Source organism: Azospira restricta (genome assembly GCF_016858125.1).
In the GTDB taxonomy this organism is placed as follows: Bacteria; Pseudomonadota; Gammaproteobacteria; order Burkholderiales; family Rhodocyclaceae; genus Proximibacter; species Proximibacter restrictus.
The window spans coordinates 223,865-673,148 of record NZ_CP064781.1; the positions used below are offsets into that span (position 1 = coordinate 223,865).

Consider the following 449,284-nt stretch of genomic DNA (forward strand, 5'->3'; position numbering starts at 1 on the left):
AGGCCCGACCATCTGGTCGGGCCTTCGCAGCAAGCCGCTTGGATTTCGCTATGCCACCCAGCGTCTTGCGTCTTTGAGAAGCAGCAGCAATTGCCGTTCGCGCAGTGGCGAAGCGATGAACCCGAAACGGGTGTAGAAGCTCGACGCTTCCTCGTTGATGGGGTGGGTCAGCATTGCCCGTATGCCGGCCTGCTCAGCGATGAGAAGCGTGCGGCGGATCGCATCCTGAAGCATGCCAAAGCCAACGCCGCGCCCCTGATCAGGAGTGGACACCGCCAGGCGAGCCAGGATGACCACTGGCACCGGGTACTGCCCCATCCCCTTGCTGATGCGCTCAGGAACTTCCAGCATATCGATCTGGCCAACGGTCAGGCTGAAGTAGCCGGCCACGCGATCATCGTCGGCAACTACAAATGTCTTGGCCGAGCCACTGGCTTGGGCTTGGCGGGCATGGCGCAACAACCAGTCGTTCAGGGTAGGCTGGCCGCAGTCGAAGCTTTCTAGTCTGTGCTGAGCCCCCAGGGGCTCCGGCCCGCGCAGGCTCACTTGGCATCCCAGGGTGCTTTGCGGGAGAAAAGATCACGTAAGCCCTCGTTGGTCTGCTCAGGGCGCTCCAGCAACTCCATCAGCGTCTGATATTGGCTGCCGGAAACCATGAACAGACGCTGATCCAGCAAGGTCCGCTCGGCGGCCAGGCAAGCACTGTCCAGGATGAATTCGGTCAGGGATTTGTGCGCTACTTCGGCAGCACGGCGCAGCACGGCTTCCTGTTCGGGTGTGGCGCGTAGCCCCAAACGCGCGGACCGGGCAGCGGGTGAAGACGCAATGGCAGCCATGGCGGCACCTCATTTGTTAGATCAATAGTCGCAATGTTAGTACGAATGACGCACAAAATCCAACTTCCAATTTCAACCACGTTTTGCACGAAACGGAAAATTTTCCTGTTCGCCATGCTGACGATCTGGCGATGGCGGCGCTCTTCGGCGGCTTCTCGCCGCGCTTCTTCGCCGCCGATCCAAGGAGCATTCGACGTGTGCTGGGAATAATAGGGGACGCACCCAATTAGAAGGAACAGCTCCCAGAAAAAAGCGAAGCCCGGCATCCCGGGCTTCGCTGCATTACCGTCCGACGGATCTTATTCCCATCCGACAGACTCTATTGCTTCCTATCGGCGCATCACCAGTTCGGCTCGCGCTCCGGCGTCGCCGTGATCTTGTGGATGCTGAGGTCGGCGCCCTCGTATTCCTCTTCCTGGTCGAGGCGCAGGCCCATCGTCACTTTGAGCATGCCATACACCGCGCCGCCGCCGACCAGCGCGATGCCGATCGCCATCGCCGTCATGATCAGTTGCGGCATGAAGGCGATGCCGCCGAGGCCGCCCAGTGCCTTGCTGCCGAAGATGCCGGCGGCGATGCCGCCCCAGGCGCCGCACAGGCCGTGCAGCGGCCAGACGCCGAGCACGTCGTCGATCTTCCAGCGGTTCTGCGTCAGCGTGAACATGACGACGAACAGCGCGCCGGCGACGCCGCCGACGACCAGCGCGCCCATCGGGTGCATCAGGTCGGAGCCGGCGCAGACGGCGACCAGGCCGGCGAGCGGGCCGTTATGGACGAAGCCGGGGTCGTTCCTGCCGAGCACCAGCGCGACCAGCGTGCCGCCAACCATCGCCATCAGCGAGTTGAGCGCGACCAGGCCGGAGATCTTGTCGAGCGTCTGCGCGCTCATCACGTTGAAGCCGAACCAGCCGACGGTGAGGATCCAGGCGCCGAGCGCGAGGAAGGGGATCGACGACGGCGGGTGCGCCGAGATTTCGCCGCTCTTGCGGTAGCGGCCGTGGCGCGCGCCGAGCAGCAGCACCGCCGGCAGCGCGATCCAGCCGCCCATCGCGTGCACGACGACGGAGCCGGCGAAGTCGTGGAATTCCTCGCCGAAGCTGGCCTTCAGCCAGGCCTGGATGCCGAAGGCCTGGTTCCACGCGATGCCTTCGAAGAAGGGGTAGACGAAGCCGACGATGAGGAAGGTCGCGGCCAGCTGCGGGTTGAATTTCGCGCGCTCGGCGATGCCGCCGGAGATGATCGCCGGGATCGCCGCAGCGAAGGTGAGCAGGAAGAAGAACTTGGTCAGCTCGAAACCGTTCTTCGCGACCAGCGTCTCGGCGCCGGCGAAGAAGTTGACGCCGTAGGCGATGCCGTAGCCGATGAAGAAGTAGGCGATGGTCGAGACGCCGAAGTCGGTGAGGATCTTCACCAGTGCGTTGACCTGGTTCTTCTTGCGCACGGTGCCGACCTCGAGGAAGGCGAAGCCGGCGTGCATGGCCAGCACCATGATGGCGCCGAGCAGGATGAACAGGGTGTCGTTGGCAGTCTTGAGCGCGTCCATGGCTCCTCCGGAAAAAACGGTCGGAGCCTTTTAGCAATAATCCTGCCAAAGACTTGAGCACCAAAAATCAACGGCTTGCGCCCATCATGGGGCGCCGATCGCACCATCGTCGTGCGCATTCGCAGCAAAGAGCACCACTGCGGTGCGCATCGGCACCATGAACGGGCGCCGCGCCTTACTTCGGTGCAGCCCCCGGCGGCAGCAGCACCCACATGCGCCCGCTCTGCTTCATCCTGCCGGCCTGCGCGCCGGCCTCGGCACCGAAGCCCCAGAAGAAGTCGGCGCGGACGACGCCCTTGATCGCGCCGCCGGTGTCCTGCGCCATCACCAGCCGGCGCAGCGGCTCGTCGGAATTCGGCCGCGTCGTCGCCAGGAAAACCGGCGCGCCGAGCGGGATGTGGCGCGGGTCGACGGCGATCGTGCGCTCGGCCACCAGCGGCACGCCGAGCGCGCCGGGCGGGCCGTCGTCGGGGCCGAACTTCGCCGGCAGCTCGCGGAAGAAAACGTAGCTCGGGTTGGTGTTGAGCAGCTCATCGAGCTTCTGCGGGTTGGCGCGCGCCCAGGCCTGGATGCCCTGCATCGACGCCTCGCCCGGCTGCAGGTCGCCGCGCTCGAGCAGCACGCGGCCGATCGACTGGTAGGGATGGCCGTTCTGGTCGGCATAGCCGACGCGGATCATCTCGCCCGACGGCAGGCGCACGCGGCCGGAGCCCTGGATCTGCAGGAAGAAGGCCTCGACCGCGTCCTCGACCCACAGCAGCACCGGCGCCGACTGTTCACGCTCGACGATCTCGGCGCGCGACCAGTACGGCACGACCTTGTTGCCGACCAGGCGGCCGCGCAGGCGCTTGCCCTTCAGTTCGGGCAGCACGTCGGCGAGCTCGATCGTCAGCAGGTCCCTGGGCACCGCGTGCAGCGGGTAGCGGGCGACGTTGCTGCGCTTGCGCGCGCCGGCGAGCAGCGGCTCGTAGTAGCCGGTGACCAGGCCTTCGCTGGTGCCTTCCGGGTTGGTCGCGGCGAACGGCAGGAACTCCTTCTCGAAGAAGCGGCGGACGGCGCCGGCGTCGTTCGCATCGACCGCCCTCGCCGCCTCGCAGGCCGGCTGCCACAGCGGCCACTGCGGCTTGCCGGCGAGCCCGCGGCAGCTCTGCTGGAAGGCCGGCCAGGCGGCGCGCAGGTCGTCCTCCTGCCAGCCGGCGATGTCTTCCCAGCGCGCCGGCTGCAGCGGCTTGGCGGCCGGCGGCGCCGGTTCGGCGCCGGGGCATTTCGGGCAGGGGGCGCAGGCGGGACAGGGCGCCGCCGCCGTCGGGGCAGCCGGTTGCGGCGCGCGCGGCGCGGCGCAGGCGGCCAGCAGGAGCAGCGCGAGCGCCGCCGGTTGGAATTTCTTCATCCGATTCGCTACAGTGCGGGGTTCTTCGAAGCCCGCATTCTACCGCCCCGCCATGACCGATCTCGCCAGATTCCTGCAACGCGCCGAACGACTCCTCGAGCGCATCGACACCGTGCTGCCGGTGCCGCCGGCCGCCCCCGACTGGCGCGCCGCCGTCGCCTGCCGCTGGCGCAAGGGCGCCAACGGCCGCGGCTGGCTGCAGCCGGTGGCGAAGCCGCACCCGATCCGCCTGAAAGACCTGAAGGACATCGACGACCAGAAGGCGCGCGTCGCCGCCAACACGCGCCAGTTCGTCGCCGGCCTGCCGGCCAACAACGTGCTGCTCACCGGCACGCGCGGCTGCGGCAAATCCTCGCTGATCAAGGCGCTGCTGAACGAATACGCGAAGAAGGGGCTGCGCCTGATCGAGGTCGACAAGGCCGACCTGGTCGACCTGCCGGACATCGTCGACCTGGTACAGGACCGCCCCGAGCGCTTCATGATCTTCTGCGACGACCTCTCCTTCGAGGCCGGCGACGCCACCTACAAGGCGCTCAAGGTCGTGCTCGACGGCTCGGTCGCGGCGCCGCCGGACAACGTGCTGATCTACGCCACCTCGAACCGCCGCCACCTGATGCCGGAATACTTCTCGGAGAACCTGGAGACGCACACCGTCGACGACGAGATCCACCCCGGCGAGGCGATCGAGGAGAAGGTCTCGCTGTCCGAGCGCTTCGGCCTGTGGATCTCGTTCTACCCGTTCTCGCAGGACGAGTACCTGGACATCGTCGCGCACTGGCTGCGCCACTTCGGCGTCGCCGATGCGGCGATCGCCGGCGCCGAGCGCGACGCGCTGAACTGGGCGCTGCAGCGCGGTTCGCGCAGCGGCCGCGTCGCCTGGCAGTTCGCCAAGGACTGGGCCGGCATGCAGGCCGCGAAGCCGGCGAAGCGCACGAAGTGAGCAAGGTGACGCTGGTTTCCGCCGCGGTGCTGCTGCGCGCAAGCGACGGCGCGCCGCCCGGCGTGCGCGACGAGTTCCTGCTCGCGCGTCGCCCCGAGGGCAAGGTCTACGCCGGCTGGTGGGAATTCCCCGGCGGCAAGGTCGAGCCGGGCGAGACCTTCCGCGACGCGCTCGTGCGCGAGCTGCACGAGGAGCTCGGGATCGCGATCACGGCGGCGACGCCGTGGCTGACCCGCGAGTTCGTCTACCCGCACGCCACCGTGCGCATCCGCTTCTTCCGCGTCACCGCCTGGGACGGCGAGATCCACCCGCACGAGCACGACGCGGTCGCCTGGCTGCGCGCCGACGCGCCGCCGACGGTCGAGCCGATCCTGCCGGCCAACGGGCCGATCCTGAAGGGGCTGGCGCTGCCGACGCTGTGCGCGCTGACCAACGCCGAGGAGAACGGCGTCGACGCCGAACTGGCGCGGCTGGAAGGCGCGCTCGCCGGCGGCCTGCGCTTCGTGCAGGTGCGCGACAAGACGCTGCCGGCGGCCGAACGCGAGCGGCTGGCGCAGGGCGTCGTCGCGCGCGCGAAGCCGGCCGGCGCGATCGTCGTGGTCAACGACGACGCGGCGCTGGCGCAACGCGTCGGCGCCGACGGCGTGCACCTGTCGGCGGACGCGCTCAACGGCTGCGCGCAGCGCCCGGACTTCGCCTGGGTCGGCGCCTCGTGCCACACGGCGGAGGAGCTGGACAAGGCCGCGGCGCTGGAGCTCGACTACGCGCTGCTCGGCCCGGTGCTGCCGACGCCGACGCATCCGCAGGCGGCCGGCCTCGGCTGGGACGCCTTCGCACAGCTGGTCGAGCGCAGCCCGCTGCCGGTGCTGGCGCTGGGCGGCATGCGGCCGGCGATGATGGACGCGGCCTGGGCGCACGGCGCGCACGGCATCGCGCTGCTGCGCGGCTGGGCGTGAGCCGGCCGGCGCGACGCAAGAAACGGGTGGCGCCGGCGGCCGGCGGCGCCGATGCTGCCGCCGACCACCCCACGCCACGCTCGCGATGACCCACGCCAACCTCTGCCGCCTGCTCGCGCTCGCCGCGATCTGGGGCGCCTCGTTCCTGTTCATGCGCGTCGGCGCGCCGGCGGTCGGGCCGGCGGCGCTGATCTTCCTGCGTGTCGCGCTCGCCGCGCTGTTCCTCGTCGCCGTCGCCGCCGCGCTGACGAAGCCGCTGCAGCTCGCGCGCAACTGGCGGCACTACCTGGTGCTCGGGCTGTTCAACTCGGCGCTGCCCTTCCTGCTCTTCGCGCACGCGGCGCTGACCGTGTCCGCGTCGCTGCTGTCGATCCTCAACGCGACGGCGCCGATCTGGGGCGCGCTGCTCGGCGCCGTCGTCACGCGCACGCGACTGTCGGCGAAGGCGGCGGCCGGGCTGCTGCTCGGCATCGCCGGCGTCGCCGTGCTCGCCGGGGTCGAGGCCGCGGCGCTACCGGCCGGCGGCGGCCGGGCGATCGCGGCGGCGCTCGGCGCCGCGCTGTGCTACGGCATCGCGACCACCTACGCGCGCTCGACGACGGCGGTCGACGCCTTCGCCAACGCGCACGGCAGCATGTGGGCGGCGACCGTCTGGGTGCTGCCGGCGCTGTGGCTGGCGCCGCTGCCGACGGCGCTGCCGGAGGCGCCGGTGGTCGCCGCGATCGTCGCCCTCGGCATCGTCTGCAGCGGCGTCGCCTACCTGCTCTATTTCCGCTTGATCGCCGAGATCGGCGCGATGCCGACGCTGACCGTGACCTTCCTGATCCCGGCCTTCGGCGTGTTGTGGGGACATCTGTTCCTCGGCGAGGCGGTCGGCTGGCACACGCTCGCCGGCGCCGTGCTGGTACTCGCCGGCACCGCGCTCGCCACCGGCTTCTCGCCGCGCGCGGCGTTCGCGGCACGGGCGGCCGGAGCGCGCTGAAGCCCGATCGGCAAGCGCCGGGCGCGGGTCACGGGGCGGCAGAAACGAGCAGGGAGCCGCGCGGAAAGAAGCGGCGACGAACGGCAGGGAAAGCGCGACCGGGCGGGCAGCGGCCGTCGCCTCACTCCTTCGGCGGCGGGCCGTCCTCGGGCAGGCCCTGCTCGTCCTGCACCGGCACGCGGTACGACTCGTCGGCCCAGCAGCCGAGGTCGATCAGCTTGCAGCGCTCGGAGCAGAACGGGCGCCACTTGTTCTCCGGGCTCCACACGGATTCGCCCCCGCACTGCGGGCAGCGCACTTTCGGCGGTGTCGCGGCCATCAGAGGTTGCAGAAGGTCATGTCGAAGGCCACCTCGCGGTCGCAGGGACGCGGCCGCAGGTCGCCGTCGGGCGAGGTGAAGCGGATGTTCAGCGCGTACTTGTTGGCGCTGATTTCGGGGATGCAGGGATCGCCCAGGCGGACCGACACGCGCACCATCTGCGCGGTGCTGCCGCCGAGCATCATCTGGAAGGTGCCGTTCTTCGCCAGCTGGTGTTCCGGGCGGCCGCTCGCGCGCAGCAGGCGGAGCACGATCGCCAGGCCGTCGCGCAGCGGCAGCAGCGGCTTCAGCCAGCCGAGAATCGCGTTGCGCCGGGCGTCGGACGACTGGTGCAGCCAGTAGTGGTAGGACGGCAGGTCGAATTCGCAGACGCCGCCGGGGATCGCGGCGCGGCTCTTGATGCCCATCAGCCAGTCGTTCTCGCGCAGGTACTGGCCCATCTTGCCGGTCATCGCCAACAGCGCGGCGGAGGCCTGCTCGATCTCGTACAGCGCGCCGGACAGGGCTTCCTCGGAAATCTCGGGATTGTTGCGGAAGGCGAGCAGCGTCTGGCGCTGGCGCTCGAGTTCCTGGATCAGGTCCATCTTGAGGTCGGCGCGGCCGGCGACCTCGAGGATTTCGAACAGCGTGACGAGGGCGACGTGGTGTTCCTGCGCACCGTCGTGCTGCAGGAAATGCGAGGTTTTGTCGAACAAATCCTCCAGGCGCAGCAGCGTGCGGATGCGCTCATTGAAGGGATATTCGTAGGTAATCACGCCGCCGGCCGGTCCAGACGCTGGAAAATGCTTGGATTCTGAACCATTTGCAACAAAATCTCAACAGTTTGCCTTAACTTTGGTCAAAGCCGCCCCGAGGTATTGGCGATGCAGGCGCTCGACCTGCGCCGGCAACGCCGAGGGCGGGCCGTCGTTGTCGATCACGTCGTCGGCGGCAGCCAGCCGCGCCGCGCGCGTCGCCTGCGTCGCCATGATCGCGCGCACCTCGGCCGCGGACAGGCCGTTGCGCGCGACGACCCGCGCCAGCTGCGTCGCCTCGGCGCAATCGACGACCAGGATGCGGTCGCAGCGCTCGCCATAGCTGCCGGACTCGACCAGCAGCGGCACCGCCAGGATGACGTAGGGTGCGCTCGCGGCGTGCACCTGGCGGTCGGCCTCGGCGCGGATCAGCGGATGCAGGATGCCTTCGAGGCGCGCCTTCGCCGCCGGCTCGGCGAACGCGCGCGCGCGCATCGCCGCGCGGTCGAGCGCGCCGTCGGCGCGCAGCACCCCATCGCCGAAGGCGGCGGCGATCGCCGGCATCGCCGCGCCGCCGGGGGCGGTCAGCGCGTGCGCGATGGCGTCGGTGTCGACCAGCGCCGCGCCCTGCGCGACGAACAACCCGGCGACGGTGCTCTTGCCGCTGCCGATGCCGCCGGTGAGGCCGACCACGTAGCTCACGTCAGCCCTTGCCGCAGGCGCCGGTCTTCGCCGCCGGCAGCGCCGCGGCGACCGCTTCGCGCGCCGCCTCGACCAGCGCTTCCGGGCCGCTCGCCTCGACCGCCAGCAGCTCGCCGCGTGCACTGCCCCGCGGGCCGGTCTTCGCGCTGCGCACGCCTTTCGCGCGCAGCGCGGCGAGCCGGTCCTCGGCCGCCTGCTCGCTGGAGAAGATGCCGAGCGAGATGGCGAAGCGGTTGGGACCGGCGTCCTGGATCACGAAGTATTCCGGCACGCCGAGCCGCTTCAGCTCGCCGGCCTTCCTGTCGGCCTCGGCCTTGTTCGCCAGCGGCGGGATGAACACCCACCACGAATGGCCATCCGGCACGGCATGGCGGACGCGGCGCAGCGCGGTGAAGCGCTCGCCGGCGAGCGCACCGTCGACGGCGTCGGCATCGGCGGCGCTCAGCGCCGTCCACGCCAGACAGCCCTCCTTGACCGGCTCCGGCGCCGCCGCCGACGCCGGAGCCGGTGCCGGTGCCGGTGCCGGCGGCCTGTCGCGCGAAACGACGCGCAGCCGGTCGGCGGCGAGCTGCTGGCCGAGGCGCACGGCATCCGGGTTGTCGTCGCCGCCGAGGTAGCCCTGGCTCCAGGCGAGGAAGACCAGGTTGGCGAGGACCAGCAGGAAGACGAAGACGCGCATCGCGATCAGCCCACTTTCGGCAGGTGCGCCAGCGACGCGGCGATGGCCTCGGCCGGGTAGGCGTAGTCCTCGAGCTGGCCGGCGAAGTAGCGGTCGTAGGCGGCCATGTCGAAGTGGCCGTGACCGGTCAGGTTGAACAGGATCACCTTCGGCTCGCCGGTGGCCTTGCATTTGAGCGCCTCGTCGATCGCCGCGCGGATCGCGTGGCAGGACTCGGGCGCCGGCACGATGCCCTCGGCGCGCGCGAACTGGACGCCGGCCTCGAAGGTGGCGAGCTGCGGCACGGCGACGGCCTCGATCTGCTTCTCGTGGTAGAGCTGCGAGACCAGCGCCGAATCGCCGTGGTAACGCAGACCGCCGGCGTGGATGCCGGGCGGCATGAAGTCGTGGCCGAGCGTGTACATCTTCATCAGCGGCGTGTAGCCAGAGGCGTCCCCGAAGTCGTAGGCGTAGTGGCCTTTCGTCAGCGTCGGGCACGAGGTCGGCTCGACGGCGACGCAGCGCAGGTGCTGCGCGCGCCGGTCGCCGGCGGCCTTGTCGGCGAGGAAGGGGAAGGCGATGCCGCCGAACGACGAGCCGCCGCCGCAGGGGCCGAGGATCACGTCCGGGTAAAGGCCGATCTTGTCGAACTGCTTCTTCGCTTCCAAGCCGATGATCGTCTGGTGCAGCAGCACGTGGTTCAGCACCGAACCGAGGCCGTAGGTGGTGTCGGCGCGCGACGCGGCCGCTTCGACCGCTTCCGAGATCGCGAGCCCGAGCGAGCCCGGGTTGTCGGGGTCGAGCGCCAGCGCCTTGCGCCCGGCCTCGGTCATGTCGGTCGGGCTGGCGAACACCTCGGCGCCCCAGGTCTGCATCAGCGAGCGGCGGAACGGCTTCTGCTGGTAGCTGACCTTGACCATGTAGATGCGCACGGCGATGCCGAACATCTGCCCGGCGAAGGCGAGCGACGAGCCCCATTGGCCGGCGCCGGTCTCGGTGGTCATGCGGCGGATGCCGGCAGCGTGGTTGTAGTAGGCCTGCGGCACCGCCGAGTTCGGCTTGTGCGAGCCGGCCGGCGAGACGCCCTCGTTCTTGTAGAAAATCTTCGCCGGCGTGCCCAGCATCTTCTCCAGGCGCACGGCGCGGCACAGCGGCGCCGGCCGCCACAGCGCGTAGATCTGGCGCACTTCCTCGGGAATCGCTATCCAGCGCTGGGCCGACATCTCCTGTTCGAGGATGTTGTCGGGGAAGATCTCGGCCAGCTTCGCCGGCGGCACCGGCTGGCCGTCCGGGCCGAGCGGCGGCGCCGGCGGATTCTCCAGGTCGGCGACGACGTTGTACCAATGCGTCGGAATCTCGTTCTGGTCGAGCAGGATGCGCGTGGTTTCCATGGACTCCCCTGTGCTTCGCGGTATTTTTATGAGCGGAAAAGTATATCAGTCCGTCCCGCCGCCCTCGCCCGCCGGCCCGCCGCGCAGCAGCTCGCGACGCACGACGTCCGCCGGCGCGAAGGCGGCGAGCAACCGGTCGAAGGCGGCGCGTGCCGCTAGGCTGTTGTCCTGGCTGAAGTTGCAGACATAGAGGTCGAGCGTCACCGCCGCGAGTTCCGGCCAGGTATGCACGGCGAGGTGCGACTCGGCGAGGATCACCGCGCCGGTGGCGCCGGCCGGCGTGCCGGCGTTCTCGAACTGGTGGAACAGCTCGCCGACCGGGGTCAGCCCCGGCACCGCGCAGACGGCGAGGCACAGTTCGCGCAGCGCCGAAGCGTCGCTGAGCAGGCGCGCGGCGCAGCGGCAATCGTGGGCTTCGGCGATCAGATGCAGTCCCTGCATGCGCCCTCCTCAGGCGAGCGATGTCGAAAAGCGCACGCCGAGCTGCTGCAGCGTGCGTTCGGCGGCGAGCACGCCGCGGTATTGCGCCTCCTCGAACAGCGAGAAGCCGGAAACGTCGGCGTGCGCGAAGCGGATGCGCGGGTGCCCGGCGGCGAAGGCCTCGCGTGCGCCGCCCCAGACGAAGCCGACGGTCGGCCGCGCCATCGCGTGGCCGTAGCGGACGACGTCGAGCCGCGTCGTCAGCTCGTGGATTTCCGGGTGCGGCCGCGCCAGGTCGGACAGCACCGCCGCCGCCCAGGCTTCGCGCGACAGGCCCAACAGCAGCTCGCGGCCGCGCGCCGGCGCATGCTCGCTGAGCGCGCGGTAGTAGGTGAGCACGGTCGGCCCGGGGCGCTGGCGCAGCGTCTGGTGCGTCGACACGACGTAGCCCAGCCCGGGGCTGTCGGCGAGCACATTGTCCCAGGCCAGCGGCGCGCCGGCGTGCGTTTCCGGTTCCGCCGCCAGCGTCAGGTTGGCGACCAGCCACGGCGCATGGCTCCACGCCCGGCTCGCCGCGAGCCACGCCTGCGTCGCCGCGTCGCGGCCGGCGAAGACATGCGGCAGCAGGTGGAGCGGCGCCGCCCAGATCAGCTGCTCGGCGACGACGCGCAGCACGCGTTCCTCGCCGGCCAGCCACAGGTCGACCTCGACCGCGCCGCTGCGCCCTTGGCCGCGCTCGCCACTTTCGGCGACGCGGCAGGCGACGGCGCCGGTCAGCACCGGGCCGCGGACGCCGGCGGCGAGCCCGCGCGCCAGCCAGGCGTTGCCGTCGGGCGCGGTGAGCACGACGTCGTCGGCGACGTCCGTGGCCTGGCCGCTGCGGCAGGCGAAGTAGTGGATGCCGGCCCAGGCCGAGACGGCGTCGCTGCCGGCGCCGTAGTCGTCGCGGCAGGCGTAGTCGACGTACCAGTGCAGCTGCGCTGCGGCGAAGCCCTCGCGGCGCAGCCAGTCGCGCATCGACAACCGGTCGAGCGCGAGCAGCGCCGGATCGCGGCTGGACAAGGCCATCGGCAGCGCGAAGGCGCGCCGGCCGTCGCCGCCGCGCGCGTGGCGATACGCGGCCATGCGTTCGAGGAAGCGCGCGACCTCGGCGCGCTCGCCGGCGCCGACGCCGAGCGTCGGCAGCAGCCCCTCCTGCCACAGTCCGTCGCGCCACAGCCGCTCCTGTGGCGCCGCGCACAGGTAGCGTTCGTCGTACGCGGGCCGCGCCGCGCGCGGGTCGCCCCGGAGCACGCCCAGTTCGGCGAGCAGCTCGCGCGTCGCCGTCGCCTCGCGCGTCGGCAGCGGCAGGTAGTGCGCGCCGAGCGGACAGGGGCCGGCCGGCGTATTGCCGGCGCGCGAGTTGCCGCCGGTCTCGCCCTCCATCTCGGCGAGCAGGTAGTCGTCGACGCCGGCGCGCGACAGCTTCCACGCCGCGGCGAGGCCGCCGACGCCGCCGCCGACGATCAGCACCGGCACGCGGCGCGTCGCCGACGGCGCCGGCAGGCCGCCGTCGCGCAGGCGGTGGCCGAGCGCCGGCGAGGCGCCGAGCAGCTCGCCCGGCGGCAGCGGCGGCGCCTTCGCGCAGCCGGCGAGCGGCGCGACGGAGAGGGCGGCGGCGGCGCCGAGGAAAGCGCGGCGACGCATCAGCGGATCACCCGCCGCCACTCCGCCTCGAAGTAGCGCACCAGCACCTGGTTGTTGAGGCGGTTCACCTCGGCCTCGACGCGCGCCATGTCGGCGGGGAATTCGAACAGGCCCGGCGTCGTCGCCGGCGTCAGGTAGCGGGTCGGCACCGGATAGCTCGCCGGCGGCGCATAGCCGCGGCGGCCGGCGAGCACGAAGCCCCATTCGCCGAACGACGGCACCAGCGCGTGGTACGGCGTCGCCACCAGGCCGGCGCTCTCGATCGTCGTCACCACGCACCAGAACGACTGCCGTGCGTACAGCGGCGAGGTCGACTGCACCACCGCCAGCCCGGTCTCGGCGAGGTGCTTCTCGAGCAGGCGGTAGAAGGCGCTGCTGTAGAGCTTGCCGATCGCGAAGTTGGACGGGTCGGGGAAGTCGACGACGATGAAGTCGAAACGCTCGCCGCTCTCTTCCAGCCACTTCAGCGCGTCGGCGTTGATCGTGCGCACTTTCGGCGAGCGCAGCGCGTCGGCGTTCAGCGCGGTGAGCGCCGGCGCCGTCGAGAACAGCCGCGTCATCGCCGGGTCGAGGTCGACCAGCGTCACCGACTCGACCTGCGGGTACTTCAGGATCTCGCGCACGGCGAGCCCGTCGCCGCCGCCGAGCACCAGCACGCGCTTCGCGCCGGGCAGCGTGGCGAGGCCGGGATGGACCAGCGCCTCGTGGTAGCGGTACTCGTCGCGCGAGCTGAACTGCAGGTTGTTGTTCAGATGCAGGCGCAGGTCGTCCTTCCAGCGCGTGACGACGATGCGCTGGTAGGGCGAGCTCTCGGCGTGCACGATGTCGTCGGCGTAGAGGTGGGCCTCGGCGAAGTCGGTCGCCGCGCCGGCTCCGGCGAAGGCCGCGACGAGCACGGTGACGGCGGCCAGGCATTGGCCGCGCAGCCAGGTGGCGGACGGCAGCTGCGCGCGGAAGAGATGGATCGCCCACAGCGCGACGAGCACGTTCAGCAGCCCGAAGAACAGCCCGCTGCGGATCAGCCCGAGATGCGGCACGAGCAGCACCGGGAAGAGGATCGAGACGGCCAGCGCGCCGAGGTAGTCGAAGGTCAGCACCTGCGAGACGACGTCCTTGAAGGCCAGCTCGCGCTTCAGGATGCGCATGATCAGCGGGATCTCGAGGCCGACCAGGATGCCGATGACCAGCACCAGCGAATAGAGCAGCAGCTGGAACGGCGCCGACAGCCAGACGAAGAGGAAGAAAAGCGCCGCCGCCGAGAAGCCGCCGACGACGCCGACCATGACCTCGATCTGCACGAAGCGGGCGACCAGGTCGCGCACGATGTAGCGCGACAGCCAGGAACCGATGCCCATCGCAAAGAGATAGGAACCGATCACCGTCGAGAACTGCGTCACCGAGTCACCGAGCAGGTAGCTGGCGAGCGCGCCGGCGATCAGCTCGTAGGCGAGGCCGCAGGAGGCGACGACGAAGACCGAGAAGAGCAGGGCCTGGCTCATCGCGCGCTCCGGCGCGCCAGGGTCGGGTACATCGGCAAGGTCTTTCGCTTCCTACTTGTGATAGAGCCGGCTGCCGGAGCCGCGCGGGCCCTGCGCGGCGCTCGCTTCCTTGTCGAACAGGTTCCAGCCGGCGTACTGCGCGTAGCTGAACAGCGCCAGCGCGAGGATGCCGGCGAGCAGGTTGCCCTTGACCATCTAGTCGTCCTCTCCGTCGTCGTCGCCGCCGTCGTCGGCCAGGCTGCTCTCGCTCCAGCGCCGCGTCTCGAAGGCGGCGTTACGCCAGCGTGTGAACAGCGGAAAGGCGACGAGGAAGATCATCAGCAGCACGTAGTTCGACCAGCCCGGCGCGTTGCGCACGACCTCGACGGTATCGACCACCTGCGCGCGCCGGTCGCTGCCGAGCTCGTAGTCGACCGCCAGGTAGTAGGTGCCGGGCGGCACGTCCTTGAACACGATGTCCTCGCCCTTCGTTCCCTCGGACCAGCTCTCGCCGTCGTCGACGCCCTGGTAGTGCGCGATCTCCTGCGCGCCGAGCCAGGTCTTGCCGGTGCTCTTGTCGACCAGCGTCGTCGTCAGCGACAGCCAGTTGTTGTCGATGTCGGTGCTGTGGTCGACGCGCAGCGTGCGCGCCGTGCCCTTCAGCACGAAGTCGGGCGAGCGCAGCGTCACCTCGTCCTGCGTCGGCGAGAAGACGAAGCGGTGCTTGAGCACGCTGTTCGTCGCGCCGACGACGGCGAAGGCGATCTGCAGCACCAGCGCGACCAGCGCGAACTTCCAGAACAGCCGGCAGACGCCGCGGTGGCGTTCGCCGTAGGGGTTCGGCTGGTTGGCATAGACGCCGACCGGCGTCGGCAGCGGCAGCGTCGGCGCGAAGGCCTGGCGCACCGCATCCGCCGCCAGGTACTCGCCCTGCGACCAGCTCGCCTCCTTGTCGCTGACCTCGCGCGACAGCATCCGCGGCGGGCAGATGTAGTCCTCGGCGAGGCAGCGCTCGCCGACCTTGACGCGCCAGTAGAACTCGCCGGCGACGTAGGTCACCTCGGCGTGGCCGGTGTTGAACAGGCGGTATTGCTCGTCCTGGAACTTGAAGTCGAGCTGGCCGCGCGCGGCACGCGGGATCTCGGACAGCGTGCGCACGAAGTTCCAGTGCCCCTGGTCCTCGACCAGCCACGCGAAACCGCCGCTGCCGGCGTCGAACAGCAGGTACTCGGACCAGTCGTAGTCGATGCCCTCGACCGTCGTCCGCCGCTTGAGGAAACCGATGATCTCCCAGTCGACGCCGGCCAGCCGGCCCTTGCTGCCGAGGGGCAGCGCCGGCACCTCGTGCACCGTCTGCGCGGCGCGTGCGAGCAGGCGGATGTTCTCGTTCTCGACGCCGATGATCGAGCCGCAGCTCTCGCAGCCGACGCTCTCGATCGCCGGCGAGTGCAGCGTCAGCGGCGACGCGCAGTGCGGGCAGTTGAACGCGCGCACCTTGAAGTCGGCCGCCCCGCCGACGGCGACGCCGCCGCTCTCGTCGCGCGTCGGGCGCAGGTTGGCAAGCGACAGCTCGGCGAACTTCGCCGGGTAGCCGACGAAGACCAGCGGCGGCGTCTCGCTGTAGTCGAGGGTGACGAAGCGATCCTCGCTGCGCAGGTCGGCGGTGTTCACGTCGTAGCCGGCCTCGACCTTGAACGGCAGTTCGCCGGCGCCGGCGATGCAGCGCGCGGTCTCGAGGTCGGTGACGGTGAAGCTGCGCCCGGCCAGCGTCACCGCCATCTCCGGCTCAAGCGATTCGAACGCCGGGATCGCCTCGGCGACCGGCACCAGCGCGCTGACCACGTATTCGCCGGAGGCTTCCGACAGCCAGCCGCTGCGGCCGTCGTCGAACAGGACGTGCCACTCGTTCCACAGGCCGGCGTCGTGCTTGAGCTGGATGCGCCCGATCACCGCGAAATGCACGCCGCGGTAGCGGCCCTCGCTGCCGAGCTGGATGCGCGACGCGTCCTCGAGCAGGTCGGCCATGCGGCCGATGTTCTCGACGTCGTCGCCATGGCGCAGCAGCGTGCTGCGGCAGAACTCGCAGACGGCGTAGAGCGACGCGGCCGAGCGGAAGCCGACCGGCGCGCCGCAGGAGGGACAGGTGGCGGTTTTCACGCGGAGGTTCGGGAGGACGGGGCGACCCCGCCGTTCAGCTCAGTTTGCCCAGCAGCTCCGCCTTCTTCGCGTCGAATTCGGCCTGCGTCAGGATGCCCTTGCCGACCAGCGCGTGCAGTTTCTCCAGCGTCGCCACCACCTCGTCGGCGCTGACGCCGGCGGCCGCTGCAACCGCGGGGGCCGCCGGCGCAGCGGGCGTTGCCGGCGCTGCCGGCGCGGCGCCGGGCTGCAGAGCCTGCGTCATCGACTGCGCCATCGTCTGCCCGACCGCCAGCCCGGCGCCGACGCCGGCGCCGATGCCGGCCAGCCCGCCCTCGTTCTGCGCCGCCAGCGGGATCGCGTTGGCCGTCTGGTACTGCGTGTAGCGACCCATGTCGCCGATGATGTTCATGCCGATCTTGGTGTCGAGCACCTTCTGCAGCTCCTCCGGCAGCGACACGTTCTGCACCGCGAAGGCATCGAGTTCGAGGCCGTAGCGCTCGAACACCGGCAGCAGCTTCTCCTGCATCGCGCGGCCGAACTCGACCTGGTTCGCCGCCATGTCGATGAAGGGCACGCCGGATTCGCCGAAGAGGTCGCTCATCGTCGCCACGACCAGGTTGCGCAGCTGGCCGTCGAGGTCGTCGACGGGATAGCTGTCGCGGGTGCCGGAGATCTCGCGATAGAACTTGCCGGGGTCGGCGATCTTGTACGAGTAGATGCCGAAGGCGCGCATGCGCACCATGCCGAAATCCTTGTCGCGGATCGTGATCGGGTTCGGCGTGCCCCACTTGCGGTCGAGCTGCAGGCGGGTCGAGAAGAAGTAGACGTCGGACTTGAAGGGCGACTCGAACAGCTTGTCCCAGTTCTGCAGGTTGGTCAGCACCGGCAGCGTCTGCGTCGTCAGCTTGTAGAGGCCGGGGCCGAAGACGTCGGCGACCTTGCCCTCGTTCACGAACACCGCCATCTGCGATTCGCGCACCGTCAGCTGCGCGCCGTACTGGATCTCGAAGTCCTGCATCGGGTAGCGCCAGGCGAGCGTGCCGTCGCCCTCCTCGGTCCAGTGGATGACGTCGATGAACTGTTTCTTGATGAAGTCCATGAGGGCCATGGCGGTCTCCTGAGGTCGGACGTGGAACGACGGAAAGGGAAATCAGTAGCTCATGCAGGCGGCATTGATGATGCCGACGCCGACCGACAGCGCGGCGAGGAAGATCGCCGGCGCCATCTTGCCGTCGTGGATGTCGACGCGCATCGCCGGCAGCCCGAAGCGCACCGCGAGGTAGGCGAGGATCTGCACCACGCCGGCGATCGCGCCCCAGGCGGCGAGGTCGGCGAGCGTGTCGCTGTGCGCGATGGCGTTGGCGATCGGCAGCACGAAGCCGAGCAGCGCGCCGGACAGGCTGATCGCGGCGGCGGCGTTGCCGGCGCGGATCAGCGCGAATTCCTCGTACGGCGTGACGTTCACATAGACCAGCAGGAACAGCGCGATCAGCAGCACAGCGACGCCGAAATAGGCAAAGAAGGAAGGCAAGGCGGTGAGCAGATGATTCAGCACGGAAGACCTCCCCTGTCGTCGGGTGCGAATTAGGTGGCGGCGGCGTAGCGCGCCAGGCCGTCGAGAACCAGATTCTCCGCCACTTCCGCCGGTATGTTCAAGTCATGAATGAGGCGCGGCGCGGCGCCGCCGGTGAGCAGGCAGCGCGCGCCGGGTTCGCCGGCGATCGCCGCGAACATGCGCTCGATCGCGCCGAGCTGTGCAGCCAGGCAGCCGCTGACGATGGCGTCCATGGTGTTGGTCGGCGCCGGCCGGAAATGGCCTTCGGCGAACGGCAACTGCGCGGTGTTGCGGGCGAGCGACGCGCGCATCAGGTCGAAGCCGGGCAGGATCACGCCGCCGCGGAAACGGCCATCGGCGGCGAGCACGTCGATCGTCGTCGCGGTGCCGGCGCAGACGACCAGGCAGGCGTCCGCGCAGCGGCCGCGAGCGCCGAGCAGCGCCGCCCAGCGGTCGGCGCCGAGCTGTTCGGGACGCGCGTAGCCGTTGCTCACGCCGCAGCATTCGGCGCTCGCGACGAACAGGCGGAGGTCGGCGCCGGCAGGCAGCGCGCCGAAGATCGCGTCGCGCGCCGCGTCGCCGGCGACGTTGCAGAGCACGATGCGCGCGCCGCGCGGCCAGCCGGCGGCGACCGCGACGAGCGCCGCCGCGTCGGCGGTCGGCAGCGCGCCGTTGGCGAGCCATTGCCCGCCGTCGCGCACGCCCCACTTGATGCGGGTGTTGCCGGCGTCGATGGCGACGATCGTCATCGTTCAGGCGGCGCGCAGCGAGAGGTCGCCGGACAGGCAGCGCTCGACGCCGCGCGCGGTGTCGACGAGCAGCGCGCCGTCGGCGTCGGCGCCGCGGCAGACGCCTTCGAGTTCGACGCGGCCGTCGCGCAGCACGCGCACCGGCGCGTCCTGCCAGGCGTGCAGCGCCTGCCATTCGTCGCGCAGTGCCGGGAAGCCGTCGGCGGCGAAGCGGTCGAGCGCCGGCGCCAGCGCCAGCAGCAGTTCGGCGAGCAGCGCGTGGCGCTCGGGCAGCGCCGGCAGCGCGTCGGCAAGCGCCGCCGGCGGCGCGTCGAGCGCGGCGTCGGCCGGCGGCGGCAACAGGTTGATGCCGATGCCGATCACCGCGACCATGCCGCGCCGTTCGCTGGACAGCTCGACGAGCACGCCGGCGAGCTTCCTGCCGGCGAGCAGCACGTCGTTCGGCCACTTCAGCGCGGCGCCGCGCACGCCGAGCGCGGCCAGCGCGTTGGCGACGCCGACGCCGACCGCGAGCGAGAGGCCGGCGAGGCGCTCGACGCCGCCATCGAAGCGCCACAAGAGCGAGAAGGTGAGACTCGCGTCGGGCGACGATGCCCACTGCCGGCCGCGCCGGCCGCGGCCGGCGGTCTGCCGGTCGACGACGAGGACGCTGCCGGAGCCGGCACCGCGCGCGGCGCGTTCGAGCAGCAGGTCACTGGAGGAGGTGCCCTCGGCCAGCGCGTCGACGTCGAAGCGGGCGGCGCTGGCGCCGAGCAGCGGTTTCAGGCGGACGGGATCGATCAAGGCGGCAGACATGGTGGCATTATCGCCGAATCGGCGCCGACGGGCGCGGGGCGGCACGCCGCCCCGCACGAACGCTCAGGCTGCGTAGTGCGACGCCTAAACGTCGTAACGCGACGCTTAGGCGTCGTAGCGCGAGGCTTACGCCTCGTCCCCCTTGCCGCGATCGAGGCCGAGTTCCTGAATCTTGCGCGTGATCGTGTTGCGGCCGATGCCGAGCGCCAGCGAGGCCTCGATGCGGCGGCCACCGGTGTGCGCCAGCGCGCGGTTGATCAGGATGCGCTCGAAGGCCTGGCTCAGGCGCTCGTGCACGTCGCCGCTGCCGGCGGCGAGCAGGCGGTCGACTTCCGACGACAGCGCGCTCTCCCAGTCGCCGGCGACGCTCGCCGCCGGCGCCGCCTCGCGCAATTCGGGCGGCAGGTCGGCGATCTCGACGGTCTGCCCCGGCGCCATCACCGTCAGCCAGTGGCAGAGGTTCTCCAGTTGGCGCACGTTGCCGCGGAAGTCGAGCGAAGTGAGGAACTTGAGCGTCGCCTCGGACAGGCGCTTGCTCTCGACGCCGAGCTCCTGCGCGCTCTTGGCGAGGAAGTGCTTGGCCAGCAGCGGGATGTCCTCGCGCCGCTCGCGCAGCGCCGGCAGCCGAATGCGGATGACATTGAGGCGGTGGAACAGATCCTCGCGGAACAGCCCCTCCTTGACCCGCGTCTCCAGGTTCTGGTGCGTCGCGGCGATGACGCGGACGTTGGCCTTGATCGGCGAGTGGCCGCCGACGCGGTAGAAATGGCCGTCGGAGAGCACGCGCAACAGGCGCGTTTGCAGTTCGGCCGGCATGTCGCCGATCTCGTCGAGGAACAGGGTACCGCCCTCGGCCTGCTCGAAGCGGCCGCGCCGCTGCGCCTGCGCGCCGGTGAACGCGCCGCGCTCGTGGCCGAAGAGTTCGGATTCGAGCAGGTCCTTCGGGATCGCGGCGGTGTTGATCGCGACGAAGGGCTTGTCGGCGCGCGGGCTGTGCCGGTGCAGCGCGCGCGCGACCAGCTCCTTGCCGGAGCCGGACTCGCCGGTGATCAGCACGGTCGCGTGCGACTGCGACAGGCGGCCGATGGCGCGGAACACCTCCTGCATCGCCGGCGCCTGGCCGAGGATCTCCGGCATCAGGCCGGCCTCTTCGGGCGCACCTGTTTGGTGCATCGATTGGTCGATCGCGCGCCGGATCAGTTCCAGCGCCTGGTCGACGTCGAAGGGCTTGGGCAGGTATTCGAAGGCGCCGCCCTGGAACGCGGCGACCGCCGATTCGAGGTCGGAATAGGCGGTCATGATGATCACCGGCAGCGCCGGAAAGCGCGCCTTCACCTGCTGCAGCAGCTCCAGCCCGGACTGGCCGGGCATGCGGATGTCGGACAGCAGCACCTGCGGCGCCTCGGCGCCGCGGTCGAGCTGCGCCAGCGCCTCGACCGCCGAGGCGAAGCTCTTGAACGGAATCTGCTCGCGGGCCAGGGTCTTCTCCAGCACCCAGCGGATGGAGCGGTCGTCGTCAACGATCCAGACGGGTTTCATGATTTTTCACGCGGCCTTGGTTGGGGTCATGCCGAAGCAGAGCGAGTTTCGTGCCCGTTCGCCGGGGACTCCAGCGGCAGGCGGATGATGAACTCGGTGCAGCCCGGCCGGCTCTCGCATTCGATCGTGCCGTGATGGTGCAGCACGAAGTTCTGCGCGATCGTCAGGCCGAGCCCGGAACCGCCCTCGCGGCCCGAGACGAGCGGGTAGAACATGCGCTCGCGGATGTCCGGCGGGATGCCCGGACCGTCGTCGATCACGCGCAGCTCGAGCGCCAGCCGGTAGCGCTTCTTGGCCAGCGTCACCTGGCGCACGGCACGCGTGCGGAGCGTGATCGTGCCGCTGCCGCCCATCGCCTGCGCGGCGTTGCGGCCGATGTTGAGGATCGCCTGGATCAGCTGCTCGCGGTCGCCGACCAGGTCGGGCAGACTGGTGTCGTAGTCGCGGCGCACCGCCAGCGTCTGTGGGAATTCGGCGACGAGCAGGCTGCGCACGCGCTCGAGCACCTCGTGGATCGACACCGCCCCCGGATGCATCGGCCGCTGCGGCGTCAACAGGCGCTGCATCAGATCCTGCAGGCGGTCGGCCTCCTTGATGATGACCTGCGTGTATTCGCGCAGCGCCGGCGCGCTGGGCAGCCCGCCCAGCTCGTGCTCGAGCAGCTGCGCGGCGCCGCGGATGCCGCCGAGCGGATTCTTGATCTCGTGCGCGAGATTGCGGATCAGTTCGCGGTTGGCCTGCTGCTGCTCGAGCAGGCGCTCCTCGCGGCTCGCCTTCAGCTGCTGGTCGATCGGCCACATCTCGATCAGCAGGCCGCCGCCGGCGGCCTCGACCGGGGTCACCGTGCAGTTGACCTGCAGCGCCTCGCCGTCGGCGCGCTTCAGCTCGACATTCTGGCCGGTGTAGGCCCAGCGGTTCAGCAGCGCCTCGTCGAGCGCGGTCTGCAGGCCGTGCGAATAGTTGAGCACTTCCTGCAGCGGCTTGCCGGCCAGCGTCTTCAGGCTGGCGGCGACGAGGTTTTCGGCGGCGGGGTTGAGGTAGCGGATGCGGCAGGCGTCGTCGACGAGGACGACCGCGGACGCGAGCAGGTCGAGGCCGCGGAAGGGGTGCAGGGTTCGATCGGACATGCGCTCTGGGTAGCAAGAAGCGCGCCGACGAGCGTCAGCGGAGGTTCTGCAGTTCCTTCTTGATCGCTTCGAGGTTGCGTTCGTGCAGCTGGATCTGGTCGCGCAGCGGCTGCGTGCGCTCCTGCACCTTGCCCTGGTTGATCGCGCCGCCGACGTTGCGGTCCTCGGGACGCGGCTCCTCGGCCTCGGCCAGCCGCTTCTTCGCGTCGTCGAGGTTCTTCTGCTCGGCCGCCAGTTCCTGGTCGAGGATCTTGCGCCGGTCGCTGTCGCGCGCCTTCTGCGCCCCCTCGTCGACGCGCGGGAAGCCGGCCGGCGTCGGCGCCTTCGCCGCCGGCTTGGCGGCCGGGATGGTCGAGATCGGGTCGAGGTTCATCTTCGCGCAGCCCTTGGTCGCCACGTTGGAATACGTGACGTGGCCGCTCGCGTCGGTGCACTTGTAGATCTCCGCGTACGCCGGCAGGGACGCCAGCGCCAGCAGCCCAATCGTCGGGGTCAGTCGCATCGCTCCTCCATCTTCTTCTGGTCGCAGCGAGTTTAACGCATCAAAACGACAGCGGCGTACAGCCCGCGCAAAGAAAAAGGGCGGGGAAAACCCCGCCCTTTCGGTACGCTGCGAACGGCTTAGCAGCTGTAGTACATGTCGAACTCGACCGGGTGGGTCGTCATCCGGACGCGGTTCACTTCGTCCATCTTCAGGGCGATGTAGGCATCGATCCAGTCGTTGGAGAAGACGCCGCCGCGGGTCAGGAAGTCGCGGTCCTTGTCCAGCGCGTCAAGGGCCTCGTCGAGGCTGGCGCAGACGGTCGGGATCAGCTTGTCCTCTTCCGGCGGCAGGTCGTACAGGTTCTTGTCGGCCGGGTCGCCCGGGTGGATCTTGTTCTGGATGCCGTCGAGGCCGGCCATCAGCAGCGCGGCAAAGCACAGGTACGGGTTGGCGATCGGATCCGGGAAGCGGGTCTCGATGCGGCGGGCCTTGTCGGACGCGACGTGCGGGATGCGGATCGAGGCCGAGCGGTTCTTCGCCGAGTAGGCCATCTTGACCGGGGCTTCGTAGTGCGGCACGAGGCGCTTGTACGAGTTGGTGCCCGGGTTGGTGATCGCGTTCAGCGCCTTGGCGTGCTTGATGACGCCGCCGATGTAGAACAGCGCGGTCTCGGACATGCCGGCGTAGCCGTTGCCCGCGAACAGGTTCTTGCCGTCCTTCCAGATCGACTGGTGCACGTGCATGCCCGAGCCGTTGTCGCCGACGATCGGCTTCGGCATGAAGGTGGCGGTCTTGCCGTACTGGTGGGCGACGTTATGCACGACGTACTTCAGGATCTGCGTCCAGTCGGCGCGCTTGACCAGCGTGCTGAACACGGTGCCGATTTCGCACTGGCCGGCGGTGGCCACTTCGTGGTGGTGCACTTCGACCGGCACGCCCAGCGCTTCCAGCGTCAGCACCATCGCCGAGCGGATGTCGTGCAGGCTGTCGACCGGCGGCACCGGGAAGTAGCCGCCCTTGACGGTCGGACGGTGGCCGGAGGCGCCGTTGCCCTCGTTCTTCTCGCCCGAGGCCCAGGCCGCTTCGGCGGAGTGGATCTTCAGCGAGCAGCCGGACATGTCGACGTTCCATTCGACGCCGTCGAAGATGAAGAATTCGGGTTCCGGACCGAAGTAGGCGGTGTCGCCGATGCCCGAGGCCTTCAGGTAGGCTTCGGCGCGCTTGGCGATCGAGCGCGGGTCGCGGTCGTAGCCGCGGCCGTCGGTCGGGTCGACGACGTCGCAGGTCAGGACGACGGTGGTCTCGTCGAAGAACGGGTCGACGTAGGCGGTCGCGGGATCCGGCATCAGCAGCATGTCGGAGGCCTGGATACCCTTCCAGCCGGCGATCGAGGAACCGTCGAAGGCGTGGCCGGACTCGAACTTGTCTTCGTCGAACGCGCTGACCGGCACGGTCACGTGCTGTTCCTTGCCGCGGGTGTCGGTGAAGCGGAAGTCAACGAACTTGGCGTCGCTTTCCTTGACCAGCTTGATGACGTCTTGCGGGGTTGCCATAGTGCAAAGTCTCCTGAACGAATGCCGGCCCGGCCGGCTGGTAACCAAAAATCGTGCGTGACGCTTTGAGCAGAAAGCATGCCACCCGGCCACGGCGGGACTTGGCATTGTGCCACAAGCATCCGGGCCGACCGCAGCAATTTCAGAAGGCACCATTGCGGTGCAAATCGGCGCAACAACGCACCATATAGGTGCATTTGCATCATCACATACACGCGGCACGATTCCGGGGCAGACGCGCCGACGCCCGCCGGCTGCCGTATACTTGCACCCCCTTCCTCTCCACTCTGGTCGATCCATGGGCAGGCTGTCCGAAATTCTGCAACTGGCCCGCGCGCGCGCCGAGGCCCAGCAACTCCCCTACGCCGGCGCGCTGACGCCGCAGGAAGCCCACGAAGTCCTGCAGCTGGCGCCGGGCGCGCGGCTGGTCGATGTGCGCACGCGCGCCGAATGGGTGTGGGTCGGCCGCATCCCGGGCGCAGTCGAGATCGAATGGCAGAACTGGCCGGAGGGCGCGACCAACCCGAACTTCCTCGCGCAGCTGCGGCAGCAGGTCGACCGCGAGGTACCGGCGCTGTTCATGTGCCGCAGCGGCGTGCGTTCGCACAAGGCGGCCGAGCTGGCCGCCGCGAACGGCTGGAGCGAGAGCTACAACATCCTCGAGGGCTTCGAGGGCGACAGGGACGCCGCCGGCCGGCGCGGCAACGTCGGCGGCTGGCGCAAGGCCGGACTGCCGTGGACCAACTGAAACACTGAACGTCACGCCATTCGCAGGATCGGAAACAGCATGCAGACCATCGCCTTCGACAAGTTCAACCTGATGCAGGACAAGGATTGCCAGGAGCGCATCCGCGCCGCGCGCGCGAAGCTCGGCAAGAAAGCGGTGCTGCTCTGCCACCACTACCAGCGCGCCGACGTCTACCAGCACGCCGACCTCACCGGCGACTCGCTGAAGCTGTCGCGGCTCGCGTCGCAGACCGATTCCGAATACATCGTCTTCTGCGGCGTGCATTTCATGGCCGAGGTCGCCGACATCATGTCGGCGCCGACGCAGACGGCGATCCTGCCCGACCTCGCCGCCGGCTGCTCGATGGCGGACATGGCCAACCTGGCCAAGGTCGAGCGCTGCTGGCGCGAGCTCGACGAAGTGCTGGGCAAGGCGGAAGCGCTGGTGACGCCGGTCACCTACATCAACTCGGCGGCCGACCTGAAGGCCTTCTGCGGCGAGCGCGGCGGCATCGTCTGCACCTCGTCGAACGCCGGCAAGATCGCGCAGTGGGCGTTCGCCCAGCGCGAGAAGATCCTCTTCTTCCCGGACCAGCACCTCGGCCGCTGGACCGGCCACAACCTCGGCATCGCGATGGACGAGATGCTGGTCTGGGACCCCGACCTCGAGTTCGGCGGCCTCACCCCGGAGCAGATCAGGAAGGCGAAGATCCTGTTGTGGAAGGGCCACTGCTCGGTGCACCAGATGTTCCAGCTCTCGCACATCAAGCGCTTCCGCGAGCAGCACCCGGACGGCATCGTCATCGCGCATCCGGAATGCAACTTCGACGTCTGCGCCAACTCGGATTACGTCGGCTCGACCGAGCACATCGTGAAGACGATCAAGGAGGCGCCGGCGAACACGCGCTGGCTGGTCGGCACCGAGCTCAACCTGGTCGACCGGCTGGCCAACGAGGTCAAGCCGGAAGGCAAGATCGTCCAGTTCATGGCGCCGACCGTCTGCATGTGCTCGACGATGCAGCGTATCGACCCGCAGCACCTCGCCTGGACGCTGGAGAACCTGGCCGAGGGCAAGGTCGTGAACCCGATCCGCGTGCCCGCGCACGAGGCGGCGCTGGCCAAGCTCGCGCTGGAGCGGATGCTCGCCGTGTCGTGATCCGCCTGGCGCCCGTCGCGACGGGCGCGCGCCGGCGTCGCTAGAAACAGGGACAGACGCTTTCGCTTTAGGTCGGTAGCATATCGCCTGCCCCACCCACTGCCGCCCGAACCGACCGGACCCCTCCGCGTCGGGCCGCTGCCGGAACCCGGGGACATTGCGACTGCCTACAGGGTAACCGACCGACATGACGCCCAGAGCGTGCTGCATTGAACCGAACGGCGAACTGCGCTCGAAGCTGGTGGCGCTACTCCACGATACCGGCTGGGTCGCCGAGACCTTCGACGACCTCCCCACTCCCGACTGTCCGCTCGCCCAGGACGCTCCCGCCTTCGACCTGATCGTCGCCACCGGCAACCCGCAGCAGGGCTCGCTGCTCGACCTCGTCGCGCGCATCCGCTCCCATTCCGCCTCGGAGACGACGCCGATCGTCGTCCTCGGCAACGAGGACGACGCAGTCACTGCCGAGCAGGCGTTCGTCGCCGGCGTCACCGAGGTGTTCTCCTGGCAGCACCTGGCGGACTTCCGGACCTACCTCGGCAGCTTCGCCGACGACGAGAGCGCCGACATCGCCGGCAGGCGCGTGCTGATCCTCGAGGACGACCGGATCCAGGGCTTCCTGCTGCAAAGCATCCTCGCCAAGGAGGGGCTGGCGCCGATGCTGTTCAACTCGGTCGAATCGGCGCTGGCCGGCGCCGACGCAGCCGACTTCGACGTTGTCATCACCGACCTGGTGCTCGGCCTCGGCCAGTCGGGAGTCAGCTTCATCCGTCGCCTGCGCCAGTCGCAGTGCCGCTCGGCGAACGCACCGATCATTGCCGTTTCCGGGTTCGACGACGATGCCCGCCGCCTCGATGCGCTGCGCGCCGGCGCCGAGTCCTTCCTGCCGAAGCCGGTCGCCCCGGCGGAGCTGTTCTTCCATCTGCGCCGACTCGTCGGCCGTCCGCCGAGCCCGGAGCGCACCCCGCCGCCGCATGCAGGGAGCGCGCTGGACATCCAGGCGCTCGGCAAGCTCACCGAGCGCGAGCAGCTGATCTGCGCGCTGGCGGTCGCCGGCCATCGCGACAAGCGGATCGCGCAGGAGCTCGGGATCAGCTACTGGACCGTGCGCACGCACCTCGCTCGGATCTTCCGCAAGTTCCACGTTTCCAACCGCGTCGGGCTGGCGGCGGCCACTCGTGCCGCCAATGCCGACGAAGAAGCCGGCAGCCGCGGCTCCAGCGTCGACGCGCCGGCCGCGCGCGCCGGCTGGCAGACGCTCAGCGACTGCATCATGGAGCGGATTCCGCTGGGTGTCGTCGTCACCGACCACGTGAGCCGCATCGTCCACGTCAACCGGGCCTATTGCGAGATTTCCGGCTACAAGCGGGACGAACTGCTCGGCCGCACGCCGCGGCTGCTGCGCTCCGACCGCCACCCGCCGGAATTCCACCGCAAGCTGCTGACGACGCTGTCGACTGCCGGCCGCTGGAGCGGCAGCGTCTGGAACCGCAGCAAGTCGGGCCGGGATTACCTGGGCAAGCTGGACATCCGGCGACTCCCGGGCGGCCTGCCGCTGGAGGCAGCGTTCGTCGGCGTCATGTGCGACATCACCGAGGAAAACGCCCACGTCGAGCGGGTGCGCGAGCAGTCGCTGCAGGACCCGCTGACCGGCTTGGCCAACCGCATCCTGCTGCGCGACCGTACGCAATACGAGATCGCCCGCGCGCGGCGCACCGGCGGCCACCTGGCGCTGGCCTTCTTCGATCTCGACAACTTCAAGCCGATCAACGACCAGTACGGACACGCCGTCGGCGACGGCGTGCTGCAGGAGGTCGCCGCCCGCCTGGCGGCCCGCCTGCGTGAACACGACACGCTGGCGCGCATCGGCGGCGACGAATTCGTCGCGCTGCTCACCGACATCGAACACAAGGAGGTCGCCCGTTCGTTGTGCCAGCGCCTGGCCGAGGCGTTCGCGATTCCCTTCGGACCGCGCGGCATCTACGGCCGCGTCGGCACGAGCATCGGCATCAGCCTCTATCCCGAGGATGGACGGGAGTTCGAGACGCTGATCATGCGCGCCGACAGCGCGATGTACCGCGCGAAGCAGGCCGGCGGCAACCGCATCGCCTGTTTCGACCCGTCGGCCGGCCATCCGGGCGAGGGCGAGGCAGGCGACCGGGAACGCCTCGACGCCGCCCTCGACAACCACGAGTTCGAACTGTTGTTCCAGCCGCAGCTCGAACTCGCCAGCGGCCGCATCGTGGCAGCGGAAGCCCTGCTGCGCTGGCGGAATCCGCAGTACGGCCTGCTCGCCGCGGCCCATTTCATCCCCATCGCCGAACGCTCGGGAAGCATCGCCAAACTCGGCGGCTGGGCGCTGCGCCAGGCATGCCGCGCGCTCAAGCGGCTGGCGCGCGCCGGGCATCCGCAGCTGCGCCTGTCGGTCAACGTCTCGCCGCAGCAGATCCTGCGCGGCCAGGCCTTCGCCGACGACGCGCTGGCGGCGATCGCGGACCACGACCTCGCGCCCGGCCGACTCGAACTGGAAATATCGGAAAGCGTCTTCCTGCACAACCCGGAGCAGGCGGTGAAGACGCTCGGCACGCTCGCCGAGCGCGGCGTCTCGCTGGCGCTCGACGGCATCGGCAAGGACTACTTCAGCCCGGCCTACCTGCGTCACCTGCCGTTCCGCGCAATCAAGATCGACCGCCAATGCATCGGCGACGCGCTGTCCGACCCCTACTGCGATTCGGTCGCCCGCTCCTCGCTGCTGCTGGCGCAGGGGCTCGGGCTGGAAGCGATCGCCGAGGGCGTGGAAACCGACGCGCAACTCGCCTTCCTGGATCAGGCGGGCTACCGCCACGCGCAGGGCAACCTGCTCGGCAGCCCGATGCCGCTCGCCGACCTGATCCGACGCCTCGACGACCGGCACGGCTAGCCACCCGCCATGCCGCGGGCGGGCGATCCCGGTAGAATGAGGCATGCCCGCTGCCTTGCGCATCACCACCTACAACATCCACAAGGGGTTCTCGCAGTTCAACCGCCGCATGATGGTGCACGAACTGCGGGACCGGCTGCGCCACCTCGATTCGGACATCGTCTTCCTGCAGGAGGTGCAGGGCCTGCACCTCGGCCACGCCGGCCGGCACGAGGACTGGCCGGAAGAGCCGCAGCACGAGTTCCTCGCCGAGGACGTCTGGGCGGCCACCGCCTACGGCAAGAACGTGATCTACGACCACGGCCACCATGGCAACGCGATCCTCTCCCGCTTCCCGATCCTCGACATCCACAACCAGGACGTGACGCACCTGCAGTTCGAGCGGCGCGGCCTGCTGCACTGCCAGATTTCGCTGCCCGACGGCGCCGCCGTCCACTGCGTCTGCGTGCACCTGTCGCTGTTCGGCCGCTCGCGCATCCGCCAGATGGCGGCACTCGCCGACTACCTCGAACGCATTGCGCCGCACGACACGCCGCTGATCATCGCCGGCGACTTCAACGACTGGCGCAACCGCGCCGACAACCTGCTCAGCGATCGCCTGGCGCTGACCGAGGTGTTCTGCGGCGCCTCCGGACGGCCGGCGCGGAGCTTCCCGGCCGGGCTGCCGCTCTTTCGCCTCGACCGCATCTACGTGCGCGGCTTCTCGGTCGAGCGCGCCGAGGTGCATTTCGGCGCCCCGTGGTCGAAGATCTCGGATCACGCCGCGCTGTCGGCGCAGCTGCTGCGCGATGGCGCTTGAGTTCCTGCCCGGCAACCGGCTGACGCTGCTCAACAGCGGCCGCGAGTTCTTCCCGGCGCTGATCGCCGCGATCGACGGTGCGCGCCACGAAATCCATCTGGAAACCTACATCTTCGAGGACGATGCCAGCGGCCGCCCGGTGATCGACGCGCTGAAGCGCGCCGCCGTTCGCGGCGTCCAGGTCCGTGTGCTGGTCGACGGCTTCGGCGCCGCCGGCTTCATCGACCACGGACTCGCCGAGCTCACCGCGGCGGGCATCCACGCGCTGGTCTACCGGCGCGAGATCGCACGCTTCCGGCTGCGCCGGCACCGCCTGCGGCGCCTGCACCGCAAGCTGGCGCTGGTCGATGCGCGCATCGCCTTCGTCGGCGGCATCAACATCATCGACGACCTCAACCAGCCCGGCGCGACGGCGCCACGCTACGACTACGCGGTGCGCGTCGAGGGGCCGCTGGTGGCGCCGATCCGGCGCGTCATGCTGCGCCTGTGGGACATCGTCGCCTGGGCCAGTTTCCGCCGCCGCCTCGCCCCGCACCGCCGGCTGCCGGCGATCGCCGACGCCTGCGGCACGGAGGCCGCGGCGCTGGTGATCCGCGACAACATCCGCCACCGGCGCGCGATCGAGGACGCCTACATCGACGCGATCGAGGCCGCGCAGGACGAGATCCTGATCGCCAACGCCTACTTCCTGCCCGGCTTCCGCTTCCGCCGCGCGCTGCTCGACGCGGTCCGCCGCGGCGTGCGCGTCAGCGTGCTGCTGCAGGGGCGCGTCGAATACCGCCTGCAGCACTATGCGACGCAGGCGCTCTACGGCCACCTGCTCAGCGCCGGCGTGCGCGTCTTCGAATATCGGCCGAGCTTCCTGCACGCCAAGGTGGCGGTGATCGACGGCGAATGGTCGACCGTCGGCTCGTCGAACATCGACCCGTTCAGCCTGCTGCTGGCGAAGGAAGCGAACGTCGTCGTCCGCGACGCCGGCTTCGCGCGCACGCTGACGCGCAGCCTGCAGGAGGCGATCAGCGGCGGCGCCGTCGAACTCCACCCGCGCGAGTGGCAGCGCCTGTCCTGGCCGTCGCGGCTGCTGCGCTGGACCTGCTACCAGCTGGTTCGCCTCGCCATCGGCGTCGCCGGCTACGGCGGCAAGCACTGACCCGGGCCGCGGATGCCGCGCCGGCGCGGCACCGCGGCGATCTCCCAGTGGGCGACCGCCCACGCCCAGAATTCGGCGAGCGGCCAGCGCTCGCCGCCGGCCGGCAGCGGCTGGCCGAGGAAGCGCAGCGCGGCGGCGAGTGCCGGCACGCCGGCGCTCGCCGGCAGCGCCGGCGCCAGCGTCTGCTTGGAGAGCTTCTCGCCGGCGGCATTGGTCGCCACCGGCAGGTGCGCGTAACGCGGCGCGGCGACGCCGAGCCGCTGCTGCAGCCACAGCTGGCGGGGCGTCGAGTCGAGCAGGTCGGCGCCGCGGACGACGTCGGTGATGCCGGCGTCGGCGTCGTCGACGACCACCGCCAACTGGTAGGCGAACTGGCCGTCGGCGCGCAGCAGCACGAAGTCGCCGACCTCGCGCGCAAGGTTGTGCGCGATCTCGCCCTGCACGCGATCCACGCAACCGACCACCGCGTCCGGGACGCGCAGCCGCCACGCGCGCGCCGCGCGGCCCGGCGCCAGGCCGCCGCGGCAGGTGCCGGGATAGACGTGGCCGCCATCGACCGACGGCCCCAGCCGCGAATCGGCGATCTCGCGGCGCGAGCAGGCACACGGGTAGAGGTCGCCCTGGCGGCGCAGCTGGTCGAGCGCTTCGCGATAGCGGGCATGCCGCTGCGACTGGAAGACCGGCACCCCGTCCCATTCGAAGCCGAGCGCCGCCAGCACGCGCAGGATGTCGTCGGCGGCGCCGGCGACGTTGCGCGGCGTGTCGACGTCCTCGATGCGCAGCAGCCATTCGCCGCCCGCCGCGCGCGCATCGAGGTAGCTGCCGACGGCGGCAACCAGCGAGCCGAAGTGCAGCGGACCGCTCGGCGAGGGTGCGAAACGGCCGCGGTAACGACCGCTCACGACGCCCTCCCGCCGGGGTCGGCGTCGCCTCGCCGGATCACGGCAAGCATTTGTCGGGAAAAAGAAAATTGGGCTGGCACGGCGGCGGACAAGGACGCATAATCGGCAGTCTTATATAACACAAACAACATCGGCACCAACGGATGAGACAGCACGCCCACCGAGACAAGGCGCTGGCGAGCGCCGTCGCGCGCACGCGCGAAGACTGCCTGCGGCAGCTCGCCGACCTTGCGCCGAGCGCCGGCCTGTCGACGATCGGCGCGGCGCTGCTGGTCGCGCTGTGGTTGCTCGGACGGACGCCGCACGCGCTGCTCGCGGCATGGCTGGGTACGCTGCTCGCGCTCGGCGGCGGCCGCTTCCTGTTCGCCCTCGCCTTCCGCCATCGCTTCCGCAGCGCCCAGGCGCGCTGCTGGGAGCTCGGCTATGCGCTGCTCGCCGGCCTCACCGGCCTCTGCTGGGGCCTGCTCGCGTGGCTGCCGCAGCCCGGCGCCGACCCCGGCGCAGCATTCGTCGTCGTCCTCGTCCTGTGCAGCGTCCTGCTGGTCGGCAGCACGACGCTGGTGGCAAGCACGCCGGCGCTGGCCGGCTTCTCGGCGGCCCTCGGCCTGCCGTTCCTCGCCCGCGCGCTGACGATGGAAACCCAGCTCGCGCTGTTCTTCGGCGTCGGCCTGCTGATCGCCGCCGGCGTCCTCGCCAGCGCGGTCCGCTCGCACCGGCGGACGCTGCTCGCCGCGATCCTCGGCCGCAACGAGATCGACGCGCTGCTGCAGCAGCAGAAGGTGATCTTCGAATCCGCCGGCGAAGGCATCGTCTTCCTGAAGCCGGCGCCGGACTACGTGGTCAGCTGCAACCGGCGCTTCGCCGAGCTGTTCGGCTATCCGCACGCGGCGATGATCGGCATGGAGCCGTGGCGCTGGCACCCCAACCGCGAACAGTGGAAGGCGCTGGTCAAGGCCTCGGCACCGACGATCACCGCCGGCCGCCCCTACCATCAGGTGCTGCGCCTGCAGCGCGCCGACGGCACGCAGTTCTGGAGCGAGGTCACCGGCATGGCGGTGACCATCGGCGAGCTGCGCAACGGCACCGTCTGGATCGTCTCGGACATCACCGAGCAGCGCGCCGCCGAGGCCGCGCTGCGCGTCAGCGAGGCGCGCTTCCGCGACCTGGTGAAGCTCTCCTCCGACCTCTACTGGGAACAGGATGCGCAGTTCCGCTTCACGCACTTCGACGGCCCGCCGGAACTGCTCGCCCGGCTGCCCCGCACCAGCATCCTCGGCCGCACGCGCTGGGAAGTCGACGACATCAGCGAGGTGCGCGGCGAGGCGTGGCAGGCGCATATCGCGACGCTGCAACGGCACGAGCCGTTCCGCGACTTCTGCTACCGCATCCAGGGCGGCGACGGCGCCCAGGCCTGGCTCAGCGTCAGCGGCAACCCGCGCTTCGACGAGACCGGCAACTTCATCGGCTACCACGGCGTCACCAGCGACATCACGCTACGCGTCGAAGCCGAGGAGCGCTACCGCCACCTCGCCTACCACGACACGCTGACGCGGCTGCCGAACCGGCGATTGCTGACCGACCGCCTCGACCAGGCAATCCGCGTCGCCTCGCGCCGCGGCAGCCGGCTGGCGCTGCTGCTGCTCGACCTCGACGGCTTCAAGCAGATCAACGACCGCCACGGCCATGCCGCCGGCGACCGCGTACTCGAGACGGTGGCGATGCGCCTGCGGGAAACGGTGCGCGACGCCGACACCGTCGCGCGCATGGGCGGCGACGAGTTCGTCGTGCTGCTGCACGAGATCGGCGACATCGACGACGCGGCACGGGTCGCCGAGAAGATCCTCGCCCGCGTCTGCGAGCCGATCGGCGACGGCGAAGTCGCGCACACCGTCGGCAGCAGCATCGGCATCAGCGTCTTCCCGGAGCACGGCGACACGCCCGATGCGCTGCTGCACAGCGCCGACCACGCGATGTACCACGGCAAGAGCCGCGGCGGCCGGACGGCGCGGGTGTTCGCGGGGAACGCGGGGGGATAAGGCGCTAGCCCAGGCGCGACAGCAGGTAGCTGGCGGCGCCGGCGAGCGCACTGCCGACCGCAGCGATCACGTAGTACGGTTCGACCGCGTGATGCACGCGCGAGACCAGTTCGCGCCAGCTGCGTCCGCGGCGGGCCAGCGCACGGCGGCTGAAGCGCTGCGGCCGGTCGCCGAGGAAGCGCGGCACCTCGTCGAAGAAGGTGCGGCATGCGGGCTCATGCTCGAGGAAGAGATGGCTCGCCCCCTCCATCGGCACGAACCTCGCGCCGGCGATCGCCGCCGCCAGCTCGACGCCGAAGCGATAGGGCACGGCCCGATCGTCTCGGCAATGGAGGACCAGCGTCGGCACGTGAAGCTTGGGCAGCAGCGGCCTGACGTCGATATCGGCGATCGCCCGGAAATAGCGCGCCGCCATCCGCGGCGACGCGCTCACCGCCTCCAGGTCGTTCATCCAGGCGATCGCCTCGCGGCTGCCGCTGGCCACGTAACGCGACGAGAACAGCTCCCGGTACGAGGCATCCTCGCTGCCCCAGCCCTTCTCGATCAGCGTGCACATCGCGTCGAGCATGTCCGGACCGAATTGCGGATCGTCGCGATGCAGGCGCCCGCGGGCATAGGCGCCATAGAGCACCAGATGCGAAACGCGTTCGGGATGCCTGGCGCAGTAGCGGATTGCCGTCGCAGCGCCTTGCGAGATTCCGAGCAGGGCGAAGCGCGGCAGCGCCAGGTCGCGGACGACCGCTTCCAGGTCGCGCAGCCAGCCTTCCGGCGAGATGTCCGAGACATCGCGGTCGGACAGTCCAGTACCGCGCGGATCGTAGCGGACCAGCAGGTGCCGCTCCGAGAGCCCCGCCAGCAGGTGATTCCAGACCGGGCTCTTGAGGTCGTATTCGAGGTGCGTCAGCCAGTGGCCGGGACGGACGATCGGCAAGCCCGCGCCGGACGTGGCATAGGCGATGCGCACGCCATCTTCCGTGGTACAGAACCGGATGCACTGCTCCATGGGAAGCCCTCCTGTGTCCGCACCGGACATCGTACGCCGACCGAGGGGCATGCGACAGGCACGAAAAAAGGCCCGCGCCAGGCGCGGGCCGTTCTCGCCTGCGGGGCTAGCGGACGCCTAGACGTTGAACAGGAAGTTCAGGATGTCGCCGTCCTGGACGACGTAGTCCTTGCCTTCGGCGCGCATCTTGCCAGCTTCCTTGGCGCCCTGCTCGCCGCCGTACTTGACAAAGTCGTCGAAGGAAATCGTCTGCGCACGGATGAAGCCGCGCTCGAAGTCGGTATGGATGACGCCGGCGGCCTGCGGCGCGGTGTCGCCCTGGTGGATGGTCCACGCGCGCACTTCCTTGACGCCGGCGGTGAAGTAGGTCTGCAGGCCGAGCAGGTGGTAGCCGGCGTGGATCAGGCGATCCAGCCCCGGCTCCTCGAGCCCGAGGTCGGCGAGGAAGATCTGCTTCTCTTCGTCATCGAGGTCGGCGATCTCGGCCTCGATCGCCGCGCAGACGGCGACCACCTCGGCCTTCTCGGCCTTGGCGCGGGCGCGCACGGCATCCAGATGCGGATTGTTCTCGAAGCCGTTCTCGGCGACGTTGGCCGCGTAGAGCACCGGCTTCGCGGTGATCAGGCAGAAGGTCTTGAGGTTGGCCCACTCCTCCTTGGAGAGGTCGAGCGCGCGCACCGGCTTGCCCTGGTCGAGCTGCGCGTAGCACTTCTCGAGCACGGCGACGAGCAGCTTCGCTTCCTTGTCGCCGGCGTTGGCCGGCTTGCGGTAGCGGTTCAGCGCCTTTTCCACGGTGGCAAGGTCGGCGAGCGCGAGTTCGGTGTCGATGACCTCGATGTCGCGGATCGGATCGACGTTGCCGGAGACGTGGATCACGTTGTCGTTGGCGAAGCAGCGGACGACGTGCACGATCGCGTCGGTCTCGCGGATGTTGGCCAGGAACTGGTTGCCGAGGCCTTCGCCCTTCGACGCGCCGGCGACCAGGCCGGCGATGTCGACGAACTCGGTCACCGCCGGCACGACGCGCTGCGGCTTGACGATCTCGGCGAGCTTGGCGAGCCGCTTGTCCGGCACCTCGACGACGCCGACGCTGGGGTCGATGGTGCAGAACGGATAGTTCTCGGCGGCGACGCCGGCCTTGGTCAGCGCGTTGAAGAGGGTGGACTTGCCGACGTTGGGCAGGCCGACGATGCCGCATTTCATGCTCATGGTTTTTCCCTTATACCGATTTGCCGTGCAGCCGTTGCTGCGCGGCGGTGTAGTCGCCCGCGGCCAGTTGTGGCCAGGCGAGCAGGCAGCGGTCGATGGCTCGGTCGATGGCCTCGCGCTCGTCGGCGCGCGGCCGGTGCAGCACGAAGTCGGCGACGTCCTGCGCCAGGTTCAGGTTGCGCGGGTGGCCGACGCCGAGGCGCAGGCGCCAGAAGTCGGGCGTCGCCAGCTGCGCCTGGATGTCCTTGATGCCGTTGTGGCCGCCGGCACCGCCGCCCTGCTTGACGCGGATGCCGCCGGGCGGCAGGTCGAGCTCGTCATGGACGACCAGCACCTCGGCCGGGGTGATCTTGTAGAAGCGCGCAAGCGCCGCCACCGACTGGCCGGAGCGGTTCATGTAGGTCGTCGGCAACAGCAGCCAGACGTCGCCGGCGCGGCCGGCGAGGCCGAAGAACTTGGCCTGCGGCGCGAGCGAAACCTTCAGCTCGCGCGCCAGGCGCTCGACGAACCAGGCGCCGGCGTTGTGCCGGGTATCCTCGTAGTCGGCGCCCGGGTTGCCGAGGCCGACGATCAGGCGGGGAGCGGTACTCATGGGTGGCTACAAAAACGAAGCCGCCGCGGGCCTCGCGGCCGGACGGCGGCTTGCGTTCCGAGTCGGACGACTCAGGCGGCCGGCGCTTCCGCCGCTTCGTCGCTGCCGCCCTTCTTGGCAACGATCGAAACGACGACCGGGTTGGTGTCCTGGCCGTGGGTGACGACGGACACGCCCTTCGGCAGCGTCAGGTCCTTGACGTGGATCGACTGGCCGACCTTCAGGTCCTTCAGGTCGACTTCGATGAACTCCGGCAGGTTGGCCGGCAGGCAGGTGACGTCGAGTTCGTTGATGGTGTGCGAGACGAGGCCGCCGGAGAGCTTGACGCCCGGGGCGACGTCGGCGTTGACGAAGTGCAGCGGCACCTTCTGGTGCAGCTTCTGGTTCGGGTCGACGCGCTGGAAGTCGACGTGCAGCACGATCGCCTTGTACGGGTGCATCTGGTTGTCGCGCAGCAGGACCGGCTCCTTCTTGCCTTCGATGTCCAGCGTCAGGACGGAGGCGTGGAAGGCTTCCTTGCGCAGGTTCAGCAGGATGGTGTTGTGGTCGAGCTCGATCGCCTGGGCGGCTTCGTTGCCACCGTAGACGACGGCCGGAACGCGGCCAGCGCGACGCAGGCGGCGGCTCGCTCCGGAACCCTGGTCAGTGCGCTTTTTTGCAGTCAGTTCGAATTGCATGGTTGCTCCTTGGTACTGCGTTGAAAACCCCCGTCCCGCGACCAGGCCGGGGGGTGAAAAAACTCATTCGATGAACAGCGAGGACACCGACTCCTCGTTGCTGATGCGGCGGATCGTCTCGGCCAGCAGGTCGGCGACCGTCAGCTGGCGGATGCGCTTGCAGTTCATCGCCTCGTCGGACAGCGGGATGGTGTCGGTGACGACCAGCTCGTCGAGCGCCGAATCGTTCAGGCGCTCGATCGCGGCGCCGGACAGCACCGGGTGCGTGCAGTAGGCGAGCACCTTGCCGGCGCCGTTTTCCTTCAGCGCGGCGGCGGCCTTGCACAGCGTGCCAGCGGTGTCGACGATGTCGTCCATGATCACGCAGGTGCGGCCGTCGACCTCGCCGATGATGTTCATCACTTCCGAGACGTTGGCCTTCGGCCGGCGCTTGTCGATGATCGCCAGGTCGCATTCGAGGCGCTTCGCCAGCGAGCGGGCGCGGACGACGCCGCCGTGGTCCGGCGAGACGACCATCAGGTTCTCGTAGTTCTGCTTCTGGATGTCCTCGAGCAGGATCGGCAGCGCGTAGATGTTGTCGACCGGGATGTCGAAGAAGCCCTGGATCTGTTCGGCGTGCAGGTCCATCGTCAGCACGCGGTCGACGCCCGAGGCCATCAGCATGTTGGCGACCAGCTTGGCGGCGATCGGCACGCGCGACGAGCGCGAGCGGCGGTCCTGGCGGGCGTAGCCGAAGTACGGGATGGCGGCGGTGATGCGGCCGCCGGAGGCGCGCTTCAGCGCGTCGACCATCACCAGCAGCTCCATCAGGTTGTCGTTCGATGGCGCACAGGTCGGCTGCAGCACGAAGATGTCCTTGCCGCGGACGTGCTCGTCGATCTCGACGCTGACCTCGCCGTCCGAGAAGCGGCCGACGTTGGCACGGCCGAGCGAGATGTGCAAGCGTTTAGCGACCTCGGCCGCCAGTTTCGGGTTGGCGTTGCCGGTGAAAATCATCAAGCTGTCGTAGGCCATCTCGTCGCTCCGAGCCGTCGCTCATCCGCCGCAGAAAACAATACGGGCAGGTCTGCAGAACCCGCCCGGATCGATTTGGAATTCAGTGGCTGGGGAAGAAGGATTCGAACCTTCGAATGCCGGAATCAAAATCCGGTGCCTTGACCAACTTGGCGACTCCCCAGCGGTCGCCCAAAAGCGGAGCTTTCGAACGAGGCGCGGATAATACAGCAATTTTCAGGGAGCGCCAAGCCCGGCGAGCGGATGTTCCGGCAGGCCGCGCGCGACCCAGCCGCGCCAGCCCGCCGGCAACGCCGCGAGCACGGCCGCCGCCGCCGCCGGCGTCGCGAACTCGGCGAAGACGCAGGCGCCGGAACCGGTCATCCGCGCTTCGGCAAACGCCGACAGCCAGCCGAGGTACTCGGCGATCGCCGGATACAGTTCGACGGCGATCGGCTGCAGGTCGTTGCCGCCGACGCCCGGCCGCCAGTCGGTGGCGGCGATCGCCGGCGTGTCGCGGCGCAAGGCGGGCGAGCGGAAGATGTCGGCGGTCGGCACCTGCACCGGCGGCTCCAGCACGACGTACCACACCGACGACAGCGCGACCGGCGTGAACGCTTCGCCGACGCCCTCGGCGAAGGCGTTGCGACCATAGACGAAGATCGGCACGTCGGCGCCGAGTGCCAACCCGACCTCCTGCAGCCGCGCGCGCGGCAGGCCGAGCCCCCACAGCCGGTTGAGCGCGAGCAGGACCGTCGCCGCGTCCGAACTGCCGCCGCCGAGGCCGCCGCCCATCGGCAGGCGCTTTTCCAGCGCAATCTCGACGCCGTCGCGGCAGCCGGTCGCGGCCTGCAGCAGGCGCGCGGCGCGCACCGTCAGGTCGGACTCCGGCGGCACGCCCGGCAACGGCGTCGCCAGCACCACCTCGCCGTCGGCACGCGGCGCAAAGCGCAGCAGGTCGCCGTGGTCGACGAAGCGGAAGACGGTCTGCAGCAGGTGATAGCCGTCGGCGCGGCGGCCGACGACGTGCAGGAAGAGGTTGAGCTTGGCCGGCGCCGGCCATGCGCTGTGCCAGTTCCAGTCGCTCATGGCGCCCGCCACTCCTCGATGCGCAGGCGCAGCTCGGGGCCGCCGTCGCGCGTCACGACAAGGCGGGACGGCAGCGCATCCGCCGCCGCGTCGTCGTAGTCGTAATCGATCTGCCAGCCGTCGTCGACGATCCGCCGCGGCCGCCCCTGCGCGTCGGCCTCCAGCTGCGCGCCGGGGCGCGGCCGGGCGAGCACCCAGGCGGCGAGGCTGCCGATCGGCAGCGGGTAGCCGAGCACGTCGTGCAGCAGCTGCTCGGCCCCGGCCGCCTCGCGGACCTGGCCGTCGGCGGCGACCAGGCGCGCCTGTTGCGGATCGACGGAGATTTCGGCGACGGTCTGGCCGAACGGGGAGGAGATGCGCAGCTCGTCGCCGGCGCCGCGATGCACCCAGGCGAGGCGGCCGGCATGGCGCTCCATGGCGTAGGTCAGCGAGAAGCGCGCGTCGAGGCCGAAGTCGCCGACCGCATCGCGCGCCGGCAGGCCGCCGGCGGGCGGCGGCACGGTGGCGCAGGCGGCGACGGCGAGCGCCAGCAGCAACGACAGGAAACGCGGCACGGACGGACTCAGGGCGCGAATTTCTGGCGCACGGCCTTGAGCACGCCGTTGTCGGGATGCAGCTTGCCGGCCTCGGCCCAGATCCGCCGCGCCTCGTCCTGGCGGCCGAGCACCCACAGCACCTCGCCGAGGTGCGCAGCGATCTCGGCGTCGGGCTTGAGCGCGTAGGCCTTCTGCAGCTTGTCGAGCGCACCCTGCAAGTCGCCGCTGCGGAAGAGCACCCAGCCCAGGCTGTCCATGATGAACGGGTCCTCCGGGGCCAGCTCGACCGCCTTGGCGATCAGCTGCCGGGCCTCCTCGAGGCGGATGCCGCGGTCGGCGAAGCTGTAGCCGAGCGCGTTGTAGGCGTGCGCGCTGTCCGGACGCAGTTCGATGACGCGGCGCAGATTGCCCTCCAGCACCTCCATGCGGCCGAGCTTCTCGGCAAGCAGCGCGGCATCGTAGAGGACGTCGGCCTGGTTCGGCTGCTCGGCGATGACGGCATCGAGCAGCGCCAGCGCCTCCTCGTCGCGCCCGGCATCACGCAGCAGGTGCGCCTCGGCGATGACGAACTGCACCTTCGCCTGCGGCTGCCGCTTCGCCGAATCCTGCAGATGGGTGCGCGCCATCGACAGGCCGCCGCCCTCCTTCAGCAGCAGGTTGGCGATGCGCACCTGCGCCGGCACGAACTGCTCGCCGGCGCTGACGCGCTTGTAGAAGGCGATCGCGCCGGCGTGGTCCTTGCGTTCCTCGGCGATCTGGCCGAGGTAGTAGGCTGCCACCGTGCGCTCGGCGGACTCGGCGCCTTCGAGGATGCGCAAGAGCAGCGGCTCGGCGGTCGCCACGTCGTTCTGCTGCAGCGCCAGCACGGCGACCGGGTACATCAGCTCGGGGCTATCCGGATGCTCGGCGAGGAGGCGGTCGAAATGCTTGCGCGCGTCGCCGTAGCGCTTCTCGGCGATCAGGCCGCGGGCCAGGTGCAGGCGGACGTCGCGCGCCTGCGGGTTGGCCTTGACGAAGCGCTCGAGCACCTCGATCGCGGCCGCGGCCGAATCGCGCGCGACGAGCTGCGATTCGAACAGCGCCGGCGCCTCCCACTCCGGGCGCAGCGACGACGCCTTGCGCACCTCGGCCAGCGCCGCCTGCCGCTCGCCGGCGTGATAGGCAGCGGTCGCCAGCGCGTAATGCGCCTCGGCGATGCCGGCGTAGGGCGCCAGCACCTTGTCCAGCATGCGGTAGGCACCGGCCTTGTCCTGCAGACGCGACAGCATGCGGTTCATCCGCAGCAGGTTGTCGATCAGGTTGTCCTTGTCCTTCTCGAGCAGGATCGTCACCTGCGGCCCGAGTTCGTCGGCGCGGTTCTGCATGATCAGCACCGCCGCCAGCGTCTGCCGGGCGTTGATCGACTCCGGCTCGATCTCGACCCAGAGGCGGGCGGCCTCGTAGGCGACGTCGAAGCGGCGGCTGATGCTGGCCACCTCGACCGTCCGTTCGAGCACCTTCGGGTCGCGCGTGCGGTAGGCGAGGTCGCCGTAGGCGCCGACCGCCAGTTCGTGGTTGCCGCGCTGCAGTGCGATCTCGCCGAGCAGCACCTGGTAGACCGCCTGCCCGAGGTGGCTGCGGTAGAGCTCGGCGGAGAGCGGCGCGGGCGCCGGCTTGGCGGCCTCGCGCGGCGCTTTCGGCTTGCCGGCGGCCAGCGTCGGCGCCGAGAAGGCGAGGGCCACTGCTGCGGCCAACGCAGCGCGCTTGATCGATTTCATGGTTTCCCTGCTTGCCCGTGTGGAAGATTGGAGACATTCGGGCAATAATGGTTCGGCATGTTATGGCCTTTTCCCCACGCCCTCAAGTCGCTCCGCTGCCGCCCGAGATCCATCACGCCATGCCCGAACTGCCCGAAGTCGAAGTCAGCCGTCAGGGGCTGCTGCCCTACCTCCCCGGAAAGACCGTGCGCGCGGCGACGGTGCGCACGCCGCGGCTGCGCCACGAAATCCCGCCCGAACTGCCGCGCCTGCTCTCCGGGCGCGCGCTCGCCGGCATCGCCCGGCGCGGCAAGTACCTCGTCTTCGACTTCGGCGGCGGCTGGCTGATCCTGCATCTGGGCATGTCCGGCAGCCTGCGCCTGGTGGCGCCGGAAACGCCGCCGCAGAAGCACGACCACGTCGACCTCGACTTCGGCGACACCGTGCTGCGCCTGCGCGACCCGCGCCGCTTCGGCGTGCTGGCGTGGACCGAAGCCGCGCCGGAAACGCACCCGCTGCTCGCCGTGCTCGGCATCGAGCCGCTGTCGCCGGAATTCGACGGGCGCTGGCTGCATGCGGCGCTGCACCGGCGCTCGGCGCCGGTCAAGCCGGTGCTGATGGACGGCCACCTGCTGGTCGGCGTCGGCAACATCTACGCGTCGGAAAGCCTCTTTCGCGCCGGCATCTCGCCGCTGCGCGCCGCCAACCGGATCGCCGCCGGGCGCTGCGACCGCCTCGCCGAGGCGGTGCGCGAGACGCTCGCCGACTCGATCGCCGCCGGCGGCAGCAGCGTGCGCGACTACGTGCACAGCGACGGCGGCGCCGGCTGCTTCCAGCTCAGCTGCGCCGTCTACGACCGCGACGGCGCGCCCTGCCCGGCCTGCGGCACGCCGGTGCGCTGCACGCGCCAGGCCGGGCGCAGCACCTACTGGTGCCCGCGCTGCCAGCGCTGAACGCCGCGCGGCGCGTGCATCCCCTTGATTTATGCCGTTGATTTGGTGCGGGCGCATGATAAAGTGCGGCCATCTGACCGACCCGGACCGATCATGTCGCTTGCCCAGCAATTCGCCGCCTATGCCGCATGGCGGAGCCAGCTCGGCGAAGGCCTGGAGCGCCTGCGCAACTGGCTCGCCGACAACGAACTGAACGACGCGCAGACCGACCTGCGCCTGACCCAGCTGCTCGAGCGGCTACGCGAGGACCGCCTGCACGTCGCCTTCGTCGCCGAGTTCTCGCGCGGCAAGTCGGAGCTGATCAACGCCATTTTCTTCGCCGACTACGGCAACCGCATGCTGCCCTCGTCGGCCGGGCGGACGACGATGTGCCCGACCGAGCTGATGTACGACCCGGCGAAGCCGCCCTGCGTCGAACTGCTGCCGATCGAGACGCGCGCCAACAGCGCCGGCGTCAGCGAATACAAGAAGTTTCCCGAGGAGTGGCGGCGCGTGCCGCTCGACGTCGCCTCGGCCGAGGCGATGCAGGAAACGCTGCGCCACGTCAGCGAGGTCACCCGCGTCAGCCGCGAGACCGCCGAGCACCTCGGCTTCGACCTCGCCGACGATTCGCTCGCCGCATTCCGGGTCGACGCCGAGGGCATGGTCGAAATCCCGCGCTGGCGGCACGCCGTCATCAATTTCCCGCATCCGCTGCTGAAGCAGGGGCTGGTCATCCTCGACACGCCGGGGCTGAACGCGATCGGCACCGAACCCGAGCTGACGCTGTCGCTGCTGCCGAACGCGCACGCGGTGCTGTTCATCCTCGCCGCCGACACCGGCGTCACGCAGTCCGACCTCGCCATCTGGAAGGAGCACGTCGACGCGCCGGACGGCCGCAAGAAGGGGCGCCTCGTCGTGCTGAACAAGATCGACGGCCAGTGGGACGAGCTGAAGAGCGCGGCCGAGGTCGACTTCGAGATCGCCCGCCAGGTCGGCAGCTGCGCCACCATCCTCAACCTGCCGGCCAACCAGATCTTCCCGGTGTCGGCACAGAAGGGGCTGGTCGCCAAGATCAACGCCGACGACGCGCTGCTCGAGAAGAGCCGCATCCCGGCGCTGGAACGCGCGCTGTCCGAGGAACTGATCCCGGCCAAGCAGGAGATCGTCCGCGACGACACCGAGAACGAGTTCAACGAGCTCGGCCTGCGCGCGCGCGGCCTGCTCGAATCGCGGCTCGCCGGCCTGCGCGAGCAGCTGGCCGAGCTGACCGAGCTGCGCGGCAAGAACCGCGGTGTCGTCGAATACATGATGGGCAAGGTGCGCACCGAGAAGGAGGAGTTCGAATCCGGACTGCAGCGTTACTACGCGGTGCGCAGCATCTTCTCGACGCTGACCAACAAGCTGTTCGCCCACCTCGGCCTGGACACGCTGCGCGCGCTGACGCAGTCGACGCGCGAGTCGATGCTGGAGGCGACCTTCTCCAAGCAGCTCTCCGACGCGATGGCCAACTTCTTCGCGGTCAGCCGCGACGCGCTGGCAAAGTCGAAGGGCGAGGTCGACGAGATCCACAAGATGATGGAGGCGATCTACCGCAAGTTCTCGGTCGAGCACGGCCTCAAGCTGGGCAGCCCGGCGAGCTTCTCGCTGCTGCGCTACGAGAAGGAGCTCGACCGCCTGGAAACCTGGTGCGACACGCACCTGAACACGATGTTCCAGCTGCTGCGCCACGACAAGGCGCACCTCACGCAAAAGTTCTTCGAGGAGGTGGCGATGCAGGTGCGGCGCGCCTTCGAGCACGCCAACCGGCATGCCGAGGGCTGGCTGAAGGCGATCATGGCACCGATGGAGACGCAGGTGCGCGAGCACCAGATCCAGCTGAAGCGGCGCCTGGAAAGCATCAAGCGCATCCATCAGGCGACCGATACGCTGGAGGAGCGGATCGGCGAGCTGACGCACGTCGAGTCGACGCTGGTCGCGCAGATCGCCGCGCTGGCGTCGATCACCGCCGCCGTGCAGGAGGCGCTACGCGCCGAGGTCGACCCGCGCGACCAGATGGTCGTCAATCTCTGACCCGGCCGCAAAGAAAAAAGCGCCGCACCCCCGACCCGGGGCTGCGGCGCTTTTTCTTGTCGTTCCGGCGAGCGGCGGTCAGGCCGGGCGCTTGTTCCCCGTCAGCTGCTCGTACTTGACCCACAGCTGGTCGGCGGTCTCGACCACATCGGGGTTCTTCGGAATGCAGTCCACCGGGCACACCTCCACGCACTGCGGCGTGTCGTAGTGGCCCACGCACTCCGTGCACTTGGCCGGGTCGATCTCATAGATCTCGGCGCCCTGCGAAATCGCCTCGTTCGGGCATTCCGGCTCGCACACGTCGCAGTTGATGCATTCGTCGGTAATCATCAAAGCCATAGCTGCTCTTCCTTCAATTGTTGAAAGTCTCGGAAACCTTTTGCGCCAGCCGCTCATGCACCAGCGGGTGGACGAACTTGCTGACATCGCCGCCGAGCACGGCGATCTCGCGAACCATCGTCGCCGAGATGAACATGTATTGTTCGCCCGGCGTCAGGAATACTGTTTCGACCTCCGGATAGAGGTTGCGGTTCATGCCCGCCATCTGGAACTCGTACTCGAAGTCCGAGACCGCGCGCAGGCCGCGCAGGATGACCTTGGCGCCGCGCTCGTGCAGGAAGTCCATCAGCAGGTTGGAGAAGCCGACGACCTCGACGTTCGGGTACGGCGCCAGCACCTCGCGCGCCAGCTCGACCCGCTCCTCGAGCGAGAAGAACGGCCGCTTCGAGCGGCTCTGCGCGATGCCGACGACGACCTGGTCGAACAGGCTCGACGCGCGACGCACGAGGTCTTCGTGGCCGCGGGTCATCGGGTCAAAGGTGCCCGGGTAGATCGCTACGCGATGATTCAGCATCCTGAGGGCTTTCCCGCCGCATGAGGTGATAAAAAACCTGTCCCGCCTGCCCGCGGCGCACCGTTCGCCAGTCGCCGATGCCGTCCTGCGGGCTTTCGGCTTCGACATAAAGTACCGCGTCGGGGTTCGCCAGGCGCGGCAGCAGCGGGCAGAGCTTCTCGATCCAGCCCTGCCGGTACGGCGGATCGAGGAAGATCACGTCGAAGGCAAGCGGCGTCGAGACCGCGAATTTTAGCGCATCCTGGCAGACTAGCTCCACTTTGCCGCCGGCGCCGAGCAAACGGACGTTTGCGGCGAGCGCCGCAGCCGCCTTCGGCTCGCGCTCGACCAGCACGACGCGGTCGGCGCCGCGCGAGGCCGCTTCCAGCCCGAGCGCGCCGCTGCCGGCAAAGAGATCGAGGCAGGAGAGGCCGGAAAGTTCCTGGCCGAGCCAGTTGAACAGCGTCTCGCGCACCCGGTCCGGCGTCGGCCGCAGGCCTTCGCCGCCGGGGAAGCGCAGCACCCGCCGCCGCCATTCACCGCCGATGATGCGCAGCTGGCCGCCGCCGTCGGCCGCCGCGCGCTTGCCGGGCGGCTTCACTCGCCGGCCACCACCACGGTCACCAGGTGCTCGGGCTTGACGTGGCGGGCGAAGGCCGCGCGCACGTCGGCCGCCGTCACCTTGCCGATGTTCGCCGCGTAGGTGTCGAGGTAGTCGAGCGGCAGCCCGTAGAAGGCGATCGCGGCGACGTTGTCGAGGATCTTGCGGTTCGAGTCGAGGCGCAGCGGGAAGCTGCCGACGATGTTCGCCTTCGCCGCCTTCAGCTCGTCCTCGCTCGGCCCTTCGGCGAGGAAGCGCAGCAGCTCGTCGCGGGCCACCTTGAGCGCGTCCTTGGCTTGCTCGCGCTTGGTCTGCAGGCCGATCTGGAACGGCCCGGCCTCCTTCATCGGCGCGAAGTAGCTGTAGACGCTGTAGGCGAAGCCGCGCTTGTCGCGCACTTCTTTCATCAGCCGGGAGACGAAGCCGCCGCCGCCGAGGCTGTAGTTGCCGACCATCAGCGCGTAGAAGTCGGGGTCGCCGCGCTTCAGCGCCGGCAGGCCGAACTGGATATGCGCCTGCGCCGCCGGGTGCGGCAAGCGCACTTCGCCGGCGGCCGGCAAGGTCACCGCCGGCGTCGGCACCGCAGCCTCGCCGGCCGGCAGCGCCCCGGTCAGCTGCTGCGCCAGCGCCTCGGCCTCGGCGCGGCTCAAGTCGCCGACGATCGAGACCACCGCCGTGCGCGCGGTGTAGCGCGCGGCATGGAAGGCGCACAGGTCGTCGCCGGAGATCCGCCCGAGGCTGTCGACGGTCGGCTGCCGGCCGTAGGGATGGTCGCCGTAGAGCCCGGCCCAGAACGCTCGCGCGGCGATCGTCTCCGGCCGCGTCAGCGCCTCGCGCAACGCGGCGACGGTGCGCGCCCGCTCGCGCTCGAAGACGGCCGCGTCGAAGCGCGGTTCGGCGATCACCGCGCGCATGATGGCGAAGGCGGCGTTGCGCTTGTCCGGCATCGCCAGCGTGCGCAAGCTGACGCTGGCACGGTCGGTGTCGGCGCCGCCGCCCAGCCGCGCCCCGAGGTCGGCGAGTTTGGTCGCCACCTCGTTCTCGTCCATGCCGCCGGCGCCGAGGTCCATCAGGCCGCGCGTCAGCTGCGCCAGCCCGGCCTTGTCGGCCGGGTCCTGCGCGGCGCCGGCGGGGAAGTCGACCTGCACGTCGACGATCGGCAGCGCGCGCGACTCGACGAAATAGACGCGGGCGCCGGACGGCGCCTGCCAGTGCTCGATGCGCACGCCGGCCTCGGCGGCCAGCGTGGCGGCGCAGAGACCGAGCGCGAGAAGAAGCTTCCTGGTCATCGTTTTCATTCCCGAAATCCCCGTCAGTGCCGGATCGGCGCCGCAAAGCGGCGGGGCGTCGCCGACGCCAGCGGCTGCGGATCGAGCACGCCGACCGTCAGGCTGTCGTCGACGAAGTAGCGGCGGGCGACCTCGCGCACCTGCTCGGCGGTCACCGCCTGCAGCTTCTCGATGATCCGCCCGCTCTTGCCGTAGGGCAGACCGACCGCCTCCAGCTGGCCGATCTCCATCGCCTGCGCGAACATCGAGTCGAGCTTGTACACCTCGCTCGCCACCAGCTGCGCTTTGGCGCGCTCGAGTTCCTCGGCGCTGACGCCCTCGTCCTGGATGCGCGCGATCTCGGCGCGCAGGCCGGCCTCCATCTCGGCCACCGTCCTGCCCTGCGACGGCGTGCCGACCAGGTAGAACATGCCCGGGCCGCGCGCCGACGCGTCATAGTCCGCGCTCGCCGAGACGGCGAGGCGCTGCTCGCGCACCAGGTGCTTCGAGAAGCGTGCCGCGCCGTGGCCGGCGAGCACCGACCCGAGCATCTCCAGCGCGTAGGGATCGACGTCCTGGTCGACGTCCTTCAGCACCGGCGCGCGGTAGCCCATGATCAGCACCGGCAGTTCGGCCGGCGCCTTCACCGTCAGCCGGCGGATGCCGGCCTGCGCCGGCTCGTCCTGCGGCTTGCGCGCCGGCAGCGGGCGCGCCTTGAGCCCGCCGTAGAGTTTCTCGGCGGCCTTGAAGACGGCCTGGTGGTCGACGTCGCCGACGATCACGACGTAGGCGTTGTTCGGCACGTACCAGCGCTCGTACCAGTCGCGCGCGTCCTGCACCGTCATGTGCTCGAGGTCGCTCATCCAGCCGATGATCGGCCGGCGGTAGGGATGCGACTGGAAGGCGACCGCATTCATCGCCTCGAACAGCCGCGACTGCGGCTGGTCGTCGGTGCGCAGCCGGCGCTCCTCCATCACCACCTTGATCTCCTGCTCGAATTCGTTCGCCGACAGCGTCAGGTGGCGCATGCGGTCGGCCTCCAGCGCCATCATCTCCTCCAGCTTCTCCTTCGGCACCTGCTGGAAGTAGGCGGTGTAGTCGCGGCTGGTGAAGGCGTTGTCGCGGCCGCCGGCGGCGGCGACGAGGCGATTGAACTCGCCCGGCCCGACCTTCGGCGTGCCCTTGAACATCATGTGCTCGAGCACGTGGGCGACGCCGGTGGTGCCGTTGCTCTCGTCCATCGAGCCGGCGCGGTACCACACCATATGCACCGCAGTCGGCGCGCGGCGGTCTTCCTTGACGATCACGGAGAGGCCGTTGGCCAGCTTGTGCGCGTAGGGATTGGCGAGGAGGGGCGGGGCGGCGAGGGTACAGGCCAGCCCGAACAGTGAAGCGAGGAGCTGTCGTCGCATGGTCATCAGGGGGCTTCTGTTAAAATTTCGTTTTCGGCGAGCGGATCGCCACGCCGGGGCGCCAATCTTAACACCGCCCCGGCACGGCAACGCTCGCGCTCGGCCCTCACACGACCCGGACCCCGCATGTTTGGCTTCCTGAAGAAACCCACCGACAACGGCAGCGCCGCACCGGACGCCGCCGCTGCCCCCTCCTGGCGCGAACGCCTGAAGGCCGGCCTCGCGCGCACGCGCGCGCAGTTCGGCGGCAAGCTGAAATCGATCTTCGCCCGCGGCAAGGTCGACGACGAACTGCTCGAGGAGCTGGAGACGCTGCTGTTGACCAGCGACATCGGCATCGAGGCCACCGAGCACCTGCTGACGGCGCTGAAGGCGCGCGCGAAGAAGGACAAGCTGGAAACGCCGGAGGCGATCCAGCAGGCGCTCGCCGACGCGCTGCTCGAGCTGCTGAAGCCGCTCGAGCAGCCGCTCGACCTCGCCTCGCACCGCCCGTTCATCATCATGATCGCCGGCATCAACGGCGCCGGCAAGACGACCTCGATCGGCAAGCTGGCCAAGTACTTCCAGTCGCAGGGCAAATCGGTGCTGCTCGCCGCCGGCGACACCTTCCGCGCCGCCGCGCGCGAGCAGCTGATGACCTGGGGCGAGCGCAACAACGTCACCGTCGTCGCGCAGGAATCGGGCGACCCGGCGGCGGTCATCTTCGACGCGATCGCGGCCGCCAAGGCGCGCGGCATCGACGTCGTGCTCGCCGACACCGCCGGCCGGCTGCCGACGCAGCTGCACCTGATGGAGGAAATCGCCAAGGTCCGCCGCGTGATCAAGAAGGCCGACCACAGCGGCCCGCACGAGACGCTGCTGGTGCTCGACGCGAACATCGGCCAAAACGCGCTGGCGCAGGTGAAGGCCTTCGACAAGGCGATCCACGTCACCGGCCTGGTCGTCACCAAGCTCGACGGCACCGCCAAGGGCGGCGCGCTGGCGGCGATCGCGCGGCAGTGCCCGAAGCCGGTGCGCTTCATCGGCGTCGGCGAGGGCATCGACGACCTGCGCCCCTTCGTCGCCCGCGACTTCGTGGACGCGATGTTCGAATGATCAGCTGCTCGGGTGTCGGCAAGCGCTATCCGGGCGGCCTCACCGCGCTGGACAACGTCAGCTGCGAGATCGGCGCCGGCGAGATGGTCTTCGTCACCGGCCACTCCGGCGCCGGCAAGTCGACGCTGGTCAAGCTGTTTGCCGCGATCGAGCGCCCGACCTCGGGCAGCATCGTCGTCAACGGCCAGAACCTCGCCGCACTGCGCCCGGGCGCGCTGCCCTACCTGCGGCGCAACTTCGGCCTGGTCTTCCAGGACCAGAAGCTGCTGTTCGACCGCAACGCGCTGGACAACGTGCTGCTGCCGCTGGCCATCGTCGGCACGCCGCGGCACGAGGCGCTGCGCCGCGCGCAGGCGGCGCTCGACAAGGTCGGCCTGCTCGACCGCGCCCGCGCCAACCCGATCGCGCTCTCCGGCGGCGAGCAACAGCGGCTGGCGATCGCCCGCGCCGTGGTCAACCGGCCGGCGGTCCTACTCGCCGACGAACCGACCGCCAACCTCGACGTCGACTCGGCAGCCGGCATCCTCGACATCTTCCGCGCCTTCCACCAGGTCGGCGTGACCGTGATCATCGCCACCCACGACCCGCAGTGGAGCGGATTGCCGGGTGCGCGCGAACTGCGCCTCGCCCGCGGGAGCCTCGCCCAATGAAGGCCTGGCTGACCCAGCACGGCGCCGCGCTGCGCGACGCGCTGCGGCGGCTGGCCGCGGCGGCGCTGAACACCGCGCTGTCGCTGTTCGTGATCGGCATCGCGCTGACGCTGCCGGCGGCCGGCTGGCTGCTGCTCGACAACGCGCAGCAGGCGGCGCGCAACGCCTCGGGCGTGCAGCAGATCAGCGTGTTCATGACGCAGGACGCCGACCGCAAGGCGGTGGCCGAGATCGAGTCGCGGCTGCGGGCGGCAGCGCCCGGGAAATGGCGCTTCGTGCCGCGCGAGGAGGCGCTGCAGCGCCTGCAAGGCAGCGCCGGCATGGCCGAGGTGGTCGCCAGCCTGCCGCGCAACCCGTTGCCCGACGCCTTCGCGATCGAGCCGGCCGACACCGCGCCGGAAGCGATGGCGGCGCTGGCGAAAACCATCGCCGGCTGGCCGAAGGTCGCCCACGTCCAGCTCGACGCCGCCTGGGCCAAGCGCTTCGACGCACTGCTGCGCATCGGCCGGCTGGCCGTCGGTCTGATCGGCGCCGTCTTCGCCGCCGCGCTGGTCGCCGTCACCTTCAACACGATTCGCCTGCAGATTCTCGCGCAGGGCGCGGAAATCGAGGTGGCGCGCCTGATCGGCGCCAGCGACGCCTGGATCCGGCGGCCGTTCAGCTACTTCGGCGCGCTCCAGGGCGGTCTCGGCGGTGCGCTGGCCTGCCTGCTGGTATTCATCGGCAGCGCCCTGCTCGCGCCCGCGATCGGCGAGCTGGCCGAGCTCTACGGCGCGGAATTCGGCCTGCGCGGGCCAACGCCGGGCTTCGCCGTGCTGCTCGTCGCCGGTGGCGCGCTGCTCGGCTGGCTGGGCGCGCAGTGCTCGGTCGCGATCAGCCTGCGCCAGCGCTAAGCCGCTGAGGCCAAGAACTTTTTTCCTCGTTAGCACTCTATGACGGCGAGTGCTAAAATGATCCCGGACCTACCCAAGGAGGACAACGCCCCATGACGAATGCCCTGGCTCTCCCGATGCCCAGCGCAGTCGGCAACCTGGATGCCTACATCCAGGCGGCGAACCGTTTTCCGATGCTGAGCGAAGCGGAGGAGACGTCGCTCGCCCGCCGCTTCCGCGACGAGCAGGATCTCGATGCCGCCCGCCAGCTGGTGCTCTCGCATTTGCGGCTGGTGATCTCGATCGCCCGCGGCTATCTCGGCTACGGCCTGCCGCACGCCGACCTGATCCAGGAAGGCAACATCGGCCTGATGAAGGCGGTCAAGCGCTACGACCCGGACCGCGGCGTACGCCTGGTTTCGTTCGCGATCCACTGGATCAAGGCCGAAATCCACGAATACGTGCTGAAGAACTGGCGGCTGGTCAAGGTCGCGACGACCAAGGCGCAGCGCAAGCTGTTCTTCAACCTGCGCAGCCTGAAGCCGGGCAGCGAGGCGCTGACCCCGGGCCAGACGCTGGAGGTGGCGAAGCAGCTGGGCGTCAAGCCGGAGGAGGTGACCGAGATGGAGACCCGTCTCGGCGGCCACGATCTGGCGCTGGAAGCCAACGACGACGAGGACGAGAAGTTCGCGCCGATCGCCTGGCTGGCCGACAGCAACAGCGAACCGACCCGCGTGCTCGAAGCGCGCGAGTACGACCGGCTGCAAAGCGACGGACTGCAGGCCGCGCTGGCCGGCCTCGACGAGCGCAGCCGCCGAATCGTCGAGGCGCGCTGGCTGGCCGAGGGCGAGGCGGCGACGCTGCACGAGCTGGCCGCCGAGTTCGGCGTCTCGGCCGAGCGCATCCGCCAGATCGAGGCGAAGGCGCTACAGAAGATGAAGGGCCTGCTCAGCGCCTGAGTGATGTGCCCCGCACATCACGAAGAAGTGCCCTTGGGGCGCGCCTGAGCGCTACGCGCCGCGTAGCGCGAAGAAGTACTCTCGGGGTACGTCTGAGCCCCTTCCCGTTCCGAACGCGGCCGGCAGGCCGCGTTTTGTTTTTCCGCGCCGGCAGCCGTTGTTCGCTGCAGCAAAAAACCCCGCCCTGCCCCCACTCCCCCGCCCGGAAACGCGTCCCCACGCGCTGCGAGCATCTTCCGCAGCGCAACATCGGAACAAAACTTGCCGTTTGCAATCAGAGAGTTGCATGCGGCGCGCACTATTGCATCAGTTTGTGTGCTTATTTACACTGACCGCAAATTTGATCTAAATCAAAAAAACCGCTCAGCTTCTCGGAAAGGGGACACCGATGGCCGTGCCTGTCAGGTGGAGGATTGCGGAACGACGACGCGCGGCCGGCTCCGGCCGCGTTTCCACCCGGCACGCTCCCGGTGGCGCAAGTGCCGTTGCCGCCCTCCCCGCCCGGCGCCCCCTGCCGGCCACCGCCGCGCGCTGTCACCATCACGCCAGCACCGCCGGCCGCCCCGCGCACGCGGGCGCATCCGGGCCGGAATCCACCGCCGCACACCGGGGCACACCGGATGCAGCCGATCACCGCAGCAGCACAACCCCAACGGAGGAGGGAACTTGAAGACGACCCCACGCTTCGCCCGTCCGCGGCCGGCGCTCGCCGCCGCGCTCGGCGCCCTGCCCGGCCTGCTCGCCAGCGGCGGCGCGCAGGCCGACTACACCTGGAACTTCCCGCCGCCGGTGACGCCGATCGCGCGCGACACGCTGAAGATCCACAACGAGTTCATGCTGATCATCGGCGCACTGTTCGTCGTCGTCTTCGCGATCATGATCTATTCGATGATCAAGCACCGGAAGAGCGTCGGCCACCAGCCGGTGCGCTTCTCCGGGCCGAACGGCGCGGTGCAGTGGATCTGGGCGCTGATCCCGTTCGCCATCCTGCTGTTCATCGACTTCGTGCTGATGGGCATCCCCGCCTACCACGCGGTGATCGACATGGAGGACACGAAGACCAAGGCGGACATGGTGCTGAAGGTCACCGGCATGCAGTGGAAGTGGCAGTACGAGTATCCCGAGTCGGGCATCAAGTTCGTCAGCACGATGTCGACGCCGCGCGAGCAGGTCGCCAACCGCGAGGCGAAGGGCGAACACTACCTGCTCGAGACTGACCACGAGGTGGTGCTGCCGGTCGGCAAGAAGGTGCGCGTGCTGCTCACCGCCACCGACGTCATCCACACCTGGTGGGTGCCGCAGTTCGGCGTCAAGCGCGACGCGGTGCCCGGCTTCCTGCGCGAGACCTGGGTCAGGATCGACGAACCCGGCGTCTATCGCGGCCAGTGCGCCGAGCTGTGCGGCAAGGACCACGGCTTCATGCCGGTGGTCGTGCGCGCGGTACCGGAACCGGAATACGCCGCCTGGGTCGAGAAGAAGCAGGCGGAGCTGGCGGCGGCGAGCGCCGGCGCCGAGCGCAGCTGGAGCAAGGACGAGCTGTTCGCGCGCGGCAAGGCGGTCTATGAAGCGCAGTGCGCGGCCTGCCACCAGGCGGACGGCAAGGGGCTGCCACCGGCCTTCCCGGCGATCGCCGGCAGCCGCATCGTCGGCGGCCCGCTGCTCGCCGCGGACGGCAAGCTGGTCAGGGACAGCCACCTCGACCGCGTGCTCAACGGCAAGGAGGGCACGGCGATGCAGGCGTTCAGGAACACGCTGTCCGACGTCGACATCGCCGCCGTCGTCACCTACGAGCGCAACGCGTTCGGCAACGACAAGGGCGACCTGATCCAGCCCGCCCAGATCAAGCTCTTGCGAGAGGAGGCCCGCTCATGAGCCACGCCACGACCGCCCCCCACGCCGACACGCACGCGGCGCACCATCCGAGCGGCCTGCTGCGCTGGCTGACGACGACCAACCACAAGGACATCGGCACGCTGTACCTGCTCTTCTCGCTGCTGATGTTCTTCGTCGGCGGCGCGATGATCCTCGCCGTGCGCGTCGAGCTGTTCCAGCCCGGGCTGCAGCTGATGCAGCCGGAGTTCTTCAACCAGCTGATCGGCGTGCATGCGCTGGTGATGATCTTCGCCGCACTGATGCCGGCGGCGACCGGCTTCGCCAACTGGCAGATTCCGCTGATGATCGGCGCCCCGGACATGGCGCTGCCGCGCATCAACAACCTCGGCTTCTGGCTGCTGCCGCCGGCGGCGATGCTGCTGACGCTGCCCTTCGTGCTGGCCATCTTCGGCATCGGCGACGGCGCGGTGGCCACCGGCTGGACGCTCTATGCGCCGCTGTCGGTGCAGGGCGGCCTCGGCGTCGACTTCGCCATCCTCGCACTGCACATCCTCGGCATCAGCTCGATCCTCGGCTCGATCAACGTCATCGTCACCATCTTCAACCTGCGCGCGCCGGGGATGACGATGCTGAAGCTGCCGATCTTCTGCTGGGGCTGGCTGATCACCGCCTTCCTGCTGATCGCGACCATTCCGGTGTTGGCCGGCGCGATCACGATGCTGCTCACCGACCGCCACTTCGGTACGCACTTCTTCAACGCCGCCGGCGGCGGCGACCCGATCCTGTTCCAGCACCTGTTCTGGTTCTTCGGCCACCCCGAGGTGTACATCCTGCTGCTGCCGCTGTGGGGGCTGATGCCGCACGTGCTGGCGACCTTCAGCCGCAAGCCGATCTACGGCTACAAGGCGCAGGTCTATGCCTTCGTCGCCATCGGCGTGCTGTCGGTGATCGTCTGGGCGCACCACTTCTTCACCGCCGGCATGCCGGTGCCGGCGCTGCTCTACTTCATGTACAGCACGATGGCGATCTCGCTGCCGCTCGCGGTGCTTTTCTTCTGCTGGATCGCGACGATGTGGAAGGGGGCGATGAGCTTCGAGACACCGATGCTGTTCGCGCAGGGCTTCATCGTGCTGTTCGGCATCGCCGGCCTGACCGGGCTGGTGCTCGCCGACGTCGCGGCGGACGCGCAGTACCACCACAGCTACTTCGTCGTCGCCCACTTCCACTACGCGCTGTTCGCCGGCGGCATCATGGGCGTGATGACCGGCGTCTACTACTGGCTGCCGAAGTGGACCGGGAACATGATCGACGAGCGGCTGGGCAGGCTGCACTTCTGGCTGACGATCATCTCGTTCAACCTGACCTTCCTGCCGCAGTTCTTCCTCGGGCTGGCCGGCATGCCGCGGCGCATCCCCGACTACGCGCTGCAGTTCACCGAGTTCAACGCGATCTCGACCGTCGGCGCGCTGATCCTCGGCGTCTCGCAGCTGCTCTTCGCATACAACATCTGGAAATGCATCCGCGGCGGCGAACCGGCGGCCGGCCGCGCCTGGGAGGGCGCCGAGGGGCTGGAGTGGGAACTCCCGTCGCCGCCGCCGCACCACAGCTGGGAGACGCCCCCGGCGATCAAGTGAGGAGACGGGGATGAACCCTTCCTGGACCGACAGCGAACTCGCCCGCCGCCGCGCCGCCAGCCGGCGGCTGGCCTGGGCGATCGGCGCCGTCGCGCTGTGCCTCTACGGCGCGGCCTTCTGGTTCCGCTAGGCGGCGATCATGACGACGCCGAACGTCGCGCACGGAAAGCTGGTCGGCAAGCTGCTCGCCGGCGTCGTCGCCGCGTTCGCCTTCGGCTTCGCGCTGGTGCCGCTGTACGACGTGCTGTGCGCGGCCACCGGCTTCAACGGCAAGACCGCCGGCGGCCCCGGCGACAAGGGACTCGGCGGCTTCTCGCTCGGCGGCATCAAGGGTGGCGCGACGGCCGGCGACCCGCCGTCGCGCATCGACCGCAGCCGCACCGTCACCGTCGAGTTCACCGGCACGGTGATGCCCGGCCTGCCGTGGGACATGCGGCCGCTGACCTTCAGCCTGGAGCTGCATCCGGGCGAGATGCAGATGGTCAAGTACCTGGTGCGCAACACCTCGGACAAGCCGATCACCGGCCAGGCGGTGCCGAGCGTGACGCCGGGGCAGGCGGCGCAGCACTTCGACAAGATCGAGTGCTTCTGCTTCGCGCAGCAGACGCTGGCGCCGGGCGAATCGCGCGAGATGCCGCTCACTTTCATCGTCAAGCCGGAGATCGACCCGGACATCCGGCACGTAACCCTTTCCTACGCGTTCTTCACCGCCGTCCAGGACCGGACGGCGCTCAACAGCAGGGAGTGAACATGTCGCAGACCCCCACCGCCGCCCGTGCCGCGCATTACTACGTGCCGCAGCCCTCGCTCTATCCGTTCATCCTCTCCGGCGGGCTGTTCCTGCTCGCCTTCGGCTTCATCCTGCAGATGAACAAGTTCGTTCCCGGGCCGTGGCTGATGCTGGCCGGCGTCGGCGTCATCCTCACCGTGCTCCATCGCTGGTTCGGCAAGGTGATCTACGAGTCGCAGAGCGGCGCCTACCGCGAGTGGGAGGACAAGTCCTTCCGCTACGGGATGATCTGGTTCATCGCCTCCGAGGTGGCCTTCTTCGCCGCCTTCTTCGGCGCGCTGTTCTACGTACGCAACATCTCGGTGCCGGACCTGCTCGGCATGCTGCCGCGGCACGACGTCACGCTCTACCCGGAATACAAGGACCTGCTCTGGCCGACCGCCGGCGGCGGCCCGAAGGCGGCGGCATTCACGCCGATGGGCGCCTGGGGCATCCCGGCGATCAACACCGCGCTGCTGCTCACCTCGGGCGCGACGATCACCTGGGCGCACTGGGCGATGCTGAAGAACAACCGCCGCCAGCTGAACCTCGGCCTCTTCCTGACCATCGCGCTCGGCGTCGTCTTCCTCGGCTTCCAGGCCTGGGAGTACCACCACGCCTACCACGAACTCGGGCTGACCATGGGCGCCGGCGTCTACGGCGCGACCTTCTTCATGCTCACCGGCTTCCACGGCTTCCACGTGACGCTCGGCGCGATCATGCTGATGGTGATCTACGGGCGCTGCCTGAAGGGCCACTTCACGGCCGAGCGCCACTTCGCCTTCGAGGGCGTGGCCTGGTACTGGCACTTCGTCGACGTGGTCTGGCTCGGCCTCTTCGTCTTCGTCTACTGGCTGTAGCCGGGGATCAGGCCGAAGCGATAGGAGACGAGGAGCAGGATGAAGAGCGAGATCGACAGGCCGATGCGCACGGTGAGCGCCCGCACGGCGCGGGTGCCGGTGCCGCGGTCCCGGTAGAGGAACCACAGGCCGGAGAACAGGCTGGCGACGATGGCGAGCAGCGTGAAGACAACCAGCAGCTTGATCATGGGCGAGGTCCGCAAGGAGTCCAGCCAATTGGAACACGTGCCGGTGGGCGAAGTTCCGGCGGCCGGCGCGCGGCCGGCGTCGCGCCGCTTCGTCGTCCTCGGCGGCGGCGCGCTGGTCGCGCTGCTGGTGCCGCTGTTCGTCTCGCTCGGCCAGTGGCAGTGGGACAAGGCGGCGACGAAGGAGGCACGGCAGGCGCTGCTCGACGCGCGCGCCGTCGAGGCGCCGGCGACCCTGCCGGCGACGCCGGTCGACGCCGAGGCGATGCGCTACCGGCGCGTCGTCGTGCGCGGCGTCTACGAGCCGGCGCGGCAGATCCTGATCGACAACCGCGTGCATCGCGAGCAGGCCGGCTACCACGTCGTGACGCCGCTGCGCATCGACGGCGGCGCGGCGGACGGCGCGGGCGGCATGCGCGTGCTGGTCAACCGCGGCTGGGTGCCGGCCGGCCCCGACCGCCGCACGCTGCCGGCGATCGAGACACCGACGGGCACGGTCGCGCTGCAGGCCACCGCGGTCGTCCCCGGCACGCGCTTCTTCACGCTGGCGGCCGAGCCGGCCGTCGGCTGGGAGTCGCCGGCGATGCGCGTCTGGCAGAACCTCGACCTCGCCCGCTACCGGCAGGCGGTGGACTTCCCGCTGCAGCCGGTCGTCCTCGAACTCGCCGCGGACAGCGCGGGCGGCGGCTTCGTCCGCGACTGGCCGCGCCCGGACGAACGGATCGAGCGCCACCTCGGCTACGCCTGGCAGTGGTTCGGCTTCGCCGCAGCGACCGTCGGCATCTGGCTGTTCTTCCTGCTCCGTCCGTGGCTGAGGCAACGATGAAGACGACCGCCGCCCCGCCGCCGGCCGCGCCGCGCCTCACGTCGGGGCAGCGCGCACTGCTGCTGACGCTGGCGATCTTCCTGCTGCCGGTGGCGATCGGCGGCGGCATGTACCTGCTCGGCTGGCGACCGGCGAAGACCAGCAACCACGGCGAACTCGTCCAGCCGCTGCGGCCGCTGCCGCTGGCGGCGCTCGGCGCCGACGCCGCCACCGCCGTCGCCGGCAAGTGGCTGCTGCTGGTCGCCGGCGATGCGCCGTGCGAGGCGGCCTGCGTCGCGCTCGCCGAACAGACGCGCGCGATCCAGGTTTCGCTCAACCGCGACATGGGGCGGCTGCGCCGCATCGTCCTCGTCGACGCGACGACGCCGGCGCTCGTCGCGCTGCAGGCGAAGCAGCCCGACCTGCTGCTCGCCGCGCCGCCGCCCGCGTGGCGCACGGCGCTCGCCGCCGGCGCGCGCCACCGCCTTTTCGTGGTTGACCCGGCCGGCAACCTGATGATGCAATACGCGCCCGAGGCCGAGGCCAAGGGCGTGCGCGCCGACCTCGAGCGGCTCCTGAAATATTCCTGGATTGGGTAGATACCGTCACATGCAAGGCCACAGCCACACCGCCAACCCGACCCTGCCGCAGCGCCTCGCCGCCTTCGCCGAGCTGTGCAAGCCGCGCGTGAACAGCCTGATCGTGTTCACTGCGATGATCGGCATGCTGCTCCCCTCGCGCGAACTGCCGCCGCTCAAGCTGTTCCTCGCCGCCTCGCTCGGCATCGGCCTGGTCGCCTGCGCCGCGGCGGCGATCAACTGCCTGGTCGAGCGCACCATCGACGCGCTGATGGCGCGCACCCGCGCCCGCGCCACCGCGCGCGGCGAGGCCTCGACACGGGCGACGCTGACGCTGGCCTTCCTGCTCGGCGGCGCCGGCCTGTGGCTGCTGCACGCCTTCGTGAACGAACTGACGATGTGGCTGACCTTCGCCACCTTCGTCGGCTACGCGGTGATCTACACCGCGCTGCTGAAGCCAGCGACGCCGATGAACATCGTCATCGGCGGCGCCTCCGGCGCGATGCCGCCGGTGCTCGGCTGGGCGGCGATGACCGGCACCGTGTCGGCCGAGCCGCTGGCGCTGTTCCTGATCATCTTCCTGTGGACGCCGCCGCATTTCTGGTCGCTGGCCTGCTACCGCATCGCCGACTACGAGAAGAGCGGCCTGCCGATGCTGCCGGTGACGCACGGCATCCGCTTCACCTGCCAGCACATCCTGCTGTACACGGTGATGATGACGGCCTCGACGGTGGTGCCGTTCACGCTCGGCATGAGCGGCTGGTTCTACCTCGCCGCGGTGACGCTGCTCAACCTCGGCTTCATCGCCTACGCCGTCGCCCTCTATCGCAACTACAGCGACGCACTGGCGAAGCGCACCTTCCGCTACTCGATCGTCTACCTGACGCTGCTCTTCGCGGCGCTGTTCGCCGACCGGCTGTTCGGCTGAGCACAGCCGGCGACTGCGAAAACAGCCGCCCGAAGGAAGGGATTTCTTCGCGGAGTTTGCGCTCCGCTCAGGCGCACCCCGAGAGTACTTCCTCGCGATGCGCGAAGCGCATCGCTCAGGCGCCCAGCGCCTGCAGCAGCTTCTCGTGGATGCCGCCGAAGCCGCCGTTGCTCATCACCAGCACATGGTCGCCGGGACGCGCCGCGGCGGCGATGCGCGCCACCAGCCGGCCGAGGTCGTCCTCGACGCAGGCCTTCGCCGCCAGCGGCGCCAACGCCGCGGCGGCGTCCCAGCCGAGGTTGGCGCCGTAGCAGAAGACCGCGTCGGCCTCGGCGAGGCTGCCCGGCAACTGTTCCTTCATGACCCCCAGCTTCATCGTGTTCGAGCGCGGCTCGAGCACGGCCAGGATGCGCGCGCTGCCGACCTTCCGGCGCAGGCCGGCAACGGTCGTCGCGATCGCCGTCGGATGGTGCGCAAAGTCGTCGTAGACGGTGACGCCGCCGGCGACGCCGCGCACTTCCATGCGCCGGCGGACGTTGGCGAAGCGCGTCAGCGCGTCCAGCCCCTTCTCCAGCGGCACCCCGACGTGGCGCGCGGCGAGCAGCGCCGCCACCGCATTGGCGCGGTTATGCGCGCCGGTGAGCGCCCACTGCGTTTCGCCGACCAGCGCGCCGCCGTTGAACAGCGCCAGCCGGCCGCCGGCGTCGTCGCCTTCCGCGCGCCAGGCGTCGGCGGCGTTGAAACGCTCGACCGGCGTCCACGCGCCGCGCGCCAGCACGCGCCCGAGGCTCTCTTCGGCGGCGTTGGCGACAATCAGCCCGGAGCGCGGCAGGGTGCGCACCAAATGGTGGAATTGCGTTTCGATCGCCGCCAGATCGGAGAAGATATCTGCGTGATCGAACTCGAGATTGTTCAGTACCGCAGTCCGTGGCCGGTAGTGGACGAATTTCGATCGCTTGTCGCAGAAGGCGGTGTCGTATTCGTCGGCCTCGATCACGAAGAAGGGGGTGTCCCCCAGCCGCGCCGAGACGCCGAAGTTCATCGGCACGCCGCCGATCAGGAAGCCCGGCGCCATGCCGGCATCCTCCAGGATCCACGCCAGCATCGAGCTGGTCGTCGTCTTGCCGTGCGTGCCGGCGACGGCGAGCACCCACTTTCCGCACAGCACGTTATCCGCCAGCCATTGCGGGCCGGACACGTAGGGCAGGCCGCGGTCGAGGATTTCCTCGAGCAGCGGGTTGCCGCGCGAAACGGCGTTGCCGATCACGAAAACATCCGGCGCCAGCGCGACCTGCGCCGGGTCGTAGCCCTCGATCAGCTCGATCCCCGACGCCTCCAGCTGCGTGCTCATCGGCGGGTAGACGCCGGCGTCGCAGCCGGTCACGCGATGCCCGGCCGCCCGCGCGAGCTGGGCGATGCCGCCCATGAAAGTGCCGCAGATGCCGAGGATATGGATGTGCATGCCGAAGGTCCCGCATTGAAATGGCTAAAAGGCAGGCCGCATTGTACACTTCCCGAACACGCCCCACCCTCCCCCCCGGACTCCCCATGCCCCACCGGCTCGACCGCACCCGCGCCAGCATCTGCAGCGCCGCCGCCCGGCTGATCGCCGAGGACGGCATGACCGACTACACGCAAGCCAAGCGCAAGGCGCTGCGCCAGCTGGGCCTGCCCGAGGGAACGCCGCTGCCGACCAACGGCGAGCTCGACGACGCACTGCGCGAATGGCAGGCGGTATTCCAGGACGACGAGCAGCGCGAGCGAATCCGGCATCTTCGGCAAAAAGCGGTCGAACTAATGCAGATCCTGCAGGAATTCCGCCCCTATCTGACCGGCTCGGTGCTCGACGGCACGGCCGGCCGCTTCGCCGAGATCGACCTGCAGCTGTTCGCCGACAGCGCCAAGGAAGTCGAGATCTTCCTGCTCAACCGCGGCATCCCGTACTCGCATGCGACGCCGCGCAACGACCGGGCGGAAGCGGTCCTGGTCGTCGAATCGGACGACGCGGTCGCCAATCTGGTGATCTACCCGACGCTCGACGAGCGCATCGCACCGAAGAGCCGCGACGGCCGGCCGCGCGAACGGGCGCGCCTCGGCGCCGTGCAGAACCTCCTCGCCGCAGGCTCGCCCGACTAGTCCTGCCGCGATCTGCGCGTAACTTGCATCCATTTCGCCGAAACTGGCGGCACAGAAAAGAAACCGCCCTGCCCACGCTGCATTCCGCGGGCCGCACATCCCCACGTCCGGCGACGAACCATCAGACCGTGATGCGCAACTGGACAAGTTGCGTCGATTTGCGGCAAACTTGCCGCCATGAAGAAGCAAAAACCGGCTTCCAATGACGGCGACAAGGCGCGCGCCAAGGCACCGGCAGCCAAGCTGCTGGTGATCCACGGCCCGAACCTGAACCTGCTCGGCACCCGCGAACCGCAGCATTATGGGGCGGCGACGCTGGCCGACATCAACCGCGCGCTGGCTTGCCGTGCCGAAGCCGCAGGCGTCGAACTGGAGACCTTCCAGAGCAACCACGAGGGCGCGCTGATCGAGCGCATCCACGCCGCGCGCGACGAAGGCGTCCGCTACATCGTCATCAACCCGGCGGCGTACACGCACACCAGCGTCGCGCTTCGCGATGCGATCGCCGCCGTTGCCATCCCGTTCGTCGAAGTTCATTTGTCCAACGTCCACGCGCGCGAACCCTTCCGCCAGCACTCCTATTTCTCGGACCTGGCAATCGGCGTCATCTGCGGCCTCGGCAGCGAAGGCTACCTGCTCGCGCTGGAATACCTGCTCAACAAGCTCAACAACGACTGAAGCCCGCCGGGGTCAAAGGGACTCCGGCCGTTTCCGCTGGCCGCCACGCGGCCACCACCGTATTTTCGTAGGGAGAAATTGATGGACCTCAGAAAACTGAAGAAACTGATCGACCTCGTCCAGGAGTCGGGCATCTCCGAGCTGGAAGTCACCGAGGGCGAGGAGAAGGTGCGCATCGCCAAGCACTTCGCGGCGCCCGCCGGCCAGACGACCTACATGATGCCGGCCGCGGCGCCGATGCCGATGGCCGCCCCCGCCGCCGGCACGTCGTCGGTCGACCTCGATGACGAAGAGCCGGAAGGCCATGCCGTCAAGGCGCCGATGGTCGGCACCTTCTACCGCTCGTCCAGCCCCGGCGCCGAGCCCTTCGTCGAAGTCGGCCAGACGGTCAAGGAAGGCGACACGCTGTGCATCATCGAGGCGATGAAGCTCCTCAACGAGATCGAGGCCGACGCCTCCGGCACGATCAAGGCCATCCTGGTCGAGAACGGCCAGCCGGTCGAATTCGGCGAGCCGCTGTTCATCATCGGGTAAGCATCCCATGTTCGAAAAGGTCCTCATCGCCAACCGCGGCGAGATCGCGCTCCGCATCCAGCGCGCCTGCCGCGAGCTGGGCATCAAGACGGTCGTCGTGCACTCGGAAGCCGACCGCGAGGCGAAGTACGTCAAGCTCGCCGACGAATCGGTGTGCATCGGCCCGGCCGCCTCGGCCCAGAGCTATCTCAACGTGCCGGCGATCATCTCGGCGGCCGAGGTCACCGACGCCGAGGCGATCCACCCCGGCTACGGTTTCCTGTCGGAAAACGCCGACTTCGCCGAACGCGTCGAGAAGTCCGGCTTCTCGTTCATCGGCCCGCGCCCGGAGACGATCCGCCTGATGGGCGACAAGGTCTCCGCCAAGGACGCGATGAAGGCCGCCGGCGTGCCCTGCGTTCCCGGCTCGGAGGGTGCGCTGCCCGACGACCCGAAGGAGATCGTGCGCATCGCCAAGAGCATCGGCTACCCGGTGATCATCAAGGCCGCGGGCGGCGGCGGCGGCCGCGGCATGCGCGTCGTGCATACCGAGGCGGCGCTGATCAACGCCGTCAACATGACCCGCACCGAGGCGCAGACGGCCTTCGGCAACCCGATGGTGTACATGGAGAAGTTCCTGGAGAACCCGCGCCACGTGGAAATCCAGGTCCTCGCCGACAGCTTCCGGAACGCGATCTACCTCGGCGAGCGCGACTGCTCGATGCAGCGCCGCCACCAGAAGGTGATCGAGGAGGCCCCGGCGCCGCACATCGCGCCGCGGCACATCGCCCGCATCGGCGAACGCTGCGCCGACGCCTGTCGCCGCATCAACTACCGCGGCGCCGGCACCTTCGAGTTCCTCTACGAGAACGGCGAGTTCTACTTCATCGAGATGAACACCCGCGTCCAGGTCGAGCACCCGGTCACCGAGGCGATCACCGGCGTGGACATCGTGCAGGAGCAGATCCGCATCGCCGCCGGCGAGAAGCTGCGCTTCAAGCAGCGCGACATCACGTTCAAGGGGCACGCGATCGAATGCCGCATCAACGCCGAAGATCCCTTCACGTTCGTTCCTTCTCCCGGCAAGATCTCGTTCTGGCACCCGCCCGGCGGCCCCGGCATCCGCGTCGATTCGCACGTCTATGACGGCTACACCGTGCCGCCGCACTACGATTCGATGATCGGCAAGCTGATCGCCTACGGCGACACGCGCGAGCAGGCGATCCGCCGCATGCGCATCGCCCTGTCCGAGATGAGCGTCGAGGGCATCAAGACCAACGTCGCGCTGCACCAGGAACTGATGATGGACGCCAACTTCGTGCAGGGCGGCACCAGCATCCACTACCTGGAACACAAGCTCGCCGCCAAGGGCGAGGTCAAGAAGTAGGGCGCGCGCGATGGCCTGGCTGTCGGTGACGCTGGAAACGGACTGCGCGCACGCCGAGGCACTGGCCGACGCGCTGATGGAGGGCGGCGCGCTGTCGGCGACGATCGAGGACGCCGCCGCCGGCACCGCGGAGGAAAAGCCGCAGTTCGGCGAGCCCGGCTCGATCACGACGCCGGGCTGGGACCGCTCGCGCATCGCCGCGTTGTTCGATCCGGCGGCCGACATTGCCGCCTGCGTCGCGGCGGCGGCCGACGCGGTCGGCTTGGCTGAACGGCCGTCGTACAGCGTCGAGGAAGTCGCCGAGCAGAACTGGGTGCAGCTGACGCAATCCCAGTTCGAGCCGATCCGCATCTCCGACCGGCTGTGGATCGTGCCGTCCTGGCACGACGCCCCCGACCCGGACGCGGTCAATCTCGTCCTCGATCCCGGCATGGCCTTCGGCACCGGCTCGCATCCGACCACCCGGCTATGCCTGGAGTGGCTGGAACGCAGCGTGCAGCCGGGGCAGTCGCTGCTCGACTACGGCTGCGGCTCCGGCATCCTCGCCATCGCGGCGGCGAAGCTCGGCGCCGTCCCGGTCACCGGCGTCGACATCGACCCGCAGGCGGTCGTCGCCGCCGAGGCCAACGCCGAACGCAATGCAGTGAGCGCCCGCTTTCTCGACTCCGCCGCGCCGCTTGCCGGCCAGTTCGACCTGGTCGTCGCCAACATCCTCGCCAACCCGCTGCGCGCGCTGGCGCCGGCGATCTGCGGCTACGTCCGCGCCGGCGGACACCTGGCGCTGTCCGGCATCCTCGCCGAGCAGGCGGCGGAGCTGATCGACATCTATGCGCCGTGGATTCCGCTCGCCGTCGCCGATACGCGCGAGGGCTGGGTCTGCCTGGCCGGCCGCAAGCCGGGAGGCAGCGCATGCTGACCTGCTGTCCGGCCTGCGGCACGAACTTCCGCGTCACGCCGGAGCAGCTCAAGGCGCGCGCCGGCAAGGTGCGCTGCGGCAAGTGCCAGACAGTGTTCAACGCGCTCGACACGCTGCTCGAGGCGACGCCGCCGGCCACGGAAACGGCCCCGGCAAGCGCGGCGGAGTCGCTCCCGCCGCCCCCGGCTGCGCCGGCAGCGGCCCCCGTCCCGCCGGTCGCCGATTTCGCCCCGGCCGCGATCGCCGAGGCAGACAAAGACGAAGAAACCGAGCACATCTCCGACGTACCCGCCGATATCGCGCAGGCATCTCCCGGGATCGAACCCGAGCCGGCCGCGCGCAAAGCCGAACCTGCGGGCGAGCACGCGATCGAATCCGCCCCCGACGAAGCGGCAGAGGCGCCGCCGCTGTCGCCGGAAGCCGTGCGCGACACCGCACTCGCCGCCGGCCTCGTCGCCGCCCGCGAAACCACCGAACTGCCGGGCTACAACAAGTGGGCCGAAGGCGCCTTCACCGGCACCACCTCGCTCGCCGAGCCGACGGCGCGGCCGCTGTGGCCGTTCGTGCTGGCGGCGCTGCTGTTGCTGGTCGCGCTCGCCGGCCAGGTCGGCCACCACTTCCGCGCCGAGATCGCGGTCGCCAGCCCGGCCCTACGCCCGCTGCTGGAAGCCGGCTGCGCCGCGCTCGGCTGCGACATCCCGCTGCCACGGCACAGCGAGCTGGTCAGCATCGAGTCCTCCGACCTGCAGATCGACCCGGCGCAAGGCGGTGCGCTGGCGCTGTCGGCGACGCTGAAGAACCGCGCCGCCTACGCCCAGGCCTGGCCGCTGCTGGAAGTCACGCTCACCGACGTGCAGGACAACGCGGTGGTGCGCCGCGTGCTGCAGCCGGCCGACTACCTGCCGCCGAAACTCGACCCGACCGTCTTCCCGCCCAACGGCGAAGTCGGCGTCCGCCTCTGGCTGGAGGCGAAGGACGTCGTCGCCGCCGGCTACCGGCTCTACGTCTTCTATCCCTGACCCCCTGCCCGCCCGAAAGCCCGCGCAATGAAAACGCTGATCTGCGGCTCCATCGCCTACGACAACATCATGGTCTTCAACGACCATTTCAAGAACCACATCCTGCCCGATCAGATCCACATCCTGAACGTTGCGTTCCTGGTTCCCGAACTTCGGCGCGAATACGGCGGCTGCGCCGGCAACATCGCCTACAACCTGATGCTGCTCGACGGCGAGCCGTACATCATGGCCACCGTCGGCGACGACGCCGCCCCCTACCTCGAGCGCCTCGACAGGCTCGGCCTGCCGCGCGACCACGTGCGCCACGTTCCCGGCAGCTTCACCGCGCAGGCCTTCATCACCACCGACCTCGGCGACAACCAGATCACCGCCTTCCACCCCGGCGCGATGAGCTTCTCGCACCTGAACAAGGTGCAGCACGCCGTCGGCGCCGCGCTCGGCATCGTCGCCCCGGACGGCCGCGAAGGCATGCTGCAGCACGCGCGCGACTTCGCCGCCGCCGGCGTGCCGTTCATCTTCGATCCGGGCCAGGGCCTGCCGATGTTCTCCGGCGACGACCTCAACGATTTCCTGGAACTCGCCGACTACGCCTGCTTCAACGACTATGAGGCGCAGCTCGCCTGCGAGCGCACCGGCCAGTCGCTGCAGACGCTGGCGACGAAGGTCAAGGCGCTGATCGTCACCCGCGGCGGCGAAGGATCGTGGATCTTCGCCGACGGTCAACGCCACGAGATCCCGTGCGTTAAAGCCGATGCGATCGTCGACCCGACCGGCTGCGGCGACGCCTACCGCGCCGGCCTGCTGTACGGCATCGCGCGCGGCTGGAACTGGCTCGACACCGGCCGCCTCGCGGCGGTGATGGGCGCGATCAAGATCGCCCACCGCGGCGGCCAGAACCACGCGCCGAGCCGCGAGGAGATCGCCCGCCGCTTCGCCGACGCGTTCGGCAGCCGCCCTTGGTAACTCTTTTCCGGAGATGCGCATGAACCGCCAACTCGCCGCCCTCACTCTCGCCCTCGCCGCCACCGTGCTTGGCGGCTGCGCCGCCAGCAAGTCGGGCAGCGCCTACACGCGCGAGCAGACGCGGCAGGAGATGGTCGTGCGCACCGGCGTCGTCGAGAGCGTGCGCGAGGTGCAGATCGAGGGCACCAAGTCCGGCGTCGGCACCGCGGCCGGCGCAGTCGCCGGCGGCGTCGGCGGCAGCCACGTCGGCGGCGGCAAGGGACAGATTGTTGGCGCCGTCGTCGGCGCCGTCGTCGGCGGCATCGCCGGCTCGGCGATCGAGGAGGGGGTCACGCGCAAGACCGGGGTGGAAATCACCGTCCGCCTCGACAACGGCCAGCTGACCGCGATCGTCCAGGAAGGCGACGAGGTCTTCCGCGCCGGCGACCGCGTCCGCCTGCTCTCCGGCGCCGGTGGCACCCGCGTGACGCACTGAGCGATGTGCTGCGCACATCGCGAGGAAGTACTCTTGGGGTGCGCACTGAGCGATACGCACTGCGTATCGCGAGGAAGCACTCCCGGGGTGCGCACTGAGCGAGGTGCAGCGCAGATCGCGAAGACGTATTCCCGGGGGCGCAGGGAGCGATGTGCGCCAGCACATCGCGAAGAAGTCCCCGTGGGGGACGCACAGCCTCTCTCCAAAGGCCCCACCGCTGAAACCCGCCGGTAACCTGCCCGACAAGGGCGCGTAACGCGCGCCGCCTAAAGTCGTTCTCCACAACAACGCGGAGAACGACACATGCACGACACGCCCCCCCAGCTCCAACAGCAGCATGCCCGCCCGGCGCGCCACCAGCTCAGCGTCGGACTCGCCGCCGGGCCGGCGGAAATCGAGGAGGCGAAGCGCCTGCGCTACCGGGTCTTCGCCGGCGAGCTCGGCGCCCGCCTGCCGACGCGCACGCCCGGCGTCGACCACGACCTCTACGATCCCTATTGCGAGCATCTCATCGTCCGCGACGAACGCAGCGCGGAAGTGGTCGGCACCTACCGCATCCTGTCGCCGCAGGCCGCCAAGCGCGTCGGTGGCTACTACGCGGAGAACGAGTTCGACCTGACCCGGCTGCAGCACCTGCGCCCGCGCCTGGTCGAGATCGGCCGCTCGTGCGTGCATCCGGACTACCGCAGCGGCGCGACGATCGCGTTGCTGTGGGCCGGCCTCGCCCGCTACATGGTCGAGGGCGGCCACGACTTCCTGATCGGCTGCGCCAGCGTCAGCATGGCCGACGGCGGGCACGCCGCCGCCACTCTGTATAATCGCCTCGGCGAGCACATGAGCCCGCTCGAATACCGCGTCTTCCCGCGCTGCCCGCTGCCGCTGGCGGCGCTTGACGGCCATCTGCCGGACGCGCAGCAGCCGCCGGTGCCGCCGCTGATCAAGGGCTACCTGCGCGCCGGCGCCTGGATCTGCGGCGCGCCGGCCTGGGATCCGGACTTCAACACCGCCGACCTGCCGGTACTGCTGCCGATGAGCCGGCTCGACGCCCGTTACGCGCGCCACTTCCTGGGGAACCGAGACTGAAGCCGACACCGACGCCGAGAATCGTCCGCGCACTGCGCGCCACCCGCCTCGCGGCGCACCTGCTGCGCGGTTTGGCCACCGTCGCGCTGATCTACCCGCTGGTCGGCGACGCCCGCCGGCTAGCGCTGAAGCAGCGCTGGTCGCGGCGCCTGCTCGACATCCTCGGCATCCGGCTGGATGCGGCGCTCGGCGGCGTCGCGCCGGGCAGCCTGATCGTCGCCAACCACATCTCCTGGGTCGACGTCTTCGTGATCAACGCGGCGCGGCCGGTCGCCTTCGTCGCCAAGGCCGACGTGCGGCAATGGCCGCTGGTCGGCTGGTTGGCGGCGCGCACCGACACGGTGTTCCTGCGCCGCGGCAGCCGCGGCCACGCGAAGATCGTCAACGCCGAGATCGACGCCTTGCTGAACGCGGGCAAGGATGTCGCGATCTTTCCCGAAGGCACGACGACCAACGGCAGCTGCCTGCTCGGCTTCCACGGCGCGCTGTTGCAGCCGGCGGTCGAGACCGGGCGGCCGGTCCAGCCGCTGGCGCTCGCCTACGAGACGCCGGACGGCCGGCGCTCGCTGGCGCCGGCCTACGTCGGCGACACCAGCCTCGGCCAATGCCTTGCGACGATGCTGGGCGAACGAAGCATCGTCGCCCGCCTGCGCCCGACGCCGCCGCTGACTACGCCCGGCCGCGAGCGGCGCGAGCTGGCGCGCGCCGCGCACGACGCGATCGCGCTCAGCCTCGGGCTTCCGCCGGCGAGCAGTCGACCTGAAAGATCCGTCGGTCTTCCAGCCGCACTGCCGTCAGGTGCCGCCCCCACAGGCAGCCCGAGTCCAGCGCCAGCAGATTAGGCTCGACGCGCAGGCCGAGCGCCGACCAGTGGCCGGTGATCAGCACGTGGTCGGCGCTCTTGCGGCCCGGCACCTCGAACCACGGCAGGTAGCCCGGCGGCGCGTCGGCGACCTCGCCCTTGGTGTGGAACTCCATGACGCCAGCCGGCGAGCAGAAGCGCATGCGCGTCATCGCGTTTACGACGACGCGCATGCGCTCCCAGCCGGCGAGGTCGTCGGACCATTGCGCCGGCTCGCTGCCCCACATGTGCGCCAGCGTGTCGCGGTAGCGCTCGCCCTGCAGCAGCGCCTCGACCTCGGCGGCGAGCGCCCGCGCCCGATGCACGTGCCACTGCGGCAGCAGCCCGGCATGCACCAGGCAGAAGCCGCGCTCGACGTGGCACAGCGGCTGCCGGCGCAGCCAGTCGAGCAACTCGTCGCGGTCCGGCGCGGCGAGGATCTCGTCCAGCGTGTCGTCCTTGCCGCGTCGCTTCTCGACGCCCTCGGCGACCATCAAGAGATACAGGTCGTGGTTGCCGAGCACCGTCAGCGCCGCGTCGCCGAGCGCCTTCACGAAGCGCAGCGTAGCCAGCGAATGCGGACCGCGGTTGACCAGGTCGCCGACCAGCCACAGGCGGTCGTGTGCCGGATCGAAGGCGCACGCGTCGAGCAGGCGCAGGAAGGAATCGTGGCAGCCCTGGATGTCGCCGATGGCGTAGGTGCTCATGGCAGTCGCTCCGCGATCAGGCCTGCGGCGCGTACTCGGGGACGAAGCGCTTGAGCTTCGCCTTCACCGCCGCCGGTTCGGCCGGCTGCGTCTCGGCCAGCCAGGCAGCCAGCTCCTGCTGCCAGTCGGCCGCCGGCGCCTCCTCGGCACGTGCCACGCGCAACTTCAGATGCGGCGTCGGCAAGGTCTGCTCGGCGTCGGTGAGCAACTCCTCGTAGAGCTTCTCGCCCGGCCGCAGGCCGGTGTAGACGACCTTGATCTCGTCCTCGGAGAAGCCGGAGAGGCGGATCATGTCGCGTGCAAGATCGGCGATGCGGATCGGCTCGCCCATCTCGAGCACGAAGATCTCCCCGCCCTGCCCCATCAGCCCCGCCTGCAGCACCAGCTGCGCCGCCTCGGGGATGAGCATGAAGTAGCGGATGATGTCCGGGTGCGTCACCGTGACCGGCCCGCCGCGCGCGATCTGCTCGCGGAACTTCGGGATCACCGAGCCGTTGCTACCGAGCACGTTGCCGAAGCGGACAGTGACGAAGCGCGTGCCGCCGTCGCGCTGCAGCCCGCACAGCACGCGTTCGGCGAGGCGCTTGGTCGCGCCCATCACGTTGGTCGGATTGACCGCCTTGTCGGTCGACACCAGCACCATCTTCTCGACGCCGTGCCGCTGCGCCGCCTCGGCGACGCAGCGCGAGCCGACCACGTTGTTCCTTACCGCCTGCCACGCGTTGTCGCCCTCCATCAGCGGTACGTGCTTGTAGGCGGCGGCGTGGAAAACCACCGACGGCCGCTGCGCGGCGAACACCTTATCGAGCAGCGCAGCATCCTTAACGTCGCCGACGACGCAGGCGATCGGCACCGCCGGAAATTTCTCCTGGAACTCCTGCTCGAGCAGGTAGAGCGCGAATTCGGAGAGTTCGAAGAGCACCAGCAGGCGCGGCCGGAACTGCGCGATCTGCCGCGCCAGCTCGGAGCCGATCGAGCCGCCGGCGCCGGTGACCAGCACCACGTGCTCGCCGAGCCAGCCGCGCAGCCCGCCGTCGTCGAGCTGCACCGGCTCGCGGCCGAGCAGGTCCTCGAGCTGGACCTGGCGGACCTGCGAAACGGCGACCTTGCCGGACAGCATGTCTTCGAGACTGGGCACGGTCATCACCGACAGGCCGGCCTGAACTGCCGCCTCCATCGCGAGGCGGCGCTCGTGTGCAGAGGATTCCGGCATGGCGACGATCGCCTTCCTGACCGCCAGCTGTTCGACCAGGCGCGGCAGATCGTCGAGTTCACCGAGGATCTTGACGCCCCGGATTTCGTGCCCCCGCCGCGACGCATCGCCGGCCACCAGGCCGACCACGCTCCAGTCCCGGGAATGCGCGAGCTCGCGCAGCAGCCGGTCGGCGGCATCGCCCGAGCCGATCACCAGCACCGGATCGCCCTCGAACATCATCCGGCCATAGAGCAGCCGGTCGCGCCAGGCGCGGTAGGCAAAGCGGCTGCCGCCCATCGCCAGCACCAGCAGCAGGGGGTGCAGCAGCAGCACCGAGCGCGGCACTTCGGGCAGCGCCAGCATGAACACGGCAGCGGCTACCGTCATCGACGAGAAGGCGACCGCCACGATGATCCGCCGCAAGTCCATCAGGCTCGCGTAGCGCCAGATGCCGCGATAGAGCCCGAGCAGCCAGAACACCGGGGCGTGCACGCCGAGCACAAGCACGAGCGAGCGCAGGGCCGCCGCCAGGTAGCTCTCGGGAAGCTCAAGATTGAAGCGCAGCCAGTAGGCGAGCAGCCAGCACACGACCACCGCGAAGAGGTCATGAACGAGCACCAGCGTCCGTTTTACCACGAGGAGGGGAAGCATCGACTTTAGCGAGCTCCGGAGGAGCCCCGGTTGATCAGCCGACTATTGTACTTTAGTCGGCCGGCATGGCTCAGTGCGAAACGCCGTCGCGCCGCAGCACCTTGATCGCTGTCTGCCAGATGATGCAGAGGTCGAACCAGAAGCCTCGCCGGCGCAAGTATTCGGCATCGAGTGCCACCTTCTCCGGAATCGGGAGTTCATCGCGGCCATTGATCTGCGCCCAGCCGGTGAGTCCCGGCATAATCTCGTGCACGCCGGCCCGTGTGCGTAACTCGATCAGGTCATGCTGATTGAACAAGGCCGGCCGCGGCCCGACGAAGCTCATGTCGCCGGTCAGGATGCACCACAGCTGTGGCAACTCGTCGAGACTGGTCCTGCGCAGGAAGGAGCCGATCGGCGTCAGGTAGGCCCTCGCGTCCGCCAGCAGGTGCGTCGCGACTTCCGGCGTATCGATGCGCATACTGCGGAACTTCGGCATGCGGAAGATGCGGTTGTGCCGTCCGACGCGATCCGACCAGTAGAGTGCCGGACCGGGGGACGAAAGCCGGACCAGCAGCGCAAGGACCGCCATAGGAATAGCCAGCACAAAGGCCAGCATCACGGCAAAAACGAGATCGAAAACCTTCTTCATCGGTTTCAGGACAGGATGCTGCGGACGACGCCAATGATGCGGTCGAGCTGCTGGGGCGTCATGTTCGACCCCGAAGGGAAACAGAGGCCGTTCTCAAAAAGGAGATCCGACACTGATTCGTCACCGGCGGTGAAATAGCGTCGTCCGGCGAAGACCGGTTGCCGGTGCATGGGTTTCCAAACGGGCCGCGCCTCGATGAACTCGCCGGCCAGCCTCCGGATCAGTTCGGTGCTGCCCACGCGCGACGACGTCGCGATGGTGGCAACGGTCAGCCAGCAATTGGAATAGCTCCAGTCCGGCTGCGGCATCCATTCGATCACCGGAAGATCCGACAGCTCGCTGCGATAGGTCTCGAACACCGCACGCCGCGCCCGCACGCGATCGTTCAGCACCATCAGCTGACCGCGGCCGACGCCTGCAAGGATGTTGCTCATCCGGTAGTTGTAGCCGACCTCGCTGTGCTGGTAATGCGGTGCCGGATCGCGCGCCTGGGTGGACAGGAAGCGTGCCCGTTCGATCAGCGCGCCGTCGTTGGACACCAGCATGCCGCCGCCCGACGTGGTGATGATCTTGTTGCCATTGAACGAATAGACGCCCAGCGCGCCGAACGTGCCGCTTTGCCTTCCCTTGTACATCGCGCCGAGCGACTCGGCCGCGTCCTCGAGCATCGGCGTGCCGAAGCGATTGCAGATCTCGAGGATCGGATCCATGTCGGCGCTCTGTCCGTAGAGGTTGACCACGACCACCGCTTTGGGCTTCCAGCCCTCCGAACGCGCCGCCTCGAAGGCGCGTTCCAGGGCGAGGGGCGACATGTTCCAGGTTTTGCGTTCGGAATCGATGAAGACCGGTTCCGCGCCTTGGTACACGATCGGATTTGCGCTGGCGGCGAAAGTCAGCGTGGAGCAGAACACGCGGTCGCCGGGACCGACCCCCAGCAGACGAAGCCCCAGGTGAATCGCGGCCGTGCCCGACGACACAGCGGCCGCGTGCTTGATGCCGACGAGGCTGGCCAGTTCGCGCTCGAACGCATCCACGTTGGGGCCCAGCGGCGCGATCCAGTTCGTCTGGAACGCCTCCTCGACGTACTCGCGCTCGGCGCTCCCCATGTGGGGCGTCGAGAGGAGAATCTGCTGGTCGATGTCCTTGCGGTCGAGCAGGTCGACGACACGTCCGCCGTCGTCCACGACCGGAAGATGGTTGATGAATACGCGGTTCATCAGGTCTAGCGCCTCGCGCCGGGAATGCGCCCGCGTCACCACCGTCGACTGCATCGCCGGCAGCACCGCAAGCGGTGCATCGAGCTGGTGTCCTGCCAGGAGAAGGCGTCGCAGGTCGCCGTCCGTGATGGTTCGCTCGAACACGCCGTCGTCGCGCACCAGCAGCAGGATGCCGATGGCGGTCTTCTCCAGGCAGGCAAGCGCTTCCTTGAGGGTCGCGGATCGTGTGATCAGCAGTTCGTTCGGTAAAATCAAGCCCTGCTCTCCTGTTGAAGAACGCGGCCGGGAACCCCGACCACCGTCGTAAATCCAGCGACATCGGAAACGACGACCGCTCCCGCACCGATGGTCGCACCTTCCCCGATCGACACCCCCGGCAACACGACCGCTCCGGCCCCGATCAAGACCCCCGGGCCAATGCGCACTGCACCACCGAGCGTAGCGTTCGGGGCGATGTGGGAAAAAGCGCCGACTGTGCAGTCGTGGTCGACCACCGCGCCGTGGTTAACGACCACCCCCGCGCCGACCGCTGCACCGGGCCCCAACACGCTGCGCGCGGCCAGAAACGAACCGGACTCGACCCGCGCGAACCTGGACACCACCGCCTCCGGATGCACCACGGTCATCGCCTCGTGCCCCCGCCCCGCCAACTGCTCGTGCACTGAACGCCGCACATCGCAACGGCCGATGGACACGTGAAAATTGCGGGGCGCCAGCGCCAGGCAATTCCCCGGCATGGCCACCACAAACCCGAGGAATTCCGTTCCATGAAGCTCCGGGTTGGCATCGACGACCAGCAAGCCCGAAAGATCGTCCACCGACGTCAGCAACGCATCAAGCACCACCTTTCCGTGGCCGCCCGCACCGTAAAGCAGGATTTCCTTAGTACGCATTTGCTTTCGACAAGACCGACGGGTCGAGCGGCAGGCCGCGCAAATGGCTGACGATCCGCCCGCCGGCATGGCCGTCGCCATAGATATTGCGAATCGCGAAGTGGCCGCATTGCAGTGCACGGCGCACCGCGCCGTCCAGCGCCTCGGCCCGGGCCTCGACGTCGATGACGTTCGCGTTGCGCTCGCGAAGGTTCTGTCGGCTGCCCACGTTGATGACCGGCGTTCCGAACGACGCGGCCTCGATGATGCCTGCACTCGAGTTCCCGACCATCAGGTCAGCCGCGGCCATCCACGACACGAAGGCGTCACGCGGCAAATGGGTCACAACGCGCACGGAAGGATCGTGCCGCCACCGCTCCAGCGCCAGGACCACCTCGGAAGATCCGGCATCCGAATTCGGCCGCAATGCGACAAGCTGCAGGCCATGTCTTGCCAGGCAAGCCAGGATCTCCGACGCATCTGCGCCCGCGCACTCCGCTTCCTGGACGACCGGATGAAACACGAACAGCGCCACAGGACGCAGCGGATCCAGTTTCATGCCGGCGAGCAGGTCGCCCCGCCCGATCGACGCGTCCTCCTCGATCCCGTCGAGGCCGGGCGCTCCGGTCACGTGGATACGTTCAGGACGCTCTCCCATGCGCACCAACCGTGTCCGCGACTCCTCGGTCGCGACGAAGTGGAAATGCGACAACTTGGAGATCGCGTGGCGAACCGACTCGTCGATCGTCCCGGAACGCTCGCCGCCATGGACATGCGCAATCGGAATGTTGAGATGCAACGCGGCAATGGCGCCCGCCAGCATCTCGCCGCGGTCGCCAAGCAACAGCACGATGTCGGGCGCGATCCGCTGGAACGCCTCAACCATGCCGATCGTCATCCGGCCGACGTCGCGCGCCATCGTCGCGCCGTCGGTCACCCGCGCCCCCTCCAGATCGACGCGCGCAGACACCGGAAGCCCGGCGGCCTCGATCTCGCGGATCGTCAGCCCGTACCGTTCATCGAGATGCATGCCCGTCGCAACGATCGACAACCCGAGGTCACCCGAATCGCGGATCGCCTCGAGCGTGCGCCGCATGAGGCCGAAATCGGCCCGCGTGCCGGTGACATAGCAGATTCGGCGCATCAGGCCAGGTCCGTCCACTGGAGCGTCTTGCCGGCCGGCAGATCGCGGCATGCGACGCGACCGACGACTCGCGCCAGGTCGGCGGGGGCGATGCCCGTTCCCGGACGAAGCAACGCGAGATCGGCGGCACCGAGCACCGCGCCCGCCTGGATCGGCCGGGCGGTCGTCACGCTGCGGCGAACCAGCGCGCGAACCGGCAACTCCGACTTGGTCGGGCACTTTTCGTCCGAGCCCAGCGCTTCATCGACGTCGCGAATCTGCCGAACCAGCGCACCAAGCTCGTCGGGTGAAAGCGAGGCCTTGTGGTCTGGCCCCGGCAGGTCGCGATCCAGCGTGAAGTGCTTCTCGATCACCGTCGCGCCCATCGCCACGGCCGCGGTGGATACCGCCAACCCCGCCGTATGATCCGAATATCCGACCGGCAACCCGGTTTCCTGCGCAATCGTCTGCATGGCGCGCAGATTGACGTCCCGGTACGCCGCCGGATAGTTGGACGTGCAGTGCAGGATCGTCAGCACGTCGGCCAGCGAACCTTCCAGACCCGCCCGCTCGCGTGCCGCTCCGACGACCGCAACCGCGCGCCGGATCTCGTCCAGATCCGCCATGCCCGTCGAGAGGATCATCGGAACCCCCTTGGCGGCCAGGAACTCCAGGAAGGGCTCATTGGTGATCTCGCCCGACGGAACCTTGATACGCCGCATCCCCAGCGCGAGCAGGAAATCCGCGGCATCCTCGTCGAACGGCGTCGACATGAACTCGATGCCCAGCACGCTGCAGCGCTCGTAGATCCGACGATGCACCGCCTCGGACAACTCCAGCGCCTTCAGCATCGAATACTGGTCGCCGTCCCCCGTCTCCCGTGCCTGGTACTCCGCCTTCTTCGCACCCGGCGCGACGAGCTTCTCCGCCGAGAACGTCTGGAATTTCACCGCGTCGGCACCGGCACGCGCCGCCGTCTCGACGAGCCGGAGCGCCAGATTTTCGTCGCCGTTGTGATTGACACCGGCCTCGGCGATGACGAAGGTCTTCTTCATTCGACTCACCAGACCGTCCATCCGCCGTCGACCATCAGGTTCTCGCCGGTCACCCAGGCCGAGAGATCGCTCGCGAAAAAGGCGATCGCGCCCTTGAAATCCTCCTCGCTTCCCATCCGGCGCAAAGGCGTCCGCGACACGTAGCGCTCGGCGAACACCGCCGGCTGGCCGCGGGCAATGCCGCCCGGGCTGATGCAATTGACCCGCACGTCAGGTGCCAGCACCGACGACAGCCAGCGCGTCATCTGCACCAGGCCGCCCTTGCTCGCCGCGTACGCCGCCGGGTTGCCCATCGCCGTCCCTTCGTAAAGCCTGAGGTCCGGACCGACGACGCCATAGATCGAACCGACATTGACGATCGATCCCTTGCCTCCCGCCCGGAGCATCGGCGACAGCAACTGGGAAAGATGGAAAGCCGCCGTCAGGTTAACCTCCAGCGCCCGCCGCCAGGTGTCGATCCGCTGCTCCTCGAAGGGCACCACCCAGCCCTTGAGGGTGCTGTCCCCGACGAAGGCCGCGTTGTTGATCAGGATGTCCGCCCGGCCAAGGCGGTCTGCCACCAGGCCGGGCACCGAGGCGCGCGAACTCTCCTGCTCGAGGTCGACCTCGAATCCCGCCACCTCCACCTTCCGCAGCGAGCCCAGTTCGTCGCAGCGATCCTGCAGCGCACTGCCCGGCCGATCGAGCAGGCAGATCGCGCATCCGAGTTCGGCCAGCGCGTCGGCCATTGCCCCGCCCAGATGGCCGGCGCCGCCCGTCACCACGGCGACGCGGCCCTCGAGGTTCATCATTGCATCGAGTGATCTCATGTCCTTCGTTCCCGCGTTCTCAGTCTTTCGCCCGTCCTGCCCTGATCATTGTGATCGCCTGCGCAAGTTCGAAGTCGTAGGGCGTATCGATATCCAATGCACGCTCTGCCGGCACACGGACCGTCCGTACCGCACCCTCGAACAGGCGCCCTGCGCGCTGGACGAATTGCGGCCGTGCCGCGTAGGCCACGGTGGTGATGTCGTAGACCTTCGGGGCATCCTGCCGCCGGCTGATTCCGCCGGCCGGCGGAATCACCAGTCCGGCATAGCCCTGCTGGTCCAGCGACACCATGTTGAAATAAGGGCTGCGCTCGGCCTCGCGCACCGTGATCGCCACGTCGGCCGCCGGATCGGCCGCGAGCGCATCGAGGCAGCCCTCGACATCCTCCAGCGCCCGGAACGGCGAGGTCGGCGGCAAGCTGAGAAACACGTCGAACCTGCCGCGCTCCCGCTCGAACCAGTCGATCGCATGTCGCCAGGCCAGCCACTCGGGCGCCGTGTCGGACGCCAGCTCTGCCGGTCGCATGAACGGCACCTCGGCGCCGGCCTGGCGCGCCGCCTCGGCGATCGCGGGGTCGTCCGTCGAGACGATCACCGTTTCTATCCGCGACGACGAGCGTGCCAAATCGATCGAATGCGCGATCAGCGGCTTCCCGGCCAGGAGCTTGATGTTCTTTCCGGGCAAACCCTTCGATCCGCCTCGGGCAAAGACGAAACACACCGTTCGCAGGCTAGGCGACACCATCGTTCCCGATCTCCACGGTCGAGCGGCGCCGGATCGATTCCTTGGCCGCCTCGACGATACGCAACACGTCGCGCCCTTGGTGCCCGTCGATGAGCGGCGCCTGCCGCTGCTCGACGCACTCCAGGAAATGCGACAGCTCGTCCAGGTACATCGCGTTCCTGTCCGGCACGGCCGGAACCTCGGCGCGGGACCATGCCCCGGAATCCGGGCGATACAACTCCAGAACATCGGTCATGCCGTTCCAGACCAGCGTCCCCTGCGAGCCGATGAACTTGCAGGTCCGCGACACCGAGCGCTGCAGGAAATCGAGATGAATATTGACCAGCCGGCGCGGGCGATCGTACTCGAGGCACAGCGAGGCCATGTCCTCGACCTCGATTCCAAGTTCCCCGTAGCACCCCCCCATCGCCGCAACGCGGGATGGCATGCCGAACATCCAGTACACGTAGTCGATCTCGTGGCTGAGTTCGAGCAGGGCACCGCCGCCGAGGTCGCGCCGGGCTGACACCGAGTCCTGGTAACGGCATCCCGGCCGCCAGTCCGGAAGATATTGCCCCACCTCGGCACGCACGCCCAGCACCTCCCCGATCGCCCCCGATTCAACGATCTGGCGCACCTCCCTGAGCGACGGCAGGAAGCGGAGGTTGTAGGCGGTCATCAGCGGTACACCGCGGCGTATCGCCAGCGCAAGTAGATCATCAAGCCCCGCCAGGTCACCCGCGATCGGCTTCTCGATGAGTACGGGAATGCCCCGGTCGACCAGGGCCGACGCTACGCGAACGTGCGTCGTCGCCGGGCTGCACACGATGGCGGCGGCAGGCGCGAAGGCCAGCGCCTCGTCGATGTCGGTGAATTGCCGGTCGGCCCCCGGCAGAGTTTCGCCCCTCTGCGCCGCGGTCAGGCGCAATACCCCGATCTGCGCCTGCGGACGCAGGCTGCGAAGGTTCTTCAGATGTCGGCGCCCGATGCTGCCGAGACTGACGACCAAGAATCGCTCTGGCATGTCGGACTCGATTCCCCAACCCGGAATCAAACGTCCAGAAAACGCCGGACAAGCGACAGCCCGGTCTCTCCGCTACGCTCGGGATGAAATTGCGTGGCCATCAGGTTGCCTCTCTGGACTGCCGCGCAAATCGCGTGGCCGCCATAGAGGCAATCGGCCAGGCGATCGGTCGGATCCGCCGGATCAGCGGCGAAGGAATGCACGAAGTAGACCGCGGGTCGCTTGCCGTCCAGACCGTCGAGCAGGGTACCGCGCCAATTCCGGCCAGTCGCGGGCCGGACCAGGTGGTTCCAGCCAATGTGCGGCACGCGCTGCGGTTCGCCAGACACGGTTCGATTGGGCACCGCGCGGACGCGCCCCGGCAGGATGCCGAGGCCCTTGTGCTCGCCGAACTCCTCGCTGACGTCGAACAGTATCTGCATCCCGACGCAGATGCCGAAGATCGGTCGCCCCGTCGCCACGAAATCCCGGATCGCGTCGCCGAATCCGCGCGAGTTCACCTCGTCAATGCAGTCCTTGAACGCCCCGACGCCCGGGACGACGAGACGGCCAGCGCTGGCGACCGATTTCGGATCTTCGACGACCCGGACCTCCGCGCCGCAATGCTCGAAGGCCCGCGCGACGTTCAGCAGGTTGGCCATCCCGTAATCGACCAGAGTAATGCGCTTGCTCACCTTATAGCTCTCTCACTGACAGCCCGGCGTTCAGCGCCGCTTCGCGAATCTGCCCGAGCGGAATCCGCTTGTAATGAAGAATGTCCGCCATCGACACGGCGTCGGCGTGTCCCTGCACCGCCACCTGAACGAAATGGTCGACGCTGCCCATGCCGCCGCTCGCGATGATGGGCACGGGAACCGCGTCGCTCACCTGGCGCACGAGGTCGACATCGAAGCCCTTGCGCGTCCCTTCGCGATCAACCGATGTCAGCAGTATCTCTCCTGCGCCAAGTTCGACGCCCTTGATCGCCCATTCAATGACATCGAGACCAGTGCGTTCGCGACCGTTGTCCGTATAGGCCTCCCACTTTCCCGAGGCGATCTGCTTGGCCTCGATGGAAAGCACCATGGCCTGCGATCCGAAGCGGCGCGATACCTCGGTGACCAGAGCCGGCCGCGCCACGGCGGCCGTGTTGATGGCCACCTTGTCGGCACCCGAACGCAGGATGTGGCGCGCGTCGTCGACCGAGCGGATGCCTCCGCCCACCGTGATCGGAATGAACACCCGGTCGGCGGCGTGCCGGATGATGTCCGACAGGTTGTTGCGTCCGTACAGGCTGGCGACGATGTCCATGTAGACCAGTTCGTCCGCACCGGCCTCGTAGTAGCGGACCGCGTACTCCTGCGGATCACCCATGACGCGCAGGCCTTCGAGGTGCACACCCTTGATGAGATTCGGACCCTTGATGTCGAGGCGCGGAATGATTCTCAGGTTGCTCATGCGTTCCCTACGGCTCAGGCAACCCGGTGAGCTTCGTGCCAAACTGCGTGGCGCAACTTCCACTGCCCACCCTCCCATGTCCAGAGGTGTGGACTGCGGAACTGGTCGGCCAGCCTCATGAAATACTCTCGGGTCATGTTCGGCTGCTCGAACATGCGACTGGCTTCGGGAAACTCCGACTCCGGAATGCTCAGGTAGCGAAAGATTTCGTCGGCGAATCGCTCGGGAAACTCGTGGTCGAAACGCTTGACCAGTGCAACGCCCTCTTCGCGCGTAATGTCGCCCGACCGGATTTCCTGGGCCGCGTCGTAGCTGGCCCGGCCGAGGCCGAACTTGACACCGGTCGTATAGTAATGGAAATCGTCGATCCGGTCATCGATGCTGTTGTACTTGCTATAGGTACCCGGCGTGCGTTCCGGAGATGCCTGGAACCCGCCGTGTTCCACGGCGTAGTAATAGCAGCTCTGCGGATGCCACTTCAGGTAGAAGCCGAGGTAATGTACCTCGACCTTTTGTTCTTCGATCTGATTCGGGTCTGCGGGCAGATAGGGGATCAGGTCCTGCTGTTCGACTCCGAAGCGTCTCTTGAGATCGGGAACAGAGACGCCCCCGAGACTCACCTTGGACTGGTCCTGCGCAGTGAAATACGACCAGTCCCGCTTGGCAGACTCGGTGTCGCTGATCGGATTCCCGTACTCCGCTTCGTTTTCTCCGAAAAAGACCAGCGGAATCTTGTGCAGCAAAGCCATCTTGGGCGCGAGCGACTTCTGCCCGAACATGAAGGCCTGGAACGGGTGGAAAAGATTATCCACTGCAAGCCGTGTCAAAAGCCTGTGCACGCGGCCGTTCGGCGTTGTCAGCAGATTATCGTGCCCGGCGTGAATCCAGCCCTGGAAGTTCTTCCATCCCCATTCGGTGTAAATGTGAGGCGCCCAGGTCACCGTCAGCGGATGCATCCCGTACTTGGTGCGCAGGATGTGAGACGCGAAAAAGCTGTCCTTGCCGCCCGATCCCGGGACGATGCAGTCGTACTCGCCGGTCCGGCTACGGTGCTGGTCGCACAGGTCACGCAGGCGCCGTTCCCTTTCGTCCCAGTCAATGGTCGACTTCTTCTTCTCGGCGAAGCGGCACGCATCGCATACCCCCTCGTCATCGAGGTTGATCGTCTTCTTCTTGCTCTCCTTGACGTGGCTGTATTCAACCGCCGAATTCGGCCGCTGATTCGAGATCACGCAACGCACGCAAAAACGTACCTCGGACGGAAGTCCGTACTTGGTTTCCTGCGCGTGCGAATCGCCTTCGAATCGCGAGCGGTCGATCTGTGCCGGGTAGGGAATCTTCTCCATGGATCGCTTCTCTGATGGACAAAACAACTATCAATAAAAACCGTTACTTTAACAGCACGGCACGTCGCACACCTTCCCGCAGCCCCAAGGGAGGCTGCCATCCCAGAGCATCCATGATCTGACGGCAGTCGACCTGCAGCGGATCGAGCAGGCGCTCCGCAGCCCCTCCCCGGCCGACCACCGCCGCTACAACGCGAAGCAAATGCTCCGGAATCCACCAGAGGCGAGCCGGGCGGCCCATCGCATCGGAGATCAGGCGGATCAGGTCGGCTGTGCCGACATCCTCGTCGTCGGCGACGACGAAGGCCCGGTTGGCGGCCGCGGGATGGGTCGCGGCGCAGATCAGCGCCGAGACGAGGTTATCCAGTCCGATGTAGCTCCTCGGTGCCTTGGCCCCGCGAAGGGGCAACGGCACGCCGCGCCGCACGAGGCCGACCAGCCGACGAAAGTTTCCCGGCGCCGCAGGGCCGTAGACCAGCGGCGGCCGGACAACGGTCCAAGTCATACGTTCACCCGCGGCCGCATCGGCGACGGCTCGCTCCGCGTTGGCCTTCGAACGGCCATACGCATCCTCCGCCGCCAGCGGCGTCGCCTCGTCGATTCGACCGCCACCCGGGCGACGGCCATGGACTGAGATCGAACTGAGAAAAACGAAACGTAACACACCTGCGCGCACCGCCGATCGTGCGAGTTGCGCGGTTCCATCGACGTTCACGTCGCGGTACGTCCGGTCTTCGGTCTGCGGCCGGTGAGCGACGCCCGCGAGGTGCAGCACGACGTCCACTCCGCACAGGGCATCGGTCCAGTCGGTCTGTCCGGAAAGAGCGCCGATCGCCACACCCTCGGCAGCCCCTTCCACGCTGTCGCCGGCCCGGCTCGCCGCCCGCACCGTCCAGCCGGCGGCAGCGAAGGCGCGCACACAAGCGCGCCCGATGTAGCCGGTCGCCCCGGTCACCAGTATCCGCACTTTCAGAAAGTCCGGTACTTGCGCCAAGCGTTAACCGCGTAGCGCACGAAATGAAAGGCCGACACCGGCAGCGACAACCGTTCGATCTCGCGATAAGTCCCCCAGACCATTCGTGCGGATCGCCCCTTGTTCCGCGACACCGACAGCCCCATCACCCGGTAGCGCATCAGGTCCTCGTTCAACCCGAGGGCAACGTGCCCACGTTTGAGGATTTCGAGCCACAGAACGAAGTCGTCGTAATATGTTTTGGTCATTTGAAAATCACCGGTCAGCGCGCGGTCGATCAGCACCGTCGAGGTCGCCAGCGCGGTGTTGCCCAGGAGTTGCCGGTAGGTCAAGCGCGCAGGAATCCGGATCCGGTGCCCGGCGCCGCTCCCGTCGGCGCGGATGCGACGGAACGACGTATAGCTGATCGCCGCTTGGTATTGCGACATGAACTCGAGTTGCCGCGCGAGTTTCTCTGGCAACCAGAGATCATCGCTATCGAGAAACGCGACATACCGCCCCCGAGCTTGTTCCAGAGCCGCCTGTCGTGCCATCGCCGGGCCGGCATTGGCCTGCCGGATCAGGCGCACCCGCGGATCCTCCAACGCAAACTGGGCAACGACCCCTGCCGTTCCATCCGGCGACCCGTCGTCGACGACCAGCATCTCCCAATCCGGGTAGGTCTGCGCCTGCACGGAACGTATCGTTTCGGCAATGGTTTTCTCGGCCTTGTAGGCCGGCGTAATGACTGAAACCAAGTGATCGTTCATTTGCATTCCAGGGACAACAAGACAGCGTCACCGACGATTTGCCCTCGGCCGCCGAGTCGGGTGAGCAAATCAGCCCCTCCTAGATTACTGCCGCTGGATACCGGGAAGTACGACGGATCAGCCGGGCGACTGACCCAATCCAGGGTATCTGGGGAAACGACAACGGCAACTCGCTGGACGTATCCTGTGCCGAACGAGGCCCCTGGCTGTCCGGTCACGAATGGCATCACCCCGGGTAACACTGCGCGCGGAACCAAAGCATTATTGTAATTGATTGCTTGAAGCGCATCGAGTCCGGCACCGGACTCGACAAGTCGCCTTGCACGAGCGTAATTGAATTGTCCAGATGCCGACGAATCGATGATCTGCAGCAACTCTCTGCATACGTCATTACCTGATGCCCCGCGGACAGTATCTTCCAATAGAGTGCTCAGCCTAAGGCGACTGTCGTTAACCATCGTGTTCAGGTTCGAGAACGATATGAGCGGCGGATTCCCACTACGCGCCCCGACCAAGGCCATCGTCTTTGGGTCCGAGACGACAACCGCATCTGCAGCGAGTACCGCTGCGATGCGGTCGGCGGTGTCCAGCTCTCGGTGGCCATAGTGACTAAACGCGCCCGAGCCCGCCGGCATTTGTCCGAAGTAGGCGTAGCTCTTGAAATAAGCCCTCGATACGGTGGCCTCGACCATGATCGCTATGACAAGAAGCCCTCCAAGCCGTGCAGTCGGCGCGAACCGGCTGGGCAGAACGGCGAATAAGACGCCGATTCCGACCATTGCAAACAATAATGGGTAGAGTCGCTCTAGGAACGGCCTAGCGCTGTACTCGACGCCTATCATGACGAAGGCCATTAACGCGACGAGGTATGCCACCAGGATCCATGTGACGCTGCGCGAAAACGCTGATGTCAATTCGCTACAGCTACGATACGGAAATACGAACAAGGCGATTACGATTGAAAGCAAGACCACTATCAGAAAAGCACCGCGATGCACGAACGGGAACCCCGTGAGGGTAAAGGCGAGCAAAAGCAGGCTGACAAGCAGTACGGGGATACCCTCCCCTTCATTTTCTGTTGCCGCGGTGCCGGCGCCCCCCCGCTCGGCAAACGCAGCTTTCCAAACGAGGCGCAGCACAAACAGGCCGCAAATCACGATGCCTAGAATCGAGAGCTTACGGCCAACCTCGAACAGCGCGATCCGGCCGCCGGCTCCCTGCGCAAGATCGAAATCGACGACCACGTCGGACATCCGCTTGCCGGTCATCGGATTCAATAGGTAGTCGAATGCGGACCAAAGGCCGAACTCATCTTGCGGCAGATGCCCTCCGAGCAAGAGGATGTGCGCGGTCATTCCTGCGACAAGAAGCACAACACCGAAAGAAAGCCAATAGATCATCGACGCGAGACGCGGTGTTCGTCGAGCTCGCTCAAACACCTCTAGCGCCACGCCAGCAAGTACTGCCATGACGACAAAAAGGGCTGCGGAACGATGGAACGCCAACGCCGAGAACACCGCGAGGGTCAAGAGCGCAATGCGTGCCGCTCCAAACGTCAGCGACGCGAGAACGGACAACCCGACCAGCGCGAACAAGCTCCAGAGAACCGGGGCACGCAAGACGACGATACCGATACCGACAGTTGTCACGGTGACGAGCAGCGTTATGCCAATGGTTCTCCATGATTCGACAGCCCGAACGTTTGCGACCAATAGAGACAGGACCAACAGCGCCGCCATTTCCGCCACATCGCCGTTTGTCGGGTTGGAAAGTCCTAGCAATGCAAGTCCGAGGCCGAGCGCCAAGCCAAGTTGCGAAGGGGTGCGCGTCAGGCGCGCGACGACCGCAAAAACCGCGCCGATCTGAAGCGGAGCCATTGCGGCGGGGGGGACCCATTCGGCACGCAGCGGGTCGACACCCGCTCCACGTGCCATGAGTCCGAGCAGCAACTGTTGAAAGGGTATGTAGGAATCGGCGACAAAGGGATTCAAAACATCGTGCTTCGCAAACGCGAGAGCACCGACGTGAAAGTGGGTGCGCTGAAACAAGTCGAGTACCGGGAAATCGGAATAGATCACAACACTCGCTGCGTATCGAATCAGGACCAGAGGAGTGCCGACGAGCAAGACGACTCTCAACACGCCCCGGTCACCGGCGCCAGGCCAGATCTCTCTGCCCAAGAGAAGAACACCGATCGCGGCCAAAACGCAAATGACGAAGAGGAGAGCGTCGGCACCGCTACCGGTCAGTCCATACCGCTCAAGGACGACATACGCAAAGATGATGAACAGCGCTCCAAGAAGCCAGGCCACCAGCAGCGCCTGAACGCGCCCGACACCATCTGGAATCGAGCGCTGCCAACCGAACGCCAACAACAGGCCTAGTCCGGAGGGGATCAGGAGCGCGTAGGGTGCCGCCAGTGCTGCGGTTGCCAGCGGCGGCAAAACACCCGCCGCGAGAATCAATAAGCCGAACGCGTAGGCTGCCACGCCAGCAATGACCTCTCGAGAAAACGCCATCGCCAATCAGATTCCCGTTGCCAGATCGGCGCAGCGCATCAGCGAAGCCGCAAAAACGGCCACGTTGCCAGGTTCCACGTCGTACAACTCGCCTGGATGACTGCAATCCCAAACATCCTGAAAGAATCGCTCGACGCCTGTGTCGTCAATCTCCCGCCGCGGCGTCGCCAGTAGGGCAGGCAATTCGGCAAGGGACCGAACCCGCGTCACCAACGGGCTGTCCTTGTAGAACGAATCGCCGAGCGCGAACACGCTCTTGCGATAAAGCAATGCTTCGGCGCCCGCCTTCGAATTGATCGTAACCACCGCTTCCGCTGCCGAGAGCACCCAATGGTTGTTGATCGCCGGCGACAACAGGACCAGGTTGTCGTGACGACGAAGCAGTTCCGCAGTCCGAACCGGGTCGATCGCCCCGATCAGCGCCGGGTGCTCCTTGATCGCCACGCGCCAGCCCAGGGGCGCGCAGCGGCAAAGGAAGTCGATCGTCGCGAGCTGATCCAGATACTCCGGGGAACGCACGGTCAGCGCGAAGTCGGCCGGAACGTGGAGCGGGTAGTAGAGCAGCGGCCGGTCGGTCGGCAATTGCCGGTAGTGCCGTGCGAGTTTGCGGGAGTTCAGGAACATGCGGACGTGGCGACCGACGTGCCCGCCAATGTGCTCGAACTCCTCACGCTGACCACGGACATGCTTGGCCACGAGCTTCTCCACCAGCCGGCGGACGTTGCGCGGATCGGCCAGCTTGCGGCCGGCGCTCCGGTAATGCAGGCGGTCCTTGCTCGGAATGACCACCGCCTGCGTGGTGCGGACGCCCGCAATCGAGTTTCGGACGGCCGGCGAGGCCGGCGCACCGCCCGGCACGACGCGCGGCGCGGAGAAGGTGTTGGGGGTGAAGAAGACGCGTCCGCGAAAGAACGACGGTTCGATGAACCAGTTGTCGATGCCGCGACTCCGGGCCGCGTAGAAGGCGGCCAGAACAGAGGTGAAGCCCCCCAGTTCCTGGACCATCACCGGGTTCCTGCACTCACCGCGCCACGCGTCGACGATGCGCCCCATGGCCGCGAGGTGCCCCTTGAACTTGCGCACCAGTGCTGCCGTGTCGCGCAATTCGTATGCGGCTTTCTCGTGGCCGATCAGGAGCGCCGGGAGGTCCACCCCGAAATCGTGGAAATTCACCTCGTCGGGCTGCGCCGGCTGGTAGTCGAATGGATTGAAGACGCGCGCGCCGGAACGTCGCAATTCGTTGGCCGCGCCTTCGTGAAAACAGACATGCGTTACGGCATGGCCGGATGCCTCGAGCTGGCGCCCCAGCGCCAGGAAAAACCGGCTCTGGTTGGCCGCGAGGCTGACGAAAAGCAGATCACGTGTTTCGGTCATTTCTTTCTTACCGCAATGGTCGACAGCGGCGCGCCGGTTAGCGGGTTGCGGACAATGCTTGCAAGCGCCGGGACACCGTCGTCCAAGCGGCAATACTGTTCCAGGAGACCGATGACAAACGGCAACTCGATCCGCTTCTGCCGCCGACTCCTCTGCACCAGCTCAGCAAGTGTGGAAACCGGTTTCGAGCCTGCCAGCGCGCCGAGCGCGCCGCGCAAGACCTGAAGCGCGCTGGCGCGCGACCGGCCACCCCGAACGGCCGCCCCCAGGCTTCGACGCGCCGCCGGCTGCCGGTCGCCGAGCCTCGACATCAGAAAGGTCGCGACCCGGCGCGCCGATAATCCATCGCTCAAGTGATACCATCGCCCGACCTCTCTGGAAATCATGATTTTATCATACCCGGCCACCGCCGCGTCCGGGTCGGCGATCAGAGAAAGAAGCATTTCCGGATCGCCCGCCGGGCAGCTCAATCGCGACGGCAAAGGTGCATGGCGCCGCATCCGTTCCGTGTTGAGGTATTCGAGAGATATTGGCAGCTTGCCCAAGCGTACGGTATCGACCGCGCTCCCGCAGTTGAGGTGAACAACGCAGTCCGCGGCGAAGATCGCGTTGAGGATATCGCCCGCCCCATCCACAATGACATTGGACAGCCCTGCAAACCGGTCACGATAAATTTGTGGATTCTCGAACGGGTGGGGGCGAACCAGCACAGTTTTTGCCGGAAACGTGCGGGCAATCAGTTCGACGGCATCAAGATACCTGGGGAAGACCGCCTTCAGCTCGTCGAACAGCTTCTCGACGTAGTCAGCCTCCCAACCCAGCGACTTGAAGATGCGGCTCTCGTCTTCGGCCGAGCGCGTGAACTGAGGATTGATCGCGGAGAAATTCGTGTTGACGAGCACGAACCCGCGCCTCTCATACTCCAATACTTCGGACCAAGGCGCACAGCACAGGTCGTAGCGCGGGCATCCCGTCACGGCGAGCGCCTCGGCATCCATCCCGCTATGCTCCACGAAGGCATCTCGGACAGCCTCTCCCCAGAAACAGTAGTCATGAACCAGCGCGGCGAGGCCCGACTGGCGAATGCCGCGCGCCCAGTTAGCAGGTGAATCGAGCCCCGACTCGGATAGCACGCCACCTTCGGTATCCAGAACGGCAACCCGATAATGCAGTGCGCGGTAGGTCTCGAGCAGAGACCGGTTGTTCTCCCGCGCATAGTTGACAACCACCAGATCCGGAGCAAGGAGCGGCAAGTCGTATCCCTGCTGGTACATCGGAACCAGATAGGCCAGCGCGCCTAGCTTGGTAAACTCGTGGGCGAGCAGAACCAGGCCGCGCAGGTCTCGCCGGGGGTTGTCCACCACGATGGCGACCCGCGGGGAAGCCTCCACGATTTGATGGTGTCTGGTGTCGTTCATTCGTTCGTCCGGCCCCTGGCCTTGCTCACCTTGCTTCCGATAAACGAGCGCAGGTCGTCCATTGACCCGCGGTCCAGCACCATGGCCGCCGTCGCGATGGTACCCGCCACAACGACGGCCATCTTGGCGATGGCACTAAGCGCGACGCTATCGAATCCGGCTCGTGAGCCGACCCAGAAGGTAAGCAAACCCATCGACCACAAGATCAGGAGCCGCCGGCCATAGAACGGTCGTGGATAGGCACGGTGGGCCACCGCGATCTGCACCAGGGCGCGCACACCTGCTGCAATTGCGATGGCCCAGGCGGCGCCTATCGCTCCATGAGCGGGAACGAAGTAGCTCAACGCCACCAGTGACGCCGCCACCTGGACCGCGGATATCACAGGCCAGAGGGCGTTCTTCTTGGAGAGATCCAGCCCCCGTCCCATTGCCGTAGTAACCGCCTGGAGGTAGACAGTCAGGACGATCCACGGCACGAAAGCGTAGCTTTCTAGGTAGCGTTCGTCGAACACCGCGATGATTTCTCTGGAAAGCAGGGCAACCAGGAGCGCCGGCGGAAGCAGCAAGGCAACGTAGTAGAAAGAAAACAGGCCGACGATGGCTGGCGCGTCCTTGCGGTCGTGCATGACACGATACAGAAACGGAATCCAGGCCGACTTGAGCCCCTGGTTAACGACAACAACCGCCGATCCGAACTGGTTTGCAACGTTGTAGAGACCGATCGTGGCAAGCGGAACATGCTTGTCGAGGAAGTAGCGATCGAACAGGCTGATCGTTCCGTCAAGGATCGTCGCGGGAACCATGGGAAGGCTGTAGGAAAGCAGTTCGCGAAGATTTCTCGCTCGCCAAGCAGCGACGGCGCCGCGCCAGTAGTGCGCCGAGAGACCGACGGCCCAGCACGCGGCTCCGATCAGGCCCCCGAGCAGATAACCCGCCGCGCCCATCGAAAACCCGGCAACCATCATCACGCTCGCCGCAGACTGGGTCAGGAAGACCCCCGCCGTGATATAGGAAAACTGCTTCACCTCGCCCCGGATTCGCAATACCGACAGCGGCAACGCGACCAAGGTCATGAAGAATGCCGTCCAGAGACCCACGAGAAAGAAAGGGACAGAATCGACCTTTTCGAAGACTAGGTTAAACACCCGGTGCGCGATGGTGAGCGACAGACAAACCGCCAGGCTCCAGGCAACGATCCCGAACCAGATCGTTCCCAGGCGCTCCCTCCGCTGCTCCTCGCTCCACTCCGGGTAATAGCGCTGAACGGCGTCGTGCAAACCGAGTCCGAGCACCGGCACAAGAAAACCTTGCGTGAGTATTACGATCCCGATGACGCCAAAGTCCGTTGGGGTCAGAAACTTCCAGTAGACCGGAAGCAGGATGAACCAGCCCAGGCGTGACGCGACTACAACCATTCCGTAAATCGTCGCGCCGCCCGCGAGGTGCTTCAATAGCTGGCCCCTGGAACTATCTGAAAACACGCGACCGCCCCCCCAGGTCCGTATTAATCCGTGGCTTGAGAGATGCGCACATGCAGGCCTGCCTCACGCGTCCTTCCGACGCACCCTGACAAGCCCGTAGACCACTTCGAACAAGGTCGCAAGGACGAACAGAGCGAAATACACGGCCAGATAGACACTTACGGCCCGCAGCAGGACTGCGAGCACCAGAAGAACCGGCATTCCTGAAATCAGACCAAAGTAGAACTTCTTTCCGTAGCGCAGGAAAAGCGGTCTTGCAGCAGTGACCGCTGGCGAGCCTACACCCCCCTGCCCCGCCGATGCCTCACCTTCGCTCCCGACATTCCCCTGCGGTACTTGGGACAAAATGAACGTTAGCCGCACGTAGAAGTAAGCTCTGAACAGGAATCCAAATGCAGTAGCCACCCCAAGAAACAACTCGACCGACGCCCCAAATACTGGATTTCCGTACCGCGCATTACCCAACGCAAGCGCCATGAACAACAGGAAGGTCAGAGAGTCGACCAACCCATCGATCATCTTCCCGAAAAAAGTCGGATGCCCCGCATAACGAGCGATATTGCCATCCATGAAATCAATGAGATACGCAAACAAGTACAGCAATGCTCCAAGCATTAGCTGTCCCGTTGCGAGCATCGCAAATGCGACAAGTAAACAGATTGCGCCGAAACCCGTTACCGCGTTTGCCGATACGCCATGCTTGATGAGAACTGCAGTAGGATAAAAAGAAACCGGTCGATACCAACGAAAGAAGTAATGCTCGGCATCAAAGACATTCTTCCTACTTCCGTAATATCCGCGCTTAATCTCACGAAAAATATCGATCACGGACTTCCCAGACATTTACGGTGCCTCCCGATGGATCCGAGCAATGACTCTGCTCACATGAGGATCCTCATCAAAGTACTTGGCATGCCCCTTACCTTCTACGGCGTAAGCAACCTCGAAACCGTACCTTGCCAGCACGCCAGAAAAATACTCGGTCGTCTGGTAGCGCCGGTAGTGATCCCCGAAGACCTTGCGAGTGTCACGATCATTTTCGTTCCTGAATTCAAAATACGCGGTGACAGAACTGTTAGCGATCGAAGCGAAAATCGAAAACATCAGCTCTTGTTCATCATCGGTAATCGTATGTTGGAAGAAACGGCTGTACAAATAAAACGGCTCGTCTCCTACAAACGATTTGACTGCTTCCGTGTCCAATTTCGTGACATCTGAATTCAAATATTGCAGGCTCTTGCCGTGGTTGTCCCCGGCACGCTCCACGCAATAGCCGATGGCGCTCACAGAAGAATCGACCCCAAGAACGCGGAACCCATGGCTCGCCATCACCCGTGAATCTCGGCCGTTTCCGCACCCAAACTCGACGACTTTTGTACCACGCTTGGCCTCCTGGCAAAACATCGCACAAAACTGACTTGGAATGTCCAAAGCGAAGGTTCCCGAATAGAACTTATTCCAATATTCTGAATTCATATATTTCCCGATAATCACAAAAATCAATGCGGATTCAAACGCCGAGTAACCTGGCGCACTCAAACACTCACCACGTACTCCTTCCCCCATCCATCACCACGTTCTGCCCGGTCATGTAGCTCGACGCATCCGAGCACAGGAACTGGACCGCGGCCCGATACTCGTCGGCACGCGCCATGCGTCCGAGGGGAATCAGTTGCGACAGGCGGGCGACGAACTCGTCGTTCTGGCCGTTGTAGACGCCTCCCGGCGACAGCGCGTTGACGCGGATGCCGACCTCGTTCCAGTAGGTGGCGAGGTAGCGCGTCAGGCCGAGCAGCGCGGTCTTGATGACCGGGTAGGTGACCGGTTTGACCGGCTGGCTGTCGTCCGGCAGGCCGGGCTTTCTGTAGAGCCGCTGGTCGGGCGCGAATACCGCGAGGTCGGAGGCGATGTTGAGGATCGCGCCCCCCCCGTGGCCGGCCATCCAGCCGCCGAAGGCTTGGCTGCAGAGGAAGGCGCCGGTCAGGCCGACGTCGATCTGGTAGTGCCATTGCTCGAGCGGGAAGTGTTCGAGCCGCGAGGTTTCGACGATGCTTTCCTTGGTCACTTTCGGGTCGACCGCGGCATTGTTCACGAGCACATGGACGCCGCCGAGGCGTTCGATGACGGTGTCGAGCCCCTCGCGGACTGAGTCCTGGCGGGTGACGTCGAGCTTCAGAGCCATTGCCGCGTCATCGCCGAAATCGGACCGAATCCTGCCGGCCTCCGCCTCGGCGCGGGCGAGATCGATGTCGGCGATGACGACGCGGGCGCCGATCTCGGCGAGAGCGCGTGCGTGCTGGACTCCCAGCAGACCGGAGCCGCCGGTGACGACCGCGACGCGACCGGTCAGGTCGAAAGGCTTGGGCAATTGCAGGGCACGCGGGTTCATGATCGGGTCTGTCCTCCATCGACGACGTAGGTGGCGCCGGTGACGAAGGCGGCCACGGGGGATGCGAGATAGGCGACGAGCCGGCCGACGTCCTCGGGCCGGCCGAGGCAGCTCAGGGCCACGTCGCGTTCCAGCATCGATTCGACGGCCGGGCGGTCCTCGCCGAGCTTTCTTTCCCAGACCGAGCCGGGAAAGAGGATGTTGCCGGGCGCGACGCTGTTGATGCGCACGCCCCGCTTGCCGAGGGGGCGTGCGGCATTGCGCACGAAGCTCTCGAGCGCGGCCTTGGCAGCGGCGTAGGCGACCGGACAGCCCAGCGCCTCGATGCCGCAGATCGACGAAATGCAGACGATGCTGCCGCGCGCGGACGCGAGAGCATCCGTGGCAGCCCACACCATTTGCGTGGTCGCGTGCAGGTTGAGGTCGAGAACGCGCCGCCATTCGTCGGGCGTCTCGCGGCCCGGCGGCACGGAAGCGCCGCTGCCAACGTTGCAGACTAGGATGTCGATCCGGCCGTGCCGCTCGAGCACGTCGCGGACGAGCGCCTGGCACGCCTCGGGCGCCCTCACGTCGGCGGCGAACGCCGACGCGCCGGGCACCGTGGCCGCGGCACCGGCGAGCCGCTCTGCGCCGCGGCCGTTGAGCGCCGCCGTGGCGCCCTCGGCGGCGAGCGTTTGCGCGATCGCCAGCCCGATCCCCGAGGACGACCCGGTGACGAGGGCGACCTTGCCGGAAAGTTCAAGATCCACTGGCGTTCCACCAAGCAAGGGTCATGTCGCGGTAACGGGCGATGGCGCCGGCATGGTCACCGTCGTCCGCGCGCGCAGTTTGCAGGATGAAGTTGCCGGCGTAACCCGCCTTGCGCAGTGCCGAGAACACGGTCGGGAAGTCGGCATTGCCGGTGCCCAGCGGCACGGTCGTCCCGCGCAGCACGCGGTCCTTGACGTGGACGTTGTCGATGCGCCGGCCGTAGCTGCCGATCTCCTCGGCCGCCGCGTAGCCGAGCGCGGCGCTGTTGCCGATGTCGTAGTTGATGCCGAAGGCGTCGGCCGGAAAACGGTCGATGAAGCTCGCCAGGCGCGCTGCAGGAAAGTCGGATTCGAAGACGATCTTCATCCGCTGTCGGACGAGGCGTTCGCGCAGCGGCAGCAGGCCGTCGATCAGCGACGCTTCGTGTTCCGGAGCCGTGAGCGAGCCGTTGTCCACCAGGGGAATCAGGACGTACCTGATCCCCACGTCGGCCGACGCATCGAGGATGGCCTGCAGGTCGGCCAGCAGGGTTTCGCGCGCGCCCCCTTCCGCCTTGAAGAAGGGGGCCTGCATGAAGCAGTCGCCGGTGAGCGACTGGACGCGTACGCCGTGTTGCGCGGAGAGCTGCCTGATCCGCTGGCGGCCGGCATCGGTCATCAGCGGGTTTTCGTACAACCTGTCATGGTCGAGCGTCCACTCCATCAGTCCGATGCCCAGGCGCTCGGCCGCCGGAAACTCGATTTCCCAATCACGCCAGGGGAAGGCCTGGATCTTCCCGTCCACCCGATCGCACAACCGGCCCTGCATGAATCCGATGTCCATCAAAGTCCTTTCGCGGCCCATCCGCCGTCGACGTAGAGATCGGTGCCCGTCACGTAGCTGCTGGCCGGCGAGGCCAGGAAGATCGCGGCGCCGGCGAGTTCGTCCGCCTCGCCCCAGCGGCCGAGCATGGTGCGCGCGGCCCGCGCCTGCCGGCGCTCGGGGTCGGCGTAGCTGCCTTCGGTCATCGCGGTACGGACGTAGCCTGGAACGAGATTGTTGACCCGGACGCCCTGCGCGCTGTGGTCGAGCGCGAGCGCGCGCGTCAGCGCGGCGAGGCCGCCCTTCGAGGCGACGTAGCCGGGGTTTCCCGGGAACCCCAGCGCCGCGCCGATGCTGGTGACGTTGATGATCGAACCGTAGCCGCCGCGCAGCATGCAGGGCACGACCACACGACAGCATTCGAAGACGGCCGTGAGGTTGCATTCGATCGTCTGGCGGAAGGCGGCGGACGGATCGCCAGCCGCCTGCGCTGGAAGCGTGATGCCCGCAGCATTGACCAATACGTCGATCCGCCCTTGCCCGGCGAAGATCTCCTCGACCAGGCTGCCGAAGGCCGTGCTGTCGGTGACGTCGCAGGTCCGATACAAGAACGCTGCCGCGTCGCCTTGCGCAGCAGGCGAGCGCCCGAGGCCGAACACCGTGGCGCCGGCGCCGGCGAGGCCCCGCGCGATGGCGTGGCCGATGCCGCGCGAGGCGCCGGTGACGATTGCCACGCGGTCATGCAGGCTGAACACGCCGGCTCCCGCGCTCATGGCCGATCCAGCCGAAATCCACGCATGATCGCGGAGCAGAGATCGATGTCCTCGGGATTGTCGATCTGGAACATCTTGAACCGGCTCATGGCGAACAGCCCGATCCGGCCCCCGAGGCGGTTGTTGTCGCGGCGAAGTTGTTCGGGGCGGAAGACGTAGAACGACCCGTTTTCGAGATAGCGCTTCTCGATCTGCTGCCGGCGCTTCCGGTTGCGGTAGTCGTAGTTCACCGATTCGGCGCCGCCGTCGGCACCGATCCGCCAGGTGAAAAAGTCCTCGACCTCGGTCACCGAGAGCAACGAGTCATAGCCCTGCTCGCGCAGCGCCTGTATTCCCCCGTCGAGGTCGGACGGTTCTCGCAGCGGCGACGTCGCCTGCATGGCGACGACGAGGTCTATCGCCACGCCCTGCGCCTCGATCGCGTCGAGGGCGTGCAGCCAGGCCGACTCGGATGTCGCCGCGTCGCCCGATATTTCGGGCGGGCGGCGGATCGGGCGCGCGCCGTATGCTTCGGCGACCGAGAGTATCTCGTCGTCGTCGGAGGTGACCCAGACCGAGTCGATTTCGGCCGCATTCCGCGCCTGGAGGATGGACCAGGCGAGCAGGGGCTTGCCGCAGATGTCGACCAGGTTCTTGCGCGGAATGCCCTTGGACCCGCCGCGCGCGGGGATGATTGCAACGACGGACGTCATGCGTATTCCTCCCGACCCGGGCCGCCCGGCGCCTTGAAGATCATGTTTTCCAGCAGGCCACAGAGGATGTGGCCGAGGAGGATATGGCATTCCTGGATGCGCGCGGTGACCTGCGACGGCACACGGATGCATTCGCAGAGGCCGTTCGCCAGCCCGCCCGACTGTCCGGTGAGGCAGAAGGTCGGCAGCCCGAGCCGCCGGGCGACCCAGATCGATTCGATGATGTTGGGGCTGTTGCCGCTGGTCGTGATCGGGATGTAGACGTCGCCGGGCTTCGCGACGGCCTCGAGCTCGCGCGCGAAGACCTGGTCGAAGCCGTAATCGTTGCCGATCGCGCTGATCGCGGAGCTGTTAGTGGCGAGCGCCAGCGAGGCCAGCGGCGCGCGGTCGAACTGGAAGCGCGAGGTGAACTCGGCCGACAGGTGCTGCGCGTCGGCGAAGCTGCCGCCGTTGCCGGCGAAGACGATCTTGCCGCCGCCGCGCAGGCTGTCGCAACAGACGAGCGCGACGCGCTCGACCTGCGCCAGGGCGGCTGGGTCCCGCAGCACCGCCTGCTTGACGGCGATCGAGTCCTCGATCTGCCGGGAAATTTCGGCAACCAACGTGCCGCTCACAACGTGCCCTCCAGGCGTTCGAGCGCGATCCAGAAGCCTTCGCCGCCATTCTTGTGGCCCTGCCAGATTTCGGGAATGAACGAGGCGCCGGGACACCCGGCCTTGAGGATGCCGCCCAGCCGCGCGAAGTCGATGTCGCCCTCGCCGATCTGAAGGCCCTCGCCGTTCAGGTCCTTGGCATCACCCAGGTGCAGGTGCCCGGTGAACGGGGCGATCTTCGCCGCGAAGTCGTAGAAGTCGTAGCCCAGGTGGTTGCAGGTCAATCGGCTGTGCGAAACGTCGAAGCACATCCGCAGGCCGAGGCGGCTGCACCATTCGACGATCTCGTCGATCTTCACGAAGATGTTCTGGTAACGCTGGCCGCCGAAGTGCCATGGGAAAGGCGCCATCGTCTGCGGGATGATCTCGACGCCCTCGCGGTCGAGTTCGTCGAGGCTGTTTGCAAAGCGCCGGTAATAGCCCTCGATGACGTCGGCCGGCAACGGTTCGTCCATGGTGAAACCACCGATGTTGGCGACGATCATAGGGCGTCGGGCCTTGGGGAAGAACTTGCGCAGCGAGCGGGTGATGTCGATCACGCGCTGGGTTTCGCGGATCGAGTCGTTCCGGTACGCGTCGTCCGGCGTCGCGAGGTCCATCAGGCGGCTTCCCGAGAAGAGCTCGGGCGCATGCACGACGTAGTCGGCTGAGTAGGTTCCTCCGAGGTAGTCAGCGGGATCGAGGTCCATGTCGGAGTACGAGAGATGGAACTCCCACAGATCCGGGGAAATGCGGCCCGCGTACTCCTTGAAGTCGTGGTAACGGACCGGCACGCCCCAGGGCCTACCGAACCGGTAGGCGCGCGGCTCGACCCGGGTGTCGGCAAGGTCCGACGGGTAGAAGAAGTCTTCTTCGCGCATGTCGCGCCGCAAGGTTCGCCCGACCAGACGGGCGAAGTTCTGCGGCGACAACCCCTGCCCCGGGCTGCGGATCTTGACGTCGCCGGCGCCGAGCACCGTACCGGCGGACAGCGGGCGCGCCGCGACGAGGCTCTTGCCGAGGTTCTCGCGGTTGATCATCTCGCCTTGCGAAAGCTTGCGGGCCAGGCCGTCGCCGAGCGCTTCCTCGATCTCGCGGATGCCCTCGATCATCTGCCTGAACTCGGCGTGGGTAAGGCTGGCCGCGTGGTCGGGGCCCTCCATCAGCCGATCGAGCGTGAAGTGGCGTTCGACGATGCAGGCGCCGAGCGCCACGGCGGCGAGCGACACGTTGATGCCGCGCTCGTGGCCCGAATAGCCGACCAGCGGGTGGATCTTGCGAAGCTCGCCCATCCAGCGGAGGTTGATGTCGTGGAGCGGCGCCGGATAGGTGCTGTTGCAGTGGAGCAACGCGTAGCGAGCGCCACGGGCGTTCAGGAAATCGACCGTCGCGCGGACTTCCTCGGTGGCGCTCATCCCCGTCGACAGGATCAGCGGCTTGCCGGTGCGCGCCAGGACGTCGAGCAGGGGCAGGTTGGTGAGGTCGGCCGACGCCACCTTGTAGGCCGGAACGCCGAACCCTTCGAGCACGGCGACGCTCTTCTCGTCCCAGGGCGTGCACAGGTACTCGATGCCCTTCTGGCGGCAGTACTCGAAGAGTTTCCGGTGTTGGTCGACGCCGAGTTCGAAGCGGGCGAGCAGGTCGAGGATGTACTCGGTGCCCAGGTCCTCGCCGTCCTTGCGCAGGCTGCGCTTGCGATAGACCTCGTCGAGGTGGCGCATCTGGAACTTGGCGCAGTCGGCGCCCATGTCGACCGCCCGATCGATCATCTCGATCGCGCGCTCGAAGCTGCCGTTGTGGTTGTTGCCGATCTCGGCGATGACGTAGGTCCGGCCGCTGCCGACCTCACGGTTTCCGATCGTGAAGCTCATGTGTTTTCCATTTCGATGTGGTTTCTGCGTTCGCGTACGGTCCAGGCGCGCAGGCCTTCCTGTTCGAAGCGGAAGGGCCGGATATGGAGGCCGCGGCCTTCGAGGTAGGCCATCAGGTCGTGCTTGTAGAAAGGCGGCGCGTAGAAGAGGAAGAAGCCGCCGCCGCCCGCGCCGAGCAGCTTGCCGCCGATCGCGCCATTCTGCCGCGCGCCGTCGTAGATCTGGTCGAGGCGCGAGTTGGAGATCTTGCTGCTGAACTGGCGCTTCGATTGCCAGGCCTCGTGCAGCGAATGTCCGAATTCGAGCAGCCGCCCGCGCAGCAACTGGTTGCGCATGCGGTAGGAGAGTTCGACGTTTTCGCGGACCACCTTGCGGATGTCTTCCTGCTGCATCTGGCGGCGCTGGTCTTCGTGGATGTCGCCCGAGTCGTGGGTCGTGCCGGTGTCGCAGAGGACGAGGCTCTCTTCCAGTTCGAGCAGGGTGTCCGGGTGGATGCGCAGTGGATGGACGATGTTCTGGTCCATGCGAAATTCCATGAAGTTGAATCCGCCGAACACCGTCGCGTACTGGTCCTGCCACCCCCCGGCAACCCCCAGGTAGAGGCGTTCGGCCTGGTAGGCGAGTTCCGCCAGCTCATGCAGGTCCCACTGATCGCGCCGGAACTGGTTGAAGCAGCCGAGCACCGAGGCCGACACGACGGCGGAGCCGCCGAGGCCGGACTTCATGGGGAAGTCCGAGTGCAGGTAGAGTTCGAACCCGAAGTCGGGGCTGATCGCCTTGAGAAGCGCCTGCACCAGGCCGAAGCGCCCCTCCTGCCGCAAGACGGCCGGAAGGTCGTCCGCCACCAGCGTCTGGCCGAGGTCGCGCGAGGAGACGACGATCCGGCTGTCGTCGCGGATCCGGAGCGTCGCGTGGCTGTACAGGGACACCGTCGTATTGATGACGGCGCCGCCGATCTCGGAGAAGTAATGCGTGAGGTCCGAACCGCCGCCGCCGAAGCTGATCCGTACCGGCGAGCGCGCGCGCGCGTAGACCGCCTCCTCGACCTGGACGGGCAGGTGGTCGCGGCTGACGATGCCGGCCAGGCAACGGTCCTTGTCGAGGATCGGGATGACCCGGATCCGGTGGTCGAGCTTCTTCATCAGCGACTCGCGCGACGTTTCCGGCGTCTCCCAGACGAAGTCGCGATTGGCGCAGGATCCGATGCGATCGTCGAGCGTGCCGCCTTCGAGCAGGCGGCGCCGGATGTCGCCGTCGGTCGCCAGCCCGGTGACGGCGCCGAAATCGTCCGTCGTCAGGACGATGCCATGGTGGTTGCTTTCGATCTGGGAGAGCGCGTCGCGCATCGACGCCGCCTCGGCGATCAGGAACTTGTTCAGCTGCACAGCTTGCCCTCGCGATCGCGCTCCTGCCAACGGCAGTAGCGCCGGTAGTCCTCGGGAACCCCGATGTCGATGAAATCCGACTCCAGCGGAACCGCCCGCAATCGGCGCGCCGCGAGCAGTTTCGGGAAGACGTCCTTTTCCAGGGACAGGCGCTGCCCGTCCCATGCCGTGAAGTGCTCGGCCTGAAGTGCGCACAGGCCGGCGTTGATCCAGCCTGCTCCACGGCTTTCGCCCTTTTCACGGAAGGCGCACACGAACCCGGCGTCGTCGACCTCGACCTGTCCGTACCGGGAAACATCCGCCTGCCGGACGACGATCATCGCGTCGGCGCCGGCGCTTTCGAGTTCGCGCACTCCGGACCCGAGCCAAGTGTCGGCGTTGGTGACCAGGAATTCGCCTTCGAGGCCGAGATACCTGACCGCGTAGGCGACGGCGCCGCCCGTGTCGAGCGGCTGCGGCTCGGTGATCGACTGCACGGTGCAACCTGCCAGCAGACCGTCGCGCCGCGCGTCGATGAAGCGATCGATGAGATCCGCCTGGTGGTGCAGGAGAAAGACGAAGGACCGGACACCCTGAGCGATCCAGTGCTCGACCTGGTAATGCAGGAAGGGCGTCGTCCCGACCGGCGCCAGCGGCTTCGGGACGTCGTTGACGACATCCCGAAGCCGGGTACCGAAACCTCCCGCGAGCACCAGCATCTTCATCGCAAGGCCAGCGCCGTTCCGGCGCCCTCCAGGCAGGAGATCGCGTCCTTCAGAGTGCGCACCGGGACGTAACGGAGCCCTTCGAGCGCGGCGGGGGACTCGTTCGAGAAGAGGATATTCAACCCCACGCCGGCAGCGACCCCAGCCTGGATGTCGCTCGGTTTGTCGCCGATGAGAATCGACTTCTCCAGCGATACGCCGAGCTCGCGGTGCGCCCTCAGGATCATCCCGGGACCGGGTTTTCGCGTGTCCTCGTCCTGCCGGTATTCACCAATCCCCGCCGTCGGGTGGTAGGGCGAGAAATACACCTTGTCGATGGGGGCGCCTTGCCGTTCGAACTGTTCGCACATCCACGCTGTCAACTCGTGGAACTGCGCCTCCGAATAGTAGCCACGCCCGATCCCAGCCTGATTGGTGACAACCACGACGCGATAGCCCAGCGCACGCGCGGTGCGGACCAGGTCGAAGATGCCTTCGATGAAGTCGAAGTTGTCCTTCGAATGAACGTAGCCGTGGTTGACGTTGATCACGCCGTCGCGATCGAGGAGAAGCGCCCGGTCGTGACGCGATTCGGAAATATTCATCGTTGGAGTGTGATTGCTTCGCCGCGACCATCAGCGCTGACTGCTCGCACTGGTAGTTGTCGCCTACGGCGCGATCATTTCCCGGTCAGGATGCGGAAATATTCAATTGTTCGGGTGAGCCCAACTTCAAGAGGTACCGTGGGTGCCCAGCCAAGCCGCTCGCCGGCGAGCGAAATGTCCGGCTGGCGCTGCTTCGGATCGTCCTGCGGCAGCGGCAGGAAGCGCAGGTGGCTCTTCGACCCGGTCAGCCGCAGCACGGCCTCGGCCAGCTCGAGCATCGTGAATTCGCCCGGATTGCCCATGTTGACGGGGCCGACGAATTCGGCTGGCGAAGCCATCATGCGGACGAAGCCCTCGATCAGGTCGTCCACGTAACAGAAGCTGCGGGTCTGCGAGCCGTCTCCGTAGATCGTGATGTCCTCGCCGCGCAGCGCCTGGACGATGAAGTTGCTGACCACGCGACCGTCGTTGGGGTGCATGCGCGGACCGTAGGTGTTGAAGATCCGGACGACCTTGATCGGCATCGCATGTTGCCGCCAGTAGTCGAAGAACAGGGTCTCCGCGCAGCGCTTGCCCTCGTCGTAGCAGCTTCGAGTGCCGATCGGGTTGACGTTGCCCCAGTACGACTCCGGCTGCGGATGCACGGTCGGATCGCCATAGACCTCGCTGGTCGATGCCTGGAGCACCTTGGCCTTGGTCCGCTTGGCCAGCCCAAGCACGTTGATCGCCCCCATGACGCTGGTCTTGGTGGTCTGCACCGGGTCGAACTGATAGTGGATCGGCGACGCGGGACAGGCGAGGTTGTAGATCTCGTCAACCTCGACGTTGAGCGGCTGCGAAATATCGTGCCGCAGCAGCTCGAAATGCGGGTTATCGAAGAGCCCGAGAATATTGTCACGTGTACCAGTGAAAAAATTGTCGACGCAAAGGACGTCACACCCCTCAGCAAGAAGCCTCTCACATAAATGAGAACCCAAGAAGCCAGCCCCGCCGGTTACCAAAACGCGTTTTTTCAGTGAGTATCTGTTACCCATTATGCAACTCAAGGTTGGTCAGCATCGCTTCCTGATAGGCGATCACAAAACTAGAAAAATGCAGCGACAGCAGCCACAGCCGATCATTATACTTCATGGGCAACCTGTCATTTCTCGCAACACCATCCCGTTTGCATCCTTTGTCGAAAGAACTGGATAGTTGCCCGCAGGGAAAATGCTCGGCCAAATCACCCCGACGTCAGAATCATTCCAAAGAACACACCGCTCATGCGCCGGCGAGTAATAGTCCGTCGTCTTGTACAAAAACTCCGCCGTCTCCGACAAGGCCAGAAAGCCGTGCGCGAACCCCGGCGGAATCCACATCTGCCGCTTGTTTTCGGCCGACAGCACCTCGCCGACCCACCGGCCGAAGGTCGGCGACCCCTTGCGGATGTCGACGGCGACGTCGAATACCTCGCCGGCAACGACCCGCACCAGCTTGCCCTGCGCCTTCGGCGGCAACTGGTAGTGCAGGCCGCGCAGCACGCCCTGCGTCGAACGGGAGTGGTTGTCCTGGACGAAATCCGGATCGATCCCGGTCGCCTCCCGGAACGCCTGCCGGTTGTAGCTTTCGAAGAAAAATCCGCGATCGTCGCCGAACACGCGCGGTTCGAGCAGGATTACGTCGGGAATCTCGAGGGGAGTTGCTTTCATTTCTTTGCCTACTCTGTCCTTGGTCCTTCGATATGCGCTTCGCGCCACTCGGGACGAACGGCCGGCGGAGTGCGGTCAGAAAACCGATTCCTTCAGCAGCCGCTGCAGATACTGCCCATAGCCATTCTTGGCCAGCGGCGCAGCAAGTTTCTCCAGTTGCGCGGCATCGATCCAGCCCTGGCGCCATGAAATTTCCTCGGGGCAGGCGACCTTGAGCCCCTGCCGCTTTTCCAGCGTGGCGATGAACTGGCTGGCTTCGAGCAGGGACTCGTGCGTACCGGTATCGAGCCAAGCGTATCCGCGGCCCATGATCTCGACCGACAGGTTGCCCTGCTCCAGGTAGAGGCGGTTGAGGTCGGTAATTTCCAGTTCGCCGCGCGCCGACGGCTTCAGGTTCCTGGCCAGCTCGACGACCTGCCGGTCGTAGAAGTAGAGGCCGGTCACCGCGTAGTTCGATTTCGGCTGCCTCGGCTTCTCTTCGAGGCTGACCGCCTTCCCCGCGGCATCGAACTCGGCGACGCCGTAGCGCTCGGGATCATGCACGTGGTAGGCGAAGACGGTCGCACCGTCGTCGCGCACCGCGGCGCTGCCGAGCAGGCGGTGGAAGTCGTGGCCGTAGAAAATGTTGTCGCCGAGCACCAGCGCCGAGAGGTCGTCGCCGATGAACTGGTCGCCGATGATGAAGGCCTGCGCCAGACCGTCCGGGCTGGGCTGCACCGCGTAGGTCAGCTCGATGCCCCACTGCGAACCGTCGCCGAGCAGCTGCTCGAAGCGCGGCGTGTCCTGCGGCGTCGAGATCACCAGGATTTCGCGGATGCCGGCGAGCATCAGCGTCGTCAGCGGGTAGTAGATCATCGGCTTGTCGAACACCGGTAGCAGCTGCTTGGAGACGGCGAGCGTGGCCGGGTGGAGGCGGGTGCCGGCGCCACCGGCGAGGATGATGCCTTTGCGTCGCACGCCTAAAACCTCTCGAACTATAGACACGTTAGAAATGTCGGCTCAGTTGGCCGAAGTCGACAGAAAATCCCGATAAGCCAGCACGAGGCCATCTCGCAAATTGGTGCGGGCACGCCAGCCAAGGCTGGTCAGCAGCCCGACATCCAGCAGTTTTCGCGGCGTACCGTCCGGCTTGGTCTTATCGAAAACCACTTCTCCGGCGAAGCCGACAACATCCTTCACCAACAGCGCCAGATCACGGATCGTTTGATCCTGCCCGGTTCCCAAGTTTACCAGCGGCGGGCAGAATTCACCCGTCGCCGCTTCGTCACTGCCCAGCAGCCGCGAAAACAAGGAATCCGGCAAGGACATCAGGAAGACGCAGGCCGCGGCCATATCATCGCTGTACAGGAACTCGCGCCGCGGCGTGCCGGAGCCCCAGACGGTGACCGACGGCGCCCCCGTCACCTTTGCTTCGTGGAACTTGCGGACCAGCGCCGGAATGACGTGGCTGTTCTCCGGGTGATAGTTGTCGCCCGGGCCGTAGAGATTGGTCGGCATCACCGCCAGGTACTTCGTGCCGTATTGGCGGTTGTAACTCCAACACATCTCAATGCCGGCGATCTTGGCCAGCGCGTACGGGCGGTTGGTCGGCTCCAGCGGCCCGGTGAGCAGATGCGCCTCGCGCATCGGCTGCGGTGCCAGCTTCGGATAGATGCAGCTCGACCCGAGAAATAACAGCCTCTGCACACCGTGCCGGTAGGCGGCATGGATCACATTGGTCTGAATCGCCAGATTGTCGCGGATGAACTCTGCCGGATAAACGTTGTTCGCATGGATGCCGCCAACCCTGGCCGCTGCCAGAAACACGTAGTCCGGCCTTTCTGCCGCGAAGAAGGCCTCGGTCGCCCGCTGGTCGGTGAGATCTAGCTCCCCGTGCGTACGCAACAGCAGGTTGGCGAACCTCTCCTCCCGCAGATGCTTTACCAGCGCCGAACCGACCAGTCCGCGGTGACCGGCAACATAAATCCTGGCGTGTTTTTCCATGGCGCTATTCGTGGTAGTCGTAGGCTTGGAAACCGGCCATCTTGACCAGCGCGTCGCGCTTCGCAGCCGAGTAATCGGCCTGGACCATTTCCCGTACCAGTTCCTGCAGCGAGGTTTTCGGCGACCAGCCGAGCTTCTCCTTGGCCTTGCCCGGATCGCCGAGCAGGGTCTCGACCTCGGTCGGGCGGAAGTAACGAGGATCGACGCGGACGATCGTATCGCCGACCTTCACCCGCACGTCCTTGTCCAGAACGGCCGCAACGATGCCGGCTTCGTTCTGCCCCTCGCCTTCCCAGCGCAACTCGATCCCCAGTTCGGCAGCAGCGAACTCGACGAACTGGCGCACGCTGTACTGCACGCCGGTGGCAATCACGAAGTCGTCGGGCTTTTCCTGTTGCAGCATCAGCCACTGCATCTCGACGTAATCGCGCGCATGCCCCCAGTCGCGCAGCGCCGACAGGTTGCCGAGGTAGAGGCATTCCTGCAGGCCGAGCGCCATGCGTGCCACGGCCCGCGTAATCTTGCGCGTGACGAAGGTCTCGCCGCGAATCGGGCTCTCATGGTTAAACAGGATGCCGTTGCAGGCATACATGCCGTAAGCCTCGCGGTAGTTGACCGTGATCCAGTAGCCATAGAGTTTGGCCACCGCGTACGGGCTGCGCGGATAGAAGGGCGTCGTTTCCTTCTGCGGTGTTTCCTGCACGAGGCCGTAGAGTTCGGAGGTCGAGGCCTGATAGAAGCGCGTCTTCTTCTCCAGGCCGAGGATGCGGATCGCCTCGAGCAGCCGCAGGGTGCCGATGCCGTCGGCGTTGGCCGTGTATTCCGGCGTTTCGAAGCTGACGGCGACGTGGCTCATCGCCGCCAGGTTATAGATCTCATCCGGCTGCACCTGCTGGATGATGCGGATGAGATTGGTCGAGTCGGTCAGATCGCCGTAATGCAGCACGAAGTTGCGGTTCGAGACATGCGGATCTTGGTACAGATGGTCGACGCGATCGGTGTTGAACAGCGACGCCCGCCGCTTGATGCCATGAACGACGTAGCCCTTTTTCAGCAGGAATTCGGCCAGATAGGCTCCGTCCTGTCCGGTGACACCGGTAATCAGCGCTGTCTTCGTCATGTACCCGACCTCCCGTAGTTGTCGTTGAAGCGGACGATGTCGTCCTCACCGAGGTAACTGCCCGACTGGATCTCGATGATCTCCAGCGGCACCTTGCCGGGGTTCTCCAGCCGGTGGACGGTGCCGAGCGGGATATAGGTCGACTGGTTCTCGGTCACCATCAGCACCTCCTCGCCCCTCGTCACCCGCGCTGTCCCGGACACCACCACCCAGTGCTCGGCCCGGTGGTGATGCATCTGCAGACTGAGCGCCGCCCCCGGGGCGACGACAATGTGCTTGACCTGGAAGCGCTGGCCACGGTCGACGCTGTCGTACCAACCCCAGGGACGATAGACCTTGCGGTGCGACTGCGTTTCGCTGCGTTGTGAGCCCTTCAGCAGAGCGACCAGTTCCTTCACCGACTGGATTTTCGCCTTGTCCGCAACCAGGACGGCGTCGGGAGTTTCTACCACCACCATGCCTTCCAGCCCGACGCAGGCCACCAGCCGCCCTTCGGATACGGCCAGCGTATCGTGCGTATCGACTGCCAGGACGTCGCCCATCAACACGTTGTGCTGGCCGTCCTTCTCGCCGATCTCCCAGAGCGCACTCCATGCACCGAGGTCTGACCAGCGCGCGTTCAGCGGAACGACGGCCACCGCTCCCGAATCCTCACCGCTGCCGGCCAGACGCTCAAGAACCGCGTAGTCGATCGAATCGCTCGGGCTGCGCTCAAAATCCGCCTTGGCCGGACGCATGAAGTCGACATCAAGCAGTCGGCCCGCATAGGCCACCTCGACCGCCTCCGCGATATCGGGACGGCAAAGCCGGATATTTTCCAGCCAGACCGAGGCCTTGAAAACGAAGATGCCGGCGTTCCAGAGATATCCGCCATCCTGGAGATAGGCCGCAGCCGTCAGTGCATCCGGTTTCTCGACGAACTTTGCGACAGCGAATCCCGCGCCTTCCGCGAGCGCCTCGCCAACCTGGATGTAGCCATAGCCGGTCTCCGGCGAAGTCGCGCGCACGCCGAGCGTCACCAGGCGGCCACCCGCTGCCAGACGAACGCCTTCCGCAACTGCACCGAGGAACGCATCGACATCCTGGATCACGTGGTCCGCCGGCATCACCACCAGCACCGGGTCGTCGCCTTCGCCAAGCGCATGCATGGCCGCCAGCGTCACCGCCGGCGCAGTATTTCGGCCACAGGGCTCGAGAATGAGCGGCGCATGGCGGACGCCCACGGCCTGCAGTTGCTGCGCCATCAGGAAACGGTATTCCTCATTGCCGACAAGGATCGGCGGCACCAGCCGCGCACCATCGGTCAGCGGCAGATTGTTGAGGCGCAAGGCCGTCGCCTGCAGCATCGAATGATCGCCGCAAAGGCGGAGCAATTGCTTCGGATACTGCTCGCGAGACAAGGGCCACAAACGTGTTCCCGAGCCTCCGCAAAGGATGACGGGCTGGACGATCATTGCCCCCCCTCCACTTCCTTCCGGGCACGATTCCGCAGACGACCTTGCTCAGTATCCATTCGCCCTCTTCAGTGAAAGCAGCTGCAACATGCGGGAAAGGAACGGCCGCCAGTCGGGCAGTTCGAGGTCGAAATCGCGCTCGAGCCTGCCGCAATCCAGCCGCGAGTTCGCCGGCCGGCGCGCCGGCGTTGGGTAATCAGCAGTAGCGATCGCCGTCACCGATTCTGGGGCAGGCACCCCGTCGAAGCCGGGCGTGGCGGCCGCCAATCGGAGGATCTCGCGGGCGAAGCCGCACCAGCTGACCGGATCGGCCGCCGTCAGATGATAGAGGCGAGCGTCCTCGATCAGGGTGCCGCGGCGGGACGCCGCCAGCACTTGCCCGGTGACGTCGGAAATCAGCGCCGCCGGTGTCGGCGCCCCGACCTGATCGTCGACAATGCGCAGCGGCCTGCCTTCGCCGGCAAGGCGCAGGATCGTCTTCACGAAGTTGTGGCCGCGCGCGCCGAACACCCAGCTGGTACGGTAGATCAACGCGCGGCCGCCGACGGCAAGAATGGCCGCTTCGCCGTCGCGCTTGGTTGCGCCGTAGACCGAGAGCGGGCAGGTCGGGTCGCTCTCGACGTAGGGCGTCGCCTTGCTGCCGTCGAACACGTAGTCGGTCGAATAATGCACGAGCAGCGAACCGAGCAGCTTCGCCGCCTCGGCCATCACCGTCGGCGCCGTGGCGTTGATCGCCTGCGCCAGCGCCGGCTCGCCCTCGGCGCGGTCGACCGCGGTGTAGGCGGCGGCGTTGACGATGATGCGCGGCTTCACCGCGGCGATCGCCGCGCGGATCGCCGCCGGGTCGGCGAGGTCGCACTGCGCGCGGTCGACCGCGGTGACGGCGCCCAGCGGCGACAGCGAGCGCTGCAGCTGCCAGCCGACCTGGCCGTCGCAGCCGAAGAGCAGGATCGGGGTCATGCGCGCTTCCCGTAGTTCTGTTCGGTCCATTGCCGGTAGGCACCGGAGGTGACGTCGGCGACCCAGCCGGCGTTCTCGAGATACCACTGCACGGTCTTCTTGATTCCGGTGGCGAAGGTTTCGGCCGGCCGCCAGCCGAGCTCGCGCGCAATTTTCCGTGCGTCGATCGCGTAACGACGGTCGTGGCCGGGACGGTCGGTGACGTAGGCGATCTGGTCGCGATACGAACCGGCCGCCTTCGGCCGCGCCGCGTCGAGCAGGTCGCACAGCGTATGTACGATCGTCAAGTTCGGCATCTCGTTCCAGCCGCCAATGTTGTACACCTCGCCGAGCTTGCCGGCTTTGAGCACGCGGCGGATCGCCGCGCAGTGGTCGCCGACGTATAGCCAGTCGCGGATCTGCTGGCCGTCGCCGTAGATCGGCAGCGGCTTGCCGGCCAACGCGTTGTGGATCATCAGCGGGATCAGCTTCTCCGGGAACTGGTAGGGGCCGTAGTTGTTCGAGCAGTTGGTCGTCAGCACCGGCAGGCCATAAGTGTGGTGGTAGGCGCGGACAAGGTGGTCGGAGGCGGCCTTCGACGCCGAGTACGGGCTGTTCGGCTGGTACGGGTTGCTTTCGGTGAAGGGCGGATCGTTCGCCGCCAGCGAGCCGTATACCTCGTCGGTCGACACGTGCAGGAAGCGGAAGGCCTGCCGCTCGGCGTCGGCGAGCGCCGCGTAGTGGGCGCACACGCACTCGAGCAGATGGAAGGTGCCGACGATGTTGGTCTGGATGAACTCGCCCGGCCCGTGGATCGAGCGGTCGACGTGGCTCTCGGCGGCGAAGCTGATCACCGCGCGCGGCCGGTGCTGCGCGAGCAGCGCGGCGACCAGCTCGCGGTCGCCGATGTCGCCGCGGACGAAGAAGTGGCGCGCATCGCCCTGCAGCGCCTTGAGGTTCTCGAGGTTGCCGGCGTAGGTCAGTTTGTCGAGATTGACGACGGGTTCGTCCGACTGGGCCAGCCAGTCGAGAACGAAGTTGGCGCCGATGAAGCCGGCGCCGCCGGTGACGAGGATGGTCATGGTATCTCCCTGGATGCCGCCGAATCTGATTGCGCACCGCATATTTCACAATTACCGCTATATCGGTTGCCAATCAGCGCGCTCTGGCGATCAAAGATAGAACCAGCGGCGTGTCGCTGATTGCAAGTTTTCGGGGCATCTGCCCTAGCCCTCGGCATGGATTCAAGCTACGCTAGCTGCCATATGCGAAGCAAAGTGCAGCCGCGGGAACAAGCAGATTCTTCTTCAAGCAGAGCCCCCACGCCCAATGGCAATGTAATCGAGACCGGAAGCACGAACGACTTCCGGATCATAAAGATTGCGCCCGTCAATGAGTACGGGCGTTCTGAGCCGATCACGGATTGCCGAAAAATCGGGCGACTGAAACTCTTTCCACTCGGTCACAATGATCAGAGCATCCGCCCCCTCCAAAGCGGACAGCGGTGTCGAAGCATAACGAAGCGCCGCGTGATCGCCGAAGACGCGCCGTGCTTCGGCCATCGCCACTGGATCATAGGCAACGACTTCAGCGCCGGCGCCGAGCAAGTCGGCAATCAAATAGCGACTGGGCGCTTCGCGCATGTCATCGGTATTCGGCTTGAACGCCAGCCCCCACACCGCGAACCGGCGAGTGTTCAAATCGTGGCCGAAGCGAGCCACGGTTTTTGCAAACAGCACGCGCTTTTGCGCATCGTTCGCCGCCACCACCGCGTTCAGCACTTTCATCTCGATCCCGCCGTCGACACGCGCTGTTTGCCGGAGCGCCTGCACGTCCTTCGGAAAGCACGAACCGCCATAGCCGCAGCCAGCGTAGAGGAAGTGATACCCGATTCTCGGATCGGCCCCGATCCCCTGTCTGACGTGCTCGATATCCGCCCCTAGCCTTTCGGCCAGGTTGGCCAATTCGTTCATGAAGCTGATGCGCGTCGCCAGCATCGCGTTCGCGGCATACTTGGTCAGCTCTGCCGAGCGGACGTCCATGACGATCATTCGTTCATGGTTGCGCTGAAACGGTGCGTACAGCGTCCGCATCAGTTCGATCGCACGATCGTCTTCGGCGCCGACGACGATGCGGTCCGGCCGCATGAAATCACCGACGGCAGCTCCTTCCTTGAGGAATTCCGGATTCGACACGATGCTGAACTCGTGCTTCTCGCCCCGCTTCACCAGTTCTTCCGCGATTACGGAACGCACTTTGTCGCCAGTCCCAACCGGCACGGTCGATTTGTCGACAACAACCCGGTAGCCGCTCGTATACCGGCCGATATTGCGCGCAGCTTCAAGCACATACTGCAAATCTGCTGACCCATCTTCATCAGGTGGAGTGCCGACCGCGATGAACTGAATCGTTCCATGCTCGACCGACGCCTGGATGTCAGTGGTGAACCGCAGACGCCCTGCTGCGACATTGCGGCGAACGATTTCCTTCAGCCCGGGCTCGTAGATCGGCATACCGCCTTCCTGCAGCAAACGAATTTTTTTCGCGTCGACATCGATGCACAGCACGTCATTGCCGACATCGGCCAAACATGCGCCGCTCACCAATCCGACATAGCCAGTACCCACTACCGTGATTTTCATTGTTGTCACCTCAAATCAACTGCCAAAAACAGCCACCTAGAAAACTTTGCGGTCACTCCTATATCCCGCACATCAGTCCGCCACGCCGTAGCCGTCGGGGTTCATCGATTGCCAGCGCCAGGCGTCGGCACACATCCGATCGAGATCGAACTCGGCGCGCCAGCCGAGCACCTCGGCCGCATATGCCGGATCGGCGTAGCAGGCGGCGACGTCGCCGGCACGGCGTGGCGCGATGCGGTACGGGATCGCGCGGCCGCTGGCGCGGGCGAAGGCGGCGACCACTTCCAGCACCGAGTAGCCGCGGCCGGTGCCGAGGTTGGCGGTGAGCACGCCGGGGCGCTGCCGCAGCGCGTCGAGCGCCTTCAGGTGCCCGCGCGCGAGGTCGACGACGTGGATGTAGTCGCGCACACCGGTGCCGTCCGGCGTCGGGTAGTCGTCGCCGAACACCGCCAGTTCCGGCCGTCTGCCAGCCGCGACCTGGCTGACGAAAGGCATCAGGTTGTTCGGGATGCCGGCCGGATCCTCGCCGATCAGCCCCGATTCGTGTGCGCCGACCGGGTTGAAGTAGCGCAGGATCGCCAGCCGCCAGCGTGCGTCGGCGCGCGCCAGGTCGCGCAGGATGTCCTCGACCATCAGCTTGCTGCGCCCGTAGGGATTGGTCGCCGACAGCGGGAAATCCTCTCGGATCGGCACCGATGCCGGATCGCCGTAGACCGTCGCCGACGAGCTGAAGACCAGCGTGCGCACGCCGGCTTCATCCATCGCCCGCAGCAGCGCGAGGCTGCCGTGCACGTTGTTGTCGTAGTAGGCGAGCGGTTGCTCGACCGACTCGCCGACCGCCTTCAGCCCGGCGAAGTGGATCACCGCGTCGATGCAGTGCGCGGCGAACAGCCGGGAGAGCGCATCGCCGTCGCGCACGTCGCCGCACACGAACTCCGGCGCGCGGTCGGCGATGCAGGCAACGCGGGAGAGCGCCTCCATTTTCGAATTGCACAGGTTGTCGAGGACGAGCACCTCGCAGCCCGCCGCCAGCAGTTCGACGCAGGCATGCGAGCCGATGTAGCCGGCGCCGCCGGTGACCAGCACCTTCATCGCGTCGCCTCCGCGCGAGCGGGCGCCGCCGCGCCGCGAACGGCGTGACGGACGGGGGACGACGACGGGGAAGCGGGGCGCTGCATGCGGGCGATCCCTTATAATGCGGCCTTTGCCGGGGCAAAGGGCCTTATTTTACCTGCGATGCGCATCCTGCTGGTCAAAACCTCCTCGCTCGGCGACGTCATCCACAACCTGCCGGTCGCCGCCGACCTCGCCCGGCAGATCCCCGGCATCGAGATCGACTGGTGCGTCGAGGAGTCGTTCGCTGACATCCCGCGCCTGTCGCCGGCGGTCCGTGAGACGATCCCGGTCGCCGTCCGCCGCTGGCGCAAGCGGCTTTTCTCGGGCGCGACCTGGCGCGAGATCGGCGCGCTGCGCCGCCGCCTCGCCGGCGGCGGCTACGACGCGGTGCTCGACACGCAGGGCCTGCTGAAGAGCGCGCTGATCGCGACGCTGGCCGCCGGCCGCCGCCTCGGCCACGACCGCAACTCGGCGCGCGAGCCGCTCGCCGCCCGCTTCTACGACCAGACCTTCGCCGTGCCGCGCGAGCTGCACGCGGTCGAGCGCAACCGCCGGCTGGCCGCCGCCGCCTTCGGCTATGCGCCGCCGCCGGCGCTCGACTACGGCATCGCCGCGCCGGCCTTCGCCGCCGCCTGGCTGCCGGAGACGCCGCTCGCGGTGCTGCTCACCGCCACCAGCCGCGACGACAAGCTGTGGCCGGAAGCCGACTGGATCGCGCTCGGCCGGGCGCTGGAAAAACGGGGTCTGTCCCCCATTTTGCCGGCCGGCAACGCGGTCGAGCGGGAACGCGCGGCGCGCATCGCGGCGGCGATTCCCGGCGCCGTCGCCGCGCCGCCGCTGTCGATCCGCGAACTCGCCGGCGTCCTCGGCCGCGCGCGGCTGGCAGTCGGCGTCGACACCGGCCTCGCCCACCTCGCCGCGGCGCTGCAGGTGCCGACCGTCGCCCTCTACACCGCCACCGAGCCGGCGCTGACCGGCGTCGCCGGCGCCGGCTTCGCCCGCAACCTCGGCGGCGCCGGCCGGCCGCCGGCGGTCGGCGAGGTGCTCGCCACTGCCGACGAGGCGCTCTCCGGCTGATGGCGCGCCTGCTCTACTCGCTCGCCTTCTACCTGGCGCAGCCGCTGATCTGGCTGCGCCTGCTGCTGCGCGGCCGCAAGCAGCCGGAGTACCGGCGGCACGTCGGCGAGCGCTACGGCTTCTATCCGGCGGCGCCGCAAGGTCCGCTGCTCTGGCTGCACGCCGTCTCGGTCGGCGAGACGCGCGCCGCCGAGCCGCTGATCGAGGCGTTGCTCGCCGCCCACCCGCGGCACACGCTGCTGCTCACGCACATGACGCCGACCGGGCGCGAGACCGGGCGGATGTACATCGACCGCCACCCGGGCCGCGTCGCCCAGGCCTACCTGCCCTACGACCTGCCGGACGCGGCGGCGCGCTTCCTCGACCGTTTCCGGCCGGAGATCGGCATCTTCATGGAAACCGAACTGTGGCCGAACGTCATCGCCGCGGCAAAGACCCGTGGCATCCCGCTGGCGCTGGTGAATGCCCGCCTGTCGGCGAAGTCGCAGCGCGGCTACCGGCGCTTCGCCGCGCTGGTGGCGCCGGCCTTCGCCGCGCTCGACCTGGTCGCCGCGCAGACCGCCGACGACGCCGAACGACTGGCGAGCGTCGGCGCGCGCGCGCCGCAGGTTACCGGCAACCTCAAGTTCGACGTGACCCCGGACCCGGCGAAGCTCGCCCGCGGCGCCAACTGGCGCGCCGAGATCGGCGGCCGGCCGGCGTGGCTGGCGGCGTCGACGCGCGACGGCGAGGAGGCGCTGGTCCTCGACGCCTTCGTCCGGGCCGCCGTGCCGAATGCGCTGCTGATCGTCGTGCCACGCCACCCGCAGCGCTTCGCCGAGGTCGCCGCACTGGTCGCCGGCCGCGGCCTCACGGTGAAGCGGCGCAGCCTGGAGGAAATTCCGGACGCCGGCACACAGGTCTGGCTGGGCGACAGCATGGGCGAGATGGCGAGCTACTACGCGGCCGCCGACCTGGCGCTGATCGGCGGCTCGCTGCTGCCCTTCGGCGGGCAGAACCTGATCGAGGCGGCGGCCTGCGGCTGCCCGGTGATCGTCGGCCCGCACACCTTCAACTTCGCGCAGGCGGCCGACGACGCGGTGGCCTGCGGCGCCGCACGGCGCATCGCCGGCGCCGACGAACTGGCGGAAACGGTGACGGCGCTGCTCACGCATCCGGAGCAGCGGGTGGAAATGAAGGAACAGGCGATCGCGTTCAGCCGCGCCCACCAGGGCGCGACCGCGCGGACGATGGCGCTGCTGGCGACGCTTACTGCGCGAGCAGCGCGTTGACCTTGGCCAGATCGGCCTCTTCCAGCGTGCCGACCGCGGATTTCAGCCGCAGCTGCGCCAGCAGCGTGTCGTACCAGGCCTTGGCCAGGTCGCGGCGGGTCGCGTAGAGCTGCTGCTCGGCGTTCAACACGTCGATGCCGATGCGCACGCCGACCTCGTAGCCGAGCCGGTTCGATTCGAGCGAGCTCTGGCTGGAGACCAGCGCCGCCTTCAGCGCCGCCACCTGCGCGGTGCCGTTGGCGACGCCGAGATAGGCCTGGCGCGCCGCCTGCGCGGCGTTGCGGCGGGCAGCCTCGAGCTGCTGGCGGGCGGCCTCGCGGCTGGCTGCCGCCTCGCGCGTCTTCGAGTTGACGAAGCCGCCCTGGAACAGCGGGATGTTCAGCTGCAGCGCGGCGGTGTTCGAGCGCGTCTCGAAACCCGGCGACACGGGACCGGTCGACAGCGGCAGCGCGGCGCTCTGCGCCGCGTTGCCGTGCGCGACGACGGCATCCAGCGTCGGGTAATGGCCGGCGCGGCTCTTCTCGACTTCCTTGGCGGCGACCTCCAGCGCCAACTGCTGCAGCTGCACCGCGATCGCGTCCTTCTCGGCGGCCTCGACCCAGCGCGCCATCACGTCCGGCCGCGGCCGTTCGAGCGCGGCCTTGTCGCGCAGCTGCGCGAGCGCGCCCGGATCGCGGCCGACCACCACTTCCAGCGCCCGCCGCTTGATCTCCAGGTCGCTGTCGGCGGCGATCTCCTGCGCCGTCGCCAGGTCGAAGCGCGACTGCGCCTCGTGCGTGTCGACGATGGTCGCCGTGCCGACCTCGAAGTTCTTCTTCGCCTGCTCCAGCTGTTGCGCGATCGCCTTCTTCTGCGCCTGCAGCGCGCGCAGGTTCTCCTCGGCGTAGAGCACGTCGAAGTAGGCCTGCGCGACGCGCAGGATGACGTCCTGCTTCGCCTGCGCGAACTGCGCCTCGGCCTGCGCCGCCTGCATCCTGCCCTGCTGCCAGGTGACCACGTTCTGCCAGCGGAACAGCGGCTGCGTCAGCGTCACCGTGTAGCCATTGCTGTTGTATTGCGCCTTCGCCGTGACGCCGGAGCTGTCCAGTTTGCGCTCGAGGTCATTCCACTGCGTGTTGGCCGACGCGCCCAGCGTCGGCAACAGGCCGGACAGCCCCTGCGCCTCCTTTTCGCGACCAGCGTCGGCCTGGTGGCGGGCGGCGAGGAACTGCGGATCGTTATCCAGCGCCAGCCGGTAGACCTGCAGCAGGTCGGCGGCGCCGGCGCTGCCGGCGAGGCAGGCAGCGGCAAGAAGGAGGGACAGTTTTTTCATCGAGGGCATGACAGGAACCCGCTGGTCAGTAACGCGGCATCGACGGATCGACGTCGTCGGCCCAGGCCGCGACGCCGCCGCTGAGGTTATGGACGGAAGCAAAGCCGTTGCGCTCGAGGAAGAGAGCAACCTGGTAGGAACGGACGCCGTGGTGGCAGACGACCACCGTCTCGGCGTCCGGATCGAGTTCCTGCTGGCGCGCCGGCACGCTGCCCATCGGCATCGCGAGCGCACCCTCGATGCGACAGATCGCCACTTCCCACGGTTCGCGCACGTCGAGCAGCACGGGGCCGGGGCGCTCGTTGCGGCCGGCAGCCGCCAGCCATTCCGCGAGTTCGTTTGCCGAGATCTGTCGCATTCGTCTCCGGGAGCCTAGAAAACGAACTGCTCGCGCTGGACGGCGTTCTTCAGCGGCGCCGTCACGGTCTCGAACAGGTTCACGGTGTTGAAGGTGGCGTCGCCGGTGCGCACCACCAGCTGCGCCTCCATCGCCGGCGCCTCGCCGACGATCGCCACCAGGCGGCCGCCGACTTTCAGCTGCTGCAGCATGTCGGCCGGCAGCACCGGCAGCGACGCGGAGACGACGATCACGTCGTAGGGCGCGCCGCTCGGCCAGCCGCGGGCGCCGTCACCCTTGACCAGGTTGACGTTGCCGATGCCGGCGCGCGCCAGGTTCTGGCGGGCGACTTCGAGTTGGGCGCCGTCGATCTCGACCGAGGTCACCGACGCCGCACGGGCGGCGAGCAGCGCCGCCATGTAGCCGCTGCCGGCGCCGATCTCGAGCACCTTGTCGCTCGGCTTGACGCCGGCTTCCTGCAGCAGCCGGGCCTCGACCTTCGGCTCGAGCATCGTCGAACCGTTGGCCAGCGGCAGCTCGACGTCGGCGAAGGCCAGCAGCTTGCTGCCTTCCGGCACGAACTCCTCGCGCTTCACCTGCGACAGCAGGCCGAGCACTTCCGGATCCAGCACCTCCCACGGTCGGATCTGCTGCTCGATCATGTTGAAGCGTGCCTGTTCGAAATCCATGTTGACCGCCATGTTCATCGCTTACCCCGTCGCGTATGCATATTAGTCGAAGCTAATATGTCTGTCCAAAGAAAGCGCGATTATACCTCGCGGGCCGGACGCCTTGTTTCGGGGGTCACCCGGTACCAGGCGGCGTACAGCGCCGGCAGGAAGAGCAGCGTCAGCGCCGTGGCGACGACCAGCCCGCCCATGATCGCCACCGCCATCGGCCCCCAGAAGACGCTGCGCGTCAGCGGAATCATCGCCAGGATGGCCGCCGCCGCGGTCAGCATGATCGGCCGGAAGCGGCGCACGGTCGAGCCGACGATCGCCTCCCAGGTCGGCTTGCCGGCCTTCTCGTCCTGCTCGATCTGGTCGACGAGGATCACCGAGTTGCGCATGATCATGCCGGAGAGGGCGATCACGCCGAGGTTGGCGACGAAGCCGAAGGGCACGTTGAAGACGAGCAGCGCCAGCGCCACGCCGATCAACCCGAGCGGCGCCGTGAGCAGCACCATCAGCGTGCGCCCGATGCTCTGCAGCTGCATCATCAGCAGCGTGACGACGGCGACCAGCATGATCGGCATCACCGCCTTGATCGAGTTTTCGCCCTTCGCCGACTCCTCGGTGGTGCCGCCGAGTTCGATGCGGAAGCCGGGCGGCAGCTTGGCGCGGATCGCGTCGAGCTGCGGGTCGATCTGCGCCGACACCACCGGCGCCTGCATGTTGTCGCGGATGTCGGCCATCACCGTCACCGTCGGCAGCCGGTTACGCCGCCAGATCTGGCCGGTCTCCAGCTCGTAGTGGATCTTCGCCACCTGCGCCAGCGGCACGTGGCGCCCGCCCGCGGTCGGCACGTTGATGTCGGCCAGCCCGGCAAGGTCCCGGCGCTCGCCCGGCGTCGCGCGGATGACCACGTCGATCGACTGGTCGCCCTCGCGCAGCTGCGTCACCGCGGCGCCGACCAGCACCGTCTGCAGCGACTGCGACAGGTCCTGCGTGCTGACGCCGAGCGCGCGCGCACGCTCCTGGTCGATCTCCAGGCGCACGCTCTTCGCCATCTCGTTCCAGTCGAAGCTGACGTCGGCGGTGTGCGGGTTGGCGCGCATCACCGCCGCCACCTCGGCGGCGGCGCGGCGCAGCTCGGGGATGTCCTTGCCGGAGACGCGGAACTGGATCGGGTAACCGACCGGCGGCCCGTTCTCCAGGCGCAGCACGCGCGCGCGCACTGCCGTCCACTCGCCGTCGGCGCGCGCGAAGTCCGCCTCCAGCCGCGCCTTCAGGTCCTCGCGCGCGTCGATGCCGTGCGTCGTGATCACCAGCTGCGCGAAGTTGTCGTGGAACAGCTTGAGGTCGAGCGGCAGATAGAAGCGCGGGCTGCCGTTGCCGACGTAGGACGCCACCGCCTGCACCGACTTGGCCATCTCGGGATTATCGAGGAGCAGGCGCTCGACCTTCTTGGTCACCTCCTCGCTCGCCTTCAGTGACGCGCCCTGCGGCAGCCACAGGTCGACCAGCAGCTCGGGCCGGCTGGAGGCCGGGAAGAACTGCTTCTGCACGCCGCCGTTGAAGGCGGCGATGGCCAGCGCGAAGGCGCCGGCGGTGGCGGCGATGACGATCCAGCGGCGGCGCACGCACCATTCGACCAGCGCGCGGAAGCGGCGGTAGAACGGCGTTTCGTAGATGTCCTCGCCGTGCTGCTGCGCCTTGGCGACGAGCTTCTTCGGATCGAGCAGCTTGTAGCCGAGGTAGGGCGTGAACACCACGGCGACGACCCACGACACGAGCAGCGCGATGGTCACCACGGCGAAGATCGAGAAGGTGTATTCGCCGGCCGCCGAGCGGGCGAAGCCGACCGGCATGAAGCCGGCGGCGGTGATCAGCGTGCCGGTCAGCATCGGGAAGGCGGTCGAGGTGTAGGCGAAGGTCGCCGCGCGGAAGCGGTCCCAGCCCTGCTCCATCTTCACCACCATCATCTCGACGGCGATGATCGCATCGTCGACCAGCAAGCCGAGCGCGATCACCAGCGCGCCGAGCGAGATGCGCTGCAGGTCAATGCCGAACACCAGCATCAGCAGGAAGGTCACCGCCAGCACCAGCGGGATCGACAGCGCGACGACGGTGCCGGTGCGCAGGCCGAGGCTGAGGAAGGAGACGGCGAGCACGATGGCGATCGCCTCGCCGAGCGAGAAGACGAACAGCTTGATCGACTGCTGCACGATCTCCGGCTGGTCGGCGACGACATGCACGTCGATGCCGGTCGGCAGGTCGGCCTCGAGACGCTTCATCTCCGCCTTCAGCCGCTCGCCGAGGCGGATCACGTCGCCGCCCTTGGCCATCGCGACGGCGATGCCGACCGCGTTGCGGCCGGCCGCTCGCATCCGTGGCGCCGGCGGCTCGACGAAGCCGCGCGTCACCTCGGCGACGTCGCCGAGACGGTAGGTACGGCCGTTAGCGACGATCGGCGTCGCCCGCACGCTGTCGGCACTGGCCAGCGCGCCGTCGACGCGCAGCCGGATGCGGTCGCTGGCGGTCTCGAAGAAGCCGGCCGGCGCCATCGCGTTCTGCCGCGCCAGCGCGTCGGCCAGCTGCGCGACCGTGAGGCCCTGTGCGGCGAGCTTGGCGTGCGAGATCTCGACGTAGATCCTCTCGTCCTGGACGCCGATCAGCTCGACCTTCTTGACGTCGGCGACCTGGCGCAGCTCGCGCGCGATCTCGTCGGCATGGCGGCGCAGCGCGCCGTCGTCGAAGCCGTCGCCGGTCAGCGCGAAGATGCTGACGAAGGTGTCGCCGAACTCGTCGTTGGCGAACGGCCCCTGCACGCCGGCGGGCAGGGTGTGGCGGATGTCGCCGACCTTCTTCCTGACCTCGTACCAGGCGTTCGGCACTTCCTGCTTCGGCGTGTAATCCTTCAGCAGGACGAAGATCAGCGATTCGCCGGCGCGCGAACTGGAGCGGATGACGTCGACCCATGGCGTCTCCTGCAGCTTCTTTTCCAGCCGCTCGGTGACCTGCTGCTCGACCTCCTGCGCCGTCGCGCCCGGCCACAGCGTGCGCACGACCATCGCCTTGAAGGTGAAATCGGGGTCCTCGGCGCGGCCGAGCTTGAAGTAGCTGAGCGTGCCGGCGAGCATCAGCACGACCATCAGGTAGAGCACCATCGAGCGGTGCCGCAGCGCCCACTCGGAGAGATTGAGGTGCCTCATTTGGCGGCGGCGAGATCGGCGACGGCGGTGCCCGCACCGCGCTCGGCGACGCGGATCCTCTCGCCGGCGGCGAGCTTGTGCACGCCGGCGACGACGATGCGCTCGCCGCGCGCCAGCCCGCCGGCGAGTTCGACGCGACCGTCGGTGTAGCGGGCGACCTCGACCGCGCGCAGCGCGACGGTGGCGTCGTCGCCGACCAGCCACACCGCCGGCTTGCCGTCCTTCTGGAACAGCGCCGCCTGCGGGATGGTGAGGCGTTCAGCTGCCGTGCCGGCGCTGAAGCGGACGCTGGCGCTCATGCCGAGGGCGACCGCCGCGTCCGCTTCGAGGAGGGCAACGCGGGCGGCGTAGGTGCGCGTCGCCGGGTCGGCGACCGCGGCGACTTCGCGCAGTTTCGCCGGATAGCTGCGCGCAGCGTCGGCCCACAGCGTGACTTCGGCCTGCTTCGCCTGGCGCACCTCGGGCAGACGCCCCTCCGGGATCGCGATCGCCACCTCGGGAACGTCCAGCCGGGCGACGCGGAACACCGGCTGGCCGGCGGCGACGACCTGCCCGACTTCCGCCAGCACCTGGCCGACGACGCCGTCCTGGTCGGCGCGCAGCACCGTATAGGCGGACTGGTTGCGCGCCAGCTCGGCCTGCGCGGCAGACGCCTTGAGCGTCGTCTCGCGGCTGTCGAGCGCGGCCTGGCTGACGAAGTTCTTTTCGCGCAGCTCGCGGAAGCGACGCAGGTCGGCGTCGGCCAGGCGGCGTTGCGCCTCGGCGGCGTCGGCGGCGAGCGCCGCGTCGACCGGATCGAGGCGGGCCAGCACCTGCCCGGCCCTGACCGTCGCCCCGGCATCGACCAGGCGTTCGCTGATCTTGCCGGCGATGCGGAAGGCGAGCGCCTGCTCGACTCGCGAGCGGACTTCGCCGGCGTAGGTCGGCGCAGCGGCCGCGGCCGCGACGCCGACGCGTTCGGTCAGCACCGGACGCAGCGGCGCCGCCTTGGGCGCCTCGCGGGCGCAGGCGGCGGCGAGCAGGGCGGCCGCCAGCGCGGCGGCGGTCATGGCGGGGCGCACGATCATGCTTTCCTTCCGTCGGCGAGCAGGCCGTTGAGCAGGATGTCGAAATGGGTGGCGAGGAAGCGCGGCGGATCGATGTCGTTGCCGCAGGCGCACAGCGAATAGCGCCAGACGACCAGCATCAGCAGCGGCGCGATGAGCACGTCGATCGCCGATTCGACGTCGAGCGCGCGGAACTCGCCGCTGGCGATCCCGCGCTGCAGCGCGGCGCGCAGCAGCGAGCGGCCGCGCGAGATGACGCGGTCGTGGTAGTACTGCGCGATCTCGGGGAAGTTGCGCGATTCGGAAATGATCAGCTTGGGAATGCCGCCCAGCCGCGTGCCGCCGATCTGCTGCCACCAGCCGAGCAGCAGGCCGCGCAGCAGTTCGGCGCTGGTGCCATCGTAGCCGGCGAAACGCTGCTCGGCGGCGGCCAGAGCGGGCACGATGCCCTCCTCGACGACCGCCTTGAACAGCGCTTCCTTGCTGTCGAAATAGAGATAGAGCGTGCCCTTGGAAACGCCGGCGCGGGCGGCGACGTCGTCGAGGCGAGTGGCGGCAAAGCCCTTCTCGACGAAGAGGTCGAGCGCGGCCGCGGTCAGCTCGGAGGGGCGAGCCTCCTTGCGGCGCGAGCGCGGTCGCTTGTCGGCGGCGAAGGGCGGGTGGGCGGGCGAAGTCACGGCGATGGGCAAAAGGCGATAAATTACTGACTGACCGGTCAGTAATTTATCGCCCCGCCGTGCGGCTGTCAATCACCCCGGCCGGCGGCACCGCACGCCGGCCGCCTCGGCGTCTATCCGGCCAGCCGCCGCAGCTCCAGGCGGACGGCGCCGGCTGCCTGGCGATAGGCCGCCAGGCATTCGCGCAGCGTCTCCGCGTCGCCCGCCTCCCACGCCTGTGCGGCGCGCTCGAGCGCGCGCCGGCAGTCCGTACAGGTGTCGCGCAACGCGCCGAGCGCCGCGTCCGGCAGCAGCCCCTGCGCCTGCAGGCCGCGCACGACCTCGCCGGGGCGGCAGGCGCACGCCGGCTTGTCGCGCTTGAGGAAGCTGGCGGTGACCTGCAGGGTCTCCGCATAGCACGCGTTGAACAGGGTCTGCACCGCGTAATGGCGGCTGACCGTCTTGAATTGACTGGTTTTGTTCATATCCCCCCCTTTGAACTCGTATGTGTAGACGCCGCGCAAAGAATGCGCAAGGAATATTTCGCGGCGATGACCGCCGCCCCCGCCGGGGCTGGCGGCGGCACGCCGCTAAAGCTTTGCGCACGCAATGACGTTAATGACTTGTCCCCCGCCGCGGAGTCCGCGATGTCCGCCATCCGTCCCACCACCTCGCCGCCGCCGTCGTCTTACGCTGCCCCCGAGCGCCCGCGCCGGGAATCGCGCGTCGCCGTGCAGCCGGTCCAGCTCGAGCGGGAGGTCGAGGCCGACCGCCGCCGCTCGCTGCGCGAGGAACTCGACGCCGCCGACGAGCGCCGGCCGCTTGCCGACGGCGACGCGGCGGCGCCGGGCGTCGAACAGCTGGTCGCGCAGATCGGCCTGCTCGGCGAGGACGCGCTGCGCGTGCTGCAGCCGATCGCGCCGGAAGTGCGCCGGCTGGTCGAGCCCGACCACGTCGACGAACAGGCGTGAGCGGCTTGCGGTAGAATCCGGCGAACGATTCACGCGCCGCGCCCCGGTCCGCCGGGGCGCTTCGTTTTTCTCCGACGCATTTCCGCCGCCTCCCGCCCGATGTCCGCCCACCTCAACGCCCCGCAACGCGAAGCCATCCGCTACCTCGACGGACCGCTCTTGGTCCTCGCCGGCGCCGGCTCGGGCAAGACGCGGGTGATCACGCACAAGATCGCCTACCTGATCCAGGAATGCGGCATGAAGCCGTCGAACATCGCGGCGATCACCTTCACCAACAAGGCGGCGCGGGAGATGCAGGAGCGCGTCGGCACGCTGCTCGAGGGCACCTCGACCGGCGGCCTGACCATCTGCACCTTCCACGCGCTCGGCGTGCGCATCCTGCGCGAGGAGGCGAAGGTCCTCGGCTACAAGCCGAACTTCTCGATCTTCGACTCGACCGACTGCTACGGCATCGTCTCCGACCTCGCGGGCAGCGTCGACAAGGCGACCATCCGGAAGCTGCAGAACGTCATCTCGAACTGGAAGAACGCGCTGGTCACGCCGGACATGGCGGTGAAGCTGGCGCAGGACGACACCGAGGCGCTCGCCGCGCGCGCCTACCGCGACTACGCGGCGACGCTGAAGGCCTACCAGGCGGTCGACTTCGACGACCTGATCATGCTGCCGGTCGAACTGTTCGAGAAGCACCCCGAGGTGCGCGAGAAGTGGCAGAACCGGCTGCGCTACATCCTCGTCGACGAGTACCAGGACACCAACGCCTGCCAGTACAAGCTGTTGAAGCTGCTGACCGGCCCTCGCGCGATGTTCACCGCGGTCGGCGACGACGACCAGGCGATCTACGGCTGGCGCGGCGCCGACATCGAGAACCTGCGCGGCCTGCCGCGCGACTACCCGAACCTGAAGCTGGTCAAGCTCGAGCAGAACTACCGCTCGACGGTGCGCATCCTGAAGGCGGCGAACGCGCTGATCGCCAACAACGAGAAGCTGTTCGAGAAGAAGCTGTGGTCCGACCTGGGCATGGGCGACCTGATCAGCGTCACCGCCTGCAAGGATCCGGAGAGCGAGGCCGAAGCGGTGGTGATGAAGCTGCAGGCGCACAAGTTCGAGCACCGCACGACCTTCTCCGACTACGCGATCCTCTACCGCAGCAACCACCAGGCACGCATCTTCGAGCAGTACCTGAGGAACCAGAAGGTGCCCTACCTGCTCTCCGGCGGCCAGTCCTTCTTCGACAAGGCCGAGATCAAGGACATCACCGCCTACCTGCGCCTGCTGGCCAACTCCGACGACGACCCGGCCTTCATCCGCGCCGTGACCACGCCCAAGCGCGGCGTCGGCGGCAGCACGCTGGAGGCACTCGGCACCTACGCCGGCGAGCGCCACATTTCGCTGTTCGCCGCGGTCTTCGAGGAGGGCTTCGCGCACCGCGTCGCTTCGCGCCAGCTCGACCCGCTGCTCGAATTCTGCGAGTTCATCAACCGCATGGAATGGCGCGCGAAGAAGGAACCGCCGGGGCAGGTACTGCCCGACCTGCTCGCCGCCATCGGCTACGAGACCTGGCTGTACGACCACGAGGAACCGCGCGCCGCCGACAGCAAGTGGAAGAACGTGCAGGAGTTCACCGCCTGGCTGACCAGGAAGGGCGAAGAGGACGAGAAGACCCTGATCGACCTGACGCAGACGATCGCGCTGATCAACCTGCTCGACAAGGGCGAGTCGGATTTCGACGGCGTCCAGCTGTCGACGCTGCACGCGGCCAAGGGCCTCGAATACAAGCACGTCTTCCTGGTCGGCATCGAGGAAGGCCTGCTGCCGCACCGAGAGTCGCAGGACCCGGTAAAGATCGAGGAGGAGCGCCGGCTGATGTACGTCGGCATCACCCGCGCCCAACGCAGCCTGCACGTCACGCACTGCGAGCGGCGGCCGGCGGGCAAGGAATGGAACCCGTGCGAGCCGTCGCGCTTCATCGCCGAGATGGGCAAGGACGACCTGCGCTTTTCCGGCGGCAAGGCGGCCGGCGGCGAGCCGGACAAGGCCTCGTCGGGCGCCCGGCTGGCGGCGATGAAGGCGCTGCTGTCCGGCGCGAAATCCTGATCAGGCGTTGGCGGCGAGGTATTGCGCCACCTGCGCCGCCGGCATCGGGCGCGCGAACAGGTAGCCCTGGCCGAGATCGCAGCCGAGGTTGAGCAGCGCCTCCGCCTGCGCTGTCGTCTCGATGCCCTCGGCGATCACCGTCAGGCCGAGGCTGTGCGCGAGCGCGATGATCGCCGTCGCGATCGCCAGGTCGTTCTGGTCCTTCGGCAGGTCGCCGACGAAGCTGCGGTCGATCTTCAGCGTGTCGATCGGCAGCCGCTTCAGGTAGCTCATCGACGAGTAGCCGGTGCCGAAGTCGTCGATCGCCAGCTTCACCCCCAGCGCCTGCAGCTGCTGGAAGGTCTCTATCTGCGCGTGCACGTTCTCCATCACCATCGATTCGGTCAGTTCCAGCTCCAGCCAGTCGGCCGGCACCGCGCAGTCGGCGATCAACTGCGCGATGCGACGGGTGATGTCGTCGACGCGCAGCTGCCGCGTCGACAGGTTGACCGCGACGTGCAGCTTGTCGCGCCGGCCGTCGTTCCACCGCCGCAGGTCGTTCAGCGCCTGCGTGATGACCCATTCGCCGATCGGCACGATCAGGCCGCTGTCCTCGGCGATCGGGATGAAATCGGCCGGCGACACGTTGCCGTGCTCCGGGCTGTGCCAGCGCAGCAGCGCCTCGAAGCCGAGTACCCGGCGGCGCATCAGGTCGACCTTCGGCTGGTAGTGCAGCGCCAGCTCGCCGCCCTGCAGCGCGCCGCGCAGGCTGCTCTCCAGCGACACGCGCTTCTTCACGTTGAGGTTCATCGCCGGCACGAACAGTTCGAAGACGTTCTTGCCGGCGACCTTGGCCTGGTACATCGCGGTGTCGGCGTTGCGGATCAGCGTCCGGCTGTCCTCGGCGTCCTCCGGGAAGAAGGCGACGCCGATGCTGGCGGTGACGAAGAAGTCCTGCCCCTCGATCGGGAAGGGCTGGCCGATGCTCTCGATCAGCTTGGCGCAAACCTGCGTCGCCTCGCTGCGCGCCGACAGCCCCTTCAGGATCACCGCGAACTCATCGCCGCCGAGCCGGGCGACGATGTCGTCGCGGCGCAGCGAGCGCAGGATGCGCTGCGCCACCATGCGCAGCAGCTCGTCGCCGGCCTGGTGGCCGAGCGTGTCGTTGACCTGCTTGAAGTTGTCGAGGTCGAGCAGCAGCATTGCGACGTTCTCGTCGAAGCTGGCCGCCTCGTCGATCGCGAACTCCAGCCGCTCGTTGAAGGCGTTGCGATTGGCCAGCCCGGTCACCGGATCGACGTGCGCCAGGTGGCGCAGGTTCTGCTCGGCCTGGCGCACCGACTGGCGCACGCGCGACAGCAGGCCGACGGCGAGCAGCAGCGCGATCGCCGCCACCGCCGCCGACGACAGCGCGTAGATGCCCAGCCGGCGCTCGACCGAGGACATCGAGATGACCACGTAAACACGGCCGAGCAGCGCCCCCTGGTGCGTCACCGGCGCCACCAGCTCCAGCCGCGAGGTGCGGAAGCGGTGGTCGCTATCGCCCAGTTCGCCCACCGCCGGCACCGCCTCGGCGAAATCCGGCGGATAGGCGGCGAGGCGCGCGCCGTCCTGATCGACCAGCACCGCGCCGAGCACGATCGGCGACGCGCGCAGGCTGCCGACGATTTCCGCGGCGGTCTGTGAGTCGCGGAAGACCAGCGCCGCCGACAGGTTGTCGGCGACGACCGCCGCCTTGACGCGCGAGTCCTCGAGCAGCGCGCTACGCAACGTGAAGAATTCGACGATGACCAGCAGCACCACCGCCAACAGCAGTGCCGCGCCGGCCGCCATCGCGCTGGCGAAGAGCAGGCGATAGCTGATCCGCGGCGAATGCGGGGAATGGTCGTCGCGCATCATTGCACGCTCTTCGCGAGACGCAGCAGGCGCGACGAAATGACCAATCCGGCCCGCCCGGCGCGCGTGTTGTCGACGATGAACGACATCCGCCCGGCATCGACCGCCATGCCGATCATCATCCCCTCGCGGATCAGGTCGGCGTCGTCGGTGACGGTGAGCACCGCCCCGCCCTCGCTGGCACGGCGGATCGCCGCCACGCGCGGGCGGTCGCCCTCGGTGGCGACGACCACCTGACAATCGCCCGCGTTCGCATCGGCGAGCGGAAGCAGCACGATCCTGCGCTCATTCACCACCTTGCCGGAGACTGCCTGCAGCGCCATGTACAGCGCCGACCCCTGGCTGGCGCAGACGGTCAGCGACGGCCCCTTCAGCGTATCCTTCGGCCACTGCGTGAACTGCACGAAGTTGTAGATGAAGGCCGCCTTCAGGTCGTGCTCCGGCACCTGCTGCGCCTGCGCCCCCGCCGCCGCGGCGAAGACGGCCGCGCTGGCGCAGAGCAGCCGACGGAACAGGGAGGCGGGGCGCATCCGGCGCGATCTCAGAAACGGTAGCTCAGCTTCAGGCGGAAGTTCCGCCCGTTCTGCTCGACGCGGTCGATCGGATCGAGCTCGCTGCCCGCCGGATCGTAGTAGCGCCGGTCGAACAGGTTGTAGAGCGTGGCCGAGACTTCCAGGTCGCGCGCCAGCCGCGGCGCGACCAGCGTCAGGTTGGCGATGGCGAAGCCGGGCGCCTCGCCGCGCACCTCGCTCTTGCGGCTGGACATCGCCTGCACCTCCACGCCGGCGAGCAGGCGCTCGCCAAGGAAGGGCGCGGTCAGGTTGGCCTTGAACAGGCGCGCCGGCGAATTGGTGATGCGTTCGCCGCTCGCGCCGTCCTCGGCACGCTGCCAGCTGGCGCCGACGCGTACCGCAAGGCCACCGGCGAAGCGGCCGCTCCACTCCAGCTCGACGCCGCGCGCGCGCACGCTGGCGACGTTGGCGAAATAGAAGCGGTCGGCAACCGCATCGTACTGCTGCACGATCAGGTCCTCGACGTCGTTGCGGTAGACGCTGGCAACCACGCGCTGCTGCGGCGACAGCGCGTGCTCGAGCACCAGCTCGCGGCTGCGGATCGTCTCCGGTTTCAGCGCCGGGTTGGTACGATAACCGCTCGGCGTGTCGGTCGCGTAATGCCGCTCGAACGCGTTCGGCGGCCGGTAGGCCTCGCCGTAGAGCAGCTTCACCGCGGTCTGCGGCAGCGGCTTGTAGATCAGCGCGAGGCGCGGGCTGGAGGCGCTCGGCGCATCGTCGATATGGTCGTAACGCACGCCGGCGTTGAACAGCACGCGCTCGCCGAGCGCGATCTCGTCCTGCAGGTAGAGGCCCTGCGTATGGCCGTCGGTGCGCGAATCGAGGTAGGAGGCGTAGGGCGCGACGTCGAAGTTCTTCTGCCGGATGCCGGTATCGCGGCGGTACTCGGCGCCGGCGACGATGCGGTGGCCGCGGAAGTGCGTGCTGGTCAGCTGCAGTTCGCCGCCCCACATGCGCCCCTCGGCCTCGTCGCGGTTGGTGTAGAGCGGCGGCCCGTAGATGAAGTCGCCGCGGTAGCGGTATTCCTGTGCATAGCCGCGCGCGCTCAGCGCCAGCTCGGGCGCGAGCGCCTTGCGGTACTCGGCGCTGAACGACGCGCTTTCGTCCACCGACTCGGAACCGCGGGCATTGAACACCTGCCCGAACGACGCCGTCGGATTCTCCTTCGTGCGGCGCCCTGCCATCAGCCCGAGCGTCAGCTCTGCGCTGCGCAGCTTGGCGAAGAACGAGCCACTGCGGTCGCCGTCGAGGTCGTCGGCACGACCGCCGTGCGCCGGATAGCGGTGGTCCTGGCCGCGCTGGTAGTAGCCGCTGGCGGACAGCAGCCAGTCGCTCCCGTCATCGCGCACGGCGCCGTGCGTCAGCCGCAGCTTGCCGGTGCCGTAGCTGCCGGCAGCGGCTGCCGCCTCGCTGCCGCGGTAGTCGCTGCCGTTCCTGGTGATGACGTTGATCACGCCGAAGAAGGCGTTCGAACCGTAGACCGACGAGCCGGCGCCCGGCACGAACTCGACGCGCTCGATCAAATCGACGTCGAGCGGCGACTCGCTGCCGACCATCGCCTGGTTGAAGACGCTGTCGTTCTGGCGGATGCCGTCGACCAGCAGCAGGATGCGGCTGTTGTAGTCGCCCGAGCGGGCGAAGCCGCGCACGCCGACGTAGCTGAAATAACGATCGTAGGAAACATAGACGCCGCGCAGCGAGGCGATCACTTCGCCCAGCGTGCGATAGCCGAAGCGGCGGATTTCGTCGGCGGTAACCACCGACACCGCCGCCGGTGCGTCGATCGCCTGCTGCCGGAACTTCGACGCACTCTGCACCTCGACCTGCATCAGCTGCTCGATCGGCAGCGCCGTCAGGTCGGCCACCACGGCGCGGCCATCGCCGATGCCGCAGGCCAGCAGCCATGCCGCCGCCATCGCGTGCCGATACGCCTGTCGTCCCATCCCGCCTCCCCCGCTGTTTGTTCGATCGCGTTTGATTAACGATTTTAAACCGTGCGATCACATTACGTTACAGCAAGTTACCCAACTCCTGACTACCGGCGGGCAACCCGCCGCGTTGTTCGCTGCAAGGCCGGAACGAAAACGACCGATCCGGCCGGGAAGCACAATCAACCCACGTCAAGGAGATTCAAATGCTGAAGAAGATCATCGCCCTCACCATCGCCGCCGCCTTCGGTACCGCCGCCCTCGCCCAGAGCGCGACCCCGGCGACGCCGGCAACCCCGGCCACGCCGGCGAAACCCGCGGTCGAAGCCGCCAAGCCGGCGACCCCGGCCACTCCCGCGACGCCGGCCGCGGCTGCGACGCCGGCCGCCGAAAAGAAGGCCGATGCCGCCAAGCCGGAGATGAAGAAGGAAAGCAAGAAGACGCCGAAGGCCAAGGGCGAAGCGAAGGGCGTCGAGAAGAAGTCCGACGCCGCTCCGGCCGCCGCGCCGGCCGCCACGCCGGCGGCAGCGGCTGCCCCGGCCGCCGCGAAGCCGGCCGAAGCCAAGAAGTAATCCGGCGGTGCCAGCAAAAAGGGGATGCCCGCTGGCATCCCCTTTTTTGTCGAGCGGCCGCCCGCTTACTTGGAGAGGCCGACCAGATGCTCGACCGCGGCCTTCACTTCGGCGTCGCTGAGATCGGCGGCGCCGCCCTTCGGCGGCATCGCGCCCTTGCCGTTGATCACGCTCTTCACCAGTTCGGCCGTCCCCTTGGCGATGCGCGGCGCCCACGCCGCCTTGTCGCCGGTCTTCGGCGCGCCGGCGGCGCCGGCGGCATGGCAGGCCTGGCACACCGTGCCGTACACCGCGGCGCCGTCGCGCGGCTTGCCACTGGCGGCCGGTGCCGCCTTCTGCAATTCGACGCGCGCGACCGGCTGGATGCGCTGGTCGGCGTCGTCGCTGCCGGTGCCGGCCGGGGCCGTACCCTTGCCCAGCCTCGACAGCGGCACCAGCGCCACGACCAGCAGCACGGCGACGGCGATGACCACGTACATGATCGACGTGGAGGAGTGGGGTTTCTCTGCCATGGGGTGTTTCCTTTAATGATTGTTGATCTAAGGCATTGATTATATCGCCCTTCCCCCTGCTGCCAGAAGGGTCAAGTTGGACGCGGCGGACGAAACCCGTTATCCTTGACGCCCTTTCCGCGCGCCCGTAGCTCAGCTGGATAGAGTACTGCCCTCCGAAGGCAGGGGTCGGACGTTCGAATCGTCTCGGGCGCGCCAAGAACAAATCAGAGGGCCGGTTCCGCAAGGAGCCGGCCCTTTCGCTTTTCAGCCCGGCGCCAGCCCGGTCGCTTCGCGTGCCCGCTGCTTGGCGGCGACGTAGTCGGCGTGGCCGACGTGCAGCAGGTCGGCGATCTTGCGCATCAGGTGCGCCTCGTGCGCGTCGAGGTGGCCGTCGCACATCGCGACGCGCCACAGGTTCTCGACGATGCGCACCTTCTGCGCCGCGTCGCAGGCCGTGTTGATCAGCGACGTGAACTGGTGGTAGCCGCTGGCCTGGCGCGCCTCCTCCTCGGCCAGCGCCAGCAGCGCCGCGAGCTGCGCGGGATCGAGGGCGAACTCGCGGCGCAGCGTGGCGACCACCGACTCGCGCTCGGCGTCGGCGATTTCCCGGTCCATGCGCATCATCTCGACCAGCAGCGCGGCGGTGGCAAGCTGCAGCGCCTTCTCGCCGTCGGCCTCGGCCGGGCGGGCGCCGGGTTCGATGAACTGGCTGAAGAATTCCCTGATGCCGGCAATCATGTCGCGCTCCCTGGCGTGCGCCGGCGACGCCGGCGCGATGCCACGGATTGTAGCCGAGCGATCCGCCGCACACTTCGCCGCCAGGCCATCTACACTGTGCAGGCGCGACCTATGCCGACCGCCCTGCAAACCATGGACACGCCTCTTGCCGCCCGGTGCCGCCGCAGCGCCCTGCTCTGCGCGCTGGCGCTCGCCGGTGCTGCCGGCGTCGCCGGCGCCGAGGAGCGCTGGCTGTACCTCGGCGACATCGCGCCGACGATGTCGTGGCCGACCGGACAGGTCAGCATCGACCTCGCCAGCCTGCGCGAACGCGGTCGCCGCCACGAGATCTGGGAGCGCACGCTCTACCTGCCGGAACCGGCGCAGCAATGGACCTGGCTGCCGGGCGACGGCCCGCCGGAGCGGCGTACGCTGTGGGCGATCCGCTGCTCGCGCGCGGCGATGGCGGTGATCACGCGCGGCCTGTCCGGCTCGTTCGAGCCGCGCGCCGAAGTGCTGCGCTACTACGTGCCGGCGCCGGGCAGCGCCGACGGCGCGGTGCTGGAAGCGACCTGCGCCCGCGTCCGGCGGACGGCGCCGGCCACCGAGCCGCAGCCGCCGGAGCCGCTGCCGGAGGACCAGCGGGCGGCGTGGCGGATCCTCGAGCGACCGCCGCCGGTGTTCATCGACCTCGAGGACGAGGACGACTAGCGCCGCGGTTCACTCCGCGCCGCCGATCTCGAGACCCTCGCCGGTGGTGTAGAAGGCGCCGCCGGCAACGTAGTGCAGCGTCCGCCGGTCGTCCGGCGCGCGTTCGAAGTGCCAGCGGCCGTCGGCGAACACCGCCGGGTCGGCCCAGGCGGCGACGACTTCGGCGAGGAACAGGTCGTAGCGCAGCTCGTTGTGCGCCTCGGGGAGCACGCGGCACTCCAGCCAGCCGACGCAGCCTGCGAGCAGCGGCGCCTCGACCTGCGCCGCCGGCCGCGTCGCCAGCCCGAAGTGCGCGAACTTGTCGCCCCGGCATTCGGGATCGCGGCCGCTGCACGAGCCGACGGCGAGCACGGTCGCCGCCTGCGCCCGGCACGGCACGTTCAGCACGAAGCTGCCGGAGGCGGCGATCAGCTCGCGCGTGAAGGTGCTCCGGTCGACCACCACCGCCACCTTCGGCGGGTCGAAGTCGAGCGGCATCGTCCACGCCGCCGCCATCAGGTTGCGGCGGCCGGCGTGGGCGCTGGAGACCAGCGTCACCGGGCCGTGGTTGAGCAGGCGGTAGGCGCGGGGCAGGTCGACGGCGGCGAGAGTCATGGCAGGGTTCCGGAAAGCGTTTGAGGCCCGCGCATTTTGCCCTACGATGGCGCCAACATCGACGGCAGGAAGCTTCCGAACCCATGGCCCACATCCTCCCCGACGGCTGGCGCGAGCTCGCCGCCACCGGCGCCGCGCAGCGCGAGATCGAGACCCTCGCCCGGCTCGCCGACGCGCTTCCCGACGACTACAGCGTCTACCACGCGGTGCACTGGACCAACCTCGAACGCGGCTACTCGGTGTTCGGCGAGATCGACTTCATCGTCATGAACCGTGCCGGCCAGCTGCTGGTGATCGAGCAGAAGGCCGGCTTCCTCGACGAGACGCCGGAAGGGCTGGTCAAGCGCTACCCGGGACGAACCAAGTCGGTCGTCGCGCAGCTGGCGCGCAACGTCGACGCCTTGCGCGGCAAGCTGAACGCCCGCCCGGACGCGCCGGCGGCGAGCATCGACTACCTCTTCTACTGCCCCGACTACCGCGTGCGCCAGCCGCACAGCGCCGGTCTCGCGCCCGAGCGCATCGTCGACGCCGAGCGCCGCGACCGGCTGCCGGCGCTGATCGCGGCCGTGCTGCCGGCGGGCGAGCCCTCGCCCGAGGCGCAGAAGGTGCACCGCTTCCTGTGCGACATCATCTCGCTCGAGACCGACGTCAGCGCGCTGATCGGCCGCGCCCGCGCGCTGGTCGGGCGCATCTCCGGCGGCCTCGCGCACTGGGCGCGGCAGCTGGAGTTCGCGCCGTTCCGGCTGCGCGTCACCGGCACCGCCGGCTCGGGCAAGACGCAGCTGGCGCTCGCCGAATACCGCGCGACGCTGGAGCGCGGCGGCCGCCCGCTCTACCTCTGCTACAACCGGCCGCTGGCCGACCACTTCCGCGCCATCGCCCCGGAGGGCGGGCTGATCGGCACCTTCCACGCCTTCTGCCAGCAGCGCCTGCGCGCCGCCGGCCAGCCGCCCGACTTCAGCCGGCCCGGCGCCTTCGAGCGCCTGGTCGAGGACGCGGCGGCGCTGCCGGTCGACGACGCCTGGCGCTTCGACACGCTGATCGTCGACGAGGGCCAGGACTTCCACGCCGAATGGCGCGACCAGATCTTCCGCCACGCGCGCGACGACGCGCGCCTGCTGTGGCTGGAGGACCCGCTGCAGAACCTCTACGCGCGCGAGCCGGTGCCGCTGGACGGCTGGGTCGGCCTGCGCTCGTTCGCCAACTTCCGCTGCCCGCGGCCGGTGGTGCGCCTCTTGCAGCCGCTGCTGCCGCCGGAGATGCCGATCGAGGCGGCGTCGCCGATCGACGCCGGCGAGGTCGAGATCCTCACCTACCGCGACGACGCGTCGCTGCTGCAGGCGCTGAAGGAAGGCATCCGCCTGTGCTACTCGGCCGGCTTCCGCAAGGAGGACGTCGCCGTGGTCAGCTACAGCGGCCGCAACAACTCGCGGCTGCTCGCCTACGACCGCATCGGCCCGCACACGATGCGCCGCTTCACCAGCGAGTACGACCTGCTCGGCGCGCCGGTGTTCTCCGAGGGCGACGTGCTGATCGAGTCGGTGTACCGCTTCAAGGGCCAGTCGGCGCCGGCGGTGGTGTTCGCCGAGATCGACTTCGACGCGCTCGACGACAAGGCGGTACGGAAGCTCTTCGTCGGCGCGACGCGGGCGATGATGAAGCTGGTGCTGGTGATCTCCGAGCGCGCCGCCGAGCGACTGCGCGCCGCCGCCGGGGAGTAGAATGGTCGGCCAACCACGACTTTTCTCCGGAGAATCCGCATGCGCAACATCCTCGCCGCCGCCTCCCTCGCCGTCGCCGCGCTGACCGCCCTGCCCGCCGTCGCCGCCGACGCACCGCAGAAGTCCGTCGCTGCCGTCCATCAGGAGAAGGCCGCGCTCGCCGGCAAGACCGTCAGCGTCCAGGGCAAGGTGGTCAAGGTGAACAACGGCATCATGGGCCGCAACTTCGTGCATGTGCAGGACGGCAGCGGCGACGCCGCCGCCGGCAGCAACAACCTGATCGTCACCAGCAAGGACACCGCGCAGGTCGGCCAGCAGGTCGCCGTCAGCGGCAAGGTCACGCTGAACCGCGACTTCGGCGCCGGCTACCTGTACCCGCTGCTGCTCGAGGAAGCGAGCATCGCCGTCAAGTAATCGCCGACGGCGATGACGCTCCGCCGCCGCGGCCGCGTGCTGTTCGCCGCACTGGCGCTGCTGACGGCAGCATCGGCCGCGGCCGACGCGCCGGCAACGCTGCCGCCGCTGCAGGCGGAAACGCTGGCCGGCGAGCGGCTGGCGCCGGCCGTCGCGCCCGGCGCGGTGACCGTCCTTTTCCTGTGGTCGCCGGACTCGCTCGCCGCGCGCAAGTCGGTCGGCGAGTTGCAGCGCTTCGACGCCGCCTTCCGCGCGCGCGGCGTGCGCACGCTGGCGATCTCGACCTTGCGCGACGCCGAACGCTTGCGCGCCTACGCCGCCGAGCAGCGGCTGGACTTCCCGCAGCTGATCCTCGGCGAACACGGCCTCGGGCCGCTGCCCAACGAGCGCCTGCCCCGCCTCTACGTGCTCGACCGCGACGGCCGCGTGCGCGCCGCGCACGCCGGCCTGTTCCGGCTGCGCGACTTGGAGCGCGCAGTCGAACCCCTGCTTTCCCGCTGACTCACGAACTGCACGACAGCGCCGCGCAGCCCGGCGCGTGCCGCGCCCACTCCGGGCGACGGGCAGTGAAGCCGGCGTGCTCCGGCCGTTCGCCGTAAGGCGCGCGGATCGCCGCCAGCAGCCGCGCGAGTGGCGCCAGGTCGCCGCCGGCGGCGGCGTCGATCGCTTCCTGCAGCAGGTAGTTGCGCGGGATCACGCGTGGATTGGCCGCCGCCATGCACGCACGGCGGCCGGCGTCGCTGACGCCGTCGCTGCGCAGGCGCGCGGCGTAGGCGGAAAGCCAGTCGCGCAACCCGTCGATGAAGGCCGCCGGCAGCGCCTCCGGCGCGTAGAAGGCCGGTGCCAGCGCCGGCGGCAGGCCGGTTTCCGGCAGCCGCGACGGATCGACCTCGGCCAGCGCACCGAAGAACAGCGTGGTGTCCACCTCGGTCAGCGGCAGCAGGCCGAACAGCGCGGCGACCAGCGTGTCGTCGGCGTCGCCCGCCGCGTCGGCAAGACCGATCTTGGCGCGCGCCTGCCGCCCCCATTCGCGTTCGAAGGCGTCGCCGTAGCCGGAGAGGCCGGCTTCCAGCAGCTGCGGGCGTTCGACCAGCGGCAGCAACGCCTCGGCCAGCCGCAGCAGGTTCCACTGCGCGACCGCCGGCTGCTGCGCGTAGGCATAGCGCCCGCCCTGGTCGGTGGTGTTCGGCGTGAAGTCCGGGTCGAACACGTCGAGCCAGCCGAACGGACCGTAGTCGATGGTCAGCCCGAGAATCGACAGGTTGTCGGTGTTCATCACCCCATGCACGAAGCCGACGCGCAGCCAGTGCGCCATCAATCGCGCGGTGCGCCGCGCGACCTCGGCGAACCATGCGGCGTAGCGCGCGGGGCCGCCGCCGCCGATTTCCGGGAAGTAGTGGTCGATCACGTAGTCGGCGAGCAGCCGCAGGCGCTCGTGGTCGCTGCGTGCGGCGAAGATCTCGAAGTTGCCGAAGCGCACGAAGGACGGCGCGGCGCGGGTGACGATCGCGCCCGGCTCGGCTGCGGGGCGGCCGTCGTAGAACATGTCGCGCAGCACCGGCTCGCCGCTGCCGACCAGCGCCAGCGCGCGCGTCGTCGGCACGCCGAGGTGGTGCATCGCCTCGCTGCAGACGAATTCGCGCAACGACGAGCGCAGCACCGCGCGGCCGTCGGCGCGGCGCGAATACGGCGTCAGGCCGGCGCCCTTCAGCTGGATCTCCCAGCGCTGCCCGTCGGGCGCGACGAGGTCGCCGAGGACGATCGCGCGGCCGTCGCCGAGCTGCCCGGCCCACTGGCCGAACTGGTGGCCGCCGTAGCAGGCGGCGATCGGGCGCATGCCGGGCAGCAGGCGGTTGCCGGCGAGCACGTCGGCGACCGCCGCCGCGTCGTCCGGCGGCGCCAGCCCGAGCGTCGCCGCCAGCTCGTCCGACCAGGCGAGCAGCGCCGGCGCCGCCACCGGCGTCGGCGGCGCGTCGGACCAGCAGGCGCCGTGCACCGGGCGCGGCTGCCGTGGCGGGCCGGACTCGCCGGGCAGGTGGCGGGCGAAGTGGTGGTCGAAGCGGGCGGCGGCGAGGGGAACGAAGGCGCGGGTCAGCATGGCTCCCGATTGACCGGGATCGCCGCGAAAGGTTGCAGCGGCGCTCAGCGGGGCGGCGGCCCGGCCGCCTCGCCCGCGGCCAGCAGCGCGGCGAGGAAGGCCTGCGCCGGCAACGGCAACAGCTTGGTGCGCAGATGCACGACGCGCCACGGCTGGCGCAGCGGGAACCCCTTGACGTCGAGCACGGCGACTTCGCCGCGCTCGACGGCGTCGCCGAGCGCGTGCCGCGACAGCACGGCGAGCCCCATGCCGCTGGCGACGAGCGCGCGGATCGCCTCGTTGCTGGCGAGCGAGAGGCGGACCTTGAGGTGCGCGCCGCTCGCCGCAAGATGCTGGTCGATCGCGTGCCGCGAGCCGGAGCCGGCCTCGCGCAGCAAAAAGGATTCGCCGGCCAGCGCGGCCAGCGTCACCCGGCGGCCGACCGCCCAGTGCGCTGGCGGCGCGATCACCACGTGCTCGTTCTCGAGGAAGGGATGGACGACGATGTCGAGGTCTTCCGGCGGGTAGGACATGATGTACAGGTCGTCGCGGTTGTCGCGCAGCCGCTGCGCGATGCGCTCGCGGTTGGCGATCTCGAGCTCGATGTCGATGTCCGGATAGCGCTGGCAGAAGGCGCCGAGCATGCGCGGCAGGAAGTACTTGGCGGTGGTCACCAGCGCGACGCGCAGCTTGCCGCGGCGCATCCCCTTCAGCGCGTCGATCGCCGACTCGAAGCCGTTCCAGACGTCGTCGAGCCGGCGCACCGCGGCGAGCAGCTCCTCGCCGGCGGCGGTCAGCGAAATCTCGCGGCCGTGCTGCTCGAACAGCGGCAGCCCGACCGCTTCGGCGACCTGCCGGATCTGGATCGACACCGCCGGCTGAGTCAGGTGCAGCGCCTCCGCCGCCTTCGAGAAACTGGCGTGGCGGGCGACGGCCTCGAAGGTCTGCAGCTGGCGGAAGGTGATGCGACGGCGCGGCATGAATAAGCTTTTATAAATCCATATCAACAAATAGTTTAATTGGAATTTATTCAAAGGAAACGGGATAGTGCGCCCGGCCGCGGCGCGGACGTCGACGACGTCCCGCTACCCCGGAAAAGACCGCGCCGCCGCCATCCCTCGCCTCCGCCGCCATCCCCATGCCCTTCGAACCCGTCATCCTCTTCTTCCTGCTCGGCGCCGCCGCCGGGCTGCTGCGCTCGGACCTGAAGATCCCGGGCGTCCTCTATGAATCGCTGTCGATCTTCCTGCTGCTGGCGATCGGCCTCAAGGGCGGCGTCGAGCTCTCCCGCCACCCGGTCGCCGAGCTGCTCGGGCAGGCGGCCGCCGTCGTCGCCGTCGCCGCGCTGATCCCGCTCGCCGCCTTCCCGGTGCTGCGTCGCCTCGGCGGCCTCGCGCGCGCGGATGCGGCATCGATCGCCGCCCATTACGGCTCGGTCAGCGTCGTCACCTTCGCCGTCGCCGGCGCCTGGCTAGCCGGCCGCAACGAGAGTGCCGAAGGCCACCTCGTCGTCTTCCTCGTGCTGCTCGAATTCCCGGCGCTGGTCATCGGCGTCCTGCTCGCCCGCGGCGGCAACGCGGCGACGCCGTGGCGGCGGGTGCTGCACGAGGTGTTCGCCGGCAAGAGCATCCTGCTCCTCGTCGGCGGCCTGCTGATCGGCTGGGCCGCCGGCGCGGACGGCATCCGCCCGCTCGACCGCATGTTCTTCGACCTGTTCAAGGGCATGCTCGCCTTCTTCCTGCTCGAGATGGGGCTGGTCGCCGCCAGCCGGCTCGGCGAGCTGCGCCGCGCGGGCGCCTTCCTGCTCGCCTTCGCCGTGGCGATGCCGGTCGCCGCCGGCGCCCTCGGCGCGCTCACCGGCACGCTGCTCGGTCTTTCGGTCGGCGGCGCCGCACTGCTCGCGACGCTCTACGCCAGCGCCTCGTACATCGCGGCGCCGGCAGCGATGCGCATCGCCGTGCCGGAGGCGAATCCGGCGCTGTCGATCGGCACCGCGCTCGGCATCACCTTCCCGTTCAACCTGCTGCTCGGCATTCCGCTCTACCATTCGCTGGCCCGCCATCTCCAAGGAGTTCCTGCATGAGCGTCCCGATCGCCCGCTGCACGCTGCTCACCGTCGTCTGCGAAGCCTCGCTCGAGGACGATCTCGTCGCCGACCTCGGCACGCTCGGCGCGACCGGCTACACGATCACCGACGCGCGCGGCAGCGGGGCGCACGGCGTCCGCGACGCCGCCTGGCCGCCGGGCGCCAACATCCGCGTCGAGGTGCTGTGCGACGGGCGCACCGCCGAAGCCATCGCCCACCACCTCGAAGAACGCTACTACGCCGATTACGCGATGGTGCTGTTCACCAGCGACGTCGGCGTACTGCGGCCGAGGAAGTTCGCGCCGTGATCGCCGATCTCGACGCCGCGCTGCTCGCCGGCTTCGCCGCGGCACGAGGCGGCTTCGTCGACGCGTTCTTCGTCGCCGTCACCTGGCTCGGTTCGCTGTGGCTGCTGCTGCCGCTCGCGCTGCTGCTCGCCTGGCGCACGCCTGACCGCCGACGTCTCGCGCTGCCTGGCGCACTGCTCGCCGCCGCCGCCCTCTGCCACGCGCTGAAGATCGGCGTCGACCGCCCGCGTCCGCTGCTGCACGAGGCGCTGGTCGCGCTGCCCGCCGACGCCTCCTTCCCGAGCGCGCATGCGGCGCAGGCGATGGCCTTTGCGCTGCTCGCCGGCGCGCTGCTGCCGGCGCCGTGGCGACGCCCGGCGCTCCCGCTGCTGCTCGCCGCCGCCGCGCTGGTCGGCCTGTCGCGACTCCATTTGCAGGTGCATTGGCCGAGCGACGTGCTCGCCGGCTGGCTGCTCGGCGCCGTCGTCGCGCTCGCCGGCCTGCGTCTTTTCCGGCGACCGGCGGCATGAGGAACAAGTTCCTCGGCACCGGCGAGCCCGGCTACCACCCGCTGCGCAAGATCGCGACCGTGCTCTCCGGGCTGCGCTACGCGGCGCTGTACGACTTCAGCGTCGCCTACAAGCTGGCGCTGTCGGCGCTCGTCCTGGTCGGCACTTTCCTGCTGCGCGAGTGGGTCGACTTCCTGCTCGTCGTCATCGCCACCGGACTGGTGCTCGTCGCCGAGATGCTGAACAGCGCGATCGAGGCGCTGTGCGACTTCGTCGAGGCACGGCACGACGAGCGGATCAAGGTGATCAAGGACATCGCCGCGGCCGCCGTCGGCATCTGCATCGTGATCTGGTTCCTGGTGCTCGGCTTCGAGGGCTGGGAGATCGTCGCCGCGCTGCGCGCCTAGGCGCCCCGGCGGCACCAGGCCTTGCGCGCCTCCTCGAGGACGAACAGCAGCGCGGCAAACGGCAGCGCGAACAGCCAGGCCTCGGCGGCGAGCGGCGCCGTGCCGAACAGGCGGTTGCCCCACGGCGTGTAGACGAGCGCCAGCAGCAGCGCGAGCTCGACCGCGACACCGGCGAGCAGCAGGCGGTTGCCGGCGAACGGCAGTCGCCAGGCCGGCAGCAGCGGGTGGCGGCAGGCGAAGACGTTGGCGACTTGGGCGAGGACGATCGCCATCAGGCAGGCGGTGGTCGCCTGCAGGTAGTGCGGGTCGTCGGCCGCCGGCATCTCGCCCCAGTTCCAGCCGCTGGCGCCGAGCACGAAGAAGAAGGCGGCCATCGCCGCCAGCGCCTCGAGCGGGCCGAGGAAGCCGTAGGCCCGCGCCAGCAGCGGCCACGACAGCAGGCGCTCGCCGCGCGGCCGCGGCGGCCGGCGCATGACGTCCCGGCCCGGCGGCTCGGCGCCGAGCGCCAGCGCCGGCAGCATGTCGGTGCCAAGGTCGACGGCGAGGATCTGGATCACGGTCAGCGGCAGCGGGATGCGGAAAAGCACGAAGGCGAGGTAGGGAACGATCTCGGGGATGTTCGAGGTCAGGATGTAGGTGAGGAACTTGCGCAGGTTGTCGAACACCGCGCGCCCTTCCTCGATCGCGTTCACGATCGTCGCGAAGTGGTCGTCGAGCAGCACGATGTCGGCCGCCTCGCGCGCGACGTCGGTGCCGGCGAGCCCCATGGCGATGCCGATGTCGGCGGTCTTCAGCGCCGGCGCGTCGTTCACGCCGTCGCCGGTGACGGCGACGATCTCGCCCTTGGCCTGCAGCGCCTCGACGACCCGCATCTTCTGCTCGGCGCTGACGCGCGCGAAGAGCACCTGCGGCGCGTCGAGCGCGAGCTGCAGCGCCGCCGGCCCCATCTCCCGCAGCTGCCCGCCGCTGATCACGGCCGGCGCCGCCGCACGCACGATGCCGACCTCGCGGCCGAGCGCCAGCGCCGTGCGCGGATGGTCGCCGGTGATCATGATCACGCGCACGCCGGCCTCGTGGCAGCGCGTCACCGCTGCGTGCACGTCCGGCCGCGGCGGGTCCTCGAGCCCGATCAGGCCGCACAGTTCGAGCCCCTCCTCCATCGCCTCGCCATCGCCGGCGAGCGGCGCCCAGGCCAGCGCCAGCACGCGCAGGCCGCGGTCGGCGAGGTCCTCCTGCGCGCGCCGGAACAGCGCCTGTGCCGCGGCATCGAGCGGCCGCGACGCGTGGCCGTCGAGCCAGGTCGCGCAGCACGGCAGCACCGTTTCCGGCGCCCCCTTGCACCACAGGTGGCGGCGACCGTCGGCCTCGCGCGTGAGCACCGACATGCGCTTGCGCTCGGCGTCGAAGGCGATCTCGCCGACGCGCTCGCCGAACTCGGGCAGCGCACCGGCGAACTGCCACAGCGCGACTTCCATCGGGTCGCCGGACGGCTGCCCGTCGACGAACTTCAGGCTGTGGCAGAGGCCGGCGACCGCGCGCAGCCGGATGTCGCCGGGCGGCGGCCAACGTTCGGCGGCGAGGTGGTGGCGGCCGCCGAGGAACAGCTCGCGCACCTGCATGCGGTTCTGCGTCAGCGTGCCGGTCTTGTCGGTGAGGATCACCGTCGCGCTGCCCAGCGTCTCGACCGCCGGCAAGTGGCGCACCAGCGCGTTGCGCTTCGCCATGCGCTGCGTCGCCAGTGCCAGCGACAGTGTCACCGTCGGCAGCAGCCCCTCCGGCACGTTGGCGACGATGATGCCGATGGCGAACATGAAGTTGGCCCAGAACGGCAGGCCGATCGCCTGCCCGACGAAGAAGAAGACGACGCCCAGCCCGAGCGCGAGCGCGGCGACCAGCCGCGACACGCGGCGGATCTCCTTCTGCAGCGGCGACTCGGTCTCGCCGGCGGTCTGCGTCAGGTGGGCGACGCGGCCGAACTCGGTGCGCATGCCGGTGGCGTAGACGACGGCGCTGCATTCGCCGGCAACGACCAGCGTGCCGGCGAGCAGCAGGTTGTGCGCGGCGAGCGGGTCGTCGCCACCCGCTTCGGCGTCGGCAGCGCGCGCCCGCGGCCGCGATTCGCCGGTGAGCGTGGCCAGGTTGGCGCGCACGCCCCAGCCCTCGACGACGCGGCAGTCGGCCGGTACCCGGTCGCCCTCGGCGAGCAGCACGAGGTCGCCGGGCACCAGCGCGGCGGCGTCGATCTCCTCGACCGCGCCGCCGCGGCGGACGCCGACACGCTGCGGCAGCAGCCGGGAGAGCGCCGCCAGCGCGCGCTCGGCGCGGTAGGCCTGCCAGAACGAGAAGGCGCCATTGACCACGATGACGCCGACGATGGCCGTGCCCAGCTCGGCCATGCCGGCGGCGGCATCGGCGTACGCCGCGAAGAAGGCGAGTCCGGCGGCGAGCCACAGGATCAGCGCGAAGAAGTTGGTGAATTCCTGCAGCAAGGTCAGCGCCAGCGGCCGGCGCGGCGCCGCGGCGACGCGGTTCGGCCCGAACTCGGCCAGCCGCCGCGCGGCTTCCGCCGGCAGCAGGCCGTCGACGCCGCTGCCGAGGTGGGCGAGGGCGGCCGGCGGGTCGAGGCGGGCGATGCTCAGTCCGGGCGCAGGCATGGTCTCGGTGGCCGCGGCGGGACGGCGGCCGTGAGGAACATGCCGACAGTATGGCACCGCCGGCGGCCGGCGGCAGCCCGCCGCCGCGTCAGGCCTGCGGCTCGGCGGCCGGCGCCGCGACGAAGCTGCGCGGCGCGGCGCGCAGGCGCCGCCCGAGCAGGCGCAGCAGCTCGCGCGTCTGGCGGAACTCGACGCCGCGTGCGCGCAGCGCCATCCACAACGCCAGGCTGAAGCTGACGGCGAGGTTCACGACGCCGATCAGCAACAGGCCGAGCGCGGCCCACAGCACCGTCGTCGCCGGCAGCGCGAAGTCGAAGGCGGCGAGCGCGTAGCCGAGGTTGGCCGACGAGAAGGCGATGTGGCGGATGTCGATCGGCAGGCCGAAGATGACGCCGAGCGTGCCGGCCGAGCCGAGCATGCAGCCGAACAGGAAGTTGCCGGCGAGGCCGCCGAGGTGGTTGTCGACGTAGCCGCCGACGCGCGCCGCGACGCGCTCGCCGGCGACGCGGCGCAGCCAGCGCAGGCGGCCGACGCGTTCGCCGACGCGCGAGTGCGCGGCGAGGTTGTCGAAGAAGCCGGAGAGGATGCCGGCGAAGAAGAGGAAGACGCCGGCGATGGCCGCGTGCGGCAGCACCCAGCCGAGCGGGTCGAGTTCGGCGAGCAGGTGCGCGCCTTTCTCGACGGCGACCATCGCTTCGCCGAAGTGCCGTTGCCAGAGCAGCGACAGACCGATCGCCAGCGGCAGCGCGACGGCGACATTGCCGACGATGGCGGCGATCTGGCTGCGGCTGACGGCGGCGATCAGGTCGACGATGCGTTCCAGGTCCTGCGCCCTGCCGAGGCGGGCGTCGCCGAGGTAGCCGGCGATCGTCTGCGCGGTCATCGCCGGCTGCTTGGTGGCAATGGTCAGGTGCAGCATGTAGATCAGCGCGAAGCCCAGCCCGTAGATCATGCTGTAGATGAAGGCGTGGCCGAACAGCGCGATCTCCAGCTTGCCGGCGAAGATCTTGAGCAGCGCGAGCACGGCGATGATCGCGCCGGCGCCCATCGCCGAGCGCCACATCCGCCAGTAGGCCGGGCGCGTCTCGGTGACGTAGTGCTCGCCGGTCTTCGCCGCGTTGTCGGTGACGCGCAGCGCGAGCAGGCTCATGCCGCGCGACAGGTGCTGGCGCAGGCTGTTGCGCTGGTTCTCGGCGCGCAGCGCCGCGCGCGTCAGCTCGTTCCAGCGTTCGAGCGCCATTGCTCTGCCGTTGTCGCTGCCGTTCCCGCCCGCCTCGTCGTGCGCCTGGCTGCCCATCAGCTGCACCAGCACCGCCAGCCGGTGCAGGCTCTGCGCCGTGCGGCGCAGCGAGAAGGTCAGCGCCAGGCTGGTGCCGAAGCGCATCGCCGCGCGGTGCGCGCGCTCGAGCATGGTCTCGCACTGGTCGATCAGCACCAGCAGCTGGCGCTCGTCCTCGGCCGGCGGCGTGCCGGTTTCGAGCGCCGCCCGCCACGCGTCGGCGAAGCGCTGCGCCTCGCCGGCGACGGCGCGGAAGGCCTGCGTGTAGCCGGCGAGCTGCTCGTCGAGGCGGCGAAAATCGCGTTCGACCTCGAAGGCGCTGATGCGGTACGCGAGCACCAGCATCGCCTCGGCGATCTGCTCGGCGAGCCAGGCGCGCTCGGCCGGCGCCATCGCCTGCAGCGGCGCGAGCAGGCGCCAGAAGCGCAGCGAGCGGTCGGCGGGAATCGCCGCCAGCCAGCGCCAGTCGTCGCGGCGGTGGAAGACGACGTGCAGCGCGTCCTGCATCTCGCCTGCGTCCGGCAGCTCGGGCAGTAGGCGGTGGCTGACGATGCGCGCGAGCTCGGTGAAGAAGCCGGTCGGCGGCAGGATGCCGCTGTCGGCGAGGAAGCCGACCAGCCGGCGCGAGGCCAGGAGGCGCGCCAGCTGGCGCCGCACCGCGCCGCGCCGCGCGTCGTCGGCGGCGAGCAGGTCGAGCAGCGCGTCGTAGCCGGCGACGGCGGCCTCAGCGTCGTCGGCGCGGCGCGGGCGGATCGCCGCGAACAGTGCGGCGAACAGCGGCAGCGGATCGTCGCCGGCGGCGTGCCGGTCGATGGCGGCGCGCAGCCGCGTCAGAGAATTTTCGACCATGGCGTCGAGTTCAGTCGAAATAGCTGCGGCCGGCGTCGAAGCGCGACGCGAAATAGCCGCTCGACAGCCGGTCGATGCGCACGCGGCCGCTGGCTGCAGATGGCGCATGGATGAAGCGGTCGTCGCCGATATAGAGGCCGACGTGCGACAGTGGCCGGTTCAGCGTGTTGAAGAAGACGAGGTCGCCGGGTACCAGCTCGTGCCGCTCGACCGGTCGCCCCTGGCGGGCGATGTCGGCGGCGCTGCCGCTGACGCGCAGGCCGGCGGCGCGGTCGAAGATGTAGGACACCATGCCGCTGCAGTCGAGCCCGGCGTCCGGGTTCTTGCCGCCGAAGCGGTAACCGGTGTCGAGCAGCGACAGCGCGAACATCACCGCCTCGCGGCCGCGCTCGGAATGCCCGCGCGCAGCGCGCAGCGCCGGCGGCACGCTGCCGCAGGCGGCGAGCAGCATACCGGCGAAGGCGAACAGGAAATGTCGTCGGTGCATGGGCCAAGTATAAACTGCAGGTTTCGCATCCTTCACTTACGACCCAGCCGAGGTGCCGCCATGCAACTCAACGACCCCCTCCTCCTTCGCACCAGCGCCTACGTCGACGGCCGCTGGGAGGCCGCCGACGACGGTGCCAGCTTCGCCGTGACCGACCCGGCGAGCGGCGAGAAAATCGGCGAAGTACCGCAGATGGGCGCGCGCGAAACTGCGCGCGCGATCCTCGCCGCCGACGCGGCGCTGCCCGGCTGGCGCGCGAAGACCGCGAAGGAACGCGCCGCGCTGCTGCGCCGCTGGTTCGAGCTGATCGTCGCGCATAGCGACGACCTGGCGACACTGATCACCGCCGAATGCGGCAAGCCGCTCGCCGAGGCGAAGGGCGAGGTGGCCTACGGTGCCGCCTTCGTCGAGTGGTTCGCCGAGGAGGCAAAACGCGCTTACGGCGAGACGATCCCGCCGGTCGCCGGCGACAAGCGCCTGCTGACGATCAAGCAGCCGATCGGCGTCTGCGCCGCGATCACGCCGTGGAACTTCCCGCTGGCGATGATCACGCGCAAGGTGGCGCCGGCGATCGCCGCCGGCTGCACGGTGGTGATCAAGCCGGCCGAGCAGACGCCGCTGACCGCGCTGGCGCTGGCGCGGCTGGCGCACGAGGCGGGCCTGCCGCCGGGCGTGGTCAACGTCGTCACCGGCGACCCGGTGGCGATCGGCGGCGAACTCACCGCGAGCCCGGTCGTCCGCCACCTGTCGTTCACCGGCTCGACCGAGGTCGGCCGGCTGCTGATGGCGCAGTGCGCGCCGACGATCAAGAAGCTGTCGCTCGAACTCGGCGGCAACGCGCCGTTCATCGTCTTCGACGACGCCGACCTCGACGCCGCGGTCGACGGGCTGATCGTCGCCAAGTACCGCAACACCGGCCAGACCTGCGTCTGCGCCAACCGCGTGCTGGTCCAGTCCGGCGTCTATGAGGAATTCGCGGCGAAGCTGGCGGCGAAGGTGGCGGCGCTCAAGGTCGGCCCCGGCAGCGAGCCCGGCGTCGTCCAGGGGCCGCTGATCGACGCCGCCGGGCTGGCCAAGGTCGAGGCGCACCTCGCCGACGCCGTCGCCCACGGCGCGCGCGTGCTCACCGGCGGCAAGCGCCACGCGCGCGGCGGCACCTTCTTCGAGCCGACCGTGCTCGCCGGCGTCACGCACCGGATGCTGGTGGCGCGCGAGGAAACCTTCGGCCCGGTGGCGCCGCTGTTCGCATTCGACACCGAGGCGCAGGCGATCGAGATGGCCAACGCCACCGAATTCGGACTCGCCGCCTACTTCTACTCGCGCGACGTCGGCCGCGTCTTCCGCGTCGGCGAGGCGCTGGAATACGGCATGGTCGGCGTGAACACCGGGCTGATCTCGAACGAGGTGGCGCCCTTCGGCGGCGTCAAGCAGTCCGGCATCGGCCGCGAGGGCTCGAAGTACGGGCTGGAGGAGTATCTGGAGATCAAATACCTCTGTCTCGCGGTCTAGGAAACCACAATGTCGCAGATCGAGAGGGTGAAGCGCTGGTATCGCTGGGGGCATTGGCTCGATACCCCGCAGGGACTCTGCGTCCTGCTTTTCGTCCCGGTCTGCATCGCTGCCGCACTGTCGGCGGCATTCTGGCCGGCAGAGCCCCGGCCGCTTTTCCTGTCGGCTGGCCCAGCCCTGTTTCTGCTGACGCCACTGCTCGCGTTTATTTACTTCGTGTGGTTCGGGGGACCGACCTATGCGTCGTCGTGGTTGGCTACGCTGGCCGTGCTGTGCGTCATTCTCGGCCCGTTCGTAATTCCTTTCTTCCGTTCGCTGTAACCGCCGGCAGCGGCGGCGGGGATGGCCCCCGCCACCTGACCACCTCAGAACTGCAGCAGGTCGAACTTCGTCAGCGTCACGTTCTTCGACACCACCGGCGCGTTGGCCAGGTGCCAGGCGGTGTATTGCTCGCTGTAGGGCGCATCCGACGACATGCCGTCGACCGGGACGATCACCTTCATCCCGCGCAGCGAGGCGCCGCTCGCCGTGTAGAGCACGGCGCCCTGGGCCGCGGTGCCGATCGCGATCACCGTCTGCACGCCGCGTTCCTTCAGGATCTTCTCCAGATCGGTGTTCATGAACTTGTCGACACCGGTCGACACCACCGGCTCGCTGTCGCGCGGGAAGACCTCGGGCAGCGTGTCGGCGCGCTTGCCGGTCGGGCCGGTGGCGAACGCGACCAGCATGCCCCTGGCACGGGCCATCTCCAGCGCCTTCTTCACCGCCGGCAGCTGCGCCATGCAACGCGGCCGGCTGCTGCAGTTCGGGGTGACGAAGTCGAGCATCAAGAGTGCCGTCGTCTTCGCATCGATGCTCACCGGCTTCAGTTCCGGCGGCGGCGGCGCCTTGATGCTGGCCCAGTCGTCGACGATGGTCTGGGCGGCGGCAGCGGCGGCGGAAAGCGTCGTCACGGCGGCGAAAGCAAGGTGGGCGATTCGATGGCGCATGGCAAGTCTCCTCTTCGACGATGCTCCCGGCGGGGGCTGCGTGTATGCTACGTGATTCGGACACGAACAAAGGAGATCAGTTTCATGAACAAGGTGGGTGGCTACAACGTCGAGGACCTGCAAGCGGGGATGACGGCAAGCGTCAGCAAGACCGTGACCGAGGCCGACATCCTGATGTTTGCCGGCGTGTCGACCGACATCAACCCGGCGCACCTCAACGAGGAGTACGCCAAGGACACGCAGTTCGGCGGCCGCATCGCGCACGGCATGCTGTCGGCGAGCTTCATCTCGGCGGTGCTGGCGAACAAGCTGCCCGGGCCGGGCACGATCTACCTCGGGCAGACGCTGAAGTTCAAGGCGCCGGTGCGCATCGGCGATACGGTGACGGCGACGGTGACGGTGAAGGAGGTGGTGCCGGAGAAGAAGCGCTGCGTGCTCGACTCGGTGTGCACGGTGAACGGCAAGACGGTGATCGAGGGCGAGTCGACGATGTATTGCACGTCGGCGAAGGACTGACCGGGACAGGTTCCGGACAATAGGAAACGGGGCCACGGCCCCGTTTTTCACATCAGCACGATGTCGTACTGCTCCTGCGAATAGCTCGGCTCGGCCTGCAGCGAGACCGGCTTCTCGATGAAGTCGGAGAGCATCGCCAGTCCCTGCGACTCTTCGTCGAGGAACAGGTCGACCACCGCCGGCGCGGCAATCACGCGGTACTCGCGGGCGTTGAACTGGCGCGCCTCGCGCAGGAGCTCGCGCAGGATCTCGTAGCAGACGGTGCGCGCGGTCTTCACCTCGCCGCGGCCGTCGCAGGTCGGGCACGGCTCGCACAGCACATGCGCCAGCGATTCGCGCGTGCGCTTACGCGTCATCTCGACCAGGCCGAGTGCGGTGAAGCCGTTCACGGTCAGCCGCGTGTGGTCGCGGGCGAGCGCCTTGTTGAACTCGGCGAGGACCGCCTCGCGGTGCTCGCCGCTGTCCATGTCGATGAAGTCGATGATGATGATGCCGCCGAGGTTCCTCAGCCGCAGCTGGCGCGCGATGGTCTGCGCCGCCTCGAGGTTGGTCTTGAAGATGGTGTCGTCGAAGTTGCGCACGCCGACGAAGCCGCCGGTGTTCACGTCGATCGTCGTCATCGCCTCGGTCTGGTCGATGATCAGGTAGCCGCCGGACTTCAGGTCGACGCGGCGGGCGAGCGCCTTCTGGATCTCGTCCTCGACGCCGAACAGGTCGAACAGCGGCCGCTCGCCGGTGTAGTGCTCGAGCAGCGGCCGCACCGCCGGCGTATAGACGTCGGCGAAGGCGGTCAGCTTCTGGAAGTTCTCGCGCGAGTCGATGACGATGCGCGCCGTGTCCGGATTGACGAAGTCGCGCAGCACGCGCTGCGCGAGGTTCAGCTCCTGGTAGATCAGCGCCGGCGGCGCCGCGGTCCGCGCCTGCGTCTTCAGCTCGGCCCAGATCTTCCTGAGGTAGGCGATGTCGTTGGCGAGATCGGCTTCGGAGGCCCCCTCGGCCATCGTACGCACGATGAAGCCGCCCGGCTCGTCGGCCGGGACCAGCCGGTTCAGTTTCTCGCGCAGGGATTCGCGCTCGGCCTCGTCCTCGATCCGCTGCGAGACGCCGATGTGCTTCTCCTGCGGCAGGTAGACCAGCATGCGGCCGGCCACCGAGATCTGCGTCGACAGCCGCGCCCCCTTGGTCCCGATCGGGTCCTTGATTACCTGCACGAGCAGGCTCTGTCCTTCCGACAGCATGCGCTCGATCGGCCGCGGCGGTTCGCTGCTGCCGTGGCCGTTCGGCCGCGCCTCGAGGATGTCGGCGACGTGCAGGAAGGCAGTGCGCTCGAGGCCGACGTCGATGAACGCCGACTGCATGCCGGGCAGGATGCGCACCACCTTGCCCATGTAGACGTTGCCGACGAGGCCGCGCGAGCTGGTGCGTTCGATGTGCAGTTCCTGCGTGACGCCCTGGTGCATGACGGCGACGCGCGTTTCCTGCGGCGTGAAGTTGATCAGGATCTGTTCTGGCATCGTGAAGTGCGGCGCCGGAGCCGGGCGGCGAGGCGCGTATAATTTCGGGACCGCCCTCATTGTACCGCCCCGCATGAAAACCCCCGAACTCCTCGCCCCTGCCGGCTCGCTGGCGATGCTGCGCACCGCCTTCGCCTTCGGCGCCGGCGCCGTCTATGCCGGCCAGCCGCGCTACAGCCTGCGCGCACGCAACAACGAATTCGGCGACCTGGAGACCTTCGCCGAGGCAGTGCGCGAAACCCACGCCGGCGGCCGGAAACTCTACGTCGTCAGCAACATCTACCCGCACAACGCCAAGGTGCGCACCTACCTCGACGACATGGCGCCGGTGATCGCCATGAACCCGGACGCGCTGATCATGGCCGACCCCGGCCTGATCATGCTGGTCCGCGAGCGCTGGCCGGAGATGCCGGTGCACCTGTCGGTGCAGTCGAACACCGTCAATTGGGCGGCGGTGAAGTTCTGGCAGACGATGGGCCTGTCCCGCGTGATCCTCTCCCGCGAGCTGTCGCTCGACGAGATTGCCGAGATCCGCCAGCAGTGCCCGGAGATGGAACTGGAGGTCTTCGTGCACGGCGCGCTGTGCATCGCCTACTCCGGCCGCTGCCTGCTCTCCGGCTACTTCAACCACCGCGACCCGAACCAGGGCACCTGCACCAACAGCTGCCGCTGGGACTACAAGGTGCAGCCGGCGAAGCCGGACGCCGGCGGCGACGTGTGGCTGATCGAGGAGAAGGAGCGCCCCGGCGAGCTGATGCCGATCGAGGAGGACGAGCACGGCACCTACATCATGAACTCGAAGGACCTGCGCGCGATCGAGCACGTGCAGAAGCTGGTCGCGATGGGCATCGACTCGCTGAAGATCGAGGGGCGCACCAAGTCGCCGTACTACGCGGCGCGTACCTGCCAGACCTACCGCCAGGCGATTCACGATGCCGTCGCCGGCCGCCCGCTCGACCCGGCGCTGCTCGCCCAGCTCGAGGGCCTGGCCAACCGCGGCTACACCGACGGCTTCTACCAGCGCCACCACGACGCCGACTACCAGAACTACCTGCGCGGCCACTCGGAGTCGGCGAGGAGCCTCTACGTCGGCGACGTCGTCGCCTTCGACGCGGCGCGCGGCCTCGCCGAGATCGACGTGAAGAACCGCTTCGCGGTCGGCGACCGGCTCGAACTGGTGCACCCGGCGGGCAACGCCGAGCTCGCGCTCGCCCGGCTGGAGAAGGCCGACGGCACCGTCATCGACGTCGCCCCCGGCAACGGCCACCGCGTCTGGGCGCCGCTGCCGGCCGCCAGCGTCGGCGCCTTCGTCGCCCGCTTCGTCTGAGACGATGTGCGCCGCACATCACGAACAAGTCCCCTTCAGGGATGTCTGAGTTTTCCCGCCCCGAGGAGCCGCCCATGCTTCCGCTTCGCGTCTATGCCATCGACGGCATCGTGCCGGTGGTCGATCCGACCGCCTTCGTCCATCCCAGCGCCGTGCTGATCGGCGACGTGATCGTCGGCCCCGGCTGCTACGTCGGGCCGACCGCCTGCCTGCGCGGCGACTTCGGCCGGCTGATCCTCGAGCGCGGCGCCAACCTGCAGGACAGCTGCGTGATGCACGGCTTCCCCGGCACCGACACGGTGGTCGAGGAGGACGGCCACATCGGCCACGGCGCGGTGCTGCACGGCTGCCGCATCGGCCGCAACGCGCTGGTCGGCATGAACGCGGTGATCATGGACAACGCGGTGATCGGCGAATCGGCGATCGTCGCCGCCTGCGCGTTCGTCAAGGCCGGCATCGAGATTCCGCCGCGCATGCTCGCCGCCGGCATGCCGGCGAAGGTGGTCCGCGCGCTCACCGACGAGGAGATCGCGTGGAAGGTCGACGGCACGCGCACCTACCAGGACCTCGCCCGCCGCTCGCTGGCGACGATGCATGAAACGGCGCCGCTCGCGGCGGTCGAGCCCGGCCGCAAGCGCATCGAACTGCCGGACGTGGTGCCGCTGGTCGAGCTGAAGAAGCGCTGAGCCGCGTGCCGCACGTCTTCGTCGACATTTCGGCGCACGGCCTCGGCCACCTGGCGCAGACGGCGCCGGTGCTCGACGCGCTGGCCGCACGCAGCCCCAGCTTGCGGCTGACGATCCGCAGCGGCCTCGCCGAGGACCGCCTGCGCCTGCGCATCGCGCAGCCCTTCACCCATCTCCCGGCGAGCAGCGACGTCAGCTTCCTGATGCACGACGCGACGCGCGTCGACCGCGAGCGATCGGCCGCCGCCTACCGCGCGGCGCACGCCGACTGGCCGGCGCAGGTCGCGGCGGAAGCGGACTTCCTCACCGCGCTCGCGCCCGACCTGGTGCTCGCCAACGTCTCCGCGCTGCCGCTCGCCGGTGCGCGCGCCGCCGGCATTCCGGCCGCCGCGCTGTGCTCGCTGAACTGGGCCGACCAGTTCGCCTTCCTGTTCGCCGGCGAGGACTGGGCGGCGAGCATCCACGCGCAGCTGCACGCCGCCTACGCCGGCGCCGAGGTCTTCCTGCGCTGCCTGCCGGCGACCGCGATGCCGACGCTGCCGCGGGTCGTCGACCTGCCGCCGATCGCCCGCGTCGGCCGCGCCGAGCACGCGGCGCTGGCCGCCGCGATCGGCGCCGGCGACGAGCGCCTGGTGCTGGTCGGCATGGGCGGCATCGGCTTCGACCTGCCGCTCGCGCAGTGGCCACAGACACCGGGTATCCGCTGGCTGGTGCGCGGCGCGCCCGCCGGGCGACGCCCGGACGTCACCGACTACGGCGCGCTCGGCTGGCATTTCTCCGACCTGCTGGCGTCGGTCGACGCGGTGGTGACCAAGCCCGGCTACGGCATGTTCGTCGAGGCGGCGGCGGCCGGCACGCCGCTGCTCTACCTGCGCCGCGACGACTGGCCGGAGCAGGACGCGTTGATCGACTGGTTAGCGGCGGAGGCGGTCTGTGCCGAACTCGCCGCGGACGATTTCTCCAGCGGCGGTTTCGTGCGCCAGCTAGCCGCGCTGTGGCGGCAGCCGCGGCGCCGGGTCGCGGCAGACGGTGCCGCAGAGGCTGCCAGGCAGCTGCTCGCGCTGCTCGCCGACGACGGAGCGGCGCCGCGGGAAAAGTTCAGAGCGGGTAGTTGAAGCGGCGCAGCAGCTGCGCCGTCTCGAACAGCGGCAGGCCCATGACGCCACTGTAGCTGCCGGCGATGTGCTCGACGAACATGCCGGCGCGGCCCTGGATGCCGTAGGCGCCGGCCTTGTCCATCGGCTCGCCGCTGGCCACGTAGCGGCGGATGTCAGCCGGATCGAGCGCGCCGAAGCGCACCTCGCTGACCGACAGCACCGTTTCGACGCGCGCCTCGCAGCAGACGGTGACTGCGGTCAGCACGCGGTGCGTCCTGCCCGACAGGCGGCCGAGGATGCGCATCGCGTCGGCGGCATCCAACGGCTTGCCGATGATCTCGTTGTCGAACTCCAGCGTCGTGTCGGCGGACAGCACCGGCTGCGGCCGCAGGTGCCGCCAGCCGACGCAGCGCCAGCCGTGCTCGGCCTTGGCGCGGGCGACGCGCTGCACGTAGGCGACCGGGTCCTCGCCGGGTTGCGGCGTCTCGTCGGTCTCGACATCGGCGCGGGTGCCGTCGCGGAACAGCAGCGTGTCGAACTGCACGCCGAGCTGGGTCAGCAGCTCGCGCCGGCGCGGGCTGCGCGACGCGAGGTGGATGCGGGGAGCGAGCAGGCTCACGGACGACTCATCCTTCGCGGTGGTACGGGTGGTTCCTGATCACGCTGGCCGCGCGGTAGAGCTGCTCGCACAGCACCAGCCGCGCCATCGCGTGCGGCAGCGTCAGGCTGGACAGGCGGATCATGTCGTCGGCGCGCGCCTTCAGCTCGGGGTCGAGGCCGTCAGCGCCGCCGATCAGGAAGGCGGTGTCGCCCCCTTCCCGCATCCAGCCCTCCAGGCGCTGCGCCAGCTGCTGCGTGGTCAGGTCCTGGCCGCGCTCGTCGAGCGCGACGACGCGCCCGCAGCCGGCGATCGCCGGCACGATGCGCACCTTCTCGGCGGCAGTCAGCTGTTCACGGGTCCTGCTGCCGCGCGGCTCGGGCTTGATCTCGACGACCGACAGCGGCAGTTCGCGCGGCATGCGCTTGATGTATTCGCTGCAGCCTGCCGCCACCCAGTCCGGCATCTTGTGGCCGACGGCGGCGATCACCAGCTTCATGCAGCGGCGCCGTCTTCTTCGACGGCGAGCCGGCGCTTCGCCGGCCGCGCCGCCCACAGTTCCTCGAGGTTGTAGTGCGCACGGATCGCCGGCTGCATCACATGCACGACGATGTCGCCCAAGTCCACCAGCACCCATTCGCCGTTGTCCTCGCCCTCGACCGAGAGCACCTCGCCGCCGGCCTCGGCGACCTTCTCCTGGACGTTGCGCGCGAGCGCCTTCACCTGGCGGTTGGAGTCGCCGCTGGCGATGACGATGCGATCGAACAGGGAGGTCAGCTTGGTGGTGTTGAGGACTTCGATGTCGCGCCCCTTGATGTCTTCGAGGGCGGATACAACCAGTTTCTGCAGCTTTCTAAGGTCCATCGTGGCGTCGGTAGAGGTGGTGAAGTTCAATATAGTCGATAACCGGCTGCGGCAGCAAATAGCGGGCGCTGCGGCCCTGCGCCAGCAATTCGCGGACCTGCGTCGCGGACACGGCGAGCGGCGTCATCGCGAAGCCGAGCACGCGCCCGGCCGGCGCCGCGGCGAGCGCGGCGGGATCGTCGCCGGGCACGCTGCGCGCCAGGTGTTCGTCGCGCAACGCGGCGGGCAGCGTCGACGCGTGTGCGGCGAGGCCGGCGCGGTGCGCAACGGCGACGTGCGCCAGCGCGAAGATCTCCCGCCAGCGGTGCCAGCCGGCGAGCCCGGCGTAGGCGTCGGCGCCGAGCAGCAGCACCAGCGGCTGCGCCGGACCGAGCTCGCCGCGCAGCCGCTCGAGCGTCGGCACGGTGTAGCTCGCCTCGCCGCTCTCCGCTTCCGCCGGGTCAAGCACGAAGCGCGGGTTGCCGGCGATCGCCAGCTCGACCAGGCGCAGGCGGTGCGCGGCGTCGACCCGCGGCGCCTCGCGGTGGCGCGGCTGGCCGGCGGGGATCCAGCGCACGCAGGCGAGACCGAGCGCGTCGGCGGCCTCCTCGGCCAGCCGCAGATGGCCGACATGCACCGGGTCGAAGGTGCCGCCGAAGACGCCGAGCGGCGACAGTTCAGGCATCAGCGGGCGGCTCGTCCGGCAGCGGCGCCGGCTCGGCGGCGTCGCTGGTCGTGAACACGTCGCGGTAGGTGACGTAGAAGCTGGCGATCACCGTCGGCGCCAGGATCAGCAGCAGCGGCACGATCGCCAGCGAGGTGATGAAGCCGGCCGCCTCCGGCGCCGCCGCGACGAACAGCCCGAGCACGATCCCCGGCAGCACGCCGCCGAAGACCAGCACGCAGGCGCCGTAGGCGAGGAAGGGCTTCCAGTTGCGGACGCAGGCGACGAAGCTGAAGAACAGCGCCTTGCCGGCGTCGAAGCCGTGCCATGCGACCAGCACCGGCGCGTACCACCAGGCCATGATCACCGGCATCATCAGGATCAGCGCGATCTGGGCGGCGGCGATGAAGCCACCGCCGGCAATGTCCTCCTCGCTCGGCTTGTAGCTGCCGATCATGCTCTGCATGAACAGGCCGCCGTCGGCGAGCGACGACGCGGCGAGCACGAACAGCGTCGCCGCCAGGTAGAGCGCGCCGAGCACGTAGAGCGTCTTCTTCTGCAGCCTGAAGCCGGAGAAGAGCACCGGGAAGAGCAGCGCGCGGCCCTGGTCGACGTCGCGGCAGGCATTCATCAGGCCGACCGAGAAGGCCGGGATGGTCAGCGTCGCGAGCACCGGCCCGACCATCGGCAGCGAATTGACGAAGGCGATCAGCAGCCAGTAGCCGAGGATGATCATCGTCAGCTGTGCCGGGTTCTTGCGGAACAGCGCGAAGCCGGCGCCGAGCCAGCTCCAGCCCTGCCGTGCGGTGAGCCTGCGCGCCTGCATCTCAGCAGGTCTCCGCGCGGCGGAAGGAAGGGGGAGCGAAGCGGATCATGTCAGCCAAGAAAGATGTCCTTGTGCGAAGCGTGCAGCGCCCCGATCAGCACCGGGATCAGCACGAAAAAACCGAGCCCCAGCGGCAGCGCCGCGAAGAACGCGAGCACCAGCGCGAGCAGGGCGAAGACGATCATCGCCAGCCAGTTCTTCAGGCTCGCCGCGAAGCTCGCCTGCAGCGCGGCAAGCGGCGCCATGCCGTTGAAGTAGATCAGCGCCGGCGCGAACCACGTCGCCAGCAGCAGCGGGATGCCGAGCAGCAGCTTGAGGACGAAGGCAATGAAGAAGCCGGCCATGCCGATGCCCATCCCCATGCCCGGCTGCCCGGCGATGCCGGCGAGCACCCCGCCGGCGACGCCGCCGCCGGCGACGACCGCCACCACGAGCAGGATCAGCGCCCAGCCGGCCATCAGCAGCAGGCCGAGCATCACCAGCGGACCGCTGTTGCGCTGGAAGCCGGCGAGGAAATCGGCGAGTTCGAAGCGCCCCTCGTCGCCGAGGCGCTGCACCGCGTGCAGCAGGCCGGCGAGCAGCGCCGGCAGCAGCAGCACGGCGACCAGGCTGCCGATCAGCGGTACGATCTGCAGCGCGAAGAAGACGACCAGCAGCAGCACGCTCATCGCCAGCCACTGCCCGGGGTCGGCGGCGAACACCGCCCAGCCCTGGCGCAGCCACTGGAAGGGCGCGTCCGGCGGCACCACCCGCGGTTCGCCGGAGAAGGCGACGGGGGAGAGCGGAAACGGAGTCATGGCCGGGTCTCGTGTGGGAACGGGGAAATGCTAGCCGCGCCCCCGCCCTCAGGCAAGCCGCAGCGGCGCATCGCCGAGCGCACGCCGCGCCAGCAGGATGCGGCGATAGGCGTCCGGATCGCGGACGGTGACCGTCTCGCCCGGCTGCGGGCAATGGAAATCCTCCAGCCGCGACAGCCAGAAGCGCAGCGCCGCGGCGCGCAGCTGGCGCGGCCAGGCGGCGAGTTCGGCGGCGGTGAGCGGCCGCGCCGCGTGGTAGGCGGCGAGCAGCGGCTGCAGGCGGATCGCGTCGAGGCCGCCGTCGTCGTCGCACCAGTCGTTGGCGACGATCGCGAGGTCGAACAGGAAGTCGCCGCGTCCGGCGAAGTAGAAGTCGAGCAGGCCGCCGATCCGGGGCGCATCGCCATCACCGACGAACAGCACGTTGTCGCGGAAGAGGTCGGCGTGGATCACGCCGGCCGGCAGCGCCGCCGCCGGCGCGCCCTGCGCCGCCAGCTCGTCGGCGAGCAGCGCGGCGTCCGCCGCCGGCAAGAGCGGCCGCAGGCGGGCGGCGGTGGCCGCCACCCAGTCGCTGCCGCGCGGATGCGGCGGCGCCGGAAAGTCGCGGCCGGCGAGGTGCAGGCGGGCGAGCGCGGCGCCGGCGGCAGCGCACTGCGCCGGCGTCGGCCGCAGCACCGAGGCGCCGGCCAACCGCGAGAAGAGCGCCGCCGGCCGCCCGTTCAGTTCGCCGAGCAGGCGCCCGTCGCGCATCGGCCGCGGCGCCGGACAGGGGATGCCGTGCTGCGCGAGGTGCGCCATCAGGTCGAGGTAGAACGGCAGCAGCGCGGCGTCGACGCCGCGCTCGAACAGCGTCAGCACGTGCCGGCCGCGTTCGGTGTCGACGAAGAAGTTGGAGTTCTGCACGCCCTCGGCGATGCCGACGAGCGCGGTCGGCGCACCGAGGTCGTAGGCCTCGAGCCAGACGGCGAGCTGTTCGCGGGAGACGGAGGTGAAGACGGACACGTCGCGGAGAAGGATTTCGGCGGTTCAGGGGACCGGCGGACGCGGCGCCGGCCGGCCGGGGCAGCGGGAACTCAGAAGGTCTTGATGATCCACATCGGGACGCGGGTGCGGTCGTCGAGCGTCTCCATGCGCGTGAAGTTGCCGTCGCCCTGGGTATCGACCAGGTAGTACGGAACGCCGTGCGGCGGCGTCACCTTGAGCATGTAGACGCGGCCCTCCATGCGGAACTCCTCGATCGTGTCGCCCTCGCGCTTGCGGATCGTCACCTGCGGCTCGAGCGCCGCGTCGAAGGGAACGATCTCGGGCGGCGGCGGCGGCACCGCCGGCAGCGGTTGCAGGTCGGCGGGCTTGCCGCCCTGGGCGAGGGCGGCGGTGGCGACGAAGGCCAGGAGCGGAAGGAGGCGGCGCATGTGGAATCCCCGGGAATATTCCGGAATTGTATTACAGGTTGAGCAGCATCTCCCGCTCGTCGGCCGACGGCAGGAAGCCGCGGGTCTCGTAGTGCTTGAAGATCGCCTCGACGATCTCCTCCGGCTTGTCGAGCACCTGGATCAGGTCCATGTCCTCCGGCGAGATCATTCCCTCGTCGACCAGGCGGTCGCGGAACCAGTCGATCATGCCGCGCCAGAACGGCGCGTGCACGAGGATGATCGGGATGCAGCGGGTCTTGCCGGTCTGCATCAGCGTCAGCGCCTCCATCAGCTCGTCGAGCGTGCCGAAACCGCCGGGCATCACCACGTAGGCGCTGGCGAACTTGACGAACATGTACTTGCGCGCGAAGAAGTGGCGGAAGGTCTGCGAGATGTCCTGGTAGGCGTTGGAGTGCTGCTCGTGCGGCAGCTGGATGTTGAGGCCGACCGACGGGCTCTTGCCGTGAAAGGCGCCCTTGTTCGCCGCTTCCATGATGCCCGGACCGCCGCCGGAGATCACCGAAAAGCCCGAATCGGAAAGCCTGAGCGCGATCGCCTCGGCCAGTTCGTAGTATGGCGTGCCCGGCTCGACGCGGGCGCTGCCGAAGATCGACACCGCCGGCCGGATCTGTGCCAGGCGTTCGGTGGCGGCGACGAACTCTGCCATAATGCCGAAGATCCGCCAGGATTCGCGCGCCGAGACCGACTGCGCCAGTTTTTCGGGGTCCGCCTGCGGCGGCAATTTCTCTTTTTCGTTCATCGCTCAATCATGTCCGTGCTGCTTCTGGTCGACGGCTCGTCGTACCTCTATCGCGCTTTCCACGCGCTGCCCGACCTGCGCAACAAGGCGGGCGAGCCGACCGGCGCCATCGTCGGCGTGTTGAACATGCTACGCCGGCTGGAAAGCGACTACAAGGCGAGGGACGTGGCGTACAAGGCCTGCGTCTTCGACGCCAAGGGCAAGACCTTCCGCGACGACTGGTACCCGGAGTACAAGGCGCATCGGCCGCCGATGCCGGACGACCTGGCCCGCCAGATCGAGCCGCTGCACGCCTGCATCGAGGCGCTCGGCTGGCCGCTGATCGTCGAGCCCGGCGTCGAGGCCGACGACGTGATCGGCACGCTCGCGCGGCAGGCGGCGGCGCAGGGCATCGAGGTCGTCATCTCGACCGGCGACAAGGACCTCGCGCAGCTCGTCGACAAGCAGGTGACGCTGGTCAACACGATGAGCGAGGAAGTGCTCGACGAGGCCGGCGTGATCAACAAGTTCGGCGTGCCGCCGGAGCGCATCGTCGACTACCTGACGCTGATCGGCGACGCCGTCGACAACGTGCCGGGGGTGAACAAGTGCGGCCCGAAGACCGCGGTGAAGTGGCTGACGCAGTACGGCACGCTCGACAACCTGGTCGCGCACGCCGGCGAGATCGGCGGCGTCGCCGGCGACAACCTGCGCCAGGCGCTCGCGTTCCTGCCGCTCGGCCGCAGGCTGGTCACCGTCGCCTGCGACCTGCCGCTCGCCGAGACGCCGCAATCCCTGACGCCGCGGCCGATGCAGCGCGAGCGGCTGATCGAGCTGTTCACGCGCATCGAGTCGAAGAGCTGGCTGCGCGAGGTGAGCGGCGAGTCTGCCAACACCACCGCCGGCAATGGCGCCGTGCCCGTCGACGCGGCCGCGGCGCCGGCCGTCGCCGCGTCGCTGTTCACGCCCGACCGCTCGGCCTACGAGACGGTGCTCGACTGGCCGGCGCTGGAGCGCTGGCAGGCGAAGATCGAGACCGCCGAACTGACCGCCGTCGACACCGAGACGACCAGCCTCGACCCGTTCGCCGCGCGCATCGTCGGCATCTCGCTGGCGACCGCGCCGGGCGAGGCCTGCTACATCCCGCTCGCGCACCACTACGCCGGCGTCCCCGAACAGCTGCCGCGCGACGAAGTGCTGGCGAAACTCAAGCCCTGGCTCGAATCGGACCGGCACGCCAAGCTCGGCCAGCATCTGAAATACGACCAGCACGTCTTCGCCAACCACGGCATCGCGCTCGCCGGCGTCAGTCACGACACGCTGCTCGAATCCTACGTGCTCGAATCGGACAAGGGCCACGACCTCGGCCAGCTCGCGTCGCGCCACCTCGGGCTCGACACGATCGCGTACGAATCGCTGTGCGGCAAGGGCGCGAAGCAGATCGGCTTCGACCAGGTGGCCATCGCGCAGGCAGCCGAGTACTCGGCCGAGGACTCCGACGTCACGCTGCAGGTGCATCGCGCGCTGCTGCCGCGCATCGACGCCGAGGCCGGCCTCGCGCGCATCTACCGCGAGATCGAGATGCCGGCGCGCGAGGTGCTCTGGCGCATGGAGCGCAACGGCGTGCTGATCGACGCCGCGCTGCTCGCGCAACAGAGCCACGAGCTCGGCACGGCGCTGCTCGCGCTGGAGCAGAAGGCGCACGAGCTCGCCGGCCAGCCGTTCAACCTCAATTCGCCGAAGCAGCTCGCCGAGATCCTGTTCGCGAAGCTCGGCCTGCCGGTGCAGAAGAAGACGCCGTCGGGCACGCCGTCGACCGACGAGGAAGTGCTCTCCGAACTGGCGCTCGACTACCCGCTGCCGAAGGTGCTGCTGGAGACGCGCACGCTGTCCAAGCTGAAGAGCACCTACACCGACAAGCTGCCGCGCATGGTGAACCCCGACACCGGTCGCGTGCATACCAGCTACTCGCAGGCGAGCGTGATCACCGGCCGGCTGGCCAGCTCGGAGCCGAACCTGCAGAACATCCCGGTACGCACCGCCGAGGGCCGCCGCATCCGCGCCGCCTTCGTCGCCCCCGAGGCGGCGAGCATCGTCTCCGCCGACTACTCGCAGATCGAGCTGCGCATCATGGCCCACCTCTCGGAGGATCCGCGCCTGCTGGAAGCCTTCGCCGCCGGCGAGGACGTGCACCGGGCGACCGCGGCCGAGATCTTCGGCGTCACGCCGCTCGAGGTCGGCCCCGACCAGCGCCGCGTCGCCAAGGTCATCAACTTCGGCTTGATCTACGGCATGAGCGCCTTCGGCCTCGCTCGCCAGCTCGGCCTCGAGCGCAGCGCGGCGCAGGCCTACATCGAGCGCTACTTCGCGCGCTATCCCGGCGTCGCCCGCTACATGGAGGAGACGCGCAACGCGGCGAAGCGCGACGGCTACGTCGAGACCGTCTTCGGCCGCCGGCTGTGGCTGCCCGACATCCGCGCGCAGCAGGTCGGCCGCCGCCAGGGCGCCGAGCGCGCGGCGATCAACGCGCCGATGCAGGGCACCGCCGCCGACCTGATCAAGCTGGCGATGGTCGCCGTGCAGCGCTGGCTCGATGCGAAAAACATGGCGACGAAACTGGTGCTGCAGGTGCACGACGAACTGGTGCTGGAAGTGCCGGACGGCGAGCTCGCCGAGGTCCGCCTCGAACTGCCGCGGCTGATGACGCAGGTGGCGAAGCTCAGTGTGCCGCTGGTGGTCGAGGTCGGCGTCGGCCGCAACTGGGACGAAGCCCACTAGGGCCTCGCGCCAAGAGGCGCACTGGGCGCTGCCGACCGGCGGCCCGGGGAAGCTCGCCGCCGGACCTTACCGTCGCGGCCCGGGCCACGTCAGCGTCACGCATTCCCCGTAGGCGAACCTGAGCTGCGACCATTCCGCCGCCGGCAGCCCGCGCGCGTGGCCGAGCGCGGCGCGCATGACGCCGGCGTGGGTGACGACGACGCAGGCGGCCAGCCCTTCCGCCGCCAGCGCATCCAGCGTCGCCACGCTGCGCGCCTGCAGCATCGCCGCCGACTCGCCGCCAGGCGGCGCGTGGTGCAGCAGGTCGGCGGCCCAGGTGTCGAGCGCGGCGACGCCGATCTCGTCCCAGCGCTTGCCCTCCCAGTCGCCGAAGTTCATCTCCATCAGCCCCGGCGCGAAGCGCGGCGCCGGGTGCAGCGCCTCGGCCAGCGCGCGGCAGCGCGCGAGCGGGCTGGAGATCAGCGGCAGGCCGGGCGGCAGCTGCGCGCGCAGTGCGGCGGCAGTGGCCGCGACGTCCTCCGCCACCAGGTCGAGCTGGCCGTAGCAGATACCGGGCGCGACCTGCGGCCGCGGGTGGCGGATCAGGAAAACCTGCACAGCAGGCCGAAGTAGAACGCCAGCTCGGCGAGCTGCTGCGTCGCGCCGAGGCAGTCGCCGGTGTAGCCGCCGAGGCGCCGCGCGAACTTGCGCGCGAGGAAGGCGGTCGCGGCGACGGCGAAGACGAGGCCGGCCAGCGCGCCGGCCGGCGGCAGCAGCGCCAGCGCGACCAGGCCGAAGACCGCGGCGAGCGCCAGTTCGCCGCGCGAGAGCCGCGTCGCCAGCGGCTTCGCCTTGCCCTCCTCGCGCGCGTAGTCGAGGAAGCGCAGCAGGCCGGTCGCGCACAGCCGCGACAGCGCGTGGCCGGCGATCAGCGCCGGCGCGACCAGCAGCATGTCGAGCTCGACCAGCGCCATGAACTTGCCGAGCAGCATCAACACCAGCGCGATCGTGCCGTAGCTGCCGATGCTCGAGTCCTTCATGATTTCCAGCGTGCGCTCGCGCGTCCAGCCGCCGCCGAAACCGTCGACCATGTCGGCCCAGCCATCCTCGTGAAAGGCGCCGGTAACCAGCAGCGTCGCCGCCATCGCCAGCAGCACGGCGAGCGTCTTCGGGAAGAAGAAGGAGGCGAAGGCGAAGGTCAGCGCGCCGATCAGGCCGACCACCAGGCCGACCAGCGGGAAGTAGCGCGCCGAGTGGTTGAGCGCTTCCGGCGAATGGCAGACCCAGGCCGGCACCGGCAGCCGCGTGAAGAAGCGGACGGCGCCGAAGAAGTACGCGAGCTCGCGGCGCAGCGGGTTCATCAGGCCTTTTCCGAGACGCCGGCCGACTCGAAGCTGGCCATCTCGTCGAGGAAGGCCACCGCCGCGCGCAACAGCGGCCAGGCCAGCGCGGCGCCGGTACCTTCGCCGAGGCGCAGGCCGAGGTCGATCAGCGGCGTAGCGCCGAGCGCGGCGAGCTGCGCCTGGTGGCCGGGCTCGGCCGAGCGGTGGCAGAACACCGCATAGTCGACGATCGCCGGCTGCAGACGCGCGGCGACGAGGAAGGCGGAACCGACGATGAAGCCGTCGACGAGCAGCACCAGTCCGGCCTCGGCGGCGCCGAGCATGGCGCCGGCCATCATCGCGATCTCGAAGCCGCCGAACTCGGCGAGCACCGCCAGCGCATGCTCGCCGCCGCCGGTCGCCGTCGCCGGCAGCCCGGCGCGCGCCGCGGCCCGCGCCAGCAGTTCACGCTTCCGGGCGAGGCCGGGGTCGTCGAGTCCGGTGCCGCGGCCGATGCAGTCGGCGAGCGGCGTGCCGGTCAGGTGGTGGGTGAGCAGCGAGGCGGCAGCGGTGTTGCCGATGCCCATCTCGCCGAAGCCGACGACCTTGCAGCCGGCGGCCGCCAGCTCGCGCGCCAGCGCCGCGCCGCGGGCGAGCGCGCTGTCGCGCTCGGCCGCGGTCATCGCCGGCTCGTCGAGGTAGTTGCGCGTACCCGGCGCCACCTTGGCGTCGATCAGGCCGTCGCGCGGACCGAAGTCGTGCGCGACGCCGGCGTCGACGACGGACAGGCCGAGGCCGTTGGCGCGCGCAAAGACGTTGATCGCGGCGCCACCGGCGAGGAAATTCTCCACCATCTGCCAGGTCACGTCCTGCGGGAAGGCCGAGACGCCGGCCCTGGCCGCGCCGTGGTCGCCGGCGAAGACGATCATCTGCGGCTGGTCGAGGCGGGGGCTGAGCGTCTGCTGGACGAGGCCGACCTTGAGCGCGAGCCGCTCCAGTTCGCCGAGCGCGCCGAGCGGCTTGGTCTTGTTGTCGATCTTGCGTTGCAGCTCGGCAGTGAGCGCAATATCCGGGGAGGCGATGGCGAAGTTCATGGCAGAATGGGATCAAAAACGCGTGAACGCCGCGGCAGCAGCCCGCCGCGGCAAGCCCGGAGTATAACCGCAGGAGCAGCGGCCACCCCCCACATGCGCCGAATCGTCTGCAGCAGCCTCCTGATCGCCGCGCTCGCCGCCGGCACCGCCTGGGCGGCGCCGGCCCTGCGCGTGCTCGCCTGGCCGGGCTACGTCGAGCCGGAGGTCGTCGCCGAATTCCGCGCGCGGCACGGCGTCGAGGTCGAACTGACCATCGTCGACAACGACGACGCGCTGCTCGAGAAGATGCGCAACCGCGCCGGCGGCGACTTCGACCTGGTCGCCGCCAACACCGCCGAGATCGCCCGCTACGCCGCCGCCGGCTGGCTGCAGCCGGTCGATGCGGAGCGCATTGCCGCCCGCCGCGCGCAGGCGCCGCGCTTCCGCGATCCGGCCGCGCTGCCCGGTCTGGTCCGCGACGGGCGGGTCTATGGCATCCCCTTCACCTACGCCGAGATGGGCATCATCTACGACCGCAGCGCCTTCGCGCAGCCGCCGGAATCGCTCGCGGTGCTGTGGGACCCGCGCTATCGCCGGCGCGTGCTCGTCTTCAACGGCTCCTCGCACAATTTCTCGCTGGCCGCGCTGCGCCTCGGCCTCGCCTCGCCGTTCCGGATCGGCGACGGCGACTGGCCGGCCGCCGTCGACCAGCTGCTCGCGCTGCGCCGCAACGTGCTCGGCTTCTACAGCCAGCCCGACGAGGCGGCCGACCTGTTCATCCGCCACCGGGCCGTGCTGCTCTTCGCCAACTACGGTTCGCAGCAGGTCAAGGCGCTCGCCGACCGCGGCGTCGAGGTCGGCTACTTCATTCCGCGCGAGGGTGCGCTGGCCTGGCTCGACTGCTGGGCGATCGCGCGTGGCGCGCGCGACCGCGCGCTGGCGCACGCCTTCATCGACCACCTGCTCGGCGACACCGCCAGCCGCCTGCTCGAGCAGCGGCAGGGGCTGTCCAGCACGCGCCGCGGCGAGGCGATCCAGGCCGCCGGCGGGCGGCCGCCGCACTGGCTGATGCCGGTCGAGAACGCGGAGCGGCGCGCGCGCCTGTGGCAGCGCATCGTCTCCGGCGACCGCCGCGAGAAGGTGCTGCAGCCATGAGCGGCAGGGAGCTGTTCGCGCTGTCGCTGGCACGCCGGCTGGCGCTCGCCTTCGCGCTGCTGGCGCTGTTCGCCGCTGGCCTGACCGGCTATTTCGCCTACCGCGACGGGCGCGCGGCGCTGATCGTCACCGCCACCGAGCAGCTGGCGACCGCCACCCGCGTGCTCGGCGGCCGCATCGCGATGACGCTGGACGGCGTCGAGCGCGACCTGCAGCTGCTCGCCCGCCACCCCGACAGCAGCTCGGCGCTCACCGGCGACGAGGTCGGCCGGGAGCACATCGGCGAACTGTTCTCGGCGCTGCTCGCCAGCCGCCCGGCCTACTTCCAGATCCGCCTGATCGCCGCCGGCAACGGCATCGAGGTAGCGCGCGTCGACCGCGCCGCCAGCGGGCCGCTGCGCATCGCCGGCGACGACCTGCAGGAAAAGGGGCACCAGCCCTACGTCTTCGAGACGCTGGCGCTGCCGCCGGGCGGCGTCTTCGCGTCGCCGGCGACGATCAACCGCGAGAGCGGTGCCCACGACGCCGAGGGGCGCCCGTCGGCGCAGCTGGCGATGCGGGTCAGCGACGGCGAGCGGGCGCTCGGCGTCGTCGTCATCAACCTCGACCTCAACGGCCTCTTCCACCTGCTGGCCACCGATCTGCCGGGCGGCACCACCGTCTACCTGACCAACGGCGACGGCGACTTCCTGATCCACCCCGACCCGCGCAAGGCCTTCGCCTTCGACCGCGGGCAACGCGCGCGCATCCAGGAGGTCTTCCCGCAGACGGCGGCGCTGCTCGCCCCCGGCAACGCCGAGGTCAGCTTCCGGACGACCCCGGAGCACAGCGCCGACGAACACCTCGCCAGCTTCGTCGGCGTCGACGCGCTGCCGTCGGCGTGGCGCGGCGCCGGCGGCGAGCGCGGCGTGCACTTCCTGCTCGGGCTGGCGCAGCCGCTCTCCGGCGTGCTGACGGAGAGCGGCGAACTGGCCGCCAACGCGACGCGCAACGTGCTGCTCGCCGGCGTCCTCGCGGCGCTGCTCGCCTTCGTGCTGGCGCGCGCGGTGACCGCGTCGCTGCGCCAGATCGAACAGGCGATGGCGCACTTCGGCAAGCCCGGCGCGCTCGACCTGCCGACCGACCGCCAGGACGAGATCGGCGCGCTGGCGCGGCGCTTCGCGGCGATGCAGCAGCAGATCCGCGCGCAGCTGGTGACGCTCGAGGCGCAGCGCCAGGCGCTCGACCACGAGGCGCAGCACGACTGGCTGACCGGGCTGGCCAACCGCCGCAGCCTGATCGGCTTCCTGCCGCAGGCGCTGGCGCGCGCGGCGCGGCAGGGAAACGGGCTGTCGCTGTTCTTCATCGACCTCGATGGCTTCAAGCCGATCAACGACACCCACGGCCACAGCACCGGTGACCGCGTGCTGGTCGACATCGCCGGCCGCCTCGCGCACGGCGTGCGCGCCGGCGACTTCATCGCCCGCCCCGGCGGCGACGAATTCGTCGTCATCTGCGAGGGGCTGCATACCGCGGACGAGGCGAGCCGCGTCGCCGACAAGCTGATCCAGCTGATCGGCACGCCGATCGAGCTGGCCGACAAGGGCCTCTGGCTGCAGGTCGGCGCCTCGATCGGCATCGCCTGCTACCCCGGCGACGGCGACGACGCCGAGACGCTGACCGGCGCCGCCGACCGCGCGATGTACGCGGCGAAGACCGCCGGCCGCGGCATTTGGTGCCTGGCCGGCACGCTCGATGCGGAAAAGCCGGCGGCGGGCGATAATCCGGCCGCGCGCGACGCGGCGCGCCAGACCACGGACTGAAGACAGGCAATGGGACGACACGAACTGATCATCGGCGGCGCCCGCTCGGGCAAGAGCGCACTCGCCGAGCGGCGCGCGGCGGAGGCGGCGGCCGGCAACCGGCTGCGCGTCGTCTACGTCGCCACTGCCGAGAACCGCGACGGCGAGATGGCGCGCCGCATCGCCCACCACCGCGCCCGCCGGCCGGCGGACTGGGGGCTGGTCGAGGCGCCGCTGCAGCTCGCCGCGGCGCTGCGCACGCATGCGGCGGCGGACACCTGCCTGCTCGTCGACTGCCTGACGCTGTGGCTGTCCAACCTGCTTTTCGCCGGCGCCGCGGCGCGCCAGGCGGAAGCCGGCGAGGCGATCGACTGCCCGCTGCTGGCGGCGGAGACCGACGCGCTGGTGGCGCTGCTGCCGACGCTGCCGGGAAGCATCCTGCTTGTCTCCAACGAGGTCGGCTGGGGCATCGTGCCGATGCACCCGGTATCGCGCTGCTTCGCCGACGAGCAGGGCCGCCTCAACCAGCGCGTCGCCGCCGTCTGCGCGCGGGTGACGCTGGTTGCCGCGGGGCTGCCGCTGGCGCTCAAGTAGGCAGCAGCCCCTTCATCTTCTCCGCGTCGAGCGCCGCCTCGACCGCATCCGCCAGCCGGTCGAGGTCGGCCTCGCGGCGCGCGGCGGCGTCGAAGTGCGTGCCCCCGACTTGCGCGCCGGCCCACTGCAACAAGGCCGCGAGCGCGGCCGGTTCGTCGAACAGGCCGTGGCAGTAGGTGGCGAGGATCTGCCCGTCGGCCGACCGCGCGCCGTCGGCACGGCCGTCCAGCGTCGCCGCCGGCGCCGCCAGCGCCGGGCCGGCGGTGACCCCCATGTGAATCTCGTAGCCGGCGACCGCCGGCGCGCCCGGCAGGTGCAGCGTGCCGGCGACGTTCTTCAGCTGCTTCTCCGCTGCCAGCGTCGTCTCGCAGTCGAGCAGGCCGAGCCCGGACGCGCTGCCCGGCCGGCCTTCCAGCCCGAGCGGGTCGTGCAGCGCGCGACCGAGCATCTGGTAGCCGCCGCAGATGCCGATCAGCTTGCCGCCGTAGCGCAGGTGCCGGTCGATCGCGGCCTCCCAGCCGTGTTCGCGCAGCCACGCGAGGTCGGCCTGCACCGACTTCGAGCCGGGCAGCACGATCAGGTCGGCGGCCGGCGGCGGCTCGTTCGGGCCGACGAAGCGGAAGTCGACCTGCGGGTGGAAGCGCAGCGGGTCGAGGTCGTTGTGGTTCGAGATGCGCGGGAAGGCCGGCGCGATGACCTTCAGCTGCGTCGCCGCCTTCGCCTCGGTGCCGCGCGGCAGCGCGTCCTCGGCGTCGAGATAGAGCCCGTGCAGGTAGGGCAGCACGCCGAGCACCGGCTTGCCGGTACGCGCTTCCAGCCAGTCGAGCCCCGGTTCGAGCAGGCCGATGTCGCCGCGAAAACGGTTGATCACGAAGCCCCTGACCCGCGCCTGCTCCGACGGCGACAGCAGCTCCAGCGTGCCGACCAGGTGCGCGAAGACGCCGCCGCGGTCGATGTCGGCGACGAGGATCACCGGGCAGTCGACCGCCTCAGCGAAGCCCATGTTGGCGATGTCGCGGTCCCTGAGGTTGATCTCGGCCGGGCTGCCGGCGCCCTCGACCAGCACGCAGTCGTACTGTGCACACAGCCGCTCGTACGATTCGAGCACCGCCTTCATCGCGCGCGGCTTGTACTCGTGGTAGGCGCGGGCGTCGAGGTCGCTGACCGCCTTGCCGTGGATGATCACCTGCGCCCGCTTGTCGGTGTTGGGTTTGAGCAGCACCGGGTTGAAGTCGGTGTGCGGCGCGAGGCCGGCGGCGAGCGCCTGCAGCGCCTGCGCACGGCCGATCTCGCCGCCGTCGACGGTGACCGCCGAGTTGAGCGCCATATTCTGCGGCTTGAACGGCGCGACGCGCACGCCGCGGCGCCTGAGGATGCGGCATAGCGCGGCAACCAGCGTGCTCTTGCCGGCGTCGGAGGTGCAGCCTTGCACCATCAGCGTGCGGGTCGTGGTCATCGGATCGGCGGAAAGGGTCGGCGGAAGGACGCGCATTTTCGCACGCGACCGGCCGCCGCCCAATGCCGGATTCGCAGCGGCAGCACATCGAACGCACATGGAATAAATCTTGCAATGCCCTCTGAATAGTCGTAATGCATTTCCAACAAGGAATCAAAAACATGGGATTCAGGGATCTGAAGGTCGCCACCAAGCTCAACGTCGTGCTCGGCGCCGCCGGCGCGGTGATGCTGCTGGCGCTGCTGCTGCTATTTACGCACAAGCGCGACGACCTGTTCGAGGAACGCAAATTCGACGCCCGCCAGCTGGTGGCACAGGCGATGGCGGTGATCGAGGCCAGCCACGCCCAGGCCAGGGCGGGCAAGCTGAGCGAGGAGCAGGCCAGGGAATCGGCGCGGCAGATCATCGCCCGCATGCGCCACGGCGACGACTTCAGCGACTACTTCTGGATCCAGGACGGCGCGGCGCGGATCGTGATGCATCCGATCAAGCCGGAACTGAACGGCAAGGACATGACCGATTTCAAGGATCCGCACGGCCTGCCGATCTTCACCGAGTTCGCGAAACTGGCGAAAGGCAAGGATGGCGGCGAACTGCAGTACATGTGGCCGAAGCCCGGGCACAGCGAGCCCAAGCCGAAGATCGCGCACGTCCGCGGCTTCGAGCCCTGGGGCTGGATCGTCGGCACCGGCGTCTATGTCGACACGGTCGAGAGCGAGTTCCGCGAAAGCGTCATCCAGGAAGGCGGCGCAATCGCGCTGGTGCTGGTTCTCGCCGGCTTGGCGATGCTGCTCGTCGTGCGCAGCAGCGTCAGCCGGCCGGTGGCCGAGCTGCAGGCGGTGATGCAGCGCGTCGCCGAGACGCGCGACCTGACGCTGCGCACCGGCGCCACTGCCGGCGACGAAGTCGGCCTCGCCGGCCAGTCCTTCGACCGCCTGATGGCGGCGCTGCGCGACAGCTTCACCAGCATCGTCGCCGGCGCCGGCCAGCTCGCCGGCGCCTCGCAGCAGCTCGCCGCGGCAGCGGTGCAGGTGCGCGACAGCAGCGAATCGCAAAGCGAGTCGGCGGCGTCGATGTCGGCCGCAGTCGAGCAGATGACGGTCAGCATTTCCCATGTCTCGGAAAACACCTCCCAGGTCCGGGAACTGGGCGAGGTCAGCTACACGCAGGAAATGGAGGGCTCGCGCAGCGTCCACGCGCTGGAGGTCGAGCTCGACGGCGTGCAGAACTCGGTGATGCGGATGGACGCCAGCCTCGCCGAATTCATCCGCAGCACGCAGGCGATCTCGACGCTGACCCGCCAGGTGCGCGAAATCGCCGAGCAGACCAACCTGCTCGCGCTCAACGCGGCGATCGAGGCGGCGCGCGCCGGCGAGCACGGCCGCGGCTTCGCGGTCGTCGCCAGCGAAGTCAGGAAGCTCGCCGAGAAATCCTCGCAGTCGGCCAGCGAGATCGACAGCGTCACCCATCAGGTGAGCACCCACTCGCAGACCGTCGAGCAGGCGATGGGCGAGAGCAACCGCCGGCTGGACGCAGCGCGGGCGCTGATGCACGCCGTCTCCGGCGTCCTCGCCAGCGCCGAGGAAGCGGTGATCGGCACGCGCGGCGGCCTCAACGACATCACCGCGGCGATGCATGAGCAGGCAGCGGCGACCACCAACATCGCACAGAATGTCGAACGCATCGCGCAGATGGCCGAAGAGAACACCGCCGCCGCCAGCCAGACCGCCGGCGCCGCCGGCGAACTGCGCGACCTGGCGCAGGACCTGGCGGGCACCGTCAACCGCTTCCGCATCGCCTAGAAGTTCCCTTGGGAGACGCCCGAGCGTGGCGCGCGGCTCGGCAGCGATGCCTGCGCAGCGGAGCCGATCCGTTTTCGGGACACTGCGTGCGCGGCGGCGCAAGCAGCGGTCGTCCGCTCCTGCAGCGGCGCCCCCGTCCCGCCGCCACCCGCTCGGCGGCGCGGCATTCTGACGGCGACGCGCGGCGCGCGGTAAAATCCGCCCCTTCCCCATTCCCCGCCGCCGCGCCGTGTCCCTCCCCGCCCCCCTGCTGCTGCCGCTGTTCGCCCTGGCCGGCGCCACGCTCGACCGCCTGCTCGGCGAACCGCAGCGCTGGCATCCGCTGGTCGGCTTCGGCCGCATCGCCGCCGGCATCGAGCGCCGGCTGAACCGCGACGGCGGCTCGCGCCCGGCCGGCCTCTTCGCCTGGAGCCTCGCCGTGCTGCCGCCGGTGCTGGCGGCCGGCTTCCTGTGCACGCTGCCGTTCGGCTGGCTGCTGCACCCGCTGCTGCTGTGCTTCGCGCTCGGCGGCCGGGCGCTGGAGGAACACGGCGAGCGCGTCGCCGCGGATCTGGAGGCCGCCGATCTGGCGGCGGCGCGCGAGCACGTCGGCTGGATGGTCTCGCGCGACACCTCGGCGCTCGACGAGGAGGGCGTGGCCAAGGCCGCCGTCGAATCGCTGTTGGAGAACGGTAACGACGCGGTGTTCGGCGCGCTGTTCTGGTTCTTCCTGCTCGGCGGCCCGGGCGCGCTGCTGTTCCGGCTGGCGAACACGCTCGACGCGATGTGGGGCTACCGCAACGCGCGCTTCCTGCGTTTCGGTGCCGCCGCCGCGCGCCTCGACGACGCGCTCAACTACCTGCCGGCGCGACTGACCGCGCTCTCCTATGCGCTGTTCGGTTCCTTCCGCCGAGCGCTTGCCTGCTGGCGCGCGCAGGCACCCGCCTGGGACAGCCCGAACGCCGGCCCGGTGATGGCCGCCGGCGCCGGCGCGCTGCAGGTCGCGCTCGGCGGCCCGGCGGTCTACCACGGCCGGCTGGAAGTGCGCCCCCGCCTCGGCGAAGGCCGCGCACCGCAGGCCGGCGACATCCGCCGCGCGCTGGCGCTGGTACGCCGCGGACTGCGCCTGTGGCTGATCCTTGCGCTGCTGGTCGGCGTCGCCGCCGCGATCTTCACGAACGGAGCGGCGCATGCTTGAGCACGGCGGACGCCTGCGGCTGGCCGCTGCGCAGTGGGGCATCCCGCTCGCCGACTGGGCCGACCTGTCGACCGGCATCAACCCGCAGGGCTGGCCGGTGCCGCCGCTGCCGGCCGACTGCTGGCGGCGGCTGCCGGAAGACCACGACGGGCTGGAGGACGCGGCCGCCGCCTACTACGGCAACGCCCAGCTGCTGCCGATCGCCGGCTCGCAGGCGGCGATCCAGTGCCTGCCTCAACTCCTGCCGCGCGCCGCGGTGGCGATGGCGGCGCCGCTCTACGCCGAGCACCCACATGCCTGGGAGCGCGCCGGGCACAAGGTGCGCCGGCTGCCCGGCGCATCGCTCAGCCGCGTGCTGGCGGCGATGACGCCGAACGTGCTGCTGTGCAACCCGAACAACCCGAGCGCGCGCGCCTTCGCCCGCGACGAGCTGCTGGCCGCCGCAGCGCAGCTGAAGAAGCGCGGCGGCACGCTGGTCGTCGACGAAGCCTTCGCCGACGCCGATCCGGACAATTGCGTGACGCCGTTCGCCGGCACCGACGCGGCACCGAACCTGATCGTGCTGCGCTCGCTCGGCAAGTTCTTCGGGCTCGCCGGCGCCCGCGTCGGCTTCCTCTTCGCCCGCCGCGAACTGCGCGCGCAGATGGCCGAGACGCTCGGCCCGTGGACGCTGAGCGGCCCGTCGCGCGCCGTCGCGCAGGCGGCGCTCGCCGACCGCGACTGGCAGGCGGCGACGCGCGCGCGGCTGGCCGCCGACGGCGAGCGCCTGCGCGCGCTGCTGGCACCGCTCGGCGAGGTCCGCGCCAACCCGCTGTTCTGCTGGCTGCCGACCGACCATGCGCAGGCGCTGCACGACTTTCTCGCCGCCCGCGGCATCCTCGTCCGCCTGTTCGCCGACCTGCCCGGCCTGCGCTTCGGCCTGCCCGGCGACGAATCCGAATGGCAGCGGCTCGCCGCCGCCCTCACCGAATGGAGCCCGCAATGATCCGCAGCGCCTTCCTGCTTTCCCTTGCTCTCGTCGCCGCGGCCGCGCAGGCCGAGGTCAGCGTCCGCGACGATATCGGCAACACGGTGAAGCTCGCCCAGCCGGCGAAGCGCATCGTCAGCCTCGCCCCGCACATGACCGAGACACTGTTCGCCGCCGGCGCCGGCGCGCAGGTCGTCGGCACCGTCGACTACAGCGACTACCCGGAGGCGGCGAAGAAGATCCAGCGCGTCGGCGGCTATTCGCGCCTCGACCTGGAGGCGATCGCTGCGCTCAAGCCCGACCTCGTCGTCGGCTGGCAGAGCGGCAACGCCGCCGCCCACCTGGAGAAGCTGAAGGGGCTGGGCTACACGATCTACGTCTCGCAGCCGAACCGCATCGAGGACGTCGCCAGCGAGATCGAGCGCCTCGGCACGCTGGCCGGCACCGGCGCCGTCGCCCATGCCGAAGCGGAGCGCTTCCGCGAGCGCCTCGCCGCGCTGCGGGCGCAGTTCGGCGGCAAGGCGACGGTGCGCACCTTCTACCAGATCTGGAAGCAGCCGCTGATGACGGTGGGCAAGAACCAGATCATTTCGGACGCGATCCGGCTGTGCAGCGGCGACAACGTCTTCGGCACGCTCGAGCAGATGGCGCCGACGGTGACCGTCGAGGCGGTGATCGCCGCCAACCCGGAAACGATCATCGCCAGCGGCATGGGCGATTCGCGCCCGGAATGGCTCGACGACTGGAAGAAGTGGACGAGCATCGACGCGGTGAAGCGCGACAACCTGTTCTTCGTGCCGCCGGAGCTGATCCAGCGGCATACGCCGCGGCTCTTGGAAGGGACCGAGAAGCTGTGCCGCCACCTGGAGACGGTGCGCGAACGGCGGCGGAAGAAGCAACCCTGAGAATTGGAGCTTTTGACGTAAAAATGCCCGGAATTTCCGGGCATTTTTACGATTGATCTGGGTTTCTATTCAGCAACAATTACCCGCGTAGTCATCAAATCCTGAATAACCCGCTCCCGAAAACTAGAGGTGTGTTGCAGCTTTTGTGGGAACTGAACCACGACCCCAGACGCGTGCCGAGGAAAAGATGCAGAAAGGGTATGGGTTACGGTGGGCACTTGCGACTGCTCAAGCATCAAAGAGAGCTGATTGCTTACCGTGTGATGCTTTTTCTTCATTCTCTGCCAGCTCCGCAATGACATATTTTTCGTGGGTCGAATAATCGTCCAACGAGACCGCAACTACGGGTGGAGCAGTCTTCTTGTCGAAGGATTTCAGTTTCCCATCCGAAGCTTTACGTGTCAATCCAACATTGAAGAGCTTCAGGATATTCTTTGGCGCAATCCCCGCAAACTGAAGGAATAAGACTTTCTTGCCCGCATCCGCTTCGCTTTCGGACACCGCATCGGAATGCAGTTCACCAGCCAGGCTTTTTGGATAAGGCTCTATGAAAATTACCTTGTTGATCCCACTTGCGACGATATGCCTTGCACATGAATGACAAGGGAATGTTGTCGAGTAAAGTGTCCCGCTGAGCAAACCGGGTTTGTGACTGCGAGCAACTGCTGTGATCGCGTCCATCTCGGCATGTACTGCTCTGGAGTATTCGATCAGTTGTTTTGCGTCTGTTGTCTTGAGTGCCTTTGTCACTTCTTCCAGCTTTGCATGATCTGCCAGCAAACCTCCTTTTTGAAGCTTGGTAAATATTTGCTGATAAAGTAGATCCTTCTTTTTATCGTTATGACACCGCCTGTCTTGCCATGCATGGCAACGGTGATCAGACTCACCCGCATCCTCTGTATAAAGCCCTCCGCCGAATCGCGGCACATCGTTTCTTCCCAGACCTATTAACTCACCCTCCGGGCTGACGATTGCAGCTCCTACTTGACGAGATAGGCAGGCAGATTTTGCGGCCTCTGCGTAAGCCGCATACATTGATGATTCGTCTAGAGTAGGTGTGTGAACAGGGCTACCAAAAATTATCTCCAAGAATCGATCAAGTGACTTTTCGAGTTGAAGCTTGTTCTCTTGGTCATTTCTTACAAAAAAATCCGCTTGGTAAAAAACATCTCGTACCTTTTGTCCGTGATCATCTTCTTCACGATAGTCACGTTGCATGATCGCGCCTAGCGCAGGCTTGTCCAGATTTTGCTGCACTGTTAGGCGCTGTTCACGAACAGACTGTGGAGCGAAAACACCGATCAGCCAAAAGATATCTCCGTATGTTGCACGGAGTAACTTGAGTTCGTCCGGATGTTTAATAGAGTCGATGATGTGAACTTGCCGGAGTTTTTTCGGCACCGCCATTCCATCTGCCGATTTTCCGAATCCTACTGTGTCACGGTGTTCTGCAATCTTTTCGACTGCTTTAGCCGCAAGATACGAAGTGCCGCAAATTTTGCGTAGCTCATCGCCAACGGTCTGCATGCGATCCACACGTTCCGATGCAGATAAGTTATCTGCTACGGCTTGGTCTATTAACTTGGCGCCTTGTGCGATGAAATCGCTTAGCCTGTAGTAGTGCACCGAGTATGAATAATCGTCCTTGAATTTACTCAACAGGGTTTCATAGGTCGTAGTGCAACCAGAACCTACTGGCCCCACTAAAGCAATTACCAACTCTTCGGTCAATCTATCCTTTAGGCGTGGAATTTTTGCAGGCTGCTCAACTGTTCCTTGCTGTAGCTCTTCGACCACCTTCAGGGTATTCGATCCTTGCGTGCTCATATGTCTCTAGCCCTTCGGCTGCCTCTTAGAGGAAAGCGGAAATTGTAATTTATTTGTCATCACAACAAAATTGATCCATTTGTTATCGGCCTTCTGGCCAGATACGCCACTGACCTGCCTGAATTCTTCGGGCCACTCATTCCTGGAAAATGGCTCCCGGTTTGGTGGTTGAAAGACACTGCTTCTTGAATGCCGCCGGAGTCTGGTTGCCCAGGCTCGAATGCGGACGGATTTCATTGTAATGCTGACGCCATTGATCGATTACGACCTTGGCTTCCGTTCGGTTCCTGAACCACTCCATCGACAGGCATTCATCCCGGAACTTGCCGTTGAAGCTTTCTGCCATACCGTTCTGCCACGGCTTGCCGGGGTCGATCAGTGCCATGTCGAGATTCTCGTTGGCCGCCCAGCGCAGCAGCGCCCGGGAAACGAATTCGGGGCCGTTGTCCGAGCGCAGAATCTTGGGCGCACCGTGCGTGCTGATGAGTTGTGACAGCACCTCGATCACTCTCCCGGAACGAATCGAACCGGCGACATCGATCGCCAGGCTCTCTCGCGTGTATTCATCGACGACTGTCAGACACTTCAGCTGCTGACCGTTGGCGCAGGCGTCGAATACGAAGTCGTAAGCCCATACCTGCCCGGCTGCAAGCGGCGCTTGCGGCCGGGGGCGAGACAGCGCAATCCGCTTTCTTGGCCGCTTCCGCGGCACCTGCAACCCTGCCTTGCGCCACAGGCGCCAAGCCCGGTCAGTACTCATCCGCTGCCCCTGGCGTTCGAGAAAGACCTGAATGCGCCGGTAGCCGTATCGTGGGTACTGTGCCGATAGGATGCGCATGGCCGCCAGTGCCGGTGCGTCCTTCTTCTGCATGCGTGATTCGTAACGGAGCGCCGATCTCGCCGTACGGGTCAGCGCACACGCTTTCCGCTCCGACAGGCCACGCCCCTTGGCGTACTCTGCCTGCCGGCGCCGGGCGGGTGCGCTCACCATTTTTTTGCGTTGATCTCCTTCATGATCTCGACTTCGAGATCACGTTCGGCCAGCAGCTTCTTCAGCCGGGCATTTTCCTGCTCAAGCTGCCGCAGCCGTTTCACTTCATCGGCATTCATCGAACCGAAGCGCTGCCGCCAGCTGTAGATCGTTTGTTCGCTGATGCCGTGTTTCTTCGCTACTTCGGCAACCGAACTCTTGTCCGCTTCACGCAGGATCGCGACGGTCTGCGCTTCCGTAAATCGGCTCTTTCTCATGACTCCCTTTCTTCAAGGAAGCCATCTTCTCAAGTTTCAGCTGGTCCGAAAATCGCCGGGCAGGTCACCACCAGAAACTCCACGCACACCCGCAGCCGCGCCGACGCCGACAGCCGCGACGGATACACCGCCCACACATCCACCCGCTGCGCGTAGTCCGGCAGCACGCGCACGAGGTCACCGCGGTCGAGGCTGGGACCGACGTCCCAGAGCGAGCGCAGGATGATGCCGTGGCCGTCGATCGCCCACTGGTGGACGATCTCGCCGTTGCTCGCCGACAGCGGGCCGCTGACCTTCACCGTTTCCTCGCCGCGCGGGCCGTGCAGCGTCCACCGCCCGAAGTCCTCGTAGCGCTCGCGGATGACGATGCAGCGGTGCCGTGCCAGGTCGGCGAGCGTCGCCGGCGTACCGTGTGCGGCGAGATAGGCCGGCGCCGCGCAGAGCACGCGCTCGTTGGCGGCCAGCCGGCACGAGATGAGATACGGCTCGCGCGCCTCGCCGAAGCGGATGTCGAGGTGGAAGCCTTCGTCGATCAGGTCGACCGGCCGATCACGCAGTTCGAGCTGGATTTCGAGCCCGGGATGGCGCTTCGCCAGCGCCGACAGCGCCGGCGCGATGCGGTTGCGGCCGAAGCCGGAGCTGGTGCAGATGCGCAGCAGACCGCGCGGTTCGGCGCGGGTTTCGGAGACGGCGTCGGCCAGCTGGTCGACGTCGTCGAGGAGGCGCTGCGCCCATTGCAGCACCGTCTCGCCCGGCTCGGTCAGCGCCACGCTGCGCGTCGTCCGGTGCAGCAGCGTCGCCTCCATGCACGCTTCGAGGATGGCGATGCGCTTGCTGACGACGGCGTTGGAAAGACCCAGTTCACGCGCGGTGGCGGCGAAGCTGCGGTGGCGGGCGACGGCACAGAACAGGCGGAGGTCGTCGAGTTGCGGCGCATTTTTCACGATTCGTGAATTATGTAGTGACGATTCAACCGATTTTAGTTCAATCCGTGATCGGTATCCTTGCCGGACTCAAGTCCATTTTCAGGAGTCCGCCGCCATGAAAACCCAGCGCATCGCCGTCATCCCCGGTGACGGTATCGGCAACGAAGTGATGCCCGAAGGGCTGCGCGTCGTCGCGGCGGCCGCGGCGAAGTTCGACCTGCCGCTTTCCTTCCAGCGCTTCGACTGGGCCAACTGCGACTACTGGCAGCGCACCGGCCGGATGATGCCGGACGACTGGTTCGCGCAGCTGCAGGACTTCGACGCGATCTACTTCGGCGCCGTCGGCTGGCCGGCACTGGTGCCCGACCACATCTCGCTGTGGGGCTCGCTGCTCAGGTTCCGGCGCGAGTTCGACCAGTACGTGAACCTGCGCCCGGTGCGGCTGATGCCCGGTGTGCCCTGCCCGCTGGCGAACAAGCAGCCGGGCGACATCGACTTCTACGTGGTACGCGAGAACACCGAGGGCGAGTACTCGGCGGTCGGCGGCAGGATGTACGAGGGCACCGAGCGCGAGACGGTGCTGCAGGAATCGATATTCACCCGCAAGGGCACCGACCGCATCCTGAAGTACGCCTTCGAGCTGGCGAACAGCCGGCCGCGCAAGTTGCTAACCGCGGCGACCAAGTCGAACGGCATCGCCATCTCGATGCCCTGGTGGGACGAGCGCGTCGCGGCGATGGCGGCGAACTACCCGGAGGTGAGCTGGGACAAACAGCACATCGACATCCTCTGCGCGCGCTTCGTGCTGCAGCCGGAGCGCTTCGACGTGGTCGTCGGCTCCAACCTGTTCGGCGACATCCTCTCCGACCTCGGCCCGGCCTGCGCCGGAACGATCGGCATCGCGCCGTCGGCCAACCTCAACCCGGAGCGCCGCTTCCCGTCGCTGTTCGAGCCGGTGCATGGCTCGGCGCCGGACATCTACGGCCGCAACATCGCCAACCCGATCGGCATGATCTGGTCGGGGGCGATGATGCTCGACTTCCTCGGCAATGGAAACGAACGCTACACCGCCGCGCACGACGCGATCCTGCGCGCGATCGAGGCGACCATCGCCGACGGCCCGCGCACGCCGGACATGGGCGGCACGGCGGATACCACCGCCGTCGGTACAGCCATCGCCGCCGCGCTGTGAGGTCGGCGCAGCGATGGAATTTTCCTTCGCCCTCGCCTGGCCGCTGCTGCTCGGCGCACTGCTCGGCGGCGTCGGCGGCCTGCTCGGCATCGGCGGCGGCATCGTCGCTATCCCGGTGCTGGCGCTCGGCTTCGGCATGAGCCAGCAGCTGGCGCAGGGCACGGCGCTGGTGATGATCATGCCGAACGTGCTGCTCGCGTTCTGGCGCTACTACCAGCGCCACCCGATGCCGCTGGCGACCGTCGGCCTGCTCGCCCTGTGCGCGCTGGCCACCACCTGGCCGGCGGCCTGGCTCGCGGTGCATCTCGATTCGCGCGTGCTGGCGCTGTGCTTCGCGACCTTCCTGATCGGGCTGGCGCTCCATTTCCTGCGCGGCACGCTGCGCGCCGCGCCGGCCGAGATCAAAAGCGCCGGCTGGCACCCGCGCCTGATGCCCGGCGTCGGGCTCGCCGGCGGGTTCCTGTCCGGCCTCTTCGGCGTCGGCGCCGGCCTCGTCGCGGCGCCGTTGCTGGTGCGCGGCTTCGGCCTCAGGCAGGCGGTGGCACAGGGCATGGGGCTGGCGATGGTGGTGCCGGGCAGCGTGCTGGCGCTCGCCACCTTCGCGCAGGCGCAGCAGGTCGACTGGCAGACCGGCGCGCTGCTCGCCGCCGGCGGCATGGCGACGATCTCGACCGGCGTCGCCTGGGCGCACCGGCTGCCGGAATACAAGCTGCGCCGGCTGTTCGCGCTGCTGCTGCTGGCGACGGCGGCGCTGATGATCGCGCGCGCATTGCGCGGCTGAGGCGCGGCGCTCAGGCGACCGGAAACTCCTGCACATCGACGCCGGCGACCCGCACGCAGTTGCGACCGGCGGCCTTGGCCGCGTACATCGCCGCGTCGGCGCAGCGGATCGCCTCGTCGAGCGTGCCGTCGACGGTGGCGATACCGGCGATGCCGATGCTGACGCTGACCGGGCCGCGCGGCGTGCCGATGGCGGTGACCGCCCGGCGCATGTTCTCGGCGAGCTGGCGCGTATCGTCGATCGACGCGCGGTCGAGGACGACCAGGAATTCCTCGCCGCCGTAGCGGCCGACCAGGTCGCTCTGCCGGCAGCAGCTGCGCAGCGCCGCCGCCACCTGGCGCAGGATGTCGTCGCCGACGGCGTGGCCGAAGCTGTCGTTGATCGCCTTGAAGTGGTCGACGTCGATCATCATCACCACCAGCTGCTCGCCGCGCGCGCCGCGGCGCTCCGGGCTGTCGGCGAGGCCGAGCAGCGAGCGCCGGTTGAGCACGCCGGTGAGGCCGTCCACCGAGGCCAGCGTCTCGTGCTCGCGCGCCGCCCGCACCAGCTGCTCGGCGAGCCAGAGGATGATCGCGCCGATGCCGAGCCACAGCCCGACCGCCAGCACCAGCCGCTCGTACCAGGGCGCCAGCATGCGACCGTGGTCAACCGAGCCGACGGCGTAGAGCGGCGTGCCGCGCAGCAGGCGGAAGGCGACCACGCGCTGCCGCCCGTCGAGCGGCGAGCGCGTCGTGAACACGCCGGACGGCGTTCCCGGCGCGTACTGCGCCGCCTCCTCCGGCAGCGCCAGCTGGCGGCCGACGTGCCGCTCGTTGTCGGGAATCCGCGCGTAGATCTTGCCGTCGGCGGAAGCGATCGCCAGCGTGCTGCCGGGTATCGAGAAGCGGGCACCGAGCGAGTCGCCGAAGACGGCGAGGTCGATCGCCGCCACCAGCACCCGGCTGACCCTGCCGTCGCGGTCGCGCACCGGCTTGCTGACGCCGAAGAACCACTTGTCGCGATGCACCTTCGAAACCTGCGGCTCGCCGACGTAGAGCCGCGTGTCGGCGGTCGCCAGGTGTTCGCGGACGTATTGCCGGTCGGTGACGTCCGGCGGCTCGCCGGGACCGGTCCAATGGACGATGCGGCCGGGCGGCTCGACGACGGCGAGGTCCATCAGGTAGGGCGTTGCCACCTGCCACGACAGCAGCGTGTTGCGGATCTGCGCCGAATGCGGGATTGCCGCTTCCGGCGAATGCTGGAGGATCGCCGCCATGCCGGCGAGCAGCTGGTTGGCCGCCTGCAGCGTGCCCTCGGCGTTGAGCGCGGCCATGTCGGCGATTTCCTGCGCCTCGCTTTTGGCAAGCGCCACCTGCGCGCGGTAGTCGAGCACGCCGTAGCCGGCGAAGAGGACGGCGAGCGTGACGACGAGGGCGAGTGCGCCCCCGCGGATCCGTGCCAACTGGGCGCGCAGGAAAGCCGAATCGGGCTGCGGCATGGTCACGGACGATCCCCCCTCGAGGCTCATGGTTTTTTTGACCGCCGCTGCCGCGCGGCGTTCGCCGATCATACCGCCGTCGTCGGCGCTTGCCGATACAATCGCGCGATGACCACGCGAACCCCCACCCCCCGCCTGCCGCAGCGCATCGTCTGCCTGACCACCGAAACCGTCGAGGTGCTCTACGCCCTCGGCGAACAGGACCGCATCGCCGGCATCTCCGGCTACACCGTATTTCCGAAGGAGGCGCGCAAGGAAAAGCCGAAGGTCTTCGCCTTCACCAGCGGCGACCTGCAGAAGATCCTCGCCGTCGAGCCCGATCTGGTGCTCAGCTTCTCCAACCTGCAGGCCGGCATCAGCCGCGAGCTGATCGCCGCCGGCGTGCCGGTCTATGCCTTCAACCAGCGCAGCGTCGAGGACATCCTGGCGATGGTCGAGACGGTCGGCCGCCTGGTCGGCGCCGAGGCCAAGGCGCTGGCGCTGTGCGCCGAACTGGAAGCCGTGATCGCGACGGTGCGCGCCGAAGCCGCGACGCTGCCGCGGCGGCCGCGCGTCTACTTCGAGGAATGGGACGAGCCGCCGATCTCCGGCATCCGCTGGGTTTCCGAGATGATCGGCATCGCCGGCGGCGTCGACGTCTTCGCCGACCAGGCGCGCGCGCAGTCGGCCAAGGAGCGCATCATCGCCGACCCGCTGGAGGTGGTGCGCCGCGCCCCGGACATCATCATCGGCTCCTGGTGCGGCAAGCACTTCCGCCCCGAGCGCGTCGCCGCGCGCGCCGGCTGGCAGGGCGTGCCGGCGGTCGCCGGCGGGCAGATCCACGAGCTCAAGTCGGCGGTGATCCTCAACCCCGGCCCGGTGGCGATCCGCGAGGGGCTGCCGGCGCTGGCGCAACTGTTCCGGACGTGGGCCGAGGGCGGCGGCTGAGCGCCGGCGCCCTGCCGCGGGCTATACTGGACGCACGATCCCGCAACCGGCTGGAGCAGCCCATGCGCCACGACCTGAGAAAAGCCGAGCGACTGCCGCTGGCCGGCATGGCCGAACTGGTTTCCGGCGAGCTGCGGCTGGCCGGCAACATCATCGACATCTCGCCGAAGGGGATCGGCCTCGCCGTCCATCGCGACGATGTGCAGCACCTGACGCCGCGCCTGACCTGGCTGTGCCGCGTCGTCGCCGCCGATCTGCCGGCGCCGGTCGAGTTCCTGGTGCGCGCGGTGCGGCGCAAGGAGCGCGGCTTCGGCGTCGAGGTCGGCTGCGCGATCACCGTCATCGACGTCAAGCCGCTCGGCCTGATCAACGCCTTCCGTGCGCTGTACAAGGCGCGCGCGGCAAGCTTCCGCAGCGCTCCCCTTCAGTCGCCGGCGTAGCCGCGCCGACGGTCGTACGCCGCCACCTGTTCGGCCGTCAGCAGGGCGCGTTGCCGGCGGTGCGCGTCGAGGTGCGCCAGGCGGTACGCCGCCAGCGCCTCGCCGGCCTGCGCCACGGCCGCGGCCAGCGCCGCCGCGTCCACCGTGCCGGCGGCAAACAGGCGGTCGAGTTCGCGCTCGGCGGCGACGACGCGCGCCCCCCGTTCCCGCGCCTCGGCCTTGTGCTCGTGCAGCAGCCGCTCGCTCGCCTGCCGCTGCGCCGGCGTCAGCGCCAGCGCGTCGGCCAGCTCGACGACGTGCATCGGACCGGGGAAATGGTTGAGCTCGGCGGCGCGCGCGAAGCCCGCGCCGGCGCCGGCGAGGAAGGCGCGCTGCTCGTCGGCGGCGAGCGCCTTGATCTCGCGCTGCTGCTGGCCGGCATACGATGGCGGCGGGACGGCATGGCCGCCGTGCTGCGCCAGTACCGGCGTGGCGACGGCGAGCGCCAGCACCGCCGGACGGCAAGCCGAACGCAGGCAGTCGGGAAGACGGGGAATGCGGATCATGGCGGGGCTCCGGAAGGGGGACAGGCGCCGACTGTAGCCGGCACGCCCCGTCGCACCGTATGATCGCGATCATATGACCGAAGCTGCCGTCCCGAGCGCCGCCACCGACGCGCCGCTGCCCGACTTCCTGCCGCCGGCGCTCGCCGCGCTCGCCCGCACGCAGCCGTTCGCGCGCGGCGAGACGCTCTTCCGCCGCGGCCAGCGGCCGACGCGGATGCTCTTCGTCGCCGCCGGCGAGGTCCACCTGCTGCGCCACGGCCTGCACGGACAGCCGGTGGTCTTCCAGCGCAGCGGCGCCGGCAGCTTCCTCGCCGAGCCGAGCATCGACTCGGCGCGCTACCACTGCGACGCGCTCGCCGTCCGCGCCGGGCGCGCCTGCGTCTTCCCGCTCGCCGACTTCCGCGGCGCGCTCGACGCCGACCCGGATTTCGCCGCCCGCTGGCGGCTGTTCCTGGCGCGCGAGATCCGCCGCCTGCGCGCCCGCGCCGAGCGGCTGGCGATGCGTTCGGTGCGCGAGCGCCTCGTCCACTACATCGAATGCGAGGGCGAGGACGGCACGCTCGCCTGGCCCGGCGAGCTGAAACCGCTCGCCGCCGAGCTCGGCGTCACGCATGAGGCGCTCTACCGCGCGCTGGCGCGGCTCGCCGCCGACGGCCTGCTCGAACGCACGCCCGGTTGCCTGCGCCTGATCGCGCGCGGCCGACTATGATGAAGTATCGAAACCCTTCCGGAATCCCGCGATGGCCCACCACACTTTCCTGCTCGACGGCGACTACATCGAACTGCACATCGTCCTCAAGCTGCTGGCGATCGCGCCGTCCGGCGGCGCCGCCAAGGCGATGATCGCCGACGGCCTGGTCGTCGTCGACGGCGAGATCGAAACGCGCAAGGCGCGCAAGCTGCGGGGCAACGAACTGGTGCAGATCGGCAGCGAGGCGATTCGCGTCATCGCCGCGGAATAGTCCCGCCGCAGCCGTCAACGGCCCCGTCGTCCGGCCAGGTCGCGCGCCAACGACTGCCGCGCGGCGCGCTCCAGCTTCTGCGCCAGTGCCGGAAAATCGAGCCCGTGCCGCGCCCGCAGCTCGCGGGCGTGGTTGTGCAGCCAGCGCCAGCGCGGCTCGAAGTGGCGCTCGCGGAAGGCGAACAGCACGTGGTTGCCGTCCTCCGGCACCGGCACGACGATCGCCTGCCCGTCGAACACCGTCAGCACCTCGGCAACCAGCCCGGCGTAGCGCTCGCCCTCGCCGGCGAGATTGATCACCAGCACGCCCTTGCCGGCGAGCTTGTCGCACGCGTGCTGCAGGAACTCGCGGCTGGCCAGCGCCGGGGCAAAGCCGTGCGCGTCGAAGGCATCGATCAGCAGCACGTCGATGCCGCCGTCCGCCTGCGCCAGCCACGCGGCGCCGTCGGCCTCGACGACGCGCAGGCGCGGCCCCGGCGGCGGCAGCAGGAAGGCCTCGCCGAGCGCGATCACGTCGGCGTCGATCTCGACCGCGGTGAAGTCGGCGGCGGGCAGCCGGCTGCAGCAGAACTTGAGCAGCGAGCCGCCGCCCAGCCCGATCAGCGCGACGCGCTGCGGCCGCGGCACGAACAGCAGGCAGGCCATCATCAGCTGCGTGTAGCGCAGTTCCAGCGCATCCGGGGCCGCCAGCCGCATCGCGCTCTGCATCAGGCGGGTATCGAAGTACAGGTAGCGCAACTCGCCGTCGTCGACGACGAAGGGCTTGCCGTAGCTGCCGTCGAGCAGGCGCGCGCGCAGCTCGCCGGCCTTCGCCGTCGGCGGCTCGCGCAGCAGCAGCGTGCCGACTTCGGTGTCGAAGGGGCTGGGCATGGCGAACAGGGTCGGGGGCGCGGCGCTCATCGGGCTAAGGGGGAAACGTCCCGGCGCACAGGCGGTCGAAAGGTGCAGTGATCATCGCCATGCATTATCCTCTGCCGCCTGGCGCAACGCACCGCCAACCCGTTCCGGATCTGCCCATGAAACTCGCCCGATTGATCGTTCTCGCCGCCGCGCTGCTCGCCGGCGCCAGCGCCGCTGCCGGCTTCCTCGAGCGCGAGGTGGTCTTCTCGGAAGCCGAGATCCAGGCGGCGCTGGCCCGGAGCAAGCCGCAGCAGCTCAGCTACGGCGGGCTGCTGACGGTGTCGCTGAAGGAACCGCCGCGCATCGCGCTCGACGGCGACGACGGCCGCGCCCGCGTCGCCGCCAGCATCGACCTGGAGACGCCGGGGCAGCCGCCGCTGCGCATCGATTTCACCGGCCGCGCCGGGCTCCGCTACGACGACCGGAACAAGGCCTTCTACCTGGAGAAGGCGGTCGCCGACTCGCTCAGCGCGCCGGCGCTGCGCCAGGAGGCGACGCCGGCGGCGCGACTGGCGGTGACGCAGCTGCTGAACAACTACTTCCGCACGAAGCCGGTCTATGTGCTGCGCGAGGACGGCTCGCCGCAGGAGATCGCCGCGCGCTGGCTGCTGAAGTCGGTGCGCATCGAGGCGGGGCGCGTGGTGGCGGTGCTGTCGCCGGTCTGAGCACGTCGCTGCCCGTCGCCCCGGCCCGAGACTCCACCTATCCGTAACATCGCCCCCCGGCTCTAAGGGGAACGCCGAACGCTACCGAGCGGAGCGGGGCTGGCAGACGAATCTTTTCAAGACAGCGGCGCCCGTCGTCGTGCAACCCTTGCTGGTTGCCCAGGAAAGTTACGTCGCGTGGACGCGCCGCGGCGACACCATCGTCACCCCAAGCTCCAGTACGTACGCATCGATTTTCGCCCCCAAGCCGGCAGGGAATGGCTCGTCCCCGGATGGCGAGTTAGCGGATGGCGCAGCGCACAAGCACACATCCCCACTTTCGGGAATTGATTCGCATCAAATATTTTCAAAATCATTCGCTCGCAAGATGCAGGCAGGCCTGATCGGAGCCGCCGCCATGCATGCAACCCATGCCACCCCGTCGCCAGCGACCGACTTCCTGCCGATCGCAGCCGACGGGCGCGTGCGCCTGCTGCACGGCGCCTGTCTGGCGCTGCGCAGCGGAACGGACGCTTGCACGAGCTGCCGGGACAGCTGTCCAGGCGGCTGCATCGACCTGTCCGCCGACGGCATCTCGGTGCGTGCCGATTGCAGCGGCTGCGGACGCTGTGCCGCCGCCTGCCCGAGCGGCGCACTCGAAGTCAAAGGCTTTGCCGCCGACATGCGGTTACCGGACGGTAACGTCGTCGGCGTCGAGTGCTGGAAAGTGCCGGCCGCCCTGTCCGGCCCGCACGCGCTGCGCGTCCCCTGCCTCGGCGGCCTGTCGCCGGCGCGCTGGCTCGGGCTGGCGGAAGCCGCCGGCCGGCGCCGCGTGACGATCGTCGATCGGGGCTGGTGCGCACAATGCGCAGCGGCCGGAACGGCCAGCCGGGAACATCCGGCGCTGCCGGCACTGGCCGTCGCCGACGCGATCCTGAGCGAGCTCGGCTGGCCGGCCGAGCGCCGGCCGCAGGTGCAGTACGCACCCCTGCCCCCGGGCCTGATGCCGACGACGATTCCCAGCGAACAGCCGCCATCGCCGGCGCGCCGAGCGTTCTTCCGGCACCTCGGCGCGGAAGCGAAGAGTGCTTTCTGCGAACCGTCGCCGAGTCCTGGCGGCGCACCGCGCATGCTGCATCGGCTGCCGCCCACCCTGCCCGAGCGCGAGCGACTGCTCGACACCAGCGGCCGCCTTGCCGCAGCCGCCGGCAGCGCGATGCCGGCGACACCGTTCGTCCGGATCGAAGTCGGCAGCGCCTGCGCGCACGACCAGCTCTGCGCCCGGCTCTGCCCGACCGGCGCGCTTTCTCTCTACGCGCACGATGGCGTCAGCGGCCTCCGCTTCGACGCCGACGCCTGCACGAACTGCGGCCTCTGCGCCAAACGCTGCCCGCAACAGGCGATCCGCATTTCGGCGGCGACGCACGCGCCGCCGCCGCGCACGCCGCAGGTGCTCACGGCCTTCGGCGAACGGCCGTGCGCGCGCTGCCGCAATCCTTTCCCGGCTACACCGGAACGAACCGAATGTCCGGCGTGCGCACGCGCACGACGGCTCGGCAGTGCCCTGTTCGGCAGTGGCACACGTATTGCAGACCGAGAAGTGTCAGCAGCACCACCGTCAGGAGGAGTCCATCATGAGCAACCCGCTTAATCCGACCGTCACGCGTCGGCGTTTCCTGCAGGCGACCAGTGCGGCCGGAGCGGCTACCGCCGTCGGCGTCGGCACCGGCGCGCTGCCCGGCTTCACGACGATCGACAAGGTGCATGCCCAACCCGCCGCCGAGAAGGGCGGCGAGACGGTCATCACCAAGAGTTTCTGCCACCAGTGTCCGGCCCGTTGCGGCATCGACGTCTATACCACCAACGGCCGCGTGCATGCGATCTACGGCACGCTCGACAACCCGCTCTCCAACGGCAAGCTGTGCCCGAAGGGACACCTCGGCACCTACCTGCTCTACGACCCCGACCGCTTCAAGGGACCGATGAAGCGCACCAACCCGAAGAAGGGGCGCAATGAGGATCCGAAGTTCGTCCCGATTTCCTGGGACGAGGCGCTCAAGACCGTCGCCGACCGCCTCAACGCGCTGCGCGACAAGGGCGAATCGCACCGCTTCGCGCTGCTCTACGGGCGCGGCTGGGGCGCCGTCGACGCCGGCCTGCACGGCACCTTCGGCAAGCTCTACGGCTCGCCGAACATCGGTCTCGGCCACTCCTCGACCTGCGCCGACGGCTCGAAGAAGGCCAAGCTCTACCTCGAGGGCACCTACGACTACAGCGCCTACGACTACGCCAACTGCAACAACCTGATGATCTTCGGCGCTTCCTTCCTGGAGGCGTTCCGCCCGTACAACTACAACATGCAGGTGTGGGGGCACCTGCGCACGAAGGCGCCGAAGACGAAGATCACGGTGGTCGACGTGCACATGTCGACCACCGGCGCCGCCGCCGACCGACTGATCCTGATCAAGCCGGGCACCGACGGCGCGATGGCGCTGGCGATGGCGCACGTGATCCTCAGCGAAGGCCTGTGGGACCGGAAGTTCGTCGGCGACTTCAAGCCGGCCGTGCAACCGAAGGACCCGGCCGAGCCGCGCCTGCCGCCGCACAAGTTCGAAGCCGGCAAGGAGATCGACCCGGCCTTGTTCGAGGCGAAGTGGACGCACGGTCTGATCGAATGGTGGAACGCCGAATTGAAGGACCGCACGCCGGAATGGGCGGAGAAGATCACCACCGTGCCGGCGAAGGACATCGTCGCCGTCGCCCGCGAGCTGGCGACGGTGAAGCCGTCGATCGCGCTCTTCGAGCGCGGCCCGACGGCGCACACCAACGGCGTCTACAACGGCATGGCGATCCACGCGCTGAACGCGCTGATCGGCAGCCTGTGGGCCGAGGGCGGCATCTTCCACCAGACCGGCAAGACGCCGTGGGGCAAGCTCGACATCAAGTCGGACGATTTCATGGACGACTACGCCAAGTCGGACGACCGCAAGCAGCCGAAGATCGACGGCGTCGGCAAGAAGTACAAGATGGCGAGCGCGCAGATCCAGCGCATCGGCGAGTACCACATGAAGGGCGACCCGTACAAGCTCGACACCATCATGTTCTACCTGACCGCGCCGATCTTCTCGTCGCCCGAATGCAACACCTGGGAGAAGGCGCTGCAGGACCTGTTCGTCATCGAGACCTCGCCCTACCCGTCGGAGAACGCGATGTTCGCCGACCTCATCCTGCCCGACCACACCTACCTCGAACGCCTGCAGGTGGCGGACACCTACTCGTTCCAGGGCTACCCGATCGGGATGATCCGCACGCCGGCGGTGAAGCCGGTCTATGACACCAAGTTCTATGGCGACGTGCTGATCGAGATCGGCAAGCGCATCAAGGGGCCGATGGGCGAGTACTACAAGCAGGTCGGCAACACCGAGAACATCGTCAAGGCGATGGCCGCCGGCTTCGCCGAGAAGCCGGGCGACAACGGCGTCAACGACTTCGAGTCGTTCAAGGCGAAGGGGGTCTGGTACAAGAAGCCGGTCGCCTACCGCCAGCGCGGCGGCGAGTTCTACGAGTGGGACAAGGAGACGAAGTCGCACTCGATCCCGATGGACGCCGCCAAGGTGAAGGAAAAGATCCTCAAGACGCCGACCGGCAAGTTCGAGTTCAAGGCCGGCTACATGGAGCAGGAGAAGTACGCCGGCTACATCAACGAGAAGCTCGGCGTGCCGATCGAGAAGGTCGGCTTCCCGCAGTGGGTGCCGCCGAAATACACCGGCACCGGCGACCTGCACTTCATCAGCGCCAAGCTGCCGATCGCCGCCGAGGGCCGGTCGAGCAACCTGCCGCACGCGATCGCGATGGCGCAGCCGACGCAGGGCGGCAAGCGCGACGTGTTCGTCGAGATCCATCCCGACACCGCGGCCAAGAAAGGCATCAAGGACGGCGACGTGGTGCGCATCAAGAGCAAGACCGGCTCGGTCGAAGCGCCCGCCCGCCTCTACGCCGGGGTCCGCCCGGACACCGTCTACCTGCCCTACTACGCCGGCCACTGGGCGCAGGGACGGTGGGCGAAGGCCGCGGTGCGCACGCAGAAGAACAGCGTCAACGAGGTGATCGAGAACGTCTCCGATCCCATCTCCGGCCTTGCCTGCTACTACAGCGGCATGTGCTCGATCGAAAAAGCCTAAGGAGGGAATCCATCATGGCAAAGTGGGGAATGGTCATCGACCTCGAGAAATGCACCGGCTGCCAAGCCTGCACCACGGCCTGCAGCATGGAGAACAGCCGCCTGCCGGGCGAGCACTGGCAGGACGTCATCTTCTACAACGAAGGCGAGCACCCGAGCGCGCAGATGAAGTGGTTCCCGCGGCCGTGCATGCACTGCGAGAACCCGTCCTGCGTCGCCGTCTGCCCGACGCGCGCGACCTACAAGGCCGAGGACGGCCAGGTGCTGGTCGACTGGGAGCGCTGCATCGGCTGCAAGTACTGCATGATCGCCTGCCCCTACGGCGTGCGCTTCTACACCGAGGAGAAGCCGGCCTACGGCGGCCCCGACGCGAAGCGCGTCTTCGCCGCGGACGACGGGCACTCGTGGAGTCCGCCGTGGAAGGGGCCGGCCGAAGACTGGAAGCACGGCGTCGGCGTGCAGCCCTCCGACGTGGTGTCGAAATGCACCTTCTGCTACCACCGCGTTGCGAAGGCGCCGAAGGGCACCGCCGACCTCGATCCGCAGAACCCGGCGCTGCGCGAGTTCACGCCGGCCTGCGTGGTCACCTGCCCGCCCGGCGCGCGGATGTTCGGCGACCTGTCGAATCCGAACTCCGAGATCGCGAAGGCCATCGGCAACAAGAACGGCGTCCGCCTGCTCGACCAGCTCGGCAACAAGCCGCAGGTCTATTACCTGACCGGCGAGGGTGGCGCCGTGCCGGCCAACCGTTCGCTGCCGCCGAAGAAAGCCTGAGGACATAGGAGACGATCATGAGAAACAAGACTGAACCGCAAACCCTGGGCGAACTGCTCGCTGCCAGCGTGGCCCTGGCCAAGGACCCCTCCGCCGCCGGCCGCTGGTTCCTCGGCTCGATGGCCGTGCTCGCCGCCAGCTTCGCGTTCGTGCTGTACCAGCTGGTCGCCGTCGGCCACGCCTCGTTCAACACGTCCAGCGATGGCGTGAACTGGGGCATGGCGATCTCGACCTACGTCTTCTTCGCGCTGACCTCGTCCGGGCTGACGATGATCGCCTCGCTGGCGACGGTGTTCGGCTTCAAGCAGTTCTACCCGATCGCCAAGCGCTGCATCTTCCTCGGCATCATCACGCTGGTCGCCGGCTTCTCGGTGCTGGCGCTCGAGCTCGGCCACCCCTTCCGCATGCTGTGGACGATCCCCACCGGCATGCAGGTGATGAGCCCGATGTTCTGGATGGGCGTGTTCTACGCGATCGACCTGGTGCTGCTGATCATCAAGTTCTGGCTGATGCTGAAGGGCGACTGGGACAGCCCGCTGTCGCACCAGGTCGGCAACGCCGGTTTCGTCGCCGCGATCCTCGCCTCGGGCATGCTCGGGCTGGTCTTCGGCTCGATGGCGATGCGCCCGATGTGGTACGGCTCGTTCGCGTCGATCTACTTCATCCTCACGGCAGCGCTCTCCGGCGCCGCAGCGATCATCGTCACCACCTACATGGCCTACGACTTCGATCGCAAGCAGATGCCGGCGGAACTGAAAACGCTGGCGTCGAGCAACCAGTTCACCAAGGTCTTTGCGGCGCTGATCGGGATCACGCTGGTGATGATCGTCACCCGCTTCTGGACCGGCTTGTGGAGCAACATGGACGGGCTCGAAGGCTTCAACATGCTGCTCCGCGACCCGCTGTTCCACGTCGAGATCTGGGTCGGGCTGGTGCTGCCCTTCTTCATGATGCTGTCGCCGAATTCCGGGCTGAACAAGACCTCGCAGCTCGTCGCCGCCTTCCTCGTGCTCGGCGCGATGTTCATCAACCGCTACGAGTTCGTGATCGGCGGCCAGCTGGTGCCGATGTTCAAGGGCAACTGGACGAACAGCCTGATCGCCTACACGCCCTCGGCCATCGAATGGGCGCTGACGGTGCTCGGCGTGGCGATGGCGCTGGCCTGCTACGCCTACGGCGAGAAAGTGTTCGACCTGTCGTCGACGCCGTCCGGCAAGGCCGCCGAGCCCTCCGGCGCGGTCCGCGCGGCGGGCTGAACGAACTCCTGACGAGGAGATGGGGGGCCGGCAGTCTGCCCGTTCCGCCGGCCCCTTCTTTTTTGGACGAAGCGATGAACGACCTGACCCTGCACGAACATGACCCGGCCGCGGTGCGCACCGAGCTGTGGCTGACCCTGGCGCGGGCCTTCCGTCCGCCGCTCGACCCGCTTACTGCCGCAGCGGTGTGCGAGGTCCTCGCCGACGATCTCGCCGATCTCGCCGCCGAGGCCGGCTTCACTGCCGACGACAGCCTCGCCGGCATCCGCGCGGCGGCCGCCGCGACCAGCGACGCGCAGGATCTGCTGGTGCTCTACAGCGGACTCTTCCTGATGCCGCCGACCCCGGCCCGGCTGAACATCGGCATCTACCTCGACGGCGTCACCAACGGCCCGGCGCTCGACGCGATGGACCTGTGGCGCGCACGTTACGGCGTGCGCCAGCGCGACGACTTCAAGGACATGGCCGACCACCTCGCCCTCCAGCTCGAATTCATGGCCTATCTCGCCAGCCTCGGCGAAGAAGAAGCGCTGCGCAGCTACGCCAACACCTTCCTGCTGCCGGCGCTGCCGAAGATCGTTGCCGCCCTCGACGCGAGCGGCGCTGGCGACACGCTGTATCGCCATCTGCTCGCCTACACGCTGGCGTCGCTGCAGCCGTTGTCCGACGCCGGTGACGCCGACCCGCGCAGCAAGCGGCAACAGCGGCGGCACGATACCCACCATGGCGTCTGGCGCCACTGCAGCGTCTGCGCAAAGCCCTTTGCCCGCGAAAAGGAGGTCCGGATCATGGCCAAGGCGTTGGCACAGGCCGGCTTGCCGGCTTTGCACCTCGACCGCTGCCCCGACTGCCGCGACCCGACCCAGGGCGCGCTGCCGAGCATCAAGCGCTAGCGCCCCGGCGTTTGCCGCGGACGGTGGCGCACACGCCTTGAAGCAAGCTCGCCGTGATCTAGATTGAAAGCAGGACATCCCCGAAACGAAGAGGGAGCGCACCGATTGTCAAAGGCGGCGAAGGGAAGCACGACGCAAGGAGGAAAGCCATGAACGCACTGCATGACGCCGACGACGTCGCGCGCGACGAACGCCGCACGCACGCCGACCCTGAGCACGACACGCACCGCCGGCTGCGCGACAGTCGTTTCAACATGTTCCGCTGGCCGGTCTTCCTCGTCGCGTGGGCCGTCGGCGGTGCCGCGATCCTGCTCGCGCTGATCTACATGGCGGCGACCTGAAGCCGACTCAGGTGGGGCGATTGCTGCTTTCGTACCAGCCCTTGCTGGCGTTGACGACCTTGACGACGAGCAGCATCACCGGCACCTCGATCAGCACGCCGACAACGGTGGCGAGCGCCGCGCCCGATTCGAAGCCGAACAACGAGATCGCCGCCGCCACCGCCAGCTCGAAGAAGTTGGAGGCGCCGATCAGCGCCGACGGGCAGGCGATGCTGTGCTTCTCGCCGAGCGCGCGGTTGAGCCAGTAGGCAAGCGCCGAGTTGCAAAAGACCTGGATCAGGATCGGCACCGCCAACAGCGCGATGACCAGCGGCTGCTTCAGGATCGCCTCGCCCTGGAAGGCGAAGAGCAGCACCAGCGTCGCCAAGAGCGCCGCGATCGACCACGGGCCGATTCTTTCCATCGCCGCGTCGAAATGCGCCTGCCCCTTCTGCAGCAGCGACCTGCGCCACCATTGCGCGAGGAGCACCGGAATCACGATGTAGAGCCCGACGGAAACGAGCAGCGTTTCCCACGGCACGACGATGGCCGACAGCCCGAGCAGGAAGGCGACCAGCGGCGCGAAGGCGAAGACCATGATCGTGTCGTTGACCGCCACCTGCGACAGCGTGAACAGCGGGTCGCCGTTGGACAGCCGGCTCCAGACGAAGACCATCGCCGTGCACGGCGCCGCGGCGAGCAGGATCAGGCCGGCGACGTAGCTGTCGAGTTGTTCGGCCGGCAGCCAGGGCGCGAACAGCTGGCGCACGAACAGCCAGGCGAGGAAGGCCATCGAGAACGGCTTCACCAGCCAGTTCACGAACAGCGTGACGCCGATGCCGCGCACGTGCTGGCGCACCTCGTGCAGCGCACCGAAATCGACCTTGACCAGCATCGGGATGATCATCACCCAGATGAGCAGGCCGACCGGCAGGTTCACCTGCGCCACCTGCATGCGCCCGACGGCCTGGAAGGCGCCGGGCAGCCATTGGCCGAGCGCGATGCCGGCGACGATGCAGAGGAACACCCAGACGCTGAGGAAGCGCTCGAAGACGCTCATCGCGCCCGTGCCCGCGTCGCCGGCGGCGGCCCTGATCGTCTCTGCGCACTGCGCGCTCATGGCGCCGCCTCGTGGATTTGCTGCGCCGCCGCCTTCATGTCGTCCGCCGACATCGTCTCCAGCGGCAGCGCGAGGAAGGCCTCGATGCGCGCGCGCAGCTGCCGGTAGGCGGTCTCGAATGCGTCGCGCCGCGCGGCCAGCGGCTCGACGTGCGCCGGGTCGGGGAGGCCCCAGTGCGCCGTCGCCGGGTGGCCGGGCCACACCGGGCAGGTCTCGCCGGCGGCGCTGGCGCAGACGGTGACGAGCAGGTCGATCTGCGGCGCGCCGGGGACGGCAAACTCGGCCCAGGACTTGCTGCGCGGCGCTTCCGCCAGCGGGATGCCATGCTTCGCCAGCGTTTCCAGCGCCACCGGATTGACCTCGCCGGACGGCTGGCTGCCGGCCGAGAAGGCGCGGATGCGGCCCGGGGTTTCCTGGTTTCCGAGGTGGTTGAACAGCGCCTCGCCGAGGATCGAGCGGGCGGAATTGCCGGTGCACAGCACCAGCACGTTGAGCGGTCGGGTCATCGGTTTTTCTCCGGCGGGCAAGCATCGACGACCTCGCCGCAGCCAGCGCCGCCGCAGCAGTCCTCGGTGAGGAAGCGCAGCAGCGCGTTCATCGCGTCGTAGCGCGTCGCGTAATAAATGAAGCGGCCTTCCTGGCGGGCGACGACGAGGCCCGAGGCGACCAGCTCCTTGAGATGGAAACTCAGCCGGCCGTCAGCGGCGACGCCGAGCCCTTCGGCGAGGCGGCCGACCGACAGGCCGCCTTCACCGGCACGGACGAGCAGGCGAAAGGCGCGCAACCGGGTGTCGTGGGCGAGCGCGCCGAGGGCGGCGACGGCAAGGTTCAATTCCATATTTCAATGATAATTGAAATAATATCGGCAACGCCAGCCTGTTGTCGCCGCGCCGGCGCGTTCCGCCCGCCATCGCCCGCCATCGCCCGCCAGGCGGCCCCGCAACGGAGGCGTCGCCGGCCGGCTAACGGCGACGGCGCCACAGCCACAGGTAGATGGCGGCGTTGAGCAGCAGCAGCGCGAGACCGAGCAGCATCTGCAACTCGCGCGTCAGTCCCGGCGGATAGATCAACGGCAGCAGGTAGCGTTCGATGAAGCCGCCGGCATAGCCCGCCTCGCCGGCGGCGACGCGCAACCAGTTCTCCAGCGGCGTCAGCGGGCAGACCCAGCCGCAGGCGACCACCGCCGCCCCCCACAGCGCAGCCGGCACATGCACCCAGGCCAGCCACGGCCAGCGCAGCACGAGCAAACCGCCGGCGACGGCGAAGACGATGAAGGCGAAGTGGATGGCGACGACCAGGTCGGCGAGCAGTGCGTACATCGTCCTCGTTCCGCGGGCGGGGAAAGCTCAGGCGTCGGCGGCACGCCGCCGCAGCCAGCCGGCGAAGACGCGCGCCGCCTCGCCCGGCTCGCCCTCGCCGATCAGGTAGTAGGCGCCGCTCGCGAAGGGCGCGGCGAGCGGCACTTCGACCAGCGCGCCGCCGAGTAGCAGGCCATCGACGAACAGGCGCGGCACCAGCGCGACGCCGAGCCCCTCGACCGCCGCCTGGATGGCGAGGATGGTGTTGTCGAACTCGATGAACTCGGCTGCCGGCGCCTCGCCGAGGCCGGCGGCGGCGAACCACTTCGGCCACAGGTCGGGGCGCGAGCGCATGCGCACCAGCGGCACCGCGAGCAGGTCGGCCGGCGTCCGCCAGCCGCTGCGGCCGGGAAAGCGCGGACTGCAGACCAGCGCCGCGTGCTCGCGCATGAACGGCTCGCCGGCCAGCCCGGCGAAGTGCGCCGGGTCGCGGCGGATGTGCAGGTCGACGGCGCCGCTCTTCACGATCGGCCCCTGCGAGGTGCCGAGGCGGACCTCGATCTGCGGATGCTCGGCGCGGAACTCGGCCAGCCGCGGGATCAGCCAGTGCAGCGCGAAGGTCGGCGTCGCGTCGACGCGCACGCTGCCGCGCGCCAGCCCGCGCACACGCTCGCCGGCCTGCTCGATCGCCGCCAGCGCCGGCGCCACCTGGGCGAGGAAGAGCTGGCCGAGCTGCGTCAGCTCGATCGCGCGGTGGCGGCGCTCGAACAGCGGCACGCCGAGATGCGCCTCGAGCCCCTGCACCTGCCGGCTGACGGCGCCGGGGGTGACGCAGAGCTCGCCGGCGGCGTCCTTGAAGCTGGCGTGGCGGGCGGCGGTGACGAAGACGCGGAGCGCGTTGAGGGGCAGTGCGGACATGATTTTCGATTGTAGTTTACTCAATCGTTAGCGCCATATTTTTCGCTTGAGCGGGCATTTTCGCTGCGCGATGATCCGCAGGTCGCCACTTCACGATTGATCCGGATGCACCCCACCCATGCCCCCGACGACGGCCGCTGGCTGTTCCGTCTGTGCCTTTCCCGCCTCGGCTTCTCGCTGATCAACACCGCCTACGCGGCACTGATCCCGCTGCTGCAGCCGGCCTGGGGGATGTCGGCGAGCCAGGCGGGGGCCGTGCAGTCGGCCTGGCACGCCGGCTACATCGTGTCGCTGGTGGCGGCCAGCCTGCTCGCCGGCCGCTACGGCGCGCGCAACACCTTCCTCGGCATGGGCTGGGCGGCCTGCGCCAGCGCGCTGGTGTTCGCGCTCGGCGCCGTCGACTACGCCAGCGCGCTCATCCTCTACGGGCTGGCCGGGCTGTTCGCCGGCGGCTCCTACGTGCCCGGGCTGACGCTGATCGCCGAACGCTTTCCGCCGGCGGCGCGCGGCCGCGCGATGGGCGCCTACATCGCCGCCGCCTCGCTCGGCTACGCGGTCGGGCTGGTCGGCGCCGGGCTGCTCGCCGAACGCGGCGGCGCCACGGCCGGCTTCCTGCTCGCCGCCGCCGGCACGCTGCTCGGGCAGGCGCTCGCGGTCGCCACGCTGCGCGGCACGGCGAACGTGGTGAGCGACGCCGGCGCGCGCGGACCGCTGCTGTCGCTGGCGTCGGTCGCCTGGCTGTGGCGGCACAAGGCGGCGCGCTACGTGATCCTCGGCTACACCTTCCACGCCTGGGAGCTGCTCGGCATGTGGGCCTGGCTGCCGGCCTTCCTCAGCGCGGCGGCGGCCCTGCACGCCGGCGACGGCGGCACGCTGGTGCTCGCCGGCGCCGCGCTGGCGGCGCTGACGCACCTGGTCAGCACCGCCGGCAGCCTGTTCGGCGGCCACGGGTCGGACCGCTGGGGGCGGACACCGGTGATCCTCGCCATGTCGCTCGCCAGCATCGCCTGCGCGCTCGTCTTCGGCTGGGCGATGGCGCTGCCGCTGGGGCTGCTGGTGGCGCTGGCGGTGGTCTTCAACCTGACCGCGATCGGCGACTCGGCGATCCACTCGGCGAACCTGACCGAGCAGGTGCCGGCGCCGCACCTCGCCACCGCCTACGCGCTGCGCTCGATCCTCGGCTTCGGCATGGGCGTACTGGCACCATGGCTGTTCGGCCGCGTGCTCGACGCCGGCGGCGGCGGCCCGGCGGCCTGGGGCTGGGCATGGACGCTGCTCGGCGCAGTCGCGCTCGCCGGGCCGTGGGCGACCTGGCGGCTGCAGCGACTGCCGCGTCAGTAGGCGGGGAGGTACTGCGCCGGCGCCAGCGCGATCGGGAACAGCGGCTTTGCCAGGAGCGCGCGCGCCGTGGCCTCGGTCACCGAGATGCAGGCGCCGTACTGCGGCGCTTCGCCGCCCTTCGCCTGGAAGCGCTGGACGGCGGTGACGATGCCGACCAGCCGCCCCTCGCCGTCGAGCAGCGGCCCGCCGGACGAGCCGGGACGGCAGTAGTTGTCGGAGAGCAGGAAGGTCTCGCCGCCGCGCTCGGCGCGCAGCCGGAAGCTGCCCTCGGACCAGGCCATCGCCGTCGAGCCGCCGGGATGGCCCATCGCGTGCACGGTGTCGCCGGGACGCAGGTTCGCCGAGCTGCCCCATTCGATCGCCTCGCTGCCGGCGCCCGGCGCGAACAGCAGGCAGGCGTCCTCGCCGTCCAGCCGCGCGTACTTCTCGACCTTGCTGCTGCGCCCGGTCAGGCTGTGCTCGACGATCAGGCCGTTGGTCGCGCCGCCGGCGAGCACGTGGCAGTTGGTGAGGATGCGGTCGGGCGCGATCAGCACGCCGGAGCCGGTCTTGTTGCGCTGGCGCACCAGGAACACCGTCCACGCCAGGTAGCGGGCGTCGAAGCCGGGCTGCTTGGCGCCGCGCGCCGGCAGCACGGCCAGCGCCGCCGGCGCGGCAGCCGGCGACGGCGCGGACGCGGCCTGGGGTTCCGCCGGCGCCGCGGCGACGGGCGGCTCGGCGGGCGGGGCCGGCTCCGGCGCCACCGTCGGCGACGGCACCGGCGCGACTGCCGGCACGGCCGGCGGCGGCGCGGGACGGGCGGCGACCGCGGCCGGCGCCGGCGTCTTCGGCCACAACAGCGCGGCGGTGAGGCCGGCGGTGACGACCAGGACCAACCCGTTGCGCAGCGGCGAACGCGCCGGCCGCACGGCGCGCTCGTCGACGACGAGCGGCGGCGGCGCGGCGGCGGCCAGCTGGCGGTCGTAGGCTGCGCGCCGCGCCGGGTCGCGCAGCGTGTCGCCGGCGACGCGCAGCAGCGACAGCGCGTCGGCATCGCCGGCGAGCGCCGCGGCACGGGCGACGTAGGCCGCGTCGATGTCGTCGGCAGCGGCCGAGGCGGCGACGCCGAGGACGGCGTAGAGGGTGTTGTCGGTGCGCATGCGGTCGACTCGCTGAAGTTCTAGAATGAATTGCTGCCTTCCCCGGAATTCTGCCATGAAGATCACCGCCCGCTATGCCTTTGTACTTTCCCGGATCGTCCTCGTCGGCGCCGCGCTGCTCGCCTTCGGCGCCCGTGCCGAGGTGATCGACATCGACAACGCCGAGCTGGCGCGGCTGTCGGCCGCCGGCGTGCCGGTGATCGACATCCGCACCGAGGGCGAGTGGAAGGAGACCGGCGTCGTCCCCGGCAGCCGGCTGATCACGCTCTTCGACGAGCAGGGCCGCGCCGACGCGCCGGCCTGGCTGGCGAAGGTGAAGGGCGTCGCCGGCCCCGAGCAGCCGGTGATCGTCATCTGCCGTAGCGGCAACCGTACCCGGGCAGCCAGCCAGCTGCTGTCGCAGCAGGCCGGCTACCGGACCGTCTACAACGTCAAGGCGGGCATCCGCGCGTGGGCCGGCGACAATCGGCCGCTGGTGCCGGCGGCGACCGCCGTCGCCACCTGTCCCGCCGGTGCGCGTTGCTGACGCGGCGCCGCAGGCGCCGCGCTGCAGGTTGCCGGCACCCGGCGGCTGCGGTATAAGCCGCGCATGAGCAAGCACGCGAACCCCGCAAAAACCTACGAGCTGCGGCCCGGCCAGTCGGTCGAGCTGCTCAAGGAACTGCACATCCTGACCCGCGACGGGCAGATGAACCAGGACAGCCGCCGCAAGCTGAAGCAGGTCTACCACCTGTTCAACTTCATCGAGCCGCTGCTGCTCGAAGCGCAGCAGGCGAACCCGGAGATCCACCTGGTCGACCACGGTGCCGGCAAGTCCTACCTCGGCTTCATCCTCTACGACCTGTTCTTCCGGGAGCGCGGCGGTCCCGGCTCGTGCATCTGGGGCATAGAGACGCGCGACGAACTGGTCGCGCGCTCGCGCGCGCTGGCCGACCGCCTCGGCTTTGCCGGCATGAAGTTCCTCAACCTGTCGGTCGCCGACTCGATCGTCTCGCCCGAACTGCCGGCCCGCGTCGACGTCGTCACCGCGCTGCACGCCTGCAACACCGCCACCGACGACGCGATCCGCTTCGCGCTGGCGAAGCAGGCCCGCTACATCGTGCTGGTGCCGTGCTGCCAGGCCGAAGTCGCGGCGACGCTCAGGAAGCACAAGGCGACGGCGCTGGCCGGCGCGCTCGGCGAGGTGTGGCGGCATCCGATCCATACCCGCGAGTTCGGCAGCCACCTGACCAACGTGCTGCGCTGCCTGCAGCTGCAGGCGCACGGCTACGACGTGACGGTGACCGAACTGACTGGCTGGGAACATTCGCTGAAGAACGAGCTGATCGTCGCCGTCGACAGGAAGCTGCCGACGCGGAAGCCGGCCGAGCGGCTGGCCGAGCTGCTCGCCACCTTCGGCCTCGAGGACCTGCGCGAACGCTTCGCCTGAGCGATGTGCGGCGCACATCGCGAAGAAGCCCCCTGGGGTGCCTGAGCGGGCGGCGCGCGCAACGAAAGGAGACAAAAGCATGCCCGACGCCCGGCGCCGTTTCGAATACCGCCTGCGTTTCCCCGATGGCGCACGGCGCGTCATCCCGATCGTCCTCGACGGCACCACGCTCGGCTGCGTCGAGCCGCCGCCAGTGGCGCGCGCATGGACCGCGCTCGCCTGCCACCGCTGCCCGCACTGCCCGCTCGACGCCGCCGAGGCGCTGTGCCCGCTCGCCGCACGCCTCGATCCGCTGGTCGAGGTGCTCGGCTCGGTGCTCTCCTACGAAGCGCTCGACGTCGAAGTGGCCAGCGGCGAACGCACCGTCAGCACGCACGCGCCGGCGCAGGCCGTCGCCAGCTCGATCATCGGCCTCATCGGCGCCACCAGCGGCTGCCCGCACACCGCCTTTCTGAAGCCGCTGGCCTGGTTCCACCAGCCCTTCGCCGGCGAGGAGGAAACCGTCTTCCGCGCCGTTTCGGCTTGGTTTCTCAAGCAGCACTTCCGCGAACTCGACGGCGAGACGCCGGACTGGTCGCTGGCCGGACTGCGCCAGCGTTACGACGCGCTGCACACGGTCAACGTCCATCTCGCCCGGCGGCTGCGCCAGGCCAGCTCGGCCGACGCGACGGCGAACGCGATCGTCCGCCTCGACATGTTCACCAAGGCGATCTCCGGCGAGATCGACGACATCCTCGGTTTCCTGCGCGGCCGCCTCGGCTGAACGACGCGGCTGCGTATTACAGCGGCCCGGTGTATTCGCCGCGCGCCGGGTAGTCGTTGGCAATCGCGAAGTCGAGGCCGGCGAGCAGGTCGGTAAAATTCGGACGGGCGAACGGCATCGTCTGCACGGCACCGTAGTAGAGCGTGCCGTCGGGACGGACGAGAAACACCCCGGGTTCGGAAAAGAGCGCCGGCTCGTCGATGCCGATCGAGGTCTTGCCGCGACTGCCGGAAATGTACAGTCCCCAGGCGCGCGCGCTTGCCAGGTCGACGCCGTAGCCGACGCGCAGCGCGTTCGCCCTGACCTTTTCCGCCATCGCCGCACCGCGCTCGGCACCGTCGGACGACAGCGCGACTACGCTGACGCCGCGCTTCTCGAACTCCGGCACCAGCCTCTCCAGTTCGCTCAGGTATTTGGCGCAGATCGGGCAATGCAGGCCGCGATAGAAGACGACCAACGTGAAGTGCGGCGGCGCCTCGGCAGCCAGATCGAAGCGGCCGTGGGACACGGTATCGACGGCGAGCGGCGGGACTTTCTGGCGGGGAATCAGCATCTCGATCTCCTGGCTGTTGGGGTTGCAATGACGCCACTATGCGGTACGATCGGCAACAATAGATCCTCGATTGATTGCAGTTCGTCCAAATGAATCGCAACTCGCCGCGCCTCGACCGGCTCTCGGTGCTGCTCGACGGCCTCTCGGCCAGCGTCGCCATCCTTCACGCCGGGCCGCTCGTGCATCCGCTGACGCCCGCTGGCGATCCGCGCAGCCATCTTTACCTGCATCTGCTGCTGTCCGGCGAGGCGAAGTGCCGCCTGCCCGGCGGCGAACGCCGCCTGGCGTCGCCGTCGGCCATGGTCCTGCATAGCGACCTTGCTCACACCGTGGTCGCTGCCGCGGGCACACCGGAGCTGCTGTCGGCCCGCATCCGCTTCGACGGGCCGAGCGGCGGCGCCTTTCACGCCGCCTTCGGCGACCCGGTCGAGCTTCCGCTGAACGGCGCCACCGACGATGCCACGCATCTGCTGGCGCTGATCGGCAGCGAGTTGCGCAGCCCGCGCTGCGGGCATCGCAACCTGCTCACCCACGCCGTCGACATGCTGCTGATCAGCCTCCTGCGCCACATCATCGCCCGCCCGGGGAGCGGCGCCGGGCTGCTCGCAGCACTCGCCGACCCGCGTATCGCACGCGCCGTGGTGGCGATGAACGAGAATGTCGCACAACGCTGGAACCTGGAGTCGCTGGCGGCAACGGCGGGCATGTCGCGCACCGCCTTCGCGGCCGCCTTCCGGGAACGGATGGGGGCGACCCCGGGCCGCTATCTGGCCGGCCTGCGGCTCGCAGTCGCCGAACAGGCGGTCGTCGCCGGCCACGGTCTGAAGCGCGCCGCACAGGCCTCCGGCTACGCCAGCCCGGCAGCCCTGTCGCGCGCGTTGTCGCGGCGCCGCCGGCGGCCGCCGACGCCCGGCTGAAGCGCGGCGGCCCGCCGTCGCGCGGCAAGCGTCGCTGCGCCGCCGGAAGCACGCACGAAAAAAAAGCCGGCGGGGTCGCCCTCGCCGGCTTTTCGCATCGCGCCGGAGCGCTTACTGGACCTGCTGGATGCCGGCGACGGTCCAGCCGCGGCTGCCGTCGGCCGGCTTGGTCAGGTGCCAGATTTCCGAGAAGCTCTCGGCGGCGGCAGCGCTGTCCTCGCGGATGAGGCCGCTGAAGTGCACGCTGACGACGTAGCGGTTGCCTTCCTCGGCGACGTCGATCACCTGCGCGTTCAGCTCGACGACGTCGGTCTGCTGCGGCGCGCCCTTGCGCTCGTCGATCGCCAACTTGATCTCGGCGAACATTTCCGGCGTCGTGAATTCGCGGATGTCGTCGAGGTTGGCGGCGTCGTTCGCCGCCTGCAGGCGGATGAAGTTCACCTTGGCGTTGCGGGCGAAGGATTCGGCGTCGAAGTCCGCCGGGATGTTGCCGGCGACCGCGGCGCCGGCAACGGCGCCAGCCGCTGCGGCGGCCATCGGCGCGGTGGAGGCGCCGCCGGCCGGGGTGAACTCCGGACGCGGCGCGCTGCCGCCGGCACCGGCGCCGGCCGCGGCGTACTGCATGCCGCCCTGGGCCTGCGCAGCGGCCTTCTTGCGCATGATGAAGCCGATCACGGCGACGACGACGAGCGCCAGCAGCGCCATCAGCATGAAGCTGGCGAGCTCTTCGCCGAAGCCGAAATGCGACGCCAGTGCGGCGAGGCCGAGACCGGCGGCGAGGCCGGCGACCGGGCCGAGCCACGAGCGCTTCGGCTGCGCGGCCGGGGCGGCGGCGGTGGCGCCGGCCTGGGTCGGTGCCGCCTGCTGCTGTTGCTGCGCCGGCGCCGCCTGGGTGTTCTTGGCCGGCGGCGTCGCCTGCCGCTGCATGCCGGTCGAGCCGCCGCCGCCGAGGCGCTTGGCGGCCTCGGCGTCGCCGACGTTGAGCGTGAAGCCGACGACCACGGCGGCCGCCAGCGCGAGGAACTTGTTCATACGAGCCTCCTTCGGTGAGAGATGTGGACGCATGGTACGCCAGTAAACGAACAACAAAAACAGGCGCATTTCTGAACTTATGATCGAAAAAACCGATTATTCAGCCCACCGGGGCCGGCTCTGAACGCCGCCACCGCGCGGATCGCGGCGTTCCGGGCCGGCGCCAGGGGAAACCGAACGAGCCACTGTCGCAGAAACCGGGCGCGCTGCCGCATGCTGCAGCGCAGCTTGCACATCCGTAAATTCGTTTCTATCCTTGCGCACTCTTTATATCGTATACGATCTACGAAATACTCCCGGCCATGAGCGACCCCCTCGACCTGCTCGACATTCCGCGCCTTGCGCGCCTGTCCGCCTCCGACCAGATCGCGACGACGCTGCGCGACGCGATCGTCGACGGCCTGCTGCCGGCCGGCGAGGTGCTGCGCCAGGACGACATCGCGGCGCGCTTCCACGTCAGCAAGATTCCGGTGCGCGAGGCGCTGAAGCGCCTCGAGGCCGAAGGCCTGGTCAACTTCTTCCGCAACCGCGGTGCCGTCGTCGCCGCGCTGTCCACCGAGGAAATCCTCGAGTACGTCGACATCCGGGCGATGCTCGAGGCGCGCGCCGCCGAGCTGGCCGCGCCGCGCATCAGCGACGACAGCCTGGCGCGCGCCGCACGCTGCCTCGACGAGTTCGGCGCCGCGCTGCAGGCCGGCCGCCTCGGCGAGCTGAATTGGCAGTTCCACTCGGCGCTGTACGCCGACGCCGACCGCCCGATCCTGATGGGCGAGATCCGCGCGCTGTACGACAAGGTCGAGCGCTACGTGCGGGCCTTGCTCGCGATGACCACCGAAATGCCGAAAACCCAGTCCGAACATCGCGCCATCCTGGACGCGTTTGCCCGGCGGGACCCCGACGCAGCGGCAGAACTCACGCGGGCGCACGTGCTCGACGCGGGGGCGTCACTCGTGAAGTACCTCAAGGACCACCGGGACCATCACCATCGTTAGGAGGAACCAGATGAAGCAATTTACCGTAGCCGCCGCCGCTTTCTCGCTCGCCGCCTTTGCCGGCGCCGCGCACGCCGACCTGCTGGTCGCCATCGCCGGCCCGATGACCGGCCAGTACGCCTCGGCCGGCGACCAGATCCGGAAGGGCGCCGAAATGGCAGTCGCCGACCTCAACGCCAAGGGCGGCGTGCTCGGCCAGAAGCTGGTGCTCGAGGTCGGCGACGACGCCTGCGATCCGAAGCAGGCGGTGTCGGTCGCCAACACCATGGTCAACAAGAAGATCGTCTTCATGCACGGCCACTGGTGCTCGAGCTCGACGATCCCCGCCTCCGACGTCTATGCCGAAGCCGGCATCCCGATGGCGACCGTGTCGACCAACCCGCAGGTCACCGAGCGCAAGCTGAAGAACATCTTCCGCATCATGGGCCGCGACGACCAGCAGGGCCTGGTCGCCGGCAACTACCTGGCCGATACCTTCAAGGGCAAGAAGATCGCCGTCGTCGACGACAAGAGCGCCTACGGCAAGGGGCTGGCCGACGAGATCGCCAAGGCGATGACCGCCAAGGGTGCCAAGCCGGCGCTGCGCGAGTCGATCACCGCCGGCGAGAAGGACTACTCGGCGCTGGTCACCAAGCTCAAGGCCGCCGGCGCCGAAGTGCTGGCCTACGGCGGCTACCACACCGAGGTCGCGCTGATCCTGCGCCAGGCGCAACAGGCCGGGCTCAAGCTCACCGTGATGGGCGGCGACACGATGACCAACTCCGAGCTGGTCACCGCCGCCGGCGCCGCCGCCGACAACGTGCTGTTCACGTTTGCCCCGGACCCGCGCAAGAACGCTTCCGCCGAGGCCGTCGTCAAGAAGTTCCGCGACGCCAAGGTCGAGCCGGAGGGCTACGTGATGTACGCCTACGCCGCCATGCAGCTGTTCGCGCAGGCCGCCGAGAAGGCCAAGAGCGCGAAGCAGGCCGACGTGCAGAAGGCGCTCGCCGCCGGCAACTTCGACACCGTCATCGGCAAGCTGGCCTTCGACGCCAAGGGCGACAACAAGGCCCCCGGCTTCGTCGTCTATCGCTGGCAGGGCGGCAAGTACGACTACGCCAAGTAAGACCGGGCGGCATTGCGGGCACCATGCGGCCCGCAACGCCGCCGTCGCTGTTTGACGTGCGTCCGGGCTACCCGCCCGGGCGCATCACCCGCCGGCCGGCGCACAACGCCGGCCGGCCTCCACCGAAACGGGGTCCATCATGACCGAACCGCTCCTGCCGCCGGCGACCGGAAGCGCGGCGCTGCGCGCCGCGATCCGCGCCCACCACCGCGCCGACGAGACGACGCTGGTGCGCGAGCTCGCCCGCCGCGCCCGCTTCACGCCGGCCGAGCAGTACGAAATCCTCGAGCGCGCCCGCCCGCTGGTCGAGAAGGTGCGCAGCGAGCGCACCCGCACCACCGGCATCGACGCCTTCCTCAACACCTACGACCTGTCGTCGCGCGAAGGCATCGTGCTGATGTGCATGGCCGAGGCGCTCTTGCGCATCCCCGACGCCGACACCGTCGACCGCCTGATCCGCGACAAGATCGGCGGCACCGACTGGGCCGACCGCCTCGGCGCCTCGCACAGCCTGTTCGTCAACGCCTCGACCTGGGCGCTGATGCTGACCGGCCGCATCATCTCGCTCGGCGACGAGGACAAGAACCCGAACGGCACCCTCGGCAAGCTGGTCGCCCGCGTCGGCGAGCCGGTGATCCGCCAGGCGACGATCGCCGCGATGCGCATCCTCGGCCGCCAGTTCGTGATGGGCCGCAATATCGGCGAGGCGCTCGAACGCGCCCAGGGCGCCGAGGCGCGCGGCTACCGCCACTCCTACGACATGCTCGGCGAGGCCGCGCGCACCAGCCAGGACGCGCTGCGCTACTTCGAGTCGTACAGCCGCGCGATCGAAGCCATCGGCGCCGCCGCCAACGGCCAGCCGCCGCTGCTGGCGCCGTCGATCTCGGTCAAACTCTCCGCACTGCACCCGCGCTACGAGGCGCCGCAGCACGCGCGCGTGATGCGCGAGCTGCTGCCGGCGGTGAAGAAACTGGCGCTGCTGGCGAAGCGCCGCAACATCGGCTTCACCATCGACGCCGAGGAAGCCGACCGGCTGGAGATTTCGCTCGACCTCATCGAGGCGCTCGCGCTCGACCCCGACCTCGCCGGCTGGAACGGCCTCGGGCTGGCCGTCCAGGCCTACATGAAGCGCGCGCTGCCGGTGCTCGACTGGCTCGCCGACCTCGCCCACCGCGCCGATCGCCGGTTGATGGTGCGCCTGGTCAAGGGCGCCTACTGGGACGCCGAGGTGAAGCTGGCGCAGGAGCGCGGCCTCGACGCCTACCCGGTGTTCACGCGCAAGCAGTCCACCGACGTCTCCTACCTCGCCTGCGCGCGCCGCCTGTTCGCCGACCGCGAGGCGTTCTACCCGGCCTTCGCGACGCACAACGCGCACACGCTGGCCGCCGTCGCGCGCATCGCGATCGCCGCCAACGCCGGCACCGACTGGGAGTACCAGCGCCTGCACGGCATGGGCGAGGAACTCTACGACCAGATCGTCGGCGACGACCGCTGGGGCGTCGCCTGCCGCGTCTACGCGCCGGTCGGCAGCCACGAGGACCTGCTCGCCTACCTGGTGCGGCGCCTGCTCGAGAACGGCGCCAACTCCTCGTTCGTGAACCGCATCGCCGATGCCGACCTGCCGGTCGAGGCGCTGCTCGTCGACCCGGTCGAGAAGGTCGCCGGCTTCGACGCTTCCGGCGCCGGCATTCCGCATCCGCGCATCCCGCTGCCGCGCGACCTCTATCGCGCCGCCGGCGACGACCGACCCAACAGTGAGGGAAGAGACATGTTCGACCAGCCCACCATCGCCGACTTCGGCACCGCCATCGCCGACAGCCGTCGCATCACCTACCTCGCCGCGCCGATCGTCGACGGCTCGCCGGTCGACGGCGCCGCCCGCCCGGTGCGCTCGCCGGCCGACGGCCGCGACCTGATCGGCAACTGCGTCGAGGCGACGCCCGCGGACTGCGCCCGCGCGATGGACAGCGCCGCGCGCGCCTTCCGCCGCTGGGACCGCACGCCGGCGTCGACGCGCGCCGCCGCGCTCGACCGCGCCGGCCGGCTGCTGCAGGACCGCATGAGCGAGCTGGTCGCGCTGATCGTCCGCGAAGGCGGCCGCACGCAGGGCGATGCGGTGTCCGAGGTGCGCGAGGCGATCGACTTCTGCCACTACTATGCCAAGGAGGCGCGCGCCCGCTTCGGCGCGCCGATCGAGCTGCCCGGGCCGACCGGTGAGAGGAACTCGCTGCACCTGCACGGCCGCGGCGTCTTCGTCTGCATCAGCCCGTGGAACTTCCCGCTCGCCATCTTCGTCGGCCAGATCGCCGCCGCGCTCGCCGCCGGCAACAGCGTCGTCGCCAAGCCGGCCGAGCAGACGCCGCTCGTCGGCGCCGCCGCGGTGCGCCTGCTGCACGAGGCCGGCATCCCCTTCGACGTGCTGCACTTCGTTCCCGGCGACGGCCGCGTCGGCGCCGCGCTGGTCGAGCACCGGCACTGCGCCGGCGTCGCCTTCACCGGCTCGACCGAGGTCGCACGCATCATCGCGCGCACGCTGGCCGGCAAGGACGGCCCGATCGTGCCGCTGATCGCCGAGACCGGCGGCCAGAACGCGCTGATCGCCGACTCTTCGGCGCTGCCCGAGCAGCTGGTGCGCGACGTCGTCGCCTCCGCCTTCAACTCGGCCGGCCAGCGCTGCTCGGCGCTGCGCGTGCTGTGCGTGCAGGCCGACATCGCCGACAAGGTGATCGAGATGCTGAAGGGGGCGATGCAGGAGCTGGTGATCGGCGATCCCGCCGACATCACCACCGACGTCGGCCCGGTCATCGACCACGACGCTCGCGCCGTGCTCGAGGCGCACTGCCGCAAGCTCGACGGCGAGGCGCGCGAGATCTTCCGCTGCGCGCTGCCCGAGGCGCTCGCCGCGCAGGGCAGCTGGTTCGCGCCGGCGGCCTACGAGATCGCGGGCATCGAGGTCCTCGAGCGCGAGGTCTTCGGCCCGGTGCTGCACGTCGTGCGCTGGCCGGCCGACCGCCTCGACGAACTGTGCGACGCCATCGCCGCCACCGGCTACGGCCTGACGCTGGGCATCCACAGCCGCATCGACGAGACCGTCGCCGCCATCACCGAGCGCCTGCAGGTCGGCAACACCTACGTGAACCGCAACATGATCGGCGCCGTCGTCGGCGTCCAGCCGTTCGGCGGCGAAGGTCTGTCGGGCACCGGCCCGAAGGCCGGCGGTCCGCACTACCTGCTGCGCTTCGCCGCCGAGCGCACGATCTCGATCGACACCACGGCCGCCGGCGGCAACGCCAGCCTGATGTCGATGGACGAAGGCCTGTAACCCCGACGCCGGGCACGGACGGCGGCCCCGCCGCCGCCCGTGCCCGCAGGAGACCCTCCATGGCACACGCCCTGCAACAACTGATCAACGGCCTCGCGCTCGGCTCGCTCTACGGGCTGATCGCGATCGGCTACACGATGGTCTACGGCATCATCGGCATGATCAACTTCGCCCACGGCGACATCTACATGATCAGCGCCTTCATCGCGGTCACCGCGTTCACGCTGCTCGCCGCCGCCGGCGTCTCGTCGATCCCGCTGGCGCTCGCCTTCGTGCTGATCGTCACGCTGTTCTTCACCACCGCCTACGGCTGGGCCGTCGAGCGCACCGCCTACCGGCCGCTGCGCGGCGCGCCGCGGCTGGCGCCGCTGATCTCGGCGATCGGCATGTCAATCTTCCTGCAGAACTTCGTGCAGGTGTCGCAGGGCGCGCGCGTCAAGCCGATTCCGCCGGTGATCGAGGGCGGGCTGACGCTGGCGACGATCGACGGCCACGCGGTGCACCTCGCCTGGACGCAGCTCCTGATCATCGTCGTCACCGTCGTGCTGATGATCGCCTTCACCTGGCTGATCACGCAGACCAACTTCGGCCGCCAGCAGCGCGCCTGCGAGCAGGACCGGACGATGACCGCGCTGCTCGGCATCAACGTCGACCGCGTCATCTCCTCGACCTTCATGATCGGCGCCGCGCTCGCCGCGGTGGCCGGGGTCATGGTCACCATCTACTACGGCGTCGTCGACTTCTTCATCGGCTTCGTCGCCGGCATCAAGGCCTTCACCGCCGCCGTCCTCGGCGGCATCGGCTCGCTGCCCGGCGCCATGCTCGGCGGGCTGATCATCGGCCTCGTCGAGGCCTTCTGGGGCGCCTACCTGTGGGCCGAGTACAAGGACGTCGCCACCTTCGGCATCCTCATCCTGGTGCTGATGTTCCGGCCCAGCGGGCTGCTCGGCCGGCCGGAAGTGGAGAAGGTGTGATGAGCACGACCATCGTCCTTGCGCACGCGCCGACGCTCGCCTCCCGCCTCCGCGACGCCGGCGCCGCCGCCTTCGTCGCGCTGATGCTGGGCATCCCGCTGATCGGCCTGAGCACCGAAGACCAGGGCGGCGCGCTCGCCGTCATCACGCGCTGGCCGCTGCTGGCGCAGTTCGTCGCCGCCTGCTTCGTCGGCCGCCTGGCGCTGATCTGGGGCATCGACGCGCTGAAGTCGCGCCGCCAGTCGCGGCAGGCCGCCGGCCTCGTCGCCGCGCCGAAGAAGCACGACGGCATCCTGCGCGCCGCCGGCTGGCTGCTGCTCGGCGCCGCCGTCACGCTGCCGCTGTTCTTTGCCGACAACCGCTACGTCGTCGACACGCTGACCACGCTCCTGATCTACGTCATGCTCGGCTGGGGGCTGAACGTCGTCGTCGGGCTGGCCGGCCTGCTCGACCTGGGCTGCGTCGCCTTCTACGCGGTCGGCGCCTACACCTACGCGCTGCTGGCGACGCAGTTCGGCTGGAGCTTCTGGGAGGCGCTGCCGGTCGCCGGCGCCACCGCCGCCACCTTCGGCATGCTGCTCGGCTGGCCGATCCTGCGCCTGCGCGGCGACTACCTGGCCATCGTCACCCTCGGCTTCGGCGAGATCATCCGCCTGATCCTGGTGAACTGGACCGAGCTCTCCGGCGGCCCCAACGGCATCGCGTCGATCCCGCGGCCGTCCTTTTTCGGCCTGCCGTTCAAGGCCGACGGCGGCGACGAGGCGACCTTCGCCGGCTTCTTCGGCCTCGACTTCTCGCCGATGCACCGCATCATCTTCCTCTACTACCTGATCCTGGTGCTGGCGCTCCTGACCAACCTGTTCGTCAGCCGGCTCAGGAAGCTGCCGGTCGGGCGCGCCTGGGAGGCGCTGCGCGAGGACGAGATCGCCTGCCAGGCGCTCGGCATCAACGTCACCAACGTCAAGCTGTCGGCCTTCGCCATCGGCGCCATGCTCGGCGGCTTCGCCGGCGTCTTCTTCGCCGCGCGGCAGGGCTTCATCTCGCCGGAGAGCTTCGTCTTCACCGAGTCGGCGATCATCCTCGCCATCGTCGTCCTCGGCGGCATGGGCAGCCAGATGGGCGTCGTGCTGGCGGCCTCGGTGCTGGTGCTGCTGCCCGAGTTCGGCCGCCAGTTCGCCGAGTACCGCATGCTGGTCTTCGGCCTGGCGATGATCCTGATCATGGTCTGGCGCCCGGGCGGCCTGCTCGCGGCGCGCGAACCGACGCTGACGCTGGGCGCGCGCACCGCGAAGGAGACGAAAGATGCCTGAGACCCTGCTCGAAGTCAGCCGGCTGACGATGCGCTTCGGCGGCCTGACCGCGATCGACGATCTCTCGCTCGCGGTGCCGGCGAACAGCATCACCGCGATCATCGGCCCCAACGGCGCCGGCAAGACGACGCTGTTCAACTGCCTGACCGGCTTCTACAAGCCGACCGAGGGCGACGTCTGCCTGCACCATCCGCAGCAGGGCGACGTGCACCTGCAGACCCTGCCCTCGCACCTCGTCGCGCGCGACGCCGGCGTCGTCCGCACCTTCCAGAACATCCGCCTGTTCCCGAAGATGACGGTGCTGGAGAACCTCGTCGTCGCGCAGCACAACCGGCTGCAGGCGGCCTCGCGTTTCTCGCTGGCCGGCCTCTTCGGCCTGCCCGGCTACCGCCGCGCCGAGGCCGAGGCGGTAGCCCGGGCGGCGACCTGGCTCGACCGCCTCGGCCTCGGCCACCTCGCCGACCACGCCGCCGGCGCGCTGCCCTACGGCACGCAGCGGCGCATCGAGATCGCCCGCGCGCTGTGCGTCGACCCGATCCTGCTCTGCCTCGACGAGCCGGCCGCCGGCTTGAACCCGCGCGAGTCGGCCGAGCTCAACGCGCTGCTGCTGCACCTCGCGCGCGAGCGCGGCATCGCGATCATGCTGATCGAGCACGACATGAGCGTGGTCATGCGCGTCTCCGACCACATCGCGGTGATCAACTACGGCCGCAAGATCGCCGAGGGCACGCCGCAGCAGATCCAGAACGACCCACTGGTGATCAAGGCCTACCTGGGCGAAGACGACGAACAGGAGGCGGCATGATCCTCAAGCTATCCGGAGTCCATGCCCACTACGGGCACATCCACGCGCTGAAGGGCCTCGACATCGAGGTCGAGGCCGGCGAGATCGTCACGCTGATCGGCGCCAACGGCGCCGGCAAGTCGACGCTGATGATGAGCATCTTCGGCAACCCGCGCGCCTCCGCCGGCCGCATCGTCTTCGACGGCGAGGACATCACCGGCCTGCCGACGCACGCGATCTCGCACCGCGGCATCGCGCTGGTGCCGGAGGGACGGCGCATCTTCCCGCGCATGACGGTGCTGGAGAACCTGCAGATGGGCGCCGCGCTCGCCGACCCCGGCAACTTCGAGGCCGACGTCGCGCGCATGGTCGGGCTCTTCCCGATCCTCGGCGAGCGCAAGCTGCAGCGTGCCGGCACGCTCTCGGGCGGCGAGCAGCAGATGCTGGCGATCGCCCGCGCGCTGATGAGCCGGCCGAAGCTCCTGATGCTCGACGAACCCTCGCTCGGCCTCGCCCCGCTGTACATCCGCAAGATCTTCCAGATCGTGCGCGAGCTGAACGCCGAGCACGGCATGACCATCCTGCTGGTCGAGCAGAACGCCAACCACGCGCTCAAGGTGGCGCACCGCGGCTACGTGCTGCAGCACGGCCAGATCGTGCTCGCCGGCAGCGGCGCCGAACTGCTGGCGAGCCCCGAGGTGCGCGCCGCCTACCTCGAGGGCGGCCACGGATGAGCCGGGCCGACACCGCGGCGCCGCCGCGCTGGCTGCCCTTCGTCGTCCTCGGCATCGGCCTCGCGGCGATCTCGTTCGGCGCCATCCTGGCACGCTTCGCGCAGGGCGGCGGCGTCCCCTCGCTGGTCGTCGCCGCCGTCCGCCTCGGGCTCGCCGCGCTGATCGTGACGCCGATCGCGCTGCTCCATTCGCGGCCGGCATTGGCCCGGCTGACCGGACGCCAGATGGGACTCGCGCTCGCCGCCGGCGCCTGCCTGGCGCTGCATTTCGCGACCTGGATCACCTCGCTGGAATACACCTCGGTGGCCTCCAGCACCGCACTGGTGACGACCAACCCGCTGTGGATCGGGCTCGCTTCCTTCGTCCTCTTCGGCGAGCGGCCGGGGCGGGCGATGGTCGGCGGCATCGCGCTGTCGCTCGCCGGCAGCCTGTGCATCTTCTGGAGCGACAGCGCGCACGCCGCCGCCGGCGCGCAGCCGCTGCTCGGCAACCTGCTGGCGCTGATCGGCAGCTGGTGCTTCTCGGCCTACCTGCTGATCGGCCGCCGGCTGCGCGCGGGCCTGCCGCTGCCCGCCTACATCTGGCTCGCCTACGGCGTCGCCGCGCTGTTCCTGGTCGCCGGCACGCAGGTCGCCGGGCAGGCCTTCTCCGGCTACCCGCTCGCCGCCTGGCTGGCGCTCTGCGGCCTCGCCATCGGCCCGCAGCTGCTCGGGCACACCGCCTACAACTGGTCGCTGCGCCACGTCTCGGCGACCTTCGTCGCCGTCGTCACGCTCGGCGAGCCGGTCGGCAGCGCGCTGCTGGCCTTCCTCTTCTTCGACGAAGGCTTCACGCCGCTGCAGTTCGCCGGCTTCGCGCTGCTGCTCGCCGGCATCTACCTGGCGGCGCAGTCCGAACGGAAGAGCTGAACGGCAGCAATCAGCGCGCGAACAGCGCGGCGACCGCCGCCGGATTCGACGGGAAGTAGAGGTGCAGGTAGCTGGCGGTAAGGCGCTCGATGCGCCAGACCGCCTCGCCCTCGCTAGCGCCCTGCTTCTTCGCGGCGCGCGCGAACGGCGCCAGCGGCGTCTCGGCCCGCGAGTAGTGGAAGGTGTGGCCGCGGATTGCAGCCTGGCCGTCGAGCGCGACCTCCTGCATGCCGAGCGCGGCGAGCTTCTTCTGCATCGTCACCGCGCCGGGAATCAGGCTGCCCAGCCAGTGCGCCTGGCCATCGCCGTCGACCAGCGTCTCGAACAACGCCATCATGCCGCCGCATTCGGCATAGGCCGGCTTGCCGGCGGCGACGTGTTTCGACAGCGACGCCCACAGCGAACGGTTCGCCGACAGTGCCTTGCCGTGCAGTTCCGGATAGCCGCCGGGCAGCCACACCGCGTCGCAATCGGGCAGCGCGGCGTCGGCGAGCGGCGAGAAGAAGACGAGGCGGGCGCCGAGCGCCTGCAGGCAGTCGAGGTTGGCCGGGTAGAGGAAGCAGAAGGCGGCGTCGCGGGCGACCGCGATGGTGGTGCCGGCGAGTAGCGGCGGCAGCGCCGGGGGTGCCGCGGCGGCGAAGTCGACGGCCGGCGGCAGCGCCGCAGCGTCGGTCTTCGCCAGCGCGTCGGCCATGCGGTCGAGGCGCGCCGACAGGTCGGCGATCTCGGCGGCGGGCAGCAGGCCGAGGTGGCGCTCGGGCATCGCCGCATAGTCGTCGCGCGGCAGATGGCCCATCCAGCGGATGTCTTCCGGCAGGCTCTTCTTCAGCAGTTCGGCGTGATAGTCGCTGCCGACGCGGTTGGCGAAGGCGGCGGTGAGCGGCGTTCCCGGCCGATAGTGCTTGAGGCCGTAGGCGATCGCGCCGAAGCTGGTGGCCATCGCCGCGCCGTCGATCACGGTCAGGATCGGGATGCCGAGACGCTGCGCGAGCTCCGCCGCCGGCGGCTCGCCGTCGAACAGGCCCATCACCCCTTCGACCAGGATCAGGTCGGCCTCCTTCGCCGCCGCGGCCAGCCGCCAGCGCGCGTCTTCCTCGCCGCACATCCACAGGTCGATGTTGGCGCACGGCGCGCCGCTCGCTACCGCGTGGATCTGCGGGTCGAGGAAGTCCGGGCCGCACTTGAACACGCGCACCCGGCGCCCCTGCCGCGCATGCAGCCGCGCCAGCGCGGCGACGACGGTGGTCTTGCCCTGGCCGGAGGCGGGCGCGGCGACGAGGAGGGCGGGGCAGGAATGGGTCATGGCGGCAGTTTCGTGGCGATCGGCAGGGACCGCGTTTATAGCAGTTTTTTGGCGGCACGGGCGGCTGCGGCGCGCGCCACGCGGCCGCCCACCGGGCCGCGGCTACGCCAGCCAGTCCGGCAGCGCCGAGAGGTCGCCGATCTCGCCGTCGGGCGGCGACGGGATGCGCTCCGGCGGCTGCCGCGCGCGGTTGCACCACAGCACGCGGAAGCCGAAGGATTTGGCCGAGAAGGCGTCCCAGCCGTTCGCCGAGAGGAAGCAGATGCACCCGGGAACGATGCCGAAGCGATCGACGGCGAGGCCGTAGACCGCCGGATGCGGCTTGTAGACGCCGACCGCCTCGACCGAGAGCACCGCGTCGAGCAGGTCGCCGATGCCGGCGTTGGCGACCGCCGCAGCGAGCATCGCCGGGCTGCCGTTGGACAGGATCGCCAGCTGCAGGCCGCGCGCCTTCAGCGCCGCCAGCGTCGCCGGCACCTCCGGATAGGCGGCGATCCGCAGGTAGCGGTGCAGCAGCCGCTCGCGCAGCGGGGGGTCGTCGATGCCGAGCGCGGCCAGCGCGAAGTCGAGCGCGTCGGCGGTGACCTGCCAGAAATCCGCGTGATGCCCGGCCAGCCCGCGCAGCCACGTGTATTGCAGTTGCTTGCTGCGCCACAGTTCGGACAGCGCCAGCCACCGCTCGCCGAGCGCCTCCTCGGCGCCGCGGGCGACGCTGCCGACGTCGAACAGCGTGCCGTAGGCGTCGAAGACGACAACCTCGATGCCCAACAGTTTGTGTCGATCCATTGCCTCCTCCTCGCTTGTGCAAACGCTCAGCCGGTCTTTTCCCGCAGGTAGCGCACCAGCTCATCGATCGACACCAGCCGCCGGTAATCGGTTTCCGGGATCGCCACCCCGAGCGTCCGGCTCAGCCCGATCAGGAAGTTGAGCCAATCCATCGAGTCGAGGTCGACCTGCTGGCGCAGCGGTCGGTCGGCGCGCAGCGCGCCGGCGTCGATTTCCGGGGCGATCGTCTGCAGCGTGGCGACGACGATCGCGCGCAATTCACCGGGGTCGCGGGGCATGCTCTTCTCCTTCACAGTTCGTCCGGATGCTGCAGGCGCGCGCGCAGTTCGGCGAGGAACAGCGCGCCGCGATGGCCGTCGGAGACGCGATGGTCGGCAGCGAGGCTGGCGACCACCGTCGGCGCCACGCCCAGCGTGCCGTCCTCGACCCACGGCCGTTCGGCGACGGCGCCGAAGCCGACCAGCGCCACCTGCGGCGGGTAGATGACGCCGGCAACCGCCTCGACGCCCTGCTCGCCGAGGTTGGTGACGGTGACCGTCGCCTCGTTCAGTTCCGAACTGCGCAGCGAGCCGGCGCGCGCCCGCCCGACCAGGTCGGCCAACTCGCGCATCAGCTGCGCGAGCGGTTTGCTGTCGGCGTCGCGCAGCGCCGGCGCGATCAGCCCGCCCTGGCGCAGCGAGATGGCGACACCGAGGTGCACCGCCGTCGACGGCTGGTACCGACCGTCGACGAAGAAGCCGTTCAGCTCCGGATACTTCGCCAGCGCCAGCGCCACCGCCTTCAGCTGCAGCGCCGCGAGCAGCAAGCGCTCGCTGATCGGCCGCCCGGCGTTGGCTGCCGTCAGCCAGGCCTGCGCGCGCGCCAGCGGGATCGTCTCGAACAAGTAGTAGTGCGGAATCTCGCGCTTCGAGCGGCTCATCGCGGCGGCGATGGCGCGGCGCATTTCGGCGTTGCGGTCGGGGCTGGCGGCCACCGGCGGCCGCGGCACCGGTGCCGGCGGCGGCGTGACCGACTGCGGCCTGCCCGCTGCACGCTCGACGTCGGCCAGCGTGATCGCGCCGCCTTCGCCGCTGCCCGGCACCGTCGCCGGATCGATGCCGAGCGCCTCGGCGCGCCGCCGCGCCGCCGGCGAGATGCGCAGGCGGCCGGCCGGCGGCATGGCGCCGACGCTCGGCACCGCGGCGGCGGTCTCGCCCAGCTCGTCGAGCGTCGCCAGCACGGTACCGACCGGGATCGTCGTCTCCGGCGCGACCAGCAGCTCGCGCACCACGCCGGCCTGCCAGATCTCGACGTCGACCGCCGCCTTCGCGGTGTCGACGATCGCCAGCACCTGCCCCTTGTGCACGCGGTCGCCGGGCTTCACCAGCCACTGCAGCAGCTTGCCCTCGTCCATGTCGGCGCCGAGCGACGGCAGCTTGAATTCAAACACCGAGCACCTCCCTGACCGCGGCGGCGATCCTCTCCGGTTGCGGCAGCGCCGCCGCCTCCATGTGCTTCGCGTAGGGGATCGGCACCTCCGCGCTGCAGACGCGCAGCGGCGGCGCGTCGAGGTCGTAGAAGCAGCGCTCGACGATGCGCGCGACGACCTCGGCGGCGAGGCTGCCGCTCTTCCAGCCCTCGTCGACGACCACCGCGCGGTGCGTCTTCGCCAGCGACGCGGCGATCGCGTCGGTGTCGAGCGGGCGCAGCACGCGCAGGTCGAGCACCTCGACCTCGATGCCGTCGGCGGCCAATTGTTCCGCCGCCTGCAGCGCCTTCGGCAGGCAGCCGCCGTAGGTGATCAGCGTCGCCTGGGAGCCTTCGCGGCGGACCGCCGCGTGCGCGATGTCGCAGGCCCAGCCGTCCGGCGATGCGGGGAGTTCGCCTTCCAGGTTGTAGAGCTGGGCGTGCTCGAAGATCACCACCGGGTCGGGATCGGCGAGCGCCGGCGCCAGCATGCCGCGCGCGTCGGCGATCGTCGCCGGCGCCAGCACGCGGATGCCGGGGATGTGCGCGTACCAGTTCTCCAGGCTGTGCGAATGCTGCGCGGCGAGCTGGCGGCCGGCGCCGGTGGCCATGCGCAGCACCAGCGGCACCGAGAACTGGCCGCCGGACATGTGGCGCAGCAGCGCCGCGCTGTTCACGATCTGGTCGAGCGCGAGCAGGCTGAAATTCACCGTCATCACCTCGACGATCGGGCGCAGGCCGCCGAGCGCGGCGCCGACACCGGCGCCGACGAAGCCGAGCTCGGACAGCGGCGTGTCGCGGATGCGCTCGGGGCCGAACTCGTCGAGCAGTCCCTTCGACACCGCGTAGGTGCCGCCGTAGCGGCCGACGTCCTCGCCCATCAGGAAGACGCGCGGATCGGCGATGAGCGCCTCGCGCAGCGCCAGGCGCAGGGCTTCGCGGTAGCTGGTCTTCATCGCGCGGCCTCCGGCGTATGGACGTCGCGCAGCAGGTCGGCGACCGGCTCCCACGGCGCCGCCTCGGCAAAGGCGACGGCGGCGTCGACCTCGGCCTGCGCCGCGGCGTCGAGCCTGAGGAAGGCAGCCTCGTCGAGCCGGCCTTCGGCCTTCAGCTGCGCCGAGAAGGTATGGATCGGCCCGCGCTGTTTCCACGCCTCGATCTCGGCCTTGTCGCGGTAAAGGTCGGGGTCGAACATCGAATGCGCGCGGAAGCGGTAGGTCTGCAGCTCGACGAAGAACGGCCCGCCGCCGGCGCGCACTGCCGCCACCGCGTCGCCGACCGCGGCATGCACCGCGCGCACGTCCATGCCGTCGGCGGCGCGCGCGCGCACCTTGTAGGCCGCGGCCTTGGCGCACAGGTCGGTCTGCGATTCGGAGCGGGCGAGCGCGGTACCCATCGCGTACAGGTTGTTCTCGCAGCAGAACAGCACCGGCAGCTGCCACAGCGCGGCGAGGTTGATCGATTCGTGGAAGGCGCCCTCGGCCATCGCCCCCTCGCCGAAGACGCAGGCGGTGATGCGTGGCAGCTTGCGCATGCGGTCGGCGAGCGCGAGGCCGACGGCGAGCGGCAGGCCGCCGCCGACGATCGCCTGGCCGCCGTAGAAACGGCGCGCGGCGTCGAACAGGTGCATCGAGCCGCCGCGGCCGCGCGAGCAGCCGGCGGCCTTGCCGAACATCTCGGCCATGATCGCGTTCATCGGCACGCCGCGCAGCAGCGCGTGGCCGTGCTCGCGATAGGTGGCGACGACGTTGTCGTCGGCGGCGAGCGCGTGCATGGTGCCGGCGGCGCAGGCCTCTTCGCCGATGTAGAGGTGCAGGAAGCCGCGGATCTTGCCGGCACCGTAGAGCTCGGCGCACTTCTCCTCGAGGCGGCGGATGCGCAGCATGTCGGCGAGCAGGCGCAGCGGCAGCGCGCTGTCGTCGGCAGCCGGCGCCGCGGCGGGGGTTTCCTGCTTCCGGCGCGGACTCATGCGCCACCCTCCAGCGTCGAGGTGTCGCCTTCCGGCAGGCCAAGCTCGCGCGCCTTGAGCAGGCGGCGCATGATCTTGCCGCTGCGCGTGCGCGGCAGCGTGGTGAGGAAGTCGATCTCCTTCGGCGCCACCGCGGCGCCGAGCCGGCGCCGCGCGTGCGCGAGCAGCTCGAGGCGCAGCGCCTCGCCCGGCGCGTGTCCGGCCTTCAGCGACACGAAAGCCTTCACCACCTCGCCGACGACCGCGTCGGGCTTGCCGATGACGCCCGCCTCGGCCACCGCCGGGTGCTCCATCAGCGCGCTCTCGACCTCGAATGGGCCGATCAGGTGGCCGGCCGACTTGATCACGTCGTCGGCGCGGCCGACGAACCAGAAGTAGCCGTCGGCGTCGCGCCGCGCCAGGTCGCCGCTGAGGTACCAGTCGCCGGCGAAGCACTTTTCGTAGCGCGCCGCGTCGTTCAGGTGGCCGCGCAGCATCGACGGCCAGCCGCGCTTCAGCGCCAGCTCGCCGTCGCCGCCGTCGACGACCGGCTCGACCGAGCCGTCGGCCAGGCGGCGCACGATCGCCGCCTCGACGCCGGGCAGCGGCACGCCCATCGCGCCGGGCTTGATGGCGAGCGCCGGCAGGTTGGCGATCATGATGCCGCCGGTCTCGGTCTGCCACCAGTTGTCGTGGATCGCGTGGCCGAGCACTTCCTTGCCCCACCACACCGCCTCCGGATTGAGCGGCTCGCCGACGCTGGCGACGAAGCGCAGCCGCGGATACGCATGTTGCCGCGCCAGCTCGGGGCCGGCCTTCATCAGCAGGCGGATCGCCGTCGGCGCCGTGTACCACACCGTCACCCCCTGTTCCTCCAGGATGCGGTACCAGCGCTCGGCGTCGAAGTCGGCGGCGTCGACGATCGAGGTCACGCCGTGCAGCAGCGGCGCGACGATGCCGTACGAGGTGCCGGTGACCCAGCCGGGATCGGCGGTGCACCAGAAGACGTCGTCGCCGTGCAGGTCGAGCGCGTAGCGGCCGGTGGCCCAGTGCGTGACGACCGCGTCGTGCACGTGCATCGCGCCCTTGGGCATGCCGGTGGTGCCGCTGGTGAAGTGCAGCAGCGCCAGCTCGTCGGGCTGCGTGGCGACGGTCGCAAAATCCTCGCCGGCGGCGGCCATCAGCGCGGCGAGGTCGTGCGTGCCGGCGACCGCGTCCGCCTCGCCGCTCTCGGACGCCAGCAGCACGTGGCGCAGGCTAGGCAGCTGCGCGCGGATCGCCGCCACCTTGCGCCGGTACAGCGCATCGGTGGTGACCAGCACGGCGCCTTCGCCGAGCCGGATGCGGGTGGCGATCGGCTCCGGCCCGAACGCCGAAAACAGCGGCGAAACGACGCAGCCGGCCTTGAGGCTGCCGAGGACGGCGACGTAGAGCTCGGGAATGCGGCCGGCAAGAACGAAGACGCGTTCGCCGCGGGCGACGCCGAGCGCGGCGAGCACGTTGGCGAAGCGCGAGGTGAGGCGGGAAAGCTCGCCGAACGTCAGGTCGCGGACGGCATCGTCACTGAGGAAGCGGAACGCGACGCGCTCGCGCCGCGCCCCCTGCGCGTGCCGCTCGACCGCCTCCTGCGCGATGTTGAGCGCGCCGCCGGGCAGGCCGGCGAGTTCGGCGCGCGCCGCCGCCCACGAGAAGGCCGCCCGCACCGCCGCGTAGTCGACGAGATTCGGCGGCACCGGCAGGTCGGCCGGGGTCTTGCGAATGATCGCGGGACGCGCCATGGATCGCTCCTCGAAACGGCATGGATCGAGGGGACTCTCAGCGCCCTGCCCCCTTACGTCATTGTTATGACGGCGGCGGCGGAAAGACAAGGGGAAAAGACCGGCGCCGGGCCGGCGCGGCAGCGCCTACGGCCGCAGGCCGAAGGCCTTGCCGATGACCTCGATCGCCTCGCGGCTGTCCCACTCCTTGGCGCCGTAGAATTTGGCGAGCACCCTGCCCTGCGCGTCGACGAGCAGCGTCAGCGGAATGCGGTCGGCGCCGAGCATGTTCTCCAGTTCGAGCCGGTTGTCGATGAAGTGCGGAAAGGCGGTATTCGCCGTCTTCAGGAAGGCGGTGGCGCGCGCGGTGTAGTCGTCGGTGGAGATGCCGATCACGGCGAACTGGCTGCCGTAGCGGCGCGCGAGGCGGTCGAGCGAGCCCATCTCGGCGCGGCACGGGCCGCACCAGCTGGCCCAGACGTTGATCAGCAGCGGCCTGCCGCGGAAGTCGGACAGTTTGCGGTCGGGCCCGGTCAGCCCCTGCAGGCGGGCGTCGCGCAGCGTCTGGCCGACGGCGACCTCGCCGGGCGTCGCGGCGGCGGCCGGCGCCAGCACGCCGAGCAGGCATGCGAGCAGGAGGGCAGATAGGGTTTTCTTCATGGGCGGCAGTCTACCAGCCGGCACTCACTTGCCTGCGCCCGGCTCGATCAGGATCAGCTTGCCGGTCTGCGGGTCGCGGAACACTTCGCCGACGCGGTCGTAGCCGGCGCCGGCCTGCTGCGCGCCAGCCGCCGGGCGCTCGACCTCGCGCCCCTTCTCGACCGGCACCGGCGCCTTCAGTGCCGCCTGGCTGCCGGCGGCGAGCGCCGCAAGCAGGCCGCAGGCGAAGACCAGCATCACGTCGACCAGGTTCACCAGGCTGGCGCGCGGGTCCTCGTCGCGGTCGTCGAAGCGCGCGTCGAGCCGCGCATAGAGGCGCAGGCGCTTGCGCGGGGCGGAATGCTGCGTCGCTCCACGACCGGAGGCCGCGCCAGCGGCCGAACCCTGGCCGCCCCCTTGCGCGGGAAGAGGGCTGGGGGAAAGGTGCTTCATGCCGCCTCCATCGCTTCCAGCACTTCCTCGTACCAGCGCCGGCGCAGCTTGCCGATGACCAGCCCGGCGATGCCGGCGACCAGGCCGAGGACGGTGGCGTCGAAGGCCACGGTGACGGCCGACGCCAGCTTCGCCGGATCGCCCTGGCCGAGCGCGGCGAGGCCCGGCCCGAGCGGGATGATCGTCGCCATCAGGCCGAGCATCGGCGGAATGCGCGCGAGCAGGTCGGCGCGCTCCAGCCGGTGGCGGGCAACGGCCTGCACGCGCAGCACGTCGCCGGCGGACTTCATTTTTTCGAGGCCGGCGAAGCGCTCGCCGACGGCGAGGCCGGCTTCGAGCGCGGCGATCGCGCAGGCGGCGACCAGCGCGGCGAGCGCCGGCGCCAGCAGCCAGGTGACAGCTTCGTGCAGCCAGGTGAGCAGGGCGGAATCGATCATGTCGGTCTCCGGGTCGAGGTCGGGATGAAAGTGGTGCCGCGCCAGAGGCCGGCGACGAAGAGGAAGGGCAGCAGCGCCAGCGCCGCCCAGGGAATCGGCGCGGCAGCGGCGGGGGCGGCGCGTTCGAGCTCGTAGGCGCGCGAAGGCGCGGGTTCGGCCGCGGCTTCGGCAACGGGCACCGGCGCGGCGAGCGTCGCCGCCGCGGCAGCCTGCGGGCCGAGCGTCGGTTTGGCCGCCGCGGCGGCCGGCGCGTACGCCGCCGGCACGTTCTCGCCGCGCGCCCTGGCCAGCACGACGCCGAGCGCCTGCGCGTCGGCCGCCGCGAGCTGCGGCGCCAGCCACTCCCACATCGGGTGGTTCGGCGCCGCGTGGCCGCTGCCGGGCAGGCCGTTCCTGGCGACCAGCCGCGCCAGCTCGCCGCCGAGCCGCTCGATCGTCGCCGCGTCCGTTTGCCAGAAGCCCTTGTGCGCAGCGACCAGGAAAATCGACAGCATGTGCGCCTTGACGTGCGCGTTCGCCCCCCGGCCGAGGAACTCGGGCAGGCCGAGCTTGTGCGCGTCATCGAGATAGACCGACTTCACTTCGTCCCAAGCCCAGTTCTCGATCAGGTCCGGGCGCGTCACCTGCCAGCCCCACAGATTCTCCAGGAACTCCTGGCCCATCGTGCGCGCGCCGGCGTAGCCGTGGCCCATCAGCGGCTTCAGCCAGGCCGGGTTGAGGAAGCGGCCGCGCAGTTCGCCAAGGACGGCGGTGGCGAGCGGCTCGATGTCGGCGCGGCCGGGGTCGGCGTGCTGCAGGATCAGCCCTTCCGGACGGCGGCCGGTAAGGCCCTCGACGGCGAGCGAGAGGCCGCCGAGGTAGTCGAAGGCGTCGTTGTTGTCGAGCACGCCGTAGAGGTTGCTGGCGCGGCCGTGCCAGGCGCGGCCGACGTTGGCGAGCGCACTGTCGAACGCCGCGTGCGCCGCCTCGCCGTCGGCGGCGAGCCCGTAGGCGTGACCGAGCCGCGTGCGGTAGACCTTGCCCAGTTCGAGGCGCTCGTGCCACGCGCCGGAGCGCTCGGTCAGCCGGTTGATGCCGGCGCCGTAGGCCCCCGGCGCGTCGCCGAATGTTCGCAGCGCCGCCTCGCGGCCGGCGACGGCCGGCGGCAGGCCGCGCTGCCGCAGCGCGTCGACGCGGCGCCGCCACTCGACGGCGACGCGGTTGGCGGCCGGCGCCTCGTCACCCCAGTGCACGGCCGGCAGCGGCTGCAGCGCGGCGGTGACGGCGTCCTGCAGCTCCGGCCGCTCGCGCACCAGCGCGTTCGCCGAGGCGGCGAGCGCGAGCAGGCCGGCGCGGTCGATCAGGCGCAGCAGGTTCGGGTAGAGGTCGCGGAACAGTCCCGAGGTGGTGACGATCACGTCGCGGCGCGGCGCATCGGAAACGAGGCGGACGTCGGTGACGATGCCGCGCGCATTCCACACCGGCTCGGCGCCCATCAGCGCCAACGCAAAGCCGACCATGACGCCCTCGTCGCGCACCGCGTCGGAGGCCCACAAAATGACTGCCTCACTGCCCTCGTGCGCCGCCTTCTTCTTCAGCGCGCGCGCCGCGAAGTCCTGGCCGAGCTTGTAGCCGAGCCGGGTCGGCAACAGGTCGCCGTCGACGGCGTGGAAGTTGCGGCCGGTCGGCAGCGCCTCGGGCGAGCGCAGCGGGTCGTTGCCCTTGCCCGGCGCCACGTAGCGGCCGGCCAGCCCGGCCAGCAGCGCCGCCATTTCCAGTTTCGGCGAGGCGGCGAGCTTGTCGGCGACGGCCGGGTCGTCCACCCCGCCCTGCTTCATCGACGCCAGCATCAGGTCGAGCGACTCGCGCGACCAGTCCTTGCCGAAGACGTGCAGGCCGTGCGGCATGAACTTCTCCTGCAGCTTGGTCAGGTAGTGGCCGATCTCGTGCGCCAAGAGCTCGTCGTCGGCCTGCTCGAAGCCGATGCCGCGCACCGCGAGCACGTCGGCCATCGACGCCTCCAGCTCCTGCTTCAGGTTCAGCGCCGCCACCTGCTCGCGCATGGTGCGCGCGGCGGCGGCCTTGATCGCTTCCGAACTGCTTGCCTCGAAGCTCTCGACCACCTGGCGCAGGGCCAGCAGCCGGTCGTAGAGCGGTGTCGCCGCGAGCGGCGGCGTCAGGTGGTCGACGATCACCGCCAGGCCGCGGCGCTTGGCCTGCACGCCCTCGCCGACGCCGTCGACGATGTACGGGTAGATGCCGGGCAGGTCGGACGCGACCAGGCTCGGGTAGTCGTCGGACGCGAGGCCGACCGCCTTGCCGGGCAGGAACTCGTAGGTCGAATGGCGGCCGAGGTGCACCAGCGCGTCGGCGCGGAAGGCGTCGCGCAGCCAGTGGTAGAAGGCGAGGAACTGGTGCGGCGGGGTGATGCTGGTGTTGGCGTGCAGCAGCTCCTCGTCGACCTCCCAGCCGCGCGGCGGCTGCGGGCCGACGAAGACCTTGCCGAAGACGAGGCCGGGAATTAGCAGGCGGGCGTCGTGGCCACGGCCGTGCACCATCACCCGGCCCGGCGCCGCGCCCCAGCCGCGCAGGCCTTCGATGGCCAGCGCGGCGAGGCGGCGCGCGGTTGCCGCGTTGCCAGCGCACGCGGTTTTCGCGCGCTCGGCCAGGCACTTCCGATAGCCGTCCTCCAGCTTCGCCAGTAATTTGATCGCCTCGTCGCGGCGCGGGTGGTCGGCACCTTCGACCAGGTGGCGCAGCTCCTTCAGCGCCGCCTCGACGCGCTTCTGGCCGAGCGTGCGCTCGCCGGCGCGCTCGGCTTCGAGCACCTCGGCGTGCAGCCGGCCGAGCGGGCCGTCGACCATCTCGCCCCGCACGCGCGGCGACAGCGTGCCGAACCAGCGCGCGTAGTCGGCGGCGCCGACGCCATTGACGTTCGGCGCCATGCGCGCGAGTTCGGCGCGGTCTTCGGGCAGGTTCACGCCGCGCTCCATGATCATCTCCAGCAGCGCTTCCGGCGTGGCCGGCAGCTCCCCGGTGTCGTAGCCGGCGGCCTTCATCTCGCGCAGGACATGGAACAGCGAAGCGGGCACGTCGAGGTTGTCGGCGCCGATGTTCTGCCGCCCCGGCGGGTGGTTGTAGTAGATCAGCGCGACGCGCTTGTCGAAATTCTTCTTCTGCGCCAGCGCCTGCCAGCGCGCGGCGCGCGCGGCGAGGCGCTCGACCTCTGCGGTGAGGACCTCGGGGCGGCGGATCTCGATGCCGGTCAGGCGGTCGATCGTCGGCTTGCCCGACGCGGCGACGACGATCGGCTGGCCGCTGCCCTGCAGCTCGGGCAGCGCGACGCGGTACTGCACCGAATCGGGCGGCAGGCCGTCCGGCGACAGCCGCCACTGCATCGCCGTGCGGTCGGTCAGGCGGATCGCCTTGAACACCGGCACGTCGAGCCTGGCCAGCGCGGCACCGACCGCCTCGCGGTGCTCGGCAGCGCCGACGACGAAGTCCTGCAGCACGACCAGCGCCGCCGGCTTGGCCGGCGCGACCAGTTCCGGCAGGCGCTCGACGACCTCGCGCGAGGTCGCCGCCCAGCGCGCCATGACCGCGATGCAGTTGACGCCTTTCCGGCGCGACGCGGCGCAGATCGCGTCGGCCGGCGCCGGGTCGGCGTTGGCGAGGTCGAGCACGACCAGCGCCGGGCCGGTCGGCACCGGCTGCCAGCGCCAGGCGGCAGCGTCGCTGCGCTCTTCGCTGCCTTTATCGCTGATCGCGCGCAGGCGCAGCGCCGGCTCGGGCTGCGGCACCGGCAGCGGCAGCGCCGGATGCAGCAGGTGGCGGTAGAGGTTGGCGACGTTGTCCGCGCCGCCGGCCTGCCAGGTCTGGCGCAGCGCGAGCCAGGCGCGCGCGCCGGGGTGCGCCGCGGCGGCGGCGAGCGCGTCGGCCGGCGGCTTTTCGAGCGTCAGGTTGCGCAGCGTCTCGCCGGGGAAGCCGGCGAGCGGCGCATCCGGCGCCGGGCGCGACATCAGCGACAGCGTCGCCTCGCCGTTCAGCGCGACGACGCGGGTACCGGTGCGCGCCTGCGGCAGCGCCTCCTTCAGCCGACGCGCCGGGTCGCCGAAGACGGCGACGGCGAGCACCGCGTCGGCCTCGGCGAGCGCGCGCGCGAGCTGCTTGTCGGGCATCGCCAAGAGCTGCGCCGGCGTACGCAGCAGCAGACGGTCGCCGGGATGGGCGGCAACGTGTTTCGCCGCCGCCTCGGCGGCGAGCGGCGCCGCGCGCTCGCTGACGACGCCGAACAGGGTTGCGGCCAGCGCCGGCAGCGGCAGCAGGCAGGCGACGGCGAGGACGGAGCGCAGGCGGCGCATCGGAATGCCGCTGATCAGTACTCGACGCCGGGCATCGCCTTCACACCGATCTTGAAGGCGTGCTTGAGCATGCCCATCTCGGTCACCGTGTCGGCGGCCTCGATCAGCGCCTCGGGCGCACCGCGGCCGGTGACGATCACCGTCTGCAGCCGCGGCCGCGCGGCGATCGCCGCCAGCACCTCGGCGAGGTCCAGCCAGCCGTACTTGAAGGCGTAGGTCATCTCGTCGAGGACGACCAGGTTGACCGACGGGTCGGCCAGGCACTCCCTGGCGATCGCCCACGCCGCCTGCGCGGCGGCGGTGTCGCGGCCGCTGTCCTGCGTCTCCCAGGTGAAGCCCTCGCCGCAGACGTGCCAGCGCACCTGCTCCGGGAACTTGCGGAAGAAACCCTCCTCGCCGGTGTCCGAGCGGCTCTTCACGAACTGCACGACGGCGACCCGGTGGCCGTGGCCGAGCGCGCGTGCGACGACGCCGAACGCGGCCGAGCTCTTGCCCTTGCCGTTGCCGGTGTTGACCAGCAGGATGCCGCGTTCTTCCTGGGCGGCGGCGATCTTCGCGTCGATCACTTCCTTCTTGCGCTGCATGCGGTCGTGGTGGCGCTGTTCGCGCGTGCTGTCTTCGCTCATTGCAGAGCCTCCTTGAGTTCGTCCAGGCCTTCGAGCAGACGCGGCCCGGGGTGAAAGAAATTGTCGCCGGGCAGCATCAGCAGCGTCACCGGCAGGGCGCCGAGGCGCGCATCGCAGTGGTTCTCGGCGCGGGTCATGAGGTTCACGACAATGTCCGGGCGCGTTGCCGCGACCAGCGCCGGGATGCTGTCGATCGGCTCGCCGTCGTGCAGGTGATGGATGCCCTCGGCACTTTCCGCGAGCGTAAACCCGGCCTTCTCGGCAAGGTCGCCGAGCATCGTGTTGCGGCCGTAGGAATACGGCCGCGTGGCGCACGCGGAAACGAGCAGGATGCGCCGCTGCCGCGCCGGCATCGCCGCTAGGCGCTGCTGCAGCTCGCGGCTGAAGCGGCGGGCGCGCGCCGCGGCCTCCTCGCTGCCGCTGGCGGCCGCCAGCGCGGCGACCATCTGCTCGCTCTCGGCCAGCGAGCGGTAGCCGCCGAGACGCAGCGAACGGGCGCCGGCCGGCGTGACGGCGGCCAGCGTGTCGGGCGCGGTGAGCATCGAGGTGACGATCAGATCCGGCGCGAGCGCGGCGATCGCGGCGGCATCCGGATCGCTGACGCCGCCGGTGTGCGGCAGCTGGCGTTCGTCGTAGCGCGAGACGCCGACCACGCAGTCGCCGCGGCCGAGCCAGTCGAGGGCGATGGTCAGGTACGGCGACTGGCTGACGATGCGCGGGCAATCGGCGGCGGCCGCGTCGAAGGCGGCGAGCGTCAGCAGGGGCAGCAGCAGGCGCAGCAGATGCATGGAATACCTCCGGAAAAGCGTTCAGCGCGGAATGAAGCCGACCATCCCGTCGGCTTCGATGGCGCGCAGCGGATGCTGGTAGAGCGCGGACAGGCGTTCGGCGGTGAGCATCTCGCGCACCGGGCCGAGTTCGCTGCGGCCGTCGCCGTGGATCAGCAGTGCGCGGTCGCAGTAGCGCCAGGCCAGCGCCGGTTCGTGCAGGACCATGACCACGCCGGCGTGGCAGTCGCGCGCGGCAGCGGCGAACAGGTCGAGCACCGCGATCTGGTGGTTGAGGTCGAGATGGGCGAGCGGTTCGTCGAGCAGGTAGAGCGGCGGCGCCTGCGTCAGCAGCGTGGCGATCGCCAGCCGCTGGCGCTCGCCGCCGGAGAGCGTCTGCACGTCGCGCGCTTCCAGGCCGGCGAGGCCGACGGCGGCGAGCGCGCCGCGCGCGATCTCGGCATCCGCCTTCGACTCCCAGTCCCAGCGGCCGAGGTGCGGGTGGCGTCCGGTCAGCGCCGTCTCCAGCACGGTCGAGGCAAAGGCGTCGCTGTGCCGCTGCGCCAGCCAGCCGCGCCGCTTCGCCGCCGCACGCGGACCGAGCGCGGCATAGCTGTCGCCGCCGAGGCGGACCTCGCCGGCGTCGGCGGCGCGCAGGCCGGCGAGCACCGACAGCAGCGTCGACTTGCCGGCGCCGTTGCGGCCGAGGATGGCCAGCCGCTCGCCGGCGGCGAGCGAGAAATCGAGCGCCCGACAGACCGTGTGGCCGCCGACGGCGACATCGAGTTGGCGCGCTTCGATCAATGCGCTCATTGCCGGTGCCTCGCCAGCAGGAAGAGGAAGACCGGCACACCGATCAGCGCCGTGAGCACGCCGACCGGCAGCTGCTGCGGCGCGACGACGGTGCGCGCCAGCGTGTCGGCCAGCGTCAGCAGTGCGCCGCCGGCGAGCACCGACGCGGGCAGCAGCAGGCGCTGGTCGTTGCCGATCGCCAGCCGCACCAGGTGCGGCACGATCAGGCCGACGAAACCGATCGAGCCGGCGCTGGTGACGGCCGTGGCGGTAACCAGCGAGGCGATGCCATAGACGGCGTAGCGCAGTCGGCGGACGTCGACGCCGAGAGCCTGCGCGGTGTCGTGGCCGCGCGCGAGCAGGTTCAGCTCGCGCGCGAAGGGCAAGGCGGCGATCAGCGCGGCGCCGAGGATGGCCAGCGCCACCGCCGGCGCCCCGGTCTGCGACAGGTCGCCCATCAGCCAGAAGAGCATGCCGCGCAGCTTGTGCTCGGGCGCGATCGACAGCATCAGCGCAACCAGCGCGCCGCAGCCGGCGGCAACGATGACGCCGGTGAGCAACAGCCGCGTCTGCGTCCACGCGCCGTCGCCGTGGGCCAGGCCGAAGACGATCAGCATCGCGCCGAGCGCGCCGCAGAAGGCCAGTCCGTTGATGCCGGCGGCCGATAGCCCGAGCAGGATCGCGAACATCGCGCCGACGCCGGCGCCGCCGGAGATGCCGAGGACGTAGGGGTCGGCCAGCGGATTCCTGAGCAATACCTGCATCAGCGCGCCGGCCAGCGCCAGCAGCCCGCCGCAGGCGAAGCCGGCGAGCGCCCGCGGCAGGCGCAGGTCGCGCACGATCGCCGCGTGCTCGACCGGCTCGCCGAGCAGCGCGGCAAGCACGTCGGCGAGCGGCACCGACAGGCTGCCGACCGCCAGCGCCGCCGCGAAGCTCGCCACGCCGAGCAGCGCGAGCACGGCGAGGACGAGGACGGCGCGGCGGTGGCTGGGCATGGCGGGTCTACTTCGGCGCGTAGCGGATGCCGAAGAACGCGTTGGCGCCGAGGACGCCGTAGTTGTTCACGGTCTCGTAGTACTTGTCGAAGATGTTGTTGCCGCGCGCGAACAGCACCCAGTCCTTGTCCACGCGATACTCGGCGAACAGGTTCACGAGGCCGTAGCCGCCGAGCCGTACGCGATTGGCCGCATCGTCGTAGCGATGACCGACCCACTGCCATTCGCCGCCCAGGGTCCAGTCTCCGAACGACCGGCTGAGATGGCTGAACATCTGCCGTTCGGCACGGCGTGCCAGCCGGTTGCCGGTATCGTCGTCGCGGGTGCGCTGCAAATCGACGGAGACGCCGCCGGACCATGGGCCCGAACGGCCGGCATAGCTGAGCGAGGTTCCCTTCAGCGTCGCCTTGTTCACGTTCTGCGGCGGCCAGCTGTTGATCAGGTCCTCGACCTTGTTGTGGAAGTAGACGGCGGACAAGCGGTGCCCGCTCGTCTCCCACGTGACCCCGGCCTCGGCGTTCTTCGCCTTCTCCGGCTTCAGGTTCGGATTGCCGCCGCCGAAGCCGGTATCGGGGAAGTACAGCTCGTTGAAGGTCGGCGCGCGGAATGCGGTGCCGTAGGAGAGATGCCCGCGCCATGCCGGCGTGAACTGGTAGCCGTAGGTGGCCGCACCGGTGGTCCGGCCGCCGAACTGCGAATTGTCATCACGGCGCAGGTTGAGCTGCAGCTGATGGTTGTCCAGGCCGGCGGTCCAGCCGGCGAGCAGCGAGCGGACGCTGCGCTCGTCCCGCGTGTAGTTGGTGGTTCCCGACACGGCCTGCTTCAGATATTCCGCGGCGAACAGCGCGGTTCCGAGGGGCAGCTTGACGTCGTTCTGCCACACCAGCTGGTCCTGGACCGTCCGGAACTCCCCGGTGGTGACGCCGTTGCGGCGCGTCGTCAGATCGTCGGTGCTGCGGCCGAGACGGACCGTGCTGGTCCAGCTCGCGAGCAGCTTGTTGCGGGAGTAGATCGAGTACGCGGCAACATCCTGTTCGCTCTTGAAGTCGCGGGCTTTCGGCGTCGAATCGTAGCGGCTGGTGCCGTCGGTTGCCAACACCGTGGCGCCGATCTCGTGACCGCTGGCCGGACGGACCGCCAGGCTGCCGGAGAAGCTGCTGTTGCGGTAGCCGTCGCGGTCGGGGTTGAACGAGCTGCTTTTCTTGTTGTGGATGGCGCTGACGCCGTCGGTCTCGTAGTAGCCGCCCTGCAGGCTGAACGACACCAGCTCGTTGCCGCCCGAGATGCCGACACTGCTGTCGCTGGTGTGGTAGGTGCCGTAGCCGGTGCTGGCGTTGAGGCGCGGCTCGCCGCTACCCTTCCGGGTGAAGATCTGGATGACGCCGCCGATTGCGTCGGCACCGTAGAGCGACGAGGCCGGGCCGCGCAGGATCTCGATGCGCTCGACCTGGGACAGCGGGATGCGCGACCAGGTCGCTTCACCGGTCGTCGCCGAGCCGAAGCGCTGGCCGTCGATCAGCACGATCGACTGCTTGGAGGAGGCGCCGCGGATGAAGATGCCGCTGTTCGTTCCCGGACCGCCGTTCGCGGTGTACTGGATGCCCGGCTGGCGGGCGAGCAACTGCTCGATGGTGGTCTGGCCGGCCTGCTCGATTTCCTCGCGGTCGATGACGGTGACGTCGGCCATCAGATCGCTGACCCGCGTGGCCTGGCGGGTCGCGGTGACGACGATGGGATTCAGCTCGGCGTCGGCCGCCGCCATCAGATTGCCGGAGAAGGCGGCGAGCGTCGCCGCCGCCAGCGCATGTCGATTATCGATTTTCATGGTTACCCCTGATCGCCGGCGAGCGTCCCCGCTGCCGGCATTGCACAGAATGGAACTGCACGGGGGGGCTGAACGGGACGGGGCGCACGGGCGCCGAGCATCCAATGACCGCCTCCCGCGGCATTTCCGCTACTCGTGCGCAGGCCGGTCTCCGGGCTTGCGAGGTTTGTCGTGCCGCCTTCCCAGGCTTCTGGCGGCCCAGTGGCGTTGAGGCACGAATCACTCGCTTACCGTTGCGGGGGCAGCAGCGGAATTGCGTGGCAGTTGGTCTGCCCGCGCACCGCTTTCCCGTTTCACCGCGGCAGAGGAATCTGCGCGCGGCACCTTGCACGGCCCGTGTGCCGCCAACCGGTGTCGGCGACAAAACGGGTGGCGGATTGTACCGTGCGCGACGGTATGGAGGAAGGGGCCGACGCTTGCCTGCAACATAAATCACATTCAAAATGCATTGTTACTCCTTGACTTGACTTGTTTTTTACTTCTATAGTTGCCGCCATGGTCAATGAACTGAACGCGCTCGAGAACAAGATCGCCCAAGTGGCGGGCTTGTGCCGCGCGCTGCGCAGCGAGAACCGCGAGCTGCAACAGCGCCTCGCCGCGGCGGAAGCGGAGAAGCAGCAACTGGTCGAGCGCATGAACGGCGCGCGCGAACGCCTCGAATCCCTGGTCGGGCAGCTCCCCGAAGCGAAGGCCTGAACGTACGCGCATGACGGACCCGAACGCCCCCAACTATCTCGACATCACGCTGCTCGGCAAGGACTACCGCGTCGCCTGCCCGCCCGAGGAACGCGAGGCCCTGCAGGCCGCGGTCTCCTACGTCGACGAGAAGATGCACGAGATCTCCGACCGCACGAAGAGCAACGTCGCCGAGCGCATCGCGGTGATGGCCGCGCTGAACATCGCGCACGAGTTCCTGAGCGCCAAGGCGAAAGGCGGCGAGCCGGTCGGCGGCCTTGATTTCGGAGCCGTCAGGCGTAGAATCGCGGACATGGAGGCACAGCTCGACGTGGTGCTCGCACCGCAGGAAAAGCTGTTCTAGGAACCTCGCGGTTCCCGGGAAACTGCCTCCGCAGAGCGTCCCCTGCGGTGTTCGCCAAGGCCATACATTCCTTGAACCAATGCTGATTGGCATCGGTTGCGGACCAAGACCCCGCTGTTGTGCGCGCCCTTCGTCGGGTGTGCCTGATGCGGAAGGAAAGCAGCCACTCTGAACCCAGGTTCAGGATGCCGGCCGAACGGCACAGGCGGGGGCCAAAACCGACAGCGCGGAAGGTTTCTTCCGCGCTGTTTTCATTTCGGGGGCGCGATGGCGTACTGGCTGATGAAGTCCGAACCCGCCGAGGTATCGATCGACGACCTCGCGGCGCGCGGCACGGTGCCGTGGTTCGGCGTGCGCAACTACCAGGCGCGCAACTTCATGCGCGATGCGATGCGGATCGGCGACCGCGCCTTCTTCTACCATTCGAGCTGCGCCGAGCCGGGCATCGCCGGTCTCTGCGAAATCTGCGCGCCAGCGCACGCCGACGCCACGCAGTTCGACCCGGCCAGCCCCTACTTCGATCCGAAGGCGACGCCGGACAAACCGCGCTGGCTGTGCGTGGACGTGAGCTTCGTACGGAAGACGCGGCTGCTGCCGCTGGCCGAGCTGCGCGCCCACCCCGAACTCGCCGCCATGCCGATCCTGCAGCGCGGCAACCGGCTGTCGATCACGCCGGTGACGGCCGCGGAGTGGAACTTCATCAGCGAAAGGCTGCTGTGACCTTCATCCTGCTCTACCTGGCGCTAGGCGCCTTCGCCGGCTTCGTCGCCGGGCTGTTCGGCGTCGGCGGCGGGCTGACGCTGGTGCCGTTCATGTTCATGATCTTCACCGCGCAGGGCATTCCGCACGAACACGTGATGCACCTCGCGCTCGGCACCTCGATGGCCAACATCACGCTGACCTCGATCTCCAGCATGCGCGCCCACCATGCGCACGGCGCGGTGCGCTGGGACATCGTGCGCGCGATGGCGCCGGGGCTGGTGCTCGGCACCTTCGCCGGCTCGCAGCTGGCCGGCTTTGTGCCGACGCGGCCGCTGACCGCGGTCTTCGTCGTCATCGTCTATTACGCAGCGGCGCAGATGATCCTCGACTTCAAGCCGAAGGCGCACCGCCAGCTGCCCGGGCCGGCCGGCCTGTTCGGCGTCGGCGGCGCGATCGGCGTCGTGTCGAGCCTGGTCGCCGCCGGCGGCGGCTTCCTGTCGATCCCGTTCATGCTCTTCTGCAACGTGCTGATGCACAACGCGGTCGGCACCTCGGCGGCGCTCGGCTTCCCGATCGCGCTTGCCGGCGCGCTCGGTTTCATCGTCGCCGGCTGGCACGATGCCGGACTGCCGGCCGGATCGCTCGGCTACATCTATCTGCCGGCCTTTGCCGCGATCGTCTCGATGAGCATCCTGGTCGCGCCGTTCGGCGCCCGGCTGGCGCACCGCCTGCCGGTGAAGCGGCTGAAGCGCGCCTTCGGCGGCTTCCTCGCGCTGCTGGCGACGAAGATGCTGTGGTCGCTGCTCGCGTAGCGGCCGCTCAGGCGCACCCCGGGAGTACTTCTTCGCGATACGCAAAGCGCATCACTCAGGCGCACCCCGAGAGTACTTCCTCGTGATGCGCAAAGCGCATCACTCAGGCGCACCCCGAGAGTACTTCCTCGTGATGCGCAAAGCGCATCACTCAGGCGCCGGCGTTGAAGTCGCGCAGCGAGGCGACCAGGTCGGCGAAGCGCTCGCCCTGCACCGACACGTGGCTGCGCAGCAGCGCTTCGGCCTGCTCGCTGTCGCCGCGCTGGATCGCCTCGACGATCGCCTGATGCTCGCCGAACGAGGTCGCCATGCGGTTGCGCACACGCAGCTGCAGCCGGCGGTAGGGGCGCAGGCGACGGTGCAGCATTGCCGCCTGCTCGGCGAGGAAGGCATTGTGGCTGGCCTCGTAGATGCGGCGGTGGAAGACCTCGTTCAGCTGGTAGTACTGGTCCGGCGCATTGGCGTCGCGCGCGGCCTCGCAGGCGAGGTGCGCCGCCTGCAGCGCCGCCTGCTCGGCGGGCGTGATCCGCCGTGCCGCCAGCCGGCCGCACATCGCTTCAAGTTCTGCCATCACCTCGAACATCTCGCAGACGCGCTCGGCGCCGATCTCCGGCACCGTCGCGCCGCGCCGCGGCCGGATCTCGATCAGCCCGATCGAGGCCAGCTGGATCAGCGCCTCGCGCACCGGCGTGCGGGAGACGCCGAAACTGTTCGCCAACTCCTGCTCGTCGAGGCGGGTGCCGGGCGGGTAGACGCCGGTGACGATGCGCTCCTCGATCAGTTCGCCGAGCCGTTCGGACTGGCGGGGGACGGCGGCGTTGAGTTCCAGCGGGTGGTTCATGGCAAGGCGATCGCAAGATGGGCTCGATTCAATTATACGAAACTCGTTGACCAGTATTCAAGTTGTGCTATCGTGTATACACAACGGCAAATATTGAATACACAAAAAGAGCTTGGATCATTAGATCAACACGGGTGAGCAAGCCTGCCGTCGCTGATATTCGACCGATCAATCTGGAGGAGACGTCCATGATCTGCAAGACGAAACGCTGTTTCACCCTGGGCTTGGCCGCCGCCGCGCTGGCCTTCGCCGTTCCCGGCGCGCAGGCGCAGGCGCCGCGCGTCATCAAGATATCGCACCAGTTCCCCGCCGCCAGCTCGGAAGACGGCGACTTCCGCGACCGCCTGGTCCGCCGCTTCGCCGCCGAGGTCGAGAAGCAGAGCAAGGGCTCGCTGAAGTTCGAGATCTACCCCGGCAGCTCGCTGATGAAGACCAACAGCCAGATCGGCGCGCTGCGCAAGGGTGCGCTGGATATGAGCCTGGTCCCGCTGGCCTACGGCGGCGGCGAGATCCCGGAAGTGAACATCACGCTGATGCCGACGCTGGTCAACAGCTACGAGCAGGGCCTGCGCTGGAAGACGGCGCCGATCGGCAAGGAACTCGAGCGCATCCTCGCCGAGAAGAACATCAAGATCCTCACCTGGGTCTGGCAGGCCGGCGGCATCGCCTCGACCAAGCGCGCCGTCGCCGTGCCGGAGGACGCCAAGGGGCTGAAGTTCCGCGGCGGCAGCAAGGAGATGGACCAGATGCTGAAGGGCGCCGGCGCCGCGGTGACCGGCATGCCGTCGTCGGAAATCTACAGCGCGATGCAGTCCGGCGTCCTCGACGCCGCGCTGACCTCGAGCACCTCGCTGATCAGCTTCCGCCTGCAGGAGTTCAGCAAGTTCGTCACCACCGCGCGCGACAAGAGCTTCTGGTTCATGTTCGAGCCGCTGCTGATCTCGAAGAGCCTCTACGATTCGCTGACCCCCGAGCAACAGAAGATCGTCGCCGATGTCGGCGCCAGCCTCGAGAAGTTCGGCGTCGAGGAATCGAAGAAGGACGACCAGCGCATGGCCGACGTCTACGCCAAGGCCGGCGCCAAGGTGGTGGACATGGACGAGAAGGCGTTCCTGGCCTGGCGCGCCGTCGCCGAGCAGACCGCGTTCAAGGACTTCGCCGAGAACATCAGGAACGGCCGCGCGCTGCTCGACATGGCGCTCGCCGTCAAGTGACCCCTCCGGCCGGACGCGCCTGCGTCCGGCCCTCCTCATTCCTGCAAGGTGAACTATGAGCCCCGGATATTTCATCAGCCGGACGATCAAGGCCTTCAACGTCGCCACCGGCTACCTGTCGGCCTTCCTGATCGTCGCCGCCACCAGCATCCTCGTCTTCGAGGTCGCAGTCCGCTATTTCCTCGCCTGGCCGACCGACTGGGAGATCGAGCTGTGCGTGATGCTGCTGATCGCCTCCAGCTTCCTGGCGGCGGCGCACACCCAGCTCAACCGCGGCCACGTGACGATCGAGATCCTCGACGAGATCACGCCGAAGCGCTGGACGCAGTGGCGCATGGCCTTCTCCGACCTGCTTTCCTTCCTCTTCTGCGCCTTCATCGCCTGGCACTGCTGGCACCTCTTCCACGAGGCCTGGAGCGAGGGACGGATGAGCGACAGCTCGTGGTCGCCGAAGATGTGGCCAGTGTTCGCGACGATGGCCATCGGCATGACTTCGCTGTCGCTGCAGGTTCTGGTCCAGCTGATCGAGGACTCGCTGCCGGACGCGATGCGCTCGCACCAGCCGCCGGCGCACGACGCTGACGTCCAGCTCGCCATCGAGAGCATCCAGCACCTTGAATCGGGAGGCACGAAATGACCGTCGCACAACTCGGGCTGCTCTATGCGGCCGCCACCTTCGCCTTCCTCTTCTCGGGCATGCCGATCGCGTTCGCCGTCGGCTCGGTGGCGCTGATCTTCATGTACTTCTTCATGCCGGCGGCGCAGCTGTCGATCGTCGCCGAGACGATCTTCTCCGAGCTGAACAGCTTCACGCTGCTGACCATCCCGCTGTTCATCATGATGGGCGCGGCGATCGGCAAGTCGCGCGCCGGCGCCGACCTGTACAACTCGCTCAACCGCTGGCTGTACAAGGTGCCGGGCGGCCTCGGCCTGGCCAACACGCTGGCCTGCTCGGTGTTCGCGGCGATGTGCGGCTCGTCGCCGGCGACCTGCTCGGCGATCGGCTCCTCGGGCATCCCGGAAATGCGCAAGCGCGGCTATTCCGAGCGCCTTGCCACCGGCCTGATCGCCGCCGGCGGCACGCTCGGCATCCTGATCCCGCCGTCGCTGACGCTGATCCTCTACGGGTTGGCCACCGAGCAGTCGATCGGCAAGCTGTTCATGGCCGGCGTCGGCCCCGGCCTGCTGCTGACCGCGCTGTTCTCGATCTGGGTGGTGTACAAGTCCTGGGCCGAGAAGAACGCCAAGCTGTTGGTGAACCGCGGCGCCGCGGCGCTGCCGGCGGCGGAGTCCTACAGCTGGCGCGACCGGCTGGAAACGCTGCCGCGGCTGACCCCCTTCCTCGGCCTGATCCTGGTCGTCATGATCGCCCTCTACGGCGGCTGGGCGACGCCGTCGGAAGTCGCCGGCATCGGCGCCTTCGGCGCGCTGCTGATGGTGATGACGATCTACGGCTGCTGGCGCTGGAGCGACCTCAAGGTGATCCTCTCCGGCACCGCGCGCGAATCGTCGATGATCATGCTGATCATCGCCATGTCCTTCCTCTACACCTACGTGATGAGCTACCTGCACATCACGCAGTCGGCAGCGGCGTGGATGATCTCGCTCGAGCTCGGCAAGTGGGAGTTCTTCTTCTGGGTGAACATCCTGCTGATCGTCCTCGGCTTCTTCCTGCCGCCGGTGGCGATCATCCTGATGGTGACGCCGATCATCCTGCCGGCGCTGAAGGCGCTGGGCATCGACCTGATCTGGTTCGGCGTGATCATGACCATCCTCATGGAGATGGGCCTGATCCACCCCCCGGTCGGCCTCAACCTGTTCGTGATCAACGGCATCGCACCCGACATCAAGCTCAAGGAGATCATGTGGGGCACCGTCCCCTTCCTGCTGCTGATGGTGCTCGGCATCGTGCTGCTCTGCCTCTTCCCGGAAATCGCCACCTGGCTGCCGTCGCAGTACAGCGGTTCGTGAACGACGAGAAAGGAACGCCATGAACGCCCCCCTGCACCTACCCTGGGACGGACTGCGGCGGCGCCAGCAAGGCCGCCTCGAACGGGCGGCCACCCTCGGCCTCGGCAGGATGGTGCCGGCCGAGCGCGTAGGCCAGCTGCTGGAAACGGTGATCGAGCCGGGCGACCGCGTCTGCCTCGAAGGCAACAACCAGAAGCAGGCGGACTTCCTCGCCCGCGCGCTGGCCAAGGTCGATCCGCAACGCGTGCACGACCTGCACCTGGTGCAGTCGGTGGTCGCGCTGCCCGAGCACGTCGCGCTGTTCGAGCAAGGCATCGCGCGCGAGCTCGACTTCTCGTTCTCCGGCCCGCAGGGCACGCGCCTGGCGGCGCTGGTCGGCGCCGGCAGGATCCGGATCAACGCGATCCACACCTACCTCGAGCTGTTCGCGCGCTACTTCGTCGACCTGACGCCGAACGTCGCGCTGATCGCCGCCGAGGCGGTCGACGACGAGGGCAACCTCTATACCGGGCCGAACACCGAGGACACGCCGGCGATCGTCGAGGCCACCGCCTTCAAGAACGGCATCGTCATCGCCCAGGTCAACGAGCGGCGGAAGACGCTGCCGCGCGTCGACATCCCGGCCGGCTGGGTCAATCACGTCGTCGTCGCACCGAAGCCGAACTACATCGAGCCGCTGTTCACCCGCGATCCGGCGCAGATCTCGGAGATCCAGGTGCTGATGGCGATGCTGGTGATCAAGGGCATCTACGCCGAATACGGCGTGCAGAGCCTCAACCACGGCATCGGCTTCGACACCGCGGCGATCGAGCTCTTGCTGCCGACCTACGCCGCCTCCCTCGGGCTGAAGGGCAAGATCTGCACGCACTGGGCGCTCAATCCGCACCCGGCGCTGATCCCGGCGATCGAGGCCGGCTTCGTGCAGTCGGTGCACAGCTTCGGTTCCGAACTGGGCATGGAGCGCTACGTCGCCGCCCGGCCCGACGTCTTCTTCACCGGCGCCGACGGTTCGCTGCGCTCGAACCGCGCCTTCTGCCAGGCCGCCGGCCACTACGCCTGCGACCTGTTCATCGGTTCGACGCTGCAGATCGACCTCGCCGGCAACAGCTCGACGGCGACCAAGGGGCGCATCACCGGCTTCGGCGGGGCGCCGAACATGGGCGCCGACGCGCGCGGCCGCCGCCACGAGAGCGCCGCCTGGCTCAAGGCCGGCGAGGAGGCGCGCCAGGGCGCGGCAACGATGCCGCGCGGACGCAAGCTGGTGGTGCAGATGGTCGAGACCTTCCGCGAGCACATGGCGCCGGCCTTCGTCGAGCGCCTCGACGCCTGGGAGCTGGCGGCGCCGATGGGGCTCGCCAACCCGCCGGTGATGATCTACGGCGACGACGTCACGCACATCGTCACCGAGGAAGGCATCGCCAACCTGCTGCTCTGCCGCGACCTCGCCGAGCGCGAGCAGGCGATCCGCGGCGTCGCCGGCTACACCGCGGTCGGCCTCGGTCGCGACCGCGCCAAGGTCGAGGAACTGCGCGCGCGCGGCGTCATCCGCCGCGCCGAGGACCTCGGCATCGCGCGCCGGATGGCGACGCGCGACCTGCTCGCAGCGCGTTCGGTGAAGGATCTGGTGCATGCCTCGGGCGGCCTCTACAACCCGCCCAGCCGCTTCCGCAACTGGTAAGGACATTGCGATGGAACACCTCGATTACGAACTCCCCAGCCGGCCGCAGCCGCGACGCCGCGAGGCGCTGCTGGTTGGCGTCGTCGGCTCGGGCAACTGCGAGCTGCTGCTCGAAGCCGGTGCGCCGGCCGACCACTGCCGGCTACGGGTGAACACCTCGGCGCATGGCTTCGCGCCGATCTGGTCGGCGGTGCTCGCCGACTTCGCCGCGCGCAGCGCGGCCGGCGGCCTGACGATCGAAATCAACGACGTCGGCGCGACGCCGGCGGTGGTCAGCCTGCGCCTCGACCAGGCGATCGAGGCCTGGGAGGAGTCTGCGCATGGCTGACAGCTACTTTGAGGCCTCGGCGCGCGAGCGCCTCCTGGGCGTCGTCGACGCCGGCAGCTTCCGCGAATTCGTGCCACCGGCGGCGCGCATCAGCAGCCCGCACCTGGCCCAGCTCGACCAGCCGGTGGCCTTCGACGACGGCGTCGCTGTCGGCCGCGCGACGCTCGCCGGCCGCCCGGTGCTGGTCGCCGCGCAGGAAGGCGGCTTCCTCGGCGGCGCTATCGGCGAGGTGCACGGCGCCAAGCTGCTCGGCCTGATCGAGCGCGCGCGCAGCGAAAAGCCGGCGGCCGTGCTGTTCCTCTTCGACTCCGGCGGCGTCCGCCTGCACGAGGCGAACGCCGGGCTGATCGCTGTTTCCGAGCTGATCCGTGCCGTGCTCGCCGCGCGCCGCGACGGCATCCGCTTCGTCGGCCTGATCGGCGGTGCCGGCGGCTGCTTCGGCGGCACCGGCCTGATCGCGCGCTGCTGCGACGCGCTGGTGATGTCCGAGGAAGGCCGGCTGGCGATGTCCGGGCCGGAGGTGATCGAGACCGCGCGCGGCGTCGAGGAATTCGACTCGCGCGACCGGGCGCTGGTCTGGCGCGTCACCGGCGGCAAGCATCGCTACCTGCTCGGCGAGGTCGACCGGCTGGTCGACGACGAAGTCGCGCAGTTCCGCGCCGCGGCGATCGACCTGCTCGACGCGGAAGCGGAGCTGACGCTGGCAGCGGTCGAGCGCGAGCACGCCATGCTCGCCGCACGCTGGCAGCGCTTCGCCGACTGCGACGATGCGCCCGAGATCTGGCGACGGCTTGGCGTCGCCGACCCGCAGGCGGTGCCGCTGCTGCCGCTCGACCAATTCCTCGCCGTCGCCGACGGCTGCCGGAGCCCCTCATGAAGCGCGAACAACTGCTGCAACAGCTCTTCGGCGACGGCTGGTCGCCGCTGCAATCGGAGGAGAGCTTCTTCGTCGGCAGCGGCCGGGCCGGCGACGACACGGTGCAGGTGATCGGCACCGCCGGCGCCACCGAGGTCGGCGTCGACCTCGCGCTGGCGATGGCCGGCGCGGTGCTCGACACCGTCCGCCAGCATCCCGGGCGGCCCATCCTCTTCCTGCTCGACACGCAGGGCCAGCGCCTGCGCCGGCGCGACGAGCTGCTGGCGCTGAACGGCTACATGGCGCACCTCGCGAAATGCGTCGAGATCGCGCGCAGCCGCGGCCACCGCATCCTCAGCCTGGTCTATGGCCAGGCGGTCAGCGGCGGCTACCTGACCACCGGCATGATGGCCGACGCCTGCTACGCGCTGGCCGACGCCGAGATCAAGGTGATGAACCTGCCGGCGATGGCGCGCATCACGAAGATCCCGCTCGAGCGGCTGGAGACGCTGGCGCGGCAGTCGCCGGTGTTCTCGCCGGGCGTCGCCAACTACTACCGCATGGGCCACCTGCGGGAGGTCTGGCAGGGCGACCTCGCCGCCTGCCTGTGCGACGCGCTGCGGCAGCCGCGCGAGGACGACCGGCGGCCGGCGCTCGGCCGCGAGCGCGGCGGGCGACAGCAGGCCGCGGCGGTGGCCGCCAGGGTCTGCGCCGATGCGGCCTGAATCGGCGGCGCCCGGCGCGCCGGCCCGCCACGACCTGGCCTGGCTCGCCGCCGACGCCGCCGCGTCGGCACAGCTCGCCGGCCCCACCGGCATCGGCGACGACGCAGCGCGGACGCTGCTCGCCGGCTGGCTGCGCCGCGGCCACCCGCTGATCGTCACGGCGCAGCCGGCACCGGCCGGCGCCACGCTGCGCCTCGGGCTGGCGCTACCGCCGGGCGAGGGCAAGCAGCGGCTGGCGTTCGCCGTGCCGCGCGCCTGCGTGCGCGCGCTGACGCCGCCGCCGGCGCTGGCCGAGGCCGCGCCGGCGCTGCCGGCGCGCTGGCAGCCGCTGCTGCGCATGCTGCTCGCGCAGCCGGCGTTGGCCGCCTGCACGCCGCGCGTGTTCGGTTCGGCGGCGATCCAGGTAGCGACCGGCGAGCCCTGCCTCGGCGACGCCTCCGACCTCGACCTGCTGCTGGCACCGCCCGACTGGGCGGCGGCGCAGGCCGCCTGCGCCGCGCTCGAAGGCGCCGCCGCCGGCGGCCTGGCGCCGCGCGTCGACGGCGAGATCCGCAACGCGCGCGGCGAGGCCGTCGCCTGGCGCGAGCTGGCCGGGCTGTCGATGCGACTGCTGGTCAAGGATGCGGCCGGCGCCCGGCTGAGCGGACGCCACGAATTCGCCGCCGGCTTTGCCGCCGGCGGCGCGCGGAGGGCGGCATGAGGCGGCGGCTCGCCGGCATCGGCGAGCTGGCCGTCGCGGCGCTCGCCGCCGAGCTCGCGCTCGATCCGAAACCGGGGCTGGTGACGCCGACCCGGCGCGGCAGCCACGCCGACATGGAGCATGCGACCTTCGTCGCCAGCATCGACGCGCTGCGCCCGTACTTCGCCGACTGCGCGCAGCTCGGCGCCGCCGGTGCCGGCTTCGCGCCGCTGCAGGCGCGCGGGCTGGCCGCCGAGCGCGCGATGTTCGCCGCCACCGGCGGCATCAACACGCACAAGGGCGCGGTCTTCAGCCTCGGCCTGCTCGCCGCCGCCGCCGGCCGCCTCGCGGCGCGGCCGGCCGAGCGCAGCGCCGGCGCGCAGGCCCTCGGCGAAGTCGTCCGCCGCTGCTGGGGGGACGACTTCGCCACGCCGCCGGCGGCGCCGTCGAACGGCCGGCGCGCGCTTCGCGAACACGGCGTCCCCGGCGCCCGCGAGCACGCCGCGGCGGGTTTTCCGGTGCTCTTCGCCGTCACCCTGCCCGCCTTGCAGGCAGCGCTCGCGCGCGGCGGCGGCGAACGCGAGGCCGGCGTGCATGCGCTGCTGTCGACGATGGCGGTGCTGCCCGATACCAACCTCGTGCACCGCGGCGGCCCCGCCGGGCTGGCCTGGGCGCAGCGCGCGAGCGAGGCCTTCGTCGCCGCCGGCAGCGTCTTCGCCGCCGGCTGGGAAGCCCGGCTCGCGGCGCTGTGCGACGAATTCGAACGGCGCTGGCTGAGCCCGGGCGGCGCCGCCGACCTGCTCGCCGCGGCCTGGTTCGCGCACGCGCTGCCGGACGAACTGTTCGCCGTGGCCCCGCACGCGGCATTGGTGGCGTAGGCGACGATGGCGCTGTGCCTGCTCAGTCCCGGCCAGGGCAGCCAGTCGCCGGACATGCTGGCGCGGCTGGCCGCCGATCCGGCGACCGCCGGCACCCTCGCCACGCTGGCACCGCTCGCCGGCGACGAGGCGCTGCGGGTCGCCGCCGACCCCGCGCGCTGCTTCGCCAACCGCCACGCGCAGCCGCTGCTCTGCCTGTACGCGCTGGCCGTCGGCGCAGCGCTCAGCGCGGAAGGCGTCGAAGCGGCGCTGGTCGCCGGCTACAGCGTCGGCGAGCTGGCCGCCTACGGGCTGGCCGGGGCGCTGCCGGCGGCGGCGGTGCTGCGCGCGGCGGCAGCGCGCGCGCAGGCGATGGACGACTGCGCGCCGGCCGATTCCGGCATGCTCGCCGTGCGCGGCGTCGCGATCGGCGAAATCGAGGCGCTGGCGGCGGCGCACGGCGTCGACGTGGCGATCTGCAACGGCGACGAGCACGCGGTGCTCGCCGGCCCGCAGTGCGCACTCGACGCGCTGGCGACAACGCTGGCCGCGCAGCGCGGCGCGCACGTGGTGTCGCTGCCGATCGGCGTGCCGGCGCACAGCCGCTGGCTGCAGCCGGCGGTGGCGCCGTTCGCGGCGACGCTGGCGGCCCTGCCGTGGCAGCGCGGCGCGCTGCCGGTGCTCGCCGGCGTCTCGGCCGAACCGGTGCGCGCGCCGGAACGCGCGGTGGAAACGCTGAGCCGGCAGCTGGCGGCAACCATCGACTGGGCGCGCGTGCTCGACGTCGCGGTCGAGATGGGAACGACGGTGTTCTTCGAGGTCGGCCCGGGCAACGCGCTCGCGCGCATGGCGCGCGAACGCCATCCCGGACTGCCGGCGCGCGCGCTGGCCGACTTCGCCAGCGTCGCCGGCGCCGCGGCCTGGCTGCGCCGCCAGCTCGCGTGAGGCGACGGCCGCGTCGATGCTGATCGCCGCCTATCTCGCCACCGGCGTCGTCGCCGGCTTCTTCGCCGGGCTGCTCGGCGTCGGCGGCGGCGTCATCATGGTACCGGCGCTGGCGATGACGCTGGGCGCCGCCGGCCTGCCGGACGGCTACCTGCTGCAGGTCGCGCTCGGCACGTCGATGGCGACGATCCTGTTCACCTCGCTCTCCAGCCTGCGCGCCCATCATCGGCACGGTGCCGTGCTGTGGCCGGTGGTGCGCGACTTCGTCCCCGGCATCCTGCTCGGCACCGGCCTCGGCACGCTGCTCGCGCGCCACCTGCCGACGCAGGCGCTGGCGCTGTTCTTCGCCGCCTTCATGGTGCTGGTCGCGCTGCAGATGGCGCTCGGCCTGCGCACGCAGCCGCAGCGGGCGCTCCCCGGCCGCCTCGGCGTCGGCGCCGCCGCTGCCGGCATCGGTGCGGTGTCGGCGCTGGCGGCGATCGGCGGCGGCGCGATGACCGTGCCCTTCCTCAGCTGGTGCAACGTCCCGGTGCGGCAGGCGGTCGGCACCTCGGCTGCGGTCGGTTTCCCGATCGCGCTCGGCGGCACCGTCGGCTACGTCGTCAACGGACTGGCCGTCGGCACGCTGCCGGCCGGTTCGCTCGGCTTCGTCTATCTGCCCGCGCTGCTCTGGGTGGCGCTGGCGAGCGCGCTGACGGCGCCGCTCGGCGCGCGCCTCGCGCACCGCCTGCCGGGAGCGGTGCTGCGCCGGATCTTCGCCGCGCTGCTGCTGGTGCTCGCCGCGAAGATGCTGTGGCGCCTGTTCGCCGACTGAGGCGTCAGAGCTCGTGAAGAAATCGTAGCGAGCGGTCCGAGCGCGAGGCGGACGGAGCGCAGCGCCGAGACCTATCACACGGACAGGCGAGGCGCGAGCACCGCCCAACGAAGCGACCGGACCGCGCAGTAGATTTATTCATGAGCTCTCAGCGCTTGCCCAGCCGGCGCACGGTGGCCGACGCGGCGATGCGCGTCTCGCGCGCGAAGGCCTCGACGTTGGCCTCGATCTCGTCCGGATCGTAGAGGTAGTTCACCATCATCCCGAAGGACTGGCGCAGCCCCTTGTCGCTGACGTCGGCGAGCCAGTCGAGCTGCTCGATGCGGGCGCCGTTGCCGAGGTGGAAGCGCGACACCGGGTCCCACGGCTTGCCGTCGCGGCGGGCCTCCAGCAGGTAGCGCGCGGCGAGCCGCGGCAGCCGGTCGCGCAGCGTGCGCAGCGTTGCCTTGTCGCTGCGCCACTGGCCGGCCGCGAGCGCGTCGGCGTCGAGTGCGATGCCGGCGTCGGCGAGCGCCTCGGGATGTTTCCTGACCCACGACGCGAATCCCGGCAGCGGCGACAGCGTGGCGAAGTTCTTCAGCCGCGGGAAGTCGCGCTTGAGGTCGTCGACGACGCGCTTCAACAGGAAGTTGCCGAAGGAGACGCCGCGCAGCCCGTCCTGGGTGTTCGAGATCGAGTAGAAGATCGCCGTGTCGGCACGCTGCGCGTCGAACACCGGCGCGTTCACGTCGAGCAGCTGCTGCACGTTGTCGGCGAGGCGGTCGGTCAGCGCGACCTCGACGAAGATCAGCGGCTCGAGCGGCATGCGCGGGTGGAAGAAGGCGTACAGCCGGCGATCGCTGTCGAGCCGGTTCTTCAGGTCGTCCCACGAGCGGATCTCGTGCACCGCCTCGTAGCGGATCAGCTTCTCCAGCAGCGCCGCCGGCGAATTCCAGGTGATGCGGGCGAGCTCGAGGAAGCCGACGTCGAACCAGGCACCGAGGCGCGCCTCGAGCTCGCGATCGAGCGCGGCGAGCTGCGGGTCGCTGTCGAGGTAGCGCAGCAGGTCGGCGCGCAGGTCGACGAGGAACTTGACCCCCTGCGGGATGGCGTTGAACTGCGTCAGGATGCGGATGCGCGCCGAGCGCACCGCGTGGCGCAGGCCGGCCTCGGCGTCCCACTGCGCGTCGCTGCCGATCGTCTTCTGGTACGCGGCATGAGCCGCGGCGACCGCGGCCGGATCGGGACCGAACTCGACCGCGATCAGGCGCAGGAATTCGCGGCGGCCGGCGTCGTCGAGGCCGAGGTAGGTTTCCGCGAGGCGCGCCGCGCGCTGCCGCGTCGACACCTCACCGCCGAGGCCCTCGGCGCATTCCTGCAGCTGCTGGCGGATCTGCGCCAGACGCCGCGGCGGCAAGCCGGGCGGCGGGGCGGCGATGGCGGAGCGCAGGCGTTGCAGGCCGCGGCTGACGAGGTTCGGTTCCGGCATGGGCGGGTCTCCTGAACGGGGGCGCGGCCGGCGGGCGGCGTCAGCGCCCCTTGAACACGGGTTTGCGTTTTTCGAGGAAGGCGGCGAGGCCTTCCTGGTAATCCTCGGTGGCGAGGAAGGCGAACGAGGCGCGCAGCTCGTCCTCGCCGAGCGGCACGTCGTGCTGCAGCCGGCGCGCCCACTGCTTGTGCCAGCGCGCGACCAGCGGCGCGCCGTCGCCGATGCGGCGGGCAGCGGCGGCGACCTCGTCGGCGAGCTGCGCGTCCGGCACGACGCGGGTCAGCAGGCCCTTCTGCAACGCTTCCGCCGCCGACAGGATGCGCCCCTCGAGCAGGATTTCGAGCACCACCGCCGGCCCGGCAAGGCGCAGCAGGCCGGCCATTTCCTCGGGGTACATCGAGAAGCCGGCGCGGTTGATCGGCGCGCCGAACTTCGCCGACTCGCCGGCGATGCGCAGGTCGCACTGGCCGGCGATCTCCAGCCCGCCGCCGATGCAGGGGCCGTGGATCATCGCGATCGTCGGCTGCGGGCAGTCGGCGATCGCTTTCAGCGCGCGGCCGACGCAGCCGTGGTAGTGCATCGCCTTGTCGACGGTGTCGCGTGCGGTCAGGAATTCCTCGAGGTCGCCGCCGGCGGCGAAGGCAGCAATGCCGTCGCCGCGCAGGATCACGCAGCGCAGCGCGTCGTCGGCGGCCAGCGCCGCAATCGTCGCCGCCAGCTGCTGCCACATGCCGAGGTCGACGGCGTTCAGCTTGCCGGGATTGACGATGCGGACGGTGGCGATGCTGCCGTCGACGGAAGTCTCGATGCTGCCGGGCATGGCGACGGCAGCGGAATCAGGCGGCCTTGGCGCTGCTCTTGGCGCCGTCCGCGGCTTCCTTGGCGTAGATGCGTGCCAGCGCCTCGCGGCCGGAGAGCAGGTGGTCGTGCATCGCCTTCTCGGCACGGGCGGCGTCGCGCGCCTTGAAGCCGGCCATGATCGCGCGGTGCTCGTCGAGCGACTGTTGCAGCCGGCCTTCGAGCGACAGCGAGTGCAGGCGGGTCAGCTTCAGCACCTTGCGCAGGTCCTGGATCACCTGCAGCAGCCAGCGGTTGTCGGCCAGCTCCTGCACCGCACGGTGGAATTCCTGGTTGGCCTCGAAGAAGCGCTCCTTGTCGCCGGCGGCGGCATGCTTCTCGAGCAGCGCGTGGAGGCCTTCCAGCCGGGCGAGGTCGTCGGCCTTGGCCTTTTGCGCCGCCTCGTAGGCGCAACGGCCTTCGAGCATGGCCATCAGCGGGAAAATCTCGTCGAGGTCGCGCTCGGAGATCTCGGTGACGTAGCAGCCGCGGCGCGGCTTCAGCGTCACCAGGCCTTCCGAGGCGAGCACCTTCAGCGCTTCGCGCAACGGCGTGCGGCTGATGCCGTAGTCGATGGCGAGCGCCTGCTCGTCGATCCAGGTGCCGGGGGGCAGTTCGTGCGAGAAGATGCGCTGGCGCAGGCGCTCGGCGACTTCCTGATAGAGTGCGGTCTGGGCGATACGGGCGGGATTCATGGCTGGATTATACCCTGCACAGCAAGCCTTGCATTCATAATTATGGATAAAGTATTATTGGAACTATTTCCCGGGGTGTCAAGCGGCACCATGTCGCGAGCATGACCCGGCGAATTGCCCAATAATGAGGTTCGGCCCGCTGCCTGCAAGCGTTCCGGGCCGCAACTGCGCGAGGTTTCCATGTCCAGCGAGAGCGGTTTTTTCGATTCCAGCAACCTTGAGGCCTGGCACAAGGCCGCCGCCAAGTCGGCGCCCGGCGGCGCCGTCGATGCGCTGAACTGGGTGACGCCGGAAGGCATCACCGTCAAGCCGCTGTATACGAAGCAGGACACGGCCGAGTTGCCCTACGCCGACACGCTGCCCGGCTTCGCGCCCTTCCTGCGCGGCCCGCAGGCGACGATGTACGCCGGCAAGCCGTGGACCATCCGCCAGTACGCCGGCTTCTCCACCGCCGAGGAATCGAACGCCTTCTACCGCAAGGCGCTCGCCGCCGGCGGCCAGGGCGTGTCGGTGGCCTTCGACCTGGCCACGCACCGCGGCTACGACTCGGACAATCCCCGTGTCGTCGGCGACGTCGGCAAGGCCGGCGTGGCGATCGACTCCGTGGAAGACATGAAGATCCTGTTCGACGGCATCCCGCTCGACAAGATCTCGGTGTCGATGACGATGAACGGCGCCGTGCTGCCGATCCTCGCCGGCTACATCGTCGCCGCCGAGGAACAGGGCGTGTCGCAGGACAAGCTGTCGGGGACCATCCAGAACGACATCCTGAAGGAGTTCATGGTCCGCAACACCTACATCTACCCGCCGAAGCCGTCGATGAAGATCATCGCCGACATCTTCGGCTACACCGCGCAGCACATGCCGAAGTTCAACTCGATCTCGATCTCCGGCTACCACATCCAGGAAGCCGGCGCGAACCAGGCGATCGAGCTCGCCTTCACGCTCGCCGACGGCATGGAGTACGTGCGCACCGGCGTCGCCTCGGGCATGGACGTCGACACTTTCGCCGGCCGCCTATCGTTCTTCTGGGCGGTGGGGATGAACTTCTACCTCGAGATCGCCAAGATGCGCGCCGCGCGCCTGCTCTGGCACCGGATCATGAAGGGCTTCGGCGCCAAGAGCGCCAAGTCGATGATGCTGCGCACGCACAGCCAGACGTCGGGCTGGTCGCTGACCGAGCAGGATCCGTACAACAACGTCGTGCGTACGACGATCGAGGCGATGGCCGCGGTCTTCGGCGGCACGCAGTCGCTGCACACCAACGCGCTCGACGAGGCGATCGCGCTACCGACCGAGTTCTCGGCCCGCATCGCGCGCAACACGCAGCTGATCATCCAGGAAGAGACGCATATCTGTAACGTCGTCGACCCGTGGGCCGGCTCGTACATGATGGAGAAGCTGACCCAGGACATGGCCGACAAGGCCTGGGGCATCATCCAGGAGATCGAGGCGATGGGCGGCATGACCAAGGCCGTCGAATCGGGCTGGGCGAAGATGCAGGTCGAGACCTGCGCCGCCGACAAGCAGGCGCGCATCGACTCGGGCAAGGACGTGATCGTCGGCGTGAACAAGTACAAGCTGGCCAAGGAAGACCCGATCGACATCCTCGACATCGACAACCACGCGGTGCGCGAGGCACAGGTCGCCCGCCTGCAGAAGATCCGCGCGACGCGCGACTCGGCTGCCGTGCAGGCCGCGCTCGACGCGCTGACGAAATGCGCCGAAACCGGCGACGGCAACCTGCTCGACCTGAGCGTGAAGGCGATCCGCCTGCGCGCCACGGTCGGCGAGGTGTCGGACGCACTGGAGAAGGTCTTCGGCCGCTTCCGCGCCAACAACCAGACCATTTCGGGTGTTTATGGAGGCGTCGTGGCCGGACAGGAAAGCTGGGAAAGCATCAAGGCGGAGGTCGAGAAGTTCGCCGCCGAGGAGGGCCGCCGCCCGCGCGTGATGATCGCCAAGCTCGGCCAGGACGGCCACGACCGCGGCGCCAAGGTCGTCGCCACGGCCTTTGCCGACCTCGGCTTCGACATCGACGTCGGCCCGCTCTTCCAGACGCCGGAAGAGGCGGCACGGCTCGCGGTCGAGAACGACGTGCACGCCATCGGCTGCTCGTCGCTCGCCGCCGGCCACAAGACGCTGGTGCCGCAGCTGGTGCAGGCGCTGCAGGCGCAGGGCGCCGACGACATCATCGTCTTCGCCGGCGGCGTCATCCCGGCGCAGGATTACGACGCGCTGTACGCCGCCGGCGCCAAGGCCATCTTCGGCCCGGGCACGCGCATCGAGGATTCGGCCAAGCGCGTCCTCGAAGAGATCCGCAAGGCGCGCGGCTAAGTCCGGCGACGGATGAACGCGCGGGAGATGCCTTTGCCGGTGCACGCCTTGCCGCCTGAGGACCGCACGCTCGTCGACGGCGTGCTGGCCGGGCAGCGGCGCGCGCTCGCCAAGGCGATCACGCTGATCGAGTCGACGCGCAGCGACCACCGCGCGCGCGCGCAGCAGGTGCTGAACGCGCTGTTGCCGCAGACCGGCAACGCGATCCGCGTCGGCATCTCGGGCGTCCCCGGCGCCGGCAAGTCGACCTTCATCGAGGCGCTCGGCGTCTGGCTGATCGGCCAGGGCCACCGCGTCGCGGTGCTCGCCGTCGACCCCTCGTCGTCGATCAGCGGCGGTTCGATCCTCGGCGACAAGACGCGCATGGAGATCCTCTGCCAGAAGGAAGAAGCGTTCATCCGGCCGAGCCCGTCGGCGGGCTCGCTCGGCGGCGTCGCCGAGAAGACGCGCGAGGCGATGCTGCTGTGCGAGGCCGCCGGCTACGACGTGGTGATCGTCGAGACGGTCGGCGTCGGCCAGAGCGAGACGACGGTGGCCGGCATGGTCGACCTGTTCTGCCTGCTGCAGCTGCCGAACGCCGGCGACGACCTGCAGGCGATCAAGAAGGGCATCGTCGAGATCGCCGACATGGTGGTCATCAACAAGGCCGACATCGACCCGAAGGCGACCGCGGTCGCCCGCGCGCAGTGGAAGAACGCGCTGCACCTGGTGCGCCGCGCGTCGCCGCACTGGGAACCGCCGGTGCTGACCGTCAGCGCGCTGCAGAAGGAAGGCATGGCCGAGTTCTGGGAGAATGTCGTCAAGTACCGCGACACGCTCTCCGCCAGCGGCGAGTTCGCGCAGAAGCGCCGGCAGCAGTCGCTGGCCTGGATGTGGCAGCTGATCGAGGCCGGCCTGCACCAGCAGTTCAAGGAACACCCGGGCGTGCGCGAAAGCCTGCCGCGCCTGTCGCAGTCCGTCGAGAGCGGACTGACCACCCCGGCGGCGGCGGCGCATGCGCTGCTCGCCCACCTGAAGCACTGATTTTCGTTTTTTTGAGTTACCGGACCTACCCAGGGAGATCCCGTTATGCACGACATCATCCGACAGCTGGAAAAAAAGCGTGAACTGGCCCGCCTCGGCGGCGGCCAGAAGCGCATCGACAGCCAGCACGCCAAGGGCAAGCTGACCGCCCGCGAACGCATCGAGCTGCTGCTCGACCCGGGTTCCTTCGAGGAATGGGACATGTTCAAGGAGCACCGCTGCGTCGACTTCGGCATGGACCAGGCCGAGAAGACGCCGGGCGACGGCGTCGTCGTCGGCTACGGCACGATCAACGGCCGTCTGGTGTTCGTCTTCTCGCAGGACTTCACGGTCTTCGGCGGCTCGCTGTCGGAGACGCACGCCGAGAAGATCTGCAAGGTCATGGACCACGCGATGAAGGTCGGCGCGCCGGTGATCGGCTTGAACGACTCGGGCGGCGCGCGCATCCAGGAAGGCGTTGCCTCGCTCGGCGGCTACGCCGACGTCTTCCAGCGCAACGTGATGGCCTCCGGCGTCGTGCCGCAGATCTCGATGATCATGGGCCCCTGCGCCGGCGGCGCGGTGTATTCGCCGTCGATGACCGACTTCATCTTCATGGTCAAGGATTCGTCGTACATGTTCGTCACCGGCCCGGAAGTGGTGAAGACGGTGACGCACGAGGACGTCACCGCCGAGGAACTCGGTGGCGCCGTCACCCACACCTCGAAGTCCGGCGTCGCCGACCTCGCCTTCGAGAACGACGTCGAAGCGCTGTCGATGCTGCGCCGCTTCATGAACTTCGTGCCCTCGTCGAACCGCGAGAAGCCGCCGGTGACGCCGACCAACGACCCGGCGGACCGCATGGACCACTCGCTCGACACGCTGGTCCCGGACAACCCGAACAAGCCGTACGACATGAAGGAGCTGATCATCAAGGTGGTCGATGACAGCGACTTCTTCGAACTGCAGCCCGACTACGCCAAGAACATCATCATCGGCTTCGGCCGCATGGACGGCCACCCGGTCGGCATCGTCGCAAACCAGCCGCTGGTGCTCGCCGGCTGCCTGGACATCAAGTCCTCGATCAAGGCCGCGCGCTTCGTCCGCTTCTGCGACGCGTTCAACATCCCGGTGGTCACCTTCGTCGACGTGCCGGGCTTCATGCCGGGCACCGCCCAGGAATACGGCGGCATCATCAAGCACGGCGCCAAGCTGCTCTACGCCTACGCCGAATGCACCGTGCCCAAGGTCACCGTGATCACGCGCAAGGCCTACGGCGGCGCCTACGACGTGATGAGCTCGAAGCACCTGCGCGGCGACGTGAACATCGCCTGGCCGTCGGCGGAGATCGCGGTGATGGGCCCGAAGGGCGCGGTCGAGATCATCTTCCGCGAGGAGAAGAACGACCCGGCCAAGCTCGCCCAGCGCGAGGCCGAGTACAAGGCCAAGTTCGCCAACCCGTTCGTCGCCGGCGCGCGCGGCTTCATCGACGACGTGATCATGCCGCACGCCACCAGGAAGCGCATCTGCCGCTCGCTGGCAATGCTGCGCGACAAACAATTGGATAACCCGTGGCGCAAGCACGGCAACATTCCGCTGTAAGCGCCCAGGGAGAATAGGAACATGTTCAAGAAGATCCTGATTGCCAACCGCGGCGAGATCGCCTGCCGCGTCATCAAGACCGCCCGCAAGATGGGCATCAAGACCGTCGCCGTCTACTCGGAAGCGGACAAGGACGCGCTGCACGTCGACCTCGCCGACGAAGCCGTCTGCATCGGCCCGGCGGCGTCGAAGGAGTCGTACCTGGTGATGGACAAGCTCATCGCCGCGTGCAAGCAGACCGGCGCCGAGGCAGTGCATCCGGGCTACGGCTTCCTGTCCGAGAACGCCACCTTCTCGCGCCGTCTGGAAGAGGAAGGAATCAAGTTCATCGGCCCGAAGCATTATTCGGTGGCCAAGATGGGCGACAAGATCGAGTCGAAGAAGCTGGCGATCGAAGCCAAGGTCAATACGATCCCCGGCTACAACGACGCCATCGCCGGCCCCGACGAGGCGGTGAAGATCGCGCAGAAGATCGGCTACCCGGTGATGATCAAGGCCTCCGCCGGCGGCGGCGGCAAGGGCCTGCGCGTCGCCTACAACGACGCCGAGGCGCACGAGGGCTTCTCGTCCTGCGTGAACGAAGCGCGCAACTCGTTCGGCGACGATCGCGTCTTCATCGAGAAGTACGTGCTCGAGCCGCGCCACATCGAAATCCAGGTGCTCGGCGACAGCCACGGCAACTACGTGTACCTGAACGAGCGCGACTGCTCGATCCAGCGCCGTCACCAGAAGGTCATCGAGGAGGCCCCGTCGCCCTTCGTCGACGCCGAGATGCGCAAGGCGATGGGCGAGCAGGCCGTCGCGCTGGCCCGAGCCGTGAACTACGAGTCGGCCGGCACGGTCGAGTTCGTCGTCTCCGGCGCGACCAAGGAGTTCTACTTCCTCGAGATGAACACCCGCCTGCAGGTCGAGCATCCGGTCACCGAGCTGATCACCGGCCTCGACCTCGTCGAACAGATGATCCGCGTCGCCTACGGCGAGAAGCTGCCGATCGCGCAGGCCGACGTCGGCATCAAGGGCTGGGCGATGGAGTGCCGGATCAACGCCGAAGACCCGTTCCGCGGCTTCCTGCCCTCCACCGGCCGTCTCGTGAAGTTCCAGCCGCCGGCCGAAATCCCCGGTCAGGTGCGCGTCGATACCGGCGTCTACGACGGCGGCGAGATCTCGATGTTCTACGACTCGATGATCGCCAAGCTGATCGTGCACGGCGCCACCCGCGACCAGGCGATCGCCCGCATGCGCGACGCGCTGAACGCCTTCGTCATCCGCGGCATCTCGTCGAACATTCCGTTCCAGGCGGCGCTGATGCAGCACCCGCGCTTCCAGTCCGGCATCTTCGACACCGGCTTCATCGCCAAGGAATACCCGAAGGGATTCGACGCCTCGATGGTGCCGCACGACGACCCGGCGCTGCTGGTCTCGGTCGCCGCCTTCGTCTACCGTTCCTACACCGACCGCGCCGCCTCGGTCTCGGGCCAGCTCGAAGGCCATGAGCGCATCGTCGGCGACAAGTGGGTCGTCGTCCGCCTGACCGGCGACGGCAAGGAGCCGCACGAAGTCGTCGCGCGCCCGGTCGCCGGCGGCTACCACATCGAGTACAAGGGCGAACAATACGAGATCCTGTCCGACTGGAAGCTGGGCGAGTCGCTGTTCCGCGGCACCTGCAACGGCGAGGAATTCACGCTGCAGGTCGAGCGCCACAAGACGAAGTACTCGCTGTTCCACTGGGGCACCCGTGCCGACTTCATGGTCATGAGCGCGCGCGCCGCCGAACTGCTGGCGCTGATGCCGGACAAGCCGGCGCCCGACCTCTCGAAGTTCCTGCTGTCGCCGATGCCGGGCCTGCTGCGCGAGGTGGCGGTGAAGGTCGGTCAGGACGTGAAGGCCGGCGAGAAGCTCGCCGTCATCGAGGCGATGAAGATGGAGAACATCCTCAAGGCCGAGCAGGACTGCAAGGTCAAGAAGATCTCGGCACAGCCGGGCGAAAGCCTGTCGGTCGACCAGATCATCGTCGAGTTCGAGTAAGCCCGGTCGCGCACGATCGCAAGCAACGGCCCGCAGCGTTCGACGCTGCGGGCCGTTGTGTTTATGGCGCCGGCGGCAGTGCGACTACTCGCAACGCAGCCGCTCGAAATTGGCGCCGCGCTCGAACGGCTGCCCGACACGCAGGCCGTCGGGAAGATCGGCGACGTCGATGCGGGACAGCCGGCCGGCCACGCCGCTGGCCAGGAACAGGCTGGCCGGCGTGCCGGCATGCGTGCTCGCCGGCAGGAAGACGGCCGGGTGCTGCACCTGGCGGTTGGTGCCGCGCTCCTGCGCACTCGCCAGCATCGGCACGGCTTGTCCGGGCAGCAGCCGCAGCGCGGCGAACAGGCTGCCGTCCTCCTGCGCCAGCACGTAGCGGACGACGGCCAGCGCGACGCGCGGGCCGTCCTGGATCGCCACCAGCGCGCGGCTGCCGAGGCGGATGTCGCTGCTGCCGGCGCTGCGGTGCAGGCTCATCTCGCCGGCGGTTTCCGCCAGCACCTGCCAGGAGTCGGTCGCCACCGCCGTCGCGGCTGTCGCTTCCGGCCTAACGACGCGGCCGAAGATCGCGATCTGCTCGGCCGCGCGCCGGTTGCTCTGCGCGGTCGGCGCCGCCGCCTCGACCAGACCGCTGCCGCCAAGTAGCCGGTAGATGCCGTCGAGGGCGGCGACCAGGCCGACGCTGCGGGCATTCTCGCGGACGGCCGGCGCCGCCGGCGGCGGGTTCTGCAGGGCGCCGTGCAGGAACTGCAGCAGCGCGATGCAGGCGTCGGCCGGCAGGCCGCTGCCGAGCTTCAGCTCCTCCGGGGTCTGCCCTTCGCGCAGCGCCTTCACCCGCCCCTTGAGCTTGGCCAGCACCGCGTCGATGGCGATCCAGCGCGGCATCGCCGGTGCCGTCTCGCCGAGGTGCAGCGGGGCGTCGGCGGCGAGGTCGACGACCACGCAGCGCGCGTTGCGCACCTCGTCCGGTGTCGTATGGATGCTGGCCTGCTCGCGCCAGCGCGCCAGCCAGCGCGCCGCCGCCGCAAACTGGCTGCGCGACAGCTCGCCCGGCCGGCACAGGTGCAGCAGCACGGCCATCGCGTACTGGCCAGCGACGGTCGATTCGCGCGTCTCGGCGAACAGGCGGTCGGCGACCGGCTCGCCGGCGACGCCGAGCTGCTCGGCCGAGGCCAGCACCGCGTGCAGCTTGCGCCACCACTGCCCGGGAATCGCCGCGGTGCCGCTGTAGCGGGCGAGCTGTTCCTGGCGCAGCGTGACGACGACGCGGTGGCAGATCTTGGCGGCGTGCTCGGCGACTTCGGCATCGCCGTCGAGGCAGGCGCGCAGGCAATGCAGGTAGCCGACGGTCAGTTCGCGCCACAGCCGGCACGAGGCGTCGAAGGCCTTCTGCTCGACCGGCGACAGCGGCAGCGGCCGGTATTCGTAGCGCTTGACGCTTTCCGCCTCGACCGCGGCGACGCTCTTGCGCAGCGTATCGACGATCTTGAAGCGCTCGCGCGCCGGCAGTTTCCAGCCGTTGAGGCTCTCCAGCTGGGCGGCGAGCTCGCCCTGCATCTGCGGCGCGTTGGCCAGCGGCTGCGCCGCCAGCCAGGCATCGCAGCCGGCCTTGTCGACGAACGCCGGCGGCGTTCCGGTGCGTGCGGGGGGCAACGAAAACCAGGTCATCCGTCTCCTCCTCTCAAAGAACACGAAGGGCCGCCCCGACGCCCGGCGAGCCTCGGGACGGCGGAAGCGGCAATGCCGCTTCCCGGGAACGCCGGATGGCGCCCCGCGCGCGGTCCGCTGCGGCGGACGCTATGCGAACGGGGAGATTACCGCAAGCGGGAGAAAGCCTCCACCACCTCCGCCGGCGCCTGCACCAGCTCGATCAGCACGCCTTCGCCGCCGATCGGGAAGTCGTCGCTGGCCTTCGGGTGCAGGAAGGTGATGTCGTAGCCGGCGGCGCCCTTGCGGATGCCGCCCGGCGCGAAGCGCACACCCTGCGCGGTCAGCCACTCGACCGCGAGCGGCAGGTTGTCCACCCACAGACCGACATGGTTCAGCGGAGTTGCATGCACCGCCGGCTTCTTCTCGGGGTCGAGCGGCTGCATCAGGTCGACCTCGACCTTGAACGGCCCGGTGCCCATCGCGCAGATGTCCTCGTCGACGTTCTCGCGCTCGCTGACGAAGTTGCCGGTGATCTCCAGCCCGAACATGTCGACCCACAGGGTCTTCAGGCGGTCCTTCGACGGGCCGCCGATGGCGATCTGCTGGATGCCGAGGATGCGGAACGGGCGCTGGCTCATGGGAAGCTCCTTTACTAGCCTTGTAAAATCAAGAATTCATAATTACGGAGATTCTACACGAGCCGGGCCGGCGCGGAACGCCCCGCATCGCCGGCCGCTGTTTAGCGCCGGCGGCCGGCGGCGACGAGCAGCGCGACGCCGGCCAGCACCATCGGCAGCGACAGCCACTGTCCCATGCTGACCGTGTACGAGAGGCCGAAGATGCCCTCATCCGGCGTGCGGAAGAATTCGGCGAGGAAGCGGAAGACGCCGTAGCCGATCAGGAAGGCGCCGGAGACGGCGCCGACGGGGCGCGGCTTCGCCGCGTACAGCCAGAGCAGCGCGAACAGCGCCAGCCCCTCGCCGGCCGCCTGGTAGAGCTGCGACGGGTGGCGCGGCAAGGCGTCGACCTGCGGGAAGACCATCGCCCACGGCAGCGCCGGGTCGGCGACGCGCCCCCACAGCTCGCCGTTGATGAAGTTGCCCAGCCGCCCGGCGGCGAGCCCCAAGGGCACCAGCGGCGCGATGAAGTCGGTCACCTCCAGCCAGCGCCGCCCGTACTTGCGGGCGATGAAGACCATTGCCACGAGCACGCCGAGGAAGCCGCCGTGGAAGGACATGCCGCCCTTCCAGACGGCGAGGATTTCGAGCGGATGCGCGAGGTAGTAGCCGGGCTCGTAGAACAGCACCTGGCCCAGCCGCCCGCCGAGCACGACGCCGAGCACGCCGTAGAAGAGCAGGTCGTCGAGCGCCTTGACGCTGAAGCCGGGCGCCAGCCCGCGCTCGATGCGCAGCTTGCCGAGCCACCAGAACTGGACGAAGGCGACCAGGTACATCAGCCCGTACCAGCGCACGGCGAGCGGGCCGAACGAGATCGCGACCGGGTCGAACTGGGGGTGGATCAGCATCGGCGGGAAGGATTCGGCTAGAATTGAAAGTTCCCGATTATAGTCGGGCCGCCGCCGGCAGTCCTTCCCGACCCCTCTTTCGCGGCCCCCCCGCTTTTGCACGGAGTTCCGTCATGCCCCAATACCGTTCCCGCACCTCGACCCACGGCCGCAACATGGCCGGCGCGCGCGCCCTGTGGCGCGCCACCGGCATGAAGGAAGGCGACTTCGGCAAGCCGATCATCGCCGTCGTGAACTCCTTCACGCAGTTCGTGCCGGGCCACGTGCACCTGAAGGACCTCGGCCAGCTGGTCGCGCGCGAAATCGAGGCGGCCGGCGGCATCGCCAAGGAATTCGACACCATCGCCATCGACGACGGCATCGCCATGGGCCACGCCGGCATGCTCTATTCGCTGCCGTCGCGCGACCTGATCGCCGACTCGGTCGAGTACATGGTCAACGCGCACTGCGCCGACGCGATGGTCTGCATCTCGAACTGCGACAAGATCACCCCGGGCATGCTGATGGCCGCGATGCGGCTGAACATCCCGGCGATCTTCGTCTCCGGCGGCCCGATGGAGGCCGGCAAGGTGAAGTGGGAAGGCAAGACGATCGCCGTCGACCTGATCGACGCGATGATCAAGGCCGGCGACAGCAGCTGCTCGGACGAGGAAGTCGCCGAGTTCGAGCGCTCCGCGTGCCCGACCTGCGGCTCCTGCTCCGGCATGTTCACGGCGAACTCGATGAACTGCCTGACCGAGGCGCTCGGCCTGTCGCTGCCGGGCAACGGCACCGTCGTGGCGACGCACGCCGACCGCAAGGAGCTGTTCCTGAAGGCCGGCCGCACGATCGTCGACCTGTGCCGCCGCTACTACGAGCAGGAAGACCTGTCGGTGCTGCCGCGCGCGATCGCCAGCAAGGCCGCGTTCGAGAACGCGATGGCGCTCGACGTGGCGATGGGCGGTTCGACCAACACCGTGCTGCACATCCTCGCCGCCGCGCGCGAGGCCGGCGTCGACTTCACGATGCAGGACATCGACCGCATCTCCCGGAAGGTGCCGTGCCTGGCCAAGGTGGCGCCGGCGACGCAGGACTACCACATCGAGGACGTGCACCGCGCCGGCGGCATCATGGGCATCCTCGGCGAGCTCGACCGCGCCGGACTGATCCACCGCAACACGCCGACCGTGCACATGAAGACGCTGGGCGAGGCGATCGACCGCTGGGACGTGATCCGCGAGCACGACATCAAGATTCACGACTTCTTCAAGGCGGCCCCGGGCGGCATCCCGACGCAGGTCGCCTTCTCGCAGAACCGCCGCTACAACGAACTCGACCTCGACCGCACGCACGGCTGCATCCGCAACAAGGAGCACGCCTACACGCAGGAGGGCGGCCTCGCCGTGCTCTACGGCAACATCGCGGAGGACGGCTGCATCGTCAAGACCGCCGGCGTCGACGAGTCGATCTGGAAATTCACCGGCAAGGCGCGCGTCTATGAGAGCCAGGATGACGCGGTCGAGGGCATCCTCGGCGGCGAAGTCGTCGCCGGCGACGTCGTCATCGTCCGCTACGAGGGCCCGAAGGGCGGCCCCGGCATGCAGGAGATGCTCTACCCGACCTCGTACCTGAAGTCGCGCGGGCTCGGCAAGGACTGCGCGCTGCTCACCGACGGCCGCTTCTCGGGCGGCACCTCCGGCCTGTCGATCGGCCATGCCTCGCCTGAAGCGGCGGACGGCGGCGCCATCGGCCTGGTCGAGAACGGCGACACGATCGAGATCGACATCCCCGGCCGCCGCATCCACCTCGCGATCTCTGACGCGGAGCTGGCACAGCGCCGCGCGGCGATGGACGCCAAGGGCGAGCAGGCGTGGCAGCCGGCGACCCGCCAGCGCACCGTCTCGGCGGCGCTGCAGGCCTACGCGCTGATGACCACCTCGGCCGACAAGGGCGCGGTGCGCGACGTCACGCAGATCCAGCGCAGGAAGTAAGCGACCGCCGCCGCCCAGCCGGCCTTCCTCGTCGCGGCGACCCCGATCGCCGCGACGCGGGGGCGACGCCTGGCGCCGGCGGCGCGCCAGCCCCGCACTGAACGTTCGCACCCGTCGCGCCTCCAACCGGACAGCCCCCCTGCGGAGCCGTCCATGCCCAACCGCCTCGCCGGCGAAACCTCGCCCTACCTGCTGCAGCACGCCGACAACCCCGTCGACTGGTATCCCTGGGGCGAGGAAGCGCTCGCTCGCGCCCGCCGGGAGCAGCGCCCGATCCTGCTCTCGATCGGCTACTCGGCCTGCCACTGGTGCCACGTGATGGCGCACGAGTCCTTCGCGGACGCGGCAACGGCAGCGGTGATGAACCGCCATTTCGTGAACATCAAGGTCGACCGCGAGGAGCGCCCCGACCTCGACCACGTCTACCAGCTCGCGCATCAGCTGCTGCAACGGCGCGCCGGCGGCTGGCCGCTGACGATGTTCCTGACGCCCGACGGCACCCCCTTCTTCGGCGGCACCTACTTCCCGAAGCGTTCGCGCCTCGGTCTGCCCGGCTTCGCCGACCTGCTCGCGCAGATCGCCGCCGTCTTCGCCGAGCGCGGGGACGACATCGCCGCGCAGAATGCGGCCTTGCGCGAAGCGCTGCGGACGCTGCAGCCGGCGACCGCGGGCGGCGAAGCGCCCCTCGACGCGACGCCGATCGCGACCGCGCTCGGCCAGCTCGCACGCAGCTACGACCCGCGCTGGGGCGGCTTCGGCGGCGCCCCGAAATTCCCGCACGTCGCCGACCTCGCGCTGCTGCTGCGCCAGGACGACCCGGGGCAGCGCGCGCTGGCGCTCGACACGCTGCGGCACATGGCCGCCGGCGGCCTGTACGACCACCTCGGCGGCGGCTTCGCCCGCTACAGCGTCGACGAACGCTGGGAAATCCCGCATTTCGAGAAGATGCTGTACGACAACGGACCGCTGCTCGCGCTCTACGCCGACGCCTGGGCGCTCACCGGCGAGCCGCTGTTCCGGCAGGTGGCCGAGGACACCGCAGCCTGGGCAATGCGCGAGATGCAGCTCGCCGACGGCGGCTACTGCGCGTCGCTCGACGCCGATGCCGAGGGCGAGGAAGGCCGCTTCTACGTGTGGACACCGGACGCCGTCCGCGCGCTGCTGACGCCCGCCGAATACGCAGTCGCCGCCGCACACTACGGCCTCGACGGACCGCCGAATTTCGAGAACCGCGCCTGGCACCTGTGCGTCCGCCAGCCGCTCGCCGAGGTCGGCCGACGGCTGCGCCTGTCGCCGGCCGACTGCGCGACGCTGCTCGCCGCGGCGCGCGGCAAGCTGTTCGCCGCGCGCGAAACGCGGGTCCGGCCGCACCGCGACGACAAGGTGCTCGCCGCCTGGAACGGCTTGATGATCGGCGGCATGGCGCACGCGGCACGCGTCTGCGGCCGGCAGGATTGGCTGGATTCCGCGCAGCGGGCATTCGCTTTCATCAAGGACGCACTGTGGCGCGACGGCCGGCTGCTCGCCAGCTGGCGCGACGGGCGGGCGCAGCACAATGCCTACCTCGACGACCACGCCTTCCTGCTTTCCGCGGCGCTGGAACTGCTGCAATCCGCGTGGCGCACCGATGCGCTGGCCTTCGCCGGGGAACTCGCAACGGCGCTGCAAGCGCGTTTCGAGGATTCCGCCGGCGCTTTCTTCTTCACCAGCCACGACCACGAGACGCTGCTGCTGCGCCCGAAACACGGGCACGACGAGGCGATGCCGAGCGGCAACGGCGTCGCCGCGCAGGCCCTGCTACGGCTAGCGGCGCTGACCGGCGACGCCGCCTGCGCAAGGGCCGCGGAACGCACGCTGGCCGCCTTCTGGCCGGAACTGCGGGCGCAGCCCGGCGGTTTCGCGACGCTGCTGCTGGCGCTCGACGACTGGCTGACGCCGCCGTCGCTGCTGGTCCTGCGCGGACCGGCCGGCGAGCTCGCCGCGTGGCAGCGCCGGCTGGCCGCCTGCTTCCTGCCGAAAACGCTGCTGCTCGCGCCGCCCGTAGACAGCGGCCCACTGCCGCCGCCGCTCGACAAACCGCAGCCGGCACATGTCAACGCGTGGCTGTGCGAAAGCGTTAGTTGTCAGGCACCGATCGACAGCCTGGAAAATTTGATCCATGTTGTTTCCAAGCCGAAAAATGTGGAATAAGATCGGCATTCCCGACACTTTTACTTAAACCGCAATACGGAGCGAGAGAGATGAAAGCTATCACCGTTTCCCTGCTGGCCGCCGCCGGTATCCTGTCCGCCGGTGCCGTCCAGGCTGACGAAGCGCTGGCCAAGGCGAAGAACTGCATGACCTGCCACCAGATCGACAAGAAGGTCGTCGGCCCGTCGTACAAGGACGTCGCCAAGAAGTACACCGCCGCCGACGAAGCCAAGCTGGTGGACAAGATCATCAAGGGTGGCAAGGGTTCGTGGGGCGAAGTGCCGATGCCGCCGAACAAGGTCACCCCGGAAGAGGCCTCCAAGCTGGTGAAGTGGATCCTGAGCCAGAAGTGATCTTCCCGCTCCCGAAAAGCCGGCGACCCGCCGGCTTTTTCGTTTCCGGCGCCCGTTATTGACAAGCACCGCCGCCCTCCGCAGAATCGCCCCGCTGGCACCCTTACCGCCGCCCTGACGCAACAACAACATCGGAGACTCGTTCATGCAATTCGCCCGCATCCCCGGCATCACCCTCGCCCTCGCTGCCGCCATCGCCATGATCGGCTGCGGCAAGAAGGAAGAACCGCAGCCCCAGACTGCCGCCCCGGCCGCCGCGCCAGCCCCCGCCGCCAAGCCCGAAGTCGTCGTCAAGCTCGGCCACGTGGCGCCGATGACCGGCCCGCAGGCCCACCTCGGCAAGGACAACGAAAACGGCGCCAAGCTGGCGGTCGAGGAACTGAATGCGCAGACCCTCGAGATCGGCGGCGCCAAGGTCAAGTTCGAGCTGCTCTCCGAAGACGACGGCGCCGATCCGAAGCAGGGCACGATCGTCGCCCAGAAGCTGGTCGACGCGAAGGTCAACGGCGTCATCGGCCACCTCAACTCGGGCACCACGATCCCGGCCTCGAAGCTGTACTCCGACGCCGGCATCCCGCAGATCTCGCCGTCGGCGACCAACCCGAAGTACACGCAGCAGGGCTTCAAGACCGCCTTCCGCGTGATGGCGAACGACGTCCAGCAGGGCAAGATCCTCGGCGAATTCGCCGCCAAGCAGGGCGCCAAGACCGTCGCCATCGTCGATGACCGCACCGCCTACGGCCAGGGCCTCGCCGACGAGTTCAAGAAGTCGGCCGAAGCCGCCGGCCTGAAGGTCGTCGCCACCGAGTACACCAACGACAAGGCGACCGACTTCAAGGCGATCCTGACCAAGATCAAGTCGACCAAGGCCGACCTCGTCTTCTACGGCGGCATGGACGCGCAGGGCGGCCCGATGGCCAAGCAGATGAAGGAACTCGGGCTGAAGGCCAAGTTCCTCGGCGGCGACGGCGTGTGCACGCCGGAGTTCACCAAGCTCGGCGGCCCGGCCACCGACGGCCACTACTGCTCGCTGCCCGGCATGCCGCTGGAGAAGCTGGCCAAGGGGCCGGAGTTCAAGGACAAGTTCACCAAGAAGTTCAACGCCGAGATCCAGCTCTACGCCCCCAATGCCTATGACGCCGTGATGGTCATGGCCGACGCGATGAAGCGCGCCAACTCGGTCGAACCGGCCAAGTACCTGCCGGAAGTCGGCAAGGCCGCCTACGACGGAGTCACCGCCAAGATCGAGTTCGACGACAAGGGCGACCTGAAGGGCGGCGCGATCTCGATCTACCAGTACAAGGAAGGCAAGCTGAACTACGTGGAAACCCTGGGCATGGCCCCGGCTGCCGCCCCCGCGGCTGCTCCGGCGGAAGCCCCGGCGGCGGCCCCGGCCGAAAAGAAGTAAAGGCCAAGTAAGGGTATAATCCGCCCCGCTAAAGAAAACGGCGCCTGCCGGCGCCGTTTTCTTATTTGACTCCGGACTCACAAGGCATGGACATCTTTCTTCAACAAATCATCAACGGCCTGGTGCAGGGCTCCATCTACGCGATGGTCGCACTCGGCTACACGATGGTGTACGGCATCATGGGCCTGATCAACTTCGCCCATGGCGAAGTGGTCATGATCGGCACGCTGGTCGCGATCACCGTCGTCACCTTCACGCTCAAACTCGGCTTCCCCGTCTGGCTCGCCGGCGCGACCGGCATCGCCGCCGCTGCCGCGGTCTGCATGGCCCTCGGCTGGAGCCTGGAACGCATCGCCTACCGGCCCTTGCGCAACGCGCCGCGACTGACGCCGCTGATCACCGCGATCGGCATGTCGATCGTACTGCAGAACGTCGCGATGATGGTCTGGGGGCGCAACTACATGACCTTCCCGTCGCTGGTCGAGAAGACGCAGTTCGAATTCGGCGGCGCCGCCTTCACCAGCGTCCAGGTGATGATCGTGCTGGTCGCCTCGATCTCGATGGGCGGACTGCTCTTCCTCGTCTATCGCACCCGGCTGGGCATGGCCATGCGCGCGACGGCGCAGAACCCGGCGGTGGCCGGGCTGATGGGAGTGAACGCCAACCGCGTCATCGCCTCCGCCTTCGTCATCGGCTCCGCGCTCGGCGCCATCGCCGGCGTCATGGTCGGCACCTATTACGAGATCGCCCACTACCAGATGGGCTTCATGCTCGGCCTGAAGGCCTTCACCGCGGCGGTGCTCGGCGGCATCGGCAACCTCGCCGGGGCGATGGCCGGCGGCGTCCTGCTCGGCCTGATCGAGGCCCTCGGCGCCGGCTACATCGGCGACCTGACCGGCGGCTTCCTCGGCAGCCACTACCAGGACATCTTCGCCTTCGTCGTGCTGATCGGCGTGCTGATGTTCAGGCCGTCCGGCCTGTTCGGCGAAAAGACGGGAGACCGCGCATGAAAACCTGGTTCGACAGCCTATCCCCGCGCGCCCTCTTCGGCCTCGCCCTGGTCGCCGTCGCCCTGCTCGCGCTGCCCTTCGTCGCGGCGCTGGGCGGCCAGGCCTGGGTGCGCATCGTCAATTTCGCGATCCTCTACGCCTTCCTCGCGCTCGGGCTGAACATCGTCGTCGGCTTCGCCGGCCTGCTCGACCTCGGCTACATCGCCTTCTACGCGGTCGGCGCCTATATCTGGGCGCTGCTGGCCAGTCCCCACTTCGGCCTGCACCTGCCGTTCTGGGCGATCCTGCCGCTGGGGGCGCTGCTCGCCGGCGTCGCCGGCGCGCTGCTCGGCGCCCCGACGCTGAAGCTCAGGGGCGACTACCTGGCGATCGTGACGCTCGGCTTCGGCGAGATCGTGCGCATCTTCATCAATAACCTGAACGCGCCGGTGAACATCACCAACGGCGCCCAGGGCATCACGCTGATCGACCCGGTGGCGGTCGCCGACTTCAAGTTCAACACCACCTCGACGATCCTCGGCATCACCTTCACCGGCCCGCAGAAGTACTACTACCTGCTGGTGCTGCTGGCGCTCGGCGTGATCCTCGTCAATTACCGGCTGCAGCACTCACGCATCGGCCGTGCCTGGCAGGCGATCCGCGAGGACGAGATCGCAGCCAAGGCGGTCGGCATCAACACGCGCAACGTCAAGCTGCTCGCCTTCGCGATGGGCGCCTCGTTCGGCGGCATCGCCGGCGGCATCTTCGCCGCGATGCAGGGCTTCGTGTCGCCGGAAAGCTTCTCGCTGATCGAGTCGGTGATGATCCTGGCGATGGTCGTCCTCGGCGGCATGGGCCACATCCCCGGCGTCATCCTCGGCGCGGTGCTGCTGACGGTGCTCCCCGAGGCGTTGCGCTACGCCGTCGTGCCGGTGCAGAAGGCCCTCTTCGGCGAGGTACTGGCCGACCCCGAGAGCCTGCGCATGCTGGTCTTCGGCCTGGCGCTGGTGCTGGTGATGCGCTTCAAGCCGGCCGGCCTGTGGCCGTCGGCGGAACGCCGGCGCGAACTTGCGGAGAAAGTGAAATGAGCGAAGTGCTACTCGAAGCGAAAGCCGTCGCCAAGCATTTCGGCGGCGTCAAGGCGCTGCGCGACGTCTCGCTGACCATCCGTCGCGGCGAGGTCTATGGCCTGATCGGGCCCAACGGCGCCGGCAAGACCACCTTCTTCAACTGCCTGACCGGCCTCTACGTGCCGGAAGGCGGCGGCTTCACCTTCGCCGGCGCGCCGCTGAAGGCCGACGCGCCGCATCAGGCGGCCGAGCGCGGCATCGCCCGCACCTTCCAGAACATCCGCCTGTTCGGCAACATGACGGCGCTGGAGAACGTCATGGTCGGCCGCCACGTGCGCACCAAGGCCGGCGTGCTCGGCGCCGTCTTCCGCGACGCCGGGACCCGCGCCGAGGAGGCGGCGATCCGCCGCCGCGCCGAGGAGCTGCTGCATTACGTCGGCGTCGCCGACCGCGCCGGCGACCTGGCGAAGAACCTCTCGTACGGCGACCAGCGCCGGCTGGAAATCGCCCGCGCGCTGGCGACCGAACCGAAGCTGCTGTGCCTCGACGAACCGGCGGCCGGCATGAACGGCACCGAGACCGAGGAGCTGCGCGTGCTGATCGAAGGCATCCGCGCCGACGGCGTGACCATCCTGCTGATCGAGCACGACGTCAAGCTGGTGATGGGCCTCTGCGACCGCGTCGCCGTGCTCGACTACGGCGCGCTGGTGATCGAGGACGTCCCCGCAGTCGTCCAGCACGACCCGCGCGTGATCGAAGCCTACATCGGAGTCGCCGCATGAGCGCCAACAACCACAACAACGGCAACGGCGTACCGCCGCTGCTGATCGCCGAGGGCCTGCGCGTTGCCTACGGCGGCATCCAGGCGGTGCGCGGCATCACCTTCCACGTCAAGGAAGGCGAAACGGTGGCGCTGATCGGCGCCAACGGCGCCGGCAAGACGAGCACGCTGCGCGCGCTGTCGCGCATGCTCGACGTCGCCGGCGGCAGCATCCGCTACCAGGGCAAGGAGATCACCGACCTGCCGCCGCACCGGCTGGTGCGCGAGGGGATCGCGCTGGTGCCCGAGGGCCGCGGCGTCTTCCCGCGCCTGACCATCGCCGAGAACCTGGCGATGGGGGCCTACACGCGCGGCGACAAGGCCGACATCGCCAAGGACATGGAGCACATCTACGGCCTCTTCCCGCGCCTCAAGGAGCGCGAGAAGCAGCTCGCCGGCACGCTTTCCGGCGGCGAGCAGCAGATGCTGGCGATCGGCCGCGCGCTGATGAGCCGGCCGAAGCTGCTGCTGCTCGACGAACCCTCGATGGGACTGGCGCCGATCATGGTGCAGAAGATCTTCGAGGTGATCCGCACGGTGGCGGCACAGGGAATGACCATCCTGCTGATCGAGCAGAACGCCAAGCTGGCGCTGGAAACGGCGCAGCGCGGCTACGTCATGGAAAGCGGCGAGATCACGCTGACCGACGAGGCGGCGGCGCTGCTCGACAATCCGCAGGTGCGCGCCTGCTACCTCGGCGAGTAGACGCCCGGCGCCGGCGCGGTACGCTCTGCGCCGGCCGCCGATGCGCGTTCAATACTCCATCGTATCGGCGAAGTTGATCGCCGCCAGCTGCGCGCGATTCACCTGCTCGGGCCGCAGCCCGAGCAGTTCCGCCTGCGCCGCCAGCGCCGCGCCGTCGCCGCCCTCGCAGGCCAGCGCCAGCTCGAGGAAGGGCGCGTAGAGCCCGCCGTTGCCGAGCAGCGCGTCGGTGATCGGCTCCGGCAGGTGCATCGCTTCCAGCGCATTCTCCATGCTGACGCCAAGCAGCAGGTCGAGCATCGAGAAGGCGCCGGTGATGAACAGGTTGTCGTATTCCTGACGGTCCACCAGCCCCTGCCCCAGCTGTTCCATCATCCGCCCGCGCGTCAGCGCGGTGTGCATCAGCGTCGGCGCCATCGGGTCCTTGCTCGCCGTCACCAGCAGCAGCGACAGCCACTTGTTCAGCTTCTCGTAGCCGAGGATGGTGACCGCGTGCTTGAACGACTGCACCTCGCAGGACAGGCCGAAGCCGACCGAGTTGATGTAGCGCAGCAGCTTGTACGACAGCGCGACGTCCTGCTTCAGCGCCGCCTCGATCTCGCCGACATCAGCGTTCTTGCGCACCAGGTTGAGCACGCGCACGATGTGCGCCTGGCTGGCGTTGAGCTGCTTCGCCGGCGACTCGCTCGGCTGCTTGACGAACCAGCCGGCGGCGGCGCTCATGCCGGCCTCGATGCAGTCCTTGAATCCCTGCTGGCTGTCCACGTTGAAGACGACCGGGATGCCGAAGGCCTGCGTCTTCGCCGCCAGCACCTTCAGCTGCGCCGGCGAGAACTTGGCGAGATCGAAGCCGATGAAGCGGAAGCCGGTGCCGCTGTTCAGCGCCTGCGCCGCACTGGCGTCGAAGTCGTAGCACAACGACAGCCTGGCCTCCTTCAGCGCGGCGACGAAATCGGCCGCCTGCTCGGCGCAGAACGGCGCCCCCGGCAGCTCGAAGGTGACGTTGGCCGGCGCCACCCAGTCGAGCAACCCCATGTCGCCGGGAATGCTGTCGAAGTTCACGAAAATGCTGCGGTCGCTCTGCGGCCAGCAGTCGACGAGGCCGTTGAGCGCGTCGATCACCGCCGCCGAGTCGTCGTCCTGGCTGTGCAGGCGGAGGCGGGTGGCGATGATCTTCCCCTGCCGGTTGATCAGCGGCTGGCGGGTGATGTAGAGACTCATCGAAGTTCCTTTGTTCTGGCCGCGGCGACGTCGGCGCGCCGCATCAGGCGCCGACCGTTTCCTGCTGCTTGTCGTTGGCGAAATCGAAGGAATCGGCAAAGAATTCTTCTGGCGGAAGCTTACACTGCGCGCAGAAATCGCGCTTGGCGGCGGCGATCATCGCCGGCGCACCGCAGGCGTAAACCTGATGGCCGGAGAGGTCGGGATAGTCGGCCATCACCGCCGCGTGCACCAGGCCGCTGCGGCCCTGCCAGGCATCATCGGCGGGAGGCTCGGAGAGCACCGGCACGAAGCGGATGCCATGTTCGGCCGCCCAGCGCTCGGCAAGCTCACGCCGGTAGAGGTCGACGCCGGCGCGCGCGCCCCAATAGACGACGATCGAGCGCTGGCAGCCCTCGGCAATGGCATGCTCGACCACCGACTTGATCGGCGCGAAGCCGGTACCGCCGGCGACCATGATCATCGGCTTGGCCGACTCCTCGCGCAGGAAGAAGCTGCCGTGCGGGCCGTTCAGGCGCAGGATGTCCTTCTCCTTCATCGCGGCGAACACGTGCTCGGTGAACTGGCCGCCGGCAATGCGGCGGACGTGCAGCTCGAGCAGCTCGTCGTCGTGCGGCGCGTTGGCCAGCGAGAAGCTGCGCCGCTTGCCGTCCTTCAGCAGGATGTCGACGTACTGGCCGGCGAGGAACTGCAGGCGCTCGTTCGCCGGCAGCTTCAGCTTGACGATCATCACGTCCGGCGCCGCCTTCGTCAGCTGCTGCACGCGCGCCGGCAGCGTCTTCACCGGGATGTCGCCGGCCTTCCGCACCTCGCGCGACTCGATGACCAGGTCGGATTGCGGCTTCGCACAGCAGAACAGCGTCTGGCCGGCAGCGCGCTCGGCGTCGGAAAGCGCGTGCGGCTGCGCCCTGCCGTGGTCGACGTCGCCCGCCAGCACCTTGCCCTTGCAGGCGCCGCAGGCGCCATCGCGGCAGCCGTAGGGCAGCGTCAGGCCGTGGCGCAACGCCGCTTCGAGGATGGTTTCGTCGCCCTCGGCGACGAAGGCGTGGCCGGAAGGCTGGATGCTGACCGAAAAGCTCATGGTTCCCCTTTGTCGTTTCGGCGCCGGCGGCCCCGGCAGCGGAAGCGGGTTGGTACAATGCCGCGGTGCAAAAACTACTGATTGTCGGCTGTGGTGATGTCGCCTGGCGGGCGCTGCCCAGGCTCGTCCGGCGCTACCGCGTCTTCGCGCTGCTGCGCGATGCGGGCGAGCATGCCCGCTGGCGTGCCGCCGGCGCCGTGCCGCTCGCCGGCAATCTCGACGCCCCGGCCAGCCTCGGCCGCCTCGCTGGCCTCGCCGACGCCGTCTTGCATCTCGCACCGCCGCCCGACCGCGGCGACCGCGACCCGCGCACGCGCCACCTGCTGGCGGCGCTGGGACGGGGAAAAAGTCTACCACAGCGCCTGATCTACATTAGTACCAGCGGCGTCTATGGCGACTGCGGCGGCGCCTTCGTCGACGAGACGCGGCGACCGCATCCGGAAACCGCGCGTGCCGCCCGCCGCCTCGACGCCGAGCGCGCGCTGCGCGCCTTCGGGCGGGAGACCGGCACCACCGTCGGCATCCTGCGCGCCCCCGGCATCTACGCCGCCGACCGCCTGCCGCTGGAACGCCTGGCCAAAGGCACGCCGGCGCTGGCCGACGCCGACGACGTGTTCACCAACCACATCCACGCCGACGACCTCGCCGCCGCCTGCTGCGCCGCGCTGGTGCGCGCGCGGCCGAACCGCAGCTACAACGTCTGCGACGATTCGCACTGGAAGATGGGCGAGTACTTCGACCGCGTCGCCGACGCCTTCGCGCTGCCCCGGCCGCCGCGTCTCACCCGCGCCGACGCCGAACGGCAGCTGTCGCCGCTGCAGCTGTCGTTCATGCGCGAGTCGCGGCGGCTGTCCAACCGCCGCCTGCACGCCGAACTCCACGTCGCGCTCGCCTACCCCACCGTTGCCGACGGCATCCTCGCCGCCCGCAAGGAACACGAAAGGAAATCCGCATGCTCGTCGTGAAGGCCCTGCACATCTCGCTGGTCGTCGCCTGGTTCGCCGGCCTCTTCTACCTGCCGCGCATCTTCGTGAACCTGGCGATGGTGCCGGCCGACAGCGCCGCCGAGCGCGCGCGCCTGCTGCTGATGGCCGGCAAGCTCTACCGCTTCATGACCCCGCTCGGCATCCTCGCCGTCGGCCTCGGCTTCTGGCTGTGGTTCGGCTTCGGCTTCACCGGCGGCTGGCTGCACGCGAAGACGACGCTGGTGCTCGTGCTGATCGCCTACCACCTTTACTGCGGCCAGCTGCTGCGTGCCTTCGTCGCCGGCACCTGCACGAAGAGCCACGTCTGGTTCCGCTGGTTCAACGAGCTGCCGGTGCTGGTGCTGTTCGCGGTCGTCTTCCTCGTCGTCCTCAAGCCCTTCTGAGATGAACAACTATTTCGCTTCCTGCCCGCGCGGCCTCGAACCGCTGCTCGCCGACGACATCGCCGCCCTCGGCGGCCAGCACGTGAAGGCGGTCGGCGGCGGCGTCATGTTCGCCGGCGACTGGCCCGTGTGCTACGCCGTCAACCTGCACTCGCGGTTGGCGACGCGCGTGTTGTGGCGCGTCGCCGCGCGCGGCTACGCGACGGCGGACGACATCTACAAGCTCGCGCTCGACACCGACTGGACCGCCTTCTTCCTGCCGACGCAGACGCTGCGCGTCGACGTCACCGCAATCAAGTCGCCGCTGAAGAGCCTCGACTTCGTCACGCTGCGCGTCAAGGACGGCATCTGCGACCGCTTCCGCCGCGACTGCGGCGACGTCCGCCCGAGCATCGACACGCGCCAGCCCGACGTGCGCGTGCAGGCCTTCCTCACCGAGGACAACTGCACGCTGTACGTCGACACCTCGGGCGACCCGCTGTGGCAACGCGGCCTGCGGCAGAAGACGGTGGAGGCGCCGCTGAAGGAGAACCTCGCCGCCGGCATCCTGCGGCTCGCCGGCTGGCAGCCCGGCACGCCGCTGTTCGACCCGATGTGCGGCAGCGGCACCTTCCTGCTCGAAGCCGCGCAGATCGCCCACGGCATCGCCCCGGGCAGCCGCCGCAGCTTCGCCTTCGAGCGGCTCAAGGGCTTCGACGCCGAAACCTGGCGGCGGATGCGCGAAGCGGCGCTCGCCGCCGAGAAGCCGGTCGCCTGGGCGCAGCTGTTCGGCGCCGACGTTTCCGCCCAGGCCGTGCGCGCGGCGACCGCCAACCTCGACCGCGCCGGCCTGCTGGAGGCCGTCGAATTGATCCAGTCCGACATCCTCGAAGTCGCGGCGCCGGCCGACGGGGGCATCCTCGTCTGCAACCCGCCGTACGGCGTGCGCCTGGAAGAACAGGAATCGCTCGCCGCGTTCTACCCGCAGCTCGCGACCGCGCTGAAGAAGAATTTCGCCGGCTGGACCTGCCATTTCTTCACCGCCGACCTGCGCATGCCGAAGCTGATGCGGCTGACGCCGAGCAGGAAGACGCCGCTCTACAACGGCGCGCTGGAATGCCGGCTGTTCGAGATCAGGATGGTGGCAGGGAGTAATCGGCCGGCGAAGTAACCAGCGCTGGTGGATTTTTCTGGATTCCGGCGTTCGCCGGAATGACGTGGGTGCGCAAGACCGGTGCGATCCCACTATCCGCAAGGCGAAGCCAGAACGAGGCGGCAAGCGCTAAGGCGACGAGATGACCGCAGGAAATCCCTGTGGGACAGTAGCTGCGCTACGGCGAGGAGCCGCAGCGCGCAGCCAACGAAGTGCTGGCGAGCAACCCACTTAAACGATGTCGAGGTGGCCGATGCCGGTGGTGAGGTCGCGGTCCTTCGATTCCTTGCCGTGCAGCTTGATCTGCAGCCGCAGGTCGTTCACCGAGTCGGCGTTCCTCAGCGCATCCTCGTAGGTGATCTTGCCCGACTCGTAGAGGTCGAACAGCGCCTGGTCGAAGGTCTGCATGCCCAGTTCGCGCGACTTCTTCATGATCTCCTTGATCTCGTGGATCTCGCCCTTGAAGATCAGATCGGAGATCAGCGGCGAATTGAGCATCACCTCGACCGCGGCGACGCGGCCCTTGCCGTCCTTCTTCGGCAGCAGGCGCTGCGAGACCATTGCGCGCAGGTTCAGCGACAGGTCCATCAGCAGCTGCTGGCGGCGGTCTTCCGGGAAGAAGTTGATGATGCGGTCGATCGCCTGGTTGGCGCTGTTGGCATGCAGCGTCGCCAGGCACAGGTGGCCGGTCTCGGCGAAGGCGACCGCGTAGTCCATCGTCTCGCGGTCGCGGATCTCGCCCATCAGGATCACGTCCGGCGCCTGGCGCAGCGTGTTTTTCAGCGCCGCCTCCCAGGTGTCGGTATCGATGCCGACCTCGCGCTGCGTGACGATGCAGTTCTTGTGCTCGTGCACGTACTCGATCGGATCCTCGATGGTGATGATGTGGCCGTAGCTGTTGGCGTTGCGGTAGTCGACCATCGCCGCCAGCGAGGTCGTCTTGCCGGTGCCGGTGCCGCCGACGAAGATGATCAGCCCGCGCTTGGTCATGCCGATGTCCTTGATGACGGTCGGCAGGCCGAGCTCGTCAAGGTTCGGGATGGTCATGTTGATCGTGCGACAGACGACGGCGACGCGCCCCTGCTGCACCAGCGCGTTCACGCGGAAACGGCCGATCCCCGACGGCGAGATGGCGAAGTTGCACTCCTTGCTCGCCTCGAAGTCCGCGGCCTGGCGGTCGTTCATGATCGACCGCGCCAGCTCGGCGGTGTGCTGCGCCGACAGCGTCTGGTTCGACACCGGCGTGATCTTGCCGTCGATCTTGATCGCCGGCGGGAAGCCGGCGGTGATGAACAGGTCCGAGCCTTTCTTCTGCACCATCAGGCGCAGCAGGTCGTGCATGAATTTGAGTGCCTGGTCTCGTTCCATCAGTAAACCTCCTTCGCTTCCGCGCGGCGCTTAGCCCGGGATCGCATCCTTGTTCGCCGCCTTGGTGCGCGCCTCGTTGCCGGAGACGACGTTGCGCCGGACCAGGTCGATCAGGCACTGGTCCAGCGTCTGCATGCCGAACTGCTGGCCGGTCTGGATCGCCGAGTACATCTGCGCGACCTTCGCCTCGCGGATCAGGTTGCGGATCGCCGGCGTGCCGATCATGATCTCGTGCGCGGCGACGCGGCCCTGGCCGTCCTTGGTCTTCAACAGCGTCTGCGAGATCACCGCGCGCAGCGATTCGGACAGCATCGCGCGCACCATTTCCTTTTCCGCCGCCGGGAAGACGTCGATGATGCGGTCGATGGTCTTCGCCGCCGACGAGGTGTGCAGCGTGCCGAACACCAGGTGGCCGGTCTCGGCCGCGGTCAGCGCCAGCCGGATCGTCTCCAGGTCGCGCATTTCGCCGACCAGGATCACGTCCGGGTCCTCGCGCAGCGCCGAGCGCAGCGCGTTGTTGAACGACAGCGTATGCGGGCCGACCTCGCGCTGGTTGATCAGGCACTTCTTCGACTCGTGCACGAATTCGATCGGGTCCTCGACGGTGAGGATGTGGCCGTACTCGTTCTCGTTGACGTGGTTGACCATCGCCGCCAGCGTCGTCGACTTGCCGGAACCGGTCGGCCCGGTGACCAGCACGACGCCGCGCGGGAATTCGGAGATGTCCTTGAAGATCTTCGGGCAGTTGAGATCTTCCAGCGTCAGCACCTTCGACGGAATGGTCCGGAACACGGCGCCGGCGCCGCGGTGCTGGTTGAACGCGTTGACGCGGAAGCGGGCGAGGTTCGGCACCTCGAACGAAAAGTCGCACTCCAGCGTCTCCTCGTAGATCTTGCGCTGCCCGTCGTTCATGATGTCGTACACCATCGCATGCACGTCCTTGTGCTCCATCGCCGGCAGGTTGATGCGGCGCACGTCGCCATGGACGCGGATCATCGGCGGCAGGCCGGCCGAGAGGTGCAGGTCGGAAGCCTTGTTCTTGACGCCGAAGGCGAGCAGTTCGGTGATATCCATGCGGGGGAGTCCTCGGGGCGTGTGGCAGGGCGCTGCTGCTATACTTCGCTGCCCTGATCAGCGACCGATTATGACGCCAATTTCCGCCCAGCTGCAAGCCGTGCACGCCCGCATCGACGCGGCCGCGCGGGCCGCCGGCCGCGATCCGGCGGCGGTTTCGCTGCTTGCGGTGAGCAAGACCTGGCCGGCCGACAGCGTGCGCGCGGCGGCCGCCGCCGGGCAGCGCGCCTTCGGTGAGAACTATGTGCAGGAAGGCTGCGCGAAGGCGGCGGAGCTCGCCGCGCTCGGCCTCGACTGGCATTTCATCGGACCGCTGCAGAGCAACAAGACGCGCCCGGTGGCGGAAGCCTTCGCCTGGGTGCACTCGGTGGACCGGCTGAAGATCGCCGAGCGGCTGTCGGCGCAGCGCCCGCCGGCGCTGCCGCCGCTCAACGTCTGCCTGCAGGTGAACGTCAGCGACGAGGCGAGCAAGAGCGGCTGCACGCCGGCGGCAGCGCCGGCGCTGGCGCACGCGATCGCCGCGCTGCCGCGGCTGCGCCTGCGCGGGGTGATGTGCATCCCGGAGCCGACCGCCGACGTCGTCGCGCAGCGCCGCGCGTTCGCCGCGTTGCGCACGCTTTACGAACGCCTGCGACAGGAAGGACTGCCGCTCGACACGCTGTCGATGGGCATGTCGCACGACCTCGAGGCGGCGGTCGCCGAGGGCGCGACGCTGGTACGCGTCGGCACCGCCATTTTTGGAGAACGGAACTAGCCATGAAGATCACCTTCCTCGGCGGCGGCAACATGGCCAACGCCCTCATCGGCGGCCTCGTCGGCAAGGGCTTCGCCGCCGCCGACATCGCCGCGGTCGAACGCGAACCGGACAACCGGGCGAAGCTCGAAGCCGCCTACGGCATCCGCACCTACGCCGGCCCCGATGCGGAAGCCTGGAATTGCGACCTGATCGTGCTCGCGGTGAAGCCGCAGCAGATGAAGGAGGCCTGCGCACCGCTGCTGCCGCACCTCCGGCAGCAGCTGGTGGTAAGCATCGCCGCCGGCCTGCGCCTCGCCGACCTGTCGCGCTGGCTCGGTGGCCATCGCCGCCTGGTGCGCACGATGCCGAACACGCCGGCGCTGATCGGCGCCGGCGTCACCGGCCTGTACGCGCTGCCGGAAGTCGACGCCGCCGGCCGCGCCGCCGCCGAGCGCGTGCTGCAGGCGGTCGGCAGCACGCTGTGGATCGCCGACGAGGCGCTGATGGATTCGGTCACCGCCGTCTCCGGCAGCGGCCCGGCCTACGTCTTCCTGTTCATCGAGGCACTGCAGCAGGCGGCGCTCGACCTCGGCTTCGCGCCCGAGCAGGCGCGCCAGCTGGCGATTGAAACGACGCTCGGCGCCGCCAAGCTCGCCGCGCAGTCGGCGGAGCCGGCCAGCGTGCTGCGCGAGCGGGTCACCTCGAAGGGTGGCACCACCGCCGCCGCGCTGGCGAAGATGGACGAATGCGGCGTGCTCGCCGGCATCGTCGCCGGCGTGATCGCCGCCGACGCGCGCGGCCGCGAGCTCGGCGAGCTGCTCGGCAAGGACTGACGGGAAACGGGGGGGAACCATGCAGGCATTGCTCTTTCTGCTCGACGCGCTGGCCGCCTTCTTCAGCCTGCTGCTGCTGACGCGCTTCTTCATGCAGCTGAACCGCGTCGCCTTCTCCAACCAGCTCGGCAGCTTCATCATGCAGCTGACCAACTGGGCGGTGAAGCCGCTGCGCCGGATCATCCCGGGCGTCATGGGCTGGGACTTCGCCAGCCTGCTGCCGGCGTGGTGGCTGCAGTGCCTGTTGCTGCTGATCGTCGTCTCCCTGCGCGGGATCGCGCCGGACGGTGCGGAGATGGGTCAGCTGGCGTTGCTGGTGCTGTGGCGCGGCGCCGTCGCGACGCTGCGGCTGGCGATTTACCTGTTCATCGGCGCCCTCTTCGTGCAGGCCGTGCTGTCCTGGGTCAATCCCTTCTCGCCGCTGGCGGCGCCGGTCAACCAGTTCAACCGCCCGCTGCTGCAGCCGATCCAGCGCTTCCTGCCGCCGATCGCCAACATCGACCTGTCGCCGCTGGTCGCCATCCTGCTGCTGCAGGTCGTGCTGATGCTGCTGTGAGCGGGCTGCCGTCCTGGCTGCGCTTCGCTGCCGACGGCCGCGCGACGCTGACGCTGCACATCCAGCCGGGGGCGAAGACGACCGAGGTCGCCGGCGAGCACGGCGACGCGCTGAAGCTGCGCCTTGCGGCACCGCCGGTCGACGGCAAGGCGAACGCGGCGCTGCTCGCCTTCATCGCCGCGCGCCTCGGCGTCGCCAAGGCCGCGGTCACGCTGAAGAGCGGACAGACCTCGCGGCGCAAGGTGGTCGACGTCGCCGACGCGCCGGCGGATACCGCGCAGCGCCTGTCCCCCGGCTAGAAGCGACAACCCCGGCCGCAGCCGGGGTTGTCGTCGTTCGCCGTGGCGGCGGGCGCGCTACTGCTTGCTCGCCTTGACGTCGGCGGCAACCCCCAGCCCCAGCGTATAGCCGAGCGAGACGTGGTGGAAGCGGAAGATCGTCTGGTCAGCGTGAATGGCGATCCCGAACGGCACCACCGCCCCCTCGGCGAGCGGCAGGTCGCCTTCGCCGCCGACGAGCTTGCGGGTGAAGGTGACGACGTACCGGCCGTCCTTGCCCTCGCCTTCGGCCTTGACCAGCGCCTTGCCATCCTTGTTCACGCGGCTGTCGGCGACGTGGCCGTCGAGCTGGACGGCACCCTTGCCGCCCTCCCCGCTCTTCCACTGGAAGTAGTCGGCGTAGATTTCGCCGCCGAGATTGGCGCCGGACACGTACTTCTTCTTGTTCGGATCGGCACCGGGCATCGAGCGCACGTCGTTGTGGCAGCTCACCCAGCAACCGGCCTGGGCCGCCAGCGGCACTTTGGCGCCGACGAACATCACCGCCGCCTTGACCTCGTGCTTCGGCGACTTCTCTTCGCGGTCGGCGCCGGCAGCCGCATCCTTCGGCGCCTTGAAGCTGAGACGGAGGTACAGGTGCTCCTTGTCGTAGGCCGCCTGCATCGTCACCGGAAAGCTCAGCGTCTTCGGCGCGCCGACCGGCTCCACTTCCTTGCCGGCCATCCGCTTCAGGTCGAGGTTCAGCCCGCCCTTCTCCTCGTGGCAGCCGACGCAGCTCTCGCCCTTGTTGATGCCGGTGCGGCCGCTGTGGTCGGACTTCTTCATGATCCATTCCATCGGCGTCACGCCCGGGCTGAAGACGACGATGTCGCGCTTCGGCACCTTGCTCCAGTCGGGCGCCGCGACGGCGGCATGGGCAGTACAGGCAAGGGCCAGCGCAGCGCCCCCCCGGGTCAGGCTGAAACGGACATTCATCGCTCGACTCCTCCGAATACACACGTTCTCGTCATGGTTACTCATCATGACAGCATCGTGATCCGGCGTAAACGTTTGCGGTGCTTGCCGCGGCCGGCAAGCGCGAGCCGCCGCTCAGCCGGCGAAGACGACGCGGCCGCCGACCAGCGTCATCGCGACGCGGCCCTGCATGCCGCAGCCGAGGAAGGGCGTGTTCTTGCCTTCGCTGCGCAGGCCTGCGGCGCTCACCTGCCACTCCGCCTCCGCGTCGAAGACGCAGACGTCGGCCGGCGCGCCGACCGACAGCTCGCCGCCGGCGCAGCCGAGGATCGCCGCCGGGTCGCAGGTGACGCGCGCCAGCGCCTGCGCCAACGGCACGCCGGCCGCCGCCGCCCATTTCAGCGTCAGCGGCAGCAGCAATTCCAGCCCGCTGGCACCGGCCTCGGCCTCGCCGAACGGCAGCTGCTTGCCGTCCGCGTCGACCGGGGTGTGGTCCGAGCAGATCGCCGCCAGCCCGTCGGCGGCGGCCGCCGACAGCGCCTCGCGGTCGCGCTGCGCGCGCAGCGGCGGCTCGAAGCGGGCGGCGCTGTCGAAGAAGCCGATGTCCATCTCGGTCAGGTGCAGGTGATGCACGCCGACGTCGCAGGTGACCGCCAGTCCGTCGGCACGTGCGCGGCGCACCAGCTCGACGCCGGCGGCGGTAGACAGGCGGGCGAGGTGCAGGCGGACGCCGGTGGCGCGGGCCAGCTCGAGCGCGGTGGCGACCGCCACCGCCTCGGCGGCGGCGGGGATGCCGGGCAGGCCGAGGCGCGCGGCGACCTCGCCGTCGTGGGCGACGCCTTCGCCGGCGAGGTACTTGTCCTGCGGCCGCAGCCACACCGGGTAGCCGAAGGTCGCCGCGTACTGCAGCGCGCGCAGCAGCACCTGCGTGTCGGCCGGCGTCGCGTTGCCCTGCGAGAAGGCGACGCAGCCGGCGCGCGCCAGACTGCCCAGTTCGGCGAGCGCCTCGCCGCGCAGGCGCGCGGTCAGCGCGCCGAGCGGCAGCACGCGGGCGAGGCCGGCGTCGTGTGCGCGGCGGACGATGCGTTCGACCAGGCCCGGTTCGTCGAGCGGCGGCCGCGTGTCGGGCGGACAGGCGAGCGAGGTGACGCCGCCGGCGACGGCCGCGGCGAGTTCGCCCTCGAGTCCCGGCAGGCGGGCGGCGAGGTCGATCAGGCCGGGGCAGACGACGCGCCCGCCGGCGTCGATCACGCGCGCCGCGGCGAAGCCGTCGGGCGCCGCACCGAGCGCGGCGACGCGGCCGTCGGCGAGGTGCAGGTCGAGCTGGCCATCGACGCCGCTCTTCGGATCGACCAGGCGGCCGTTCTTGATGGAAATCTTGTCGCTCGCCATCTCAGTTCCCCGCAACGATGCTCATCACCGCCATGCGCACGGCGATGCCGAAGGTGACTTGCGGCAGGATCACCGCCTGCGCGCCGTCGGCCACTTCCGAATCGATCTCGACGCCGCGGTTCATCGGCCCCGGATGCATCACGATCGCGTCCGGCTTGGCCAGCGCCAGCTTCGCCGGCGTCAGCCCGTAGCGGCTGAAGTACTCGCGTGCCGACGGCAGCAGCGCGCCGTTCATGCGCTCGTTCTGCAGCCGCAGCATGATCACCACGTCGCAGCCGCGCAGCCCCTCGGCCAGGTCGTGGAAGACGCGCACGCCGAGCTTGTCGAGGTGCGCCGGCAGCAGCGTCTGCGGGCCGATCGCGCGCAGCTCGCCGACGCCGAGCGTGGTCAGCGCGTGGATGTCGGAGCGGGCGACGCGCGAATGCAGGATGTCGCCGACGATCGCCACCGTCAGGTTGTGGAACTCCTTCTTGTAGTGGCGGATCGTGTACATGTCGAGCAGCCCCTGCGTCGGGTGCGCGTGGCGGCCGTCGCCGGCGTTCACCACGTGGATGTCGTCGCGGCCGACGCGCGCCAGGTGCTCGGCGATCAGGTACGGCGCGCCCGAGGTGGCGTGGCGGACGACGAACATGTCGGCGTGCATCGCGCACAGGTTGTCGATGGTGTCGAGCAGGGTCTCGCCCTTGGCCGTCGACGAGCGGTTGATGTCGAGGTTGATGACGTCGGCCGACAGGCGCTTGGCGGCGATCTCGAAGGTCGTCCGCGTCCGCGTCGAGTTCTCGAAGAACAGGTTGAAGACGCTTTTCCCGCGCAACAGCGGCACCTTCTTCACGTCGCGCTCGGACACTTCCATGAACGACGCGGCGGTGTCGAGGATGTGCGTCAGCACCTCGCGCGGCAGGCCCTCGGTCGACAGCAGGTGGGTCAGTTCGCCGTTGGCGTTGAGCTGCGGGTTGTTGTGGCTCCGCCGCGCGTCACTCATGGTCCAGCCTCCACGAAAGCCGTCCGGCGTCGTCGCGCGCGAGCACCAGCGTCTCGCCCGCCGCCAGCGTCACGTCCCAGGTGTTGTACTGCGCCGCGACCGGCAGCTCGCGGCCGCCGCGGTCGGCGAGCACCGCCAGCTCGACCTTCGCCGGCCGCCCGTAGTCGAAGATCTCGTTCAGCGCGGCGCGCGTCGTGCGCCCGGTATACAGCACGTCGTCGACGAGCACGATGTGCCGCCCCTCGACCTCGAACGGGATCGAACTCGGCTTGATCTGCGGGTGCAGGCCTTTCGCGGCGAAGTCGTCGCGGTAGAAGGAGACGTCGATGGTGCCCGGCTCGTCTGGCATGCCGAGCAGGGTGCGCAGGCGTTCGGCGATCCAGACGCCGCCGCTGTGGATGCCGATCAGGGCGGTGTCGGGGCCGACGTGCGGGCGCAGCTGCTCGGCGAGCGCGGCGCACTGCCGTTCGGCATCAGGAAGTGGTGGCATGGGCATGGTGCTCGGTATCGAAATAAGTCTGCAGGATCAGTTGCGCGGCAACCGCGTCGAGGTGCGCCTTGGCACGCTTCGCGTCATGGCCGCTCTCGCGCAGCCGGGTCTCGGCCTCGACCGAGGTCAGGCGCTCGTCGGCGAAGGCGACCGGCAGGCCGAAGCGGCCGTGCAGCTGGTTGGCGAAGCGCGTGCAGCGGGCGGCCAGCGCGTGCGGCGCGCCGTCGACGGTGCCGGGCAGGCCGACCACCAGCCGCGCCGGCTGCCACTCGGCGATCAGCGCGGCGATCGCGGCGAAGCGCTCGGCGTTGGCGTGGGCATGGATCACGGTCAGCGGGTGCGCCTGGCGCAGCGTCGTTTCGCCGACGGCGACGCCGATGCGCTTCTCGCCGAAGTCGAAGGCCAGCACCGTGCCGGCCGGCTCAGGCATGCCCGGCGTCCTCGGCCAGGTTGGTGAAGCTGACGCCGAGCGCGCTCATCGCCGCCGGCAGGCGCGCCTCGAAAGGCATATCGAAAAGGATTTCCGGCTTCGCCGGCACCGTCAGCCAGGCGTTCTGCGCCAGCTCTTCCTCGAGCTGGCCGGCCGACCAGCCGGAGTAGCCGAGGGTGACGATGATCTCGCGCGGGTCGCCCTCGTGGCCGACCGCCTGCAGCACGTCGCGCGAGCTGGTCAGCCCGACCTGCTGGTTGACCGCCAGCGTCGACTGCCAGCCGCCGATCGGGCGATGCAGCACGAAGCCGCGGTCGGTCTGCACCGGCCCGCCGAAATAGACCGGCATCCGGTCGAATCCCTGCGTCTCCAGCGGCACCTCGATCTTCTCGAAGAGCGCCGCCAGCGTCATGTCGATCGGGCGGTTGACGATGATGCCGAGCGCGCCCTGCTCGTTGTGTTCGCAGATGTAGACCAGGGTTCCGGAAAAATACGGGTCCGCCATCGCCGGCATGGCGATGAGGAAGTGATCGGTCAGATTGACGGACTGCATGCCCGGCATTTTAATCCCCGCCGGAACCCGAGACAAACGCAACGGTCCGATCCGCTCATGAGCCCTCCCGCCCTCGTCTGGTTCCGCCGCGACCTGCGCGACGTCGACCATGCGCCGCTGGCCGCCGCGCTCGCTGCCGGCGGCCCGGTGTACTGCGCCTTCGTCTTCGACGCGACGATCCTCGCCCCGCTGCCGCGCGACGACTGCCGCGTCGCCTTCATCCACGCCTCGCTGCAGGAACTCGATGCCGCCCTGCGCGCGCGCGGCGGCGGCCTGCTCGTGCGCCACGGCGATCCGCGGCACGAGATTCCGGCGCTGGCCGCTGCGCTCGGCGCCGGCGCGGTCTATGCCGGCCGCGACTACGAGCCGGCGGCGAAGGCGCGCGACGCCGCCGTCGCTGCGGCGCTCGCCGCCGACGGCCGGCGTCTCGAACTGCTGCGCGACCAGGCGGTGCTCGACGGCGATGCGGTGCTGACGCAGGCGGGAACGCCGTTCACGGTGTTCACGCGGTACCGCGACGCCTGGCTGAAGCGGCTGCGCGCGGACGATCTCGCGCCCCGCCCCAGCGCGCATGGCCGGCTGGCGGAACCCCCGCTGCCCGGCGGCGTGCCGCCGCTGGCGGCGATCGGATTCACCGCCGGCCGTGGCGGGCCGGGCGTCGCGCCCGGCATGTCCGGCGCGCAGGCGCTGTTCGACGAGTTCCGCGGCCGCCTCGCCCGCTACCGCGAGCAGCGCGATTTCCCGGCGGCCAAGGGCGTCTCCTACCTCTCCGCGCACCTGCGCTTCGGCACCGTGTCGATCCGCGCGCTGGCGGCGCATGCCTGGCAGGAAGGCGGCGACGGCGCGATGGCGTGGCTGTCGGAGCTGATCTGGCGGGATTTCTACTTCATGATCCTCGACCGCTTTCCGCACGTCATCGCGGGCAGCTTCCGCCCGGCCTACGACCGCATCGCCTGGGACGACTGGCCGGAAGGGCTCGCCGCGTGGCAGGCGGGGCGCACCGGCTATCCGCTGGTGGACGCGGCGATGCGCCAGCTGGCGGCGACCGGGTACATGCACAACCGGCTGCGCATGGTCGCCGCCTCCTTTCTGTGCAAGGACCTCGGCATCGACTGGCGGCACGGCGAGGCCTGGTTCGCCGGCCGGCTGCTCGACTTCGACCTCGCCGCCAACAACGGCGGCTGGCAGTGGGCGGCCTCGTCCGGCTGCGACGCGCAGCCCTGGTTCCGCATCTTCAACCCGGTGACGCAGTCGGAAAAATTCGATCCGCGGGGGGCGTTCATCCGCCGCTACGTGCCCGAGCTGGAGACGGTGCCGGACCAGTGGATCCACGCGCCGTGGCGCATGCCGGCGGAAGCGCAGCAGGCCTGCGGGGTGATCGTCGGTCGCGACTACCCGCCGCCGCTGGTCGATCACGCCGCGGCGCGGGAGCGCACGCTGGCGCGCTACGCGGTCGTGAAAAAGGCCGGCTGAGCGCCGGCCCCTTCCGCAGCGCCGCCGGTGCTCAGTGCTGGCGCTTGGCCCGCGTGTAGTCGCCGACCAGCCGGAGCAGCTCGTCTTCCTGGTAGGGCTTGCCGAGGTAGTTGTTCACGCCGATCTCGAACGCGTAGTTGCGGTGCTTGTCGGCGGTGCGCGAGGTGATCATGATGATCGGCACGTCCTTCAGTTTCTCGTCGGCGCGCACGTTGCGCGTCAGGTCGAAGCCGTCCATGCGCGGCATCTCGATGTCGACCAGCAGCACGTCGGGGATGATGTCGAGCATCTGCTCCAGCGCATCGACGCCGTCCTTCGCCGTCAGCACCTGGTAGCCCTCGCGCGACAGCAGGCGGCCGGTGATCTTGCGCACCGTCAGCGAGTCGTCGACGACCATCACCGTCGGCAGCGTCGCCGCCGTCGCCTTGTGCTCGTCCGGCGCCTGCAGCGCGGTCGGCGCGACCTCCGGCAAGTGCGCGGCGCGGGCGCGCGAAGCGAGCGCCACCGGGTTCAGGATCAGCACCACCTGGCCGTCGCCGAGCACCGTCGCCCCGTCGATGCCGACGACGCGGGCGAGCTGCGGGCCGATGTTCTTGACGACGATTTCGCGGTTGCCGCGCAGTTCGTCGACCTGCACCGCGACGCGCTGCGCGCCGGAGCGCAGCAGCAGCACCCAGTACTGGCGCCGCGCCTCGGGCAGCGCGCCGGTGTCGCCGAGCAGGTGCGGCAGGAAGCGGTAGGGATACCGGTTGCCCAGCCACTCGGCTTCGCCGGCCTCGCGAATGCGGGCGAGGAAGGTTTCCTTGAGCTCCAGCACCTGCTCGATCATCGACGACGGGATCGCATAGAGGTGCGATCCGGCGCGGACCAGCAGCGCCTGCGTCACCGCCAGCGTCAGCGGGATGTAGAGGCGGAAGGTGCAGCCCTTGCCGGGCAGCGAATTGACTTCGATGCGGCCGCCGAGCGCCCCGATCTCGGTCTTCACGACGTCCATGCCGACGCCGCGGCCGGCGATCTGGCTGACCTCGGCGGCGGTGGAGAAGCCGGGCGTGAAGATCAGTTTGATCAGGCGCCCCTCGTCGGCCTCCTCGTCGGCGGCGAGCAGCCCGGCCTCGATGCCGCGCGCGCGGATGCGCGCGAAGTCGAGGCCGGCGCCGTCGTCGGCCATGCTCAGGATGATTTCGTTGCCTTCCTGCGCCAGCGTCAGCGTCACTTCGCCGATCTCGGTCTTGCCCGCGGCGAGCCGCGCCTCGCGGCCTTCCAGGCCGTGCGCGACGGCGTTGCGCAAGAGGTGCTCGAGCGGCGCGCCGATCTTGTCCAGCACCGAGCGGTCGAGTTCGACCTGGCCGCCGCGGATTTCCAGGTTGGCGCGCTTGCCGAGCTCCTTCGCGGTCTGCCGCACGATGCGGTAGAGGCGGTCGGCCTGGCTGGCGAACGGCACCATGCGCACGCTCATCAGTTCCTGCTGCAGCTGGCGGTTCATGCGCGCCTGCGCGAGGATCGCCGCGTTGGCATCGTCGAGGTTCTTGAGCAGGTTCTGCTGCACCGTCGCGACGTCGTTCACCGACTCGGCCATCATCCGCGTCAGTTCCTGGAAGCGGGTGAAGCGGTCGAATTCGAGCGGGTCGAAGCCGGCGTGCTTCTCGTCGGTCTGCGCGATGCGCGACTGCATCTGCGTTTCGGCCTGGATCTCGATGTCGCGCAGCTGGCGGCGCAGACGGATGACGTTTTCGGTGAGGTCGAGCAGCGAGCCCTTCAGGCTGACCATCTCGCCCTCGATCCGCGCGCGGGCGATCGACAGTTCGCCGGCCTCGTTGACCAGCTGGTCGATCAGGTCGGCGCGCACGCGCAGCGTTGCCTTCTGCGCCGCCGCTTCCTCGCCGCCGGCCTCGACCGACGGCGCGGCGGCAACGCCGGCCGCCTCGACCACGGTCACCGGCAAGGCCGGGGCGGCTTCTTCGGCCAGGGCGACGGCGGACGCCAGCTCCGGCGAGGCGTCGGCAGCGGCGACGGGCGGCGCCTCCAGCGACTCGCCGCGCTGCAGGCGCTCGACGATCTGGACGACGCTGTCGAAGGCCGACTCGACGTCGTCGATCAGCTCGGGCGGCGCGCTGCCGGCCTTGTCGGCCTGCTCGACGCGCGATTCGATGGCATGGGTGATTTCGCCGAGCGTCATCGCGCCGGCCATGCGGGCGCTGCCCTTCAGCGTGTGGAACAGGCGGTGCAGCGCACGCAGGGTTTCGTGGTCGCCGGGCGCGGCACGCCACTGGCGAAGCTGTTCGTTGATGCCGCCGATCAGCTCGAAGGCTTCCTCGAGGAAGATCGGCAGCAGCTGCTCGTCGAGCTCGTCCTTGACGCCGGCGAGCGGCGTGACGATGGCGCCGGGCACGGCGGCCGCCGCCGGCGCGGGTTCGGCCGGTGCCTCGGGCGTCGCCGGCGTCGGCGCCGGCGGTGCCGCGTCGATCAACTCCTCGCCGAGCACCAACGCCGCGGGCGGCGGATAGAGCTGGTCGAGCGCGTCGATCAGCTGCGGATTGGCCTCCGGCAGCCGTTCGTCGGCGACACCGACGACCATTTCCTCGAGCGCCGCGATCGTCTGCCGGACGACCTCGACGCCGGCGATGCTTTCCGGGTGGTCGGTCGTCTCGCGGCGCAGCAGCGCATGCTCCAGCGTCGCACCGAGGCGGTTGATCACGGCCAGGCCGACCGTGCCGGAAATGCCGGCCAGCGTGTGCGCGGCGCGCGCCATCGGGTACGGCGTCGGCTGCGTCGGGTCGGCGGCGAACGAGGCAAACTCGCGGTTGAGCGTGGCGATGTGGCTGCGTGCCTCCTCGAGGAAGATGTCGAAGAGGGTGGCCGAAATGCCCAGGCTCGCGCCGCGCTCGGCCGGCGGTACCTCGGCCGGCGCGGGCAGCTCGACGCCCGGCTCGGCTTCGGCCGCCGGCATCGCCAGCTCGATCACTTCCGCCAGCGGCGCCTCGTCGGCCAGCTCGGGCAGCACGAATTCCTCGGCCGGCAAGGTCGGCACCGTCGCCACCGGTTCCGGCGGCAGCAGATCGATGACGAGCGGCTCGTCGGCCGGCAGCGACGGTTCGCGGTCGGCGGCGTCGGCTTCCGGCTCAGGCGTCCGCTGCCCGAAATGGCCGACGACGACGGTCGCACTCGGCGGCTCGGCGGGAAGCTCCGCCGGCAGCTCCGGCAGCACGACCTCCTCGGGCACCGTGGCGGCCTCCACCGGCGCCTCGGCAAACGGAATGTCGCCGAGATCGATCGGCGCGATGTCGATGATTTCCAGCGGCTCGGCCGGCGGCGGCGCTGCTTCGGCGGCGCCGAAATTGCCGAGGACGACGGTCGTCGCCGCCTCGTCGTACGTCTCCTCGTCGCCGGTCGCCGCCGGCAACGCTTCTGCCGGCGGCTCCGATGCCGCGGGCACCGGGGTAGGCGGCACCTCGCCGCCGACGCGCAACGCGTCGGCGAGCGCGACCAGCGGCCCGGCGTCGGGCAGCGGCAGGCTGCGCTCCTCGAGGTGGGCGACCCAGGCCGTGAACACCCGCTGCCCCTCGCTGACCAGTTCGAACACCGGCTGCGTCACCTCGAGCTCCTGCCGCAACCAGAGGTTGAGCACCTGCTCGATGCCCCAGGCGACCTCGCCCAGCTCGCGCAGCCCGACCATGCGCCCGGACCCCTTCAGCGTGTGGAAGGAGCGGCGGATGTTGGTCAGCACTTCGACGTTGTGCGGCTGCTCTTGCAGCAGCGTGAGGTTGCCGGCGACCGCCTGCAGCACCTCCTTCGCTTCCTCGATGAAGATCGCCAGCAGTTCGGCGTCGAGGTCCTCTTCGTCGGCTTGTGCCAGCTGCAGCGTTTCCGCCGACGGCGTCGGCGCCGCGGCGGTCTGCGGCCGCAGGCCGGCCAGCGCCTCGTCGACCGCCGGCGCGCCGCCGGCGTCGAGCGCCGACAGCGCCGCCTTCGCCTGCTGGCCGAGTGCGCTGTCGGCAACCAGGTCGGCGTCCTGCTTCAGCGTCTCCAGGTTCTGCTTCAGCTCCTGGCGCAGGCCTTCGTCGGCCGGCTGCTCCTTCAGCGCAATCAGCAGCGCCTGCGTCTCGCGCTTGGCCTGCTCCAGTTCCTGCTCGACGCTGCCGGCGGCCGCTTCCTCCTCGGCCGCGGCTGGCGGCGGGGCGCTCATCGAGCGCGTGAACTCGGCGAAGTCGGTCGCTCCGTGCTGCATCGCGTCGATGAAGAAACCGAGCGCCGACAGGCGGTCGGCGACGCGTTCGAAGTCGCCTTCCTGCGGCACGTAGTCGGCCGCGGCAAAGCGGCGGATCTCGCCCTCGCATTCGTGCAGGGTGTCGACCGCGGCGTTCTGGCCCATGATCATCAGCGCGCCGACGATCTGGTGCAGCGGGCCGTCGAGCCCGGCCAGGTCGCCGCGCTTGTCGGCGTCGCGGAAGAAGCCGTCGAGCACCTGTTCGATCTGCGCCAGGTTGCTCTGGATTTCCTTGGCGACCTGGCCGATCAGCAGCTTTTCCTGCGCCTGGCGCGACATCTCGTCGAGCAGCGGCACCTCGGAGCCGGGGGCCGGCGGATTGTCGGCGAGGAAGCCGTGCAGGCGGGCGACCATCACGTCGACCTGGTGCGCGAAATCGGCGCCGAGGCGGGTGAAGTTCTCCTGCGCGTTCTGCGCCAGCAGGATCGCCGTCGCGATTTCCATCGCCAGCGCCTCGCTGTGCCGCGACGGCTTCTCCGCCAGCCAGTTGGCGGCGCTGGCGATGGCCTGCGCCAGCCGGCGGTAGTCGGTATGGCCGAGCTGCTCGACGGTCTGCTGCATGGTCGCGGCGTGGTCGCGGAAGACCGGCAGCGACTGCGCCGTGCCGGCGCAGAACTTGTTCCAGGCCTCCTCGGTCGCGGCGATCGACTCGCGCAGGCGGCGGCGCAGCGCTTCCTGCGGCGCCGCCACCGCGGCTGCCTGCGCCGGCAGCAGCGATTGCAGCTGGTAGGTGTCCTTGATCTGGCGGACGAGGCCGTCGGCGGACGCCTCGGCCTGCGCGACATAGTAGAGGGCGTCGCGCATCAGGCGCTCGGCGACGTTCTGCGAACCCTCGATCAGGCGGCGGATCTGCAGGTCGATGCGTGCGCACAGCTGCTTGATGTCGACGCCGGCCGGCAGGCGGTCCTCGGCGAGCGCGGTGAGCATGCCGGCGGCGACCCACCAGAAGGCGCGCGCCGCGGCCAGTTCCTGCGTCGCCTCGACCTGGCGCGTGGCGTCGAGCATCTCGGCGATGCCGCCGCGCTCGGCGGGATTGCGCAGCCAGGCGAGCAGGCCGCGCTGGAAGCGGGCGCGCTGCGCGCGCAGCAGCTGCTGCAGCTCGTCGCGCGGCAGCGCCGGCGCCGGCGCCCGCCGCGGCGGGCGCAGCGACAGGTCGGGGAAGAACAGGTCGGTCGCCGACACGCGCTTGTGGCCGCGCGCGGCGAGGATTTCGCCGTAGACCGGAAGCAGCCGCAGCGGCTGGTTCGGCTCGCCGTTGACCAGGTCGTCGAGGTAGTGGCGAACGGCATCGATCGCCCGCAGCACGAGCGCGACGCGCTCGCCGTCGGCAGCGACCTTCTGCTGCTCGAAATCGTCGAGCAGCCCTTCCTGGGCATCGACGCACTGCGTGACGCCGTCGAGGCCGACGATCGCCAGCGCGCCGCGCACCTGGTGCAGGTGCGTGCGGGCGAACTTGAGCTGCGTCGCGTCGCCGCCGGCAGTGAATTGCCGGAGCGCCTCGGCGGCGCGCTCCAGCGCCAGGTCGATTTCGCTCTTGACCCAGGTCAGCGGACCGACGTCGAATTCCGTCGCAGCGTTCATGCGGACTTCTTTCTCCTCTACGGGCGTCGTGATGGCCCTGCGCTTCAGGCGACCTTGAAGCCGGCGACCGAACCCTTCAGTTCAGTCGCCAGACCGGCCAGTTCGCCGACCGCCTCGGCGGTGCGCTGCGTGCCGGCAGTGGCCTGTTCGGTGACGCGCAGGATTTCCTGCATCTTGCTGGCGACGCCGGTCGCCGACTGCGCCTGCTTCTGCGTGTCGGCGGAAATGTTCTCGATCAGGCCGGCGAGGCTCTTCGACACGTCGCCGATCTCGGCCAGCGCCTGGCCGGCGGCGTCGGACAGCTTGGCCCCTTCGACCACGCCCTGCGTCGATTGCTCCATCGCGGAGACGGCGTCCTGCGTGTCGGTCTGAATCGTCTTCACGATCGCCGCGATCTGCTTGGTCGCTTCCGCCGAGCGTTCGGCGAGGCGCTGCACTTCCTCGGCAACCACCGTGAAGCCGCGGCCGGCGTCGCCGGCGGAGGCCGCCTGGATGGCGGCGTTCAGCGCCAGCACGTTGGTCTGCTCGGTAATGTCCGAGATCAGTTCGACGATTTCGCCGATCTCCTGCGAGGATTCGCCGAGGCGCTTGATCCGCTTCGACGTTTCCTGGATCTGCTCGCGGATTTCGTTCATGCCCTTGATCGAGTCCTGCACCGCCTGCGCGCCCTTCTCGGCGGCGGCCAGCGACTGGCGCGCGACCTGCGCCGACTGGTTGGCGTTGCTCGACACCTGGTTCATCGAGCGCGCCATGTCCAGCGCCGAGCGGCCGGCGTCCTGGATTTCCTCGGACTGCTTCTCGGCGGCGGCGAGCAGCTCGGCCGAGGTCTGCTGCGCGATCTCGGTCGCCTGCGTCACGCGGCCGGCGGCGTCGTTGATGCGGCCGACCAGCACGCGCAGTTCCTCGATCGTGTAGTTGATCGAGTCGGCGATGGCACCGGTGATGTCCTCGGACACGGTCGCGGTGACGGTCAGGTCGCCGTCGGCGAGGTCGCCCAGTTCGTTCATCAGGCGCAGGATCGCGTCCTGGTTGGTGCGGTTGACGCGTTCGGTCTCCTGCCGACTCTGCTCGGCCTCCGCCGCGCGGCGCGCCGAGTCGTCGAGGTAGACCTTGGCCATCAGGCCGAGGATCAGCAGCACGAGGCCGCCGAGGATGACCAGGAAGAGCACGTAGCCGGTGCGCTCGGCGAGTTCCCCCTGGTACGCGCCGGCCAGCTTGTCGGTCGCGGCGAGCAGGTTTTCCGAATCGCGGAAGATGTTGGCGCCGGCCTGCTTCGCCAGCACCAGCCGCTGCATCGAGCCGAGGATGCCGCCGACCGCGCCCTGGTAGTCCTTGAAGGTCGCTTCCAGTTCGCCGAGCTTCTGCCGCGTGTCGGCATCGCTGGTGGCACTGATGCGCAGCGTGTCGCTGCCCTTCGACAGCGCCTGCAGCAGGTCGCGGAACGTGTTGGTGTCCTTGCCGAGGAGGAAGGCGACTTCCGGGTCGATCGCGTCGCCGACGAGCAGCGCCGAGGCGTTCTTCGCGACGCGCTGCGTCAGCATCACCAGCTGGTTCGCGGCGACCACCTCGCGCGTGCCGCCGCCGGCCTGCAGCTTCAGCGCCGCGACCTGTTCCGCCTGTTCCAGCAGCTGCGGGTTCTTGTTGTTGATCGTCGCCACGTCGTTGCCGAGCGCGATCAGGTTCTTCTCCATCTCCAGCAGCTGGCCGGCGTTCTTGTCGGTCTTGACCCACTCCTCGGTCAGCCCCTTCAGCGCCTCCTGCACCGCCTCCGGCGACGGCGGCACCTTGACTTCGTCGATCTCGCCGCCATTGGTCAGGCGCTCGATCAGCTGCGAGAAGCGCTCGCGCGAATCGCGCAGCTGCTTGAACGCGGTCGCATTGCCCTGCAGCGCCAGCGTCGAGGACTTCGCCAGCCGCTGCGACAGCATGCGCATTTCGCCGGAGGCGGCGATGTAGGCGGTACCGTACGAGGACTCGCGGTTGTCGTGGTAGATCAGCGCGATCAGCAGGATCATCGCCAGCACCAGCGCGCCGCCGAGGATCTGCAGCTGCCGGATGACCGGATACTGGCTGAGCATGCCCAGCGCCGCCCCCTTCTTCCCCTTCGCCGCCTTGCCGCCATCCATAACCGTGGGCGCGGCAATCGTCTGCTCCGCGGCACCGGGTTTCTGGCCCCCTCCGAAGCCGGGCAGGTTCAGCTTGAACGCCATGAATCGTCTCCTGTTATTTTCTCTGTGCGTATCGTCGGACCGGCCCTAACCCGAGCGCCGGCTCAGGCGCCGATCTCCATGAAATCGGGGTCGGCGAGCAGCGCGCGGACGTTGAGCCGCCGCCATTCGCGGCCGTCGCCGTCGACCAGGCGCTCGCTCTCCCACGGGCGGGCGGCGTCCGCAGTCGATGCCGCCGGCGAGAACTGCTCGGGGTTCTTCAGCCCGAGCATGCGCGTCACCAGCAGCGCCGCGTTGCTGCCGTGGCGCGTGCCGATCAGCAGCAGGCGCGACGTCGCGTTGACCGGGGTCGGCTCGCCGCCGCGAAAGGCGGAAAAATCGGCAACCGAGTACAGGTTGCCGCGGATGTTGGCGATGCCGGCGAACCACGGTCGCGTCAGCGGCACCGGGGCCAGCGGCGGCAGCGGCACGATCTCGCCGGAGTCGGACAGGTTCAGCAGCCAGTAGTCGTTGCCGGCCTGGACGCCGAGCAGGGCGGCGGTGGCCTGGCCCTGCGCCGCGCTGGAGAGGCGGGCGGCCAGGTGCTCCTGGAACTCCCGGAGGCTGATCTTCTTCGCCATGCCCGCGCGCGGCTCAGAGGGCGGCGATCTTGGCCAGCAGTTCTTCCGGATTGACCGGCTTCACCAGGTAATCCTGGGCGCCCTGGCGCAGGCCCCAGATCTTGTCGGTTTCCTGGCTCTTCGTCGTGCACACGAAGACCGGGATGTTCTTGGTGTCGTCGTCGCGGGTCAGCGTGCGCGTCGCCTGGTAGCCGTTGAGGCCGGGCATCACCACGTCCATGATGACCAGGTCCGGCAACTCCGCCTTGGCCTTGCTGATCCCTTCCTCGCCGCTCTCGGCGGTGACCACCTGGTAGCCGTTCTTGCTCAGCAGCTCGACCAGGAAATGGCGCTCGGTGGGGGAATCGTCGACGACGAGGATTTTCTTCACGGGCATGCTGTTACTCCGATGATTGCGTGTGATGCGAGTCTCGTTACTGAACCGACTGCGGCGCGAAGCTCGCAACCGCCTGCAGCAGGCTGTCCTTGGTAAACGGCTTGGTGAGGTACTGGTCGGAGCCGACCATGCGGCCGCGGGCGCGGTCGAACAGGCCGTCCTTGGAGGAGAGCATGATCACCGGCGTGGCGCGGAAACGGGCGTTCTTCTTGATCAGCGCGCAGGTCTGGTAGCCGTCGAGGCGCGGCATCATGATGTCGCAGAAGATGATGTCCGGCTGATGGTCGGCGATCTTCGCCAGCGCATCGAAGCCGTCCTCGGCGAGCAGCACCTGGCAACCGGCTTGCACCAGAAAGATCTCGGCGCTGCGCCGGATGGTGTTGCTGTCGTCGATCACCATGACCTTGACGCCGCGCAGGTTTGCAGCTTCAGCCAATTCCTTCCTCCATGGGCGCCGGATAATCTGTGTTCTTCGCCTGTTTTCCGGGCCGGCGCCGAAATAATTGCATCCAACTATACCGTAAATGGCTCAGATTTCGATCATTTCGAAGTCCTCCTTGCGCGCCCCGCACTCCGGGCAGACCCAGTTGATCGGCAGGTCTTCCCAGCGGGTTCCCGGTGGGATTCCCTCGTTGGGCGCGCCGGCTGCCTCGTCGTAGATCCAGCCGCAGACCTGGCACATCCAGGTACGGGGCTTGGCGACGGTCGGAGAGTTCATTGGCGGGGCGGCGAATGGAGCAGATGGGGTAGAATCGGCGATTCTAGCCAAACCGCTTTTGCCGTGCCAAGCCGGCGCCGCGCATGAACCAGAACCCCCGACTGCTCCCGCCCATCGTCCTCACCTTCGCCGCCAGCGACCCCTCCGGCGGCGCCGGCGTGCAGGCCGACCTGCTGACCCAGGCCTCGATGGGCTGCCACCCGCTGTCGGTGATCACCGCGATCACCGTCCAGGACACCCTCGGCGTCGAGGCGGTGCATGCGCTCGACGCCGACTGGGTCGAGGACCAGGCGCGCGCGGTGCTCGAAGACATGCCGGTGGCCGCATTCAAGATCGGGCTGCTCGGCAGCGTCGAGAACATCTCGGTCGTCGCCGAGATCCTCGCCGACTATCCGGACATCCCGCTGGTCTTCGACCCGGTGCTCGCCTCCGGCCGCGGCGACGAGCTGTCGACCGAGGAGATGGTCGAAGCGATGCGCGAGATGCTGCTGCCGCAGACGACGGTGCTGACGCCGAACAGCATGGAGGCCCGCCGCCTGGCCGAGGAGGACGGCGACGAGGACTCGCCCGACCTCGCCGGCTGCGCGCAGCGGCTGATCAGCTACGGCTGCGAATACGTACTGGTCACCGGCACGCACGAGAACACGGCGAAGGTGATCAACACCCTCTACGGCGAGAACGGCCAGATCCGCAGCGACCGCTGGGAGCGCCTGCCCGGCAGCTACCACGGCTCGGGCTGCACGCTGGCCTCGGCGATCGCCGCCAACCTCGCCAACGGGCTGGACATCGGCGACGCCGTGCGCGACGCGCAGGAATACACCTGGCAGGCGCTGGCCAACGGCTTCCGCCCGGGCATGGGCCAGCACATCCCCGACCGCTTCTTCTGGGCGCGCGCCGACGAGCTCGAACAGGATGAGTCCTAGGGCGTGTTCTCATCCAATTCATGGGCACGACGCTGTCGTCACGGGATGCAGCGCAAGGCGCGTCGGCGCTGCCTGGCTGATGCCAGGCAAGCCGAGGCAACACCGCGATGCGCCCGCGACGGCAGCGTCCCGGAGGGTTGCCCCGAGCCGGCGGCGCCCGCTTCGTTGCTCGGCTTGCCCGCACTCCAGTGCGGGCGGCGCCGCGCGTCTCGCGCTCACCGCCGGCTCGGGGCAACGCGCCCCACGAATTGAATGAGAACACGCCCTAAGCTGCGCGGACTGTACGCGATCACGCCGGAAGAGACGGACGAGGCGCGGCTGATCGCCATCGCCGGCGCTGCCGTGCGCGGCGGCGCGGCGCTGCTGCAACTGCGCGACAAGACGACCGACGCCGCCCGCCGCCTACGCCTGGCGACCGCGCTGCAGGCGCTGTGCCGCGAACACGGCGCCCGCTTCATCGTGAACGACGACCTCGAACTGGCGCGGGCCGTCGACGCCGACGGCGTCCATCTCGGCGCCGACGACGGCGACCTCGCCGCCGCCCGTCGCGCGCTGCCCGCCGGCAGGCTGCTCGGCGCCTCGTGCTACGCCGACCTCGACACGGCGCGCCGCGCCGTCGCCCTGGGTGCCGACTACGTCGCCTTCGGCGCCGTCTGCCCGTCGCCGACCAAGCCGCAGGCGGTGCGCGCGCCGCTGGCCCTGCTCAGCCGCGCCCGCGCCGAGCTCGGCGTGCCGGTCTGTGCGATCGGCGGCATCACGCTCGCCGACGCGCCGCGCATCGTCGCCGCCGGCGCCGACCTGCTCGCCGTCATCAGCGACCTTTTCGCGGCGCCGGACATCGCCCGGCGCGCGCAGGACTACCAACGATTGTTCCAGGAGCCGACAACATGACCTCCCGCAACCAGCAACTCTTCGAAGCCGCCCAGCGGCACATCCCCGGCGGCGTCAACTCGCCGGTGCGCGCCTTCCGCTCGGTCGGCGGCGTGCCCTGCTTCTTCAAGGAAGGCAAGGGCCCGCACGTGTGGGACGCCGACGGCAAGCGCTACACCGACTATGTCGGCTCGTGGGGCCCGCTGATCCTCGGCCATGCCCACCCCGACGTCGTCCGCGCGGTGCAGGAAGCGGCCGCGCGCGGCCTCTCCTTCGGCGCACCGACCGAGGCCGAGATCGAGATGGCCGACCTGCTCTGCGAGCTGCTGCCGAACGTCGACATGGTGCGCCTGGTGTCCTCCGGCACCGAGGCGACGATGAGCGCGATCCGGCTGGCCCGCGGCCACACCGGCCGCGACGTGCTGATCAAGTTCGAGGGCTGCTACCACGGCCATTCCGACAGCCTGCTGGTGAAGGCCGGCTCCGGGCTGCTCACCTTCGGCAACCCGTCCTCCGGCGGCGTCCCGGCCGACCTCGCGCAGCACACGCTGGTGCTCGACTACAACGACCCGCAGCAGCTGGCAGAGGCCTTCGCCAAGCACCCGGACCGCATCGCCGCGGTGATCGTCGAACCGGTGGTCGGCAACATGAACCTGATCGCGCCGAAACCCGAGTTCCTGCAGGCGATGCGCGAGCTGTGCACCCAGTACGGCGCGGTGCTGATCTTCGACGAGGTGATGACCGGCTTCCGCGTCGGCCCGCAGTGTGCGCAGGGCTACTACGGCATCACCCCGGACCTGACCACGCTCGGCAAGGTGATCGGCGGCGGCATGCCGGTCGGCGCCTTCGGCGGCAAGCGCGAGATCATGGAAAAGATCGCCCCGCTCGGCCCGGTCTATCAGGCCGGTACGCTGTCGGGCAACCCGGTGGCGGTGGCCGCGGGCCTCGCGACGCTGAAGCTGGTGCAGCAACCCGGCTTCTACGAAGCGTTGACGCAGAAGACGCTGCGCCTGACCGACGGCCTCACCGCGGCGGCGAAGAAGCACGGCGTCGACTTCGTCGCGCAGTCGGTCGGCGGCATGTTCGGCCTCTACTTCGCCAGGGAATGCCCGGCGACCTACGCGGCGGTGCTGGAGTGCGACAAGGAAGCCTTCAACCGCTTCTTCCACGCCATGCTGGAGGCCGGCCACTACTTCGCGCCGTCGGCCTTCGAGGCCGGCTTCGTCTCGGCCGCGCACAGCGACGCCGACATCGACGCGACGATCGCCGCCGCCGACGCCTGGTTCGCCCGGCAATGACGCAGACCGTCGCCTGGCTGGTGCTGCTCGTCGCCGGGCTGTGCGAGATCGGCTGGGCGGTCGGGCTGAAATACACCGACGGCTTCTCGCGGCTGTGGCCGTCGCTCGGCACCGCCGTCGCGATGGTCGCCTCGGTGGTGCTGCTCGGGCTGTCGCTGAAGGCGCTGCCGCTGGGAACCGCCTACGCGGTGTGGACGGGGATCGGCGCCGTCGGCACGGCGATCCTCGGCATCGTCCTGTTCAACGAGCCGCGCGATGCGCTGCGGCTCGCCTGCATCGCGCTGATCGTCGCCGGCATCGTCGGCCTCAAGCTGGTGACGCCGGCGGGCGATTGATTACCTGAGCCAGCCCTTCTTGCGGAAGTACCAGAAGGGCAGTGCCACCGACACCACCATCAGCCCGATCGAGAACGGGTAGCCGAGCTTCCACTTCAGTTCCGGCATGAAGTCGAAGTTCATGCCGTAGATGCTGGCAATCAGCGTCGGCGGCAGCAGCGCGACCGAGGCCACCGAGAAGATCTTCACGATCTTGTTCTGGTTGATGTTGATGAAGCCGACGGTGGCGTCCATCAGGAAGTTGATCTTGTCGAACAGGAACGAGGTGTGGCCGTCGAGCGAGTCGATGTCGCGCAGGATCTGCCGCGCCTCCTCGGCCTGGTCGGCGGTCAGCAGGCGGTTGCGCATCAGGAAGGAGACGGCGCGCCGGGTGTCCATCACGTTGCGGCGGATGCGCCCGTTCAAGTCCTCCTCGCGGGCGATGTTGGCCAGCGCCTCGGCCGCGTCCTCGTCGGTCAGCGGGCTCTTCAGCACCTGGCGGCTGACCGCCTCGAGCGCCTCGTAGACCTCCTCCAGCGCATCGGCGGAATACTCGGCGTCGGTCGCGTAGAGGTCGAGCAGAACGTCCATGCAGTCCGCGACCGAGCCCGGCTTCAGCCGCGCGCGCATGCGCACCAGGCGAAACACCGGCAGATCCTCGTGGTGCAGGCTGTAGAGCACATCGTTCTTGAGCATGAAGGCGACGCGGACGTTGCGCGCGCCCTCCTCGTCGTCGAGCAGGAAGTCGGAGCGGATGTGCAGCTCGCCGTTCTCTTCCTGGAAGAAGCGGGCCGACGCCTCGATGTCGCCGACCTCGTCCTCCTCCGGAATCTCGGTGCCGAACACCGCCTGCACCCAGTCGCGCTCCTGATCGGTCGGCGAATCGATGTCGATCCAGATCGGCTTGGCCTTCGCCAGGTCCTCGCGCGATTCGACGTGAATCTGCTTGAGTCGGCCGTTGGCGAGCTCGAAGGCGTTGATCATTGCATGCTCCTCGCAATCTGCCGCGCCGCCATCGCCGGCGGCGCAGCCAATAAAACCGGCGACCGCGCCGTGGCGGGCGCCTGTCGCGATGTCTGTCGATGGAGTGCGCGGGGAGGAATCCCCGGAAAACGCACCATCCCTGGGAGCGGCGGGATGGTGGCGAGCTGGCGGCCGACCTTATCCCGTCGCGGTGCCGGCCTGAGCCGGCCTGTTGCTACAAGGGCAACTGTCCACGTGGGTGACCCCGGAAATGAGATGCGGCGGAGTTTACAACGTTTGTGCGGCCGCAACAATTACGGAAACGTTACGCCGCACGCTTTGCGCGCGGGATCAGGGAACGGCGGCCGCCGGCATGCGCGCGAGGATGATCTCGGCCTTGCGGGCGAGCCCCGGCGCGCCGCGGTTGCGGTCGTAGAAGCGCGGGCTGGGCACCATCGCCGCCAGCCGCGCCGCCTGCTCCGGACCGAGCTGGCCGGCGCCGACGCCGTAGTAGTGGCGGGCGGCAGCCTCGGCGCCGAATACGCCGTTGCCCCACTCGATGACGTTCAGATAGACCTCGAAGATGCGACGCTTGCTCCACACGGCCTCGATCATCAGCGTGATGATCGCCTCCTCGCCCTTGCGCAGCAGCGAGCGCGTCGGCGTCAGGAAGAGGTTCTTGGCGAGCTGCTGCGAGATCGTCGAGCCGCCGGCGACGGCGCGCCCCTTCTTCTCGTTCTTCTCCATCGCACGCTGGATGCCCTCCCAGTCGAAGCCCTCGTGGTGCACGAACTTGGCGTCCTCGGCGGCGATCAGCGCACGCTTGAGATGGATCGAGATGCGCTCGTAGGGCAGCCACTGCTTCTTCAAGGCCGCGTTCGGCTGCTTCGCCTGCAGCTCGGCGAGGCGGATCTCCATGAAGCGCGTGGTGCCGGGGTTGAACCAGCCCCAGTAGAGCACCCAGCCGAACAGCCAGAGCAGGTAGGCGAGGAGCAGCGCCAGCAGCGCGAGCAGCGTGCGGCGCAGCCAGCCGGAGATGCGCTTCATGCCGCGCGCAGCGCGGCGAGGACCGGCAGCGTATCCGGGCGCACGCCGCGCCAGACGAAAAAGGCCTCGGCGGCCTGCTCGACCAGCATGCCGAGGCCGTCGGCGAGGCGTGCGACGCCGAGCCGGCGGGCATGGGCGAGGAAGGCGGTGTCGCCCTTGCCGTACATCATGTCGTAGGCCAGCGCGTCCGGCGAGAAAACCCCTTCCGGCAGCGGCGGCACCTCGCCGGCGAGGCTCGCCGCGGTGGCATTGACGACGACGTCGAAGCTCTCGCCGGTGAGATCGGCGAAGCCGCAGCCGCGCACCGGGCCGACCTCGGCGAAATGCAGCGCGAGATCCTCGGCGCGCGCCGCGGTGCGGTTGGCGATCACCACCGCCTCCGGCTCGCGCTCGAGGATCGGCCCGAGCGCGCCGCGGGCGGCGCCGCCGGCGCCGAGCAGCAGCACGCGGCGGCCGGCGAGCGGTGTCTTCAGGTTGAACACCAGGTCGCGCACGAGACCGGCGCCGTCGGTGTTGTCGCCGACGATGCGGCCGTCGGCGAAGGACAGCGTGTTCACCGCGCCGGCCAGCCGCGCGCGGTCGCTGTGCGCGTCGCACAGACGGAAGGCCTCTTCCTTGAACGGCACGGTGACATTGGCGCCGCGCCCGCCGGCGGCGGCGAAGGCGCGCACGGCGGCGGCGAAGCCGTCGAGCGGCGCCAGCCGCGCCTCGTAGACGAGGTCCTCGCCGGTCTGCCGCGCGAACAGCGCATGGATCGCCGGCGACTTGCTGTGGCCGATCGGGTTGCCGATGACGCAGTAGCGGTCGCTCATACCGACTCCGTCAGCGCGTCTCGAGCGCGTCGCCGCGCGTGAAGGACCAGGTGCGCGTGATCTCGATGATGTCGGTGTCGCGCCGAATGTCCGGCGGGAACGGCGCATACGGCGAGGCCATCTGCACGATGCGGCGCGCCGCATCGTCGAGCGTCCGGTGCCCGGAACTGCGGTTGATCTCGATCTTCTGCACCACGCCGTCGCTCTGGATGCTGACCGAGAGGACCAGGCTGCCGTAGAGCTTGCCCTTGGCCGCCTCGGGGTAGTTCAGCGTGCCGACGCGCTCGACCTTCAGCCGCCAGTCCTCGACGTACTGCGCGAAGCGGTACTCGTCGGCGCGCGTGCCGATGTTCTTCTTGCGCGGACGCTTGTTGTATTCGTCCACGTTCCGTGCGATCTCCGCCTCCATCCGCGCCATCGCCAGCGCCGACGACGCCAGCTCGCGCCCGGACAGCGCCGGCACCGGTTCCGGCTGCGCTTCGCGCTGCTCCTGCGGCGCCGCCGTCGCCTTGCTGCGCGCCTCGGCCAGCAGCTTCTGCTGGCGTGCCTCCAGCTCCTGCACGCGGCGCTGCTTCTGTTCCAGGTCGGCCCCCGCCTGCTGCCGCGCCGACGGCGGCAGCGGCGTCTTCGCCCGGCGGTTGTCGTCGACGTTGCCGCCGCCGTCGAGGTTGGCCTGCGCCAGCGCCTGCGCTTCCGACGGCCGGCGTGCCGACTTGCTGTTCACCAGGATGATCTCGAGCGCCTTGTCCTTGACCGCGCGCGTCGCGTCGGGGAACTGGAAGTTCAGCGACAGCAGGCCACCGTGCAGCAGCAGCGAGGCGCCGACGGCCAGCCACAGCTTGCGGTCCGTCGCCGGGTCGCGCAGCGCCAGGGGCATCGGCAGCGCGGTCGCCATCTCAGTCGCCTGCCGCCTCGTCGTCGGCGACGGCCTCGGCCGCGCCGAGGGTTTCCAGATGCCGGCAGTCGAATTCCAGCGTCAGCTCGTCGATCTCGCCGAGCGCGAGGCGCACGCGCTGCCCCGGCGGCAGCTCCGGCAGCGACGGCACGCGCTGCAGCAGCGGCAGGTGGTCGAGCTTGACCAGGTTCTCGCGGCGCACGGTCGCGTCGATCTCGGTCAGCCCCTGCTGGCGCAGCCAGCGCAGGCACCAGTAGCGCTCCATGCCGCGCTGGAATTCGGCGTAGGCGGCGTAGGTCAGGTCGAAGTCGCGCATCGCCGCGAACAGCGCGTCGTTGCTGGTCTTGCCCTTGCCGCCGAAGTGCGGCGTCAGGTCCTGCAGGTGGGCGATCAGCTGCCACTGGTTGACCAGGTCGACGTAGCGGCGCAGCGGCGACGAGGACCAGGCGTACTGCGCGACGCCGAGGCCGTCATGCGGCAGCGGCGAGGTCGTCATGCGCACCTTGCCGGCGGTCTGCGCGCGGTAGATGGCGGCGATCCCCTTCTCGGCCAAGAGGCCGCCCCAGGTGCTGTTGGCGACGATCATCAGCTCGGCGACCAGCTTGTCGAGCGGGCTGCCGCGCTTCCGTTCGCTGATCTCGACGCGACAGTGCTCGGCGTCGGCGAGGTCGCCCTCGATCGCGAAGTTGTAGTCGTTCACGCCCTGCACCGCCGAGGGCTTGCCGCGCCGCCCCTCGCAAGCGCAAGCCAGCTGCCAGAGCAGCTTCAACTCGTCGCAGAAGGCGAACTCGGGCAGGCCGGCGGCCAGCGTGGCCTCGTTGAACAGCGGCTCGATCTCGTGGTGGCGCAGGTTGGCGACCACCGGCACGATCTCCAGCCGCGACTCGTGGCCGGTGATCTCCAGCTCCGGCGAGACCGTCAGGTACAGCGACACCGCCGGGCAGTTGCGGCCGGCCGACAGCGTGAAGCGCTCGACCACCGCATCGGGCAGCATCGTGATCTTGTTGCCCGGCATGTAGACCGTCGACAGCCGCTCGCGGGCGACCGCGTCGAGCGGCGACCCGGGCAGGATGCCGAGCCCCGGCGCGGCGATGTGGATGCCGACGCGCCAGCCGATGCCGGGCAGCGCCTGCACCGAAAAGGCGTCGTCGATCTCGGTGGTCGCCGCATCGTCGATCGAGAAGGCGCGCACCTCGGCGCGCGGCAGGCCAGCACCGGCCTCGGGCACCGCGCAGTCGGGGAAGCCGGTGCCGCGCGGGAAGTATTCGTTGAGGAAGCGCTGGAAGTGGTAGTCGTGCGCCGAGCGGATCGCGCCGCAGCGCGCCAGCAGGTGCACGGCGGCAACGCCGAGGTCGGCGCAGGCGGTCTCCAGCGCCTTGGTCTCCGGCTTGTTGCGGTCCGGCTTGTAGAGCAGCTCGCGCAAGAGCGGCGGGAACTCCGGCGGCAGCTGCCCGCCCTTCAGCGTTTCGACCATGCGCTCGATGGCGAGCGCTTGCTGACGCTTCTTTTCAAGACCGGCCAAAGCGGCTGCCAGAATGTCGGCAGGCGCCTTGCGGAAGCGGCCCTTGCCCTTGCGATGGAAGTAGACGGGCGCTGCGTGCAGGGCCAGCAGGATCGCAGTCGCTTCGACCGGCGAGGCTTCGTGGCCGTAGTAGTCGCGGGCAAAATCAAGAAAAGAAAATTCGCCATCGCCAGCACACTCCCAGAGAAACTCGGCCTCGATGCCCTCGGCCACCGGCTCCGCGGCATCGAGCAAGGCGCTCGCCGCAGGCTCCCTGAACCGCAGCAGCACGTTCGCCGCCTTGATCTTGGCGCGCTTCCCGGAAACCATCTCGACCTGCAACGACGCGTCGTTGTCGGCGAGAAGTGAGCCGGCCTTGAAGGCGCCGTCTTCTTCGAATAGAACAAACATCCTGCGGATTATAACCCGCAGAATTCAATGATTTGCGGCACGAAATCGGGAAAGCGGGTGAAGCTGTGGTCGCCGCCGGGCAGCACCGTCTGCCGGCAGCCGGCGTAGCGGCTGACCGCCGCCCGATAGTCGAGCAGCTCGTCGCCCTCCTCGACCAGCAGCCAGTAGCGTTCCGGCGTGATCCGCGGCACCTCCAGCGCGCGCAGCGTGGCGATGTGCGCCGCGGTGAATTCGAAGACTTCGCCGCTGTAGAGATTGGTCTGCGGCCCGACGTAGGCCTCCAGCGACAGCGGCGCGACCACCGCCGGGTTGATCAGCACCGCCGGCAAACCATATTTTTCGGCCAGCCAGGTCGCGTAATAGCCGCCGAGCGAACTGCCGAGCAGCGTGCACGCGGGATGCTCGGCGAGGATCGCCTCGGCCTGCGCAATGGCGACGGCCGGGTCGTGCGACAGCGCCGGGCAGTGGAAGCGGTCGGCGAGGCCGCGCTCGGCCAGCGCCGCGCCGAGCAGGCGGGCCTTCCAGGACTGCGGGGAGGAGCGGAAGCCGTGCAGGTAGAGCAGCGACGGCGAACCGGCAGCGAGGCTCAACGTCCGACCAGCAGGCGCCCGACGACGTGGCCGACGACCTCGATGCCGCTCGCTGCGAGCGCCTCCTCGGACAGCGTCTCGCTGCCGAAGCGGTTGTTGTCGCAGATCAGGCGCAGCCCGTCGACGGTGCCGCGCTGGATGCGGCGGACGACCAATGCGCCGTGCACGCGCAGTACATAGACGCCGTTGCCGACGAGGCGGTTGACGCGCGGGTCGTAGAAGACGACGTCGCCCGGGCGCAGGTAGGGGTCCATGTCGTCGGAGGCCATCCGCATCGCCGTCACGCCGCGCGGCAGGCCGACCTCGCGCAGCGCCTCCGGCAGCATATACAGCGAATGCGCCTCGTCCGCGTCGCTGCCGTGGATGTCGATCACCGTATAGCGCTCGTCGATGGCGTGCGCGCCGGTGCTCTGCGCGCCGACCACCAGCTGCTCGACGGTGGTGTTGAGGGTTTCCGCGATCTCCGGCAGCCGCGCCAGCTCGGGCACGCCTTCGCCGCGCAGCCAGTTGGCCGCGGTGTTCTGGCTGACGCCGAACAGCTCGGCTACCGCCGTCACCCGGCCGTAGCCGACCGGAATCGCCCCGCGACGATCCAGCGCCGCATTCAGGTTCTCCGCGAACTGCTTGCGGAACGCCTTCTGCCGCTGCGCCTTGTCGTCCTGATTGTCGAGTTGGATGACCGTATTCATGCGCCGATTATAGAACGCCTTTTTGCCGCGGCGGCCAAGGGAAGAAAACCAACGTGATACGAATTCCCTGAACAACCAGGGAGATGCAGAAACCGGCAAGGCTGGCGGCCGCGGCGCTCCAGCCCGCGCCCACATGCCCCCCGCCCCGGAACACCCTCCCGCCAGCCGCGGTCTGAGCTATAAAGAATGGTGTAAGAGGAGATTGACCATGATCGACGCACCGGTTGTTTCCATCCACATCCCGCCGCCGCTGCGCCCGCTGGTGGAAGGTCACGAGGAAGTTACCGTCAGCGGCGAGACGGTCGGTGAGGCGCTGCATGCGCTGGAGCATGCTTACCCGGTGCTGACCGGCAAGGTGCTCGGCAACAATGGGCAGTTGCAGCCCTCGGTCGACGTCTACCTCGGGCCGACCAGCATCCGCGCGCTGAACGGCGCGGAGACGCCGATCACCACCGAGGAGACGATCAGCATCGTGCAGCGCACGACGCGGGTGGTCGACGGCGAAATCAGCGTTGGCTGATGAAGGGCAGGCTGCGCGGCAGTTGCGGCAGGCGTGGCTTCAGCTGCGAGAGGTCGATCGCGTCGAGCATGTTCTTGACGATCAGGCCTAATTCGGTGTCGCCCTCGATCGACAGTTCGCGGTTGAAGAACAGCGTGTCCGGGTCTTCCTGCCGCGTCGCCACCTGCAGGAAGGCGGAGAGGTTGGCGCGGAAGGCCAGGTCCGGCGTGCCGGCCGGGCGGAACAGCGGGCGGAAGAAGCCGCCGCGGTAGGTGAAGGCGGCCTGGCCGCCGGTGTCGTAGACCTGCACGACGAAGGTCTTGCCTTCCATCGCCGCCAGGCTGTCTTCGGGCAACAGGCCCAGCTTCGCCGCGGCGTTGAGCGCGGTGGTCAGCGCCACCGCGTGCGGCCATTGCGGCAGCTTCTCGCCGATGCGGGCGATGAAGCCCGGCAGCTGGAATTTCGGAATCGTGAATCCCTGGTCCATGCTCATGCTCCTGTGAGTGCGGCGACGGCCTGCGTATGCCGCTGCGCGATGCCGGCGTCGCCGAACCAGTAGCCGTCGACGAGGCCTTCCGGGTTCCACGCGGCATTGGCCGCCGCCGGTTCGCCGCGGCGGGCGGCGTCGAAGGCGGCGACGATCTCGGCAGTATAGGCCGGCTGCGGGCTGACGCGGATGATGTCGATGCCCAGCTCGCGCAGCGTCGGCACTTCGGCGAGCAGGTTGTAGCTCTGCGCCGACATCGTCTGGATGCCGTTGATGGCGAGGAAGCTCTGCCCCTCGCGCGTCTTCAGCGTCATCCCTTCCGGGTGGTCGAGGCACTTGAACTGGCAGTCGTCCTTGTTCAGGTTGTAGTGGCGCGCGGTGAAGCAGCGCGCCGAGAAGGCGAGCGGCAGCTTGCCGAAGACGAAGACCTCGGTCTCGACGCCTTCCGGACGCGAGCGGTGCAGCGTCTCGACCAGCTTGCGGTCGGCTTCCAGCGGCGGCACCCAGCGCTTCAGTCCGTAGCGCGCGTAGGTGGCCAGCGTCGCCTCGTTGTAGATGTTGAGGTGCGGGCCGGCGACGAAGGGCAGCTTGCCCTGCACCAGGTTCACCGCGCCGAGGTCGTTGGCCTCGATCTTGCAGCCCGCCTCGTCGATCAGCCGGCGCATCGCCTTCAGGTCGCTCTCCGATTCGAGCAGCGCCTGCGCCGAGACGACGACTTCCTTGCCGGCGTCGGTCAGGTCGCGGGCGAGGCCGATCCAGTCGGCGGTGCGCAGCTGCTGCCGGCGCGAGCAGACGACCTCGCCGACATAGACGATGTCGATCGCCTCGTTCTGCGCCATCTCGGCGTAGAACTCCATGACTTCGGCCTTCGGCCAGAAATAGAGCAGGGGGCCCAGCGCGAGCTTCATGTTCTTCATCCGCAATTCAGGAAAAAATCACCGCCACGGGCGGTTGTAGGCGCCCAGCGTCGCCTGGTTGCCTTCCGAGACCTTGGCCAGCTCGGCCTGCCAGGTCGGCTTGACGTGGTAGCGCTCGCTCTCGTTGGCGAAGGCGTCGAGCGCGGCCCTGAGCGTGCGCGTCACCTGCGTCACATAGGCCGGGCTGCGCTGGCGCCCCTCGACCTTGATCGCCTTGACGCCGATCTTGATGATCTCGGGCAGGATCTCGAGCACGTTCAGGCTGGTCGGCTCCTCGAGCGCGTAGTAGGTTTCCCCCTGCACCTCGAAGCGGCCCTTGCACAGCGTCGGGTAGCCAGCCGGCTCGTCGTCGGCGAAGCGGTCGATGAGGATGCCGTTCAAGCGCGTGTCCATCTGCCCCGGCTTCTTGTCCCATTTCACGTATTTCGCCGGCGAGCAGGCGCCGACGGTGTTCGGCGATTCGCCGGTGGCGTACGAGGACAGCCAGCAGCGGCCCTCGTTCATCACGCACAGGCTGCCGAAGCCGAAGACCTCGATCTCGACCGGCGTGTTTTTGATCACGTGCTCGACCTGCGCCAGCGTCAGCACGCGCGGCAGCACCGCGCGCAGCACGCCGAATTCGCGGTGGGCGAAGTTGATCGCCTCGTAGCTGGTCGCCGAGCCCTGTACCGACAGGTGCAGGCGCTGCTGCGGGTGGCGGTTGCGCGCGTAGTCGAGCAGGCCGACGTCGGCGAGGATGATCGCGTCCACTCCGAGGCCGACGGCGCCGTCGACCGCCGCCCGCCAGTCGGCGACGCGACCTGGCTGCGGGAAGGTGTTGATCGCCATCAGCACCTCGCAGCCGCGGTCGTGCGCATAGCGGACGCCATCGGCCATGGTCTTCGCGTCGAAGTTGAGGCCGGCGAAGTTGCGGGCGTTGGTGTCGTTCTTGTAGCCGAGGTAGACGGCGTCGGCGCCGTTGTCGACGGCGGCCTTCAGCGCCGGCAGGCTGCCGGCGGGGCAAACGAGGTCCGGCAGGGCGGAACGGTCCATGGTTTCTGCGGAGGAAATACGGGAAGCTGGGCAGTCTACCGCCGCCCCGGCAAGCGCCCCTTGATGTGGGTCAATAGCGCTTTCGGCGCATGAGTGAGCTCAATCAAGGACAAGTGCATATATACTGCGTTTTCGCCGCCCCGGTGTCCGCGCAGCCGACCGCCGCCACCGCACAACAACAGGAACGGCGCCGCGACCACAACCCGAGGAGACAACCGCGCCATGGCCCCGACCCGCATCCTGACCGTAGACGACGAGCCGCTGAACCTGGCGATCATCGAGGAATACCTGTCGGAAGAGACCGACTACCGGCTGGACAGCGCCGGCGACGGCGAAGCTGCCTGGCAGGCGCTGACAGGCGCCAACGCGCCGTACGACCTGGTCATCCTCGACCGCATCATGCCGGCGCTCGACGGCCTCGAGCTGCTGCGGCGGATGAAGGGCGACCCGCGCTTCGCCGGGATTCCGGTGATCATGCAGACCGCGGCCTCGACGCCGGAACAGGTACGCGAAGGGCTGGCCGCCGGCGCCTACTACTACCTGACCAAGCCCTACGAACCGGAGACGCTGTGCGCGGTGGTGCGCGCGGCGCTCGGCGACCAGCGCGCGCTGCGCAGCGCGGTGAACCGCGCCGGCAGCATGGAGCGGGCGTTCCAGCAGCTGTCGTCGATCGAGTTCAGCTTCCGCACGCTGGACGAGGCGCGCACGCTCGCCGAGTTCCTCGCCGGCCTGTGCCCGAACCCGCAGGCCGCGCTGTTCGGCATCAGCGAGCTGATGGTGAACGCCATCGAGCACGGCAACCTCGGCATCAGCTATCGCGAGAAGACGCTGCTGCTGATGGAGAACGACTGGCACGCGGAAATCGGCCGCCGCCTGGAACTGCCGCAGTTCCGCGCGCGCGTCGCGCACGTGCGCCTGGAGCCGCAGCCCGACTGCCTGCGCTTCACGATCAGCGACGCCGGCGCCGGCTTCGACTGGCAGCGCTACCTGGACTTCGATCCGACGCGGATCTTCGACCCGAATGGCCGCGGCATCGCGATGGCGCAGCGCACCAGCTTCGCCAGCATCGAGTATCCGGGCTGCGGCAACGTCGTCGTCGCCACGGTCAGCCGCAAGCCGTCCTGACGCGGCCTACGGCACCGCCTGCAGCTGGTCGGCGATGCGCCGGGTCAGGTCGGCGACCGGCAGCGCATAGGGGAAGCGGGCGAGCAGGCGGCCGTCCGGCCCGAGCAGGAACATCCCCGCCGAATGGTCGACGGTGTAGCGCTCGGCCGGCGCCCCCGGCTCGCGCACCTTCTCGTAGCGCACCCTGAAGTTGTCGGCGACGCCGCGGACCAGCTCCGGCGAGCCGGTCAGGCCGAGGATGCGCGCATCGAAGGTGGCCGTGTATTCCTTCAGCAGCGCCGGCGTGTCGCGCTCGGGATCGACGGTGACGAACAGCGGCTGCACGCGCTTCGCCGATTCGCCGAGCGCCTTCAGCACCGCCGCCATCTCGGCCAGCGTCGTCGGGCAGACGTCCGGGCACGAGATGTAGCCGAAGGTGATCAGCTGGAAGCGGCCGCGGAAATCCTGGTCGGTGACGGTGCGGCCGTGGTGGTCGGCGAGCAGGTAGCGGGGAACGACCTCGCCGGCTGCTGGCGGCTCGGCGCCGGCGTCGCGCGCCGACGGATAGGCCAGGCGCAGTTCGAGCACCGCCGCGTCGACCTCGGCCGCCAGCCGCCGGCGCTCGCCGCACGCGGCCGGCGACAGGAAGCTGCGGTTGGTTTCCGCCTCGAAGCGCTCGCCGACCTCGCGCGTCTTCGGCGCCAGCGCGACCAGCGCATTCTTCGCCTGTGCCGCCACGTCCATCTGCTTGCAGGCCAGCGCCTGGCCGTTGAGCCGGCCGAGCCGGGCGACCGCGGCCAGCCCGTCGGCCTCGGCGGCGTGCGCGGGAACGAGCGCGGCGAGCGCGAGGGCGAGGGACAGGGGGCGTTTCATCGCGGCAATCTCTTGATCGGTCAGGCGCGGATTATAAGGACAAAAATCAAAGCCGCGGCTTGCGCGGCGCAGCGACGAAGAGGCGGTCGTAAGCCCAGTTCGGCAACAGGCGCAGCAGCTTGGCGACCACCCCCATCTGCCACGGAATCACCGCGTAGCTGGTGCCGCGCGCGATCGCCGCGGCGAAGCGGCGCGCCGCCGCGTCGGCCGGCAGCAGGAAGGGCATCGGGTAGGGGTTGATCTCGGTCATCGGCGTGTCGATGTAGCCGGGAGCGATGGTCACCACCTGGATCCCGTACGGCCGCATCTCCAGGCGCAGGCTCTCCAGGTAGGCGATCGCCGCCGCCTTCGACGCGCTGTAGGCCTCGGCGCCGGGCAGGCCGCGGATGCCGGCGACCGAGGCGATGCCGACCAGGCGGCCGCCCCCACCGCCGGCGCGCAGCGGCCCGATGAACGGCGCGAAGGTCGCCGCCATGCCGTAGACGTTGGTGTCCATGATGCGGCGGAACACCGCCAGGTCTTCGCTGTGCTCGGTCAGCGTGCCGGCCGACACCCCGGCGTTGGCGATCACGATGTCCGGCGCACCGAAGCGGGCGACGAAGTCGGCAGCGGCCGCGGCCAGCGCCGGCGCATCGGCGACGTCGAGCGGATAGGTCGCGTGTTCGCCGGGCAAGGCCGCCGCCAGCGCGGCGAGCGCGTCGGCGCGGCGCGCGGCGAGACCGAGCACGGCGCCCTCGGCGGCGTAGTGGCGGGCGAGCGCGGCGCCGATGCCGCTCGAGGCGCCGGTAAGAAAAACCCGCAGCGGGCTGCGGGTTTCCGGTGACGCGGGAACGGCCGGCACGCGGCTTACTTTTTCTTCTCGCTGCGCGCCTTGGCGATCACCTTGTCGGTGCGCGCGAGCAGTTCCTCGTAGCTCTTGATGCCCTCGTTCAGCACCATGTAGCGGCCGTCGACGGCGATCGCCGGGACGCCCTGCACCTTGTAGGCCTGGGTCATCTGGTCGGCGCGCTTCATCTTGCTCTGCACGCCGAAGGAGCCGAAGGCGTCGGCGAACTTCTTGCCGTCGACGCCCTGCTGCACGGCGAACTGCATGATCGTCGCCTCGTCGTAGAGCTTGACGCCCTTCTCGTGGATCGCCTGGAAGGCGGCGTTGTCGAGGCGGCCGAGCTCGCCGATGACCTCGGCGGCGTAGTACAGCTTGCCGATGTTGGCCCACTGCGCGCGGCCGAAGGACACCGGCACGCGCTTGAAGACGACGTCGGCCGGCAGCTTCGCCGCCCACTTGCTGATCAGCGGGTGGAAGTCGTTGCAGTGCGGACAGCCGTAGGAGAAGAACTCGATCACTTCGATCTTGGCCGGATTCTCGCTCGCCTGCGCCGGTTCGATCGGCACGTAGTCGCGGCCGGCGGCGACCTGCGCCTGCGCCGAAGCGGAAATCATCAGGGCCGCGGCAAACCCGGCCAGCAACGAAACGAAAGTGCGCTTGTGCATCGTTCTTCTCCTTAATCCTTCTTGGCTACGGCCGCCTCGATCCCCTGCTTGGCGAGTTCGGAGCGGACCCGGTTGACGTCGTCGATCTTCGCATACGGCCCGAGGCGGACGCGGTACCACACCTTGTCCTGCACCATCACCTGCTGGATGGCGGCCTCCATGCCCAATAACGCGAGTTTCGCCTTCTGGTTGTCGGCGTCGCCCGGATTCTGGAACGAGCCGGCCTGCAGGTAGATGCTCTCCTTGCCGGCGGCTTCGACTTCCTTGCCTTTCGCCTCCTTCGGCTCCGGCGCCGCGGGGTCGACCTTGGCCTCGGCCTTGCCCGGCAGGATGTCGTAGAACTGGAAGCGCTTCTCCGGCACCGGATCGCCCGGCTTGCCCGGCAGCGGCGCCGGCGCGCCGTTGGCCGCGGGCACCGCCTTGGCGCCGTTGCCCGTCGCCGGCACGGCGACCTGCGGCTTGAACGGCGCCGGCATCTTGTTGATGTACCAGACGACCGCCGCCGCCCCGACGATGCCGAGGACGAGGCCGACGAACAGGCCGACCAGCGTGCCGCCGGCCGACTTCTTCTTCGCCGGGGCGCGTTTGGGTTTCATGTCGCGGCTCATTGCGTGGGGCTTCCTTGCGTTAGCGAATGCTTACATCGATTCCGGGCACGAGACGCCGAGGATCGCCATGCCGTTCCTGATCGTCCGGCGGACGGCGGCAGCGAGCGCGACGCGCGCATCCTTCAGCGCGGCATCGTCGACCAGCATGCGCTCGGCGTTGTACCAGCTGTGGAACTCGGCGGCGAGGTCCTTCAGGTAGAAGGCGATGCTGTGCGGCGCCAGGTCGGCGGCGGCGGCCTCGATCACTTCCCGGAACTCGGCCAGCTTGGCGGCGAGCGCCAGCTCGCGCGGGCTGTCGAGGCGGCCGAGGTCGGCCTTGGCCAGCTCGGCCTCGTTGCCGCCGGCCTCGGTCCAGGCGTTCAGCACCGAGCAGATGCGGGCGTGCGCATATTGGATGTAGTAGACCGGGTTTTCGTTCGACTGGCTCTTGGCGAGGTCGAGGTCGAAGTCGAGGTGCTGGTCGGACTTCCTGAGCACGTAGAAGAAGCGGCAGGCGTCGTTGCCGACCTCGCGGCGCAGGTCGCGCAGCGTCACGAACTCGCCCGAGCGGGTCGACATCGAGGCCTTCTGGCCGTTGCGGTAGAGCACCGCGAACTGGACCAGCGCCACGTGCAGCTTGGCCGCGTCGAGGTCGAGCGCCTGCAGCGCGCCGGTGACGCGCGGGATGTAGCCGTGGTGGTCGGCGCCCCAGATGTTGATGACCTTGTCGAAGCCGCGCTCGAACTTGTTCAGGTGGTAGGCGATGTCCGACGCGAAATAGGTGTAGAGGCCGTTCTCGCGCTGCACGACGCGGTCCTTCTCGTCGCCGAAGGCGGTCGAGCGGAACCACTTGGCGCCGTCCTGCAGGTAGATGTGGCCGGCCTTCTCCATGCGCTCGATGCAGCGGGCGACGAGCCCGGTGTCGTAGAGCGCCTTCTCCGAGAACCAGACCTCGAAGTGCACGCCGAACTCCTCGAGGTCGTCGCGGCAGTCGGCGAGCTGCTCGGTCAGCGCGTGGTTATGCACGTAGGCCCAGTCCTCGCCGAGCAGCGTCTTGGCGTTGGCGATCAGCGCGTCGAGATGCAGCTCGCGCTGGTTCTTCGCCTCGTCGTCGGCGCGCGCGGCGTCCGGCAGGCCGGGGGTGTTGGCGAGCACGTCGGCGGCCTTCTTCACGTACTTGTCGCGGTGCGCCAGCTGCATCTGCTTGGCCATGCCGCGCACGTAGTCGCCCTGGTAGGCGTTCGGCGGGAACGGCAGGTGCTCGTTGTGCAGCTCCAGGTAGCGCAGCCAGGTCGACAGGCCGAGGATGTCCATCTGCCGGCCGGCGTCGTTCACGTAGTATTCGCGCGTCACGTCCCAGCCGGCGAAGGCGAGCAGGCTGGACAGCGAGGCGCCGTAGGCGGCGCCGCGGCCGTGGCCGACGTGCAGCGGGCCGGTCGGGTTGGCGGAGACGAACTCGACCTGGATCTTCTGCTTGCCGCCGGCCGTCGAGCGGCCGTAATCGGCGCCGGCGGCGAGCACGTCGCCGACCACCTTCAGCTTGGCGGCGGGCTTCAGCGTGAAGTTGATGAAGCCAGGGCCGGCGATCTCGGTCTTCTCGACCCAGGGCGAGGCCGGCAGTTCGGAAACGAGCAGCTGCGCGACGTCGCGCGGCGAGCGCTTCATCGCCTTGGCGATCTGCAGCGCGAGATTGCTGGCAAAGTCGCCGTGCGACGCCTGTTTCGGGCGGTCGAGAACGATGGCCGTGTCGGCGGCGTCGGGCGCGACGCTCTGCAGCGCCGCCTTCAGCAGCGCGGCGATATGGGTGCGGAGATCCTGAGTCATGAAGCCGGGGAAAATTGCCAAAGCGGCGATTATACGCGCTTCCGGGACCCGGCGAATCCGTGTAAATTCGCGGTTTTCCTGCATTTTTCGCCGTTTTCCGGCGCCGCACCCACCTTGCGCCTCTTCCGCCTCGCCAAGATCCTCGCCGTCTCCAGCCGCTACGGGCTGGACGAGATGCTGCTCGAACACGAACCTTCCGGCCGGCTGGCGGCGATTTCGCGCGCATTACATTTCTGGCGCCGCTTCGACGAGCCGGAGGCGGTTCGCCTGCGGAAGGCGCTGGAGGCGCTGGGGCCGATCTTCGTCAAGTTCGGGCAGGTGCTGTCGACGCGCCGCGACCTGCTGCCGCCGGACATCGCCGACGAACTCGCCAAGCTGCAGGACCGCGTGCCGCCGTTCTCGTCGGCGCAGGCGCTGGCCGAGGTCGAGAAGGCCTACGGCAAGCCGGCGTCCGAAGTCTTCGCCGAATTCAGCGCCGAGCCGGTGGCCAGCGCCTCGGTGGCGCAGGTGCACCTCGCGCGGCTGCCCGACGGCCGCGACGTCGCGGTGAAAATCCTGCGCCCGAACATGCAGGGCGTCATCGAGCACGACCTGGCGCTGATGGACACGCTCGCCGGTCTGGTCGAGAAGGTCTGGTCGGACGGCAAGCGGCTGAAGCCGCGCGAGGTCGTCGCCGAGTTCGCCAAGTACCTGCGCGACGAGCTCGACCTGATGCGCGAGGCGTCGAACTGTTCGCAGCTCAGGCGCAACTTCGAGGGCTCGACGCTGCTTGTCGTTCCGGAAGTCTACTGGGACTGGTGCACCGCGTCGGTAATGGTCATGGAGCGCATGCGCGGCATCCCGATCAGCCACCGCGACGCGCTGGTCGCCGCCGGCGTCGACCTGAAGGCGCTGTCGCGGGCCGGCGTCGAAATCTTCTTCACGCAGGTCTTCCGCGATGGCTTCTTCCACGCCGACATGCACCCCGGCAACATCTTCGTCGCCACCGAGGGCGAGAAGCACGGCCGCTACATCGCGCTCGACTTCGGCATCGTCGGCACGCTGACCGACACCGACAAGAACTACCTGGCGCAGAACTTCCTCGCCTTCTTCCAGCGCGACTACAAGCGCGTCGCGCAGGCGCACGTCGAGGCCGGCTGGGCGCCGGCGGACACCCGCGTCGACGAGTTCGAGGCGGCGATCCGCGCCGTCTGCGAGCCGATCTTCGACCGGCCGCTGAAGGAAATCTCGTTCGGCAAGGTGCTGCTACGCCTGTTCCAGACCTCGCGCCGCTTCAACGTCGAGATCCAGCCGCAGCTGGTGATGCTGCAGAAGACGCTGTTGAACATCGAGGGCCTCGGCCGCCAGCTCGACCCCGACCTCGACCTGTGGAAGACCGCGAAGCCCTTCCTCGAGCGCTGGATGAGCGAGCAGCTCGGCTGGCGCGGCGTGAAGAGGAACCTCGCCGCCGAGGCGCCGAACTGGGCGCGCACGCTGCCGCAACTGCCGCGGTTGGTGCATCAGGCGCTGTCGCGCCCGCCGGCGGCCGACCTGTCGCCGCTCTTGGCCGAAATCGCCGCCGGCCAGCGCCGGCAGAACTGGCTGCTGGCGGCGATCGCCGCGCTGCTCGCCACGGCGCTGGCGCTGCCCTACTTGTAATCGGCCGCCGCCGGCGCCAGACTGCGGGCCTCCCCTGCCCTTGCGAGGTGCTGCCATGCCGCTGTCGACCGTTCCCGCCGCGCCCGGCCAGTGCATCTTCTGCCGGCTGGTCGCCGGCGAAATCCCCGCCTCGCGCGTCTACGAGGACGAACAGACGATCGCCTTCATGGACCTCGGCCAGCTCAACCCCGGCCACACCTTGGTCGCCGTCAAGCGCCACGCGGCGACGCTGCTCGATCTGACGCCGGACGAGGCCGCCGCCGCGATGCGCACCGCGCAGCGCGTCGCGCAGGCCGTCGCCGCCGCCTTCGACCCGCCCGGAATCACGCTGCTGCAGGCCAACGGCAGGGAGGGCGAGCAGACCGTCTTCCATTTCCACCTGCACGTCGTGCCGCGCCATGCCGGCGACGGCGTCGGCCTCGCCTGGCCGCGCAAGGACCCGCCGCGCGAGCTGCTCGAAGGCTACGCCGAGCGCCTGCGCCGGGCGCTGGCGTCGGCGGGCTGACGCCCCCGTCCGCCGCCGGGGTCGCCGGCGGGCGGTGCCTGTGCTATCTTCGCCGCCACACAATTTAAACGGTCGTTTGATATGCACAACGTCGTCATCAGCGGCACCGGCCTGTGGGTCGCGCCCAACGTCATCGGCAACGACGAGCTCGTCGCCGCCTTCAACGCGTACGCACAGCGCTTCAACGCCGAGCACGCCGACGCGATCGCCGCCGGCACCGTCGCCGCGGTGCCCGAATCGTCGGCCGAGTTCATCGAGAAAGCGTCCGGCATCAAGCGCCGCTACGTCGTCGACAAGGCCGGCGTGCTCGACCCGGCACGGCTGCGCCCGAAATTCGACCCGCGCCCGGACGACCAGCTCTCGCTGCAGGCCGAGATCGCGGTGGCGGCGGCGCAGCAGGCGCTCGCCAGCGCCGGCCGCACGGCGGCGGACATCGACCTGGTAATCTGCGCCGCGTCGAACATGCAGCGCCCGTACCCGGCGCTGGCGGTCGAGATCCAGGACGCGCTCGGCGCCGGCGGCTACGCCTTCGACATGAACGTCGCCTGCTCGTCGGCGACCTTCGGGCTGGAGCAGGCGATCAACGCAGTGAAGACCGGCACCGCGCGCGCCGCGCTGGTCGTCGATCCCGAGATCTGCTCGGCCCACCTCGCGTGGCAGGACCGCGACTGCCACTTCATCTTCGGCGACGTGTGCACGGCGATCGTCGTCGAGCGCGCCGACGCGGCGAGCGCGGCCGACCGCTGGGAAGTGCTCGGCACCCGGCTCGCGACCCGCTTCTCGAACGCCATCCGCAACAACGCCGGCTTCCTCTCGCGCTGCGAGGACCGCGACCCGGCCGAGCGCGACCAGCTGTTCCGCCAGGAAGGGCGCAAGGTGTTCAAGGAGGTCTGCCCGATGGCCGCCGAGCACATCGCCGGCCATGTCGCTTCGCTCGGCTTCGAAACGACCGGTATCCGCCGCTACTGGCTGCACCAGGCCAACCTGGCGATGAACCAGCTGATCGGCAAGCGCCTGCTCGGGCACGAGGCGTCCGCCGACGAGGCGCCGGTGATCCTCGACGAGTTCGCCAATACCGCGTCGGCCGGCTCGATCATCGCCTTCCACCGCCATCGCGCCGACCTCGCGCGCGGCGACGTCGGCGTGATCTGCTCGTTCGGCGCCGGCTACTCGATCGGCAGCCTCGTCGTACGCAAGGCCTGAGGCTGCCGGCGCACCATCGGGGTGCGGAAAAAAGCGTCAAGAACCAGTGACTTGTCGCATATAATCGCCCCCGTTCGAAAGGGGGCCGCCGGGGTGCCTCCGGGCATTCATGGGGGAACGCCAGACCATGCTGATCTGGTTCGTAGTGATCTATCTGATGGTGTCGATCGGCATCGGCCTCTACGCCGCGACGCGCGTGCACAACGCCAAGGACTTCGCGGTCGCCGGCCGCCACCTGCCGACGCCGGTGGTGATGGCCACGGTCTTCGCTACCTGGTTCGGCGCCGAGGCGATCTTCGGCGTCTCCGCCACCTTCGTCAAGGAAGGTCTCGGCGGCGTCGTCGCCGACCCCTTCGGCTCGTCGCTGTGCCTGATCATCGCCGGTTTCTTCTTCGCCACCAAGCTGTACCGGCTGAACATCCTGACCCTCGGCGACTACTACCGGATGCGCTACAACCGCACCGTCGAGGTGCTGACGACGCTCGCCATCGTGATCTCCTACCTCGGCTGGGTGTCGGCGCAGATCAAGGCGCTCGGGCTGATCTTCAACTTCGTCACCGACGGCGCGGTCAGCCAGGAAATGGGCATGGTCCTCGGCGCCGCGATCGTGCTCACCTACACCACCTTCGGCGGCATGCTCTCGGTCGCCATCCTCGACTTCGTGCAGATGGGCGTGATCATCGCCGGCCTGCTCTACATCGCCTCGGTCGTCGCCGACATGACCGGCGGCGTCGCGCCGGTGGTCGAGCACGCGGCCGCCGCCGGCAAGCTCGACTTCTTCCCGCCGGCCGACCCGTGGCTGTGGCTGACCTTCCTCGGCGCCTGGGTGACGATGATGCTCGGCTCGATCCCGCAGCAGGACGTCTTCCAGCGCATCACCTCGGCGAAGAGCCCGAAGGTGGCGATCGCCGGCTCGCTGCTCGGCGGCTCGATCTACTTTTTCTTCTGCTTCGTGCCGATGTTCATCGCCTACTCGGCGACGCTGATCGACCCCGAGCTGTTCAACACGCTGATCGCCGAGGATTCGCAGCGCGTGCTGCCGACGCTGGTGATGCAGCACACGCCGCTCTTGGCGCAGGTGATCTTCTTCGGCGCGGTGATCTCGGCGATCATGAGCTGCTCGGCGGCGACGCTGCTGGCGCCGCCGGTGTCGTTCGCCGAGAACATCGTGCGCGGCTTCTTCCCGGGCATGAGCGACCACCACTTCCTGCGCGTGATGCGCGTCACCATCCTCGTCTTCGCGCTGTGCGTGCTCGCCTACGCGCTCAACTCCGAGCTGTCGATCTTCCACATGGTCGAGTCGGCGTACAAGATCACGCTCGCCGGCGCCTTCGTGCCGCTGTTCTTCGGCGCCTTCTGGAAACGCGCGACGACGCAGGGTGCGCTGGCCGCGATCTTCGGCGGCATCGGCGCCTGGCTGCTGGTCGAGCTGCTCGTCGGCGAGGGCAGCCCGGTGCCGCCGCAGCTGATCGGCCTCGGCGTCTCGATGCTCGGCATGATCGCCGGCTCGCTGCTGCCGCAGTGGGTCGGCAAGGGCGCGCCGGCGGCCGACGTGCACGCCGCGCTGCACCATCACGCCGCGTCGGAAACCCACCACGTCGCGACGCCGCCGCACCACCACGAGCGCTGACGGATGACGTCGGGCTGATCTACACTGAGAGCAGCCATGACGATCCTCGACATCCGCAACGTCACGCGCCGCTTCGGTGAACTGAAGGCCGTCGACGACGTCTCGCTGACCATCGAGGCCGGCGAGTTCTTCACGCTGCTCGGCCCTTCCGGCTGCGGCAAGACGACGCTGCTGCGCATGATCGCCGGCTTCGACGAGCCGGACGAGGGTGAATTGTTTCTCGACGGCCGGCCGCTGGCCGGCATCCCGCCCGAGCGGCGGCCGGTGCATACGGTGTTCCAGAGCTACGCGTTGTTCCCGCACATGACGGTCGCCGAGAACGTCGTCTTCCCGTTGCAGATGGCCGCTACGCCGGGCGACGAAAGCCGCCGCCGGCTCAAGGAAACCCTCGAACTGGTGCACCTCGCCGACAAGGCCGGGCACTACCCGCACGAGCTCTCCGGCGGCCAGAAGCAGCGCGTCGCGCTGGCGCGCGGGCTGATCAACCGGCCGCGCCTGTTGCTGCTCGACGAACCGCTCGGCGCGCTCGACGCCAAGCTGCGCGAGCAGATGGAGCGCGAGCTGATCGCGCTGCAGCGCGAGGTCGGCATCACCTTCGTCTTCGTCACGCACTCGCAGCAGGAGGCGCTGGCGCTGTCGCACCGCATCGCGGTGATGAACGCCGGCCGCGTCGAGCAGGTCGACATTCCCGAACAGCTCTATGGCTTCCCGAAGAACCGCTTCGTCGCCGACTTCATCGGCACCATCAACCTGATCGACGTCGCGGTCAAGGAAGCCGGGACGCACCACCTGCTGCTCGCCGCGCCCGGCATCGGCGACATCCACGCACCGCCGGCGGCGGACGCGCGGCCCGGCGCGCCGGGAGCCTTCGCGCTGCGCCCGGAGCAGATCCGCGTCGTCAGCGCAAAGGCGGCGGCCGAGCTGAAGAACCACTTCCCCGGCCGCGTACGCAGCTATCTCTACCTCGGCGACGTCACCGTCTACAAGGTGGCGATGGGCGCCGACGGCGACGGGGCGGTGATCGAGGCGCTGCAGGCCAACGCCGCGCCCGGACGCGCCAAGTTCCACGAGGTCGGCGACGCGGTCAGCGTCTGCTGGCGCCACGATGCCGGAATCTACCTGCCGGGCTGACCCCCGCGCGCGCGCCGACCGGGCGACGAAATGGGCGGTCTGCCTGCCGCCCGCGCTGTTCCTGATCGTCTTCTTCCTGCTGCCGTCGCTGATCATGGTCGCCGCCTCGTTCCGCCAGCCCGGCGAGTTCGGCGGGCTGGCACCGCTGCTCGTCGACGGCCGGCCGCAGCTGACGCTGGAGACCTACCGCTTCTTCGCCGGAGACCTGATCTACGCCGAGATCTTCCTGCGCTCCTTCGCCGTCGCCGGCGCCAGCACGCTGCTCTGCCTGCTGCTCGCCTACCCGCTGGCGCTGCTCATCGCGCGCAGCCCGCGGAAGCGGCGCGACCTGCTGGTGCTGCTGGTGATCCTGCCCTTCGCCAGCAACTTCCTGATCCGCGTCTACGCCTGGATCATGCTGCTCGGCCCGGCCGGACTGCTGTACTCGCCGGTCGCGGTGATCGTCGGCATGGTCTATGTGCACCTGCCGTTCATGATCCTGCCGCTGTACACCAACCTCGAGAAGCACGACCCGGCGCTGCTCGAGGCGGCGCAGGACCTCGGCGCCGGCGCCTGGACGCGCTTCTGGCGGATCACCTTCCCGCTGTCGCTGCCCGGCATCTGGTCCGGCGCGGCGCTGGTCTTCATCCCGGTGCTCGGCATGTTCGCCGTTCCCGAGCTGCTCGGCGGCACCGGCGACCTGCTGGTCGGCAACCTGATCAAGGAGCAGTTCCTCGACAACCGCGACTGGCCGCTCGGGTCGACGCTGTCGATCCTGCTCACCATCGCCGTGCTGGCGCTGGCGGCGTTCGCCGCGCGCGCCGGCCGCCTGCGCGGGAGGGCGTCGTGAAGCGCGGACGCTGGCTGTGGGCGGCCGCGCTCGCCGTCTATGCCTTCCTCTACGTGCCGCTGGCGGTGGTCGTCCTCTTCTCGTTCAACGACTCGGCGCTGAACGCCGAATGGGTCGGCTTCACCACGCGCTGGTACGCGAAGCTCTTCGCCGACGACGAGATGCTGCGCGCCGCCGGCAACTCGCTGCTGATCGCCGTGCTGTCGGCGGCCGCCGCGACGCTGCTCGGGACGATGGCCGGCATCGCCATGCACCGCTGGCCGAGCGGACTCACCCGCCTCCTGCCCGTCCTCGTGCTGACGCCGGTGGCGATGCCGGAAATCCTGCTCGGCGTCTCGCTGCTGCTGTTCTTCCGCCAGGTGCTCGACCTCACGCTCGGTTTCTTCTCGATCCTCGTCGCGCACATCACCTTCTCCATCGGCTTCGTCGCCATCGTCGTCCGCGCGCGGCTGGCCGGCATGGACGAGAGCATCTTCGAGGCCGCCCGCGATCTCGGCGCAACGCCGTGGCAGACCTTCCGCCGCATCACGCTGCCGCTGATCCTGCCCAGCGTCGTCGCCGGCTACCTGATGAGCTTCACGCTGTCGATCGACGACTTCGTGATCACCTTCTTCGTCGCCGGCGTCGGCGTCACCACGCTGCCGCTGCAGATCTATTCGATGATCAAGGTGGCGGTGACGCCCGAGGTGAACGCGGTGTCGACGCTGCTGATGGCGCTGACGCTGACGATGATCGCGCTCGCCTCGCGGCTGGCGCCGGACCTGCTGAAGGCGAAATCATGAGGGGGTTCGCCGCGCTGCTCGCCGCGCTGCTGCTCGGCCCGGCCTTCGCCGCCGAACCGACGCTGTACCTCTACAACTGGAACAACTACATCAGCGACGAGACGCTGGCGCGCTTCGAGGCGCACTGCCGCTGCCGCGTGAAGCAGGACTACTACTCGGACAACGAGGAGATGCTGGCCAAGCTGGAGGCCGGCGCAACCGGCTACGACCTGCTGGTGCCGACCGGCAACGCGGTCGAGGCGCTCCTCCGCCGCGACGCGCTGCGCCCGCTCGACAAGGCGCGGCTGCCGCACTTCGCCAACCTCAAGCGCGAATTCCTCGACGCCTGGTACGACCCTGGCAACCGCTACGCGGTCCCCTACGCGACCTCGATCACGCTCATCGGCTACAACGCGACGAAGCTGGCCGAGCTCGGCCTGCCGACCGATACCTGGGCGCTGATCTTCGAGCCGCGACACCTGGCGAAGATCAGGGGTCGCATCACCGTGCTCAACAGCCAGCGCGAGCTGATGGCGGCGGCGATGCGCTACCTCGGCCATTCGGTGCAGGACACCGACCCGGCCAAGTGGGACGCGGCGAAGCGCCTGATCATCCGCGCCAAGCCGTACTGGGCGACCTTCTCCAACAGCACCTACATCAAGGACCTGGCAATCGGCAATATCTGGGTCGCCCACGGCTACTCGAACGACATGTTCCGTGCGCAGCAGGACGCCCTCGCCGCGAAGCGGCCGTTCGCGATCGGCTTCGCGACGCCGAAGGAGGGCGCGGTGCTGGCGGTCGACAACTTCGTGCTCCACAAGTCCGGCCGCAACCCCGAGCTGGCGCACGCCTTCATCGACTTCATGCTCGACGGCCGCAACGCCGCCGACGTCTCCAACCTGATCGGGGCCGGCAATCCGAACGCCGCGGCGACGCCCTACCTGGACGCGGCCATCGCCGCCAACCCGGCGATCTTTCCGGGGCCGACGGAAATGCACCGGCTGGAGATGCTGCGCGACTTCGACGCCACGCTGCGGCGCACGCTGTCGCGGATGTGGACGGAGATCAAGGTGCGCTGAGCGGAGCGCCTTGCGGTAAGATTCGACGAAACAACCGCCTCAGGGGAGGGCCGCCATGACCGACGCCGCGCTGATCGACGCCGCACGCATTCTCGACGGCAGCCCGGTGCCCACCTTCGTCATCGACAGCAGCCACGTCGTCGTCTACTGGAACGAGGCGCTGGCGAGGATTTCCCGCATTCCCGCCGCCGAGGTGCTCGGCACGCACCAGCAGTGGCGCGCGTTCTACCCCGCGCACCGGCCGGTGATGGCCGACCTGGTCGTCGACGGCAGCGATCGGAGCCTGCTCGAGAAGTTCTACCGCGGCCGCTACCGGCGCTCGCCGCACAACCCGGACGCCTGGGAATCCGAGGACTTCTTCCCGCACTTCGGCGACGGCGGCCGCTGGCTGGCCTTCTCGGCGGCGCCGATCCGCAACGCCGACGGCCAGGTGGTCGGCTGCGTCGAGACGCTGCAGGACATCAGCGAGCGCAAGGAGGCCGAACTCGCGCGGCGCGAGGCCGAGCGCCGGCTGAACGAGATCGTCGCCGGCAGCCCGGTGGCCACCTTCGTCATCGACGCGCAGTGCCGCGTCACGCACTGGAACCGCGCCTGCGAGGCGCTGACCGGCGTCGGCCATGACGAGATGATCGGCCGCGACGACGTCTGGCGCGCCTTCTATCCGTACGAAACGCGCCGCGTCGTGCTCGCCGAGATGATCGTGCGCGGCGCCCGCGAGGCTGAGGTCAGCGAGCGCTACACCGGCCACGCGCGACCGTCGAAGCTGGTGCCCGGCGCCTTCGAGGCACGCGACTTCTTCCCGAGCTTCGGCGCCGGCGGGCAATGGCTGCACTTCATGGCGGCGCCGCTGCACAACCTCTCCGGCGACGTCGTCGGCGCCATCGAGACCCTGGTCGAGCTCGGCGGGGAGACGCCGGTCGACGCCTGACGCGCGGCCCCCGCCGCCCACCCGCCATGACCACCGGTCGCACCCCGCTGCACCCCTTCCTCGAACCGCGCTCGATCGCCGTCTTCGGCGCCAGCCCGCAGCCCGGGACGCTTGGCCACGGCCTCGTGCGCAACCTGCGCGACGGCGGCTACCGCGGCCGCCTGCACCTGATCTCCGACCGCCATGCCGAAATCGACGGCACACCCTGCCTGCATAGCCTGGACGAGGCGCCGCAGCCGGTCTCGCTGGCGGTGATCGCCACTCCCGCCGCCAGCACTCCCGAGATCATCGACGCCTGCGGGCGGCACGGCATCCGCGCGGCGGTGATCCACGCCGCCGGCCTGCGCGAGGACGACGCGCGCAGCGCCGGCACGGCGGCACGCCTGCGCGCCGCCGCCGCGCGCCACGGCATCCGCCTGTTCGGACCGAAGGCCTTCGGCTACATCCTGCCGCACGCCGGCCTCAACGTCTCGCCGCTGGCGAAGCCGGTGCCGGCCGGCAACCTGGCGCTGGTGACGCAATCGGCGGCGGTCTGCTCGCACATCCTCGACTGGAACCAGAACGACGAGTTCGGCTTCTCGGCGATCTTCGCGCCGGGCGAATCGGCCGACATCGAGCTGCCGGAGATCCTCGACCACCTCGCCGGCGACCCGAAGACCGAGGGCATCCTGCTCTACCTCGAAGGCCTGCGCGACGCGCGCGGCTTCCTCAGTGCGCTGCGTGCGGCGGCGGCGGTGAAGCCGGTGATCGCGGTGAAGGCCGGCAACTATCCGAGCTCGGCGCGCATCGCCGAGATGCACAGCGGCGCCCGCGTCGGCCGCGACGACGCCTTCGACGCCGCGCTGCGCCGCTGCGGCGCGCTGCGCGTGCGCGCGATCGGCGACATGTTCTCGGCGGCGCGGGCGCTGACGACGCCGCGGAAGCCGCGCGGCAACCGGCTGGCGATCGTCGCCAACGGCGGCGGACCGATGGTGATGGCCGCCGACCAGGCGGCCGAGCTGGGCATCGCGCTTGCCGAACCGACGCCGGCGACCTGCGAGCGCCTGCGCGGCATCGACCCCTTGAGCTGGTCGGACGGCAACCCGCTCGACCTCGGCTTCGACGCGACGCCGGCAAAATTCGTCACCGCGATCACCGCCTGCCTCGCCGACCCGCTGGTCGACGGCGTGCTCGCGGTGCTGACGCCGAACAGCATCGCCGACCCGCAGGCGGTGGCCGAGGCGACCATCGCCGCCGCGGCCGGCGCCGACAAGCCGGTCCTCGCATGCTGGCTGGGCGAGGTCGAGGCGCGGGCGCCGCGCGGCACCTTCGCGCGCGCGCGCTTCCCGGTCTTCCGCACGCCGGAGAACGCGGTCGCCGCCTTCGCCTTCATGGTGAACTGGGTGCACGGCCAGGCACTGCTGCTGGAGACGCCGCCGGCGCTGTCGTCGTACTCGCCGCCGGACACGCGCGCCGCGCGCGGCATCGTCGAGAACGCGCTCGACGCCGGCCGCCGCAGCCTGACGCCGGCGGAGGCGAAGGCGGTGCTCGCCGCCTTCCACATCCCGGTATCGCCGACGCTCGCCGCCGACACGCCGACCGAGGCGGTCAATATCGCCAACCATCTCGGCTACCCGGTGGCGATGAAAACCACCGCCGGCGACACCCGCCTGCACCTGCGCTCGGCGCCCGAGGTCGCGCTCGCCTTCCGCGAGCTCGCCGCCCGCGGCGGTTCGCCGGTGCTGCTCGAACCCTACGTGCACAAGCCGCAGGGCCGCCAGCTGTCGATCGCGATCCGCCCGGACCGGGTGTTCGGACCGATGATCACGCTGTCCGAGGGCGGCATCGCGCCGGAGATCTACAACGCACGCTCGATCGGCCTGCCGCCGCTGAACCCGCGCCTGGTCGGGGCGATGCTCGGCGTCCCCTACGTCGCCCGGTTGCTCGGCCCGCTGAAGGGCAAGGCGGCGGTCGCCGAGGCGCCGCTGCGCGAGATCCTGCTGCGCGTCTCCGAGCTGGCGAGCGAGCTGCCGTGGGTGCGCGCGCTCGACATCGGCGCGCTGATCGCCGACGCCGACGGCGCCATCGCCGTCGATGCGGCGATCGACATCCAGCCGCTGCCTGCCGCCTGCGGCCAGGACCGCTACGGGCACATGGCGATCTGCCCCTACCCGGCGCAGCTCGAAGGCGAATGGACGCTGAAGGACGGCAGCCGCTGCACGATCCGGCCGATCCGCCCGGAGGACGCGCTGCCGCTGCAGGACTTCGTGCGCGGGCTGTCGTCGCGCAGCAAGTATTTCCGCTTCTTCAACACGGTCAGCGAGCTGTCGCGCCACCAGCTCGCCCGCTACACGCAGATCGACTACGGCCGCGAGCTGACGCTGGTGGTCTGCGCCGAGCGCGAAGACGGCAGCGTCCTGCTCGGCGAGGCGCACTACGCGGTGCTGCCCGACGGCGAAACCGGCGACTTCGCGGTGGTGATCGCCGATGCGATGGCCGGCCAGGGACTCGGTTCGCGGCTGATGCGCTGCCTGATCGACGCCGCCCGCGTGCAGGGGCTGCGCCGGCTGCGCGGGCAGGTGCTGGCCGACAACGAACCGATGCTCGGCCTGATGGAATCTCTCGACTTCGTCGTCAGTCTTACCGACGACGAGAGCACGGTGGAAGTCACCCGCCCGCTCTGACCCCGGCCACCGACGACACCCCCGAAACCCATGCCGAAAACCCCGATCGACCGCCTGCAGCCTGGCGTCTTCATCTCGCTCGCCGAAGTCGGCTGGATCCGCCATCCGTTCATGTTCAACGAGTTCCGCATCGCCAGCGAGAAGCAGATCCAGGCGCTGCAGGCGATGGGGCTGAAGGAGATCGCCTGGGACCCGGCGCGCAGCACCGCGCAGCCGCTGCCGGCCGCCGCGCCGGCGCCGGCCGAGGAGGATTTCGGCAGCCTCGCGCTGTCCGGCATGCTCGACGAGAAGAAGGCGCGCATCGCGCGCGTCCGCCAGCGGCGCGAACAGTTCGCCCGGCGCGAGCGCGAGTACGAGAAGGAGGCGGTGGCCGCCGGCGAGATCCTGAAATCGATCGCCGGCCGCCCGAACGACATGCACCCGCAGGCGAGGAGCCTGGTCGGGCGCCTCGTCGGCGGCCTGATCGGCGCCGAGAACGACATCATCCAACTGGTGCACAGCAAGAGCAAGGACGCCGGGCCGGCCTTCCACGCGATGAACGTGACCGTGCTCTCGCTGCTGCTCGGCAAGGCGATGGGGCTCGGCGAGGAGGAGCTGAAGGCGCTCGGGCTGGGCGCGCTGCTGCACGACGTCGGCAAGTCCGAGGTGCCGCCGCGCATCCTGCGTGCGGCCAGCCGGACGCAGCCAGAGGAGGACTTCTACCGCGCCCACGTCGGCTACGGGATCAAGGCGGTGGCCGGCGTGCGCGACCTGCCGCTAGCGGTCAGGAACGTGATCGCGTGCCACCACGAGCACTTCGACGGCAGCGGCTTTCCCAACAAGCTGGCCGGCGACAAGATCCCGAAGCTGGCGCGGCTGGTGGCGATCGCCAACCGCTACGACAACCTGTGCAACCCGTTCGACCTGAAGCAGGCGAAGACGCCGGCGGAAGCGATCGGGCAGCTGTTCCGGAACGAGGCAGCGCGCTTCCAGCCGGAGGCGCTGCAGCTGTTCGTGAAGACGCTCGGCGTCTATCCGCCGGGCAGCTTCGTGCAGCTCTCGAACGGCGCCGTCGGCCTGGTCATCGAGGCCGATTCGCGCGACCTGCTGCGGCCGACGCTGATGCTGCACGACGCCGACGTGCCACGCGCCGAGGCGATCCTGCTCGACCTGCGCGACACCGACCTGAAGATCGCCGGCGCGGTCAGCCCGGCGGCGCTGCCGGTGGCGGTCGTCGAATACCTGGCGCCGCGCGGGCGCATCGACTACTTCGTCGAAGGCGCCGGCTGAGCGGCGCCGGGCGCGCCGATCGCCAGCGGGTCGAGGGTCTGCCCGTTCACCGTCAGCCGGCCGTTGCTGAACGCCAGCGTCGAGCGCAACAGGCTGCCCTCGCGCACGACGAAACCCTGCGCCATCAGTTCGGCGACGCGCTGCCGCAGCAGTGCGCCGCGCTGCGCGGCGGGATCGACCAGCACACCGGTCGCCGCCTCGCCCTCCGGCGCCGCCGCCGGCCCGGCGACCTCGCCGAGCAGCCCTTCCGGCAGCGCGATGTCGGCGCTGGCGTCGAGCTTGGCGAGCAGCAGCAACGGGTTCGACACATCCTGTGCCTGCAGGTCCTTGAGGCGGACGCGGGCGGCCAGCGCGGCGTCGCCGTGCGGGCTGCGGAAGCTGATGCGGTCGACGCTCAGCTCCGGGCCGTGCTTGAGCAGCTCGAGTGCCGGCTTGGCGAGCGGGGCGAACAGCCGCGCCGGTTCGGCCTGCGCCGCCAGCTGCAACTCGGCGTCCGACGACAGCCGCAGCAGTTCGCGGTAGAGCGCGGCGGCGGTGCGCGCGTGCAGGTGACGCAGCGAGAAATCGTAATGCGCCGGCCCGTAGTCCTTGCCGTCGATGCGCAGCGACTCGCTGCCGAGGCGGCCGATCAGGTCGATGAATTCGCCGTTGACCGGAATCTCCGCCTCGTAGCTGACCCGCCGCGCCTCGACCGGTTCGCCGCCCGACTCGCCGGCGGCGACGGCCAGGCGGGCCACGGTCAGCCGCTGCGCGCCGGAGTAGAGCAGCGGATCGTCGTCGAAGACGCGCTGCTGCGAGCCCTCCAGACGCATCTCGGCCAGCGTCAGCTGGCCGCCGCGGCTCCCCTTCAGCTCCAGCTTCGGCGCCTCGGCACGAATGCTGTAGCGGCGCATGCCCGGTGCAAAGTCGACGTGCATGCTGAGCCCGCCCCAGGCCAGCGTGTTGTGCCCGGCCCCCTCGCTCGCCTGCCAGTGCGTCGAGAACGCCGGGCTGGCGAGCGTCGACGTGCCGCTGCCGTCGAAGCGGTATTCGCTGCGCACCTGCAGCGGTTTCTGGTCGCCGAGCACGCCCTCGACCTGCTTCTGCAGTTCGCCGGCGAGCACCAACTCGCTGTCGACGCTCGCCGCGGCGAAGCTGCGCAACCCGGGGAAGGGGCCGTGCTTGATCCGCGAACGGACGGTCAGCAGGATCGGCCGCACCGGTGGCAGCTGGACGCCGGGATTGGCGGCGATCGCCTCCTGCCGCTGCCGGGCGATCGCCTGCGTGACGTTGCCGAGCAGCTCGACGGTCAGCGTCTCGGTGGCCGAAAACAGGCCGCGCTGGTAGTCGCGGCTGACGATCTTCACTGACGGGTTGTCGTCGAGCAGGCGGTAGTTCTGCGCGATCGCCGTCTCGACCTGCTGGCCGACGATCCAGGCCGTCGCCGGGTAGGCCAGGGCCAGCGTGAGCGGCACGGCGGCGAGCGCGACGGCAGTGTTCTTGTTCATTCGGCGGGTCTCCTTGTATGCGGGGCTCCGTGGCGGCGGCGGGAGATCGGCGGCGCGGCGCAGCAGCAGCCCGCCGTTCTCCTCCCGTGTTCGCGGATTCCTGTTCTTGTCGTGATGGCGAAGCGTGCGAACGCATGACTCTAAGGTCCCGGGAAGCTTCGGTCAATATGACTTTCGTATAAACCGGAATAACAGAAAATGCTTGTGTTACGCGGGTTCGATGCAGTTCCGTAGCGCCGTATCACGTCGCCACGCCGGCGTCATCGGCGGCATCCTGAACAAAAAAACCGCCCGCCGGTCTATATTGATAGCGGAGATCCCGCGGAACGGGAGGTTGCGATGTCTGCCACAAGCCAGGTGCTCGCGCTCAATCCAATGCTGCGCTTCATCGGCGTCGCCAGTGCGCTTGGCGCGCCGCTTCCCGATCCCAAGGATGGCCCCGCCGCGCTGCGCGAGATGGGTATCGTCGCCGCCGCGCGGCGCGCCGGCCTCGACGGCGGCTGGGGGACCAGCATCGAGGCGCCGCCCGGGCCGCGCCTGCCGGCACTGGCGGCGCTGCTCGAGCAGGTCGCGCACGAGGTCGCGGCGAGCCTCGCCAGCGGCCGCGTGCCGGTCATCCTCGGCGGCGACCACAGCATCGCCGCCGGCACGTGGCGCGGGGTCGGTCGCGCGCTCGGCGAGGCGCCCGGCCTGATCTGGATCGACGCCCACCTCGACGCCCACACCCCGGACAGCAGCCCGACGCACAACGCGCACGGCATGCCGCTGGCCGCGCTGCTCGGCGCCGGCGCGCCGGAGATGTGTGCGGTCGACGGCCCGCCGCTCGATCCGCAACGCGTCGCGGTGATCGGCGTGCGCAGCTACGAACCTGAAGAGATGCGCCTACTCGCCGCCTTCGGCGTGCCGGTGTACGGCATCGCCGAGATCCGCCGCCGCGGCCTGCCGACGGTGTTCGCCGAGGCATTGCAGATCGTCGCCGGCGACAGCCGCCCGTTCGGGATCAGCGTCGACCTCGACGCGCTCGATCCGCGCGCGGCCCCCGGCGTCAGCACCCCGGTGGCCGACGGCCTCGCCGTCGCCGAGTTGGCAACGGCGCTCGCCGGCCTGATCCGCGACGGCCGCTGCCGCGCCTTCGAGATCGCCGAATACTGCCCGGCGCGAGACGCGGGCGGCCTCGCCGCACGTGCCGCGATCGACCTGCTCGAAGCCGCCTGCCGCCCGGATGCCGCCGGGCTGCGACAGTGGGAAGAAACGCGCGGCGCGGCCAACTACGCGCCGCTGCCGGTGGTGCTCGCATCGGGCGAAGGCTGCTGGCTGCGCGACGTGAACGGGGCGCGCTACCTCGACCTGATGTCGGCCTACTCGGCGGTCAGCTTCGGCCACGCCCAGCCGCGCCTGGTGGCGACGCTGTCGGCGCAGGCGGCACGGCTGGCAGTGACCTCGCGCGCCTACTCGAACGACCGCCTGCCGCTGTTCCTCAAGCGCCTCACCGACATCACCGGCTACGCCCGCGCACTGCCGGTGAACACCGGGCTGGAGGCGGTCGAGACGGCGATCAAGGCAGCCCGCAAATGGGGTCACAAGGTCAAGGGCATCGCCGACGGCCGGGCCGAGATCATCGCCTGCCACGGCAACTTCCACGGCCGCTCGACGACCATCGTCGGCTTCTCGTCGGAGGCCCAGTACCGCGACGGCTTCGGTCCCTTCGCCCCCGGCTTCCGGCTGATCCCCTACGGCGACGCGGCGGCGCTCGACGCCGCGATCACCCCGCACACCGCCGCCTTCCTGGTCGAACCGATCCAGGGCGAGGGCGGCATCATCATCCCGCCCGACGGCTACCTCGCCGCCTGCGCCGACATCTGCCGCCGCCACGACGTGCTGCTGATCGCCGACGAGGTGCAGACCGGGCTCGGCCGTACCGGCTACCTGCTCGCCAGCGAGCACGACGGCGTCCGCGCCGACGGCGTGATCCTCGGCAAGGCGCTCGGCGGCGGCCTGCTGCCGGTTTCCGCCTTCCTCGCCGACGAGCGCGTGATGCAGGTATTCACGCCCGGCGACCACGGCTCGACCTTCGGCGGCAACGCGCTCTCCGCTGCGGTCGCCGCCGAGGCGCTGGAGCTGCTCGGCGACCTGCGCCTGGTCGAGCATTCGGCCGAGCTCGGCCGGCGGCTGCTGGCGCGGCTCGCCGCGATCGCCGCCGGCACGCCGCTGATCCGCGCCGTGCGCGGCCGCGGCCTGTTCGCCGGCATCGAGGTGGACGCCGCGCTGACCGACGCGCGCGCGCTGGCCGAGGCGCTGCTCAAGCGCGGCGTGCTGACCAAGGACACGCACGGCACGGTGCTGCGCATCGCGCCGCCCTTGACGATCAGCGCCGAGGAACTGGACTGGGGCCTCGACCGCATCGCCGAGGTTTTCGCCGACGCCGGCAAGTCGCTGCCGCGATTGCCGTGCGCCGCCTGAGCGCGGCGCACCGGGAGGAAGGGGGAACGACACGCCATGCCGCACCGCACCGAAAGCGAAACCCTGCTCGAACGCCTCGGCATCGAGGAACTGAACCCGGCGACCGCGCTCGGCGACGGTTCCTGGCGCGCCGGCGTCGGCGGCTTCGCGTCGATCGACCCGGCGGTCGGCGAGCCGCTGACGATGGTGCAGCGCGCCATGCCGGACGACCTGGAGATGGCGGTCGCCGCCGCCGTCCGCGTCTTCCGTCACTGGCGCGAGGTGCCGGCGCCGCGCCGCGGCCTGTTCGTGCGCGACCTCGCCGACGCGCTGCGCGACCGGAAGGACGACCTGGGCACGCTGATCGCGCTCGAGACCGGCAAGATCAAGGCCGAGGCCGACGGCGAGGTGCAGGAGATGATCGACATCGCCGACTTCGCGGTCGGCCTGTCGCGCCGCCTCGAAGGCAGCGTGCTCGCCTCGGAGCGGCCGCAGCACCGGCTGTTCGAGCAGTGGCACCCGCTCGGGCCGGTGGCGGTGATCACCGCCTTCAACTTCCCGGCCGCAGTCTGGGCGTGGAACGCGATGATCGCCGCCGTCTGCGGCGACACGGTGATCTGGAAACCGAGCCCGAAGGCGCCGCTGACGGCGATCGCGGTGCAGCGCATCGCCGACGAGGTCGCCTCCCGGCACGGCGCCGGCGGCGTCTTCTCGCTGCTGCTGTCCGACGAGACCTGGCCGGTCGCCGGACTGGCCGCCGACGGCCGCGTGCCGCTGGTCTCCTTCACCGGCTCGTCGGCGGTCGGCAAGAAGATCGCGCCGCTCGTCGCCGCCCGCTTCGGTCGCTGCCTGCTCGAGTGCTCGGGCAACAACGCGGTGATCGTCGACGAGTCGGCCGACCTCGAGCTGGCGCTGCCGGCGATCGTCTTCGGCGCGGTCGGCACCGCCGGCCAGCGGTGCACGACGACGCGCCGGCTGTTCATCCACCAGCGGCGCTGGGACGAGACCGTCGAGCGCCTGCTGCACGCCTGGCGGCAGCTGCGCGTCGGCGACCCGCTCGACCCGCACACGCTGCTCGGCCCGCTGATCGACGAGGAGGCGCGGCGCGCCTTCGTCGCCGCGGTGGCCGAGGCCAAGGCCGCCGGCGGCGAATTGCTGCACGGCGGCAAAGCGCTGCCCGGCCACGGCTTCTACGTCGAGCCGACACTGCTGCGGGCCGACAACGGGTGGCCGGTGGTGCAGCGCGAAACCTTCGCGCCGCTGCTGTACCTGATGCCGTTCGCCCGCATCGACGACGCGATCCGCCTGCAGAACGCGGTGCCGCAGGGGCTGTCGTCGGCGCTGTTCACCAACGACCTGCGCCACGCCGAGCGCTTCGTCGCCGCCGCCGGCAGCGACTGCGGCATCGCCAACGTGAACCTCGGCACCTCGGGCGCCGAGGTCGGCGGCGCCTTCGGCGGCGAGAAGGAGACCGGCGGCGGCCGCGAGGCCGGGTCGGATGCGTGGAAGGCGTACATGCGCCGGCAGACCTCGACCATCAACTGGGGAAGCACACTGCCGCTGGCGCAAGGCATCGAATTCAGAGTACCGTCAACCAAAACGGACGCCGATCCGTAATACCATCGAAACGCTTTTTAAACTTTCTCTCGGAGACCTGTCCAAGGAGTAGAGTCGAGCAACACGCTGCCGATCGATCAGAGGAGGTGCACCATGTCGATTTTCGCCCGCTACCAGAGCCGCTACGAGGCGGCGCAGGAAGAGGAGATGTCGGTCCAGGAATACCTGGAACTGTGCCGGAAGGATCCCACCGCCTACGCCAGCGTCGCCGAACGCATGCTGATGGCGATCGGCGAGCCGCAACTGGTCGACACCCGCATGGATCACCGGCTGTCGCGCATCTTCGCCAACAAGATGATGAAGCTCTACCCCGCCTTCCGCGAGTTCTACGGCATGGAGGAGGTGATCGAGAACATCGTCTCCTACTTCCGCCACGCGGCGCAGGGGCTGGAGGAGAAGAAGCAGGTGCTGTACCTGCTCGGCCCGGTCGGCGGGGGCAAAAGCTCGCTCGCCGAGCGCCTGAAGGCGCTGATCGAGAAGGTGCCGTTCTACGCGATCAAGGACTCGCCGGTGCACGAGTCGCCGCTCGGCCTGTTCAACCCCGAGGAGGACGGCTCGATCCTCGAGGAGGACTACGGGATCCCGCGCCGCTACCTGTCGACGATCATGAGCCCGTGGGCGGTGAAGCGCCTGCACGAGTTCGGCGGCGACATCTCGAAGTTCCGCGTCGTCAAGATCCGGCCGTCGGTGCTGCAGCAGATCGCGGTGACCAAGACCGAACCCGGCGACGAGAACAACCAGGACATCTCCTCGCTGGTCGGCAAGGTCGACATCCGCAAGCTGGAAACCTACTCGCAGAACGACCCCGACTGCTACAGCTACTCCGGCGGCCTATGCCTGGCCAACCGCGGCGTGCTCGAATTCGTCGAAATGTTCAAGGCGCCGATCAAGGTCCTGCACCCGCTGCTGACCGCGACGCAGGAGCAGAACTACAAGGGCACCGAAGGCTTCGGCGCGATCCCCTTCGACGGCCTGATCCTCGCGCACTCGAACGAGGCCGAGTGGCAGACCTTCAAGAACAACCGCAACAACGAGGCCTTCCTCGACCGCATCTACATCGTCAAGGTGCCGTACAGCCTGCGCGTCACCGACGAGATGCACATCTACGAGAAGCTCTTGTTCAACTCCTCGCTGTCGCAGGCGCCGTGCGCACCGGACACGCTGCGGATGATGGCGCAGTTCTCGGTGCTGTCACGGCTGAAGGAGCCGGAGAACTCGTCGCTGTTCTCGAAGATGCGCGTCTACGACGGCGAGAACCTGAAGGACACCGACCCGAAGGCCAAGAGCTACCAGGAGTACCGCGACTTCGCCGGCGTCGACGAGGGGATGACCGGGCTGTCGACGCGCTTCGCCTTCAAGATCCTGTCCAAGGTGTTCAACTTCGACCACCGCGAGGTCGCCGCCAACCCGGTGCACCTGATGTACGTACTCGAGCAGCAGATCGAGCAGGAGCAGTTCCCGCCCGAGGTCGAGGACAAGTACCGGCGCTTCATCAAGGAATACCTGTCGCCGCGCTACGCCGAGTTCATCGGCAAGGAGATCCAGACCGCCTACCTCGAGTCGTACAGCGAGTACGGCCAGAACATCTTCGACCGCTACGTGACCTACGCCGACTTCTGGATCCAGGACCAGGAGTTCCGCGACCCGAACACCGGTGAGATCCTCGACCGCGGCGCACTGAACGACGAGCTGGAGAAGATCGAGAAGCCGGCCGGCATCAGCAACCCGAAGGACTTCCGCAACGAGGTGGTGAACTTCGTGCTGCGCGCGCGCGCCAAGCACGACGGCAAGAATCCGGCCTGGACCAGCTACGAGAAGCTGCGTGCGGTGATCGAGAAGAAGATGTTCTCGAACACCGAGGAGCTGCTGCCGGTGATCTCGTTCAACGCCAAGGCCAGCGCCGACGAGCAGAAGAAGCACCAGGACTTCGTCAACCGCATGATCAGCAAAGGCTACACCGAGAAGCAGGTCCGGCTGCTGTGCGAATGGTATCTGCGGGTGAGGAAATCGTCTTGAGGGGCCAGGGGTTAGGGACCAGAGGCTAGGGACTGGAAGAACAATGCATTTGCCAGCCCCTAGTCCCTAGACCCTAACCCCGCCAAGCAAAGGGAGGCCCAATGACCGTCCGCATCATCGACCGCCGGTTCGACAGCAAGCACAAGAGCTCGATCAACCGCAGCCGCTTCATCCGCCGCTTCAAGTCGCAGATCAGGAAGGCGGTGGCGGACGCGATCTCGAAGCGCGGCATCCGCGACCTCGACAACGGCGAGAAGGTCAGCATCCCCGGCAAGGACATCGCCGAACCGCAGTTTTCGCTCGGCCACGGCGGCGTCTGGGAACAGGTGCACCCGGGCAACGACCGCTTTGCCAGCGGCGACGAGGTGGACCGCCCGCTCGGCGGTGGCCGCGGCCAGGGCAAGGGGTCGGCGAGCAACGAGGGCGAGGGCATGGACGAGTTCGCCTTCACGCTGACGCGCGAGGAGTTCCTCGACATCTTCTTCGACGAGCTGGCCCTGCCCAACCTGGTCAAGCGGCAGCTGGCGAAGATCGAGGAATACAAGCGCGTGCGCGCCGGGTTCACCTCGACCGGGGTACCGACCAACATCAACCTGCGGCGCACGATGCGTGGCGCCGCCGGCCGCCGCATCGCCGTCGGCGGCCCGTACGCAGCGAAGCTGCGCGAGCTGGAGGAGGCGCTGGAACGGCTGCGGCTGTCCCAGCGCGACGGCGATCCCGAGGTCGAGGCGCTGAAGCGCGAAATCGAACGCCTGCGCGCGAAGATCGAGACGATCCCGTTCATCGACTCGTTCGACCTGCGCTACAGCAACCGCATCCGCATCCCGCAGCCGACGACGCAGGCAGTGATGTTCTGCGTGATGGACGTTTCCGGCTCGATGGACGAGGAGAAGAAGAACATCGCCAAGCGCTTCTTCATGCTGCTCTACCTGTTCCTCGACCGCAACTACGAGAAGATCGACGTCGTCTTCATCCGCCACCACACGACGGCGCAGGAAGTCGACGAGGACGAGTTCTTCAACTCGCGCGAGACCGGCGGCACGGTCGTCTCGTCGGCGCTGGAGATGATGAAGGACGTGATCCGCGAACGCTACGCCAGCGGCAACTGGAACATCTACGGCGCGCAGGCCTCCGACGGCGACAACTGGAACGACGATTCGCCGAAGTGCCGCGACCTGCTCGCCGAGAGCATCCTGCCGGCCTGCCAGTACTTCGCCTACATCGAGGTCACCGAGGGCGAGCCGCAGAACCTGTGGCACGAATACGAGAAACTGGCCACCACCCACCCCGGCCACTTCGTGATGCAGCGCATCGCCGCGGTGACCGACATCTACCCGGTATTCCGCGAACTGTTCAAGAAACGGGCCTGACCATGATGCGCAAGAAGAAGGAGAAGGGCCTGCTGCCGCAAGGCTCCGAGTGGACCGAGGAGGCGATCGCGGAGTACGACGAGGCGATCGGCGCCGTCGCCCGCCGCTACGCGCTCGACTGCTACCGGCACCAGCTCGAGATCATCAGTTCCGAGCAGATGATGGACGCCTACGCGTCGATCGGCATGCCGGTCTATTACCACCACTGGTCGTTCGGCAAGCACTTCCTGTCCACCGAGAACCGCTACAAGCGCGGGCAGATGGGGCTGGCCTACGAGATCGTCATCAACTCCAACCCGTGCATCGCCTACCTGATGGAGGAGAACACGCTGCCGATGCAGGCGCTGGTGATCGCGCACGCCGCCTACGGCCACAACTCGTTCTTCAAGGGCAACCACCTGTTCAAGCAGTGGACCAGCGCCGACGCGATCGTCGACTACCTGGTCTTCGCGCGGAACTACATCGCGCAGTGCGAGGAGCGCCACGGCGTCGACACCGTCGAGCAGCTGATCGACGCCTGCCACGCGCTGATGAATCTCGGCGTCGACCGCTACAAGCGCTCGCCGCGGCTGTCGCTGGAGAAGGAGACGCTGCGCCAGAAGGAACGCGAGGCCTACCTGCAGGCGCAGGTGAACGACCTCTGGCGGACGCTGCCGCCGGCGCTGGCCAAGGCCGAGGCGCCGCAGGAGAAGCGCTTCCCCGAGGAACCCGAGGAGAACCTGCTCTACTTCATCGAGAAGAACGCGCCGCTGCTCGAACCCTGGCAGCGCGAGATCGTCCGCATCATCCGCAAGATCGGGCAGTACTTCTACCCGCAGCGGCAGACGCAGGTGATGAACGAGGGCTGGGCCTGCTTCTGGCACTACACGCTGCTCAACACGCTGTACGAGGAGGGGCGGCTGGCCGACGGCTTCATGCTCGAATTCCTTCAGTCGCACACCAACGTCGTCTACCAGCCGCCGTACAACAGCAACTGGTACTCGGGGATCAACCCCTACGCGCTCGGCTTCGCGCTGTGGCGCGACATCCGCCGCATCTGCGAGGAACCGAGCGACGAGGACCGCGCCTGGTTCCCGGACATCGCCGGCAGCGACTGGCGCGAGACCTTCGATTTCGCGCTGAAGAACTTCAAGGACGAGAGCTTCATCGCGCAGTACCTGTCGCCGCGGCTGATGCGCGAGTTCCGCTTCTTCGCGGTGCTCGACGACGACCAGAAGAGCAAGCTGAAGATCGACGCGATCCACGACGAGCTCGGCTACCGCATGCTGCGCCAGCAGCTCTCGGACCAGTACAACCTGGGCAGCCGCGAGCCGAACATCCAGGTCTGGAACGTCGACTTCTCCGGCGACCGCTCGCTGACGCTGCGCCTGTTCGCCTACCAGCGACGGCCGCTGCACGAATCCTACGAGGCGGTGCTCAACCACCTCGCCTACCTGTGGGGGTTCACCGTCCGCCTCGAACGCCAGGACGCCGACGGCAGCATCGAACTGATCGCCGAACGCAAGGCGGAAAAGCGGCGGCACCTGTAGCGCCGACCGCGACCATTGCCAGCCCCCGGCCGCCTCGGGTAAGGTCGGGCCCCGTGACTCCCGCGACCACCTCCCTGCTGCCGCGCTACCTCGCCCTCGCCTACACGGCGCTGGTCGTCTACGCCAGCCTGCATCCGTTTGCCGGCTGGCGCGACCTCGGCATCTCGCCGCTGGCCTTCCTCGACGCCGGCTGGCCGCGCTGGTGGACCGGCTTCGACCTGGCCACCAACGTGCTCGTCTATGTGCCGCTCGGCTACCTGCTGACGCTGGCGCTCGGCCGGCAGACGGGCCGGCTGCTGCCGGCGCTCGCCGGCGCGCTGCTGGCGGCGCTGATCAGCTTCTGCCTGGAGGCGGTGCAGACCTGGCTGCCGACGCGCGTGCCGTCCAACCTCGATTTTTCGTGCAACGCGCTCGGCGGCGCGATCGGCGCGATCGCCGCCTGGCGCGGCGGCAACCGCGCGCTGACCTGGCTGGCGCGCGTCGAGCGCCGCATCGTCGCGCCGGTGCCGCACGCCGAGTTCGGGCTGGTCGTGCTCGGCCTGTGGCTGCTGACGCAGCTGTCGCCGGAGACGCTGCTCTTCGGCGCCGGCGATTTCCGCCAGCTGCTCGGGCTGGCGCCGGCGATCGCCTACGGCGCGCCAACCTTCTTCGCGCTCGAGCTGGCGATCATCGCCTGCAACACCGTGGCCATCGGCCTGATCGCGCGCACGCTGCTCGCCAGCCGGCCGTCGCCGCTGGCCGTACTGCTCGCCTTCTTCCTCTTCGCGCTGCTCTTGCGCGCGCTGTCGGCAGCACTGCTGGTCGGTCCGCGCGAGGCGATGGCCTGGCTGACGCCGGGGGCCGGTCTCGGCCTGGCCATCGGCGGCGCGCTGCTGCTGCTGTGCCTGCTGACGCCGCCGGCCTGGCGCGTCGCGCTGGCCGGGCTGGCGCTGATGGCCGGCACCGTGCTGGTCAACCTGGCGCCGGCCAACCCGTACTCGGTCGCCGCGCTGGCCACCTGGTGGCAGGGCCACTTCCTCAACTTCAACGGGCTGACGCGGCTGGTCGCCAGCCTGTGGCCCTTCCTCGCGCTGCCCTACCTGCTGCTGCTCGGGCGGCGGCTGTAGCATTAAGGCCCGTTTAAGCGGCGCGCGGGATAGTGGCGCCCTTCGCCACGACCCCGCCACGCCATGTCCCGCATCGCCGATTTCCTGCATACCTCCCGCCTGTTCCTGCTCGGCAGCCTCGCCCTCGCCCAGCCGCCCGCCTTCGCCGGCGACGATGCGACCCTGACGGTGACGCTGCAGAACGTCCGCGACGCCCGCGGCGCGCTGCGCGCCGGCCTCTACCGCGACCCGGCGACCTTCCGCAAGGAAGACCAGGCGGTGTCGGTGGCGCAGGTGCCGGCCGCGGCCGGTGCAGTCAGCCTGGTCTTCCGCGACCTGCCGCCCGGCCGCTACGCGGTGATGGCCTACCACGACGAGAACGGCGACGGCACCCTCAACCGCCGCTTCGGCATGTTCCCGAGCGAGGGCTACGGCCTCTCCAACAACCCGCAGGTGGCCGGCCCGCCGGCCTTCGCCGACAGCGCCTTCGAGGTCGCCGCGCCGGCGACGGCGATCGCCGTCGAGCTGCGCTACTGACGGCGGCCCCCGCTTTTCGCGATAATGTCGGCTCCCCTACGGAGCCGACCGATGAGCTACTTCAAGCACCACGTTTTCTTCTGCTGCAACCAGCGCGAGCCCGGCGAGACCTGCTGCGCCGCGCGCGGCGCCGTCGAGGCGCAGACCTACGCCAAGGACCGCATCGCCAAGCTCGGCCTCAAGGGCAAGGGCAAGATCCGGATCAACAAGGCTGGCTGCCTCGACCGCTGCGACGAGGGGCCGGTGCTCGTCGTCTATCCCGACAACGTCTGGTACACCTATGTGGACAAGGACGACGTCGAGGAGATCATCCAGGAGCACCTGGTCAACGGCCGCGTCGTCGAGCGCCTGAAGATCTGAGAGGGGAACGATGAGGGCCCCGGAAGAAAAGATCCTGATCGACGGCCCCGCCGGCAAGATCGAGGTCATCGTCGAGAACCCCGGCGCCGCCAAGGGCATCGCGCTGGTCGGCCACCCGCACCCGCTGTTCGGCGGCGCCAACACCAACAAGGTGGCGCATTCGCTGGCGCGCACCTTCGTCGCCATGGGCTACTGCGCGCTGCGCCCGAACTTCCGCGGCGTCGGCCACAGCGAGGGCACGCACGACGAGGGCCGCGGCGAGGCCGAGGACATGCTGGCCGTGCTCGAGGAAGCGAAGCGGCGCTGCGGCGACCTGCCGGTGGTGCTGGCCGGCTTCTCGTTCGGCGCCTACGTGCAGACGCGCGTCGCCAAGCGCCTGGCCGACGCCGGCCATCCGGCGCAGCGGCTGGTGCTGGTCGGCACCGCCGCCGGCTTCGTCGAGGGCACGCGCAGCTACGTGACCGAGGCCGTGCCCGCCGACACCATCGTCATCCACGGCTCGGCCGACGAGACGGTGCCGCTGGCCAACGTGCTGAAGTGGGCCGAGCCGCTCGAGCTGCCGGTGGTCGTCGTTCCCGGCGCCGACCATTTCTTCCACCGCCGGCTGCACGTCATCCGCGACATCATCAACCGCAGCTGGCGGCACTGAGGAGCGCCGCGCCGCCGTGGACCCGACCGCCCCGCCCGCCGCGCCGCTTTTCGTCTCCGGCCTGCGCAAGTCCTACGCCGGCCAAGAGGTCGTCGCCGGGCTGTCGTTCGCGGTGCCGCCGGGCACCTGCTTCGGCCTGCTCGGCCCGAACGGTGCCGGCAAGACGACGACGCTGCGCTGCTGCCTCGGCCTGACCGTGCCCGACGCCGGCGACATCCGGCTGGCCGGGCGACCGGTGCCGGCCGACGCCGCCGAGGCGCGCCGCCGCGTCGGCGTCGTCGCGCAGAGCGACGCGCTCGACCCGGACTTCACGGTGGCCGAGAACCTGCTCGTCTACGGCCGCTACTTCGGCCTGCCGGAAGCGACGATCCGCGCCCGCATCCCCGAGCTGCTCGACTTCGCCGGGCTCGCCGGCAAGGCCGACGCGCGCGTGCCGGCGCTGTCGGGCGGCATGAAGCGGCGGCTGACGCTGGCCCGGGCGCTGGTGAACGACCCCGACATCGTCTTCCTCGACGAGCCGACCACCGGCCTCGATCCGCAGGCGCGGCACCTGATCTGGGAACGGCTGAAGGCGCTCCTGGCGCGCGGCAAGACGATCGTGCTGACCACGCACTTCATGGACGAGGCCGAGCGCCTGTGCTCGCGGCTGATGGTCATCGACCACGGCCGCGCGGTCGCCGAAGGTGCGCCGCGCACGCTGATCCGGCGCGAGATCGAGCCGGCGGTGGTCGAGGTCTTCGCCGAGTTCGTTGACCCCGGCGACGCGCCACCGGTACCGGAATGGGCAAGAGCGCACGCCAATCTCGGCGAACGCGTCGAGATCGTCGGCGAAACCGCGTTCTTCTACTGCCGCGATGCTGCGCCGCTGCTGGCCGCGCTGGGCGAGGTGCCGGGACTGGCCTACGTGCACCGCGCGGCCAACCTCGAAGACGTCTTCCTCAAGCTCACCGGCCGCGAGCTGCGCGACTGAGTCCCGTCCCATGGCCCGCCACTACAGCCTGTCCTTCCCCCGCCCGAGCCGCCTGTGGTGGCCGGTCTGGCGGCGCAACGCGCTGGTCTGGAAGAAGCTCGCGTGGACCTCGGTCCTCGGCAACCTCGCCGACCCGCTGATCTACATGCTCGGCCTCGGCTACGGGCTGGGCGCGCTGCTGCCGGCGGTCGACGGCGTGCCCTACATCATCTTCCTCGCCGCCGGCACCGTCTGCGCCAGCACGATGAACACCGCGACCTTCGAGGCGCTGTACTCGGCCTTCTCGCGCATGCACGTGCAGAAGACCTGGGAGGCGATCCTGAACACGCCGGCACGGCTCGACGACGTGCTCTTCGGCGAACTGCTGTGGGCGGCGACGAAAAGCCTGCTGTCCGGCAGCGCAATCCTGCTGGTGCTGCTCGCGCTCGGCCTGATCGGCTCGCCGCTGGCGCTGTGGGTGCTGCCGGTGATCGTGCTCACCGGCCTCGTCTTCGCCGCGCTCGGGCTGATCGTGAACGCGCTGGCGCCGTCCTACGACTTCTTCATGTACTACTTCACGCTGCTGGTCACGCCGATGCTGCTGCTGTCCGGCGTCTTCTTCCCGACCAGCCAGCTGCCGCCGGCGCTGCAGGCCGTTGCCGGCGGCCTGCCGCTGGCGCATGCGGTGGCGCTGGCGCGGCCGCTGCTGCAGGGGCAGTGGCCGGCGGACAGCGGCACGCATCTGCTGGCGCTGCTGGCGACCGGCACGGCGGCGTTCTGGATCGCGACGGTGCTGACCCGCCGCCGGCTGTTGCGTTAGGGCGTCTTCACATTCAATTCGTGGAGCGCGTTGCCCCGAGCCGGTGGTGAACGCGAGGCGTGCGGGCAAGCCGAGCAACGCCCCGAAGGAAGTCCCCTTGGGGGACGAAGCGGGCGTCACCGGCTCGGGGCAACCCTCCGCGACGCGGCAACCGCGCAGGCTTCGGCGGCGGCGAGGATCTTCCGGCGCGCTGCGCAGCGGTGCATCGCGCCGGCGCCCCCGCGCAGGAGGGGCCGACACCCGTCGCTCAGGCGACGCGGAAGCGCGCCACCTCGTCCTGCAGGGCGCGCGCCAGTTGCTCCAGCTGCGCCACCGTGGCGTGGTTCTCGCCAACCGCCGCCGAGTTCTGCTCGGCCATCTGGGCAATGGTCTCGACGTTGCGGGCGATGTCGGCGCTGGCCGAGCTCTGCTCCGCCAGCGCCTCGGAGATCTCGCGCACCACCTCGACCACCCGCGTCGCACCGGCGCTGATCTCGGCCATCGACTCGCCGGCGCGGCTGCTCAGCTCGACGCCGCGCGCCACGCGCTCGACGCCGAGCTTCATGTTGTCGACCGCGGCCCGTGTCTCGCCCTGGATCGACGCGATCATCGCGCCGATCTCCTGCGTCGACTGCGTGGTGCGCTCGGCCAGCTTGCGCACCTCGTCGGCGACCACCGCGAAGCCGCGCCCCTGCTCGCCGGCGCGCGCCGCCTCGATGGCGGCGTTGAGCGCCAGCAGGTTGGTCTGGTCGGCGATCTCCTTGATCACACCGACGATCATCGAGATTTCGTCGGAACGCCGACCGAGCCCCTCGACCGACTGCGCCGAGGCGCTCACCGCCGTGGAGATTTCCCGCATTTCGGCGACCACCGTCTGCACCAGTTCGCCGCCCTGCGCCGACAGCTCGCCGGAGCGGCGGGAAATCTCGCGCGCATCGTGCGCGTTGCGCGTGATGTGGTCGATGCCGACCGTCGTTTCCTCGACCGCCGCCGCCATGCTCGATGCCGCCTGGCTCTGGCTGTCGCTGGAAACCGCGATCTGCGCAGACGACTGCGAAGTGCGGCGGGCGGCGTCCAACACCCGATCGGCGTTACCGCGTACGTTGCGCACCGTCTCGTTCACCGCGGCGGCCATCCGGTTGAAGCTCTCGGCAACCTGCAGCAGTTCGTCACGGGTACGCACGTCGATCCGCGCAGTGAGGTCGCCGGCGGCGATGCGGCCGGCGTTGTCGCTGAGCAGGCTGACGTTCTCGACGATCGCGTAGTACATCCCCCCCGCCAGGTAGACGGTCAGCAGCAGGACGATGGCAATCACTGCGATGTTGAGGCGCAGGTTGCCGTTGAGCCGGTCGATGCGCTCCTGCACCAGCGTCGTCAGCGTCGGCAGCATGGTCTCGTAGAGCTGCCGGTAGCCGGCATCGATAGTCCGTGTCGCCTGTTGGAAATAGTCCTGCGACGCGATTGTGAAGCGCTCGCCGAGGATGTCGTCGCGGACGGCAGCGCCGAGTTGACGCACCGCCGCGGCCAGTTCGTCGGCCGAAGTCTTCAGTGCCGGCGCCACCGCCGGATTGGTACGCGCGGTCTTGTCGAGGTTGAGTTCGTAGTCGCCCCGCGTCTTCTCGAGCTCGGCCAGGAAGACGTTGAGCGCGATTGCCTGCTTCGGCTCGAGCTGCTTTGCGGCAAGCACGCCGGTGCCCATCGCCCGCATCCGCCCGAGCGTTTCGAGCATCGTCGGCAGCTTGAACACCGCCGTATCGATCAGGTAGAACGAGCCGGCCTCGGGATCCAGCGTCAGTTCGAACTCGTCCGATACCTGGGTGAGGAAGCGCAGCATCCGCCCGATCGCCGCCGTGTGCGCGGCGACGTTGGCGGACACGTCGAGCTTGAGGCCCTCGCTTTCGATGCGCGACCAGTCGGCGCGGATTCCCCGCCACGTGTCGCCGTTCCGCAGTGTGTCGGGCAAGAGCGGCTCGACGCGCTGCAGCAGCTGCGCCACCTCGCGCGCCTTCTCCTCGCGCTGCGCCGCGAGGCCGGCGTTGCCGCCGACGACGGCGGCCGACAGGCCGCGGTGCTGCTGCGTCATCTGGATTGTCTGCAGCAGCGGCTTGACGACGACGATCGCGGCGAGTTCGTGCTGCGAGCTGACCACCGTGGCATTCAAGGCACGGTACAGCGACACCACCAGCAAGCCGATCGACAGCGACAGCACCAGCAGCATCAATGCGAACTTGCCGGTAAAGCGCAGCCGGTTCATCAGGCCGATCGCAGGAAGAAAAAAAGTCTTCATCGCGGCAACCCTTTCGTTCTTGTGGATTGCCCGCCGGATCTCCGCGCTCGTCGCCGCCCGATCCGGTCGGCGGCCACTATATGGCCGGTCAGCCCGCGGAAAGTTCCGCCAGCAGCGGCTCCAGTTCCTGCCGGCCGAGCGGACTGGCCATCGCGATCAACGTCAGCCCCGGGCGCAAGCGATAGTCGGCGCCCGGATTGAACACCCAGTCGTGCGCCTCGCGCACCGCGAGCAGCACGTACTCCGGACTGGACAGTTCGAGTTCGCCCAGCGCGGTCTCGGGAAACGCCTCCGGCACCGGCACCTCCTCGACGCGCAGCCGGTTTTCCGACTTCAGCATCTCGTCCAGGAAGTTGACCACCTGCGGCCTGACCATCGCCGACGCGATGCGCATGCCGCCGGTGAAGTCGGGCGAGACGATGGCGTCGGCACCGGCCTTCTTCATCTTCTGGATGTTGCGCACCTCCTGGCAGCGGGCGACGACGCGCAGCGCCGGGTTCAGCTGCTTGGCGGTGATGACGATCATCAGGTTGCGCGAATCGTCGCCGGTGACCGCGAAGACGCCCTTGGCCGCGTCGATGTTGGCCGCCAGCAGGTGGTCGTCGTCGCTGGCGTCGCCGTGCAGCCAGAGCAGCCCGGGGAAGCGCTCCTGGTTGTCGGCGAAGCGCGCCTCCTCGACGTCGATGGCGACGAAATGGCGGTTGGTGTTCATCAGTTCGGTGGCCACGTTGCGCCCGACGCGGCCGAAGCCGCAGACGATGTAGTGGCCCTGCAGCTTGCGCATCTGCTTTTCCATGCGCCGTCTCCTGAGGGTTTCGTCGAGGTCGTTTTCGAGGAAGAAAACGCTGAGGCTGGTGAACAGGAAGGTGATCGTACCGAAGCCGAGCAGCGCGACCAGGCCGGCGAGCAGCCGCATGCCGAAGCTGTCGAGCGGCACGATCTCGCCGTAGCCGACCGTGGTCACCGTGATCAGCGTCATGTGGAAGGCGTCGGACCAGCTCGCCCGGCCGTCGGCGAAATAGTGGAAGGCGACGGTGGCAAGCACCATCCCCAGCACCAGCGCGCCGCTCGCCGCATAGATGCGGACGAGGATGCGCGGCAGCTGCCGCGAGCGGCGCCCGGACGGCCGGAAGGATGTGGCGCCCGACGCCGGCGCTCGACGCCTCAGTTTCGGCATGGTCTGCTCATGTCGCCCCCTTTCCGGACATCATATCCCCCGCGGCCGATCGTCGCACCTGACAGCGGGCGGTTGATCTCGCCGGCCGTCGGCAGGACAATTCGGATTTTCCGGCCCGATCCCATGTCCGCCGCCGCCCTCCTCGTATTCACCAACTGCCCCGACCCGGCCAGCGCCGAAGCGCTCGCCGCGGCGCTGGTCGAACTGCGCCTGGCCGCCTGCGCCAACGTGCTGGCGCCGTGCCGCTCGGTCTATCGCTGGCAGGGCCAGGTCGAGCAGGCGGACGAGGTGCCGCTGCTGGTGAAGACGACCGCCGCGCGCTACGCCGCGCTGGAAGCGGAAATCCGCGCCCGCCACCCCTATGAACTTCCGGAGATCGTCGCCGTTCCAATTGCTGCGGGCCTGCCGGCCTACCTGCAGTGGCTCGCGGACGAGACCCGGCCGGACTGAACCCAAGAAACCGACGATGCTGCGCACCCTCTTTGCCCTCCTCCTGTGCCTTTCCGCGCTCGCGCACGGCGAGGAATTCCTCGACCCGCTGGTCGCCTTCAAGCCGACGGCGAAGGCGGTGGACGGCCAGACCGCCGAGGTGCGCTTCGCGATCGCCAAGGGCTACTACCTCTACCGCGACAAGTTCCGCTTCAAGGCCGAGCCGGAATCGACGGCGCTCGGCAGCGCGCAGTACGCGCCGGGCAAGATGAAGAAGGACGACCTGTTCGGCGACGTCGAGGTCTATTTCAAGGAGGCGGTGATCCGCGTGCCGGTCGAGCGCAACAGCTCCGGCCCGCTGCCGCTGACGCTGAAGGTCACCTCGCAGGGCTGCGCCGACGGCGGCATCTGCTACCCGCCGCAGGTGCAGACGGTGAGCCTGACGCTGCCCGACCCGGCGACGACACCGGCGGCACCGCCGCTGAACGCCGCCGCCACCGGCGACGAGAGCGGGCAGATCGCGCAGCTCCTGAAGGACGCCGGCTTCTGGGCGATCGTCGCCAGCTTCTTCGGCTTCGGCCTGCTGCTGTCCTTGACCCCCTGCGTCTTCCCGATGATCCCGATCCTTTCCGGCATCATCGTCGGCTCCGGGCACCAGGTCTCGCATGCCCGCGCCTTCGCGCTGTCGCTGGCCTACGTGCTGGGCATGGCGGTCACCTACGCCGCCGCCGGCGTCGCCGCCGGCATGACCGGCACGCTGCTGTCGGCGGCGCTGCAGAACGCCTGGGTGCTCGGCAGCTTCGCACTGGTCTTCGTCGTGCTGTCGTTCTCGATGTTCGGCTTCTACGAGCTGCAGCTGCCGACCTTCCTGCAGAGCAGGATGTCGGAGGAGGCGGCGCACCTCAAGGGCGGCTCGCTGCCCGGCGTCACCGCGATGGGCGCGCTGTCGGCGCTGATCGTCGGTCCCTGCGTCGCCGCGCCGCTCGCCGGCGCCCTGCTCTACATCGGCCAGACCGGCGACGCTGTGCTCGGCGGGATCGCGCTGTTCGTGATGGCGCTCGGCATGGGCGCACCGCTGCTGGTCGTCGGCGCCACCGCGAAGAGCGCGCTGCCGAAGTCGGGGCCGTGGATGGAGGCGGTGAAGAAGGCCTTCGGCGTACTGCTGCTCGCCACCGCCGTGTGGATGGTGTCGCCGGTGCTCCCGGTCGCCGTGCAGATGCTGGCCTGGGCCTTGCTGCTGATCGTGCCGGCGATCTACATGCACGCCCTCGACCCGCTGCCGGCGCACGCCACCGGCTGGCACCGGCTGTGGAAGGGCGTCGGCATCGCGATGGTGGTCGCCGGCGCGGCGATGCTGGTCGGCGCGCTGTCCGGCGCCAAGGATCCGCTGCAGCCGCTCGGCAACTTCCGCGGCGCGGCGGCGCCGGCGGAGGCGAAACACCTGACCTTCGCGCGCGTGCGGACGCTCGCCGAACTCGACGAGCGCCTGCGCACCGCCGGCCGGCCCGTGATGCTCGACTTCTACGCCGACTGGTGCGTCTCGTGCAAGGAGATGGAGCGCTTCACGTTCTCCGATGCGCGCGTGCAGCAGCGGCTCGCCGACACGCTGCTGCTGCAGGTCGACGTCACCGCCAACTCGGACGAGGACAAGGCGCTGCTGAAGCGCTTCAACCTGTTCGGGCCGCCCGGGATCATCTTCTTCGACCGCGGCGGCCGCGAGATCGACGGCCTGCGCGTGGTCGGCTTCCAGAACGCCGACGCCTTCCTGAAAACGCTCGCCCGCGCCGGCTGAGCGGTGCCGGCGGTACGGCCGCTCAGGCCGCGCCGGCGAGCTGGACTTCCTGCAGCAGATCCTCGACCAGGTCGTCGAGATCGGCGTCGGCCAGCCCGAAGAACGCGCCGACGCGGCTGCGCGCGGCCAGCCACTGCCCTTCCTCGCGCGTGCGCAGGTGCAGGCCGGCGACGTGGTCGGCGACGGCGCTGATCGCGATCAGCGTGCACACCTCGTCGGCGAGGCTCGCGGGTGCCTGCGGGTCGAGCACCTCGTAGTGGTGATGGGCGCGGATCGCCTCGCAGAGGACCTCGGAGAGGCCCCAGGTGCGCCCGAGCAGGTAGCCGACGACGGCATGGTTGGTGCCATGCCGGGCCTCCTCGACGGCGAGCAGCGCCAGCCCGCTCTCGGCATTGGCCGCCTGCAGCGTCTGCCGGTAGTCGGGGAAACGGCGCAGCAGCAGCGGGATGCCGCAGTCGTGGAAGAGGCCGAAGCAGTAGGCGGTTTCGCGCGTCGTGCCGGACAGGCGGCCGGCCAGCGCGGCGCAGATCTCGGCGCTGCAGGCGGCGCTGTCCCAGTAGCGGTCGAGGCGCAGGCCGCCGTCGCTGCTCAGCGACTTCTTCAGCAGCTCGCCGACGACCAGGTCGAAAATCCGGCCGAAGCCGAGGACGCGCAGCGCGTCGTCGATCGACGCCACCTCGCGCCCGGGACGGAACGCCGCCGAATTGACCAGGCGCATCACCGCACCGGCGAGTCCGACGTCGCGGCTGATCAGGCGGGCGATCTTGCCGGCGCTGCCGTTCTCCTTGCGCAGTTCGGCCTGCAGTTCGCTGACCACGGCGGGACAGGGGGGGACGTCGAAACGCCTGATCAGCGTCTCCAGTTCGGCGGCGGCAACGGTGGTCATCATTCGGCTCGGTAGCGCGGACAGCGGCGGGAACCGCGAACGTACCATGCCGCATGGCCGCCGCCAAATATGCCGAAAGTCATAGGCGCGACGGCTACAGGCCGGTGATGATCAGCATCTCCGCCTCGTGCGCGGCGACCGGGCGCGAATAGAGGAAGCCCTGGCTGAACTCGACTCCCATGGCGGCCAGGATCTCCGCCTGCACCGCCTGCTCGACGCCCTCGCAGACGATGTCCAGCCCGAGCTGGTGTGCGAGGTGCACGATGGTCTCGACGAAATGCCGGTCGGTCGGGTTCGCATGCAGGTTGGTGACGAAGGAGCGGTCCACCTTGAGCGTGTCGATCGGCAAGCGGTGCAGGTAGCTGAGCGACGAGTAGCCGGTGCCGAAGTCGTCGAGCAGCAGACGGATGCCCATCTCGCGCAGGCGGCCGAGCACCTCGATCGCCCGCCCCTCGTTGCCCATCATCGCGCTCTCGGTGATCTCCAGCTTGAGCAGCGTCGGCGGCAGCCCGCTCGCGGCGAGCGCGGCGGCGATGTCGTCGAGCAGCTCGGGATGCGCCAGCTGGCGCGCCGAGAGGTTGACGCTGACCGACAGCGGCGGCCGCCCGGCGAAGCGCTGCTGCCAGGCGCGCGCCTGCCGGCACGCCTCCTGCAGCATCCAGCGGCCGAGCGGGACGATCAGTCCGGTCTCCTCGGCGACCGGGATGAACTCGACCGGCGAGATCAGCCCCTTGCTCGGGTGGCGCCAGCGCGCCAGCGCCTCGAAGCCCGCCAGGCGGCGGTCGGCGAGCGCGACGATCGGCTGGAAGTAGGCCTCGAACTCGCCGCGCTCGACGGCGTGACGGAGGTCGAGCTCGAGCTCGAGCCGATGCACCGCCTGGTCGTGCAGCTGCTGCTCGAACAGCACGTAGCTGCCGCCACCGTGCGCCTTCGCCTGCACCATCGACAGGTTGGCGTCGCGCAGCACATCGTCGGGCGTGCGCTGCGTGTCGCCGCAGAAGACAATGCCGAAGGAGACGGTGACGAAGACCTCGTAGCCGTCGAGATGGAAGGGCATCACCAGTTTCTGCTGGATGCGGTTGACGACCAGCAGCGTCGCGCTGACGTCGCGGATGTCCTCGAGCAGGATGCCGAATTCGTCGCCAGCCAGCCGTGCGACCATGTCGGTCGGCCGCACGGCGTCGCGCAGCGCGCCGGCGACGCTCATCAGCAGCAGGTCGCCCATGCGGTGACCGAGGCTGTGGTTGACCACCTTGAAGCGGTCGATGCCGCAGTGGAGCACGGCGAACATCAGCTCCTTGCGCCGCTCGCGTCGGCGCAGCGTGTGCTCGAGGCGGTCGAGGAAGAGGCGGCGGTTGGGCAGGCCGGTCAGGCCGTCGACGAAGCCGTCGGGGATGTGCGCGTCCTCGCTGTTCAGGTGCACCGCGGTCTCGTGCGCCGAGGCGTAGTAGAGGCGCCGCTCGGGATCGAAGCTGAGGTTCCAGACGACGCCGAGGCAGGAGCCGTCGCGCCGGCGGCAGCGCGCCGGGAAGCGCAGCGTCGGGTTGTCGGGACCGAGCGCCGCGATCCGTTCGCGGCCGGCCGGCTGGTCGTCGGCGTGCAGCAGGTCGAGGAAGTTCTCCGGCGGCGCCGCGCCGTCGCCGTAGCCGAGCGTCGCCAGCCAGGCGTCGCTGATCAGGTGCAGGCGCAGGTCCTCGCCGAAGACCAGCAGGAAGGTATCCGGCAGCTTGAAGAAGAAACTTTCGAACGGAGTGTCGCCGCGCCGGACCCGGTACATGCCTTGGACCTTACTGGTCGTGGTTGTCGTTCCCGACGGCGCGCCGGCGGGGGCCGGCGCGAAGCCTGGCGGCCTCCCTGTGTCCGGCGATATACCGGAATCATACCACCGGCGTTGCCGGCGACGAAGGAAGGCGGCGCGCCGCCGCAGCGCTCACTCGTCCTCGTCGTGCGCCTGGTACTGCGCGGTCAGCTGCTGCTGCACGTTCGGCGGCACCTGCGCATAGTGGCTGAAGGCCAGGCTGTAGCTGCCCTGGCCGCCGGTCAGCGACTTCAGCCGCGACTGGTAGTCATTGAGCTCGGCGAGCGGCACCTGGCCGCTGATCGCCGTCATGCCGCCGCGCTGGCCGGTGCCGGTGACGTGGCCGCGCTTGCCGGAGAGGTCGCCGGTAAGGTCGCCGATCGCCGCCTCCGGCGCCAGGATCTCGATGTCGACGATCGGCTCGAGGACGATCGGCCGCGCATTCTTCACGACCTCCATCGTCGCCTTGCGGCCGGCGGTGTAGAACGCGATTTCCTTGCCGTCGACCGAATGCGTCTTGCCGTCGAACACGGTGACGCGCACGTCCTCGACCGGGAAGCCGGCGATGACGCCATCGGTCAGCGCCTGGCGCACGCCCTTCTCGACCGCCGGCATGAAGGTGCCGGGTATCGCGCCGCCCTTGACGATGTCGACGAACTCGAAGCCGGCGCCGCGCGCGAGCGGCTCGATCTTCAGCGCGACCTCGCCGAACTGGCCGGCGCCGCCGCTCTGCTTCTTGTGCCGGTAGGTGGTTTCGGCGCTGCCGGTGATCGTCTCGCGGTAGGGGATGCGCGGCGGCTTGGTGTCGAGCTCGAGCTTGTACTGCTGCAGCATCTTGGCGAGCTTGGCCTTCAGGTGCCGGTCGCCGAGGCCGCGGATCACCGTCTCGTTGGTCGTCGGGTGGCGCTCGACCTGGAAGCTCGGGTCCTCCATCGCCAGCTTGCCGAGGATGTCGAAGAGGCGCTGCTCGTCACCCTTCTTCTTCGTCTCGACGGCGAGGCCGGCCATCGGCAGCGGGAACTCGAGCGCCTTCAGGTGGATGTGGTCCTCGTCGTGAGAGTCGTGCAGCACGCTGTCGAATTCGATCTCCTCGACCTTGGCGACGGCGCCGATCTCGCCCGGCAACAGCTCGTTCACCTCGATGGTTTCGGCCCCCTGCAGCCGGTACAGGTGCGCCACCTTGAACGGCTTCTTGCCGTCGCCGACGAACAGCTGCTGGTCCTTTTTCACTGTGCCCTGATGCACGCGGAAGACACCGATCTTGCCCATGTAGGGGTCGATGACGACCTTGAAGACGTGCGCCAGCACGTGCTTTGCCGGGTCGGGTTCGGCATGGAAGGCTTCCGCCGGGCCGCCGGCTTCGCCACGCCAGAACGGCGGCGGATTGCCTTCGGCCGGGTTCGGCGCGAGCTTCGCCAGCACATCGAGCAGCTCGCGCACGCCGGCGCCGGTCTTCGCCGAGACGAACAGGATCGGGATCAGGTGGCCGGCGCGCAGCGCCTTCTCGAACGGCGCGTGCAGCGCCTCGGGGCTGGGATCGGTGCCGTCCTCCAGGTACTGCGCGAGCAGCTCCTCGTCTTCCTCGACGATCTGGTCGATCAGTGCCCGGTGCGCTGCGGCGACCGACGCGAAATCGGCGTCGCCGGTGTCGTGGCCGAGCACCTCGACGACGTCGTTACGATCGTGCGCCGGCAGGTCGAGCAGCATGCATTCCTTGCCGAATCGCTCGCGGAGCTCGCCGACCAGCTTCGGCAGATCGAGGTTGTCGCAGTCGATCTTGTTGATCACGATCATCCGGCACAGGCCGCGCTCGCCGGCCCACTTCATCATGCGCTCGGTGCTGAGCTCGATGCCGGTCTGCGCATTGATCACCACCAGCGCGGTATCGACCGCGGCGAGCGCGCCGACCGCCTGGCCGGCGAAGTCGGGATAGCCCGGGGTATCGGCGAAATGGATGCGCACGCCCTGCCAGTCGAAGCTGCCGAGCGCGCTGGTGAGCGAGTGGCCGAACTCCTTCTCGAGCGGATCGGCGTCGCAGACGGTGCTGCCCTTGTCGACGCTGCCCTTGCCGGCGATGGCGCCGCTCGCCGCGAGCAGCGCCTCGGCGAGCGTCGTCTTGCCGGCGGCGCCGTGGCCGACGAGGGCGATGGAACGGATGTTTTCGGGTCTCAGGCTGGCCATGCTCTTCTCCCTGCGATGCAAACGATCGATCGGTTGCTCAGCCGCGACCGGCGCCGGCTTCCGGCCGCCGCGGCTGGCAGGCTGCGCCGACACCACGCGCAGCCCGGTGGAATTCCCTGAACCGATTCTACTCCCGCCCCCGCACCGGTGTGTGCGGGCGCGGCGTGCTAGAATTTTCGGACCTTCACCGAACGCCTTCCGCCCTATGTTCTCCGGTATCGTCGCGGCCGTCGGCCGCATCTCGCACCTCACCGCCCGCGAAGCCGGCGTCCGCCTGACCATCGAGGCCGGCGCCCTCGGCCTCGAAGACGTCGCGCTCGGCGACTCGATTGCCTGCAACGGCGTCTGCCTGACCGTCGTCGACAAGGACGCTGCGCACTTCCGCGTCGACGTCTCGCCGGAAACGCTGTCGTGCACGGTCGGCCTCGACGCGCCGGGCAAGATCAACCTGGAGAAGGCGTTGCGGCTGGCCGACCGCCTCGGCGGCCACCTCGTCTCCGGCCACGTCGACGGCGTCGGCGAGGTGCTGCGCTTCGACCCGGTCGGCGACAACCGCCTGCTCGAAATCCGCGCGCCGCAGGCACTGGCGCGCTACATCGCGAAGAAGGGCTCGATCACGGTGAACGGCATCAGCCTGACCACCAACGAGGTGAACGGCACCGACTTCACGATCAACCTGATTCCGCACACGCTGCAGAACACGACGCTGCACCTGCTGGCACCGGGCAGCCGGGTCAACCTCGAGGTGGACCTGATCGCGCGCTACTGCGAGCGGCTGCTGAGCGAAGGGGTCGCCCGCTAAGACACGGCCAGGGACGCCACCCAAAGAAAAACCGGGGCATGGCCCCGGTTTTTTCATGCCGACGCAACGGCCGCGCTCAGGACTTGAAGCGACTCATGTCGTTCTGCAGCGCCTGCGCCAGCGCCGCCATCTGCCGCGCACCGTCGGCCGCCTTCTGCAGCGCGCTGCGGCTTTCCTCCGCCAACGCGGCGATCGTCTCGACGTTGCCGGCAATCATCGTGCTCGTCTTGCTCTGCTCGTCGGTCGCGTCGTTGATCGCGACCATGCCGCGCGCCGCATCCTCGGCGGCCTGACGGGCCTCGGCGAGCACCTCGGCGACCTCGCTCATCGACGCGCGGCTGGACTGCAGCACCGCGAGGCCGGTATCGATCGCCTGCTGCACCGAGCCCGAGCTCGCCGCCAGCGCGGTGGTGATGCTGTCGATCTCGGCCGCCGAATCGCCCGACTTCTCGGCCAGCTTCCTGACCTCGTCGGCGACCACCGCAAAGCCGCGGCCGGCCTCGCCGGCCCGCGCCGCCTCGATCGCCGCATTCAGCGCCAGCAGGTTGGTCTGGTTGGCGATGTCCTTCACTTCCTGCGTGATGTTCGAGATCGACTGCGTACGCTCGAGGAACTCACGCACCTGCTCGGTGATCTGCGCTACCGCCGACTCGACCTCGTGCAGGCGGCCGGCGAGTTCCTGCAGGCTGCTGTTGCCATGCTCGGTCGCGGCACAACTGCGTTCGGACAGCGACTTCACTTCCTCGCTGTTCTTGGCGACGGCGGCGACGCTCGCCGCCATCTCGTCCACCGCCGAGGCCACCGTCGCCGTCTGGTCGCTCTGCCGCGCCGAGGTTTCGGCGAGGCGCGACGATTCGGCGGCCAGCGTGCCGGCCTGCGTCGCGACGCGCGTCGCCGAATCGCGGATCGACGCGATCAGCGGCTGCAGCTTGCCCATCATGCTGTTGAAGGCGCTCGCGGCCTGGCCGATCTCGTCGTCGCCAGTGACCGGCAGGCGGCGGGTCAGGTCGCCTTCGCCCTGCGCGATGTCCTGCAGGCTGGCGGTCATGCCGCGCATCGGCTTGGCCACCGACGTGCGCACGTAGAAAGTCATCACCAGGATGACCAGCACCGTCAGCACGACCGCGGCGGCGACGACCTTCAGCGTCGACGCGCGCACCTCCTGATTGACGCGATCGAGGCTGATTTCCATGCTCACCGCGCCCAGCGTGTCGTTCTCGTTGACCGAATGACACTCGAGGCAGTCCTTGCCGAGGTATTTCTTCACCGCCAGCGAGGGGATCACCATCTTCAGGTACTCGACGCCGTCGCGCTTGACCACGGCCGATACGGTGCTCTTCGTCTTCATCGACTGCTGCTCGAGCTCGTCGGCCTTCTCGGCGTTCGGATCGTCGCTCTCGCCCATCTCATCGGTCACCAGCGCGCCGCGGATCACGCGCAGGTGCTTGACGCCCAGGGATTCCTGCACCTGCTCGTAGTAGAGCTGGCGCTTCTCCATCGTCTTGGTCACCTTCATGAACAGCAGCTGCGCCATCGTCAGCTGGTTGACGCTGACCGCAAGGTCGTTCGACAGCTGCCGGGCGACGTACTGTTGTTCTTTTACCACCCAGGTGATCATCGCCGACCAGGCCAGCGCCAGCATGACCACGATGACCAGCACCAGGCGTGTTGCAACGGACAAGTTATTAAATTTTTTCATAGCTTTACGCTGGGGCAAGGACTAGTAGATTGTTTGAAAACCAGTGTAGCGTATCTCGGCGTGGCATGCGGTGTTGGCACGGATATCCACGGAAAGTTTGCGAAACGGGCCACCCGAATAATAACCTTAATTTTACTAAGGTCTTTACAGCCCTTTGCAACTTCGTTAAATTGCCGCCGGCGTAGCCTCGCCGCCAGCGGCTCCGGTCGAAGCGGGGCGCACAAGAACCGAAAAAGGTGATGAAGATGAAGAACGGGCGTATTGCAATCATTACTGCGGCCATGCTGGGCACGGTGTTTTCGGCAACGGCCTTCGCCGCCGCCGACGACGCGGCCGCGAAGAAATACATGAAGAAGCACGACTGCTTCAAGTGCCACGCGGAAGACAAGACCAAGAAGGGCCCCTCGTACAAGAAGATCGCCGACAAGTACAAGGACAAGGCCGACGCCGACGCGAAGATGTACGAGCACATGACGTCGAGCAAGAAGGTCAAGCTCGAGGACGGCACCGAGGAAGAGCACAAGGCCCTCGACAAGTCCGAGGACAAGGACATCAAGAACATCATCACCTGGATCCGCGAGCGCTGACCCGCTCGCCGAAGTAGTCGGGGGATGCCGCGTCGGACCGGCATCCGATAAACAGCAGCAACAGGGGAAGGGAAATCGCGTGAACAGACTGCGAGTCATTGTCGCAGCCGTCGGGCTTTGTGCCGGGCTGCTGATCGGGGGGGCGCCGGCCGTCGCGGCCGACGCCAAGGGCGGCGAGGCCAAGCCGCCGGCCAAGGATCTGGTGCTCAGGGGCGACGCCAAGTGCACCAGCTGCCACGACGAGGCCGATGCACCGGAACAGCTGGCGATCGGCAAGACCAAGCACGGTACCCGCGCCGACCAGCGCACGCCGAGCTGCACCAACTGCCACGGCGACAGCGTCAAGCACGAGAAGGAAGCCGGACGCGGCAGCGGCAAGGGCCCGGCGCCGGATGTCGCCTTCGGCAAGAAGTCGAAGAACACCGCGGAAGAACGCAACCAGCAGTGCCTCAACTGCCACCAGGGCGGCAAGCGCATCCACTGGCAGTCCGGCGTGCACGCCAACCGCGACGTCACCTGCGCCTCCTGCCACAAGATCCACGACGGCCACGACAAGGTACGCGGCAAGGACACGCAGACCGAGGTCTGCTTCACCTGCCACAAGGAGCAGCGCAACCAGGCCACGCGCCCGTCGCACCACCCGGTGATCGAAGGCAAGATGACCTGCTCCTCGTGCCACGACGTGCATAGCGACAACCCGAAGATGATGGTCCGCGGCTCGACCAACGACACCTGCTACACCTGCCACATGGAGAAGCGCGGGCCGTTCGTGCACAGCCACCAGCCGGTGACCGAGGACTGCGGCATCTGCCACAACCCGCACGGGACGACCGCCGCGAACCTGCTGAAATCTCGCCCGCCCTTCCTTTGTCAGTCGTGCCACGACGGCTCCGGCCACCACGGCCAGTCGGCGGCCTTGCCGGCGAACCGCGCCGCCATTGGTACCAGCACTCTCGGAACGGTTGCGCGCGGCTGCCTGAACTGCCACACGAACATCCATGGCAGCAACAGCACGCAAGACGCTACGGCCGGCACACGGTTCACGCGCTGATCGGGGGGAAAATCATGAACGAGAAAAACAAGGTGGGATTCCAGCACACGCTGCTGGCAACCGCGATGCTGTGCGCCTTCGGCGGCGCCCAGGCGGGCGACGAGGAAGTCGCCGCGCTGAGCAAGCCGGACAGCAGCATCTCCGTCGGCGTCGGCAACTGGTCCTCGGAGCGCGCGCAGCAGGGAACGTACGACGGCATGCGCGACAACGGCGCCTACGGGCTGGTCGACATTGACATTGCGCGCCGTAACGACGCCGACGGTACCTGGCTGAACGTCGTCGGCCGCAACCTCGGCCTCGACCCGCGGGATATCAGCATCGACTACAGCCGCCAGGGCGATATCGGGATCGGCTTCGATTACAGCCGGATCGTCCGCGAGAATCCGCTGGACTTCAATTCGGGCCTGCAAGGAAAGAGCGACGAAGTTCAGCGCCTGACGAACGTGACGCCCGGACGGGGAACCGACCTGAACCTCAAGATCAAGCGCGACGCGACCGGCGTGCGCTTCTTCAAGAACCTGATGCCGGGCCTGGACTTCAACGCCAGCTTCAAGAACGAGGAGAAGAACGGCGAGCGGAACTGGGGGGTGCGCACGACGACGACCAACGCCGCCTCCTTCATGACCGAGCCGATCGACAGCACCACCCGCCAACTCGATGCGCGCCTCGACTACGCGAAGGACAAGCTGCAGTTGAGCGCCGGCTATTATGGAAGCTGGTACACGAACCACAACGACCTGGTCACGCTGACCGCCTTCTCGAACGTCGGCGTCGCGAACACGACGTATCTATCCCTGCCGCTCGACAATCACGCGCATCAGGTCTACGTCGAGGGCGGCTACCAGTTCACGCCGACCACCCGCGGCACGTTCAAGGCATCCTACGGCCGCGCCGAACAGGACGATACGCTGCCGACCCGCAGAATCGCCGGGCTTTCGGCGGCAGTCTCTCCGTATTCGCTGGACGGCCGGATCGACACCACGCGCGCGCAGCTGGGGCTGACCTCGCGGCCGATCAAGGATCTGTCGCTGGTGGCCAACCTGCGCTACGACGACCTCGACGAAAAGACGCCGCAAGCCGTGATCACGGCGGGCGGGGTCAAGGTCACGCCGCAGGACTACCGCACCCTCGCCGGCAAGCTGGAGGGAACGTACCGCCTGCCCTATGGCTACAGCGTGACGGCCGGCGTGGACCACAAGGACCAGAAGCGCAGCATTCCGTTTGGCAGCCTCAGCAACGAGGGCTACGACGGACAGCGGGCGGTTCCGATGCGCAAGCGCGTCGAGGAGACGACCTACCGGCTCGAGGGCCGCAAGAGCATGTCCGAGACGATCAACGGCACCGTGTCGTACTCGCGCAGCGATCGCGACGGTTCGTCGTACAACGTCATCGACAACGTTTCCCCTCCTACTGCGGGGAACGTAGCATCTACAAACGCCCGCAACTTCGTCAATCCGATGCACATTTCCGACCGCGTCCGCGACAAGTGGCGGCTGGCGCTCGACTGGTCGCCGGCGGAAAAGTTCTCGACGCAGTTCGCGGTTGACGTCGCCAACGACGACTACTCGACCAAGGCGCGCCGTCCGTATGGCCTGATCGACGGCTCCGCGGTGATCTATACGATCGACGCCGACTACAAGCTGACGGACGAATGGTCGCTGACCGCGTGGTATTCGCACGACGACACCAAGGCGAAGTACCGCCTCGGCTCCGACCTGAACCTGGCAGCCGCCACCACCAAGACCGCCGACCTGCGCGAGCGCGGCGACAGCGTGGGTCTGGGGGTCCGCGGCGAGGTCACTTCGCGCTTCTCGATCGGCGCCGACTACCAGTGGTCGAAGACCAAGAGCGAGTATCCGCAGGAAACCGGCACCGGTGCGTTGGCAGCGACGGTGCCTCTCCCGGATATCAAGAACCGCTTGACCCGCCTGAGCCTGTTCGGGAAATACAAGCTCGACAAGGTCTCCGAAGTACGCTTCGACTACATCTTCGAGCGCTGGAAGACCGACGACTGGACCTGGCAGTTCTCGGACGGCTCACCCTTCGTCTATGGCGTGAATACCGACGGCACGCGCGTGACCTTCGACGATCACCAGACCTCGCACTTCGTCGGCGCCCGATATATCTATCGATTCCAGTAACCGACAGCGATGCAGGGGAGAAGGGCGGCGCAAGCCGCCCTTCTCCATTCCGGCGGCCGCTTTCCGTCGCCGCGCGCGCCAGGCTCGCTCCGCGGGCCGATTCACACCAGCCGGCCAACATGCGAAAATGCCGCCTTGTTCAGCCAACGGCGGCCGGCTTCCCTCCATTTTCCCGCGAAGCGGCCCGGCTACGGCGAGCCCCCGAACCCTCTCCGCGACCCGCGCCCGAACCACGCCGTCGCGTTCACCGGAGCACAGCATGGCACCCACCCTGGCGGGAATCTCCCCGATCGAGGACATCCTCGCCGAGATCAAGGCGGGGAAGATGGTCATCCTCGTCGACGAGGAAGACCGCGAAAACGAAGGCGACCTCGTCATGGCCGCCGAGCACGTCACGCCCGAAGCGATCAACTTCATGGCCAAGTGGGGCCGCGGGCTGATCTGCCTGACGCTCTCCGAGCAGCGCTGCCGGCAGCTCAACCTGCCGCTGATGGTGCGCGACAACAAGACGCCGCACGGCACCGCCTTCACCGTCTCGATCGAGGCCGCCGAGGGCGTCACCACCGGCATCTCGGCCGCCGACCGCGCGCGCACGGTGCAGGCGGCGGTGGCGAGGAACGCGACGCAGCACGACATCGTCCAGCCCGGCCACATCTTCCCGCTGATGGCGCAGAACGGCGGCGTGCTGGTGCGCGCCGGCCACACCGAGGCCGGCTGCGACCTCGCTGCGCTGACCGGGCACGAGCCGGCGGCGGTGATCTGCGAGATCATGAACGACGACGGCACGATGGCCCGGCTGCCCGAGCTGATCGCCTTCGGCCGCCAGCACGGCCTGAAGATCGGCACCATCGCCGACCTGATCCACTACCGCGCCAAGTCGGAAACGCTGGTCGAGCGCGTCGTTTCCAAGCCGGTCGCCACCGCGCACGGCGAGTTCATGCTGCACGCCTTCGCCGACCGCGTCGGCGGCACCACGCACCTGGCGTTGACCAAGGGCGAGATCCGCGCCGACGTCGAGACGCTGGTGCGCGTGCACGAGCCGCTGTCGGTGCTCGACTTCCTCGACCCCGGCAGCCGCCGCGTCGCGTTCACCCTCGACCAGGCGCAGGAGGCGCTGGCCAGGCACGGCCACGGCGTGATCGTGCTGCTGCACCGGCCGGAAACCGGCGCCGACCTGCTCGCGCGGCTGACCGCCGAGCCCGATGCCGGCCGCCCCACCGTCAAATGGGATCCGCGCATCTACGGCATCGGCGCGCAGATCCTCAAGAACCTCGGCGTCGGCCGCATGAAACTCTTGGCCAGCCCGCGCAAGATGCCGTCGATGACCGGCTTCGACCTCGAAGTCACCGGCTACGCCGCCTCTCCCTCGGAACTCTGACATGCCCCGCTACGACGACATCTACGAACTCGCCCAGAATCTCAACGGCGCCGGCCTCCGCGTCGGCGTGGTGATGGCCCGCTTCAACCTCGACATCTGCGAGGGGCTGCTCTCCTCGTGCACTGCCGAACTGAAGAAGCTCGGCGTCGCCCCGTCCGACATCACCATCGCCACCGTTCCCGGCGCGCTGGAAATCCCGCTGGTGCTGCAGACGATGGCGCAGAGCGGCACCTTCGACGCGCTGGTCGCGCTCGGCGCGGTGATCCGCGGCGAGACCTACCACTTCGAGGTGGTGTCCAACGATTCCTGCCGCGCGGTAATGGAGGTGCAGCTCGACACCGGCATCCCGGTCGCCAACGGCATCCTCACCTGCGAGAACGACGACCAGGCGCTCGCCCGCATGCAGCAGAAGGGCGCCGACTGCGCCCAGGCAGCGGTCGAGATGGCCAACCTGCTGCGCGCACTGACGGAGTGAACATGAGCGAAAACAACGAAAAAGGCGCCGCCAAGCACAAAGGCGCCAGCGGCAAGAGTGCCGGCACCAGCAAGTCGCCGCGCCGCCGCGCCCGCGAGTTCGCGCTGCAGGGCCTCTACCAGTGGCGCGTCGGCGGTGCCGACGAAGCGGCGATCGAAGCGCACCTGCAGGACGTCGCCGGCTTCGACAAGGCCGACCGCAACTTCTTCCTCGGCCTGCTGCGCGGCTCGCTGAAGCTGCAGGAGCCGTTGCGCGAGGCGCTGCAACCCTACCTCGACCGCAAGTTCGACGAGCTGTCGCCGATCGAGGCCTGCATCCTGATGGTCGGCGCCTACGAACTGCAGGCGCACCCGGAAACGCCCTACCGCGTGGTGATCAACGAGGCGATCGAGCTGGCCAAGTCCTACGGCGGCACCGACGGCCACAAGTACGTGAACGGCGTGCTCGACAAGCTGGCGGCGAAACTGCGCCCGGTCGAGGTCGAAGCCCGCCAGCGCGGCAAATAAGCAAGCGCCGACGTGCCCTCCGAGTTTGAGCTGATCGCACGCCATTTCACGCGCGCCACGCCGTCGGCGGTGCTCGGCCCGGGCGACGACTGCGCACTGGTCCGCCCTGCGCCGGGGATGGAGCTGGCGATCACCACCGACATGCTGGTCGAGGGCACGCACTTCCTGCCCGGCACCGACCCCGGCCAGCTCGGCTGGAAGACGCTGGCGGTCAACCTCTCCGATCTCGCCGCGATGGGCGCCGCGCCGCGCTGGGTGCTGCTCGCCGGCGCGCTGCCGGCGGCCGACGATGCCTGGATCGCCGCCTTTGCCGGCGGCTTCTTCAGCTGCGCCCAACGCTACGGCGCCGACGTGATCGGCGGCGACACGACGCGCGGCCCGCGCAACCTGTGCGTCACCGCGATCGGCGAGCTGCCGGCCGGCGCCGCGCTGCGCCGCGACGGTGCACAGGCCGACGACGACGTCTGGGTCTCCGGCCAGCCGGGCCTCGCCGCCCTCGGGCTGGCCCACCTGCAGGGCCGGACGACGCTGCCCGCGGCGCTGGTGCAACGCTGCGTCGCGGCGCTGCAGCGGCCGCTGCCGCGCATCGAGCTGGGACTGAAGCTGCGCGGCCTGGCGAGCGCCGCGATCGACGTCTCCGATGGTCTCGTCGCCGACCTCGGCCACATCCTCGAGCGCTCCGGCCTCGCCGCCGACCTGTACGAAGGCCAGTTCCCGCTGCTGCCGCCCGCTGCCGAGCCGAAGCTCGCCCGCGAATGCCAGCTCGCCGGCGGCGACGACTACGAACTGTGCTTCACGACGCCGCCCGCCGCCCGCCAGCGGGTGGTGATGCTCGCCGCCGAACTCGACCTGCCGCTGTGGCGCATCGGCCGTACCGTCGCCAGCGGCGAGCGACCGGTCGCCGATGTCCGCCTGCTCGACGCCGACGGCCAGCCGCTGCCCGTCACCCACAAGGGATTCGATCACTTTGCTTAAGAAATCGACGCCGCCGCCGCCGTCCTTCCTGTTCCGCCACCCGGCGCACCTGATCGCCTGCGGCTTCGGCAGCGGCCTCTCGCCATGGGCGCCGGGCACCATCGGCACGCTCTTCGCGCTCTTTTCGTACCCGCTGCTCCGGCCGTGGTTCGACGACCTCGGCTTCGCGCTGTTCCTCGTCACCTGCTACCTGTTCGGCATCGTCGCCTGCAACACCACCGGCAAGGCGCTGGGCGAGGCCGACCACGGCAGCATCGTCTGGGACGAGGTGGTGCCCTTCTGGTTCGTCCTCTTCCTGGCACCGGCAGGCTGGCTGTGGTGGATCGTCGCCTTCTTCCTGTTCCGCTTCTTCGACATCGTCAAGCCGCCGCCGGCGTGCAATTTCGACCGCATCAAGAACGGCTTCGGCGTCATGACCGACGACGTCTTCGCCGCCGCCTACACCGTGCTGTGCCTGGCGCTGCTGAAGTTCATCCTGACCTGATGGACGGAGAACTCGACCGCCTCGCCGCCGCCGTCGGTGCCCGCCTGCTGGAGCGCGGCGAAGTCCTCGCCACCGCCGAATCCTGCACCGGCGGCTGGGTGTCGCAGTGCGTGACGACCATCGCCGGCAGCTCGGCCTGGTTCGATCGCGGCTTCGTCACCTACTCGAACGAGGCCAAGGTCGACATGCTCGGGGTGAGCCGGAAGACGCTGGTCCGCCATGGCGCGGTCAGCGAACCGGCGGCGATCGAAATGGCCCAGGGCGCGCTGCGGCACAGCCGGGCGCAGTGGGCGCTCGCCATCTCCGGCGTCGCCGGTCCCAGCGGCGGCTCGCCGGAAAAGCCGGTCGGCACCGTGTGCTTCGCCTGGGCCGGACCGGACGATCTGACCGCCAGCGAGACCTGCCACTTCCCCGGCGACCGCGCAGCAGTGCGCCGCGCTTCGGTCGCGCATGCGCTGCGCGGCCTGCTGGCACGCTTCGCGCCGATGCGTGCCTGAAGCGCTCGACAAGCACGAAATACTGTATATACTTACACTGTATGCAATCACAGTAAGCGCTGCATGGGGGCGTTTCGGCGCCGTGCGATAATCCGCGCAACCTCTGACAAGGACGAGAAATGGACGACAACAAGGCAAAGGCACTGGCCGCCGCACTGGCGCAAATCGAGAAGCAGTTCGGCAAGGGCTCGATCATGAAGATGGGCGAGGGCAGCGTCGAGCACGACATCCAGGTCGTCTCCACCGGCTCGCTCGGCCTCGACATCGCGCTCGGCATCGGCGGCCTGCCGCGCGGCCGCGTCGTCGAGATCTACGGCCCGGAATCGTCGGGCAAGACGACGCTGACGCTGCAGGTCGTCGCCGAAATGCAGAAGATGGGCGGCACCGCCGCCTTCATCGACGCCGAGCACGCGCTCGACCCGTCCTACGCGCAGAAGCTCGGCGTGAACCTGAACGACCTGCTGATCTCGCAGCCGGACACCGGCGAGCAGGCGCTGGAAATCGCCGACATGCTGGTCCGCTCGGGCGGCGTCGACGTGATCGTCATCGACTCGGTCGCCGCGCTCACCCCGCGCGCCGAGATCGAGGGCGAGATGGGCGACCAGATGGTCGGCCTGCACGCCCGCCTGATGAGCCAGGCGCTGCGCAAGCTCACCGCCAACATCAAGAAGACGAACACGCTGGTGATCTTCATCAACCAGATCCGGATGAAGATCGGCGTCATGTTCGGCTCGCCGGAGACCACCACCGGCGGCAACGCGCTCAAGTTCTACGCCTCGGTGCGCCTCGACATCCGCCGCATCGGCTCGATCAAGAAGGGCGACGAGGTGATCGGCAACGAAACCAAGGTCAAGGTGGTCAAGAACAAGGTCTCGCCGCCGTTCAAGGAGGCGATCTTCGACATCCTCTACGGCGAGGGCACCTCACGCGAGGGCGAGATCATCGAGCTCGGCGTCGCCCACAAGCTGGTCGACAAGTCCGGCGCCTGGTATGCCTACAAGGGCGAGAAGATCGGCCAGGGCAAGGACAACGCGCGCGAATTCCTGAAGGCCAACCCGGCGATCGCGCAGGAAATCGAAGCCCGCGTCCGCGAAGCCGTCGGCGTCGCCTCGCCGCGCCCGCTGGAGGCCGCCGAGGCCTGAGCGATGGACGAGCTGCGCCAGCGCGCGCTGCGCCTGCTGGCGCGGCGAGACCATGCGCGCGCCGAGCTCAGGAAGAAGCTGGCGCCGCACGCCGAATCCGAGGAAGCCCTCGACGCGCTGCTCGACGAGCTGGCCGGGCGCCGCCTGCTGTCCGACGCGCGCTACGCCGAGATGCGCGTCGCCGGCCGCAGCGCCCGCTACGGCAATGCCCGGCTGGCGCAGGAGCTGAAGCAGCAGGGCGTCGCCGGCGAAGTCGCCGACGAGGCGCTGGCCGCCGCCGGCGACGAGCTGGCGCGCGCGCAGGCGATTTGGCGGCGGAAGTTCGGTACACTCCCGGCTGATGCCGCCGAGCGGGCCAAGCAGACCCGCTACCTGATGCACCGGGGATTCGCCGGCGGCGTGATCCGCCGCGTGCTGCGCGGCGAAGGCAACGAACAGGAAGAAGAATAGCCATGCCGGACCAGCCGAAGAGCAAGCTCAGCGCCCACAACCTGAACAAGCGCTACAAGAAGCGCACCGTCGTGCACGACGTCTCCTTCGAGGTCGGCAGCGGCGAGGTGGTCGGCCTGCTCGGCCCGAACGGCGCCGGCAAGACCACCACCTTCTACATGATCGTCGGCCTGGTCGCTTCCGACGGCGGCGACGTCTACATCGACGACACCAAGATCACCCATCTCCCGATCCACCGCCGCGCGCAGATGGGCGTCTCCTACCTGCCGCAGGAGGCCTCGGTGTTCCGCAAGCTGAGCGTCACCGAGAACATCCAGGCCGTGCTTGAGCTGCAGGACCTGCCCAAGGAAGAAATCCTGCGCCGGCTGGAGGACCTGCTCGAAGAACTGCACATCACGCACATCCGCAACAACTCGGCCGCCTCGCTGTCCGGCGGCGAGCGCCGCCGCGTCGAGATCGCCCGCGCGCTGGCGACGCAGCCGCGCTTCATCCTGCTCGACGAGCCCTTCGCCGGCGTCGACCCGATCGCCGTGCTGGAAATCCAGAAGATCATCCGCTTCCTGAAGGAACGCAACATCGGCGTGCTGATCACCGACCACAACGTGCGCGAGACGCTGGGCATCTGCGACCGGGCCTACATCATCAACGAAGGCTCGGTACTTGCTTCGGGCCACCCGGACGAAATCATCTATAATGAAGACGTCCGAAAAGTCTATCTGGGCGAGAACTTCCGCCTCTGATCCGAAAACAGAAACAGCAACTCCGGCCGTCCCGCGCCGCGCATGAGACCCGCTCTCCAGCTCAAGCTCTCGCAGCACCTTGCGTTGACCCCGCAACTGCAGCAGTCGATCCGGCTGCTGCAGCTGTCGACGCTTGAGCTCAATCAGGAGCTGGAAAAGTTCCTGCTCGAGAACCCGCTGCTCGAGCGAGAGGATGAGGACAATTTCGTCCCGGCACCGTCGTCGAGCAGCACCAGCGAACGCGAGCCGGCCGCTGAGGCCGGCGGCGAAGGCGAGGCCGGCAGCAGCGACGAGGTTCGCCCGAACACCGACGACGAAGGCTGGCCCGGCGACGGCAGTCCGGGAACCGGCTCGTCCGGCAGCGGCGGCAGCGACGAGGACGGCGATTACCAGGACATCCAGGCGGCGACCACCTCGCTCTCCGACCACCTGATCTGGCAGCTCGGCCTGACGCCGCTGCCCGACCGCGACCGCATGCTGGTGCGCGTGCTGATCGAGGCCCTCGACGAGGACGGCTACCTGTCGCAGACGCTCGACGAACTGGCCGAGATCATGCCGCCCGAACTGGAGATCGAGCCCGAGGAACTGCAGATCGCGCTGAAGCACCTGCAGCACTTCGACCCGACCGGCGTCGGCGCGCGCAACGCGCAGGAATGCCTGTCGCTGCAGCTGACGGCGCTCCCCGCCGATCCCGTGCGCGACCTGGCGCTGGTCATCGTCCGCCAGCATCTGGAATTGCTCGCCGCCCGCGACTTCGCCCGCATCAAGAAGCTGGCCGGCTGCGACGACGACCTGCTGCGCGCCGCGCACGCACTGATCAAGGGCCTCAACCCGCGCCCCGGCGCCCAGTTCGCGCCGCTCGACGCACGCTACATCATCCCCGACGTGATCGTGAAGAAGGTGCGCAACCAGTGGCGGGCGAGCATCAACCCCGACGCCTACCCGCGCCTGCGCATCAACCGCCTCTACGCCGAGGTGCTCGCCGGCCAGCGCGGCTCGGGACTCTCCGGCCAGCTGCAGGAAGCGCGCTGGCTGATCAAGAACGTGCAGCAGCGCTTCGACACCATCCAGCGCGTGTCGCAGACGATCGTTGACCGCCAGCGCCAGTTCTTCGAACATGGCGAGGTAGCGATGCGGCCGCTGGTGCTGCGCGAGATTGCCGACATCCTCGGCCTGCACGAATCGACCGTATCGCGGGTAACGACGCAGAAATACATGGCCACCCCGCGCGGCATCTTCGAACTGAAATACTTCTTCGGCAGCCATGTCGCCACCGATACCGGCGGCGCCTGCTCGGCCACCGCGATCCGTGCGCTGATCAAGCAGCTGGTGGGTGCCGAAGATGCGAAAAAACCGCTATCTGACAGCCAGATAGCGGAAATCCTTGGCCAGCAGGGGATTGTCGTGGCGCGACGAACGATTGCAAAATATCGTGAAGCGCTGAACATCCCGCCGGTCAATCTACGCAAGAGCCTGTGAAAGGAGTCTCACCATGAACCTGCAGATCAGTGGACACCACCTCGAAGTGACGCCGGCGATCCGCGACTATGTGACGGGCAAACTCGAGCGCGTCACGCGCCACTTCGACCACGTGATCGACGTGAACGTGATCCTCACCGTGGAGAAGCTGAAGCAGAAGGCCGAAGTCACGGTGCACGTCCGTGGCAAGGACATCTTCGTCGAGGCCGACGACGGCGACCTGTACGCAGCGATCGACATCCTGGTCGACAAGCTCGACCGCCAGGTCCAGAAGTACAAGCAGAAGGTCCAGGATCATCATCGCAGCGACAAGGCAGCCGCCCGCACGCTGGCCGAATGAGATAATCGACGCTTCGCGGCCGTCGCCGGAAATCCGCTCCCCGCGACGGCCCTCCCGCAACCTTCCTTCCCGCCGCCTGAAAGCTCTCCCGCAGCATGAGCCTCATCGCCAACCTCCTGCCCGTCGAGAACATCCTTCTCGACCTCGATGCCGGCAGCAAGAAACGGGTCTTCGAGCAGGCCGGCCTGATTTTCGAGAACCACCACGGCATCGCCCGGGCGACCGTCTTCGACAGCCTGTTCGCGCGCGAAAAGCTCGGCTCGACCGGACTCGGCCAGGGCGTCGCCATCCCGCACGGCCGCATCAAGGGGCTGAAGGACGCCCGCGGCGCCTTCCTGCGCCTGACCACGCCGGTGCCCTTCGATTCGCCGGACGGCAAGCCGGTGTCGCTGCTGTTCGTGCTGCTCGTTCCGGAGCAGGCCAACGAACTGCACCTGCAGATTCTTTCCGAGCTCGCCCAGCGCTTCTCCGACCGCGAGTTCCGCGACGCGCTGCTGGCCGCCCCCGACGCCGAAGCCGCCCGCCGGTTGTTCGTCAGCTGAGATTCCCGCCATGCGCCAGTTCAGCATCGCCCAGCTCTACGAGGACCACCGCGAGACGCTGCAGCTGAACTGGATCGCCGCGATCGGCACCGACCGCCAGCTCGAGCTGAAGGAATCCGGCAACTACGGCGCCGACATCGTCGGCCACCTCAACCTGATCCATTCCGAGCGCCTGCAGGTGATCGGCCAGGCCGAATACGACTGGGCCAACCGCGTCAGCCCGAAGCGCCTCACGACGCAGATCTCCGAGCTGATCGCCGACAACCCGCCGGGCATCATCTGCGCCGACGGCCTGGAAGTCCTGCCGATCGTGCAGGAGGCCTGCGAGGACAGCGGCACGCCGCTGTTCACCAGCCCCAAGCCGTGCTCGGCGGTGATCGACCTGCTGCGCATCTACCTCGCCCGCCGGCTGGCCGACACCACCTCGATCCACGGCGTGTTCATGGACGTCCTCGGCATGGGCGTGCTGATCACCGGCGACTCCGGCGTCGGCAAGTCGGAACTCGCGCTCGAGCTGATCTCGCGCGGCCACGGCCTGGTCGCCGACGACGTCGTCGAGCTCGCCCGGCTGGCGCCGACGACGATCGAGGGCCGCTGCCCGGGCATGCTGCGCGACTACCTGGAAGTGCGCGGCCTCGGCCTCCTGAACATCCGCACCATCTTCGGCGAGACCGCGTCGCGGCGGAAGATGAAGCTGAAGCTGATCGTGCACCTGCAGAAACCGCTCGCCGGCGTCGACGCGCCGCGCCTGCCGCTCGACGCGCAGACGCAGGAAATCCTCGGCGTGCCGATCCGCAAGGTGATCGTGCCGGTCGCCGCCGGCCGCAACCTGGCGGTGCTGCTGGAGGCCGCGGTGCGCAACACCATCCTCCAGCTGCGCGGCATCGACAGCATGCAGGAATTCGTCAACCGCCAGCAGCGCGCGCTGCTTGACGATGACATTTGAATTGCGCCTATAATCCTCCGGCCGTACCACCCCCACTCAGGAGGAAATACCGATGAAACTCGCAATCGCCCTGGTTTCGCTCGCCCTCGCCGCCGGCACCGCTTTCGCCGAAGAGAAGAAGGCCGACGCGCCGAAGAAGGAACCGTCCGCCGCGCAGAAGGCACAGCAGGCCAAGATGAAGGACTGCAACGCGCAGGCCGCCGGCAAGACCGGCGACGAGCGCAAGGCCTTCATGAAGCAATGCCTGTCCGGCGGCCACGCCGCCGACTCGGGTTGCGCCGCCCAGGCCGCCGACAAGAAGCTGGCCGGCGCCGCCAAGACCAGCTTCATGAAGAAGTGCGAAGCCGACGCGCCGGCCGCCACCAAGTAATCGCCGGAATCCCCGGGCGGAAAAATGCCGGCTTGATTGTGAGCCGGCATTTTTTTTGACAGAATCACCCGGCCCTCCGTCACCTGCGGACCATTTCCATGCGCGCATCGGCTTCCCGGCTCGTCCTTTCCCTGCTGCTGGCGGCACTGACGCCGCCGGCGCTGGCCGCCTTCAGCTTCTCCGAGGACGAGGAAAGGCAGAAAGCGGCCGACGGCGCGAAGCAGGGCGGCGCCCCCGCCGTCTCCGCCGCCTGCCGCGATTCGCTGAAGAACCGCAAGGTGATGGTCGTCGTCGGCCAGCGCAGCGCGCGCGGCACCGACGCCCACCAGGGCACCTACGGACCGCACTTCCAGGCGATCAACAAGCGGCTGAAGAAATTCGGCTTCAATACCTATACTCAGGAAGAAATCACCGCCCAGATCGCGCAGGCGGAAATCGACGCCTATTTCCGCAACGATCCGGACGCGGCGATCAACGCCTCGAAGAAGATGGGCGCCGACTTCATTCTGCGCGGCCTCATCTCCAGCCGGTCGGCGGTCAATCCGGTGCTGCGCATCCCCGAGGTCTACGTGAGCATGGGCTTCACGCTGACTGCCGCCGACGGGCGGACGATTTCCGACGCCTCCGCCAGCGCCGACTCGTATTCCGGCAGCGACACGCTGGGTATGGCGCTGACGCTGGTGAACGAGCAGGCCGACGGCGTCGTCGCCCGCCTGGTCAACGATTATTGCCGGCATGCCGCCCCGGCCGCGAAGGGCAAGGGCCGCTAAGCCACACGAGGAGACTCCGATGAAACGCTTCGTTCCCCTGCTTGCCGCCGGCCTGCTCGCCGGCACCGCCGTCGCCCAACCGACCTTCGAGAGCCCGTCGCCGACGGCCGGCAGCGGCACCTCGGAAACCGCCAACCAGATGGCGGACAAGGCGATGTACAAGCCGGTCGAGTACGCCAACGCCGGCAAGCCCGGCCCGGCGCTGGTGGTCATTCCCGGCGAGGTGAAGAGCAACAACGCCACCTTCACGCAGAAGTTCGGCCCGAACAACATCGCCGACTATGCCGAGCTCGAACTGGGCAAGGCCAACTTCAAGATCCTCGAACGCGCGGACCTCGGCCCGCTGCTCAACGAATTCCAGCTCGCCTACACGATGGGCGACCCGCAGGCGGCGCGCAAGATCCTGCAGAAGGGCAAGTTCAAGACGACCAAGTGGGTCGTCAAGTTCGACGTGCTCAAGGCCGAGCAGGTCGCGCAGGCCGAGTCCGGCTTCGACGGCCGCGCCGTCGGTGCGCTGATCGGCATCTTCGGCCGCGGCAGCGGCGGCGCCGCCGGCAACGTCGTCGCCAGCTCGGTGCAGACCGGCGAATCGACCGGCGTCTGGATCATCGGCATGCGCTACAAGATCATCGACGCCAACACCACCGAGCAGGTGGCGACCGGCTACGCCGAGGAGAAGATGGAGCTCGGCGCCAAGTCGAACTCGGTGCTCGGCCTCTCCTCCGGCGCCGCCGGCGGGCTGACGCTCGATTCGCTGGTGCAGCGCCTGGTGCAGAAGACGGTCTGGGAAATCGACAGCAAGCACAAGTGATCCGTCGCCATCGACGGGAAGGAACGACGCCATGGCAGGCCTACCGCAGCAGCTGGGCAAGTACGAGATCCGCAGGGAACTGGGGCGCGGCGCGATGGGCGTCGTCTACGAGGGCTGGGACGCCGGCATCGGCCGCCGCGTCGCGCTGAAGACGGTCCGCCGCGACCAGCTCGAAAGCAGCGAGGCCGGCGAACTGCTGTCGCGCTTCAAGCGCGAGGCGCAGGCCGCCGGCCGCCTCAACCACCCCGGCGTCGTTGCCGTCTACGACGCGGGCACCGCCTTCATCGCGATGGAGTTCGTCGAAGGCCGCGAGCTGAAGGACATCTTCGACAAGAACGAGCGCCTGCCGCTGCCGGACGTCGTGCGCCTGATGTGCCAGCTGCTCGACGCGATCGGCCACGCCCACGCAAACGGCATCGTGCACCGCGACATCAAGCCGGCCAACGTCTTCCTGCTCGCCGACGGCCGCGTCAAGGTCGGCGATTTCGGCATCGCCCGCCTCGAATCGTCGAACCTGACGCAGGCCGGTTCGGTGCTCGGCACGCCGGCCTACATGTCGCCGGAGCAGTTCATGGGGCAGACCGTCGACGGCCGCTCCGACCTGTTCTCCGCCGGCGTCATCCTGTACCAGTTCCTGACCGGCGAAAAACCGTTCACCGGCCAGCTGACGACGATCATGCACAAGGTGCTGAAGGAGGACCCGGTCGCCCCGTCCGAGCTGAACGTGCAGGTGCCGCCGGCCTTCGACGCGGTGGTGAAGAAGGCGCTGGCGAAGCGCCCGGACGAACGCTTCCAGGACGCCGAGGCCTTCATCGCCGCGCTGCGCACGGTCGGTGCCCGGGCCGCCGCCGACAGCGACGCGACCCTGGTCGGCAGCGACGGCGAAGCGACCCTGGCCGTCTCGGCCGAGGCTACGCTCGCCGCCCGGCCGCAACCGGCGGCTGCCGCCCCGGCCCGCCCGGCGGCGCCGGCCCCAGCCCCCGTCGCCGCTGCCGGAAAGCGCTCGCCGGCGCTCGCGCTGGCCATCGCCGGCGGCCTCGCCGCAGTCGGCCTCGGCACCGGTGCCTGGCTGCTGCTCGGCAAGTCCCCGGCACCAGCGGCGCCCGCCGTCGCCAGCAGCGCCGCGCCGGTGGCCCCCGCCGCGCCGGCCGCGGTGCCGGCCGCGGCGACGACCAACGACATGGTGATCACCGCCGTCGGCTACGCCGACGCCAGCGACCCGCGCTTCGCCGCCGACCCCGGCCTGCTCAAGACCGAGCTGCGCGAGGACGCGCGCCGCCGCCTGGTCGAGAAGGCGCTCTCGCTGTACGTGCAGAAGCAGTCGCTGGCCGACCACTACGAACTGCTGCGCAGCAAGTTGCTGCCGCGTAGCGGCGACTTCATCGCCGCGGTGATCCAGGAGGACCCGCCGCAGACCGGCAAGGACGGCATCGCCTCGGTGACCACGCGCGCCCGCGTGAACGTGCGCGAGGTGCAGAAGTCGCTGAACCAGATGTCGCGCGACGAGCGCGTCGAGTTCATCCGCAACAACGGCGACCCGAAGATCTCGGTGGCGATCACCACGCGCAGCGAGGACGGTGCCACGGCGCGGTCGCCGGTCGCCGAGAACCTGCTCAAGGAACGCATCCAGTCCTTCGGCTTCCGCACCTGGAGCGACGAGGGACAGAAGGACGCCGACTTCGCCGTCAGCGGCGAGGCCAGGTTCAAGAAGCTGTCGGCCAAGCTCGCCGCGTCCGGGATCACCGTCGAGAAGACGGTGCTCACGTCGTGGACGGTGAAAGCGGTGGACAAGGCGAGCGGCGAGGAAATCTACTTCAACACGCAGATTCCCGAGCAGATGAGCTGGGCGACCGAGGACCAGGCGCTGCGCGACATCGGCAAGCTGGTCGGCGACGAGTTCTCGAAGGGCTTCTTCCTGTCGCACTTCCGCTTCGTCGGGCAAACCGTCCGCCTGCGCCTCGCCGGCGTCGGCAAGGAGACGGCGGCGCAGCTGCAGCGCGAGATCAGCGGCCTGCTCAACGTGCTCGACCTGAAGCCCGCCGGCGACCAGCTGCTCGACGTGCAGCTGGCCGGCAGCGGCAACCTCGCCGACCAGGTGGCGACGACCATCGTGCAGCCGCTCAACGCCAAGCTCGGCCGCCGCTGCTTCGCCGCCACCGGCAACGGCGGCGAGGTCGGCCTCGCGCTCGACCCCGGCTGCGCCGACGCGGCGACGCTGGCGCGCCTCGACACGCTGCCGCCGGCGGCGCTCTACGACGCGCCGGAAGCACGGCGCAAGGCGATCGTGAAGAATCCGGAAACGCTGCGGAAGCTGGCGATCTGACCCGCACAAGCGCAGCGGGCGGCGGGGATCGCTCCCGGCCGCCCGCCTGGGCAGCGCAATCCTCAGAGGTGCTCGAACTCGGCGATGTCGGCGCCGTCGCTGGCCGCCGACGCGGCGAAGGAAATCCGGCCACTGCCGCGCAGCACCAATTCCTCGCGGCGCAGGAAGAACTCCGGCTCGCCGGCAAAGGTGACATAGGTGCCGTTGGTCGACACGTCGGTCAGCACGAACTTCTCGCCGCGCCGCTCGATCTTGCCGTGGTTGCGCGACGCGCGCCGGTCGCGGATGACCAGCTCGCAGCCGGCATCGCGGCCGAGCGAGAGGCTGGCGTTCTTGTCGTCGAGAACGATCACCTGGCCGGCATAGCGCAGGCACAGGCGCGGGCCGCCACCCTTGGCGCTGTCGCGGAGCGATGGCGCCAGCGTCGTCAGCTCGTCGCCGTCGTGCCACAACACCTCGAACACGTGCAGGCCCTCCACCTTGCCCTTCACCGACATCTGCTCGAGGTCGCGCGTCGACAGCTGCAGCAGCTCGGGCAGGCGCGCCACCGTCTCGCCGCTGGTCAGCGCCTGGCCGGCCTTGGCCAGCCCGGCGAGGCGGGCGGCGGTGTTCACGGTGTCGCCGAAGTAGTCGCCCTTCTCCTCGATCACCGGACCGTGCTGGAAGCCGAGCCGGATCGCCAGCTTGACGCCGGACACCGGCGGCAGGTCGGTGACCCGCTGCTGCATGTCGCTGGCAGCGTGGAAGGCGTCCTCGGCCGATTCGAACACCGCCATCACCTCGTCACCGATCGTCTTCACGATGCGGCCGCGGAAGCCTTCGACCGAGCGCTCCATGCGCTTGATGCAGCGGTCGACGGCATGCAACGCCTCGGTGTCGCCCAGTTTCTCGTACAGACGCGTACTGCCGGAAACGTCCGCGAACAGGATAGAAAGCTCCCGCTCCTTGCCACTCATCCAGTCATCCCCTCGTCGTACCGACCGCCGGCACAGCCCGGCGATTCTATCAAGATTCAGTCACTTAACCGGTCTTCATGCAGCCTAGCCGGCGCTTTCGGACATTGCCACCGGAATCGGAAACGGCTCCGGCAAGCTCAGCTCGACGCCGAACTGCGGGCCGTCGAAGGCGGTGTCGCCCTCGTCCACCGCGTCGCCGAGCTTCAGCCCGCGGAAGTCGAACAGATTGTTGTCAGCCAGATGCGACGGGACGACGTTCTGCAGCGCGGTGAACACCGCCTCGGTGCGCCCCGGGTAGCGGCGGTCCCAGTCGGCCATCATCTCGCGGATTTTCTTCCTTTGCATGTTCTCCTGCGAACCGCACAGGTTGCACGGGATGATCGGAAACTCCATGCCACGCGCGAAGCGGGCGATGTCGGCCTCGGCGCAGTAGGCGAGCGGACGGATGACGACGTGCGCGCCGTCGTCGGTGACCAGCTTCGGCGGCATCGCCTTCATCTTGCCGCCGAAGAAGAGATTCAGGAACAGCGTGTGCACCATGTCGTCGCGGTGGTGACCGAGCGCGATCTTGTTGGCGCCGAGCTCCTTCGCCGTGCGGTAGATGATGCCGCGGCGCAGCCGCGAGCACAGCGAGCAGGTGGTCTTGCCCTCGGGGATCTTCTCCTTGACCACCGAGTAGGTATCGGCCTCGACGATGCGGAAGTCGACGCCGATCTTCCGGAAATACCCCGGCAGCACCTCCTCGGGAAAGCCCGGCTGTTTCTGGTCGAGGTTCATCGCGACCAGCCTGAACTTCACCGGCGCCCGCTCCTGCAGCGCCATCAGGATCGAGAGCAGCGTGTACGAGTCCTTGCCGCCGGAGACGCAGACGAGCACGGTGTCGCCGTCCTCGATCATCCGGTAGTCGGCGATCGCCTTGCCGACATTGCCGGTCAGGCGCTTGAAGAGTTTCTGCAGGTTGTTCGACGTTTCCACGGTTCCACTTCTACAAATAGGCGGTGCGACCGCCATCGACGTTGATCACTTGCCCCGTGACGTAGGGGGCGGCGAGCAGGTAGGCCACCGCGCCGGCGATGTCCTCGGGCCGGCCTGCCCGCTGCAGCAGCGTGTGGCGGACGATGTCGACGCGCGCCGCGTCGTCGAACTGGCCGTCGTCCGGCCACAGGATCGGCCCCGGCGCCACCGCGTTGACGCGTACCTCCGGCGCCAGCTCGACGGCGAGCGCGCGCGTCAGCGTCAGCAGCGCGCCCTTCGCCGCGCTGTACAGCGGATAGCCCCTGAGCGGCCGCTCGGCGTGCACGTCGGTGATGTTCACGATCGCGCCGCCGTGCTCGCGTAGCGCCGATGCAGCCGCCTGCGAGAGGAACAGCGGCGCCTTGAAGTTGCTGCCGACGAGGTCGTCCCAGGCCGCCTCGTCGATCGTGCCGAGCGCCGTCGGAAAAAAGCTGGAGGCGTTGTTCACCAGCCCGTCGAGGCGGCCGAAGCCGGCCAGCACGTCGGCGACCAGCAGCGGCAGCGCTGCCGTGTCGCGCAGGTCGGCCTGCAGCGCCAGCGCCGAGCGCGGCCGCGCCGCGTTGAATTCGGCGACCAGCGCCTCGGCCTCGGCGGCGGCGGCCCGGTAGTGCAGCACGACGCTGGCGCCCTGCCGGTGCAGCAGGCGGGCGATGGCGCTGCCGACGCGGCGCGCGGCGCCGGTGACGAGCACGGCCTTGCCGTGCAGCGGAGGGAATGCGTGCTCGCCCATCGCCGGCTCCTTGCGCGAAAAACGCAAGTTTACCGGACTTGCCGGGGTCGCCGCAGCCTGCCGCCGTGGAAGCCCGTAAAATAGCGGCTTTTCGCCCGCCGCTTCCACGCCCATGGCCCTGCCCACCCCCGACCCCGACGCGCTCGCGCACAGCCGACGCCTGACGCGGCACATCACCGACGAGATCGCCGCCGCCGGCGGCTGGATCGATTTCGCCCGCTTCATGGCGCTGGCGCTCTACGCCCCGGGGCTGGGCTACTACTCGGGCGGCGCGCGCAAATTCGGCGCCGCCGGCGACTTCGTCACCGCGCCGGAGCTGACGCCGGCCTTCGCCCAGACGCTGGCGGCGCAGGCCGCGCAGGTGCTGGCGGCCAGTGCGCCGCACATTCTCGAAGCCGGCGCCGGCTCCGGCCGGCTCGCCGCCGACCTGCTGCAGGAACTGGAACGGCGCGGCGCGCTGCCGGAGACCTATGCCATCCTCGAACTCTCCGGCGAACTGCGCGAACGGCAGCGCGAGACGCTGGCGGCGACGGTGCCGCATCTGGTCGACCGCGTGCGCTGGCTCGACCGCCTGCCCGAACGCTTCGACGGGCTGGTGCTGGCCAACGAGCTGCTCGACGCGCTGCCGGTGCACCTCGTGCGCTGGACCGACGACGCGATCCTCGAGCGCGGCGTCGCCTGGGACGGCGACGAGTTCGTCTGGCAGGAGCGGCCGGCCGCCGGCGCCGTGCTGACGCGCGCGCAGACGCTCGCCGGCGAGGGCGTGCCGGGCGGCGGCTACCTGTCCGAGATCGGGCTGGCCGCCGCCGCGTGGACCGCGTCGTGGGCCGACCTCCTCGGCCGCGGCGCGCTGCTGCTGATCGACTACGGCTTCCCGCGCCGCGAGTTCTACCACCCGCAGCGCAGCGAAGGCACGCTGATGTGCCACTACCGCCACCACGCCCACCCCGACCCCTTCTACCTGCCGGGGCTGCAGGACATCACCGCGCACGTCGACTTCACCGCGATCGCCGAAGCCGGCACCGAGGCCGGGCTCGACTTCCTCGGCTACACGACGCAGGCCGTCTTCCTTTTCAACTGCGGGCTGACCGAGGTGCTGGCGCGGACCCCGGCCGACGATCCGCGGCGCTACCTGCCGCAGGCCAATGCCGCGCAGAAGCTGATCTCGCCGGCGGAGATGGGCGAGCTGTTCAAGGTCATCGCGCTCGGCCGCGGCATCGCCGAGCCGCTCGTCGGCTTCGCCAGCGGCGACCGCAGCGCGACGCTGTAGCCGCCGCCCGTCGGCGGCGTTTCATCGGGCTGCAACATCGGGCGGGTGTAATGCGCGGCATCGCAGCCACGTCTACCGCTCCCCGATGAAGACCGCACTCGCCGCCGCCCTGCTCGCCTGCTCGCTGTTCACCGCCACCGTTCACGGCGCGCCGGCGCCTGCCGGCCGTCCCGCCGTCACCCAGGAACTCGTTGCCGCCGGCGAACTGCGCCTGCAATCGCAGCGGCTGGCCAAGCTGTGGCTGCAGGCCGGCCTCGGCATCAACGCCGGCGCCGCCAGCCGCCAACTCGCCGACGGCGTCGTCCGCTTCGAACGCAGCCTCGCTGCGCTCGGCCATCTGGCCCGCAACGAGCACACGCAGAAACCGCTGCAACGCATCGGGGAATTGTGGACGGAGTACCGCAGCGTCCTGCTGCTGCCCTACGGCAGCGACGGGCTGGCGGCGGTGAACCGCCTCGCCGACGAGCTGATGCTGGCCAGCGGCCGCCTGTCGCTGCGCGTCGAGGCGCAGGCCGACGGCGGCGGCGGCCGCCTGCTCGACCTGTCGCTGCGCCAGAACATGCTGGCGCAGCGCCTCGCCCGCCTCTACCTGCTGGCGCAGGCCGGCGACCGCTCGCGCGGCCGTCTGGTGGACATCGAGCAGGCGCGCAAGGAGTTCGCCACCGCCCTCGACGAACTCGCGGCCGCCAGGGAGAACACGCCGGCCAGCCGCGAAGCGCTGGCGCTGGCGCGCGGGCAATGGCTGTTCTTCGAGCGCGCGCTGGCGGAGATCGGCAAGCCGGGCAGCCGCGCCGACCATGTCGCGACGACCAGCGAGCGCATCCGCGAGGTGCTCGACGAGGTCAGCCGGCAGTACGCGGCCGATCTCGATACGCCGCAGCTGGCGACGGCGGCAGTGGCGCCCCGCCGCAACTGAGCATTCAACGACCGACCATCCCCTGCGCGGCATAGAGCCGCGCCAGATAGCCGTCGACGTCGGCAACCGGTTCGCGACGCTCGGCCACGGCCTCCTGCAGCCGCGCCTCGACGCGCGGCACCTCGGCCCAGCCGGCGTTCAGCACCTCGTCGTCGTACGCCACGACGCCCTCTTCCACGATCCTGCCCGTATCCATTTCCATGACGATCACCATGCCGACCTCCCGACGGGGCGTCCACAGTTGATTCAACGGACGGGCCGCAAAAAGGTTGAGCCCGCTTTACTTCGCCGGGAAGCGGGCGATAATGGAGTCGTTCCCGAGGAGTTTCGAGATGGATCTAGCCGCCGTCGCCAGCACCGTTTCCGCACTGTCCGCCCAACAGGCCGGCGACGCCGTCGGCACGCTGGTGCTGAAGAAGGCGCTCGACCTCCAGGCGCAGAACGCCGCGCAGCTGCTCGCGGCGCTGCCGCAGCCGGCGCCGTACAACAACCCGCCGCACCTCGGCGGCAAGGTCGACCTGTTCGCCTAGCCGGCGACCTCCTGCAGCCAGTCGCGGATCGTTTCCGCGACGTGCTGCCAGTCCCGTTCCAGCATCACGCCGTGGCCGAGGCCGCGGAAAATCCGGTCCGGCACGCCGTAGGTGCGCGCCGTCGACTGCACCAGGAAAGGCGGGATCAGCACGTCCTTCTCGGCGCCGAGCACCAGCAACGGCGGCCGGCGCATCGCCGGCAGGTTGGGCAGCCCGAACATCGACATGTCCCAGATCGCGCGCTGCGATTCCGGCTGCATCAGCCGGTAGTAGCGGGCGAGCGTGTCGTCGCTCACTTCCTGCGCGAACAGCGCCTCGCGCAGCACGCCGAGCGCGACGTTGCCGCCGCCGAGCAGGCGGTTGATCTCGATCATCAACCCGGGTTTTTCGAAGAGCAGCGAGAACTGCGCGGCAACCAGGCCCTGCGGCGGCACCGAGCACATCAGCACCGCCGCCGGTGCCGAGTGGTGCTCGAGATACTTCTGCACGACGAAGCCGCCCATCGAGTGGCCGATCAGCACCGGCGCCGCGTCGAGGTCGGCGGCAACCGCCGCGACGTCCTCGACGTAGTCGTGGATGCTGCACCAGTCGATGCGCCCGTGCCCGTCGCTGCCGCCGTGGCCGCGCAAGGACAGCGCGTGCGCGGAAAAACCCTGCGCCGCGAACCAGGGCAGGAAGTGCTCGTCCCACACCCAGGCGCCGGCGAAGGCGCCGTGCACGAACAGCAGCGGCGCCGCGCGGCGGCGCTGCGGCGGTTCGCAGGAGAGGACTTCGAGGCTACCGACGCGGCGGGCGATCATGCCGGCACCGCCATGCCGCGCTGCACCGCCGGCCGCGCACCGACGGTCTCGAACCAGCGGCCGACCTGCGGAAAATCGGCGAGCTCGACCTGCTGCCAGGCGTGCCGCGCGACCCACGGGAAGGTCGCGATGTCGGCAATCGAATAGTCGCCGGCGAGGTATTCGGCTTCGCCCAGCCGCGCCTCGAGCACGCCGTAGAGCCGCCGCGTCTCCTTCCCGTAGCGTTCGATCGCGTAGGGCACCGGCGCCGGCGCGAAGCGCAGGAAGTGGTGCGCCTGGCCGAACATCGGCCCGACGCCGCCGATCTGGAACATCAGCCACTGCAGCACGGCGTAGCGCGCCGGCCCGGCGGTCGGCAGCAGGCGGCCGCATTTCTCGGCGAGATAGACGAGGATCGCACCGGACTCGAAGACAGTCAGCGGCCCGTCGTCGTCGACGATCGCGGGAATCTTCGCGTTCGGGTTGATGGCGACGAATTCGGCGGCGAACTGTTCGCCGCGGGTGATATCGACCGGCCGGACCGTGTAGGGGATGCCGCACTCCTCGAGCATGATCGAGACCTTGCGACCGTTGGGGGTGGCCCACGTGTAGAGAGTTATCATCCGCCCGATTGTCGCCGCCGGCGGCGTTTTCCGGAATCTGTTGCGCTTGCCGTCGGCGTCGCGGACGCGATCGGCGTTGCTTGGCCGCAACATTTTCGCGGCCGCTACCGTCACCGCTACATTTTTCATCAAAAACAGGATGAAATTCAGTAAGATGGGAAAGGTTCATAAAGACAATTCTGGAAAATTCCGATGATCCCGGCACTGCGCAAGAATTTCTGCCGCGGCATCGCCGCCGCATTGCTCGTCGCCACCGGCACGGCGACGGCCGAAGAGCTGTTCGAGATCCGGCGGATCGAGGTCGGCGGCAACACGCTGCTCGCCGACGACGCCGTGCGCCGGCTGACCGCCCCCTTCGTCGGCCCGGACAAAGGCTTTCGCGACATCCAGATGGCGCTGGAGGCGCTCGAAGGCGCCTATCGCGCCGCCGGCTACACCGCGGTGCAGGTGATCACGCCGGAGCAGGAACTGACCGGCGGCACGCTGCGCCTCGAGGTCCGCGAAACGCCGGTGGCCACCGTCACCGTCGCCGGCAACCGGCATTTCAGCGAAGCCAACATCCGCGCCACGCTGCCCTCTCTGCAGGAGGGAAAGACGCCGAACGCGCGCCTGCTCTCGGAGAACATCCAGCTCGCCAACGAGAACCCGGCGAAGCAGCTCGACGTCGTGCTGGCGCTCTCGGAAAAGCATCCGGGCCAGCTCGACGCGACCGTCAATGTCGAGGACGAGCGCCCGTTCCGCGGCTTCGTCAACGCCGACAACACCGGCACCCGCCTCACCGGCCGCCACCGCCTCGGCGTCGGCCTGCGCCACTCGAACCTGTGGGACCGCGACCACACCGCGACCTTCGCCTACACCGGCTCGCCCGACAAGCCGGACGGCACCAAGGTCGACATCTACAGCCTCGGCTACCGTTTCCCGCTCTACGGCATCGGCGACAGCATCGACCTCTTCTACGCCAAGTCGAACATCGACACGCCGGCCGCCGCCTTCACGCTGGGCGCCTTCGAGAACCTGACCGGCAAGGGCGAGCTCTACGGCATCCGCTGGAACCACTATTTCCAGCGCCGCGGCGAGTGGTCGACCAAGCTGATCGTCGGCTGGGACGTCCGGGCGATCGCCACCACCTGCACCGGCCCCAGCGGCGAGAAGGACTACCTGAAGGGGCTCTCCGCCGGCTGCACGCCGTACACGACGCGGCCGCTCAGCGCCACCTACGCCGGCACCTGGCAGCGCCCGGGCGTCGCCGGCGACTTCAGCGCCGGCCTCGCCTACAACCTCGCCACCGGCCAGCACCACGAATACAGCACCGTCGACGGCAAGACCGGCAACGACCGCTACTCGCTGGTCGCCGGCAACCGCAACACGCGCGACGACTTCACCGTGCTCCGCCTCGGCGGCAGCGTTTCGCAGCTGCTGCCGGCGAACTGGATGGCACGCGTCGCCGGCTCGCTGCAGTCGAGCTTCCGCTATCCGCTGCCGCCGGCGGAGCAGATCGGCCTCTCCGGCGCGCAGACCGTGCGCGGCTTCCACGAGCGCACCGTCGCCGCCGACTCCGGCTACGTCGTGAACGTCGAGCTCTACGCGCCCGACGTGGCGCCGCTCTTGACGCTGCCCGGCAACCTGCGGCCGCTGCTCTTCGTCGACGCCGCGCGCGGCTACAGCTACGGCATGCCGACGCGCGACGCCGGCCGTACCGGCACCGAGCCGGCCGGCATCATGAGCGCCGGCCTCGGCCTGCGCTACAGCTACAAAAAGGACGTGCAGGTCCGCTTCGACGTCGCCAGCGTCGTCGACGCCGGCCCGGCGGAAGACCTGAGCGATGCCTCGAAGACCCGCAACGGCGACTGGCTGGGGCATTTCAACATCGTCGTCGGCTTCTGACGACCGGCCGTCGGCGGCGGCTTGCGGTCGCCCGCCGGGGGTCGTAGCCTGCAAACTTGATCGAGCGAATTCGGGGGAACCATGGCTCGCAACGAACCCGGCCGCTGGCCGCTGAAGCTGATCTGCGCCGCGCTCGCGGCCTGCTTCGCGCAGGGTGCGGCGGCGCTGCCGAGCGGCGGCAACGTCGCCAGCGGCAACGCCGCCTTCGCGCAGAACGGCAACACGCTGACCGTCACCAACTCCAACCGCGCGATCATCAACTGGGGCAGCTTCTCGATCGGCCGTGGCGAGACCGTCGTCTTCAACCAGGGAACGAGCAGCAGCGTGCTCAACCGCGTCGTCGGCGTCTCCGTCGACGGCCGGCTGGTCATCGCGCCGTCGGAAATCCTCGGCGTGCTGCAGTCGCCGGGCAAGGTCTTCCTGATCAACCCGGCCGGCACGCTGATCGGCGCCGGCGCGGTGATCGACGTCGGCGGCTTCGTCGCCTCGTCGCTGATGCTCTCCGACGCCGACTTTCTCGCCAACCGGCTCAATTTCACCGAGGTCGCCGGCGCCGGCGACGTGAACAACTTCGGCACGATCAAGAGCACCTCCGGCGGCAGCGTCTACCTGATCGCGCCGAACGTCGCCAACCACGGCATCATGCAGGCACCGAACGGCGAGGTCGTCCTCGCCGCCGGACGCAGCGTCGAGCTGATCGACTCCGGCACGCCGGGCGTCAAGGTCGCCGTCAGCGCCGGCGGCGAGGCGCTCAACGTCGGCCAGCTGCTCGCCGAATCCGGCCGCATCGGCATGGTCGGCGCCATCGTCCGCCAACAGGGAACGGCCAGCACCGCCAGCCTCGTCCGCGAGGGCGGCCGCATCTTCCTGAAGGCGACGCAGAGCGCCGAGTTGGCGACCGGGTCGACGACCCGGGCCGACGGCACGCAGGGCGGCTCGATCACGGTCGATGGCGGCGGCCTGACCACCGTCGCCGGCAGCATTTCCGCGACCGGCAACACGAGCGGCGGCGGCCGCGTCGAGCTGCTCGGCGACCGGGTCGGCCTCTTCGCCGGCGCCGACATCGACGCCTCCGGCGCCACCGGCGGCGGCACGGTACTGGTCGGCGGCGACTATCAGGGCAGCAATGCCGAGGTGCGCAACGCGCAGATCAGCTATCTGGACGGGGCGGCGACGATCCGCGCCGACGCGCTGCAGTCCGGCGACGGCGGCAAGGTGATCGTCTGGGCCGACGACACGACGCGCGCCTACGGCACGATTTCGGCGCGCGGCGGCGCGAAGGGCGGCGACGGCGGCTTCGTCGAGGTCTCGGCCAAGGGCCATCTCGACTACCGGGGGCTGACCGACACCCGGGCGCCGAACGGCAAGGCCGGCACGCTGCTGCTCGATCCGAACGACATCACCATCGACAATTCCGCCGGCGAAAGCATCAACGGCACGTGGAACCCGCCCGGTTCCCCGTCGCCGACCGACTACGCGTTCACCAGCAGCGGCGGCGCCTCGTCCAACATCCACTGGAGCACGATCGTCGGCCAGCTGGCGCTCGGCAACGTCGCGCTGTCGACCAGCGGGCCGGGCTCGGCCAACGGCGACATCACCTTCGCCAGCAACATGTACAGCTACAGCAGCACCAACGCGCTGACCTTCCTCGCCCACCGCAACATCACCTTCAACGGCGGCGGCATCATCAACTCCGCCGCCGGCGACATCGGCCTGGTCGCCGGCTGGAACGGCAGCTTCGCGGCGCCGGCTGCGACCGGAACCGCCGGCAGCGTCTGGCTGAAGAATTCGTACATCCAGACGCAGGGCCAACTGAAAATCCTTGCCCGGAACGACATCAAGCTCGACGCCACCGCGGCCGGTGGCAGCGCACTGCTCTCCTCCGCCGGCGGCGCGCAGTGGATCGAAGCCGGCGGCAGCGTGCTGCTGCACGGCGGCATCGGCGGCCAGGCGATCATCGACTACAACGGCGGCGGGCTGCAGACGGTCAAGGCGACCAACATCGAGGTCAAGGCCGATCCCAATACCAGCGCGGCGTCGAGCAACTACTGGGCGCGCATCCGCAGCCAGGCCAGCCAGACGATCGAGGCGACCGGCACCATCACCGTCGCCGGCGGCGGCAGCGCGGCCTTCGGCGGACGCGACAACTACGCCGAGATCGCCGCCTGGGGCACGCAATCGGTCAAGGCCAACATCTTGACGCTGACCGGCGGCGCCGGCACCGGCGGCGACGGCTACAACAACTTCGCCAAGATTGCCCAGGAAAGCAGCAGCGGCAGCCAGAAGATCACCATCACCGGCGGCGGTCAGCTCAACCTGCAGGGGGGCACCGGCACCGGCACCCTCGGCTATGCGCCGGCGGGCTGCGGCGGCTGTCCGTCCAGCAACAACCACGCCTCGATCTGGAACTCGGGGTCCGGCGGGCAGGAAATCGACTTCGTCGCCGGCGGCTCGCTGCAACTCACCGGCGGCAGCAACGGCACCAACAACTTCGCCGCGATCGAGCACAACAACAGCGCCGGCCAGCAGAAGATCTGGAGCTCGACCGCCAACAACCCGGCGATCACACTGGCCGGCGGCAGCAGCGGCGGCACGACGGTGGTCGTCGCCGGCAACGACTACCAGCTGAGCAACGACGCCAGCATCTTCGCCAAGGGCAGCCAGCTCGTGAAGGGCGCGAACATCCAGCTGAGCGGCGGCAGCGGCACGGCCACCGGCGCCTTCATCGAGGCCGACGGCGCCCAGCAGGTGGTCGCCACCGGCAACGTCACGCTGACCGGCGGCAACAACTCGCTGGAGAACGAGGCCAGCATCGGCAGCGAGACCTCGCAGCTGATCAGCATCACCGGCGCTCTGAGCCTGACTGGCGGCGGCGGCGGCGCCTCGCCGGCCGGCGCGGCGATGATCACCGCCCCGACGCAGGACATCACCGTCGGCGGCAGCGCGACGCTGACCGCCGGCAACAGCAACGCCACCGGCGACTACGGCATGGGCGCCGGCGCGGTGATCGGCTGGGACGCCAGTTCCGACATTTTCCTCGACGTCACCGGCGCGCTGTCGATGAACGGCAGCAACGCCACCAACCAGGCGATGATCGGCGCCGCCACCGGCAGCGCCGCGGTCGAGATCCGCGCCAGTGCGATCACCACCACCGCCAATTCCGCGATCGGCAACTGGGACGGATCGATGGGCGGTTCGGTCAAGCTGACCGCGACCAGCGGCGCGATCTCGCTGCCGGCCAACAGCACGCTGCGCACCGCCTCGCTGACAGCCAGCGCCGGCAGCAGCATCAGTTTCCTCGGCAACGACTACGTCGACTTCGTCACCCTCACCGCGGGCGGTCCGGTCAGCTACCACACGGCGAACGGCAACACGACGCACATCACGACGATCAACGCGACCGGCGCCATCGACGTCGTCGGCGACATCGGCAGCACCTCGATCGCCCTCGGCACCTTGACCACGACCGGCACCTCGAACATCTCGGTCAGCGCGCAGGGGCAGATCCTCGACGACAACGGCAGCGGCACCGTCAACCTGACGACCGGCGCCGGCAACATCGCGTTGACCAGCCAGGTCGGCACGCCGGTCGCCGGCACGCTGGCGATCAGCGCCGACGTCGCCACCAGCGGCCAGGTCACGGCCAACGTCAACGGCGGCCCCTACGGCAGCATCGTGATCCGCGACGTCGGCACCACCGCGGTCAACTACGCCGGCCTCACCGCCAGCGCCGCGACGAGCGAAGGCAACGTCAGCTACTTCCGCTACGGCAACCTCGATATCGGCGGCGGCACGACGCTGATGCTGACGCCGAAGACCGGTGCCGGCGCGGCGATCGGCGCCAGCGGCGACATCCAGGTGTCGGCCTCGCTGTCGATGAGCGGCGCCAAGGACCTGCTCGCCGCCGGCGGCGACCTGACCTTCGCTGGCGGCACGCTGACGATGAGCGGCGACGGCACCCTCGTCGCCGGCGGCAACCTCAGCGTGACCGGCGGCAACGTCTCGCTGCAGGGCACGAACAATGCCGTGTTGGCCGGCGGCCTGCTGAGCATCGCCGCCGGCAGGACGATCACCGCCGGCATGGGCACGCTCGGCGTCGCCGCCAGTTCGATCGACGTCGCCGGCACGCTGTCCGGCTTCAGCGACACCTTCGTCTATACACCGGGCACGCTGGCCATCAACGGCGGCAGCCTGCTCAGCACCGCCGGCAACCTCTACTTCATCGCCGAGGGGCCGATGAGCGTGACCGGCAGCGTCAGCGCCGCCCAGGGGATCGTCGGCAAGGCGCTCGGCGGCCTGACGCTGGGCGCCGCGGCCGGCGGCAGCGGCACGATCAGCGCCAACGGCGGCGTCCTCGACCTGGTCGTCGGCGGCCCCGGCATCGCGATGTACAACGGTTCCTACCTGAACTCGACCGACGCGACGCAGCCCTACGGGGGCCTGATCACGCTGTTCTTCCCCGGACTCTCGGCGGGCGGCTCGCTGATCGACGGCGCCGCGAGCTTCGCCGGCGGCTACAAGGTCGGCGGTGCGCTGACCGACCTCGGCCAGGGACTCGACGTCACCTACGGCATCCTCAGCAACCCGGTGTCCGACGCGATCATCGCCGCGACCCTCTCGACATCCACATCCGCCGGCGACACCAGCCAGACCACCAACTCGGCGACGCTGGTCGCGGCGACGACAACGACCAGCAGCACGACGACAAGCACCACCGAAACGACGCAGACGATCGGCGGCACCGGCGACACCTTCGGCGGCACGACGAGCGGCGATGGCACTACAAGCAGCGGCGACGGCGCATCGTCGACCGCGCAGGGGACCTCGACCAGCGGCAGCAAACAGGAAGACAGGAATGCGAAGAAGAAACCCGCCCAGTGCAGCGCCTAAGCTGCTGACCGCCGGCGCACTGCTGCTCGCCGCCTCGCTCGCGACCGCCGGGCCGGCCGGCACGGTGACGCATCTCTCGGGAACGATCTCGGCGAAGCGCGCCGACGGCAGCAGCAAGCTGCTGTCGATCAGTTCCGAGATCCAGGAGGGCGACGAGCTGACGACGCAGCGCGACACCTACGCGCGGATCAAGTTCGCCGACGGCGGCGAGGTGGTGATGCGGCCGGAAACCGCGCTGAAGATCGCCAGCTACGCCTACGACGAGCAGAAGCCGGGCGGCGACAGCGTCGTCCTCGGCCTGCTGCGCGGCGGCCTGCGCGCGATCACCGGCCTGATCGGCAAGCGCAACCGCGACGCCTACAAGGTGCAGACGACGACGGCGACGATCGGCATCCGCGGCACCCACTTCGGCGCGCTGCTGTGCGCCGACAATTGCATCGGGGTGCCGACGGTGTCCGGGCAGGCACCCGACAACGGCCTGCACGTCGACGTCGCCAACGGCGCCATCGTCGTCACCAATACCGCCGGCCAGCAGCTGATCAGCGCCGGCCAGTTCGGCTTCGTCCGCGACAGCCTGACGCCACCGGTGATCCGGCCGCCGCAGGAGGGCATCCGCGTGACGATGCCGCAGGCGGTCAGCCAGAACAACGCGAGCGGCACCGGCATCGGCCGCGACAACCAGACGCAATGCGCGGTCCAGTAGCCGGGGCGGCCGCGTTGCTGCTGGCGACGCTCGTCGGCAGCGCGACCGCAGCGACGGCAGCGGCGACCGCCTTCGCCGACCTCGCCGCACCGCTCGAAATCGTCGTCGACCGCGACCCGTCGCGCGTCGCCGCTGCCAAGCGCCTGGCGCGGCTGCATGCCGAGACACGCGACTGGGCGGCGGCCTGGCGCGTGCTCGAACGCTCGCTGGCGCATGCCGGCCGCGATGCCGAATACCAGGGCTTCGCCGGTACCGTGCTGCGCCAGCTGAAGCGGCCGACGGACGCTGCAGCGGCTTACCGGCGCGCGGTCACTCTGCAGCCCGACGACGGGCGGTGGTGGCTGGGCCTGGCGCTGGCGCTGGACGATGCGGGGCGCAAGACGGAAGCGCGGCAGGCCTTCGCCGCCGCCGGCGAGCGTCGCGAAACGCTGCCGCCGGTGCTGCAAAAGCTCGCCGAGCGGCGTGGCCGCTGATGGCCAAGTGGCTGCTGACGGTCGCCGTCGTCGTGATCGTGCTCGGCCTGCTGACGCCGGCGCTGCGCCGGCATCTGCCGGGGCGGCGGCTGCCCGGCGACGTGACGCTGCGCTGGCGCGGCCGCGACTATTTCTTCCCGTTTGCGACGACGCTGCTGCTGTCGCTGCTGTTCGTCGCCATCAGCCGGCTGTTTTGAGCGCCGCCACGGCCGCCACGCGGGCGGCGTGGATGCGTTCGCGGATAAGCTCCGGCGCGTCGGCACAGGCGCGCGCGATGTCGCCGGCTGGCACCGCCTGCACCGCCGCCAGCGCCTGCCGCAGAATCGCCGCCGGGGCATAGGGCCGGTCTGCCCAGCCGAGGCGGCCGTTGAAGTCGGCGGCACAGGCATCGAGCAGCTGCAGGAAGCGCTGCGGCCGGCGCAGCGCATCGCAGCGCTCGATCAGGCGGACGACGGTATCGGCGCGCAGCTCGGCGGCGCGGTGGATGTCGCCGTGGTAGCGCGCGGCGAGCACGGCCAGGTCGCGGCAGTCGGCCGGCACCTTCAGGCGCGCGCAGACCGCTTCGGCCAGCTTGACGCTGCGCTGCTCGTGGGCGATGTGGCGCGGCCATTCGGCCGCCGGCGTCGTGCCCTTGCCGAGGTCGTGCAGCAGCGCGGCGAAGCGCACCGGCAGCGCGCCGCCGGCGCGCGCCGCGGCGTCGATGACCAGCATCACATGCACGCCGGTGTCGATCTCCGGGTGGTAGTCGGCGCGCTGCGGGACACCCCACAGGCGGTCGAGTTCGGGCAGCAGACGGGCCAGCGCGCCGCACTCGCGCAACACGGCGAACATCCGCGACGGCACCGCCTCCATCAGCCCGCGCGCCAGCTCCTGCCAGACGCGCTCGGGCACCAGCGCGTCGACCTCGCCGTTATCGACCATCGCCTGCATCAGCGCCCGCGTTTCCGGTGCCACCGTGAACTCGGCGAAGCGCGCGGCGAAGCGGGCGACGCGCAGGATGCGCACCGGATCCTCGACGAAGGCCGGGCCGACATGGCGGAAGACGCGCGCGGCGAGGTCGCGGCGGCCGCCGTAGGGATCGACCAGCGTGCCGTCCTCGCTTTCGGCCATCGCGTTGATGGTCAGGTCGCGGCGGGCGAGGTCCTCTTCCAGCGTCACCTCCGGCGCCGCGTGGAAGGCGAAGCCGGCGTAGCCGGGCGCGGTCTTGCGCTCGGTGCGGGCGAGCGCGTATTCCTCGTTGGTCGCCGGATGCAGGAAGACCGGGAAGTCCTTGCCGACCGGGCGGAAGCCGCGCGCCAGCATATCCGCCGGCGTGGCACCGACGACCACGTGGTCGCGGTCCTGCACCGGCAGCCCGAGCAGGCGGTCGCGCACGGCGCCACCGACGACGTAGGCCCGCAGCGGCGGCAGGTCCTTTTTCGGGCGCGACGGCACGCGGGAACGGGGGAAGCTCAGGCCGGACGGGCCGCCAACTCGGCGGCGGCGCCGGCGCGCCACGCCTGCATCGCCGGCAGCGCCAGCATCGCGTCCATCCAGGCGCGGACGACCGGCGGCACGGCGACGGCATAGGTGACGAAACGCCAGACGACCGGCGCGTACATCGCATCGGCGATCGAGAAGGCGCCGAACAGGAAGGGGCCGCCGGCGCCATGGCGGACGCGGCAGGCTTCCCACAGCGCGAGGATGCGCGCGATGTCGGCCTCGCTGTCCTGGGTGCGCCCTTCGCCCGGCTTGAGCGCGCAGACCTCCATCGGCATGTTCTGGCGCAGCGCCGCGAAACCGGCATGCATCTCGGCGCTGACCGCGCGCGCCTCGGCGCGGGCGGCGGCATCGGCCGGCCACAGCGTGGGCGCCAGCTCGGCGGCGTATTCGCAGATCGCCAGCGAATCCCAGACCACGATCCTGCCGTCGATCAGGCACGGGACCTTGCCCGACGGCGAGTAACGGAGAATCTGGTGCCGCGTGTCCGGCTGGCCGAGGCGGATGTTCACCTCGGCGAAGTCGATGCCGGCGACCGAGAGCGCCAGCCAGGGGCGCAGCGACCACGAGGAGAGGTTCTTGTCGGCGATCACGAGCTGGCGCATGCTTCGTCTCCCCTTGCGGATGGGCTGGGCCGGCTCAGCGGCCGGCGTGGTAGCGGAAGTCGTCGAGCTTGGACTTCGGCGCCACCTTGCCGAGGTAGGTCGGCGCGACCGCTTCCAGCGCCGTCGGGTTCCAGCCCGGGTAGGTCTGGCCGTCGGCGCTGGCGACGCTGTCGACGTCCATCGAGCGCAGGTTGTCCGGCGACATCGGCGGGTTCGGCAGCAGCCACAGGATGCCGGCCTGCAGGTAGGCCCACAGGTCGGAGAGTTCCTTGACCTTCTTGTGCTGGTTGCCGGTCAGCTCGCGCACGTACTCGACCAGCTGGCGCAGCGTATAGACCTTCGGGCCGCACAGCTCGTAGCGCTGGCCGAAGGTGGCGAGATTCTCGATGCAGGCGACGAAGGCGTCGGCGACGTCGCCGACATAGACCGGCTGGAACTTCGCCTTCATGCCGCCGGAGGCGAAGAACGGCGCCAGCTTGAAGACCCGGGCGAAGGTGTTGAGGAACTTGTCGCCGATGCCGAAGATCACCGACGGGCGGAACACGGTGACGTCGAGGTCCTTGGCGGCGGCCATGACGATCGCCTCGCCCTCGCCCTTCGAGCGGAGGTACTCGGAACATCCGGCCGGATCGGCGCCGAGCGCGCTCATGTGCACCAGGCGGCGGACGCCGGCCTGCTTCATCGCGGCAACGATCTTCTTCGGCAGCTCGACGTGGGCGGCGGCAAAGCCCTTGCCGTAGGGCAGGCGCGAGTCGTGGTCGTGCAACACGCCGACCAGGTTGATGACCACGTCCTGGCCGCGCATCAGCTCGACCAGCGTCGCCTCGTCGTGGATGTTCGCTTCGACCACCTCGACCGTCGGCAGCATGATGTTGGCCTTGTTGCGCTCGCGGCGGCGGGTCGGGATGGTGACGCGCACACCGGCCTTCGACAGGCGGTTGGCAATCCAGGTACCGACGAAACCGCTTCCTCCCAGAAGCAATGCATTCTTGATCATGATCGAATCCGACTTGTTTATGGTGGCGTAAAGGGCCGTATTTTAAGGCAAATCCCGCCGCGGCGGGGCATTTGCGCGCGTTCCGGAGAAGCCGCGGGCGGCCGCGGCGCACGCTCGCCGCCTGCGGATAAACATCATGTCTTGATATTTTTGCCAAATCGTTCAGAATGCCGGGCGACGGCGGATGTTCGACCCCCGCCCCTCGTCCCAGGAATCAGGCGTGAAGCATCCGCATCCCGACCGGCGCGTCAAGGCCGGCAATTTTCTCGGCGTCCCCGCCGCCGTCCCGCATCTCAGCGAGCAATGGACCGCCGCGCTCGGCGCGCTGCTGGGCATGGCCATCGCGTTGCTGGCGACGCACGCGCTGCTCGGGCGCAGCGCCGCAATCTTCGTCGTGCCCTCGCTCGGCGCCGCCGCCGTGCTCGTCTTCGCCGCGCCGCACAGCGTCTTCGCGCAGCCGTGGGCGGTGCTCGCCGGCAACCTGCTGTCGGCGCTGGTCGGCGTCGCCTGCCAGCGCCTGCTGCCGGAGGCGACGCTGGCCGCGGCGGCGGCGGTGGCGCTGGCGATCGCCGCGATGCACGCGGCGCGCTGCCTGCACCCGCCCGGCGGCGCCACCGCCTTGGCGGCGGTGATCGGCGGCCCGGAGATCCACCAGCTCGGCTTCGCCTACGCGATCTACCCGGTCGGCGTGAACTGCCTGCTGCTGATCGCCGCCGGCATCGCCTTCAACTACCCGTTCGCCTGGCGCCGCTACCCGGCCAGCCTGATGCGCTACGTCCATGTCGACGCGGCGCCGGGCGCCGGCGACACGGTACCCGACGCGACGCACGTGCGCCGCGCGCTGGCGCGCTTGAACGTCGTCGTCGACGTCGGGCCGGAGGAATTGCAGGAAGTGATCGAGCAGTCGCTGGCGCTGGCGCGCGAAGAGCGCGGCGGGCCGCCGCCGGCCTTCGCCGTCGGCCGCTGCTACGGCAGCCGCCGCCCGGGGCGGCACTGGTCGGTGCGCCAGATCGTCGAGCGGCACGCAGGTGCGCGGCCGGAGCACGACGTGCTGGTCTACCGCATCGTCGACGGCAAGGGCCGGCACCGGCTGGGCAGCTGCACGCAGGCCGAGTTCGCCCGCTGGGCCGGCCGCGAGCTGCGGCCGCGCCAGGCGGCCCGCTGAACGGCGCCGCCGGCCGTCACCGGCACCGCCGGGACGCCGGTCAGGGCAGGTCCTCGCCCTTCGCCGCCTCCGCACGCGGACCGATCACGCCGAGCCGCGGCTTCAGCGTCTGCGGCCGGCCCTCGAACAATGCGGCGTAATAGACCGAGTTGCTCATCACCTTCTTCACATAGTCGCGCGTCTCGTTGAAGGGGATCGTCTCGGCGTAGATGGCGCCTTCCAGCGGCCGTTCGGCGCGCCACTTGCGGGCGCGGCCGGGGCCGGCATTGTAGGCGGCGGAGGCGAGCACCGGATGGTTGTCGAGGCTGTCCATGACCATGCGCATGTAGCTGGTGCCGAGCAACAGGTTGGTCTCGGTGTCGTTGACGTTGCCGTGGTGGTAGTTGGCCAGCCCGATTTTCTTCGCCACCCACTTCGCGGTCGCCGGCATCAGCTGCATCAGCCCGGAGGCGCCGACCGAGGAGCGGGCATTGCTGATGAAGCGGCTCTCCTGGCGCATCAGGCCGTACACCCAGGCGTCGTCGACCGCCTGCTTCTGCGCCGCGGGGCGCACCTGCTCGTTGAACGGCGCCAGGTAGCGCAGGCTGTAGTCGTGCTCGCTCCTGGTGCGGTCGGCAGCGGCGATGGCGCGGTCGAAGACGTCGTTGCGCTTGGCCAGCTCGGCGGCGGCGAGCAGCTGGCGGTCGTTCATGCCGCGCAGCGTCCAGTTCCATTCGCGCACCCCCTCGACCCGCATGTTCAGCCGGATCAACGCCAGCGCCCGCTTCAGCCCCGGGTTGCCGGCGGCGGCGGCGAGCTCGTCGCGGGTCGGCGCCGCCGCCGCCGGCGGCACGCGGATCGGGCGCTCGAGTTCGTCGTCGGCGAGGTTGCCGTAGAAGTTCGGCTGCCCGGAAATCTTCTGGAACAGCGCCTGCGCCTCGGTCAGCCGGCCGCCGGCGAGGTGTGCGCGGCCGAGCCAGTAGATCCATTCCGGCTGCGCGGCGAGCGCCGGCGGCATCCGCTCGATCGTCGCGTGCACCACCCCCCATTCCTGTGCGCGCAGCGCGGCGCGCACCTTCCACTGCGCCACCTCGTCGGAGAGCGGCGCGTCGCCGGCCTGGCGGAACCAGCCGACCGCTTCCGGCAGGTGGCGCGTCGCCGCCTGCCAGCCGATCTGCGCCCAGGCCCAGCCGCGCTGCCCCTCGTCCAGCTTCGCCGCCAGCTTCTCCAGCTGTTCGACAGCCTGGCGCGGATCGTTCTTCGCGATGCGCTGGATCGCGAGCACGGCGAGCTCGCGGCCGAGGCGCTTGTCGGCCCAGTTCGCCGGCAGCTTGACCAGCATCGGCAGCGGCCGCTCGAGCGCCGCGTCGAGCTGCGCCGCGCTCGGCGTCTGCGACGGCGGCAGGTAGTTGGTGCTGTAGCGGGCGGCGGCGAGCCTGTTCGCCTCGAACTGCCGGCGCACGCGCGCCCAGACCTCGTCGGCGAGCACGCGCTTCTCCCAGATCAGCGCCTCGAGCACTGGGTAGCACGGCTCGGGCGGTTCGAGCAGCGTCAGCCACAGCGGCAGCGCTTCGTCGAGCATGCCGGCGTCGCCGCGCGCGCGCCGGCTCTGCAGCGCGTAGCAGGCGAGTTCTTGGTCAGGGGTCGCCAGCTTGCCGTACTCGGCATCGAATTCGCCCCACTGCTGCTGCTTGCCGAGCGCCTTCAGCCAGTCGCCGCGCAGCTTCTCGGCGAGGTAGGTGCGCTCGTGGCGGGCGAGGAAGGCGTGCGCGCTGGCGGCGTCGAGCTGGTCCGGCAGGCGGCCGACCAGCAGCCAGTAGTCGACGTAGTCCTCGAGGTCGTGGCCGCGCAGCTCCGGCGCCAGCCGCTCGAGCTTGGCGCGGTCGCCGGCACGGAAGGCGTCGCGGGCGGCGAGCAGGCGCTCGTCGCTCGGCGCGGCGGCGGCGAGCGGGGCGACGAACAGGAGGGCGGAAAGCAGCGCGGTGCGGCGGAAAAACGTCATGTGATAAGCTGCGGCAAAGCGTCGGCGACCCAGGAAAACCGGGCCTCGGCGGGGATCAACGGGGTGCCGCGAGCATAGCACAATGGCGACGGACAGACGTTCCGCAGACGGCGAGTTTCGGCAGAAATTGCGCCGCGAGATGATCGCGCGCCGGCAGGCGCTGCCGCCGGCCGAACTCGCCCGCCGTTCGGCGGCGATCCGCGCGCACCTCGACGCCGCCTTCCCGGCGCTCGCCGAGCGGATCGTCGGTTTCTGTTGGCCGGTGCAGAACGAGCCCGACCTGCTGCCGCTGGCCGCGGCGCTACGCGCACGCGGCGGCCGCGTCGCGCTGCCGGTGGTGGTGCGCCCGGGCGAGCCGCTGGCGTTCCGCGAATGGTGGCCGGAGCAGCCGCTGCTGCCGGACCGCTACGACATCCCGACGCCGACCGACGGCGACTTCCTGACGCCTGAAGTGCTGCTGCTGCCGGTGAACGCCGTCGATGCCGGCCACTACCGACTCGGCTACGGCGGCGGCTTCTTCGACCGCACGCTGGCGGCGCTGTCGCCGCGCCCGCTGGCGATCGGCGTCGGCTTCGACTTCCAGCGCGTGGACAGCATCCGCCCGCAAGCGCACGACCTGCCGCTCGACGCGATGGTGACCGAATCGGGTTGCCGGCGCCCCGCCGGCGAGGAATGAGCGCCGCCCCTACGCGGCGGCGGCGACGCCGGCGGCCAGCCGACGCAGCGCCTCGTCCAGCGTCGCCGGCGGGCAGCCGAAATTGAGACGCAGCCAGCCCGGCGCGCCGAAGTCGGCGCCGTCGGAGAGCCCCAGCCCGTGCGCCTCGAAATGCCGCTGCGGATGCAGCAGCTCGAGTCCGCGCACGTCGATCCAGGCCAGGTAGGTGGCCTCGACGTGCGTCATCGCCAGCGGCGGCAGCGCGGCGACCGCCGCCTCGACGCGGTCGCGGTTGCGGCGGAGCACGGCGAGCAGCGCCTGGCGCCAGTCGTCGGCGCCGGCGTAAGCCGCCGCACAGGCGACGAAGCCGAGCGCGTTCACGTGCGGCACGATGCCGGCCATCGCGCGCGTGAAGGCGCGGCGCAGCGCGGCGTCGGGGATCACCGCGAAGGCGCAGCCGAGGCCGGGAACGTTGAAGGTCTTCGACGGCGCCATCAGCGTGATGCTGCGCGCCGCGAGGTCGTCGCCGAGCGTCGCCCACGGCCGGTGGCGGCGGTCGTCGAGGACCAGGTCGCAGTGGATCTCGTCGGAGCAGACGACGAGCTCGTGGCGGCGGCAGAAGGCGGCGAGTTCGGCCAGTTCGCGCTCGTCCCAGGCGCGGCCGACCGGGTTGTGCGGGTGGCAGAGCAGCAGCAGGCGGGTCTCGGCCGTCGTCGCCGCTTCCAACGCCGACCAGTCCCAGGTCCAGCGGCGGCCGTCGTGCACCAGCGGCACGGTCGCCAGCGGCCGGCCGGCGAAGCGCGGCGCCGACAGGAACGGCGGATAGACCGGCGTCGCCGTCAGCACGCCGTCGGCGACGGCGCGGCAGGCGATGTTGAGGCCGCTGACCAGCCCCGGCAGCCAGACCAGCCAGTCGGCGTCGATGCGCCAGCCGTACTCGCGTTCGAGGTGGCCGAGCACCGCCGCGACGAGCGCCGGCGACGGCTCGGCATAGCCGAAGACGCCCTGCGCGACGCGCTGCTGCAGCGCCTCGGTGACGGCCGGCGGCGCCGCGAAATCCATGTCGGCGATCCACAGCGGCAGCACGTCGGAACCGGCGTAGCGGTTCCATTTCACCGAGTCGCCGCCGGCGAAGTCGACGACGCGGTCGAAGCCGAAGGGGTCGCTCACACTTCCAGGTGCGAGTAGAGCGCGGTCGACAGGTAGCGCTCGCCGAACGACGGGATGACGACGACGGTCAGCTTGCCGGCGTTCTCCGGCCGGCGCGCGACTTCCAGCGCGGCATGCACGGCGGCGCCCGACGAGATGCCGACGAGCAGGCCCTCCTCGGTCGCCATGCGGCGCGCCATCGCGAACGCGTCGTCGTTCTTGACGCGCACGACCTCGTCGTAGACCTCGGTGTTCAGCACCTTCGGCACGAAGCCGGCGCCGATGCCCTGGATCGGGTGCGGCCCCTTCTGGCCGCCGGACAGCACCGGCGAGGCATCGGGCTCGACGGCGACGATCCGCACGCCGGGCTTCCTCGCCTTCAGCACCTCGCCGACGCCGGTGATCGTGCCGCCGGTGCCGACGCCGCCGACGAAGATGTCGACCTGGCCGTCGGTGTCGCGCCACACCTCCTCGGCGGTCGTCTTCCGGTGCACCTCGGGGTTGGCCGGGTTCTCGAACTGCTGCGGGATGAAGTAGCGCGCGTCCGCCGCGGCGAGCTCCTCGGCCTTGCGGATCGCGCCGCCCATGCCGTCCGGCCCCGGCGTCAGGATCAGTTCGGCGCCATAGGCCTTCAGCAGCAGCCGGCGCTCGCGGCTCATCGTCTCCGGCATGACGAAGGCGCACTTGATGCCGCGCGCGGCGCAGACCATCGCCAGGCCGATGCCGGTGTTGCCCGAGGTCGGCTCGAGCACCACGGTGTCCGGGCCGATGCGGCCGGCGGCCTGCGCGGCGTCGATCATCGCCGCCGCGATGCGGTCCTTGACGCTGTGCGCCGGGTTGAAGAATTCGAGCTTGGCGACGACCGTGCCGGCGATGCCGGCGGTGACGCGGTTGAGTCTGACCAGCGGCGTGTTGCCGATCAGGGCGGTGACGTTGTCGGCGATGTTCTGGGCCATGTCCGGCGCTCCGGGTAAGTAATGACGGGCAAAAGTTTACTCGCGAATCGCCGCCAGCGTCACGGCGTCGAGCGCGAGCGGCGTTCCGGCATCGTCGCGCAGCAGCGGCGCCGGCGGCGCGAAATGGTGCCCCTGCAGGAAATCGGCGGCGAAGGCGCGCGCCAGCGCCAGCTGGCGGGCGGCGGCGACGTGCGTGGCGACGACCTCGGCGCCGGCCGCGCGCGCCCGCGCCGCGGCCTCGGCGGCGACGGTCGCCGCCGGCGTCGCGCCGCGCCAGCGCTCGAGGCGGCGGACGTCGAACTTGACCAGTTCCGGGCGCAGTGCGGCGAGCAGGTCGCCGCCGAGGTCCGGCCCGGCTTGGTCGATGGCGATGCGATAGCCGCGCGCACGGTAGGCGGCGAGCGCATCGGCGAGCGGCGCCGGGTCGCCGGCCAGCTCGCCGGCGCGCAGCTCGAAGACGATGCGCTCGGGCGACAGGCCGCAGCGCTTGAGGATGGTTTCGAAGACCAGACCGTGCCCGGAGCCGACCGCACGCACGTGGCGCGGCTCGACGTTGAGGAAGAGCAGGCCGCCGCCGCCCTTCGCCTGCTGCAGGTAGTTGAGCGCATGCAGCGTGCGGCACAGGCGGTCGAGAAAGACCAGCGTCTGCGGCGACGCGGCCTGGGCGAAGACGTCGCTGGCGGTGAGCGCCTCGCCGTCGGCCGATTCGGCGCGCAGCAGCGCCTCGTGGCCGACGACCTGGCGGCCGCGCACCGAGAACAGCGGCTGGAAGACGCTGCGCAGCAGCAGCCCGCCGTGCTGCGCGACGACGCCGGCCGGCGCCATCGCCAGGGCGTCGCCGGGGCAGACCTCGGGGCCGTAGGTCTTGCGGTTCTCGCGGTTCAGGTAGTGGATCAGTTCGGCGACGGGCATGGCATCCCTCCTACTTGCGCTTGACCAGCTGGTCGAAGGCGGCGCCGTCGGCGAAGTGCGCCGGCTGCGCCTTCCGCCAGCCGCCGAAGACCTCGTCGATGGTAAACAGCTTCACCGCCGGGAACTGCGCCGCGTACTTCGCCGCCACCCGGGCGTCGCGCGGGCGGAAGTAGTGTTTCGCGGCGATCTCCTGCCCTTCCGGCGTATACAGGTAGTCAAGATACGCCTTCGCCAGCTTCTGCGTGCCGTGTTTTTCGGCGTACTTGTCGACGACGGCAACCGGCGGCTCGGCGAGGATCGACAGCGAAGGCACGACCAGGTCGACCTTGTTCGGCCCGATCTCCTTCACCGCCAGATGCGCCTCGTTCTCCCAGGTGATCAGCACGTCGCCGATGCCGCGTTCGAGGAAGGTCGTCGTCGCGCCACGCGCGCCGGAGTCGAGCACGGCGACGTTGCGGTAGATGCCGGCGACCAGTTCGCGCGCCTTGGCCTCGCTGCCGCCCGGCTGCTTCAGCGCGTAGCCCCACGCCGCCAGGTAATTCCAGCGGGCGCCGCCGGAGGTCTTCGGGTTCGGCGTCACCACCGACACGCCGGGGCGCGCCAGGTCGGCCCAATCGCGGATCTGTTTCGGGTTGCCCTTGCGCACCAGGAAGACGATCGTCGAGGTGTAGGGCGAGGCGTTGTGCGGCAGGCGCTTCTGCCAGTCGGTCGGGAGCAGCTGCTGCTCGGCCAGCAGGTCGATGTCCCAGGCCAGCGCCAGCGTGACGACGTCGGCCTCCAGCCCGTCGGCGACCGAGCGCGCCTGCTTGCCGGAACCGCCGTGCGACTGGCGGATCTTCGGCACCTCGCCGCCGCCGGCCTGGACCTGGCGCGCGAAGGCGGCGTTGAACTCCTGGTAGAGCTCGCGTGTCGGGTCGTAGGAAACGTTGAGCAGCCCGCTCTGGGCGAAGGCGCTGGAGGCGAGGACGACGGCGCCGGCGAGGGCGGCGCGCAGTAGCTGTTTCATGGCGGGACTCCGTTCATAGGCTGGGGAAAGCGAATGAACGGAGTCTATTCAGCGCGCGTTATTCCGCAAAAGAATCGTTTTAGATAAAACTATAACCAAAAGGAATTAACCAAGGAAAAGCTTGTACGCCGGGTTCTGCGTCTCCTCCCAGTGCGCGTAGCCGAGGTTCTGCAGGAATTCCTTGAAGGCGCCGTTCTCCGCCGCCGGCACCTGCATGCCGACCAGCACGCGGCCGTAGTCGGCGCCGTGGTTGCGGTAGTGGAACAGCGTGATGTTCCAGCCGGCGCTCATGTTGTTCAGGAAGTTCATCAGCGCGCCCGGCCGCTCGGGGAACTCGAAGCGGTAGAGGATCTCGTTCTCGATCCCCGGCACGTGGCCGCCGACCAGGTGGCGCACGTGCAGCTTGGCCATCTCGTCGTCGGTCAGGTCGAGCGTCGGGTAGCCGTGCTTCTGCAGGCTGTCGACCAGCTTCAGCGACTCGGCGCGGTTGGCGACCTGGATGCCGACGAAGACATGCGCCTCGTTGCGGTCGTTGTAGCGGTAGTTGAACTCGGTGATGTTGTGCGAGCCGATCAGCGCGACGAACTTCTTGTAGGCGCCGGGCCGCTCGGGCAGCGTCACGGCGAGCACCGCCTCGCGCTGCTCGCCGATCTCGGCGCGTTCGGCGACGAAGCGCAGGCGGTCGAAGTTGGTGTTGGCGCCGGAGGCGACGGCGACCAGCGCCTTGTCCTTCAGCCGGTGCTTGGCGGCGTAGGCCTTGGCGCCGGCGATCGCCAGCGCGCCGGAGGGCTCGAGGATCGAGCGCGTGTCCTCGAAGACGTCCTTGATCGCCGCGCAGATGGCGTCGGTGTCGACCAGGATCACCTCGTCGAGCACCTCCTTGCAGACGCGGAAGGTCTCCTCGCCGACGAACTTGACCGCGGTGCCGTCGGCGAACAGGCCGACCTGGTCCAGCCGCACGCGGCGGCCGGCGGCGAGCGACTTCGCCATCGCGTCGGCGTCGAAGGTCTCGACGCCGATGACCTTGGTTTCCGGGCGCAGCCGCTTGATGTAGGCGCCGACGCCGGCGGCCAGCCCGCCGCCGCCGATGGCGACGAACACGGCGTGGATCGGCTTCGGGTGCTGGCGCAGGATCTCCATGCCGATCGTGCCCTGGCCGGCGATCACCTCGGGGTCGTCGAAGGGGTGCACGAAGGTCAGCTTCTCCGCCTTCTCCAGCTCCAGCGCGTGCGCGTAGGCCTCATCGTACGAGAGGCCGGCGAGCACCACCTCGCCGCCGCGGTTCCGCACCGCCTGCACCTTGATCTGCGGCGTCGTCGTCGGCATCACGATCACTGCCCGGCAGCCGATCTTGGCGGCGGAGAGCGCCACGCCCTGCGCGTGGTTGCCGGCCGAGGCGCAGATCACGCCGCGCTTCAGCTTCTCCGGCGAGAGGTGGACGATCTTGTTGTAGGCGCCGCGCAGCTTGAACGAGAACACCGGCTGCATGTCCTCGCGCTTGAGGTAGATACGGTTGCCGACGCGCCCCGACAGGTTGGGGGCGAGATCGAGCGGCGACTCGATGGCAACGTCGTAGACCTGCGCGTTGAGGATCTTTTCCAGGTAGTCCGGGTGCATGGTGCGCTTCTTCCTTGAACGAAGGGCGAATTCTAGCATCCGGCACCGCCCGCCCCGGCCGGATGCGCTGCGGGCGCCGGCGACGGCAAGGCGGCAGCCGCAAGTTTCCGCTGCCGATATGACGTCGTCCCGCTATGATGCGAAGTTTTTACATTCGCCGCCGGCAAAAGCCGCGACAATTCGCGCCCGTCCACTTCCGCCCCGACCGCCGACCGTGAACCGCTGGCTCGCCGCCCTTGCCCTGCTCTGCCTCCTGCTGCCCGCCGCCGGCGCGACGCAGGCGCCGGCGGTCGCGCTGTTCTACGGCAAGGACGCGCCGCTCGCCGAGCTGAAGGCCTTCGACATCGTCGTCGTCGACCCCGACCACGGCCACGACCCGCAGCGCTACTGCAAGCCTTACAGCGAGCTCTACGCCTACGTCGCGGTCGGCGAGGCGCACCCCGGCCGCGGCTACTTCGCCGCCATCCCCGCTGCCGCACGGCTCGCCGAGAACCGCGACTGGGGTTCGCTGGTCGTCGACCTGGCGCACCACGGGTGGCCGGACTTCGTCGCCGCGAACATCGTCGGCCCGCTGTGGGAGCGGGGCTACCGCGGCTTCTTCCTCGACACGCTCGACTCCTACCGGCTCGCCGAGCGCTTCGACGAGGCGGCGCAGCAGGCCGGCCTGGTCGCCGTGATCGAGACGCTGCACCGCCGCTTCCCCGGCATCCGGCTGATCCTCAACCGCGGCTTCGAGGTCGTGCCGAAAGTGCGCGACAAGCTGCAGATGGTCGCCGCCGAGTCGCTGTTCCGCGGCTGGGACGCCGCCAACAAGCGCTATGTCGACGTACGCGCGGAAGACCGCGACTGGTTGCTCGGGCAACTACGCGCGGTGCGCGACCAATACAACCTGCCGGTGCTGGCGATCGACTATGTGGACGCGCAGGACCGTGCGCTGACGCGCGCCACGGCGGAGCGCATCAAGGCGCTCGGCATCGTGCCCTGGGTCGCCGACGCGGCGCTCGGCACGTTCGGCATCGGCCAGCGCGAGGTCGTGCCGCGCCGCGTGCTGATGCTCTACGACGGCCGCGAGGCGCCGACGGTCGATCTCACCGCGCTGGTCCGCTACGCCGCGATGCCGATCAACCACCTCGGCTACGCGACCGACTTCCACGACCTCAACCGGCCGCTGCCCGACGGCCCGCTGACCGCCCGCTACGCCGGCGCCGTGCTGTGGACCAACCGCGACGCGCTGCGCGCGCCGGCCTTCGCCGGCTGGCTGCGGCGGCAGATCGACGCCGGGCTGCGCGTCGCCGTCTTCGGCCACTTCGGCTTTCCGCTCGACGCCGCGAACGCGCGCGCGCTCGGGCTGGCGCCGGTGACGCCGCCGGCGGCGCCGGGCAAGCCGACGATCGCCCACCAGGACCCGCTGTTCGGTTTCGAGGAGAAGCCGCGCCCCGACCGGCGCGCGCTGCCGCCGCTGCGTCTCGCCGGCGACGGCGGTCAGCCGCTGCTGCAGCTCGCCGACGCGCAGGGCGCGCGCTACGACGCCGCCGCCTTCACGCGTTGGGGCGGCTACGTGCTCGACCCGTACACGGTGATCACCCTGCCCGGCAGCGAGCAGGCGCGCTGGATCGTCGATCCCTTCGCCTTCCTGCAGCGCGCGCTGGCGCTGCCGGCGATGCCGGTGCCCGACACCACGACCGAGAACGGCCGCCGGCTGCTGTTCATCCACATCGACGGCGACGGCTACCCCTCGCTCGCCGAGCTGCCGGGAACGCCGATCGCCGGCCGCGCGCTGCTCGAGCAGGTGATCGAGAAATACAAGCTGCCGACGACGATGTCGGTGATCGAGGGCGAGGTCGCGCCGCACGGGCTGTTCCCGAAGCTCGCCGCGGAAATGGAGGAGACGGCGCGGCGCACCTTCGCGCTGCCCTACGTCGAGATCGCCAGCCACACCTACAGCCACCCCTTCGTCTGGTTCCGCGCCGAGCGGCCGGCGGCGCGCGCCGACGACGCCGGCTACCACCTGCGAATTCCCGGCTACACGCTCGATCTCGCGCGCGAGATCACCGGTTCGGTCGACTACATCCGCACGCGCCTGGCGCCGCCCGGCAAGCCGGTGCGCGTGCTGCTGTGGAGCGGCGACGCCGAGCCGCAGGCGAACGCGCTGCGCATCGCCGAGGACGCCGGCCTGCTCAACCTGAACGGCGGCAACACCGTGATCTCGCGCAGCAACCCCAGCCTGACCGCGGTGTCGCCGCTCGGCCTGGCCAAGGGCGGCGTCTTCCAGACCTACGCGCCGGTGATGAACGAGAACGTCTTCACCAACCTGTGGACCGGGCCGTTCTACGGCTACGAGCGGGTCATCGAGACCTTCCGGCTGACCGGGTCGCCGCGCCGGCTGAAGCCGATCAACATCTACTACCACAGCTATTCGGCAAGCAAACAGGCGTCGCTGAACGCGCTGCACAAGGTCTATGCCTGGGCGCTGGCGCAGTCGCCGCACGTCGTCTTCGCCTCCGACTTCATCCGCAAGGCGCGCGACTTCGACGGCATCGTCGTCGCCCGCGACGGCGACGGCTGGCGCATCCGCGGCGACGGCGAACTGCGCACGCTGCGCGCGCCGGCGGCGCTCGGCCGCCCCGACCCCGGTGCCTCGCTTGCCGTCGCCGGCCACGCCGCCGGCAGCGAAGGCCACTACGTGCACCTCGCCGGCGGCGACGCGCTGCTCCGCTTCGCCGAGACACCCGCCGGCCGCCCCTACCTGCACGACGCCAACGCCCGCCTCGCCGCCTGGCAGGCCGACGGCGACGGCCTGCGCTTCGTGCTGCAGGGCCACCAGCCGCTCGATTTCGCGCTCGCCGGCAGCCGCGGCTGCGTCACCCGCGCCGACGGCCGGCCGCTGACGCCGCGCCGCAGCGACGGCGACCTCCAGCACTTCCGCCTCGACCATGCTGCTGCAACGATCGAAACTCGCTGCCGCGGCCGTTGAGCGCCCGCGGCTGGCGCCGCCGTGGTCGATCGCCGTGCTCGGCGCCGGCGTGCTGCTCGTGCTCGCCGCGATCTATCCGCACGAGACGCTGGTCAAGCGCCTGCTGAAGGCACCGCCCGACCACGTCACCGAGGCCTACCTGGTCAACCTCCTGCGCACCGAGCCCGGCAACCCGCAGCTGCGCCTGCTGCTCGCGCGCAGCCAGCTGCAGTCCGGCCTGTACGGGGACGTGCAGCAGACGCTGGCGCCGGCGCTGGCCGCCGCCGACGCGGCGCTGCGCGAGGAGGCGCTGTGGCTGCTCTGGCAGAGCGAGGCGCAGCAGTACCGGCGCCTCGCCGACGGCACGCCGGAGCAGGCGGCGGCGCGCGACGCGCTGCGCCGGCGGCTGGTCGAGCTGGCCGAGGGCGACTGGGGCGAAGCCGTGCTGATCGAGATCGCGCGCAAGGCGATCGTCTTCGGCGAGCTCGGCGTCGGCCGCCGGCTGTTCGCGCGCCTCGCCGCGCGCGGCGGCGGCCACAACTATTTCTGGTACGCCGACGCCGCACGCAGCGCGCTCGCCAGCGGCGAACACCGCGCCGCCGCCGAGTTCTACCTGATCGCGCGCGCGCAGGCGGCGACCGTCGCCGAACAGCGCCGCTACTTCGTCGACGCGCTGCGCGCACTGCGCGCCGGCGACCGCAACGACGAGGCGCTCGACCTCGCCGAACGCGAGCTCGCCGTGGCGCCGCAGCTGGCCGACGATGCGGAAGCGCTCGAGCTGCTGGTGCGCATCGCGCGCGCCGCGCGCCGGCCGGATCTCGCCGACAAGTACGCGCGCCGGCTGCTGCGCCTGTCGCTGCTCGAGCAGTGGCGGCGCGAGCAGCTGGCGCTCGCCGGCTTCGACGCGCGGCCGCGGCGCGTGGCGCTCGCCGACGACGCGCGCGGCGGGCCGCAGCTGCCCTTCGACGACCGCATCTACACCCTCGGCTTCGAGGCCTTCCTCGACAACCGCAAGCTCGACGACGCGTGGAAGGTGGCGGCGTCGGCGGTGCGCCAGGCGCCGGACCACCTCGGCTGGCGCGAGCGGCTGGCGCGCGTCTCGGAATGGACCGGGCGGCCGCGCATCGCGCTCGAACAGTGGCTGTACGTCGCCCGCGCGAGCAACCGCGACGAGGCCTGGCAGGCGGTGCTGCGCCTCGCCCCCGGCCTCTTCGACGACGCGGCGTTGCGCGCGGCGCTGCATTACCAGCTGGCGCACCGGCCCGACGACGGGAAACTGATCCGCGAACTGGCCGCCACCTACGAGCGCCTCGGCGACCCGCAGGGCGGCCTGCGCGTCCTCGAACAGGCCTATCAACGCACCCGGCAGCCGGCGCTGCTCGAAGCGCTGGCCGAGCTCGCCGAACGCGCCGGCGACGACGCGCGCGCACTCGCCTACTGGCAGCGGCTGCTCGCCGAGGCGCCGCTGACGCCGGCGCGCGCGCTGCGCGTCGCCACCCTCTACCTGCTGCGCGGCCAGGCCGAGGACGGCCTGCGCCTGCTCGAACAGGCACGCGCCGACGCCGGCGACGACGACCTCGCCTTCTGGCGGCTGACCGCGGAGACCGCCGCGCTGACGCGGGCCGACGCCACCGCGCTCGACGCCTACCGCCGCCTGGTCGGCAACGTCGCCGCCGAGCGCGGCGACTACGAGGCGCTGCGACTGCTGCTGGAGGAACAGCCGCTCGCCGCGGCGCAGGTCGCCAGCGCCGCCTGGCGGCGTTTCCGGCAGCCGCCCGACCTGGTCAACGCGCTCGCTCACTACGCGCAGGGCGAACACTGGCCGGAGATCGGCCGCCTGCTCGCCGAGCTCGACGGCGAGCAACTGCACGAACTGCGCCGGCGCGCCGATTTCCTGCGCCTGTCGGCGCAGTACCGGCTGCACGCCGGGCAGCCGCGGCAGGCGCGCCAGGAACTGGAGGCGGCGCTGCGGCTGGCGCCGGAATCGACGGCAACGCAACAGGCGCTGCTCTGGCTGCTGATCGACGGCGGCGACCCGGCCGCGCTGCGCGGCGCGCTCGCCGCCGCCGAAGGCGACTGGCGCAGCCAGCCGGCGCTGCACGACGCGCTCGCCGCCGCCTACCAGGCGCTGTCGCTGCCCCAGGTCGCACTCGAGCGCTACCTGACGCCGCGACTGGCCGCGCACCGCGGCGATTTCCTGTGGCTGATGAACTACGCCGACGCGCTCGAGCAGAACCAGGAGGCCGACCGCGCCTGGCGGCTGCGCCGGCAGCTGCTGCGGGAGCAGCGGCAGCAGGCAGCCGGCCGCGACAGGCCGGACGCAGCGGCGACGGACGACGGCTCCCGCCTGCGCCGCGCCATCCGCACCCGGCTGGCGATCGGCCAGCGCGGCGGCGACGCCGGCTTCGCCGCGCTGCGCGAACTGCTGCGCCTCGACCGCGACGGCGAGCGGCGGCTGTCGCCGGCGGCCCGGGACGTCGCCCTCGGCTGGCTGCTCGACCGGAACCAGCACGCGGCCGCGCGCGGCTGGCTGTGGCAGCAGTACGCGCGCACGACGGCGCGACCGCTGTGGGGCGAGATCTCGCTGGCGCTGGCCGAGGACGACGTCGCCCAGGCCAGCGAGCTGCTGGCGCGCCACGGCGAGCGCCTGCCGCGCTACGACCGGATCAACGCCGCGCTGCGCGGCGGCGACCTACGCGCGGCGCAGAGCGACGCCTTCGCCACGCAGACCGAACAGGCCGCCGACGACCCGCTGCACCTGCAGTTGAGCGACGCGCTGCTGGCGCATTCCGACCATCTCGGCGGCGCGCTGGCGGCGCGCCGGGTCGGCGGCGTCGACGAGCGCGAGCAGGCGGCGCACTGGCACCTCGCGCTGTCGCCGCGGCTGACGCTGGACCTCGCGCTCGGCAGCATCGCCCGCGACAACCGCGAACCGCAGCAGATCGGACGCACGCCGGACGAAAGCTACCGCAGCGCCCGCCTGGTCTGGCGCCACGCCGACGGCGAGACGCGGCTGGGCGTCGCCAGCCGCGACAGCCTCGCCCGCTATACGCCGCTGCTGCTCGAGCACGAGCAGCGCCTCGACGCCCGCCTGACCGCCTTCGCCGCGCTCGGCAGCGAACAGCCGGCCGACGAATCGACGGCGCTGCGCGTCGCCGGCATGAAGGACGTGGCGCGCGTCGGTCTGCGCTACCGGCCGACGCAGCGCGACCAGTGGTCGATCGAGCAGCGCTGGGAGACCTTCTCGGCGCAGACCGGCGGCGGCCTCGGCCGCGGCCGCGTGCTGCAGGTCGAGGCCGCGCATGCGCTGCGCATCGCGCCGCGCGACCTGGAAGCCAGCGTCTTCTGGTCGCAGCACCGCTACGACCGGCGCGACGCCCCCGCCGACCCGCGCCTGCGCACGCTGCTGCCGGCCGGCGCCGCGGACCTCGGCCCGGACTTCTTCCTGCCGGAGGACTTCCGCTTCTACGGCATCCGCCTGTCCACCGACGTCCGCTTCGCCCGTGAATACACGCGCGGCTGGCGCCCGCTCGCCTCGGTCGCCCGTACCTGGCACAGCGAGAACGGAGCCGGCTACGAGCTCGCCGCCGGCGTCGCCGGCAGCGTCGCCGGTGGCGACCACCTGTTCCTCGGCTGGCGGCTCGGCCGCGGCGGCACCGGCAGCGGCGGCCTCGTCCGCGAGGCCGGATTGACCTATCGCTTACACTACTGACCCTCTCCGGGAGACCTCGATGACCCGTTCCTGCACCCGTCTGCTGCTCCTCCTCGCAACGCTCGCGCTCGCCGCCTGCGCCACCGTCGACCGCAGCGCCGCTCCCGCGCTCAGCGGCAAGGCGCTGTGGGTCGTGCTGCCCTTCGCCAACCACACCGAGACGCCGCTCGCCGGCAGCCGCGCCGAAGCGATCGCCGAGGGCCTGCTGCACAGCCACGGCATCGCCCGCGTCCGCCGCTACCCGGCGGTACTGCAGCAGGACGCGCTGTTCGAGCCGGCCGACGGCAAGCAGGCCGATGCGGCGCTGGCCTGGGCACGCGAGCAGGGCGCCCGCTACGCACTGACCGGCAGCGTCGACGAGTGGCGCTACAAGGTCGGCGTCGACGGCGAGCCGGCGGTCGGCGTCGCGCTGGCGATCGTCGACGTCGGCAGCGGCGAGACGCTGTGGCGCGGCGTCGGCGGCAAGAGCGGCTGGAGCCGCGAGGCGCTGTCGGCGGTCGCGCAGCAGCTGCTGCGCAGCCTGCTCGCGGACGGACTGGCCGCCCGCCAAGACTGACCGCCGCCGCCATGCGCGACCTGAAGCGCCGGCTGTACGGCTACCTGCTGCCCTTCGGCAGCCCCTGGGCGGTCGCCGGCGAAACGCTGCTGCTGCCACTGCTGGCGATCGCCGTCGGCATCTGGGTGAACCCGCTCGACCCGCTATGGACGCAGGGCGACTTTCCCTGGGCCTGGTTCGCGCCGGTGATCCTGGCGATGCGCTACGGCCCCTTCCCCGGGCTCGCCGGCGCCGCCGTGCTGGTCGGCGCGTGGCTGGCGTTCAGCGCCGCCGGCTGGACCGACGGCGACTTCCCCAAGCTCAATTTCCTCGGCGGCCTGATCCTGGTCATGCTCGCCGGCGAGTTCTCCAGCTTGTGGCTGACGCGCGCGCGCCGCGCCGAGGGCATGCAGGTCTACCTCGACCGGCGCCTCGACTACCTGACCCACCAGTACTACCTGCTGCGCCTGTCGCACGACCGCCTCGAGCAGGACCTGATCGGACGGCCGATGGCGATGCGCGATGCGCTCGCCGCGCTGCACGAGCTCACCCGCGACGCCGGCGACGACCGCCTGCCGGGCGCCGGCGGCCTGCTGCGGCTGTTCGCCCAGTACTGCCAGGTGGAAACGGCGACGCTGCACGCGGCGGCCGGCAACGGCTTCGACCCGCAGCCGGCGGCGATGCTCGGCCAGCCGGCCGACGCCGGCCGCCTCGCCGCCGCCGATCCGCTGCTCGCACATGCGCTGGACAGCGGCTGCCTGTCGCACGCGGCGACGGCGCTGGCGCGCGGCGACAGGCCCAGCCGCTACCTGATCGTCGCCCCGCTGACGACCTTCGACGGCCAGACGCTGGGCCTGCTCACCGTCGAGCGCGTGCCCTTCTTCGCGCTGCACGAGGAAATGCTGCAGACCCTCAACCTGCTGCTCGGCTACTACACCGACGGCCTCGCCGAGCGGCGGCTGGCGCGCCGCATCCAGGACGCCTGCCCGGCCTGCCCGACCGAGTTCGCCGCCGAGCTGCAGCGGCTGTGGCGCGTGCGCGAGGAATCGCGGGTGCGCAGCGTGATCGTCGCCCTCGAATTCCGGCCGCAGCCCGAGCACCCCGACCTCGCCGAGCAGATCGCCCGGCTGCGCCGCTCGCTCGACGTAAACTGGCTGCTCGCCGGCGGTGACGGACAGGTGCTGGTGACGCTGATGCCGCTTGCCGGCGGCGCCGCCGCCGAGGGCTACATCGCCCGCATCGAGGACTGGATTCGCCAGAAAACCGGCCAGCCGGCGGCCGCGGTCGGCGTCTTCGCGCATGTGCTGCGCGTCGAGGACGAGCCGCCAGTGCCGCTGCTCGCCCGCCTTTTCGAAATCTGCCATGTTGCAGCCGAAGCTCGGACTGTCCGCACTGGCGCTTGAGAGCGGCGCCTGGGCCGGCATCGTCGCCGCCGGCGACCGCGACGCCGCGCTGCTCGCCTACCTGCTCGCGCACGCCGCCGCCAGCGCGCTGCTCGCGCTCGCCGTCTGCGCCATGCGGCCGGCGCGCCTCGCGCAGAAACGCACGGCCACCGCGCTGCTCCTCTTCGGCACCGCCTTCGCGATTCCGCTGCTCGGCTTCGTCGCCGTGCTCGCCGGCATCTTCCTGCTGCATACGCTGCCGCAGCGCCCGCGCGACGACGTCTTCAGCGCCATCGAACTGCCCGAGATCGACGTGCACCAGCGCGCCGGCACCGGCTTCCGGCAGGCCGGCATGCGCTCCTTCCTGGCCAACGCGCGGGCGCCGGTGGCGACGCGGCTGCGTGCGCTGGTCGCACTGCAGAACGTCTCCGGGCGGATCGCCTCGCCGCTCTTGCGTGACGTGCTGAGCGACCCGTCCGACGACTTGCGCCTGCTCGCCTACGGCCTGCTCGACGGCAAGGAGAAGCGCATCACCGGCGCCATCCACGAAGAGTCGGCGCGCCTGCAGGCGGCGGCGCCGGGCAGCGAGGCGCACGCCGCGGCGGCGCAGAAGCTGGCCGACCTGTACTGGGAGCTGGTCTATCAGGAACTGGTGCAGGGCGACCTGCGCCTGCACGCGCTGCAGCAGTCGCTCGCCTACATCCGCGTGCCGCTGGCGCGGACGCCGGACAACGCCGCGCTGCACCTGCGCCACGGCCGACTGCTGCAGTCGCTGGGCGAGCCGGCGGCGGCGCGCGACGCCTACTACCGCGCGCTCGGCCTGGGCATGCCGCAGACGCGGATCGTCCCCTACCTCGCCGAAGTGGCCTACGACCTCGGCGAGTTCGACGCCGTGCGGCAGCTGATGCGCGAGCTCGGCGACTGGCAGTCGCTGCCGCGGCTGCAGCCGGTGATCGCCTACTGGAGCCGGACATGAGCCTGCCCCGCGCCGCCGACGCCGACGTCGCGCTGCTGCTCGAGGGCACCTTCCCCTACGTCAGCGGCGGCGTCTCCAGCTGGGTGAACCAGATCATCCGCGCCTTCCCCGAGCTGCGCTTCGCCATCGTCTTCCTCGGCAGCCGGCGCGACGACTACGGCGAGATGAAGTACGCGCTGCCGGACAACGTCGTCCATCTCGAGACGCACTACCTGTACGAATTCGCCACCGCGGAGATGAAGCCGCAGCCGCGCCACGGCGACGCCGACGCCTTCGCCCGCTCGCAGGCGCTGCACGACGGGATGCGCGGCGACCCGGCCAGCGGCGAGGCGCTGGCGGCGTTCCGCGACGTCGTGCATGAGATCTTCCCCGGCGGCCGGCTGCCGGCCGACGACTTCCTGCACAGCGAGGAAGCCTGGCGCGTGGTCAGCGACAGCTACCGCAAGTACTGCACCGATCCTTCCTTCGTCGACTACTTCTGGACCGTGCGCATCATGCACGCGCCGCTGTGGACGCTGACCCGGATCGCCCACGAGCTGATCCCGGCGCGCGCCTACCACACGGTGTCCACCGGCTACGCCGGCTTCCTCGGCGCGATGCTGCACCGCGCGCGCAGGCGGCCGCTGATCCTCTCCGAGCACGGCATCTACACCAAGGAACGCAAGATCGACCTGTTCAAGAGCGAGTGGATCCGCGACAACCGCAACGTCTTCCAGCGCGACCCGACCGAGCTCTCGTACTTCCGCCAGATGTGGATCCGTTTCTTCGAGTGGATGGGCCGCTTCTGCTACGACGCCGCCGACCCGATCGTCGCGCTCTACGAGGCCAACCGGCTGCGCCAGGTCGCCGACGGCGCGCCGCCGGAGCGCACCTGCAACGTGCCCAACGGCATCAGCCTGGCGCGCTTTGCGCCACTGCGCACGCGGCGCCCGGCGACGCCGCCGCCGGTGCTGTGCCTGATCGGCCGCGTGGTGCCGATCAAGGACGTGAAGACCTTCATCCGCGCGATGCGCAGCGTGGTGAACCGGATGCCGGACGCGGAAGGCTGGATCGCCGGCCCCGAGGACGAGGATCCGGCCTACGCCGAGGAGTGCCGCAACCTCGCCGAGAGCCTCGGCGTCGCCGGCAACATCCGCTTCCTCGGCTTCCAGCGGGTCGAGGACCTGCTGCCGAAGATCGGCCTGACCATCCTGTCGTCGATCAGCGAGGCGCTGCCGCTGGTGATCCTCGAGGGTTACGCCGCCGGCGTGCCGACCATCGCCACCGACGTCGGCTCGTGCCGCCAGCTGGTCGAGGGGCTGGACGCCGAGGACCGCGCGCTCGGCCGCGCCGGCGCCGTGGTGAACATCGCCGACCCGCAGGGGCTGGCCGACGCCGCGCTGGCGCTGCTCGCCGACGGCGCCGCCTGGCACGCCGCGAGCGCCGCCGGCATCGCCCGCGTCGAGCGCTATTACAGCGACGCGCGGATGTTCGGCGAATACCGCCGCATCTACGACAGCGCGCTCGCCGCCGGGGACCGCTGATGGCCGGCATCGGGTTCGAACTGCGCAAGCTGCTGCAGAAGGACACGCTGCTCGGCCTGCTGCAGGCCTACACCTTCGCCGGCATCATCGGCTCCGGCCCGTGGGTGCTGTCCATCCTCGGCATCCTGATCATCGGCCTGCTCAGCAACACGGTGGTCGTTCCCTCCTACCTGGTCACCCAGTTCCAGACCTCGGTCACCTACCTGATCGCCAGCAGCCTGATCCTCACCGGCGGCGTGCAGCTGGCCTTCACCCGCTTCGTCTCCGACCGGCTGTTCGAGCAGCGGGACGAGCTCGTGATCCCCAACCTCAACGGCCTGCTGATGGTCGTCGTGCTCGCCGCCGCGGCGCTCGCCGTGCCCTGCCTGTTCCTGTTCTTCCCGGGGCTCGGCGTCATCTACCGCATCCTGATGCTGGCCGGCTTCGTGCTGATGTGCGCGATCTGGGTGGTGACCATCTTCCTGTCCGGGATGAAGCGCTACAAGGCGATCGTCCTCCTCTTCGCGCTCGGCTACGGCGTCACCGTCGCCGCCGCGCTGCTGCTGCGCCGCTTCGGGCTGGAGGGACTGATGGCCGGCTTCGTGCTCGGCCACTGCGTGCTGCTCGGCGGCATGCTGCTGCTCACCGCCTGGGACTTCCGCCCGCAGCAGCTGATCGCCTTCGACTTCACGCAGCGCGCGCTGATCCATCCCAGCCTGCTGGCGATCGGCCTGCTCTACAACCTCGGCATCTGGATCGACAAGTTCATGTTCTGGTTCTTCCCGGACACCTCGGAGCCGATCATCGGCGCCCTGCGCGCGTCGATCATCTACGACCTGCCGGTGTTCCTCGCCTACCTGTCGATCATCCCCGGCATGGCGGTGTTCATGGTGCGCATCGAGACCGACTTCGTCGAGTACTACGACAAGTTCTACAACGCCGTGCGCTCGGGCGGCTCGCTCGAATACATCGAGGACATGCGCGACGAGATGGTCTATTCGATCCGCCAGGGACTGGCCGAGATCGGCAAGATCCAGACACTGGCGGTGCTCGTCACCTTCGTCGCCGGCCCCAGCCTGCTCGAGCTGCTCGGCATCTCCGGGCTCTACCTGCCGCTGCTCTACATCCAGGTGATCGGTGCCAGCCTGCAGGTAGTGCTGCTGTCGGTGCTCAACGTCTTCTTCTACCTCGACCAGCGCCGCATCATCCTGACGCTGTGCGCCGGCTTCGTCGTGCTCAACGTCGCCTGCACCGCGCTGTCGCTGGCGAAGGGCGCCGCCTTCTACGGCTACGGCTTCGCGCTGGCCGTGCTGGCGACGCTGATCGTCGCGCTGGCGCTGCTCGACCGCAAGCTGGACCGGCTCGAGTACGAAACCTTCATGCTGCAGTAGGGCGCCGCCACCATGGATTGGCTCGACCTTTCCGCCGACGCCGGGCTTGCCGGCCTGTTCGCCGCCAGCTTCCTGGCCGCGACGCTGCTGCCGGGCGGCTCGGAGGCGGCGCTGTTCGCCTTCCTCCGGCTGCATCCGGACGCGCTGGCGCCGGCGCTGGCGCTCGCCACCGCCGGCAACACGCTGGGCGGCATGACCTCCTGGGCCTGCGGCCGCTGGCTGCCGAAGTGGCGGCGGCTGGAAACGTTGCCGCAGCTGGCGACGCTGCGCCGCTGGGGCAGCCCGGCGCTGCTCTTCGCCTGGGCGCCGCTGATCGGCGACGCGCTGTGCGTCGCCGCCGGCTGGCTGCGCCTCGGCTGGCTGCCGTGCGCGGCGTTCATGGCGCTCGGCAAGTTCGCCCGCTACTGGCTGGTGGCGCAGGGCGCGCTGCCCTGAACGGCGGCCCGCGGAACCCGTCGCCGCGCGGCTGGTCTATCCGCTTCCGCATGCTGCATCGCGATACGATAAAATTCCTCTTTTGAAGCCCCTGCCCGATTGGCCATGACCGCCCGCCTGCGCGAAATCCCGTACAACTACACCTCGTTCTCCGACCGCGAGATCGTCATCCGCCTGCTCGGCGCGGAGAACTGGGCGATCCTCGACGAACTGCGCAGCGAGCGCGTCACCGGCCGCTCGGCGCGGATGCTCTACGAGGTGCTCGGCGACATCTGGGTGGTGCAGCGCAACCCCTACCTGGAAGACGACCTGCTCGCCAACGGCGACCGCCGGCGCGCGCTGATCGACGCGCTGCGCCACCGCCTGGGCGAGGTCGACAAGCGCCGCCAGGGCAACGACAAGGTGCTGAAGCTGGTCGACGCGGCACAGGGCGCGGTGAACGCGTTCGAGCGCCGCTTCGCGGAAACCGCCCGGCTGCGCGCGAAGACGCTGAAAGTGCTGGCCAAGCACACGCGCAAGGACAACATCGCCTTCGACGGCCTGGCGCGCGTCTCGCACGTGACCGATGCCACCGACTGGCGCATCGAATACCCCTTCGTCGTCCTCACTCCGGACACCGAGGAGGAGATGGCGCCGCTGGTGAAGGCCTGCATCGAACTGGGGCTGACCATCATCCCGCGCGGCGGCGGCACCGGCTACACCGGCGGTGCCGTACCGCTGACGCCGCTCTCCGCGGTGATCAACACCGAGAAGCTGCTCGACCTCGGCCCGGTCGAGGAGCTGGTGCTGCCCGGCCACACCGACACCTACGCCACCATCCGCACCGGCGCCGGCGTCGTCACCGAGAAGGTTTCGGAAGCGGCGGCGGCCGCCGGCCGCGTCTTCGCCGTCGACCCGACCTCGGCCTCGGCCTCGTGCATCGGCGGCAACATCGCGATGAACGCCGGCGGCAAGAAGGCCGTGCTGTGGGGCACCGCGCTCGACAACCTGGCCTGGTGGAAGATGGTCGACCCGGACGGCAACTGGCTGGAAGTCGAGCGTCTCGACCACAACTTCGGCAAGATCCACGAGCAGCACACGGTGCGCTTCCGGATCAAGCGCTTCGATTCGACCGGGAAGAAGCTGCTCTCGGAAGAGGAGCTCTCGATGCCCGGCCAGCACTGCCGCAAGGACGGGCTGGGCAAGGACGTCACCGACAAGTTCCTCGGCGGCGTGCCGGGCGTGCAGAAGGAAGGCACCGACGGCCTGATCGTCGCCGCGCGCTGGGTGCTGCACAAGATGCCGCCGGTGACGCGCACCGTCTGCCTGGAGTTCTTCGGTCAGGTGCGCGAGGCGGTGCCGGCGATCGTCGAGATCACCGACTACTTCAAGCCGGGCGGCGAAGGCAACGCCGCCGGCGTGCTGCTCGCCGGCCTCGAACATCTCGACGAGCGCTACGTGAAGGCGGTCGGCTACACGACCAAGGCCAAGCGTCACGGCCGGCCGAAGATGGTGCTGATCGGCGACATCGTCGGCCACGACGAGGCGGCGGTGATGAACGCCGCCTCGGCGGTGATCCGCATGACCAACGCGCGCGGCGCCGAAGGCTTCATCGCCGTCTCGCCGGAGCAGCGCAAGAAGTTCTGGCTCGACCGTTCGCGCACCGCGGCGATCTCGAAGCACACCAACGCGTTCAAGGTGAACGAGGACGTCGTCATCCCGCTGCCGCGCATGGGCGACTACTGCGACGGCATCGAGCGCATCAACATCGAGCTGTCGACGAAGAACAAGCTGGCGCTGTGCGACGCGCTGGCCGAGTTCCTGCAAGGCGAGCTGCCGCTCGACACCGGCGACGCCGAAGTCGGCAAGGACGAACTGATCGGCGACCGCCGCCAGGCCGCGCTCGACTACGTGCGGAGCGTGCGCCGCCGCTGGCAGTGGCTGCTCGACAACCTCGACCTGCCGCTGGCCGAGGCCGAGAAGCAGTTCGCCGAATACGGCGTCACCGCCGGCGAACTGTCGAATCGCGCCGCCAACCCGACGCTGTTCCACCGCCTGCAGGACTACTCGATCCGCACCTCGTGGAAGAGCGAGCTGAAGCCGCGGCTGGACAAGATCTTCGACGGCACGATCTTCCATCCGGTGCTCGAGCGGATCAAGGGCATCCACCAGGAAGTGCTGCGCGGCCGCGTCTTCGTCGCGCTGCACATGCACGCCGGCGACGGCAACGTGCACACCAACATCCCGGTGAACTCGGACAACTACGAGATGCTGCAGACGGCGAACCGCGCCGTCGACCGCATCATGGCGCTGGCCCGCGCACTCGACGGCGTGATCTCCGGCGAGCACGGCATCGGCATCACCAAGCTCGACTACCTGACCGACGCCGAGATGGCCTCGTTCTGGGCCTACAAGCAGAAGGTCGACCCGCAGGGCCGCTTCAACCGCGGCAAGCTGTTGCGCGGCGCCGCCGCGCAGCCGTTCGCCGACGCCCGCCCGGCCAACCTCGACGACGCCTACACGCCGAGCTTCAACCTGATGGGCCACGAGTCGATCATCATGGAGCAGACCGAGATCGGCGAGATCTCGCACGACATCAAGGACTGCCTGCGCTGCGGCAAGTGCAAGCCGGTCTGCTCGACGCACGTGCCGAAGGCCAACCTGCTCTACTCGCCGCGCAACAAGATCCTCGGCACCTCGCTGCTGATCGAGGCCTTCCTCTACGAGGAGCAGACCCGCCGCGGCGTGTCGCTGGCGCACTGGGCCGAGTTCGAGGACGTCGCCGACCACTGCACGATCTGCCACAAGTGCGAGAAGCCGTGCCCGGTCGACATCGACTTCGGCGACGTCTCGATCAAGATGCGCAACCTGCTCAGGAAGCAGGGCAAGAAGTCGTTCAATCCGGGCAAGGCGGCGGCGATGGCCTTCCTCACCGCGAAGGACCCGGCGACGATCAAGCTGATCCGCACCGGCATGATCGAGTGGGGCTACAAGGCGCAGCGGCTCGCCTACCGCGTCGCCAAGTCGCTCGGCCTGATCCAGGGCCAGGTCAAGGCGCCGCCGGCGACGCTGGGCAAGGCATCGGTGAAGGCGCAGATCATCCACTTCATCAACAAGCCGATGCCCGGCAACCTGCCGAAGCGCACGTCGCGCGCGCTGCTCGACATCGAGGACGACACGATCGTGCCGGTGATCCGCGATCCGCAGAAGTTCAAGGAGGATTCGGACGCCGTCTTCTACTTCCCCGGTTGCGGCTCGGAGCGGCTGTTCTCGCAGGTCGGCCTGGCGACCCAGGCGATGCTCTACGAGCTGGGCACGGCGACCGTGCTGCCGCCCGGCTACCTGTGCTGCGGCTACCCGCAAACCGCCGCCGGCGAGGAGGACGCCGGGCAGAAGATCATCACCGACAACCGCGTGCTCTTCCACCGCGTCGCCAACACGCTGAACTACCTCGACATCAAGACGGTGATCGTCTCCTGCGGCACCTGCATGGACCAGCTGCTGAAGTACGAATTCGACAAGATCTTCCCCGGCTGCCGGCTGCTCGACATCCACGAGTACCTGATCGAGAAGGGCGTACACCTCGACGGCGTCGAGGGCGTCCGCTACATGTACCACGAGCCCTGCCATGCGCCGATGAAGACGATGTCGGGAATCAAGGTCGTGAACGAGCTGATGGGCCAGCCGGTCGACCTGTCCGACCGCTGCTGCGGCGAGTCCGGTACGCTCGCCGTGGCGCGCCCGGACATCTCGACCCAGGTCCGCTCGCGCAAGCAGCAGGAAATCGAGAAGGGCGCCGCCAAGCTGCGCGCCGACGGCTTCGCGGGCGAGGTGAAGATGCTCACTTCGTGCCCCTCCTGCCTGCAGGGCCTGTCGCGCTACAACGACGACGCCGACATGAAGTCCGACTACATCGTCGTCGAGATGGCGAAGCACCTGCTCGGCGCGGACTGGATGGAAAAGTACGTCAGCAAGGCGAACAGCGGCGGCATCGAGCGCGTCCTGCTCTGATCGACGGGGCGGCGGCGAACGGCCGCCCCGTGACTTTTCGCCGACGATGCGCCATGCTGCGCGCTGGGGACGGAGCGGGAAAACACCAATAATCAGGGAGACGGGGTCTTGCAGCCGGATAACGATCAACTGCGCGCTCAACTGCACGCACAGCTGAGCGGCCACCTCGCCCGCGCGGCGGACGAATGCGAGCTGTGCCACGCGCCCGGCGGCGAGCTGCTGTGGGAAGACGCGCTGTGCCGCGTGATCGCCGTCGCCGACGACGACTACCCCGGTTTCTGCCGCGTCATCCTCAACCGCCATGCTGCCGAGATGAGCGACCTCGACGCCGGCGAGCAGCAGGCCCTGATGCGCGTCGTCCTCGCCGTCGAGGGCGCGCTGCGCCAGCTCTACCGGCCGGACAAGATCAACCTGGCGAGCTTCGGCAACGTCGTCCCGCACCTCCATTGGCACGTCATTCCGCGCTGGAAGGACGACCGCCACTTCCCGCAGCCGATCTGGGGAACGCCGCAGCGGACCGGCGGCGGCGTACGGCCGGCGGTGAGCCGGCGCCAGCTCGCCGGCGAATTGGCGCAGCGCCTCGGCGCGCCGCAACGGCGGGGCACGGCCGGATGAACCTGGCCGGGCTGCCGCCGATCGGCGAACCGCCGCGCCCGGCGGCGCTCGGCCTCGACGACGGCCTTGCCTTCCTGTCCCGGCTGCCGCTGGCCAATCCGCTGCAGGCGGAAGCCGCGCTCGATGCCTTCCTCGACGAACTGACCGCCCGCCCGCCGGCAGCGGCGGTCTATCTCAACCTGCTCGAACAGGCGCGCATCCCGCTCTGCTTCGTCGAGGAGGAGCTGGCGCACCGCTACGTCGGCAAGCCGTTGCCGCTCGGCGACGTCGAGCAGCAGGCCTTCGTGCGGGTGACCGGCATCTGGCGCAAGGTGACGCGCGCCTACGCCCAGTGCGCGCAGCTCGACGACGACGTCGACGATCCCGACCATCCGCGCCGGGTCGCGCTGATCCTGCACCGCTGCCTGTACTACCTGGGCATGCTGATCGTCGAGCACCACCGGGCGCGGCACGAGCTGCCGGCCGGGGCCTGGCTCGACCTGCACGGCTACTACGCGAGCGCCGAGGAATGGGGTGTGGCGACGCTGCCGGTGGCCGACGCGCTCGACCCGCACGGGCGCGCGACGCATTGTGCGGCGGCCTACGCGGCGACGCTGCTGCTCGACCTGGCCGGCCCCTACAGCCTGTCGGCGCGCGACTACAACCTGATCCGGCGCTGGGCGATGCATTGGGCGCCGCTGGTCGGTGTCGTCGGCGCGACGGCGGACGAGGCGTTGCCGGCCTTCGTCGTCGATGTGATGCAGGACGCACCGCTGAAGCAGGCGGCCGACTGCCGCCTGCGCGACAACGTGCGCAAGCTCGACACGACACGGCTCGCGGTGACGCTGGCGCAGGTCCGCCGGCAGCTGGCGCAGCGCATTCCGCCCGGCCAGATCGGCCTCGGCGAGGAGTGCACAGGGCCCCAGTGCCGCAAGCTGCTCGAGCAGGTGATGCGGCCGTGGACCCACGCGCGCGCGGTACGCCGTTTCCGCCGGCACGCCAGCTCCGGCGTCGCGCGGGTGGCCGGCGGCTTCGCGACGATGCACTACCTGATCGGCGGCGCCGAATTCGCGCAACCGGCGAGCACGCGCATGTACTGCCGCGAGGAGTTCGACGAACTGTTTTCGTTCCGCCACATGGTGGACCCGACGGCCAAGCTGCAGATCCGGCAGACGGGACCGGCACAGCGGCCGGACGACTGGCAGGTGGTCAACCAGTCGGCGAACGGCTTCCGGCTGACCCGCTCGGTCGCCGGCGACAAGGTGGCGCACGGGCAGCTGCTCGCCGTCTGCCCGCCCGACGGCGAACGCTACTTCCTGGCGCAGGTCACCTGGCTGATGCACGACCGCGGCGCACAGCTGGTCGCCGGCATCGCCGCGCTGCCCGGCGCCGCCCGGGCGATCGCCGCCCGCCCGCTGACCGGCTGCGGCGGCCAGGCGGTGCTGTTCAGCCGCGCCTTCCTGCTGCCGGCGACCGACACGGTCAGCGACGAGCCGTCGCTGGTGCTCGAGGCGGGCTGGTTCCAGGCCGGCCGCCTGCTCGAAGTGCATGACGGCCAGGCGTCAGTGCAGGTCATCCTGCTGCAGATCCTGCAGGAAGGCCCGGACTTCGAGCGGGTCAGCTTCCGCCGCGACGAGGGCTGAGGCCCGCACGACGTCCGCCGGCGCCCCGGGGTGCCTGCTTCTCGGCTATGATTACGGGCTCGCAACACACCCGGGACCGCATCATGGCCGGACTTGGCAACGACACCCCTGTTCCCACCGAGATCAAGCTGCACCAGAAGTCGCGCCTCCTCGAAATCGCCTTCGCCGACGGCGAGCGCTTCGAGCTCAGCTACGAGTACCTGCGCGTATTCACGCCGTCGGCCGAGGCGCGTGGGCACGGCCCCGGCCAGGAGACGCTGCAGGTCGGCAAGCGCGACGTCGGCATAGAGCGCATCGAGCCGGTCGGCAACTACGCGATCCGCCCGGTCTTCAGCGACGGCCACGACAGCGGCCTCTATTCCTGGGACCTGCTCTACAACCTCGGCAAGCACCGCGACGAGCTGTGGCAGACCTACCTCGACCGCCTCGCCGCCGAAGGCAAGAGCCGCGACCCGGCCGACCCCGCCAACATTCCCCCCGCGCCGGCCAAGCCCAAGGGCGGCTGCGGGCACCACTGAGCGTACCCCCATGAACGACAAGACCACCCATTTCGGCTACGAGCAGGTCCAGGAAGCGGAAAAGGCGCGCCGCGTCGCCGACGTCTTCGACTCGGTCGCGCAGCGCTACGACCTGATGAACGACGTGATGTCCGGCGGCCTGCACCGGCTGTGGAAGGCGTTCACGATCGCCAAGAGCGGCGTCCGCGAGGGCTCGCGCGTGCTCGACGTCGCCGGCGGCACCGGCGACCTGTCGCTCGCCTTTCTGAAGCGCGTCGGCAAGAGCGGCCAGGTGTGGCTCACCGACATCAACAACGCGATGCTGACACGCGGCCGCGATCGCCTGTGCGACAAGGGCTTCATCACGCCGGTCGCGCAGTGCGACGCCGAGAAGCTGCCCTTCCCCGACGACTACTTCGACTGCGTGACGGTCGCCTTCGGCCTGCGCAACATGACGCACAAGGACTCGGCGCTGAAGGAGATGCGGCGCGTGCTGCGTCCCGGCGGCCGCCTGCTGGTGCTCGAGTTCTCGCAGGTGTGGAAGCCGCTGGCGCCGGTCTACGACTTCTACTCGTTCAACGTCATCCCGCGCATCGGCCAGCTGCTGGTCAAGGACGAGGCGAGCTACCGCTACCTCGCCGAGTCGATCCGCGTCCATCCCGACCAGGAGACGATGAAGTCGATGATGGAGCAGGCCGGGCTCGAACGCGTCGACTATTTCAACCTGAGCCTCGGCGTCTGCGCGCTGCACCGCGGCTTCAAGTTCTGAGCGCGGGCGGGACGATGATGCGCGCGGCGAACGCTCTGCGCAGCCGAGGGTCCGCCCCGGGGGCAACGGCCGACGGTGGCCGGCGCCGGCGCTGATGCTGCAGCGCGCCACCTTCGCCTTCGTCAATCATCTGCTCGCCGCGGAGGGCTGGGCACGCGCGCGCCTGAAGCCGTTTGCCGGCCAGCACGCGCGCTTCGAGCTGGGGCCGTTCGCGCAGACCTTCGCCGTCGCCGGCGACGGCAGCCTGAACGCCTGCGGCGACGCGGCCCCCGCCGCGGTCACCGTCCGCCTGCCCGACGACGCACCGCTGCGCTTCCTCACCGACCGCGCGTCGCTGTTCGCCAGCGCGCGCATCGAGGGCGCCGCCGACTTCGCCGAGGCGCTCGGCTTCGTCGCCCGCAACCTGCGCTGGGACGTCGAGGCGGACCTCGCCGGACTCGTCGGCGACATCGCCGCGCACCGCGTCGCCGCCGCCGGCCGGCTGCTTCGCGCCAGCGGCGCCGCGCAGGCGCAGCGCCTCGGCGCCAACTTCGGCGAGTACCTGCTCGACGAGGAGCGGCTGCTGGTACGCCGCGCCGAGGCCGGCGCCTTCGCCCGCGAGGTCGCGACGCTCGCTGACCAACTGGCGCGGCTGGAGCTGCGCGCGGGCAAATTGCCGACGCCGGACTGAGTGCCCCCTGCCGTCGGCACCCGGGCGCTGGGGCGACGAGCGGGCATCGCAACCAAAGAAAAAGGCAGCCGAGGCTGCCTTTTTCTTTCAGCGGTACGCGCGCTCAGTGGCGATTCTTGAGCTTCTTGATCGCCTGCAGCTGGGCAACGGCCTGGGCCAGTTCGGCTTCGGCGGTGGCGTAGTCCATTTCCGCGTTGCGGTTGGAGAGGGCCTCCTCCGCACGCTTCTTGGCGTCCAGCGCCTTGGCTTCGTCCAGGTCGTGGGCACGGATCGCGGTGTCAGCGAGCACGGTGATCATGTTCGGCTGCACCTCGAGCATGCCGCCCGAGACGTAGACCAGCTCGTAGTCGGCCTGGGCAGGCACTTTCAGGCGGATCGTGCCGGGCTTGATCCGGGTCAGCAGCGGCGTGTGGTGCGGATACACCCCAAGCTCGCCGGCTTCGCCCGGGAACACGCCGAATTCGACGATGCCCGAGAAGATCTGCTCTTCAGCGCTCACCACGTCGCAATGTACGGTAATTGCCATTGCCGGGTCTCCCATTAATTACTGCGATTACTGCAGCGTCTTGGCCTTCTCGAAGGCTTCCTCGATCCCGCCGACCATGTAGAAGGCCTGCTCGGGCAGCGCGTCGCACTCGCCGGAAACGATCATCTTGAAGCCCTTGATCGTGTCCTTCAGCGAAACGAACTTGCCGGGCGAACCGGTGAACACTTCGGCGACGTGGAACGGCTGCGACAGGAAGCGCTGGATCTTCCGCGCACGGGCGACGGCCAGCTTGTCTTCCGGCGACAGTTCGTCCATGCCCAGAATCGCGATGATGTCGCGCAGTTCCTTGTAGCGCTGCAGCGTGGTCTGCACCTGGCGGGCGACGCCGTAGTGCTCCTCGCCGACGATCTGCGGGTCGAGCTGGCGCGAGGTGGAGTCGAGCGGGTCGACGGCCGGGTAGATACCCAGCGCGGCGATGTCACGTGACAGCACGACGGTCGAGTCGAGGTGCAGGAAGGTGGTCGCCGGCGACGGGTCGGTCAGGTCGTCCGCCGGAACATACACGGCCTGAATCGAGGTGATCGAGCCGACCTTGGTCGAGGTGATGCGCTCCTGCAGGCGGCCCATTTCTTCGGCCAGCGTCGGCTGGTAGCCCACCGCGGACGGCATCCGGCCGAGCAGCGCCGACACTTCGGTACCGGCCAGCGTGTAGCGGTAGATGTTGTCGATGAAGAGCAGGATGTCGCGGCCGTCGTCGCGGAAGCGCTCGGCCATCGTCAGGCCGGTCAGCGCGACGCGCAGACGGTTGCCCGGGGGCTCGTTCATCTGACCGAAGACCATCGCCACCTTGTCGAGAACGTTGGAGTCCTTCATCTCATGGTAGAAGTCGTTGCCCTCGCGGGTACGCTCGCCTACGCCGGCGAACACCGACAGACCCGAGTGCTGCTTGGCGATGTTGTTGATCAGCTCCATCATGTTGACGGTCTTGCCGACGCCGGCACCGCCGAACAGGCCGACCTTGCCGCCCTTGGCGAACGGACAGACCAGGTCGATAACCTTGATGCCGGTTTCGAGCAGGTCGACCGACGGCGAGAGCTCGTCGAACTTCGGTGCCGGCTGGTGGATGGCGCGCACTTCGTTGCCGGCGATCGGGCCGGCCTCGTCGATCGGACGGCCGAGCACGTCCATGATGCGGCCCAGCGTGCCGTGGCCGACTGGCACCGAGATCGGGGCGCCGGTGTTGTTCACCTTCATGCCGCGGCGCAGGCCGTCGGACGAGCCCATGGCGATCGTACGGACGACGCCGTCGCCGATTTCCTGCTGCACTTCGAAGGTCAGACCCGTCTCGACAGCGGCGTGTTCTTCGCTCTTGTCGAGCATCAGGGCGTCATAGACCTTGGGCATCGCTTCGCGCGGGAACTGGATGTCCACAACCGCGCCGATGCACTGAACGATGGTACCTTGACTCATGTTGAATCCCTCAATGATTGAAACCTGTTACACCGCCGCGGCGCCGCCGACGATCTCGGACAGTTCCTTGGTGATCGCGGCCTGGCGCGTCTTGTTATAGACGAGCTTCAGTTCGCCGATCACGTTCTTGGCGTTATCCGATGCCGACTTCATCGCCACCATCCGTGCGCTCTGCTCGGAGGCCATGTTCTCGGCCACCGCCTGGTAGATCAGCGCTTCGACGTAGCGGATCAGCAGGTCGTCGACGACTTCCCTGGCTTCCGGCTCGTAGACATAGTCCCAGTTGGCCTCGGTCGAGCCGACCGCGTCGCCCGACAGGGGCAGCAGCTGCTCGATCACCGGCTCCTGCTTCATCGTGTTGATGAAGCGGGTGTAGCCGATGTAGAGCTGGTCGATCTCGCCCTTGACGAAGGCGTCGAGCTGGACCTTGACCGGTCCGATCAGCTTTTCGAGGTGCGGCGTGTCGCCGAGGCCGGTGACGTGCGAGACCAGCTTGGCGCCGGCGCGCTGCATGAAGCCGAAGCCCTTGTTGCCGATCGCCGTCACCTGGATCGCGGCGCCCTGAGCGTCCCATTCCTTCATGCGCTGCACGGCGAGGCGCAGCACGTTCGAGTTCAGGCCGCCGCACAGACCCTTGTCGGAAGTGACGAGGATCAGGCCGACGGTCTTCACCGACTCGCGCTTGGCGAGGAAGGGGTGCTTGTACTCGGCAATCGCGTGCGACAGGTTCGCCGCCACGCGCCGGATCTTGTCGCCGTAGGGGCGGGCGGCCCGCATCCGATCCTGCGCCTTGCGCATCTTGGATGCGGCCACCATCTCCATGGCCTTCGTGATCTTGCGCGTGTTCTCGACGCTCTTGATCTTGTTGCGAATTTCCTTGCCGCTAGGCATGGCGTTCTCCTAGCCGATCAGGCCCACGTGCCCTTGAACGCCTGGATGCCGGCGGCGAGCTGCTTCTCCGATTCGGCGTCCAGCTCGGCGGTCGACTCCATCTTGTTCAGGAGGTCGGCGCAGTTGGCCTTCAGGTAGCCGATCATCGCCTTTTCGCACTCGAGGGCGCGCTTCACTTCGACGTCGTCGAAGTAGCCCTTGTCCGAGGCGTACAGCGTCACGGCCATTTCCGAGATCGACAGCGGCGCGTACTGCGGCTGCTTCATCAGCTCGGTGACCAGCTTGCCGCGCTCGAGCTGCTTGCGGGTGGCTTCGTCGAGGTCCGAGGCGAACTGCGCGAAGGCCGCCAGTTCGCGGTACTGGGCCAGCGCCAGACGGACGCCGCCGCCGAGCTTCTTGATCAGCTTGGTCTGCGCGGCGCCGCCGACGCGCGACACCGAGATACCGGCGTTGATCGCGGGACGGATACCGGCGTTGAACAGGTCGGTCTCAAGGAAGATCTGGCCGTCGGTAATCGAGATGACGTTGGTCGGAACGAACGCCGAGACGTCGCCGGCCTGCGTTTCGATGACCGGCAGCGCGGTCAGCGAACCGGTCTTGCCCTTGACTTCGCCGTTGGTCAGCTTCTCGACCCATTCTTCCGAGACGCGCGCGGCGCGCTCGAGCAGACGCGAGTGCAGGTAGAAGACGTCGCCCGGGTAGGCTTCGCGGCCCGGCGGGCGGCGCAGCAGCAGCGACACCTGACGGTAGGCCCAGGCCTGCTTGGTCAGGTCGTCGTAAATGATCAGCGCGTCCATGCCGCGGTCGCGGAAGTACTCGCCCATCGTGCACCCGGCGTACGGCGCGATGAACTGCAGCGCGGCCGATTCGGACGCCGACGAGGCGACGACGATGGTGTATTCCATCGCGCCGTGCTCTTCGAGCTTGCGCACGACGTTGGCGATCGTCGAGGCCTTCTGGCCGACGGCGACGTAGATACAGAAGAGGTTCTTGCCCTTCTGGTTGATGATCGTGTCGATGGCGACGGCGGTCTTGCCGGTCTGGCGGTCGCCGATGATCAGCTCGCGCTGGCCGCGGCCGACCGGAACCATCGAGTCGACGCACTTGAGGCCGGTCTGCACCGGCTGCGACACCGACTTGCGCCAGATCACGCCCGGCGCGACCTTTTCGATCTTGTCGGTCAGCTTGGCGTTGATCGGGCCCTTGCCGTCGATCGGCTGGCCCAGCGAGTTGACGACGCGACCGAGCAGCTCGGGGCCGACCGGCACTTCGAGGATGCGGCCCGTGCACTTGACGGTGTCGCCTTCGACGATGTGGCCGTATTCGCCGAGAACGACGGCGCCGACGGAGTCGCGCTCGAGGTTCAGGGCCATGCCGAACGTGTTGCCGGGGAATTCCAGCATTTCGCCCTGCATGACGTCCTGCAGGCCGTGGACACGGCAGATGCCGTCGGTCACGGAAACCACCGTGCCCTGGGTGCGAACTTCACTGCTCGCCTGCAGATTCGAGATCTTGCTCTTGATCAGTTCGCTAATTTCGGATGGATTCAACTGCATGGAAATCTCCTAGTTTTTCAGCGCCACGGCCATCGCCGCGAGCTTGCCGCGCACGGAGGCGTCGAGCGTCTGGTCGCCAACGGTCACCACGATGCCGCCGATCAGGGTCGCATCGACCGTGACCGACAGGTTGAGCTTGCACTTGAAGTGCTTCTCGAGCTCGGGAGTGACTTCCTTGACCTGCGCTTCGGACAGCGGGAAGGCGGAGACGATCTCGCCGTCGCGGGTGCCTTCTTCGGCGCGCTTCATGGTCTCGTAGAGACCGGCAATCTCGGGGAGAACGGTCAGCCGGTCGTTCTGGGCCAACAGCTTGAGCAGGTTGGTCAGACCGTCATCCGCCTTGCCGCATGCCGCGGAGAACAGCTCGACGAGCTGCTCCTGACGCACATTCGGGTTGTCGATGACAGCGGCCACCTCGGCGTTGCCGGCGAAGTTCGCCAGCGCCTCGAGACGGTCGGACCACTGCGCCAGCGCGCCTTTTTCGCGCGCCAGCGAGAACACCGCTTCGGCGTACGGCCGGGCAATGGTGACGGTTTCAGCCATATGCGTTACAGACCTTGCTTGAGCGAACCGAGGATGTCGGCGTGCGCGGCGGCGTTGATTTCCTTCTTCAGGATCTTCTCGGCACCGGCGACGGCCAGCTCGGCCACGCGCTCGCGCAGCTGCTGCTTGGCCCGTTCGACTTCCTGGTCGATCTCGGCCTTGGCGCTGGCGACCACCTTGTCCGCCTCGACCTTGGCTTGACCCTTGGCTTCCTCGACGATCAGCTGCGCGCGCTTTTCGGCGGCGGCGATCACGTCGGAGGCCTTTTCCTTGGCTTCGCGCAGGGCGTCGGCGGAGCGCTTGGCGGCGATCTCCTGCTCCTGCTTGCCGCGCTCGGCGGCGGCGAGGCCTTCGGCGATCTGATGCTGGCGCTCGGCCATCGCCTTTTGCAGCGGCGGCCAGACGTACTTCATCGTGATCCAGATGAAGATCGCGAACCAGATCGCCTGACCAATCAGAGTAGCGTTAATGCTCACGCCAGACTCCTTTCTGTTAGGGACCGGGCGATTACTTGATCAGGGCCAGGAACGGGTTGGCGAACAGGAGGAACAGAGCAATACCGACACCGATCATGGTGACGGCGTCGAGCAGACCGGCAACGATGAACATCTTGACCTGCAGCGTCGGGATCATTTCCGGCTGACGGGCAGCGCCTTCCAGGAAGCGGCCGCCGAGGATGCCGAAGCCGATGGCGGTGCCGAGGGCGCCGGCGCCGATCAGGATGGCAACAGCGATAGCGGTGTTGGAAAGGACGGTTGCGAGTTCCATGTTGACTCCTAAGTTTGGAAAGTAGCGGTTAATTGAAAAGACAGTGTGTGAAGCGAAACCTTTAGTGCGACTCGGACGCCATCGACATGTAGACGATGGTCAGCATCATGAACACGAACGCCTGCAGCGTGATGATCAGGATGTGGAACAGCGCCCAGGGCAGCGCCAGCGGCAGCTGGTAGAGGCCGAGCAGGGCGATCAGGATGAACACCATTTCGCCGGCGTACATGTTGCCGAACAGACGCAGCGCCAGCGAGATCGGCTTGGCGATGTCCTCGACGATGCGGAAGATCAGGTTCACCGGCGCCAGCTTGGCGCCGAACGGGGCGGTGAACACCTCGTGCATGAAGCCGCCGAAGCCCTTCACCTTGAAGTTCATCCACAGCATGATGCAGAACACGCTGATCGACATCGCGAAGGTGAGGTTGGGATCGGTGGTCGGGACGACCTTGAGGTACGGCACGCCGACGGCGGCGGCGGCGATCGGCAGGAAGTCGACCGGGATCAGGTCCATCGCGTTCATCAGGAACACCCAGATGAAGATCGTGATCGCCAGCGGCGTCACCAGCGCGCTCTTGCCGTGGAAGGTGTCGCGCACCTGCTGGTCGACCATGCCGATCACCATCTCGACGAAGTTCTGCCAGCCGCCCGGCACGCCGGCGGTGGCCTTGCTCGCCAGCTTGGCCATCAGGCCGAAGGCGAGCAGGCCGAGCAGGCCGGAAACGACCAGCGTGTCGAGGTGGAAGGTCCAGAAGCCATGGCAGTGGCCGGTGGCATCCTTGGCCGCGTCGGCACAGACGGCCAGGTTGGTCAGGTGGTGTTGGATATAACCTGTAGTGGTCAGGCCGCCTTCAGCGCTCATGATGCTCCCTCAATCCCCTAGAACCGTTGCAGATCAGCGCCTTCTGACCAGCGCCAACCAGTAAATTACGAAGGTCGATGCGTACCCGACGAACAGCGGGATCGGCGCGACGCCCTTGTACACCACGAAGACCAGCGCAAACCCGGCCAGCGTCGCCGCGAACTTGTACGCCTCCCCCGCCGCCTGGCCGCGATAGGCGCGCATCGGGTCCGGCTTGCCGGTCGCGTCGACCGACAGGCGCATGGCTCGCCACACGTAAAGCAGATTGGCTACCACCCCGATGCCGCCCCCGGCAAGCGCCGACAGCGCAGCGTTCGCACCCCCCCACACCGCGGCGACCGCCGCGATCGACAGCGTCAGTGCCACCTGCCAGCCAATGATCCAGCGGACTTGCGGATGCAAGGAATGCTCCGACCAAAACCGCGGCAGTCTATCCGACTCTTCTACATGAGTCAAATTTTGCTGCGGTGCACATAGTACTTATACGTAGCCGGCTATCGTAGCCGAGCCAGCAGGCCTTCCAACTGATCCAGATCAGAAAAATCGATCGTCAGCTTGCCGGCGCCCTTGCGGTTGGCCTTGATCACAACGCTGGCGCCGAGCGCGTCGGAAAGCTCCTCCTGCAGACGCAGCAGGTCGCGGTCCGGTTTCGGCGGCAGCTTCGCCGACGGCGGCGCCATTTCGCGCTGTACCAGGCGCTCCGCCTCGCGCACCGACAGGCCCTTCTGCGCGATGCGCTGCGCCAGCTGCACCTGCAAGCCGTTGGCCAGCGGCAGCAGCGCGCGGGCATGGCCCATGTCGATGGCGCCGGCCATCAGCAGGTCCTGCACCGGCTGCGCCAGCTGCAGCAGGCGCAGCAGGTTCGACGCCGCCGGGCGCGAACGGCCGACCGCGTCGGCCGCCTGCTGGTGCGTCATCGCGAACTCGTCGACCAGGCGCTGCAGGCCGAGCGCCTCCTCGAGCGGGTTCAGGTTCTCGCGCTGGATGTTCTCGATCAGCGCCATCGCCAGCGCCGCGTCGTCGGGGATCTCGCGGATCAGCGTCGGCACCTCGCCGAGGCCGGCCAGCTGCGCGGCGCGCCAGCGGCGTTCGCCGGCGATGATCTCGTAGCGGTCGGACGCCACCGGCCGCACCAGGATCGGCTGCATCAGCCCCTGCGCGCGGATCGACGCCGCCAGTTCGTCGAGCGAGGCCGGGTCCATCTGCGTGCGCGGCTGGTACTTGCCCGGCTGCAGCGCGCTCACCGGCAGCGAGCGCTGCACTTCCTTCTTCGCCTCGTCGCCGGCGAGCAGCGCGTCGAGGCCGCGGCCGAGTCCCTTCATTCTCATGCCAGCGCTCCCTGTTGGCTGGTCGCGACCTTGCCGTCGCGGCGGTCCAGCATCTCCTGCGCCAGCTGCAGGTAGGCCTGGGCACCCTTCGACGCGCGGTCGAAGGCGATCACCGGCTTGCCGTAGGACGGCGCCTCGGCCAGCCGCACGTTGCGCGGAATGATGCTCTGGTAGACCTTGTCGCCGAAGTGGCTCTCGAGCTCGCCCGAAACCTGCTGCATCAGCGTCATGCGCGGGTCGTACATGGTGCGCAGCAGCCCTTCGATCTGCAGCACCGGATTGAGGTTGGCGCGCACCTTCCGCAGCGTCGTCACCAGGTCGGTCAGCCCTTCCAGCGCGTAGTACTCGCACTGCATCGGGATCATCACCGCCTCGGCGGCGACCAGCCCGTTCACGGTCAGCATGTTCAGCGCCGGCGGGCAGTCGAGCAGCACGAAGTCGTACTGCTCGCCGGCGGCGTCGAGCGCGTCGCGCAACCGGTATTCGCGGTTGTCGAGTTCGATCAGCTCGACCTCGGCGCCGGCCAGCTCGCGGTTGGCGGGCAGGATGTCGAAGCCGAATTCGGTGCGGATGCGCGCCTCGTCCAGCGTCGAGCGCCCGATCAGGATCTGGTACACGGTCGGCAGCGCCTCGCGCTTCATGACGCCGCAGCCGGTGGTCGCGTTGCCCTGCGGGTCGAGGTCGATCATCAGCACGCGCTGGCCGAGGGCGGCGAGGCTCGCCGACAGGTTCACCGCGGTCGTGGTCTTGCCCACGCCGCCCTTCTGATTAGTCACCGCCAGCACTTTGGCCACGTCATCGCTCCCTGATTACGACCAGATGGCGCTCGCCATCCACGCCCGGCACGTCCAGCCGGTGCACCGCCGCCACCGCGACGTCAGCCGGCAGTTTATTCATTTCCGCGTCCGGGCGAACCCCCTTCATCGCCAGCCACGCCCCGCCGGGCGCCAGCAGGTGGCGGGTCAGCGCGACGAAATCGGCCAGCTCGGCGAAGGCGCGCGAGGTGATCGCGGCGAACGGCGCCGCCGGCGCGAAGGTCTCGACGCGGGCGGTGACCACCTGCACGTTCTTCAGCCCCAGCTCGATCGCCGCCTGCTGCAGGAAGGCGGTCTTCTTGCTGTTGCTGTCCACCAGCGTCACCGCCAGCTCCGGCCGCGCGATCGCCAGCGGGATGCCGGGCTGGCCGCCGCCGCTGCCGACGTCGAGCAGGCTGGCGGCATCGACGTAGGGCAGGATCGCCAGCGAGTCGAGCAGGTGGTGGCTGACCGCCAGCGCCGGGTCGCGCAGCGCGGTCAGGCTGTAGGTGCGGTTCCACTTTTCGAGGAAGGCGGCGTAAGCCAGCAGCTGCGCCTGCACCGTCGCCGGCAGCGCGATGCCGAGAGCCCGCAGCCCGTCCGCGAGTTGCTGCTCGCGGCTCATGCGGATTTTTTCTCGCCGCCGCCGAGGCGCTTCAGATGCACCAGCAGGATCGAGATCGCCGCCGGCGTGATGCCCTGGATGCGCGAGGCCTGGCCGACCGTCTGCGGCCGCTGCTGCGCGAGCTTCTGCTGCACTTCCTTGGACAGCCCCGGTACCGCCGCGTAGTCGAGCCCGGCCGGCAACGGCGTTTCCTCCTGCGCCAGGTTGCGCTCGACCTCCTCCTGCTGGCGGTCGATGTAGCCCTGGTACTTGGCCTGGATCTCGACCTGCTCGATCGCCTGCGGATCGGTCAGCGGCCCACTCGTACCCTCGCCGGCAGCGCCCGGCAGCGTCAGCAGCGCCGCGTAGCTGACGTCGGGCCGGCGCAGCAGGTCGAACAGCGTGTATTCGCGCTCGATGCCCTTGCCCAGCACGCGCTCGGCGTCGGCCGCCGGCAGCGTCTGCGGCCGCACCCAGGTCGACTTGAGCCTTTCCTGTTCGGCGGCGATCGCATCGCGCTTGCGGTTGAAGGCGTCCCAGCGCGCGTCGTCGACCAGCCCGAGCTCGCGCCCCTTTTCGGTCAGGCGCAGGTCGGCGTTGTCCTCGCGCAGCGAGAGGCGGTATTCGGCGCGGCTGGTGAACATCCGGTACGGCTCGGAGACGCCGCGCGTGATCAGGTCGTCGACCAGCACGCCGAGGTAGGCCTCGTCGCGGCGCGGGCTCCACGCCCCGCGTTCCTGTACGTAGCGCGCGGCGTTGGCGCCGGCCAACAGGCCCTGCGCGGCGGCTTCCTCGTAGCCGGTGGTGCCGTTGATCTGGCCGGCGAAGAACAGGCCGCGGATGGCCTTGGTCTCGAACGAGGACTTCAGCCCGCGCGGGTCGAAGTAGTCGTACTCGATCGCATAGCCGGGGCGCAGGATGTGGCAGTGCTCGAGCCCCTTGATCGAACGCACGATCGCCAGCTGCACGTCGAAGGGCAGCGAGGTCGAGATGCCGTTCGGGTAGATCTCGTGCGTCGTCAGCCCTTCCGGTTCGAGGAAGATGTTGTGGCTGTCCTTGGCCGCGAAGCGGTGGATCTTGTCCTCGATCGACGGGCAGTAGCGCGGCCCGACGCCCTCGATGACGCCGGTGTACATCGGCGAGCGGTCGAGGTTGTCGCGGATGATCTGGTGCGTGCGCTCGTTGGTCTGGGTTACCCAGCACGGCAGCTGCTGTGGATGCTGCGCGGCGTTGCCGAGGTAGGAGAAGACCGGCAGCGGATCGTCCGAGTGCTGTTCCTCCATCACCGAGAAGTCGATTGTCTTGCCGTCCAGCCGCGGCGGCGTGCCGGTCTTCAGCCGGCCGACCGGCAGCTTGAGTTCGCGCAGGCGCGCGGCGAGCGACACCGACGGCGGATCGCCCATGCGGCCGCCGGTGTAGTTCTGCAGGCCGACGTGGATCAGGCCGTTCAAGAAGGTGCCGGCGGTGAGCACGACCGCGCGCGCGTCGAAGCGGATGCCCAACTGCGTTACCGCGCCGGCGATGCGCTCGCCGTCGACGATCAGGTCGTCGCAGGCCTGCGCGAAGATGGTCAGGTTCGGCTGGTTCTCCAGCCGCGTACGGATCGCCTGCTTGTACAGCACGCGGTCGGCCTGCGCGCGGGTGGCGCGCACCGCCGGGCCCTTCGAGCTGTTGAGGATGCGGAACTGGATGCCGGCCTCGTCGGTGGCGGCGGCCATCGCCCCGCCCAGCGCGTCGACCTCCTTCACCAGGTGGCCCTTGCCGATGCCGCCGATCGACGGATTGCAGCTCATCGCGCCGAGCGTGTCCATGTTGTGCGTCAGCAGCAGCGTGCGCTGCCCCATGCGCGCGGCGGCGAGCGCCGCCTCGGTGCCGGCATGGCCGCCACCGACAACAATCACATCGAAACGCTCGGGATACCGCATGCGGACGACCAGCTCGAGAAAACGCGGGAAAGGGGCTGGATTCTACGCCAGTTGGCTGAAAAATAACAGGTTTTTGTCCTTTTTCCGACGCCGGCGGGAGAATGCCTCAGCCCGTGCTGCATTGCAGCGAACCGGAGGTCGCGCGGCGCGCGGGATTTGCGCTAGATCAAGAGTAAAACGGCGCCGATGCAGGAAAATCATCGGATGCTGCGGCGCAACAACCACGTTTTCAGGGCGTTGCGCAGCGCCCGCCCCCGCCGCGCCGCAGCGAATCGAACCCGCGCAAGGAAGAACCGCATGAACAGCATGACCGAAAACGCCGCCCTCGAACGCTCCGACCTGCTGCTGCCGCTTGCCGGCAAGAAGGGTCTGATCACCGGCATCGCCAACGACAAGTCGATCGCCTACGCCGTCGCCAAGGCGGTGCGCGGGCTCGGCGCCGAGATCGCCCTGACCTACCAGAACGACAAGACCGCAAAGTACACGCAGCCGCTGGCCGAGGCGCTCGGCGCCCGCCTCTTCGAGAAGCTCGACGTCAGCCAGCCGGGCAGCCTAGAAGGCGTCATCGAGAAGTGCGGCGCCGAATTCGGCGAGATCGACTTCGCCATCCATTCGATGGCCTTCTGCAACGCCGACGACCTGCACGGCCGCGTCATCGACACCAGCGAACAAGGCTTCGACGCGGCGATGAACGTCTCCTGCCACAGCTTCCTGCGCATGGCGAAGGCGCTCGAGCCGCTGATGGCGCACGGCGGCTCGCTGATCACGATGTCCTACCTCGGCGCCGAGCGCGTCGTCCGCAACTACGGCGTGATGGGCATCATCAAGGCGGCGCTCGAGTCGGCGGTCCGCTACATGGCCTACGACCTCGGCCCGAAGGGCATCCGCGTCTTCGCCGTGTCGCCCGGCCCGATCATGACGCGCGCCGCCTCCGGCATCGCCAACTTCAACCAGCTGCTCGAAGCCGACGCGGTCAAGGCGCCGCTCGGCCGCACGGTGACGATCGAGGAAGTCGGCGCGCTGACCGCCTTCCTGTGCACGCCGGGTTCGTCCGGCATGACCGGGCAGACGATCTACGTCGACGCCGGCGCGCACATCGTCGCCTAATCGCGGGGCGGGCGCCGCGGCGCCCGCCACAGCCCACGCACCCGGCCGGAGTCGGAGATGAACGACGAAACCCGCGGCACGCTGATCCCCGATCCGGTCCCGGATCACCCGCTGTTGAACGGCCGCCGCGAAATCGGCCGCGGCGAGAACACCATCGTCCTCGACGGCGACTGCGTCGACGGCCAGGAACGCGTGTTCAAGCTGCTCTCGTCGCCGACCGACTACGCCTACTACACCGCGCCGGACCGCCCGACCGGCCGCCACTTCCCGGTGGTCTTCGCCGACCACGGCACGGTCGGCCGCTCCAGCCGCGGCTTCCCGTTCCACATCGTCGAGGTCGAGAAGCTCTATCCGCTGCCCGGCAACGACGAGACGTCGGCGCTGGCGACGCGGATCTCGACCTCGTACTTCGACGCCTGCCTGATGTGGCGCAACCTGGCGCAGGACATGGGGCGCATCGCGCTGCATCACCTGGTGGTGACGCCGATGGGCTGGAGCGAGGCGCTGCACGAATCGCTGCGCGCGCTGGAAGGCTTCGCCGGCGAGTACGACGCGCTGCCCGATCTGATCAAGGCCGACAACCTGATGATGCGCAAGGACGGCACGCTGGTCTTCTCCGACCCCGTGTTCATGGAATAGCCCCCGCCCCGAGCTCCCGATGACCATCAACCACGTTTTCTTCGCCTCGCGCGAACTCGCCGAATCGCTGGCCGGCAACCCCTACATGGCGGTGATCTCGATCACCGATCCGGGCGCGCCGGCGGCGAGCCTCGACCCACTGTTCCAGCACGTGCTGCGCCTGTCCTTCTTCGACGCGGCGCCGGCCGACGAGTACACGCCGACGCCGCCGGGGATGTTCAACCATGCCGTCGCGCGGCGCATCGACGACTTCGTTCGCCGCCTGCACGCGGCACCGTTCGCGATCTCGGTGCTGGTGCATTGCGAGGCCGGCGTCAGCCGCTCGGCGGCGGTTGCGCTGTTCGTCGAGGCGGCCACCGGCGCCCCGCTGCAGGCGCGGGAATTCGCCTACGAAGCCAATCCCTGGGTGCTCGACCGCCTGCTGGCGCTGCGCCCCGGCCTGCAGATCGACGTGCCGCTCGCGGGCGACGCGCACGAACGGCGCCGGCGACAGCGCGCCTGAGCGCCCGCCGGCTGCGCCCGGGTGGCCGCCGGCGGGCGGCCATGGCATGCTAGGCGAAAGACCAACGCCCGCCGCCGCGATGCGCACCCGCCGCCTCTATCTCAACCGCCTCGACCCGAGCCCGGGACACGCCGACGACGGCGTCGTCGTCGTCATCGACGTGCTGCGCTCGTTCTCGACCGCCGCCTACGCCTTCGCCGCCGGCGCGCGCGCGATCCATCCGGTGGAAACGGTCGCCGAGGCGCTCGCGCTGCACCGCCTGCTGCCGGAGGCGCTGACCACCGGCGCCGTCGCCGGCGGCGACCCGGTGCCCGGCTTCGACTACGGCAATTCGCCGTCGCGGCTGGCCGGCGCCGACCTGCGCGGCAAGGAGCTGATCCAGACCACCGCTGCCGGCGTCCGCGGCCTGTTGCGCTTCGCGCACGCGCGCGCCGCCTACGCCGGCAGCCTGGTCTGCGCGGCGGCGACGGCGGCGGCGATCCGTCGGCAGGCGCCGGAACAGGTGACGCTGCTGGTCACCGGCGAATGGGTGGACCGCGACGGCGACGAGGACGCCGCCTGCGCCGACTATCTGGAAGCGCTGCTGCACGGCGAAACGCCCGACCCGCGGCCGTTCGAGCAGCGCGTCCGCGACTCCGACTTCGGCCGCCGCTTCGCCGCCGGCAACAATCCGAGCCTGCCGCCGGCCGATCTCGAGCTGTGCGCGCAGGCCGACCGCTTCGACTTCGCGATGCCGGTGGTGCGCCGCGGCGAGCGCCTCGTGCTGCTGCCGGCAGCGCCATAGGCAAAACGGCCGCCCGCAGGCGGCCGTCATTGCGCCCGGACGCGGCGCCGTTCAGGCCGCGACCGCCGCCGGCAGCGAGCTGCGGATCAGGTGGTCGAAGGCGCCGAGCGAGGCGGTGGCGCCGGCGCCCATGGCGATGATGATCTGCTTGAACGGCACCGTCGTCGCGTCGCCGGCGGCGAAGACGCCGGGCAGCGAGGTCTGGCCGCGCGCGTCGATCTCGATCTCGCCGTGCTTCGACAGCGCGAGCGTACCCTTCAGCCAGTCGGTGTTCGGCAGCAGGCCGATCTGCACGAAGACGCCTTCGAGCTCGATGCGCTTGGTCTCGCCGCTGGCGCGGTCCTTGTAGGAGAGCGCATTCACCTTGCCGCCGTCGCCGTGCACCTCGGTCGTCTGCGCCTGCTTGATGACGGTGACGTTGGCCAGGCTGTACAGCTTCTTCTGCAGCACCGCATCGGCGCGCAGCGCGTCGGCGAATTCGAGCAGCGTGACGTGGCCGACGATGCCGGCGAGGTCGATCGCCGCCTCGACGCCGGAGTTGCCGCCGCCGATCACCGCGACGCGCTTGCCCTTGAACAGCGGGCCGTCGCAGTGCGGGCAGTAGGCCACGCCCTGGCCGCGGTACTCGCGCTCGCCGGGCACGTTCATCTCGCGCCAGCGCGCACCGGTGGCGACGATCACGCTCTTCGCCTTGAGCACCGCGCCGCTCGCGGTGCGCACTTCATGGAAGCGCTCGCCCGGGATCAAGGCCTCGGCGCGCTGCAGGTTCATGATGTCGACCTCGTACTCGCGCACGTGCTGCTCGAGCCCGGCGGCGAGCTTCGGGCCGTCGGTGGCCTTGACCGAGATGAAGTTCTCGATCGCCATGGTATCCAGCACCTGGCCGCCGAAGCGCTCGGCGAGCACGCCGGTGCGGATCCCCTTCCTCGCCGCGTAGATCGCCGCTGCCGCGCCGGCCGGGCCGCCGCCGACGACCAGCACGTCGAACGCTTCCTTGGCGGCAAGCTTCTCGGCCGCGCGCTGCTCGGCGCCGACATCCAGCCTGGCGACGATCTCCTCGATCGTCATCCGGCCCTGACCGAAGGGTTCGCCGTTGAGGAAGACGGTCGGCACGGCCATGATCTTCCGCGCCTCGACCTCGCGCTGGAACAGCGCACCGTCGATCATCGCGCTGGTCGCCTGCGGATTGAGCACGGCGATCAGGTTCAGCGCCTGCACCACGTCCGGGCAGTTGTGGCAGGACAGCGAGATGAAGGTCTCGAACCTGAACTCGCCGTCGAGCGCCTCGATCTGCGCGATCACCTCCGGCGCCACCTTCGGCGGGTGGCCGCCGGTCTGCAGCAGCGCCAGCACCAGCGAGGTGAACTCGTGGCCCATCGGGATGCCGGCGAACTCGATGCGTGCCGCCTCGCCCGGCCGGCCGACGGCGAACGACGGTGTCCGGGTCGCCGTGCCGTCCTCGCGCACGCTGACCTTCGCCGACAGCGAGGCGATGTCGTGCAGCAGTTCGCGCATCTCCTGCGCCGCGGCGCTGGCGTCGAGCGAGGCGACCAGTTCGATCGGCTGCTGCAGGCGTTCGAGGTAGGCGGCGAGTTGCTGCTTGATGGCGGCGTCGAGCATGGGGTTCTCCCTTCGATGGTTCGTTTGGTCGATTGACGACTGCACTGCAAAGGCGCCGACGGGCGGTACTGCGTCGGCGGGGTTGGGGAGCGAAGGACTTCCCGCCGGCGCCTTTGCGCTGCACTCCCGGCCGGCGGCCGGGAGCGGGTGCTACGGCCGGCTTAGATCTTGCCGACCAGGTCCAGCGACGGCGCCAGGGTCTTCTCGCCCGGGGTCCACTTGGCCGGGCAGACTTCGCCCGGGTGCGAGGCGACGTACTGCGCGGCCTGGATCTTGCGCTTCAGTTCCTTGGCATCGCGGCCGATGCCGAGGTCGTGGATCTCGCAGACCTTGATCACGCCTTCCGGGTTGATGACGAAGGTGCCGCGCAGCGCCAGGCCCTCTTCCTCGATCATCACGCCGAAGTTGCGGGTGATCGCGCCGGTCGGGTCGCCGATCATCGGGTAGCGGATCTTCCGGATCGTCTCCGACGCGTCGTGCCAGGCCTTGTGCGTGAAGTGGGTGTCGGTCGACACCGAGTACACCTCGACGCCCATGTCCTTCAGCGCGGCGTATTCGTCGGCGAGGTCGCCGAGCTCGGTCGGGCAGACGAAGGTGAAGTCGGCCGGGTAGAAGAAGACCACGGACCACTTGCCCTTGAGGTCGGCCTCGCTGACCGGCACGAACTTGCCGTTGTGGTAGGCGGTGGCCTTGAAGGGCTTGATTTCGGTGTTGATCAGGGAAACGCTCATGTTTATCTCCTTGGGTTGAAGTGGAAGCAACGGTGCCCATGCTACGGACCGGGCGACCATTGATCCAATTGATATTTAGAATATTGTCGATAGTCAATGGCTATTATTAGACACTCCGGCACTGATTGGGCGCGACGGCCGCCTGCTCTATCATGTCGCCGGGCATGCCCGCCGCCGGCGGGCGTTTTCGTTCAGGGGAATCGATGGCGGTAGTGCTTGCGTGGGCCGTGCTGGCGACCGCAGTCGCCGGCTGGGCGCTGTGGCGGATGCGGCAGGCGGCGGCGCGCCACGCCGCCGAGACGGCCAGCGTGCAGGACGCGCTGCGCAAGCTGTCGCAGGCGATCGAGCAGACCGAAACCTCGGTCGTGATCACCGACGTCGGCGGCCGCATCGAGTACGTCAATCCCTGCTTCACCCGCGTCACCGGCTACACGCTCGACGAGGTGCGCGGCCGCACGCCGGCGCTGATCCAATCCGGGCAGACGACGCCCGCGACCTACGCCACGCTGTGGCAGACCATCCTCGGCGGCGGCACCTGGCGCGGTGAATTCGTGAACCGGCGCAAGGACGGCTCGCTTTTTTCCGAGTTCGCGATCATCTCGCCGGTCCGCGACGAGGCCGGCACGATCACCCATTTCGTCGCGGTCAAGGAGGAGATCAGCGAACTGCGTCGCGCCGAGAAGGCGCTACGCGAAAGCGAGCGCATCCTGCGTGCGGCGATCGACGCGATCGACGAAGCCTTCGTCGTCTACGACGCCGACGACCGGCTGCTCTTCTGCAACGAGAAGTACCGCGAGACCTACGCGCTGTCGGCCGACCTGATCGTGCCGGGAAATCGCTTCGAGGACATCCTGCGCGTCGGCGCCGAGCGCGGCCAGTACGCCGCCGCGCGTGGCCGCGTCGCGGACTGGGTCGCCGAGCGGCTGGCCGCGCACCGCCGCGGCGACAGCGTGGTCGAGCAGAAGCTCGGCGACGGCCGCTGGCTGCGCATCGTCGAACGCAAGACGCCGGAGGGCTACACGGTCGGCTTCCGCGTGGACATCACCGAGCTCAAGCTGGTGCAGCAGGCCGCCGAGGCGGCCAGCCGGGCCAAGGGCGAGTTCCTCGCCAACATGAGCCACGAGATCCGGACGCCGATGAACGCCATTCTCGGCATGCTGCAGCTGGCGCTCGACAGCGACGAACCCGTCCGCACGCAGGACTTCCTGCGTAAGGCCAACCAGGCGGCGACCTCGCTGCTCGAGATCGTCAACGACGCGCTCGACTACTCGAAGATCGAGGCCGGGCGGCTCGACCTCGAGCGCCTGCCGTTCGCGCTCGACGACGTGCTGCGCGCGGTCGCCGACCTCGCCGGCAGCCATGTTGCGGCGCGCGAGCTCGAACTGCTCTTCGACATCGCGCCGGACATTCCGCCGACGCTGGTCGGCGATCCGCTGCGCCTGCGCCAGGTGCTGCTCAACCTCGTCGGCAACGCCGCCAAGTTCACCGAACACGGCGAGATCACCGTCCACGCCGAGCCGCTGCTGCGCGTCGGCGGCGATGTCGTGCTGCGCTTCGCGGTCCGCGACACCGGCATCGGCATCGCGCCCGAGCAGCAGGTGCGGCTGTTCGAGCCGTTCACGCAGGCCGACTCGACGACCACCCGGCAATACGGCGGCACCGGCCTCGGCCTGGCGATCTCGCGCCGCCTGGTCGAACTGATGGGCGGCAGCATCGGCGTCGTCAGCGAGCCCGGGTTGGGCAGCACGTTCTGGTTCACCGTCCGCATCGGCGTCGGCGCGACGGCCGGGGACGCGGTGGCAGCGGCCGCCTGCGCCGGCCGGCACGTACTGCTCGTCGACGCCAACACGCTGGCGCGCACGACGCTCGCTGACCAGTTGCGGCAGCTCGGCGCCGAGGTCGCCGCCTTCGCCGACGGCGCGATGGCGCTCGCCGCGCTCGCCGACGGCGCGCCCTGCGACCTGCTGCTGCTCGACAACGCGCTGCCCGACGGCGGCGGCCTCGGCGTCGCCGCCCGCTGCGCCGCCGCGGCGCGGCCGCGTACGATCCTGGTCACCGCCTTCGCCGACTTCGTGCGCAGTGAGGACCTCCGCCGCGCCGGCATCGCCGGCGTGCTGCAGAAGCCGTTTACGCCGGGCCAGCTGCGCGCGGCCATCGACCGCGCGCTGGCCGGCGACGGCGTGCCCATCGCGGCCGGCGAGGCGCCGCCGCCGGCCGTCGAACGCGGCGACGCGCTGGCCGGCGCCCGCGTGCTGCTGGTCGAGGACAACCGGCTGAACCAGGAGGTCGCACTCAACTTCCTGAAGCGCAGCGGCCTGCAGGTCGACCTCGCCGAGAACGGCCGGGAGGCGCTCGAACGCCTCGCCGCCGGCCGCTACGACGCGGTGCTGATGGACTGCCAGATGCCGCTGATGGACGGCTACGAGGCGACGCGGCGGATCCGCGCGACACCCGGTCTGGAAAAGCTGCCGGTGATCGCGATGACCGCGCACGCGATGAGCGGCGATCGCGAACGCTCGCTCGCCGCCGGCATGAACGACCACCTGACGAAACCGATCGACCTGCGCGAACTGAACCGCACGCTGCAGCGCTGGCTGCGCCGCGCCGCCGGCAGCGAGGCCGCGCCGGCGGCCGCCGGCGATCCGCTCGCGGCGCTGGCCGGCTTCGATACGCGCGGCGCGCTGGCGCGCACCGGCGGCGACCTCGACACCTACCGCATGATCCTCGAAGTGTTCGCCGCCGACGAGGCCGACTTCGGTGCGCGCTTCGCCGCGGCGCGGGCCGCCGGTGCCGACGATGAGGCGCTCCGCCTCGCCCATACGCTGAAGGGGCTGGCGGCGACCGCCGGCGCGACGGCGCTCGCCGACGCCGCACGCGCGCTCGAGCAGGCCTGCCGCGACGGCGCCGGCACGGCGGCGATCGGGCCGTTGCAGCAGCGCACCGCCGACCGGCTGCACGACGCGGTCGCCGCGATCCGCAGCTACCTCGGCGCCGGCTAGGCGCGGCCACGCCCGGCCGCCGCTTGTCACCGGGGAGCGCATCGCTTACCTTTGGCTGATGGCCTCCCTCGACGACTTCGGTACCGACGAGCTGTCGCAGCGCTTGCAGAAGGAACTGCCGCGCAAGCGCGTGCTGATCGTCGACCGCCATCCGGCGGCGCGCGACGCGCTGCGCCTGATGCTGTCCGCGCTCGGCGTCACCAACGTCACCGGCGCCGGCAGCTCGGCGGAGGTGCTGCGCCAGGTGAAGGCGAGCACCTTCGACATCATCCTCTCCGACTACGTCCTCGACGACGGCCGCGACGGCCAGCAGCTGCTCGAGGAGCTGCGCCAGCAGCACCTGATCCCGCTCGGCACGGTGTTCATGGTGATCACCAGCGAGCGCGGCTACCACAACGTGATCTCGGTCGCCGAGCTGGCGCCCGACGACTACGTGATCAAGCCGTTCACCTCCGAGCAGCTGCAGGCCCGGATCCTGAAGGCGGTGTTCAAGAAGAACTTCTTCGCGCCGGTCTACCAGAAGCTCGACCAGGGCGCCTACATCGGCGCGCTCAACGCGTGCGACCGGCTGCTCGCCAACACGTCGCCGTTCGAGCTCGACGTGCTGCGGCTGAAGGGCGAGATCCTCAATGCGCTCGGCCGCCACGACGAGGCCGAGGCGATCTACCGCGACGTGCTGGCGCGCAAGTCGGTGCCGTGGGCGCGCATGGGGCTGGCCTTCGCGCTGCGCGGGCGCAAGTCGCTCGACGAGGCGGAGACGCTGGCGCAGCAGGTGGTCGACGAGTTCCCGCAATACCTCTCGGCCTACGACTTCCTCGCCGGCGTGCAGGAAGAAAAGGGGCGGCTGGAAGCGGCGCAGGCGGTGCTGCAGCAGGCGGCGACGCTGTCGCCGAACAACGCCGGGCGGCAGCGCGTGGTCGGCGACGTGGCGATGCGCAACGGCGACCTCGACGCCGCCGAGAAGGCCTACGGCAAGGTACTCGAGCGGCATCGCGGCTCGTCGCTGCGGCAGGTCGACGACTACGCCAACCTGTCGCGGGTGATGCTCGACAAGGGGCAGACGGCCGGCGCCCGCCAGCTCATCCAGGAGTTGAAGCGCGACTGGCGCGGCAGCAGGCAGGGCGAGTACGCGGCGGCGGTGATGGACAGCCTCTGCCTGCAGGCCGAGGGCGAGCCGGAGAAGGCGCGCGCGGCGGTCGCCGAGGCGCTGCGGCTGCACGAGGCGCTTGAGCGCGACGGCGATCCGGCGAAGCCGATCTCGCACAAGATCGCCGTCGATCTCGCGCAGGCCTGCCTCGCCGCCGGCGACGGCGATGCGGCGCAGACGATCATGAAGAAGGTGGCGGCGGAGAACAACGACAACCGGCACGTCCTCGCCCGCATCGAGGGCGTCTTCGCGCGCACCGGCAACGAGGACGCCGGCCGCGCGCTGCTCGACCAGGTCAACCGCGAGATCGTCGAGCTCAATAACCGCGGCGTGCTCGCCGCGCGCAGCGGCGACCTCGAGGAATCGGTCCGGCTGCTGGTCGACGCCGCCGAGGCGGTGCCCAGCCTGCAGTTCCTGGTCAACGCGGCAAAGGCGATCAGTGCATTGATGGACCAGCAGGGCTGGCGCGACGAGCTCGCCGAGCAGGCGCAGCGCTACCTGCAGCAGGCGCGCGCGCGCGACCCGCGCGACTGGCGCGTGCTCTCCGGCAAGGAAGCCCTGCAGCGCGTCGCCGGCAAGTACGGCAAGCGGATCAGCTGAAGGTATCCCAGGCGAACTTCAGGATCAGCAGCGAGACGACGGCGAGGAAGACCTGGCGCACGAAGCCGCTGCCGTGCTTCAGTGCGAGGTGGGTGCCGGCGAGCGAGCCGCCGACGTTGGCGAGCGCCATCGCCGCCGCGGTGATCCACAGCAGGTGGCCGTTCGGCGCGAAGTAGGCGAGCGCGGCGAGGTTGGTGGCGACGTTCACCACCTTCGCCGCGGCCGACGCGTGCAGGAAGTCGAAGCCGAAGAAGCGGATGAACAGGAAGATCAGGAAGCTGCCGGTGCCGGGACCGAAGAAGCCGTCGTAGAAGCCGATCACGCCGCCGAGCAACACCGCGTAGAGGAGTTCCCGGTGCCCGGAGTGCTGCGGCCCGTGCACCGCGCCGAAGTCCTTCTTGATGAAGGTATAGACCGCGGCGCCGACCAGCAGTACGAGGATCAGCGGCCGCAGCAGCTCGCGCGGCAGCCAGGCCACCGCCATCGCGCCGAGGTAGGAACAGGCGAAGGCGGCGAGCGCCGCCGGCAGCGTCGTCCGCCACGGCATCGCGACGCGGCGCGCGTAGCGCCAGGCGGCGTTGCTCGTGCCGAAGACGCTGGCGAACTTGTTGGTGCCGAACAGCGTCGCCGGCGCGTGCTGCGGCAGCACCGTGAACAGCGCCGGGATCTGGATCAGGCCGCCGCCGCCGACGACCGAATCGATGAAGCCGGCGGCGAAGGCAGCGACCGCGAGCAGCGCGACAAGGCTCAGTTCCGGCGATTCGGCGATCATCAGGGTCAGGGCGGAGGGCGCTTGCGCAGTGGCGGCCGCTATTTGCCGATGCAGAAGCGGCCGAAGATTTCGCCGAGCAGGTCGTCGGCGCTGAATTCGCCGGTGATCCGCCCCAAGGCCTGCTGCGCCAGCCGCATCTCCTCGGCGAAGAGCTCCAGCCGCGGCAGCTGCGCTTCGGCCGCGGCGAGGTGCGCGGCCGCCTCGCGCAGCGCCTGCAGGTGCCGTTCGCGCGCGATGAAGACGTCTTCGGCCTGGTGCCAGCCGGCGACGGCGAGCAGTTCCTGCTGCAGCACGTCGATGCCCTCCCCCGTCTTGGCCGACAGCGCGATGCTGACGCCGTCGGCGGTCTCCCGGCGTTCCGGCGCGCGGCCGGCGAGGTCGATCTTGTTGTCGACGGTGATGCGCCGGATCGCCGCCGGCAGCCGCGCGAGGATCGCCCGCTCGGCGTCGCCGACGCCATGCTGGGCGTCGGTCAGCAGCAGCACGACGTCGGCACGCTCGATCTCGCGCCAGGTGCGCTCGATGCCGATCTTCTCGACCTCGTCCTCGGTCTCGCGCAGGCCGGCGGTGTCGATCACGTGCAGCGGAATGCCCTCGATCTGGATGCTGCCCTTCAGCGCGTCGCGCGTGGTGCCGGCGACCGGCGTGACGATCGCCAGCTCGTCGCCGGCGAGCCGGTTGAGCAGGCTGGACTTGCCGACGTTCGGCTGGCCGACCAGCACCACGTGCAGGCCGCCCTGCAACAGCCGCCCCTGCTGCGCGCGGTCGAAGACCGCGGCCAGTCGCGCGGCGAGGCGGTTCAGCCGGCCGAAGGCGTCGGCCGACTGCAGGAAGTCGATCTCCTCGTCGGGGAAGTCGAGGGTCGCCTCGGTCAGCGCGCGCAGCTCGGTCAGCTCGTCGACCAGCGCGTGGATCTCCTTCGAGAACTCGCCCTGCAGCGAGCGCACCGCCGAGCGCGCGGCGCTCGCCGTGGCGGCGTCGATCAGGTCGGCGACGGCTTCCGCCTGCGCCAGGTCGAGCTTGTCGTTGTCAAACGCGCGGCGCGTGAATTCACCGGGTTCGGCCAGTCGCGCGCCGAGCTCGACGCAGCGCGCGAGCAGCAGCTGCATGACCACCGGCCCGCCATGGCCCTGCAGTTCGATGACGTCGTCGCCGGTGAAGGAATGCGGCGCCGGGAAGTAAAGGAGCAGGCCGCTGTCGAGCGTGCGGCCGTCGGCATCGCGGAAGTCGGCCAGCGTCGCCAGGCGCGGCTTCGGCGCCTTGCCGGTCAGCGCCTGCGCGAAGGGCGCCAGCCCGGCGCCCGAGACGCGGACGACGCCGATGCCGCCGCGGCCCGGCGCCGTCGCGATGGCGGCGATGGTGTCAGGCGGCCTGCTTGCCACCGCCCTCGATCATCCGCGTGATCTGCCACTGCTGGGCGATCGACAGGATGTTGTTGACCACCCAGTAGAGGACCAGGCCGGACGGGAACCAGAAGAACATGACGCCGAAGATGAAGGGCATGGCCATCATCACCTTGGCCTGGATCGGGTCCGGCGGCGTCGGGTTGAGCTTGGTCTGGATGATCATCGAGACGACCATGATCACCGGCAGCACGTAGTACGGGTCGGCCGACGACAGGTCGGTGATCCACAGCGCCCACGGCGCGTCGCGCATCTCGACGGCGCCGAGCAGCACCCAGTAGAGCGCGATGAACACCGGGATCTGCACCAGGATCGGCAGGCAGCCGCCGAGCGGGTTGATCTTCTCGGTCTGGTAGAGCTTCATCATTTCCTGGTTGAGGCGCTGGCGGTCGTCGCCGAAGCGCTCCTTCAGCTGCATCAGGCGCGGCGTGATCGTGCGCATCTTCGCCATCGACTTGTAGCTGGCCGCGGACAGCGGATAGAAGATGGCCTTGATGCCGACGGTCAGCAGCACGATCGCCCAGCCCCAGTTGCCGACCAGCCCGTGGATCGCCTGCAGTACCCAGAAGATCGGCGCGGCGATCACCGTCAGCCAGCCGTAGTCGACGACCAGGTCGAGGCCTTCGGCCAGCTTCTTCAGCGTCGCCTGCTCCTGCGGGCCGGCGTAGAGCGTGATCGACTGCTGGCCGGCGGCGCCCGGCGCGATCTGCGGCAGCGGCAGGATCAGGCCGGCGGCGGTGAGCAGCGGGCTGCCGTTGCCGCCCTCGAGCTTGCGCGCGTAGAACTCGCGCTTGTCCTTGCCCTGCGGCACCCAGGCGGCGACGAAGTAGTGCTGGACCATCGCCAGCCAGCCGTTGTCGGCCGACTTGGCGAACTTGGCCTTGTCCTTGGCGATGTCGTCGAAGGCGAGCTTCTGGTACTTCTCCTCGCCGGTAAAGACGGCCGGGCCGGTGAAGGTGGACACCATCGCGCTCTCGCCCTCCGGCGCGACGTCGTCGCGCTGAAACTGGTAGTAGGCGTGCGCGGTCAGCGGCTGCGCGCCGCCGTTCAGAACCTCGGTGGCGACGTCGATGGCGTAGCTGCCGCGGCTGAAGGTGTACACCTTGGCGACCTTGACGCCGTTGGCGGCGGTCGCCTCCAGGCGGACCTGCAGCTTGTCGTCCTTGCCGCCGTCCTTGGCCAGCTCGCGCGGGCCCTTGACGGCGGTGAACTGTGTCCGGTGGTTCGGCATGCCGTCGCCGATCAGCCCGCTCTGCGCCGCGTAGCGGTGCTTCGGCTCGAACAGCGCGAAGGTCCTGCGCTTGTCCTCGGTCGCGGTATAGCGGCTGAGCTCGAGGCGGGTGATGTCGCCGCCGAGGGTCGAGATGTCGGCGGTAAACAGATCGGTCTTGACCGTGATCGTCTCGGTCGTGGCGGCCGGGGCGGCGGCACCGGCCGGGGCCGCGGGCGCCGCCGTCGGCGCTGCGGCCTGCAGGCTGGTCGTCGGCTGCGGCGTCGCGGTGCCGGACTGAGCCGCAGTCGCCTGCACCGGCGCCTTCGGCTGGTTGTACTTCTGCCAGGCATCCCACAGCATGACCAGCGAGATGGAGAAGATCATCAGGAGAATCAGGCGTCGGTTGTCCATTAACGGCTCAAGTCTTCTTGGTTGTCAGGGTACGGGATCGTAGCCGCCGGGATGCCAGGGATGGCAGCGCGCGATGCGCTTCGCCCCCAGCCTCGCGCCCTTCCAGACCCCGTGTTTCTGGATGGCTTCGGCGGTGTATTCCGAGCAGCTGGGGAAGAACCGGCAGCGGCGGCCGAGCAGCGGGCTGATCGCCAGCTGGTAGAAACGAATCAGCAGCAGCAGCAGTTTCCTCATCGTCCTCGCCCCGCCGCTAGCGCAGCGGCGCCTTCAGCTTCAGCAGCAGCCGGTCGATCTCTTCCGCGATCGCCTTGCGATCGAACGCCGGCAGCTTGGCGTTGAGGCGCAGCACCAGATCGCGCGCCGGCAGCTGTTGGCGCAGCAGCCGGAACCGTTCGCGGCCGAGGCGCTTGATCAGGTTGCGGCGCACCGCCGCCTTGACCAGGCGCTTGGGGACCACGATGCCGAGGCGCGGTACGCTCCAGCTTTCGCCCTCTTCCTCCGCTCGCGGGCGGTAATGTAACAGGAAGTGCGGGCTTTTCAGGGCCCTTCTAAAACCAAAAACGGATGAATACTCATCCGTTTTGGTCAATCGATAGCGCTTGGGAAAACCGAAACCGCGGGTCGTTGCGGCCGGCCTGCCGTTGCCGCCGGCAGCTGTGCCGTCAGTGCTCAAACGCCCAGACGGTGACGGCCCTTGGCGCGGCGCGCAGCGATGACCTTGCGGCCACCCTTGGTGCGCATGCGGACCAGGAAACCGTGCGTACGCTTGCGGCGGACCACCGAGGGTTGATAAGTGCGTTTCATGATTTATGCCCTTGATTTTGATGCAAAGATAAACGCGCAATTAGACCGAAAGCGCCTTCTTGTGTCAAGGCCAATTTTTTTCACAGCCTGTGGATAACTCTTCGTCGAGCAGAGTAAAATGCTCGCAAAAGCGGCGCTCGACGACCGCTTTTTTCGCTTGACAATCCATTATAAACAAGAAGTTAAGGCTTGATTCGGCGGCAGGGGCAAGGGCTGTGGACGATCCCGTCCGCGGCACGGTCCGCTTCCCGACGACGCCTCGCCGCCGGCCGGAAAATCTGCATATGAGTTCTTTCTGGAATTCCTGCCTCAGCCAGTTCGAACAGGAACTGCCGCTGCAGCAATTCAACACCTGGATTCGTCCGCTGCGCCTCGAGGGCGAGGACGACATCAACAACGGCCTGCGCCTGATCGCCCCCAACGGCTTCATCCTGAAATGGGTCAAGGAACGCTACCTGAGCCGCATCGAGGACCTCGGCCGGGCCTATTTCGACGCACCGGTGAGCATCGCGCTGACGCTCGGCAGCAGCAAGCCGGCGGCGCCGCCGCGTCCGCCAGCACGCCCGGCGGCGCCGGCGCCCGCCGCCGACCCCTCGCCCCCGGTCCCGCCGCCGGCGCTGCGCGCGAGCAGCAACCCGTACGAGAAGACGCGGCTGATCAATTCCTTCACCTTCGACAACCTGGTCGTCGGCAAGGCCAACGACCTCGCCCGCGCCGCGGCGATGCAGGTCGCGCAGAACCCGGGCGGCGCCTACAACCCGTTGTTCATCTACGGCGGCGCCGGCCTCGGCAAGACGCACCTGATCCACGCCATCGGCAACGCCATCCTCGCGCAGCAGCCGGACAAGGTCGTCCGCTACGTGCATGCCGAGGACTACTACTCCGACGTCGTGCGCGCCTACCAGCAGAAGTCCTTCGACGTCTTCAAGCGCTACTACCGCTCGCTCGACGTGCTGCTGGTCGACGACGTGCAGTTCTTCAACGGCAAGAACCGCACGCAGGAGGAGTTCTTCTACGCCTTCAACGCGCTGATCGAGGCCAGGAAGCAGATTGTGATCAGCTGCGACACCTATCCGAAGGACATCTCGGGCCTCGAGGACCGGCTGATCACGCGCTTCGACTGGGGCCTGACGGTGCAGATCGAGCCGCCGGAGACCGAGATGCGCGTCGCCATCCTGAAGAAGAAGGCCGAGGCCGAGGGCGTCGCGCTCAGCGACGAGGTCGCCTTCGTCATCGCCAAGCATCTGCGCTCGAACGTCCGCGAACTGGAGGGCGCGCTGAAGAAGGTGCTCGCCTACTCCTCGTTCCACGGCCGCGAGATCGAGCTCGACCTCGCCAAGGAGGCGCTGAAGGACGTGATCGGCGCGGTCAACCGGCAGATCACCGTCGAGAACATCCAGAAGACCGTCGCCGACTACTACAAGATCAAGGTTGCCGACCTCTTCTCGCCGAAGCGCACGCGCGCCATCGCCCGCCCGCGCCAGGTGGCGATGTGGCTGGCCAAGGACCTCACCGCGCACAGCTACCCGATGATCGGCGACGCCTTCGGCGGCCGCGACCACACGACGGTCTTGCACGCCGTGCGCACGATCGATTCGCTGCGCACCAAGGACAACGAGCTCAACCATGACCTGCACGTGCTGCTGCAGGTGCTGAAGGGGTAGACGGGACAAGTCTGTGAACAAGCTGGGGGGCGAATGTGGAGAACCCCGGATTTATTCACTTGTGGATAAATCATCCAGTTTTCACCCACAGGCAAGCAACAGGCTTTTCAAGAGCCATTTTTTCAATGCAACGTACTGTAGAATAAGCGGTTTTACGAAGTATCCACAGAGTTGACCGGCAGCTTATATTTATAGGAATTAGATATATGGTCCTTATTAAAACCCAACGCGACACGCTGCTCGCGCCGCTGCAGTCGGTTTCCGGCATCGTCGAGAAACGCCATACCCTGCCTATCCTGTCCAATGTGCTGCTGGAAAAGAAGGGCGACACGCTGACGCTGCTGGCGACCGACATCGAGATCCAGATCACCACCAGCACGCAGGGTGCGCAGGGCGACGCCGACGGTGCGGTCACGGTCGGCGCGAAGAAGCTGCAGGACATCCTGCGCTCGCTGCCGGACACTGCCGAAGTCAGCCTGATCCTCGAAGACAAGCGCCTGCAGCTGCGCGCCGGGAAGAGCCGCTTCAGCCTGCAGACGCTGCCCGCCGACGACTTCCCGCGGATGGCGATCGCCGACGGCGAGGCGAAGCGGATCACCGTCACGCAGAAGCAGTTCCGCCAGCTGCTGGCGCAGACCCAGTTCGCGATGGCAGCGCAGGACGTGCGCTACTACCTGAACGGCCTCCTCCTGCTGGTGGATGGCGGCGAACTGCGTGCCGTCGCCACCGACGGCCACCGCCTGGCCTTTGCCAGCATGGCGATCGACGGCAGCCTGCCGCGCCAGGAACTGATCCTGCCGCGCAAGACCGTGCTCGAGCTGAACCGCCTGCTCTCCGACAACGACGAGCCGCTGGTGATCGAGG

General features: G+C 69.2%; 426 protein-coding genes, 2 tRNA genes, 1 other RNA gene and 1 riboswitch (1 of these 430 only partly in view). Of the genes, 205 read left to right on the forward strand and 224 right to left on the reverse strand.

Annotated elements, in window-relative coordinates; genetic code table 11:
- Window positions 1-48: 48 nt before the first annotated feature.
- The 4 genes from IWH25_RS01040 to mltA all read right to left on the reverse strand — a co-directional run bounded on the left by IWH25_RS01040 (window position 49) and on the right by mltA (window position 3,769).
- Window positions 49-546, reverse strand: coding sequence for a GNAT family N-acetyltransferase (locus IWH25_RS01040; RefSeq protein ID WP_203387509.1), 498 nt, complete (start codon window positions 544-546; stop codon window positions 49-51).
- Window positions 543-836: a type II toxin-antitoxin system TacA family antitoxin gene (locus IWH25_RS01045; protein ID WP_203387510.1), complete on the reverse strand. Its 294-nt coding sequence runs from the start codon at window positions 834-836 to the stop codon at window positions 543-545. Before IWH25_RS01045 ends, IWH25_RS01040 begins: the two co-directional genes overlap by 4 nt.
- A 340-nt stretch (window positions 837-1,176) precedes the next feature.
- Entirely contained in the window at window positions 1,177-2,379 is a 1,203-nt protein-coding gene (locus IWH25_RS01050) for an ammonium transporter (protein ID WP_203387511.1), read from the reverse strand.
- A gap of 175 nt (window positions 2,380-2,554) precedes the next feature.
- Complete coding sequence (gene mltA / locus IWH25_RS01055; RefSeq protein WP_203387512.1) at window positions 2,555-3,769, reverse strand: murein transglycosylase A; 1,215 nt, start codon at window positions 3,767-3,769, stop codon at window positions 2,555-2,557.
- 52 nt (window positions 3,770-3,821) lie between these two features.
- Here mltA and IWH25_RS01060 point away from each other — a divergent pair, with 52 nt between their 5' ends.
- From IWH25_RS01060 to IWH25_RS01070, 3 genes are all read left to right on the forward strand, one after another.
- Complete coding sequence (locus tag IWH25_RS01060) at window positions 3,822-4,709, forward strand: ATP-binding protein (RefSeq protein ID WP_203387513.1); 888 nt, start codon at window positions 3,822-3,824, stop codon at window positions 4,707-4,709.
- Entirely contained in the window at window positions 4,706-5,665 is a 960-nt protein-coding gene (locus IWH25_RS01065; protein WP_203387514.1) for a Nudix family hydrolase, read from the forward strand. The genes IWH25_RS01060 and IWH25_RS01065 overlap by 4 nt, the downstream gene beginning before the upstream one ends.
- Before the next feature lie 85 nt (window positions 5,666-5,750).
- Window positions 5,751-6,647 (forward strand): DMT family transporter, encoded by an 897-nt coding sequence (locus tag IWH25_RS01070; protein WP_203387515.1) that lies wholly within the window; start codon window positions 5,751-5,753, stop codon window positions 6,645-6,647.
- Window positions 6,648-6,768: 121 nt separating this feature from the next.
- On the opposite strand, the gene IWH25_RS01075 is transcribed toward IWH25_RS01070, so the two are convergent.
- From IWH25_RS01075 to glnA, 18 genes are all read right to left on the reverse strand, one after another.
- Window positions 6,769-6,966, reverse strand: a complete 198-nt coding sequence (locus tag IWH25_RS01075; protein ID WP_203387516.1) for a DNA gyrase inhibitor YacG — start codon at window positions 6,964-6,966, stop codon at window positions 6,769-6,771.
- On the reverse strand, window positions 6,966-7,721 hold the full coding sequence (gene zapD, locus IWH25_RS01080; protein WP_203387517.1) for a cell division protein ZapD: 756 nt from the start codon (window positions 7,719-7,721) through the stop codon (window positions 6,966-6,968). Before zapD ends, IWH25_RS01075 begins: the two co-directional genes overlap by 1 nt.
- A gap of 60 nt (window positions 7,722-7,781) precedes the next feature.
- Window positions 7,782-8,402, reverse strand: coding sequence for a dephospho-CoA kinase (gene coaE / locus IWH25_RS01085; RefSeq protein ID WP_203387518.1), 621 nt, complete (start codon window positions 8,400-8,402; stop codon window positions 7,782-7,784).
- Between the two features lies 1 nt (window position 8,403).
- Window positions 8,404-9,081 carry an SPOR domain-containing protein gene (locus tag IWH25_RS01090; protein ID WP_203387519.1) on the reverse strand — a complete coding sequence of 226 codons (678 nt, stop codon included), beginning with the start codon at window positions 9,079-9,081 and terminating at the stop codon, window positions 8,404-8,406.
- Between the two features lie 5 nt (window positions 9,082-9,086).
- Complete coding sequence (locus tag IWH25_RS01095) at window positions 9,087-10,451, reverse strand: TrpB-like pyridoxal phosphate-dependent enzyme (RefSeq protein ID WP_203387520.1); 1,365 nt, start codon at window positions 10,449-10,451, stop codon at window positions 9,087-9,089.
- 45 nt (window positions 10,452-10,496) lie between these two features.
- Window positions 10,497-10,892 carry an S-adenosylmethionine decarboxylase family protein gene (locus IWH25_RS01100; protein ID WP_203387521.1) on the reverse strand — a complete coding sequence of 132 codons (396 nt, stop codon included), beginning with the start codon at window positions 10,890-10,892 and terminating at the stop codon, window positions 10,497-10,499.
- Window positions 10,893-10,901: 9 nt separating this feature from the next.
- Entirely contained in the window at window positions 10,902-12,557 is a 1,656-nt protein-coding gene (locus IWH25_RS01105; RefSeq protein WP_203387522.1) for an NAD(P)-binding protein, read from the reverse strand.
- On the reverse strand, window positions 12,557-14,056 hold the full coding sequence (locus IWH25_RS01110) for a polyamine aminopropyltransferase (protein WP_203387523.1): 1,500 nt from the start codon (window positions 14,054-14,056) through the stop codon (window positions 12,557-12,559). The genes IWH25_RS01105 and IWH25_RS01110 overlap by 1 nt, the downstream gene beginning before the upstream one ends.
- 51 nt (window positions 14,057-14,107) lie before the next feature.
- Window positions 14,108-14,251, reverse strand: a complete 144-nt coding sequence (locus tag IWH25_RS01115) for a hypothetical protein (protein ID WP_203387524.1) — start codon at window positions 14,249-14,251, stop codon at window positions 14,108-14,110.
- Window positions 14,252-16,192, reverse strand: a complete 1,941-nt coding sequence (locus tag IWH25_RS01120) for a DUF4178 domain-containing protein (protein WP_203387525.1) — start codon at window positions 16,190-16,192, stop codon at window positions 14,252-14,254.
- Window positions 16,193-16,226: 34 nt separating this feature from the next.
- Window positions 16,227-17,282 carry an SPFH domain-containing protein gene (locus IWH25_RS01125; RefSeq protein ID WP_203387526.1) on the reverse strand — a complete coding sequence of 352 codons (1,056 nt, stop codon included), beginning with the start codon at window positions 17,280-17,282 and terminating at the stop codon, window positions 16,227-16,229.
- 42 nt (window positions 17,283-17,324) lie between these two features.
- Window positions 17,325-17,729, reverse strand: a complete 405-nt coding sequence (locus IWH25_RS01130; RefSeq protein ID WP_203387527.1) for a DUF350 domain-containing protein — start codon at window positions 17,727-17,729, stop codon at window positions 17,325-17,327.
- Between the two features lie 29 nt (window positions 17,730-17,758).
- Complete coding sequence (locus IWH25_RS01135) at window positions 17,759-18,478, reverse strand: type III pantothenate kinase (RefSeq protein ID WP_203387528.1); 720 nt, start codon at window positions 18,476-18,478, stop codon at window positions 17,759-17,761.
- Window positions 18,479-18,481: 3 nt separating this feature from the next.
- Window positions 18,482-19,273 (reverse strand): biotin--[acetyl-CoA-carboxylase] ligase, encoded by a 792-nt coding sequence (locus tag IWH25_RS01140; RefSeq protein WP_203387529.1) that lies wholly within the window; start codon window positions 19,271-19,273, stop codon window positions 18,482-18,484.
- A gap of 126 nt (window positions 19,274-19,399) precedes the next feature.
- The gene (gene ntrC, locus IWH25_RS01145) at window positions 19,400-20,812 is read right to left on the reverse strand and encodes a nitrogen regulation protein NR(I) (RefSeq protein WP_203387530.1); all 1,413 of its coding nucleotides are present in this window, start codon (window positions 20,810-20,812) and stop codon (window positions 19,400-19,402) included.
- A 26-nt stretch (window positions 20,813-20,838) separates the two neighbouring features.
- Window positions 20,839-21,939 carry a nitrogen regulation protein NR(II) gene (gene glnL / locus IWH25_RS01150; RefSeq protein WP_203387531.1) on the reverse strand — a complete coding sequence of 367 codons (1,101 nt, stop codon included), beginning with the start codon at window positions 21,937-21,939 and terminating at the stop codon, window positions 20,839-20,841.
- 34 nt (window positions 21,940-21,973) lie between these two features.
- Window positions 21,974-22,441: a DUF4124 domain-containing protein gene (locus tag IWH25_RS01155; RefSeq protein WP_203387532.1), complete on the reverse strand. Its 468-nt coding sequence runs from the start codon at window positions 22,439-22,441 to the stop codon at window positions 21,974-21,976.
- Between the two features lie 119 nt (window positions 22,442-22,560).
- Complete coding sequence (glnA, locus tag IWH25_RS01160) at window positions 22,561-23,976, reverse strand: type I glutamate--ammonia ligase (protein ID WP_203387533.1); 1,416 nt, start codon at window positions 23,974-23,976, stop codon at window positions 22,561-22,563.
- A 298-nt stretch (window positions 23,977-24,274) separates the two neighbouring features.
- On the opposite strand from glnA, the gene IWH25_RS01165 reads away from it, so the two are divergent.
- From IWH25_RS01165 to clsB, 5 genes are all read left to right on the forward strand, one after another.
- Entirely contained in the window at window positions 24,275-24,724 is a 450-nt protein-coding gene (locus tag IWH25_RS01165) for a rhodanese-like domain-containing protein (protein ID WP_203387534.1), read from the forward strand.
- A 39-nt stretch (window positions 24,725-24,763) separates the two neighbouring features.
- Window positions 24,764-25,858: a quinolinate synthase NadA gene (nadA, locus tag IWH25_RS01170; RefSeq protein ID WP_203387535.1), complete on the forward strand. Its 1,095-nt coding sequence runs from the start codon at window positions 24,764-24,766 to the stop codon at window positions 25,856-25,858.
- A gap of 187 nt (window positions 25,859-26,045) precedes the next feature.
- Window positions 26,046-28,778: an EAL domain-containing protein gene (locus IWH25_RS01175; RefSeq protein WP_203387536.1), complete on the forward strand. Its 2,733-nt coding sequence runs from the start codon at window positions 26,046-26,048 to the stop codon at window positions 28,776-28,778.
- Between the two features lie 43 nt (window positions 28,779-28,821).
- On the forward strand, window positions 28,822-29,577 hold the full coding sequence (locus tag IWH25_RS01180) for an endonuclease/exonuclease/phosphatase family protein (RefSeq protein ID WP_203387537.1): 756 nt from the start codon (window positions 28,822-28,824) through the stop codon (window positions 29,575-29,577).
- Window positions 29,567-30,727, forward strand: a complete 1,161-nt coding sequence (clsB, locus tag IWH25_RS01185) for a cardiolipin synthase ClsB (protein ID WP_203387538.1) — start codon at window positions 29,567-29,569, stop codon at window positions 30,725-30,727. The genes IWH25_RS01180 and clsB overlap by 11 nt, the downstream gene beginning before the upstream one ends.
- Here clsB and gluQRS read toward each other — a convergent pair.
- Window positions 30,709-31,629 (reverse strand): tRNA glutamyl-Q(34) synthetase GluQRS, encoded by a 921-nt coding sequence (gene gluQRS / locus IWH25_RS01190; RefSeq protein ID WP_203387539.1) that lies wholly within the window; start codon window positions 31,627-31,629, stop codon window positions 30,709-30,711. The genes clsB and gluQRS overlap by 19 nt on opposite strands.
- A gap of 143 nt (window positions 31,630-31,772) precedes the next feature.
- Here gluQRS and IWH25_RS01195 point away from each other — a divergent pair, with 143 nt between their 5' ends.
- The gene (locus IWH25_RS01195) at window positions 31,773-33,665 is read left to right on the forward strand and encodes a sensor domain-containing diguanylate cyclase (protein ID WP_203387540.1); all 1,893 of its coding nucleotides are present in this window, start codon (window positions 31,773-31,775) and stop codon (window positions 33,663-33,665) included.
- Between the two features lie 4 nt (window positions 33,666-33,669).
- Here the strand turns inward: IWH25_RS01195 and IWH25_RS01200 are convergent, their stop codons facing one another.
- The 9 genes from IWH25_RS01200 to IWH25_RS01240 all read right to left on the reverse strand — a co-directional run bounded on the left by IWH25_RS01200 (window position 33,670) and on the right by IWH25_RS01240 (window position 41,521).
- Complete coding sequence (locus IWH25_RS01200) at window positions 33,670-34,668, reverse strand: alpha/beta fold hydrolase (protein WP_203387541.1); 999 nt, start codon at window positions 34,666-34,668, stop codon at window positions 33,670-33,672.
- Between the two features lie 117 nt (window positions 34,669-34,785).
- Window positions 34,786-35,877, reverse strand: a complete 1,092-nt coding sequence (ychF, locus tag IWH25_RS01205; protein WP_203387542.1) for a redox-regulated ATPase YchF — start codon at window positions 35,875-35,877, stop codon at window positions 34,786-34,788.
- A 10-nt stretch (window positions 35,878-35,887) separates the two neighbouring features.
- Window positions 35,888-36,469: an aminoacyl-tRNA hydrolase gene (pth, locus tag IWH25_RS01210; protein ID WP_203387543.1), complete on the reverse strand. Its 582-nt coding sequence runs from the start codon at window positions 36,467-36,469 to the stop codon at window positions 35,888-35,890.
- 71 nt (window positions 36,470-36,540) lie between these two features.
- The gene (locus tag IWH25_RS01215) at window positions 36,541-37,146 is read right to left on the reverse strand and encodes a 50S ribosomal protein L25/general stress protein Ctc (protein WP_203387544.1); all 606 of its coding nucleotides are present in this window, start codon (window positions 37,144-37,146) and stop codon (window positions 36,541-36,543) included.
- 63 nt (window positions 37,147-37,209) lie between these two features.
- Window positions 37,210-38,160, reverse strand: a complete 951-nt coding sequence (locus IWH25_RS01220) for a ribose-phosphate diphosphokinase (RefSeq protein WP_203387545.1) — start codon at window positions 38,158-38,160, stop codon at window positions 37,210-37,212.
- A gap of 86 nt (window positions 38,161-38,246) precedes the next feature.
- Window positions 38,247-38,323 (reverse strand) — tRNA-Gln (locus IWH25_RS01225).
- Window positions 38,324-38,376: 53 nt separating this feature from the next.
- Window positions 38,377-39,228, reverse strand: coding sequence for a 4-(cytidine 5'-diphospho)-2-C-methyl-D-erythritol kinase (ispE, locus tag IWH25_RS01230; protein ID WP_203387546.1), 852 nt, complete (start codon window positions 39,226-39,228; stop codon window positions 38,377-38,379).
- Window positions 39,225-39,782 carry a lipoprotein insertase outer membrane protein LolB gene (lolB, locus tag IWH25_RS01235; RefSeq protein WP_203387547.1) on the reverse strand — a complete coding sequence of 186 codons (558 nt, stop codon included), beginning with the start codon at window positions 39,780-39,782 and terminating at the stop codon, window positions 39,225-39,227. Before lolB ends, ispE begins: the two co-directional genes overlap by 4 nt.
- Window positions 39,783-39,790: 8 nt before the next feature.
- Window positions 39,791-41,521, reverse strand: coding sequence for a tetratricopeptide repeat protein (locus IWH25_RS01240; protein ID WP_203387548.1), 1,731 nt, complete (start codon window positions 41,519-41,521; stop codon window positions 39,791-39,793).
- 119 nt (window positions 41,522-41,640) lie between these two features.
- On the opposite strand from IWH25_RS01240, the gene mutM reads away from it, so the two are divergent.
- The gene (gene mutM, locus IWH25_RS01245) at window positions 41,641-42,453 is read left to right on the forward strand and encodes a bifunctional DNA-formamidopyrimidine glycosylase/DNA-(apurinic or apyrimidinic site) lyase (protein WP_203387549.1); all 813 of its coding nucleotides are present in this window, start codon (window positions 41,641-41,643) and stop codon (window positions 42,451-42,453) included.
- Between the two features lie 93 nt (window positions 42,454-42,546).
- Entirely contained in the window at window positions 42,547-44,505 is a 1,959-nt protein-coding gene (locus tag IWH25_RS01250) for a dynamin family protein (protein WP_203387550.1), read from the forward strand.
- A gap of 78 nt (window positions 44,506-44,583) precedes the next feature.
- Here IWH25_RS01250 and IWH25_RS01255 read toward each other — a convergent pair whose 3' ends face one another.
- The 5 genes from IWH25_RS01255 to IWH25_RS01275 are packed head-to-tail and all read right to left on the reverse strand — an operon-like array spanning window position 44,584 to window position 48,624.
- On the reverse strand, window positions 44,584-44,844 hold the full coding sequence (locus IWH25_RS01255; RefSeq protein ID WP_203387551.1) for a YfhL family 4Fe-4S dicluster ferredoxin: 261 nt from the start codon (window positions 44,842-44,844) through the stop codon (window positions 44,584-44,586).
- 13 nt (window positions 44,845-44,857) lie between these two features.
- Window positions 44,858-45,358 carry a pantetheine-phosphate adenylyltransferase gene (coaD, locus tag IWH25_RS01260; protein ID WP_376990124.1) on the reverse strand — a complete coding sequence of 167 codons (501 nt, stop codon included), beginning with the start codon at window positions 45,356-45,358 and terminating at the stop codon, window positions 44,858-44,860.
- A complete protein-coding gene (gene rsmD / locus IWH25_RS01265) occupies window positions 45,318-45,938 on the reverse strand; it encodes a 16S rRNA (guanine(966)-N(2))-methyltransferase RsmD (protein ID WP_203387552.1) in 621 nt (206 codons plus the stop codon). The genes coaD and rsmD overlap by 41 nt, the downstream gene beginning before the upstream one ends.
- The gene (locus IWH25_RS01270) at window positions 45,935-47,236 is read right to left on the reverse strand and encodes a M16 family metallopeptidase (RefSeq protein ID WP_238998969.1); all 1,302 of its coding nucleotides are present in this window, start codon (window positions 47,234-47,236) and stop codon (window positions 45,935-45,937) included. The genes rsmD and IWH25_RS01270 overlap by 4 nt, the downstream gene beginning before the upstream one ends.
- Window positions 47,237-47,250: 14 nt before the next feature.
- On the reverse strand, window positions 47,251-48,624 hold the full coding sequence (locus IWH25_RS01275) for a M16 family metallopeptidase (protein ID WP_203387553.1): 1,374 nt from the start codon (window positions 48,622-48,624) through the stop codon (window positions 47,251-47,253).
- Between the two features lie 120 nt (window positions 48,625-48,744).
- Here IWH25_RS01275 and ftsY point away from each other — a divergent pair, with 120 nt between their 5' ends.
- From ftsY to IWH25_RS01315, 8 genes are all read left to right on the forward strand, one after another.
- Entirely contained in the window at window positions 48,745-49,713 is a 969-nt protein-coding gene (gene ftsY / locus IWH25_RS01280; protein ID WP_203387554.1) for a signal recognition particle-docking protein FtsY, read from the forward strand.
- The gene (locus IWH25_RS01285; protein WP_203387555.1) at window positions 49,710-50,363 is read left to right on the forward strand and encodes a cell division ATP-binding protein FtsE; all 654 of its coding nucleotides are present in this window, start codon (window positions 49,710-49,712) and stop codon (window positions 50,361-50,363) included. Before ftsY ends, IWH25_RS01285 begins: the two co-directional genes overlap by 4 nt.
- Window positions 50,360-51,256, forward strand: a complete 897-nt coding sequence (gene ftsX / locus IWH25_RS01290) for a permease-like cell division protein FtsX (protein WP_203387556.1) — start codon at window positions 50,360-50,362, stop codon at window positions 51,254-51,256. Before IWH25_RS01285 ends, ftsX begins: the two co-directional genes overlap by 4 nt.
- A gap of 92 nt (window positions 51,257-51,348) precedes the next feature.
- Window positions 51,349-52,194, forward strand: a complete 846-nt coding sequence (gene rpoH / locus IWH25_RS01295; RefSeq protein WP_203387557.1) for an RNA polymerase sigma factor RpoH — start codon at window positions 51,349-51,351, stop codon at window positions 52,192-52,194.
- A 666-nt stretch (window positions 52,195-52,860) separates the two neighbouring features.
- Window positions 52,861-54,066 carry a cytochrome c oxidase subunit II gene (gene coxB / locus IWH25_RS01300; protein ID WP_203387558.1) on the forward strand — a complete coding sequence of 402 codons (1,206 nt, stop codon included), beginning with the start codon at window positions 52,861-52,863 and terminating at the stop codon, window positions 54,064-54,066.
- Complete coding sequence (ctaD, locus tag IWH25_RS01305) at window positions 54,063-55,661, forward strand: cytochrome c oxidase subunit I (RefSeq protein WP_203387559.1); 1,599 nt, start codon at window positions 54,063-54,065, stop codon at window positions 55,659-55,661. Before coxB ends, ctaD begins: the two co-directional genes overlap by 4 nt.
- 139 nt (window positions 55,662-55,800) lie before the next feature.
- On the forward strand, window positions 55,801-56,409 hold the full coding sequence (locus IWH25_RS01310) for a cytochrome c oxidase assembly protein (protein WP_203387560.1): 609 nt from the start codon (window positions 55,801-55,803) through the stop codon (window positions 56,407-56,409).
- A 2-nt stretch (window positions 56,410-56,411) separates the two neighbouring features.
- Complete coding sequence (locus IWH25_RS01315) at window positions 56,412-57,290, forward strand: cytochrome c oxidase subunit 3 (RefSeq protein ID WP_203387561.1); 879 nt, start codon at window positions 56,412-56,414, stop codon at window positions 57,288-57,290.
- On the opposite strand, the gene IWH25_RS01320 is transcribed toward IWH25_RS01315, so the two are convergent.
- Entirely contained in the window at window positions 57,278-57,478 is a 201-nt protein-coding gene (locus IWH25_RS01320) for a twin transmembrane helix small protein (RefSeq protein ID WP_203387562.1), read from the reverse strand. The genes IWH25_RS01315 and IWH25_RS01320 overlap by 13 nt on opposite strands.
- On the opposite strand from IWH25_RS01320, the gene IWH25_RS01325 reads away from it, so the two are divergent.
- From IWH25_RS01325 to cyoE, 3 genes are read left to right on the forward strand one after another with little or no spacing between them, the layout of a single operon-like run.
- Window positions 57,477-58,301 (forward strand): SURF1 family protein, encoded by an 825-nt coding sequence (locus tag IWH25_RS01325; protein ID WP_203387563.1) that lies wholly within the window; start codon window positions 57,477-57,479, stop codon window positions 58,299-58,301. The two genes, IWH25_RS01320 and IWH25_RS01325, sit on opposite strands and share 2 nt — an antisense overlap.
- Window positions 58,298-58,879 carry a hypothetical protein gene (locus IWH25_RS01330; protein WP_203387564.1) on the forward strand — a complete coding sequence of 194 codons (582 nt, stop codon included), beginning with the start codon at window positions 58,298-58,300 and terminating at the stop codon, window positions 58,877-58,879. The genes IWH25_RS01325 and IWH25_RS01330 overlap by 4 nt, the downstream gene beginning before the upstream one ends.
- Window positions 58,880-58,889: 10 nt before the next feature.
- Window positions 58,890-59,786, forward strand: coding sequence for a heme o synthase (cyoE, locus tag IWH25_RS01335; protein WP_203387565.1), 897 nt, complete (start codon window positions 58,890-58,892; stop codon window positions 59,784-59,786).
- A 115-nt stretch (window positions 59,787-59,901) separates the two neighbouring features.
- Here the strand turns inward: cyoE and mpl are convergent, their stop codons facing one another.
- The gene (gene mpl, locus IWH25_RS01340; RefSeq protein ID WP_203387566.1) at window positions 59,902-61,248 is read right to left on the reverse strand and encodes a UDP-N-acetylmuramate:L-alanyl-gamma-D-glutamyl-meso-diaminopimelate ligase; all 1,347 of its coding nucleotides are present in this window, start codon (window positions 61,246-61,248) and stop codon (window positions 59,902-59,904) included.
- A gap of 86 nt (window positions 61,249-61,334) precedes the next feature.
- On the opposite strand from mpl, the gene IWH25_RS01345 reads away from it, so the two are divergent.
- The 10 genes from IWH25_RS01345 to IWH25_RS01390 all read left to right on the forward strand — a co-directional run bounded on the left by IWH25_RS01345 (window position 61,335) and on the right by IWH25_RS01390 (window position 69,798).
- Window positions 61,335-61,922, forward strand: a complete 588-nt coding sequence (locus tag IWH25_RS01345) for a hypothetical protein (RefSeq protein ID WP_203387567.1) — start codon at window positions 61,335-61,337, stop codon at window positions 61,920-61,922.
- Window positions 61,923-62,099: 177 nt separating this feature from the next.
- A complete protein-coding gene (gene aroQ, locus IWH25_RS01350; protein WP_203387568.1) occupies window positions 62,100-62,600 on the forward strand; it encodes a type II 3-dehydroquinate dehydratase in 501 nt (166 codons plus the stop codon).
- A gap of 81 nt (window positions 62,601-62,681) precedes the next feature.
- Complete coding sequence (gene accB, locus IWH25_RS01355) at window positions 62,682-63,134, forward strand: acetyl-CoA carboxylase biotin carboxyl carrier protein (protein WP_203387569.1); 453 nt, start codon at window positions 62,682-62,684, stop codon at window positions 63,132-63,134.
- A gap of 7 nt (window positions 63,135-63,141) precedes the next feature.
- Window positions 63,142-64,500 (forward strand): acetyl-CoA carboxylase biotin carboxylase subunit, encoded by a 1,359-nt coding sequence (gene accC, locus IWH25_RS01360; RefSeq protein ID WP_203387570.1) that lies wholly within the window; start codon window positions 63,142-63,144, stop codon window positions 64,498-64,500.
- 10 nt (window positions 64,501-64,510) lie between these two features.
- On the forward strand, window positions 64,511-65,416 hold the full coding sequence (prmA, locus tag IWH25_RS01365; protein ID WP_203387571.1) for a 50S ribosomal protein L11 methyltransferase: 906 nt from the start codon (window positions 64,511-64,513) through the stop codon (window positions 65,414-65,416).
- Window positions 65,410-66,435 carry a DUF3426 domain-containing protein gene (locus tag IWH25_RS01370; protein ID WP_203387572.1) on the forward strand — a complete coding sequence of 342 codons (1,026 nt, stop codon included), beginning with the start codon at window positions 65,410-65,412 and terminating at the stop codon, window positions 66,433-66,435. The genes prmA and IWH25_RS01370 overlap by 7 nt, the downstream gene beginning before the upstream one ends.
- Before the next feature lie 27 nt (window positions 66,436-66,462).
- A complete protein-coding gene (locus IWH25_RS01375) occupies window positions 66,463-67,398 on the forward strand; it encodes a carbohydrate kinase family protein (protein WP_203387573.1) in 936 nt (311 codons plus the stop codon).
- A gap of 19 nt (window positions 67,399-67,417) precedes the next feature.
- Window positions 67,418-67,873 carry an outer membrane lipoprotein gene (locus IWH25_RS01380; RefSeq protein ID WP_238998970.1) on the forward strand — a complete coding sequence of 152 codons (456 nt, stop codon included), beginning with the start codon at window positions 67,418-67,420 and terminating at the stop codon, window positions 67,871-67,873.
- A gap of 303 nt (window positions 67,874-68,176) precedes the next feature.
- A complete protein-coding gene (locus IWH25_RS01385; RefSeq protein ID WP_203387575.1) occupies window positions 68,177-68,956 on the forward strand; it encodes a GNAT family N-acetyltransferase in 780 nt (259 codons plus the stop codon).
- Window positions 68,957-69,027: 71 nt separating this feature from the next.
- Window positions 69,028-69,798: a lysophospholipid acyltransferase family protein gene (locus tag IWH25_RS01390; RefSeq protein ID WP_238998971.1), complete on the forward strand. Its 771-nt coding sequence runs from the start codon at window positions 69,028-69,030 to the stop codon at window positions 69,796-69,798.
- Here the strand turns inward: IWH25_RS01390 and IWH25_RS01395 are convergent.
- The 41 genes from IWH25_RS01395 to galE form a co-directional block, all read right to left on the reverse strand.
- Window positions 69,683-70,504 carry a symmetrical bis(5'-nucleosyl)-tetraphosphatase gene (locus IWH25_RS01395; protein ID WP_203387576.1) on the reverse strand — a complete coding sequence of 274 codons (822 nt, stop codon included), beginning with the start codon at window positions 70,502-70,504 and terminating at the stop codon, window positions 69,683-69,685. The genes IWH25_RS01390 and IWH25_RS01395 overlap by 116 nt on opposite strands.
- A 16-nt stretch (window positions 70,505-70,520) precedes the next feature.
- Complete coding sequence (locus tag IWH25_RS01400) at window positions 70,521-72,350, reverse strand: polysaccharide biosynthesis protein (RefSeq protein ID WP_203387577.1); 1,830 nt, start codon at window positions 72,348-72,350, stop codon at window positions 70,521-70,523.
- A gap of 70 nt (window positions 72,351-72,420) precedes the next feature.
- Complete coding sequence (locus IWH25_RS01405; protein WP_203387578.1) at window positions 72,421-72,981, reverse strand: sugar transferase; 561 nt, start codon at window positions 72,979-72,981, stop codon at window positions 72,421-72,423.
- Window positions 72,982-72,986: 5 nt separating this feature from the next.
- The gene (locus IWH25_RS01410; protein ID WP_203387579.1) at window positions 72,987-74,453 is read right to left on the reverse strand and encodes an aminotransferase class I/II-fold pyridoxal phosphate-dependent enzyme; all 1,467 of its coding nucleotides are present in this window, start codon (window positions 74,451-74,453) and stop codon (window positions 72,987-72,989) included.
- Entirely contained in the window at window positions 74,450-75,091 is a 642-nt protein-coding gene (locus IWH25_RS01415; protein WP_203387580.1) for a NeuD/PglB/VioB family sugar acetyltransferase, read from the reverse strand. Before IWH25_RS01415 ends, IWH25_RS01410 begins: the two co-directional genes overlap by 4 nt.
- Entirely contained in the window at window positions 75,081-76,214 is a 1,134-nt protein-coding gene (gene neuC, locus IWH25_RS01420) for a UDP-N-acetylglucosamine 2-epimerase (protein ID WP_203387581.1), read from the reverse strand. Before neuC ends, IWH25_RS01415 begins: the two co-directional genes overlap by 11 nt.
- A complete protein-coding gene (gene neuB, locus IWH25_RS01425; protein WP_203387582.1) occupies window positions 76,214-77,248 on the reverse strand; it encodes an N-acetylneuraminate synthase in 1,035 nt (344 codons plus the stop codon). The genes neuC and neuB overlap by 1 nt, the downstream gene beginning before the upstream one ends.
- A 5-nt stretch (window positions 77,249-77,253) precedes the next feature.
- Window positions 77,254-78,039 carry an SDR family oxidoreductase gene (locus tag IWH25_RS01430; RefSeq protein ID WP_203387583.1) on the reverse strand — a complete coding sequence of 262 codons (786 nt, stop codon included), beginning with the start codon at window positions 78,037-78,039 and terminating at the stop codon, window positions 77,254-77,256.
- A 37-nt stretch (window positions 78,040-78,076) separates the two neighbouring features.
- Window positions 78,077-78,742 (reverse strand): acylneuraminate cytidylyltransferase family protein, encoded by a 666-nt coding sequence (locus IWH25_RS01435; protein ID WP_203387584.1) that lies wholly within the window; start codon window positions 78,740-78,742, stop codon window positions 78,077-78,079.
- A 46-nt stretch (window positions 78,743-78,788) separates the two neighbouring features.
- Window positions 78,789-79,790: a Gfo/Idh/MocA family protein gene (locus tag IWH25_RS01440; protein ID WP_203387585.1), complete on the reverse strand. Its 1,002-nt coding sequence runs from the start codon at window positions 79,788-79,790 to the stop codon at window positions 78,789-78,791.
- Between the two features lie 41 nt (window positions 79,791-79,831).
- Window positions 79,832-80,479 (reverse strand): imidazole glycerol phosphate synthase subunit HisH, encoded by a 648-nt coding sequence (gene hisH / locus IWH25_RS01445; RefSeq protein WP_203387586.1) that lies wholly within the window; start codon window positions 80,477-80,479, stop codon window positions 79,832-79,834.
- Between the two features lies 1 nt (window position 80,480).
- Window positions 80,481-81,242 (reverse strand): imidazole glycerol phosphate synthase subunit HisF, encoded by a 762-nt coding sequence (hisF, locus tag IWH25_RS01450; RefSeq protein WP_203387587.1) that lies wholly within the window; start codon window positions 81,240-81,242, stop codon window positions 80,481-80,483.
- Window positions 81,243-81,256: 14 nt separating this feature from the next.
- Complete coding sequence (locus IWH25_RS01455) at window positions 81,257-82,588, reverse strand: N-acetyl sugar amidotransferase (protein WP_203387588.1); 1,332 nt, start codon at window positions 82,586-82,588, stop codon at window positions 81,257-81,259.
- Window positions 82,589-82,631: 43 nt separating this feature from the next.
- On the reverse strand, window positions 82,632-83,582 hold the full coding sequence (locus tag IWH25_RS01460; RefSeq protein ID WP_203387589.1) for an NAD-dependent epimerase/dehydratase family protein: 951 nt from the start codon (window positions 83,580-83,582) through the stop codon (window positions 82,632-82,634).
- A complete protein-coding gene (locus IWH25_RS01465) occupies window positions 83,558-84,310 on the reverse strand; it encodes a glycosyltransferase family 2 protein (RefSeq protein WP_203387590.1) in 753 nt (250 codons plus the stop codon). Before IWH25_RS01465 ends, IWH25_RS01460 begins: the two co-directional genes overlap by 25 nt.
- The gene (locus IWH25_RS01470; RefSeq protein WP_203387591.1) at window positions 84,307-86,835 is read right to left on the reverse strand and encodes a hypothetical protein; all 2,529 of its coding nucleotides are present in this window, start codon (window positions 86,833-86,835) and stop codon (window positions 84,307-84,309) included. Before IWH25_RS01470 ends, IWH25_RS01465 begins: the two co-directional genes overlap by 4 nt.
- Window positions 86,836-88,203 carry a capsular polysaccharide export protein, LipB/KpsS family gene (locus IWH25_RS01475; protein ID WP_203387592.1) on the reverse strand — a complete coding sequence of 456 codons (1,368 nt, stop codon included), beginning with the start codon at window positions 88,201-88,203 and terminating at the stop codon, window positions 86,836-86,838.
- On the reverse strand, window positions 88,200-89,621 hold the full coding sequence (locus IWH25_RS01480) for a surface carbohydrate biosynthesis protein (protein WP_203387593.1): 1,422 nt from the start codon (window positions 89,619-89,621) through the stop codon (window positions 88,200-88,202). Before IWH25_RS01480 ends, IWH25_RS01475 begins: the two co-directional genes overlap by 4 nt.
- Entirely contained in the window at window positions 89,618-91,072 is a 1,455-nt protein-coding gene (locus IWH25_RS01485) for a lipopolysaccharide biosynthesis protein (protein ID WP_203387594.1), read from the reverse strand. Before IWH25_RS01485 ends, IWH25_RS01480 begins: the two co-directional genes overlap by 4 nt.
- Window positions 91,073-91,165: 93 nt before the next feature.
- A complete protein-coding gene (locus IWH25_RS01490) occupies window positions 91,166-91,945 on the reverse strand; it encodes a CDP-alcohol phosphatidyltransferase family protein (protein WP_203387595.1) in 780 nt (259 codons plus the stop codon).
- On the reverse strand, window positions 91,946-92,668 hold the full coding sequence (locus IWH25_RS01495; RefSeq protein WP_203387596.1) for a class I SAM-dependent methyltransferase: 723 nt from the start codon (window positions 92,666-92,668) through the stop codon (window positions 91,946-91,948).
- Complete coding sequence (locus tag IWH25_RS01500; RefSeq protein ID WP_203387597.1) at window positions 92,646-93,491, reverse strand: SDR family oxidoreductase; 846 nt, start codon at window positions 93,489-93,491, stop codon at window positions 92,646-92,648. The genes IWH25_RS01495 and IWH25_RS01500 overlap by 23 nt, the downstream gene beginning before the upstream one ends.
- The gene (locus IWH25_RS01505; protein WP_203387598.1) at window positions 93,488-94,240 is read right to left on the reverse strand and encodes an SDR family NAD(P)-dependent oxidoreductase; all 753 of its coding nucleotides are present in this window, start codon (window positions 94,238-94,240) and stop codon (window positions 93,488-93,490) included. Before IWH25_RS01505 ends, IWH25_RS01500 begins: the two co-directional genes overlap by 4 nt.
- Complete coding sequence (locus IWH25_RS01510; RefSeq protein WP_203387599.1) at window positions 94,230-95,063, reverse strand: sugar phosphate isomerase/epimerase family protein; 834 nt, start codon at window positions 95,061-95,063, stop codon at window positions 94,230-94,232. Before IWH25_RS01510 ends, IWH25_RS01505 begins: the two co-directional genes overlap by 11 nt.
- Entirely contained in the window at window positions 95,063-95,815 is a 753-nt protein-coding gene (locus IWH25_RS01515) for an SDR family oxidoreductase (protein ID WP_203387600.1), read from the reverse strand. Before IWH25_RS01515 ends, IWH25_RS01510 begins: the two co-directional genes overlap by 1 nt.
- Window positions 95,812-96,507, reverse strand: a complete 696-nt coding sequence (locus tag IWH25_RS01520; protein WP_203387601.1) for an acylneuraminate cytidylyltransferase family protein — start codon at window positions 96,505-96,507, stop codon at window positions 95,812-95,814. The genes IWH25_RS01515 and IWH25_RS01520 overlap by 4 nt, the downstream gene beginning before the upstream one ends.
- A complete protein-coding gene (locus tag IWH25_RS01525; RefSeq protein ID WP_238998972.1) occupies window positions 96,504-97,121 on the reverse strand; it encodes an SIS domain-containing protein in 618 nt (205 codons plus the stop codon). The genes IWH25_RS01520 and IWH25_RS01525 overlap by 4 nt, the downstream gene beginning before the upstream one ends.
- Window positions 97,118-99,010, reverse strand: coding sequence for an N-acetylneuraminate synthase family protein (locus IWH25_RS01530; protein WP_203387602.1), 1,893 nt, complete (start codon window positions 99,008-99,010; stop codon window positions 97,118-97,120). Before IWH25_RS01530 ends, IWH25_RS01525 begins: the two co-directional genes overlap by 4 nt.
- Window positions 99,007-100,395 (reverse strand): GHMP family kinase ATP-binding protein, encoded by a 1,389-nt coding sequence (locus IWH25_RS01535; protein ID WP_203387603.1) that lies wholly within the window; start codon window positions 100,393-100,395, stop codon window positions 99,007-99,009. Before IWH25_RS01535 ends, IWH25_RS01530 begins: the two co-directional genes overlap by 4 nt.
- Window positions 100,386-101,099 carry a sugar phosphate nucleotidyltransferase gene (locus IWH25_RS01540; RefSeq protein ID WP_203387604.1) on the reverse strand — a complete coding sequence of 238 codons (714 nt, stop codon included), beginning with the start codon at window positions 101,097-101,099 and terminating at the stop codon, window positions 100,386-100,388. The genes IWH25_RS01535 and IWH25_RS01540 overlap by 10 nt, the downstream gene beginning before the upstream one ends.
- On the reverse strand, window positions 101,096-101,683 hold the full coding sequence (locus tag IWH25_RS01545; RefSeq protein WP_203387605.1) for a D-glycero-alpha-D-manno-heptose-1,7-bisphosphate 7-phosphatase: 588 nt from the start codon (window positions 101,681-101,683) through the stop codon (window positions 101,096-101,098). Before IWH25_RS01545 ends, IWH25_RS01540 begins: the two co-directional genes overlap by 4 nt.
- A gap of 74 nt (window positions 101,684-101,757) precedes the next feature.
- Complete coding sequence (locus IWH25_RS01550) at window positions 101,758-102,717, reverse strand: UDP-glucuronic acid decarboxylase family protein (protein WP_203387606.1); 960 nt, start codon at window positions 102,715-102,717, stop codon at window positions 101,758-101,760.
- A 93-nt stretch (window positions 102,718-102,810) separates the two neighbouring features.
- Window positions 102,811-103,371, reverse strand: coding sequence for a dTDP-4-dehydrorhamnose 3,5-epimerase (rfbC, locus tag IWH25_RS01555; protein WP_203387607.1), 561 nt, complete (start codon window positions 103,369-103,371; stop codon window positions 102,811-102,813).
- 75 nt (window positions 103,372-103,446) lie between these two features.
- Window positions 103,447-104,328 (reverse strand): glucose-1-phosphate thymidylyltransferase RfbA, encoded by an 882-nt coding sequence (gene rfbA / locus IWH25_RS01560; protein WP_203387608.1) that lies wholly within the window; start codon window positions 104,326-104,328, stop codon window positions 103,447-103,449.
- 42 nt (window positions 104,329-104,370) lie between these two features.
- On the reverse strand, window positions 104,371-105,354 hold the full coding sequence (locus IWH25_RS01565; protein WP_203387609.1) for a GDP-L-fucose synthase family protein: 984 nt from the start codon (window positions 105,352-105,354) through the stop codon (window positions 104,371-104,373).
- Between the two features lie 4 nt (window positions 105,355-105,358).
- Window positions 105,359-106,474 (reverse strand): GDP-mannose 4,6-dehydratase, encoded by a 1,116-nt coding sequence (gene gmd / locus IWH25_RS01570; RefSeq protein ID WP_203387610.1) that lies wholly within the window; start codon window positions 106,472-106,474, stop codon window positions 105,359-105,361.
- Window positions 106,471-107,928: a mannose-1-phosphate guanylyltransferase/mannose-6-phosphate isomerase gene (locus IWH25_RS01575; RefSeq protein WP_203387611.1), complete on the reverse strand. Its 1,458-nt coding sequence runs from the start codon at window positions 107,926-107,928 to the stop codon at window positions 106,471-106,473. The genes gmd and IWH25_RS01575 overlap by 4 nt, the downstream gene beginning before the upstream one ends.
- 48 nt (window positions 107,929-107,976) lie before the next feature.
- A complete protein-coding gene (rfbD, locus tag IWH25_RS01580; RefSeq protein WP_203387612.1) occupies window positions 107,977-108,888 on the reverse strand; it encodes a dTDP-4-dehydrorhamnose reductase in 912 nt (303 codons plus the stop codon).
- On the reverse strand, window positions 108,885-109,949 hold the full coding sequence (gene rfbB / locus IWH25_RS01585) for a dTDP-glucose 4,6-dehydratase (protein ID WP_203387613.1): 1,065 nt from the start codon (window positions 109,947-109,949) through the stop codon (window positions 108,885-108,887). The genes rfbD and rfbB overlap by 4 nt, the downstream gene beginning before the upstream one ends.
- Window positions 109,950-110,174: 225 nt before the next feature.
- Complete coding sequence (locus IWH25_RS01590) at window positions 110,175-111,509, reverse strand: UDP-glucose dehydrogenase family protein (protein WP_203387614.1); 1,335 nt, start codon at window positions 111,507-111,509, stop codon at window positions 110,175-110,177.
- Window positions 111,510-111,581: 72 nt separating this feature from the next.
- On the reverse strand, window positions 111,582-112,601 hold the full coding sequence (gene galE, locus IWH25_RS01595; protein WP_203387615.1) for a UDP-glucose 4-epimerase GalE: 1,020 nt from the start codon (window positions 112,599-112,601) through the stop codon (window positions 111,582-111,584).
- A 144-nt stretch (window positions 112,602-112,745) separates the two neighbouring features.
- On the opposite strand from galE, the gene waaC reads away from it, so the two are divergent.
- Window positions 112,746-113,702, forward strand: a complete 957-nt coding sequence (gene waaC / locus IWH25_RS01600; RefSeq protein ID WP_203387616.1) for a lipopolysaccharide heptosyltransferase I — start codon at window positions 112,746-112,748, stop codon at window positions 113,700-113,702.
- Window positions 113,699-114,973 (forward strand): lipid IV(A) 3-deoxy-D-manno-octulosonic acid transferase, encoded by a 1,275-nt coding sequence (gene waaA, locus IWH25_RS01605; protein ID WP_203389122.1) that lies wholly within the window; start codon window positions 113,699-113,701, stop codon window positions 114,971-114,973. Before waaC ends, waaA begins: the two co-directional genes overlap by 4 nt.
- Here the strand turns inward: waaA and IWH25_RS01610 are convergent.
- From IWH25_RS01610 to IWH25_RS01640, 7 genes are all read right to left on the reverse strand, one after another.
- Window positions 114,951-116,285: a TolC family outer membrane protein gene (locus IWH25_RS01610; RefSeq protein ID WP_203387617.1), complete on the reverse strand. Its 1,335-nt coding sequence runs from the start codon at window positions 116,283-116,285 to the stop codon at window positions 114,951-114,953. The genes waaA and IWH25_RS01610 overlap by 23 nt on opposite strands.
- A gap of 25 nt (window positions 116,286-116,310) precedes the next feature.
- The gene (locus IWH25_RS01615; RefSeq protein ID WP_203387618.1) at window positions 116,311-116,643 is read right to left on the reverse strand and encodes a rhodanese-like domain-containing protein; all 333 of its coding nucleotides are present in this window, start codon (window positions 116,641-116,643) and stop codon (window positions 116,311-116,313) included.
- Window positions 116,644-116,657: 14 nt separating this feature from the next.
- Window positions 116,658-117,311 (reverse strand): protein-L-isoaspartate O-methyltransferase family protein, encoded by a 654-nt coding sequence (locus IWH25_RS01620; RefSeq protein WP_203389123.1) that lies wholly within the window; start codon window positions 117,309-117,311, stop codon window positions 116,658-116,660.
- 80 nt (window positions 117,312-117,391) lie between these two features.
- Window positions 117,392-120,496, reverse strand: a complete 3,105-nt coding sequence (locus IWH25_RS01625; protein WP_203387619.1) for an efflux RND transporter permease subunit — start codon at window positions 120,494-120,496, stop codon at window positions 117,392-117,394.
- Window positions 120,493-121,563 (reverse strand): efflux RND transporter periplasmic adaptor subunit, encoded by a 1,071-nt coding sequence (locus IWH25_RS01630; protein ID WP_203387620.1) that lies wholly within the window; start codon window positions 121,561-121,563, stop codon window positions 120,493-120,495. Before IWH25_RS01630 ends, IWH25_RS01625 begins: the two co-directional genes overlap by 4 nt.
- On the reverse strand, window positions 121,560-122,219 hold the full coding sequence (locus tag IWH25_RS01635; RefSeq protein ID WP_203387621.1) for a TetR/AcrR family transcriptional regulator: 660 nt from the start codon (window positions 122,217-122,219) through the stop codon (window positions 121,560-121,562). Before IWH25_RS01635 ends, IWH25_RS01630 begins: the two co-directional genes overlap by 4 nt.
- A 113-nt stretch (window positions 122,220-122,332) precedes the next feature.
- Window positions 122,333-122,683, reverse strand: a complete 351-nt coding sequence (locus IWH25_RS01640) for a hypothetical protein (RefSeq protein ID WP_203387622.1) — start codon at window positions 122,681-122,683, stop codon at window positions 122,333-122,335.
- 162 nt (window positions 122,684-122,845) lie between these two features.
- Between IWH25_RS01640 and IWH25_RS01645 the strand changes: the two genes are divergently transcribed.
- Together IWH25_RS01645 and IWH25_RS01650 are read left to right on the forward strand one after the other, a co-directional pair.
- The gene (locus tag IWH25_RS01645) at window positions 122,846-123,169 is read left to right on the forward strand and encodes a hypothetical protein (protein ID WP_203387623.1); all 324 of its coding nucleotides are present in this window, start codon (window positions 122,846-122,848) and stop codon (window positions 123,167-123,169) included.
- 99 nt (window positions 123,170-123,268) lie between these two features.
- Complete coding sequence (locus IWH25_RS01650; RefSeq protein ID WP_203387624.1) at window positions 123,269-125,263, forward strand: UvrD-helicase domain-containing protein; 1,995 nt, start codon at window positions 123,269-123,271, stop codon at window positions 125,261-125,263.
- On the opposite strand, the gene IWH25_RS01655 is transcribed toward IWH25_RS01650, so the two are convergent.
- The 3 genes from IWH25_RS01655 to IWH25_RS01665 are packed head-to-tail and all read right to left on the reverse strand — an operon-like array spanning window position 125,264 to window position 129,653.
- Entirely contained in the window at window positions 125,264-127,141 is a 1,878-nt protein-coding gene (locus tag IWH25_RS01655; protein ID WP_203387625.1) for a putative bifunctional diguanylate cyclase/phosphodiesterase, read from the reverse strand.
- A complete protein-coding gene (locus tag IWH25_RS01660; protein ID WP_203387626.1) occupies window positions 127,138-127,668 on the reverse strand; it encodes a YfiR family protein in 531 nt (176 codons plus the stop codon). Before IWH25_RS01660 ends, IWH25_RS01655 begins: the two co-directional genes overlap by 4 nt.
- 11 nt (window positions 127,669-127,679) lie before the next feature.
- A complete protein-coding gene (locus IWH25_RS01665) occupies window positions 127,680-129,653 on the reverse strand; it encodes a TonB-dependent receptor plug domain-containing protein (protein WP_203387627.1) in 1,974 nt (657 codons plus the stop codon).
- A 191-nt stretch (window positions 129,654-129,844) separates the two neighbouring features.
- On the opposite strand from IWH25_RS01665, the gene IWH25_RS01670 reads away from it, so the two are divergent.
- Window positions 129,845-130,210 (forward strand): hypothetical protein, encoded by a 366-nt coding sequence (locus tag IWH25_RS01670; RefSeq protein WP_203387628.1) that lies wholly within the window; start codon window positions 129,845-129,847, stop codon window positions 130,208-130,210.
- Window positions 130,211-130,275: 65 nt separating this feature from the next.
- Here IWH25_RS01670 and IWH25_RS01675 read toward each other — a convergent pair whose 3' ends face one another.
- Window positions 130,276-130,722 carry a c-type cytochrome gene (locus IWH25_RS01675; RefSeq protein WP_203387629.1) on the reverse strand — a complete coding sequence of 149 codons (447 nt, stop codon included), beginning with the start codon at window positions 130,720-130,722 and terminating at the stop codon, window positions 130,276-130,278.
- A gap of 121 nt (window positions 130,723-130,843) precedes the next feature.
- Here IWH25_RS01675 and IWH25_RS01680 point away from each other — a divergent pair.
- A tRNA-Arg gene (locus IWH25_RS01680) sits at window positions 130,844-130,920 on the forward strand.
- 48 nt (window positions 130,921-130,968) lie between these two features.
- On the opposite strand, the gene IWH25_RS01685 is transcribed toward IWH25_RS01680, so the two are convergent.
- Complete coding sequence (locus IWH25_RS01685; RefSeq protein WP_203387630.1) at window positions 130,969-131,442, reverse strand: tellurite resistance TerB family protein; 474 nt, start codon at window positions 131,440-131,442, stop codon at window positions 130,969-130,971.
- Window positions 131,443-131,553: 111 nt separating this feature from the next.
- Here IWH25_RS01685 and IWH25_RS01690 point away from each other — a divergent pair, with 111 nt between their 5' ends.
- The gene (locus IWH25_RS01690; RefSeq protein WP_203387631.1) at window positions 131,554-132,132 is read left to right on the forward strand and encodes a hypothetical protein; all 579 of its coding nucleotides are present in this window, start codon (window positions 131,554-131,556) and stop codon (window positions 132,130-132,132) included.
- A gap of 9 nt (window positions 132,133-132,141) precedes the next feature.
- On the opposite strand, the gene IWH25_RS01695 is transcribed toward IWH25_RS01690, so the two are convergent.
- Complete coding sequence (locus IWH25_RS01695) at window positions 132,142-132,726, reverse strand: flavin reductase family protein (protein WP_203387632.1); 585 nt, start codon at window positions 132,724-132,726, stop codon at window positions 132,142-132,144.
- Window positions 132,727-132,809: 83 nt separating this feature from the next.
- Between IWH25_RS01695 and IWH25_RS01700 the strand changes: the two genes are divergently transcribed.
- The 3 genes from IWH25_RS01700 to IWH25_RS01710 are packed head-to-tail and all read left to right on the forward strand — an operon-like array spanning window position 132,810 to window position 135,362.
- Entirely contained in the window at window positions 132,810-134,447 is a 1,638-nt protein-coding gene (locus tag IWH25_RS01700) for an ATP-binding domain-containing protein (RefSeq protein WP_203387633.1), read from the forward strand.
- 39 nt (window positions 134,448-134,486) lie between these two features.
- The gene (locus IWH25_RS01705) at window positions 134,487-134,861 is read left to right on the forward strand and encodes a single stranded DNA-binding domain-containing protein (protein WP_203387634.1); all 375 of its coding nucleotides are present in this window, start codon (window positions 134,487-134,489) and stop codon (window positions 134,859-134,861) included.
- Window positions 134,862-134,873: 12 nt separating this feature from the next.
- Entirely contained in the window at window positions 134,874-135,362 is a 489-nt protein-coding gene (locus IWH25_RS01710) for a TlpA family protein disulfide reductase (protein ID WP_203387635.1), read from the forward strand.
- A gap of 1 nt (window position 135,363) precedes the next feature.
- Here the strand turns inward: IWH25_RS01710 and IWH25_RS01715 are convergent, their stop codons facing one another.
- Entirely contained in the window at window positions 135,364-136,959 is a 1,596-nt protein-coding gene (locus IWH25_RS01715) for a protein adenylyltransferase SelO (RefSeq protein WP_203387636.1), read from the reverse strand.
- Between the two features lie 44 nt (window positions 136,960-137,003).
- On the reverse strand, window positions 137,004-137,918 hold the full coding sequence (locus IWH25_RS01720; protein WP_203387637.1) for a LysR family transcriptional regulator: 915 nt from the start codon (window positions 137,916-137,918) through the stop codon (window positions 137,004-137,006).
- Window positions 137,919-138,076: 158 nt separating this feature from the next.
- Here IWH25_RS01720 and IWH25_RS01725 point away from each other — a divergent pair, with 158 nt between their 5' ends.
- From IWH25_RS01725 to IWH25_RS01740, 4 genes are read left to right on the forward strand one after another with little or no spacing between them, the layout of a single operon-like run.
- Window positions 138,077-139,021, forward strand: a complete 945-nt coding sequence (locus IWH25_RS01725; RefSeq protein WP_203387638.1) for a sodium-dependent bicarbonate transport family permease — start codon at window positions 138,077-138,079, stop codon at window positions 139,019-139,021.
- Window positions 139,018-139,332 carry a P-II family nitrogen regulator gene (locus tag IWH25_RS01730; RefSeq protein ID WP_203387639.1) on the forward strand — a complete coding sequence of 105 codons (315 nt, stop codon included), beginning with the start codon at window positions 139,018-139,020 and terminating at the stop codon, window positions 139,330-139,332. Before IWH25_RS01725 ends, IWH25_RS01730 begins: the two co-directional genes overlap by 4 nt.
- A complete protein-coding gene (locus IWH25_RS01735; protein ID WP_203387640.1) occupies window positions 139,329-139,841 on the forward strand; it encodes a phosphatase PAP2 family protein in 513 nt (170 codons plus the stop codon). Before IWH25_RS01730 ends, IWH25_RS01735 begins: the two co-directional genes overlap by 4 nt.
- Entirely contained in the window at window positions 139,838-140,227 is a 390-nt protein-coding gene (locus tag IWH25_RS01740) for a diacylglycerol kinase (RefSeq protein WP_203387641.1), read from the forward strand. Before IWH25_RS01735 ends, IWH25_RS01740 begins: the two co-directional genes overlap by 4 nt.
- On the opposite strand, the gene IWH25_RS01745 is transcribed toward IWH25_RS01740, so the two are convergent.
- The 3 genes from IWH25_RS01745 to IWH25_RS01755 all read right to left on the reverse strand — a co-directional run bounded on the left by IWH25_RS01745 (window position 140,224) and on the right by IWH25_RS01755 (window position 145,496).
- On the reverse strand, window positions 140,224-142,881 hold the full coding sequence (locus IWH25_RS01745) for a cation-translocating P-type ATPase (protein WP_203387642.1): 2,658 nt from the start codon (window positions 142,879-142,881) through the stop codon (window positions 140,224-140,226). The genes IWH25_RS01740 and IWH25_RS01745 overlap by 4 nt on opposite strands.
- Before the next feature lie 88 nt (window positions 142,882-142,969).
- Entirely contained in the window at window positions 142,970-145,009 is a 2,040-nt protein-coding gene (locus IWH25_RS01750) for a preprotein translocase subunit TatB (protein WP_203387643.1), read from the reverse strand.
- Window positions 145,010-145,019: 10 nt separating this feature from the next.
- Entirely contained in the window at window positions 145,020-145,496 is a 477-nt protein-coding gene (locus IWH25_RS01755; protein ID WP_203387644.1) for a C40 family peptidase, read from the reverse strand.
- Between the two features lie 60 nt (window positions 145,497-145,556).
- Between IWH25_RS01755 and IWH25_RS01760 the strand changes: the two genes are divergently transcribed.
- The gene (locus IWH25_RS01760; protein WP_203387645.1) at window positions 145,557-147,005 is read left to right on the forward strand and encodes an NAD-dependent succinate-semialdehyde dehydrogenase; all 1,449 of its coding nucleotides are present in this window, start codon (window positions 145,557-145,559) and stop codon (window positions 147,003-147,005) included.
- A gap of 9 nt (window positions 147,006-147,014) precedes the next feature.
- On the forward strand, window positions 147,015-147,326 hold the full coding sequence (locus IWH25_RS01765) for a hypothetical protein (protein ID WP_203387646.1): 312 nt from the start codon (window positions 147,015-147,017) through the stop codon (window positions 147,324-147,326).
- A 44-nt stretch (window positions 147,327-147,370) separates the two neighbouring features.
- Here the strand turns inward: IWH25_RS01765 and IWH25_RS01770 are convergent, their stop codons facing one another.
- A complete protein-coding gene (locus IWH25_RS01770; RefSeq protein WP_203387647.1) occupies window positions 147,371-147,994 on the reverse strand; it encodes a cysteine hydrolase family protein in 624 nt (207 codons plus the stop codon).
- Between the two features lie 84 nt (window positions 147,995-148,078).
- Here IWH25_RS01770 and IWH25_RS01775 point away from each other — a divergent pair, with 84 nt between their 5' ends.
- Entirely contained in the window at window positions 148,079-148,510 is a 432-nt protein-coding gene (locus tag IWH25_RS01775) for a MaoC family dehydratase (RefSeq protein WP_203387648.1), read from the forward strand.
- 47 nt (window positions 148,511-148,557) lie between these two features.
- Here IWH25_RS01775 and rng read toward each other — a convergent pair whose 3' ends face one another.
- A complete protein-coding gene (gene rng / locus IWH25_RS01780) occupies window positions 148,558-150,024 on the reverse strand; it encodes a ribonuclease G (RefSeq protein WP_203387649.1) in 1,467 nt (488 codons plus the stop codon).
- A 73-nt stretch (window positions 150,025-150,097) separates the two neighbouring features.
- Between rng and IWH25_RS01785 the strand changes: the two genes are divergently transcribed.
- From IWH25_RS01785 to IWH25_RS01795, 3 genes are all read left to right on the forward strand, one after another.
- Window positions 150,098-151,351, forward strand: a complete 1,254-nt coding sequence (locus IWH25_RS01785) for a peptidase U32 family protein (protein ID WP_203387650.1) — start codon at window positions 150,098-150,100, stop codon at window positions 151,349-151,351.
- Between the two features lie 74 nt (window positions 151,352-151,425).
- Window positions 151,426-152,037: a phenylacetic acid degradation protein PaaY gene (gene paaY / locus IWH25_RS01790; protein WP_203387651.1), complete on the forward strand. Its 612-nt coding sequence runs from the start codon at window positions 151,426-151,428 to the stop codon at window positions 152,035-152,037.
- A gap of 5 nt (window positions 152,038-152,042) precedes the next feature.
- Window positions 152,043-153,152, forward strand: a complete 1,110-nt coding sequence (locus IWH25_RS01795; protein ID WP_203387652.1) for a hypothetical protein — start codon at window positions 152,043-152,045, stop codon at window positions 153,150-153,152.
- Here the strand turns inward: IWH25_RS01795 and IWH25_RS01800 are convergent.
- The 9 genes from IWH25_RS01800 to IWH25_RS01840 form a co-directional block, all read right to left on the reverse strand.
- The gene (locus IWH25_RS01800) at window positions 153,136-153,753 is read right to left on the reverse strand and encodes a Maf family protein (protein WP_203387653.1); all 618 of its coding nucleotides are present in this window, start codon (window positions 153,751-153,753) and stop codon (window positions 153,136-153,138) included. The genes IWH25_RS01795 and IWH25_RS01800 overlap by 17 nt on opposite strands.
- Before the next feature lie 7 nt (window positions 153,754-153,760).
- Window positions 153,761-154,231, reverse strand: coding sequence for a 23S rRNA (pseudouridine(1915)-N(3))-methyltransferase RlmH (rlmH, locus tag IWH25_RS01805; RefSeq protein ID WP_203387654.1), 471 nt, complete (start codon window positions 154,229-154,231; stop codon window positions 153,761-153,763).
- A complete protein-coding gene (rsfS, locus tag IWH25_RS01810) occupies window positions 154,228-154,596 on the reverse strand; it encodes a ribosome silencing factor (protein ID WP_203387655.1) in 369 nt (122 codons plus the stop codon). The genes rlmH and rsfS overlap by 4 nt, the downstream gene beginning before the upstream one ends.
- Entirely contained in the window at window positions 154,586-155,260 is a 675-nt protein-coding gene (nadD, locus tag IWH25_RS01815) for a nicotinate-nucleotide adenylyltransferase (RefSeq protein ID WP_203387656.1), read from the reverse strand. The genes rsfS and nadD overlap by 11 nt, the downstream gene beginning before the upstream one ends.
- A complete protein-coding gene (locus IWH25_RS01820) occupies window positions 155,253-156,065 on the reverse strand; it encodes a BPSS1780 family membrane protein (RefSeq protein ID WP_203387657.1) in 813 nt (270 codons plus the stop codon). Before IWH25_RS01820 ends, nadD begins: the two co-directional genes overlap by 8 nt.
- Window positions 156,066-156,115: 50 nt before the next feature.
- On the reverse strand, window positions 156,116-156,862 hold the full coding sequence (locus tag IWH25_RS01825; protein ID WP_203387658.1) for a BPSS1780 family membrane protein: 747 nt from the start codon (window positions 156,860-156,862) through the stop codon (window positions 156,116-156,118).
- A gap of 48 nt (window positions 156,863-156,910) precedes the next feature.
- Window positions 156,911-157,864: a homoserine kinase gene (locus IWH25_RS01830; RefSeq protein ID WP_203387659.1), complete on the reverse strand. Its 954-nt coding sequence runs from the start codon at window positions 157,862-157,864 to the stop codon at window positions 156,911-156,913.
- A 71-nt stretch (window positions 157,865-157,935) separates the two neighbouring features.
- Window positions 157,936-158,274: a DUF2782 domain-containing protein gene (locus IWH25_RS01835; protein WP_203387660.1), complete on the reverse strand. Its 339-nt coding sequence runs from the start codon at window positions 158,272-158,274 to the stop codon at window positions 157,936-157,938.
- Between the two features lie 31 nt (window positions 158,275-158,305).
- Entirely contained in the window at window positions 158,306-159,034 is a 729-nt protein-coding gene (locus IWH25_RS01840; protein WP_203387661.1) for an LOG family protein, read from the reverse strand.
- A 9-nt stretch (window positions 159,035-159,043) separates the two neighbouring features.
- On the opposite strand from IWH25_RS01840, the gene polA reads away from it, so the two are divergent.
- Window positions 159,044-161,791, forward strand: a complete 2,748-nt coding sequence (polA, locus tag IWH25_RS01845) for a DNA polymerase I (protein ID WP_203387662.1) — start codon at window positions 159,044-159,046, stop codon at window positions 161,789-161,791.
- Window positions 161,792-161,857: 66 nt separating this feature from the next.
- Here the strand turns inward: polA and cobC are convergent, their stop codons facing one another.
- Genes cobC through cobT form a run of 3 tightly spaced genes read right to left on the reverse strand, consistent with a single transcriptional unit; the run spans window position 161,858 to window position 164,186 of the window.
- Window positions 161,858-162,388 (reverse strand): alpha-ribazole phosphatase family protein, encoded by a 531-nt coding sequence (cobC, locus tag IWH25_RS01850; protein WP_203387663.1) that lies wholly within the window; start codon window positions 162,386-162,388, stop codon window positions 161,858-161,860.
- Window positions 162,373-163,131 carry an adenosylcobinamide-GDP ribazoletransferase gene (locus IWH25_RS01855; RefSeq protein WP_203387664.1) on the reverse strand — a complete coding sequence of 253 codons (759 nt, stop codon included), beginning with the start codon at window positions 163,129-163,131 and terminating at the stop codon, window positions 162,373-162,375. The genes cobC and IWH25_RS01855 overlap by 16 nt, the downstream gene beginning before the upstream one ends.
- Window positions 163,131-164,186 (reverse strand): nicotinate-nucleotide--dimethylbenzimidazole phosphoribosyltransferase, encoded by a 1,056-nt coding sequence (gene cobT, locus IWH25_RS01860; RefSeq protein WP_203387665.1) that lies wholly within the window; start codon window positions 164,184-164,186, stop codon window positions 163,131-163,133. The genes IWH25_RS01855 and cobT overlap by 1 nt, the downstream gene beginning before the upstream one ends.
- Window positions 164,187-164,279: 93 nt before the next feature.
- On the opposite strand from cobT, the gene IWH25_RS01865 reads away from it, so the two are divergent.
- Genes IWH25_RS01865 through cobU form a run of 3 tightly spaced genes read left to right on the forward strand, consistent with a single transcriptional unit; the run spans window position 164,280 to window position 167,695 of the window.
- Window positions 164,280-165,320, forward strand: a complete 1,041-nt coding sequence (locus tag IWH25_RS01865; RefSeq protein WP_203387666.1) for an extracellular solute-binding protein — start codon at window positions 164,280-164,282, stop codon at window positions 165,318-165,320.
- Complete coding sequence (locus IWH25_RS01870) at window positions 165,317-167,122, forward strand: GGDEF domain-containing protein (protein ID WP_203387667.1); 1,806 nt, start codon at window positions 165,317-165,319, stop codon at window positions 167,120-167,122. The genes IWH25_RS01865 and IWH25_RS01870 overlap by 4 nt, the downstream gene beginning before the upstream one ends.
- Before the next feature lie 9 nt (window positions 167,123-167,131).
- On the forward strand, window positions 167,132-167,695 hold the full coding sequence (gene cobU, locus IWH25_RS01875) for a bifunctional adenosylcobinamide kinase/adenosylcobinamide-phosphate guanylyltransferase (RefSeq protein ID WP_203387668.1): 564 nt from the start codon (window positions 167,132-167,134) through the stop codon (window positions 167,693-167,695).
- Here the strand turns inward: cobU and IWH25_RS01880 are convergent.
- On the reverse strand, window positions 167,688-169,151 hold the full coding sequence (locus IWH25_RS01880) for a cobyric acid synthase (protein ID WP_203387669.1): 1,464 nt from the start codon (window positions 169,149-169,151) through the stop codon (window positions 167,688-167,690). The two genes, cobU and IWH25_RS01880, sit on opposite strands and share 8 nt — an antisense overlap.
- 161 nt (window positions 169,152-169,312) lie before the next feature.
- Between IWH25_RS01880 and IWH25_RS01885 the strand changes: the two genes are divergently transcribed.
- The 4 genes from IWH25_RS01885 (at window position 169,313) to IWH25_RS01900 (ending at window position 174,002) form a co-directional block, all read left to right on the forward strand.
- Window positions 169,313-170,953 (forward strand): methyl-accepting chemotaxis protein, encoded by a 1,641-nt coding sequence (locus IWH25_RS01885; RefSeq protein WP_203387670.1) that lies wholly within the window; start codon window positions 169,313-169,315, stop codon window positions 170,951-170,953.
- 229 nt (window positions 170,954-171,182) lie between these two features.
- On the forward strand, window positions 171,183-172,130 hold the full coding sequence (cbiB, locus tag IWH25_RS01890) for an adenosylcobinamide-phosphate synthase CbiB (RefSeq protein ID WP_203387671.1): 948 nt from the start codon (window positions 171,183-171,185) through the stop codon (window positions 172,128-172,130).
- The gene (gene cobD, locus IWH25_RS01895; protein WP_203387672.1) at window positions 172,123-173,115 is read left to right on the forward strand and encodes a threonine-phosphate decarboxylase CobD; all 993 of its coding nucleotides are present in this window, start codon (window positions 172,123-172,125) and stop codon (window positions 173,113-173,115) included. Before cbiB ends, cobD begins: the two co-directional genes overlap by 8 nt.
- Entirely contained in the window at window positions 173,112-174,002 is an 891-nt protein-coding gene (locus IWH25_RS01900; protein ID WP_238998973.1) for a cobalamin-binding protein, read from the forward strand. Before cobD ends, IWH25_RS01900 begins: the two co-directional genes overlap by 4 nt.
- Window positions 174,003-174,230: 228 nt before the next feature.
- Here IWH25_RS01900 and IWH25_RS01905 read toward each other — a convergent pair whose 3' ends face one another.
- The 3 genes from IWH25_RS01905 to IWH25_RS01915 all read right to left on the reverse strand — a co-directional run bounded on the left by IWH25_RS01905 (window position 174,231) and on the right by IWH25_RS01915 (window position 178,021).
- Window positions 174,231-175,829 carry an anti-phage dCTP deaminase gene (locus IWH25_RS01905; RefSeq protein ID WP_203387674.1) on the reverse strand — a complete coding sequence of 533 codons (1,599 nt, stop codon included), beginning with the start codon at window positions 175,827-175,829 and terminating at the stop codon, window positions 174,231-174,233.
- A 136-nt stretch (window positions 175,830-175,965) separates the two neighbouring features.
- Window positions 175,966-177,077 (reverse strand): IS3 family transposase gene (locus tag IWH25_RS01910; protein WP_203386070.1). Its coding sequence is split into 2 segments (ribosomal slippage): window positions 175,966-176,819 and window positions 176,819-177,077, totalling 1,113 coding nucleotides; the frame shifts between segments, so codons are not numbered across the junction.
- A 29-nt stretch (window positions 177,078-177,106) separates the two neighbouring features.
- A complete protein-coding gene (locus tag IWH25_RS01915) occupies window positions 177,107-178,021 on the reverse strand; it encodes a LysR family transcriptional regulator (RefSeq protein WP_203387675.1) in 915 nt (304 codons plus the stop codon).
- A 97-nt stretch (window positions 178,022-178,118) separates the two neighbouring features.
- On the opposite strand from IWH25_RS01915, the gene IWH25_RS01920 reads away from it, so the two are divergent.
- Complete coding sequence (locus IWH25_RS01920; RefSeq protein WP_203387676.1) at window positions 178,119-179,195, forward strand: tartrate dehydrogenase; 1,077 nt, start codon at window positions 178,119-178,121, stop codon at window positions 179,193-179,195.
- 13 nt (window positions 179,196-179,208) lie between these two features.
- Window positions 179,209-179,976, forward strand: coding sequence for a sulfite exporter TauE/SafE family protein (locus tag IWH25_RS01925; RefSeq protein ID WP_203387677.1), 768 nt, complete (start codon window positions 179,209-179,211; stop codon window positions 179,974-179,976).
- 10 nt (window positions 179,977-179,986) lie between these two features.
- On the opposite strand, the gene IWH25_RS01930 is transcribed toward IWH25_RS01925, so the two are convergent.
- Window positions 179,987-181,453, reverse strand: coding sequence for a sensor domain-containing diguanylate cyclase (locus IWH25_RS01930; RefSeq protein ID WP_238999096.1), 1,467 nt, complete (start codon window positions 181,451-181,453; stop codon window positions 179,987-179,989).
- 108 nt (window positions 181,454-181,561) lie between these two features.
- On the opposite strand from IWH25_RS01930, the gene IWH25_RS01935 reads away from it, so the two are divergent.
- Together IWH25_RS01935 and IWH25_RS01940 are read left to right on the forward strand one after the other, a co-directional pair.
- On the forward strand, window positions 181,562-182,380 hold the full coding sequence (locus IWH25_RS01935; RefSeq protein ID WP_203387679.1) for a cobalamin-binding protein: 819 nt from the start codon (window positions 181,562-181,564) through the stop codon (window positions 182,378-182,380).
- A gap of 62 nt (window positions 182,381-182,442) precedes the next feature.
- Entirely contained in the window at window positions 182,443-182,820 is a 378-nt protein-coding gene (locus IWH25_RS01940; protein WP_203387680.1) for a PilZ domain-containing protein, read from the forward strand.
- On the opposite strand, the gene IWH25_RS01945 is transcribed toward IWH25_RS01940, so the two are convergent.
- A complete protein-coding gene (locus IWH25_RS01945; RefSeq protein WP_203387681.1) occupies window positions 182,805-183,365 on the reverse strand; it encodes a Spy/CpxP family protein refolding chaperone in 561 nt (186 codons plus the stop codon). The genes IWH25_RS01940 and IWH25_RS01945 overlap by 16 nt on opposite strands.
- 73 nt (window positions 183,366-183,438) lie before the next feature.
- Here IWH25_RS01945 and IWH25_RS01950 point away from each other — a divergent pair, with 73 nt between their 5' ends.
- Together IWH25_RS01950 and IWH25_RS01955 are read left to right on the forward strand one after the other, a co-directional pair.
- Window positions 183,439-184,074, forward strand: coding sequence for a Crp/Fnr family transcriptional regulator (locus tag IWH25_RS01950; RefSeq protein ID WP_203387682.1), 636 nt, complete (start codon window positions 183,439-183,441; stop codon window positions 184,072-184,074).
- A gap of 31 nt (window positions 184,075-184,105) precedes the next feature.
- On the forward strand, window positions 184,106-184,327 hold the full coding sequence (locus tag IWH25_RS01955; RefSeq protein WP_203387683.1) for an RNA-binding S4 domain-containing protein: 222 nt from the start codon (window positions 184,106-184,108) through the stop codon (window positions 184,325-184,327).
- Between the two features lie 14 nt (window positions 184,328-184,341).
- Here IWH25_RS01955 and IWH25_RS01960 read toward each other — a convergent pair whose 3' ends face one another.
- A complete protein-coding gene (locus IWH25_RS01960; protein ID WP_203387684.1) occupies window positions 184,342-185,226 on the reverse strand; it encodes a spermine/spermidine synthase domain-containing protein in 885 nt (294 codons plus the stop codon).
- A 116-nt stretch (window positions 185,227-185,342) separates the two neighbouring features.
- On the opposite strand from IWH25_RS01960, the gene IWH25_RS01965 reads away from it, so the two are divergent.
- From IWH25_RS01965 to IWH25_RS01995, 7 genes are all read left to right on the forward strand, one after another.
- A complete protein-coding gene (locus IWH25_RS01965) occupies window positions 185,343-185,891 on the forward strand; it encodes a DUF1439 domain-containing protein (RefSeq protein WP_203387685.1) in 549 nt (182 codons plus the stop codon).
- A 139-nt stretch (window positions 185,892-186,030) separates the two neighbouring features.
- Window positions 186,031-187,521, forward strand: coding sequence for a 4Fe-4S binding protein (locus tag IWH25_RS01970; protein WP_203387686.1), 1,491 nt, complete (start codon window positions 186,031-186,033; stop codon window positions 187,519-187,521).
- Window positions 187,505-190,051: a molybdopterin-dependent oxidoreductase gene (locus IWH25_RS01975; protein WP_203387687.1), complete on the forward strand. Its 2,547-nt coding sequence runs from the start codon at window positions 187,505-187,507 to the stop codon at window positions 190,049-190,051. Before IWH25_RS01970 ends, IWH25_RS01975 begins: the two co-directional genes overlap by 17 nt.
- A 14-nt stretch (window positions 190,052-190,065) precedes the next feature.
- Window positions 190,066-190,824: a 4Fe-4S dicluster domain-containing protein gene (locus IWH25_RS01980; protein WP_203387688.1), complete on the forward strand. Its 759-nt coding sequence runs from the start codon at window positions 190,066-190,068 to the stop codon at window positions 190,822-190,824.
- A gap of 17 nt (window positions 190,825-190,841) precedes the next feature.
- Entirely contained in the window at window positions 190,842-192,080 is a 1,239-nt protein-coding gene (nrfD, locus tag IWH25_RS01985) for an NrfD/PsrC family molybdoenzyme membrane anchor subunit (RefSeq protein WP_203387689.1), read from the forward strand.
- 74 nt (window positions 192,081-192,154) lie between these two features.
- Complete coding sequence (locus tag IWH25_RS01990) at window positions 192,155-192,973, forward strand: molecular chaperone TorD family protein (protein WP_203387690.1); 819 nt, start codon at window positions 192,155-192,157, stop codon at window positions 192,971-192,973.
- Window positions 192,974-193,122: 149 nt separating this feature from the next.
- On the forward strand, window positions 193,123-193,314 hold the full coding sequence (locus IWH25_RS01995; protein ID WP_203387691.1) for a hypothetical protein: 192 nt from the start codon (window positions 193,123-193,125) through the stop codon (window positions 193,312-193,314).
- Between the two features lie 7 nt (window positions 193,315-193,321).
- Here IWH25_RS01995 and arsB read toward each other — a convergent pair whose 3' ends face one another.
- From arsB to IWH25_RS02020, 5 genes are all read right to left on the reverse strand, one after another.
- Window positions 193,322-194,413 (reverse strand): ACR3 family arsenite efflux transporter, encoded by a 1,092-nt coding sequence (arsB, locus tag IWH25_RS02000; RefSeq protein ID WP_203387692.1) that lies wholly within the window; start codon window positions 194,411-194,413, stop codon window positions 193,322-193,324.
- Window positions 194,410-194,919, reverse strand: a complete 510-nt coding sequence (locus IWH25_RS02005; protein ID WP_203387693.1) for an arsenate reductase ArsC — start codon at window positions 194,917-194,919, stop codon at window positions 194,410-194,412. Before IWH25_RS02005 ends, arsB begins: the two co-directional genes overlap by 4 nt.
- On the reverse strand, window positions 194,916-195,251 hold the full coding sequence (locus tag IWH25_RS02010; RefSeq protein ID WP_203387694.1) for an ArsR/SmtB family transcription factor: 336 nt from the start codon (window positions 195,249-195,251) through the stop codon (window positions 194,916-194,918). The genes IWH25_RS02005 and IWH25_RS02010 overlap by 4 nt, the downstream gene beginning before the upstream one ends.
- Before the next feature lie 124 nt (window positions 195,252-195,375).
- Complete coding sequence (locus tag IWH25_RS02015; protein WP_203387695.1) at window positions 195,376-195,732, reverse strand: DUF2784 domain-containing protein; 357 nt, start codon at window positions 195,730-195,732, stop codon at window positions 195,376-195,378.
- A 27-nt stretch (window positions 195,733-195,759) separates the two neighbouring features.
- Window positions 195,760-196,629 (reverse strand): LysR substrate-binding domain-containing protein, encoded by an 870-nt coding sequence (locus IWH25_RS02020; RefSeq protein ID WP_203387696.1) that lies wholly within the window; start codon window positions 196,627-196,629, stop codon window positions 195,760-195,762.
- A 105-nt stretch (window positions 196,630-196,734) separates the two neighbouring features.
- On the opposite strand from IWH25_RS02020, the gene IWH25_RS02025 reads away from it, so the two are divergent.
- Window positions 196,735-197,970: an MFS transporter gene (locus IWH25_RS02025; RefSeq protein WP_203387697.1), complete on the forward strand. Its 1,236-nt coding sequence runs from the start codon at window positions 196,735-196,737 to the stop codon at window positions 197,968-197,970.
- On the opposite strand, the gene IWH25_RS02030 is transcribed toward IWH25_RS02025, so the two are convergent.
- Window positions 197,964-199,109, reverse strand: a complete 1,146-nt coding sequence (locus tag IWH25_RS02030; protein ID WP_203387698.1) for a S1 family peptidase — start codon at window positions 199,107-199,109, stop codon at window positions 197,964-197,966. The genes IWH25_RS02025 and IWH25_RS02030 overlap by 7 nt on opposite strands.
- A gap of 55 nt (window positions 199,110-199,164) precedes the next feature.
- Between IWH25_RS02030 and IWH25_RS02035 the strand changes: the two genes are divergently transcribed.
- From IWH25_RS02035 to IWH25_RS02045, 3 genes are all read left to right on the forward strand, one after another.
- Window positions 199,165-199,635, forward strand: a complete 471-nt coding sequence (locus tag IWH25_RS02035; protein ID WP_203387699.1) for a rhodanese-like domain-containing protein — start codon at window positions 199,165-199,167, stop codon at window positions 199,633-199,635.
- A gap of 63 nt (window positions 199,636-199,698) precedes the next feature.
- On the forward strand, window positions 199,699-200,538 hold the full coding sequence (locus IWH25_RS02040) for a class I SAM-dependent methyltransferase (protein WP_203387700.1): 840 nt from the start codon (window positions 199,699-199,701) through the stop codon (window positions 200,536-200,538).
- 79 nt (window positions 200,539-200,617) lie between these two features.
- On the forward strand, window positions 200,618-201,301 hold the full coding sequence (locus tag IWH25_RS02045; protein WP_203387701.1) for a DUF6901 family protein: 684 nt from the start codon (window positions 200,618-200,620) through the stop codon (window positions 201,299-201,301).
- Window positions 201,302-201,317: 16 nt separating this feature from the next.
- Here IWH25_RS02045 and IWH25_RS02050 read toward each other — a convergent pair whose 3' ends face one another.
- Complete coding sequence (locus IWH25_RS02050) at window positions 201,318-201,854, reverse strand: peroxiredoxin-like family protein (protein ID WP_203387702.1); 537 nt, start codon at window positions 201,852-201,854, stop codon at window positions 201,318-201,320.
- 89 nt (window positions 201,855-201,943) lie between these two features.
- On the opposite strand from IWH25_RS02050, the gene IWH25_RS02055 reads away from it, so the two are divergent.
- Window positions 201,944-202,771, forward strand: a complete 828-nt coding sequence (locus IWH25_RS02055) for an AraC family transcriptional regulator (RefSeq protein WP_203387703.1) — start codon at window positions 201,944-201,946, stop codon at window positions 202,769-202,771.
- Between the two features lie 111 nt (window positions 202,772-202,882).
- Here IWH25_RS02055 and IWH25_RS02060 read toward each other — a convergent pair whose 3' ends face one another.
- Window positions 202,883-203,803, reverse strand: a complete 921-nt coding sequence (locus IWH25_RS02060) for a Tim44 domain-containing protein (RefSeq protein ID WP_203387704.1) — start codon at window positions 203,801-203,803, stop codon at window positions 202,883-202,885.
- Window positions 203,804-204,105: 302 nt separating this feature from the next.
- Between IWH25_RS02060 and IWH25_RS02065 the strand changes: the two genes are divergently transcribed.
- The 8 genes from IWH25_RS02065 to IWH25_RS02100 all read left to right on the forward strand — a co-directional run bounded on the left by IWH25_RS02065 (window position 204,106) and on the right by IWH25_RS02100 (window position 213,932).
- Window positions 204,106-204,795, forward strand: coding sequence for a GntR family transcriptional regulator (locus IWH25_RS02065; RefSeq protein ID WP_203387705.1), 690 nt, complete (start codon window positions 204,106-204,108; stop codon window positions 204,793-204,795).
- A 10-nt stretch (window positions 204,796-204,805) separates the two neighbouring features.
- The gene (locus IWH25_RS02070; RefSeq protein ID WP_203387706.1) at window positions 204,806-205,900 is read left to right on the forward strand and encodes a branched-chain amino acid ABC transporter substrate-binding protein; all 1,095 of its coding nucleotides are present in this window, start codon (window positions 204,806-204,808) and stop codon (window positions 205,898-205,900) included.
- Between the two features lie 139 nt (window positions 205,901-206,039).
- Window positions 206,040-209,222, forward strand: a complete 3,183-nt coding sequence (putA, locus tag IWH25_RS02075; protein WP_203387707.1) for a bifunctional proline dehydrogenase/L-glutamate gamma-semialdehyde dehydrogenase PutA — start codon at window positions 206,040-206,042, stop codon at window positions 209,220-209,222.
- Between the two features lie 59 nt (window positions 209,223-209,281).
- Window positions 209,282-210,196, forward strand: a complete 915-nt coding sequence (locus IWH25_RS02080; protein WP_203387708.1) for an ABC transporter permease subunit — start codon at window positions 209,282-209,284, stop codon at window positions 210,194-210,196.
- A complete protein-coding gene (gene livM / locus IWH25_RS02085; protein ID WP_203387709.1) occupies window positions 210,196-211,506 on the forward strand; it encodes a high-affinity branched-chain amino acid ABC transporter permease LivM in 1,311 nt (436 codons plus the stop codon). Before IWH25_RS02080 ends, livM begins: the two co-directional genes overlap by 1 nt.
- Window positions 211,499-212,311 carry an ABC transporter ATP-binding protein gene (locus IWH25_RS02090; RefSeq protein WP_203387710.1) on the forward strand — a complete coding sequence of 271 codons (813 nt, stop codon included), beginning with the start codon at window positions 211,499-211,501 and terminating at the stop codon, window positions 212,309-212,311. The genes livM and IWH25_RS02090 overlap by 8 nt, the downstream gene beginning before the upstream one ends.
- Window positions 212,308-213,024 (forward strand): ABC transporter ATP-binding protein, encoded by a 717-nt coding sequence (locus IWH25_RS02095; RefSeq protein ID WP_203387711.1) that lies wholly within the window; start codon window positions 212,308-212,310, stop codon window positions 213,022-213,024. The genes IWH25_RS02090 and IWH25_RS02095 overlap by 4 nt, the downstream gene beginning before the upstream one ends.
- Window positions 213,021-213,932, forward strand: coding sequence for a DMT family transporter (locus tag IWH25_RS02100; protein WP_203387712.1), 912 nt, complete (start codon window positions 213,021-213,023; stop codon window positions 213,930-213,932). The genes IWH25_RS02095 and IWH25_RS02100 overlap by 4 nt, the downstream gene beginning before the upstream one ends.
- A gap of 10 nt (window positions 213,933-213,942) precedes the next feature.
- Here the strand turns inward: IWH25_RS02100 and IWH25_RS02105 are convergent, their stop codons facing one another.
- From IWH25_RS02105 to IWH25_RS02180, 16 genes are all read right to left on the reverse strand, one after another.
- Entirely contained in the window at window positions 213,943-215,235 is a 1,293-nt protein-coding gene (locus tag IWH25_RS02105; protein WP_203387713.1) for a cobyrinic acid a,c-diamide synthase CobB, read from the reverse strand.
- Window positions 215,236-215,337: 102 nt separating this feature from the next.
- The gene (locus tag IWH25_RS02110) at window positions 215,338-216,021 is read right to left on the reverse strand and encodes a haloacid dehalogenase type II (protein ID WP_203387714.1); all 684 of its coding nucleotides are present in this window, start codon (window positions 216,019-216,021) and stop codon (window positions 215,338-215,340) included.
- Window positions 216,022-216,047: 26 nt separating this feature from the next.
- Window positions 216,048-216,299 (reverse strand): acyl carrier protein, encoded by a 252-nt coding sequence (locus tag IWH25_RS02115; RefSeq protein ID WP_203387715.1) that lies wholly within the window; start codon window positions 216,297-216,299, stop codon window positions 216,048-216,050.
- An 11-nt stretch (window positions 216,300-216,310) separates the two neighbouring features.
- Entirely contained in the window at window positions 216,311-217,450 is a 1,140-nt protein-coding gene (locus tag IWH25_RS02120) for a dihydrolipoamide acetyltransferase family protein (RefSeq protein ID WP_203387716.1), read from the reverse strand.
- A complete protein-coding gene (locus tag IWH25_RS02125) occupies window positions 217,443-218,423 on the reverse strand; it encodes an alpha-ketoacid dehydrogenase subunit beta (RefSeq protein ID WP_203387717.1) in 981 nt (326 codons plus the stop codon). Before IWH25_RS02125 ends, IWH25_RS02120 begins: the two co-directional genes overlap by 8 nt.
- A complete protein-coding gene (gene pdhA / locus IWH25_RS02130) occupies window positions 218,420-219,436 on the reverse strand; it encodes a pyruvate dehydrogenase (acetyl-transferring) E1 component subunit alpha (RefSeq protein WP_203387718.1) in 1,017 nt (338 codons plus the stop codon). The genes IWH25_RS02125 and pdhA overlap by 4 nt, the downstream gene beginning before the upstream one ends.
- Window positions 219,433-221,193, reverse strand: a complete 1,761-nt coding sequence (gene acsA / locus IWH25_RS02135; RefSeq protein ID WP_203387719.1) for an acetate--CoA ligase — start codon at window positions 221,191-221,193, stop codon at window positions 219,433-219,435. Before acsA ends, pdhA begins: the two co-directional genes overlap by 4 nt.
- Before the next feature lie 126 nt (window positions 221,194-221,319).
- A complete protein-coding gene (locus IWH25_RS02140) occupies window positions 221,320-221,832 on the reverse strand; it encodes a TlpA family protein disulfide reductase (protein WP_203387720.1) in 513 nt (170 codons plus the stop codon).
- Window positions 221,833-221,856: 24 nt separating this feature from the next.
- A complete protein-coding gene (locus IWH25_RS02145; RefSeq protein WP_203387721.1) occupies window positions 221,857-222,264 on the reverse strand; it encodes a hypothetical protein in 408 nt (135 codons plus the stop codon).
- Window positions 222,261-222,701: a MotA/TolQ/ExbB proton channel family protein gene (locus tag IWH25_RS02150; protein ID WP_203387722.1), complete on the reverse strand. Its 441-nt coding sequence runs from the start codon at window positions 222,699-222,701 to the stop codon at window positions 222,261-222,263. The genes IWH25_RS02145 and IWH25_RS02150 overlap by 4 nt, the downstream gene beginning before the upstream one ends.
- A complete protein-coding gene (locus tag IWH25_RS02155; protein WP_203387723.1) occupies window positions 222,698-227,041 on the reverse strand; it encodes a cobaltochelatase subunit CobN in 4,344 nt (1,447 codons plus the stop codon). The genes IWH25_RS02150 and IWH25_RS02155 overlap by 4 nt, the downstream gene beginning before the upstream one ends.
- A 14-nt stretch (window positions 227,042-227,055) precedes the next feature.
- Window positions 227,056-227,667 (reverse strand): cob(I)yrinic acid a,c-diamide adenosyltransferase, encoded by a 612-nt coding sequence (cobO, locus tag IWH25_RS02160; protein WP_203387724.1) that lies wholly within the window; start codon window positions 227,665-227,667, stop codon window positions 227,056-227,058.
- Window positions 227,664-228,455 carry a substrate-binding domain-containing protein gene (locus IWH25_RS02165; RefSeq protein WP_203387725.1) on the reverse strand — a complete coding sequence of 264 codons (792 nt, stop codon included), beginning with the start codon at window positions 228,453-228,455 and terminating at the stop codon, window positions 227,664-227,666. Before IWH25_RS02165 ends, cobO begins: the two co-directional genes overlap by 4 nt.
- A gap of 21 nt (window positions 228,456-228,476) precedes the next feature.
- Window positions 228,477-229,247: an ABC transporter ATP-binding protein gene (locus IWH25_RS02170; RefSeq protein ID WP_203387726.1), complete on the reverse strand. Its 771-nt coding sequence runs from the start codon at window positions 229,245-229,247 to the stop codon at window positions 228,477-228,479.
- Complete coding sequence (locus IWH25_RS02175) at window positions 229,244-230,221, reverse strand: FecCD family ABC transporter permease (RefSeq protein ID WP_203387727.1); 978 nt, start codon at window positions 230,219-230,221, stop codon at window positions 229,244-229,246. The genes IWH25_RS02170 and IWH25_RS02175 overlap by 4 nt, the downstream gene beginning before the upstream one ends.
- Window positions 230,222-230,228: 7 nt before the next feature.
- Window positions 230,229-232,046: a TonB-dependent receptor domain-containing protein gene (locus IWH25_RS02180; protein ID WP_203387728.1), complete on the reverse strand. Its 1,818-nt coding sequence runs from the start codon at window positions 232,044-232,046 to the stop codon at window positions 230,229-230,231.
- Between the two features lie 125 nt (window positions 232,047-232,171).
- Window positions 232,172-232,376: riboswitch (cobalamin riboswitch) on the reverse strand.
- Window positions 232,377-232,541: 165 nt separating this feature from the next.
- On the opposite strand from IWH25_RS02180, the gene IWH25_RS02185 reads away from it, so the two are divergent.
- The 5 genes from IWH25_RS02185 to IWH25_RS02200 all read left to right on the forward strand — a co-directional run bounded on the left by IWH25_RS02185 (window position 232,542) and on the right by IWH25_RS02200 (window position 234,599).
- On the forward strand, window positions 232,542-232,742 hold the full coding sequence (locus IWH25_RS02185; protein WP_203387729.1) for a hypothetical protein: 201 nt from the start codon (window positions 232,542-232,544) through the stop codon (window positions 232,740-232,742).
- A gap of 10 nt (window positions 232,743-232,752) precedes the next feature.
- Window positions 232,753-233,085, forward strand: a complete 333-nt coding sequence (locus IWH25_RS02190) for a cell division protein ZapA (RefSeq protein ID WP_203387730.1) — start codon at window positions 232,753-232,755, stop codon at window positions 233,083-233,085.
- Between the two features lie 36 nt (window positions 233,086-233,121).
- Window positions 233,122-233,301, forward strand: a non-coding RNA gene (ssrS, locus tag IWH25_RS19345) — 6S RNA.
- A 66-nt stretch (window positions 233,302-233,367) separates the two neighbouring features.
- Window positions 233,368-233,805 carry an EVE domain-containing protein gene (locus tag IWH25_RS02195; protein WP_238998974.1) on the forward strand — a complete coding sequence of 146 codons (438 nt, stop codon included), beginning with the start codon at window positions 233,368-233,370 and terminating at the stop codon, window positions 233,803-233,805.
- Complete coding sequence (locus IWH25_RS02200) at window positions 233,802-234,599, forward strand: sulfite exporter TauE/SafE family protein (protein ID WP_203387732.1); 798 nt, start codon at window positions 233,802-233,804, stop codon at window positions 234,597-234,599. Before IWH25_RS02195 ends, IWH25_RS02200 begins: the two co-directional genes overlap by 4 nt.
- A 151-nt stretch (window positions 234,600-234,750) precedes the next feature.
- Here the strand turns inward: IWH25_RS02200 and IWH25_RS02205 are convergent, their stop codons facing one another.
- Complete coding sequence (locus IWH25_RS02205) at window positions 234,751-235,440, reverse strand: GntR family transcriptional regulator (RefSeq protein ID WP_203387733.1); 690 nt, start codon at window positions 235,438-235,440, stop codon at window positions 234,751-234,753.
- 188 nt (window positions 235,441-235,628) lie between these two features.
- On the opposite strand from IWH25_RS02205, the gene dctP reads away from it, so the two are divergent.
- From dctP to IWH25_RS02260, 11 genes are read left to right on the forward strand one after another with little or no spacing between them, the layout of a single operon-like run.
- Complete coding sequence (dctP, locus tag IWH25_RS02210) at window positions 235,629-236,654, forward strand: TRAP transporter substrate-binding protein DctP (RefSeq protein ID WP_203387734.1); 1,026 nt, start codon at window positions 235,629-235,631, stop codon at window positions 236,652-236,654.
- 55 nt (window positions 236,655-236,709) lie between these two features.
- Window positions 236,710-237,291 (forward strand): TRAP transporter small permease subunit, encoded by a 582-nt coding sequence (locus IWH25_RS02215; protein WP_203387735.1) that lies wholly within the window; start codon window positions 236,710-236,712, stop codon window positions 237,289-237,291.
- On the forward strand, window positions 237,288-238,625 hold the full coding sequence (locus tag IWH25_RS02220; RefSeq protein ID WP_203387736.1) for a TRAP transporter large permease: 1,338 nt from the start codon (window positions 237,288-237,290) through the stop codon (window positions 238,623-238,625). The genes IWH25_RS02215 and IWH25_RS02220 overlap by 4 nt, the downstream gene beginning before the upstream one ends.
- A gap of 19 nt (window positions 238,626-238,644) precedes the next feature.
- A complete protein-coding gene (mdcA, locus tag IWH25_RS02225) occupies window positions 238,645-240,303 on the forward strand; it encodes a malonate decarboxylase subunit alpha (protein ID WP_203387737.1) in 1,659 nt (552 codons plus the stop codon).
- Window positions 240,304-240,313: 10 nt separating this feature from the next.
- Window positions 240,314-240,631 (forward strand): malonate decarboxylase acyl carrier protein, encoded by a 318-nt coding sequence (gene mdcC / locus IWH25_RS02230; RefSeq protein ID WP_203387738.1) that lies wholly within the window; start codon window positions 240,314-240,316, stop codon window positions 240,629-240,631.
- A complete protein-coding gene (locus IWH25_RS02235) occupies window positions 240,624-241,508 on the forward strand; it encodes a biotin-independent malonate decarboxylase subunit beta (RefSeq protein ID WP_203387739.1) in 885 nt (294 codons plus the stop codon). Before mdcC ends, IWH25_RS02235 begins: the two co-directional genes overlap by 8 nt.
- Window positions 241,505-242,212 (forward strand): biotin-independent malonate decarboxylase subunit gamma, encoded by a 708-nt coding sequence (gene mdcE, locus IWH25_RS02240; RefSeq protein ID WP_203387740.1) that lies wholly within the window; start codon window positions 241,505-241,507, stop codon window positions 242,210-242,212. Before IWH25_RS02235 ends, mdcE begins: the two co-directional genes overlap by 4 nt.
- Window positions 242,202-242,912 carry a malonate decarboxylase holo-[acyl-carrier-protein] synthase gene (gene mdcG, locus IWH25_RS02245; protein ID WP_203387741.1) on the forward strand — a complete coding sequence of 237 codons (711 nt, stop codon included), beginning with the start codon at window positions 242,202-242,204 and terminating at the stop codon, window positions 242,910-242,912. Before mdcE ends, mdcG begins: the two co-directional genes overlap by 11 nt.
- A complete protein-coding gene (mdcB, locus tag IWH25_RS02250) occupies window positions 242,909-243,769 on the forward strand; it encodes a triphosphoribosyl-dephospho-CoA synthase MdcB (RefSeq protein WP_203387742.1) in 861 nt (286 codons plus the stop codon). Before mdcG ends, mdcB begins: the two co-directional genes overlap by 4 nt.
- A gap of 6 nt (window positions 243,770-243,775) precedes the next feature.
- Window positions 243,776-244,693 carry an acyltransferase domain-containing protein gene (locus IWH25_RS02255; RefSeq protein WP_203387743.1) on the forward strand — a complete coding sequence of 306 codons (918 nt, stop codon included), beginning with the start codon at window positions 243,776-243,778 and terminating at the stop codon, window positions 244,691-244,693.
- A 16-nt stretch (window positions 244,694-244,709) separates the two neighbouring features.
- Window positions 244,710-245,507, forward strand: a complete 798-nt coding sequence (locus IWH25_RS02260) for a sulfite exporter TauE/SafE family protein (RefSeq protein WP_203387744.1) — start codon at window positions 244,710-244,712, stop codon at window positions 245,505-245,507.
- A 148-nt stretch (window positions 245,508-245,655) separates the two neighbouring features.
- On the opposite strand, the gene IWH25_RS02265 is transcribed toward IWH25_RS02260, so the two are convergent.
- From IWH25_RS02265 to IWH25_RS02275, 3 genes are read right to left on the reverse strand one after another with little or no spacing between them, the layout of a single operon-like run.
- Window positions 245,656-246,975: a malonyl-CoA decarboxylase gene (locus IWH25_RS02265; protein WP_203387745.1), complete on the reverse strand. Its 1,320-nt coding sequence runs from the start codon at window positions 246,973-246,975 to the stop codon at window positions 245,656-245,658.
- Window positions 246,976-247,015: 40 nt separating this feature from the next.
- The gene (locus IWH25_RS02270) at window positions 247,016-247,795 is read right to left on the reverse strand and encodes an enoyl-CoA hydratase/isomerase family protein (protein ID WP_203387746.1); all 780 of its coding nucleotides are present in this window, start codon (window positions 247,793-247,795) and stop codon (window positions 247,016-247,018) included.
- A gap of 16 nt (window positions 247,796-247,811) precedes the next feature.
- A complete protein-coding gene (locus IWH25_RS02275; RefSeq protein ID WP_203387747.1) occupies window positions 247,812-248,507 on the reverse strand; it encodes a GntR family transcriptional regulator in 696 nt (231 codons plus the stop codon).
- Window positions 248,508-248,687: 180 nt separating this feature from the next.
- On the opposite strand from IWH25_RS02275, the gene scpA reads away from it, so the two are divergent.
- Genes scpA through accC (IWH25_RS02295) form a run of 4 tightly spaced genes read left to right on the forward strand, consistent with a single transcriptional unit; the run spans window position 248,688 to window position 255,473 of the window.
- Window positions 248,688-250,844: a methylmalonyl-CoA mutase gene (gene scpA / locus IWH25_RS02280; protein WP_203387748.1), complete on the forward strand. Its 2,157-nt coding sequence runs from the start codon at window positions 248,688-248,690 to the stop codon at window positions 250,842-250,844.
- A 27-nt stretch (window positions 250,845-250,871) separates the two neighbouring features.
- On the forward strand, window positions 250,872-251,867 hold the full coding sequence (gene meaB / locus IWH25_RS02285; protein WP_203387749.1) for a methylmalonyl Co-A mutase-associated GTPase MeaB: 996 nt from the start codon (window positions 250,872-250,874) through the stop codon (window positions 251,865-251,867).
- Between the two features lie 45 nt (window positions 251,868-251,912).
- Window positions 251,913-253,448, forward strand: a complete 1,536-nt coding sequence (locus tag IWH25_RS02290; protein WP_203387750.1) for an acyl-CoA carboxylase subunit beta — start codon at window positions 251,913-251,915, stop codon at window positions 253,446-253,448.
- Window positions 253,449-253,469: 21 nt separating this feature from the next.
- The gene (gene accC, locus IWH25_RS02295; protein WP_203387751.1) at window positions 253,470-255,473 is read left to right on the forward strand and encodes an acetyl-CoA carboxylase biotin carboxylase subunit; all 2,004 of its coding nucleotides are present in this window, start codon (window positions 253,470-253,472) and stop codon (window positions 255,471-255,473) included.
- An 84-nt stretch (window positions 255,474-255,557) separates the two neighbouring features.
- Here the strand turns inward: accC (IWH25_RS02295) and IWH25_RS02300 are convergent, their stop codons facing one another.
- From IWH25_RS02300 to lgt, 3 genes are all read right to left on the reverse strand, one after another.
- Window positions 255,558-257,141, reverse strand: coding sequence for a hypothetical protein (locus tag IWH25_RS02300; RefSeq protein ID WP_203387752.1), 1,584 nt, complete (start codon window positions 257,139-257,141; stop codon window positions 255,558-255,560).
- 146 nt (window positions 257,142-257,287) lie between these two features.
- Entirely contained in the window at window positions 257,288-257,761 is a 474-nt protein-coding gene (locus tag IWH25_RS02305) for a VOC family protein (protein WP_203387753.1), read from the reverse strand.
- Window positions 257,762-257,862: 101 nt separating this feature from the next.
- Window positions 257,863-258,648, reverse strand: a complete 786-nt coding sequence (gene lgt / locus IWH25_RS02310) for a prolipoprotein diacylglyceryl transferase (RefSeq protein WP_203387754.1) — start codon at window positions 258,646-258,648, stop codon at window positions 257,863-257,865.
- A 113-nt stretch (window positions 258,649-258,761) separates the two neighbouring features.
- On the opposite strand from lgt, the gene ilvD reads away from it, so the two are divergent.
- The 8 genes from ilvD (at window position 258,762) to IWH25_RS02350 (ending at window position 268,153) form a co-directional block, all read left to right on the forward strand.
- Window positions 258,762-260,618 (forward strand): dihydroxy-acid dehydratase, encoded by a 1,857-nt coding sequence (ilvD, locus tag IWH25_RS02315; protein WP_203387755.1) that lies wholly within the window; start codon window positions 258,762-258,764, stop codon window positions 260,616-260,618.
- Between the two features lie 153 nt (window positions 260,619-260,771).
- Window positions 260,772-262,808 (forward strand): thioredoxin domain-containing protein, encoded by a 2,037-nt coding sequence (locus IWH25_RS02320; protein WP_203387756.1) that lies wholly within the window; start codon window positions 260,772-260,774, stop codon window positions 262,806-262,808.
- A 50-nt stretch (window positions 262,809-262,858) separates the two neighbouring features.
- Complete coding sequence (locus tag IWH25_RS02325; protein ID WP_203387757.1) at window positions 262,859-263,161, forward strand: c-type cytochrome; 303 nt, start codon at window positions 262,859-262,861, stop codon at window positions 263,159-263,161.
- Window positions 263,162-263,306: 145 nt separating this feature from the next.
- Entirely contained in the window at window positions 263,307-264,569 is a 1,263-nt protein-coding gene (locus IWH25_RS02330) for a branched-chain amino acid ABC transporter substrate-binding protein (RefSeq protein WP_203387758.1), read from the forward strand.
- Window positions 264,570-264,655: 86 nt separating this feature from the next.
- A complete protein-coding gene (locus tag IWH25_RS02335; protein ID WP_203387759.1) occupies window positions 264,656-265,579 on the forward strand; it encodes a branched-chain amino acid ABC transporter permease in 924 nt (307 codons plus the stop codon).
- Window positions 265,576-266,646 (forward strand): ABC transporter permease subunit, encoded by a 1,071-nt coding sequence (locus IWH25_RS02340; protein ID WP_203387760.1) that lies wholly within the window; start codon window positions 265,576-265,578, stop codon window positions 266,644-266,646. Before IWH25_RS02335 ends, IWH25_RS02340 begins: the two co-directional genes overlap by 4 nt.
- Window positions 266,643-267,410 carry an ABC transporter ATP-binding protein gene (locus IWH25_RS02345; protein WP_203387761.1) on the forward strand — a complete coding sequence of 256 codons (768 nt, stop codon included), beginning with the start codon at window positions 266,643-266,645 and terminating at the stop codon, window positions 267,408-267,410. Before IWH25_RS02340 ends, IWH25_RS02345 begins: the two co-directional genes overlap by 4 nt.
- On the forward strand, window positions 267,407-268,153 hold the full coding sequence (locus tag IWH25_RS02350) for an ABC transporter ATP-binding protein (RefSeq protein ID WP_203387762.1): 747 nt from the start codon (window positions 267,407-267,409) through the stop codon (window positions 268,151-268,153). Before IWH25_RS02345 ends, IWH25_RS02350 begins: the two co-directional genes overlap by 4 nt.
- Window positions 268,154-268,201: 48 nt before the next feature.
- Here IWH25_RS02350 and IWH25_RS02355 read toward each other — a convergent pair whose 3' ends face one another.
- Both IWH25_RS02355 and IWH25_RS02360 read right to left on the reverse strand, forming a co-directional pair.
- On the reverse strand, window positions 268,202-269,371 hold the full coding sequence (locus tag IWH25_RS02355; protein ID WP_203387763.1) for an EAL and HDOD domain-containing protein: 1,170 nt from the start codon (window positions 269,369-269,371) through the stop codon (window positions 268,202-268,204).
- 43 nt (window positions 269,372-269,414) lie between these two features.
- A complete protein-coding gene (locus IWH25_RS02360; RefSeq protein WP_203387764.1) occupies window positions 269,415-270,452 on the reverse strand; it encodes a CDP-6-deoxy-delta-3,4-glucoseen reductase in 1,038 nt (345 codons plus the stop codon).
- Between the two features lie 65 nt (window positions 270,453-270,517).
- Here IWH25_RS02360 and IWH25_RS02365 point away from each other — a divergent pair, with 65 nt between their 5' ends.
- From IWH25_RS02365 to IWH25_RS02375, 3 genes are read left to right on the forward strand one after another with little or no spacing between them, the layout of a single operon-like run.
- Window positions 270,518-271,417, forward strand: coding sequence for an SDR family oxidoreductase (locus tag IWH25_RS02365; protein ID WP_203387765.1), 900 nt, complete (start codon window positions 270,518-270,520; stop codon window positions 271,415-271,417).
- Window positions 271,405-271,821, forward strand: a complete 417-nt coding sequence (locus IWH25_RS02370) for a CopD family protein (RefSeq protein ID WP_203387766.1) — start codon at window positions 271,405-271,407, stop codon at window positions 271,819-271,821. The genes IWH25_RS02365 and IWH25_RS02370 overlap by 13 nt, the downstream gene beginning before the upstream one ends.
- 1 nt (window position 271,822) lies before the next feature.
- Window positions 271,823-272,971, forward strand: a complete 1,149-nt coding sequence (locus IWH25_RS02375; RefSeq protein ID WP_203387767.1) for a THUMP domain-containing class I SAM-dependent RNA methyltransferase — start codon at window positions 271,823-271,825, stop codon at window positions 272,969-272,971.
- A 213-nt stretch (window positions 272,972-273,184) separates the two neighbouring features.
- Here the strand turns inward: IWH25_RS02375 and IWH25_RS02380 are convergent, their stop codons facing one another.
- Window positions 273,185-274,321, reverse strand: a complete 1,137-nt coding sequence (locus IWH25_RS02380) for a PilT/PilU family type 4a pilus ATPase (protein WP_203387768.1) — start codon at window positions 274,319-274,321, stop codon at window positions 273,185-273,187.
- Window positions 274,322-274,351: 30 nt separating this feature from the next.
- Window positions 274,352-275,395, reverse strand: coding sequence for a type IV pilus twitching motility protein PilT (locus tag IWH25_RS02385; protein ID WP_203387769.1), 1,044 nt, complete (start codon window positions 275,393-275,395; stop codon window positions 274,352-274,354).
- Window positions 275,396-275,465: 70 nt separating this feature from the next.
- Here IWH25_RS02385 and IWH25_RS02390 point away from each other — a divergent pair, with 70 nt between their 5' ends.
- The 4 genes from IWH25_RS02390 to IWH25_RS02405 are packed head-to-tail and all read left to right on the forward strand — an operon-like array spanning window position 275,466 to window position 277,819.
- Window positions 275,466-276,149, forward strand: coding sequence for a YggS family pyridoxal phosphate-dependent enzyme (locus IWH25_RS02390; protein ID WP_203387770.1), 684 nt, complete (start codon window positions 275,466-275,468; stop codon window positions 276,147-276,149).
- 2 nt (window positions 276,150-276,151) lie between these two features.
- Window positions 276,152-276,964 carry a pyrroline-5-carboxylate reductase gene (gene proC, locus IWH25_RS02395; RefSeq protein WP_203387771.1) on the forward strand — a complete coding sequence of 271 codons (813 nt, stop codon included), beginning with the start codon at window positions 276,152-276,154 and terminating at the stop codon, window positions 276,962-276,964.
- Window positions 276,965-276,983: 19 nt separating this feature from the next.
- On the forward strand, window positions 276,984-277,520 hold the full coding sequence (locus IWH25_RS02400; RefSeq protein ID WP_203387772.1) for a YggT family protein: 537 nt from the start codon (window positions 276,984-276,986) through the stop codon (window positions 277,518-277,520).
- A 5-nt stretch (window positions 277,521-277,525) separates the two neighbouring features.
- Entirely contained in the window at window positions 277,526-277,819 is a 294-nt protein-coding gene (locus IWH25_RS02405; protein WP_203389124.1) for a DUF167 domain-containing protein, read from the forward strand.
- A gap of 57 nt (window positions 277,820-277,876) precedes the next feature.
- Here the strand turns inward: IWH25_RS02405 and IWH25_RS02410 are convergent, their stop codons facing one another.
- The 6 genes from IWH25_RS02410 to IWH25_RS02435 all read right to left on the reverse strand — a co-directional run bounded on the left by IWH25_RS02410 (window position 277,877) and on the right by IWH25_RS02435 (window position 282,608).
- Window positions 277,877-278,773, reverse strand: a complete 897-nt coding sequence (locus IWH25_RS02410; protein ID WP_203387773.1) for an ethylbenzene dehydrogenase-related protein — start codon at window positions 278,771-278,773, stop codon at window positions 277,877-277,879.
- Between the two features lie 114 nt (window positions 278,774-278,887).
- The gene (locus tag IWH25_RS02415) at window positions 278,888-280,144 is read right to left on the reverse strand and encodes a dihydroorotase (RefSeq protein WP_203387774.1); all 1,257 of its coding nucleotides are present in this window, start codon (window positions 280,142-280,144) and stop codon (window positions 278,888-278,890) included.
- A gap of 1 nt (window position 280,145) precedes the next feature.
- Window positions 280,146-281,126, reverse strand: a complete 981-nt coding sequence (locus IWH25_RS02420) for an aspartate carbamoyltransferase catalytic subunit (RefSeq protein WP_203387775.1) — start codon at window positions 281,124-281,126, stop codon at window positions 280,146-280,148.
- Window positions 281,119-281,616, reverse strand: coding sequence for a bifunctional pyr operon transcriptional regulator/uracil phosphoribosyltransferase PyrR (gene pyrR / locus IWH25_RS02425; protein WP_203387776.1), 498 nt, complete (start codon window positions 281,614-281,616; stop codon window positions 281,119-281,121). The genes IWH25_RS02420 and pyrR overlap by 8 nt, the downstream gene beginning before the upstream one ends.
- Window positions 281,600-282,046 carry a Holliday junction resolvase RuvX gene (ruvX, locus tag IWH25_RS02430; RefSeq protein ID WP_203387777.1) on the reverse strand — a complete coding sequence of 149 codons (447 nt, stop codon included), beginning with the start codon at window positions 282,044-282,046 and terminating at the stop codon, window positions 281,600-281,602. Before ruvX ends, pyrR begins: the two co-directional genes overlap by 17 nt.
- Entirely contained in the window at window positions 282,039-282,608 is a 570-nt protein-coding gene (locus IWH25_RS02435; protein WP_376990695.1) for a YqgE/AlgH family protein, read from the reverse strand. The genes ruvX and IWH25_RS02435 overlap by 8 nt, the downstream gene beginning before the upstream one ends.
- A 48-nt stretch (window positions 282,609-282,656) precedes the next feature.
- Here IWH25_RS02435 and IWH25_RS02440 point away from each other — a divergent pair, with 48 nt between their 5' ends.
- A complete protein-coding gene (locus IWH25_RS02440) occupies window positions 282,657-284,072 on the forward strand; it encodes a cryptochrome/photolyase family protein (protein ID WP_203387779.1) in 1,416 nt (471 codons plus the stop codon).
- A gap of 31 nt (window positions 284,073-284,103) precedes the next feature.
- On the opposite strand, the gene IWH25_RS02445 is transcribed toward IWH25_RS02440, so the two are convergent.
- From IWH25_RS02445 to IWH25_RS02470, 6 genes are all read right to left on the reverse strand, one after another.
- Complete coding sequence (locus IWH25_RS02445) at window positions 284,104-289,917, reverse strand: Hpt domain-containing protein (protein WP_203387780.1); 5,814 nt, start codon at window positions 289,915-289,917, stop codon at window positions 284,104-284,106.
- 44 nt (window positions 289,918-289,961) lie between these two features.
- Window positions 289,962-292,127, reverse strand: a complete 2,166-nt coding sequence (locus IWH25_RS02450; protein WP_203387781.1) for a methyl-accepting chemotaxis protein — start codon at window positions 292,125-292,127, stop codon at window positions 289,962-289,964.
- 62 nt (window positions 292,128-292,189) lie between these two features.
- Window positions 292,190-292,705 carry a chemotaxis protein CheW gene (locus IWH25_RS02455; RefSeq protein WP_203387782.1) on the reverse strand — a complete coding sequence of 172 codons (516 nt, stop codon included), beginning with the start codon at window positions 292,703-292,705 and terminating at the stop codon, window positions 292,190-292,192.
- A 13-nt stretch (window positions 292,706-292,718) separates the two neighbouring features.
- Complete coding sequence (locus IWH25_RS02460; protein ID WP_275403831.1) at window positions 292,719-293,081, reverse strand: response regulator transcription factor; 363 nt, start codon at window positions 293,079-293,081, stop codon at window positions 292,719-292,721.
- A 37-nt stretch (window positions 293,082-293,118) separates the two neighbouring features.
- Window positions 293,119-293,481, reverse strand: coding sequence for a response regulator (locus tag IWH25_RS02465; RefSeq protein ID WP_203389126.1), 363 nt, complete (start codon window positions 293,479-293,481; stop codon window positions 293,119-293,121).
- 129 nt (window positions 293,482-293,610) lie between these two features.
- Window positions 293,611-293,763 (reverse strand): rubredoxin, encoded by a 153-nt coding sequence (locus IWH25_RS02470; protein ID WP_203389127.1) that lies wholly within the window; start codon window positions 293,761-293,763, stop codon window positions 293,611-293,613.
- Window positions 293,764-293,882: 119 nt separating this feature from the next.
- On the opposite strand from IWH25_RS02470, the gene thiD reads away from it, so the two are divergent.
- From thiD to sugE, 4 genes are all read left to right on the forward strand, one after another.
- On the forward strand, window positions 293,883-294,722 hold the full coding sequence (gene thiD, locus IWH25_RS02475) for a bifunctional hydroxymethylpyrimidine kinase/phosphomethylpyrimidine kinase (protein WP_203387783.1): 840 nt from the start codon (window positions 293,883-293,885) through the stop codon (window positions 294,720-294,722).
- A gap of 252 nt (window positions 294,723-294,974) precedes the next feature.
- Window positions 294,975-295,613, forward strand: a complete 639-nt coding sequence (gene thiE, locus IWH25_RS02480) for a thiamine phosphate synthase (RefSeq protein WP_203387784.1) — start codon at window positions 294,975-294,977, stop codon at window positions 295,611-295,613.
- On the forward strand, window positions 295,610-296,890 hold the full coding sequence (gene hemL, locus IWH25_RS02485; RefSeq protein ID WP_203387785.1) for a glutamate-1-semialdehyde 2,1-aminomutase: 1,281 nt from the start codon (window positions 295,610-295,612) through the stop codon (window positions 296,888-296,890). The genes thiE and hemL overlap by 4 nt, the downstream gene beginning before the upstream one ends.
- Window positions 296,887-297,225 carry a quaternary ammonium compound efflux SMR transporter SugE gene (gene sugE, locus IWH25_RS02490; RefSeq protein ID WP_203387786.1) on the forward strand — a complete coding sequence of 113 codons (339 nt, stop codon included), beginning with the start codon at window positions 296,887-296,889 and terminating at the stop codon, window positions 297,223-297,225. The genes hemL and sugE overlap by 4 nt, the downstream gene beginning before the upstream one ends.
- Here the strand turns inward: sugE and corA are convergent, their stop codons facing one another.
- The 7 genes from corA to IWH25_RS02525 form a co-directional block, all read right to left on the reverse strand.
- The gene (gene corA / locus IWH25_RS02495) at window positions 297,226-298,188 is read right to left on the reverse strand and encodes a magnesium/cobalt transporter CorA (RefSeq protein ID WP_203387787.1); all 963 of its coding nucleotides are present in this window, start codon (window positions 298,186-298,188) and stop codon (window positions 297,226-297,228) included.
- Window positions 298,189-298,518: 330 nt separating this feature from the next.
- Window positions 298,519-299,214: a monofunctional biosynthetic peptidoglycan transglycosylase gene (gene mtgA / locus IWH25_RS02500; protein WP_203387788.1), complete on the reverse strand. Its 696-nt coding sequence runs from the start codon at window positions 299,212-299,214 to the stop codon at window positions 298,519-298,521.
- On the reverse strand, window positions 299,211-300,026 hold the full coding sequence (gene aroE / locus IWH25_RS02505) for a shikimate dehydrogenase (protein ID WP_203387789.1): 816 nt from the start codon (window positions 300,024-300,026) through the stop codon (window positions 299,211-299,213). The genes mtgA and aroE overlap by 4 nt, the downstream gene beginning before the upstream one ends.
- A 10-nt stretch (window positions 300,027-300,036) precedes the next feature.
- A complete protein-coding gene (locus IWH25_RS02510) occupies window positions 300,037-300,921 on the reverse strand; it encodes an energy transducer TonB (RefSeq protein ID WP_203387790.1) in 885 nt (294 codons plus the stop codon).
- 1 nt (window position 300,922) lies between these two features.
- Window positions 300,923-302,833 (reverse strand): ribonuclease catalytic domain-containing protein, encoded by a 1,911-nt coding sequence (locus tag IWH25_RS02515; protein WP_203387791.1) that lies wholly within the window; start codon window positions 302,831-302,833, stop codon window positions 300,923-300,925.
- Between the two features lie 8 nt (window positions 302,834-302,841).
- Complete coding sequence (locus IWH25_RS02520; protein WP_238998975.1) at window positions 302,842-303,423, reverse strand: YqiA/YcfP family alpha/beta fold hydrolase; 582 nt, start codon at window positions 303,421-303,423, stop codon at window positions 302,842-302,844.
- Window positions 303,420-304,112 (reverse strand): XRE family transcriptional regulator, encoded by a 693-nt coding sequence (locus IWH25_RS02525; protein ID WP_203387792.1) that lies wholly within the window; start codon window positions 304,110-304,112, stop codon window positions 303,420-303,422. The genes IWH25_RS02520 and IWH25_RS02525 overlap by 4 nt, the downstream gene beginning before the upstream one ends.
- Window positions 304,113-304,320: 208 nt before the next feature.
- Here IWH25_RS02525 and IWH25_RS02530 point away from each other — a divergent pair, with 208 nt between their 5' ends.
- Entirely contained in the window at window positions 304,321-304,632 is a 312-nt protein-coding gene (locus IWH25_RS02530; RefSeq protein ID WP_203387793.1) for a ubiquitin family protein, read from the forward strand.
- On the opposite strand, the gene ubiT is transcribed toward IWH25_RS02530, so the two are convergent.
- Genes ubiT through ubiU form a run of 3 tightly spaced genes read right to left on the reverse strand, consistent with a single transcriptional unit; the run spans window position 304,619 to window position 307,047 of the window.
- Entirely contained in the window at window positions 304,619-305,098 is a 480-nt protein-coding gene (ubiT, locus tag IWH25_RS02535) for a ubiquinone anaerobic biosynthesis accessory factor UbiT (RefSeq protein WP_203387794.1), read from the reverse strand. The two genes, IWH25_RS02530 and ubiT, sit on opposite strands and share 14 nt — an antisense overlap.
- Window positions 305,099-305,100: 2 nt before the next feature.
- On the reverse strand, window positions 305,101-306,006 hold the full coding sequence (locus IWH25_RS02540) for a U32 family peptidase (RefSeq protein ID WP_203387795.1): 906 nt from the start codon (window positions 306,004-306,006) through the stop codon (window positions 305,101-305,103).
- A gap of 27 nt (window positions 306,007-306,033) precedes the next feature.
- Window positions 306,034-307,047, reverse strand: coding sequence for a ubiquinone anaerobic biosynthesis protein UbiU (gene ubiU, locus IWH25_RS02545; protein WP_203387796.1), 1,014 nt, complete (start codon window positions 307,045-307,047; stop codon window positions 306,034-306,036).
- A gap of 222 nt (window positions 307,048-307,269) precedes the next feature.
- Between ubiU and IWH25_RS02550 the strand changes: the two genes are divergently transcribed.
- On the forward strand, window positions 307,270-308,172 hold the full coding sequence (locus tag IWH25_RS02550) for a response regulator (RefSeq protein ID WP_203387797.1): 903 nt from the start codon (window positions 307,270-307,272) through the stop codon (window positions 308,170-308,172).
- Window positions 308,173-308,178: 6 nt separating this feature from the next.
- Here IWH25_RS02550 and IWH25_RS02555 read toward each other — a convergent pair whose 3' ends face one another.
- Genes IWH25_RS02555 through argS form a run of 5 tightly spaced genes read right to left on the reverse strand, consistent with a single transcriptional unit; the run spans window position 308,179 to window position 312,926 of the window.
- Window positions 308,179-309,024, reverse strand: a complete 846-nt coding sequence (locus IWH25_RS02555; RefSeq protein ID WP_238998976.1) for an SCO family protein — start codon at window positions 309,022-309,024, stop codon at window positions 308,179-308,181.
- Between the two features lie 46 nt (window positions 309,025-309,070).
- Window positions 309,071-309,865, reverse strand: coding sequence for an SDR family oxidoreductase (locus IWH25_RS02560; RefSeq protein ID WP_238998977.1), 795 nt, complete (start codon window positions 309,863-309,865; stop codon window positions 309,071-309,073).
- Between the two features lie 5 nt (window positions 309,866-309,870).
- A complete protein-coding gene (locus IWH25_RS02565; RefSeq protein ID WP_203387798.1) occupies window positions 309,871-310,515 on the reverse strand; it encodes a thiol:disulfide interchange protein DsbA/DsbL in 645 nt (214 codons plus the stop codon).
- A gap of 11 nt (window positions 310,516-310,526) precedes the next feature.
- A complete protein-coding gene (locus IWH25_RS02570) occupies window positions 310,527-311,111 on the reverse strand; it encodes an SPOR domain-containing protein (RefSeq protein ID WP_238998978.1) in 585 nt (194 codons plus the stop codon).
- 42 nt (window positions 311,112-311,153) lie between these two features.
- Window positions 311,154-312,926, reverse strand: coding sequence for an arginine--tRNA ligase (gene argS / locus IWH25_RS02575; protein WP_203387800.1), 1,773 nt, complete (start codon window positions 312,924-312,926; stop codon window positions 311,154-311,156).
- A gap of 114 nt (window positions 312,927-313,040) precedes the next feature.
- Here argS and ubiB point away from each other — a divergent pair, with 114 nt between their 5' ends.
- From ubiB to IWH25_RS02630, 11 genes are all read left to right on the forward strand, one after another.
- Window positions 313,041-314,564: a ubiquinone biosynthesis regulatory protein kinase UbiB gene (gene ubiB, locus IWH25_RS02580; RefSeq protein ID WP_203387801.1), complete on the forward strand. Its 1,524-nt coding sequence runs from the start codon at window positions 313,041-313,043 to the stop codon at window positions 314,562-314,564.
- Between the two features lie 55 nt (window positions 314,565-314,619).
- Entirely contained in the window at window positions 314,620-315,069 is a 450-nt protein-coding gene (locus IWH25_RS02585) for an HIT family protein (RefSeq protein WP_203387802.1), read from the forward strand.
- Between the two features lie 81 nt (window positions 315,070-315,150).
- Window positions 315,151-316,272, forward strand: a complete 1,122-nt coding sequence (locus IWH25_RS02590) for a beta-ketoacyl-ACP synthase III (protein ID WP_203387803.1) — start codon at window positions 315,151-315,153, stop codon at window positions 316,270-316,272.
- A gap of 127 nt (window positions 316,273-316,399) precedes the next feature.
- The gene (locus IWH25_RS02595; protein ID WP_203387804.1) at window positions 316,400-317,902 is read left to right on the forward strand and encodes a high affinity choline transporter 1; all 1,503 of its coding nucleotides are present in this window, start codon (window positions 316,400-316,402) and stop codon (window positions 317,900-317,902) included.
- Between the two features lie 36 nt (window positions 317,903-317,938).
- Window positions 317,939-319,033, forward strand: a complete 1,095-nt coding sequence (locus IWH25_RS02600; RefSeq protein WP_203387805.1) for an ABC transporter ATP-binding protein — start codon at window positions 317,939-317,941, stop codon at window positions 319,031-319,033.
- Window positions 319,008-319,862 carry an ABC transporter permease gene (locus IWH25_RS02605; RefSeq protein ID WP_203387806.1) on the forward strand — a complete coding sequence of 285 codons (855 nt, stop codon included), beginning with the start codon at window positions 319,008-319,010 and terminating at the stop codon, window positions 319,860-319,862. The genes IWH25_RS02600 and IWH25_RS02605 overlap by 26 nt, the downstream gene beginning before the upstream one ends.
- The gene (locus IWH25_RS02610) at window positions 319,859-320,644 is read left to right on the forward strand and encodes an ABC transporter permease (protein ID WP_203387807.1); all 786 of its coding nucleotides are present in this window, start codon (window positions 319,859-319,861) and stop codon (window positions 320,642-320,644) included. The genes IWH25_RS02605 and IWH25_RS02610 overlap by 4 nt, the downstream gene beginning before the upstream one ends.
- Window positions 320,641-321,702 carry a polyamine ABC transporter substrate-binding protein gene (locus IWH25_RS02615; RefSeq protein ID WP_203387808.1) on the forward strand — a complete coding sequence of 354 codons (1,062 nt, stop codon included), beginning with the start codon at window positions 320,641-320,643 and terminating at the stop codon, window positions 321,700-321,702. Before IWH25_RS02610 ends, IWH25_RS02615 begins: the two co-directional genes overlap by 4 nt.
- Window positions 321,703-321,757: 55 nt before the next feature.
- Window positions 321,758-322,630 (forward strand): PAS domain-containing protein, encoded by an 873-nt coding sequence (locus tag IWH25_RS02620; RefSeq protein ID WP_203387809.1) that lies wholly within the window; start codon window positions 321,758-321,760, stop codon window positions 322,628-322,630.
- 26 nt (window positions 322,631-322,656) lie between these two features.
- The gene (locus IWH25_RS02625) at window positions 322,657-325,293 is read left to right on the forward strand and encodes a bifunctional acetate--CoA ligase family protein/GNAT family N-acetyltransferase (protein WP_203387810.1); all 2,637 of its coding nucleotides are present in this window, start codon (window positions 322,657-322,659) and stop codon (window positions 325,291-325,293) included.
- A 30-nt stretch (window positions 325,294-325,323) separates the two neighbouring features.
- Complete coding sequence (locus IWH25_RS02630; RefSeq protein WP_203387811.1) at window positions 325,324-326,562, forward strand: HD-GYP domain-containing protein; 1,239 nt, start codon at window positions 325,324-325,326, stop codon at window positions 326,560-326,562.
- On the opposite strand, the gene IWH25_RS02635 is transcribed toward IWH25_RS02630, so the two are convergent.
- Entirely contained in the window at window positions 326,538-328,049 is a 1,512-nt protein-coding gene (locus IWH25_RS02635) for a YdgA family protein (protein WP_203387812.1), read from the reverse strand. The genes IWH25_RS02630 and IWH25_RS02635 overlap by 25 nt on opposite strands.
- A gap of 339 nt (window positions 328,050-328,388) precedes the next feature.
- Between IWH25_RS02635 and rocD the strand changes: the two genes are divergently transcribed.
- The 11 genes from rocD (at window position 328,389) to IWH25_RS02690 (ending at window position 341,420) form a co-directional block, all read left to right on the forward strand.
- A complete protein-coding gene (gene rocD / locus IWH25_RS19175) occupies window positions 328,389-330,509 on the forward strand; it encodes an ornithine--oxo-acid transaminase (protein ID WP_275403832.1) in 2,121 nt (706 codons plus the stop codon).
- A gap of 36 nt (window positions 330,510-330,545) precedes the next feature.
- The gene (locus IWH25_RS02645) at window positions 330,546-332,105 is read left to right on the forward strand and encodes an aldehyde dehydrogenase family protein (RefSeq protein WP_203387813.1); all 1,560 of its coding nucleotides are present in this window, start codon (window positions 330,546-330,548) and stop codon (window positions 332,103-332,105) included.
- A 93-nt stretch (window positions 332,106-332,198) separates the two neighbouring features.
- The gene (locus IWH25_RS02650) at window positions 332,199-334,121 is read left to right on the forward strand and encodes a PrkA family serine protein kinase (protein ID WP_203387814.1); all 1,923 of its coding nucleotides are present in this window, start codon (window positions 332,199-332,201) and stop codon (window positions 334,119-334,121) included.
- A gap of 101 nt (window positions 334,122-334,222) precedes the next feature.
- Window positions 334,223-335,491, forward strand: coding sequence for a YeaH/YhbH family protein (locus IWH25_RS02655; protein WP_203387815.1), 1,269 nt, complete (start codon window positions 334,223-334,225; stop codon window positions 335,489-335,491).
- 2 nt (window positions 335,492-335,493) lie between these two features.
- Window positions 335,494-337,020, forward strand: coding sequence for a SpoVR family protein (locus IWH25_RS02660; RefSeq protein WP_376990686.1), 1,527 nt, complete (start codon window positions 335,494-335,496; stop codon window positions 337,018-337,020).
- A 53-nt stretch (window positions 337,021-337,073) separates the two neighbouring features.
- On the forward strand, window positions 337,074-338,126 hold the full coding sequence (locus IWH25_RS02665; RefSeq protein ID WP_203387816.1) for a VanZ family protein: 1,053 nt from the start codon (window positions 337,074-337,076) through the stop codon (window positions 338,124-338,126).
- 63 nt (window positions 338,127-338,189) lie between these two features.
- On the forward strand, window positions 338,190-338,642 hold the full coding sequence (locus IWH25_RS02670) for a DUF2141 domain-containing protein (RefSeq protein WP_203387817.1): 453 nt from the start codon (window positions 338,190-338,192) through the stop codon (window positions 338,640-338,642).
- A gap of 51 nt (window positions 338,643-338,693) precedes the next feature.
- Window positions 338,694-339,002, forward strand: coding sequence for a (2Fe-2S) ferredoxin domain-containing protein (locus tag IWH25_RS02675; protein WP_203387818.1), 309 nt, complete (start codon window positions 338,694-338,696; stop codon window positions 339,000-339,002).
- A 10-nt stretch (window positions 339,003-339,012) separates the two neighbouring features.
- Window positions 339,013-339,651: an alpha/beta hydrolase gene (locus IWH25_RS02680; protein ID WP_203387819.1), complete on the forward strand. Its 639-nt coding sequence runs from the start codon at window positions 339,013-339,015 to the stop codon at window positions 339,649-339,651.
- A 16-nt stretch (window positions 339,652-339,667) separates the two neighbouring features.
- Window positions 339,668-340,621 (forward strand): ATP-binding cassette domain-containing protein, encoded by a 954-nt coding sequence (locus IWH25_RS02685; protein ID WP_203387820.1) that lies wholly within the window; start codon window positions 339,668-339,670, stop codon window positions 340,619-340,621.
- Between the two features lie 10 nt (window positions 340,622-340,631).
- Window positions 340,632-341,420: an ABC transporter permease gene (locus IWH25_RS02690; protein ID WP_203387821.1), complete on the forward strand. Its 789-nt coding sequence runs from the start codon at window positions 340,632-340,634 to the stop codon at window positions 341,418-341,420.
- A 247-nt stretch (window positions 341,421-341,667) separates the two neighbouring features.
- Here IWH25_RS02690 and IWH25_RS02695 read toward each other — a convergent pair whose 3' ends face one another.
- Together IWH25_RS02695 and IWH25_RS02700 are read right to left on the reverse strand one after the other, a co-directional pair.
- Window positions 341,668-343,686, reverse strand: a complete 2,019-nt coding sequence (locus tag IWH25_RS02695; RefSeq protein WP_203387822.1) for a methyl-accepting chemotaxis protein — start codon at window positions 343,684-343,686, stop codon at window positions 341,668-341,670.
- Between the two features lie 88 nt (window positions 343,687-343,774).
- Window positions 343,775-344,863 (reverse strand): potassium channel family protein, encoded by a 1,089-nt coding sequence (locus IWH25_RS02700; RefSeq protein ID WP_203387823.1) that lies wholly within the window; start codon window positions 344,861-344,863, stop codon window positions 343,775-343,777.
- Window positions 344,864-344,986: 123 nt separating this feature from the next.
- On the opposite strand from IWH25_RS02700, the gene cutA reads away from it, so the two are divergent.
- Together cutA and dsbD are read left to right on the forward strand one after the other, a co-directional pair.
- Entirely contained in the window at window positions 344,987-345,313 is a 327-nt protein-coding gene (cutA, locus tag IWH25_RS02705; protein ID WP_203387824.1) for a divalent-cation tolerance protein CutA, read from the forward strand.
- A 16-nt stretch (window positions 345,314-345,329) separates the two neighbouring features.
- Window positions 345,330-347,084: a protein-disulfide reductase DsbD gene (gene dsbD, locus IWH25_RS02710; protein ID WP_203387825.1), complete on the forward strand. Its 1,755-nt coding sequence runs from the start codon at window positions 345,330-345,332 to the stop codon at window positions 347,082-347,084.
- A gap of 22 nt (window positions 347,085-347,106) precedes the next feature.
- Here dsbD and IWH25_RS02715 read toward each other — a convergent pair whose 3' ends face one another.
- From IWH25_RS02715 to fusA, 3 genes are all read right to left on the reverse strand, one after another.
- Window positions 347,107-347,973, reverse strand: a complete 867-nt coding sequence (locus tag IWH25_RS02715; protein WP_203387826.1) for an HDOD domain-containing protein — start codon at window positions 347,971-347,973, stop codon at window positions 347,107-347,109.
- A 91-nt stretch (window positions 347,974-348,064) separates the two neighbouring features.
- A complete protein-coding gene (locus tag IWH25_RS02720; protein ID WP_203387827.1) occupies window positions 348,065-349,747 on the reverse strand; it encodes a putative bifunctional diguanylate cyclase/phosphodiesterase in 1,683 nt (560 codons plus the stop codon).
- A 153-nt stretch (window positions 349,748-349,900) separates the two neighbouring features.
- Entirely contained in the window at window positions 349,901-351,949 is a 2,049-nt protein-coding gene (gene fusA / locus IWH25_RS02725) for an elongation factor G (protein WP_203387828.1), read from the reverse strand.
- A 205-nt stretch (window positions 351,950-352,154) separates the two neighbouring features.
- On the opposite strand from fusA, the gene IWH25_RS02730 reads away from it, so the two are divergent.
- Entirely contained in the window at window positions 352,155-352,751 is a 597-nt protein-coding gene (locus tag IWH25_RS02730) for a riboflavin synthase (RefSeq protein ID WP_203387829.1), read from the forward strand.
- A gap of 76 nt (window positions 352,752-352,827) precedes the next feature.
- Here IWH25_RS02730 and IWH25_RS02735 read toward each other — a convergent pair whose 3' ends face one another.
- Window positions 352,828-354,432: a methyl-accepting chemotaxis protein gene (locus tag IWH25_RS02735; protein WP_203387830.1), complete on the reverse strand. Its 1,605-nt coding sequence runs from the start codon at window positions 354,430-354,432 to the stop codon at window positions 352,828-352,830.
- A 257-nt stretch (window positions 354,433-354,689) separates the two neighbouring features.
- Between IWH25_RS02735 and IWH25_RS02740 the strand changes: the two genes are divergently transcribed.
- The 20 genes from IWH25_RS02740 (at window position 354,690) to IWH25_RS02835 (ending at window position 372,457) form a co-directional block, all read left to right on the forward strand.
- On the forward strand, window positions 354,690-355,037 hold the full coding sequence (locus tag IWH25_RS02740) for a c-type cytochrome (protein WP_203387831.1): 348 nt from the start codon (window positions 354,690-354,692) through the stop codon (window positions 355,035-355,037).
- Window positions 355,038-355,116: 79 nt separating this feature from the next.
- On the forward strand, window positions 355,117-356,088 hold the full coding sequence (locus tag IWH25_RS02745) for a DmsE family decaheme c-type cytochrome (protein WP_338022710.1): 972 nt from the start codon (window positions 355,117-355,119) through the stop codon (window positions 356,086-356,088).
- A 14-nt stretch (window positions 356,089-356,102) separates the two neighbouring features.
- Entirely contained in the window at window positions 356,103-358,229 is a 2,127-nt protein-coding gene (locus tag IWH25_RS02750; RefSeq protein ID WP_203387832.1) for an MtrB/PioB family decaheme-associated outer membrane protein, read from the forward strand.
- A gap of 271 nt (window positions 358,230-358,500) precedes the next feature.
- Window positions 358,501-359,607 carry a bifunctional 3,4-dihydroxy-2-butanone-4-phosphate synthase/GTP cyclohydrolase II gene (ribBA, locus tag IWH25_RS02755; protein ID WP_203389134.1) on the forward strand — a complete coding sequence of 369 codons (1,107 nt, stop codon included), beginning with the start codon at window positions 358,501-358,503 and terminating at the stop codon, window positions 359,605-359,607.
- Between the two features lies 1 nt (window position 359,608).
- Entirely contained in the window at window positions 359,609-360,082 is a 474-nt protein-coding gene (ribH, locus tag IWH25_RS02760) for a 6,7-dimethyl-8-ribityllumazine synthase (protein WP_203387833.1), read from the forward strand.
- A 2-nt stretch (window positions 360,083-360,084) separates the two neighbouring features.
- Window positions 360,085-360,588 (forward strand): transcription antitermination factor NusB, encoded by a 504-nt coding sequence (nusB, locus tag IWH25_RS02765; protein WP_203387834.1) that lies wholly within the window; start codon window positions 360,085-360,087, stop codon window positions 360,586-360,588.
- Window positions 360,589-360,600: 12 nt separating this feature from the next.
- The gene (gene thiL / locus IWH25_RS02770; protein WP_203387835.1) at window positions 360,601-361,563 is read left to right on the forward strand and encodes a thiamine-phosphate kinase; all 963 of its coding nucleotides are present in this window, start codon (window positions 360,601-360,603) and stop codon (window positions 361,561-361,563) included.
- On the forward strand, window positions 361,556-362,047 hold the full coding sequence (locus IWH25_RS02775) for a phosphatidylglycerophosphatase A family protein (RefSeq protein ID WP_238998979.1): 492 nt from the start codon (window positions 361,556-361,558) through the stop codon (window positions 362,045-362,047). Before thiL ends, IWH25_RS02775 begins: the two co-directional genes overlap by 8 nt.
- Window positions 362,047-362,544: a nicotinamide-nucleotide amidase gene (pncC, locus tag IWH25_RS02780; RefSeq protein WP_203387837.1), complete on the forward strand. Its 498-nt coding sequence runs from the start codon at window positions 362,047-362,049 to the stop codon at window positions 362,542-362,544. Before IWH25_RS02775 ends, pncC begins: the two co-directional genes overlap by 1 nt.
- Before the next feature lie 119 nt (window positions 362,545-362,663).
- Complete coding sequence (gene recA / locus IWH25_RS02785) at window positions 362,664-363,686, forward strand: recombinase RecA (RefSeq protein ID WP_203387838.1); 1,023 nt, start codon at window positions 362,664-362,666, stop codon at window positions 363,684-363,686.
- Window positions 363,687-363,689: 3 nt separating this feature from the next.
- Window positions 363,690-364,136, forward strand: a complete 447-nt coding sequence (recX, locus tag IWH25_RS02790) for a recombination regulator RecX (RefSeq protein ID WP_203387839.1) — start codon at window positions 363,690-363,692, stop codon at window positions 364,134-364,136.
- Window positions 364,137-364,138: 2 nt separating this feature from the next.
- A complete protein-coding gene (gene lptB / locus IWH25_RS02795; protein WP_203387840.1) occupies window positions 364,139-364,876 on the forward strand; it encodes an LPS export ABC transporter ATP-binding protein in 738 nt (245 codons plus the stop codon).
- Between the two features lie 42 nt (window positions 364,877-364,918).
- On the forward strand, window positions 364,919-366,355 hold the full coding sequence (locus IWH25_RS02800) for an RNA polymerase factor sigma-54 (RefSeq protein WP_203387841.1): 1,437 nt from the start codon (window positions 364,919-364,921) through the stop codon (window positions 366,353-366,355).
- A gap of 13 nt (window positions 366,356-366,368) precedes the next feature.
- Window positions 366,369-366,695: a ribosome hibernation-promoting factor, HPF/YfiA family gene (gene hpf / locus IWH25_RS02805; RefSeq protein WP_203387842.1), complete on the forward strand. Its 327-nt coding sequence runs from the start codon at window positions 366,369-366,371 to the stop codon at window positions 366,693-366,695.
- Window positions 366,696-366,790: 95 nt separating this feature from the next.
- Entirely contained in the window at window positions 366,791-367,237 is a 447-nt protein-coding gene (ptsN, locus tag IWH25_RS02810) for a PTS IIA-like nitrogen regulatory protein PtsN (protein WP_203387843.1), read from the forward strand.
- A 10-nt stretch (window positions 367,238-367,247) separates the two neighbouring features.
- Window positions 367,248-368,183, forward strand: coding sequence for an HPr(Ser) kinase/phosphatase (hprK, locus tag IWH25_RS02815; protein WP_203387844.1), 936 nt, complete (start codon window positions 367,248-367,250; stop codon window positions 368,181-368,183).
- Window positions 368,184-368,235: 52 nt separating this feature from the next.
- On the forward strand, window positions 368,236-368,553 hold the full coding sequence (locus IWH25_RS02820) for a PsiF family protein (protein ID WP_203387845.1): 318 nt from the start codon (window positions 368,236-368,238) through the stop codon (window positions 368,551-368,553).
- 98 nt (window positions 368,554-368,651) lie between these two features.
- Window positions 368,652-369,323 carry a hypothetical protein gene (locus tag IWH25_RS02825; RefSeq protein WP_203387846.1) on the forward strand — a complete coding sequence of 224 codons (672 nt, stop codon included), beginning with the start codon at window positions 368,652-368,654 and terminating at the stop codon, window positions 369,321-369,323.
- Window positions 369,324-369,342: 19 nt separating this feature from the next.
- A complete protein-coding gene (locus IWH25_RS02830; RefSeq protein WP_203387847.1) occupies window positions 369,343-370,134 on the forward strand; it encodes a hypothetical protein in 792 nt (263 codons plus the stop codon).
- 31 nt (window positions 370,135-370,165) lie between these two features.
- Window positions 370,166-372,457, forward strand: a complete 2,292-nt coding sequence (locus IWH25_RS02835; protein ID WP_203387848.1) for a serine/threonine-protein kinase — start codon at window positions 370,166-370,168, stop codon at window positions 372,455-372,457.
- 62 nt (window positions 372,458-372,519) lie between these two features.
- On the opposite strand, the gene IWH25_RS02840 is transcribed toward IWH25_RS02835, so the two are convergent.
- From IWH25_RS02840 to IWH25_RS02850, 3 genes are all read right to left on the reverse strand, one after another.
- Window positions 372,520-373,413, reverse strand: a complete 894-nt coding sequence (locus IWH25_RS02840) for an adenylate/guanylate cyclase domain-containing protein (RefSeq protein WP_203387849.1) — start codon at window positions 373,411-373,413, stop codon at window positions 372,520-372,522.
- Between the two features lie 84 nt (window positions 373,414-373,497).
- Window positions 373,498-374,424, reverse strand: coding sequence for a tRNA 2-thiocytidine(32) synthetase TtcA (ttcA, locus tag IWH25_RS02845; RefSeq protein ID WP_203387850.1), 927 nt, complete (start codon window positions 374,422-374,424; stop codon window positions 373,498-373,500).
- The gene (locus IWH25_RS02850) at window positions 374,399-375,157 is read right to left on the reverse strand and encodes a pteridine reductase (protein WP_203387851.1); all 759 of its coding nucleotides are present in this window, start codon (window positions 375,155-375,157) and stop codon (window positions 374,399-374,401) included. Before IWH25_RS02850 ends, ttcA begins: the two co-directional genes overlap by 26 nt.
- A gap of 112 nt (window positions 375,158-375,269) precedes the next feature.
- On the opposite strand from IWH25_RS02850, the gene IWH25_RS02855 reads away from it, so the two are divergent.
- Window positions 375,270-376,427: a class I SAM-dependent methyltransferase gene (locus IWH25_RS02855; protein ID WP_203387852.1), complete on the forward strand. Its 1,158-nt coding sequence runs from the start codon at window positions 375,270-375,272 to the stop codon at window positions 376,425-376,427.
- Window positions 376,428-376,512: 85 nt separating this feature from the next.
- Window positions 376,513-377,343, forward strand: a complete 831-nt coding sequence (locus IWH25_RS02860) for a type IV pili methyl-accepting chemotaxis transducer N-terminal domain-containing protein (RefSeq protein ID WP_203387853.1) — start codon at window positions 376,513-376,515, stop codon at window positions 377,341-377,343.
- A 4-nt stretch (window positions 377,344-377,347) separates the two neighbouring features.
- Here the strand turns inward: IWH25_RS02860 and IWH25_RS02865 are convergent, their stop codons facing one another.
- The gene (locus IWH25_RS02865) at window positions 377,348-377,557 is read right to left on the reverse strand and encodes a hypothetical protein (RefSeq protein WP_203387854.1); all 210 of its coding nucleotides are present in this window, start codon (window positions 377,555-377,557) and stop codon (window positions 377,348-377,350) included.
- Window positions 377,558-377,675: 118 nt separating this feature from the next.
- Between IWH25_RS02865 and IWH25_RS02870 the strand changes: the two genes are divergently transcribed.
- Window positions 377,676-377,873, forward strand: a complete 198-nt coding sequence (locus IWH25_RS02870) for a YjfB family protein (protein WP_203387855.1) — start codon at window positions 377,676-377,678, stop codon at window positions 377,871-377,873.
- Here IWH25_RS02870 and IWH25_RS02875 read toward each other — a convergent pair.
- Entirely contained in the window at window positions 377,870-378,673 is an 804-nt protein-coding gene (locus tag IWH25_RS02875) for an alpha/beta hydrolase (protein ID WP_203387856.1), read from the reverse strand. The two genes, IWH25_RS02870 and IWH25_RS02875, sit on opposite strands and share 4 nt — an antisense overlap.
- A complete protein-coding gene (locus tag IWH25_RS02880) occupies window positions 378,670-379,275 on the reverse strand; it encodes a glutathione S-transferase family protein (protein ID WP_203387857.1) in 606 nt (201 codons plus the stop codon). Before IWH25_RS02880 ends, IWH25_RS02875 begins: the two co-directional genes overlap by 4 nt.
- Before the next feature lie 192 nt (window positions 379,276-379,467).
- On the opposite strand from IWH25_RS02880, the gene IWH25_RS02885 reads away from it, so the two are divergent.
- The 5 genes from IWH25_RS02885 (at window position 379,468) to IWH25_RS02905 (ending at window position 387,422) form a co-directional block, all read left to right on the forward strand.
- Window positions 379,468-381,159 carry a ShlB/FhaC/HecB family hemolysin secretion/activation protein gene (locus IWH25_RS02885; protein ID WP_203387858.1) on the forward strand — a complete coding sequence of 564 codons (1,692 nt, stop codon included), beginning with the start codon at window positions 379,468-379,470 and terminating at the stop codon, window positions 381,157-381,159.
- Between the two features lie 81 nt (window positions 381,160-381,240).
- Window positions 381,241-386,049, forward strand: a complete 4,809-nt coding sequence (locus tag IWH25_RS02890) for a beta strand repeat-containing protein (protein WP_203387859.1) — start codon at window positions 381,241-381,243, stop codon at window positions 386,047-386,049.
- Window positions 386,015-386,752: a FecR family protein gene (locus IWH25_RS02895; protein ID WP_203387860.1), complete on the forward strand. Its 738-nt coding sequence runs from the start codon at window positions 386,015-386,017 to the stop codon at window positions 386,750-386,752. Before IWH25_RS02890 ends, IWH25_RS02895 begins: the two co-directional genes overlap by 35 nt.
- Window positions 386,737-387,225 carry a tetratricopeptide repeat protein gene (locus IWH25_RS02900; protein ID WP_203387861.1) on the forward strand — a complete coding sequence of 163 codons (489 nt, stop codon included), beginning with the start codon at window positions 386,737-386,739 and terminating at the stop codon, window positions 387,223-387,225. Before IWH25_RS02895 ends, IWH25_RS02900 begins: the two co-directional genes overlap by 16 nt.
- On the forward strand, window positions 387,225-387,422 hold the full coding sequence (locus IWH25_RS02905) for a DUF2905 domain-containing protein (protein ID WP_203387862.1): 198 nt from the start codon (window positions 387,225-387,227) through the stop codon (window positions 387,420-387,422). The genes IWH25_RS02900 and IWH25_RS02905 overlap by 1 nt, the downstream gene beginning before the upstream one ends.
- On the opposite strand, the gene IWH25_RS02910 is transcribed toward IWH25_RS02905, so the two are convergent.
- Genes IWH25_RS02910 through IWH25_RS02920 form a run of 3 tightly spaced genes read right to left on the reverse strand, consistent with a single transcriptional unit; the run spans window position 387,406 to window position 390,306 of the window.
- Window positions 387,406-388,626 (reverse strand): multifunctional CCA addition/repair protein, encoded by a 1,221-nt coding sequence (locus tag IWH25_RS02910; protein WP_203389135.1) that lies wholly within the window; start codon window positions 388,624-388,626, stop codon window positions 387,406-387,408. The genes IWH25_RS02905 and IWH25_RS02910 overlap by 17 nt on opposite strands.
- A gap of 50 nt (window positions 388,627-388,676) precedes the next feature.
- Window positions 388,677-389,309 (reverse strand): glutathione S-transferase family protein, encoded by a 633-nt coding sequence (locus IWH25_RS02915; protein WP_203387863.1) that lies wholly within the window; start codon window positions 389,307-389,309, stop codon window positions 388,677-388,679.
- A gap of 34 nt (window positions 389,310-389,343) precedes the next feature.
- Window positions 389,344-390,306, reverse strand: coding sequence for a complex I NDUFA9 subunit family protein (locus IWH25_RS02920; protein ID WP_203387864.1), 963 nt, complete (start codon window positions 390,304-390,306; stop codon window positions 389,344-389,346).
- Window positions 390,307-390,526: 220 nt separating this feature from the next.
- On the opposite strand from IWH25_RS02920, the gene IWH25_RS02925 reads away from it, so the two are divergent.
- A complete protein-coding gene (locus tag IWH25_RS02925) occupies window positions 390,527-391,471 on the forward strand; it encodes an HPP family protein (RefSeq protein WP_238998981.1) in 945 nt (314 codons plus the stop codon).
- 40 nt (window positions 391,472-391,511) lie between these two features.
- On the opposite strand, the gene IWH25_RS02930 is transcribed toward IWH25_RS02925, so the two are convergent.
- Window positions 391,512-393,452 (reverse strand): lytic transglycosylase domain-containing protein, encoded by a 1,941-nt coding sequence (locus IWH25_RS02930; RefSeq protein WP_203387866.1) that lies wholly within the window; start codon window positions 393,450-393,452, stop codon window positions 391,512-391,514.
- An 82-nt stretch (window positions 393,453-393,534) separates the two neighbouring features.
- Here IWH25_RS02930 and IWH25_RS02935 point away from each other — a divergent pair, with 82 nt between their 5' ends.
- The gene (locus IWH25_RS02935) at window positions 393,535-394,128 is read left to right on the forward strand and encodes a 5-formyltetrahydrofolate cyclo-ligase (protein ID WP_203387867.1); all 594 of its coding nucleotides are present in this window, start codon (window positions 393,535-393,537) and stop codon (window positions 394,126-394,128) included.
- Between the two features lie 9 nt (window positions 394,129-394,137).
- Here the strand turns inward: IWH25_RS02935 and IWH25_RS02940 are convergent, their stop codons facing one another.
- The 5 genes from IWH25_RS02940 to ilvA form a co-directional block, all read right to left on the reverse strand.
- Window positions 394,138-395,277 carry a MalY/PatB family protein gene (locus tag IWH25_RS02940; RefSeq protein ID WP_203387868.1) on the reverse strand — a complete coding sequence of 380 codons (1,140 nt, stop codon included), beginning with the start codon at window positions 395,275-395,277 and terminating at the stop codon, window positions 394,138-394,140.
- Window positions 395,274-396,212, reverse strand: a complete 939-nt coding sequence (cysK, locus tag IWH25_RS02945; RefSeq protein WP_203387869.1) for a cysteine synthase A — start codon at window positions 396,210-396,212, stop codon at window positions 395,274-395,276. The genes IWH25_RS02940 and cysK overlap by 4 nt, the downstream gene beginning before the upstream one ends.
- Before the next feature lie 36 nt (window positions 396,213-396,248).
- Window positions 396,249-397,124: an EAL domain-containing protein gene (locus IWH25_RS02950; protein ID WP_203387870.1), complete on the reverse strand. Its 876-nt coding sequence runs from the start codon at window positions 397,122-397,124 to the stop codon at window positions 396,249-396,251.
- A gap of 10 nt (window positions 397,125-397,134) precedes the next feature.
- Window positions 397,135-398,130, reverse strand: coding sequence for a sulfate ABC transporter substrate-binding protein (locus IWH25_RS02955; protein ID WP_203387871.1), 996 nt, complete (start codon window positions 398,128-398,130; stop codon window positions 397,135-397,137).
- A 105-nt stretch (window positions 398,131-398,235) separates the two neighbouring features.
- Window positions 398,236-399,747 carry a threonine ammonia-lyase, biosynthetic gene (gene ilvA, locus IWH25_RS02960; RefSeq protein ID WP_203387872.1) on the reverse strand — a complete coding sequence of 504 codons (1,512 nt, stop codon included), beginning with the start codon at window positions 399,745-399,747 and terminating at the stop codon, window positions 398,236-398,238.
- A 214-nt stretch (window positions 399,748-399,961) separates the two neighbouring features.
- On the opposite strand from ilvA, the gene IWH25_RS02965 reads away from it, so the two are divergent.
- The 14 genes from IWH25_RS02965 (at window position 399,962) to IWH25_RS03030 (ending at window position 420,796) form a co-directional block, all read left to right on the forward strand.
- The gene (locus tag IWH25_RS02965) at window positions 399,962-402,721 is read left to right on the forward strand and encodes a bifunctional glycoside hydrolase/polysaccharide deacetylase family protein (protein ID WP_203387873.1); all 2,760 of its coding nucleotides are present in this window, start codon (window positions 399,962-399,964) and stop codon (window positions 402,719-402,721) included.
- A complete protein-coding gene (locus tag IWH25_RS02970; protein ID WP_203387874.1) occupies window positions 402,681-406,412 on the forward strand; it encodes a tetratricopeptide repeat protein in 3,732 nt (1,243 codons plus the stop codon). Before IWH25_RS02965 ends, IWH25_RS02970 begins: the two co-directional genes overlap by 41 nt.
- Before the next feature lie 19 nt (window positions 406,413-406,431).
- Entirely contained in the window at window positions 406,432-406,968 is a 537-nt protein-coding gene (locus IWH25_RS02975; protein WP_203387875.1) for a hypothetical protein, read from the forward strand.
- Window positions 406,969-406,979: 11 nt separating this feature from the next.
- Complete coding sequence (locus IWH25_RS02980; protein WP_203387876.1) at window positions 406,980-408,350, forward strand: PelD GGDEF domain-containing protein; 1,371 nt, start codon at window positions 406,980-406,982, stop codon at window positions 408,348-408,350.
- Entirely contained in the window at window positions 408,310-409,305 is a 996-nt protein-coding gene (locus IWH25_RS02985; protein ID WP_203387877.1) for a hypothetical protein, read from the forward strand. Before IWH25_RS02980 ends, IWH25_RS02985 begins: the two co-directional genes overlap by 41 nt.
- Entirely contained in the window at window positions 409,302-410,828 is a 1,527-nt protein-coding gene (gene pelF, locus IWH25_RS02990; RefSeq protein WP_203387878.1) for a GT4 family glycosyltransferase PelF, read from the forward strand. The genes IWH25_RS02985 and pelF overlap by 4 nt, the downstream gene beginning before the upstream one ends.
- Entirely contained in the window at window positions 410,828-412,198 is a 1,371-nt protein-coding gene (pelG, locus tag IWH25_RS02995; RefSeq protein ID WP_203387879.1) for an exopolysaccharide Pel transporter PelG, read from the forward strand. The genes pelF and pelG overlap by 1 nt, the downstream gene beginning before the upstream one ends.
- Window positions 412,199-412,210: 12 nt before the next feature.
- The gene (locus IWH25_RS03000; protein WP_203387880.1) at window positions 412,211-412,633 is read left to right on the forward strand and encodes a YqaA family protein; all 423 of its coding nucleotides are present in this window, start codon (window positions 412,211-412,213) and stop codon (window positions 412,631-412,633) included.
- Window positions 412,634-412,738: 105 nt separating this feature from the next.
- The gene (locus tag IWH25_RS03005) at window positions 412,739-416,623 is read left to right on the forward strand and encodes a DUF3683 domain-containing protein (RefSeq protein WP_203387881.1); all 3,885 of its coding nucleotides are present in this window, start codon (window positions 412,739-412,741) and stop codon (window positions 416,621-416,623) included.
- Window positions 416,624-416,776: 153 nt separating this feature from the next.
- Window positions 416,777-417,238, forward strand: a complete 462-nt coding sequence (locus IWH25_RS03010) for an HIT family protein (RefSeq protein ID WP_376990712.1) — start codon at window positions 416,777-416,779, stop codon at window positions 417,236-417,238.
- Window positions 417,235-418,860, forward strand: coding sequence for a hypothetical protein (locus IWH25_RS03015; RefSeq protein ID WP_203387882.1), 1,626 nt, complete (start codon window positions 417,235-417,237; stop codon window positions 418,858-418,860). Before IWH25_RS03010 ends, IWH25_RS03015 begins: the two co-directional genes overlap by 4 nt.
- Before the next feature lie 83 nt (window positions 418,861-418,943).
- Window positions 418,944-419,378, forward strand: a complete 435-nt coding sequence (locus IWH25_RS03020; protein WP_203387883.1) for a gamma-butyrobetaine hydroxylase family protein — start codon at window positions 418,944-418,946, stop codon at window positions 419,376-419,378.
- A 10-nt stretch (window positions 419,379-419,388) separates the two neighbouring features.
- Window positions 419,389-420,126, forward strand: coding sequence for a bifunctional demethylmenaquinone methyltransferase/2-methoxy-6-polyprenyl-1,4-benzoquinol methylase UbiE (gene ubiE, locus IWH25_RS03025; RefSeq protein WP_203387884.1), 738 nt, complete (start codon window positions 419,389-419,391; stop codon window positions 420,124-420,126).
- A gap of 94 nt (window positions 420,127-420,220) precedes the next feature.
- The gene (locus IWH25_RS03030) at window positions 420,221-420,796 is read left to right on the forward strand and encodes a ubiquinone biosynthesis accessory factor UbiJ (RefSeq protein WP_203387885.1); all 576 of its coding nucleotides are present in this window, start codon (window positions 420,221-420,223) and stop codon (window positions 420,794-420,796) included.
- Window positions 420,797-420,899: 103 nt separating this feature from the next.
- On the opposite strand, the gene IWH25_RS03035 is transcribed toward IWH25_RS03030, so the two are convergent.
- The 13 genes from IWH25_RS03035 to mnmG form a co-directional block, all read right to left on the reverse strand.
- Window positions 420,900-421,322, reverse strand: coding sequence for a F0F1 ATP synthase subunit epsilon (locus tag IWH25_RS03035; protein WP_203387886.1), 423 nt, complete (start codon window positions 421,320-421,322; stop codon window positions 420,900-420,902).
- Between the two features lie 27 nt (window positions 421,323-421,349).
- Entirely contained in the window at window positions 421,350-422,753 is a 1,404-nt protein-coding gene (atpD, locus tag IWH25_RS03040) for a F0F1 ATP synthase subunit beta (RefSeq protein ID WP_203387887.1), read from the reverse strand.
- A 27-nt stretch (window positions 422,754-422,780) separates the two neighbouring features.
- Window positions 422,781-423,644, reverse strand: coding sequence for a F0F1 ATP synthase subunit gamma (gene atpG, locus IWH25_RS03045; protein ID WP_203387888.1), 864 nt, complete (start codon window positions 423,642-423,644; stop codon window positions 422,781-422,783).
- 17 nt (window positions 423,645-423,661) lie between these two features.
- Entirely contained in the window at window positions 423,662-425,200 is a 1,539-nt protein-coding gene (gene atpA / locus IWH25_RS03050) for a F0F1 ATP synthase subunit alpha (RefSeq protein WP_203387889.1), read from the reverse strand.
- A gap of 9 nt (window positions 425,201-425,209) precedes the next feature.
- Window positions 425,210-425,743, reverse strand: a complete 534-nt coding sequence (locus IWH25_RS03055) for a F0F1 ATP synthase subunit delta (RefSeq protein WP_203387890.1) — start codon at window positions 425,741-425,743, stop codon at window positions 425,210-425,212.
- A 5-nt stretch (window positions 425,744-425,748) separates the two neighbouring features.
- Complete coding sequence (locus tag IWH25_RS03060; RefSeq protein WP_203387891.1) at window positions 425,749-426,219, reverse strand: F0F1 ATP synthase subunit B; 471 nt, start codon at window positions 426,217-426,219, stop codon at window positions 425,749-425,751.
- Between the two features lie 31 nt (window positions 426,220-426,250).
- Entirely contained in the window at window positions 426,251-426,511 is a 261-nt protein-coding gene (gene atpE, locus IWH25_RS03065; protein ID WP_203387892.1) for a F0F1 ATP synthase subunit C, read from the reverse strand.
- 61 nt (window positions 426,512-426,572) lie between these two features.
- Window positions 426,573-427,373 carry a F0F1 ATP synthase subunit A gene (atpB, locus tag IWH25_RS03070; RefSeq protein WP_203387893.1) on the reverse strand — a complete coding sequence of 267 codons (801 nt, stop codon included), beginning with the start codon at window positions 427,371-427,373 and terminating at the stop codon, window positions 426,573-426,575.
- A gap of 33 nt (window positions 427,374-427,406) precedes the next feature.
- Complete coding sequence (locus IWH25_RS03075) at window positions 427,407-427,775, reverse strand: ATP synthase subunit I (RefSeq protein WP_203387894.1); 369 nt, start codon at window positions 427,773-427,775, stop codon at window positions 427,407-427,409.
- 92 nt (window positions 427,776-427,867) lie between these two features.
- Window positions 427,868-428,701: a ParB/RepB/Spo0J family partition protein gene (locus IWH25_RS03080; protein WP_203387895.1), complete on the reverse strand. Its 834-nt coding sequence runs from the start codon at window positions 428,699-428,701 to the stop codon at window positions 427,868-427,870.
- On the reverse strand, window positions 428,698-429,495 hold the full coding sequence (locus tag IWH25_RS03085; protein WP_203387896.1) for a ParA family protein: 798 nt from the start codon (window positions 429,493-429,495) through the stop codon (window positions 428,698-428,700). Before IWH25_RS03085 ends, IWH25_RS03080 begins: the two co-directional genes overlap by 4 nt.
- 1 nt (window position 429,496) lies before the next feature.
- Window positions 429,497-430,120, reverse strand: coding sequence for a 16S rRNA (guanine(527)-N(7))-methyltransferase RsmG (gene rsmG / locus IWH25_RS03090; protein ID WP_203387897.1), 624 nt, complete (start codon window positions 430,118-430,120; stop codon window positions 429,497-429,499).
- A complete protein-coding gene (gene mnmG / locus IWH25_RS03095) occupies window positions 430,117-432,024 on the reverse strand; it encodes a tRNA uridine-5-carboxymethylaminomethyl(34) synthesis enzyme MnmG (RefSeq protein WP_203387898.1) in 1,908 nt (635 codons plus the stop codon). Before mnmG ends, rsmG begins: the two co-directional genes overlap by 4 nt.
- A gap of 297 nt (window positions 432,025-432,321) precedes the next feature.
- On the opposite strand from mnmG, the gene fabI reads away from it, so the two are divergent.
- The 4 genes from fabI to IWH25_RS03115 all read left to right on the forward strand — a co-directional run bounded on the left by fabI (window position 432,322) and on the right by IWH25_RS03115 (window position 435,056).
- The gene (gene fabI / locus IWH25_RS03100) at window positions 432,322-433,131 is read left to right on the forward strand and encodes an enoyl-ACP reductase FabI (protein ID WP_238998982.1); all 810 of its coding nucleotides are present in this window, start codon (window positions 432,322-432,324) and stop codon (window positions 433,129-433,131) included.
- 57 nt (window positions 433,132-433,188) lie between these two features.
- The gene (locus IWH25_RS03105; protein ID WP_203387899.1) at window positions 433,189-433,770 is read left to right on the forward strand and encodes a hypothetical protein; all 582 of its coding nucleotides are present in this window, start codon (window positions 433,189-433,191) and stop codon (window positions 433,768-433,770) included.
- Between the two features lie 19 nt (window positions 433,771-433,789).
- Window positions 433,790-434,272, forward strand: a complete 483-nt coding sequence (locus IWH25_RS03110; RefSeq protein ID WP_203387900.1) for a dual specificity protein phosphatase family protein — start codon at window positions 433,790-433,792, stop codon at window positions 434,270-434,272.
- Between the two features lie 79 nt (window positions 434,273-434,351).
- Complete coding sequence (locus tag IWH25_RS03115) at window positions 434,352-435,056, forward strand: 2-phosphosulfolactate phosphatase (protein WP_203387901.1); 705 nt, start codon at window positions 434,352-434,354, stop codon at window positions 435,054-435,056.
- 51 nt (window positions 435,057-435,107) lie between these two features.
- Here IWH25_RS03115 and ahpF read toward each other — a convergent pair whose 3' ends face one another.
- Window positions 435,108-436,676 carry an alkyl hydroperoxide reductase subunit F gene (ahpF, locus tag IWH25_RS03120; protein ID WP_203387902.1) on the reverse strand — a complete coding sequence of 523 codons (1,569 nt, stop codon included), beginning with the start codon at window positions 436,674-436,676 and terminating at the stop codon, window positions 435,108-435,110.
- 161 nt (window positions 436,677-436,837) lie between these two features.
- Entirely contained in the window at window positions 436,838-437,407 is a 570-nt protein-coding gene (ahpC, locus tag IWH25_RS03125) for an alkyl hydroperoxide reductase subunit C (protein ID WP_203387903.1), read from the reverse strand.
- A 203-nt stretch (window positions 437,408-437,610) separates the two neighbouring features.
- Between ahpC and IWH25_RS03130 the strand changes: the two genes are divergently transcribed.
- Both IWH25_RS03130 and IWH25_RS03135 read left to right on the forward strand, forming a co-directional pair.
- The gene (locus IWH25_RS03130; protein ID WP_203387904.1) at window positions 437,611-440,406 is read left to right on the forward strand and encodes a PAS domain-containing hybrid sensor histidine kinase/response regulator; all 2,796 of its coding nucleotides are present in this window, start codon (window positions 437,611-437,613) and stop codon (window positions 440,404-440,406) included.
- A gap of 58 nt (window positions 440,407-440,464) precedes the next feature.
- A complete protein-coding gene (locus IWH25_RS03135) occupies window positions 440,465-442,153 on the forward strand; it encodes a response regulator (RefSeq protein WP_203387905.1) in 1,689 nt (562 codons plus the stop codon).
- Here IWH25_RS03135 and IWH25_RS03140 read toward each other — a convergent pair.
- The 6 genes from IWH25_RS03140 to rpmH are packed head-to-tail and all read right to left on the reverse strand — an operon-like array spanning window position 442,146 to window position 446,756.
- A complete protein-coding gene (locus IWH25_RS03140) occupies window positions 442,146-442,925 on the reverse strand; it encodes a sulfite exporter TauE/SafE family protein (protein ID WP_203387906.1) in 780 nt (259 codons plus the stop codon). The genes IWH25_RS03135 and IWH25_RS03140 overlap by 8 nt on opposite strands.
- Window positions 442,926-442,963: 38 nt before the next feature.
- Window positions 442,964-444,307: a tRNA uridine-5-carboxymethylaminomethyl(34) synthesis GTPase MnmE gene (gene mnmE / locus IWH25_RS03145; RefSeq protein WP_203387907.1), complete on the reverse strand. Its 1,344-nt coding sequence runs from the start codon at window positions 444,305-444,307 to the stop codon at window positions 442,964-442,966.
- Window positions 444,288-445,952, reverse strand: a complete 1,665-nt coding sequence (gene yidC, locus IWH25_RS03150) for a membrane protein insertase YidC (RefSeq protein WP_203387908.1) — start codon at window positions 445,950-445,952, stop codon at window positions 444,288-444,290. Before yidC ends, mnmE begins: the two co-directional genes overlap by 20 nt.
- A gap of 24 nt (window positions 445,953-445,976) precedes the next feature.
- Window positions 445,977-446,186: a membrane protein insertion efficiency factor YidD gene (gene yidD, locus IWH25_RS03155; protein ID WP_203387909.1), complete on the reverse strand. Its 210-nt coding sequence runs from the start codon at window positions 446,184-446,186 to the stop codon at window positions 445,977-445,979.
- 16 nt (window positions 446,187-446,202) lie between these two features.
- The gene (gene rnpA / locus IWH25_RS03160; RefSeq protein WP_203387910.1) at window positions 446,203-446,625 is read right to left on the reverse strand and encodes a ribonuclease P protein component; all 423 of its coding nucleotides are present in this window, start codon (window positions 446,623-446,625) and stop codon (window positions 446,203-446,205) included.
- On the reverse strand, window positions 446,622-446,756 hold the full coding sequence (gene rpmH, locus IWH25_RS03165; protein WP_203387911.1) for a 50S ribosomal protein L34: 135 nt from the start codon (window positions 446,754-446,756) through the stop codon (window positions 446,622-446,624). Before rpmH ends, rnpA begins: the two co-directional genes overlap by 4 nt.
- A 284-nt stretch (window positions 446,757-447,040) precedes the next feature.
- Between rpmH and dnaA the strand changes: the two genes are divergently transcribed.
- Window positions 447,041-448,420 (forward strand): chromosomal replication initiator protein DnaA, encoded by a 1,380-nt coding sequence (gene dnaA, locus IWH25_RS03170; protein ID WP_203387912.1) that lies wholly within the window; start codon window positions 447,041-447,043, stop codon window positions 448,418-448,420.
- A gap of 206 nt (window positions 448,421-448,626) precedes the next feature.
- Window positions 448,627-449,284, forward strand: the 5' portion of a protein-coding gene (gene dnaN, locus IWH25_RS03175; protein ID WP_203387913.1) for a DNA polymerase III subunit beta. 449 nt of this gene lie beyond the right edge of the window; only the first 658 of its 1,107 coding nucleotides appear in the window; the start codon lies at window positions 448,627-448,629; its stop codon lies off the right edge, out of view.

Excerpts from the sequence above, each read along its gene's own strand:
- IWH25_RS02185 (WP_203387729.1), top strand. The coding sequence starts at position 232,542 with ATGGTCAATGAACTGAACGCGCTCGAGAACAAGATCGCCCAAGTGGCG.
- IWH25_RS02165 (WP_203387725.1), bottom strand. The coding sequence starts at position 228,455 with ATGCATCTGCTGCGCCTGCTGCTGCCCCTGCTGACGCTCGCCGCCTTC.
- IWH25_RS02380 (WP_203387768.1), bottom strand. The coding sequence starts at position 274,321 with ATGGAACGAGACCAGGCACTCAAATTCATGCACGACCTGCTGCGCCTG.
- IWH25_RS02140 (WP_203387720.1), bottom strand. The coding sequence starts at position 221,832 with ATGAAGAAAACCCTATCTGCCCTCCTGCTCGCATGCCTGCTCGGCGTG.
- IWH25_RS01310 (WP_203387560.1), top strand. The coding sequence starts at position 55,801 with ATGACGACGCCGAACGTCGCGCACGGAAAGCTGGTCGGCAAGCTGCTC.
- hprK (WP_203387844.1), top strand. The coding sequence starts at position 367,248 with ATGCGCCAGTTCAGCATCGCCCAGCTCTACGAGGACCACCGCGAGACG.
- IWH25_RS01725 (WP_203387638.1), top strand. The coding sequence starts at position 138,077 with ATGCCCTTCGAACCCGTCATCCTCTTCTTCCTGCTCGGCGCCGCCGCC.
- atpB (WP_203387893.1), bottom strand. The coding sequence starts at position 427,373 with ATGAGCGCTGAAGGCGGCCTGACCACTACAGGTTATATCCAACACCAC.
- IWH25_RS02080 (WP_203387708.1), top strand. The coding sequence starts at position 209,282 with ATGGCACACGCCCTGCAACAACTGATCAACGGCCTCGCGCTCGGCTCG.
- IWH25_RS02980 (WP_203387876.1), top strand. The coding sequence starts at position 406,980 with ATGCGCGACCTGAAGCGCCGGCTGTACGGCTACCTGCTGCCCTTCGGC.
- IWH25_RS01660 (WP_203387626.1), bottom strand. The coding sequence starts at position 127,668 with ATGCGCCCCGCCTCCCTGTTCCGTCGGCTGCTCTGCGCCAGCGCGGCC.
- IWH25_RS02010 (WP_203387694.1), bottom strand. The coding sequence starts at position 195,251 with ATGGAATTGAACCTTGCCGTCGCCGCCCTCGGCGCGCTCGCCCACGAC.
- fusA (WP_203387828.1), bottom strand. The coding sequence starts at position 351,949 with ATGGCCAGCCTGAGACCCGAAAACATCCGTTCCATCGCCCTCGTCGGC.
- IWH25_RS02865 (WP_203387854.1), bottom strand. The coding sequence starts at position 377,557 with ATGGTGATCGTCATGGAAATGGATACGGGCAGGATCGTGGAAGAGGGC.
- IWH25_RS01765 (WP_203387646.1), top strand. The coding sequence starts at position 147,015 with ATGTCGCAGATCGAGAGGGTGAAGCGCTGGTATCGCTGGGGGCATTGG.
- IWH25_RS01070 (WP_203387515.1), top strand. The coding sequence starts at position 5,751 with ATGACCCACGCCAACCTCTGCCGCCTGCTCGCGCTCGCCGCGATCTGG.
- IWH25_RS02950 (WP_203387870.1), bottom strand. The coding sequence starts at position 397,124 with ATGCCCGTCGCCGAACTGATCCACTACCTGAACCGCGAGAACCGCAAG.
- IWH25_RS02110 (WP_203387714.1), bottom strand. The coding sequence starts at position 216,021 with ATGGATCGACACAAACTGTTGGGCATCGAGGTTGTCGTCTTCGACGCC.
- IWH25_RS02690 (WP_203387821.1), top strand. The coding sequence starts at position 340,632 with ATGGCCCGCCACTACAGCCTGTCCTTCCCCCGCCCGAGCCGCCTGTGG.
- glnL (WP_203387531.1), bottom strand. The coding sequence starts at position 21,939 with ATGTCCGATCGAACCCTGCACCCCTTCCGCGGCCTCGACCTGCTCGCG.
- mpl (WP_203387566.1), bottom strand. The coding sequence starts at position 61,248 with ATGCACATCCATATCCTCGGCATCTGCGGCACTTTCATGGGCGGCATC.
- IWH25_RS01905 (WP_203387674.1), bottom strand. The coding sequence starts at position 175,829 with ATGAGCACGCAAGGATCGAATACCCTGAAGGTGGTCGAAGAGCTACAG.
- IWH25_RS02330 (WP_203387758.1), top strand. The coding sequence starts at position 263,307 with ATGCAATTCGCCCGCATCCCCGGCATCACCCTCGCCCTCGCTGCCGCC.
- IWH25_RS01630 (WP_203387620.1), bottom strand. The coding sequence starts at position 121,563 with ATGATCGTGCGCCCCGCCATGACCGCCGCCGCGCTGGCGGCCGCCCTG.
- accB (WP_203387569.1), top strand. The coding sequence starts at position 62,682 with ATGGACCTCAGAAAACTGAAGAAACTGATCGACCTCGTCCAGGAGTCG.
- IWH25_RS01370 (WP_203387572.1), top strand. The coding sequence starts at position 65,410 with ATGCTGACCTGCTGTCCGGCCTGCGGCACGAACTTCCGCGTCACGCCG.
- nadD (WP_203387656.1), bottom strand. The coding sequence starts at position 155,260 with ATGCCTGAACTGTCGCCGCTCGGCGTCTTCGGCGGCACCTTCGACCCG.
- IWH25_RS01925 (WP_203387677.1), top strand. The coding sequence starts at position 179,209 with ATGGAATTTTCCTTCGCCCTCGCCTGGCCGCTGCTGCTCGGCGCACTG.
- IWH25_RS01375 (WP_203387573.1), top strand. The coding sequence starts at position 66,463 with ATGAAAACGCTGATCTGCGGCTCCATCGCCTACGACAACATCATGGTC.
- IWH25_RS02630 (WP_203387811.1), top strand. The coding sequence starts at position 325,324 with ATGCCGAAAACCCCGATCGACCGCCTGCAGCCTGGCGTCTTCATCTCG.
- IWH25_RS01785 (WP_203387650.1), top strand. The coding sequence starts at position 150,098 with ATGAAAACCCCCGAACTCCTCGCCCCTGCCGGCTCGCTGGCGATGCTG.
- IWH25_RS01530 (WP_203387602.1), bottom strand. The coding sequence starts at position 99,010 with ATGAGCTTCACGATCGGAAACCGTGAGGTCGGCAGCGGCCGGACCTAC.
- IWH25_RS01770 (WP_203387647.1), bottom strand. The coding sequence starts at position 147,994 with ATGCGCCATCGAATCGCCCACCTTGCTTTCGCCGCCGTGACGACGCTT.
- IWH25_RS01515 (WP_203387600.1), bottom strand. The coding sequence starts at position 95,815 with ATGAGCGCGGGAGCCGGCGTGTTCAGCCTGCATGACCGCGTGGCAATC.
- IWH25_RS02750 (WP_203387832.1), top strand. The coding sequence starts at position 356,103 with ATGAACGAGAAAAACAAGGTGGGATTCCAGCACACGCTGCTGGCAACC.
- IWH25_RS02635 (WP_203387812.1), bottom strand. The coding sequence starts at position 328,049 with ATGAACAAGAACACTGCCGTCGCGCTCGCCGCCGTGCCGCTCACGCTG.
- IWH25_RS02095 (WP_203387711.1), top strand. The coding sequence starts at position 212,308 with ATGATCCTCAAGCTATCCGGAGTCCATGCCCACTACGGGCACATCCAC.
- ftsY (WP_203387554.1), top strand. The coding sequence starts at position 48,745 with ATGTTTGGCTTCCTGAAGAAACCCACCGACAACGGCAGCGCCGCACCG.
- cysK (WP_203387869.1), bottom strand. The coding sequence starts at position 396,212 with ATGGCCCAGAACATCGCCGACAACGTCACCGCCCTGATCGGCAACACG.
- gmd (WP_203387610.1), bottom strand. The coding sequence starts at position 106,474 with ATGACGAAGACAGCGCTGATTACCGGTGTCACCGGACAGGACGGAGCC.
- rfbD (WP_203387612.1), bottom strand. The coding sequence starts at position 108,888 with ATGACCCCGATCCTGCTCTTCGGCTGCGACGGCCAGGTCGGCTGGCAG.
- IWH25_RS02935 (WP_203387867.1), top strand. The coding sequence starts at position 393,535 with ATGGCGACGGACAGACGTTCCGCAGACGGCGAGTTTCGGCAGAAATTG.
- IWH25_RS01730 (WP_203387639.1), top strand. The coding sequence starts at position 139,018 with ATGAGCGTCCCGATCGCCCGCTGCACGCTGCTCACCGTCGTCTGCGAA.
- IWH25_RS02170 (WP_203387726.1), bottom strand. The coding sequence starts at position 229,247 with ATGAGCGCATTGATCGAAGCGCGCCAACTCGATGTCGCCGTCGGCGGC.
- paaY (WP_203387651.1), top strand. The coding sequence starts at position 151,426 with ATGCTTCCGCTTCGCGTCTATGCCATCGACGGCATCGTGCCGGTGGTC.
- IWH25_RS01995 (WP_203387691.1), top strand. The coding sequence starts at position 193,123 with ATGAACGCACTGCATGACGCCGACGACGTCGCGCGCGACGAACGCCGC.
- IWH25_RS02055 (WP_203387703.1), top strand. The coding sequence starts at position 201,944 with ATGAATCGCAACTCGCCGCGCCTCGACCGGCTCTCGGTGCTGCTCGAC.
- IWH25_RS02045 (WP_203387701.1), top strand. The coding sequence starts at position 200,618 with ATGCCCGACGCCCGGCGCCGTTTCGAATACCGCCTGCGTTTCCCCGAT.
- rfbC (WP_203387607.1), bottom strand. The coding sequence starts at position 103,371 with ATGAAAGCAACTCCCCTCGAGATTCCCGACGTAATCCTGCTCGAACCG.
- IWH25_RS02850 (WP_203387851.1), bottom strand. The coding sequence starts at position 375,157 with ATGGGCGAGCACGCATTCCCTCCGCTGCACGGCAAGGCCGTGCTCGTC.
- dctP (WP_203387734.1), top strand. The coding sequence starts at position 235,629 with ATGATCTGCAAGACGAAACGCTGTTTCACCCTGGGCTTGGCCGCCGCC.
- recX (WP_203387839.1), top strand. The coding sequence starts at position 363,690 with ATGGACGAGCTGCGCCAGCGCGCGCTGCGCCTGCTGGCGCGGCGAGAC.
- IWH25_RS02700 (WP_203387823.1), bottom strand. The coding sequence starts at position 344,863 with ATGCCGAAACTGAGGCGTCGAGCGCCGGCGTCGGGCGCCACATCCTTC.
- IWH25_RS01760 (WP_203387645.1), top strand. The coding sequence starts at position 145,557 with ATGCAACTCAACGACCCCCTCCTCCTTCGCACCAGCGCCTACGTCGAC.
- IWH25_RS02590 (WP_203387803.1), top strand. The coding sequence starts at position 315,151 with ATGCACAACGTCGTCATCAGCGGCACCGGCCTGTGGGTCGCGCCCAAC.
- IWH25_RS02290 (WP_203387750.1), top strand. The coding sequence starts at position 251,913 with ATGCACGACATCATCCGACAGCTGGAAAAAAAGCGTGAACTGGCCCGC.
- IWH25_RS01690 (WP_203387631.1), top strand. The coding sequence starts at position 131,554 with ATGCCGACCGCCCTGCAAACCATGGACACGCCTCTTGCCGCCCGGTGC.
- IWH25_RS02015 (WP_203387695.1), bottom strand. The coding sequence starts at position 195,732 with ATGTACGCACTGCTCGCCGACCTGGTCGTCGCCATCCACTTCGCCTTC.
- IWH25_RS02320 (WP_203387756.1), top strand. The coding sequence starts at position 260,772 with ATGCCCAACCGCCTCGCCGGCGAAACCTCGCCCTACCTGCTGCAGCAC.
- IWH25_RS01380 (WP_238998970.1), top strand. The coding sequence starts at position 67,418 with ATGAACCGCCAACTCGCCGCCCTCACTCTCGCCCTCGCCGCCACCGTG.
- IWH25_RS01665 (WP_203387627.1), bottom strand. The coding sequence starts at position 129,653 with ATGGGACGACAGGCGTATCGGCACGCGATGGCGGCGGCATGGCTGCTG.
- IWH25_RS02190 (WP_203387730.1), top strand. The coding sequence starts at position 232,753 with ATGACGGACCCGAACGCCCCCAACTATCTCGACATCACGCTGCTCGGC.
- IWH25_RS02305 (WP_203387753.1), bottom strand. The coding sequence starts at position 257,761 with ATGAGCCAGCGCCCGTTCCGCATCCTCGGCATCCAGCAGATCGCCATC.
- IWH25_RS02885 (WP_203387858.1), top strand. The coding sequence starts at position 379,468 with ATGATCCCGGCACTGCGCAAGAATTTCTGCCGCGGCATCGCCGCCGCA.
- IWH25_RS02155 (WP_203387723.1), bottom strand. The coding sequence starts at position 227,041 with ATGCGCCGCCTGCGCTCCGTCCTCGCCGTCGCCTGCCTGCTGCCGCTG.
- atpD (WP_203387887.1), bottom strand. The coding sequence starts at position 422,753 with ATGAGTCAAGGTACCATCGTTCAGTGCATCGGCGCGGTTGTGGACATC.
- recA (WP_203387838.1), top strand. The coding sequence starts at position 362,664 with ATGGACGACAACAAGGCAAAGGCACTGGCCGCCGCACTGGCGCAAATC.
- mdcE (WP_203387740.1), top strand. The coding sequence starts at position 241,505 with ATGAAGCGCGAACAACTGCTGCAACAGCTCTTCGGCGACGGCTGGTCG.
- IWH25_RS01110 (WP_203387523.1), bottom strand. The coding sequence starts at position 14,056 with ATGAGCCAGGCCCTGCTCTTCTCGGTCTTCGTCGTCGCCTCCTGCGGC.
- IWH25_RS02100 (WP_203387712.1), top strand. The coding sequence starts at position 213,021 with ATGAGCCGGGCCGACACCGCGGCGCCGCCGCGCTGGCTGCCCTTCGTC.
- IWH25_RS02205 (WP_203387733.1), bottom strand. The coding sequence starts at position 235,440 with ATGAACCACCCGCTGGAACTCAACGCCGCCGTCCCCCGCCAGTCCGAA.
- IWH25_RS02525 (WP_203387792.1), bottom strand. The coding sequence starts at position 304,112 with ATGAATACGGTCATCCAACTCGACAATCAGGACGACAAGGCGCAGCGG.
- IWH25_RS02340 (WP_203387760.1), top strand. The coding sequence starts at position 265,576 with ATGAAAACCTGGTTCGACAGCCTATCCCCGCGCGCCCTCTTCGGCCTC.
- IWH25_RS02870 (WP_203387855.1), top strand. The coding sequence starts at position 377,676 with ATGGATCTAGCCGCCGTCGCCAGCACCGTTTCCGCACTGTCCGCCCAA.
- neuC (WP_203387581.1), bottom strand. The coding sequence starts at position 76,214 with ATGCGCCGAATCTGCTATGTCACCGGCACGCGGGCCGATTTCGGCCTC.
- IWH25_RS02035 (WP_203387699.1), top strand. The coding sequence starts at position 199,165 with ATGAAGATCACCGCCCGCTATGCCTTTGTACTTTCCCGGATCGTCCTC.
- IWH25_RS01655 (WP_203387625.1), bottom strand. The coding sequence starts at position 127,141 with ATGATGCGCGACGACCATTCCCCGCATTCGCCGCGGATCAGCTATCGC.
- IWH25_RS02060 (WP_203387704.1), bottom strand. The coding sequence starts at position 203,803 with ATGAACAAGTTCCTCGCGCTGGCGGCCGCCGTGGTCGTCGGCTTCACG.
- accC (WP_203387751.1), top strand. The coding sequence starts at position 253,470 with ATGTTCAAGAAGATCCTGATTGCCAACCGCGGCGAGATCGCCTGCCGC.
- IWH25_RS01705 (WP_203387634.1), top strand. The coding sequence starts at position 134,487 with ATGCGCAACATCCTCGCCGCCGCCTCCCTCGCCGTCGCCGCGCTGACC.
- IWH25_RS02890 (WP_203387859.1), top strand. The coding sequence starts at position 381,241 with ATGGCTCGCAACGAACCCGGCCGCTGGCCGCTGAAGCTGATCTGCGCC.
- ychF (WP_203387542.1), bottom strand. The coding sequence starts at position 35,877 with ATGAGCATGAAATGCGGCATCGTCGGCCTGCCCAACGTCGGCAAGTCC.
- cobT (WP_203387665.1), bottom strand. The coding sequence starts at position 164,186 with ATGAACTTCGCCATCGCCTCCCCGGATATTGCGCTCACTGCCGAGCTG.
- neuB (WP_203387582.1), bottom strand. The coding sequence starts at position 77,248 with ATGAAGAAGACCTTCGTCATCGCCGAGGCCGGTGTCAATCACAACGGC.
- IWH25_RS01990 (WP_203387690.1), top strand. The coding sequence starts at position 192,155 with ATGAACGACCTGACCCTGCACGAACATGACCCGGCCGCGGTGCGCACC.
- IWH25_RS02875 (WP_203387856.1), bottom strand. The coding sequence starts at position 378,673 with ATGATCGCCCGCCGCGTCGGTAGCCTCGAAGTCCTCTCCTGCGAACCG.
- nadA (WP_203387535.1), top strand. The coding sequence starts at position 24,764 with ATGCAGACCATCGCCTTCGACAAGTTCAACCTGATGCAGGACAAGGAT.
- pelF (WP_203387878.1), top strand. The coding sequence starts at position 409,302 with ATGAGCCTGCCCCGCGCCGCCGACGCCGACGTCGCGCTGCTGCTCGAG.
- ahpC (WP_203387903.1), bottom strand. The coding sequence starts at position 437,407 with ATGAGCGTTTCCCTGATCAACACCGAAATCAAGCCCTTCAAGGCCACC.
- IWH25_RS02740 (WP_203387831.1), top strand. The coding sequence starts at position 354,690 with ATGAAGATGAAGAACGGGCGTATTGCAATCATTACTGCGGCCATGCTG.
- livM (WP_203387709.1), top strand. The coding sequence starts at position 210,196 with ATGAGCACGACCATCGTCCTTGCGCACGCGCCGACGCTCGCCTCCCGC.
- IWH25_RS01865 (WP_203387666.1), top strand. The coding sequence starts at position 164,280 with ATGCGCCGAATCGTCTGCAGCAGCCTCCTGATCGCCGCGCTCGCCGCC.
- IWH25_RS01050 (WP_203387511.1), bottom strand. The coding sequence starts at position 2,379 with ATGGACGCGCTCAAGACTGCCAACGACACCCTGTTCATCCTGCTCGGC.
- IWH25_RS02655 (WP_203387815.1), top strand. The coding sequence starts at position 334,223 with ATGACCGTCCGCATCATCGACCGCCGGTTCGACAGCAAGCACAAGAGC.
- dsbD (WP_203387825.1), top strand. The coding sequence starts at position 345,330 with ATGCTGCGCACCCTCTTTGCCCTCCTCCTGTGCCTTTCCGCGCTCGCG.
- IWH25_RS02325 (WP_203387757.1), top strand. The coding sequence starts at position 262,859 with ATGAAAGCTATCACCGTTTCCCTGCTGGCCGCCGCCGGTATCCTGTCC.
- acsA (WP_203387719.1), bottom strand. The coding sequence starts at position 221,193 with ATGGCGCGTCCCGCGATCATTCGCAAGACCCCGGCCGACCTGCCGGTG.
- IWH25_RS03105 (WP_203387899.1), top strand. The coding sequence starts at position 433,189 with ATGAACGACGAAACCCGCGGCACGCTGATCCCCGATCCGGTCCCGGAT.
- IWH25_RS03005 (WP_203387881.1), top strand. The coding sequence starts at position 412,739 with ATGACCGCCCGCCTGCGCGAAATCCCGTACAACTACACCTCGTTCTCC.
- IWH25_RS01980 (WP_203387688.1), top strand. The coding sequence starts at position 190,066 with ATGGCAAAGTGGGGAATGGTCATCGACCTCGAGAAATGCACCGGCTGC.
- IWH25_RS02615 (WP_203387808.1), top strand. The coding sequence starts at position 320,641 with ATGAGGGGGTTCGCCGCGCTGCTCGCCGCGCTGCTGCTCGGCCCGGCC.
- fabI (WP_238998982.1), top strand. The coding sequence starts at position 432,322 with ATGAACAGCATGACCGAAAACGCCGCCCTCGAACGCTCCGACCTGCTG.
- IWH25_RS01220 (WP_203387545.1), bottom strand. The coding sequence starts at position 38,160 with ATGGCCTACGACAGCTTGATGATTTTCACCGGCAACGCCAACCCGAAA.
- rpmH (WP_203387911.1), bottom strand. The coding sequence starts at position 446,756 with ATGAAACGCACTTATCAACCCTCGGTGGTCCGCCGCAAGCGTACGCAC.
- IWH25_RS01740 (WP_203387641.1), top strand. The coding sequence starts at position 139,838 with ATGAGGAACAAGTTCCTCGGCACCGGCGAGCCCGGCTACCACCCGCTG.
- IWH25_RS02515 (WP_203387791.1), bottom strand. The coding sequence starts at position 302,833 with ATGTTTGTTCTATTCGAAGAAGACGGCGCCTTCAAGGCCGGCTCACTT.
- mltA (WP_203387512.1), bottom strand. The coding sequence starts at position 3,769 with ATGAAGAAATTCCAACCGGCGGCGCTCGCGCTGCTCCTGCTGGCCGCC.
- IWH25_RS01090 (WP_203387519.1), bottom strand. The coding sequence starts at position 9,081 with ATGCGCGTCTTCGTCTTCCTGCTGGTCCTCGCCAACCTGGTCTTCCTC.
- aroQ (WP_203387568.1), top strand. The coding sequence starts at position 62,100 with ATGAAGAAGCAAAAACCGGCTTCCAATGACGGCGACAAGGCGCGCGCC.
- IWH25_RS01775 (WP_203387648.1), top strand. The coding sequence starts at position 148,079 with ATGAACAAGGTGGGTGGCTACAACGTCGAGGACCTGCAAGCGGGGATG.
- IWH25_RS01180 (WP_203387537.1), top strand. The coding sequence starts at position 28,822 with ATGCCCGCTGCCTTGCGCATCACCACCTACAACATCCACAAGGGGTTC.
- IWH25_RS01590 (WP_203387614.1), bottom strand. The coding sequence starts at position 111,509 with ATGAAAATCACGGTAGTGGGTACTGGCTATGTCGGATTGGTGAGCGGC.
- IWH25_RS02825 (WP_203387846.1), top strand. The coding sequence starts at position 368,652 with ATGCGCGCATCGGCTTCCCGGCTCGTCCTTTCCCTGCTGCTGGCGGCA.
- IWH25_RS01840 (WP_203387661.1), bottom strand. The coding sequence starts at position 159,034 with ATGAACGAAAAAGAGAAATTGCCGCCGCAGGCGGACCCCGAAAAACTG.
- IWH25_RS01745 (WP_203387642.1), bottom strand. The coding sequence starts at position 142,881 with ATGCCTGCGCCCGGACTGAGCATCGCCCGCCTCGACCCGCCGGCCGCC.
- ubiU (WP_203387796.1), bottom strand. The coding sequence starts at position 307,047 with ATGGACCGTTCCGCCCTGCCGGACCTCGTTTGCCCCGCCGGCAGCCTG.
- IWH25_RS01395 (WP_203387576.1), bottom strand. The coding sequence starts at position 70,504 with ATGAGCACCTACGCCATCGGCGACATCCAGGGCTGCCACGATTCCTTC.
- IWH25_RS02830 (WP_203387847.1), top strand. The coding sequence starts at position 369,343 with ATGAAACGCTTCGTTCCCCTGCTTGCCGCCGGCCTGCTCGCCGGCACC.
- IWH25_RS01325 (WP_203387563.1), top strand. The coding sequence starts at position 57,477 with ATGGGCGAGGTCCGCAAGGAGTCCAGCCAATTGGAACACGTGCCGGTG.
- IWH25_RS02820 (WP_203387845.1), top strand. The coding sequence starts at position 368,236 with ATGAAACTCGCAATCGCCCTGGTTTCGCTCGCCCTCGCCGCCGGCACC.
- IWH25_RS02400 (WP_203387772.1), top strand. The coding sequence starts at position 276,984 with ATGCAGGCATTGCTCTTTCTGCTCGACGCGCTGGCCGCCTTCTTCAGC.
- IWH25_RS01975 (WP_203387687.1), top strand. The coding sequence starts at position 187,505 with ATGAGCAACCCGCTTAATCCGACCGTCACGCGTCGGCGTTTCCTGCAG.
- mnmG (WP_203387898.1), bottom strand. The coding sequence starts at position 432,024 with ATGCGGTATCCCGAGCGTTTCGATGTGATTGTTGTCGGTGGCGGCCAT.
- IWH25_RS01285 (WP_203387555.1), top strand. The coding sequence starts at position 49,710 with ATGATCAGCTGCTCGGGTGTCGGCAAGCGCTATCCGGGCGGCCTCACC.
- cobU (WP_203387668.1), top strand. The coding sequence starts at position 167,132 with ATGGGACGACACGAACTGATCATCGGCGGCGCCCGCTCGGGCAAGAGC.
- IWH25_RS02050 (WP_203387702.1), bottom strand. The coding sequence starts at position 201,854 with ATGCTGATTCCCCGCCAGAAAGTCCCGCCGCTCGCCGTCGATACCGTG.
- IWH25_RS01400 (WP_203387577.1), bottom strand. The coding sequence starts at position 72,350 with ATGCTTCCCCTCCTCGTGGTAAAACGGACGCTGGTGCTCGTTCATGAC.
- IWH25_RS01115 (WP_203387524.1), bottom strand. The coding sequence starts at position 14,251 with ATGGTCAAGGGCAACCTGCTCGCCGGCATCCTCGCGCTGGCGCTGTTC.
- IWH25_RS02450 (WP_203387781.1), bottom strand. The coding sequence starts at position 292,127 with ATGGCGTTCAAGCTGAACCTGCCCGGCTTCGGAGGGGGCCAGAAACCC.
- IWH25_RS01820 (WP_203387657.1), bottom strand. The coding sequence starts at position 156,065 with ATGCAGGCGCGCAGGCTCACCGCACGGCAGGGCTGGAGCTGGCTCGGC.
- IWH25_RS01880 (WP_203387669.1), bottom strand. The coding sequence starts at position 169,151 with ATGACCACGACCCGCACGCTGATGGTGCAAGGCTGCACCTCCGACGCC.
- IWH25_RS01075 (WP_203387516.1), bottom strand. The coding sequence starts at position 6,966 with ATGGCCGCGACACCGCCGAAAGTGCGCTGCCCGCAGTGCGGGGGCGAA.
- IWH25_RS01405 (WP_203387578.1), bottom strand. The coding sequence starts at position 72,981 with ATGAAGAAGGTTTTCGATCTCGTTTTTGCCGTGATGCTGGCCTTTGTG.
- pdhA (WP_203387718.1), bottom strand. The coding sequence starts at position 219,436 with ATGAGTCCGCGCCGGAAGCAGGAAACCCCCGCCGCGGCGCCGGCTGCC.
- IWH25_RS01045 (WP_203387510.1), bottom strand. The coding sequence starts at position 836 with ATGGCTGCCATTGCGTCTTCACCCGCTGCCCGGTCCGCGCGTTTGGGG.
- glnA (WP_203387533.1), bottom strand. The coding sequence starts at position 23,976 with ATGGCAACCCCGCAAGACGTCATCAAGCTGGTCAAGGAAAGCGACGCC.
- IWH25_RS01105 (WP_203387522.1), bottom strand. The coding sequence starts at position 12,557 with ATGCGTCGCCGCGCTTTCCTCGGCGCCGCCGCCGCCCTCTCCGTCGCG.
- IWH25_RS03110 (WP_203387900.1), top strand. The coding sequence starts at position 433,790 with ATGACCATCAACCACGTTTTCTTCGCCTCGCGCGAACTCGCCGAATCG.
- IWH25_RS02730 (WP_203387829.1), top strand. The coding sequence starts at position 352,155 with ATGTTCTCCGGTATCGTCGCGGCCGTCGGCCGCATCTCGCACCTCACC.
- IWH25_RS01465 (WP_203387590.1), bottom strand. The coding sequence starts at position 84,310 with ATGAACGATCACTTGGTTTCAGTCATTACGCCGGCCTACAAGGCCGAG.
- IWH25_RS01610 (WP_203387617.1), bottom strand. The coding sequence starts at position 116,285 with ATGAAAAAACTGTCCCTCCTTCTTGCCGCTGCCTGCCTCGCCGGCAGC.
- IWH25_RS03030 (WP_203387885.1), top strand. The coding sequence starts at position 420,221 with ATGCTGCAGCGCGCCACCTTCGCCTTCGTCAATCATCTGCTCGCCGCG.
- pncC (WP_203387837.1), top strand. The coding sequence starts at position 362,047 with ATGGACGGAGAACTCGACCGCCTCGCCGCCGCCGTCGGTGCCCGCCTG.
- IWH25_RS02300 (WP_203387752.1), bottom strand. The coding sequence starts at position 257,141 with ATGACCTGGTTTTCGTTGCCCCCCGCACGCACCGGAACGCCGCCGGCG.
- IWH25_RS01870 (WP_203387667.1), top strand. The coding sequence starts at position 165,317 with ATGAGCGGCAGGGAGCTGTTCGCGCTGTCGCTGGCACGCCGGCTGGCG.
- IWH25_RS01620 (WP_203389123.1), bottom strand. The coding sequence starts at position 117,311 with ATGGATTTCGAACAGGCACGCTTCAACATGATCGAGCAGCAGATCCGA.
- IWH25_RS01640 (WP_203387622.1), bottom strand. The coding sequence starts at position 122,683 with ATGAACAAAACCAGTCAATTCAAGACGGTCAGCCGCCATTACGCGGTG.
- IWH25_RS01835 (WP_203387660.1), bottom strand. The coding sequence starts at position 158,274 with ATGCGCCGCCTCCTTCCGCTCCTGGCCTTCGTCGCCACCGCCGCCCTC.
- IWH25_RS02465 (WP_203389126.1), bottom strand. The coding sequence starts at position 293,481 with ATGGTGATCGACGACAGCAACACCATCCGGCGCAGCGCCGAGATCTTT.
- IWH25_RS01945 (WP_203387681.1), bottom strand. The coding sequence starts at position 183,365 with ATGATCCGCATTCCCCGTCTTCCCGACTGCCTGCGTTCGGCTTGCCGT.
- IWH25_RS01685 (WP_203387630.1), bottom strand. The coding sequence starts at position 131,442 with ATGATTGCCGGCATCAGGGAATTCTTCAGCCAGTTCATCGAACCCGGC.
- IWH25_RS01955 (WP_203387683.1), top strand. The coding sequence starts at position 184,106 with ATGGCCCACCACACTTTCCTGCTCGACGGCGACTACATCGAACTGCAC.
- IWH25_RS01615 (WP_203387618.1), bottom strand. The coding sequence starts at position 116,643 with ATGCGACAGATCTCGGCAAACGAACTCGCGGAATGGCTGGCGGCTGCC.
- hisF (WP_203387587.1), bottom strand. The coding sequence starts at position 81,242 with ATGAGCAACCTGAGAATCATTCCGCGCCTCGACATCAAGGGTCCGAAT.
- IWH25_RS01950 (WP_203387682.1), top strand. The coding sequence starts at position 183,439 with ATGACCGAAGCTGCCGTCCCGAGCGCCGCCACCGACGCGCCGCTGCCC.
- IWH25_RS02650 (WP_203387814.1), top strand. The coding sequence starts at position 332,199 with ATGTCGATTTTCGCCCGCTACCAGAGCCGCTACGAGGCGGCGCAGGAA.
- rlmH (WP_203387654.1), bottom strand. The coding sequence starts at position 154,231 with ATGAAGCTGGTGATCGCCGCCGTCGGCCACAAGATGCCGGACTGGGTG.
- prmA (WP_203387571.1), top strand. The coding sequence starts at position 64,511 with ATGGCCTGGCTGTCGGTGACGCTGGAAACGGACTGCGCGCACGCCGAG.
- IWH25_RS02555 (WP_238998976.1), bottom strand. The coding sequence starts at position 309,024 with ATGAAACGCCCCCTGTCCCTCGCCCTCGCGCTCGCCGCGCTCGTTCCC.
- ubiE (WP_203387884.1), top strand. The coding sequence starts at position 419,389 with ATGAACGACAAGACCACCCATTTCGGCTACGAGCAGGTCCAGGAAGCG.
- IWH25_RS03055 (WP_203387890.1), bottom strand. The coding sequence starts at position 425,743 with ATGGCTGAAACCGTCACCATTGCCCGGCCGTACGCCGAAGCGGTGTTC.
- IWH25_RS01675 (WP_203387629.1), bottom strand. The coding sequence starts at position 130,722 with ATGGCAGAGAAACCCCACTCCTCCACGTCGATCATGTACGTGGTCATC.
- IWH25_RS02720 (WP_203387827.1), bottom strand. The coding sequence starts at position 349,747 with ATGTACCGGGTCCGGCGCGGCGACACTCCGTTCGAAAGTTTCTTCTTC.
- IWH25_RS01330 (WP_203387564.1), top strand. The coding sequence starts at position 58,298 with ATGAAGACGACCGCCGCCCCGCCGCCGGCCGCGCCGCGCCTCACGTCG.
- IWH25_RS02215 (WP_203387735.1), top strand. The coding sequence starts at position 236,710 with ATGAGCCCCGGATATTTCATCAGCCGGACGATCAAGGCCTTCAACGTC.
- IWH25_RS03115 (WP_203387901.1), top strand. The coding sequence starts at position 434,352 with ATGCGCACCCGCCGCCTCTATCTCAACCGCCTCGACCCGAGCCCGGGA.
- IWH25_RS02375 (WP_203387767.1), top strand. The coding sequence starts at position 271,823 with ATGAACAACTATTTCGCTTCCTGCCCGCGCGGCCTCGAACCGCTGCTC.
- meaB (WP_203387749.1), top strand. The coding sequence starts at position 250,872 with ATGCCTTTGCCGGTGCACGCCTTGCCGCCTGAGGACCGCACGCTCGTC.
- IWH25_RS02065 (WP_203387705.1), top strand. The coding sequence starts at position 204,106 with ATGAGCGACCCCCTCGACCTGCTCGACATTCCGCGCCTTGCGCGCCTG.
- IWH25_RS01855 (WP_203387664.1), bottom strand. The coding sequence starts at position 163,131 with ATGAACCCGCTGCGCCGCGAGCTCGCGTACTTCTTCGGCGCCGTCCGC.
- rocD (WP_275403832.1), top strand. The coding sequence starts at position 328,389 with ATGTCTGCCACAAGCCAGGTGCTCGCGCTCAATCCAATGCTGCGCTTC.
- IWH25_RS02370 (WP_203387766.1), top strand. The coding sequence starts at position 271,405 with ATGCTCGTCGTGAAGGCCCTGCACATCTCGCTGGTCGTCGCCTGGTTC.
- IWH25_RS02145 (WP_203387721.1), bottom strand. The coding sequence starts at position 222,264 with ATGAAGCACCTTTCCCCCAGCCCTCTTCCCGCGCAAGGGGGCGGCCAG.
- IWH25_RS01475 (WP_203387592.1), bottom strand. The coding sequence starts at position 88,203 with ATGACCGAAACACGTGATCTGCTTTTCGTCAGCCTCGCGGCCAACCAG.
- proC (WP_203387771.1), top strand. The coding sequence starts at position 276,152 with ATGAAGATCACCTTCCTCGGCGGCGGCAACATGGCCAACGCCCTCATC.
- atpE (WP_203387892.1), bottom strand. The coding sequence starts at position 426,511 with ATGGAACTCGCAACCGTCCTTTCCAACACCGCTATCGCTGTTGCCATC.
- IWH25_RS01155 (WP_203387532.1), bottom strand. The coding sequence starts at position 22,441 with ATGCGACTGACCCCGACGATTGGGCTGCTGGCGCTGGCGTCCCTGCCG.
- cutA (WP_203387824.1), top strand. The coding sequence starts at position 344,987 with ATGTCCGCCGCCGCCCTCCTCGTATTCACCAACTGCCCCGACCCGGCC.
- IWH25_RS01500 (WP_203387597.1), bottom strand. The coding sequence starts at position 93,491 with ATGAACCCGCGTGCCCTGCAATTGCCCAAGCCTTTCGACCTGACCGGT.
- IWH25_RS01125 (WP_203387526.1), bottom strand. The coding sequence starts at position 17,282 with ATGGCCCTCATGGACTTCATCAAGAAACAGTTCATCGACGTCATCCAC.
- IWH25_RS02270 (WP_203387746.1), bottom strand. The coding sequence starts at position 247,795 with ATGCCCGGCAGCATCGAGACTTCCGTCGACGGCAGCATCGCCACCGTC.
- IWH25_RS02030 (WP_203387698.1), bottom strand. The coding sequence starts at position 199,109 with ATGCGCACCGACAACACCCTCTACGCCGTCCTCGGCGTCGCCGCCTCG.
- IWH25_RS02905 (WP_203387862.1), top strand. The coding sequence starts at position 387,225 with ATGGCCAAGTGGCTGCTGACGGTCGCCGTCGTCGTGATCGTGCTCGGC.
- mdcA (WP_203387737.1), top strand. The coding sequence starts at position 238,645 with ATGAACGCCCCCCTGCACCTACCCTGGGACGGACTGCGGCGGCGCCAG.
- IWH25_RS01550 (WP_203387606.1), bottom strand. The coding sequence starts at position 102,717 with ATGGGTAACAGATACTCACTGAAAAAACGCGTTTTGGTAACCGGCGGG.
- mdcB (WP_203387742.1), top strand. The coding sequence starts at position 242,909 with ATGAGGCGGCGGCTCGCCGGCATCGGCGAGCTGGCCGTCGCGGCGCTC.
- IWH25_RS02235 (WP_203387739.1), top strand. The coding sequence starts at position 240,624 with ATGGCTGACAGCTACTTTGAGGCCTCGGCGCGCGAGCGCCTCCTGGGC.
- lgt (WP_203387754.1), bottom strand. The coding sequence starts at position 258,648 with ATGCTGATCCACCCCCAGTTCGACCCGGTCGCGATCTCGTTCGGCCCG.
- IWH25_RS02125 (WP_203387717.1), bottom strand. The coding sequence starts at position 218,423 with ATGAAGACCAGCTACCGCGAAGCCCTGCGCCTGGCGCTGCGCGAGGCG.
- IWH25_RS02985 (WP_203387877.1), top strand. The coding sequence starts at position 408,310 with ATGTTGCAGCCGAAGCTCGGACTGTCCGCACTGGCGCTTGAGAGCGGC.
- IWH25_RS02800 (WP_203387841.1), top strand. The coding sequence starts at position 364,919 with ATGAGACCCGCTCTCCAGCTCAAGCTCTCGCAGCACCTTGCGTTGACC.
- IWH25_RS01920 (WP_203387676.1), top strand. The coding sequence starts at position 178,119 with ATGAAAACCCAGCGCATCGCCGTCATCCCCGGTGACGGTATCGGCAAC.
- IWH25_RS02105 (WP_203387713.1), bottom strand. The coding sequence starts at position 215,235 with ATGACCCATTCCTGCCCCGCCCTCCTCGTCGCCGCGCCCGCCTCCGGC.
- IWH25_RS02415 (WP_203387774.1), bottom strand. The coding sequence starts at position 280,144 with ATGGCGAGCGACAAGATTTCCATCAAGAACGGCCGCCTGGTCGATCCG.
- IWH25_RS02335 (WP_203387759.1), top strand. The coding sequence starts at position 264,656 with ATGGACATCTTTCTTCAACAAATCATCAACGGCCTGGTGCAGGGCTCC.
- IWH25_RS01750 (WP_203387643.1), bottom strand. The coding sequence starts at position 145,009 with ATGGTCGAAAATTCTCTGACGCGGCTGCGCGCCGCCATCGACCGGCAC.
- yidD (WP_203387909.1), bottom strand. The coding sequence starts at position 446,186 with ATGAGGAAACTGCTGCTGCTGCTGATTCGTTTCTACCAGCTGGCGATC.
- IWH25_RS01455 (WP_203387588.1), bottom strand. The coding sequence starts at position 82,588 with ATGGAGAAGATTCCCTACCCGGCACAGATCGACCGCTCGCGATTCGAA.
- accC (WP_203387570.1), top strand. The coding sequence starts at position 63,142 with ATGTTCGAAAAGGTCCTCATCGCCAACCGCGGCGAGATCGCGCTCCGC.
- IWH25_RS02605 (WP_203387806.1), top strand. The coding sequence starts at position 319,008 with ATGCCGGAATCTACCTGCCGGGCTGACCCCCGCGCGCGCGCCGACCGG.
- IWH25_RS01490 (WP_203387595.1), bottom strand. The coding sequence starts at position 91,945 with ATGTCTGGGAAGTCCGTGATCGATATTTTTCGTGAGATTAAGCGCGGA.
- IWH25_RS01250 (WP_203387550.1), top strand. The coding sequence starts at position 42,547 with ATGTCGCTTGCCCAGCAATTCGCCGCCTATGCCGCATGGCGGAGCCAG.
- IWH25_RS02195 (WP_238998974.1), top strand. The coding sequence starts at position 233,368 with ATGAAGTCCGAACCCGCCGAGGTATCGATCGACGACCTCGCGGCGCGC.
- rsmG (WP_203387897.1), bottom strand. The coding sequence starts at position 430,120 with ATGAGCCGCGAGCAGCAACTCGCGGACGGGCTGCGGGCTCTCGGCATC.
- atpG (WP_203387888.1), bottom strand. The coding sequence starts at position 423,644 with ATGCCTAGCGGCAAGGAAATTCGCAACAAGATCAAGAGCGTCGAGAAC.
- IWH25_RS02645 (WP_203387813.1), top strand. The coding sequence starts at position 330,546 with ATGCCGCACCGCACCGAAAGCGAAACCCTGCTCGAACGCCTCGGCATC.
- IWH25_RS01645 (WP_203387623.1), top strand. The coding sequence starts at position 122,846 with ATGTCCGCCATCCGTCCCACCACCTCGCCGCCGCCGTCGTCTTACGCT.
- argS (WP_203387800.1), bottom strand. The coding sequence starts at position 312,926 with ATGACTCAGGATCTCCGCACCCATATCGCCGCGCTGCTGAAGGCGGCG.
- ilvD (WP_203387755.1), top strand. The coding sequence starts at position 258,762 with ATGCCCCAATACCGTTCCCGCACCTCGACCCACGGCCGCAACATGGCC.
- IWH25_RS01415 (WP_203387580.1), bottom strand. The coding sequence starts at position 75,091 with ATGCGTACTAAGGAAATCCTGCTTTACGGTGCGGGCGGCCACGGAAAG.
- pelG (WP_203387879.1), top strand. The coding sequence starts at position 410,828 with ATGGCCGGCATCGGGTTCGAACTGCGCAAGCTGCTGCAGAAGGACACG.
- IWH25_RS03135 (WP_203387905.1), top strand. The coding sequence starts at position 440,465 with ATGGCCTCCCTCGACGACTTCGGTACCGACGAGCTGTCGCAGCGCTTG.
- mutM (WP_203387549.1), top strand. The coding sequence starts at position 41,641 with ATGCCCGAACTGCCCGAAGTCGAAGTCAGCCGTCAGGGGCTGCTGCCC.
- IWH25_RS01965 (WP_203387685.1), top strand. The coding sequence starts at position 185,343 with ATGAAACTCGCCCGATTGATCGTTCTCGCCGCCGCGCTGCTCGCCGGC.
- IWH25_RS02220 (WP_203387736.1), top strand. The coding sequence starts at position 237,288 with ATGACCGTCGCACAACTCGGGCTGCTCTATGCGGCCGCCACCTTCGCC.
- scpA (WP_203387748.1), top strand. The coding sequence starts at position 248,688 with ATGTCCAGCGAGAGCGGTTTTTTCGATTCCAGCAACCTTGAGGCCTGG.
- cobD (WP_203387672.1), top strand. The coding sequence starts at position 172,123 with ATGCTTGAGCACGGCGGACGCCTGCGGCTGGCCGCTGCGCAGTGGGGC.
- nrfD (WP_203387689.1), top strand. The coding sequence starts at position 190,842 with ATGAGAAACAAGACTGAACCGCAAACCCTGGGCGAACTGCTCGCTGCC.
- IWH25_RS01195 (WP_203387540.1), top strand. The coding sequence starts at position 31,773 with ATGAGACAGCACGCCCACCGAGACAAGGCGCTGGCGAGCGCCGTCGCG.
- IWH25_RS01240 (WP_203387548.1), bottom strand. The coding sequence starts at position 41,521 with ATGAAATCGATCAAGCGCGCTGCGTTGGCCGCAGCAGTGGCCCTCGCC.
- nusB (WP_203387834.1), top strand. The coding sequence starts at position 360,085 with ATGAGCGAAAACAACGAAAAAGGCGCCGCCAAGCACAAAGGCGCCAGC.
- IWH25_RS01940 (WP_203387680.1), top strand. The coding sequence starts at position 182,443 with ATGCGCCACGACCTGAGAAAAGCCGAGCGACTGCCGCTGGCCGGCATG.
- IWH25_RS02385 (WP_203387769.1), bottom strand. The coding sequence starts at position 275,395 with ATGGATATCACCGAACTGCTCGCCTTCGGCGTCAAGAACAAGGCTTCC.
- IWH25_RS02275 (WP_203387747.1), bottom strand. The coding sequence starts at position 248,507 with ATGAATCCCGCCCGTATCGCCCAGACCGCACTCTATCAGGAAGTCGCC.
- IWH25_RS02880 (WP_203387857.1), bottom strand. The coding sequence starts at position 379,275 with ATGATAACTCTCTACACGTGGGCCACCCCCAACGGTCGCAAGGTCTCG.
- IWH25_RS01510 (WP_203387599.1), bottom strand. The coding sequence starts at position 95,063 with ATGGACATCGGATTCATGCAGGGCCGGTTGTGCGATCGGGTGGACGGG.
- IWH25_RS03035 (WP_203387886.1), bottom strand. The coding sequence starts at position 421,322 with ATGGCAATTACCGTACATTGCGACGTGGTGAGCGCTGAAGAGCAGATC.
- thiD (WP_203387783.1), top strand. The coding sequence starts at position 293,883 with ATGAACCAGAACCCCCGACTGCTCCCGCCCATCGTCCTCACCTTCGCC.
- rsfS (WP_203387655.1), bottom strand. The coding sequence starts at position 154,596 with ATGGACCTTAGAAAGCTGCAGAAACTGGTTGTATCCGCCCTCGAAGAC.
- IWH25_RS01755 (WP_203387644.1), bottom strand. The coding sequence starts at position 145,496 with ATGCACCGACGACATTTCCTGTTCGCCTTCGCCGGTATGCTGCTCGCC.
- IWH25_RS01175 (WP_203387536.1), top strand. The coding sequence starts at position 26,046 with ATGACGCCCAGAGCGTGCTGCATTGAACCGAACGGCGAACTGCGCTCG.
- atpA (WP_203387889.1), bottom strand. The coding sequence starts at position 425,200 with ATGCAGTTGAATCCATCCGAAATTAGCGAACTGATCAAGAGCAAGATC.
- IWH25_RS03140 (WP_203387906.1), bottom strand. The coding sequence starts at position 442,925 with ATGATCGCCGAATCGCCGGAACTGAGCCTTGTCGCGCTGCTCGCGGTC.
- IWH25_RS01430 (WP_203387583.1), bottom strand. The coding sequence starts at position 78,039 with ATGATGAACCTCGAGGGCCGCGTCGCCGTGGTGACGGGCGGCGCCGGC.
- IWH25_RS03080 (WP_203387895.1), bottom strand. The coding sequence starts at position 428,701 with ATGAGAATGAAGGGACTCGGCCGCGGCCTCGACGCGCTGCTCGCCGGC.
- thiE (WP_203387784.1), top strand. The coding sequence starts at position 294,975 with ATGAGAACACGCCCTAAGCTGCGCGGACTGTACGCGATCACGCCGGAA.
- IWH25_RS01270 (WP_238998969.1), bottom strand. The coding sequence starts at position 47,236 with ATGAAAACGATGACCAGGAAGCTTCTTCTCGCGCTCGGTCTCTGCGCC.
- IWH25_RS02180 (WP_203387728.1), bottom strand. The coding sequence starts at position 232,046 with ATGAAAATCGATAATCGACATGCGCTGGCGGCGGCGACGCTCGCCGCC.
- yidC (WP_203387908.1), bottom strand. The coding sequence starts at position 445,952 with ATGGACAACCGACGCCTGATTCTCCTGATGATCTTCTCCATCTCGCTG.
- IWH25_RS03000 (WP_203387880.1), top strand. The coding sequence starts at position 412,211 with ATGGATTGGCTCGACCTTTCCGCCGACGCCGGGCTTGCCGGCCTGTTC.
- IWH25_RS01140 (WP_203387529.1), bottom strand. The coding sequence starts at position 19,273 with ATGTCTGCCGCCTTGATCGATCCCGTCCGCCTGAAACCGCTGCTCGGC.
- ptsN (WP_203387843.1), top strand. The coding sequence starts at position 366,791 with ATGAGCCTCATCGCCAACCTCCTGCCCGTCGAGAACATCCTTCTCGAC.
- IWH25_RS02005 (WP_203387693.1), bottom strand. The coding sequence starts at position 194,919 with ATGACCCGACCGCTCAACGTGCTGGTGCTGTGCACCGGCAATTCCGCC.
- IWH25_RS01545 (WP_203387605.1), bottom strand. The coding sequence starts at position 101,683 with ATGAATATTTCCGAATCGCGTCACGACCGGGCGCTTCTCCTCGATCGC.
- IWH25_RS02090 (WP_203387710.1), top strand. The coding sequence starts at position 211,499 with ATGCCTGAGACCCTGCTCGAAGTCAGCCGGCTGACGATGCGCTTCGGC.
- IWH25_RS02350 (WP_203387762.1), top strand. The coding sequence starts at position 267,407 with ATGAGCGCCAACAACCACAACAACGGCAACGGCGTACCGCCGCTGCTG.
- IWH25_RS02900 (WP_203387861.1), top strand. The coding sequence starts at position 386,737 with ATGCGCGGTCCAGTAGCCGGGGCGGCCGCGTTGCTGCTGGCGACGCTC.
- IWH25_RS02675 (WP_203387818.1), top strand. The coding sequence starts at position 338,694 with ATGAGCTACTTCAAGCACCACGTTTTCTTCTGCTGCAACCAGCGCGAG.
- ftsX (WP_203387556.1), top strand. The coding sequence starts at position 50,360 with ATGAAGGCCTGGCTGACCCAGCACGGCGCCGCGCTGCGCGACGCGCTG.
- IWH25_RS02670 (WP_203387817.1), top strand. The coding sequence starts at position 338,190 with ATGTCCCGCATCGCCGATTTCCTGCATACCTCCCGCCTGTTCCTGCTC.
- IWH25_RS02680 (WP_203387819.1), top strand. The coding sequence starts at position 339,013 with ATGAGGGCCCCGGAAGAAAAGATCCTGATCGACGGCCCCGCCGGCAAG.
- IWH25_RS02550 (WP_203387797.1), top strand. The coding sequence starts at position 307,270 with ATGGCCCCGACCCGCATCCTGACCGTAGACGACGAGCCGCTGAACCTG.
- IWH25_RS01540 (WP_203387604.1), bottom strand. The coding sequence starts at position 101,099 with ATGAAGATGCTGGTGCTCGCGGGAGGTTTCGGTACCCGGCTTCGGGAT.
- IWH25_RS02470 (WP_203389127.1), bottom strand. The coding sequence starts at position 293,763 with ATGTGCCAGGTCTGCGGCTGGATCTACGACGAGGCAGCCGGCGCGCCC.
- IWH25_RS02420 (WP_203387775.1), bottom strand. The coding sequence starts at position 281,126 with ATGAGTGACGCGCGGCGGAGCCACAACAACCCGCAGCTCAACGCCAAC.
- IWH25_RS02595 (WP_203387804.1), top strand. The coding sequence starts at position 316,400 with ATGCTGATCTGGTTCGTAGTGATCTATCTGATGGTGTCGATCGGCATC.
- IWH25_RS02970 (WP_203387874.1), top strand. The coding sequence starts at position 402,681 with ATGCTGCTGCAACGATCGAAACTCGCTGCCGCGGCCGTTGAGCGCCCG.
- ttcA (WP_203387850.1), bottom strand. The coding sequence starts at position 374,424 with ATGGCGGTCGCACCGCCTATTTGTAGAAGTGGAACCGTGGAAACGTCG.
- IWH25_RS01715 (WP_203387636.1), bottom strand. The coding sequence starts at position 136,959 with ATGCTGACCCGCGCCTTCGTTCCCCTCGCCGCCGCCCGCTTCGACCAC.
- IWH25_RS01885 (WP_203387670.1), top strand. The coding sequence starts at position 169,313 with ATGGGATTCAGGGATCTGAAGGTCGCCACCAAGCTCAACGTCGTGCTC.
- IWH25_RS02345 (WP_203387761.1), top strand. The coding sequence starts at position 266,643 with ATGAGCGAAGTGCTACTCGAAGCGAAAGCCGTCGCCAAGCATTTCGGC.
- IWH25_RS02265 (WP_203387745.1), bottom strand. The coding sequence starts at position 246,975 with ATGCCGGAACCGAACCTCGTCAGCCGCGGCCTGCAACGCCTGCGCTCC.
- IWH25_RS01710 (WP_203387635.1), top strand. The coding sequence starts at position 134,874 with ATGACGCTCCGCCGCCGCGGCCGCGTGCTGTTCGCCGCACTGGCGCTG.
- mtgA (WP_203387788.1), bottom strand. The coding sequence starts at position 299,214 with ATGAAGCGCATCTCCGGCTGGCTGCGCCGCACGCTGCTCGCGCTGCTG.
- dnaA (WP_203387912.1), top strand. The coding sequence starts at position 447,041 with ATGAGTTCTTTCTGGAATTCCTGCCTCAGCCAGTTCGAACAGGAACTG.
- IWH25_RS02920 (WP_203387864.1), bottom strand. The coding sequence starts at position 390,306 with ATGATCAAGAATGCATTGCTTCTGGGAGGAAGCGGTTTCGTCGGTACC.
- IWH25_RS02855 (WP_203387852.1), top strand. The coding sequence starts at position 375,270 with ATGGCCCTGCCCACCCCCGACCCCGACGCGCTCGCGCACAGCCGACGC.
- IWH25_RS02360 (WP_203387764.1), bottom strand. The coding sequence starts at position 270,452 with ATGAGCTTTTCGGTCAGCATCCAGCCTTCCGGCCACGCCTTCGTCGCC.
- arsB (WP_203387692.1), bottom strand. The coding sequence starts at position 194,413 with ATGAGCGCGCAGTGCGCAGAGACGATCAGGGCCGCCGCCGGCGACGCG.
- IWH25_RS01495 (WP_203387596.1), bottom strand. The coding sequence starts at position 92,668 with ATGGGGGAAGGAGTACGTGGTGAGTGTTTGAGTGCGCCAGGTTACTCG.
- rfbB (WP_203387613.1), bottom strand. The coding sequence starts at position 109,949 with ATGACCATCCTCGTCACCGGCGGCGCCGGCTTCATCGGCGCCAACTTC.
- IWH25_RS02040 (WP_203387700.1), top strand. The coding sequence starts at position 199,699 with ATGAGCAAGCACGCGAACCCCGCAAAAACCTACGAGCTGCGGCCCGGC.
- IWH25_RS02620 (WP_203387809.1), top strand. The coding sequence starts at position 321,758 with ATGACCGACGCCGCGCTGATCGACGCCGCACGCATTCTCGACGGCAGC.
- IWH25_RS02625 (WP_203387810.1), top strand. The coding sequence starts at position 322,657 with ATGACCACCGGTCGCACCCCGCTGCACCCCTTCCTCGAACCGCGCTCG.
- cyoE (WP_203387565.1), top strand. The coding sequence starts at position 58,890 with ATGCAAGGCCACAGCCACACCGCCAACCCGACCCTGCCGCAGCGCCTC.
- IWH25_RS02540 (WP_203387795.1), bottom strand. The coding sequence starts at position 306,006 with ATGAAGCTCGCGCTGGGCCCCCTGCTCTATTTCTGGCCGAAGGCCGAA.
- ntrC (WP_203387530.1), bottom strand. The coding sequence starts at position 20,812 with ATGAAACCCGTCTGGATCGTTGACGACGACCGCTCCATCCGCTGGGTG.
- IWH25_RS02025 (WP_203387697.1), top strand. The coding sequence starts at position 196,735 with ATGCACCCCACCCATGCCCCCGACGACGGCCGCTGGCTGTTCCGTCTG.
- ilvA (WP_203387872.1), bottom strand. The coding sequence starts at position 399,747 with ATGCACCCGGACTACCTGGAAAAGATCCTCAACGCGCAGGTCTACGAC.
- IWH25_RS02440 (WP_203387779.1), top strand. The coding sequence starts at position 282,657 with ATGAGCCCTCCCGCCCTCGTCTGGTTCCGCCGCGACCTGCGCGACGTC.
- IWH25_RS01320 (WP_203387562.1), bottom strand. The coding sequence starts at position 57,478 with ATGATCAAGCTGCTGGTTGTCTTCACGCTGCTCGCCATCGTCGCCAGC.
- IWH25_RS02435 (WP_376990695.1), bottom strand. The coding sequence starts at position 282,608 with ATGCCGGGCATGCAGTCCGTCAATCTGACCGATCACTTCCTCATCGCC.
- ispE (WP_203387546.1), bottom strand. The coding sequence starts at position 39,228 with ATGAGCGACTGGAACTGGCACAGCGCATGGCCGGCGCCGGCCAAGCTC.
- IWH25_RS01275 (WP_203387553.1), bottom strand. The coding sequence starts at position 48,624 with ATGACCATGCGACGACAGCTCCTCGCTTCACTGTTCGGGCTGGCCTGT.
- hemL (WP_203387785.1), top strand. The coding sequence starts at position 295,610 with ATGACCTCCCGCAACCAGCAACTCTTCGAAGCCGCCCAGCGGCACATC.
- IWH25_RS01960 (WP_203387684.1), bottom strand. The coding sequence starts at position 185,226 with ATGAGCGCCGCGCCCCCGACCCTGTTCGCCATGCCCAGCCCCTTCGAC.
- IWH25_RS02175 (WP_203387727.1), bottom strand. The coding sequence starts at position 230,221 with ATGCCCAGCCACCGCCGCGCCGTCCTCGTCCTCGCCGTGCTCGCGCTG.
- cobO (WP_203387724.1), bottom strand. The coding sequence starts at position 227,667 with ATGAGCGAAGACAGCACGCGCGAACAGCGCCACCACGACCGCATGCAG.
- IWH25_RS02115 (WP_203387715.1), bottom strand. The coding sequence starts at position 216,299 with ATGCCCCGCGACCCCGGTGAATTGCGCGCGATCGTCGTCGCCACGCTG.
- coaD (WP_376990124.1), bottom strand. The coding sequence starts at position 45,358 with ATGCTGAATCATCGCGTAGCGATCTACCCGGGCACCTTTGACCCGATG.
- IWH25_RS02955 (WP_203387871.1), bottom strand. The coding sequence starts at position 398,130 with ATGAAACAGCTACTGCGCGCCGCCCTCGCCGGCGCCGTCGTCCTCGCC.
- IWH25_RS02070 (WP_203387706.1), top strand. The coding sequence starts at position 204,806 with ATGAAGCAATTTACCGTAGCCGCCGCCGCTTTCTCGCTCGCCGCCTTT.
- hpf (WP_203387842.1), top strand. The coding sequence starts at position 366,369 with ATGAACCTGCAGATCAGTGGACACCACCTCGAAGTGACGCCGGCGATC.
- ctaD (WP_203387559.1), top strand. The coding sequence starts at position 54,063 with ATGAGCCACGCCACGACCGCCCCCCACGCCGACACGCACGCGGCGCAC.
- IWH25_RS01060 (WP_203387513.1), top strand. The coding sequence starts at position 3,822 with ATGACCGATCTCGCCAGATTCCTGCAACGCGCCGAACGACTCCTCGAG.
- IWH25_RS01480 (WP_203387593.1), bottom strand. The coding sequence starts at position 89,621 with ATGAACGACACCAGACACCATCAAATCGTGGAGGCTTCCCCGCGGGTC.
- mdcG (WP_203387741.1), top strand. The coding sequence starts at position 242,202 with ATGCGGCCTGAATCGGCGGCGCCCGGCGCGCCGGCCCGCCACGACCTG.
- sugE (WP_203387786.1), top strand. The coding sequence starts at position 296,887 with ATGACGCAGACCGTCGCCTGGCTGGTGCTGCTCGTCGCCGGGCTGTGC.
- lptB (WP_203387840.1), top strand. The coding sequence starts at position 364,139 with ATGCCGGACCAGCCGAAGAGCAAGCTCAGCGCCCACAACCTGAACAAG.
- putA (WP_203387707.1), top strand. The coding sequence starts at position 206,040 with ATGACCGAACCGCTCCTGCCGCCGGCGACCGGAAGCGCGGCGCTGCGC.
- IWH25_RS02840 (WP_203387849.1), bottom strand. The coding sequence starts at position 373,413 with ATGAGTGGCAAGGAGCGGGAGCTTTCTATCCTGTTCGCGGACGTTTCC.
- IWH25_RS02410 (WP_203387773.1), bottom strand. The coding sequence starts at position 278,773 with ATGAATGTCCGTTTCAGCCTGACCCGGGGGGGCGCTGCGCTGGCCCTT.
- IWH25_RS01100 (WP_203387521.1), bottom strand. The coding sequence starts at position 10,892 with ATGCAGGGACTGCATCTGATCGCCGAAGCCCACGATTGCCGCTGCGCC.
- IWH25_RS01200 (WP_203387541.1), bottom strand. The coding sequence starts at position 34,668 with ATGGAGCAGTGCATCCGGTTCTGTACCACGGAAGATGGCGTGCGCATC.
- IWH25_RS01900 (WP_238998973.1), top strand. The coding sequence starts at position 173,112 with ATGATCCGCAGCGCCTTCCTGCTTTCCCTTGCTCTCGTCGCCGCGGCC.
- IWH25_RS02445 (WP_203387780.1), bottom strand. The coding sequence starts at position 289,917 with ATGAACGCTGCGACGGAATTCGACGTCGGTCCGCTGACCTGGGTCAAG.
- rng (WP_203387649.1), bottom strand. The coding sequence starts at position 150,024 with ATGCCAGAACAGATCCTGATCAACTTCACGCCGCAGGAAACGCGCGTC.
- IWH25_RS03130 (WP_203387904.1), top strand. The coding sequence starts at position 437,611 with ATGGCGGTAGTGCTTGCGTGGGCCGTGCTGGCGACCGCAGTCGCCGGC.
- IWH25_RS01695 (WP_203387632.1), bottom strand. The coding sequence starts at position 132,726 with ATGACTCTCGCCGCCGTCGACCTGCCCCGCGCCTACCGCCTGCTCAAC.
- IWH25_RS01650 (WP_203387624.1), top strand. The coding sequence starts at position 123,269 with ATGTCCGCCCACCTCAACGCCCCGCAACGCGAAGCCATCCGCTACCTC.
- IWH25_RS02895 (WP_203387860.1), top strand. The coding sequence starts at position 386,015 with ATGCGAAGAAGAAACCCGCCCAGTGCAGCGCCTAAGCTGCTGACCGCC.
- IWH25_RS02355 (WP_203387763.1), bottom strand. The coding sequence starts at position 269,371 with ATGAGTCTCTACATCACCCGCCAGCCGCTGATCAACCGGCAGGGGAAG.
- IWH25_RS01215 (WP_203387544.1), bottom strand. The coding sequence starts at position 37,146 with ATGCAATTCGAACTGACTGCAAAAAAGCGCACTGACCAGGGTTCCGGA.
- waaC (WP_203387616.1), top strand. The coding sequence starts at position 112,746 with ATGCGCATCCTGCTGGTCAAAACCTCCTCGCTCGGCGACGTCATCCAC.
- IWH25_RS02455 (WP_203387782.1), bottom strand. The coding sequence starts at position 292,705 with ATGGCGAAGAAGATCAGCCTCCGGGAGTTCCAGGAGCACCTGGCCGCC.
- IWH25_RS02600 (WP_203387805.1), top strand. The coding sequence starts at position 317,939 with ATGACGATCCTCGACATCCGCAACGTCACGCGCCGCTTCGGTGAACTG.
- clsB (WP_203387538.1), top strand. The coding sequence starts at position 29,567 with ATGGCGCTTGAGTTCCTGCCCGGCAACCGGCTGACGCTGCTCAACAGC.
- IWH25_RS02585 (WP_203387802.1), top strand. The coding sequence starts at position 314,620 with ATGCCGCTGTCGACCGTTCCCGCCGCGCCCGGCCAGTGCATCTTCTGC.
- IWH25_RS02695 (WP_203387822.1), bottom strand. The coding sequence starts at position 343,686 with ATGAAGACTTTTTTTCTTCCTGCGATCGGCCTGATGAACCGGCTGCGC.
- IWH25_RS01670 (WP_203387628.1), top strand. The coding sequence starts at position 129,845 with ATGCTGAAGAAGATCATCGCCCTCACCATCGCCGCCGCCTTCGGTACC.
- IWH25_RS01385 (WP_203387575.1), top strand. The coding sequence starts at position 68,177 with ATGCACGACACGCCCCCCCAGCTCCAACAGCAGCATGCCCGCCCGGCG.
- IWH25_RS02510 (WP_203387790.1), bottom strand. The coding sequence starts at position 300,921 with ATGGCGACCGCGCTGCCGATGCCCCTGGCGCTGCGCGACCCGGCGACG.
- polA (WP_203387662.1), top strand. The coding sequence starts at position 159,044 with ATGTCCGTGCTGCTTCTGGTCGACGGCTCGTCGTACCTCTATCGCGCT.
- IWH25_RS02460 (WP_275403831.1), bottom strand. The coding sequence starts at position 293,081 with ATGCCCGTGAAGAAAATCCTCGTCGTCGACGATTCCCCCACCGAGCGC.
- IWH25_RS01720 (WP_203387637.1), bottom strand. The coding sequence starts at position 137,918 with ATGCCGCGCCGTCGCATCACCTTCCGCCAGCTGCAGACCTTCGAGGCC.
- pyrR (WP_203387776.1), bottom strand. The coding sequence starts at position 281,616 with ATGCCACCACTTCCTGATGCCGAACGGCAGTGCGCCGCGCTCGCCGAG.
- ubiT (WP_203387794.1), bottom strand. The coding sequence starts at position 305,098 with ATGGACCAGGGATTCACGATTCCGAAATTCCAGCTGCCGGGCTTCATC.
- IWH25_RS01315 (WP_203387561.1), top strand. The coding sequence starts at position 56,412 with ATGTCGCAGACCCCCACCGCCGCCCGTGCCGCGCATTACTACGTGCCG.
- galE (WP_203387615.1), bottom strand. The coding sequence starts at position 112,601 with ATGAAGGTGCTGGTCACCGGCGGCGCCGGCTACATCGGCTCGCATGCC.
- IWH25_RS01575 (WP_203387611.1), bottom strand. The coding sequence starts at position 107,928 with ATGATCGTCCAGCCCGTCATCCTTTGCGGAGGCTCGGGAACACGTTTG.
- IWH25_RS02660 (WP_376990686.1), top strand. The coding sequence starts at position 335,494 with ATGATGCGCAAGAAGAAGGAGAAGGGCCTGCTGCCGCAAGGCTCCGAG.
- IWH25_RS01625 (WP_203387619.1), bottom strand. The coding sequence starts at position 120,496 with ATGAGGCACCTCAATCTCTCCGAGTGGGCGCTGCGGCACCGCTCGATG.
- IWH25_RS01700 (WP_203387633.1), top strand. The coding sequence starts at position 132,810 with ATGGCCCACATCCTCCCCGACGGCTGGCGCGAGCTCGCCGCCACCGGC.
- IWH25_RS02260 (WP_203387744.1), top strand. The coding sequence starts at position 244,710 with ATGCTGATCGCCGCCTATCTCGCCACCGGCGTCGTCGCCGGCTTCTTC.
- IWH25_RS02255 (WP_203387743.1), top strand. The coding sequence starts at position 243,776 with ATGGCGCTGTGCCTGCTCAGTCCCGGCCAGGGCAGCCAGTCGCCGGAC.
- IWH25_RS02020 (WP_203387696.1), bottom strand. The coding sequence starts at position 196,629 with ATGTCCGCACTGCCCCTCAACGCGCTCCGCGTCTTCGTCACCGCCGCC.
- ahpF (WP_203387902.1), bottom strand. The coding sequence starts at position 436,676 with ATGCTCGACGCCGCCATCAAGCAGCAACTCGCCGCCTACCTCGAACGC.
- mdcC (WP_203387738.1), top strand. The coding sequence starts at position 240,314 with ATGGAACACCTCGATTACGAACTCCCCAGCCGGCCGCAGCCGCGACGC.
- IWH25_RS01255 (WP_203387551.1), bottom strand. The coding sequence starts at position 44,844 with ATGGCTTTGATGATTACCGACGAATGCATCAACTGCGACGTGTGCGAG.
- IWH25_RS01930 (WP_238999096.1), bottom strand. The coding sequence starts at position 181,453 with ATGCCGCAGCCCGATTCGGCTTTCCTGCGCGCCCAGTTGGCACGGATC.
- IWH25_RS02915 (WP_203387863.1), bottom strand. The coding sequence starts at position 389,309 with ATGCGCCAGCTCGTGATCGCCGACAAGAACCTCTCCTCGTGGTCGCTG.
- IWH25_RS01345 (WP_203387567.1), top strand. The coding sequence starts at position 61,335 with ATGCCCCACCGGCTCGACCGCACCCGCGCCAGCATCTGCAGCGCCGCC.
- IWH25_RS02975 (WP_203387875.1), top strand. The coding sequence starts at position 406,432 with ATGACCCGTTCCTGCACCCGTCTGCTGCTCCTCCTCGCAACGCTCGCG.
- IWH25_RS02930 (WP_203387866.1), bottom strand. The coding sequence starts at position 393,452 with ATGACGTTTTTCCGCCGCACCGCGCTGCTTTCCGCCCTCCTGTTCGTC.
- IWH25_RS03015 (WP_203387882.1), top strand. The coding sequence starts at position 417,235 with ATGAACCTGGCCGGGCTGCCGCCGATCGGCGAACCGCCGCGCCCGGCG.
- IWH25_RS01135 (WP_203387528.1), bottom strand. The coding sequence starts at position 18,478 with ATGACGATCGTCGCCATCGACGCCGGCAACACCCGCATCAAGTGGGGC.
- corA (WP_203387787.1), bottom strand. The coding sequence starts at position 298,188 with ATGATCAACGCCTTCGAGCTCGCCAACGGCCGACTCAAGCAGATTCAC.
- IWH25_RS01520 (WP_203387601.1), bottom strand. The coding sequence starts at position 96,507 with ATGACGTCCGTCGTTGCAATCATCCCCGCGCGCGGCGGGTCCAAGGGC.
- IWH25_RS02835 (WP_203387848.1), top strand. The coding sequence starts at position 370,166 with ATGGCAGGCCTACCGCAGCAGCTGGGCAAGTACGAGATCCGCAGGGAA.
- aroE (WP_203387789.1), bottom strand. The coding sequence starts at position 300,026 with ATGAGCGACCGCTACTGCGTCATCGGCAACCCGATCGGCCACAGCAAG.
- IWH25_RS02570 (WP_238998978.1), bottom strand. The coding sequence starts at position 311,111 with ATGAAACCCAAACGCGCCCCGGCGAAGAAGAAGTCGGCCGGCGGCACG.
- IWH25_RS01935 (WP_203387679.1), top strand. The coding sequence starts at position 181,562 with ATGACCACGCGAACCCCCACCCCCCGCCTGCCGCAGCGCATCGTCTGC.
- ribH (WP_203387833.1), top strand. The coding sequence starts at position 359,609 with ATGCCCCGCTACGACGACATCTACGAACTCGCCCAGAATCTCAACGGC.
- ruvX (WP_203387777.1), bottom strand. The coding sequence starts at position 282,046 with ATGCCTGAGCCGGCCGGCACGGTGCTGGCCTTCGACTTCGGCGAGAAG.
- IWH25_RS02530 (WP_203387793.1), top strand. The coding sequence starts at position 304,321 with ATGATCGACGCACCGGTTGTTTCCATCCACATCCCGCCGCCGCTGCGC.
- pth (WP_203387543.1), bottom strand. The coding sequence starts at position 36,469 with ATGAGTACCGCTCCCCGCCTGATCGTCGGCCTCGGCAACCCGGGCGCC.
- IWH25_RS03020 (WP_203387883.1), top strand. The coding sequence starts at position 418,944 with ATGGCCGGACTTGGCAACGACACCCCTGTTCCCACCGAGATCAAGCTG.
- IWH25_RS01165 (WP_203387534.1), top strand. The coding sequence starts at position 24,275 with ATGGGCAGGCTGTCCGAAATTCTGCAACTGGCCCGCGCGCGCGCCGAG.
- IWH25_RS01825 (WP_203387658.1), bottom strand. The coding sequence starts at position 156,862 with ATGACTCCGTTTCCGCTCTCCCCCGTCGCCTTCTCCGGCGAACCGCGG.
- IWH25_RS02715 (WP_203387826.1), bottom strand. The coding sequence starts at position 347,973 with ATGATGACCACCGTTGCCGCCGCCGAACTGGAGACGCTGATCAGGCGT.
- IWH25_RS02860 (WP_203387853.1), top strand. The coding sequence starts at position 376,513 with ATGAAGACCGCACTCGCCGCCGCCCTGCTCGCCTGCTCGCTGTTCACC.
- IWH25_RS01565 (WP_203387609.1), bottom strand. The coding sequence starts at position 105,354 with ATGGAAAAACACGCCAGGATTTATGTTGCCGGTCACCGCGGACTGGTC.
- IWH25_RS01095 (WP_203387520.1), bottom strand. The coding sequence starts at position 10,451 with ATGGAAACCACGCGCATCCTGCTCGACCAGAACGAGATTCCGACGCAT.
- IWH25_RS02150 (WP_203387722.1), bottom strand. The coding sequence starts at position 222,701 with ATGATCGATTCCGCCCTGCTCACCTGGCTGCACGAAGCTGTCACCTGG.
- rpoH (WP_203387557.1), top strand. The coding sequence starts at position 51,349 with ATGACGAATGCCCTGGCTCTCCCGATGCCCAGCGCAGTCGGCAACCTG.
- IWH25_RS02565 (WP_203387798.1), bottom strand. The coding sequence starts at position 310,515 with ATGCACAAGCGCACTTTCGTTTCGTTGCTGGCCGGGTTTGCCGCGGCC.
- IWH25_RS02390 (WP_203387770.1), top strand. The coding sequence starts at position 275,466 with ATGACGCCAATTTCCGCCCAGCTGCAAGCCGTGCACGCCCGCATCGAC.